At 47.4% G+C, this 461373-nt stretch carries 341 protein-coding genes, 11 tRNA genes, 12 pseudogenes and 1 riboswitch (2 of these 365 only partly in view); of the genes and pseudogenes, 201 read left to right on the forward strand and 163 right to left on the reverse strand.

All coding sequences use genetic code 11. From position 1 onward, the window contains the following. On the reverse strand, positions 1-281 hold the beginning of the coding sequence (cbiB, locus tag BFO_RS08030; protein ID WP_014225180.1) for an adenosylcobinamide-phosphate synthase CbiB. The gene continues 664 nt to the left of window position 1, outside the view; only the first 281 of its 945 coding nucleotides appear in the window; the start codon lies at positions 279-281; its stop codon lies beyond the left edge, outside the window. Beyond that, the gene (locus BFO_RS08035) at positions 257-1279 is read right to left on the reverse strand and encodes a threonine-phosphate decarboxylase (RefSeq protein WP_014225181.1); all 1023 of its coding nucleotides are present in this window, start codon (positions 1277-1279) and stop codon (positions 257-259) included. Before BFO_RS08035 ends, cbiB begins: the two co-directional genes overlap by 25 nt. Positions 1280-1388: 109 nt before the next feature. Here BFO_RS08035 and BFO_RS08040 point away from each other — a divergent pair, with 109 nt between their 5' ends. From BFO_RS08040 to ispF, 3 genes are all read left to right on the forward strand, one after another. Then, a complete protein-coding gene (locus BFO_RS08040; protein WP_014225182.1) occupies positions 1389-1766 on the forward strand; it encodes a RidA family protein in 378 nt (125 codons plus the stop codon). 171 nt (positions 1767-1937) lie between these two features. Next, complete coding sequence (porV, locus tag BFO_RS08045) at positions 1938-3116, forward strand: type IX secretion system outer membrane channel protein PorV (RefSeq protein WP_041590792.1); 1179 nt, start codon at positions 1938-1940, stop codon at positions 3114-3116. Positions 3117-3143: 27 nt separating this feature from the next. Further along, entirely contained in the window at positions 3144-3620 is a 477-nt protein-coding gene (gene ispF, locus BFO_RS08050) for a 2-C-methyl-D-erythritol 2,4-cyclodiphosphate synthase (protein ID WP_014225184.1), read from the forward strand. Positions 3621-3625: 5 nt separating this feature from the next. On the opposite strand, the gene BFO_RS08055 is transcribed toward ispF, so the two are convergent. Beyond that, positions 3626-4903, reverse strand: a complete 1278-nt coding sequence (locus BFO_RS08055) for a replication-associated recombination protein A (protein WP_014225185.1) — start codon at positions 4901-4903, stop codon at positions 3626-3628. Between the two features lie 318 nt (positions 4904-5221). Here BFO_RS08055 and BFO_RS08060 point away from each other — a divergent pair, with 318 nt between their 5' ends. From BFO_RS08060 to BFO_RS08150, 19 genes are all read left to right on the forward strand, one after another. Further along, positions 5222-5917, forward strand: a complete 696-nt coding sequence (locus BFO_RS08060) for a hypothetical protein (RefSeq protein ID WP_208854687.1) — start codon at positions 5222-5224, stop codon at positions 5915-5917. Between the two features lie 136 nt (positions 5918-6053). Continuing rightward, positions 6054-7274 carry a tail fiber domain-containing protein gene (locus BFO_RS08065; protein ID WP_014225187.1) on the forward strand — a complete coding sequence of 407 codons (1221 nt, stop codon included), beginning with the start codon at positions 6054-6056 and terminating at the stop codon, positions 7272-7274. A 21-nt stretch (positions 7275-7295) separates the two neighbouring features. Beyond that, positions 7296-7769 carry a hypothetical protein gene (locus tag BFO_RS14075; protein WP_157755302.1) on the forward strand — a complete coding sequence of 158 codons (474 nt, stop codon included), beginning with the start codon at positions 7296-7298 and terminating at the stop codon, positions 7767-7769. A gap of 60 nt (positions 7770-7829) precedes the next feature. Then, positions 7830-13928 (forward strand): FG-GAP-like repeat-containing protein, encoded by a 6099-nt coding sequence (locus BFO_RS08075; RefSeq protein ID WP_080561795.1) that lies wholly within the window; start codon positions 7830-7832, stop codon positions 13926-13928. Positions 13929-13936: 8 nt separating this feature from the next. Then, positions 13937-14575, forward strand: a complete 639-nt coding sequence (locus tag BFO_RS08080; RefSeq protein WP_041590794.1) for a hypothetical protein — start codon at positions 13937-13939, stop codon at positions 14573-14575. 134 nt (positions 14576-14709) lie between these two features. Then, positions 14710-16656: an RHS repeat domain-containing protein gene (locus tag BFO_RS14440; protein WP_052299253.1), complete on the forward strand. Its 1947-nt coding sequence runs from the start codon at positions 14710-14712 to the stop codon at positions 16654-16656. A 1-nt stretch (position 16657) separates the two neighbouring features. After that, a complete protein-coding gene (locus tag BFO_RS08090; protein WP_014225193.1) occupies positions 16658-17467 on the forward strand; it encodes a hypothetical protein in 810 nt (269 codons plus the stop codon). Between the two features lie 84 nt (positions 17468-17551). After that, positions 17552-19438 (forward strand): RHS repeat domain-containing protein, encoded by a 1887-nt coding sequence (locus BFO_RS08095; RefSeq protein WP_014225194.1) that lies wholly within the window; start codon positions 17552-17554, stop codon positions 19436-19438. Between the two features lie 99 nt (positions 19439-19537). Next, positions 19538-20095 carry a hypothetical protein gene (locus BFO_RS08100; protein ID WP_041590796.1) on the forward strand — a complete coding sequence of 186 codons (558 nt, stop codon included), beginning with the start codon at positions 19538-19540 and terminating at the stop codon, positions 20093-20095. Positions 20096-20155: 60 nt separating this feature from the next. Next, positions 20156-21607 (forward strand): RHS repeat domain-containing protein, encoded by a 1452-nt coding sequence (locus BFO_RS14445; protein WP_014225196.1) that lies wholly within the window; start codon positions 20156-20158, stop codon positions 21605-21607. 4 nt (positions 21608-21611) lie between these two features. Next, complete coding sequence (locus BFO_RS08110) at positions 21612-22082, forward strand: hypothetical protein (RefSeq protein ID WP_014225197.1); 471 nt, start codon at positions 21612-21614, stop codon at positions 22080-22082. Further along, positions 22070-23974, forward strand: a complete 1905-nt coding sequence (locus tag BFO_RS08115; protein ID WP_014225198.1) for an RHS repeat domain-containing protein — start codon at positions 22070-22072, stop codon at positions 23972-23974. The genes BFO_RS08110 and BFO_RS08115 overlap by 13 nt, the downstream gene beginning before the upstream one ends. Then, a complete protein-coding gene (locus BFO_RS08120) occupies positions 23974-24723 on the forward strand; it encodes a hypothetical protein (protein ID WP_014225199.1) in 750 nt (249 codons plus the stop codon). Before BFO_RS08115 ends, BFO_RS08120 begins: the two co-directional genes overlap by 1 nt. Continuing rightward, the gene (locus BFO_RS08125) at positions 24720-25067 is read left to right on the forward strand and encodes a hypothetical protein (RefSeq protein ID WP_244262898.1); all 348 of its coding nucleotides are present in this window, start codon (positions 24720-24722) and stop codon (positions 25065-25067) included. The genes BFO_RS08120 and BFO_RS08125 overlap by 4 nt, the downstream gene beginning before the upstream one ends. A gap of 98 nt (positions 25068-25165) precedes the next feature. Next, a complete protein-coding gene (locus BFO_RS08130; RefSeq protein ID WP_041590798.1) occupies positions 25166-25609 on the forward strand; it encodes a hypothetical protein in 444 nt (147 codons plus the stop codon). A 130-nt stretch (positions 25610-25739) separates the two neighbouring features. Beyond that, positions 25740-26549, forward strand: a complete 810-nt coding sequence (locus BFO_RS08135; RefSeq protein WP_014225202.1) for a hypothetical protein — start codon at positions 25740-25742, stop codon at positions 26547-26549. A gap of 730 nt (positions 26550-27279) precedes the next feature. Continuing rightward, positions 27280-27861 (forward strand): hypothetical protein, encoded by a 582-nt coding sequence (locus BFO_RS08140; RefSeq protein WP_014225204.1) that lies wholly within the window; start codon positions 27280-27282, stop codon positions 27859-27861. 30 nt (positions 27862-27891) lie between these two features. Beyond that, positions 27892-28119 carry a hypothetical protein gene (locus tag BFO_RS08145; RefSeq protein WP_014225205.1) on the forward strand — a complete coding sequence of 76 codons (228 nt, stop codon included), beginning with the start codon at positions 27892-27894 and terminating at the stop codon, positions 28117-28119. Continuing rightward, positions 28119-28559 carry a nucleoside deaminase gene (locus BFO_RS08150; RefSeq protein ID WP_014225206.1) on the forward strand — a complete coding sequence of 147 codons (441 nt, stop codon included), beginning with the start codon at positions 28119-28121 and terminating at the stop codon, positions 28557-28559. Before BFO_RS08145 ends, BFO_RS08150 begins: the two co-directional genes overlap by 1 nt. A 10-nt stretch (positions 28560-28569) precedes the next feature. Here the strand turns inward: BFO_RS08150 and BFO_RS08155 are convergent, their stop codons facing one another. From BFO_RS08155 to trmD, 3 genes are all read right to left on the reverse strand, one after another. Continuing rightward, positions 28570-30180 (reverse strand): DUF6377 domain-containing protein, encoded by a 1611-nt coding sequence (locus tag BFO_RS08155; protein WP_014225207.1) that lies wholly within the window; start codon positions 30178-30180, stop codon positions 28570-28572. Positions 30181-30272: 92 nt separating this feature from the next. Next, positions 30273-31175 carry a CPBP family intramembrane glutamic endopeptidase gene (locus BFO_RS08160; RefSeq protein WP_041590800.1) on the reverse strand — a complete coding sequence of 301 codons (903 nt, stop codon included), beginning with the start codon at positions 31173-31175 and terminating at the stop codon, positions 30273-30275. A gap of 47 nt (positions 31176-31222) precedes the next feature. After that, the gene (gene trmD / locus BFO_RS08165) at positions 31223-31897 is read right to left on the reverse strand and encodes a tRNA (guanosine(37)-N1)-methyltransferase TrmD (RefSeq protein WP_041590801.1); all 675 of its coding nucleotides are present in this window, start codon (positions 31895-31897) and stop codon (positions 31223-31225) included. A gap of 165 nt (positions 31898-32062) precedes the next feature. On the opposite strand from trmD, the gene pheT reads away from it, so the two are divergent. Then, the gene (gene pheT, locus BFO_RS08170) at positions 32063-34525 is read left to right on the forward strand and encodes a phenylalanine--tRNA ligase subunit beta (protein WP_014225211.1); all 2463 of its coding nucleotides are present in this window, start codon (positions 32063-32065) and stop codon (positions 34523-34525) included. 27 nt (positions 34526-34552) lie between these two features. Further along, positions 34553-35275, forward strand: a complete 723-nt coding sequence (locus tag BFO_RS08175; RefSeq protein WP_014225212.1) for a YebC/PmpR family DNA-binding transcriptional regulator — start codon at positions 34553-34555, stop codon at positions 35273-35275. 440 nt (positions 35276-35715) lie between these two features. Here BFO_RS08175 and BFO_RS08180 read toward each other — a convergent pair whose 3' ends face one another. Next, on the reverse strand, positions 35716-36000 hold the full coding sequence (locus tag BFO_RS08180) for a DUF3825 domain-containing protein (RefSeq protein WP_041590802.1): 285 nt from the start codon (positions 35998-36000) through the stop codon (positions 35716-35718). A gap of 390 nt (positions 36001-36390) precedes the next feature. Between BFO_RS08180 and BFO_RS08185 the strand changes: the two genes are divergently transcribed. The 3 genes from BFO_RS08185 to BFO_RS08195 are packed head-to-tail and all read left to right on the forward strand — an operon-like array spanning position 36391 to position 38643. After that, positions 36391-37296, forward strand: a complete 906-nt coding sequence (locus BFO_RS08185; protein ID WP_014225213.1) for a glycosyltransferase family protein — start codon at positions 36391-36393, stop codon at positions 37294-37296. A gap of 53 nt (positions 37297-37349) precedes the next feature. Next, positions 37350-38024 carry a peptidylprolyl isomerase gene (locus BFO_RS08190; RefSeq protein ID WP_041590803.1) on the forward strand — a complete coding sequence of 225 codons (675 nt, stop codon included), beginning with the start codon at positions 37350-37352 and terminating at the stop codon, positions 38022-38024. A 4-nt stretch (positions 38025-38028) separates the two neighbouring features. After that, positions 38029-38643 (forward strand): DUF4294 domain-containing protein, encoded by a 615-nt coding sequence (locus tag BFO_RS08195; RefSeq protein WP_014225215.1) that lies wholly within the window; start codon positions 38029-38031, stop codon positions 38641-38643. On the opposite strand, the gene BFO_RS08200 is transcribed toward BFO_RS08195, so the two are convergent. Together BFO_RS08200 and glmM are read right to left on the reverse strand one after the other, a co-directional pair. Then, positions 38620-39162, reverse strand: coding sequence for an RNA methyltransferase (locus BFO_RS08200; protein WP_041591227.1), 543 nt, complete (start codon positions 39160-39162; stop codon positions 38620-38622). The two genes, BFO_RS08195 and BFO_RS08200, sit on opposite strands and share 24 nt — an antisense overlap. 133 nt (positions 39163-39295) lie before the next feature. Then, the gene (gene glmM, locus BFO_RS08205) at positions 39296-40684 is read right to left on the reverse strand and encodes a phosphoglucosamine mutase (protein ID WP_014225217.1); all 1389 of its coding nucleotides are present in this window, start codon (positions 40682-40684) and stop codon (positions 39296-39298) included. Between the two features lie 282 nt (positions 40685-40966). Between glmM and rplU the strand changes: the two genes are divergently transcribed. The 4 genes from rplU to serS all read left to right on the forward strand — a co-directional run bounded on the left by rplU (position 40967) and on the right by serS (position 43621). Continuing rightward, positions 40967-41284: a 50S ribosomal protein L21 gene (gene rplU / locus BFO_RS08210; RefSeq protein WP_014225218.1), complete on the forward strand. Its 318-nt coding sequence runs from the start codon at positions 40967-40969 to the stop codon at positions 41282-41284. Positions 41285-41304: 20 nt separating this feature from the next. Continuing rightward, on the forward strand, positions 41305-41583 hold the full coding sequence (gene rpmA / locus BFO_RS08215; protein WP_014225219.1) for a 50S ribosomal protein L27: 279 nt from the start codon (positions 41305-41307) through the stop codon (positions 41581-41583). Positions 41584-41733: 150 nt separating this feature from the next. Further along, positions 41734-42276, forward strand: a complete 543-nt coding sequence (locus tag BFO_RS08220; RefSeq protein WP_014225220.1) for a C40 family peptidase — start codon at positions 41734-41736, stop codon at positions 42274-42276. Positions 42277-42349: 73 nt separating this feature from the next. After that, positions 42350-43621: a serine--tRNA ligase gene (gene serS / locus BFO_RS08225; protein WP_014225221.1), complete on the forward strand. Its 1272-nt coding sequence runs from the start codon at positions 42350-42352 to the stop codon at positions 43619-43621. 113 nt (positions 43622-43734) lie between these two features. Here serS and BFO_RS08230 read toward each other — a convergent pair whose 3' ends face one another. From BFO_RS08230 to BFO_RS08235, 3 genes are all read right to left on the reverse strand, one after another. Next, on the reverse strand, positions 43735-44862 hold the full coding sequence (locus BFO_RS08230) for a metallophosphoesterase (RefSeq protein WP_014225222.1): 1128 nt from the start codon (positions 44860-44862) through the stop codon (positions 43735-43737). Positions 44863-44968: 106 nt separating this feature from the next. Continuing rightward, a complete protein-coding gene (locus BFO_RS15000; RefSeq protein WP_060827879.1) occupies positions 44969-45187 on the reverse strand; it encodes a hypothetical protein in 219 nt (72 codons plus the stop codon). A gap of 107 nt (positions 45188-45294) precedes the next feature. Beyond that, the gene (locus BFO_RS08235) at positions 45295-46404 is read right to left on the reverse strand and encodes a Fic family protein (protein WP_046472587.1); all 1110 of its coding nucleotides are present in this window, start codon (positions 46402-46404) and stop codon (positions 45295-45297) included. 966 nt (positions 46405-47370) lie between these two features. Here BFO_RS08235 and BFO_RS08245 point away from each other — a divergent pair. Both BFO_RS08245 and BFO_RS08250 read left to right on the forward strand, forming a co-directional pair. Beyond that, on the forward strand, positions 47371-48582 hold the full coding sequence (locus tag BFO_RS08245) for an ATP-binding protein (protein ID WP_014225225.1): 1212 nt from the start codon (positions 47371-47373) through the stop codon (positions 48580-48582). Positions 48583-48956: 374 nt separating this feature from the next. Continuing rightward, the gene (locus BFO_RS08250; protein WP_014225227.1) at positions 48957-49991 is read left to right on the forward strand and encodes a FecCD family ABC transporter permease; all 1035 of its coding nucleotides are present in this window, start codon (positions 48957-48959) and stop codon (positions 49989-49991) included. 38 nt (positions 49992-50029) lie between these two features. Here BFO_RS08250 and BFO_RS15855 read toward each other — a convergent pair whose 3' ends face one another. From BFO_RS15855 to ruvA, 5 genes are all read right to left on the reverse strand, one after another. Further along, positions 50030-50485, reverse strand: a complete 456-nt coding sequence (locus BFO_RS15855; protein ID WP_052299255.1) for a hypothetical protein — start codon at positions 50483-50485, stop codon at positions 50030-50032. Continuing rightward, positions 50464-51237, reverse strand: coding sequence for a hypothetical protein (locus BFO_RS14455; protein ID WP_052299256.1), 774 nt, complete (start codon positions 51235-51237; stop codon positions 50464-50466). Before BFO_RS14455 ends, BFO_RS15855 begins: the two co-directional genes overlap by 22 nt. Further along, positions 51221-53200: a DUF349 domain-containing protein gene (locus tag BFO_RS08260; protein WP_014225228.1), complete on the reverse strand. Its 1980-nt coding sequence runs from the start codon at positions 53198-53200 to the stop codon at positions 51221-51223. The genes BFO_RS14455 and BFO_RS08260 overlap by 17 nt, the downstream gene beginning before the upstream one ends. Before the next feature lie 133 nt (positions 53201-53333). Further along, on the reverse strand, positions 53334-60782 hold the full coding sequence (sov, locus tag BFO_RS08265) for a T9SS outer membrane translocon Sov/SprA (protein ID WP_014225229.1): 7449 nt from the start codon (positions 60780-60782) through the stop codon (positions 53334-53336). Then, a complete protein-coding gene (gene ruvA, locus BFO_RS08270) occupies positions 60782-61372 on the reverse strand; it encodes a Holliday junction branch migration protein RuvA (protein WP_014225230.1) in 591 nt (196 codons plus the stop codon). The genes sov and ruvA overlap by 1 nt, the downstream gene beginning before the upstream one ends. A gap of 173 nt (positions 61373-61545) precedes the next feature. On the opposite strand from ruvA, the gene BFO_RS08275 reads away from it, so the two are divergent. From BFO_RS08275 to hflX, 6 genes are all read left to right on the forward strand, one after another. Further along, positions 61546-61881 (forward strand): translation initiation factor, encoded by a 336-nt coding sequence (locus BFO_RS08275; protein ID WP_014225232.1) that lies wholly within the window; start codon positions 61546-61548, stop codon positions 61879-61881. Then, the gene (locus BFO_RS08280) at positions 61875-65099 is read left to right on the forward strand and encodes a UvrD-helicase domain-containing protein (protein WP_014225233.1); all 3225 of its coding nucleotides are present in this window, start codon (positions 61875-61877) and stop codon (positions 65097-65099) included. Before BFO_RS08275 ends, BFO_RS08280 begins: the two co-directional genes overlap by 7 nt. Before the next feature lie 54 nt (positions 65100-65153). Beyond that, positions 65154-65828 carry a phosphatidylserine decarboxylase family protein gene (locus tag BFO_RS08285; protein ID WP_014225234.1) on the forward strand — a complete coding sequence of 225 codons (675 nt, stop codon included), beginning with the start codon at positions 65154-65156 and terminating at the stop codon, positions 65826-65828. A 4-nt stretch (positions 65829-65832) separates the two neighbouring features. Continuing rightward, entirely contained in the window at positions 65833-66576 is a 744-nt protein-coding gene (locus BFO_RS08290; RefSeq protein WP_014225235.1) for a CDP-alcohol phosphatidyltransferase family protein, read from the forward strand. A gap of 115 nt (positions 66577-66691) precedes the next feature. Continuing rightward, positions 66692-67573 carry a helix-turn-helix domain-containing protein gene (locus tag BFO_RS08295; protein ID WP_041590805.1) on the forward strand — a complete coding sequence of 294 codons (882 nt, stop codon included), beginning with the start codon at positions 66692-66694 and terminating at the stop codon, positions 67571-67573. Between the two features lie 42 nt (positions 67574-67615). Beyond that, positions 67616-68851 (forward strand): GTPase HflX, encoded by a 1236-nt coding sequence (hflX, locus tag BFO_RS08300; RefSeq protein WP_014225237.1) that lies wholly within the window; start codon positions 67616-67618, stop codon positions 68849-68851. On the opposite strand, the gene BFO_RS08305 is transcribed toward hflX, so the two are convergent. From BFO_RS08305 to BFO_RS15630, 13 genes are all read right to left on the reverse strand, one after another. Continuing rightward, the gene (locus BFO_RS08305; RefSeq protein WP_157755303.1) at positions 68840-69532 is read right to left on the reverse strand and encodes a hypothetical protein; all 693 of its coding nucleotides are present in this window, start codon (positions 69530-69532) and stop codon (positions 68840-68842) included. The genes hflX and BFO_RS08305 overlap by 12 nt on opposite strands. Then, complete coding sequence (locus tag BFO_RS08310) at positions 69477-70892, reverse strand: hypothetical protein (RefSeq protein ID WP_014225239.1); 1416 nt, start codon at positions 70890-70892, stop codon at positions 69477-69479. Before BFO_RS08310 ends, BFO_RS08305 begins: the two co-directional genes overlap by 56 nt. Beyond that, on the reverse strand, positions 70879-72009 hold the full coding sequence (locus tag BFO_RS15940) for a YARHG domain-containing protein (protein ID WP_014225240.1): 1131 nt from the start codon (positions 72007-72009) through the stop codon (positions 70879-70881). The genes BFO_RS08310 and BFO_RS15940 overlap by 14 nt, the downstream gene beginning before the upstream one ends. Before the next feature lie 304 nt (positions 72010-72313). Then, complete coding sequence (locus BFO_RS16410; RefSeq protein ID WP_262508925.1) at positions 72314-72439, reverse strand: hypothetical protein; 126 nt, start codon at positions 72437-72439, stop codon at positions 72314-72316. A gap of 951 nt (positions 72440-73390) precedes the next feature. Beyond that, positions 73391-74470 carry an Ig-like domain-containing protein gene (locus BFO_RS15005; RefSeq protein WP_014225243.1) on the reverse strand — a complete coding sequence of 360 codons (1080 nt, stop codon included), beginning with the start codon at positions 74468-74470 and terminating at the stop codon, positions 73391-73393. 57 nt (positions 74471-74527) lie between these two features. Further along, positions 74528-75070: a LemA family protein gene (locus tag BFO_RS08325; protein ID WP_014225244.1), complete on the reverse strand. Its 543-nt coding sequence runs from the start codon at positions 75068-75070 to the stop codon at positions 74528-74530. A 153-nt stretch (positions 75071-75223) separates the two neighbouring features. Then, on the reverse strand, positions 75224-77053 hold the full coding sequence (locus tag BFO_RS08330; RefSeq protein ID WP_014225245.1) for a DUF2207 family protein: 1830 nt from the start codon (positions 77051-77053) through the stop codon (positions 75224-75226). Further along, on the reverse strand, positions 77053-77274 hold the full coding sequence (locus tag BFO_RS08335) for a hypothetical protein (protein WP_014225246.1): 222 nt from the start codon (positions 77272-77274) through the stop codon (positions 77053-77055). Before BFO_RS08335 ends, BFO_RS08330 begins: the two co-directional genes overlap by 1 nt. Positions 77275-77409: 135 nt before the next feature. After that, positions 77410-78849 (reverse strand): bifunctional metallophosphatase/5'-nucleotidase, encoded by a 1440-nt coding sequence (locus BFO_RS08340; RefSeq protein ID WP_014225247.1) that lies wholly within the window; start codon positions 78847-78849, stop codon positions 77410-77412. A gap of 22 nt (positions 78850-78871) precedes the next feature. Next, positions 78872-80062, reverse strand: coding sequence for a TMEM43 family protein (locus tag BFO_RS08345; RefSeq protein WP_014225248.1), 1191 nt, complete (start codon positions 80060-80062; stop codon positions 78872-78874). Positions 80063-82090: 2028 nt separating this feature from the next. Then, complete coding sequence (locus BFO_RS08355; protein WP_041590808.1) at positions 82091-84319, reverse strand: BACON domain-containing protein; 2229 nt, start codon at positions 84317-84319, stop codon at positions 82091-82093. Between the two features lie 318 nt (positions 84320-84637). Then, complete coding sequence (locus BFO_RS15625; protein WP_014225252.1) at positions 84638-84778, reverse strand: hypothetical protein; 141 nt, start codon at positions 84776-84778, stop codon at positions 84638-84640. Between the two features lie 358 nt (positions 84779-85136). Continuing rightward, positions 85137-85295, reverse strand: a complete 159-nt coding sequence (locus BFO_RS15630) for a hypothetical protein (protein ID WP_014225254.1) — start codon at positions 85293-85295, stop codon at positions 85137-85139. Between the two features lie 308 nt (positions 85296-85603). Between BFO_RS15630 and BFO_RS08360 the strand changes: the two genes are divergently transcribed. Beyond that, positions 85604-88513, forward strand: coding sequence for a hybrid sensor histidine kinase/response regulator transcription factor (locus BFO_RS08360; protein WP_167536507.1), 2910 nt, complete (start codon positions 85604-85606; stop codon positions 88511-88513). 155 nt (positions 88514-88668) lie between these two features. Here BFO_RS08360 and BFO_RS08365 read toward each other — a convergent pair whose 3' ends face one another. The 6 genes from BFO_RS08365 to BFO_RS08390 form a co-directional block, all read right to left on the reverse strand. Continuing rightward, positions 88669-91002 carry a family 20 glycosylhydrolase gene (locus BFO_RS08365; RefSeq protein ID WP_014225256.1) on the reverse strand — a complete coding sequence of 778 codons (2334 nt, stop codon included), beginning with the start codon at positions 91000-91002 and terminating at the stop codon, positions 88669-88671. Between the two features lie 36 nt (positions 91003-91038). Then, a complete protein-coding gene (gene glyA, locus BFO_RS08370; RefSeq protein WP_014225257.1) occupies positions 91039-92319 on the reverse strand; it encodes a serine hydroxymethyltransferase in 1281 nt (426 codons plus the stop codon). A 412-nt stretch (positions 92320-92731) separates the two neighbouring features. Further along, positions 92732-92803: transfer RNA gene (locus tag BFO_RS08375), tRNA-Arg, on the reverse strand. A gap of 67 nt (positions 92804-92870) precedes the next feature. Next, the gene (locus BFO_RS08380; RefSeq protein ID WP_014225258.1) at positions 92871-93455 is read right to left on the reverse strand and encodes a superoxide dismutase; all 585 of its coding nucleotides are present in this window, start codon (positions 93453-93455) and stop codon (positions 92871-92873) included. Positions 93456-93602: 147 nt separating this feature from the next. Beyond that, the gene (recO, locus tag BFO_RS08385) at positions 93603-94331 is read right to left on the reverse strand and encodes a DNA repair protein RecO (protein ID WP_014225259.1); all 729 of its coding nucleotides are present in this window, start codon (positions 94329-94331) and stop codon (positions 93603-93605) included. 121 nt (positions 94332-94452) lie between these two features. Continuing rightward, positions 94453-95454, reverse strand: a complete 1002-nt coding sequence (locus BFO_RS08390) for a hypothetical protein (protein WP_014225260.1) — start codon at positions 95452-95454, stop codon at positions 94453-94455. Positions 95455-95726: 272 nt separating this feature from the next. Here BFO_RS08390 and gltX point away from each other — a divergent pair, with 272 nt between their 5' ends. Beyond that, positions 95727-97247, forward strand: coding sequence for a glutamate--tRNA ligase (gltX, locus tag BFO_RS08395; protein ID WP_041590811.1), 1521 nt, complete (start codon positions 95727-95729; stop codon positions 97245-97247). Next, a complete protein-coding gene (locus BFO_RS08400) occupies positions 97247-98479 on the forward strand; it encodes a 3-deoxy-D-manno-octulosonic acid transferase (protein ID WP_014225263.1) in 1233 nt (410 codons plus the stop codon). Before gltX ends, BFO_RS08400 begins: the two co-directional genes overlap by 1 nt. Positions 98480-98482: 3 nt before the next feature. On the opposite strand, the gene BFO_RS08405 is transcribed toward BFO_RS08400, so the two are convergent. Both BFO_RS08405 and BFO_RS08410 read right to left on the reverse strand, forming a co-directional pair. Further along, on the reverse strand, positions 98483-99619 hold the full coding sequence (locus BFO_RS08405) for a CapA family protein (protein WP_208854688.1): 1137 nt from the start codon (positions 99617-99619) through the stop codon (positions 98483-98485). Continuing rightward, entirely contained in the window at positions 99616-100137 is a 522-nt protein-coding gene (locus BFO_RS08410) for a gamma carbonic anhydrase family protein (RefSeq protein WP_041590812.1), read from the reverse strand. The genes BFO_RS08405 and BFO_RS08410 overlap by 4 nt, the downstream gene beginning before the upstream one ends. Before the next feature lie 178 nt (positions 100138-100315). Here BFO_RS08410 and rpsU point away from each other — a divergent pair, with 178 nt between their 5' ends. From rpsU to BFO_RS08515, 21 genes are all read left to right on the forward strand, one after another. Beyond that, complete coding sequence (rpsU, locus tag BFO_RS08415; RefSeq protein WP_014225266.1) at positions 100316-100507, forward strand: 30S ribosomal protein S21; 192 nt, start codon at positions 100316-100318, stop codon at positions 100505-100507. Positions 100508-100582: 75 nt separating this feature from the next. Beyond that, on the forward strand, positions 100583-101482 hold the full coding sequence (locus BFO_RS08420; RefSeq protein ID WP_014225267.1) for a tyrosine-type recombinase/integrase: 900 nt from the start codon (positions 100583-100585) through the stop codon (positions 101480-101482). Positions 101483-101493: 11 nt separating this feature from the next. Next, a complete protein-coding gene (hpf, locus tag BFO_RS08425; RefSeq protein ID WP_014225268.1) occupies positions 101494-101793 on the forward strand; it encodes a ribosome hibernation-promoting factor, HPF/YfiA family in 300 nt (99 codons plus the stop codon). Positions 101794-101885: 92 nt separating this feature from the next. Next, positions 101886-101959 (forward strand) — tRNA-Thr (locus BFO_RS08430). A gap of 119 nt (positions 101960-102078) precedes the next feature. Further along, positions 102079-102150 (forward strand) — tRNA-Thr (locus tag BFO_RS08435). A 59-nt stretch (positions 102151-102209) separates the two neighbouring features. Continuing rightward, positions 102210-103397, forward strand: a complete 1188-nt coding sequence (gene tuf / locus BFO_RS08440; RefSeq protein WP_014225269.1) for an elongation factor Tu — start codon at positions 102210-102212, stop codon at positions 103395-103397. A gap of 48 nt (positions 103398-103445) precedes the next feature. After that, positions 103446-103518, forward strand: a tRNA-Trp gene (locus BFO_RS08445). 16 nt (positions 103519-103534) lie between these two features. Then, positions 103535-103723 carry a preprotein translocase subunit SecE gene (secE, locus tag BFO_RS08450; protein ID WP_014225270.1) on the forward strand — a complete coding sequence of 63 codons (189 nt, stop codon included), beginning with the start codon at positions 103535-103537 and terminating at the stop codon, positions 103721-103723. Between the two features lie 11 nt (positions 103724-103734). After that, a complete protein-coding gene (gene nusG, locus BFO_RS08455) occupies positions 103735-104277 on the forward strand; it encodes a transcription termination/antitermination protein NusG (RefSeq protein ID WP_014225271.1) in 543 nt (180 codons plus the stop codon). Between the two features lie 61 nt (positions 104278-104338). After that, positions 104339-104785 carry a 50S ribosomal protein L11 gene (gene rplK, locus BFO_RS08460; protein ID WP_014225272.1) on the forward strand — a complete coding sequence of 149 codons (447 nt, stop codon included), beginning with the start codon at positions 104339-104341 and terminating at the stop codon, positions 104783-104785. 14 nt (positions 104786-104799) lie between these two features. Then, positions 104800-105495, forward strand: a complete 696-nt coding sequence (gene rplA / locus BFO_RS08465; RefSeq protein WP_014225273.1) for a 50S ribosomal protein L1 — start codon at positions 104800-104802, stop codon at positions 105493-105495. A gap of 22 nt (positions 105496-105517) precedes the next feature. Next, positions 105518-106045, forward strand: coding sequence for a 50S ribosomal protein L10 (gene rplJ / locus BFO_RS08470; RefSeq protein ID WP_014225274.1), 528 nt, complete (start codon positions 105518-105520; stop codon positions 106043-106045). 42 nt (positions 106046-106087) lie between these two features. Beyond that, a complete protein-coding gene (gene rplL / locus BFO_RS08475) occupies positions 106088-106462 on the forward strand; it encodes a 50S ribosomal protein L7/L12 (protein WP_014225275.1) in 375 nt (124 codons plus the stop codon). 116 nt (positions 106463-106578) lie between these two features. Next, on the forward strand, positions 106579-110391 hold the full coding sequence (rpoB, locus tag BFO_RS08480) for a DNA-directed RNA polymerase subunit beta (protein ID WP_014225276.1): 3813 nt from the start codon (positions 106579-106581) through the stop codon (positions 110389-110391). Between the two features lie 28 nt (positions 110392-110419). Then, positions 110420-114697: a DNA-directed RNA polymerase subunit beta' gene (gene rpoC, locus BFO_RS08485; RefSeq protein ID WP_014225277.1), complete on the forward strand. Its 4278-nt coding sequence runs from the start codon at positions 110420-110422 to the stop codon at positions 114695-114697. Positions 114698-114721: 24 nt separating this feature from the next. Further along, on the forward strand, positions 114722-116257 hold the full coding sequence (locus BFO_RS08490; protein ID WP_014225278.1) for a helicase HerA-like domain-containing protein: 1536 nt from the start codon (positions 114722-114724) through the stop codon (positions 116255-116257). A 395-nt stretch (positions 116258-116652) separates the two neighbouring features. Further along, on the forward strand, positions 116653-117798 hold the full coding sequence (locus BFO_RS08495) for an isochorismate synthase (RefSeq protein WP_244262900.1): 1146 nt from the start codon (positions 116653-116655) through the stop codon (positions 117796-117798). Continuing rightward, positions 117795-119531 carry a 2-succinyl-5-enolpyruvyl-6-hydroxy-3-cyclohexene-1-carboxylic-acid synthase gene (gene menD, locus BFO_RS08500; RefSeq protein ID WP_244262901.1) on the forward strand — a complete coding sequence of 579 codons (1737 nt, stop codon included), beginning with the start codon at positions 117795-117797 and terminating at the stop codon, positions 119529-119531. The genes BFO_RS08495 and menD overlap by 4 nt, the downstream gene beginning before the upstream one ends. A gap of 18 nt (positions 119532-119549) precedes the next feature. Further along, entirely contained in the window at positions 119550-120374 is an 825-nt protein-coding gene (gene menB, locus BFO_RS08505; RefSeq protein ID WP_014225282.1) for a 1,4-dihydroxy-2-naphthoyl-CoA synthase, read from the forward strand. Then, entirely contained in the window at positions 120374-121444 is a 1071-nt protein-coding gene (locus BFO_RS08510) for an o-succinylbenzoate synthase (protein WP_041590813.1), read from the forward strand. Before menB ends, BFO_RS08510 begins: the two co-directional genes overlap by 1 nt. A gap of 23 nt (positions 121445-121467) precedes the next feature. Then, positions 121468-122517, forward strand: coding sequence for an AMP-binding protein (locus BFO_RS08515; protein WP_014225284.1), 1050 nt, complete (start codon positions 121468-121470; stop codon positions 122515-122517). Between the two features lie 23 nt (positions 122518-122540). Here BFO_RS08515 and BFO_RS08520 read toward each other — a convergent pair whose 3' ends face one another. Together BFO_RS08520 and BFO_RS14085 are read right to left on the reverse strand one after the other, a co-directional pair. Further along, positions 122541-123881: an IS1380 family transposase gene (locus tag BFO_RS08520; protein ID WP_014223539.1), complete on the reverse strand. Its 1341-nt coding sequence runs from the start codon at positions 123879-123881 to the stop codon at positions 122541-122543. Between the two features lie 517 nt (positions 123882-124398). Next, positions 124399-125025: pseudogene (locus BFO_RS14085) on the reverse strand (TonB-dependent receptor); the annotation flags it as partial. Positions 125026-125454: 429 nt separating this feature from the next. Here BFO_RS14085 and BFO_RS08530 point away from each other — a divergent pair. The 6 genes from BFO_RS08530 (at position 125455) to BFO_RS08555 (ending at position 136268) form a co-directional block, all read left to right on the forward strand. Further along, positions 125455-126681, forward strand: a complete 1227-nt coding sequence (locus BFO_RS08530; RefSeq protein ID WP_014225285.1) for a site-specific integrase — start codon at positions 125455-125457, stop codon at positions 126679-126681. 48 nt (positions 126682-126729) lie between these two features. Beyond that, positions 126730-129360 carry an NACHT domain-containing protein gene (locus BFO_RS14470; protein ID WP_014225286.1) on the forward strand — a complete coding sequence of 877 codons (2631 nt, stop codon included), beginning with the start codon at positions 126730-126732 and terminating at the stop codon, positions 129358-129360. A gap of 184 nt (positions 129361-129544) precedes the next feature. Beyond that, positions 129545-132256 carry a type I restriction endonuclease subunit R gene (locus BFO_RS08540; protein WP_014225288.1) on the forward strand — a complete coding sequence of 904 codons (2712 nt, stop codon included), beginning with the start codon at positions 129545-129547 and terminating at the stop codon, positions 132254-132256. A gap of 3 nt (positions 132257-132259) precedes the next feature. Next, positions 132260-133681 carry a type I restriction-modification system subunit M gene (locus BFO_RS08545; RefSeq protein WP_014225289.1) on the forward strand — a complete coding sequence of 474 codons (1422 nt, stop codon included), beginning with the start codon at positions 132260-132262 and terminating at the stop codon, positions 133679-133681. 5 nt (positions 133682-133686) lie between these two features. After that, a complete protein-coding gene (locus BFO_RS08550; protein WP_014225290.1) occupies positions 133687-134847 on the forward strand; it encodes a PDDEXK nuclease domain-containing protein in 1161 nt (386 codons plus the stop codon). A gap of 11 nt (positions 134848-134858) precedes the next feature. Further along, entirely contained in the window at positions 134859-136268 is a 1410-nt protein-coding gene (locus BFO_RS08555) for a restriction endonuclease subunit S (protein WP_014225291.1), read from the forward strand. A gap of 46 nt (positions 136269-136314) precedes the next feature. Here the strand turns inward: BFO_RS08555 and BFO_RS15010 are convergent, their stop codons facing one another. Together BFO_RS15010 and BFO_RS08560 are read right to left on the reverse strand one after the other, a co-directional pair. Further along, positions 136315-136536: a DUF2188 domain-containing protein gene (locus tag BFO_RS15010; protein WP_080561796.1), complete on the reverse strand. Its 222-nt coding sequence runs from the start codon at positions 136534-136536 to the stop codon at positions 136315-136317. Between the two features lie 91 nt (positions 136537-136627). Next, positions 136628-137431, reverse strand: coding sequence for a tyrosine-type recombinase/integrase (locus BFO_RS08560; RefSeq protein WP_014225292.1), 804 nt, complete (start codon positions 137429-137431; stop codon positions 136628-136630). Positions 137432-137521: 90 nt separating this feature from the next. Between BFO_RS08560 and BFO_RS08565 the strand changes: the two genes are divergently transcribed. Further along, a complete protein-coding gene (locus tag BFO_RS08565; RefSeq protein ID WP_041590814.1) occupies positions 137522-137965 on the forward strand; it encodes a restriction endonuclease subunit S in 444 nt (147 codons plus the stop codon). Here BFO_RS08565 and BFO_RS08570 read toward each other — a convergent pair. Further along, positions 137960-139129, reverse strand: a complete 1170-nt coding sequence (locus BFO_RS08570) for a restriction endonuclease subunit S (RefSeq protein ID WP_244262902.1) — start codon at positions 139127-139129, stop codon at positions 137960-137962. The two genes, BFO_RS08565 and BFO_RS08570, sit on opposite strands and share 6 nt — an antisense overlap. A gap of 413 nt (positions 139130-139542) precedes the next feature. Between BFO_RS08570 and BFO_RS16140 the strand changes: the two are divergent. After that, a pseudogene (locus tag BFO_RS16140) lies at positions 139543-139857 on the forward strand (winged helix-turn-helix domain-containing protein); the annotation flags it as partial. 59 nt (positions 139858-139916) lie between these two features. Here the strand turns inward: BFO_RS16140 and BFO_RS08580 are convergent. After that, the gene (locus BFO_RS08580; RefSeq protein ID WP_014225295.1) at positions 139917-140564 is read right to left on the reverse strand and encodes a hypothetical protein; all 648 of its coding nucleotides are present in this window, start codon (positions 140562-140564) and stop codon (positions 139917-139919) included. 577 nt (positions 140565-141141) lie between these two features. On the opposite strand from BFO_RS08580, the gene BFO_RS15635 reads away from it, so the two are divergent. After that, positions 141142-141372, forward strand: coding sequence for a hypothetical protein (locus BFO_RS15635; protein ID WP_157755305.1), 231 nt, complete (start codon positions 141142-141144; stop codon positions 141370-141372). 9 nt (positions 141373-141381) lie between these two features. Next, positions 141382-141744 (forward strand): hypothetical protein, encoded by a 363-nt coding sequence (locus BFO_RS08590; protein ID WP_046472589.1) that lies wholly within the window; start codon positions 141382-141384, stop codon positions 141742-141744. Positions 141745-141946: 202 nt separating this feature from the next. Here the strand turns inward: BFO_RS08590 and BFO_RS16655 are convergent, their stop codons facing one another. Then, the gene (locus tag BFO_RS16655; protein WP_041590817.1) at positions 141947-142246 is read right to left on the reverse strand and encodes a transposase; all 300 of its coding nucleotides are present in this window, start codon (positions 142244-142246) and stop codon (positions 141947-141949) included. Next, positions 142183-143073 (reverse strand): DUF4372 domain-containing protein, encoded by an 891-nt coding sequence (locus BFO_RS08600; RefSeq protein WP_041590818.1) that lies wholly within the window; start codon positions 143071-143073, stop codon positions 142183-142185. Before BFO_RS08600 ends, BFO_RS16655 begins: the two co-directional genes overlap by 64 nt. Before the next feature lie 116 nt (positions 143074-143189). On the opposite strand from BFO_RS08600, the gene BFO_RS08605 reads away from it, so the two are divergent. Then, entirely contained in the window at positions 143190-144035 is an 846-nt protein-coding gene (locus BFO_RS08605) for a S1 family peptidase (protein WP_014225299.1), read from the forward strand. Positions 144036-144132: 97 nt separating this feature from the next. Here BFO_RS08605 and BFO_RS08610 read toward each other — a convergent pair. The 5 genes from BFO_RS08610 to BFO_RS08630 all read right to left on the reverse strand — a co-directional run bounded on the left by BFO_RS08610 (position 144133) and on the right by BFO_RS08630 (position 148940). After that, a tRNA-Leu gene (locus BFO_RS08610) sits at positions 144133-144216 on the reverse strand. 170 nt (positions 144217-144386) lie between these two features. Then, positions 144387-145331: an alpha/beta hydrolase gene (locus BFO_RS08615; RefSeq protein ID WP_014225300.1), complete on the reverse strand. Its 945-nt coding sequence runs from the start codon at positions 145329-145331 to the stop codon at positions 144387-144389. Between the two features lie 31 nt (positions 145332-145362). Beyond that, complete coding sequence (locus BFO_RS08620; RefSeq protein WP_014225301.1) at positions 145363-146196, reverse strand: deoxyribonuclease IV; 834 nt, start codon at positions 146194-146196, stop codon at positions 145363-145365. A gap of 18 nt (positions 146197-146214) precedes the next feature. Beyond that, complete coding sequence (locus BFO_RS08625) at positions 146215-148191, reverse strand: ArnT family glycosyltransferase (protein ID WP_014225302.1); 1977 nt, start codon at positions 148189-148191, stop codon at positions 146215-146217. Between the two features lie 5 nt (positions 148192-148196). Then, the gene (locus tag BFO_RS08630; RefSeq protein ID WP_014225303.1) at positions 148197-148940 is read right to left on the reverse strand and encodes a glycosyltransferase family 2 protein; all 744 of its coding nucleotides are present in this window, start codon (positions 148938-148940) and stop codon (positions 148197-148199) included. A gap of 107 nt (positions 148941-149047) precedes the next feature. Between BFO_RS08630 and BFO_RS08635 the strand changes: the two genes are divergently transcribed. Further along, the gene (locus BFO_RS08635; protein WP_014225305.1) at positions 149048-153757 is read left to right on the forward strand and encodes a translocation/assembly module TamB domain-containing protein; all 4710 of its coding nucleotides are present in this window, start codon (positions 149048-149050) and stop codon (positions 153755-153757) included. Then, positions 153750-156059: a translocation and assembly module lipoprotein TamL gene (tamL, locus tag BFO_RS08640; RefSeq protein WP_014225306.1), complete on the forward strand. Its 2310-nt coding sequence runs from the start codon at positions 153750-153752 to the stop codon at positions 156057-156059. Before BFO_RS08635 ends, tamL begins: the two co-directional genes overlap by 8 nt. Positions 156060-156147: 88 nt before the next feature. Here the strand turns inward: tamL and BFO_RS08645 are convergent, their stop codons facing one another. Then, the gene (locus BFO_RS08645; protein ID WP_014225307.1) at positions 156148-158643 is read right to left on the reverse strand and encodes an alpha-amylase family glycosyl hydrolase; all 2496 of its coding nucleotides are present in this window, start codon (positions 158641-158643) and stop codon (positions 156148-156150) included. 339 nt (positions 158644-158982) lie between these two features. On the opposite strand from BFO_RS08645, the gene BFO_RS14475 reads away from it, so the two are divergent. The 7 genes from BFO_RS14475 to BFO_RS08675 all read left to right on the forward strand — a co-directional run bounded on the left by BFO_RS14475 (position 158983) and on the right by BFO_RS08675 (position 166226). Continuing rightward, positions 158983-159795: a class I SAM-dependent methyltransferase gene (locus BFO_RS14475; RefSeq protein WP_014225309.1), complete on the forward strand. Its 813-nt coding sequence runs from the start codon at positions 158983-158985 to the stop codon at positions 159793-159795. A gap of 2 nt (positions 159796-159797) precedes the next feature. Continuing rightward, complete coding sequence (wzx, locus tag BFO_RS08655; RefSeq protein WP_041590819.1) at positions 159798-161222, forward strand: O-unit flippase-like protein; 1425 nt, start codon at positions 159798-159800, stop codon at positions 161220-161222. Positions 161223-161580: 358 nt separating this feature from the next. Then, positions 161581-162477: a hypothetical protein gene (locus tag BFO_RS08660; protein WP_167536508.1), complete on the forward strand. Its 897-nt coding sequence runs from the start codon at positions 161581-161583 to the stop codon at positions 162475-162477. Then, positions 162467-163282 carry a glycosyltransferase family 2 protein gene (locus BFO_RS14090; protein ID WP_244262964.1) on the forward strand — a complete coding sequence of 272 codons (816 nt, stop codon included), beginning with the start codon at positions 162467-162469 and terminating at the stop codon, positions 163280-163282. Before BFO_RS08660 ends, BFO_RS14090 begins: the two co-directional genes overlap by 11 nt. Next, on the forward strand, positions 163279-164541 hold the full coding sequence (locus BFO_RS08670; protein ID WP_041590821.1) for a glycosyltransferase: 1263 nt from the start codon (positions 163279-163281) through the stop codon (positions 164539-164541). Before BFO_RS14090 ends, BFO_RS08670 begins: the two co-directional genes overlap by 4 nt. A 21-nt stretch (positions 164542-164562) precedes the next feature. Next, the gene (locus tag BFO_RS15015) at positions 164563-164913 is read left to right on the forward strand and encodes an acyltransferase (protein ID WP_074449949.1); all 351 of its coding nucleotides are present in this window, start codon (positions 164563-164565) and stop codon (positions 164911-164913) included. Next, the gene (locus BFO_RS08675) at positions 164889-166226 is read left to right on the forward strand and encodes a glycosyltransferase (RefSeq protein WP_014225312.1); all 1338 of its coding nucleotides are present in this window, start codon (positions 164889-164891) and stop codon (positions 166224-166226) included. Before BFO_RS15015 ends, BFO_RS08675 begins: the two co-directional genes overlap by 25 nt. Here BFO_RS08675 and BFO_RS08680 read toward each other — a convergent pair. Both BFO_RS08680 and rlmH read right to left on the reverse strand, forming a co-directional pair. After that, complete coding sequence (locus BFO_RS08680) at positions 166221-167354, reverse strand: DUF1972 domain-containing protein (protein WP_014225313.1); 1134 nt, start codon at positions 167352-167354, stop codon at positions 166221-166223. The two genes, BFO_RS08675 and BFO_RS08680, sit on opposite strands and share 6 nt — an antisense overlap. Before the next feature lie 16 nt (positions 167355-167370). Then, positions 167371-167844: a 23S rRNA (pseudouridine(1915)-N(3))-methyltransferase RlmH gene (gene rlmH, locus BFO_RS08685; RefSeq protein ID WP_014225314.1), complete on the reverse strand. Its 474-nt coding sequence runs from the start codon at positions 167842-167844 to the stop codon at positions 167371-167373. A gap of 196 nt (positions 167845-168040) precedes the next feature. Between rlmH and BFO_RS08690 the strand changes: the two genes are divergently transcribed. The 3 genes from BFO_RS08690 to BFO_RS08700 are packed head-to-tail and all read left to right on the forward strand — an operon-like array spanning position 168041 to position 172002. Further along, positions 168041-168412, forward strand: a complete 372-nt coding sequence (locus tag BFO_RS08690) for a DUF4783 domain-containing protein (protein WP_041590822.1) — start codon at positions 168041-168043, stop codon at positions 168410-168412. 23 nt (positions 168413-168435) lie between these two features. Then, positions 168436-169284 carry a carboxylating nicotinate-nucleotide diphosphorylase gene (nadC, locus tag BFO_RS08695; protein WP_014225316.1) on the forward strand — a complete coding sequence of 283 codons (849 nt, stop codon included), beginning with the start codon at positions 168436-168438 and terminating at the stop codon, positions 169282-169284. A gap of 3 nt (positions 169285-169287) precedes the next feature. Beyond that, positions 169288-172002, forward strand: a complete 2715-nt coding sequence (locus tag BFO_RS08700) for a DUF5686 and carboxypeptidase regulatory-like domain-containing protein (RefSeq protein WP_157755306.1) — start codon at positions 169288-169290, stop codon at positions 172000-172002. Between the two features lie 8 nt (positions 172003-172010). Here the strand turns inward: BFO_RS08700 and BFO_RS08705 are convergent, their stop codons facing one another. Both BFO_RS08705 and BFO_RS08710 read right to left on the reverse strand, forming a co-directional pair. Next, the gene (locus BFO_RS08705; RefSeq protein WP_014225318.1) at positions 172011-172583 is read right to left on the reverse strand and encodes an acyltransferase; all 573 of its coding nucleotides are present in this window, start codon (positions 172581-172583) and stop codon (positions 172011-172013) included. 21 nt (positions 172584-172604) lie between these two features. After that, positions 172605-173309, reverse strand: a complete 705-nt coding sequence (locus BFO_RS08710; protein ID WP_014225319.1) for an SAM-dependent methyltransferase — start codon at positions 173307-173309, stop codon at positions 172605-172607. 464 nt (positions 173310-173773) lie between these two features. Here BFO_RS08710 and BFO_RS15640 point away from each other — a divergent pair, with 464 nt between their 5' ends. Then, positions 173774-174016: a hypothetical protein gene (locus BFO_RS15640; protein ID WP_157755307.1), complete on the forward strand. Its 243-nt coding sequence runs from the start codon at positions 173774-173776 to the stop codon at positions 174014-174016. Between the two features lie 763 nt (positions 174017-174779). Here the strand turns inward: BFO_RS15640 and bspA are convergent. The 3 genes and pseudogenes from bspA to BFO_RS14095 form a co-directional block, all read right to left on the reverse strand. Then, complete coding sequence (gene bspA / locus BFO_RS14480) at positions 174780-178013, reverse strand: leucine-rich-repeat family virulence factor BspA (RefSeq protein WP_157755308.1); 3234 nt, start codon at positions 178011-178013, stop codon at positions 174780-174782. 521 nt (positions 178014-178534) lie between these two features. Next, positions 178535-178783 carry a DUF4469 domain-containing protein gene (locus BFO_RS08720; protein ID WP_041590823.1) on the reverse strand — a complete coding sequence of 83 codons (249 nt, stop codon included), beginning with the start codon at positions 178781-178783 and terminating at the stop codon, positions 178535-178537. A 597-nt stretch (positions 178784-179380) separates the two neighbouring features. After that, positions 179381-180584 (reverse strand): annotated as a pseudogene (locus tag BFO_RS14095) (IS110 family RNA-guided transposase). A gap of 197 nt (positions 180585-180781) precedes the next feature. On the opposite strand from BFO_RS14095, the gene BFO_RS08730 reads away from it, so the two are divergent. From BFO_RS08730 to rprY, 5 genes are all read left to right on the forward strand, one after another. After that, on the forward strand, positions 180782-182941 hold the full coding sequence (locus BFO_RS08730; RefSeq protein ID WP_014225325.1) for an HRDC domain-containing protein: 2160 nt from the start codon (positions 180782-180784) through the stop codon (positions 182939-182941). A 167-nt stretch (positions 182942-183108) separates the two neighbouring features. Next, positions 183109-183181, forward strand: a tRNA-Lys gene (locus BFO_RS08735). 609 nt (positions 183182-183790) lie between these two features. After that, the gene (gene purL, locus BFO_RS08740; RefSeq protein ID WP_014225327.1) at positions 183791-187471 is read left to right on the forward strand and encodes a phosphoribosylformylglycinamidine synthase; all 3681 of its coding nucleotides are present in this window, start codon (positions 183791-183793) and stop codon (positions 187469-187471) included. A gap of 305 nt (positions 187472-187776) precedes the next feature. After that, the gene (locus BFO_RS08745; protein WP_014225328.1) at positions 187777-189312 is read left to right on the forward strand and encodes a sensor histidine kinase; all 1536 of its coding nucleotides are present in this window, start codon (positions 187777-187779) and stop codon (positions 189310-189312) included. 19 nt (positions 189313-189331) lie between these two features. Next, on the forward strand, positions 189332-190057 hold the full coding sequence (gene rprY, locus BFO_RS08750) for a response regulator transcription factor RprY (protein ID WP_014225329.1): 726 nt from the start codon (positions 189332-189334) through the stop codon (positions 190055-190057). A 167-nt stretch (positions 190058-190224) separates the two neighbouring features. Here the strand turns inward: rprY and BFO_RS08755 are convergent, their stop codons facing one another. Together BFO_RS08755 and BFO_RS08760 are read right to left on the reverse strand one after the other, a co-directional pair. Continuing rightward, complete coding sequence (locus BFO_RS08755; protein ID WP_014225330.1) at positions 190225-190875, reverse strand: BT1926 family outer membrane beta-barrel protein; 651 nt, start codon at positions 190873-190875, stop codon at positions 190225-190227. A gap of 134 nt (positions 190876-191009) precedes the next feature. Next, complete coding sequence (locus BFO_RS08760) at positions 191010-191708, reverse strand: M48 family metallopeptidase (protein ID WP_014225331.1); 699 nt, start codon at positions 191706-191708, stop codon at positions 191010-191012. A 356-nt stretch (positions 191709-192064) separates the two neighbouring features. On the opposite strand from BFO_RS08760, the gene BFO_RS08765 reads away from it, so the two are divergent. The 5 genes from BFO_RS08765 to BFO_RS08785 all read left to right on the forward strand — a co-directional run bounded on the left by BFO_RS08765 (position 192065) and on the right by BFO_RS08785 (position 200434). Next, positions 192065-192604: an RNA polymerase sigma factor gene (locus BFO_RS08765; protein WP_014225332.1), complete on the forward strand. Its 540-nt coding sequence runs from the start codon at positions 192065-192067 to the stop codon at positions 192602-192604. A 183-nt stretch (positions 192605-192787) separates the two neighbouring features. Continuing rightward, the gene (locus BFO_RS08770; RefSeq protein ID WP_014225333.1) at positions 192788-193783 is read left to right on the forward strand and encodes a FecR family protein; all 996 of its coding nucleotides are present in this window, start codon (positions 192788-192790) and stop codon (positions 193781-193783) included. 181 nt (positions 193784-193964) lie between these two features. Next, the gene (locus tag BFO_RS08775) at positions 193965-197336 is read left to right on the forward strand and encodes a SusC/RagA family TonB-linked outer membrane protein (RefSeq protein WP_244262903.1); all 3372 of its coding nucleotides are present in this window, start codon (positions 193965-193967) and stop codon (positions 197334-197336) included. A gap of 24 nt (positions 197337-197360) precedes the next feature. Continuing rightward, positions 197361-199133, forward strand: a complete 1773-nt coding sequence (locus BFO_RS08780) for a RagB/SusD family nutrient uptake outer membrane protein (protein WP_014225335.1) — start codon at positions 197361-197363, stop codon at positions 199131-199133. A 41-nt stretch (positions 199134-199174) separates the two neighbouring features. Then, positions 199175-200434, forward strand: a complete 1260-nt coding sequence (locus tag BFO_RS08785) for a glycosyltransferase WbsX family protein (protein WP_014225336.1) — start codon at positions 199175-199177, stop codon at positions 200432-200434. Positions 200435-200591: 157 nt separating this feature from the next. On the opposite strand, the gene BFO_RS08790 is transcribed toward BFO_RS08785, so the two are convergent. Next, positions 200592-201356, reverse strand: a complete 765-nt coding sequence (locus tag BFO_RS08790; RefSeq protein ID WP_014225337.1) for an SDR family oxidoreductase — start codon at positions 201354-201356, stop codon at positions 200592-200594. A 361-nt stretch (positions 201357-201717) separates the two neighbouring features. On the opposite strand from BFO_RS08790, the gene BFO_RS08795 reads away from it, so the two are divergent. From BFO_RS08795 to ppk1, 3 genes are all read left to right on the forward strand, one after another. Then, positions 201718-202581 (forward strand): SDH family Clp fold serine proteinase, encoded by an 864-nt coding sequence (locus BFO_RS08795; RefSeq protein WP_014225338.1) that lies wholly within the window; start codon positions 201718-201720, stop codon positions 202579-202581. Positions 202582-202591: 10 nt separating this feature from the next. Beyond that, positions 202592-202798: a hypothetical protein gene (locus BFO_RS08800; protein WP_014225339.1), complete on the forward strand. Its 207-nt coding sequence runs from the start codon at positions 202592-202594 to the stop codon at positions 202796-202798. Positions 202799-203096: 298 nt separating this feature from the next. Continuing rightward, a complete protein-coding gene (gene ppk1, locus BFO_RS08805) occupies positions 203097-205136 on the forward strand; it encodes a polyphosphate kinase 1 (RefSeq protein ID WP_014225340.1) in 2040 nt (679 codons plus the stop codon). Here ppk1 and BFO_RS08810 read toward each other — a convergent pair. Together BFO_RS08810 and BFO_RS08815 are read right to left on the reverse strand one after the other, a co-directional pair. After that, on the reverse strand, positions 205133-206479 hold the full coding sequence (locus tag BFO_RS08810; protein WP_014225341.1) for a methyltransferase RsmF C-terminal domain-like protein: 1347 nt from the start codon (positions 206477-206479) through the stop codon (positions 205133-205135). The genes ppk1 and BFO_RS08810 overlap by 4 nt on opposite strands. 48 nt (positions 206480-206527) lie before the next feature. Beyond that, complete coding sequence (locus tag BFO_RS08815) at positions 206528-208351, reverse strand: LTA synthase family protein (RefSeq protein WP_014225342.1); 1824 nt, start codon at positions 208349-208351, stop codon at positions 206528-206530. A gap of 147 nt (positions 208352-208498) precedes the next feature. Between BFO_RS08815 and BFO_RS08820 the strand changes: the two genes are divergently transcribed. Both BFO_RS08820 and aroC read left to right on the forward strand, forming a co-directional pair. After that, entirely contained in the window at positions 208499-209089 is a 591-nt protein-coding gene (locus BFO_RS08820) for an FKBP-type peptidyl-prolyl cis-trans isomerase (protein WP_041590824.1), read from the forward strand. An 18-nt stretch (positions 209090-209107) separates the two neighbouring features. Then, positions 209108-210196 carry a chorismate synthase gene (gene aroC / locus BFO_RS08825; RefSeq protein WP_014225344.1) on the forward strand — a complete coding sequence of 363 codons (1089 nt, stop codon included), beginning with the start codon at positions 209108-209110 and terminating at the stop codon, positions 210194-210196. Here the strand turns inward: aroC and BFO_RS08830 are convergent. Both BFO_RS08830 and BFO_RS08835 read right to left on the reverse strand, forming a co-directional pair. Then, a complete protein-coding gene (locus BFO_RS08830; protein ID WP_014225345.1) occupies positions 210173-211606 on the reverse strand; it encodes a S41 family peptidase in 1434 nt (477 codons plus the stop codon). The two genes, aroC and BFO_RS08830, sit on opposite strands and share 24 nt — an antisense overlap. A 134-nt stretch (positions 211607-211740) precedes the next feature. Beyond that, positions 211741-211983, reverse strand: coding sequence for a DUF4834 family protein (locus BFO_RS08835; RefSeq protein ID WP_014225346.1), 243 nt, complete (start codon positions 211981-211983; stop codon positions 211741-211743). A 125-nt stretch (positions 211984-212108) separates the two neighbouring features. Here BFO_RS08835 and BFO_RS08840 point away from each other — a divergent pair, with 125 nt between their 5' ends. Then, positions 212109-213149 carry a 6-bladed beta-propeller gene (locus tag BFO_RS08840; RefSeq protein WP_014225347.1) on the forward strand — a complete coding sequence of 347 codons (1041 nt, stop codon included), beginning with the start codon at positions 212109-212111 and terminating at the stop codon, positions 213147-213149. A gap of 42 nt (positions 213150-213191) precedes the next feature. On the opposite strand, the gene rseP is transcribed toward BFO_RS08840, so the two are convergent. The 5 genes from rseP to BFO_RS08865 form a co-directional block, all read right to left on the reverse strand. Further along, complete coding sequence (gene rseP / locus BFO_RS08845; RefSeq protein WP_014225348.1) at positions 213192-214511, reverse strand: RIP metalloprotease RseP; 1320 nt, start codon at positions 214509-214511, stop codon at positions 213192-213194. Positions 214512-214610: 99 nt separating this feature from the next. After that, the gene (locus tag BFO_RS08850) at positions 214611-215765 is read right to left on the reverse strand and encodes a 1-deoxy-D-xylulose-5-phosphate reductoisomerase (RefSeq protein ID WP_014225350.1); all 1155 of its coding nucleotides are present in this window, start codon (positions 215763-215765) and stop codon (positions 214611-214613) included. 6 nt (positions 215766-215771) lie between these two features. Further along, entirely contained in the window at positions 215772-216650 is an 879-nt protein-coding gene (locus BFO_RS08855; protein ID WP_014225351.1) for a M23 family metallopeptidase, read from the reverse strand. A 4-nt stretch (positions 216651-216654) separates the two neighbouring features. Continuing rightward, complete coding sequence (gene rimM / locus BFO_RS08860) at positions 216655-217176, reverse strand: ribosome maturation factor RimM (RefSeq protein ID WP_041591246.1); 522 nt, start codon at positions 217174-217176, stop codon at positions 216655-216657. 193 nt (positions 217177-217369) lie between these two features. Continuing rightward, positions 217370-217978 (reverse strand): DUF4290 domain-containing protein, encoded by a 609-nt coding sequence (locus BFO_RS08865; RefSeq protein ID WP_014225353.1) that lies wholly within the window; start codon positions 217976-217978, stop codon positions 217370-217372. Positions 217979-218191: 213 nt separating this feature from the next. On the opposite strand from BFO_RS08865, the gene BFO_RS08875 reads away from it, so the two are divergent. Together BFO_RS08875 and BFO_RS08880 are read left to right on the forward strand one after the other, a co-directional pair. After that, positions 218192-219733 carry a phosphomethylpyrimidine synthase ThiC gene (locus tag BFO_RS08875; RefSeq protein WP_014225355.1) on the forward strand — a complete coding sequence of 514 codons (1542 nt, stop codon included), beginning with the start codon at positions 218192-218194 and terminating at the stop codon, positions 219731-219733. Positions 219734-219757: 24 nt separating this feature from the next. Further along, positions 219758-221878, forward strand: coding sequence for a Tex family protein (locus tag BFO_RS08880; RefSeq protein WP_014225356.1), 2121 nt, complete (start codon positions 219758-219760; stop codon positions 221876-221878). A gap of 203 nt (positions 221879-222081) precedes the next feature. On the opposite strand, the gene BFO_RS08885 is transcribed toward BFO_RS08880, so the two are convergent. Then, positions 222082-223326 carry a hypothetical protein gene (locus BFO_RS08885; RefSeq protein ID WP_014225358.1) on the reverse strand — a complete coding sequence of 415 codons (1245 nt, stop codon included), beginning with the start codon at positions 223324-223326 and terminating at the stop codon, positions 222082-222084. 183 nt (positions 223327-223509) lie between these two features. On the opposite strand from BFO_RS08885, the gene BFO_RS08890 reads away from it, so the two are divergent. The 4 genes from BFO_RS08890 to BFO_RS08905 all read left to right on the forward strand — a co-directional run bounded on the left by BFO_RS08890 (position 223510) and on the right by BFO_RS08905 (position 228694). Continuing rightward, positions 223510-224592 (forward strand): aldose epimerase family protein, encoded by a 1083-nt coding sequence (locus BFO_RS08890; RefSeq protein WP_014225359.1) that lies wholly within the window; start codon positions 223510-223512, stop codon positions 224590-224592. Positions 224593-224638: 46 nt separating this feature from the next. Further along, positions 224639-225946: an MFS transporter gene (locus BFO_RS08895; RefSeq protein ID WP_014225360.1), complete on the forward strand. Its 1308-nt coding sequence runs from the start codon at positions 224639-224641 to the stop codon at positions 225944-225946. 75 nt (positions 225947-226021) lie between these two features. Beyond that, positions 226022-227161, forward strand: coding sequence for a galactokinase (galK, locus tag BFO_RS08900; RefSeq protein WP_014225361.1), 1140 nt, complete (start codon positions 226022-226024; stop codon positions 227159-227161). A gap of 246 nt (positions 227162-227407) precedes the next feature. Beyond that, positions 227408-228694 (forward strand): M64 family metallopeptidase, encoded by a 1287-nt coding sequence (locus tag BFO_RS08905; RefSeq protein WP_041591249.1) that lies wholly within the window; start codon positions 227408-227410, stop codon positions 228692-228694. A 5-nt stretch (positions 228695-228699) separates the two neighbouring features. Here the strand turns inward: BFO_RS08905 and BFO_RS08910 are convergent, their stop codons facing one another. The 4 genes from BFO_RS08910 to BFO_RS08925 form a co-directional block, all read right to left on the reverse strand. Beyond that, positions 228700-230589, reverse strand: coding sequence for an ABC-F family ATP-binding cassette domain-containing protein (locus tag BFO_RS08910; RefSeq protein ID WP_014225363.1), 1890 nt, complete (start codon positions 230587-230589; stop codon positions 228700-228702). 34 nt (positions 230590-230623) lie between these two features. Continuing rightward, a complete protein-coding gene (locus BFO_RS08915; protein ID WP_014225364.1) occupies positions 230624-232111 on the reverse strand; it encodes an IMP dehydrogenase in 1488 nt (495 codons plus the stop codon). Between the two features lie 219 nt (positions 232112-232330). Then, positions 232331-234721 carry a ferrous iron transport protein B gene (feoB, locus tag BFO_RS08920; RefSeq protein WP_041590828.1) on the reverse strand — a complete coding sequence of 797 codons (2391 nt, stop codon included), beginning with the start codon at positions 234719-234721 and terminating at the stop codon, positions 232331-232333. A gap of 172 nt (positions 234722-234893) precedes the next feature. Next, positions 234894-235289, reverse strand: a complete 396-nt coding sequence (locus tag BFO_RS08925) for a hypothetical protein (RefSeq protein ID WP_041591250.1) — start codon at positions 235287-235289, stop codon at positions 234894-234896. A 373-nt stretch (positions 235290-235662) separates the two neighbouring features. Here BFO_RS08925 and BFO_RS08935 point away from each other — a divergent pair, with 373 nt between their 5' ends. Beyond that, positions 235663-236760: a sensor histidine kinase gene (locus BFO_RS08935; RefSeq protein WP_014225367.1), complete on the forward strand. Its 1098-nt coding sequence runs from the start codon at positions 235663-235665 to the stop codon at positions 236758-236760. An 18-nt stretch (positions 236761-236778) separates the two neighbouring features. Further along, positions 236779-237528 (forward strand): LytR/AlgR family response regulator transcription factor, encoded by a 750-nt coding sequence (locus BFO_RS08940; RefSeq protein ID WP_014225368.1) that lies wholly within the window; start codon positions 236779-236781, stop codon positions 237526-237528. 725 nt (positions 237529-238253) lie between these two features. On the opposite strand, the gene BFO_RS08945 is transcribed toward BFO_RS08940, so the two are convergent. Continuing rightward, positions 238254-239189 carry an IS1595-like element ISTfo1 family transposase gene (locus BFO_RS08945; RefSeq protein WP_041590537.1) on the reverse strand — a complete coding sequence of 312 codons (936 nt, stop codon included), beginning with the start codon at positions 239187-239189 and terminating at the stop codon, positions 238254-238256. Positions 239190-239265: 76 nt separating this feature from the next. Here BFO_RS08945 and BFO_RS16460 point away from each other — a divergent pair. From BFO_RS16460 to BFO_RS08975, 9 genes and pseudogenes are all read left to right on the forward strand, one after another. Beyond that, positions 239266-239469, forward strand: a pseudogene (locus BFO_RS16460) (hypothetical protein); the annotation flags it as partial. A gap of 19 nt (positions 239470-239488) precedes the next feature. After that, a complete protein-coding gene (locus BFO_RS15045) occupies positions 239489-239707 on the forward strand; it encodes a hypothetical protein (RefSeq protein ID WP_014225369.1) in 219 nt (72 codons plus the stop codon). 11 nt (positions 239708-239718) lie between these two features. Then, a complete protein-coding gene (locus BFO_RS08955; RefSeq protein ID WP_014225370.1) occupies positions 239719-240000 on the forward strand; it encodes a hypothetical protein in 282 nt (93 codons plus the stop codon). Positions 240001-240012: 12 nt separating this feature from the next. After that, positions 240013-240603: a hypothetical protein gene (locus BFO_RS08960; RefSeq protein ID WP_014225371.1), complete on the forward strand. Its 591-nt coding sequence runs from the start codon at positions 240013-240015 to the stop codon at positions 240601-240603. Between the two features lie 17 nt (positions 240604-240620). After that, positions 240621-241007 (forward strand): annotated as a pseudogene (locus tag BFO_RS14105) (PcfK-like family protein). A 50-nt stretch (positions 241008-241057) separates the two neighbouring features. Then, positions 241058-241150: pseudogene (locus tag BFO_RS16145) on the forward strand (antirestriction protein ArdA); the annotation flags it as partial. Beyond that, positions 241120-241281, forward strand: a pseudogene (locus BFO_RS15050) (PcfJ domain-containing protein); the annotation flags it as partial. The pseudogenes BFO_RS16145 and BFO_RS15050, both read left to right, overlap by 31 nt. Before the next feature lie 13 nt (positions 241282-241294). Then, positions 241295-241549 (forward strand): hypothetical protein, encoded by a 255-nt coding sequence (locus tag BFO_RS08970; RefSeq protein ID WP_014225373.1) that lies wholly within the window; start codon positions 241295-241297, stop codon positions 241547-241549. A 4-nt stretch (positions 241550-241553) separates the two neighbouring features. Continuing rightward, entirely contained in the window at positions 241554-241784 is a 231-nt protein-coding gene (locus tag BFO_RS08975) for a hypothetical protein (protein WP_041590830.1), read from the forward strand. 628 nt (positions 241785-242412) lie between these two features. Here BFO_RS08975 and BFO_RS08985 read toward each other — a convergent pair. From BFO_RS08985 to BFO_RS09015, 7 genes are all read right to left on the reverse strand, one after another. Next, positions 242413-243309 (reverse strand): PfkB family carbohydrate kinase, encoded by an 897-nt coding sequence (locus BFO_RS08985; protein WP_041590832.1) that lies wholly within the window; start codon positions 243307-243309, stop codon positions 242413-242415. 17 nt (positions 243310-243326) lie between these two features. Then, the gene (locus tag BFO_RS08990; protein WP_014225378.1) at positions 243327-244130 is read right to left on the reverse strand and encodes a nucleotidyl transferase AbiEii/AbiGii toxin family protein; all 804 of its coding nucleotides are present in this window, start codon (positions 244128-244130) and stop codon (positions 243327-243329) included. Beyond that, positions 244127-244756 carry a type IV toxin-antitoxin system AbiEi family antitoxin domain-containing protein gene (locus tag BFO_RS08995; RefSeq protein WP_244262904.1) on the reverse strand — a complete coding sequence of 210 codons (630 nt, stop codon included), beginning with the start codon at positions 244754-244756 and terminating at the stop codon, positions 244127-244129. The genes BFO_RS08990 and BFO_RS08995 overlap by 4 nt, the downstream gene beginning before the upstream one ends. A gap of 291 nt (positions 244757-245047) precedes the next feature. After that, positions 245048-246154: a hypothetical protein gene (locus tag BFO_RS09000; protein WP_004584212.1), complete on the reverse strand. Its 1107-nt coding sequence runs from the start codon at positions 246152-246154 to the stop codon at positions 245048-245050. Next, positions 246151-247986 carry an ORC-CDC6 family AAA ATPase gene (locus tag BFO_RS09005; protein WP_041590833.1) on the reverse strand — a complete coding sequence of 612 codons (1836 nt, stop codon included), beginning with the start codon at positions 247984-247986 and terminating at the stop codon, positions 246151-246153. The genes BFO_RS09000 and BFO_RS09005 overlap by 4 nt, the downstream gene beginning before the upstream one ends. A 4-nt stretch (positions 247987-247990) precedes the next feature. Beyond that, positions 247991-249112, reverse strand: a complete 1122-nt coding sequence (locus BFO_RS09010; RefSeq protein WP_014225380.1) for a phosphoribosyltransferase-like protein — start codon at positions 249110-249112, stop codon at positions 247991-247993. Beyond that, a complete protein-coding gene (locus tag BFO_RS09015; RefSeq protein ID WP_014225381.1) occupies positions 249109-251004 on the reverse strand; it encodes an HAD hydrolase family protein in 1896 nt (631 codons plus the stop codon). The genes BFO_RS09010 and BFO_RS09015 overlap by 4 nt, the downstream gene beginning before the upstream one ends. Positions 251005-251150: 146 nt before the next feature. Here BFO_RS09015 and BFO_RS09020 point away from each other — a divergent pair, with 146 nt between their 5' ends. Continuing rightward, complete coding sequence (locus BFO_RS09020; protein WP_014225382.1) at positions 251151-252716, forward strand: 4Fe-4S binding protein; 1566 nt, start codon at positions 251151-251153, stop codon at positions 252714-252716. 20 nt (positions 252717-252736) lie between these two features. Then, positions 252737-253870: pseudogene (locus BFO_RS09025) on the forward strand (aldo/keto reductase); the annotation flags it as partial. A gap of 153 nt (positions 253871-254023) precedes the next feature. Here BFO_RS09025 and eno read toward each other — a convergent pair. From eno to BFO_RS09080, 11 genes are all read right to left on the reverse strand, one after another. Continuing rightward, entirely contained in the window at positions 254024-255304 is a 1281-nt protein-coding gene (gene eno / locus BFO_RS09030; protein ID WP_014225384.1) for a phosphopyruvate hydratase, read from the reverse strand. Positions 255305-255400: 96 nt separating this feature from the next. After that, positions 255401-255769, reverse strand: a complete 369-nt coding sequence (locus BFO_RS09035; RefSeq protein ID WP_014225385.1) for a DUF2023 family protein — start codon at positions 255767-255769, stop codon at positions 255401-255403. 11 nt (positions 255770-255780) lie between these two features. Next, on the reverse strand, positions 255781-256275 hold the full coding sequence (fldA, locus tag BFO_RS09040) for a flavodoxin FldA (RefSeq protein WP_014225386.1): 495 nt from the start codon (positions 256273-256275) through the stop codon (positions 255781-255783). Positions 256276-256471: 196 nt separating this feature from the next. Continuing rightward, positions 256472-257224: a hypothetical protein gene (locus tag BFO_RS09045; RefSeq protein ID WP_014225387.1), complete on the reverse strand. Its 753-nt coding sequence runs from the start codon at positions 257222-257224 to the stop codon at positions 256472-256474. Between the two features lie 124 nt (positions 257225-257348). Beyond that, positions 257349-257675: a DUF2149 domain-containing protein gene (locus tag BFO_RS09050; protein ID WP_014225388.1), complete on the reverse strand. Its 327-nt coding sequence runs from the start codon at positions 257673-257675 to the stop codon at positions 257349-257351. After that, positions 257672-258274: a MotA/TolQ/ExbB proton channel family protein gene (locus BFO_RS09055; protein ID WP_014225389.1), complete on the reverse strand. Its 603-nt coding sequence runs from the start codon at positions 258272-258274 to the stop codon at positions 257672-257674. The genes BFO_RS09050 and BFO_RS09055 overlap by 4 nt, the downstream gene beginning before the upstream one ends. Then, positions 258271-258975 carry a hypothetical protein gene (locus tag BFO_RS09060; protein WP_014225390.1) on the reverse strand — a complete coding sequence of 235 codons (705 nt, stop codon included), beginning with the start codon at positions 258973-258975 and terminating at the stop codon, positions 258271-258273. Before BFO_RS09060 ends, BFO_RS09055 begins: the two co-directional genes overlap by 4 nt. Position 258976: 1 nt before the next feature. Then, positions 258977-263362, reverse strand: coding sequence for a cobaltochelatase subunit CobN (locus BFO_RS09065; protein ID WP_014225391.1), 4386 nt, complete (start codon positions 263360-263362; stop codon positions 258977-258979). A gap of 27 nt (positions 263363-263389) precedes the next feature. After that, positions 263390-265639 carry a TonB-dependent receptor gene (locus BFO_RS09070; RefSeq protein ID WP_208854689.1) on the reverse strand — a complete coding sequence of 750 codons (2250 nt, stop codon included), beginning with the start codon at positions 265637-265639 and terminating at the stop codon, positions 263390-263392. A gap of 114 nt (positions 265640-265753) precedes the next feature. Beyond that, entirely contained in the window at positions 265754-267988 is a 2235-nt protein-coding gene (locus BFO_RS09075; RefSeq protein ID WP_014225393.1) for a TonB-dependent receptor, read from the reverse strand. A 13-nt stretch (positions 267989-268001) separates the two neighbouring features. Then, positions 268002-268658, reverse strand: coding sequence for an HmuY family protein (locus BFO_RS09080; RefSeq protein WP_014225394.1), 657 nt, complete (start codon positions 268656-268658; stop codon positions 268002-268004). 922 nt (positions 268659-269580) lie between these two features. Here BFO_RS09080 and BFO_RS09085 point away from each other — a divergent pair. The 10 genes from BFO_RS09085 to BFO_RS09130 all read left to right on the forward strand — a co-directional run bounded on the left by BFO_RS09085 (position 269581) and on the right by BFO_RS09130 (position 285477). After that, positions 269581-272121: a ribonucleoside-diphosphate reductase subunit alpha gene (locus BFO_RS09085; RefSeq protein ID WP_014225397.1), complete on the forward strand. Its 2541-nt coding sequence runs from the start codon at positions 269581-269583 to the stop codon at positions 272119-272121. Positions 272122-272155: 34 nt separating this feature from the next. Further along, positions 272156-273208: a ribonucleotide-diphosphate reductase subunit beta gene (locus tag BFO_RS09090; RefSeq protein WP_014225398.1), complete on the forward strand. Its 1053-nt coding sequence runs from the start codon at positions 272156-272158 to the stop codon at positions 273206-273208. A 243-nt stretch (positions 273209-273451) separates the two neighbouring features. Next, entirely contained in the window at positions 273452-277318 is a 3867-nt protein-coding gene (locus tag BFO_RS09095) for an InlB B-repeat-containing protein (protein ID WP_041590835.1), read from the forward strand. A gap of 251 nt (positions 277319-277569) precedes the next feature. Next, positions 277570-278922 carry an IS5 family transposase gene (locus BFO_RS09100; RefSeq protein ID WP_046472573.1) on the forward strand — a complete coding sequence of 451 codons (1353 nt, stop codon included), beginning with the start codon at positions 277570-277572 and terminating at the stop codon, positions 278920-278922. 480 nt (positions 278923-279402) lie between these two features. Continuing rightward, positions 279403-280233: a GLPGLI family protein gene (locus BFO_RS09105; protein ID WP_014225401.1), complete on the forward strand. Its 831-nt coding sequence runs from the start codon at positions 279403-279405 to the stop codon at positions 280231-280233. A gap of 115 nt (positions 280234-280348) precedes the next feature. Further along, a complete protein-coding gene (locus BFO_RS09110; protein ID WP_041590836.1) occupies positions 280349-280594 on the forward strand; it encodes a hypothetical protein in 246 nt (81 codons plus the stop codon). An 88-nt stretch (positions 280595-280682) separates the two neighbouring features. Continuing rightward, positions 280683-281537 carry a GLPGLI family protein gene (locus BFO_RS09115; protein ID WP_014225403.1) on the forward strand — a complete coding sequence of 285 codons (855 nt, stop codon included), beginning with the start codon at positions 280683-280685 and terminating at the stop codon, positions 281535-281537. A gap of 115 nt (positions 281538-281652) precedes the next feature. Continuing rightward, positions 281653-281898 carry a hypothetical protein gene (locus tag BFO_RS09120; protein WP_041590836.1) on the forward strand — a complete coding sequence of 82 codons (246 nt, stop codon included), beginning with the start codon at positions 281653-281655 and terminating at the stop codon, positions 281896-281898. Between the two features lie 88 nt (positions 281899-281986). Beyond that, positions 281987-282844 carry a GLPGLI family protein gene (locus tag BFO_RS09125; protein ID WP_014225404.1) on the forward strand — a complete coding sequence of 286 codons (858 nt, stop codon included), beginning with the start codon at positions 281987-281989 and terminating at the stop codon, positions 282842-282844. A 5-nt stretch (positions 282845-282849) separates the two neighbouring features. Continuing rightward, the gene (locus tag BFO_RS09130) at positions 282850-285477 is read left to right on the forward strand and encodes a carboxypeptidase regulatory-like domain-containing protein (protein ID WP_014225405.1); all 2628 of its coding nucleotides are present in this window, start codon (positions 282850-282852) and stop codon (positions 285475-285477) included. Positions 285478-285480: 3 nt separating this feature from the next. Here BFO_RS09130 and BFO_RS09135 read toward each other — a convergent pair whose 3' ends face one another. Further along, entirely contained in the window at positions 285481-286647 is a 1167-nt protein-coding gene (locus BFO_RS09135) for an exo-beta-N-acetylmuramidase NamZ family protein (protein ID WP_390903037.1), read from the reverse strand. A gap of 579 nt (positions 286648-287226) precedes the next feature. Between BFO_RS09135 and rplM the strand changes: the two genes are divergently transcribed. From rplM to BFO_RS09185, 9 genes are all read left to right on the forward strand, one after another. Continuing rightward, positions 287227-287682: a 50S ribosomal protein L13 gene (gene rplM, locus BFO_RS09145; RefSeq protein ID WP_041591253.1), complete on the forward strand. Its 456-nt coding sequence runs from the start codon at positions 287227-287229 to the stop codon at positions 287680-287682. Positions 287683-287687: 5 nt separating this feature from the next. Continuing rightward, positions 287688-288074 carry a 30S ribosomal protein S9 gene (gene rpsI / locus BFO_RS09150; protein ID WP_014225408.1) on the forward strand — a complete coding sequence of 129 codons (387 nt, stop codon included), beginning with the start codon at positions 287688-287690 and terminating at the stop codon, positions 288072-288074. A gap of 141 nt (positions 288075-288215) precedes the next feature. Next, complete coding sequence (gene rpsB, locus BFO_RS09155; protein WP_014225409.1) at positions 288216-289076, forward strand: 30S ribosomal protein S2; 861 nt, start codon at positions 288216-288218, stop codon at positions 289074-289076. Positions 289077-289093: 17 nt separating this feature from the next. After that, positions 289094-289918 carry a translation elongation factor Ts gene (tsf, locus tag BFO_RS09160; protein WP_014225410.1) on the forward strand — a complete coding sequence of 275 codons (825 nt, stop codon included), beginning with the start codon at positions 289094-289096 and terminating at the stop codon, positions 289916-289918. A gap of 134 nt (positions 289919-290052) precedes the next feature. Beyond that, the gene (locus tag BFO_RS09165; RefSeq protein ID WP_014225411.1) at positions 290053-290928 is read left to right on the forward strand and encodes an ABC transporter ATP-binding protein; all 876 of its coding nucleotides are present in this window, start codon (positions 290053-290055) and stop codon (positions 290926-290928) included. Positions 290929-290934: 6 nt separating this feature from the next. Further along, a complete protein-coding gene (locus BFO_RS09170) occupies positions 290935-291609 on the forward strand; it encodes a hypothetical protein (RefSeq protein ID WP_014225412.1) in 675 nt (224 codons plus the stop codon). Between the two features lie 23 nt (positions 291610-291632). Beyond that, the gene (locus BFO_RS09175; protein ID WP_014225413.1) at positions 291633-292856 is read left to right on the forward strand and encodes a DUF4857 domain-containing protein; all 1224 of its coding nucleotides are present in this window, start codon (positions 291633-291635) and stop codon (positions 292854-292856) included. Between the two features lie 28 nt (positions 292857-292884). Continuing rightward, positions 292885-293430, forward strand: coding sequence for a hypothetical protein (locus tag BFO_RS09180; RefSeq protein WP_014225414.1), 546 nt, complete (start codon positions 292885-292887; stop codon positions 293428-293430). Positions 293431-293432: 2 nt separating this feature from the next. Continuing rightward, positions 293433-294002: a PepSY-associated TM helix domain-containing protein gene (locus tag BFO_RS09185; RefSeq protein WP_014225415.1), complete on the forward strand. Its 570-nt coding sequence runs from the start codon at positions 293433-293435 to the stop codon at positions 294000-294002. A 151-nt stretch (positions 294003-294153) separates the two neighbouring features. Here BFO_RS09185 and BFO_RS09190 read toward each other — a convergent pair whose 3' ends face one another. The 10 genes from BFO_RS09190 to BFO_RS14485 form a co-directional block, all read right to left on the reverse strand. Next, positions 294154-294627 (reverse strand): PH domain-containing protein, encoded by a 474-nt coding sequence (locus tag BFO_RS09190; RefSeq protein WP_014225416.1) that lies wholly within the window; start codon positions 294625-294627, stop codon positions 294154-294156. 27 nt (positions 294628-294654) lie between these two features. Then, positions 294655-295551, reverse strand: coding sequence for a hypothetical protein (locus tag BFO_RS09195; RefSeq protein WP_014225417.1), 897 nt, complete (start codon positions 295549-295551; stop codon positions 294655-294657). A gap of 399 nt (positions 295552-295950) precedes the next feature. Beyond that, complete coding sequence (locus BFO_RS09200; RefSeq protein ID WP_014225419.1) at positions 295951-297141, reverse strand: RagB/SusD family nutrient uptake outer membrane protein; 1191 nt, start codon at positions 297139-297141, stop codon at positions 295951-295953. A 12-nt stretch (positions 297142-297153) separates the two neighbouring features. Beyond that, a complete protein-coding gene (locus BFO_RS09205) occupies positions 297154-300219 on the reverse strand; it encodes a SusC/RagA family TonB-linked outer membrane protein (RefSeq protein WP_157755309.1) in 3066 nt (1021 codons plus the stop codon). Positions 300220-301036: 817 nt separating this feature from the next. Continuing rightward, a complete protein-coding gene (locus tag BFO_RS15650) occupies positions 301037-301234 on the reverse strand; it encodes a hypothetical protein (protein ID WP_014225422.1) in 198 nt (65 codons plus the stop codon). A gap of 466 nt (positions 301235-301700) precedes the next feature. Further along, entirely contained in the window at positions 301701-304922 is a 3222-nt protein-coding gene (gene carB / locus BFO_RS09210; protein ID WP_014225425.1) for a carbamoyl-phosphate synthase (glutamine-hydrolyzing) large subunit, read from the reverse strand. A gap of 44 nt (positions 304923-304966) precedes the next feature. Beyond that, positions 304967-305695, reverse strand: a complete 729-nt coding sequence (locus BFO_RS09215) for a hypothetical protein (RefSeq protein ID WP_014225426.1) — start codon at positions 305693-305695, stop codon at positions 304967-304969. Next, entirely contained in the window at positions 305683-309528 is a 3846-nt protein-coding gene (locus BFO_RS09220; RefSeq protein WP_041590839.1) for a DEAD/DEAH box helicase family protein, read from the reverse strand. The genes BFO_RS09215 and BFO_RS09220 overlap by 13 nt, the downstream gene beginning before the upstream one ends. 215 nt (positions 309529-309743) lie before the next feature. Continuing rightward, positions 309744-312005: a cation:proton antiporter gene (locus BFO_RS09225; protein ID WP_014225429.1), complete on the reverse strand. Its 2262-nt coding sequence runs from the start codon at positions 312003-312005 to the stop codon at positions 309744-309746. A 97-nt stretch (positions 312006-312102) separates the two neighbouring features. Next, on the reverse strand, positions 312103-313203 hold the full coding sequence (locus tag BFO_RS14485; RefSeq protein ID WP_141728785.1) for a hypothetical protein: 1101 nt from the start codon (positions 313201-313203) through the stop codon (positions 312103-312105). A 196-nt stretch (positions 313204-313399) separates the two neighbouring features. On the opposite strand from BFO_RS14485, the gene BFO_RS09235 reads away from it, so the two are divergent. From BFO_RS09235 to pncB, 6 genes are all read left to right on the forward strand, one after another. After that, positions 313400-314920 carry a bifunctional ADP-dependent NAD(P)H-hydrate dehydratase/NAD(P)H-hydrate epimerase gene (locus BFO_RS09235; protein ID WP_041590840.1) on the forward strand — a complete coding sequence of 507 codons (1521 nt, stop codon included), beginning with the start codon at positions 313400-313402 and terminating at the stop codon, positions 314918-314920. Positions 314921-315107: 187 nt separating this feature from the next. Next, a complete protein-coding gene (locus tag BFO_RS09240; protein WP_014225433.1) occupies positions 315108-315308 on the forward strand; it encodes a winged helix-turn-helix domain-containing protein in 201 nt (66 codons plus the stop codon). A 75-nt stretch (positions 315309-315383) separates the two neighbouring features. Further along, the gene (locus BFO_RS09245) at positions 315384-315719 is read left to right on the forward strand and encodes a hypothetical protein (protein ID WP_052299267.1); all 336 of its coding nucleotides are present in this window, start codon (positions 315384-315386) and stop codon (positions 315717-315719) included. A gap of 2 nt (positions 315720-315721) precedes the next feature. Next, a complete protein-coding gene (locus tag BFO_RS09250; protein ID WP_014225435.1) occupies positions 315722-316027 on the forward strand; it encodes a cell division protein ZapA in 306 nt (101 codons plus the stop codon). 113 nt (positions 316028-316140) lie between these two features. Continuing rightward, complete coding sequence (gene rny, locus BFO_RS09255) at positions 316141-317670, forward strand: ribonuclease Y (protein WP_014225436.1); 1530 nt, start codon at positions 316141-316143, stop codon at positions 317668-317670. Positions 317671-317804: 134 nt separating this feature from the next. After that, on the forward strand, positions 317805-319019 hold the full coding sequence (gene pncB / locus BFO_RS09260; protein ID WP_014225437.1) for a nicotinate phosphoribosyltransferase: 1215 nt from the start codon (positions 317805-317807) through the stop codon (positions 319017-319019). On the opposite strand, the gene BFO_RS09265 is transcribed toward pncB, so the two are convergent. Together BFO_RS09265 and BFO_RS09270 are read right to left on the reverse strand one after the other, a co-directional pair. After that, positions 319016-320635 (reverse strand): ABC-F family ATP-binding cassette domain-containing protein, encoded by a 1620-nt coding sequence (locus tag BFO_RS09265; protein WP_014225438.1) that lies wholly within the window; start codon positions 320633-320635, stop codon positions 319016-319018. The two genes, pncB and BFO_RS09265, sit on opposite strands and share 4 nt — an antisense overlap. 225 nt (positions 320636-320860) lie before the next feature. After that, positions 320861-320931 (reverse strand) — tRNA-Cys (locus tag BFO_RS09270). A gap of 127 nt (positions 320932-321058) precedes the next feature. Between BFO_RS09270 and rfbC the strand changes: the two genes are divergently transcribed. The 7 genes from rfbC (at position 321059) to BFO_RS09305 (ending at position 327067) form a co-directional block, all read left to right on the forward strand. Next, a complete protein-coding gene (gene rfbC, locus BFO_RS09275; RefSeq protein WP_041591257.1) occupies positions 321059-321616 on the forward strand; it encodes a dTDP-4-dehydrorhamnose 3,5-epimerase in 558 nt (185 codons plus the stop codon). A 13-nt stretch (positions 321617-321629) separates the two neighbouring features. Next, complete coding sequence (gene rfbB / locus BFO_RS09280; RefSeq protein ID WP_014225440.1) at positions 321630-322778, forward strand: dTDP-glucose 4,6-dehydratase; 1149 nt, start codon at positions 321630-321632, stop codon at positions 322776-322778. A 4-nt stretch (positions 322779-322782) separates the two neighbouring features. After that, positions 322783-323406, forward strand: coding sequence for a recombination mediator RecR (recR, locus tag BFO_RS09285; protein WP_014225441.1), 624 nt, complete (start codon positions 322783-322785; stop codon positions 323404-323406). A 4-nt stretch (positions 323407-323410) separates the two neighbouring features. Continuing rightward, positions 323411-324580, forward strand: a complete 1170-nt coding sequence (locus tag BFO_RS09290) for a glycosyltransferase family 2 protein (RefSeq protein WP_014225442.1) — start codon at positions 323411-323413, stop codon at positions 324578-324580. 18 nt (positions 324581-324598) lie between these two features. Next, entirely contained in the window at positions 324599-325129 is a 531-nt protein-coding gene (locus tag BFO_RS09295; RefSeq protein ID WP_014225443.1) for a GNAT family N-acetyltransferase, read from the forward strand. Between the two features lie 343 nt (positions 325130-325472). Continuing rightward, entirely contained in the window at positions 325473-326447 is a 975-nt protein-coding gene (locus tag BFO_RS09300) for a DNA-methyltransferase (RefSeq protein WP_014225445.1), read from the forward strand. A gap of 2 nt (positions 326448-326449) precedes the next feature. Continuing rightward, positions 326450-327067, forward strand: a complete 618-nt coding sequence (locus BFO_RS09305; RefSeq protein WP_014225446.1) for a BglII/BstYI family type II restriction endonuclease — start codon at positions 326450-326452, stop codon at positions 327065-327067. A gap of 208 nt (positions 327068-327275) precedes the next feature. Here BFO_RS09305 and BFO_RS09310 read toward each other — a convergent pair. After that, positions 327276-327349 (reverse strand) — tRNA-Arg (locus BFO_RS09310). A 131-nt stretch (positions 327350-327480) separates the two neighbouring features. Between BFO_RS09310 and BFO_RS09315 the strand changes: the two genes are divergently transcribed. Continuing rightward, positions 327481-328143: a uracil-DNA glycosylase gene (locus tag BFO_RS09315; RefSeq protein WP_041591258.1), complete on the forward strand. Its 663-nt coding sequence runs from the start codon at positions 327481-327483 to the stop codon at positions 328141-328143. Here BFO_RS09315 and BFO_RS09320 read toward each other — a convergent pair whose 3' ends face one another. After that, entirely contained in the window at positions 328144-330885 is a 2742-nt protein-coding gene (locus BFO_RS09320; RefSeq protein WP_155642441.1) for a putative LPS assembly protein LptD, read from the reverse strand. Between the two features lie 73 nt (positions 330886-330958). Further along, a complete protein-coding gene (locus tag BFO_RS09325) occupies positions 330959-331501 on the reverse strand; it encodes an HD domain-containing protein (protein ID WP_014225449.1) in 543 nt (180 codons plus the stop codon). A gap of 104 nt (positions 331502-331605) precedes the next feature. Between BFO_RS09325 and BFO_RS09330 the strand changes: the two genes are divergently transcribed. Further along, complete coding sequence (locus BFO_RS09330) at positions 331606-332808, forward strand: exo-beta-N-acetylmuramidase NamZ family protein (protein WP_041590841.1); 1203 nt, start codon at positions 331606-331608, stop codon at positions 332806-332808. Positions 332809-332962: 154 nt separating this feature from the next. On the opposite strand, the gene nqrF is transcribed toward BFO_RS09330, so the two are convergent. The 6 genes from nqrF to BFO_RS09360 form a co-directional block, all read right to left on the reverse strand. Then, positions 332963-334249, reverse strand: a complete 1287-nt coding sequence (gene nqrF / locus BFO_RS09335) for an NADH:ubiquinone reductase (Na(+)-transporting) subunit F (RefSeq protein WP_014225452.1) — start codon at positions 334247-334249, stop codon at positions 332963-332965. A gap of 26 nt (positions 334250-334275) precedes the next feature. Then, positions 334276-334893, reverse strand: coding sequence for an NADH:ubiquinone reductase (Na(+)-transporting) subunit E (gene nqrE / locus BFO_RS09340; RefSeq protein ID WP_014225453.1), 618 nt, complete (start codon positions 334891-334893; stop codon positions 334276-334278). A 23-nt stretch (positions 334894-334916) separates the two neighbouring features. After that, the gene (locus BFO_RS09345; RefSeq protein ID WP_014225454.1) at positions 334917-335546 is read right to left on the reverse strand and encodes an NADH:ubiquinone reductase (Na(+)-transporting) subunit D; all 630 of its coding nucleotides are present in this window, start codon (positions 335544-335546) and stop codon (positions 334917-334919) included. Between the two features lie 3 nt (positions 335547-335549). Next, positions 335550-336233, reverse strand: a complete 684-nt coding sequence (gene nqrC / locus BFO_RS09350) for an NADH:ubiquinone reductase (Na(+)-transporting) subunit C (RefSeq protein ID WP_041591260.1) — start codon at positions 336231-336233, stop codon at positions 335550-335552. Between the two features lie 44 nt (positions 336234-336277). Continuing rightward, positions 336278-337465: an NADH:ubiquinone reductase (Na(+)-transporting) subunit B gene (locus BFO_RS09355; protein WP_014225456.1), complete on the reverse strand. Its 1188-nt coding sequence runs from the start codon at positions 337463-337465 to the stop codon at positions 336278-336280. Positions 337466-337635: 170 nt separating this feature from the next. Next, positions 337636-338982 carry a Na(+)-translocating NADH-quinone reductase subunit A gene (locus tag BFO_RS09360; protein WP_041590842.1) on the reverse strand — a complete coding sequence of 449 codons (1347 nt, stop codon included), beginning with the start codon at positions 338980-338982 and terminating at the stop codon, positions 337636-337638. Between the two features lie 403 nt (positions 338983-339385). Here BFO_RS09360 and BFO_RS09365 point away from each other — a divergent pair, with 403 nt between their 5' ends. From BFO_RS09365 to BFO_RS09375, 3 genes are all read left to right on the forward strand, one after another. Continuing rightward, a complete protein-coding gene (locus BFO_RS09365) occupies positions 339386-340405 on the forward strand; it encodes an endonuclease/exonuclease/phosphatase family protein (protein ID WP_014225458.1) in 1020 nt (339 codons plus the stop codon). 31 nt (positions 340406-340436) lie between these two features. Further along, positions 340437-342122, forward strand: a complete 1686-nt coding sequence (locus BFO_RS09370) for a M23 family metallopeptidase (protein ID WP_014225459.1) — start codon at positions 340437-340439, stop codon at positions 342120-342122. Positions 342123-342327: 205 nt separating this feature from the next. Next, the gene (locus tag BFO_RS09375) at positions 342328-344079 is read left to right on the forward strand and encodes a phospho-sugar mutase (protein WP_014225460.1); all 1752 of its coding nucleotides are present in this window, start codon (positions 342328-342330) and stop codon (positions 344077-344079) included. A 143-nt stretch (positions 344080-344222) separates the two neighbouring features. On the opposite strand, the gene queF is transcribed toward BFO_RS09375, so the two are convergent. The 4 genes from queF to BFO_RS09395 form a co-directional block, all read right to left on the reverse strand. Next, positions 344223-344696 carry a preQ(1) synthase gene (gene queF, locus BFO_RS09380; RefSeq protein ID WP_014225461.1) on the reverse strand — a complete coding sequence of 158 codons (474 nt, stop codon included), beginning with the start codon at positions 344694-344696 and terminating at the stop codon, positions 344223-344225. Positions 344697-344820: 124 nt separating this feature from the next. Then, positions 344821-345972 (reverse strand): GTPase ObgE, encoded by a 1152-nt coding sequence (gene obgE / locus BFO_RS09385; protein WP_014225462.1) that lies wholly within the window; start codon positions 345970-345972, stop codon positions 344821-344823. A gap of 45 nt (positions 345973-346017) precedes the next feature. Further along, the gene (locus tag BFO_RS09390) at positions 346018-346596 is read right to left on the reverse strand and encodes an adenylate kinase (RefSeq protein WP_014225463.1); all 579 of its coding nucleotides are present in this window, start codon (positions 346594-346596) and stop codon (positions 346018-346020) included. 24 nt (positions 346597-346620) lie between these two features. Then, positions 346621-347163, reverse strand: a complete 543-nt coding sequence (locus tag BFO_RS09395) for a phosphoribosyltransferase (protein WP_014225464.1) — start codon at positions 347161-347163, stop codon at positions 346621-346623. Between the two features lie 232 nt (positions 347164-347395). Here BFO_RS09395 and BFO_RS09400 point away from each other — a divergent pair, with 232 nt between their 5' ends. The 5 genes from BFO_RS09400 (at position 347396) to BFO_RS09420 (ending at position 353384) form a co-directional block, all read left to right on the forward strand. Beyond that, a complete protein-coding gene (locus tag BFO_RS09400) occupies positions 347396-348487 on the forward strand; it encodes an AAA family ATPase (RefSeq protein WP_014225465.1) in 1092 nt (363 codons plus the stop codon). Further along, on the forward strand, positions 348484-349140 hold the full coding sequence (locus tag BFO_RS09405) for a DUF4276 family protein (protein WP_014225466.1): 657 nt from the start codon (positions 348484-348486) through the stop codon (positions 349138-349140). Before BFO_RS09400 ends, BFO_RS09405 begins: the two co-directional genes overlap by 4 nt. Before the next feature lie 73 nt (positions 349141-349213). Continuing rightward, positions 349214-349600 carry a VOC family protein gene (locus tag BFO_RS09410; RefSeq protein ID WP_306454921.1) on the forward strand — a complete coding sequence of 129 codons (387 nt, stop codon included), beginning with the start codon at positions 349214-349216 and terminating at the stop codon, positions 349598-349600. Positions 349601-349843: 243 nt separating this feature from the next. Beyond that, positions 349844-352219: a DUF2339 domain-containing protein gene (locus tag BFO_RS09415; protein WP_014225468.1), complete on the forward strand. Its 2376-nt coding sequence runs from the start codon at positions 349844-349846 to the stop codon at positions 352217-352219. After that, a complete protein-coding gene (locus BFO_RS09420) occupies positions 352191-353384 on the forward strand; it encodes a hypothetical protein (RefSeq protein WP_157755310.1) in 1194 nt (397 codons plus the stop codon). Before BFO_RS09415 ends, BFO_RS09420 begins: the two co-directional genes overlap by 29 nt. A gap of 1 nt (position 353385) precedes the next feature. Here BFO_RS09420 and BFO_RS09425 read toward each other — a convergent pair whose 3' ends face one another. Further along, complete coding sequence (locus BFO_RS09425; RefSeq protein WP_014225470.1) at positions 353386-354336, reverse strand: glycosyltransferase family 2 protein; 951 nt, start codon at positions 354334-354336, stop codon at positions 353386-353388. Next, positions 354333-355094, reverse strand: a complete 762-nt coding sequence (locus tag BFO_RS09430) for a hypothetical protein (protein ID WP_014225471.1) — start codon at positions 355092-355094, stop codon at positions 354333-354335. Before BFO_RS09430 ends, BFO_RS09425 begins: the two co-directional genes overlap by 4 nt. Positions 355095-355218: 124 nt before the next feature. Here BFO_RS09430 and BFO_RS09435 point away from each other — a divergent pair, with 124 nt between their 5' ends. Beyond that, a complete protein-coding gene (locus BFO_RS09435; RefSeq protein WP_014225472.1) occupies positions 355219-356682 on the forward strand; it encodes a sodium:solute symporter in 1464 nt (487 codons plus the stop codon). Positions 356683-356697: 15 nt separating this feature from the next. Here the strand turns inward: BFO_RS09435 and creD are convergent, their stop codons facing one another. From creD to BFO_RS09450, 3 genes are all read right to left on the reverse strand, one after another. Further along, on the reverse strand, positions 356698-358098 hold the full coding sequence (gene creD, locus BFO_RS09440; RefSeq protein ID WP_014225473.1) for a cell envelope integrity protein CreD: 1401 nt from the start codon (positions 358096-358098) through the stop codon (positions 356698-356700). A 90-nt stretch (positions 358099-358188) separates the two neighbouring features. Next, positions 358189-358503, reverse strand: coding sequence for a winged helix-turn-helix domain-containing protein (locus tag BFO_RS09445; RefSeq protein ID WP_014225474.1), 315 nt, complete (start codon positions 358501-358503; stop codon positions 358189-358191). Next, positions 358500-359150, reverse strand: a complete 651-nt coding sequence (locus BFO_RS09450; protein ID WP_041590843.1) for a hypothetical protein — start codon at positions 359148-359150, stop codon at positions 358500-358502. Before BFO_RS09450 ends, BFO_RS09445 begins: the two co-directional genes overlap by 4 nt. A 95-nt stretch (positions 359151-359245) precedes the next feature. Between BFO_RS09450 and BFO_RS09455 the strand changes: the two genes are divergently transcribed. Beyond that, positions 359246-360586: an IS1380 family transposase gene (locus BFO_RS09455; RefSeq protein WP_014223539.1), complete on the forward strand. Its 1341-nt coding sequence runs from the start codon at positions 359246-359248 to the stop codon at positions 360584-360586. 221 nt (positions 360587-360807) lie between these two features. On the opposite strand, the gene BFO_RS09460 is transcribed toward BFO_RS09455, so the two are convergent. Continuing rightward, positions 360808-366609 carry a hypothetical protein gene (locus tag BFO_RS09460; protein ID WP_014225478.1) on the reverse strand — a complete coding sequence of 1934 codons (5802 nt, stop codon included), beginning with the start codon at positions 366607-366609 and terminating at the stop codon, positions 360808-360810. A 513-nt stretch (positions 366610-367122) separates the two neighbouring features. Between BFO_RS09460 and BFO_RS16660 the strand changes: the two genes are divergently transcribed. Further along, the gene (locus BFO_RS16660; protein ID WP_014225481.1) at positions 367123-368238 is read left to right on the forward strand and encodes a TlpA disulfide reductase family protein; all 1116 of its coding nucleotides are present in this window, start codon (positions 367123-367125) and stop codon (positions 368236-368238) included. Positions 368239-368301: 63 nt separating this feature from the next. On the opposite strand, the gene BFO_RS09470 is transcribed toward BFO_RS16660, so the two are convergent. The 5 genes and pseudogenes from BFO_RS09470 to BFO_RS09490 all read right to left on the reverse strand — a co-directional run bounded on the left by BFO_RS09470 (position 368302) and on the right by BFO_RS09490 (position 372586). After that, the gene (locus BFO_RS09470) at positions 368302-368973 is read right to left on the reverse strand and encodes an RluA family pseudouridine synthase (protein WP_014225482.1); all 672 of its coding nucleotides are present in this window, start codon (positions 368971-368973) and stop codon (positions 368302-368304) included. 116 nt (positions 368974-369089) lie between these two features. Further along, a pseudogene (locus BFO_RS09475) lies at positions 369090-370061 on the reverse strand (serine hydrolase domain-containing protein); the annotation flags it as partial. A 185-nt stretch (positions 370062-370246) separates the two neighbouring features. Further along, positions 370247-370993, reverse strand: coding sequence for a 3-oxoacyl-[acyl-carrier-protein] reductase (gene fabG / locus BFO_RS09480; protein WP_014225484.1), 747 nt, complete (start codon positions 370991-370993; stop codon positions 370247-370249). A gap of 53 nt (positions 370994-371046) precedes the next feature. Beyond that, on the reverse strand, positions 371047-371991 hold the full coding sequence (locus tag BFO_RS09485) for a 3-oxoacyl-ACP synthase III family protein (RefSeq protein ID WP_014225485.1): 945 nt from the start codon (positions 371989-371991) through the stop codon (positions 371047-371049). Next, the gene (locus BFO_RS09490; protein ID WP_041590844.1) at positions 371981-372586 is read right to left on the reverse strand and encodes a TetR/AcrR family transcriptional regulator; all 606 of its coding nucleotides are present in this window, start codon (positions 372584-372586) and stop codon (positions 371981-371983) included. The genes BFO_RS09485 and BFO_RS09490 overlap by 11 nt, the downstream gene beginning before the upstream one ends. 145 nt (positions 372587-372731) lie before the next feature. On the opposite strand from BFO_RS09490, the gene BFO_RS09495 reads away from it, so the two are divergent. Beyond that, positions 372732-372803 (forward strand) — tRNA-Met (locus BFO_RS09495). 118 nt (positions 372804-372921) lie between these two features. Here the strand turns inward: BFO_RS09495 and BFO_RS15375 are convergent. From BFO_RS15375 to clpB, 7 genes are all read right to left on the reverse strand, one after another. Continuing rightward, the gene (locus BFO_RS15375) at positions 372922-373203 is read right to left on the reverse strand and encodes a hypothetical protein (RefSeq protein WP_041590845.1); all 282 of its coding nucleotides are present in this window, start codon (positions 373201-373203) and stop codon (positions 372922-372924) included. Further along, positions 373175-373810, reverse strand: a complete 636-nt coding sequence (locus BFO_RS09505; protein WP_099046122.1) for a 6-bladed beta-propeller — start codon at positions 373808-373810, stop codon at positions 373175-373177. Before BFO_RS09505 ends, BFO_RS15375 begins: the two co-directional genes overlap by 29 nt. 191 nt (positions 373811-374001) lie before the next feature. Then, positions 374002-374907, reverse strand: a complete 906-nt coding sequence (locus BFO_RS09510) for a hypothetical protein (protein ID WP_041590847.1) — start codon at positions 374905-374907, stop codon at positions 374002-374004. Then, positions 374904-375677: a hypothetical protein gene (locus BFO_RS09515; protein WP_157755311.1), complete on the reverse strand. Its 774-nt coding sequence runs from the start codon at positions 375675-375677 to the stop codon at positions 374904-374906. The genes BFO_RS09510 and BFO_RS09515 overlap by 4 nt, the downstream gene beginning before the upstream one ends. A gap of 45 nt (positions 375678-375722) precedes the next feature. Beyond that, a complete protein-coding gene (gene bglX / locus BFO_RS09520; protein ID WP_080561803.1) occupies positions 375723-377996 on the reverse strand; it encodes a beta-glucosidase BglX in 2274 nt (757 codons plus the stop codon). 48 nt (positions 377997-378044) lie between these two features. Further along, on the reverse strand, positions 378045-378731 hold the full coding sequence (locus BFO_RS09525; RefSeq protein ID WP_041591265.1) for an OmpA family protein: 687 nt from the start codon (positions 378729-378731) through the stop codon (positions 378045-378047). A 2208-nt stretch (positions 378732-380939) separates the two neighbouring features. Beyond that, a complete protein-coding gene (gene clpB, locus BFO_RS09535) occupies positions 380940-383528 on the reverse strand; it encodes an ATP-dependent chaperone ClpB (RefSeq protein ID WP_041591266.1) in 2589 nt (862 codons plus the stop codon). 233 nt (positions 383529-383761) lie between these two features. Between clpB and tsaB the strand changes: the two genes are divergently transcribed. Both tsaB and BFO_RS09545 read left to right on the forward strand, forming a co-directional pair. Then, positions 383762-384445: a tRNA (adenosine(37)-N6)-threonylcarbamoyltransferase complex dimerization subunit type 1 TsaB gene (gene tsaB, locus BFO_RS09540; protein WP_014225496.1), complete on the forward strand. Its 684-nt coding sequence runs from the start codon at positions 383762-383764 to the stop codon at positions 384443-384445. Further along, complete coding sequence (locus tag BFO_RS09545; protein ID WP_014225497.1) at positions 384442-385335, forward strand: phospholipase A; 894 nt, start codon at positions 384442-384444, stop codon at positions 385333-385335. Before tsaB ends, BFO_RS09545 begins: the two co-directional genes overlap by 4 nt. A gap of 449 nt (positions 385336-385784) precedes the next feature. Here BFO_RS09545 and BFO_RS14110 read toward each other — a convergent pair. Together BFO_RS14110 and BFO_RS09555 are read right to left on the reverse strand one after the other, a co-directional pair. Then, positions 385785-388646: pseudogene (locus tag BFO_RS14110) on the reverse strand (hybrid sensor histidine kinase/response regulator transcription factor). A 34-nt stretch (positions 388647-388680) separates the two neighbouring features. Beyond that, positions 388681-390036 carry an ATP-binding protein gene (locus BFO_RS09555; protein WP_244262965.1) on the reverse strand — a complete coding sequence of 452 codons (1356 nt, stop codon included), beginning with the start codon at positions 390034-390036 and terminating at the stop codon, positions 388681-388683. Between the two features lie 387 nt (positions 390037-390423). Here BFO_RS09555 and BFO_RS09560 point away from each other — a divergent pair, with 387 nt between their 5' ends. From BFO_RS09560 to BFO_RS09570, 3 genes are all read left to right on the forward strand, one after another. Beyond that, on the forward strand, positions 390424-391338 hold the full coding sequence (locus BFO_RS09560; RefSeq protein WP_014225500.1) for a hypothetical protein: 915 nt from the start codon (positions 390424-390426) through the stop codon (positions 391336-391338). A gap of 20 nt (positions 391339-391358) precedes the next feature. Next, positions 391359-392615, forward strand: coding sequence for a methyl-accepting chemotaxis protein (locus tag BFO_RS09565; RefSeq protein ID WP_014225501.1), 1257 nt, complete (start codon positions 391359-391361; stop codon positions 392613-392615). Positions 392616-392741: 126 nt separating this feature from the next. Then, complete coding sequence (locus BFO_RS09570) at positions 392742-393179, forward strand: hypothetical protein (RefSeq protein ID WP_014225502.1); 438 nt, start codon at positions 392742-392744, stop codon at positions 393177-393179. Between the two features lie 60 nt (positions 393180-393239). On the opposite strand, the gene BFO_RS09575 is transcribed toward BFO_RS09570, so the two are convergent. Continuing rightward, positions 393240-393315 (reverse strand) — tRNA-His (locus BFO_RS09575). A gap of 968 nt (positions 393316-394283) precedes the next feature. Here BFO_RS09575 and BFO_RS09580 point away from each other — a divergent pair. From BFO_RS09580 to BFO_RS09620, 9 genes are all read left to right on the forward strand, one after another. Then, positions 394284-395198 carry a dihydrodipicolinate synthase family protein gene (locus BFO_RS09580; protein WP_041591269.1) on the forward strand — a complete coding sequence of 305 codons (915 nt, stop codon included), beginning with the start codon at positions 394284-394286 and terminating at the stop codon, positions 395196-395198. Between the two features lie 5 nt (positions 395199-395203). Beyond that, the gene (locus BFO_RS09585) at positions 395204-396382 is read left to right on the forward strand and encodes an AGE family epimerase/isomerase (protein WP_014225506.1); all 1179 of its coding nucleotides are present in this window, start codon (positions 395204-395206) and stop codon (positions 396380-396382) included. A 24-nt stretch (positions 396383-396406) separates the two neighbouring features. Further along, on the forward strand, positions 396407-397651 hold the full coding sequence (locus BFO_RS09590) for an MFS transporter (RefSeq protein ID WP_014225507.1): 1245 nt from the start codon (positions 396407-396409) through the stop codon (positions 397649-397651). Between the two features lie 32 nt (positions 397652-397683). Beyond that, positions 397684-401019 carry a SusC/RagA family TonB-linked outer membrane protein gene (locus BFO_RS09595; protein ID WP_014225508.1) on the forward strand — a complete coding sequence of 1112 codons (3336 nt, stop codon included), beginning with the start codon at positions 397684-397686 and terminating at the stop codon, positions 401017-401019. A gap of 24 nt (positions 401020-401043) precedes the next feature. After that, entirely contained in the window at positions 401044-402615 is a 1572-nt protein-coding gene (nanU, locus tag BFO_RS09600; RefSeq protein ID WP_014225509.1) for a SusD family outer membrane lipoprotein NanU, read from the forward strand. Between the two features lie 82 nt (positions 402616-402697). Further along, positions 402698-404317 (forward strand): sialidase family protein, encoded by a 1620-nt coding sequence (locus BFO_RS09605; protein ID WP_014225510.1) that lies wholly within the window; start codon positions 402698-402700, stop codon positions 404315-404317. Then, entirely contained in the window at positions 404314-406311 is a 1998-nt protein-coding gene (locus BFO_RS09610) for a family 20 glycosylhydrolase (RefSeq protein WP_014225511.1), read from the forward strand. The genes BFO_RS09605 and BFO_RS09610 overlap by 4 nt, the downstream gene beginning before the upstream one ends. A gap of 17 nt (positions 406312-406328) precedes the next feature. Beyond that, positions 406329-408407 (forward strand): GDSL-type esterase/lipase family protein, encoded by a 2079-nt coding sequence (locus BFO_RS09615; RefSeq protein WP_014225512.1) that lies wholly within the window; start codon positions 406329-406331, stop codon positions 408405-408407. A 7-nt stretch (positions 408408-408414) separates the two neighbouring features. Continuing rightward, a complete protein-coding gene (locus BFO_RS09620; RefSeq protein WP_014225513.1) occupies positions 408415-409629 on the forward strand; it encodes a cyclically-permuted mutarotase family protein in 1215 nt (404 codons plus the stop codon). A gap of 267 nt (positions 409630-409896) precedes the next feature. On the opposite strand, the gene BFO_RS09625 is transcribed toward BFO_RS09620, so the two are convergent. The 7 genes from BFO_RS09625 to BFO_RS09655 all read right to left on the reverse strand — a co-directional run bounded on the left by BFO_RS09625 (position 409897) and on the right by BFO_RS09655 (position 420476). Continuing rightward, complete coding sequence (locus tag BFO_RS09625; protein WP_052299269.1) at positions 409897-411372, reverse strand: PepSY domain-containing protein; 1476 nt, start codon at positions 411370-411372, stop codon at positions 409897-409899. Between the two features lie 10 nt (positions 411373-411382). After that, positions 411383-411865 carry a hypothetical protein gene (locus BFO_RS09630; protein ID WP_041590850.1) on the reverse strand — a complete coding sequence of 161 codons (483 nt, stop codon included), beginning with the start codon at positions 411863-411865 and terminating at the stop codon, positions 411383-411385. Between the two features lie 42 nt (positions 411866-411907). Next, positions 411908-414244 (reverse strand): TonB-dependent receptor, encoded by a 2337-nt coding sequence (locus tag BFO_RS09635; protein ID WP_041591272.1) that lies wholly within the window; start codon positions 414242-414244, stop codon positions 411908-411910. Positions 414245-414317: 73 nt separating this feature from the next. After that, positions 414318-415253 carry a sirohydrochlorin cobaltochelatase gene (locus BFO_RS09640; protein WP_014225517.1) on the reverse strand — a complete coding sequence of 312 codons (936 nt, stop codon included), beginning with the start codon at positions 415251-415253 and terminating at the stop codon, positions 414318-414320. 93 nt (positions 415254-415346) lie between these two features. Then, the gene (locus tag BFO_RS09645) at positions 415347-416810 is read right to left on the reverse strand and encodes a PepSY domain-containing protein (protein ID WP_014225518.1); all 1464 of its coding nucleotides are present in this window, start codon (positions 416808-416810) and stop codon (positions 415347-415349) included. Positions 416811-416823: 13 nt separating this feature from the next. After that, complete coding sequence (locus BFO_RS09650; protein WP_014225519.1) at positions 416824-418098, reverse strand: hypothetical protein; 1275 nt, start codon at positions 418096-418098, stop codon at positions 416824-416826. Positions 418099-418115: 17 nt separating this feature from the next. Then, the gene (locus BFO_RS09655) at positions 418116-420476 is read right to left on the reverse strand and encodes a TonB-dependent receptor (RefSeq protein ID WP_014225520.1); all 2361 of its coding nucleotides are present in this window, start codon (positions 420474-420476) and stop codon (positions 418116-418118) included. Positions 420477-420602: 126 nt separating this feature from the next. Beyond that, positions 420603-420798, reverse strand: a riboswitch (cobalamin riboswitch). Between the two features lie 354 nt (positions 420799-421152). On the opposite strand from BFO_RS09655, the gene BFO_RS09660 reads away from it, so the two are divergent. Next, positions 421153-422193 (forward strand): FAD:protein FMN transferase, encoded by a 1041-nt coding sequence (locus tag BFO_RS09660; protein WP_231964085.1) that lies wholly within the window; start codon positions 421153-421155, stop codon positions 422191-422193. Between the two features lie 344 nt (positions 422194-422537). On the opposite strand, the gene BFO_RS09665 is transcribed toward BFO_RS09660, so the two are convergent. Beyond that, positions 422538-423545 carry a metallophosphoesterase family protein gene (locus BFO_RS09665; RefSeq protein WP_014225524.1) on the reverse strand — a complete coding sequence of 336 codons (1008 nt, stop codon included), beginning with the start codon at positions 423543-423545 and terminating at the stop codon, positions 422538-422540. Positions 423546-423737: 192 nt separating this feature from the next. On the opposite strand from BFO_RS09665, the gene BFO_RS09670 reads away from it, so the two are divergent. The 6 genes and pseudogenes from BFO_RS09670 (at position 423738) to BFO_RS09700 (ending at position 431279) form a co-directional block, all read left to right on the forward strand. Next, the gene (locus tag BFO_RS09670; protein WP_014225526.1) at positions 423738-425762 is read left to right on the forward strand and encodes an HD family phosphohydrolase; all 2025 of its coding nucleotides are present in this window, start codon (positions 423738-423740) and stop codon (positions 425760-425762) included. A gap of 547 nt (positions 425763-426309) precedes the next feature. After that, positions 426310-426876, forward strand: a complete 567-nt coding sequence (locus BFO_RS09675; RefSeq protein WP_014225529.1) for a flavodoxin — start codon at positions 426310-426312, stop codon at positions 426874-426876. Between the two features lie 352 nt (positions 426877-427228). Then, positions 427229-427743 (forward strand): annotated as a pseudogene (locus BFO_RS15065) (hypothetical protein). A gap of 12 nt (positions 427744-427755) precedes the next feature. Further along, a pseudogene (locus BFO_RS14115) lies at positions 427756-429030 on the forward strand (PDDEXK nuclease domain-containing protein). 794 nt (positions 429031-429824) lie between these two features. Beyond that, positions 429825-430136: an NVEALA domain-containing protein gene (locus tag BFO_RS09695; protein WP_041590852.1), complete on the forward strand. Its 312-nt coding sequence runs from the start codon at positions 429825-429827 to the stop codon at positions 430134-430136. A gap of 27 nt (positions 430137-430163) precedes the next feature. Further along, a complete protein-coding gene (locus BFO_RS09700; protein ID WP_080561805.1) occupies positions 430164-431279 on the forward strand; it encodes a 6-bladed beta-propeller in 1116 nt (371 codons plus the stop codon). A 43-nt stretch (positions 431280-431322) separates the two neighbouring features. Here BFO_RS09700 and BFO_RS09705 read toward each other — a convergent pair whose 3' ends face one another. The 9 genes from BFO_RS09705 to BFO_RS09740 form a co-directional block, all read right to left on the reverse strand. Beyond that, positions 431323-433419 (reverse strand): O-antigen ligase family protein, encoded by a 2097-nt coding sequence (locus BFO_RS09705; protein WP_052299270.1) that lies wholly within the window; start codon positions 433417-433419, stop codon positions 431323-431325. After that, positions 433406-434593 (reverse strand): zinc metalloprotease, encoded by a 1188-nt coding sequence (locus BFO_RS09710; RefSeq protein ID WP_014225537.1) that lies wholly within the window; start codon positions 434591-434593, stop codon positions 433406-433408. Before BFO_RS09710 ends, BFO_RS09705 begins: the two co-directional genes overlap by 14 nt. Positions 434594-434599: 6 nt before the next feature. After that, positions 434600-436903: a carboxypeptidase-like regulatory domain-containing protein gene (locus BFO_RS09715; protein WP_014225538.1), complete on the reverse strand. Its 2304-nt coding sequence runs from the start codon at positions 436901-436903 to the stop codon at positions 434600-434602. Between the two features lie 5 nt (positions 436904-436908). Continuing rightward, positions 436909-438825, reverse strand: coding sequence for a TonB-dependent receptor (locus BFO_RS14120; RefSeq protein ID WP_167536509.1), 1917 nt, complete (start codon positions 438823-438825; stop codon positions 436909-436911). Next, complete coding sequence (locus BFO_RS14490; protein WP_080561806.1) at positions 438764-439213, reverse strand: carboxypeptidase-like regulatory domain-containing protein; 450 nt, start codon at positions 439211-439213, stop codon at positions 438764-438766. Before BFO_RS14490 ends, BFO_RS14120 begins: the two co-directional genes overlap by 62 nt. Before the next feature lie 5 nt (positions 439214-439218). After that, a complete protein-coding gene (locus BFO_RS09725) occupies positions 439219-441513 on the reverse strand; it encodes a TonB-dependent receptor (protein WP_014225539.1) in 2295 nt (764 codons plus the stop codon). A 447-nt stretch (positions 441514-441960) separates the two neighbouring features. After that, entirely contained in the window at positions 441961-443337 is a 1377-nt protein-coding gene (locus BFO_RS09730) for a radical SAM/SPASM domain-containing protein (RefSeq protein ID WP_041590854.1), read from the reverse strand. Positions 443338-443341: 4 nt separating this feature from the next. Continuing rightward, positions 443342-445294 carry a transglutaminase domain-containing protein gene (locus BFO_RS09735; protein ID WP_014225542.1) on the reverse strand — a complete coding sequence of 651 codons (1953 nt, stop codon included), beginning with the start codon at positions 445292-445294 and terminating at the stop codon, positions 443342-443344. Positions 445295-445431: 137 nt separating this feature from the next. Further along, positions 445432-446148 (reverse strand): response regulator transcription factor, encoded by a 717-nt coding sequence (locus BFO_RS09740; protein WP_014225543.1) that lies wholly within the window; start codon positions 446146-446148, stop codon positions 445432-445434. 352 nt (positions 446149-446500) lie between these two features. Between BFO_RS09740 and BFO_RS09745 the strand changes: the two genes are divergently transcribed. Beyond that, positions 446501-449287, forward strand: coding sequence for a TonB-dependent receptor (locus tag BFO_RS09745; protein ID WP_014225544.1), 2787 nt, complete (start codon positions 446501-446503; stop codon positions 449285-449287). Positions 449288-449435: 148 nt separating this feature from the next. Here the strand turns inward: BFO_RS09745 and BFO_RS09750 are convergent, their stop codons facing one another. Then, complete coding sequence (locus BFO_RS09750) at positions 449436-450383, reverse strand: UDP-glucuronic acid decarboxylase family protein (RefSeq protein WP_014225545.1); 948 nt, start codon at positions 450381-450383, stop codon at positions 449436-449438. 129 nt (positions 450384-450512) lie between these two features. On the opposite strand from BFO_RS09750, the gene BFO_RS09755 reads away from it, so the two are divergent. The 3 genes from BFO_RS09755 to BFO_RS09765 all read left to right on the forward strand — a co-directional run bounded on the left by BFO_RS09755 (position 450513) and on the right by BFO_RS09765 (position 451534). Continuing rightward, positions 450513-450587, forward strand: a tRNA-Pro gene (locus tag BFO_RS09755). Between the two features lie 270 nt (positions 450588-450857). Continuing rightward, the gene (locus BFO_RS09760; protein ID WP_014225548.1) at positions 450858-451157 is read left to right on the forward strand and encodes a type II toxin-antitoxin system HigB family toxin; all 300 of its coding nucleotides are present in this window, start codon (positions 450858-450860) and stop codon (positions 451155-451157) included. 14 nt (positions 451158-451171) lie between these two features. Beyond that, complete coding sequence (locus BFO_RS09765) at positions 451172-451534, forward strand: helix-turn-helix domain-containing protein (RefSeq protein ID WP_041591278.1); 363 nt, start codon at positions 451172-451174, stop codon at positions 451532-451534. A 234-nt stretch (positions 451535-451768) separates the two neighbouring features. Here BFO_RS09765 and BFO_RS09770 read toward each other — a convergent pair whose 3' ends face one another. Both BFO_RS09770 and BFO_RS15380 read right to left on the reverse strand, forming a co-directional pair. Next, complete coding sequence (locus tag BFO_RS09770) at positions 451769-452689, reverse strand: carbohydrate kinase family protein (protein WP_014225550.1); 921 nt, start codon at positions 452687-452689, stop codon at positions 451769-451771. 41 nt (positions 452690-452730) lie between these two features. After that, complete coding sequence (locus BFO_RS15380; protein ID WP_014225551.1) at positions 452731-452904, reverse strand: hypothetical protein; 174 nt, start codon at positions 452902-452904, stop codon at positions 452731-452733. A 117-nt stretch (positions 452905-453021) separates the two neighbouring features. Here BFO_RS15380 and BFO_RS09775 point away from each other — a divergent pair, with 117 nt between their 5' ends. Both BFO_RS09775 and BFO_RS14125 read left to right on the forward strand, forming a co-directional pair. Then, the gene (locus tag BFO_RS09775) at positions 453022-454218 is read left to right on the forward strand and encodes a C1 family peptidase (protein WP_041590855.1); all 1197 of its coding nucleotides are present in this window, start codon (positions 453022-453024) and stop codon (positions 454216-454218) included. A 6-nt stretch (positions 454219-454224) separates the two neighbouring features. Beyond that, positions 454225-454689, forward strand: a complete 465-nt coding sequence (locus BFO_RS14125; RefSeq protein ID WP_014225553.1) for a hypothetical protein — start codon at positions 454225-454227, stop codon at positions 454687-454689. Positions 454690-454814: 125 nt separating this feature from the next. On the opposite strand, the gene BFO_RS09785 is transcribed toward BFO_RS14125, so the two are convergent. Further along, the gene (locus tag BFO_RS09785) at positions 454815-455774 is read right to left on the reverse strand and encodes a PstS family phosphate ABC transporter substrate-binding protein (protein WP_014225554.1); all 960 of its coding nucleotides are present in this window, start codon (positions 455772-455774) and stop codon (positions 454815-454817) included. Positions 455775-455956: 182 nt separating this feature from the next. Here BFO_RS09785 and coaA point away from each other — a divergent pair, with 182 nt between their 5' ends. The 6 genes from coaA to BFO_RS09815 all read left to right on the forward strand — a co-directional run. After that, a complete protein-coding gene (coaA, locus tag BFO_RS09790; protein WP_014225555.1) occupies positions 455957-456910 on the forward strand; it encodes a type I pantothenate kinase in 954 nt (317 codons plus the stop codon). A gap of 149 nt (positions 456911-457059) precedes the next feature. Beyond that, positions 457060-457680: a TetR/AcrR family transcriptional regulator gene (locus BFO_RS09795; RefSeq protein ID WP_014225556.1), complete on the forward strand. Its 621-nt coding sequence runs from the start codon at positions 457060-457062 to the stop codon at positions 457678-457680. A 101-nt stretch (positions 457681-457781) separates the two neighbouring features. Further along, a complete protein-coding gene (locus BFO_RS09800; RefSeq protein WP_041590856.1) occupies positions 457782-459059 on the forward strand; it encodes a TolC family protein in 1278 nt (425 codons plus the stop codon). 18 nt (positions 459060-459077) lie between these two features. Further along, the gene (locus tag BFO_RS09805) at positions 459078-460013 is read left to right on the forward strand and encodes an HlyD family secretion protein (protein ID WP_046472592.1); all 936 of its coding nucleotides are present in this window, start codon (positions 459078-459080) and stop codon (positions 460011-460013) included. Next, positions 460010-460930, forward strand: coding sequence for an ABC transporter ATP-binding protein (locus tag BFO_RS09810; protein ID WP_014225559.1), 921 nt, complete (start codon positions 460010-460012; stop codon positions 460928-460930). Before BFO_RS09805 ends, BFO_RS09810 begins: the two co-directional genes overlap by 4 nt. Then, positions 460927-461373: the 5' portion of an ABC transporter ATP-binding protein gene (locus tag BFO_RS09815; RefSeq protein WP_014225560.1), read on the forward strand. 297 nt of this gene lie beyond the right edge of the window; only the first 447 of its 744 coding nucleotides appear in the window; the start codon lies at positions 460927-460929; its stop codon lies off the right edge, out of view. Before BFO_RS09810 ends, BFO_RS09815 begins: the two co-directional genes overlap by 4 nt.

Here is a 461373-nt window from a genome sequence, read left to right on the forward strand (position 1 = left end):
AAGACGAGCACCGAAGCAACGGCGATACCGGCCCACGCATTCAGGCAGAACACACCGTGCACGATCGACCATGCGACACCATACGCCGACAGGATCAGCCCGACAGCGAGGAACGCCCCTTTCATCGCACGACGCTTCCCGCGGTTCAGAGACCCTTCGCCCCACGCGATCAGTCGTCCGAAGCCTACGATCGGGTGCGGTAACCGCAACGGATCGCCGAACGCCTTATCGAGCATCCAGCCGGCGATAAGAGGGATCAGGAGAAAGCAGCTTGTCGCCATTCGTCGAGTGCATGAATGAGCCGGTCATTATCTTCGGGCGTCTGCGTCGCGATGCGGATGAAAGTCTCGTCAAGCCCTTCAAAGTTCGAGGCGTCGCGTATCAAGATACCGTGCGTATCGAGCAGGTATTTTTTCAGCGCGGGCGCGTTCCCGGTCCGTAGCCGGGCGAGGAAAAAGTGGGTATCCGTAGGCCAGATGTCTGCGATCTTCAGTACGGACAGCGCGTCGATCAGGCGCTTCGTCTCGCTCAGCAGCTCTTCGATAGACGGTTGCAGCAGTGGGGTATGCTCCAGAAAATACTCCCCGGCCTCGATGGCCAGCGCATTGACCGACCATGGCATACGCTGTGCGCGTATCCGGTCGGACAGCCTCCGGCAGGCGGTAAGGCATCCTAACCGTAGTCCCGGCACAGCATAGCGCTTCGTGGCCGAATGCAGCAAAATCACTTGTGGTGTGGCGGCGGCTTCGGCGGCGGTGAACAGCGGCTCGCAAGTAAAGGGGGCGTAGCTCTGGTCGATGACGAAACAAACCGACGGATGCGCCTCGATCAGCTTCGAGAGTAAATGTTTTGTATGCGCTTCGCCTGTCGGGTTGTTCGGATTGCACAACCAGACAAGGTCTGCCCGGTCGTCAATACCCTCGGCGGTAAAGATCGCCTTGACTGTGTGTCCGTGTATCCGGCAGGCGTCGGCATATTCGCTGAACGTCGGTTGCCAGACGTAACTGCGGGCGTGCCGAAAGGCCTGCGCAATAAGGTAAATTGCCTCGGTTGCGCCGTTCGTCACACACACCTCACCGGGATGCAGACCATGCGCGGAAGCCCATTTGGCCTCAAGCGTAAGAGGCTCCGGTTCGGGATAGCTCGACAGCCGATCCATCCGCGCCGTAAGATGTTCCCGCAGCCCCGATAAATCTGTAGCTCCGAAAATATTTGAACTAAAATTACTTTTGACTGCCTGTGGGCAGTTATACATGTCGTCTCCGTGTCCGTGTAGCATAATTGACCGATAAAAATCAGAGGACAAAAGTAAGAAATTTTGCCTGTCGCATAGGACTGTTATGTCTCGAAATACGTACCTTTGCGAAAATTAATCAAAAAAGAGAAAGATGAAAAAAGTAATCAACACCAATCAGGCGCCTGCGGCCATCGGACCGTATAGTCAGGCCGTTCAGGCAGGCAATCTGCTGTTTGTCTCCGGACAGTTAGGCTTAGACCCGTCGACGGGCGAATTTGTGGAAGGAGGCGTCAAGGCGCAGGCGCAGCAATTGTTCAAGAACATGAAAGCCATTCTGGCCGAGGCCGGATATACGATGGCGGACATTGTGAAAACAACCGTTTTCCTGGCTGACATGAGCGACTTTGCAGTCGTTAACGAAGTGTATGCCGCACAGTTCGAAGGCGGCTATCCCGCACGCTCGGCCGTTGCCATCAAGACCTTGCCGAAGGACGGACTGGTAGAGGTCGAAGTGATCGCTGCGAAATAATCGTGTAGCAGTAGATAGACAGGCTGAAATTCTGAGCGACGTGATGTCTGTTCGGGCGGTCAGCCTTTTCTTTTTTTTATCGTTCGAAAAATGAGAGGCTCTTTGGGGACTTTGCACAATAAAGAAAGAAGAACGGAGTTTATATAGGTACGAATTTGATTTGATGTATATATGAAGATTTTTAGCAAAAGCAGCCTGATGCTGCTGATCATAAGTATGATGACCGCCTCGGTATATGCGGAAGACGACAAGTACCAGCAATTCAGCCCGATTCATACGGCCATTCCGTCGCTTTCGATTGCGCCTGACGCTCGCGGAGGAAGTATGGGCGATAACGGGGCGGCTACGCTTCCGGATATCAACTCGCAATTCTGGAACGCTTCGAAGTATGCGTTTATGGAAAGCAAGGCGGGAGTGGCCATCTCTTATACGCCGTGGCTGCGTAAGTTAGTCAGAGATGTCTATATGGCGCATGCTGCGGGATATTATAAACCGGGACAGAACGATCGATCGGCTATCGGCGCCTCGCTCCGTTACTTTTCGCTCGGCGCCATTCCTCTCACCGATTACGTCGGCAAGGAGTTGATGAATATCAATCCGTATGAGATGGCGTTCGACTTAAGTTACGGGATGAAGCTCTCGGATGCCTACTCGATGGCTGTCTCCCTGCGTTATATCCGTTCCGATCTGGGCGCCGACGCCGAACAAGACATGCAGGCTGCCAATGCCGTAGCCGTCGATGTGTCCGGCTATATGGAGAAGTATGTGTACCTTGGAGAAAGCGAGAGCCTTTGGAGCTTGGGATATAATATCTCGAATATCGGTTCCAAAGTGTCGTTCAACGGAGGAGCCAAACAGTTCTTCCTGCCTGCAAACCTGAAAATCGGTACGGGGCTGCTTTATCCGATCGACGAATACAATCAGTTCGGGGTTTACCTTGACTTGAATAAATACCTTGTCCCAACCGTACCCCAAAAGAAAGAAGGAGAGAGTGACGAGGCGTACAGCCAGAGACAGAAGGATTATAATGACATGAATTCGTTGTCGGGCGTGTTCAAGTCGTTCTCCGATGCACCGGGCGGATTCAATGAGGAATTGCAGGAGATCAACGTCTCGCTTGGCGCCGAATACAGCTATAACAACCAGTTCTTTGTGCGTGGCGGCTATTACTACGAAAACGCCATGAAAGGAAATCGCCAGTACTTCTCAATGGGTGCCGGCTTTAAGATGAATGTGTTCCAACTCGATGCCGCCTACCTGATCAGTACCGTACAGAACAATCCGCTCGATCAGACGTTGCGTTTCTCGCTGTCGTTCGACATGGACGGGCTGAAAAGCCTTTTTGAATAATCTCTACCTACAAGATGATCGGAAGCTATGCGTATCGGATTCGGATATGACGTACATGCTCTGGCCGAAGGGCGTGAGCTGTGGCTCGGCGGCATACGTATCGAGCACAGCACGGGATTGCTGGGGCACAGTGACGCCGACGTGCTGATCCATGCCGTCTGCGACGCCCTGCTCGGCGCGGCCAATATGCGCGATATCGGTTATCACTTCCCCGACCATGCGGGCGAATACAAAGACATCGACAGTAAAATCCTGCTTCGTCGTACCATGGAGTTGCTGCGCGAAGCCGGTTATGAACTGGGCAATATCGACGCGACAATCGCCGCGGAGCAGCCGAAACTCAACCCGCATATCCCCACTATGCAACAGACCATGGCCGAGGTGATGGGCGTCTCGCCCGATGCGCTCTCCATCAAAGCGACGACATCGGAGAAATTGGGCTTCGTAGGCCGACGTGAAGGAATGGCAGCTTATGCCGTAGCCCTGATCACCCGGAAAGCGTAGGAGTTTTAAGAGTACCGTTCGCCCCAAAGGTGTTTCATACGCTCGATCAGTTTATCTTCGGCAGCGTTATGTTGCCCTTCCCAGATACGTGTGCGAAGCAGCTCGTCGGGCAGGAAATCCTGTTTGACGAAATTCCCTTCGTAATCGTGTGCGTACTTGTAGTTTTTTCCGTAATTAAGTTCTTTCATCAGGCTCGTCGGGGCATTGCGTAAATGGAGCGGAACCGGCAGGTTACCTGTCTCATTGACGAGTGTCAGCGCCTTATCGATGGCTAAGTAAGCCGAGTTACTCTTTGCACTGCAAGCCAGGTAGACGGTTGTCTCGGCTAGTATGATGCGTCCTTCGGGCCAACCGATTTTTTTGAGCGCGTCGAAGCAGGCATTGGCCAGCAGCAATGCGTTGGGATTGGCTAACCCGATGTCTTCGGCCGCGGAAATCAGCAGACGGCGGGCAATAAATTCGGGATCTTCGCCTCCGGCCACCATGCGCGCCAGCCAGTAGAGAGCGGCATCCGGATCGCTGCCGCGGATCGATTTGATAAACGCCGAAATAATATCGTAATGCATCTCTCCCCCTTTGTCGTAAGCGGCAGGATTTTCCTGAAGACGCTCCACGACTTTTTGATCCGTAATCTCGATCGTATGGCCGTCTTCCTCAGCCGATACAATAAGCTCGAGGATATTCAGCAGCTTGCGCGCGTCACCACCGGAGTAACGGATGAGGGCGGCCGTTTCACGGAGGACGATGTTTTTTTCTTTGAGAACGATATCGTCCGTAATGGCGCGATTCAGAAGCGTCAGCAGGTCGTCTTCGTCCAATGGTTTGAGTACGTAGACCTGACATCGCGAAAGGAGCGGACGGATCACCTCGAACGACGGATTCTCCGTCGTGGCGCCGATCAGCGTAACGATACCCGTCTCGACCGCGTTCAGAAGTGAGTCTTGCTGCGACTTGCTGAAACGGTGTATCTCGTCGATAAACAGGATGGGGGAAACGGTTGTCTGAAACAGCGGATTGCTTCCCGCTTTTTCGATCACTTCCCGCACGTCTTTCACTCCCGAGCTGATCGCACTGAGCGTATAAAAAGGTGCTTCAAGACGCTTGGCAATGATCTTGGCCAGCGTCGTCTTGCCGACACCTGGCGGTCCCCAAAGAATAAACGAGGGCACACGTCCGGCTTCGATCATCCGTCGTAGCGCCGCACGTTCGCCCGTCAGGTGCTTCTGACCGATGTATTCGTCGAGCGTCGTGGGACGTAACCGTTCTGCTAAAGGCTGGCTCATGGCACAAAGATAGGAAAATTAATGGGAAAAGGGAGAGAAAGCAATCGGTAATCAGCCATGAACAAAATCTTTTTCTTACATTTGAATAAAAAAAGTTATGACTATCAATTTAAACTGTAAAATTTGTTTTTCTTGATTTATTTGTCACCTTTGCAGTGAAAACCGTGTTAAATACATTTTGGGAGTATGAGCAAAATAAATATTTACTCGTTCTTGTGTCTTTTCTTGTTTATCGGCACATATGCTGATGAAAGAAAATGGGATATGTTTCATCCGTCGGGAGATAATGTCATACAGCTGTCGGCAAGTACGGTTGCTGTGTCGGGCATTGAAGAGGCGGATGATAAACCGCCGCAAACTTCTTTTTTGCGTTTGAGTACGATGCATGCGAATCCGGATGAAGAACGATTTCATCACTACGGAAGACAATACAGCGTCTTGGTAAAGAAGAACAGACAAAATTTTGTTTGGGGATTGATTATGACGATTGTTGTTTTAATTTTTGCGACGATCGTTATAAAAGTTTCTTTAATAAATCGTCGGTTAAATCATATTCATGTAAAATATATTGAGCGACACCAACGATTGCGAGAATGGCTGAAAGAATTAAAGAAATGTGAAAGGCGAACCCGAAAACGTTTGCGTGAAATAGAAGAACAAATGAAACGGCAACAGATGGAAAATGAGGTCGTATATGAACCGATTTTATCGAAATTCCATCATTCCGGAGAGTGGAGACCGACAGAGGAGGATTGGAAGGCACTTGCGCAAATCATCGATAAAACGTATAACGGGTTTACTTATCGGTTGAAAGTGACCGCTCCGTCTCTTGAAGAGCGTGATATCAGAGCCTGTTTGTTGCTTAAAATCGGAGTTAGAAGAAAAAATATGGCGCCTTTACTTTTTATGACAGAATCCGGTGTGTCCATGCATCACGTTCGATTATATAGAAAGATAACCGGTCAAAAAACAAAATCATCGATCTCTTTACGTGATTTTATACGTGACTTTTAAAGTGATGTCGACTGTCACAAAAAAATCACACTTCCCCGGGAGGCAAATGTGACGTTTTTGTGACGTTTTTTTCTTGTTGAGAGAATGATGCAGGATTAAATTTGCAGAAAATTGATCAATCATTAAAAGTAAAAAGATGAAAAAGATTCTTGGTATTACGTTTTTATGTGTGTTTTCTTCAACATTATTCGCACAGTTGAAAGTTTCGCGTGACGGAAAGGTGAGTATTGGAATCACTCAGGCACCGGTTTCTAATTTTGTCGTAGGCTCACCGGGCTATCCTCATATTCGAAATGTATTTGAGAGTGACATGGTAACGATGTTTATCAATGGTCATGGGAAGAGCCCTTATCATCTAAACTATTGGGGTACGGCGCTTATGGTCAGAAATGCGGTTTCGTCTGATCGTGGAGATATAGGGATTGATTGTGGCGTATCAAGTCCTTCTTCATCAAATTCAGGCCGAGCGATTGGAATTATCGGTACAGCCTCCAATGCAACCCCCGGTTATAATTATGGAGTGATCGGTAATCTGCACGGGAGCAATAATGGTACGGGAGTTTTGGGAACAATCGGTACCCTTCGAGGTATTTATATTGACGGGAAATATGCCGGATATTTCAATGGTAATGTAAAAGTTACGGGAACGATTATCGGTACGGTAACAGGTAATTCGGATATTCGTTATAAACAAAACATAGAAGAAATTGGTAGTAATGGTATAGTTTCTGCTTTGGGAAAGCCTCAGTATTCCGTTTTAGATAAGATCACCGCTCTCCGTCCGATCTCATACAATTATAAACAAGTTTATTTTGAACCACAAAGTGATACCTTGAGATCGAGTAGGCGAGGTTTATTTGATGAGCGTTCCCTGATGTTCCGGAAAAAACATTTTGGGTTGGCCGCTCAAGAGTTGCAAAAAATATATCCTGAGTTGGTTTATGAAGAAGATAATGGTTACTTATCGGTTAATTACATTGAGATTATTCCTCTTCTGATACAATCCATTAAAGAATTAAAGGCAGAAGTGGATCGTTTATCATCCGGTTCTATACGATTACAGTCCAGCATGTTATCCAATGAAATATCTGAGATTTCCAATGCCGTGCTATATCAAAACACTCCCAATCCATTTACGGACCATACGGAGATTAAATTTTTATTACCTGAAAGTATTCGTAATGCTTCCATCTGTATTTTCAATATGCAGGGTAATATGGTAAAGCAAATATCCATAAATAGTGATCAGCATTCAGTTATTGTGGATGGACTTAAGTTAGGCCCGGGAATGTATCTATATTCTCTGATTGCAGAGGGGAAACTTGTTGATACGAAGCGGATGATTTTAACGAAATAGTCGCGCGAAAGTGATAAGATCATGAAAATAAGGGTATTTATAAGAAAGTGTACATTCTTTATTTCTTTGATGTTTATTGTTTGTCGATTATCGGCACAGCAAAATCAAAAAAAAGAAATAGAAAAGGATCGTACGATGGAACAAGAGGCGGACAGCAGTTCAACTCTCACACAGCTCAGGTCGTGTGTTAACAGTTTCATCCATCAAACGATTTCATCTTCCCAGACCGTGTACGGATGTAATAATTTAACGGTTAGTGAAGTGAAGATATTGAGCGGGGGAGAGCTATCTCTCATGGCGCCGGGTGAAATAATTATCAATGGTGTTTTTGATGTGATGAAAGGAGGGGTACTGAATGTTGGTACTGCAGTAAATCCTCCTCCTCCCCCACAGCCTACACCTTCAACTTTTCAATATTTGTATGATGCATCCGGTAATCGAGTTACTCGTCGTCTTGGTTCTGTGAAAAGAACCGAAGATGAACATAACAGATGAAAGACATGTTGAAATAAATTTATAAAAAACTTTTCATTTGTTGATTTTATTAGATTGAATATGAGAATAATAAATATATCCATAGAGATAATATGTACCTGCCTTATCATTGGAGTGACAGGCTATGCACAGAAGACAAATGTTTATGCGGCAGGGAACGAGGCTTCTTCGGACAATTATGATCCATCCGGATATCGTATATGGGGAAACTATCGCAATGAGACAAGTGATGCCAATGAGTTAGACGCTCGGCAACTACCCTCCTTCTATTACAAGATATTAAAAAACAGGTTAGAAAACAACTATTCACCGGAAGAGAAAAGAACCTTTGCACCTGCACCCTTGTCAAGAGGTATGGCTGTCGGTTCAACAGCCGGTATGGCTGAAATTACTCTCACGGGAGCCGCTAATTATAGTGTTCCGATCGAAGTTCCGGAGGGTATTGCCGGATTTAAGCCTGAGGTATCCGTTCGGTATAGTAGTCAATCGGGGGTCGGTTTATTGGGATACGGGTGGAATTTGTCGGCATTTTCCGTCATATCACGCAGTGGTAAGACATTCTATCATGATGGGATGTCAAAAGCTCCTGCGTTATCGTATGAAGATAACGTGATGTTGGACGGACAAAGGCTGATGTTGATTTCCGGGCAGAATCTGATGAACGGAGCTAAATACAGGCTGGAAAATGATCCGACGATAGATATTACGTATAAGATGATCGGTTCATTCCAGGGATTTACAGTAAGAAGTAAGGATGGAACAATAAGAGAATTCGGTGTTACCTCAGATTCAAACATCGAAACCCCGGGTGGGGCTACTTTATGTTGGTTGTTATCTCGGGTAGTTGATAAACAAGGAAATGTAATCTCTTATCAATATGAAGAGACCGTAAACAATGGAGAGTTCTATCTAAACCGTATAGAATATGCATCCGGGCGCAGCGTCCGGTTTTCATACGAAACAAGAAAAGATAAGCAAACAGGATATTATGCAGGAGCGGTATTAAACAGCAACAAAATTCTGAAAAATATATCTACCTATATCGGTCAGATGCAGTTTAAGCAATATCAGTTTAATTACAATACGTACGAGAACGGCCTTTATACTCAATTGACGGAGATTATTGAAAGCGGACAAAATGGCCAGAGATATAATCCGACCCGCATATATTATGGTTATCCGGATCCATATAAAAATGAGGATATTGTTACTTTGTCGGAACATCGAAAAGGAAATAAGCCGCTGTTTGCCGATTTTAACGGCGATGGACGTATGGATTTTCTGTCGTATCCGGAAGAATTATCGGATAATCCGAAAGAAGATGTAGCCACCTTGTTTTTATCGCTTCACGGACTTGGCGGAACGTATTTTGCCAAGAAATGTACGATCCCGATGCGTGCTTTCGGAGAATTTCGATATTTTATGTTGGCAGACGTGAACGGCGATAAGAAGATGGATGTCATTCATGTTTCCAGAGCGGATAATGGAACGGAACGCTATAACTATTATGTGTTTGACGGAGAGAAGCTCGTGTATCAATATAAGGGTTTTAATACACATGGAGACGAAGCATTTGTCGGAGATTTTGATGGGGATGGGAGGCATGATATTTTAATTAAAAACAATTCGAAGGTGTATGATGGCGAAGGACGTGAGATTGCCTCGGGAGGCATTACCGACTGGGGATCGGATTATATTAAGTATTACTATCCGAACAGTAGATATATATGTGATTTGAATGGAAACGGAAAGTCGGAATTATTAGTCATCGACAAGCATGGAGCTAAAGTTTATGAGTTGAATGAACGGCAGTTTGTGGAATTGCCGGAATTCAGGACCTCCCAGATAAAAAATTACTATTTCCCTTATTTCGGCGACTTTAACGGAGACGGTAAAACGGATGTCTTGATACAGCGATGGCACCAGGGAGATTATGACGATGTAAGTATCCTTTTTTCAACCGGAAAAGGATATGTAAAACAGGATGTTTTAAATGCGGATATTCGAGCTAAAGTATTTGTGGCAGATTTTAACAAAGATGGGAAATCGGATATTTTTCATATGGAGATCGTAAATAATGCTGTCAGAATGAAGGTGGGGATTTTTCACGGAAATGGCTTTCATACCACTTATCACTCATCGAATTTACGACTTGAAGATGTCTATTTATCATATAATAATATCGAATATGATCATTATCTGTTTCAAGTAGCTGATTTTGATGGGGATGGCAGTTCGGAGTTCTGTTGTGCCCGTCATATGAATGCTTACATTATCAGGTCTTTTTCCGATCCTCAGAATCTGCTTGTGGAAACAATCTCGGATGGATTAGGTGCATATACTTCATTTCAATATGCCCCGATAACAAGTAATTCCGTTTGTACCGTCACGGGAAATAACGAAGCTTTTCCCGTAACCGACAGTCGATTCCCTCTATATGTAGTCAGCAATATCACACAGAGTACGGGAGGGTATTCCGAAACGACAAGATATCGATATAAAGACCCTCGTAGCCATATGCAGGGAAAAGGATTTCTGGGATTCGGCGAAGTGGAATCGATAGATGATAATAAAGACCGAAAAGTAATTACTACATACGGATACGAGAAGAATTATTTTTATCCTTATATGAAGGAGCAGCAGGTCACGACACGTTCCGGGACGAAAATCGCGACTTCGGTATATGAAAACTCATACGTCTATAATGATTCCAAACGAGTTGTCCCCTATGTGCGGAAAAGCACGACCACCGATCATCTGACAGGAGTGGTGAAGACTACCGAATGCACTCAAGTCGATGCATGGGCCAACCCGTTAAAGATCGTTACACGCCATGGAAATGATGTAACTGAAACGGTTACGACATCTTATATTAACAGTGAAGCAGAGAATCGGTGGATCATCGGCCTGCCTCAATCTGTAGAAAAGAGAGTAACCAAAGAGATGGGAACATGGATAGACAAGCAGATATTTACGTATAATGCCGGATATTTGCCCCAGAAAATAGTCAATTTTACAGGGGATGGGAACAAACAGACATCAGAAGATGTTTTTGATTATGACAGATACGGAAATATGATTACGCATTCGACACGCGCCTATGCATCGCCTCATGTATTGACGACGAAAAAGGAATACTCGTCCGACGGTCTGTATATGCTTAGAACCATCGACCCGTTGTCGAGAGTAACGACTTATACCTATAATTCGTCCGGACAGCTTGCTTTAACAAAAGATTTCCTGAATACTACGACTGCGTATGAATATGATGGTATGGGAAGACAGGTAAAAACTGTCTATCCGGATCAAACCCAGTCGTCGGTTGTTTATTCATGGGAGAATGCTGTTGCAAGCAGCGTGTATGGTATGACGGAGACGCTCACGGGAAAACCGGAACGAAAAATATATTTCGATGCCTTCGGAAGAAAAGTAAGAGAGTGCATCCGGCAAACGGATGGACAGGACGTATGTACGGATACGAAATATGACAATGCCGGCCGTGTCTCCCAGGAATCATTGCCTTTTAAAGGAGGTGCCGCTTCAAAATGGAATACTTATGGATACGACGGCTACGGCCGACTTTCCCAACAGACCCATGCTTCCGGAAAAACGACGACTTATACGTATGCCGGAAACAGTATTACGGAAACAAAAAACGGGATATCTCATAAAAGTGTCTATAATGCAATGGGTGAACAGGTCAGTGTTACGGATCCTGCCGGTACCATTACTTATACGTTGCGTCCCGATGGCCAGCCGGTAACGATCACAGCTCCGGGAAATGTCAAAACCACCTTTTCTTATGACGCTTACGGGCGACAGACCGCTATACATGATCCGAGCGCCGGTAATCGCACCTTCGCTTACGATGCTTCAGGCAATCTTCAGCGCGAAACGGATGCCGACAATCGTGTCAAGACGATGAGTTATGATGTATATGGGAGGCTTACGTCGAAGGTGTTACCCGAGTTTACTACCTCGTATGCATATAACGGCTATGGACAACTGACGACGGAGACTTCAAACAATGGAATATCATCCGTATACGAATATGACAGTTACGGAAGATTGGCCAAAGAGCGCAATAATGTCCCCGACGGTAAATGGCTTGAAAAAACATATACGTATGCCGCAGGGAATCTTGCGTCTGTTCGTTACGCATCACAGTCGGGGGCTATCGGTACGGAAACATATGCCTACTCGCATGGCCATATGAACGGTATCCGCTGGGGAAGCAGCCCTGTATGGACACTCAATGCGGAAAATCCGTTCAGCCAGCCTTTGTCGGTTACGACAGGGCCGGTAACGCGTACTTATACGTACGATGTCTATGGGATTCCGACGGGCCGGACCGCTCAATCAACAGCCGGGGGTACGTTCTTGAATTCCTCTTACCGTTTTGATGTGGCAAGAGGGAATTTGACTTATCGGAAAGATAACCGGAGGGACAAACAGGAAAACTTTACGTACGACAATCTGAATCGTCTGAAAACGTATGGAGGCATCGTTATGGATTATGACCCGAAAGGGAATATTACGAAAAAAGGCGATGTGGGTACATTCCATTATCAGACGCCGCATAAGCCTTACGCCCTCTCCGGTGCGGACATAGGCACAAATAAAGTAATCCCTCCGAGAGAGCAGATTATACGATATACTTCATTTGATCGACCGTCCGTCATTACCGAAAACGGCTACGAAGCCTCGTTTATATATAATGCCTCGGGCGATCGCCAAAAGATGACGGTAAAGAAGGGTGGCAAACCGTTCTATACGCGTTACTATCTTGGTGGACGTTACGAAACGGACGTTATGGGAAATTCTCAAAAACACCGGCTTTATATCGGTGGGGACGCTTATACGGCTCCGGCCGTGTATATGAATACGGGGAACGGTTGGGCGCTGTATTATATCTGTCGCGATTATCTTGGGACTATGACTCATCTTGTAGCGAGTAACGGAACGGTTGTTCAGGAGCTGAGTTATGATGCGTGGGGATGGCAGCGTAATCCGGAGACGCATGCCGTCTATCTTCCCGACAACGAGACGGAATTACTGCTTGGTCGCGGTTATACGGGTCATGAACATCTTCCGATGTTCGGGTTGATCAATATGAACGCCCGTTTATATGATCCCGTTCTCGGCCGCTTTCTTAGTCCCGACCCGTATGTGCAGATGCCGGATTTTTCACAGAACTTCAACCGGTATTCGTATTGTTTAAACAATCCGCTGGTGTATGTGGATGAGGATGGAGAATTCGTACATCTTATTATTGGAGCTGTAGTTGGAGGTGCCATAAATGTTATTGCCAATTGGAAGACCATACAACAAAAAGGATTTTGGGCGGGAGTTGGCTATTTTGGAGTAGGTGCTGGAGTAGGCGCTTTATCTGCTGCTGGAGGTGCATGGGTTGCCACAACTTTTAAAGCTGTCGGTGTTGCAGCTGGAGCTGGAGTAGGGGCTGTATCAGGTGGTATAATTGGAGGAGGAAGTAGTTTCATTTTGAACGGAGGAAATAACTTGATTGCCGGTAATAACTTCTTCGACGATTGGAAATCAAGTTTAGCATCCGGAGCTATAGGAGGAGCAATATCTGGTGGTATTGGTGGAGGAATAAAAGGTTATAACAACGCAAAAAAGTTAGGAGCAAATCGTTGGACAGGATATAAAGCGACTCATAGAGGACATTTTTCCATTGCATCAAAAACAGGGATTCTTCCACAACAAGATCCTACAAAACATTGTTATTCTGTTTCTGGTGAGTATGCAGATGCGGGACATAACAATTTCACAAGAACAGATTTTCAAAAAGCTGCAGCTCGACTAAATAACGGACTTGTTCCAAATGGTGCAGATATTGGACTCGTTGCTAGAGAAGCAGGCTTAAATGTAAATGTAGTGAAAATGGGGACATCTAATTTATTGCAGTTTGGTACAAACTTACAGCAAGGAACAATGGAAGGTATTCTTACAATTGGATCAAATCTTAATGCTGGTCATACTGTAAATGTGATATCTTTTGATGTAATTGAGAAATTAAATATTTTGGGAGGAGGGTCTAAATTCTTAATGAATAATACAAGGGTTTGGGATCCACTTACAGGTTCAGTAAAAAACTTAACTGAGAATATAATGAAATTTGTATTTATTAAATATTAAAGCTTGATATGAAAATAATAATCTTATTGATTTGTTACATTCTAATAGCTCCATTTAATTTGAAGTCCCAAATTAATCTTGACTCGTTCACAAGAAGCATTATAGAAGAATGTAAAACTCTTGAAAAGAAAAGGGAGTCTGGTATTGATAATTTCATGAAATATGGATACAAGAAAAGTCCTAAACTAAAGAATGACAGTATTTGTAAAATCCCTGTTTATACTATTTTTTCGAATAGCAGATTTGTTAATTCTGATAGAGTAAAAGATAGCTTATTTGTATATTTGAACCCTAAAAGTCTTTGTATTGATAATATTTTTTTTTATAAAGATAAGAGATTTGTTGCCGTTGCTCATCCAAGTTATGCAAACGTAAAAGATCAACCAATTGGTTTAAGCAATGCCCGAAATGCAAAATTAGCAGATATTATGATAAGGGAGAAACCCCAAATATTGTTTTCGCTATCTCAAAACGATAAGGTTTATTTTTTTATAGAAAACAATTCATTATTCTGTTATTTTTTTGACGAAAAGCTGAATAATTATACTCAGATGTCTCCAAAAGAGTTTTTAGATATTATAGATGAGTCTGAATTTTATTTCATGACCAACTTGGATAAACCTATTCCGTTAATTTATAGTAAGTGATATTAATCCTCACTTCTCGTGCGTTTTCCAACTTGAGGGAAAAAAGCAAAGGGGGGGGACACAAGCTAATAGGATAAAATTTATATGGTAGACTATATGCTGTTATCAAGAAAAGGTGTAGTTTCAAGTAGCAAATGAAACTATTAATGGAATCGGCAGGCATTGATTTCTTCGGACAAAGGAAGAGAAAACACTTCTCTATCCTTTGTTCTGAAGGGATAAAATCTCAATCGACAGCCGGGGGTACGTTCTTGAATTCCACTTACCGTTTTGATGCGTCGAGGGGGAATCTGACGTATCGGAAAGATAACCGGAGGAACAAACAGGAAAACTTTACGTACGACAATCTGAATCGTCTGAAAACGTATGGAGGCATCGTTATGGATTATGACCCGAAAGGGAATATTACGAAAAAAGGCGATGTGGGTACATTCCGTTATCAGACGCCGTATAAGCCGTACGCTCTCTCCGGTGCGGATATAGGCACAAATAAAGCAATCCCTCCGAGAGAGCAGTCGGTAAGATATACCTCATTTGAGCGACCGGCCGTCATTTCGGAAAACGGCTACGAAGCCTCGTTTATATATAATGCCTCGGGCGATCGCCAAAAGATGACGGTAAAGAAGGGTGGCAAACCGCTCTATACGCGTTATTATCTTGGCGGCCGTTACGAAATGGACGTTATGGGAAATTCTCAAAAACACCGGCTTTATATCGGTGGGGACGCTTATACGGCTCCGGCCGTGTATATGAATACGGGGAACGGTTGGGCGCTGTATTATATCTGTCGCGATTATCTTGGGACTATGACTCATCTTGTAGCGAGTAACGGAACGGTTGTTCAGGAGCTGAGTTATGATGCGTGGGGACGTTTGCGTAATCCGGAGACACATGCCGTCTATCTTCCCGACAACGAGACGGAATTACTGCTTGGTCGCGGTTATACGGGTCATGAACATCTTCCGATGTTCGGGTTGATCAATATGAACGCCCGTTTATATGATCCCGTTCTCGGCCGTTTCCTTAGTCCCGACCCATACGTGCAGATGCCGGACTTTTCGCAGAACTTCAACCGGTACTCGTATTGTTTGAACAATCCGCTGGTGTATGTGGATCAAGATGGAGAGATCGCCTGGTTCGTCCCTATTATTGTGGGGGCTATTATGAATGTCGCGATTCAAGGAATGTCTGGAAATATTAATAGCGCTGGAGATTTCTTTTTAGCAGCTGGAATTGGTTCTTTGGCAGGAGCTGCGGGAGGCTTTGCAGGACAAGCTGTCGCAGGATCATTAGGCATGGCATCCTCATTGGGAGGAGCTGTAGCTAAAGGGGCCTTAGTGGGGGCTTCAGGAGGCTTTGCGGGAGGTTTTGTTGGAGGAGCAGGTAACGCATGGGTGAGAGGAGCAAGGTTTGAACATGGTTTGCAAGTTGGCTTAGTTAGTGGTGCTTATGGGGCATTAGGTGGTGCATTAATAGGAGGAATTTCTGGGGGAATTCAATATCAAAGACAATTCTCTGTTTTTCAAAAAGGTTGTGTGGAACTTGGTGTTAATGGTGGGGATCCGGTACCTGCTACAGACCAATTCTTATCTGATGCTCAGAAAGTATGGTACAAAGATGCTCCAATGGGCAATGTGAAAACTTTTACAGTAGAGAATGTGCCAGAAAAACATTTAATAGGTTCTTATGAAGGATTAATTACGAATAATGCTCCTGGCAAAACAGTTCCAATTTCAGTAAATGGGATTCTCAATGGGAGGTCAAATGTTTATTTTAACAAAAATTTGGCATTTAGTAGTGCTAAGCAATTATTTTTTACTATGGGGCATGAATTTGTTCATGTGTCACAATTTGGAGAATTGGCAGGTGAAGCTCAACAAATTCTATTTAAAACAGGTTTTTCTGAGTTATTAGAATTTCATGCATACAGTTACCAACACTCTTTAGGTGGGGCACATCTTAATAGTTTTACACCTGATGTTACAAGAAGATTGGCTGAAAAATTTCCAATATATTTTCATTCTTTGAGTTTTACTAATTTTGGCTGGACTTCGTCAGCTTCTTTTATTTATCCGTTTTAATATGAAAGCGATAAGATTATATATTGGTTTGTGCATGTTTTTAGGCTTTAATGCACTTGTATCATCACAGAGTGTAAGTATTGAATTATCGGCAAAATGGGTCAAAGGATACGATATTTTCAAGAAAGATTCGATCATATACTTTCCTGAACTAATGATCACGTATAGAAATATATCGGATACGAGTTTTTATTTTCAGAAAGTCTCGGATAGTCGTTATGGATTACCCATTTTACCAAGAGAGGTAGGATTGTTACAATACCCGATTGAAGAGTATTTCAATCATTATTTTAAAAGGGCGAAAATGCATGGTGATTATACAGGTAAACATTATAAAGTAAAAATTGGAGAAAGTTCGTTCTTTAAGATGTGGAATGTTATAAATGATACGTCCAATATAGAAAGTGAAGAAGATGTAGATGTGACAAACTCTGATTTGTGCTATATATATGAATACATGTATCGTGAGAATTACGAGCAAATGGATACTCGTGACGAGTTCAAATTGTATTACACGATATCGGATATGGTACCGGAGGTCATATTAACTAAGTACAAAGACAAATTTGTTTTTTTGAAACCGGGAGAGAGCTATACGGATACGTATAACCTTATCGGATTTAAATTGTTAAAAGGGTCTTTTACTTTCTATATACGTCCACATTTGCCGCCTTATGTCTATACTGCTCCGATTTGGGACAGTCATCAATCGCAATACGTTGAAGGAAAGGCCTTATTACCTCGAATCGTGGGAGGGTATACATTATATTCCGGCAATTTTTACTCTAATAAAATAACAATGACCTTTTAAACATAGTCGATTGATAAAGTTTGTTTTGTGCTCAGTATCCGTTTGAGAAATTTATTTCTATTTTTGTGTAGTTTCAAGTAGCGAATGCAACTATTAACGGAATCGGCAGGCATTGATTTCTCCGGACAAAGGAAGAGAAAACACTTCTCTATCCTTTGTTCTGAAGGGATAAAATCTCAATCGACAGCCGGGGGTACGTTCTTGAATTCCACTTACCGTTTTGATGCGTCGAGGGGGAATCTGACGTATCGCAAAGATAACCGGAGGAACAAACAGGAAAACTTCACGTACGACAATCTGAATCGTCTGAAAACGTATGGAGGCATCGTTATGGATTATGACCCGAAAGGGAATATTACGAAAAAAGGCGATGTGGGTACATTCCGTTATCAGACGCCGTATAAGCCGTACGCTCTCTCCGGTGCGGATATAGGCACAAATAAAGCAATCCCTCCGAGAGAGCAGTCGGTAAGATATACCTCATTTGAGCGACCGGCCGTCATTTCGGAAAACGGCTACGAAGCCTCGTTTATATATAATGCCTCGGGCGATCGCCAAAAGATGACGGTAAAGAAGGGTGGCAAACCGCTCTATACGCGTTATTATCTTGGCGGCCGTTACGAAACGGACGTTATGGGGAATTCTCATAAACACCGGTTTTATATCGGCGGGGATGCTTATACGGCTCCGGCCGTGTATATGAATACGGGGAACGGTTGGGCGCTGTATTATATCTGTCGCGATTATCTTGGGACTATGACTCATCTTGTAGCGAGTAACGGAACGGTTGTTCAGGAGCTGAGTTATGATGCGTGGGGATGGCAGCGTAATCCGGAGACACATGCCGTCTATCTTCCCGACAACGAGACGGAATTACTGCTTGGTCGCGGTTATACGGGTCATGAACATCTTCCGATGTTCGGGTTGATCAATATGAACGCTCGTTTATATGATCCCGTTCTCGGCCGCTTTCTTAGTCCCGACCCGTATGTGCAGATGCCGGACTTCACCCAAAGCTTCAACCGGTACTCGTATTGTTTGAACAATCCGCTGGTGTATGTGGATCAAGATGGAGAGTTCATACATCTTATTATTGGAGCTGTAGTTGGAGGTGTTGTAAATTGGGCAACACACGGATTTCAATTTAATGCCAAAGGATTGGGGTCTTTTGCTGTTGGGGCAGCTGTGGGAACATTATCAGCATTGGGAGGTGCGTGGGTCGCTGCCACTTTTGAAGCAGGCGGTGTTGCTGCCGGTGCAGGAATCGGAGCTGTATCCGGAGGAGTAATAGGAGGCGGAAGTAGTTTCCTTTTGAACGGAGGAAATAACTTGATAGCCGGTAATAACTTCTTCGACAATTGGAAATCAAGTTTAGTATCCGGAGCTATAGGAGGAGCACTTTCTGGAGCCGTTTCCGGAGGTTTTGCCGGAGGAAAAGAAGCCTTAAGACAGGGAAAAAATGTTTGGTGGGGGAATGATGTGAAATATGGAAGAAATCAATGGTCTTTACTAAATACTGAAAAACCGTATCAAACGATTGATTTCGATATTTCAAATGTAGGATCGAAAAACTTGAATGATTGTGTTCCTACCACCTTTGCAGAACTGAATGAGCATTTCGGAGGCAATAAATCATACGATGATTATGTGAGAATTAGTAATTATATTGATGGAGAGGGCGTTAAAATGAGGCTGCGAGGGTATGACAATCTATTAAATAATAATTTTGAGTCAGTGCATTTTGACTATTTTAAACTTCAAAATCCGGAATATATGTTATCGGTAAAAAATCTGGGAAAAGTTATTTCAGTTCATATGCAACACGGAAAAATGTATCATGCAGATAATATTCGTTTTATAAAATTCTATTCCAATAAAGTCGTAGTTAATTTAAGAGTAGGAAATTATAGATTCACGAATCTCGTAAATAACACGAAATTTAGGGCTTGGTCTATTAGTGGAATAAAATAATCGTATGTTTTTTTGATATTTATGCTGAGATTAAGATATATAATAATGTTGCTCTCTCTATTTTCTTTGCAATATTTATATGGGCAAACACCTCTCTCATTGATTAAAGAAAAATATGGAGAATTAGATTCTATTCAATATTTAAACGACTTAAATGAAGCTGTTTTTCAATCTGTCATAAGAGATTTCGGGGAGCCTTTAGAAGATCATATCAAAGAAAGGACTAATTCGATAAGAAATGGGATAAGCGGCCAGACAATTAAATTTGTATTGAATGTTGAAATAGATACTGCTAAACTATATACTGATAGTTGTTTAATAATAAAAGATTTTAGGTTTAACTTTAATATTTATTGCTATGACAGTAAATTAAATCCAACTTATTATGTCTTTTTTGTAGATAACCAATTAGATATATATGGTACAATATATCCGACTTATTCCAAGCGATATGCAAAGCAAGTGAAATTTGCAATCAGACAAATTATTGGCAAAGATCCCCAATATATACTAGAATGTGCACATTTGCCTAATACGATTTTATATGTTAAAGATGATAACATATTTGTATATCGTGTTTTGCAGAAAGAAATATATCAATTAAATGATTATGTGGCAAAATTTAAAGATTCGAAGTATTTTTATGTGAGACAATAATATTGTAATAACAATTCTCCGGATTGATTGTGATAAATAATTGTAATAAGCAGATAATCAGTGTTCAGGAAGATAGTTGAGGCGATCAATACGCAGCTCGTTTCCGATGTCTGTCCGCTCTATACGCGTTACTACCTTGGTGGACGTTACGAAACGGACGTTATGGGGAGTTCACATAAACACCGGCTTTATATCGGTGGGGATGCTTATACGGCTCCGGCGGTGTATATGAATACGGGGAACGGTTGGTCGCTGTATTATATCTGTCGCGATTATCTTGGTAATATGACTCATCTTGTAAACCGTAACGGTACGGTTGTTCAGGAGCTGAGTTATGATGCGTGGGGACGGCAGCGTAATCCGGAGACGCATGCCGTCTATCTTCCCGACAACGAGACGGAATTACTGCTTGGTCGCGGTTATACGGGTCATGAACATCTTCCGATGTTCGGGTTGATCAATATGAACGCCCGTTTATATGATCCCGTTCTCGGCCGCTTTCTTAGTCCCGACCCGTATGTGCAGATGCCGGATTTTTCGCAGAACTTCAACCGGTATTCGTATTGTTTAAACAATCCGCTGGTGTATGTGGATGAGGATGGAGAAATAGCCTGGTTCGTCCCTGTTATTGTAGGGGCAGTGATAGGTGCTTATAGTGGAGGGGTTATTGCTAACGAAGGTCAATATAACCCTGTAAAATGGGATTACAACTCAGGTAAAACTTGGGGTTATATGTTTGGAGGTGCCGTCGTAGGTGGTGTAAGTGGCTATGCCGGTTGGGCGATAGCGAGTTCGGGTATGCCAATGGCAAACACGGCAGGAATAATATCTGCTTCGTTTGTAAATTCTGTTGGCACGCATATTTACACAGGAGGGCAAACACCAGTTTCAATGAGTTTAGGTGTTGCCTCTTATGATTTTACGAATGGTTCTTTTGGTCATCTCGGCAAAAAAGGCAACAAGTGGTATGAAAACTTGGGATATGGATTAGGGGCAATGGCGAATTTGAGTGATATATTAATGGGCTTTAAACCTCAAAAAGTTGATTTGGTTACTGAACACTCAGATGCGACCGGACATTCCGCTATTGTAGAAGAGGGGTCCGCGACAGCAACAGGATATGGCAATGGAAATCCTGCTTATGCTGATCCTAACGGTATAATTTCAGTTGGTCCGAATAGATATACTGACCCATATGGCAGTTGGCATTGGATGAAAGGAACAAACCTTTGGGACACTCACACAGGTGCAGGGGAAACCTATTGGAGGCAAACTTTAAATGTGAATAGGGGAACAATAACAAAATATGCTAATTGGTTAAATGCAAGAGAGACGATAGGTAAATTGCATTATAGTGTAGAGATTAGCAGTTGCGTTTCACATACTTCAAGAGCCTTGAATTTATCTGGAATTTTTAATATTGGGATACATCCATACTTATTAAACGCCCAAATGTATCTATGGAGTAATGGAATCAGACCTTGGACATTTTCTTATTTCTTAAATCAGTAAAAGAATGAAACAATTGTTTTTAATATTATGTATGTCTTTGATTTTTAATAATTTCTTAATGGGGCAAGAAAAGTTGATGGAAAATATATCCAAAGACATTTTGGATTGTCTTACAGAAGTGGGAAAGGATGCTGTGTCTACACTGAATGTTTGCGAAAGCAAGTATTTGAATTGTCGTTTTCAAAAAGACAAAGGTTCATTTGATTTTTCTAGTAAAAAAGTAGCGTTTTTCAAAGGTAATGCAGGTACAATAAAGAGTACAAAGAAAGATTTCTTTAATAAAGAAAAATATTTTATAGAAATAAAAGGTTTTTTTCCTGCGGGTTCGGTTCAGTTGATAATTTTTAATGACGATGAAGTAAAGCAGGTTGGATATGATGCTGTTATTGTTTCTTCAAGTAAAAGATTGCTTTCTGCAAAAGATGTAATTAAGAGATTGAACGGCGTAAATTCAAATAGCAAATGCAACTATTAACAGAATCGGCAGGCATTGATTTCTTCGGACAAAGGAAGAGAAAACACTTCTCTATCCTTTGTTCTGAAGGAATAAAATCTCAATCGACAGCCGGGGGCACGTTCTTGAATTCCACCTACCGTTTTGATGTGGCGAGGGGGAATCTGACGTATCGGAAAGATAACCGGAGGAACAAACAGGAAAACTTTACGTACGACAATCTGAATCGTCTGAAAACGTATGGAGGCATCGTTATGGATTATGACCCAAAAGGGAATATTACGAAAAAAGGCGATGTGGGTACATTCCATTATCAGACGCCGCATAAGCCTTACGCCCTCTCCGGTGCGGATATAGGCACAAATAAAGTAATCCCTCCGAGAGAGCAGATTATAAGATATACTTCATTTGATCGACCGTCCGTCATTACCGAAAACGGCTACGAAGCCTCGTTTATATATAATGCCTCGGGCGATCGCCAAAAGATGACGGTAAAGAAGGGTGGCAAACCGCTCTATACGCGTTACTACCTTGGTGGACGTTACGAAACGGACGTTATGGGGAGTTCACATAAACACCGGCTTTATATCGGCGGGGATGCTTATACGGCTCCGGCGGTGTATATGAATACGGGGAACGGTTGGTCGCTGTATTATATCTGTCGCGATTATCTTGGGACTATGACTCATCTTGTAGCGAGTAACGGAACGGTTGTTCAGGAGCTGAGTTATGATGCGTGGGGACGTTTGCGTAATCCGGAGACGCATGCCGTCTATCTTCCCGACAACGAGACGGAATTACTGCTTGGGCGTGGTTATACGGGTCATGAACATCTTCCGATGTTCGGGTTGATCAATATGAACGCCCGTTTATATGATCCCGTTCTCGGCCGCTTTCTTAGTCCCGACCCGTATGTGCAGATGCCGGACTTTTCGCAGAACTTCAACCGATATTCGTATTGTTTAAACAATCCGCTGGTGTATGTGGATGAAAGTGGGGAATATGCCATCATTGATGATATAATAGCGGCTGTTATTGGCGGCGTAGTCAATTTGGCTGTGAATATTGTTCAGGGAAATATAAAAGGAGATTTTTGGACTGTATTAGGCCATGGTGCTGCCGCATTTGGTTCGGGCGCTGTTGCGGGATTTGGTGCGTTATATCCTGAATTGGGAGGCTGGATATGGGGAGGAGCAACCGTTGGTGCTACAAATGCTTGGTTAGGAGGAGCAAAAGGATGGGATATAGCAATAGGAGGTGGTGTTGGAATCGTATCTTCGTATGCAGGAGGTATTGCCGGACAATGGGGAGCAAGATACCTCGGAGGTGCTATTATAAATGGAACAAGCATTAGTAGTCCTGTGCTGCAAGGAGCAATAACGGGGACAATTGGAGGGGCAACAGGAGGATATGCCGGTGGATTTGCTACAAATCTAATTTTGACTGGAAGCATAAAGGAAGCAAATCAAGCAGGGTTAAATGGAGCAATATTTGGAGCTCCTATAGGTGGAGTTTCAGGTTCGATGTCTGCATATAAGTATGCACGTCAAAATAACATGAATCCTTGGACAGGGAAACCTATTTCAACAAATCCAACATTTCAGTATGATTTTAGTTTAGATCCTTTTGGAGATAATGTTATATTATATAGAGGATTAACAGGAAGTGAAGGAAAGGAAGGTTTTCTTTTTATGACAGATAATCCTTCTTATGCAGAATCATATGTAAAAAATGGAGGAAAAGTTGTTTCTACAACAATATCCAGAGGAACGCTTTTTCGAATGCAAATGGACGGAGTTTTAACCATTGGAACACATCCTCAAATAAATGCTATAAATGGTATGTCTGGAATTGAATATATGTTCTATGATAAAGTTAAACCGCAAATTGTTTCACGATTTAAATATTGGTGATGGATAAAGTTAATATTGAAGAAAATATAATTGATCTATCAAAAAAGGTCATAGATGTATGGCGGAAGTATAGTGAAAATAATATATATTCACATGATATACAATTTGTAATCCGAGAAATAAAAGATGCCGATCAAACAGTTTCGGATATTGATTATTTGAAGAAGCATAGAATATATGTTGATAGCACTGTTTTAGCGGACAAAATATATTCGATACAATCTGAAATTACATGGGTTGATATACAATTATACAAAGTTACAAAAGCTAATGCTTTGTTTTTGGCTAAATTGATATTTGGAAAGGATGATGAGCAGGAAATTAAGTTTCATGGAGGATTGATGAATATTCTTCCTTTAAGTTTATCTGAGATAAAACAGAAAATATTAGAAGAAACACAAAAAGTATTAAGTATGGGAAGAGTAATGTGTACTAGTCATATATCAAATAATGTGTCGTATCTGAAACTTAAACAGTTTGCTCTTCGAGACAGTCCTGTAGAGAGAGAGCGAAAAAGGTATGATGTGTTTTGTGAAAAAAAATATGAAGATATAGATAATTTAGCAAAGGAAATTTACAGATATAGGAATACGCTATCGTGGATAGATTTATTGCTTTATTATACATCAGAGATAGAAACAATAATTATTATTGAAATTTTGTTATCCGACAAAAAAGGCGCACCAAGTTTTCATTGTTCCATCAAAAAGCCCCTAAATGTCAACAATGTAGTTTCAAGTAGCAAATGAAACTATTAATGGAATCGGCAGGCATTGATTTCTTCGGACAAAGGAAGAGAAAACACTTCTCTATCCTTTGTTCCGAAGGGATAAAATCTCAATCGACAGCCGGGGGCACGTTCTTGAATTCCACCTACCGTTTTGATGTGGCGAGGGGAAATCTGACTTATCGCAAAGATAACCGGAGGAACAAACAGGAAAACTTTACGTACGACAATCTGAATCGTCTGAAAACGTATGGAGGCATCGTTATGGATTACGACCCGAAAGGAATATTACGAAAAAAGGCGATGTGGGTACATTCCATTATCAGACGCCGCATAAGCCGTACGCTCTCTCTGGTGCGGATATAGGCACAAATAAAGTAAGCTTTATGCTCAAATGTATTTGTGGAGTAGGGGAATAAAAGCTGATTTATACTTGTATTATTTAAGAAATTCATATAGAAATAATGAACACACTAATTTTTATTTTGTTAGCTATGCTAACTTCTTCGAATGAACTAGAGGCTCAATTACCTCAAACGTCGATAATTGAGGGTGATGTATATATATATGATTACGCGATGAAAAAGCATAATCAAGCACATATCGGATTTATCGTTATAAATAATGACTTGATTGTTCAAGACCTTTCTTTTATAGTAAATTTCTCAAAAAGTAAAGTGAAAAATGTATGTAGAAGAGATCGTGTAGTAACAAAGATACTTCGATATTCAAAAAGAGAAGACAGTAATATCTTGACTGAAAGAAATGCGTTTTTATGCTATAACAGTGAGAATTTTATCCGCAGGGGAAAACAAATACCAGACTATATTTATAAAATGATATCCTCGTCTTTTTTGGAAATGACCAATAAGGAACGATTGAATGTGTTAAATGAACTTTCAATGTGAAATAGCAGGTGTGGACTCTGAAAATTTATGCCTTTGTAGTCTCAACTAATGAATGCAACTTTTTTTAAATTTGCATTCAAGTATTGCATTTGTGCGTTGAAACGATACATTTTTATTTATCCGTTTTAATATGAAAGCGATAAGATTATATATTGGTTTGTGCATGTTTTTAGGCTTTAATGCACTTGTATCATCTCAGAGTGTAAGTATTGAATTATCGGCAAAATGGGTCAAAGGATACGATGTTTTCAAGAAAGATTCGATCATATACTTTCCTGAACTAATGATCACGTATAGAAATATATCGGATACGAGTTTTTATTTTCAGAAAGTCTCGGATAGTCGTTATGGATTACCCTCTTTGCCCGCAGCTGGGTTATTACAATACCCAATTGAAGAATTTTTGAATCCTAATTATTTCAAAAGGGCAAAAATGCATGGTGATTATACAGGTAAACATTACAAAGTAGCAATTGGAAATAATTTATTTTCTAAAGGTTGGATTGCTATAAATGACACATGTAATATAGAAGTTGAACACGAAATTGACATGATAAACTCTGCATTGCAGAATATTTATGAATATATATATCGTGAGAATTACAAGCCAATGGATACTCGCGACGAGTTCAAATTGTATTACACGATATCGGATATGGTACCGGAGGTCATATTAACTAAGTACAAAGACAAATTTGTTTTTTTGAAACCGGGAGAGAGCTGTACGGATACGTATAACCTTATCGGATTTAAATTGTTAAAAGGCTCTTTTACTTTCTATATACGTCCACATTTGCCGCCTTATGTCTATACTGCTCCGATTTGGGACAGTCATCAATCGCAATACGTTGAAGGAAAGGCCTTATTACCTCGAATCGTGGGTGGGTATACATTATATTCCGGCAATTTTTACTCTAATAAAATAACAATTACCTTTTAAATTCGGTGTCGTCAATAAAACAAATATGCATATGAAGCAAGACAATCCGCTGGTAATTATTTATGCACTATGTTTTATGCTAATACTCTTTTTGATATCTGCATGCAAAGAGCCATATAGAGAGTATTTTATAGGTAAATGAACTTCGTCCGATTATGAAACGGAATTATATATAAAGTCTGATAGTTCTTTTATTGCTAAGAATTTTATTATTAATACAGTTGATGATAAAACCAAAAGAATAGATGGAAAAGGTATTTGGAGAGTAATTAAGTTTAGTAAGACTTTTAGATTAGAACTTATTTTTTATGAGCCGGAAATAGATTGCAATATATATTTTGACCATAGAGATAGTACGTATAAAAAACAATTGCACGGTGAAGAGTTATTTATCGAGAGACAAGTGTTTTTCGGATTAAATAAACCTTGGTATTGTTATCAAGCAATAGGAAATGAAGGTAATGAAAAGAGGTTGGTCTTTAGAAAAGATTAGGCCTTCCAGTAGTATAGAGATGTGTGGGTTATCCTTAAATTATAAACTCACTCGTTTAACCTGTCTTCATTTAAGAACAATATTTCTGAATGCTTTTGGATAGTATCAACATCAAATATAAATATTCGTCTTGGTCTTGGTGATGTATCTATCGAGAAAAGAGTTTTATTTCGTGTGTATAACGTAACATTTGAGCAATTTATTCCTATTTTTGTGTCATCAAAAAAGACGGATAAGATGTATTTGCTTGTATTGATTCAGAATAACGACGAGACGCCGTTGGCGTTGTTTGAACGGATAGAGGATGGGCGAAAATTTGTGCAATTCATCCCCGGTTATCGGAGGTGGGAAGAAGTTTCGGACGATGCGCGATGGGAATACGAGGCCTTCAGTCCCGCGGGATTGCCTGATTATATGGAGCTTTCGTATAACGGAAACCGTGTGCCGATTACAAAGTTTATGTTCCGCGACGAAGACGATGTGGAGATTATCTGGCGCAAGATTCCTTCTCTCGATCAACCCGGTCAGGGACTTGTAGACAGTCAGACACTTGTCGACGCGTACGTCATAGGAAATCATGAGTTGAAAGCGTATATCACCAAAAGGGAAGACACGTTCCGGCGAGTGAAAACGCTTCTTGAAAAGCGGGGCTATCGGGTAGACCGTTCGTTTCATGGCTCGCAAGACGGCGAAGCGATCGTCTACCAAAACAACGAAGGCGGCGACTGGCATTTCCTGATGCACATGGACCCGTCTTTTGTCGATCAGGCTCCTGCTGAGGAAGAAGCCTTCGAGCAATGGCTTGACGCGTCTTTGTGATAATGCCCGATTCTTTCTATCTTTGCCCGAATGAAAACGCGTCGTAAAGAAACAGAAACGCACGAAAAGAATCATCGGATACACCGTATTTCGTTTTTGCTCAACGAAGACGAGTATAAGGCCGTGGAGCGTCATCTGTCGAAATACAAGATTACGAACAAATCGAACTGGTATCGGAAGACGATTCTGAGCCATGTCCTCCGTGTGATGGAAGAAGATTATCCGACGCTCTTCAACGAAAACGAAATGCGTCGGTGATGAACTTGTTCGATGATGTGTATTTTATGAAGCAGGCGCTGCTCGAAGCGCGCGAGGCGGCCTCGGAAGGAGAGGTGCCGGTGGGAGCCGTGATTGTTTGCGGCGACCGGATCATTGCGCGTGCCCACAATCAGACGGAACGACTGAATGATCCGACGGCGCATGCCGAGATGCTTGCCGTAACGTCGGCAACGTCGGCGTTAGGCGCGAAGTACCTGACGGATTGCCGGCTGTATGTAACCGTCGAGCCGTGTGTGATGTGCGCGGGAGCCATCGGATGGGCGCAACTGGCCGTAGTCGTTTACGGTGCGCCGGACGAGAAACGTGGTTTCTCACGTTATGCTCCGCAGGCTTTCCATCCCAAAACGGAAGTGCGCAGCGGAGTTCTGGAAGAAGAATGCGCGGCCGAGATGCAAGCCTTCTTCCGTAAGCGCCGATAACGTTTCCCCTTCAACCGATCCGCATCACGGCGGCCTCGAACTCATTTTTATCTCCGACGGCTTTATTGCGCACCTTACTCCGGTAGTTGTAAATCGTTGTCAACGAGTATTGCAGAAACTCGGCGATGCGTGTGCTGTCCGTAATGCCGAGGCGGATCAGGGCGAAGATACGCAGTTCGGTATTGAGCAGGTCGCCCGGTTTGGGAGTGATGCGGTCTTTCTCGTTCAGCAGCTTGTTGAAGTCGGTCACGAAGTTGGGGAAAAGACTGAGGAACGTATGATCAAATTCGTTGTAAAACTCTTTGCGCTCCGCCTCGATAAACTCGTCCGATTTGATGGCCCTGAAAAGTTCTTCGAGCTTGGAGGTTGAAGCCAGCTTCGTCAACCTTCGGCGGTAGTGGTCGAGCTTGTCGATATACGCCGAGCAGCGGTTAATGTATTGTGCAATATATTCTTCCTTAATCAGGTTTGTTTCTTTGAGGGTGTTGTTGATGGTTTGCAGTTGCCGGTTGGCATCGGCCAGCGCCTGTCGAGCCACGGCCAGCTTCTTCATCTGTCGATAGACATAGATAATGGCGGCGACCAGACAGAGAGCCAGCAGGCTGACGCTGGCAAGCAGCAGGGTGATGGTACGTTGTTTCCGTTCGCTTCTGAGACGGTACGCCTTGTCGATGACGGGGAAGATTTCGGCCACTTCGATGGTGCGTGAGCGGGCGTTGCACGACTGAGCATCTTCGAGCGAACATTTCATGTACTCGTAAGCGCGGTCGATGTCGCCATCCTCATACAGCAGGAAAGCGAGTTTGCGCAGCGAGATATATTCTCTTACCGATGTCTTCAGATCGGCAATGGCTGAAAGGGTCAGGTAGTATTTTTGGTTCTCGCGATCGCCTTTCAGGGCGTATGCTTCGGAGAGCGTGTAAGCCAGAAAACGCATGCGCTCGGTGTTGCGGCATGTGTCGGTCACCGGTTTCAGCATGGCGATGGTCGCATCAAACTGCCCGTGAGTGTTGAAGCGATCGGCCTCGACGATCAGGGTGTTTATCTCTCCATGGGGCATAATGAACAGCAGCGAGTCGCGGTAGCGGTCGGCAGACTGCTGATAGGCGTTCTTCTCGTCGTTCGTCAGCGCGTAGTCCGCCATGTGTCCGTAAAGCGTACGGCTGTGATGGAAATAGCTTTGCAGCAGATCGCCCGAGAACGCATGACGGGGGATTTGATTCAGCGCGTCGAGGGCTTCCTTATACATCCCTGTGACGGTCATCACCCCGACACGGTTCAGTTGTGCCCGGTAACGGAAAGCATCGTCGGGCAATTGCCGGAGGAGACGTTCGCTCTCAAGGACATATCTCAGCGCCGAATCGGTTTGGTAGACGATGTACGTTTCGTACAGCCGGCTGCACCATTCGAACCGTTCCTGATCCGAAACGGCTTGCCGGAGCTTGCTTCTCAAACTGTCGATTCCTTTTTCCTTCTCGATATGATAGCGGCCTCGATCGCTGATCATACGGTCTAAATGCTTCAACCGACCGCTATGCTCGGCCAAAGAACCTGCCGCTTGCACGAGATGCGTCAGGCAGCATAAAGGCAGGATGATCTGTAAAAATCGTCTCATGTGCATCAGGGGCTGTCAAATTTCATCTGTAAAAGTAAGAAATTTTTGGGATATATGCCCGAAGGGCAGTGAAAAAAAGACAGTCAACCCTTTTCGTTTCATTCGGAAGAACGTTTCCCGAGCAGCAGGGTCAGCACGATGGCCAGGATGGAGACGGCGCTTGTGATCACGCCCCCTTCCGGTCCGAATGCTCCGCCGCTAAGCCATTCTTTCCCTTCAACGAGGCTCGAAGAGAAGAGGCTTGTCTCCATGATGTTCATTCCGCTCACAGGCATACCGTACAAATTACCCTGACTGAAGTTCCAGACCGAATGGATGGCACATACGCCCCATATATTGCCGGTTTTGAGCATGTATACGGCAAGGAAAACACCATATAGCACGAGATTGACGAACGCTAAAAGACCAAAACCGCTGTTAAAGAGATGCAGCACGGAAAAGGTGAAGGAACTGATCAGGATCGCGGCGATCGCGGGCAGCCGTGTCGACAGACTCATCATAAAGTAACCGCGTGTCAGGATTTCTTCCTGAGCGCCTTGAATAACAAACCCGAAGAAGAAAAGAAGAAGCATGGCGAGGCTTGCTTTGCTGTTCAGCCCGTCGAACGTGACGGAGCCGGTGGCGATAAGCGTCAAGTACACCGTACTGAAAAAGACGAATCCGACGGCTATTCCCTTCAAATAATGTATCCATGCGTCTTTACGGACAAATCCCATTGAGAACAAGCTGCGTCCTTCGGCAAAACGACAGTAGAGCACAACGACAAGCGCACTAAGCGCACAACTGAACAGAATGATCAACTTTTCGGTATCCATCGCCGAATCACCGGGGACGTTAGCATCTTTCAGCAGCAGGAAAAGAACGTATGGGAGAATCGTAGGGAGCAGTGAGGCGATGTAAATGCCGATAAAAAGGGGTATCTGCAACAATGGGTGTGGTTTGAACCGGCTTTCCCGGGCTGCCGCGACGAGCGGATGATCGTTCAAATGGAGTCGAATCATAAGGATAAATTATGATGTTTATGAGTTATAATACATTTGTTTATTGTTTATTTGAGCAAGTCGGGGCGCAGCTGCTCCGTACGTTCGTGAGCTTGTTGGAGACGCCATTCGGCGATTTTGCGTTCGTGTCCCGAGAGTAAGATGTCGGGCACCTTCCAGCCTTTGTATTCTGCAGGCCGTGTATAGACGGGCGGCGCAAGCAATCCGTCCTGAAACGAATCGGAGAGCGCGCTCTGTTCGTCGCCGATGACTCCCGGAATGAGCCGGATCGTCGCGTCAGCGATGATGGCTGCCGCCAACTCGCCTCCTGTCAGTACGTAGTCGCCGACCGAAATTTCCAGGGTGATCAGGTGTTCACGTATGCGGAAATCGATCCCCTTGTAATGCCCGCAAAGAATGATGATGTTTTGCAGCAGCGACAGGCGGTTGGCCATCGGCTGATCAAACATTTTCCCGTCGGGCGAAGTGTAGATCACCTCGTCGTAATCGCGTGCGGCTTTGAGCGCCGTGATCGCGCGGTCGACCGGTTCGATCTGCATTACCATGCCGGCTTCTCCTCCGAACGGGTAATCGTCTACCCGTCGCCATTTGTTCGTTGTGTAGTCTCGCAGGTTATGCAGGTGTATCTCTGCAAGCTGCTTGTCCTGCGCTCTCTTCAGAATGGAGCAGTTCATGCAGCCGTCAATCATTTCGGGGAGTACGGTCAGAATATCTATTCGCATCATAAAAAAGTTTGGGATACAGGCGCTTCCTGATGCCGTCGGGCATGTTCGGTTACCGACCTGTAGACGGCAAAGGTAGGAAAAAATGGCGGTTGGCGATTGGCGGTTGCCTATTAATTTTTATCTTTGCACATCTTTTTTTTTGAGAAAAACTCATACGTAGAAATGAATATATCATATAATTGGTTAAAAGAATATTTGCCGTTTGATCTGACCCCCGACGAAGTGGCGGAGGCGCTGACCTCGATCGGTCTTGAGACCGGCAGTGTGGAAGAGGTACAGTCGATCAAGGGGGGACTGGCCGGACTGGTGATCGGTGAAGTGTTGACATGTACGGAGCATCCCAATTCGGATCATCTTCATCTGACGACGGTTGATGTCGGTTCCGGCGAACCGTTGCCCATCGTCTGCGGCGCTCCGAATGTGGCGGCAGGGCAGAAAGTGGTGGTAGCGACGGTCGGTACGAAGCTATATCATGGCGACGAAGAGTTTGTTATTAAAAAAAGTAAAATACGCGGTGAGGTCTCGTTGGGCATGATTTGTGCCGCAGACGAGATTGGTGTCGGTGACGATCATGCGGGAATCATCGTCCTCCCGGCCGACGCGCGGGTTGGTATGCCTGCCGCAGAATATTACCACGTGGAGAGTGATCATGTGCTCGAGGTGGATATTACTCCCAACCGCGTAGATGCGACGTCGCACTATGGTGTGGCACGTGATCTGGCAGCCTATCTTAAGCAACAGGGGCAGCCTGCCGAGTTAAGACTCCCTTCGGTCGAAGCGTTTCAGGTTGACGATCCGTCGCCGTCTATTACTGTCGAGGTGGCTAATACGGAGGCCTGCCCGCGCTATTCGGGACTGACGATCCGCGGGGTGACCGTCGGAGAAAGTCCGGATTGGCTGAAGAACCGTTTGTCCGCCATCGGCTTGCGTCCGATCAATAACGTGGTAGACGTAACGAACTTCGTATTGCATGAAACGGGGCAACCGTTGCACGCGTTCGATGCGTCTAAAATCAAAGGAAATAAAGTTGTGGTACGTACCGAGCCGGAAGGTGCGAAGTTCGTAACGCTCGATGGAGTGGAACGTACCTTGACCGCAAATGATCTGATGATCTGTGATACGGAGAAAGCGATGTGTATCGGCGGCGTGTTCGGCGGGCTGGATTCCGGGGTGACGGAGCAAACGACCGATGTATTCCTTGAGTCTGCCTGTTTTCATCCGACATGGATCCGCAAAACAGCGCGGCGCTTCGGCTTAAATACAGATGCATCGTTTCGTTTCGAACGCGGTTTAGACCCGAACCGGACACTCTATGTGCTTAAACGTGCGGCATTGCTGATTCAGGAAGTGGCCGGAGGGAAGGTCGTCGGGGAGGTACAGGATGTCTATCCGACGAAAGCAGAACCGTATCCGGTCGAGATTACGTACCGGAAGATCAACACGGTAATCGGGAAGGAAATCCCCGTGGAAACGGTGAAAAGTATTTTGTCATCGCTTGAAATGGAGATTGTCTCGGAGACGGCTGAAGGATTGTCGTTACGTGTGCCGGTATATCGTATCGATGTACGCCGCGATGTCGATGTGATCGAGGATATTCTTCGTATCTACGGATATAATCATGTGGGATTCAGTGAACACCTGCAATCGACTTTGAGCTATCAGGCGCCGGCCGATCGCAGCTACCGCATGGAGACGTTGATCTCGGAGCAGCTCTGTGGGGCAGGCTTCCATGAGATTATGAATAACTCACTGACGCGACGCGGGTATTATGAAGAGTTGACCTCGCTACCGGCCGACGGATGTGTGGCATTGATAAATCCGCTCAGCACCGACCTGAATGTGATGCGTCGGACATTGCTGTTCGGAGGTTTGCAAAGTATCGCGTACAATTTGAATCACAAACAAAAACAGATTCGCTTTTTTGAGTTTGGCAATTGCTATGCTTATCAGCCCGCCGAGAAAAAGGAGGGAGAGGCCTTGTCCGGATTGAGTGAAGAATATCGACTGGGCTTATGGATGAGTGGTTATAGATTGGAAAATAGCTGGATGCATGCTGACGAGAAGACTTCGGTCTATGAACTCAAAGCGCATGTCGAAAATATCTTGCGACGTCTGGGCGTGAACATGAAAAAGCTCACGTGGAGCACTTTCTCGAATGATATTTATACGTCGGGCATGACCATTAGCTCGGCTTCGGGACGCACGCTCGGTACGTTCGGCGTAATCAGCCGGAAGATCTTGAAGAAGATGGATATTGACGATGAAGTGTATTTTGCCGAGTTGTTGTGGTCGACCCTGATGAAGGAAACACGCAAGGCCGAAACAGTGTTTGTCGAGATTCCGAAATTTCCGGAAGTGAAGCGTGATCTGGCCTTGCTCGTCGATCAGTCCGTGACGTTTGAGGAGATTGAGCGGATCGCTTTCGAAACGGAGCGTAAGTTGCTGAAAAAAGTTACCTTGTTCGATGTGTACGAAGGCTCGAAGCTGTTGCCTGGAAAAAAATCATATGCCGTCAGTTTCTACCTGCAAGATGAGGAAAAGACGCTTAACGACAAGCAAATTGATGGTATTATGGCACGCCTGCAAAAGAATTTGGAAGAGAAATTGGGTGCGCAGTTAAGATAAAAACAAATCAAAAAAAGGATATAAGCTATGGGAAGAGCATTTGAGTTCCGCAAGGCGCGGAAATTTAAACGTTGGGGAAATATGGCCCGCGTATTCACGAAGCTGGGAAAAGAAATCACCATCGCCGTTAAGGCCGGTGGCCCTGAGCCGGAAAATAACCCGCGTCTTCGTGTGTTGATACAGACAGCGAAGAAGGAAAATATGCCGAAAGAAAATGTCGATCGTGCCATTAAAAAAGCCAGCTCGAAAGACTATACCGATTATAAAGAGATGAACTATGAAGGCTACGGACCTTTCGGGATTGCGATTTTTGTGGAAACGGCAACCGATAACACGACGCGTACCGTGGCCAATGTCCGCAGCTATTTCAATAAGGCCGGCGGATCGCTGGGCACAAGCGGATCGTTGGAGTTTCTTTTCGATCATAAATGTGTGTTTCATATCACCAAAAAGGAAGGAATGTCACTGGATGAGTTGGAGTTGGAACTGATTGATTTTGGAGTGGACGAAGTTTATGAAGAGGAAGACGAAGTTGTGCTTTATGGAGATTTCTCTCAAAATTCGGCCATTCAGAAATACCTCGAAGAGAATGGCTACGAGATTACAACGAGCGAATTCCTTCGTATTCCGAACGACGTGAAAGAAGTGACTCCCGAGCAGCGTGAGAGTATCGAAAAGCTGATTGAGAAACTGGAAGAAGACGAAGACGTCCAGAATGTTTTTCATAACATGAAGGAAATCGACGAGTAAGCGCTTTAGAAGAAGTCGTATGTATGGCGGGGACTATCACATTCCGGGAACGTCTACGCACGAACATCCCGTGATATTATATAGTTATCGCATTTATCGATACGGGGGACAAATCTTTACGCAGATTGATTGCAAACCTTGATGCGGGAGACGAATCAAGTTCGCAGGGCTTGATTTTTTTTATTGCACCGGCATAAAAAATGAAGTTTTTTATGTAAGTTTTGCAAGAAAAGATAACTTGCTTAGAATAAATTAATTGGTCGGACTGCTTGAAAATAGGGTAACGAGATAGCAATCGTTCGTATCTCTGAGTTCTTCATCGTTATGCTTCAATGTGATAACTCTTGATGCTACAAAGGTAGTAAATTCCTTCAATTGACTGTAGTAAGTTATTAAAAAAGAGAGTGCAATTTTGAACTCTCAAAAACTTTTCCCCAATTCTATGGCTTCAACCAAGCACTTTGAGGCTTTACTATCAAACGAGCATTGTTATATGCCATTTTTAGTGTGAGACAGGTACGAGCAGTATATGTATCATCACTAATTTTGTGAATTGCCAATGCTAAATCAGGATTAGGTGAACCAGGAGTCAAATTAAGTGGCAGCAGAAGTTGAATACGGTTGTTATAGAATTGTGGTACGGCTAACTTGTAGTTAGTTTTTACTCTTTTTTTAACCTCTTCAATAGCTCCATCTAATCTACGACGAATTTCGCCTGGATCCAATTAATGATTGTGGATAGACCCACACGTCTTTATGTGTAAATATTTACGCCGCAAAGGTAACGCCTTTTTTAATTCAATCCAAATATTTCTTCTTCTTTTTTTTGATATATGACTCTTTTTTCTTGTTCACAGTCTTTTTATTTGAGTTTTATCCCATAAAATTTCCATTCACTATTAACCGATTCTATTAAATCTATGGATGTTGCTGTATCCGATATAAGGGGAAAATATAAAGTGAATGTGATATCTTGCCCTGCATATTGACTTTATTACTACCGAAAAGAGAACCGACACTCTCGGCGATCTAAGTTATTTAGCGTTATTTCTCCCATTTGTCGAGGTTATTCAAGAGATTTTATGTAAGTTTGCCACAAAAAACAAAAGAATAATATGAAACCAACTTTATTTGTGCTGGCGGCCGGCATGGGAAGCCGCTACGGAGGATTGAAACAGTTAGACGGTGTAGGGCCTAATGGCGAAACTATTATGGATTATTCGATATTCGATGCGATTCGTGGAGGGTTCGGCAAAGTGGTCTTTGTCATACGGAAAGATTTTGAAGCCGACTTCCGGTCGAAAATATTGTCCAAATACGAGAATCATATCCCGGTGGAAGTCGTTTTCCAGTCGTCCGACAAATTGCCGGAAGGTTTCACTTGCCCTCCTGAACGCACGAAGCCGTGGGGCACGAATCACGCGGTCATGATGGGTAAGGAGGTTATTCGGGAACCGTTTGCGGTGATTAATGCCGACGATTTTTACGGGCGTGACAGTTTTGCGGTCATCGGTGAGGAATTGTTGAAATCGGAGGGTAAAGAAAATACGTATTGCATGGTTGGTTTTCGTGTAGGCAATACCCTGAGCGAAAGCGGGTCGGTGGCGCGTGGCGTTTGCGAAACGAACGATAAAGGCTATCTTACGTCGGTCGTGGAGCGCACGGCGATTGAGCGCATTGACGGTAAGATTCAGTTCACGGACGAGCATGGGCAGATCATTACGTTGGAAGAGAATACGCCGGTATCGATGAATATGTGGGGATTTACACCCGATTATTTTGCGTATTCGGAAGCGTTCTTCAAAGAATTTCTGAAAGAAAATATCGACAATCCGAAAGCCGAATATTTCATTCCGTTGATGGTCAACGAACTGATTACAAAAGGAAAGGCGTGTGTTAAAGTATTGGATACGACATCGAAATGGTTTGGTGTAACGTATGCGGCTGATCGTCAAGGGGTCGTTGATAAGATTCAAGCACTGATCGATGCGGGCGAATATCCCGCTCAGCTGTTCGGTTGAACCGGATGCAGGCCGGAATGGTTATATCAGTGGAATATTGCAGAAGAATCGGAATGAAAAAAATAATCCATATCGCTTTGGCATGCGGCTTGTGTCTGTTCGGTGCGATACGTCTTCAGGCGCAGGAAAAGGAAACCATGGTACTGATTGATACCGACAAAGGTAAAATCACCGTCAGATTATATAACGAGACTCCGCAACATCGCGACAATTTTATCAAGTTAGTGAATGAGCATCAGTACGATGGTCTGCTGTTTCACCGGGTGATCAAGCAGTTTATGATTCAGGTGGGGGATGTGACATCGAAAGATGCGCCGCCCGAGAAGAAACTTGGCGACGGTGATCTGGGATATACTATTCCGGCTGAGATCGTCTATCCGAAATATTTTCATAAACGCGGACAGCTGGCAGCAGCGCGTACGGGCGACGATGTCAATCCCGAACGCGCCTCGTCGGCTTCGCAATTTTACATCGTGACGGGCAAGTACTTCACCTCGATGGAACTGGATAAGATGGAGCGCGAAAAAAATATCCGGCTCACGCCCGAACAGCGCGAGGCTTACATGACGGAAGGAGGCGCTCCGCATCTCGACGGTGCTTATACCGTCTTCGGCGAGGTGGTAAAAGGCATGAAAGTGGTCGATAAAATTCAGTTCGTACCGACCGACACGAACGACCGTCCGTTGAAAAATATCGCGATACGGTCTATGAAAATCCTTGACGAATGAGACTATGAAACGGTACGGATATCTGATTGCAGGGTTGCTTCTTTGGGGTTGTGTGAGCGGATTCGCGCAAGCTCCGGCAACGTCCGATATCCGTCTGACTGTTCCCGATGGGTATGTGAGAGGGGTCTTAGACGGCAAAGATACGATTCCATTGGTTCGCTTGCCGCATGTGTACGTCTTCCCCGAGCTGAAATTCCGGAACGAGAAGGAGCGGCAGAAATACAATAAACTTGTGCGTGATGTCAAACGCACACTTCCTTACGCTAAACTGATCTACGAGACGTTGATCGAAACATACGAGTACATCGAAACCCTTCCGGACGAGAAGACAAAGAAAGCGCACCTCAAACGGATGGAAAAAGAACTGTTCAACGAGTATAAACCCGAACTGAAAAAGATGAGCCTCTCGCAGGGCAAGTTGTTGATCAGGCTTGTCGACCGCGAATGCAATCAGACGAGCTATGAGTTGGCCAAGGCTTTTCTCGGCGGTTTTCGTGCCGGTTTTTGGAATATTTTTGCCGGTATGTTTGGGGCCAGCCTGAAATCGGAGTACGATCCCCAAGGCAAAGACGCCATGACCGAACGTGTGGTTTTGTTAGTGGAGTGCGGGGCTATCTAACTGCTTGAATATCTCCCATAGTACCATCCCTGTCGCAACAGATACATTCAGCGAGTGTTTCGTGCCACATTGAGGAATTTCGATACACATATCGCAGGTATCGACCACGGCTTGTCGCACCCCTTTTACCTCATGTCCTACAACGATAGCATATTTTTGATTGATATCAAGTGAAAGGTCTTGAAGGGAAATACTTCCTTCGGCCTGTTCGAGGGCGCAAAGCACATATCCTTGCTGTTTAAGCTCGGCAACGGCATCGGCCGTATCCTTATAGTAACGCCATTCGACGGTTTCTTCAGCACCTAATGCCGTTTTATGAATTTCCGCACTCGGAGGTGTCGCCGTGATGCCACACAGGTAAACGGCTTCCATACGAAATGCGTCGGCTGTACGGAATACGGAGCCCACATTATTCAGGCTCCTTACCTCATCAAGTACGATCACCACAGGAAGTTTGGCAACGGTTTTATATTCATCGGCCGTCAGACGGTTCAGCTCGGTTATTTTCAGTTTGCGCATACGTCGAATATTTGAAAAACAAAGGAAAACGTTTTTGGGGAAACGAAAAAGAGAGGCTGTCTCCAAATGATTTTTGTGTCCGGCCTCTCCGCGGTATGTTCGGAAACGGATGAGATGCAAAAGCGTCTCCCGTTTATGACGCACATTCTTTGATAATGTCTATCAGTTCACGACCTAACGCATCGGCTTCCTCCATCGTATGTGCCTCAGCATAGATACGGATAATCGGCTCCGTATTACTCTTGCGCAGATGTACCCATTTATCGGGGAAGTCGATCTTTACTCCGTCAATATCGGTAAGGTCGTACTGTGAGAATTTTTCTTTTACCTTAGCCAGTATGGCCTCCACATCGATCGACGGACTCAGGTCGACGCGTTGCTTTGAAATGAAATAGTTGGGGTATGTAGCTCGCAATTCACTTGCTTTCATCTTTTTCTTCGCCAGATGAGTAAGGAACAATGCGATTCCGACAAGTGCGTCGCGCCCGTAATGACTGGCAGGATAAATCACGCCGCCATTGCCCTCTCCGCCGATCACGGCATTTGTTTCTTTCATCTTCGATACGACATTCACTTCGCCGACGGCTGACGCATGATATTCCATACCGTGTTTGCGGGTAACATCACGCAGCGCCCGGCTCGAGCTCAGGTTGCTCACCGTATTGCCCGGCGTATGTGAAAGCACATAGTCGCTGACGGCGACCAGCGTGTATTCTTCACCAAACATGTCACCGTTTTCGCAGACAATGGCCAGGCGGTCTACATCAGGGTCGACTGCGAAGCCCACATTGGCTTTGGCCTGCTTCGTCAATTGCGAAAGCTCGGTCAGATGTTCCGGAATGGGTTCGGGATTATGCGAAAAATTCCCGTGCGGATTACAGTGTAATTTGCAAATTTCCTTGATCCCTAACGCATACAGCAGCTCGGGGATAACTATGCCGCCGACCGAATTGACACAGTCGATGGCGACGCGGAAATTGGCTGCACGAATCGCTTCGACATCGACTAATTCAAGTCCGAGCACATGCTTAATATGGCGTTCCTTGTAGCGGTTGTCCGTAATTACTTTACCCAACGCATCGACCGGAGCAAATGTGAAATCTTCGGCTTCGGCGATCCGTAGAACCTCCCCGCCCTCTTCGGCATTGAGAAATTCTCCTCTTTCATTCAGCAGTTTCAAGGCGTTCCACTGCTTAGGATTGTGGCTGGCCGTCAGGATAATTCCGCCACAAGCTTGTTCCATGGTTACGGCCAGTTCGGTGGTAGGTGTCGTAGCCAGATCGATATCGACCACATCGAAGCCCATTCCCGTCAAGGTTCCAATCACGATGTTTTTTACCATCAGTCCCGACATACGGGCATCCCGCCCTACGACAATCCGGTTCGTCGTTACCGATGTGTTTTTACGAATAAACGTGGCATAAGCCGCCGTAAATTTTACGATAGCCAACGGATTAAGTCCGTCGTCCGGTGCACCGCCGATCGTCCCGCGGATACCGGAAATCGATTTAATCAATGTCATTGTGTTTACAAATTTTTAATAAGTCGCAAAGGTAGCATAAAATCAGCAATTATGCATATTCGAATAAAATTATCGAAATCGAAATCCGCATTGTTCCTACCTGTTTTTATCCGTTAGTTGCGCTTACCATTCGGAAAATACAGCAGTTGAAAAAGCAGATAATTTGTCCGGTTCGAAAAAAATGCGTATTTTTGCACCCTAAAAAATCTGCAGAGGGTAGAACAAGAGGCGTAAAAAGGCGTCCACCCCCGGGAAATAACCTGTTAATAATTAAGAAGACAGATGTACGTAATTGTAGAAATTAACGGTCAGCAGTTTAAGGCTGAGGAAGGAAAAAAATTATTTGTTCACCACATGCGTCATGCGGAAAGTGGGGCAACGGTAGAGTTCGACAAAGTGTTGTTGGTCGATACCGACGGTAAAGTTCAGGTAGGTACGCCTACGATTGAAGGAGCAAAGGTCGTATGCGAAGTCATTTCTCCGTTGGTAAAGGGAGATAAGGTTCTGGTATTCCACAAGAAGAGAAGAAAAGGACATCGCAAGTTGAACGGTCATCGTCAGCAGTTTACCGAGTTGAATATCAAACAAATTATTGCTTAACGTTTAAAAAGTAGAAGAAAATGGCACATAAAAAAGGAGTCGGAAGTTCGAAGAACGGTCGCGAATCGGAAAGCAAACGATTAGGTGTTAAGCTGTTCGGTGGCGAAATGGCAAAAGCCGGAAATATTATCGCACGCCAACGGGGTACGGAGTTTCATCCGGGTAAAAACGTAGGTATGGGCAAAGATCATACGATTTACGCATTGATCGACGGGGTCGTTGTTTTCAGTAAAGGCAGGGAAAATCGTTCGTATATCTCGGTCAAGAGTACCTCGGAAACAGTAGCAGAGAATTCGTAAGTGGCGAGAGGAGGCTGCTGAGTTGCAGTAAGCGAGAAGAAAGAATAGACAGATTCTTCCGTACAAGAAAATATTGGGGCTGCCCAGAAGAGTCATAAACTCGGAAGGACAGCCTCTGTTGGTTGTTTATATATTTCTTAAAACGGATCAATGAATTATTTCAGGTGTATTGGGCAAAAGAGAATCGTGTGGCTTGCCTTGTGTTTGATGAACATTATGGTTTTGTCGTGCGCGGCACACCGGAAAATGGGCACGATCGCTGTCTCGGAGGCTACAGAAGATATTTCGTACCGGTTAGGAATACCATTGACGGATGAGGATAATCTGGAACTTTACCGGATGGTTGCGCTGTGGATCGGTACTCCGCACCGGATGGGGAGGAGCACGAAAAAAGGAACCGATTGTTCGGGATTCGTTACGAACATTTACAAGAATATCTATGGCAAAACTCTTGCACGTTCTTCGGCTGCCATGTTGGCTGCGAATTGTGAGCGCATCAACAAAAAAAGTTTGTGCGAAGGCGATCTGGTCTTTTTCTATACCCGCCGAAAATCGAAGCGTCCGTCGCATGTCGGCATTTACCTGAAAGACGGGAAGTTCGTTCATTCGAGCACCTCAAAAGGAGTTATCATTAGCAGTTTAGACGAGCCTTATTACAAAAAACGCTGGATTACCGGAGGGGTGGTACGGTAGTTTTTTGGGGCAGGCGAATCAACATTCCGTAAACTTATGTATCTTTGTTGTCTGTAAAAAAACGAGAAGGAATATGTTGACAATAAAAGTTATCACAGAAAATCAGGACGAAGTCATTCGCCGGCTGGCCGTCAAGCATTACGATGCCAAGGAAATCACCGATAAGATTATCGCTGCGGATAAAATACGGCGCAATGCACAAACAACTTTAGATGCGAACCTGACCGAGGTCAACCGGATTTCAAAAATGATCGGTTTGCTGATGAAAGACGGAAAAACGGCTGAAGCCGAAGAGGCTAAGAACGAGGTAGCCCGGCTGAAAGATACCAATAAAGAGTTGGAAGCAACGAAGACACAGGCCGAAGATGAAATCCATGAATATTTAGTTTCTATTCCCAATATGCCGCATGAATCTGTGCCCGAGGGTAAAGGCGCTGAAGACAACGTGTGTGAAAAGAAAGGAGGCGTGGTGCCCGAACTTCATGCCGATGCTCTGCCTCACTGGGAATTGGCAAAAAAATACGACATTATTGATTTTGAACTTGGCGTTAAAATCACCGGTTCGGGCTTTCCCGTTTATAAGGGAAAGGGAGCGCGGTTGCAGCGTTCACTCATCAATTTCTTCTTAGACAATGCGCGTGAGGCCGGCTATCTTGAGATTGAACCGCCATACGTCGTAAATACGGAATCGGGCTACGGAACGGGGCAGTTGCCCGACAAAGAAGGTCAGATGTATCATGTCGGTCTGGACGATTTGTATCTGATCCCGACCGCAGAGGTGCCGGTTACGAATATTTACAGAGATGTGATTTTAAATGAGGCGGATCTTCCCATCAAAAATACGGCTTATTCGGCTTGCTTCCGTCGCGAGGCCGGTTCGTACGGAAAAGATGTGCGGGGCTTAAACCGTTTGCATCAATTCGACAAGGTCGAGATCATCCGTATCGATAAGCCCGAACACTCGTATCAATCCTTGCAGGAGATGCTCGATTATGTTCAGACGCTTGTTGAAAAGTTAGAACTCCCGTGGCGCATCCTGCGGTTGTGTGGCGGTGATCTCAGTTTCACTTCATCGCTGACGTTTGATTTCGAAGTGTATTCCGCTGCACAGAAACGGTGGCTCGAAGTCAGCTCGGTGTCTAACTTCGAGAATTATCAGGCCAACCGCCTGAAATGTCGCTATCGCGATGCCAATAAAAAGGTTCAGCTCTGTCATACGCTTAACGGAAGCGCTTTGGCCTTACCTCGTATCGTTGCGGCTTTGCTGGAGAATAATCAGACACCGAACGGTATCCGGATTCCTCAAGCGCTCATTCCTTATACAGGGTTTGAACTGATTGACTGATACGGGGGGCTACCGTATTTTTCCACGAAGAGTTTTTTAAGAGGCGATCTTAAGTCCGATTCAAATAGAAGACGGTGTGTTGAAACGAAACGTTTGGCACACCGTCTTAATGTTTAATTGCGATGAAAGGTCACTCGGATCACGGCCAATTCCGATCTTGTGCCGATGCGGTAGGGTGGCCCGGCAAAACCGATGCCGGACGAGATATAAAACTGCGAAGCGCCTTCTTTGTAATAACCGTACGAGCAGCGGTAGACCAGCTTGATGATCCAACTGTAAGGCCAGAACTGTCCGTTATGTGTATGACCGTGAAGCCCAAGGTCGCAGCGGTTCATCACGATCTCGTCGAAACGCGGCTGATGATCGGCTACAATCACAGGTTTCCTCTTGTCTACGCCCTCAAGCAGGCGACTCAACGGCTTTCGTCCTTTATTCGTCGCATCATCGCGTCCGACGAGGTAGAACGTACTGTCGGGCATGACGACCGAATCGATGAGCAATACCCCGCCCGTTTTCTGCAACCAGCGCAGTTTGGCGAAGCGGTTGGCGCGGTATTCGTGATTACCTAACGTGATATAAACGCCCAACGGAGCATGGAGTTGTCGCAGATTGTCTTCAATATGTGCGCGTTCGGCAAAACGCGACTCGTAATCCATGATATCTCCGTTAATAATTATGATATCAGGTCGTTGCGCATTGCAGAGCGCCACAAAGCGTTCCGCGCTCTTTTTGCCGATGATTTCGCCGAAATGAGTGTCGCTTATCAGAGCGATGGTGAGGCTGTCGCGTCCCTCCACGTTTTTCGGGATGTGTATGTCCTGATAGGTCACTACGGGATGCGTTACATTATAATATCCGCGCATCATCAGTCCGGCGGTGACGACCAGCAGGAACACGTAGTAAAAGCGTTTCAGACGCAGGTTTCGGGTGGTGATGAATGCGGGAATCCACGGTCTGATACGGTTTGTCAGCCGGAAGAGATCGGCGGTCAGCAGTCCGAGCATCAGATAGATGGATGCAACGTACCATGTGCCGCAGAAGTACAGGATCGGAATCATGACGTGATCCGGCAGGTCTTCGTGAAAGAAGAATCCATAGAAATACGTCGTCCATTCGATCAGGAAAAAGAGCACAAAAGGTATGCGCCACTTTTTTTGCGACGGCAGCGCCTGTTTACCCCGGTAAAAAATATAGAGGTTGAAGAGGATTTGTCCGACGATGGCTTGCAGAAACACTTTCATGGCCGGCGAAATGAAAGGTGAAAGACGACCAACTCTCCGCGTGTTCCGATCCGGAAGGGCGGTCCCCAAAGGGAGAGACCGGACGAGACATAGAGGTTAAAATTTATCATTTACTTAGATGTTTAAGAGCAAAATTTTCACTTATCACAATTTTAGGAAAACCTGTTTCCAACATTACTTTTGCTTGTATGGAATCATTTAATTTCCATTCGGACAATAAATGTCCCGATTTAACTATCAAAGGAAATCTTTTTTCCTCTGCTATTGCAAGGTTCTGAGAGCAGTTAAAAAGAAGAATTAATCCAATTATTAATCTTACGTTCATCTAATCCGTTTTAAATATATACGACATACTTGTGTATAACGCACAAAGTCCATGTTTATGGTGCTGCATAGGTATGGTGTTTTATATTTGTTCATAGACGATGTTTTTTATGCTAACCGTTTGTGCCCACCTTCCTTTGTATTGCCACCCTTTGAGATGGTCGGAAATGCCACGACATGCCAGCGCTTTGGCTTGCTTTCCCTGACGATATAGCCTTTGGCGGATAACGTAGCCAACTGTTTCTGCACTGCCGATGTATTGATTCCCAGGAGTGCGGACAGCTCCGCGTTGGTTGTCTTGGGATTCTCCGTCAGTATCTGCAACAGTTGGGCGGTACGCGGACTTCGGAAAGAGATCAGTTCGCCGTTGTACCACCATATATGACCGGCATTGCCTTCGACGAAGGCTATATTCTGCGTCAGTTCACCAGCAAGCACTTTTTCCATATACGTCGAAAAGGGCTTTATCCGTTCCGGTGTGGCATTCGCGCCGTCCGAGGGGGCAGGCCCCACCAGTGCATCCGCCTGACTGAGGGCATTGAGATAGGTTCTTTTGTCACTGCTATGAATGACAATCATCGGGTATTTCTTGCGCAGCAGGATGAAGTTCACCAACAGTCGGGCAATACGCCCGTTGCCGTCCTCGAAGGGGTGGATGCGGATGTAACGGTAATGGAACAGCGAGGCAAGCTCTATGGGCGAATACTCGTCGGTGTCGGCCACACGGTTGTACCAAGTCACGAGGTCGTGCATGAAGGCCGGAGTTTCTTCGGGCGAGGCATAGTCGAAACGCTCTCCCGTAGGTGTGATGACGGAGTTCGGACGGGTCTTGTAGCAGCCCGCATGTACCGTGTAGCTTGTACGGATGTCGCCGGGTAACTGCCTGAACACCTCATAATCCTCACGGAGCATTGTCTGATGCATGTTGCGGATGAAGAGTTCTGTCAGGGGATGGCCGTTCAGGGCCTCTGCCTCCATCATCTTCAGACAGACATTGTGAGCCTTCATCTCCTCCAAATCTTTCATCTTGGCAGAACCGACCACTTCGCCGAGCAACAGCAACACTTCCGTCTGTCCGTATGTGAGCGTGTTTCCTTCGATGTGGTTGCTGTTGAAGTTGAAATCGAGCATAAACTTGCGCTGGAGACGTTGTTCGTCTTCAGGCAAAAGGGGGTGCATCGCCAACCACTTTTGATAGAGTTCCGGAATCTGTTTCATTCGTTTGAATATTTGATGCCGCAAAGTTACAAAATGTCTTGGCGAATCCCAAATAAATAACCACCTTTTTCTCATAGACTACCATTTAGGGTGGTGAAAAAGGCACTCCACTTTCATCAGGAATATGTCTGTGAAATCATCCTTGAAACTCTATCCGATGTCCAAAAATTACCAATTATTAACATGTGTAAAAATATTACTACAATTCATTTGTACACAAATGATTACTATACTAAAATGTCCGATTTTGATAGTTCCCTCCCATCGTTTCACCTTTAATTTTGCAGCAAAAAAACAGACTTGTCGCACCTTCTGGCAACGGCTCATGGGTATCTTCACAAGCTGCCTATTATAATTAAGAGACCTCTGCAAAACTCTATTCAAATGTCGAATCTATGGGTATAACTTGTTGATTATAATAGTGGTGTTTTGTTGTAAAAAGACTTTTGCAAAGGTCTTAATAAGGTATGTGAGGCAAGACGACAATATCATTAACTCTTTTATCTTAATTCAAGTAGGTAGATGGCCCGAACGGCAACTCCATCTTCCTGCCTGCCGCCGGCGGCCGCAAAGGTTCCGAGCTCATCAGTGCCGGCAGCTGGGGCGTCTACTGGTCGAGTTCGCTCATCACGGCGTACAGCATCGACGCCCGCTACCTCTACTTCGTTTCGGTCGAACACGACTTTACAACACCAACCGCTACTACGGGTTCACGGTGCTGCCCGTCCGCCCATAAAATTTGCCTTGCCCGAAACGGGCATGACGCGATAGGCCGACGATAAAAACCTCTCCTCCCGCCCACGGCGGTGGGAGGATAAAAAAGGAGATGTCTCACCTTCTAACTTGTCTATTACCTGAAGTTTACAGCGATTTTATTTGTGCGAACAGAGAAAATTGAGTACTTTTGCAAGTAGAATTGAGTAAGATTCTCATCATAATTGAGTAAATCCATCATTAGATTTGAGCATGAACTATATTCGCAAACAATATCACACGCTGAAAGCACGCATTCAGGAGCCAAGGCGTTTTATGCAAGTATTGGCAGGTCCGAGACAAGTGGGCAAATCTACTCTCGTAGGGCAGGTGCTGCAGAAAGTACCCATTCCATATTCGGTAGAAGTGGCAGATGCCATCGATCCGAAAGACCGTGACTGGATACGCCGAGTGTGGGAAGGAGCACGAACCACCATGACGCTCCGTGGAGAGGCTGAACGCCTGCTTGTGATCGATGAAATTCAGAAGATTGACAATTGGAGCGAGGTGGTCAAGAGAGAATGGGACGAGGACACGCGCAAGCACCTCAATCTGAAAGTGGTACTGCTGGGCAGCAGTCGTCTGTTGCTCAAGAGAGGACTTACGGAGTCGTTAGCAGGGCGTTTTGAGCTTATTCGCCTCGGGCATTGGAGCTATCAGGAGATGCACGACGCTTTCGGAGTGACACTTGACGAGTACATCTACTTTGGCGGCTATCCCGGTGCTGCCCACATGATTGGTGACGAAAAGCGTTGGCGTAAGTATATCAAGGATTCGTTGGTGGCTCCTGTCATCGAAAAGGATGTACTGATGACCTCCAACATCTACAAGCCTGCCCTTATGAAACAATTGTTTGAGTTAGGGTGCGGTTATTCTGCCGAGATACTTTCGCTGACAAAACTGATGGGACAACTGCAAGATGCCGGCAACGTGACCACGTTGGCTTCGTATTTAGAGATACTCGACCAGTGTGCATTGCTGACGGGATTGCAAAAGTATGCCAATGATGATGCCCGAAAGCGTGGCTCCATTCCCAAATACCAAGTGTACAACAACGCCTTGCTGACAGCATATAAAGGCAGGTCGTTCCTTACGGACAGAACGGACACGACGCTTTGGGGGCGATGGGTGGAGAGTACGATAGGTGTTCATTTGCTGGGCATGGCAGAGGAGGCAGACTATCAAGTGTATTACTGGCGAGAGCCTGCAAGGAACAAGGCAGATAAGGACAAAGAGGTAGACTTCATTATCGTAAACGACGGTGAGGTGACAGCTATTGAGGTGAAAAGCGGTCGTCGCGGGATGAACTCAGGTCTTCCTGTCTTTGTGGAGGCATTTCATCCCAGGAAATCTTTTGTTGTGGGCTCGGGAGGCGTTTCGTTGGAAGACTTTCTGAGGTGCGACATAGAGGCATTGTTGGGATGAATGACGGTATGAACCTAAGCATAAACTTTTATCGGACAGCAATGAAACAAAATAAGCGAAGAAGAGTGTTTTACTTATAATTAGATCCATTTTTTTTGTTCTGTGCTTATTTCTAATAAAATAGGGCCATTTTTATTTTGCCGTATCGATAAAAAAAGATCATTACCACGAATAAAAGTTGGAGAAATAATTTTTTTTAACACTTTTGATTAAGGGTTTTTGAGGTGTTATACGTCATATATGTAAAGTGTGGTTGATAGGGTTTAAATACTTAGGTTAATCTCTCAATGGAAAGACGAAGTCGTGATGACCTCGTCTTTTCGCTTTTTAGGGTGATAAGGCTTCTTTTGCGGGAAAAACCGTACATTTGTCGTATGAACGGAAAAAGCAGATTGTTCTATCCGGCGCTTTTGCTGCTGCTTGTCTTGTTATGGGCGGGCAATTTGGCATATGGCACGGTATCGATTCCACTCGGTGAGGTGATTCGTATTTTATTGGGCGATTCCGTTGAGCAGACGGCTTGGCAGCATATTGTGCTGCAATCGCGGTTGCCGCAGGCCGTGACGGCGTTGCTTGTGGGAGCGTCGTTGGCTGTCAGTGGCTTGTTGTTGCAGACGCTTTTCAGGAATCCGTTAGCCGGTCCTTCGATTTTAGGCATCAGTGACGGGGCTAATCTTGGGGTGGCCCTCGTGATGCTTTTGGGAGGCGGTGCGGTCGGCTTGTCTTCCGTTTTTTCCGTCGGAGGATCGCTGGCTCTGATCGTGGCCGCTTTTGCCGGGGCCTGCTCCGTCTTGGGTTTGATTATCTACTTTTCGACGAAAGTCAGAAGCAATATCATGCTGCTGATCATTGGGATCATGGTTGGCTATATCGCTTCATCGTTGATTTCGATGTTGAACTACTACGCTTCGTCCGACCGTATCCATGCCTACGTGATGTGGGGTATGGGCGACTTTTCGAGCGTTTCGAACGAGCGCCTGCCTTTCTTTGTTCTTTGTACGCTTATCGGACTGACATGTGCTTTGCTGCTGGTCAAGCCACTTAATGCCTTGCTACTTGGCGAGCGTTATGCCGCCAATCTCGGCGTAAAGATCAAACGCACCCGCATCCTGATATTGCTTTGTACAGGACTGCTGACGGCTACCGCCACCGCTTTCTGCGGGCCTGTTTCGTTTATCGGGTTGGCTGTGCCCCATATTGCCCGGCTGACTTTGGGAATGGAGAATCACCGCATGTTGCTGCCGGTGACGATGCTGACCGGCTCGTGCATGGCGTTGCTCTGTAACTTGCTCACGGTGGTTCCCGGCATGGGGACGGTCTTTCCTCTCAATGCGGTAACGCCGGTACTTGGCGCACCCGTTATCATATACGTTATTCTGAACCGGAAAAATATCCAATCTATCAACTAACCGTTCTGACGATTTTCATAGAAGTAGTCCGGCAGATATTATTCCGCATGGATCAGCACGCCGGCACGATAGCTTGTCTCGGCGGTAACGGGACAGAGTGAGAAATAGCCGGAGCGGATTCGTCCGTCGGAAAGCTGCAAAGGGTATTGCTGCCTTAAAAGCCCGTCGGTACGTAAGGCGGCTTCTTTTTTCTCGCAGGAGATCATGAACCGTCCCTGCGATGCCGGATGGATCAGGCGACGACTTAATTCACAGGCCACTAACCCCATCGTGTAACGCAGATTCATTTCGACAAAAGGATGAACGGCATACGCTTTGTTATGTCTGAAGATAAGCATATCTACGCCGAGATACCCCCGATAGACATTGCCGAGTATCTCTTTTAATGTCAATGTAACCGCTTCCCGTACTGCAGCCAAGGTCTCTTCCGAAATATATGTCGTTAAGAACTTCTGCAAGAACTCGGCATGTCCTAACCATCCGCCGGAAAACATACCTTTCGTTTGAGTTTCAAAGATCGACAATCCTTCATAGCTGATTCCATTTTCGCCATCGGCATAAAATTCCATGGCAAAATCACAGACTTTTTCCACATCGGTTCGATGCTGACAGCCCCCTGTCTTCTCAAAGCCCCTTCGATCCATTGCATGGCTTTCTTGTCTGCCATTGTGCTCATGATCGGATAAAGACCTCGTCCGGAACACGAGAAAGGGGTTTTTAGCAAGAAGGGTGGGGGATGGGTTTTGATATGTGTTTTGACGGCCGCGCCGGTTTCGTAGAAACAGGGAATCGAGATGGAAGGTAGTCCGGGCAGTCGTCGTAACGTTTCCCGGAGACCGTATGCCGCCGCGCGACGATGTGTTAACGTGTGGTATATCTCCTTCCAGGCAGGAATGGAAAGAGGAGCTCCTCGTTTTCGAAGCTTTTCAAAAAGATGGAGGCTGTGCGGTGAAAGTCCCCACGGAGAAGCGTCGAGAGATGCGGTCAGCCGGCAGGTTTCTTTGTCGGAGACGGGATGTAGGGACGGTTGTAAATCCGGAGGCAGTGATTCGATGAAACGTTTGGCGGTTTCTGCTTTGGAAGTGAGAACATAGTCTCCCTCATTTCCATACCATAACGGGAGAAGAGAGAGGTCGGACATCATTTTTTGAACGACTGCGTCGGGAGTATAGTTACGTACTCCCGACGCAATAGCCGTTTCATGTCCCGGATTAAAAAGATGAAGTGCCTTATTCGAGGTTTTCATCGATCGCGTCAATTTTCTTAACGATCAATGCCATTTCGTCTTTTAAATGTTCGATTTTACGTTCCATTTCTTTCAGTAGGCCGCTTCCCCCTTTGGAGGAGACGTTCAGGAATCCGATATTGTTTTCGTAGGTCTGCACTTCATTCTTCATGCGCTCATACATCCGCATCAGTTTATCCCGTTCGTCATGCAGTTTATTTTCACCCTGCCCGCTCATTTCGGTCAATGTGGAACGGAATTGCTGCATTCGGCGGTCGGTCTGAGCGATGTTCAGACGATCGAACTGTTGATCGATGGCCTCACGAAACGCCGTATAGATTTTATCTTTGCTTCTGAACGGAACATGCCCCGTCGCATTCCATTCGGCAATCAGCGATTTCAGGGTCGCGACTGCTTCCGATTCGGGCAGGCGTTCGTCTACCGCCTTGATTTTCTCAATCAGCGCTTTTTTTATTTCAAGGTTTGTGGTTTCCTCTCCTTTTTGTGAGGCGACGACTTTATTTTTCTGTTCAAAGAAATAGTCACATGCTTTGATGAAGCGTTTCCAGATTGCATCGGATTGTTTGCGACTGACCGGCCCGATTTTCTTCCATTCTTCCTGAAGTTTGATCATGGCTCTTGTCGTTTCTTTCCAATCTGTGCTTTCTTTCAGCGCTTCGGCTTTTTCGGCCAACACCTTTTTCAGCTGATAGTTGGCTTCCGCCTCCTTCTTTGTGTTTCTGAGAAATTCACTTCGTCTTTGGAAATATTCGTCGCAGGCTTTGCGAAAACGTTCGAAGATTTTCGTATTTTTCTTCTTCGAAGCGAAGCCGATGGTGCGCCATTTCTGTTGGAGATCCAGTACCTCCTGTGTCTTTTTCTCCCAATCCTTGAATGATTTTAAATCGTCATAAACGATACCCTCAACCGTTTCACAGAGGCTTGTCTTCTCTTTGAGATTTTCCTCTTCCTGCTCCCTCAATGTTCCGATATAGTTGTGATGACGCTTATTGATACTGGTGGAAGCCCTCTTGAAACGCGCCCATAGCTCTTCACGTAACTCACGCGATACCGGTCCGATTTCGCGCCATTGCTGGAAAAGTGTCTGTAGCTGATGGTAGGCCGAGACGGCGTCCGTTTCATCCGTCAGTTTCTCGGCGGCTTCACAAAGCGCTGTTTTCATTTCCAGATTTTTTTTGAAATCGTAGTCGCGGAGTTGGTTATTGATCTTAACCAGATCATAGAACCGCTCGCTTTGAAGCTGGAAATTCCGCCATAGTTCCCTTGCATATTCTTGTGGTATGGGATTATACTCTTTCCATTGTTGCTGAATTTCCTTGAATTCGTTATATCGTTTGTTGAAATTGTCGTTGCTGTCGACTAAGGCACCCATCCGGTCAATGAGCTGTAACTTCTTAAGGTAATTTTCTTCTTTGATGCGCGTTTGCTCTTTTTGCAAGGCGATCCTTTTTTCCTTATACCGGTCGAGCAGTTGCCGGTAGATTGCGGCGGTGTCATCGGCTGGCGTATCAAAATCTCTTTCTTCTCCGCCGTTTTCAATAAAGATACGTTTTAGTTCATCGACTTCGGCTTTTACCGTTTGGAGGTATGCCTTTTTCAGCTTTTCCAGTTGTTCACGGGGCGCTTCTTCGGCATGTTCCACCAAGGTCTTCAACTCTTCGAGAATCGCCTGTTTGTCGATCATACCGATGGCGCCGACTTCAATGGCCTCCTGCAGTTCGCCGCAAAAGTCGTCGGGGGTTGTCGGGAGTTCTTTCATCTCGGGCTCTTTTTGTACCGATGCTTCATCAAGGGTGATGTCATGCATAGCTTCTGCCGGCTTCTCTTCCATGGCATTTTCTTGCTCTTGCACGATTTCAGAACTCTCTGCGACGTTTTCAGACGGCTGCTGGGCAGAAAGGGCATCAGGCATTTGGGTCATTTCCGTTTGGCCTGTTTCGTTTGTGTCTTTTGTCAATTCCATTACGCTGTTTTTTATGGGGTTTTTCCCATACATTATCTTCCAATGGTACAAAGTAAACGATTTTTTTTGACTTTGAGCTTTATTTGAAGGAAAAAATAATAAAAAAAGACAAACTTTTCTCCTTGTGCTGACATTATTGAGTGAGCGAGAGGCGAATGCTGATGCCGTAATCTGAATTCGAAGTAGGGTAGGAGGCGCTGGAAACAAGCGGAGTATTGATTTGCAGATCATAGTAAGCACGCAGGGTAATCGATTTGCTGAGGGCATAGTCGGCAGAAAACTGCAAGCTTTGTGTCATGGCTCCGCTGGTCATCTGCGTATATCCGTCTTCTATTTTGCGAATCAGCGCCTGTGTTTTTCGGCGTGCATAGTCGAAGCGTAAAGTCAAGTCATTATTGAAGTTGTTCTTTTTCCGCATTTTTAACACCTTATTGAAATCTGCGTATTTGTATCCTAAGCTAATTACAAATTCGTTGGAGTGCGCTTCTACGATCTGATAGGACGATATGTTCAAGTTGAGATTGCGGGTTTTCTGATATTTCAGTCCGGTCGTAACATTATTCAAGAATGTAGCATCGATGCCAAGGAGCGGATTAAACCCTTCAGTAAGACTTACGGATGTGATTGCAAACGCTGAAGAAGGTATAGGTGCGTCCGTTTGCGTGTCTGGAATATAACCGAGATGATGACTTCCGGCACTTACCCATTTCGGATAAGATTGATAGGTCCCGACGCTGTATACGCATCGGTACTGATGACTAAGGACCATATTTTTGAAATGTTTCTTTATAAAGGGTAGTTGAATGAGTCCGTCGTACGATATACGCCAGTTCGGAAGGAGGTTGGCGAGGGCTTTCGGAAAAGCAGTCAATTCGATTTTTTTCGGGTCCTTCCCGGTGTAAGCTGCAAGGAATGCAGGGATCAGCACATCGGAGGAATTCCGACTGACATTTCCTTTCTCGGGGTTATACGGTTGATCTGCTAACGAACTGTTAGCGAGGAATCCGGCATTCGGGTACCTTGTTGCGGCATACTTTTCTTCCAGTCTTGATGCGATTATGCTCCGATGGTTCAGAAATTCGCGGAAGGTTTTCGATTCATATCCGTTAGATGCATTTCCGAGGCTTGCGAATGCATTTCCGAAGGCTACGGTCGTCATGGTAAACGTACCGCCGTAAAGTGTCGGCATGCCGTCGAACATATAACTTATTTCCGTATCGCGTGAGTCGACTCGCGTGGTATTCAGATCGATCTTGAGTCCGAGGGCCGGCTCGAGCGTGGCTGTCGCCGTGAGCGTTTTACTGCTGTTGATCCGTGCAGGTTTGACATTATTTTTGTCCATAATCAACCAGTTCTTGTTTGCTGCCTCTTGGATATAGCTTTCGCGTACGTCACCGAATGCGAACCCCCATCCCGGCGCATTTCCGAAGGGGGTATTGGCTTGACCGACCCAGTCGCCGATCATCGGTTCGAAGCCGGGGATCAACATGCCGTCACTCAGGCCGTATTGGATATGGATACGGCGGGCCATCATCAGGAAGCGCGTTGTATATTCGAGCGCCTTGTATGCCGGTGTTTCTTCCTGTGGGGGCGCAGGATACATCGTCAGGTGCAGCTCGACGGAGTCGCGATTGTTAATACGGATACGGGCGTAGTCCACTGGTTTGTAGTCGATTTTGTATAATGTACTGTCATCGGTTCGTCGTGCCACGATACGGGTAAATTTCCGAATCATCAGGCCATGGTTGACGATTGTTCCGCTATCGGGACTGAGCTGTATCGTCGTCTCAAATTTTTTTTTCTGTTTTTTCCGGTTCTTGTCCTCTTGTGTTCGACGATTGCTCTCCGCTGCGGAGCCGTATTTTTGATTGATTTTTCTCAAGAATCTGTTTTTGTTATAGAAGGACTGGAAATTCATACTTCCCTGCAAGTTCACTTGTCGCTGGTTTTTGATGCTGTTGCCGGTTTTGATATCACGGTCTACAAATGATCCGCGCTCCCAATTGTATGTTGCGTTGTAGGACATGCTCCCTCCCATCCAGTCGAGCACGGGAATATACTGCAACGGAAGTGTGTATGTTACATTGAACGTCTGATCATACGCCAGCGGTGTACCTAATTCGGCAATACTTTTTTTAACACTGTCTTTCCATACTTCATATGCGTGAGGATTCAGTTTTTTGTTGACCTGTACATGGGGCTCTTCGATTCTTGCGTTTGTGCCGGCGCTGAAATCGATACTTAAGTTGTTGAGCGGGTTGAGCCGAATGTTAAAAGAACGGTCCCAATAAAACTGTTGACTGAATGATACGGGGATGGTATTTGTTCCGGAGCTCAGGAGATCGAGATTACGCAGTTGAATCTCGTAATAGTTACGCAGGATAGAGGTCTGAAAACTGATATTGGAAGGCAGGTAGTTGAGAGCAAACTGTTTGATATAACGTGTATAGCCATTGTTTTTTTCGATGTTTTCGAACGGCTGAAACGGTTTGGCGTACGGGGTGTACACATAGCTCAGGTTGCCTTGATAGTTTTTCGTCGTTTCGTAGACGGTTTCCGGGTCGGTACGTTTTCTTTCGTTGTATGCATAGCTCATCGAAAAATTGGCAGGGTCATAAGGCATCGGGTTTTTACTTTTGATGTTCACCTGCACGTTGTTCAATGCGATGCTTTTAGTTGTTACTTGCTGCTGAGACAGACTTTTCAATGAGTCTTTTTCTGCTTTTGAATCCAGGAGGCCGAGGGCATCGTTAAGTTTCACGTCCTGATCGAGCGGATTATACTGGGGGGATACGGTTTCACGCGAATAAGCATAGTGAAGCGGCAGATGAACTTGCGCCTTTTCGGGGAAGAATTTGCCTAATTGCATGGAGGTAGAGACGGCATATTGCAAATAGTCGTCCATGTTTCGTTCGCCGATGGACTGGTCGATACGTCCGAAGCCGGCTGTTTCAATGTGTCCGGTTGCATTAAAGGTTCCGAAGTCGGACAGGGCGATGCTCAAGGCGCCGTTGGCTGCCCAGCCTCCCTGTTCGTCGAAGTCAGTCATGCGCAATTCGTTCACCCATATCTCACCGCTTTTGATGTCTTTGGAATTGTTACGCACTCCGATCATGATCGTTTTCACTTCGGCAAGGCTCGGGTTACCGATGACACTGATTTTGTTCAGTTGGCGATCAGGATCGTATTCCGAGTAGAGCCTTGCGAAACTCACATCGCTCTGTCCTTCCCTCCGGGCGCGGTTACGTCGCATCTTCAGGTTGGTCAGCACTTCCATACGGAAATCGATCATGTTTTCTGCAGGCCAGACGGTTTGGCGGTCGTTCTCGCTGCTATTGTTGTAGTGTCCGGCCGGTGTCAGGTTCAGAGGAACTTCATATTCGTAATAGTTGTTTTTATAGTCGGAGCCGAGACGCAGGAAGACCGATAGCTCTCCGTTGTTCAAGGATGTAACATCGTTGATGAATTTTTCGGCATGAACAAAGAGTTGCAACCGTTTGTAGCGGCGCATATCATAATTTGTTTTTTTGTAGATGGCACGTGCGTCTTGCGAGCCGAGATTCGTCACCTTCATTGAGAGCGCCTGTTCATTCTGCTGGCGCAATTGAGGCTGGCTCGGATCGGTCATTCGGGTGATACCTGGTGGTAAAATATAGTTGACGGGTTGTCGGTCGCCGTTTTCTTCGATATTGACCGAGGTGATGTCTAATGTCCCGTTGATGGAGGGCGGAGCGTTCGGGTTCGACAAGTCTTGCAGGTAGGTGCGCCATTCTCCGCGAACCAGTTCGAATGTACCGAGGCGCAGAACGGTTTGCTCCTGAAAGCCGGTCATGTAAACACGCATGAAGCGAATGCTCCTGAAATCCTGTATAGATCCGATCTTACGTTGATATTCTTTCACCGGAATCTTGAACTGATACCAGGTGACCGACGTAGATGTCGTGTCTGACCTTCCGTTCGGTAGCTTTACTTTCACTCTGCGCTGGTTGACGATATAATTACTGCCTACCACCATATCTTTCGGGCGGATTGATACCTTATATTCATAATACTTTTCGTTCTGGTCGTTTAAGGTATTGTCGTTGTTCAGGTCTTCTACGTCAGGGACGGTCTTGGAGGATACATCGTATCGTTCGGGCGAATCTTCGGCCGCCGTTGAGTTTCCTTCGGTGCCGTTATAGCGTTTGTAACGCGTGAGGATGTCGACTTCATCGCGATCGTAATCCGAGCCGCGAAAATAGTGATAATTATCGCCGGCCGGGTCGTTGATGGGGGAGAACGGGTTGTTTTCCCACGAGAGGAGCGTTTCGGCAGAGACTTTGCGTTTCACTTTTTCGACGTAGTTTTGGTACGCCGGGAATGTTTTTTCTTCTTCGGTCGTGAGACCGTTGAGGCCGACATCTTGCAGCCTCCGCGCTCCGGCGGTGTTATCAAACGCATAGACCGTACTCTGCTGAATGGGAATCTTTCCCCAGACGGTCGTGTCGACTTGTGACCGATCGCCATTGATCGGCAGACCGTTCTCAAAGAATTTCTTTTCGTCCTTGAGGATGTCTTCGGACAGTTCTCCGAGGTTGAAATAAAGGTCGCCTCCGTTAGCCGTTTCTCGGTTATAGATGAACGGATCCATCAGCCAGAATTCAATGTATTCGATATTAGCGGTTTCGAAATCCGTCTGCTCGAGTTTACGCATCATACCGCCCCATCGTTTCTGTGGGTTCGTCAATGTCCCGTCAGGGTTTATTCCGTCGGCATCAAGATTATAGGGGCCGCGTTCATTCGGATAGTAAGCGAGGTTCAGGGCATAGAGCGTACTATTTTCATTGTAGGCCAGCTCTTTGTTCGGGTAGATTTCCGAATAGCTGATGGCGCGTACATAATGGTTCGAGATATCGTCATCGCTGATGTGGCGCGGGCGTAATGAAGAGCTTGGCCGTGTGAAAATTCCGTCGATATAGTACCAGGCAAAGAGCGCTCTGTTTTTGCCGTATTCGATATTATTGACTAATGAGGCTTCGGGGAAGAGTGCGCCGGCCGTATTGTCGTAGGGCACGCTGGCCAAAGCCCATGGATAGGGATTGAGCAGGTCGAAGCTGCTTTGTGTCGATTCGAAGTCATCGAGATAAGAATGTTTGCCTGTATTTTTATTCTCATAATGTCCGGCGATCAAGTGTGCAAATTCGGCATTGAACGAGATTTGGCTTGGTTGGGTCAGATTCAGCAGCGGAAGTTTGTCTACCATGTTGGTGAGCCACTGACTCTCTCCTTTGTAAGCAAGGTTGGCGCCCCACAGGGTGTTTTTGATCGATTCGTCTCCGATGGTGGTTTTCGTGGTCAGCGGCATTTCGGAGAGATGCATCAGGGTGGCTCCCATGGTGAAGTTTTTGGAAAACTCGTAGCTCAGATCGACTCCCATCATCGTTTTTCGCTGCATGTTATAGACGGATTGGTTCTCGAGTGAAACGCTGATAGACCTGTTACCGGCGATGATACTTTCGTTCAGGATGGTTACGGTACCGGAAACATAATCAACGGTATAATCCACGTTTTCGGTGAGTTTGACACCGTCTGCCATGACAACGACCGAGCCGCGCGCTACGTTCGTTGCGCCGAGGCTGATCTCGGATGAGGAAGATGCGCGGTACTTCCCCCTCAGTTTGAATTTGTTCTTTTCGGCGATCTGCTGCGCAGCTGTTTTCGTCAAGGTGTACAGCTCCTGAAAAACATATTTGTCGGCGATGGCATCGTTACCGATAGCTTTTCGCAGGTGTGAACCGAAAGGTTCGACGACGGGGAAGAAGATACGGCCGTTGAAGGAGCTGACAGTGTAGCCTTCAACGAAATCGAAGTATCCGTTGCCGTTGGGGACGGGTTCGTTATTGGCGTCGAGCCGGTCGAGATTCATCACTTGCAACAAGGTTTTTCCGGCAATGTTACCTTCCTGAATGCTATATACGTAGGTACCGGTCGTATCGCTTTGATAGACGACGTCGAGCTTGAACTTGTCTTTTTGTACCGACGAAGCGTTGAGCCAGTATACGTTTCGCATCATCAGGTTCCAAAAGGGCATGTTGGGCGACATGTTGACACCTCGCAACAACTTGACATAAAGACACCGGCTCGTATTTTCCTTATCGTCGGTCGAGATTTCGCCGACCTGATAAGAGGTACCGCCGTACATATATTCGAAGGCTACAGCAAGACATTCATCCTGTTGTAATTGCGACTGCAGCGAAAGATATCCTAACTGTTCGTTCAGCCTGTATTCCGACGGGCTCAGCTTACGGGCGCTTTCCATTTTGACGAAGTCTGTTCCGCCTTCAAGGAATCCCTCAAGCGTTTGCCCGACTCTGTTGATGTTTCGGGCATCCTTATAATTCTCGATCAGATCATTATAGAGCGTGTTTGCTTTGTTGTAAGGGACTGAAACGGAGCCTGACGGCTGCACTTTGGGGTTGAAGATATGATGATGTTCGCCTAAGTCGGAAAAGGCCACGATGTTACGGGCGTCGTTGTAGTTGCTGCGTTTATTGAGCACCCATACCTCGATACGTTTGATGCTGACGCTGGACGAGATATACGGGAGTTTGGCCATGGCCTCGTCGTAATGGTCGCGAAAATAATGTGCGAGAAAGAAGTGGCGATTCTCGTCGTAATCATCGATATTGATCTCGAAGTCTGTCATTTGAACGCCTCCTTTCGACGAGATGGTTTTCGACTCGGAGTTCTGTTGTGCCAGCAACGCATTGACACGCAATTTACCGAATTGCAGTTCGGCCTTGATCCCGAAGAGGGCTGCGCCGCCGCGTATGAGCGAATTACCGGTGTTGAGGCTGACGTTTCCGGCTTCGATGTTTTTGATGATTTCGTCTTCATCGCCGGCATAGGCGAGGTTCAGGCGTGAAGCGTCGAAATCGAACGACGACTGTGTATTGTAGTTCAGTCCGAAATTGACTTTCGTTCCCACCGTGGCCTGCATGTTAAGTTGCACGTTGTTATCGAAGTTGAAGAAGGTACGGCTGCGTGAACGCTCGGGCAGCGACGGGTTCTTCGTGCCGCTCGATTTGAGGCCTAATTTCAGTTCGGCCGTTCCTTGCGACCGCACGCGGACACCGCCCGGGCCGAAAATCTTGCCGGCGTCTCCGATATTGAACTGCATATCCATGAAATTGAATTGTCCGTTAGCCGATTCGCGAAACGATTCTTCGTTTTTTTGCCGGTAATAGGCGCGCATCGATTCCTGCATGCTGTAGTCTTGGTATTCTTCGGGTGTCAGTGTCAGGGGGGTACCCAGTTCCATGTCACCTACCTTAGTGCGGATGATGTACATGCCTGTATGCAGATCGTATTCGATCGATGTTTTCAGATTCTCCGGATCGCGCAGATCGGCGGGCGATTGTCGGGTAAGCTCCTTGTATTCCTGCGGGACGGTTTTCGAGATCGGGTACCGGCTTTTCAGCAGCGTATCGTTCGGAGCTGTCTGTGTTGTTGTCTGCTGTGCCAGGCCCTGGCTGAGCATACAGACACTCGTGCCGATCCCTACGAAAAACAACCGGAAACTATGTCTGAAACTTTTCTTCATTAAAGCATTGTAAGGGCGGTTTTGATCAATTGTTCCACCGTCATGTCCGGCGTCTTTTTCAGGAGGGAATCTACGGCTTTTTGTGATGACGCTTTCTGAAAACCGAGCATCACCAGCGCGGCTACGGCTTCTTCACCCGTAGCCGGGCGTCCCATTCCTGCGGAGGCTTTACGTTCGTCGAGTCCTTCAACGGGTCTGACTTTATTTTTCAGATCGACTACGATGCGTTGCGCCGTCTTGCTCCCGATACCTTTGATGGCTGTCAGACTCACATCATCGCCCGAGGCGATGACATCAATCAGACCGGAGGGTTTGAGTGATGAGAGAATCATGCGCGCCGTATTCGGTCCTACACCCGAAACGGAGGTAAGGAGCAAGAACAATTCGCGTTCTTCACGACTGGCAAAGCCGAACAGCAAATGCGCATCTTCCCGAATCACTTCGTGTACGTACACTTTCCCTTCGCCGCATTTGTCGAACGCACTGTACGTCGTGAGCGAGATGTTCAGCCCGTAGCCGATCCCTGCACATTCGATGACCATCTGTGCGGGAGACAGTTCGACGATTTCGCCTCTTATATATTCGATCATTCCCTAACCCGTTTAGACATTTATACCCAATATTTAGATATAACGTAGGAAAAAGCAAAAGCGTATATTGGGGCGGTTGATTTTTTTTTTGAATGGGTATCGCCTTTTTTCAAGCAGAGAGAAATATCCTGCTCGAAAACTCCTACCTTTGCCTCGGAAAAAAGTAACATGAGATGAAACAGAATGATTGGAAGAGCCGTCTCGGGGTGATGTATTCGACCAACCCCGATTATAAGTATCAGATGGATGAAGAAGCGGAAGAAGAGACCTTGCCAAAGGAAAAACAACGGTTGCATATCACGCTCGAAAAGCGGAACCGTGGAGGTAAGGTTGTCACATTGGTCAGCGGTTTTCGCGGTACGGGCAATGATCGGTCTGCACTCGGCAAATGGTTGAAGACACGTTGCGGTGTGGGCGGATCGGTCAAAGACGGTGAGATCATCATTCAGGGGGATTGGCGACAGAAGGTGACCGACCTTCTTACGGAAGAAGGATACCACGTATGCTGACGATTTACCGTGCTTCGGCCGGAACAGGTAAGACACATACACTCACGGGCGATTACCTGCGCATGCTCTTTGCCGCCCCTGACGCATACCGTCATATCCTTGCCGTGACATTTACCAATAAAGCCACCGAGGAAATGAAAAACCGTATATTAAGCGAGCTGTATCTGCTGGCCTCGGGACAATCGTCCGACTATACCGGCATGCTCACTGAGGCTTACCGTCTGACCGAACAGCAATTGCGAAGCCGTGCACGTACGACCTTGATCCGCATCCTCCACGATTACTCGGCGTTTAACGTCAGCACCATCGATCACTTTTTCCAGCAGACGGTGCGTGCATTCGTCTGCGAGATCGGGTTGCCGGGGAATTACCGCATCGAGATGGATAGAGACCTTGTGCTCTCCGAAGCGATTGACGGTCTGCTCTCCGATCTCGACAATGACGAACACAAAGATTTACTCGAATGGTTGCTTCGTTTCAGTGAAGAAAAGGTGGAGAAAGGTGAGACATGGGACTTGCGTACCGAAATCCGCAAGCTCAGCAACGAATTGTTTAAAGAGAATTACAAGGCTTTCCACTCCGAAGTAAACCGCGATATTGCGGACCGAGCAGCACTGGCGGAGTACAAAAACATGCTCTATGCCATCCTGCGCAGCACCGAAAGGCAGGCCGTGCAGATCGGCGAAAAAGGACGGCGTGTCATGGAATGGCACGGGTTGCTTCCGTCGGACTTTAAAGGAGGGGCACGTTCCGCTTTTTTCCTGTTCGATCGTCTGGCCGAAGGGAACATGAAAGAGCCGTCCGCCACGTTCAGAGCGCTGCCCGACCATGTGGAGAACTGGTACACCAAGACGACGCCCCCCGAACGTCGACAGGTCATTGAACAGGCTTACGCCGAGGGACTGAACGAATGTGTGCATGACGTTTGCCGCTTCTTCGACGGACTGATGAATTACTATACGGCGTTGGCCATCAGCCGAAACCTTTATACATTGGGGATATTAAGCGACATCGAACAACAAATCCGGCAGTGGCGCGAAGAAAAGAACCGTATGCTGATTGCCGATACGACCGAGCTGCTGAACAGGATCATCGACGGCAGCGATATTCCCTTTATCTACGAAAAGACGGGAACGCGTATCGAACATTACATGATCGACGAATTTCAGGACACAAGCGCCATGCAGTGGCATAACTTCCGTCCGTTGCTTAAAGAAAGTCTGGCCTATCGACGCGCCAACCTGATTGTGGGAGATATTAAGCAAAGTATTTATCGCTTCCGCAACTCGGACTGGACGCTGCTCGACAAGCAGATCAGGTGTGATTTTCCCGCATCTTGGCTCACGGAGAAAACCCTGGCCGAAAACTGGCGAAGCTGTCGGAATGTCGTTGAATTCAACAATGCTTTATTTTCCGTTGTCCCTCAGCTACTTCAAGTATTATATAATGAAGGGATCGATCAGGCTGCGCTTTCGCAGGAGAGTCGCGAACGGTATGCCGGCAAGATCGTGTCGGCTTACAGTCGGAGCTATCAGGATGTCGCGCCACCGTTTCGGGCAAAGGAGGGGCATGTCCGCATTGAGCTGTTACCCGATGAGGACGAACATTCGTGGAAAGACGAAGCCCTGCAACGCCTTCCGGTGGTTATTGAACAGCTGCAGAAGAACGGATATCAATTGAGAGATATTGCCGTGCTCGTCCGTACCCGTAGCGAAGGCATCCGGGTAGCCGACACTTTACTTCATTATAAGGAGACGCATGCCGATACGCCGTTTCGGTATGATATCATCTCTGAAGATGCTTTGCTGATTGGGCAAGCTTCGTCCGTCCGTTTCATGATCGGCATGCTTCAATATCTGAACTGGCCGGACGAGGGGACAGCCGCTCGTACGGTCGAGGTGGTACACGCCGTGATGCAAATGAAAACATCGGCCGGAACATCCGCACAAACAATTTGGAAAGAGCCTGAAACGGCGTTTGCACCGGAAATACTTTCCGAACTGCAACGCCTTTCACACCGTTCGTTCTATGAAACCGTTGAGGGACTTTATCGTCTTTTCAAAGCCGACTTTCCTGAGAACGAACAAGTCTTTGTACAGGCATTTCTTGATCTGACGGCCGAGTATGGGGAGCGTGAAACGTCCGATATCGGCCGTTTTCTGAAATGGTGGAAAGAAACCGGATGTCAGTCGAAAATTGCGATGCCTGATACGCAGAATGCCATCCGGATTTTGACCATACACAAGTCGAAAGGGCTTGGTTTCAAAGCAGTCATTCTTCCTTTCGGCGACTGGGAGGTAGACTCGAAGAGCAGTACCATGCTATGGTGTCATCCGGCATCTCCACCGTTCAATCGTTTGCACGTCGTGCCGGTGAATTATACGAAAGACCTCTGTCGTACCTTATTTGCCGAGGCTTATTATCACGAGAAACTGCATGCTTACATCGATGGTCTGAATACGCTGTATGTCGCTTTGACTCGGGCAAAAGAAGAGCTGATCGTCTTCACTCCCGACGATAAAGCGTCCGGAACGCAGGTGATCTCGCAACTGCTTCGTGCAGCCCTTGTCTCCGACTGCCATGCGACAGCGGAAGGCGACCTGTTGCGTCCGCTTGCCAACGGCTACCGGCCCGAGGAGAACGTCTTTGAATGGGGTAAACCCTGGCAACCGGACAGTACCCCGGCATCCGGCACGGAAGAGCTTCCGATGAAACGTATCCCGTCCGTCAGACCCGATGAACGGATGTTTCTTCATCTGCATCGCCAGGGCGACTTCTTCGACGATCCGGCGCGCCGCTACGGCATCCTGATGCACGACTTGCTGAGCCGTATCCGTACCACTACGGATATTCCCGCAGCCGTATCCGCCAAGGAAACGGCTGGTGAAATCAGCAGAGAAGAAGCTTACGGCCTGATCGAAAGATTACAAACCCTGTTGAACGAACCGTCCGTACGGCCGTGGTTTGACGGCTCGATGCAAATCTTGAATGAGACGGATATCCTTGTCGGTAACGGACATTCGAGTCGACCCGACCGGATCATGCTCGACGGGAAACGGGCCGTAGGGGTCGATTATAAGTTCGGGACCCGGAAAGACAGACGTTATATCCGTCAGATGAGTACGTATATCCAATTGCTCCGTGCGATGGGATTCGCTCATGTCGAAGGGTTTCTCTGGTATGTCGAACTCGGAGAAATGGAGGCTGTTTCCGATTGACGTTTTTAATATTCGATAAAAAAAACTACTTTTGCCACGTTTATTGAAGAAAGAATGAAAGTTCACAGAGAAGGAACAGGGCTGTTGTTGTCGCTATTTACTTTTTTATTTATCGTCGATGTAGGGATATACTACGCGATAAACAAAGGGGGAGTCTTCTATACCGTATTGTGCCTTACGATTGTTCTTTTTCTGTTGGCGCTGAATTTTTTTCGCAGTCCCAACCGTCATTTCCCTTATGACTCCGAGGGACTCGTAATTGCACCGGCCGACGGTACGGTCGTTGCGATCGAAGAGGTGATGGAAAACGAATATTTTCACGAAAAACGGTTGCAGGTTTCTATTTTTATGTCTGTGTTCAACGTGCATGCCAACTGGTTTCCGGTGAACGGAACCGTGAAACATGTCTCTCATCAGCCCGGACGTTTCAAGGCGGCTTATCTTCCGAAAAGCAGTATCGATAATGAGCGCTCGACGATCGTCATCACGACCGGCTATGGAGTGGATATTTTGACACGTCAGGTAGCGGGAGCACTGGCACGCCGCATTGTCACGTATGCACAGGAGGGAGAGTCATGCCATGTCGATGATCAGATGGGATTCATCAAGTTCGGTTCGCGTGTCGATACGTATCTTCCGTTGAATGCGGATGTGCTCGTTCGGCTGGGACAAAAAGTGACAGCCAATCAGACGCCTGTGGCCCGGTTAGGTAAAATCATCTATTCATAGGCTTATGAATCGTATCGGCCGGTATATTCCCAATACATTAACATGCTGCAATCTGATATTCGGATGCATGGCATGTATCGCGGCGCTTGAAGGATACAGTCTTCATGCAATGATGTACATCTTTGTCGCCGTTGCGTTCGATTTTGCCGATGGGATGGCTGCTCGTTTGCTGAAAGCCTATTCACCTATCGGAAAAGATTTGGATTCGTTGGCCGATATGGTCAGCTTTGGAGTGGCTCCGGGGTTGATGCTTTTTCGATTCATTCATGAACGGATCGCCGACCCATCGATCACCCTCCCTCCATATCTTCTCTACCTGTTTTACATCGCCGCGCTAGCCATTCCTGTCTGCTCTGCCCTTCGTCTGGCAAAGTTCAACAACGATACCCGGCAAACGACGACCTTCATCGGCTTGCCCGTACCGGCACATGCCATCTTCTGGTCATCGTTGATCTGCACGCTCACGTCCGATTGCGACTCAACAGGGTTCGCTATGGCCGTCGATCTGTCACCGACGATTCTCTTGACGGTCACGGCCGTCACGGCGATCGTTACCTCTCTGCTTCTCGTGTCTGAGATACCAATGTTTTCGCTGAAAGTCAAATCGCTGGCATGGAAAGGAAACGAGCGGCGCTATTTGTTGATTCTTGCAGCGGTCGCTCTTACGATATGGCTCGGCATCCCCGGTATTGCCATGACGATTCTGCTGTATATCTTGTTGTCTTTTGCGGGGATTCGTTCGAAATAAGGCCGATGGGTATAGCCGCAAGATACCGCTTTGTTCGGAAAGGATATTTTTTGCTTCCCCCCCCCACCGTTTGATCGGCTAATCGTTATTTTTGCATTCGGATTCTTTTTTAACGATGAAAGCAAACAGTCTGAGTATACGTCATTTTGTCAATGACCCCGAAGCGATGGAACGGGAGTTGTTGCTGAAGTTTTTCCGGTTTGAAGGAAATCGGGCGAATGTATTACAGCTTGAACATATCCCTGCTGTCTTAACGGCCGGTTGTGTGGTTCTTTGTCTTAAAGGCGGGTTAAGTCTGAAACTGAATGAGCAGGTGTATTCCATTAAGTCGAATGATTTGTGCGTTATTTTTCCCAACACAATGGTACAGACCCTTACACGAAGTGAAGACATGGATTGTATCGTACTGGCCAGCGATCTTGAATTTATTCGCAATTTCCCGGTGACACATGCCTCCATGCTTTACCTGATGATCTCTAAAATGCCTTGTGTTGCTCTTTCGGATCGGGAAAAGAAAATCATGCTGGCGCATTTTGATTATATCCGTATGAACTACGAACGCAAAGATTTCCCTTACCGGATTGATGTTACGCGGCAGTTATTGCTTGTGCTTTGTCATGAGATTGCGGCGATTTATCAAAACGGAGAGCAAGCTGCGATTCCTTCGGATACGTATCAGGAGAAGTTGTTCCGAAGGTTTATTCGTCTGGTCACTGAACATTACGAGCAGGAGAGACGTGTCGATTTTTATGCGGAAAAACTTTGTATTACATCCAAATATCTGTCGCAGGTCATCAAGAAACTCTCACAGAAAACGGCTGCACAATGGATCGATGATTTTGTCGTTCGACGAGCCAAGCTGATGCTGTTGTCTTCGCCGTTAACCGTTCAGCAGGTTTCCGACCGGCTGAACTTTCCGAACCCTTCGTTCTTTACGCAATATTTCAGGCGGAAGACCGGCAAGACGCCGAAAGAGTTTCGCTTGACCGTACAGTAAAAGAACATACGGATAGCGGAAATTGATTATCTTTGCATACGTATGAAGGAATTTATCATCACACGGGAACAAACGGAAAAGGCTGTATTGGTAGGGTTGGTTACTCCCGATCAGGATGAACGTCGAGTAAAGGAATATCTTGATGAGCTTGATTTTTTGGCCGATACGGCCGGTGTTCGTCCCGTCAAACGGTTTATACAGAAGTTGGACATGCCGCATTCCGTGACCTTTGTCGGTTCGGGCAAGTTGCAACAGATCAAAGAGTACGTCATTGAGCATGAAATCGGGATTGTTGTTTTTGACGATGAACTGTCGGCCAAGCAACTTCGAAACATCGAAAAAGCATTGCAGGTGCGTATCCTCGACCGTACAAATCTGATCCTCGATATCTTTGCCAAACGGGCACAAACGGCTCATGCCAAGACCCAAGTCGAACTGGCGCAATACCGGTATATGTTGCCGCGTCTGACGCGCTTGTGGACACACCTCGAACGGCAGCGCGGAGGCGTCGGTATGCGTGGACCGGGAGAAACGCAGTTAGAGACGGACAAGCGGATCATTCTGGATAAAATATCAAGGTTGAAACGTGAACTGGCAGAGATCGACAAACAGAAATCGTCGCAACGCAAAAACCGTGGTAAGATGGTGAGAGTGGCGCTCGTTGGCTATACGAATGTGGGTAAATCGACCTTGATGAATCTGTTGAGCAAAAGTGAGGTGTTTGCCGAGAATAAACTCTTTGCCACACTTGATACGACTGTACGCAAGGTGATCATTGAGAATCTTCCGTTTTTATTGTCCGATACGGTCGGATTCATCCGCAAGTTGCCGGTCGAACTCGTCGAATCGTTCAAATCGACCCTCGATGAAGTGCGCGAGGCCGATTTGCTCCTGCACATGGTCGATGTTTCGCATCCGATGTTCGAAGAGCAGATCGAAGTGGTCGACAGAACACTTGCCGAGATCGGCTGCGAATCGAAGCCGGTGATCATGATCTTCAATAAGGTCGATGCCTTTTCGTTCGTTCCGAAAGAGGAGGACGACTTGACGCCGCGCCAACGTGAGAACCTCTCCCTTAGCGAGCTGAAAGAGACATGGATGAATAAACGGTCGGGCAATACCGTCTTTATCTCAGCCAGAGGTCGCACAAATATCGATGCTCTGAAGGCGGTCCTTTACGAGCGTGTCAAGGCGATTCACATCACGCGTTTCCCGTATAACGATTTTCTTTTCCAGCATTACGAAACGGACGAGGAAGAGATGCATTCAGAAGCGTGAGCTGGCACCGCCACCTCCACTGCTTCCGCCACCCCACGAGCCACCACTGCTGTCGCTGCTCCACGAATGGCTGCCGCCTTCACGATCGGATGACGTGCTGTAGTTGCAGTCCGAGTTGCCGCTCCACCAGTTCTCTTTCTTCTTGTAGACCTTCTCCGCTTTTATCCGGCCGCAGTCGCGACAGACGTAGTGGTAGATCTTGAGTGTGCCATTGTTCTTCTGCCGCTTGATCGGGTAGCCCTTTTCTTGCTTGAAGCGACCCACGACGCCGCACTTATCGCACTTGACTTGGGGACTGAGTTGCCACCGGAAGATGAGCTTCAGGAGGAAGTAGAGCAGCGCCACCGGGAGCTGGCAGAAGAGCAGCCCGGCGCCGATCACGGCGAAGTTGAGATCTTGGCCGGTTTGCTTCACTTCGGAGAACGACGTGGCATGCTTAGCTTCACTCCACTCCAAAAGAAGCAGGAAAACAGCCACAGCCAGACCGAGTGCCCACCAAATGGAGGCGATCGTGGTGACGATATCTTTATTCTCCTTGATTTTCTCGGCTCTCTCATCGGTCTCGAGCATCGATTCGTTGGTGAGCGCCTTGCGCACCTCTTCGAGGCCTGCGAGGAGGCCCAAGTCATAGCCGCCATCTTTCATGAGGTTCGGGATCTCGTCTGTAGCGAACGCTGCCATCTTCTGGTGCGCCGAAGGTGAGAGGGCCGGACAGTACCGTCAGCTCATAGCCGGATTCGCCGGGGCGTTCCTTAAGGCGGAACGAGCCGGTGATGGATACGTTTTTCGTCACCGGATCTTCTTCGACGGAGGGGTATTGGGTATGCGTCAGCATCTCGTATTGGTATTCGTACGTTTCGTTTTCGTAGTCCATCTTCAGCGGCCGAATACGTCCGAAATAATCTTCGTTGCGTTCGCTTTCGTGCCAGCCGTTGCGATATTCGATTTTCCAGTCCGGCCAGATTGTCAGCACATGCTCTTCGGTGCTGCCGTCTCCGGACGGATTGAAATGATAGAGGGAGGGGAAGGAGCGGGTGCATTCTTGTATTTCGTGTTCTTTACCATCCTTATCGATGGCGAAGACGGTGATGTATCCGCCAATGGTGTCGCCTTCAAATACATCGAAGACAGGCTTCTGAACGAACGACACGATATCGGTCATCTCCGGCAGTCGTCCGCTGCTGAGCAGGTGTCCGGGTTCGATGTCGCTCCATCCCATGACGCTGTGGTGGTTGAGCAGTTCCACACCGCCGTCGTCCATGAGCATGCAGAGGAAGGGATTGGTCTCCTGTCCGATGTCGCCCGTAAAGAGTCCGATGCACTTGCCGTTGATGCCTTCTACGGCATAGATGCCGTTGTTGCGTGATCTTGCGGCTTGTTTCACGGAAACCATGACACGTCCGTTTCGGATAAAAGCCGAGAGGTTGTCATCCGGTCGGTCCGTCTCCTGTGGTAGTTGGGAGGCAGGTACGGGCAGCGTAATGTCGATAACCGTTCCTTCACCTTCGGGCATGGCGGAAGGACAGGCCAGCGTCCCGTCCGTTGTACTGATCTGCGGATGATAGGTCAAGCCTTTCCCTTCGCTGTCGATAAGAAGGAGCTCGGTGTTGACCCTTCCTTCCGCACTGCTGCATTTGATGAAGAAGGGTTTTCCGTCTTCGCTTTTGTAAAGGATTTGGCCGTAGTCGTCGCTATCGGGGTCCGTCATCAATGCTTCCGGATAGTCGTTCACCGTTACCGAAGCTTTCGGGTCGCGAGGGATGACGAGGTATATTTCATCGCCCTTGTTCTCAACGAGCTGTACGTCTTGCAGTCCGTACTGTTCCGTATACATTTTGTAAGTCGACGAGGCGAGGAAGTCGGAGGCATAGGTGAAGTAGCCGACGAAGGCTACTGCTGCCACATCTTGTTTGTTCCATCGGATCTTCGTGTCGGACGACGTTGAGTTAGTCCTGCTGCCGCAACCTGTGAGCAGTGAGGTAATCAGCAAGATAATGATAGGCTGTTGCATTGTATTCTTTTTAAATTTATCTGTTTTCATCGTGTCTTTTTTCTATTTGTCGAATCATTTCGATGTTGATACGTTCGATTTCGCTCAGCTGCTTGCTGACGTCGTCGGTCGTGGGGGTATACCATGCTTTGGCTTCGAAATGTTTTTGCAGATCGGCCGAGCGGAAGCGCATGCCGTGTCGGGCATAGATTTCGTTACGCATCAGGCGCAGTTCCTTGCGGGTGAAGTGCTCGATCTGTCCGCATGTCATCGGCTGCAGGGCTGTGAAAGGGAAATCGCCTGAAATGTTTCCGGCCTCGAACAGATAGCGGATTCGCTGAGGGGTGGCATAGGTGTTGCCGTCTGTCCAGAGATCTTCATCGCTGTAATAGGTACATTTCCGGATCAGGAGACCGTCATCGGACTTTTCGATGCGGAACGAGCGACCGTCGTCGAGGATGATGATATTTACGGGTGTTTCGTATTCGTTGCCAAACGTATAAGACTGGGATTTTCCGCCTTCAGCAAAGCCTTTTACTTCTTTCCGGTCGGGGAAGAACGTAAAGGTACGGCCGTCTTCTGTCCGGTATTCGCCGGCAAAACAGTACGTCACGATGTCCGTTTCGATTGTTTCGCGCAGGTCGTTTGTCGGATGAAGCACCTCGGTCGGTATGTCTTTTGCGTTGTAAACCGTCATGAACACTCCGGTCTCCCCGAACTGCCGGACTTCGACCCTGTCGCCTGCCGAACCGTTAATGGCGATGTAGCCATCGCCCTCAGGAGTATCTTCGTCGATTACGAAAAAGCCTCCGCGCAGGCGGTAATGATCGTCTTCTGGCGTTAATCCGAAGCTCGAGCCACCTTCGTGCAGCGATCCGCCGCTGAAGTTGATGTAACCGTCTGCGGGCATTGCGATGAAGAAGTCGAAGCCGTTGGTCCACTGTTTGCCTTCAAACTCGCGGAATCGCTGCTTCACGGCCGGGTATTGGGAGGACGTTCGATAAGTCCAAGTTCTATCCGAAGGCGCCTCTTCGGATAGGAAAACGACGGTCTTTTCCGTCGGCAGGCAGGCTGGAGGAAAGTCGGGCGATGTCGGCGGCGAGGTAGCGTCGGCTTGCAGGCCGGCAACCGTCAGCAGGATCGGTGTGATAAGACTTCGTTTTATCATTGTTTCTTTGTTTGAATTTGTTATTAAACAGTTTATCCTTAATCGTTTTTGAGATTCCTCACTGCGTTCGGAATGACAAGGAACGGGGGCAGGTCAAACGTGCAGGTTCGAACCCACCCCCGTTCGCGCTTCACTTGTTAGTTAGTCGGCTGCCTCGCCGCCTTTCTTTCCACTGCATGCAGCACTCAAGGTCAAGGCACCGGTCATGATGATCATCATAAAAAGGCTTCTGTTCATAATGAATTGAATTTAAACGTTTATCATTGCGTTTAGCCTGTTTATTCTATGGCTCTGACGGAGTTCATCACCGCGTCGGGATACCGTGCATTCCGGCAGGTGTTTCGCCTTTACTCTCTTTCTTGTTGCAGCTTGCGCTACCGATCGTCAGGATCAGCGCCAGTGCGGTCATCATAAAAATGGTTACTTTCATCTTGTTACTTGTTTTTAATATAATACTTATATGAATAAAATATGAATGATATGATTCAGTCGGTGCCGAAGAGACGGCGCTCGCGTTCTCTATCATTCAGAGCACTCTTTTCTGTCACTTTTGGCTTGACCCAAAAGTAACCAAAAAGTCAAGGCTTCGTGCTCTTCACACGCCTTCGCGAGGCTTGCAGGTCGGAAAATCAGGTAACTCGCTTCGCTTCGGACAGCCTGATTTTCTTTCGCCCTGCTCGCTGCTCCGTCGGCTCACCACCTGAGGCCCATGGACAAAATTAATTGTCAATTAACCATTAATTTGTCATTCAGAGCGAAGCGAAGAATCTTTTCCCTTTTCGAGGCGAGATTCCTCACGGTGTTCGGAATGACAAAGGGTGACGTTCGGATTCCGTGTACCCGGCATAACCATTAACCATTGACAATTAACAACTGAATTACGTCAGGCTTTCAGCCCTCCGCCGAGGGGGGTGCCTGTTTTCCCAACGCTTCGCTGCACATTGGGCTGAATTAACGTGCCCTTTCAGGGCTTTTACAGCGGTCAGCAAACACCTCAACACCTCAACACCTCAACGCCCCGAAGGGGTTAGCTCGACCGAGGCCCATGGGACGAACGCCGAGGGCGTTCGAGGCGAGATTCCTTACTTCGTTCGGAATGACAAAGGGGGAGGCGCACTCCCTCGCATGGTGTGTGTGAGCCTCCTCGCATGGTATGTGCGTGCTTCGAGTTAAGGCTACACCTGTCATTCAATACACTTTTCACTTTCTTTCAAAGCGCTTCTTTTGTTATTCAGAGCGTCAGCGAATCCAATCGAATCAAAATATACTTGCTTTTTAAAAACCCCCTCTCCCTTGGTTTCCGCGCTACTACGGGGAAGTCTGTGCGGGAGAGGAGGAAAATGAAAAAGAGACAATGTTGTTTCAATATGAGTTATTCCGTTTAATCGAGTCCTTTGAACTCATGATCGAACGAAATAGGTTTCACCTGCGAATGCATACCGGCGCTGTTATTGACGATAAAGAATTTGCCTTTTTCTCCCGGTTCTCCCGGTTTTTTGGTCTTGAGTACATACAATCCGTCGGAAGTGCCATTCTGACCGCTGGAACCGTTATCCCGTCCCTTGGTCTTTATTCTCAGGAACAGAAATTTGCTCTGGAAGATTTCCGAAGGCTGATATGCCTTTGCCGGATCTACGATGACTTCGACCGTATAGGGTTTGGTCGGATTGTATCCGTTGCCCGGCTCGGCGCCTTTGAGGTATGCAGCTATCTGGTAAGGACGGTTGTAGTTGATATCGCCCCCGAAGAGTTCTTTGAGTCGGCTGACAACAGCGTTCACATTCGACAATGTATTGTTGAGTTTAATACATTCGAGGCCGATGCTTCGGTCGCGGCGGTACATTTCCATGGCCATCACTTGCAGAGCTACCGCGCCGTGCGGCTCGCCACCGATCTTTTCACGCACGGCCTTGAATTCATCGACCGTGGCGGGGAATCGGTTGAACTCGACCGTTCCGCTCTGCCCTTTGGTGTAGTTGGTATGGTCGATCTTACCGGTAATCTTCACATCGAGGGCGACTAACGGTTTTTCCTCTTTTTTGACTGTGACGGCACAGGTGGCCGAAGCGCCTCCGGCTTTGGCCGTGATGGTGGCCGTACCGGCAGCAACACCGGTGACTTCGCCCGAGGTCGATACTTTGGCTACGCCTTCGTTACTGCTGCTCCAGCTGACGATCTTAACGGATGCGTTGGCCGGCTCTACCGTGGCCGTAAGCGTTTCGTGCCCGTTGATTTGCAGTTCGAGCGTCGTCTTGTCAAGTTTGACGGCTGTGACGGCAACGGTGCCTCCGCCGCTTCCGCCACTACCTCCGCTTCCGCCACTACCTCCGCTGCCTCCCGAACCGCTGCCACCTCCGGGAGTGGGGGTCGGGGTAGGTTCATCTTTGTCGCACGCCGTGCAGCATAACACACTTACAATAGCCAGTACCGCTATTCTTGTCATCCAAAAAATCTTTTTCATGTCCTTTTAATTTAATAAATTGTTATACATATTGATTAGTAATGTTCTTTGCCTTGTTTATATCGTCGGGAAGTTTCGTTTCTTGGCGTCTTCCTCCAAGTATTCGCGGATGCGGAACCCGAACATTCCGGCCACGAGATTGTTGGGCATCTGACGCACGGCGCGGTTGAAGCGCGTTACCGAGTCATTGTAAATCATTCGGCTGTGGCGTACGTTTTCTTCATACTGTTTCATGTCGTTCATCGTCGAGAGGTAAATCCGGTCGGCTTTAAGGTCGGGGTATGTTTCGCTTAACATGTTGATGCGGCCGACTAATTTGCCGATAAGTCCTTCCTGCTCTTCGATGTCTTGTGCCGACGCAGTGGGTTTCAGATCCCGACGCATGGAAATGACGTCGGTCAGAGTCTGATATTCATGTTCGGAATACTGTTTGACCATATCTATCAAGGCCGTAATCAAATCCCACCGGCTTGACAGTTGCACTCCGATTTGGTTCATGGCGTTGGTGCACAATTCTTCCCGCTGTACCAGTCCGCGCTGAACCGAGATAGCCCAGAAAAGCAACACGGCGATAATTCCGACAATAATTGCAAGTTCCATTCTTTTTTTGTTGTTTATTTAAAACTTGTTTTTTAGTGAAACCACCTTCCCTCCAAGGAGATTTCAGGTAATACATCTTCATATAAAAAACAATCGCATCGTATCAAGCCTCGAACGAGGGAGTCGAAGACGGTGATACGTTTTTTATATCCGTTATCGCGCTCCGCCTCCGCGTCCGCCACCGGTATGTCCTCCTCCTCCTCCGAGCGAAACAAATCCTCCTCCTCCGGAAGCCCTGAATTCTTTTGCCTTGTACGAGAAGGATCCGTTGACGAACCGACCGGAGAGGTCCCGACTCATTATCGACGCCGTTGTACGGTCGTAGCCTTGGGTCAGCTCCTTTTGGCGGAAGTATTCGGGCGAGAGCGCTTTGAATTCGTTCTCCACTTTGTCGGCGATGCCGAAGAGCGAAGCGAACGTCAGGTAGTCGTCCCACAGCGCCACCTCGCGGGCTTGTCGCTCGTTGATGAGACTGAAGTCGTTCAAGTAATTCCGGAACTCGGGTACCGTGCGCGCCATCTCGCGGCCGCGGCGGGTGAAGCGGTTGTTCAGCATCGCCCCGTTGCGATCGAAGGTCTTTTCGCCGTAAGTCTTTGTCGCTTTGATCCACTGATAGAGTCGCATGCCGTTCTCTTCTTTGTCCTTTGCCCACTTTGAGAACTCGTGCGGCTGCAGGATCAGGTCTTTGCCGGCGGCGGCGCGCATGATCTTGTAGAGCCTGTATTCCACATCACTCATAAACTCACTCTCGGAGGGCTTCTCGTCGCCAAACGAGAGGGTGGGGCGCTTTTCGTCCGGCCGTTGGGAGATGCGGATCAGTCCGAGGTGGATGAAGCGTAGCAGGAGCGCCTCGATGAGGTGCTTTTCGCTGCGTCCCCACAAGGGGGTAGCCTCGTTGAGCACATAATGAGCTGCAATGAGATCGCCGCCGAGCGGGATATCGCGACACCAGCCCGTCACACGGCGCACGCCGTAGACGGGGCGGGCGGACGTGACACCCGCAAGCTCGAGGATGACGTAAACGACCGCCCCGACGACGAATAACACGACGATGCCGGCCAACAAATATTCCCACCACTTGACACTGAAATAGATGATCGTCATGCAGACGGGCGAGAGCAGGGCGGTGTAAAGGATACGTTTCCACGTGCTCCCGTTCAACAGGGTGAAGATGAAGAAAAGGAGGCCGGACCCGATGAGCAGAGTCAGCCCGACGAGCGTGACCGTTTCGTCACCGCCCTCTTTGTAGCTGCTGCCTTCGAGGGCACGATTCTTCATGACTTCAAACGATTCGTCACGTTGATCCGTCGGCATGAACAGGTCGTTGTCGAAGCGTGCCATGACGATGACGGATTCGTCATCGTCGAGCGGCATGCGTGTCTGGGCTACGATCTGTCCGTTGACCAGATGGATATCGCCCTCGAAGCCGAAGGCCCATACGCCGGTGTTCTGCGGCGTGAAGGCCGTTGCGGAGTCGCCCTCCGCCGTTTTCTCTATGACGATGCGCACGTGCTGCGGCGGACTGCTCAGTCCTTCGGCCACAAATTGGTGGTTGAAGGCGTTGGCGTCAGACAAGCCTTTGACGAAGTGCGTCATCATGTAGGAGACAGTGAAGCGGTGATGGCCGTAGGAGCCCGTACCCCAGCAGATCTCATAATCGCCGTCGCCCTTGTGCATCAACCCGCAGCGGCCGGCTTTTGCTTCGATCGTACGGTGGGTGTCCCAGACGTCTTCGCGGAGATAAGTCTTGCCGGTCTCGTCGCTGACGGCGAGGTCTCGTATCTCTATGGCGCCGAGGTTGCCCTGCACAAGATACCATTCGGTGCCCGTCTGTACGTCTACGTCCCATATCTCGGTGATATGAGCCGTGCCGGAGCGGTCGAGCCGCACGGTGATATCAACATTGTGCACAAATGTCTCTCGCGCCATCGACAGCGAAGCCGACAGCAGGAGCAGAGTCGATATGAAAATCCATCGTTTCATCAGGTCGTTTTTTTATTTCCGGACATTGCCTGTTTGAGATAAATCTTCCTGTTTTCGCTCATCGGACTGTCTTCGGCTATCGTATTCTGCCATTCGTCACGAATATCAAGGTTCCGTTTTTTGAAACGTTGACCTGATTGACTGTAATATTTCAGAATGGCATCTTTGGCCCGTCCGCCTCGAAAGATGTCTACTTCGATGTCGTTTACAAAAACTTTCATATTCTCTTACCATTAAGATTAAAACTCCGAGCCGTATTTCCGAGTCATTGCCCAAAGCCGGTCTTTGTTTATCGTTAGCAGGATATGCGATTTCCAGATGTCCATGAGATGATTGGCTGTTTTGTAGAGCCCCGGTTACTTTTCAATATTCTCGCCTCCGGTGTAGGTCATACGGACAACATTCCTGTAATTGACCGACGGTTGCTTCTCGAGATATTTGATCATCTCGTCGGCACTGGTAACAAAAAGGTTTTGCCCTTCATCGGCTTTTTCGTAGTTGCTGACAGAGGCGACGTAGCTGTTCACAACGACTTTATACGTTCGTTTTTCGTCGAACTTCGAGCCGTCGGGCATCTTTACTTCTACCTTTTTTACTTCTTTGTTGTCCTTTCCGAGTGCGATCTTATACTGGATTCCTGACACGAAGGCCGGTCCGTAATCATCAGCACGGCATATAGCGGCAAGCAGGCGCTTGACCTCTTCGCCGGTGAGGTTGTATACGATCAGTTCGTTGCCGAAAGGATCGAGACGGTAGATGTCGTTCACCGTGATGTTTCCTTTGGGCAGGGATTCGAATCGTACTCCTCCGTTGTTTTGCACGGCGATGTCGGCTTCGGCTGCAGCGCGTTGCGCATCGGCCATCATACAGCCCAGTTCCTGCTTGCACATGAAGTCGTCGTCGGCCCGTGTTACGACACGGGTGAGTGTTTCGTTCCGGCTGAACTCATCGACCAGCGCCTGCACTTTTTCGTCTTTACGCGGAAAATCGGTTACTTTTATCAGGCGGGCTTGCTTGTCGACCACTTTGCCGTCTTGCAACTTGAGGGTTACTTCCGTCACGTATTTAAGCCAGCGTTCGGCCTGTGTGACGAGCACGCCGCTGTGAATCTTGGAACCATGGACGGCCGTATGCGAATGTCCGCCGATGATGACATCGGCTTCGGGAAAGGCTTTCGCCAATTGTATATCCGCTTCGTAGCCGTTGTGGGTCAGCAGAATCAGCACGTCGCACCGTTCGCGCAGCCATGCATACTCGCGGGCTACTTCTTCCGGAGGACGGAATGTGATGCCTTTCACGGCAAGGGGATGAGCATCGGGAATCCCTTGCGAATTGACTTGTATCAATCCGAGTATACCGATACGTACGCCGTTGCGTTCAAACATTTTATACGGTTCGACATGCATCCGCAGCGTATCTGCCGGATACATGTTGGCGCACACGTGACGGAAGTTCGCCAAATTGATAACTTCGCGCAGTCCGGCGGGCTTGGAATCGAACTCGTGGTTGCCTACGGCCGAGAGGTCGAATCGCACGCTGTTCATCAGTGCAACCATCGGATAGCTGGTGACTGGATACATGTCGTTGAGCGGATTGCCGGTACGGTTATCGCCTCCGGAGAGCAGCAGCAAATCGGGGTGTACCTGTCGTACGCTGTCTACCAACGCCGCGAATTGAGGAAACCGTTCTATAGCCGCATGGATGTCGTTTACGGAAAGAATGGTTATTTCTTTTGTCTGTGCCGATGCGGTCAGTGCAACGGCGGCAAGTAAGGATAAATAAAAACGTTTCATCATGATTTGATTTTTATAATTAAACTTATGATTGAGGTACGGTCTTTTTACTTCTGCTTTTGAGGAAGATAATTCCCGCTACGGCCGCCACCAATAACAGGATGCCGATGACGGGTCGATAAACGAGCCATGCAATAGCGATGACGATCAGTGACCATGCCAAGCCGAAAATCCAACATACAAGTCCTACGCCTGCATCGACGATGTTACCGAGGAAGGGCAGCACTTTAAAGAGCGTCGGCAAAAGGCTGAACATCGATTTTACTCCGAAAACGACAAGCAATAATCCTACGATACGCAGAATCCACGTCAGCATATTATTCTCGTCTTGTGCATTCTGAAACATATTATCGGCGCTTACCGTACCCATTTCGACCCGTGAGAATGATTCTCCGTTTTGGGTTTTATAGTCTTCAAACGTCTCACCGTTTACTTTGGCAATAAGTGAAATATCAGCCGGCATTACTTTGTAGAAGGTGATGCGGACGTCGCCTACGCGCGGACTGTTGGGCGATTGCCCGAAATAGACCGTATTTTTATCCGAATGTACCAGCGACACGCTGTCTCTCACCGATACGGACGTGTGCAACGCCTTGTTCCATTCGCGCACCTGCTCGTTGGTCATCTGTACATCCGCCGGCACGTTTCCGCTGATCGATCGTTTGATGAACTCCGGCAGCGTGTAGGCTCCGAAGGTCACGTTGTCTGCCAACTGATCTTTTTCTTCTATGGTAGTCAGTACAAAGTTCAGGTTCTTATATTCAGGGTCTTTAAATTCCGACGACTTAACAGGCTTGTCTACCCATTTCGATTCGTATGTATAGGTAGTGACCGTTTCCTGTCCGCCGCCGATTTTGTCGCGCGTCTCGCTCTTCGAGTTTTCGATCCATTGATAATATTCAACCTTGCGATTCAACTTGATTGCCAATGTCCGCACACCGAAAATATCGTCCGCAAGCGTGTCTTTCGTATCGGCAAAGGCCGAGGCATGGATCAGCTTGCCATTGAGCGACGCATCGACCGTCGAGACGTCGTCGACATGTACCGCCACCGATTCCGCTTCCTTGATCGCTTTCGAGGTTTTCACGGCGCGACCTTCATTCCACCAAAGCAGGCACGTACCGATGATGAACATCAGCAAACCGCTTACGATTCCTTTCATTGAACCGGACAACCGTTGTCCGTAACTTGTGTTTGTTGTTTCTGTATAAGCCATAATGTTACATGTTTAAATTGTTTATATTAATTGTTCCTTTTCTGTTGTTCAAATCATTTTTCACTCTTCACTTCTTTTGTCATTCAGCCGTCAGCCGTCAGCATTTCCCCCTTTGAGGGGGATAACATCCCCCTTCGCTTTCGCTCTTCCCCCTTTGAAGGGGGGGATGTTCCTCTGCGGTCGGTCATTTGTCATTCAGAGCGCTCTTTCTGTTACTTTTGGCTTGACCCAAAAGTAACCCAAAGGTCAAGGCTTCGTGCGCTTCACACGCCTTCGCGACACTTGCAGGTCGGAAAATCAGGTAACTCGCTTCGCTTCAGACAGCCTGATTTTCTTTCGCCCTGCTCGCTGCTCCATCGGCTCACCGCCCGAGGCCCATGGACGAAATTAATTGTCAATTAACCATTAATTTGTCATTCAGAGCGTAAGCGAAGAATCTCTTTCCTCTTTCCCACGGGATTCCTCACTGCGTTCGGAATGACAAAGGGCAGCATCCAAATCATTATTCATTCAGGCTTTCAGCCCTCCGCCGAGGGGGTCGCCCTGTTTCCCAACGCTTCGCTTCGCTGCACATTGGACTGAATTAACGCGCCCTTTCAGGGCTGTTACAGAGCGGTCAGCTTTCAGTCCCTTGCATTCCCCCTTCCAAAGGGATAACATCCCCCCTTCGCTTCCGCTTTTCCCCCTTTGAAGGGGGGGGATGTTCCTCTGCGTTCGGGACATCGTCTTTTGTCATTCAGAGCGTAAGCGAAGAATCTCTTCCCTTTCCCCCGTGAGATTCCTCACTGCGTTCGGAATGACAAAGGGCAGCATCCAAATCATTATTCATTCAGGCTTTCAGCCCTCCGCTGAGGGGGTTGCCCTGTTTTTTTTCCAACGCTTCGCTTCGCTGCGCATTGGGCTGAATTAATACGCCCTTTCAGGGCTCTTACAACGGTCAGCAAACAGATCAACAACTAAACAGATCAACAATCGAACACCTCAACACCTCAACGCCCCGAAGGGGTTAGCTCGCCCGAGGCCCAAGGGCTGAAAGCCCGGTATATTTCAGCCCCATCCCGTAAGGATGGGGTATCGATTCCCCGACCCCGTTGGGAGGGCTGAAAGCCTGACATAATTTGACAGGTACGTATGCGCCGCCCCCATAAGCACGTATGGGGCATCCCCATAAGCATGTATACGCCCGGCGCATATTCTATGTCATTTAACTGTTAATGTCTTCTCGAACACGCTTGTTCGAGGTGTTATCGGCTGCGTTTGTCTGCCTCTTTGTTTTATGACCGTTCTTGTTTATTGTTCTTAACGGTACAAAGATACAACAGCCTCTCCAAGTTACGCAATGAGTAAATTACTCAATTTTGATGAGTAAATTACTCAATTTTGCTGTTTGTACGAACGCGAATTTCACGAATGGACACATCCGAACGCCTCTGCGTTCGGTCTTTTGTCATTCAGAGCGCTCTTTCCGTTACTTTTGGCTTGACCCAAAAGTAACCAAAAAGTCAAGGCTTCGTGCGCTTCACACGCCTTCGCGACGCTCGCAGGGCGGAAAATCAGGTAACTCGCTTCGCTCGGACAGCCTGATTTTCTATCGCCCTGCTCGCTGCTCCGTCGGCTCACCGCCCGAGGCCCATGGACGAACGCCGAAATGAATGGTCAATGGTTATTTTCTAAATACATGATTCGGCGTGTACCACGCATAACAATTAACCATTAATTTGTCATTCAGAGCGTAAGCGAAGAATCTTTTTCCTTTCCCCACGGGATTCCTCACTACGTTCGGAATGACAAAGGGTGGCGTTCGGAATGACAAACGCGGTTATTTGCGTTGATTCGCGTCATTTGCGAAATTTGCGTTCGGATAACCACGCATAACAATTAACCATTAATTTGTCATTCAGAGCGTAAGCGAAGAATCTCTTCCCTCTTCCCCGTGAGATTCCTCACTACGTTCGGAATGACAAAGGGCGGCGTTCGGATTCCGTGTACCCGGCATAACCATTAACAATTGACAATTAACCATTAATGTTACTTCACCATCACCTTGGTTACGTGTTCTCCAACACGCACTACATACACACCCGGGGCTAACGGCTGCACATGATCGCCTGAGGGCAGGGCGAGCGTTTTCACCATCGCGCCGTTTACATTATATATATGTGCCGTTGCGGGCGAGGGCAAGGTGAGGCGCAAGGTGCCGTCGGCGGCGAAGATGCGCAGGCCGTCGATCGTTTCGTTGGCTACGGCCGAGAGGACTTCTATCTCGCACGAGGCTGACTTGCCGCTGCCGTCGGTGGCCTTGACCGTGATCGTCGCTTTGCCTTTCTTATGGATCGTCACTAAGCCGCTGCCGTCGACGGAGGCAATGAACGGATCGCTCGACTGCCAGTAGAGGAACGGATTCGTGGCGTTGGCGGGAGTGACCGTGGCTTTCAGCTGAGCCGTTTTGACATTCTCCAGCATGAGCGAGGGTTTGTTTAACTTCACACTGCTCACCGGCACTTCCTTCGGGGGTACTTCTTTTTCTACGATCTTCTCCACGATTTTTTCGATCACCGTGGGCGGTGGTGTGCTGACCGTGCCGTCCTGCACGACGAAGACCTTTTGCGTCAGCGTGCCGTCGGTGAGGGTGATCTCCCCGATACGGTAGTCGCCCGGATTGGCTTTCACGTTGAAGGTGAACGTACCGTTGCCTGTGGTCGCGGAGGTAGGCAGGCCGGTGATCCATGACTCGGTGGTGGCAGTTGTCCATGAGCTTGTGGCCGTGACGGTAACGGTCTTGCCCGTATGGGCTGCGTTGCTGACATGAATCAGCGGCGGCGTGGCGGAGAGCGAAGGGCCTCCTGCGCCGTCCTGCACGACGATGACCTTTTGCGTCAGTGTGCCGTCGGTGACGGTGATCTCCCCCGTGCGGTGAGCGCTCCCAGGGTTGGCGGCTACGTCGAAAGTGAACGTGCCGTTGCCCGTGGTCGGGGAGGTAGGCAGGCCGGTGATCCATGTGTCAGTGGTGGTGGGTGTCCAAGAGCCCGTGGCTGTGACAGTGACCGTCTTGCCCGTCGCGGAGGCGTGGGTGGCGGTGATCAGCGGCGTGGCCCAAAGCGAGGAGGCGCTGCCGCCGGTGCCGGCCTGCACGACAATGACCTTTTGCGTCAGCGTGCCGTCGGTGACGGTGATCTCTCCGATGCGGTGAGCGCTACCCGGATTGGCGGCCACGTTGAAGGTGAACGTACCGTTGCCCGTGGTCGGGGAGGTGGGCAGGCCAGTGATCCATGATTCGGTGGTGGCCGTTGTCCAAGAGCCCGAGGCTGTGACAGTGACCGTCTTGCCCGTCGCAGCGGCGTGGGTGGCGGTGATCAGCGGTGTGGCCGAGAGCGAGGAGGCGCCGCCCCCGGTGCCCTTCTGTACAATAGTCAGGGTATAGACGTCTCCAGAGGGCATTGTAGCCGTAACCTTTCCGGAACGTAAGGGGCCTGTATTGGGAGCCACTTTGGCGGAGAAAATCTGGCTACCATTTTCCGGAGATCCAAAATAAGGGTTTGTTATCCATGAATCTGTAGTGGATAATTTATAGTGAAATCCAGAGGTGATGCCGCTCTCTATTGTTCCGCCGGCAGCTTCTACGACCACTACGTTGGGTCTGAACGATAACAGCACGTCTTCCACAATAAGAAATTTACTCCATACATTTCTATTGAGATACTCTAACATCGTGTTTTCCGGAACATATAAAACACTGTATTCAGGGCTGATGCCTATATCTTCAAATACGTTTTCTTGGATCGGCGGGATGGAACCGGAATTCATCCAATGCACCCGCGGCTTTAAAGCAAAGCACTTCCCGAATGCTTTCTCTCCAATGCTCGTTACACTCTCAGGGATGTCGAGGCTCCTCAGAGATTGGCAACTGTAGAAAGCCTTTTTTCCGATGCTTGTCAGCCCGTTTCCTCTAAGGTAGCATGACCATAAAAGGTAATTGCCGATAAAAGCACTTTCACCGATTTCGGTGATGTCTGCAAGTATATTAATAGACAGTATGTTTCGACCTTCAAAAGCATGCGCTCCGATTTTGGTCACGTTGTACGTGTTTCCGCCGTGAGTTACCGTCTTCTCGATAGTGAAATTGTTCCCTCCCTGGGTGTTATAGGGGGAAGTGGCATTCTGGGATACGATGTGGACATCTGATCCATGAATCTTGTAATATAGGCCGCCCTGTGTGAAATCATACTGTTGCGCCCATGCGCTGACAGTGCTTCCCATCAGCCCAAGGAATAGGGCGATGATCCAAATTGAAAAATGTTTTACTTGTTTCATGATTATTAATGTTTTAAATTGGTTAGTAAATGTTTTATTCGTATAATTATTGTTCAATATCCAAATCCATATTCATTCAGGCTTTCAGCCCTCCGCCGAGGGGGGCGCCCTTTTTCCCCAACGCTTCGCTTCCGCATTCCCCCCTTTGAAGGGGGGGGAGGGGGGGATGTTCCTCGGCGTTCGGGACATTTGTCATTCAGAGCGCTCTTTCCGTTACTTTTGGCTTGACCCAAAAGTAACCAAAAGGTCAAGGCTTCGTGCGCTTCACACGCCTTCGCGACGCTCGCAGGTCGGAAAATCAGGTAACTCGCTTCGCTCGGACAGCCTGATTTTCTTTCGCCCTGCTCGCTGCTCCGTCGGCTCACCACCCGAGGCCCATGGACGAACACCGAAATGAATGGTCAATGGTTAATTGTCAATGGTTATTTTCTAAATACATGATTCGGCGTGTACCACGCATAACAATTAACCATTAATTTGTCATTCAGAGCGTAAGCGAAGAATCTCTTTCCTCTTCCCCACGGGATTCCTCACTACGTTCGGAATGACAAAGGGGGTTATTTGCGTCCATTCGCGTCATTTGCGAAATTTGCGTTCGGATAACCCGGCATAACAATTAACCATTGACAATTAACCATTAATTTGTCATTCAGCGCGAAGCGATGAATCTCTTTTTCCACTATTCGTCTTTCACTATTCATTGTTCGTTTTTTACTGCTTTAACTACCTTGATTATTTTGCTGCTTTTTTCACTTTTCACTCTTCACTCTTCACTCTTCACTCTTCGGCATACTTTCTTCATTTGCTTGTCTACTTCTGTCTCCACCATCTCCTTGATGGTATCAAGTAACTCCAAGCGTTCTTCTGCAAGATGCAGCGCCTTGTCGATCTTCTTTTCATGTTTTTCTTTTTTCCTTTCCATTATGCCGGAATCTTTTTTTTCTGTTGCAAATTTAGCCTCTGTTCGGGCGATCGGACTTGCTCAAATCGGACAAAAACCTGCTCAAATCGGACATTTTTTATCGCTCCCGACTTGCTTAAATCGGACAGCGATGGTTCTCAAACGGCAGTATAATAGTTTTTTATGTAGAAACAACGGGGGATATAGCACCTCATAATGGTATTTGGAAGAAAAAATTATTCTTCGATAAAATTTGTTTTTTAGGAGAGGATTTACGACTTTTGATGCGGACAAACAACATTATCCTAAATTTTATAGATATTGTCGATATGCCGTTCAACAGTAACGTCACTTTTTTATTCACCGCTTTATCGGTGTTTCTTTTTATGTTTCTTTCGTGCGATAAGATTTACGAACGATCGGATCGGGAAGGACATGCAGCGACAGATTCCCTTATGCTACAGGCTTACACAGGCGACTCCTTAGCCGTATCATTGCGAATAAACACCTCGGAAATCGAAAAGACTTACGATGCCTTCCTGAAAACAAGAGATACGGAGAAAAAAATCATGGCTGCCAACCGGTTGCTCGAGACGTTGTATCAAGACGGTTCGATCGATTCGCTGATCGTTTTTGCTCCCGGTGAAAACCTTGAAAGGTTGGAATTTTATGCTCATTACTATATGGGCGAATATTTTATTCTGTTCAACCGTTTTGATGAGAGCATCCGCAGCTTCGAATGGGCACGGAGTTTTTACTCCGAAAAATACGTAGGGGAGGAGGCTTTGTCGGACTTGCTGTCATCGCTGAGCGTATGCCTTCAACGCAAGGGCGAATTTCACCGGGCGCTGGAAGCTGTCAAAGAGAGCTACGCCCTTGATGAGGTGTCGGGCGACAAGGAACGCATTAGCACCTCGCTCAACAATATGGCTGCTCTCTATCTTGCCATGAAACAGCCGAAGCTGGCCAAGGATATGATCCTTAAAGCGATCGGCATAGAACGTGAACTGAACCGCGACCGCGTGCTCGCCATCCGGTTAGGCATCGCTTCGGAAGTGTATCTGAAGCTCGACGATCCTCGTAAGTCGTTGGAATTTTCGGAAGAAGCATACCGCCTCGACATGGGAGGCAACCGTCCGCACAAGGCTGCCGTCCGCCAATGTCAGATGGCAAGCGCTTACTATCAGTTGAAGGAATATGACCGCGCACACCAGCTGCTTGACGAAGCCATCCCCGTACTCACGGAAAGCGGTAACCGTCCGTCGCTGGCTATTGCATCGTTACAGCTCGGCGGAGTGCACGAAGCGCTCGGTAACCGCAAGCAGGCCCTCGAAGCATACCGGCAAGCCATTTCCGACGCCGTGCAGGTACATGCCCGTTATGTGGAGAAAAACGCTCGATACGCGGCTTATAAGGTGATGCGCGACATGAACGATCCCGGCGCACTGCCGCAATTGGAACGTTATACCGAACTGAACGACTCGATGTACCGGCACGAATCGGAGCGGATGATCGAACAGTACTACGCTCTTTACAAAACGGAAGAGATCAGTAAGGAGAGTGAGAAACACAGGGAAAGCCTGCGGGTCTCCATCTTCGTGGGGGTGATTGTAGCCGTCGTGCTGCTCGCTATCGTGCTGTTCCTGATATATCTTGTATACCTCCAACGGCTGCGCTCGCGAATGATGCGGCAGGTGGAAAAATTGCGCACCGGCTTCTTTACGAACATCACCCACGAATTGCGTACACCGCTCACGGTGATCCTCGGCTTGAGCCGAAACATCAGTGAAGACGAGAGCTTGCCGGAAAAGACACGTCTTGAGGGAAGCGCCGTCGAACGGCAGGGCAATCAATTGCTGACGCTCATTAACCAGCTGCTCGACATCTCGAAAGTGAGATCGGCACTTGGCGAACCGGACTGGCGGCATGGCGACATGACGGCATTCATCGGGATGATCATCGACGGATACCGCGAATATGCTCGCGAGAAAGAGATCGATCTTCAATACGTAACCGACAGACCGGTGGAGGCCGACTTTGTGCCTGATTATGTGAACAAGATACTCAATAACTTGCTTTCGAATGCGTTCAAATTTACTCCGGCCAACGGGAGGGTGCGTGTGAATGTCACCTCTGATGGCGATGACGTAACCATCACTGTGGCTGACACCGGAAAGGGGATCCCCAAGGAGAACCTCGCCCATGTGTTCGATCCGTTCTATCAGGGGGAATACGAAGGAGGTAATATCGGTACCGGCGTGGGACTGGCATTGGTGTGGCAGATTGTTCGGTCGGTCGACGGAGAAGTGAGCGTGAAAAGTGAACCGGACAAGGGCAGCGCCTTTACCGTGCGGTTGCCGAAACGGCATGGCGATGGTAAATGGAAACCATTGGAGACAAGGGAACCTAAACCGATTTTTGCCCTAACGACGGAGGAAAGCGGTATAGAAGATCGTGTGACCGGCGAAGAGAATCGTACACGTCTGCTCATTATTGAAGATAATAACGATGTAGCACGCTACATCGGCAGTCAAATCTCCGACGAATACGATATTTTCTTTGCATCCGACGGTAGGCACGGGCTGGAAAAAGCGCGCGAAATTGTGCCTGACCTGATGATCACCGACCTGATGATGCCCGAGATGGACGGACTTGAAGTGTGCCGGAGTGTACGTGCCGATGAACTGATCAGTCACGTGCCTATCATTGTGATTACGGCCAAAGTGACGGATGCCGACCGTGTGAAAGGGTTAGAGGCCGGGGCGGATGCTTATCTCGGAAAACCGTTCAATGGTGACGAACTGCGTGTGCGCATCCGGAAATTGCTTGAACAGCGTCGCTTCTTGCGCGAAAAGTTCTCGAAGGCGCTGGCCGAAGGCAAGGAGGCCGAAGTGCAGCACACCGATGCCGACAACCGTTTCCTCTCCAAAACGGTCGATGCCGTCTATCTGCTGATGGACAAGCAGCAGTTGGACGTGAATGCGCTGGCCGACAAACTTTGTCTGAGTCCGCGCCAGTTTCATCGCAAAATAACCGGATTGACGGGAGAGACACCCATGGCTTTTGTCATGCAAATAAGGATGAAACGGGCAAAGCAATTGCTCGACTCCAAGCCCGAATGGAGCATCGACGAGGTGGCCGAACGTTGCGGATTCGATCACTATTCCGGCTTTTATCACGCTTTTAAGAAAATGTTCGGCATCTCTCCTTCGCAATACAGGCGAAGAGGAGCGGAGTAATTCCGGATTTGTTGGCCGAACCTTGAAACTCTGAAAGTCCATACTGATAAAAAGAGAGCCGACTCAAAATGAGTCGGCTCTCTTTTCAGGGAACTTGATGCGGTTGCTCTGCCGAAACGTGCAATGCGATTCCGGCAAAGTAACTCACTGTTTATTTACTCGTGGAACAGCTGATTCTCAGCGATCGCTTCAAATTTTTCGGCATCGGCTTTGCGGATTTTTACGCTACCGTTGCCCCAGTTTGAAGGCCATCCGCCGATGATGTGTCCGAGGAAAACGACCTTGAACTCGTGCAGTCCTTTGGCCAGCGCTACCGAACAGTCGCGACGCGAGAAGCGTTTCGTTTCGCCGGTGTTGCTGATCAGCCTCCGACCGTCGACCCATACCTCTTCGAGGTCGGACGAGAAGTAGTAGACGCCGTCTTCGGGAATGTCTACATAGCCTTCGGCCATGGCGGCATATTGCTTCACTCCGCGCATCGATTCGCTGCTTTTAACGACCTTCGTAATTTCAGCAAGGCTCTTGATCGTCGATGCTTTCCAGTCGGTAACATCCGCCAACTTCGACGGTTCGAGGAACATGCCGTCCGTTACCTGCATCTTCAAACCCGGCTTGGCCGCAGCTGCTTCTTTGGCCGGTGCCAGTGCCTGCTTCTCTACGGTGATGGTGCGCACGGGGCTCATCTTTCCCGAAGGCAGTACGGAACGGATTTTCAACGTGGCTGATTCCGTAAATTCCAGCGGCGATTCGTATATGGCCGATTCGGGTGTGGGATCGTTGCCGTCTGTCGTGTAAACAACCTTGACAGGGCGGTTCGTCGTAAACTCGAGCGATGCCTTATCGGTGAACGCTACGAAATTGCATGATCCGTTCGGCTGTTCGGGCTGAGGAATGTAATAGTTAACCTTATGTTCGTCGAGACGCACGCAGGCGTTGTTCAACCGGCGCAAGAAGTCGTTATAGTTTTTCTTTTCGGGCTGTGTCCATGCAATCTCGCTTAGCGCCAGCACACGCGGATAAGCGCGATATTCCAAGATGTCGGTCGTGTACAGGTATTCCGACCACAAGTTACATTGAACGCCTTTGACGAAGTGGTCTTTGCCGAGCTTGATCAGGGTGTCGGGTGTCGGGTTGTAACTGTACGTCTTCTCTAACTTCGCGTTGCCGCCGATGGCTACCGGCTCGATTTTCGGATCGCCCTGATAGTGGTCGATGTACATCCCTCCCGATCCGGGCGTCATGATCACGTCGTGATCCATATTAGCCGCGGCAATGCCGCCGGCCTCGCCACGCCACGACATCACCGTGGCCGATGGTGCCAGACCGCCTTCCAGAATTTCGTCCCAGCCAATCAGACGCTTGCCGTGTCCGTTCAGCACTTTCTCGATACGACGGATTACGTAGCTCTGCAGCTCTTCTTCGTTCTTCAGACCTTCTTCGCGGATACGCTTTTGGCAAAGCGGACATTGCTTCCAGCTGCTCTTGGGACACTCGTCTCCGCCGATGTGGAAATAGGTGCCGGGGAACAGCGGGATCATTTCGGCGATTACGTCTTCAAGAAACCGGAAAGTCTCTTCTTTTCCGGGGCACATGACAATGTCTTCGACGCCCCAAATGATACGCGGCGTGATGGAATCGCCCTTGCACGAAAGTTCCGGATAGGCTGCGATGGCTGCGAGTTCATGTCCCGGAATTTCCAGTTCGGGAACGACGGTGATAAAACGCTCGGCAGCATAGGCTACGATTTCTTTGATCTCTTCCTGAGTGTAGAAACCGCCGTACTCCGTACCTTCTCCGTCGATACGCTTCGACCCGATCTCCGCCAGTTTCGGATACTTCTTGATCTCGATACGCCAGCCCTGATCTTCGGTCAGATGCCAGTGCAAGCGGTTGATTTTGAAGAGGGCTAAAACATCGATATGCTTCTTCACATTCTCGACCGGGATAAAGTGACGGCACGGATCGAGCATGACTCCGCGGTAGCCGAATCGGGGGGCGTCCTGAATGTTTACGCACGGAGCCACCCATGCCATACCATCGACGGTTGTGCTGCTTTCCACCTCGGCGGGCAGCAGTTGCAGGAAGCTCTGCATGGCGTAGAACAACCCTTGTGGGGTGCGCGCCTTGGCCGTGACCTTGTCTTTCGTTACCTCCAGTGTATAACCTTCTTCATGCTCTACCGATTCGTCGATCAGTAACACGATCGCATTCGATGCCGTTTCCTGGTCGGTCACTTGCAGCGTAAAACCGGTTGAGAGGTTGAGCTTGCCGGCGATAAACTCGGCGACCGTCCGGGCACCGGCGTCCTGTGCATAAAAAACGGTGTTCTTTTTCAGCTGAAAAGAACCTTCGCCCTGCTCCAGACTTTGCGGTTGAGGAATGATGTTGATTCCCTGATTGTAACTTTGCTGATTCGTGACCGGTTGCTTATTGTCGCACGCCGTCAGGCAGCATGCGCCGATCACTGCGGATAAAAATAATTTCTTCATATAATAATATAATAATTGAATTTGTGTTCCGGAGGATTACCATGCATACAACGGATAGTCTTTCATCGTCTGATTCACTTTGCTGCGCACGGAAGCGATCGTTGTTTCCGATTCGGGATTGGAAAGTACGGTGTCGATCATCTCGACAATCTCACCCATCAGCGGCTCTTTTACTCCGCGTGTGGTGATGGCCGGCGTACCGATACGGATGCCCGACGTTTGGAACGGCGAACGGCTGTCGAACGGTACCATATTCTTGTTCACCGTAATATCGGCGGCAACTAACGCTTTTTCAGCTACCTTACCTGTCAACTCGGGGAATTTGGTACGCAGGTCGATAAGCATGCTGTGGTTGTCCGTTCCGCCCGAAATGATTTTGTAGCCCTTGTCGATAAAGGCTTGTGCCATCACGGCTGCATTTTTCTTTACCTGTGTTTGATAAGTCTTGTATTCGGGTTCAAGCGCTTCGCCGAATGACATGGCTTTGGCGGCAATCACATGTTCGAGCGGACCACCCTGAATACCGGGGAATACCGCCGAATCGAGCAGCTGAGACATGGTTTTGATTTCGCCTTTCGGTGTTTTCTTGCCCCATGGATTTTCAAAATCCTTGCCCAGCAAAATCACACCACCGCGCGGGCCGCGCAGGGTCTTATGCGTCGTTGAAGTGACGATATGGGCGTGTGGCAGCGGGTTGTTCAGTAAACCGGCAGCAATCAGGCCGGCCGGGTGTGCCATATCGATCATCAGCAATGCGCCGACTTTGTCGGCAATCGCACGCATTCTGGCATAATCCCAGTCCCGAGAATAAGCGGAAGCTCCTCCGACAATTAATTTCGGTTTCTCGCGCAATGCCACTTCTTCCATCTGTTCGTAATCCACGCGTCCCGTATCTTCTTTTACATTATATTCGACGGCGCGATACAAGATACCTGAGCTGTTTACCGGCGAACCGTGCGAAAGATGCCCTCCGTGCGAGAGGTTTAAGCCTAAGAACGTATCGCCCGGATTCAGGACTGCCAGAAAGACGGCCGCGTTTGCCTGTGCTCCAGAATGTGGCTGCACGTTAGCCCATTCGGCCCCGAAGAGCTTTTTCAGCCGTTCGATGGCCAGATTCTCGCTTTCGTCTACCACTTCGCAGCCCCCGTAATAACGTTTCCCGGGATATCCTTCGGCATACTTGTTGGTAAGGTAACTGCCCATGGCCTGCATCACCTGTTCACTCACGAAGTTTTCCGAAGCAATCAACTCGATACCTTTCAACTGGCGTTGATGTTCACGTTCGATAATTTCAAAAATTACACTGTCTCGTTTCATAGAAATATATTTGTTAAAGATTTATATGTTTGTTTATCCTTCCGTCTGTTGCTATAATCACTTGTTTTTCATTTTTATTTTAGAGGCGTAAAGGTATTGTTTTTTTATGAATATACCGAATGATTGCGGGGGATTCTCTGTTAAAAAGTTATTTCGCATACGTTACATATACGACTGGCATGACACACTCATAAATGAACCTTGAGGAAGGCCCAGTCTCTTTTATTTCGTCCATGCCATAGGAGGGGTAGAAAGGGTGCATTTGTAGGTATGGTTCAGCCTTTGCAAACGATGCGTCGGTTGGCATGTATGTTGGGAAAATCGTTTCGATACGGAGTATAAAAAAACGTCTCGGCTAGAAAAAGCCAAGACGTTTTATGATTTTCTTTTGTTGCTCTGCAACTTCTGAAAGTAGTCCCGCCGGGAATCGAACCCGGATTTAAAGTTTAGGAAACTTCCGTTCTATCCATTGAACTACAGAACCGGTTCTTAAAAGGACCGGCCAACCGCTTTAACCGTCGGCCGGTAGTCCCTACTGATGCGACCTGTCTTTATTTCATTCTGCTCTCTACCACTTCCCAGTCGATGATGCTCCATACCGCTTCGATATGGTCGGCACGTCTGTTCTGGTAATCCAGATAGTAAGCGTGTTCCCACACGTCGATACCGAAGATCGGAGTGTATCCTCTCCGTACCGGATTGGAGCCGTTGGCTTCCTGTGTGATCACTAATTTACCTTCTTTATCGATGGATAAGAAAGCCCATCCCGATCCGAACAAGGTTAAGGATGCCTCCGTAAACTTCTTTTGGAAAGCCTCGAAGCTACCGAAATCGCGATTGATGGCTTCGGCAAGTTTGCCCTTAGGAGCGTTATGCTCTGTCTGAGGCTTGAATTGCAGGAAGTAAAGTTCATGATTCAGCGCTTGACCGGCATTGTTGAAAATAGCACCGTCGGGGGCTGTTTTAACAATCTCCACAATGCTTTTTCCTTCGTATTCCGTACCTACTATAAGTTTGTTCAATGTATTTACATAGTTCTGTAAATGTTTACCATAATGATATTCAATTGTCTGCTGGCTGATTACAGGTTCCAATGCATTCTGTGCATAGGGAAGCTTTGGTGTTTCAAAACTCATAAGTGTAATGCTTAAAAATGTAAAAACTAATGTTGATAAAATCGCTTTCATACAAGTGAATTTATAAATTTATCCGTTACAAAGATACGCACTTTCGGATAAAAAACCAAATGTCGACTCGGATATCTTTAAAGAGTTGGATATTTTTTATTGATCAAAAAGGATTTGCATGACTTCAAGTGACTTTATCTCCGGAAAATCAGATAGATGGAGACGGTAGTAGTCGAGAATATGGCGGATGATACGCGTACGTTCTGTTCGGGAAAAAGTGAACACCGACATATTTTGGAAATTCATTTTTAACAAACGGGCGAAGACGAAGCTCTCCTCCCTGCTTAAATAATGATTGTGTTCGGGAAGAGTACTCGAAAATGTACCATTCAACAGATCAAAATATTGTCCTTCGGCATACAGTTCTTTATTGGGATGGATGCCAAGGTAGTTCGAGAGGCGGAATAGAAATGCGAGATGAAAGTTGGCGACGCCTTCGTCGGCAATTTCGAGCCATCGGATGGCATGATACACGTAGTTGAACAAGGGTCTGTTCGCTTCTTTTTCCTGGATAACCCGGTAGAGAACCTCGGACAGGAACAAGGCTTCGGCGTTCTTTACAGGGTGCTGATGGAGTTGCATCGCCGGAAAGGCGGGCCGGGCTTCGCATATGCGTTGAATCTCTCTGTTGTTCAGATGTTCCACTTCCATGTCAAGGACGGAAAGAGGCATCAGAAAAGCATGCGGAATCTTTGTTTTCTTACGGTGCGAGTTCGTCACCATGTAAGCAATACGTCCGAATTCTTCCGTGTACACAGTGATGATCATGTACTTGTCGTTGTACGGAAGGGTGTGTAATACAATTCCCTTTGTTTTATGCAGCATCCCGATGCAAAAATAGTAAAAAAACAGATGTGGATGTCTGTTGGTTTAAATCGCTTGTTTTTAGGAAGCTATGTTTGTTTTGAGATTTTGATACGATTATCCTGTGATGGCAGAAGGCTGTCTATTCATTGTTGAAGTAATTTTCTATATAGAATTTATCAGTCAAATATTTTTCCTGCCACATTGGATTTTGCTTGTCGAGTAGAATACCCTCTGCAAATCCGATAGCATAAAAACTAACGCGTTTATCTTTTTCCAATTTTGAAGTCGCTATAGAGTTTAACTCAGATAAATAAAACTTGTCCTTCAAGCTGTTAAAAGGTGTAAAGTCTTCTAGCTGTGCCATCTCGGGCGTCGGGGTATAATTATCTAACGCTTTTATGAATTTATATTCAGTATATCTTGCAATACCTTCTTGCCATATTTGAAACGAAAAATAGCGATAATCAGAAGGACTTAGTGCGTTTTTAAGTCTTTTCCTTTGTGTTAAGTAGTTTCTAAAATCTTTCTTAAAAGACTTCTTTTCTATACTAGAAATCACCTTGAGTAATGCGGAAGTGTATTTTTTGAATTGTTCAATAACATTTGAATTGTCATAAGGGAATGCGTAATTTAATTGCCACATTCCGGTTTCGTCATCACCAGATAAATCCAATGCATTTACTTTGTCATAATAGTGCTGTGAAGTAAATTGATACTGATGGAAATGTTCGTGTAATAAGGTAATTGTCCAATCAGATGAGTTCTTGTTTGTTTTTTCAGGTGTTCCAACAACGATGCAATTCACCCCATTTACTGCTGGAAAGGTAGCTAAATAGAAATCGGGAAATAGTCTTTTCCTGTATAGAATTTTTGTGTTCAATATTTTATCATCTTCTGATAGTTTAAAATCATCTGATGGATAAGGGTGATTAACCAAAAATTCAAGGCTGTCTGTTACAAGTAATATCACAAAAGGAACTTTATTTATTCCATTCCAGATTTTTTCTCCCATTTGTTTGGAAATATTGATGGCTTCTCTAATTCTGATTTTATCTTCGTACCTCATCTTAGGGGTATCTTGTCCATAAGCAAAAGAGAGTGAACTTAAATACACCATTAGAAAAAATGTTATTTTTTTCATTTTCTACTATTTATTTTTTTGTGCTTACTTATAATGCCACAAATATATGAAGTTTTATTTATCTAATACATAATGTTATTCTTTTATTTTTAGGGTATGTTTAAAAATAAGATGCTCTTGCTACAAACTATTTATTAAAATCATGTTTATATAAATTTGTTGAGTTCTCTTCATGGGCTTGTCGGGCAAATACTTTTTCCGATATGACGGCATTATGCGGAAATTGCTTACTTTTGCACATTCGTAATAAGTATTCAAATTCGTCTAAATATATGTCGGAACGAAAAGTAAGAGTGCGTTTTGCACCCAGTCCAACGGGGCCGCTTCATATCGGCGGTGTACGTACAGCCCTGTATAATTATTTGTTTGCCAAACAGCATGGCGGGGAGATGATTCTTCGTATCGAAGATACGGACACACAGCGCTTTGTGCCTGGTGCGGAAGAGTATATCATCGAGTCGTTTCAATGGCTTGGCCTTCCTTTCGACGAGGGTGTGGGTTATGGAGGAAAGTTTGGCCCTTACCGTCAGAGCGAACGGAAAGAGATTTACAAACAGTATGTAGACCGATTGCTGAATGCGGGACGGGCTTATATCGCTTTCGATACGCCCGAAGAGCTGGAAGCCAAGCGAAAGGAGATTCCGAACTTCCAGTACGATGCCTCGACCCGGATGCAGATGCGTAACTCCCTGACACTTTCGGCTGAGGAAGTGAAGTCTCTGATCGATGCGGGACACCGTTATGTGGTGCGTACGAAAATCGAACCGGACGAAGACATCCATGTGAACGATCTGATACGTGGTGAAGTTGTTATCAATAGTTCGATCCTTGACGATAAGGTGCTGTATAAATCGGCCGATCATTTGCCGACGTATCATCTGGCGAATATCGTGGACGACCATTTGATGGAGATTACTCACGTGATTCGCGGGGAGGAGTGGCTCTCGAGCGCTCCGTTGCATGTCTTGCTTTATCGTTATCTCGGTTGGGCCGATACGATGCCTTGCTTTGCACATCTGCCATTGCTCCTTAAACCCGAAGGGGGAGGGAAGCTGAGCAAGCGCGACGGAGACCGTTTGGGCTTTCCCGTCTTTCCGCTCGAATGGCATGATCCGAAGAGCGGCGAAGTGTCATCGGGATATCGTGAGAGCGGCTATCTGCCCGAGGCTGTCATCAATTTTCTGGCACTGCTCGGATGGAATCCCGGAGATGATCGCGAACTGATGGCGATGGACGAACTGATTTCGCTTTTCGACTTGGCTCATTGCAGCAAGAGCGGTGCGAAATTCGACTACGAGAAAGGCAAATGGTTCAATCATCAATATATCCGTAAGCGCAGCGATAAAGATATCGCCGCCATGTTTCGCCCTGTTCTCGAGCAGCACGGTGTTGTCGGTACGGATGAGGCTTATGTCGAAAAAGTCGTCGGACTGATGAAAGAGCGCGTGAGTTTCGTGCCCGAGCTGTGGGAGCAGACGTATTATTTCTTTGTCGCTCCGGAAACATACGACGAGAAGACGCGCCGGAAACGCTGGAAGGAAGACAGTGCCGCACAGTTGACGGAACTGATCGAGGTGTTACGCCCTCGTGAGCCGTTTGATGTAGAGGGTACCGAAGAATATGTGAAAACATGGATTGCAGGGAAAGGGTACAATCTCGGGAATATCATGAATGCCGCACGTTTGGCGCTTGTGGGGCAGGGCATCGGGCCGCAAGTGTTTCATATCACCGAAGCGATCGGCAAGGAGGAGACTATTCGAAGAATCGGCCGTGCGATAGAAGTGTTAGGTTGATGCGTCACGTTTACACACTGGCATTGCATTTATATGCGTTGGTTGTCGAACTGTCTTCGTTCTTCCATCGTAAGGCGCGGATGACCCGCGTGGGACAGTGGCATACCAACGGCATCCTTCGGAAGAAAATCAATCGAAATGCCCGATATATCTGGTTTCATGCCGCCTCGCTCGGTGAGTTTGAACAAGGACGCCCTTTGATGGAGGCGATTCGCAAGCGTTATCCCGACTATAAAATTCTGTTGACGTTCTTTTCGCCATCCGGCTACGAAGTGCGTAAGAATTACGACGGGGCGGATGTGATCTGTTATTTGCCCTTCGATACGCCGTATAAGGTGAGGAAGTTTTTGCATCTGGCCAATCCGGTGGTGGCGGTCTTTATCAAATACGAGTTTTGGCTGAACTATCTGACGGAGTTGAAAAAAAGAAAGATCCCGACGTACCTCGTCTCCGGTATTTTTCGGCGTGAACAGCTGTTTTTCAAATGGTACGGAAGCTGGTACAAGAAAGCGCTTACCTGTTTCGAGCGTCTGTTTGTGCAGGACGAAGCCTCGCGAAGCCTGCTGGCTGAGTTCGGGATTACGAACGTTCAGGTGTGCGGAGATACGCGTTTCGACCGGGTGCTGGCCGTGCAGCGGCAGGCACGCGAGCTTCCCGCGGTGAAAGAATTTGCAGGAGACGGAACTTCGCTGATTCTGGTCGCAGGCAGTTCATGGCCCGAAGACGAGTCGATCCTTATTCCATATTTTAATACGCATCCGGAAGTGAAACTGATCATTGCGCCGCATGAAATCCCACGGGAACATCTGCTGTATATCGAATCACTGCTCCATCGTCCTTCCATTCGTCTCTCCGAGACGAACGATCAGCCGGTGTCCGGTAAGGACTGTCTGATTATCGACAGCTTCGGTTTGCTGTCGTCCATCTATCGTTACGGAGAGGTGGCTTATGTGGGGGGCGGGTTCGGAAAAGGGATCCACAACACGCTTGAAGCGGCTGTTTACGGTATCCCGGTGCTGTTCGGACCCAGATATCAGAAATTTCGCGAAGCGCATGAACTGATTGCCTGCGGAGGAGGATTCTCTTTACAGAATGAAGCCGCGTTTATAATCCGCATGGATGAATTTATCCGTAATCCGGCTCAACGTGCGAAAGCCGGACAAATCGTCGGTGATTATGTCCGGCGGAACAGCGGTGTAACCGACCGAATCCTTGGGGAAATGCGTTTATGACCGTTACTTCTCCCTGAATATCCGGTCATTATCGAGCAGGGTGCGGGTGTCTTGAATAAATTGGAGGTAATTTTCCCGTTGTCCGGATGGTAGCGGAAGCGTATCGGCTACCGAGGGGGGAAGAATGCGATAGTTCGGCATGGAAACCCATACCGGCGTATAGTACGGACAAATCGAGATTTGTCCATTTCTCTTTTCAATATCGAGCGTAACGATCAGTCCCCCGTCTTTGTATCGGTCACGCTGGTTCGATACGAAGTTGCCCAGCGAGTAGACTGTCACGGAACGGATGGTGCTGTCCGTATCGTATCCGGCTTCGAAAGGCTGGATCACGTGCGGATGACTGCCCATCACGATTTCCGTCCCATAGCGATGACATAGCTCCGCCAGCATCCGTTGAGTATTGTTGGGTTTTCGTACGTACTCATCTCCCCAGTGAAAGAACACGATGATACAATCCGTTTCGGAGCGGTCGATTCCCTTTAAATCGTTTTGAATGACTGTCGTGTCGATCAGGTTCACGATCGTTCCTTCAGGGATGGGGACGCCATTGGTATCGTATGTATAGTTGAGCAGGGCAAACCGGATACCCTTGACCTCGAAGCGCAACGGGTGGTTCATTCGATATCGCGTACTGTCGATAAACGCACCGGTGTGAGCAATCCGCAGCGAGTCGAAACGCGCCGTCATGTACCCGATTCCTGCTCGCCCGTTGTCACAAATATGGTTGTTGGCCATCACCACGGCGTCCATGCCGATATCGTGAAGGGCATCCGCCAGTTGTGCCGGAGAGCGAAACATCGGATAGCCTGTATAACGGGAAGTAGGCGTGAGTGTTGTTTCGAAGTTTAACATGGCAAAGTCCGCCTCTTCGAAGATCGGTTTGACGTAACGAAACGTTTCCGAATAGTCGAAGGTCCCGTCCGGCCGACGGGCCGCACGAACCTGTGGCATGTGTTGCATCAGATCACCGGCAAAGACGAGCCTTGCCCGTTGCGGTTCGCCGATCTGCAGCGCTGTGTCCTCGGGCAATGCGGAGCTCTTCTCTCGAGTCAGAGCATGCCATGCTACATAGCCCGTAACGGATGCAATGAATGTGAGTGCCGGAATCAGAAGATTCCTGGAAAAAGGATGCATCATTCTTCCAATTTATACCAGGAAGCGTACATGTGGTAATTCCGTGCGATCTTCTGATTGATTTCTTTCGATTGCTCGGGGTCTACTTTCTTCACGAACTTCGCGGGTGCTCCGGCATAAATACTCCCCGGCTCTACCCGGGTGTTGCTTAGTACGACCGATCCCGCCGCCACGATGGCACCCTCACCGATCACTGCGTGATCGAGCACTACGGCGCCCATCCCGATCAGCGCACCGTCACATATCTTGGCGCCGTGAATGGTGACATTATGTCCGACGGATACATTGTCGCCGATCTCGATCGTCGATTTTTCATATAAGGTATGCAGTACCGAGCCGTCCTGTATATTGACCCCGTTCCCGATACGGATCGAGTTTACATCGCCGCGTAATATCGCACTGAACCAGATACTGCATCCTTCGCCAATCACCACATCTCCGATAATGGTTGCGTTGTCTGCCAGATAAGTGTCTTTCCCGATCAAGGGTACGAAGCCCCGAACTGATTTTATAAGTGCCATTGTTTTATTGTTATGGATGAATTTGTCTGTATGGATTGGGTACAAAGATAGATAAAAAGAACGGAAGTTGTTTATTCGGTTAAAAATATATCGGAATGTTTTGTAAGTAATAAAACTATCCGTACTTTTGTGCCCGATTTTTACGGATGAAATAAAATAAGCATTAAAATAAGAGTTTATGATTGTAGTTCCATTAAAAGAAGGCGAAAGCATCGAAAGAGCATTGAAGAAGTTCAAAAGAAAGTTTGAAAAAACAGGGGTTGTAAAAGAGCTGAGAAGACGTCAGGCTTTTACCAAACCTTCCGTTGAAAAAAGGAAAGAACGTATTCGTGCGATTTACGTGCAGCAATTACAGCAAGCCGAAGAGTAATCATTCGTTTTTTTACTCCTTTTTTTGGTTTAATAAAAAAATCTCCTTATATTCGTCGCATTAAAACAATGCGACGTGAATGTTTTTATTAAGCCATTTTTAAGTTACCTTCGCTATGAGAGGGGGTATTCTGCTCATACTGTAATGGCATACGAGCGTGATTTGCTTCAGTTTGAGTCGTTTGTCTATGCGAATGCGGAAGGAGCAGTGATTGACGTTCGGTTGATCGATGCTGATTGTGTTCGTTCGTGGATGGTTTCTCTTTTAGACAAGTCAATGGCTCCCGGATCGGTCAACCGCAAATTGAGTTCGCTGAAATCATTCTTTAAGTTTTTGCTGAAGCAGGGGGTATTGTCTGAAAGTCCCGTACGTTTGGTGGTGGGACCCAAGCAGTCTCGTCCGTTACCTTTCTTTGTGAAAGAGAAAGAGATGGCTGATTTGCTTGATGGTCCATCTTTCGACTCTGATTTTGAAGGCAGGCGTGACCGTCTTCTGCTTGAAATGTTGTATCAAACAGGTCTGCGACGCTCGGAACTTGTCGGAATTCGGTATGCCGATATTGATATGGAAGCCATGCAGCTCAGGGTAAACGGCAAGCGCAATAAGCAACGTATCATTCCGTTTGCAGGGCGTTTGAAAGAGATGATACTTCATTATATCTCATTGAAAGAGAGAGTGATTCCTGCCGATGATGCAAGGTATCTCTTTGTGCGAAAAAACGGCGAACCTTTGACGGGGTCCATCGTCTATCGTATAGTTCGAAAGCGGCTGTCCGGTATCCCGATGTTGGCAAAATGCAGTCCGCATGTGCTCAGGCATTCATTTGCAACGAGTATGTTGAATGACGGAGCGGAGTTGAATGCCGTGAAAGAGCTGCTCGGACACGGCAGTCTGGCTTCTACCTCTGTTTATACGCATATCACTTTTGAAGAACTAAAAAAAATGTATCATGCTCATCCGAGAGCGAAAAAGTAAGGAGGTAAATTATGGAAATTAGAGTTCAAGCAATTCATTTTGACGCAACCGAACGTTTGGAGGCGTTTATTCAGAAAAAAGTTTCGAAGCTGAATCAGTATCATGACGGCATTTTGGACGCAGAGGTGACCTTGCGTGTCGTGAAGCCGGAATCGGCTCAAAACAAACAGGTTGGTGTTCGTTTAAAAATAAAGAACAACGACCTTTTTGCCGAGAAAGTCAATGATACATTCGAGGAGGCGGTTGATGATGCTGTTGTTGCTTTAGAGAAGCAATTGATTAAAGTAAAAGAAAAAAGCAGGGCAAAGTAAAAAAAAGAAAGTAGAAATTTGCTACGTAATAAAATAATGTCTAAATTTGCAGCCGTTTCGCTTACCACGAAGCGGCTCATTTTATGCTAAAGGCCTCTTTAGCTCAGTTGGCCAGAGCACGTGATTTGTAATCTCGGGGTCGTTGGTTCGAATCCGACAAGAGGCTCGAAAGAGAAGAGGGGGGTGAAGTGAATGGAAAAGATGGTTTTTGAACGAATGGCTATTATAATTATAGTACGTGCGTACATTAGAAGATAATGGTGCGTTTATGAACGGATGTGTAACGCCTGTGTAGCTCAGCGGTAGAGCACTTCCTTGGTAAGGAAGAGGTCCCGAGTTCAAGTCTCGGCACCGGCTCGGATAAATAGAAAAGAAGAAGGAAATTATTAATTATTACATAAAAGACAATTTGAGTTATGGCAAAAGAACATTTTAACAGGACAAAACCGCATGTAAACATCGGTACGATCGGTCACGTTGACCATGGTAAAACGACCTTGACAGCTGCTATTACAACTGTTTTGGCGAAGAAAGGTCTTTCCGAGCTGCGTTCGTTCGATTCGATCGATAACGCTCCGGAAGAAAAGGAAAGAGGTATTACCATTAATACGTCGCACGTGGAATATGAGACGGCAAACCGTCACTATGCACACGTAGACTGTCCGGGTCACGCCGACTATGTGAAGAATATGGTAACGGGGGCTGCTCAGATGGATGGCGCTATCATCGTTGTGGCTGCTACCGACGGTCCGATGCCTCAGACTCGCGAACATATCTTGTTGGCTCGCCAGGTGAACGTTCCTCGTTTGGTTGTGTTTATGAACAAATGCGATATGGTGGACGATGCTGAAATGCTGGAGCTTGTAGAAATGGAAATGCGCGAACTGCTTTCGTTCTATAATTTCGATGGCGATAATACTCCTGTTATTCAGGGTTCTGCCTTGGGTGGCTTGAATGGAGATGCTAAATGGGAAGAAAAGATCATGGAGTTGATGGATGCCGTCGATTCTTGGATTCCGCTGCCTCCGCGCGATGTGGATAAACCGTTCTTGATGCCGGTGGAAGACGTGTTCTCGATTACGGGACGTGGTACAGTAGCTACGGGACGTATCGAAACGGGAGTGGTCCACACGGGAGATGAAGTGCAGATTATTGGTCTGGGCGCTGACGGAAAAAAATCCGTGGTAACAGGGGTTGAAATGTTCCGTAAGATTCTGGACGAAGGTCAGGCCGGAGATAACGTGGGTCTGTTGCTCCGTGGTATTGACAAGAATGAAATCAAGCGCGGTATGGTGCTTTGCCATCCGGGGCAGGTTAAGCCTCACTCCAAGTTTAAGGCGGAGGTTTATATCTTGAAGAAAGAAGAAGGCGGCCGTCATACGCCGTTCCACAATAAATATCGTCCGCAGTTCTATATCCGTACGCTGGATGTGACGGGTGAAATCACTCTGCCGAGTGGCGTGGAGATGGTTATGCCCGGTGATAACGTGACAATCGAGGTGGAATTGATCTATCCGGTAGCATGTAATATCGGTTTGCGTTTCGCCATCCGTGAAGGAGGCCGTACGGTAGGTGCCGGTCAGATTACGGAATTGTTGGATTAAGTTTTAACAGCATACAGTCGATTGGTTCATAACGGTCGACTGTGCTTTACGGAAGTAGCTCAGTCGGTAGAGCACTGGTCTCCAAAACCAGGTGTCGGGAGTTCGAGCCTCTCCTTCCGTGCAATAAATAACGAATAATGAAGAGAGTAATAGCTTATATCAAAGACTCGTATAACGAGCTTGTACATAAGGTTTCTTGGCCGACGAAAGCCGAGCTGTCAAATAGTGCTGTCGTTGTTATGTTTGCTTCCCTTATCATAGCAGTACTTATTGGCGCCATTGACTTCGGATTTGAGGCTGTGATGAAATTCATCTACAGTTTATAGGTTTTTTTGTAATGTCAGATTCTCAACAAAAATTCTATGTTCTCCGCGCAATCAGCGGGAAGGAGAATAAGGTGCGTGAATATCTGGAGGCTGAAATGAGAAATTCGGACTTGGGAAATTATGTTTCACAAGTGCTTATTCCAACAGAGAAGACGTTTACCATGCGTAATGGCAAAAAGGTCGTCAAAGAGCGCGCCTATTTGCCGGGATACGTATTGGTGGAGGCCAATCTGGTGGGCGAGGTGATCCATCGTTTGCGCGAGATACCCAATGTGATCGGATTTTTGGGTGGGGTGGAGCACCCTATTCCTTTGCGTCCGTCGGAGGTGAGTCGTGTGTTAGGGACACTGGATGAATTACAGGAGCAACCGGAAGAACTCGATGTTCAGTATGATGTAGGTGAGACCGTGAAAGTGACGTATGGCCCTTTCAACGGCTTCAGCGGTATCATTGAAGAAGTGAATGCGGAGAAAAAGAAACTCAAGGTGATTGTTAAAATCTTTGGACGTAAAACGCCCCTTGAATTAAGTTATGTACAAGTAGAGAAAGAATAGTCGTGGTTACGAATGACGGGTTCTTTTTCAAGATATGAATTAAATATTAAATTAAAAAAAGATGGCGAAAGAAATTGCTGGACAAATTAAATTACAGATAAAAGGAGGAGCAGCCAACCCTTCTCCTCCTGTTGGACCTGCATTGGGCTCCAAAGGGATAAATATCATGGAGTTCTGCAAGCAATTCAATGCCAGGACCCAAGACAAGGCCGGTAAGGTGTTGCCTGTGGTAATTACCTATTATGCGGATAAGACGTTTGACTTCGTTGTAAAGACACCGCCTGTTGCTGTGCAGCTGCTTGAGGCCAGCAAGCAAAAGAGCGGGTCGGCACAACCTAACCGTAAGAAAGTGGCGCAAGTCACTTGGGATACGGTGAAGGCCATTGCTGAAGACAAGTTGGTCGATCTGAACTGCTTTACCGTTGAATCTGCGATGAAGATGGTCGCCGGTACAGCGCGAAGCATGGGGATTACGGTCACTGGAACATTCCCGGAAACGAACCATTAAAAGTCGATTGGAAGATGAGTAAAGTAACGAAAAATCGGAAATTGGCGGCGGGTAAGCTTGAAGAAGGGAAAATGTACACATTGCAGGAAGCTTCGGCATTAGTCAAAGAAATCACGACAACTAAGTTTGATGCTTCGGTAGATGTGGATGTTCGTCTCGGTGTTGACCCCCGTAAATCCAACCAAATGGTGAGAGGGGTAGTATCGCTTCCTCACGGGACAGGTAAAGAAACAAGGGTTCTTGTATTGTGTACTCCTGATAAAGAAGCCGAGGCAAAAGCGGCCGGAGCCGATTATGTAGGACTGGATGAGTATATCGAAAAAATCAAAGGCGGATGGACCGATATTGATATTATCATCACGATGCCCGCTATCATGGGTAAAATTGGTGCATTAGGACGTGTCTTGGGCCCTCGCGGCTTGATGCCGAATCCTAAAAGCGGAACCGTAACGAATGAAATTGGGAACGCCGTGAAAGAGGTGAAACAAGGTAAAATCGATTTTAAAGTCGACAAAGCCGGAATCGTTCACTCTTCTGTCGGTAAAGTATCTTTTAGCCCGGAGCAGATAAGCGGAAATGCGAAAGAATTTATTTCAACGCTTATCAAATTGAAACCGTCGGCAGCCAAAGGTACTTATATAAAGAGCATTTATCTTTCCAGTACAATGAGTCCGGGAATAAAGGTTGACCCGAAAACGCTTGAAGATTAATTACTTTAAAGTTTAGGAACAGATGAAAAAGGAAGATAAAGGTATCGTTGTTGAACGGCTGGCCGAAACATTGAAAGCGTATGGAAACTTCTACTTGACGGACATCGAAGCCTTGGATGCGGAGAAGACGAGTGCGTTGAGAAGGGTTTGTTACAAGGAAAATGTGAAGTTAGTCGTTGTAAAAAATACTTTGTTTAAAAAAGCTTTGGAGTCCATGGACACGGACTACTCGGCATTGTATGAAACCCTCAAGGGGAATACGGCCGTTATGTTTTCGAACGTGGTGAATGCTCCGGCTCGCTTGATGAAGGATTTTACGAAAGGCATGAAAGGAGAGGTTAAGCCTCAACTGAAAGCTGCCTATGTACAGGAAAGTTTCTACATTGGGGCAGAAAATTTGGATGCTTTGGTCAATCTGAAGAGCAGAGAAGAGATGATTGGAGATGTGATTGGATTGTTGCAGTCGCCGATCAAGAATGTGATGTCTGCTTTGCAATCTTCATCCGGACAGGCAATTCATGGTATTTTACAAACGCTCGAGAAGAGATAAAAATTTAATTAATAGAATAATAATCATTTAAATCATACAAAAATGGCAGATTTGAAAGCTTTTGCAGAACAATTGGTAAATCTTACCGTAAAGGAAGTGAGCGAATTAACGACGATTTTGAAAGAAGAATACGGCATTGAACCGGCTGCGGCAGCCGTAGCGGTAGCAGCCGGTCCGGCAGCCGGTGCCGCCGCCGCCGAAGAGAAATCTTCTTTTGATGTGGTACTGAAATCCGCCGGTGCTAATAAGCTGGCAGTCGTTAAATTAGTGAAAGAATTGACCGGTCTGGGCTTGAAAGAAGCAAAAGATATGGTTGACGGTGCTCCGAACAACGTCAAAGAAGGTGTGGCTAAGGCCGAAGCTGAAGATTTGAAGAAAAAGTTGGAAGAAGCAGGAGCAGAAGTTGAGCTTAAATAGTGTCTATGGCCTGATAAACAGGTGATATGGTTAAGTCTCCCCGTACGTCGGGGATTCTTAACCTTTTTGCGTCTATTTCATTACAAGTTCAAAAACAATTCCTAACTACTAACTAAATGTCTTCTGCAGCTCAAACTCAAAGGATAAATTTTGCTTCGATCAAGAACTTCCTTGCTTATCCGGACTTCCTCGAAGTACAATTGAAGTCATTTCAAGACTTTTTACAACTTGATACGCCGCCCGAAAAAAGAAAAAAGGAAGGTTTGTATAAAGTGTTTTCCGAAAACTTCCCGATTGCCGATACACGAAATAATTTTGTGCTGGAGTTTTTGGATTATTATGTAGATCCGCCTCGGTATTCCATTGATGAATGCATTGCACGCGGACTGACATACAGTGTTCCGTTAAAGGCTAAACTTAAATTGTATTGTACCGATCCGGAGCATGAAGATTTCGATACGGTGATTCAAGACGTCTATCTGGGACCGATACCTTATATGACTGATCGGGGTACGTTTGTGATAAACGGAGCCGAACGTGTCGTCGTATCACAATTGCACCGTTCGCCCGGTGTGTTTTTCGGACAAAGTACGCATGCCAATGGAACGAAATTATATTCTGCCCGTATTATTCCGTTTAAAGGCTCATGGATCGAGTTTGCAACGGATATCAACAATGTCATGTATGCGTATATCGACCGTAAGAAAAAGTTACCCGTAACGACGTTGTTGCGTGCAATCGGTTTCGAGAGTGACAAGGATATTCTCGAAATATTCAATCTGGCAGAAGAAGTCAAAGTAACCAAAACGAACTTAAAGAAATATGTCGGGCGGAAGTTAGCGGCTCGCGTGTTGAAGACCTGGGTGGAAGATTTTGTCGATGAAGATACGGGTGAAGTTGTTTCCATCGAACGAAATGATGTTGTTATCGACCGTGAAGCGGAATTAAGCGAAGACAGTATCCAGGAAATTATAGATTCTGGGGTGCAATATATCCTGTTGCATCGTGAAGATCAGAATCTGGCTGATTATGCGATCATTTACAATACGCTTCAGAAAGATCCGAGCAATTCCGAGAAGGAAGCCGTATTGTATATTTATCGTCAATTACGTAATGCGGAGCCGGCGGATGAAGCCAGTGCTCGAGAAGTGATTACGAACCTGTTCTTCTCCGAAAAGCGTTATGATTTGGGAGATGTGGGGCGTTTCCGTATAAATCGTAAGTTAGGATTGACCACCGGCGAAGACATCCGGGTTCTAACGAAAGAAGATATTATTGAGATTATCAAATATCTGATTGAATTGATCAACTCGAAGGCGGTGGTAGATGATATTGACCATTTGAGTAACCGTCGTGTCCGGACGGTCGGTGAACAGCTATACAACCAGTTCGGAATCGGTTTGGCGCGTATGTCGCGTACGGTTCGTGAACGGATGAATGTTCGTGATAACGAGGTTTTTACACCGATTGATCTGATCAATGCCAAAACGATTTCGTCGGTTGTGAACTCTTTCTTCGGGACGAATGCGCTGTCGCAATTTATGGATCAGACGAACCCGTTGGCAGAGATTACCCATAAGCGTCGTTTGTCGGCCTTAGGTCCCGGAGGCCTATCGCGCGAGCGTGCCGGATTCGAGGTGCGTGACGTTCACTATACGCATTACGGACGTCTTTGTCCGATTGAAACGCCGGAAGGCCCGAATATCGGATTGATTTCTTCGCTTTGTGTGTATGCGAAAATCAATGAGCTGGGATTCATCTCGACTCCTTACCGTAAGGTCGAAGAAGGAAGGGTAAACTTTTCGGAGGAGGCCTTGGAGTATTATACCGCAGAAGAAGAAGAAAGCAAAATCGTAGCACAAGGAAACGCTCCGCTGGATGATCACGGACGTTTTGTGCGTGATAAGGTGAAATCGAGATATGAGGCCGATTTTCCTGTGGTAGAGCCGGAGAAAGTCGACTTGATGGACGTTGCTCCGACTCAGATCGCTTCGATTGCGGCGGCGCTGATTCCTTTCCTTGAACATGACGATGCGAACCGCGCCTTGATGGGATCGAACATGATGCGTCAGGCCGTACCGTTGATTCGTACCGATGCCCCGATTGTCGGAACCGGTATTGAAGCGCAGGTAGCCCGTGATTCTCGTACCCAGATTATCGCAGAAGGAGAGGGCGAAATCGTCTTTGTCGATGCTACCTGTATCAAGATTAAATATGACCGTACGGAAGACGAAGAATTTGTAAGTTTTGAAGATGCGGTGAAGACGTATACCATTCCGAAATGGCGGAAGACGAACCAAAGTACAACGGTCGATTTGCGTCCGATTTGTCGTTGCGGTCAACGGGTAAAAGCCGGAGATATCTTGACGGAAGGCTATTCGACGCAAAACGGGGAACTTGCCTTGGGACGCAACGTCAAGGTCGCTTATATGCCCTGGAAGGGATATAACTATGAGGACGCTGTAGTGCTGAATGAACGCATGGTACGTGAGGATTTCTTTACGTCGGTTCATGTGGATGAGTATATTTTGGAGGTACGTGAAACGAAGCGTGGTATGGAAGAATTGACTTCCGATATCCCCAACGTGAGTGAGGAGGCCATCAAAGACCTTGACGAACGCGGTATCATTCGTGTAGGCGCACACGTTAAACCCGGGGATATCCTGATCGGAAAGATCACCCCGAAAGGAGAGTCCGATCCTTCTCCCGAAGAAAAATTGTTACGTGCAATATTCGGAGACAAGGCCGGTGACGTAAAAGACGCTTCGTTGAAGGCAACGCCCTCGTTGCAAGGAGTCGTTATCGAAACGAGCCTGTTCTCGAAGATGATAAAAAAACGCAATTCTCGTATGTCCGATAAGGCGGTGCTGCCGAAATTGGACGAAGAATACGAAGAGAAGATGGGCACATTGAGAAGTTTGCTTGTCGATAAGTTGCAGGAGCTCACAAACGGTAAGACCTCGCAGGGCGTAAAGGACTATCTGAATACGGAGGTGATTGCCCGTGGTGCCAAGTTTTCGCGTAAAGCCTTGGAAGAATTGGACTATAACACGGTGCAAGTAAGTAAATGGACGACCGACGCCCATAAAAATGAGTTGATCAAGCAGCTGATTGTTAATTATCTGAAGAAGTATAAAGAATTAGATGCCGAGTTGCGCAGGAAGAAGTTCGATCTCACGATTGGAGACGAGTTGCCTACGGGAATCGTGCAGATCGCAAAAGTTTACATTGCCAAGAAACGTAAGATTCAGGTCGGCGATAAGATGGCTGGACGTCATGGGAACAAAGGCATCGTTTCGAAGATTGTACGTCAGGAAGACATGCCTTTCCTTGAGGATGGTACACCGGTGGATATTTGTTTGAATCCGTTGGGTGTACCTTCACGTATGAACCTCGGACAGATCTTCGAAGCCGTCTTAGGATGGGCAGGAAAGACACTCGATGTGAAATTTGCTACGCCGATATTCGACGGGGCGTCGATCGACGATTTGAATGAATGGACTGATAAAGCAGGCCTCCCGCGTTATGGTAAGACTTACTTGTATGACGGCGGTACGGGAGAGCGTTTCGATCAGCCGGCAACGGTGGGAGTCACGTACTTCCTGAAGCTGGGACACATGGTCGACGATAAGATGCACGCTCGTTCCATCGGCCCCTATTCGTTGATTACGCAGCAGCCCTTAGGAGGTAAGGCACAGTTTGGCGGTCAACGCTTCGGAGAGATGGAGGTCTGGGCAATTGAGGCCTTCGGTGCCGCTCATATCTTGCAAGAAATCCTGACGATCAAATCGGACGATGTGGTCGGCCGTTCGAAAGCGTATGAAGCGATTGTGAAAGGAGAGAATATGCCTAAACCGGGTATTCCCGAGTCGTTGAATGTTTTGCTTCATGAATTGAGAGGCCTTTGTTTAAGTCTTACATTAGATTAAAAGATAACTCTTTATAAAATAGAAAAATATGGCTTTTAGAAGAGAAAATAAGATAAAGAGTGAGTTCACGAAGATTACCGTCGGATTGGCTTCGCCGGAAGAGATTCTCGAAAACTCGTACGGAGAAGTATTGAAGCCGGAAACGATCAATTACCGTACATACAAACCCGAACGCGACGGTTTGTTTTGTGAACGGATTTTTGGCCCGGTGAAAAATTACGAATGTTATTGCGGAAAATATAAGCGTATTCGTTATAAGGGGATTGTCTGTGATCGATGCGGTGTGGAAGTGACGGAAAAGAAGGTGCGCCGCGAGCGTTCCGGACATATTCAGTTGGTTGTTCCGGTGGCGCATATCTGGTATTTTCGTTCTTTACCGAATAAGATCGGTTATCTGTTGGGACTGCCTACCAAGAAAATGGATTCGATCATCTATTATGAACGGTATATCGTGATTCAGAAAGGGGCCGCGGAAGGTGTCAATGACATGGACCTGTTGTCCGAGGAAGAATATCTGAATATCATCGATACTTTACCGAAAGAAAATCAGATGCTTGAGGACACCGACCCGAACAAGTTTATCGCAAAGATCGGGGCAGAAGCGATTTACGACTTACTTGTTCGTTTGGATTTGGATACCTTATCCTACGATCTGCGTCATCATGCAACAACAGACACTTCGCAGCAACGAAAGAATGAAGCGTTGAAACGTTTGCAGGTCGTTGAATCGTTCCGTGCGTCGAAAGGTCGGAATAAGCCGGAGTGGATGATTATTAAGGTGGTTCCCGTTATCCCGCCGGAATTGCGTCCGCTTGTTCCGCTCGATGGAGGCCGTTTTGCCACCTCCGATTTGAACGATCTGTATCGTCGTGTGATCATCCGTAACAATCGTCTGAAACGGTTGATCGATATCCGTGCCCCGGAAGTCATTCTTCGAAACGAAAAACGAATGTTGCAGGAGGCTGTCGATTCATTGTTCGACAACTCGCGCAAGTCGAGCGCCGTGAAAACGGATGCCAACCGTCTGCTGAAATCGCTTTCAGACAGTCTGAAAGGAAAACAGGGACGATTCCGTCAGAATCTGTTGGGAAAACGTGTCGACTATTCCGCACGGTCGGTGATTGTCGTCGGACCTGAGTTGAAAATGCACGAATGCGGTCTGCCGAAAGGCATGGCTGCTGAGTTATATAAGCCGTTCATCATTCGTAAATTGATCGAACGGGGCATTGTTAAGACGGTCAAATCCGCCAAAAAAATCGTAGATCGCAAAGAGCCGGTCGTATGGGATATTCTGGAATATGTGATGAAAGGACATCCGGTATTGCTGAACCGCGCTCCGACATTGCACCGTTTGGGTATTCAGGCCTTCCAGCCCAAGCTCATCGAAGGGAAGGCAATACAGTTGCATCCTCTGGCTTGTACGGCGTTCAATGCCGACTTTGACGGTGACCAGATGGCGGTCCATTTGCCGCTCGGTAACGAAGCCGTGCTTGAAGCGCAGATGCTGATGCTCGCTTCACATAATATTCTGAATCCCGCCAATGGGGCCCCGATTACGGTACCTTCTCAGGATATGGTGCTCGGTTTGTATTATATCACAAAACTTCGGCATGGAGCGAAAGGTGAAGGACTTGTTTTCTACGGACCTGAGGAGGCAATGATCGCATACAACGAGAAAAAGTTGGATATTCATGCGCCGATTAAGGTCTATGTGAACGACTTGAATGAGGAAGGCGGAATGGTCAGAAAGATGGTGGAAACGTCTGTTGGTCGTTTGATGGCCAATGAATATGTACCGGATGAAGTTGGATATATTAATGAGGTTTGGGGAAAGAAAGCCCTGCGCGATATCATCAGCCGTGTGATCAAAGTGTGCGGTGTGGCGCGTACGGCGCAGTTCCTTGACGACATCAAGAATCTGGGGTATTATATGGCCTTCAAAGGCGGTTTGTCATTCAATCTGGCCGATGTGCTGATCCCACCGGAAAAGGACGAGATCGTGAAAGAAGGGTATGATGAAGTGGAACAGATTACGGCGAACTATAACATGGGCTTCATCACGAATAACGAACGTTATAATCAGATTATCGATACGTGGACACACGTCAACAGCCGTTTGTCGAAGACCCTGATTGAGCAACTCAGCGCTGACGATGACGGATTCAACTCCATCTATATGATGATGGATTCCGGGGCACGCGGATCGAAAGAACAGATTCGTCAGCTCTCGGGAATGCGCGGATTGATGGCCAAGCCGCAGAAGAGCGGAAGTGAGGGCGGACAAATCATTGAAAACCCGATTTTGTCGAACTTTAAAGAGGGATTGTCGGTGCTGGAGTACTTTATCTCGACGCACGGCGCCCGGAAAGGGTTGGCGGATACGGCGCTGAAGACAGCTGACGCCGGTTACTTGACCCGTCGTCTTGTCGACGTTTCACATGATGTGATCATCAATGAGGAGGACTGCGGCACATTGCGCGGGCTGACTTGTACGGAATTGAAAAACAATGAAGAAGTGATTGCATCGCTTTACGAACGCATCCTCGGTCGTGTATCGGTTCACGATGTTATTCACCCGATTACGGGAAAAACCATCGTTAAGTCGGGCGAGGAAATTCGAGAGGAGCAAGCAATGGAAATTCAAAACTCACCGATTGAAAGTGTAGAAATTCGCTCGGTACTGACTTGTGAGTCGAAGAAGGGCGTTTGTGCGAAGTGCTATGGGCGTAACCTGGCAACGGGACAAATGGTGCAGAAAGGTGAAGTCGTTGGTGTCATTGCCGCACAGTCTATTGGTGAGCCGGGAACACAGTTGACGCTTCGTACGTTCCACGTCGGCGGTATCGCATCGAATATTGCGACGGAGAACAGTTTGGTTTCGAAATACGACGGAGTACTTGAGATTGATGAGCTGCGTGCCGTTGATTCGGAAACGGAAAAGTGCAAGATCGTAGTCAGTCGTTTGGCGGAGCTGCGTATCGTAGATCCTCATACGAAAATTATCTTGCATAATCATAATATCCCTTACGGTTCGAAGCTATTCTTCGAGCATGGAGCAACCGTTCGGAAGGGAGATAAGATTATCGAATGGGACCCGTTCAATGCGGTGATTGTTTCCGAAGTTGCAGGAAAGATTACTTTCGAAAGCATGGATGAAAATGTGACGTATAAGATTGAAAGTGATGAAACGACCGGATTGAAAGAGAAGATCATCATCGAGTCGAAAGATAAGACGAAGGTACCGGCTGCGCATGTTTTGGATGCTGAGAATCAGCTATTGAAGAATTATTCATTGCCTTTGGGTGCTCATGTGGTCAAGGAAGAAGGCGACATGATCAAAGCGGGTGAGGTGTTAGTAAAGATTCCGCGTGCGGTGGGTAAAACCGGTGATATTACAGGTGGATTGCCGCGTGTTACGGAGTTGTTCGAGGCGCGTAACCCGTCTAATCCGGCGATTGTTTCGGAGATTGACGGTGAGATCAGTTTTGGAAAAATCAAACGCGGTAATCGTGAAATCATGGTAACTTCGAAGCTTGGAGAGGTGAAGAAGTACATGGTTCCCTTGTCGAAACAGTTGCTGGTGCAGGAAAACGATTACGTACGCGCCGGCATGCCGCTCTCCGACGGCGCGATTACTCCATCCGATATTCTGGCGATCAAAGGCCCTACGGCCGTTCAGGAATATATCGTGAACGAGGTACAGGATGTTTATCGTCTGCAGGGAGTGAAGATTAACGACAAGCATTTTGAGGTGATCGTTCGTCAGATGATGCGCAAGGTCGAAGTCGTGGATCCGGGAGATACTCGTTTTCTCGAACAGCAGGTCGTTGACAAGCTCGAAGTGATGGAAGAGAACGACCGCATCTGGGGTAAGAAAGTGGTGACGGATGCCGGTGATTCGGGAACGCTTAATGCGGGACAGATTGTCACGGCGCGTAAACTTCGTGACGAAAACAGTATGCTCAAACGTCGTGACAAAAAACCGGTAGAAGCGCGGGATGCCGTTCCTGCAACAACGAATCAGATCCTGCAGGGAATCACACGCGCAGCTCTGCAGACCTCCAGCTTTATGTCGGCCGCCTCATTCCAGGAGACAACCAAGGTGCTGAATGAAGCGGCGATCTGCGGAAAAATCGATCGTCTCGAGGGGTTGAAGGAAAATGTGATTTGCGGTCATTTGATCCCGGCCGGAACCGGACAGCGTGAATATGAAAAACTGACCGTCGGCGCCAAGGAGGAATTCGACCGGATTGCGGCCAGCCGTGCCAATGTGGTCGATCTTTCGGAGGTAGAGATGGATAAGTAAAGGTTCATTCCTAATAGCACTCTTATGTTGGCGAAGAATCAAAAAGCGCTTATTGCCATTGCGGGAGGGCAGGATATCTGTCTTCTCCCCCCAATGGCGAATCGTCATGGGCTGATTACGGGAGCTACAGGTACGGGAAAGACGTGTACCTTGCAAAATATGGCTGAAACCTTCAGTAGTATGGGGGTTCCCGTGTTTGCCACGGATATCAAAGGCGATCTTTCCGGGGTTAGCAGGCCGGGAGGCAGCAATCCGCATCTGCAAAAAAGTGTCGACCGGAATCGTCTTGCAGAGAAAGGCTTCGAATACCGCGGCTTTCCAGTATGTTTCTGGGACATTTTCGGAGAGCAGGGACATCCGTTGCGTACGACGGTCTCCGAGATGGGACCCGTGCTTCTCAGCCGTCTGCTTGATTTGAACGACATACAGAGCAGTGTGCTCACGATCGCCTTTCACATCGCTGACAATGAGCAGCTCTTGTTGATCGATCTGAAGGATTTGCGTAAAATGCTCGAACATCTCGGTACGGAACGAGGTAAATATATGGTATCGTATGGCAATATTTCGCCGGCCAGCATCGGAGCGATTCAGCGCGGACTGTTGGCACTCGAGGAACAGGGGGGCGACGTATTCTTCGGAGAACCGGCGTTTGATATATTCGACTTTATGCAGACGCAGGGCGGACGCGGGGTCATCAATATACTTGCAGCCGATAAACTGATTCGCTCGCCTAAAATTTATACTTCTTTTTTATTATACCTGCTTTCCGAACTTTTCGAGCAGCTGCCCGAAGTTGGCGATCCGGACAAGCCTAAACTTGTCTTCTTCTTTGATGAAGCGCATATGCTCTTCAACGATATCTCGAAAGCGTTGTTGGAGAAAATCGAACAGGTGGTCCGTCTGATCCGTTCGAAAGGGGTAGGTATATATTTCTGTACGCAAAATCCGCTTGATGTGCCTGAAACGATTTTGGGACAGATGGGGAATCGTGTACAGCATGCGTTACGTGCTTTTACGCCTCGCGATCAGAAGGCGGTGGCTACGGCTGCATCGACCTTCCGACAGAATCCGGCATTCGATACGAAGAAGGTCATTACGGAGCTTGGGGTAGGAGAGGCCCTTGTTTCGTTTCTTGACGAAAAAGGCAGCCCGACAATGGTTGAACGTGCGGTCATCCTTCCTCCGGAAGGACAGGCCGGCCCTGTCACTCCGGACGAACGTCGACGAATGATGCAGACCTCGCTCGTATTCGGTAAATATGAACGATCGGTAGACCGTGAATCGGCTTTTGAGATTTTATCCGGTCGATTGGCCCGGACACGGCAGGCGCAGGAAGAAGCCGTGCGTCAGAAAGAGGAGATCAGGCAACAAAAGGAGTTAGAGCGTCAACAACGCGCAGCACGTGTCGAACGTGAGCGATTGGAGCGTCAGCGCAAGCGTGAAAAAGATAATAGCGTGATGGGTAGCTTGACCAAGATGGCTTCGACTAAGGCTAAACGCGAGGTAGTCAATGCTTTGTTTAAGTTTGGTCGCGGCCTGCTGGGATCATTGATGAAGTGATCCTCTTCTTGTTTTGATATCCAATGTTGTTTTTTGCTCTTTTTTCTCGAGATTATTTGGATTTCTTTAAAAAATCTATTATATTTGCAGACAAAGAAGAATGAGTAAAGCCGCATTGTTAGATTGGGAAACTCATCAGATAAAATACAATTCCGAGACACGCTCTTGGCGCTGATGGCGGGCTGCAATTCCTTGTGAATGCTTCGGCACAGCAGATTACAAAGGCGTCAAAGGCACTCAAAACCTGTCATACGGAGTTTGTTCATATCGGCAGTGCGGCCTCCCATAAAAGAGGATGTGTCAAAACGTAATGTTGGGGCGCATCCTCTTTAATTAATCCGTATTTTTTGTCATTTTTTTTTCGGGGAAATTCAGCTTTTTTCTATGTTTGCAGTATGTGTAAGAAATATCTTCCTGTGGGTATGAAAGAGGCGGTGACTCATTGTCTGGATTCTTTCGTGCCGTTTTATTTATATCGTTTGCCCGAGCGGGAGGGAGGACGGCTGAGTTTCGGAGTTTCGCTGAGCGGACGAATAGAGTGTAAGACGGCGGATTTTTCCGTTCCCGGTTTTGTTGCGGCTCCTTTCGATTCGGAAGAAGAGGCTTACTTCATTCCCGGGGAATTCGAATGCGGGGGAGATTTGACGGATAGGGCGGTGCGGAATTTGAAGGATGCCGTATTCTCCGGTATCCGCATGCCTTGCCCGGAATCCGGAGATATGGATAAGGAAGCTTACCGTACGGCTTTTGAGGAGATCATGCGCCGGATAGATTCCGGGGTATTGGAAAAGGTCGTTTTATCCCGCACCTTGATCTTTAAGAGGGGCGATTCCGGATTCTCCGACGTTTTTTCTTATTGGGAGTTGCTCCGGAGGGCTTATCCCCATGCTTTCGTTTTTCTCTATTTTATTCCGGGAAAGGGAGTATGGGCGGGAGCGAGTCCGGAACTCCTGTTGGATTATACGAAAGGACGTGTAAAGACGATGGCTTTGGCCGGAACCAGACCCGTATCTTTCGAAGGCGAGTTGCTTAAGCCGTGGACACAAAAAGAGATAAGAGAGCAAGGAGTGGTCAGGGACTATATCAGGGAAGTGCTTGAGAACCACTGTCGCAGCGTAGAGATGTCGGAGACCCGCACCTTTATGGCCGGGAATATTTGCCATTTGTGTACGGATTTTACGGCATTGACCGGAGACGGCTTAGAAAGCTTGCTTAAAGCGCTTCATCCTACCCCGGCACTCGGCGGATTCCCCCGTAAGGAAGCTTTGGCGTGTATCCGGGAGGTCGAGGTGCATGAACGCAAATTTTACGGAGGATATTTGGGACCTGTGGGTAAGGATGTTGCAAGATTGTATGTGAACATCCGTTCGATGGAATTGTTTCCCGGGGCATTCCGGCTTTATGTGGGAGGAGGTATAAACGGAGATTCGGTATTCGAAGACGAATGGGAAGAGACCTCGGATAAGGCGGCTACTCTTTTGAATGTGCTTGGAATACATTCCGTCGGAGATAAGGCGAATTTTAATGATAATGCAAGATGATGGATTCGGATTATTCGGATAAGAAAGGCGTAAGCGTATTGATGGATTTATTCGAGATGAAGGGCATACGTAAACTCGTTATGTCGCCCGGTTCGCGAAATGCTCCTCTTCTGTTTTCTTTCTCCCGGAATCCCGCTTTCGAGAAATACGTGATTGCGGATGAGCGTTCCGCCGGTTTTTTCGCTCTCGGATTGGCTTTGGCCTCGGGTGAAGCCGTAGGACTGGTTTGTACTTCCGGTACGGCCATGTTGAATTATGCTCCTGCCGTTGCCGAGGCTTTTTACAGGGGAATTCCTTTGGTTGCGGTGACGGCCGACCGTCCGGCCGAATGGATCGATCAGGACGAGGGACAGACGATTCGACAAGAGGGAGCTATGGCCGGTTTCGTTAAGTCGTATTGCAGCTTGAGAGCGGAATTCGATACTTCCGCCTCGGCATGGTATGCCAATCGCCGTTTGAATGAGGTGTTGAACCATGCCCTGATGCCCCGGCGAGGACCCGTACACATCAATATGTCGTTTTGCGAACCGCTATATGGGATTTCTTCCGGATATTCCGGAAAAGAGCGGGCGATAACGTTCGTGAGGGAACGGCAAGAATTGCCGGAAGAGGTATGGGATATGCTCGTAAGGCGGTTTTTGGAAGCTCCCAGAGTGATGATCGTCGCCGGTTTTTATCCTCCCGACGAAGACGTGTCCGCCGCATTGCAGGATATATGCAAATTTCCCCATACGGTTTTGTTTGCCGAGAGTCTCTCCAATATCCGTACGGATACGAGTATAGGTACGGTAGACCGGGTATTGGCTGTAGCCGGAGAAGACGAATCGCTTTATCCGGAACTCCTTATTTCTTTCGGAGGCTCATTGGTTTCCCGTATGTTGAAAACTTTTCTACGGAGAGCGAAACCGGCGGAGCATTGGGGGATAGACGAGAGGTTTCCGGCTCCGGACACATTCTGTGCGCTTACCCATCATATATGTACGGGAGCTTCGGGCTTTTGGAAGGAATTCGCCGGACGGTTGAAAGACAAGGCGCCGAAGTCCCTCTCACCGGAAGGAGTTTCCTATGCCGGTTCGTGGCAGAGGATAAAACGGAAGGCGGACCTTCTGCACCGTACCTTTATGGCGGATGCGGGATGGAGCGACCTCAAGGCTTTCGAAGTGATTTTAAGGCATATTCCCCATGATGCTGCTTTGCATGTGGCTAATTCCACGCCCGTACGTTATCTCCAATTATTCGAACACGCGCATTATGCGGGAGGAGAATGGAGCAATCGCGGAACCAACGGAATCGAGGGGGCCACTTCCACGGCAATGGGGTTTTCCGAAGTATATTCCGGAACCACCCTTTTGATTACGGGAGATCTGAGTTTTATGTACGATTCCAATGCTTTGTGGATGCCTTATGTAAACGGGCGGATACGGGTGATCGTGATGCGTAACGGCGGCGGTGGGATATTCCGTTTTATTCCCGGGCCGGATTCTTTGAAGGAATTGGAGACCTGTTTCGAGACTCCGCTCGAAGTTCCCGTAAGGGAAATGGCCGGAGCTTACGGATGGAGGTATATGAAGGCCGCTTCCGCCGAAGAACTGGAAACGGTGTTGCCTTCGTTTTTCGCATCCGGCGACAGGGCGGTCCTGCTCGAGGTGGAAACGCCGAGGTTTGAAAACGCCCCTGTATTGAAATCGTATTTTACATATATTTCGGGGGAGTCTTACCCCGTAAACCGATAGAACTTACAATTAAAATAGATGAATATGAGAGAATGGAAGGAAATAAAGAAATACGAGGATATTTTATTCGAGTATTTCGAGGGAATAGCCAAGATAACCATCAACCGGCCCAAGGTTTATAATGCTTTCCGGCCGCAGACGAATGCCGAAATTCTGGATGCCATGGATATATGCAGGGAGCGTCCGGATATAGGCGTAGTCGTTTTGACCGGAGCCGGCGATAAGGCCTTTTGTTCGGGAGGAGATCAGCATGTGAAAGGAATGGGAGGGTATATCGACGGAGGAGGAGTTCCCCGATTGAATGTTTTGGATGTGCATAAAGCCATCCGTTCTCTGCCCAAGCCCGTCATTGCCATGGTCAACGGTTATGCCATAGGAGGAGGGCATGTGCTTCATGTGGTATGCGATTTGACGATAGCGGCCGAGCATGCCCGTTTCGGGCAGACCGGCCCCAAGGTCGGGAGTTTCGACGGAGGTTTCGGTTCTTCTTATCTTGCCCGTTGTGTAGGTCAGAAGAAGACGAGGGAGATCTGGTTTTTATGCCGTCAGTATACCGCTGCGGAGGCCGAAGCTATGGGGATGGTAAACAGGGTGGTACCTGCCGCGAGGTTGGAGGACGAAACGGTGGACTGGTGCAAGACGATATTGAGCCGGAGTCCGATGGCGATCCGGATGATTAAACGGGCTTTGAATGCGGAGCTCGACGGTCAGAGAGGATTGATGGAGTTTGCAGGGGATGCCACCCTTATGTATTATCTTATGGAAGAAGCTCAGGAGGGGAAAAATGCCTTTTTGGAAAAGCGGACTCCGGATTTCGACAAGTTCCCTAAATTCCCAGGTTGATGCTTAAGGCCGATTATATCCCCTATACCTTGAAATTCAAGGAGCCGGCAGGGACGTCGCGGGGCGTTTTGCATACCAAGCAGACTTATTTCGTGAGGGTATACGACGATGCTTTCCCCTCTCGGGCAGGTTACGGCGAGGCGGCTTTATTCCGGGGATTGAGTGCGGAAGAGGGAGCGGATTACGAAGAGCGGCTGGCGGAGGTTTGCAACGGCGTTTGCGAGTTTACTCCCGACGTCTGGCAGGCATATCCTTCTTTGTGTTTCGGGATGGAAACGGCGCTTGCCGACTTCGAGGGCGGGGGATTGCTTTTTCCTTCGGCTTTCACTTCCGGCGAGGCGGGGATTCCCATAAACGGTTTGATATGGATGGGGAGTTTCGAAGCTATGCGAAGGCGTGTGGAGGAGAAACTGGAGGAGGGCTTCCGCTGTATAAAACTTAAAATCGGGGCTATCGATTTCGAATCGGAACTCGCTTTGGTACGGATGGTCCGCGAGAAATTCGGGAAGGATGCCGTTATCCGTCTCGATGCGAACGGGGCTTTCGAAGAAGAGGAGGCTATGTATAAATTGGAACGTTTATCCGCCTTCGGTATCCATTCGGTGGAGCAGCCCGTCAGGGCCGGGAATTACGGGGCTATGCGCAGGATTGCGGCGAATGCCCCTGTTGCCGTGGCCTTGGATGAGGAATTGACAGGCTTATACGATGAAACTTCCAAACGGGAGATGTTGGCTTATATCCGTCCGGCCTGTATCGTACTCAAGCCTTCACTTGTCGGAGGTTTTTACGGCACGGAGCAATGGATAAGGATTGCCGAATCCATGGGGATAGCGTGGTGGATCACTTCCGCTTTGGAGTCGAATATAGGCCTGAATGCCATTGCCCAGTGGACCTATATTCACGGGAATCCCCTGCCTCAGGGATTGGGTACGGGCGCTTTGTTTACGAATAATACGGATACGCCTCTTTATACGGAAGGCGGTTATTTGAGATATGCCGCAGGGAAGAGACCTTCCCGTTGCGATATCGAGGCCTTGTTCCGGGAAAAATACGGGAACGGGGGATTGTAAACGGATATGGAAAGGGGGGGCTTATGAAAATTCTGTATGAAGACAGGTATTTCGGTTTGCGGGAGATAGCCGCCGGCGCCTTGGGAGATGATGTTCCGTGGAAATCCGCATTGCGTGCATTCGTATCGGAATGGTGCGATTCCCGGGATTTTATAGAGGTGCGTACTTCCGGCTCTACAGGTATGCCCAAGCTTATCCGTCTGCCTAAAAAAGCGATGGCGGCTTCGGCACGGCTGACCAATGCTTTTTTCGACATATCCCGGGATTCCGTACTGATGCTCTCTCTTCCGCTTTCTTATATAGCCGGTAAAATGATGGTGGTAAGGGCATTCGAAGCAGGGGCCGTTCTGTTGCCGGAATCTCCCTCTTCTTTGCCTCTTTCTTCCCTGCATACGAAGGTCAAACTCGGAGCGCTCGTACCCCTGCAGGTGGAGGACATCCTGTCTTCGGGGGAATGCCACCGGTTCGAAAAGGTAGAAAATCTTTTGATAGGAGGAGGCCCCCTGGCACGGACTACGAGAGAGCGGTTGGCGGATATTCCCACCCGTTTTTTCGCTACTTACGGAATGACGGAAACGGCATCCCATACGGCTCTCATGCGATTGAACGGAGAGGGAGCTTCCGCTTGTTTCGAGGCTTTGGAAGGAGTGCGTTTCCGCCGGGACGAATCCGGATGTCTTTGCATACATGCTCCCCATATTCGGGAATCGGAGTTTTGCACCCGGGATATGGTGGAGCTCGTAGATGAAAGGCATTTCGTGTGGAAGGGGCGTTTGGATTACGTAATCAATAGCGGGGGAATCAAATTCTCCCCCGAGGAACTGGAAGACCTCGTTTTCAGGGAGATGGAAGTCCCTTTTTATATCAGTTCTCTGCCCGATAAACGTCTCGGGGAACGTATCGTTATGGTGGTGGAGGATATGGAGTGGTCGCCGGAAAAGCGCAGGAGGATGGATGCGGTTTTCAGAAGACTGTTGCCCCGTCATGCCATCCCCCGGGAGATTATATATAGGGAACGCATTCCGAGGACGAAATCCGGAAAGATTATCCGTTTCCGAAAGAATAACTCTTGAGGTTGTAGTGCTTTAATCCCAGATTACGCAATAGGAATTTTTTGGTTCAGATTTATGGGGTAATCCCATAGTCCGATGAACCATTTTCGTCGTTTTTTAGTAAGTGCTATTTTTAGTTTGAGCGTATCGCCGGTCCTTTCAAAATATGCCCCTATAGCAAAGGTTCTGTAACGCAGTGTAGATAGTGTTTTTTGCGTTTTTTCTTGAAGAACAAATAGACGGAACAGAGACATTAAATTGTAGGCTGTCATCGAAAAAATCAAGGCAGCTTCGGTTGCATAAAAGTCTTTTAGATTAAAACTTTCAGCCCCAAAATCCTGCTTCAACTCTTTTATTCTGTTCTCAGCATCTCCCCGCATACGGTAGGTTCTCCAAACATCGACCATTGAGCAGGTTTGATTCGTAAAATAGGCAGAGTATCGGTAGTTACGATGGATTTCATCTTCGGGGAAAAGGCTCAACTGTTTTCCGCCCGCTTGAGGTCTTTTCTCTATTTTTTGCCTTACAATAACGATTCTTCTTGGTTTTTGCCAAGATTGTGCCTGATAGGTTTTGTCGCAAATCTCTATACCGTCATCTACTTTTACCCAAAAATCCTGTTTGTCTATCAGGTGTTGAATGGGGTGTGTAAATCGGGCTGCAACAATGTAAGGTAAAGATTTTTCCTCCAAACAGTCAAATATATTTCCCTGGCAAAAACCGCTGTCAAGTCGTACCAAGCCGACTTTTTTGTTGCCAAACATGGCTAAAGTCTCTTCCAAAAAACCAATGAAATTATGGGAAGCATTCGTGTTTCCGCTACGAAGCCAAAAATTGGCAACCATTTTTATATCGTTGACAAATGCAATGAGGGGATGATGACTTTTTCTGCCCTTTTTCTTAGGATTATAGCCTTTTGTAGCGCCATCCTGTTCCCCATAACGAGTAATTACCGAAGAGTCAATATCGAGTGTAAAAAAGTTAATATTCAAACTCTTGAAAAACCAACTAAAGAAATGACGAGCAACTTCCAAATTGGTTTTGGCATTGAATTTGGAAAAATATCGCTTGTAAACGTCTTGTGCAGGGGTATGTTTCCAACCGAAGATGTGTCCCAATGCCTTATCTGCCCGAGTAACCTCGGTATGCAAAAAGCGGTTGGCACCACACCAAATACTGGTTATAAAAGACTCTAAAATTACGTCCACATCATAAGCACGATTAGAGTTTTGGGTAGGTAAAGAATGGCAAGAAAACACCTGTTCTTTAAACCCGATTTTGTCTAACATTTGCTTCAAAAATACCATTCCGCCCCAAGGCGTAATCTCTTTATTGGTAAAGGATAACTCAAACTTCATACCGGCTTTGTGTCTATCGCTACGCATTAGAAATTATAAAATGCAAAGATAAGATTTTTTCTATCGCGGAATCTGGGTTAATTTCATTCAACAATCGGTACAGGGACCTACCTGGTTTTTGGGGGCGTAAGGATGACAGCAAATAACGTTTCTTTGAAGAGAAAAGCCACCGCGCCAAACGCCACAGCTACGGCGGCAATCTTCATCAAAACCATCAATCCAGTCTGACCAATTCATATTTTTGGTTACCTAATGTTTTAGAAGTTAATATTAAGACCTGCCATCACCGTAGCGCGGGGCATCGGGTATCCGGCGTTCATTTCATATGTTTGTGCCAGCAGGTTTTCACCTCTTACCCAGAAACCAAGCCATTGAGCAGCACGGAACGAAGCGCAAAGATTCCACAAAACGAAATTTTCCGTTGCGACAGGGGCAGTAGAAGTGTAAAGTCCTGCGATGTGCTGAAGTCCAGTCGATACATTCCAGCGGTCTTTCGAGAATGCAGCTCCGGCGTAGAGCTTATGTTCGGGGGCAGCCACCCTTCGTAACGGTTCTTCAAAGCAAAGGAGGTCACACCGCGTGTAATGTGCTGGTCGCCTTCCAACAACGGGGCGGATGCGGGACTGGGATAGGTAGCATTGAAGTGCGTCACGTTCACATCGGCATAAGTATTCCAGTTGTCGTTCAGTTCATAGCCCAACTTGACGTAACTGCTATACTGTTCAAAGGGCATGTTTTCACGATGCCCATCGGTCCGGTTGTACGAACCGCAAAGGATACCGGAGAAACGTCCTTGTCGGGTGCGGCTAGTTAGTTCCGTTTCCAGCGTGTTGTAAGAACCGTAGCCGGTATGCAGATGAGTGTGCACTCCGTCTTCGTGCATCTTACGGGTAACGATGTTAATAACACCCCCCATGGCGTTGGAACCATAGAGCACGGATGCTGGACCGTGAAGCACTTCCACCTGATCTGCCAACAAGGTTTGATAGGCGTCGGCTATCGGATGTCCAAAGATACCGACATACTGCGGATGTCCGTCTATCAGCACCATCAGTCTTGCGTTACCTCCGGAAAGTCCGCGTAGTGATATACCACCTGCCGCACCGTTCGATACACCGTAACCCATGACCCCACGCGAGGTAGTGAATAATCCGGGCACTTGCTCCGAAAGAAATTGTTCTTGTTTATTGATTCAAAGATACTGTTTTTACCTTGTTCCACCAAGCAAAGTCTATACTTTCATGTACCCATGGATCGCGGGATAGCTGGAAACTATTTGGGAATATCCCTAAAACAAGAAAAAAATCAATCGTTTAATAATCAACTTTTTAGATATTTGTTTCGTACCCAGACCCGGTACAAAGTATGTATAATAAGAGAAATAAAAAGAATATATTATGCTGACAATCAGTTATTTATAATTTTCTTATGTTTGGCAATTTTGCTCATTTTTACCTGTTTTTGGTTGAATAGTACACTTTTAGTACACTTTGATATTCGGAACTTTTTAGTATCTTTGCAAAATAAGAAAACATCTGAAAATAAATGAGTTAATGATTTTACTCGGTTCTATACTCATTCAGGTACATAACTATCAATTATGGCAAAGTTAGAAAATAAAGCAAAGGAAAACCCGAAATTGGAGCAAAATGTGCTTTCTGATGGTCGGATAAGTCTGTATCTGGAGTATTATCTCGGTAGAGAAGAAATACCTGTATTGGACGAAAACGGCAATCCAGTTTTGTATGAAACAGGTAAGATGGCTGGTAAGCCCAAAGTACATATTAAGCACAACAGGCGAAAAGAGAATTTGCAGTTGTACTTGATAGCCAAGCCCCGTACTCCTGCGGAAAGGCAACAGAACAAGGAAACACTTGCATTGGCTGCCAAAATCCGTGCGGAGCGTGAACAACAGTTTAAGGAGAGTATGCTCGGATATCGTTTGAAGAAAGATAGAAATATCAACTTCTTAGACTATTATCAGGCTTACATTGATAGCTATACCAAGAAAAACCTGCGAATGATTAAGATAGCCTTGAATCGTTTTAAGGACTTTTTGAAAGAGCAATATCCAGTTTATGAGTTCAGCATTAAGCCCGAACTAATAACCAAAGATATGATGGAACACTTTGTTGAATATCTGCAATCAAGAAGTGTGGGTGAAGGGGCAAAAAGTATCTATCAGCGTTTCAAGAAAGTTGTACGCTATGCCATTGACCACGAAGTGATGCAGAAAGATCCCTGCAAGGGCGTTGTGTGCAAGGTAGATGACCAAGTGTTGCGCAAAGATGTACTCTCAATGGACGAAATACAGGCGTTGGTTCAATGTCATTATGAGAATGAGAATCCTAATGTTAGACGTGCTTTTATTCTCTGCCTCTATTGTGGTCTGCGCTTCTGTGATGTAAAAGACCTTACCTATAAAAACATTGACTATACCAATCGCTTACTTAAATTTGAGCAGAATAAGACCAAAGGACATTCTGCATATAGTGGAGTTATTATTCCTCTCAATGATGGCTTACTCTCCTTAATTGGCGAAGCCCCTGAAGATTTAAATTCTTCTATCTTCAACCTCCCTTCATATGAGAGTTGCAGCAAATCTGTTAAACGGTGGGTAAAGCGTGCAGGCATCAACAAACATATCAGTTGGCATTGCGCTCGCCACAGTTTTGCAGTGAACATTCTAAACAATGGAGCCAACATCAAGACGGTAGCCAGTCTATTGGGGCATAGCGGATTGAAGCATACCGAGAAATACACCCGTGCAGTGGATAAATTGAAGTCGGAGGCGATAAATAGTTTGCCAGAATTGAGAATAGATTAACAAAATATACTATCTTTGCAATATATTAGTAACCTTTATATGTAAATTATGATTCCAAAACAGATATTAAAATGTTTCATCGCATCACCAAGTGATACTTCGACGGAAAGAGATGTATGTGAAAGAGTTTTTGATGAACTCAATAGAAGCCTTGGTGTACCCTACAATGTTGAACTACAATCTGTTCGGTGGGAAAAAGATGTTAGACCAGGTATCGGAGAAGATGGACAGGCTGTTATAAATGAACAAGTAGGTGATCAGTATGACCTGTTTATTGGTATTATGTATACTAAATTCGGTTCACCAACTAATAGAGCTGATTCTGGTACTGAGGAAGAATTTAATATAGCATTAGAACGCTCAAAAAGAGAACAAGGTTTAGAGATTATGTTCTACTTTAACGATAGAGCTATTCAGCCGAGTCAATTAAATATAGAACAATATAATAAGGTTAAGGCTTTTAGAGATAATGTGGTAGGTACAAATTGCCTTTATTCTATGTATGATGGAGAAGAGGATTTTAAAGGAAAATTAAAGCAACATTTAACAATTTTTTTAAATCAAAAATTCACCAAAAAGAACGATGGTGAACTAGGAGAAACACCTCGAACAAGTTTTCTTCTAGAAGAGCGGTTGAACAAGTCTCTCCAACTTTTTGCAGGCCAACCGAAAATTTGGATCGATCCTATTATAAGTTCTAAATCAGATATATCAACTTGCCCCGACGATAATTATGATAATAGGGTAGAAATTTCAAGTATTATAGATAACCCTCGTGATGTCATAATATCTGCGCCTCCACAATTTGGTTTAACTTGCTTGTCTAATTATATGATTATAGAAGCATGGAAACAGGATTGTTTTTGGCTATACTTAGATGCAAAGAAGGTTAAGAGCCATAATATTCCCCAATATGTCAAAAATGAACTAACAAACTTAGGACTCAAAGAAGATATAAAGATTTCATGTGTGATTGTTGATGAATGGAATTCGATGGACAATATGGCTTTGAAAAAACTTAAATCTATTTGTGAGCATTTTGACTCTATTCCTATTATTCTAATGCGAACCTTAGATAATTCTAAGTTCATAAAAGAAAAACAAGAAGAAGTTAATATTAAAAGAAACTTTGAACCGCTTTATCTTTTAGCTATGACAAGAAATCAAATTAGGACTGTTGTAACTGAATATAATAAAGCAGCTTCAATTACTGACACTGATACATTACTCGACAAAATCGTAAGTGATTTGACGACTCTTAATATACATCGAACTCCTCAAAATTGTTTAACCTTACTAAAGGCTGATGAAAAAAGGTTTGATGTTAGTCCTGTAAATAGAAGTCAAATGCTTGAAGATGTATTATATGTATTATTTGAATTTACGGAAATCCCCAGATACAATTCCCAACCTGATGTAAAAGATTGCCAATTTATTCTTGGGTGCTTTTGTGAGCGGTTGATTAGGGAAAATCGAATGAGTTTTACTAGAGAAGAATTTCTTTCTACAACAAAGGAGGCAAGTGGTAATAATTTAATAGATATTGATGTGTTATTAGTCTTTACTGTTCTGATTAATAATAATGTTATTACTGCTACTGATAATTCTTTTTGTTTTAAGTCCGCTTTTTGGCTATTATACTTTGCGGCAAGACAGATGAGTTATAATAGTGAATTTGCAGACTATATATTTAAGTCAAAAAAATACTTAGATTATCCAGAACTAATAGAATTCTATACAGGTATTGATCGTAATAAGACAGATGCTTTAAGAGTTTTAATGGATGATATACACACTACCTGTGATATAGTTTTTTCACGATTAGGTATACCCGATAGTATAAACCCATATAAGTTTGCTTTTTGGAATCCAACAGAAGATCACATATTGCGTATACAAAAAGAAATTAGTGACAATGTTATGACATCTGGACTTCCAGAATCAATAAAGGATAGATATTCAGATACAGGGTATAATCAAATAACGCCGTATAATCAGAGCGTTGTCCTGCATGATTTCTTCGAGGAATATTACATTTATAATTTAATACAAGAGATAAAATCTTCTTCGCGTGCATTAAGGAATAGTGATTATGCCAACCCTGAAATAAAGAAGAACTTATTGTCAGAGGTCTTAAGAGGGTGGCTACAAATTTCTAAAGTTTTATTTGCTTTAATACCAGTTTTAGCTTCTAAAGGTTATGCTACTTACGGAGGGGCAGATTTTCTTTTGTCAGACAATTTTGGCGATACAGAAGAGGAAAGAGCTAAAAATATCTTATTTGTAATATCTACGAATGTAATAGCAATATTTAAAGAAGATATATTTTCATTGAAAATAGCCCCATTATTATATGACGCGTTTGAACATGCTGCAAGCCCATTACTAAAGCAACAACTAGCATTGCTCTTTGTTTTATGTAGACCTAATAAGTGGCATGAAAAAATAGAGAAATATTTAATAAATCTTCCAAAAAATTCCTTTTATTTATTTGAACTTGTTTGTGAGATGAGAGCACAATATAAGTTTGGATTCGTTGAGGAACAAGATCTTAAACTTCTTGCTTTATTGACAAAAAAATGTTTGGCTAAGCATCGGTTTGGAGTGGATAACCCTTCCCCTGGTCAAGTGAAGCAAATTCCTAGTTCCGTTTTGCCGAAAAGAGAAGATAAAGAATAGTTTAGTAGTATTGAAACGAGATATCATATGATAATAAAAGATATACAAGGATGTGTAGAAAGTCAGACGTTTGACTGCAAGAGCATTCAAATAGCCCCGAAGGTATTGGCTATTCCCATCGTTGCATTTGCAAAAATCATTTCTTAACTTCTGATAATATGCACTTATAAGAACCAGAGAAAATATGAAACCAGAAGAAAAGGCACGAGCTATCATAGATAGAATGTTTGAAGAAGCAGGCTGGAAAGTCGTTGATAGAGACAAGTATGTTCCAAATATGACAGCTGTGGCAATTAGGGAAGGATTGATGGTTGGCAATAGGGAAGCTGATTATTTATTGTTTCTCAACGGCAAAGCTGTAGGGGTATTGGAAGCTAAGCGTATTGAGACAGATATAAATTCTGATATTGTGCAAGAACAAGCACGTTTATATACACGTAGTTGTCCTAAGTGGTGCCAAGCATGGTTTCCTAATATACCTTTACCCCTTGCCTATGTTGCTAATAGTAGAGACTTGATGTTTTATGATACTCGAAAAAGTAATTCTGAATTTGAGTATTGTAAGAAAATTCATACTCCTAAAGAGGTTAAAAAGTTATTAGGGCTGAAGGATGACTATGTTGGCTTGCCCATGTTAAATCCCAAAGGATTGCGTGCATGTCAGTATGAAGCCATTACAGAATTAGAAAAATCATATCGTAATGGTGAAAATCGTGCTTTGATGGTTTTAGCAACAGGTGCGGGGAAGACATACACAGCTTGTTTGGCTGCCTATCGCATGTTAGCTTTCACGCCAATGAAGCGCATCTTGTTTTTGGTGGATAGGAATAATTTGGGTAAGCAGGCTGAAACCGAATTTGGTACATTCCGTTTGACAGAGAATGGCGATCCATTCAATACTATTTTTACGGTTAATCGCTTGAAGTCTTCGAGCGTACCAGCGGATAGCAATGTGGTAATATCCACTATACAACGACTTTTCTCATTGTTAAAGGGTGACGAAATTACTGATAGTGACGATGATTATGACGAAATAGAAGATAAGGAAATAATACTCCCAGAGCATCCTAACCTTCCTTCAGATTTCTTTGATATGATAATCATTGATGAGTGCCACCGTTCTATTTATGGTAATTGGCAGAAAGTCCTCAATTATTTCTCAAAAGCAAAGTTGATAGGGTTAACAGCAACACCTGTCCCTGAAACGAAGGCTTTCTTCAATAATAATATCATAGTAAACTATACGTTAGAGAAGTCTATCATTGATGGTGTAAATGTTGATTGCCGTGTTTATCGTATCAAAACACAGACAACAGAAAATGGAGGTGCCATTCTCGAAGGTGAGAAGGTAAAAAGAGAAATGTGCTATACAGGACAAGTTGAAACGGTAAACAATCAAGAAACAAAAAATTATACTCGTGAGGAACTCAATCGTAGTATTGTTAATCCTGCACAGATAAAATTGATATTAGAAACCTATCGTGATGCAGTATATACAGAAATGTTTACCGACCCGCAGCGTGAAGCTAATATGGATTATCTGCCCAAGACACTGATTTTCGCGCTTAATGAAAATCATGCCACTAACATTGTGCAGATAGCTAGAGAGGTGTTTGGACATAATGATAATCGTTTCGTACAGAAAATTACCTATTCAGCAGGTGATAGCAATGAGTTGATACGTCAGTTCCGCAACGATAAAGACTTCCGTATTGCCGTAACTTGCACATTGGTGGCGACAGGTACAGACATTAAGCCTCTTGAAGTGGTGATGTTCATGCGTGATGTGGCATCAGAGCCTTTATATATTCAGATGAAGGGGCGAGGCGTGCGTACTATTGGTGACGAACAACTCCGTAACGTTACTCCTAATGCGTATAGTAAGGATTGTTTCTACTTGGTTGATGCTGTTGGCGTGACAGAACATGAAAAGTCTATTACCACCCCTTCTGACGGTGCAACCACCAAACTAATGTCCCTAAAGGAACTCTTAGAGAAAATAACGCATGGTAACGTAAGTGATGATTATCTGCGTTTATTAGCAAGTCGCCTATCTCGTATAAGTCATAAATGTGAAGAAAAAGACCGTGAGAAGTTTATCAGTCTTGCACATATCAGTATGATGGATATTGCATCCAATATCTTTGATGCGCTCGAACAAGGATTCTTACCAGAGTATATCAATGTGAATGAGCCAAATACAGATCGTAAGGCATTAGTGTGCAATATTGCCAATTATCCCGATGCACGTGAGTTCTTATTGATACTCAATGCAGGTTTTATAGAAACTTTGATGCCAGGCGAGGACACGCTTATATCAAAGGGATTCTCACAAGAAGAAGCCCAAACCACCACTTCGGCTTTTGAAGCCTATTGTGAGGAACATAAAGACGAAATAGAAGCATTGCGCATCATCTACAACAATCAAGGTGAGCCACTCACATACACCATGCTGAAGGACTTGGAGAATAAATTGAAGTTTGCAAGTAGTAAGTTCAATACTTCATTGCTATGGAACTCCTACGCTATCATCAATCCCCAAATGGTAAAACATAGTTCTACAAAAGAGGAAAAAGAGGCCCTTACAAACATTATCCAGTTAGTGCGTTATGCTTTTCATCAGATAGAAAGGCTCGAAAGTTTATATCCATCTGCCAGCCAAAGGTTTAATCTTTGGTGTGGACAAAATCAACGCCCCCTCACAGAAGAACAGATAGGAGTAATGCAACAGGTGTTTAGCTACATTGCATCGAATGGTTATTGTACAATTACAGAGATTAAAGACAATGACAAGACACAGGCGGCACAACTTATCCGTGTCTTTGGTGGAAAAAATATAGCAGATGAAGCTTTGTCTTCATTATCACAATTTATCATTTACAGAAAAATAGCTTAACAAATGGCAGTAAATATATCAACAGAACAGGCTCTTACCAAAAAGGTTTGGAATTTAGCAACCACGCTATCAGGACAGGGTGTTGGATACACCGACTATGTTACTCAGCTCACTTATCTTCTTTTCCTCAAGATGGATGCAGAGAATGAGAAATTGTTCGAGGAAACATCCTCTATCCCAGAAGGCTATCGCTGGAGTAATCTGATAGAACTTGATGGCTTAGACTTGATAGAGCAATATGAGAAAACATTGAAAATACTCAGTGAGCAAGACAATCTTATCGGAACTATTTTCACTAAGGCACAGAACAAGATTGATAAACCTGTTTATCTGAAGAAGGTTATTTCAATGATAGACGAAGAGCAGTGGCTTGTAATGGATGGTGACGTAAAAGGTGCTATTTACGAGGGTATCTTGGAAAAGAATGGTCAAGACAAAAAGAGTGGTGCAGGACAATATTTCACTCCTCGTCCTCTTATCCAAGCAATGGTGGATTGTATCATGCCCAAGATTGGTGAAACTGTGTGCGACCCAGCCTGTGGTACAGGCGGATTCCTGTTAGCTGCATACGATTGTATGAAACAACAATCACAAGATAAGGACAAACGTGACTTCTTGAATAACAAGGAATTGCATGGTGTCGACAACACTCCGTTAGTTGTTACCTTGGCTTCAATGAACCTGTATTTACATGGCATTGGTACCGACCGTAGTCCTATTGCGTGCGAAGATAGTTTGGAGAAAGAGCCTGACACTTTGGTAGATGTAATTCTTGCCAATCCTCCTTTTGGAACTCGTCCTGCTGGTTCGGTGGACATCAATCGTCCCGATTTTTATGTAGAAACTAAAAATAACCAGCTTAATTTCTTGCAACATATGATGTTGATGCTGAAAACAGGTGGCCGGGCAGCCGTGGTACTTCCTGATAATGTGCTGTTTGAAGGTGGTGCAGGCGAAACGATCCGCAAGAAGCTATTGAGCGACTTCAATTTGCACACCATCTTGCGTTTGCCCACTGGTATTTTCTATGCACAAGGCGTTAAAGCCAATGTGTTGTTTTTTATAAAGGGGCAACCAACAAAGGATATTTGGTTCTATGATTATCGCACGGATGTAAAGCATACATTGGCAACTAATAAGTTGCAGCGTCATCATCTTGATGATTTTGTAGCCAGCTATACTGCTAATCATCGTGTCGAAACCTATAATGAAGATACTGCTCGTGATGGTAGATGGCGCAAATATGCGATAGAGGACATTATAGCTCGCGACAAAACAAGTCTTGATATCACATGGATTAAAGCAGGTGGAGAGGAAGAACAATTTACATTAGATGAGTTGATGACAAATATCAAAACTCAAGCCAGTAACATCAGTAAGGCAGTAGCTGAATTGCAGAAGTTAATGGATGGAATTAAAGAGTAAACGGAATGGATAGTAATGTGATATTGAGTCAAGAGCAGCAGTTTGATGAGGTAATCAACATCATTTTGCAGCATCAGGGTCGTGCTTCAAGGGCAGTGAATGAAGAAATGCTACTTATGGCTTGGAATGTGGGCGGTTATGTTTCCAATAAGTTAAAAACAGAAGAATGGGGTAGCAAAGTTGTTACTCAACTTTCTGAATATATCCGTACCAAACAACCAAAGCTGAAAGGATATAGCAGACGAAGTGTGTATAATATGGTACAGTTCTACGAAGAGTATTCTTCCGAGAGCTTCTTATCCATAGCATCACAATATCTATCTAAAGAATTTGTGCAGCCAAAAATTGCACAAACTAATGATAAGCCTTTGATACAAGATTATCAAGGAGTAGACACCTTTCCTATACAAGTTGTCCAGCCAAGAATTGGACAATTTCCCAAATTCCTCACACTAACCACTTTAACGAATCATATAGAGATATTATGCCGTTGTAAAAGCAGTGAAGAACGGTTATTCTATATTCTGTATGCTCACAAAGAACATTTGGTAAAAAGAGAGCTTCAGCGTAGCATCACCAACCAGACCTACACAACATTGTTAGGCGATAAAAAGAATATGTCGAAAGGCTTATTACAGAATTATCCTAATGCTCCTGTTGTATTTAAGGACACTTTGTTTGTTGATTTCCTCGGGTTGCCTCAAAAACATAGTGAAGCAAAGCTCAAGAAAGGATTGATAGAACACATGAAGCAGTTTATCCTTGAGCTGGGTAAAGATTTTATATTTATGGATCAAGAGTATAACCTCAATGTAGGTGCATCAACTTTCAAAGCCGACTTATTGTTCTTCCATCGTGGCTTGCAAGCACTTGTTGCGGTAGAACTGAAAAAGACAAAGTTTCATCCTCGTGATCTCGGACAGTTGGAATTTTATCTCGAAGCCCTTGATCGTGATGTAAAGCGAAGCAACGAAAACCCTTCTATTGGTATTCTATTATGTCCTGATGCTGATAAAATGGTGGTAGAATACGCTATGAGTCGCAGTATGAGCCCAACTTTGATAACAGAATACAAACGTATTCTTATTCCGCAAGAGCGTATGCAAGAACAACTCAATGAATATTGCAACTTTTTTTTGGAAGAGCAAAACAATACAAATGATTAATTTGGTAGATAATGGACACAAAGAAGTTAAGACAAAAGATATTAGACCTTGCTATTCACGGCAAACTTGTACCTCAAGACCCAAACGATGAGTCTGCATCTGTTCTGCTTGAGCGCATCCGTGCAGAAAAAGAACGCTTGATAAAAGAAGAGAAGATTAAGCGTAGTCGAAAATCTGCCAAAACTTCCGATACGCACCATTATGAGAATGTGCCGTTTGAAGTGCCACAAGGGTGGGAACTAATAGCATTAGAGGAAATCTTTATATTAAATCCTAAAAATGAAGTTGATGACGAGACCTTAGCAGGATTTATTCCTATGGCACTTGTTGATGATGGATTTTGTGGAAGTCATTCTTTTGAGCAAGAGCTTTGGAAAAACATTAAAAAAGGATTTAGTCATTTTCAAAATGGTGATATTGGAATTGCAAAGATATCTCCTTGTTTTGAAAATATGAAATCTGTGATTTTTAACAATCTTCCAAATGGGTTTGGAGCTGGAACTACAGAACTAACCATCTTACGTGGAATATTGATTGATGTAAAATTCTATCTATATCTTTTCAAGACTTCTTGGTACATAAGCCAGGGAACTAAATATTTTAAAGGTGTTGTTGGACAGCAACGAGTAAATAAAGCAATTTTTACGACATTAGAAGTTCCCCTTCCTCCACTTGCTGAACAGCAGCGCATTGTTTCAGAGATAGAGCGTTGGTCTGTTTTGATTGATACAATTGAGCAGGGCAAGGAAAATTTGGAAACATCAATCAAACAAGCCAAGAGCAAAATCCTTGACCTTGCCATTCATGGTAAACTCGTACCGCAAGATCCCAAAGATGAGCCGGCGTCTGAACTACTCAAGCACATCAATCCTAAGGCTCAAATCACTTGTGATAACGAGCATAGTAGGAAGTTGCATTCCAAAGGATGGGTACAGTGCATATTAAATGATGTATTCACTATTATAATGGGGCAATCTCCCGATGGCAATAGTATAAATGAAAAGAATGGAATAGAATTCCATCAAGGTAAACTATTCTTTTCTCAGAAGAAACTATTAAAATCTCCTTTTTATACTACTTCGCCAATAAAGATTGCAAAACCAAATAGTTTGGTATTATGTGTAAGGGCACCTGTAGGCGATATAAACACTTTAGATAGAAAAATTTGCATAGGGAGAGGTTTATGCAACTTACAACCTAATAGTGCTTTAAACTTAGACTTTGCGTATTATTCTATGATACAACATAAAGTTTCACTTGAAAATAAGGCAACTGGTTCTACGTTTAAATCTGTCTCAAAGAATATAATATGCAAAGAACTTTTTTATCTTCCTCCACTCGCCGAACAAAAGCGCATTGTACGTAAAATCAAAGACTTGTTTACTTTGATTAATCTAATAGAAATAGAATTGGACAAATAAAATAGCCAGAGAGAAATTGGTCTCTCTGGCACATCCTAAAAAATCATTACCCACGAGGTGGGTATGGATCGTTACCATACGAATCACGTTCTCTTATGTGTCCATTACGACCATGGATTAAAAGTTCGGATTGTTGATTCCTTGAGATTTCACGGGCTATCGCTATCGCTTCCGCTTGAGTATCAAAGGTATAAGTTAGCTTTGAGTTATTTTCTCCTCTTACTCCCCATCGTCCATTTTTAGGAACTACATGCTGATTTTTTCCCATTCTTTACACCCCCTTTCTGAAATATGATTTGTCAGAAAATTTATCTCCAACACATTTCTTTTCTATTGTATGCAAAAAATACGCCATTCTTTCACCAATTCACGATTTTGTCTACAATCTTCTGTTGCTCACTCGCTGTCCTGCGTAAATAGATGCGAGTGGTTTCTATGCTCTCGTGTCCCATAAGGTCGGCTAATAGCGCAAGATCATTGAAACGGTCGAGAAAATTCTTTGCAAAGCGGTGGCGGAAAGAATGTGGATAAACCACATCACGATTGATACCATACTTTTCTGCAAAATATTTAAGCTGTTGGGCAATACCACGTGTTGTGATTCGATTACCAAAGCGATTGAGAAAAATATACCCAGAGGTTAATCCTTTCTCTTTAATCCACTTATTCGCTTCTGTCCGCAAATTCTTAGGAATGTACAAACGTCTTATCTTTCCACCTTTGCTATAAAGGTCAAGATACCCTACTTGTACATGCTCTGCTTTAATTTGTAGCAATTCACTAACACGTGCACCCGTTGCAGCCATAAACCATATTATGAAGTACCATTCATCATAGCCATCAGCCTTTAGCTTGGTCTTCAAGAACTTGTAGTCGGCATCACTTATCACATTTTCCAAGAAGTTCTTTTGCTGTACCTTTACAAACTTCACTTTCAGTTTCTCTTGCTTCGAGTATTCCAAGAACTTGTTGATGGCCTGCAAACGTAGGTTGACTGTTTGGGGCTTAAAGCTCTCTACAAGGAATCCTTTGTATGCTAAAAGGTTCTTTTTATTCACTTCCTTGTAATGTTTAAAGAAGTAGTTCACTGTCCACACATACGATGTGATGGTGTTTGGTGCCAAGTTGGTCTTGGCAAGATGTTTCTGAAATGTTGTTACCATATTACATTGATTAATAATGAATAAAGTAACAATATAATAAAGTATATCGAGCATTATGCGCAGTTGCCCAAAGGATGGAGTGTAATATCAATGCAAGATGTTTGTAAACTAAAGGATGGAATAAAGCTGGATAGTACTCCTTTGATAAATTTGGATGTAAAGTATTTAAGAGGGACTTCAGCAGGAAAAGCCATTAACAGTGGTAAGTTTGTAACAGCTAATTCCTATATGATTTTAGTAGATGGTGAGAATTCAGGCGAAGTATTTAGAACCCTAATAGATGGCTATCAAGGAAGTACATTTAAGCAGTTGGACATAGACCAAAATGTCAATGAGAAATATATTCTCAATGTAATAAACCTGCATCGAAAGGCATTAAGAGAGAATAAAGTGGGGTCTGCAATACCTCACCTGAATAAAAAGTTATTCAAGGCTATTTCCGTCCCCTTGCCACCATATAATGAGCAGATAAGAATAGTAGAAGCGATTAAATCGGCATTCAACTTACTTGATGCGCTCAAGGAGAATTTATAAGTTCTCCTTGACTGCATCTAAGGCATTAAATAGGTTGTCTATTGCTACAACGATTCGTTCTTGTTCCTCTTTGGGAGGAATAGAAATTGAGAGTTTAGAGTATTCTGAAATCCAATAACGTTTATGAGTATCACCAATTAGTTGCGTGATGCTCATAAAAGCAGCAACATATTTGATTGATATGTTTTGGTTTACCTGCAAAATCTTCATTGCAGAAGACTTAACTTTGAAAGGGAAAGTTACTAATTTTGAGGCTGTGGTAAAATCATCGAAGATAATACAAGGTAATTTAGAATATATGCCATCTTTTTCATCGGTGTAGCCTATTATAAATGATTTACCAGCTGTTAGAACTGGAGTTAGATAGCTATCATCATAGTTCGTAGAACTGACAATATAGTCTGCAGGTTGTTCATATTCTATAATATTTTCAAGTGAACACATAACCCATCCTTTGGGCAACTGCGCATAATGCTCGTTATCACAAGTGATTTGAGCCTTAGGATTGATGTGCTTGAGTAGTTCAGACGCCGGCTCATCTTTGGGATCTTGCGGTACGAGTTTACCATGAATGGCAAGGTCAAGGATTTTGCTCTTGGCTTGTTTGATTGATGTTTCCAAATTTTCCTTGCCCTGCTCAATTGTATCAATCAAAACAGACCAACGCTCTATCTCTGAAACAATGCGCTGCTGTTCAGCAAGTGGAGGAAGGGGAACTTCTAATGTCGTAAAAATTGCTTTATTTACTCGTTGCTGTCCAACAACACCTTTAAAATATTTAGTTCCCTGGCTTATGTACCAAGAAGTCTTGAAAAGATATAGATAGAATTTTACATCAATCAATATTCCACGTAAGATGGTTAGTTCTGTAGTTCCAGCTCCAAACCCATTTGGAAGATTGTTAAAAATCACAGATTTCATATTTTCAAAACAAGGAGATATCTTTGCAATTCCAATATCACCATTTTGAAAATGACTAAATCCTTTTTTAATGTTTTTCCAAAGCTCTTGCTCAAAAGAATGACTTCCACAAAATCCATCATCAACAAGTGCCATAGGAATAAATCCTGCTAAGGTCTCGTCATCAACTTCATTTTTAGGATTTAATATAAAGATTTCCTCTAATGCTATTAGTTCCCACCCTTGTGGCACTTCAAACGGCACATTCTCATAATGGTGCGTATAAGAAGAATTAGGCAATTACACATTTCCAATGGTATGCAATAGGAGAGAAAGGTATGAGCTTGCCAATAAAAGGTTCTTCTGTTAAATAGATGGATTTATACGTTTGTTAACATTTAGAGGAGCTATTCTTGTCTCCCCATATACTGCATAGCGAGCAATTAACCAACTGTACATCAATATTATATAGAGATTTATGCGAGATACTAATCCCTTAACATCCTGTAAACATCAAGGAGCTTCATTTACGCATTTAACAGAAGACCCCAATAAAAGGGGTAACATACCCACAAACCGTCAAGAGGTGAAAAGGTTATTTATACAACCTGCTATCAATAAAAATGCAACTGTAAATGCCGAAAATGCAACTGTAAGTCCCAGTGATACGATTGATAAATATATACTTCCATCTTGATGATTTTATTTTGAAAATTACGGTACCGAAGGTGACAGAAAGGGTGATAGAAAAGGATGTCAAGGTGACAGAAAAGGTGATAGAAAAAGCAATGGCACTCAATGAAAAATTAACAAAAAATCGTATTTCTATCATCAAGCTAATAATAGAGAATCCATATATTTCTAAATCGGAACTTTCCAAACATGTAGGAATCAGTGAAAATTCCATATCACGTAACATAGAAGCTATGCGTGATAAATATCTCCGCCGTGTCGGTCCCAACAAAGGCGGCTTTTGGGAAATCATAGAATAATATGGTGATATAACAAGCCCAACCTGCATCTTATTGGGTTGGGCTTGCTTCGTATAGGGCTATTTCAATTTCTTTTGCATCAAACTATCGGATTTTGCTTTCAGTTCCACATTATAATCATCTGTATGCTTCTTGATTCTTTTAATCATTGTGGCATCGCGATGAATGTCAAACACATCATTGAGCCACAAGATTTCCTTAGAACTACAACCTCTCCATACTCTGATGATTCGGAATTTCAAGGCATCATCCTTGTATTGCTGTTTGCTTTGCCACAAGAAGTAATTGCCGACCAAAGAAACAAGACAGAGGACAGAAACTGCCGCCACAGCAGTAAAGACTTTTGACGACTTGATGTCAAAGCTATGCATATGAATATGTTCCTGTGGTTGTGGATGCTTTTTCTGCTCCTGCCATTCGTGCAACATGGTCAAGACACTTGCCACCAATTTGTCCATGGATTTAGCCTCCTCGTCCTTGATGCGCACTTGTACGCCAATATACTTGTTAATCACGGCTTTTATCCGCTGTTCATATTGATTGAGCAATTCCTGTTCCCGTTGTTCGTCACTAAGTTCTGGGGTAGATGAAACAGGGAGAGAGGCAGAGCTGTTCTCCTTTTCTTTCAACTCTTTTACTTCCTTATAAATTGTCTCCAGCTTGTTTTTGATTTCCTCAAAGAGGACAAATGTATTATTATCAGCCATAATTATAAATGTAAATGAATATCCGTGTTTGTACCTAAAAACTCCATTAAACTATTTAATAACAATAATTTGGATGCATGGATTGGAGTAAGAAATAAATTTCTGTAGATTAGCAATATATAATTAATTTTAGGCATATATACGGACATTCATAATTTATTATCTTTGCATCGTGTCCTTTTTAGCGGCACATGGCATCGTTAGAAAAGAAGAAGCGTTATGCTTGCATCTGTTCGGCCTGAAACCTGAGAAATTTCAATTAACGAACGAAGAACAGCATAGTGGTTCTCACGCTATAGCGTGGGCTACTATTGATACATTCGTTCGTTAGGTTTTCTCAGGACCGCAGGCTGAAGATGTGGACATAGTCAGTTCCACGCTTCTGCATATATAAACTATTTAGAGCCGAGAGGGACTGGTTAGGCAAAGAGAATATTTTATGGAAATTTTCAAAGAGTGGCTGAGAAACAATGGTTACTGATTTAGTGTTGAACCGTTTGGAATTGCCTTTAAACATCAAGGTGGTAATTTTATCATTGGCAACAATTCGGGGGATAATCTTTACCTTCAAATTCTTATGCCGGGTATTTATACTCTGAACGACCTTTCTGAGAAACAACATGTTTTGGAGGTTTGTAATGAACTGAACCGAGAAATCAAGTGCCTTAAAGCGTTTTTCTTTGATGAGAACAATATCTGGTTGGCCACTGAAATGTTTATCGATCATACCCCGGAACTTGATGATTTTATGGAAAGACTGCTTGGAATCCTTCATGCAGGGCGATTGAAAATGCAAGCAAAGTTATAAGTCTCTGTTATGATATTGAACTTTTTATTTGAATCCTCTGACCACTTAAGATACGAGAACGGTATTCATGTTGCTGGCCCACATGGCGGAGCTAATCGTGCGGTGAAAGTAGAGCCTAACATTAACGGATGCAGTGGTTACAACTTGCAAGGTGGTGATGGTTATATTGTTACTATTTATAATTTGGATGGAGCACATCCTGTTTGGCAGAATAACGTGCAGATGTCTCCCAAACCCATGAAAATAGTTAGCCAATCGGAAGAGAAAATCGTTTTACGAGGCTATCCTGTACAAGCGATGTCACCTTTCGGATGGATCGATTTCAACGGGCAAGATTATGGCTTGACGATTTATATTAAAAATCACTATTAACCGACTAAAATCAAAATTCATCGGATTTTATTTTTAAATAGTTAATATGCAGATATTTATTGTTTTGTTTTTTCTATTTTCAAAAGCTACCTCCCTCTAAAATAAAGATAATTGAACATTCGAAGGGTTTTTATTTTTACTTTTAGTACGTTTGGAGTAGGCTTTACGTCCTTCTGTCACCACCCAAATCAAATCCAAGTGACTAATCAAGTGTATCCGCACCAATGCCGCGATGGTTGAAAACGCCTTTTTGCTCCCCGGACAAGACCCGCACCACGTTTAACAGCAAATGGGCAATCAGCGTCACCAGACCTGTGTCTTTATCCCGTTTTCCGTTTCCGAGTAGAAGAAGTGCAGTTGAAAGTTTTGTTTCAGTTTTTTTGAATGTCAGCTCTATAGTCCACCTGTATTTGTAAATCAAAGCGACTTCTTCGGGCCTTATCTCCCAGTTGTTGGTGATAAACTTGTATTTCCTGCCTTTCTCGTCCTTGTAATAAACCAAACGCAGACAAAGAGTCTCTTTTTTCTTTCCCCGTGTTTATAATCCAGGTGGATATGTTCTATTTTGTAAACACCGGATTCTTCTTTTTTGAGTTCCTTCTCGAACAAGACTTCCTGTAATTGAGATTTGGCATTGTCTTTCAACCGGCAGACAAAGTTGACCCCCTCTTTTGTCCAGTCGGAAAACAGACAATAGAAATTGTACGCCTTGTCGAAGACCGGCATGCTGCCTTTCGACGGATTCAGGTGGGACAGAAACTTCTTGTCGTGCATTTTCGCCTCGCTGATGGTGGCAAAAACGGCCGTGTCGGCGTGTACGTCGGTCAGCATGTGGACTTTCAGCCCGCCTTTCTTCTTCCCGTCGTCCTTGGGGTTGCGCCCCACACCTTTCATGATGTCCGAAAACAAGGTCACCGTAGTGGAGTCAAAGGCGTAAAACTCCTCGAAACCCACGTCCTTTTTCCGGCTGACCGACAAAAGCGGACGGAAATAGGCTATCAAAGCAAAGTAATACAACCTGAAAAGCTCTTCACTCTTCTCGCGCAAGGCGTCACCCGCCGTACTCTTCGCCGGCGCACAATCCATGTTCAGGTAGTTCAGCTTGCCTTCCAATGCCCGCATACCGTCGCAGACTTCGCCCATAGAATCGCAGCGGGAAAATATCCCGAACAACATCACGATAAGTTGATCCCACGAAAAGAATGCCTTATAATAACGGTCGCTGCCGCATTGTCGTACCAAGATATCAAACTGCTCACGCGGAAGTATTTTTACGATTTGTTTGAAAATCGGCTGACCGACTAATTTCTTTATATTATCTTTGCCCATAGTTGAGAATTTGCGTTGCAATACAAATTTACAACTTTGGGGGCAATGCTTCGGTGGAGCCCCTTATTTTTATTCTAAACTTTTGTCGGTCAGTAATGATAAATAATAGATATAGTATGGATTTATCTGTAATTGAACAACTGTGTTTTAGTACTGTTCGTATTGAAACGACTTCCTATGAAGGTATATCATTCTCTGGTACAGGTTTCTTTTTCAATCTACCTGTAGATGATAAGACTTTACCCTTACTCGTAACTAATAAGCATGTCGTAAAGGGAATGAACCAAGGGAAGTTTGTTATGAGTGAGTGTGATGAGAATGACAATCCTATTTATACGGAACATGTTGTCATAAATATAGAAGAGAATTTTGAGGAGAAATGGATTTCTCATCCTGACTCAGAGATAGACCTTTGTGTTATGCCGGTGAACTCTATTATTCAATCCTCTCAAAAAGAGTTAGGGAAAAGATTTTTCTATCGGACTTTTGATAATACTATAATTCCTACCATACAACAGTTACAAGACGTTGATATAGCAGAAGATATCCTGATGATAGGTTATCCCAATGGATTATGGGATGCTGTAAATAATATGCCTATAGTTAGGCGTGGTATTACAGCAACAGATGTTAAGCTAAACCATAATGGGAAAAGAGAATTCGTTATAGATGCAGCTTGCTTTCCTGGTTCAAGCGGCTCTCCTATTATTTTATTCAATAAAGGAGGTTATACTGATAAAAAAGGAAATTTGAATTGGGGGAGGGGACGGCTTATGTTGTTAGGAATATTATATGCAGGCCCCCAACTTACAGTTTCTGGGGATATTAAAATCGTCACTATTCCAGATGTTCAAGAAAAAGCTTTGTCAATCTCTCACATACCTAATAACTTAGGCTATATAATTAAATCAGAAACATTATTAGATTTTGTTCCTATTATAAAGTCTATCTTTAAATTATAAGCATTTAAAAGGATATATGGGAACAATTTGGGAACATATGCAAAACAAGAAAAAAAGCTAAGTGTTGATAAATCAATCACTTAGCTTTTTTACATTGTACCCAGACCCGGGGTCGAACCGGGATGGATATTACTCCACTGGTGTTTGAGACCAGCGCGTCTACCGATTCCGCCATCTGGGCATTTGCGGGTGCAAAGGTAGAGAATATTTTTTGAAAAAATAAAATTCATGAATAAAAAAAGGTCGTAATGCAGTGTGCAGGCTTGACTGGCTCAACATTCTCTGATATTTTATCGATGTATCTATAAGGTAATCAGTGTGCTTGCAAAGAGGATGCGATCGTTGTTGCTGTCAAAGATATTTCCCGACAAATGCACTGACCCGTTGGGTGTATTCCTCGCGGTTGTCACGGTAAGAGACGGCATGAGCAGTGCAGGGAACGATCCATAGTTCTTTATCACCTTGTTTTTTAGCTTTGTATAGTGTATAAACCATCCACGTAGGGACATAATCGTCCGCATCGCCGTGGATAAAAAAGACCGGATGCCGGCTTTTTTCGATTTGCTTCAGTGCAGAGGCTTCGTGGAAGTCCCAACCGTAAAGCCACTTACACAGCAGGTTCGTTGTATATAGCATCGGTATTTCGGGCAGTCCGAAGCCGACTTTCAATTCTTTCGAGAATTCGTCCCAGACGCTTGTGTACCCGCAATCTTCGACGAAGCATCGCACGTAGTCGGGTTGCGCGTCGCCGGCCATCATCATCGCCGTTGCCGCTCCCATTGAGATTCCGTGCACAACGATTTGTGTTGAGTCGCCGAACATTGTATGGGCTACTTCCGCCCAACGCCTCACGTCGTGTCTGTCGAGCCATCCCATACGGATATGTTCTCCTTCACTTTCTCCTCCGCCATATAAATCGGGCAACAGGATGTTGAACTCGAGATCGTGATGATAAAGATAGCCGATCATCAGCATCCGCACGGCGCTATCGGTGTATCCGTGAATGATCAGGGCGGTGCGTCGGGTCGGTTGGGGCGCCTCTGCATAAAGCGCATGAAGGCGGATGCCGTTGCGGAGGATAAACGTATCGCGTAAGGCGCCGGTTTGTTTCAGGCTGTCAGCCCAAGGCTTGATGAACGGATACTCGGTAAACATGTACGCATACGATCCCTCGGTATCTTTTCCCGAGTTATTGGCGGGACAGAGCGAATAGTCGAGCATATAAAAACTTCCTCCTGCAATTGCGGCGGATAGCAGGATTAATATCCCGGACAAGAGATAAAGTGCACGTTTCATCGCGTTTGTATTTTGTACGGGCCTCTTGACTTCAGTCTTTTCGCAGTGACTTCAGCAGCTTAATTTCGGCTGCATATCCATCTAATTCGTTCGGTGTCTCAAGGTTGAATGGCAAATCACGCAGTGCCGGATGATTGATGATACGGGTGATTGCTTCGAGACCGATATTTCCTTCTCCGATTTTGGCATGGCGGTCTTTGTGGCTACCCATTGGGTTAAGGCTGTCATTAAGGTGAATAGCGCGCAGTCTGTCAAGCCCGATGATTCGGTCGAATTCGTCTATCACCTTATCAAGTTGATGAATGATATCGTATCCGCCGTCGAAGATATGGCATGTATCGAGACATACCCCCAAGAGATGCTCCAGTTCAACACGGTCGATGATCGCGCGCAACTCTTCGAACGACCGGCCGATTTCGCTTCCTTTGCCGGCCATGGTTTCCAGCAGGACCGTCGTACGTTGTTCCGGTTTTAGGATTCGGTTCAGCATCTCGACAATGTAGTCGATGCCCTTTTCCACGCCCTGTTTCACATGACTTCCGGGATGGAAGTTGTAGAAGTTCTCGGGAACGTATTCCATCCGTCGCAGGTCGTCGGCCATGGTTTCCGTCGCAAATTTTCGCAGGGCGGCGTCGGCGGCACAGGCGTTCAGGGTATAGGGCGCGTGTGCCACGATGGAAGAAATATCGTGCTCTTTAGCCAGTTGAAGGAAGGCCTCTACATCTTTTTCATTGATAGGCTTAGCCGCTCCTCCTCGCGGGTTGCGTGTAAAAAACTGAAAGGTGTTGGCTCCGATGCTCACAGCATCCCTGCCCATGGCCAGAAATCCTTTGGAGGCCGATAAATGACAACCGATTCTAAACATGCTGTTTCTGTTCTTTCTTTAATGAATAAATTTTACGATCTCGCATGGCTCCGACGTGCCAAACGTTTTCACGGTCTGAAACCGTCCTTCATACTTTTGAGAGATAAACCATACATAGCGATGGATGCTATTGATATATATACCGTTATTCTGTGTCGGATCTTGACGGAGTTGGGGCAATAGCAGATAATCGATGCCTCTTTCTACAAGGTAGCGATTCATCATATCAGGATCATAGATACGCAGGGTTACAAGATCAACTTTTCGGCATTCCCGTATAAAATCTTCCAGGTCGTTCGTGTATGTCGCACCTGCATCTCTCAACATTTCTGAAGTCTGGTTTTTTAAACTGTCGTCCATCAGATAGATGCCTATCTGATGGACCTCTCTTCCCCCGATGTTTACAGGGGTCACGGAAGTGATGACGTATTGAAGTTGTTCTCCATAAAATGCATGTTTATCGACAGCGATAATAAACGGGGCTTTTTCATTCTTTTTCAGATATTCCAGGGTGTCGAGCGGGACCGTCAATGTTGCCGGTAGTCCTGTAAAATCACGGTCGGCATAAATCTTTGAGATCGACGCCTTACGGCTGACGATAACGGCATCTTTCTCCAGATTGTGGGCAGCCCACTGGCTTGCCTTGATAAAATTCTGCCAGTCGGGTGTGAGGCCGTAAAGTGTTTCGCCAAGCATATTCTGCTGCAAGACGGGGATGTTGCGCGCCACCCGATTCTTTGATATGATGAGTGTACCTCCGCATACGACAAACAATAACACCGGGTAGATAAAGAAAAATTTTCTTAACGGTTTGGATTGAAACATGTAGCACAATCCTCCGAGCAGGAACAGAAGGATCAACGGATAATAAATCATGATCAGCCGGTCTTGTCCCCAGATGATTTGGAGCAGTACAAAGCTCGCAAAGTTCATCACGCCGATGTAGATTCCCACAAACAGTAGCGCCATATTCCGTCTGAATACGATGGCAAGTCCCGAAAAATAGAGCAGGTATATGATCACGGTGCGCCATACATCTGTTTGGGGCAGGTTGCTGGGAGTTTCCGGAATGATTCCCATCATCTGGCATAAGAAAGCAGAAAGGTAGATTTGCGAATTGATGAGAAAGCGGTTCACGAAACCTGCCCAATCTTCCATTCCCTGGCTCGGAGCGTAGTAGTCTTTCGCTAAATAGTTCCGGATGTCGTAAGCGCTACCCGCTTCAGACCAAACAACGGTTTTGAAGAGTTGAAACGCCGCGAAGACAAGCACAGTGGCAACAACCGTATACAACAAGTCTTTCCATCGTAACTTTACCATGAAGAAGAGAGCTACGGCTCCTATAACAGCATATCCGATGCTGCGTGTAAGCCCCATACACAGTGCCAGCATGCCGAGGATGAGGTATTTTTCCCAGTCTGTTTTCAGGGTGTAGGACACATTACCGTTACGCAGAAAATAATTGGAAAAGAAGTAGAGAAAAAGTGCCTGAGTCAGCATAAACATCGGTTCGCTGTACGTATGGCTTGCATAGAAGAAGACGAACGAGCAAAGACTTGTAAGCAATAGCGCAGGCATCAGTACAAGTGCGGGAACGATGCCCCGGAAACTTTTATATGTGAGCCAGAGTGAAAGCAGAATAAAAACGGCCGACAGCGATTTAAGCAGGATCAGCTTGATCCCGAACACGCCGACGAACGGAGCAAGGACGATCGGATACAGCGGCCCGCGGAATCCCGGAAACCGGAAGTCTCGCCAGAAGTTTTGAGCGTTTATAATATAGTCGCAGTCGTCGCCGCTGAGGCTGACTTTGATATCGAAAAGCAGGATGCTCATCAACGCTCCCAAAATCATCGAAATGACAAAGAATATACGTTCGTGCCGTTCAAAAAAACGGTTGATTCGGGTGTATGTTCCCTGATCGGGACGAGGCTTGTACACCTTATTTTCGTGTTGGTGTACCTCTGTCTGTTTGTGCTTTTTTAGTTTGTTCATCGCGTTCAAGGTCTGAATAATTTAAAATCAGCAAGCCGCATCTTTTGGAGACGGTAAGCGAACGATACGCCCAATACGCCCCAGCCGTATGTGATACTTCGCCCCAGGTTAATGGACGAAGCTTCCTCAAAGTATCTGGTCGGACAACTGACCTCGCCGATACTGAATCCCCAGTAGAAAATTTGCGCCAGCATCTGGTTGTCGAAAACGAAATCGTCCGAATTTCTCTCATAGGGAACCGCCAGCAATACTTCTTTTGTAAAGGCCCGGTACCCGGTATGATATTCACTCAGTTTCTGCCCCATCAACAAATTCTGTATGAAGGTCAGAAAACGGTTAGCAACGTATTTATAAAGCGGCATTCCTCCCGCAAGGGCTCCTTTGCCGAGGATACGCGAAGCGATGACTACAGGATACAGTCCACTGGCGATCATATAGCAAATGGACGTTAGCAGAAGCGGTGTATACTGATAGTCGGGATGAAGCATCACCACAATATCGGAACCGATCTCGAGTGCTTTGTCGTAACAAGTCTTCTGATTGCCTCCGTAGCCTTTGTTTTTTTTGTGTTTGATGACGTACCGTATCCCTAACTCACGAGCGACATCGGACGTATGATCCGAGCTGGCGTCATCAACCAATACGACATGATCGACAATATCGAAAGGAATTTCTGCATAGGTCTGTCGCAATGTTTGTTCGGCATTATAAGCCGGCATGACTACGGTTATAACTTTTCCTCGTATCATTTGTTGTTTTAATAGCGGACGCAAAATTACGACTTTACGCTGGAAAAACAATCGTGCATGCTATGAATATCTGTTTTTTTTCGTGTATTTTTGCAAGGTTTTAAAGGATGGAGACGACAATAGAGCACAAGAATAAAGGGGGAAATAAGTGGGTAAAAGGAATTGCCTGGCTGCTGCTGACGCCCGTATTGCTGGTGTCGATTCTCTCATTACTCTTGTATGTCCCTGCCGTTCAAAACTTCGCCTTGAAGCATGTAACGCAATACGCCTCCGAGGCTTTGGGCACGAAGATCGGTGCAGGTCGCATTCTTTTGTCGTACCCATTGAACCTGACGCTACAGAAGGTATCGGTGCAAGATGCATCGCAAGACACGTTGTTTTCTGTCGGTGAACTGTCCGTGAAAATTCGTCCGTTGCCCTTACTCGACAAGGAAATTTGGGTATCATCCGTGTTGATAACGGATGTATCCGTCCGTACGAAGCAATGGCTCGAAGGCATGAGTGTTGAAGGTCACATCGGCGAGCTTATGACCTATGGAGGGCGGGTGTATCTGTCGAAAGAAAAAGCCATGTTAAACCAGCTTTCGATTACTGATGCCGATATAACGTTGCAAATTGATTCGCTTTCAGCGTCATCGGATACGACAGATACGCAAGTCAATTGGACGATTCTGGCCAATCGCCTTCGTCTCCGACAGATTGCATTCCGGTTACGCATGCCTTCAGATTCTCTCCGTTTAGAGACTCTCATCGGGGAAGCGACACTTACAAATGGCACCGTCGATTTGGGTGCGGGGCAGTATAGCGTGTCAAAACTGGATTTGTCAGACAGCTTTGTCTCTTATGATGCCAACGACCGACCTCCTGCCGAAGGCTTTGATCCGTCGCATCTGCTACTTTCTCAAATCAATTTGGAGTTGGACTCAGTCTTTTACCGTGAGCCGGATATCAGGGCTCATCTTCGCGCGTGTTCGATGAACGAACGTTCGGGCTTGCAAATTACTTCCCTTACCGGCCGTGTATGGAGCGACAACATCGCATTATCCGTCCCGTATTGCGAACTGCGCTTACCTCGTTCGCTGGTTGAACTGCGAGCGATGGTTCCCTGGAACTCTCTGGCCAAAGACCCGCTGGGTCGTCTGCAGGCTGAACTTAAGGCGTCAGTCCATTTGCAAGATGTTTTCGTGCCGATGGGCCAACATGTGTCCTTTTTAGAAGAAAAATATCCCGACACGTTACTGACTTTTCATGCGGCCGTCGAGGGTAATATGCGGCAGTTGTATGTTCACCGGTTTCAGGGCACCTTGCCCGGCGCGTTCCGGATAGATGCACATGGCGCGGCAGAACGGTTGACGGATGACGTATATCGTTCCGGAGAATTGTCTCTGAGTGTGCAGATGCAAAACAAGCAATGGCTGAAAACATGGCTGCCAGCCTTATCCGGAGGACGCATCAATATTCCGGACAGTTTGCGACTGAAGATGGATGCGACATTAACTCGCGGGGTTTATCAGGCGAATATGTTGCTCTCCGAAGGAAATGGATCGGCTCGTTTTTCAGGAAAGTATCATGCTTTTCAGAAGGCTTACGCAGCCGATCTGATGATTGACAGTCTGAATTTGATACGTTTCCTGCCTGAAGATTCGATATTCCATGTGACAGGCTCGTTACGTGCCGAGGGAAAAGGGACGGACTTTTTCTCGAAAGCGACCCATCTTATATTTGATGGAGAACTGAAGGGGTTGCAATACAAAGATCGGTATATTTCGGGCATCTCGGTAGAAGGTACTTATCGCAATCATCAGGCAAATGCCCGGATGGCGAGCGCTTATCCGTATCTGAAGGGAACGGTCACATTCGATGGAAATATACGTAAAGACAAAATTGCAGGGATGTTGATTGTCGACATGGATACATTGGATTTGCACGGGTTGAACGTAACGGAAAAACCTCTATCCAATTCGTTTCAACTTTTCTCGGAAATCGATACGGACTTGAAGAAGCGACATCGACTGGACGTGACGCTCGGTAACTGGGAGATGGCAATGGAGAAACAGAAGGTAAGGCCGAAAACGCTGACTCTGCATGCGGCGTGCAACGAAGATACGACGCGCGTTTCATTCCATGCGGGCGACCTTGGGATGGTGTTGACAGGAAATACCGATTTGGAAGCTCTTATCGGCAAACTGACGGAGGTGTCGGATGATTTCCAGAAGCAAATGAAGAAAGATACCGTCGCATATTTGCAACATCTGACGCCCTTATTGCCCGAGCTTGATTTACAGGTTGAAGCAGGGCATGATAACCCGTTGCAGAATTATTTGCAGGAGAATGATCTTTCTTTCGATCGTTTTTCGTTTCGGGCTTCGACATCTCCGCAGGATGGGGTCAATGCGAACGGACTGTTGCTTTCGCTCATGAAAGACACGATCAAGATTGATACGGTACGTTTGAGCATCCGGCAAGATTCGACCGATGGATTGCGCTACACTTGTGATGTGACGAAAAACAGATTTCGACGACAGGAACCGTTTACGGCTGGTGTACACGGCAGGCTTCAAACCGGAATGGCCGATATCGAAGCCGGTTATCGGGATGCCCGCGGGGAGACGGGACTCCGGTTCGGCGCTCGCGCCACCAAACAACCCGAAGGTTTCCGCCTTGAGTTTTTCCCCGAAAATCCCGTGCTGGGTTTTATGCCGTTCACACTCAACAAAGACAATTACATGGAGATACGCACCCTGAAAGATATATCGGCTAACCTGAAGCTGATCGGTGAGCAGAATGCCTCCTTGTGGATTCATTCGACGGAAACAGACGGAAAAATGGATGAACTATCCGTCGAAATCAGTCAGATAAATTTAGAGAAAGTGTCGCACTTCGCCCCGATCCCTGTCATGGGAGGGTTAGCCAACGTGGCACTGCGCTATGTGCCGATGGAAAAATCGTTTATGGTGGCAACCGATGCCAGCGTCGATGATCTCGTTTATCAGGGAGGGAGCATGGGAGAGCTGTTGTTGAACGGGGTATATCTGCCGCTTGATAACGACAGACATCAGTTTGACGCACACTTCTTCCACAATCAAGCTGAAATCGCCATGCTCTCCGCTCTTTATCAGCCGTCAAAAAAACACAGGGTGAACGGCACCATGACTCTCAGCCAGCTGCCATTGAAGATGCTGAATCCTTTTCTGGGCGAAACAGGCCGCATGCAGGGATGGCTGAATGGGCGAATGACTTTGGCCGGAACAAACAAAAAACCTTCATGGAACGGTCATCTGCAATTAGACTCGGCATCTGCATACGTGACGGCAGCCGGAACGGAATTTCGTTTCGACGATCGCAAGGTAGACGTGAAAAACAGCAAGATTCGTTTTAATAAATACAGTATTCATACGAATGGAAACAATCCGTTTGTCATTAACGGAACAGTCGATATCAGTCGTCCGATGCACGAGACCGTTAATTTAAGGTTGACTGCAAACAACATGCAGCTGCTGGACACCCGCAAAGAGCCGGGAAGCATGATTTATGGCAAGATGCTGGTCGATCTGAATACCACCCTGAAAGGGCCGTTGCGTGCCATGTACATGCGAGGCGATCTGCATGTGCTCGGCAGTACGAACCTGACGTATGTAGTTCCGGAGTCTAAACTGGAGAATCGTGATAACTTTGCCGATCTCGTCACGTTTACGTATTTCTCCGATACGATTCCCAAGCGTCGTCGGTGGGGCGAGACCTTGAGCACGGCTGAGACTGTTCAGCCGCTTCCGTCGGTGGGAAGTATGGATATGCTCATGACTGTTCGTATCGATCCCGTTGTCCGTCTGAAGATCGATTTGGGCGGCGAACAGTCGAACCGTATCGAACTGAAAGGAGGCGGCGATCTGTCGTTTCAGTACACTTCACTGGGTGATATGAGGCTGAACGGACGTTATACGATATCGGACGGGCTGGTTCGATACAGCATTCCGGTTATTCCATTGACCGATTTTACGATTCGCGATGGCAGTTATGTCGAATGGCGAGGCAATCCGATGAATCCGTTCCTGAACCTTACCGCTTTAAGTCGGTTACGTTCGTCTGTCAATTTGGATGGTCAGTCGCAGATGGTCGATTTCAATACCGGCATTCAGGTGCGGCAGGAGTTGCAAAAGATGGCGTTGAAATTTATTTTGGAAGCGCCGAACAATGGCGCCGTGCAGAACCAGTTGGCTGCCATGGGAGAAGAGGAACGCAGTAAGCAGGCGATCAGTTTGCTGGTGACGGGGGTTTACTTGGCCGGTGACGGTGCCGGAACAGAGCGAATGGATGTCGGGGCTGCCTTGAGCAGTTTGTTGCAGCGCGAAATCAATAATATGCTTGGCAGTTTGCTGGGAGAAGTGCCTTTTTCTTTCGATGTGAATACGTATGACGGTACCGACGGAAAAGGCCGGCGAATCGATTATCTCGGACGTTTTTATAAAGGTTTTATGAATGATCGTTTATACACTACGCTGGGAATGAGGTATTCGACTAATGATCCGGTGACCGGCGACCGGTTTTATGTCGATGATGCATCACTCGAATATCGTCTCGATACCGAAGGTTCCCGTTTCATTCGAATATTCAGCCAGAAAGATTACGAGAACCTGTTCGAAGGAGAAATCCGGAAGAGTGGGGGGGAGGTGATCTTCCGTCGTAAAACAAGACGGTTCGGGGATCTGTTTGATTTTCGCAGACAACCGGCTATCCGAAAGGAAGATGATTCGTACAGGAATGAGCCGGAGAATGATTCGTCAGAGAAAAATGAAGAGGAGCAGGAAAAAGATGAATAGCTGGATCGGCACGGGAATTGTAGGGTTGCTTTTGGGCGGGTTGTGTGCATGTTCGACGACGAAGAATTTGCCGAAGGGCGAGGTGTTGTATACCGGCATCGAGAGTATTACAGTGACCGATCGGGAGCATGTCCGTGAGGCCGATGAGGTATTGGGCAAGGTGGAAGAAGCGCTCGCATATCCGCCCAACAATGCGCTATTGGGCAGTTCGTCGAAGCGTACCCCGTTTCCGCTGGGGCTGTGGATGTATAATGCGCATGTCAACAAGAAGGGAGCGTTTCATGAATGGATGTTTCGCTGGCTTGCCGCAAAACCGGTCTTTATCTCAACGGTTACGCCGGCTACGCGGGCACGTGTGGCGCAGAATCTGCTACGTGAGAATGGCTATTTTACAGGGACGGCATCCTGCGAGATCGTACCGAATAAAAAAGATTCGCTTAAGGCCGGTGTGCGTTACGAGATTACACTCAACGAACCTTATACGCTCGATTCGATCTTTTACCGGCGCATGCAAAATCGGGGTGACACACTGCTGAAGCTGCAGGAAGATAAGCGACTTCTGCGCAAAGGCGACCGTTTTAGCATAGAGACGTTGGAAGCTGAGCGACAACGTCTCGCCACGATTATGCGAAACAACGGATATTATTTCTTTCGTCCCGAATACATCATTTATCAGGCGGATTCGTCGTTGCGCGAAAAAAAGGTCGATCTTCGTGTCGGACTGAAACAGGGCGTTCCGGAAACCTTGCTGCGTCCATGGAATATCGGCCGCATTTCCATTTATCTGAGTGGCTACGACAACGAGATGCCCACTGACAGCATCTCTTATAAAGACCTTACCATTTATTATGAGAATAGATTGCGCGTAAAACCTTCCGTGTTATACAAGCAATTACAGTTTACATGCGGCGAACTTTATTCGCTCGAAAAACAGACCGAGACACAGCTTGCCCTAAGCAGGCTTGGCATCTTCCGTTATACCGACATGCAATATATGCCCACCGACTCGTCTCATACATCCGATACGATGAATGTTCAAATCTATACGTCATACGATTATCCGTTCAACAGCCGGTTTGAGATCAAGGCGACGATGAACGACAATAACTACGCCGGCCCCGGCATCGTACTTGGCGTTACGCGCCGCAACATGTTCGGCGGAGGCGAGACACTGGCGGCTTCACTGTTTGGTTCGTACGAGTGGCAGACGGGAGTCCGTGCAGCCGGCCATACGGGGATGGTGAACAATTACGAGGTAGGAGCGAAAGGTACGCTGACTTTCCCACGCCTCGTGCTTCCACGCTTGGGACGAGGCGCGTACGATTTCTCTGCCTCAACACGCATGGACGCACAAATCTCACAGCTTAACCGGGCGCACTTTTTCAGACAGCTCGTTTTCGGAGGAAGCCTCGCATACGAGTTTGTGCCGAATCCGATACGCCGCCATACTTTCACGCCTGTCCGACTGACATTTTCCCGTTTGCTCCATACAACTCAACGCTTCGACAGCATTGTCTCCCTCAACCCCTCGGTACGCCAGAGCCTGCAGGATCAGTTCTTTCCTGCCATCGAATATTCGTACACGCTCGATAACTCGTCTGTACGCGAAGAACGGAGTAAAACGTGGTGGCGTTTCTCCGTCTCTGAGGCCGGTAATCTCCTCTCCGGCGCCTATGCCTTATTCGGTCGCAGGTTTAACGACGAAAAGAGGCTTCTGGGTAATCCGTTCTCACAGTTTCTGAAAGTCACGACCGAGCTTCGTTACAACCATTACATTAACCGCAATCACCGGCTTGCTTTCCGTGTCGGTGGAGGTGTGATTTACAGCTACGGCAACACCTTACAAGCACCTTACGGCGAGCAGTTCTACGTAGGTGGAGCAAACAGCATCCGCGCCTTTACGATTCGCAGTGTAGGCCCCGGACGTTTTGCCCCCGATCGTGACAATCCGTATGCATATATCGACCAGATCGGCGATATCAAGTTCGAGGCGAATGCCGAGTACCGTTTCCGGCTGGTCGGTGATCTGGATGGAGCCGTCTATCTCGACATGGGAAATGTATGGCTTATGCGTAACGATCGGGCACGTCCCGGCGGTCAGCTCAAATGGAAACATTTCCTCAACGACATCGCGACGGGCACCGGTGTTGGTTTTCGTTACGACATGGACGTGCTCGTCTTTCGCTTCGACATCGGTTATGCACTGCATTTTCCTTACTCGACCGACCGCCGAGGATACTTTAATGCTCCCTCTCTCAGAGATGCGCTCGGCTTCCATCTGGCACTCGGTTATCCTTTCTGATCGTCTCCGTTTTGGTTTTGGCAGTACACTCCAAACATATCCTGCAATAAGGCTACGTAAATTTTGCGAGGCGCAAACCGATATATGACTACCGGTCGATAACGATCTTTTGGCTGTAGACTTCGCCGCTTGCGGTACGCACCGTGACCAGATAAATGCCGGACGAAATATCTGCAACATCCAATCTCCCGGCACGGTCGGCGGCGCGAAGCAGACAGCCTCCGAATGAATAGAGGCTTATCCGGCTGATCTTTTCTGCACTTCGGACGGCGATTGCCCCCTCATGCAAACAAATCTCGCACGGAGCAACGGCTTCGATCTTTTCGTTAGGCGACAACCCCGGTTCGCGGAGATAGAGATGAAAGCTGTGAGGTTGAAGCAGCACTTCCCGGTTCTTATCGGTTGCTCCGATTTCCAGAAATGCAGCGGCATCACTGAAGATATCCTTCCACCTTCCTGTTGTCGGGAACTGTGCCGGGACAGAGAGAGGCTTGTCGGTAAAATTGCCTAACAGCAGCAGATCGGCCTCTGCATGTTGCAGTGCGATACGCCGGCCGTTCTCCCAGTCCGATGCGTCGGTATTCATCGTTTCCGATGCAGGTGAAGCAAACAGCCCGGGATATTTCCGGCGCAAAGCGAGCAGCCGGGTGTACGTATCGAACAGATCATGGCGGTGCATCTCCTCGTAATAGTCCCACCGTACCGGCTTACGTCCTGTACGGCCATTCTCTTCGATCGAATAATCGTAGCCCAACTCGCCGAACTGCCAGATCATCTTCGGGCCGGGCGTACACAGCAGAAAAGCCGCATTGAGCGCCGCCCGACGAAGACGTGTCGCCTCATCGCTTTTGACCGGCGGGATACCCCACGTTTTCGCTTTGTACATCGTGCGCTCTTCGTCGTGGCTTTCCTGATACGTCATCAGACGATGCTCTTTCCAGCTGCGCGAGGTTGCACTGCCGCCCTTCAGGCTGCTGCCGTCCTTATAGCCCATGGCCGACTGGCAATAGGCGTGATTCATGTTGTTCCAGAGCAGCATCCCGTCGTCGGCCAGTTCCTTTTCTTCTTTGTTTTCGCAGAAATGTTCGAGGATCGTATATGCTTTCGGGTTGATTTTCCGAATATGCGCATGGTAATCTTTCAGAATCGCAATACGTGACGCATCATAGCGGGAAGCCGTAGCTTCAGTCGATTTCGTTTGCGTAAATCCTTTCGTCAGATCGAACCGGAAGCCGTCGACACGATAGACCGTCAGCCAATGCTTCAATACCCGTTTAAAGAATTCACGCGTACCGGAATATTCGTGATTGAAGTCGGAGAACACGTTGTAAGGATGGGGTGCGTCGACGTTGAACCACGGATTGTCGGCGGCCGGCTTCCCCGTCTCACCATCCCAATAGAGGCGTGCGAAAGGATGCGACAGCGTCGCATGATTGAAGACGACGTCGAGGATGACCGACATGCCCCGCGCATGAGCCTCATCGATGAAGCGTTTATAGTCGTCGGGCGTACCGTAGGCCTTGTCGGGTGCAAAATAGAATGACGGGTTGTACCCCCAGCTGTCGTTTCCATCGAACTCCTGTACGGGCATCAGCTCGACGGCATTCACGCCCATGGCTTTCAGGTAGTCCAACTTGCCGATGGCTGCCATAATCGTTCCCTCTTTCGTAAAATCGCGAACGAGCAACTCATAGACCACCAGCCGGTCGGCAGCCGTCGGGTCGAAGCAGGTCGTCTGCCATCGATACGGCTCTGCTCCTGTACGCATCACCGAAACGATGCCTTCCGTCTGCATCGGATAAGGTTTCAGGTCGGGATAGACGGTGACGGGAATGGCACGGTCATTCCACGGATCGAGTATCTTCTCGGCATAAGCATCTGCAATCTTGAAAGCATTATCAATAAGATACTGGAACGCATATTCCTCTCCTTTCTTCAGTCCGCCGACTGTTCTCCACCAGTGATCGCCGTCACGGTACATCTGCCAGTCGTTGCTCTTTGTCCAGCGGTTGAAGTCGCCCAGAAGATGCACGTGACGCTTGCCGGGCGCATAGAGCGAAAGCACCACAGAGCCGTCTTCACGATACGTTATGCCGTCTGTTATTCCCTCCGGACGCGGCTTACGTTCAGGCGTCGCAGGAACAAACGCCTGCTCGTTCAGCGTCACAAAGATGTCGGTATTGCCTTCTCCTTTCCCTTCTTTCTGTTTGTCGCCGCTGCGGAAAACGAAAGCCAGCTTAAGAATCTTCTCGTCTGCCGGCACACCGTAATAGGCTCGTATATTCGGCGAAAGGGTCAGTTGCCATCGGTCGCCACCCAACGAAGCAAGTTTGTATTTTTCCTGATTGTCTCCCCACGAAGGAGCATACTTCCAGTCGCTTCCGCTCGTGCTCTTGTCCGTGATCACGCCGGTATGGGCATAAACCGGGCCGGTATATCCTTTCAGTCCGCCATTTCCTTTCGACGCATCGAAAATGATTTTCACCGTTCCGACCTCCGTCACAATGGCAGGGTCGGTCGTCACCTGCGTCATCGCTACGAACGATGTCAGGAGAAGTAAGAATAAAGAAAGAAACCGTTTCATCCTATAAAAATTAATGGGTTCTAAAGTGTTATCAATAGAACAAAAATACAATTTATTTATCAATCAGTGTTCTTTTGACGAATTCTTTGAGCCATATCTGCAAAGAAAATCCATAGAAAAGATGGTCATAGGTTAGCATTCCGGAAAGGGTAGAAAAAGGGTGTGGTAGAGCGATGAAGAGCGCAAAGTCCTTTCTGTGTTTTTTATCTCAAGTGCTTGGATTTAAAGGAAACTTTTGTACTTTTGCCCGAATATTACCCGACCATTTAAAGGTCTGTTTAAGCGGTTATTCCCTCATTGCAAATGGGAGTGACGAGAACGCGTGTAATTAGTTGTCAGATGAAAATATACGGAACGGATCAAATCGTTTATACTCCGAACAACATTCCTCAGATATTGATGTGGGTAAAGCCGAACTCCTGCGTTTTGGAATTCGGACCGGGCATGGGATATATGACCCGATACATGAAGGAGCAACTTCATTGCCATGTGGTAGCTGTCGAGATTAATCCTGTTATGGCCGAGACGATTGCTTTATATGCCGAGCAAGTTATTGTTTCCGATATCGATACCGGAAGTTGGGAACAGGAACTGCAAGGCCAATCTTTCGATTACATTCTCTTTGCCGATGTGCTGGAACACCTCCGAAACCCTCTTGGCACCTTGCAGACCGTTGTTCGCTATGGGGATTGTATATTGACGTCTGTACCCAATATCGGACATTCGTCGATCATACTTTCTCTACTGGAGGGCGAATTCGAATATCAAAACATGGGACTGCTGGATGATACTCATATCCGTTTTTTTACACGAAAAAGCCTGGTCGATATGATCGGCAAATGCGGGTTAACCTGTACGGATAACAAAGATACGATACTGATGTATCCTTCATCTTCCGAATTCCATAAATATTACAGTTCGCATATCGGGGCATCATGGGCGATTGCAAAGACGCCGGACAGTGCCGTCTATCAGTTTGTCGACAGATGGGAGAAAAAGAATGACACACGATACCGGCGGAAACCATATAAGATATCATTCGTACGTTATCTGAAAATCATCGTGTCGGAAGTTATACGGCGAGTCGTTTTTTCGAGTAAGCATCTTAGAGAGAACAAACGAATCCGGCGTCTCTGGCAACAAGTAAAATGACAATGGAAAATAGCATAAAGCCTGTTTCTATTTCTAAAAAGGACATTTTATGGAGTTATCTCTCTCAATTCCTATCTATCGGAGCAGGTATCCTGATTCTTCCGGCCATCTTGCATAAGTTAAGCAGTCAGGAGATCGGGATAAATTATATCCTATTATCTATTAGCGCTTTTGTTCCTTTGTTGGATGCAGGCTTTTCTCCTCAATTTACGCGGAATATTACGTATGTCTTTAATGGGGCAAATATCTTAAAAAAAGAAGGGTATGACCATCTACATACGGGAGGAAGCGTTAATTACAGGCTCTTATCGTCCGTTATCCGCGCGACACAATATGCGTATAAACGGTTTGCTCTCGGGGTAGGGTTCCTGTTACTATCCGTTGGTACATTTTACATGTATATCGTAACAGACCGTTTTTCTACGGTGAACAACATGATGTGGATTTGGATTCTTTTTTGCCTGTCTGTTTTTTGTACGATCTATCTCTTATATTATCATTCGTTACTGATTGGCAGAGGATTTATCAAAGAGTCTCAGAAATCGTTTGTGCTTACCAAAGTGCTAAATATGTGTATTGCGATCGGTTTGGTTTATTGTGATCTGGGACTGATAAGTATTGCGGTGGCAAACCTGTTAGCGCCGATCATCGGACGTTTCTTGGCTCATTTCTATTTTTACAGGGACGGACTGAAAGAAAAAATACAAGAGGAGGTTTCTTTTTCCGAGATCAGATCGGTCTTATCTGTTTCATGGCCTAATATCCGTAAATTAAGCCTTATCACGATTGCAGGATATGTAGTTTCACAACTGGGAGTGTTTTTATCCGGTCTATATCTTCCTCTTGAAGAAGTTGGCTCTTATGGACTGATGATTCAGCTAAGTAATGTTATTGCGCTTGTATCCACTACACTTATCACCATACAAACACCGGCCTTTGCATCTTATCGGGTGACGGGAAACAGGGAGATGCTAATCAAAAAATTTGCATCTTCCATGGTGCTCTTTTATCCTCTGTTTATCATCGGTACGATATTACTCGTATGGGTAGCACCGAAACTCTTGTCTGTTATTCAGTCAAATGCCGTACTGCCGGCTTCTTATATTCTGGTTGTCTATTGTTTAATCAGATTGTTGGAAGCAAATCATAGTTGTTTTGCAAACATCATCTCATCAGCGAATCACATCCCATTCTTTAATGCGGCATTGCTTTCCGGCTTGTGTACGTTAATCGGATACGGATTGCTGATTCTATTTTCCCGAACCGGTATTCTTTTCCTTATTCTCGTTCCCGGAATAGTTCAACTGGCTTACCAAAACTGGAAATGGCCTCAGATGGTGTTAAAAGAATTTGGAATCAGTTGGATGAAGTTTATACGGATTGGCTGTCAAGAGGTCAATCGCTCTTTCTTCCCTCTTCATGCATAAATCGAAACAACTAAGGCTAACGATCATTATCTTATTGATCTGTCTTGCACCTTTAGCAAAAAACAATAATCTGCTAACTGCCATACAAATCATGATATTCATTCTTTCGTTATACATTCGTCCGGATCGACGAATCATCAAATTATCGCATGTATTGCTTCTTCCGGTGATTATTGGAATTATAAATGGCTTGTTTCGGTATGCATTTTATGAGGTGTTTAAAGATATGTATTATTTTTTGAATCCTATACTATACCTGTTATTAGGAAGTATGATCGCGAGACGTTATGATCGGATGGATTCCTTACGTGCAATTGCTTGGGTGGGAAGCATGTGCTCTCTATACCTTATCTTTTATATGTTTAATAACTATGGATATACGGCGCTTACAGCTCCCAGAGAAGCACGTGAGTCTCTTTCTGTCACAGGCTTTGCGGCCACGGGTGTGGCTGCCATTATTCTTTTATGCGATAAGCTGTTCTTCGGAGCTGTACTTTTTTCAAACTTTCGAGCATGGATGGGGCTCTTGTTGATTAATTTGTTATCCTTATATCTTTCCGCATCACGAACCGATTTGCTCGTTTTTGTCATTAGTTTATCTATGATGTTATACGTAAAGTTCCAGCATCGGAAACATTATATTTTACTGTATCTTGTTTTTGGGGGACTTATCTTATCGGTATTTCTTTTGTCAAATCCTCAAAGTCGTTTTGCTGAAGCTTTATTGAAGGCCCCCGAAGAGATAACGATCCAACCGGCAGAGAATGTAATTGAAATCAATGAAAATTACAGGGGACATGAAGCTTATATGACGATGAGAACGATCAGAAAAGGAAATTTTGAAGAACGATTAGGCGGACAAGGCTTTGGTGCCACGGTAGATATGGGATCGTATACCCCGCTGAATATACGCCACATTCCGATTATGCATAACGGTTATCCGTATATCCTTCTAAAAACCGGATGGATAGGCATGACTGTCTATATTCTTTTCGGTTTGCTACTCCTTCGTTTATCTTTAAAAGGAAAAGATAGAGATTTATCACAGGATGATGGGACGTTCCCCTTCTGGAAATCCTTTCCGATCATTTCCGCATTGGGATTATATGTTACGAATGTTTCGATCACAGGAATATTTAATCCGGAAAGTGTCATTTTGTGGATTGCTTGCGGACTATCTCTGCAGTATAAATTAGATTTTGATGGACGTATCTGTAATCATCGTAAATTACAACACGAGACAAATGACGTGTGACTGTCTGCATTCCATACGGATGCATACAAGAGATGTCAACTACGAAATTATCGTGGTAGATAATGCGTCGACGGATGGTAGTGTCGCGCATATAAAAACGCATTTTGCAGGGGTCAGAGTAATCTCTTCCGATCGGAATCTGGGTTTTGGGAAGGCCAATAATAAGGGAGCCTTGGAAGCCCGGGGAAAATATCTCTTTTTTCTTAACTCAGATACCCTCCTGTTAAATAACGCAATCCATTTCTTTTTTAATTATATGGAAAGGAATAAAGAAGTTGGAGCGGTGGGCGGAATATTGCTGAACGAACAAGGGCAAGTCTCTTTTTCATACAGTCGCTTTCCATCTCCTCAAACAGAGGTGAAATATGTTTTAAATAAATTGTTCCATCGTCCGACGATTCCTACTGTTCCTTCTCAACCTGTTTCTGTCGACTTTATTTCCGGAGCGGACCTGTTTATCCGCAAAGCTACGTTTGAACGATTAAACGGCTTTGATCCTGAATTTTTTATGTATTATGAGGAGGTTGATTTACAGAAACGGATGGACTTGCTTGGATTAAAACGTATTATACTTCCTGAAGTTCGCATCATTCATTTGGAAGGAGGGAGCTTTGCCTCAAAAAGGCTTACTTTTAGGCGCTTTCTGATCGCTCAAGAAAGTTTTAACCGTTACATAGCGAAGCATTATGGAGGAGTATCCAAACTTGGCTTCAGGACTTTGATGGGGATACTTCGGCTTACGCTTTTTACCCATCGTTGGAGCTGGAAGGAGAAATGTCTTGCCTATTTACATGTCTGGAAATGAAACATATTTTGGTTTTAGCTTATGCCATCTCACCGATAAGAGGATCAGAATATTCGGTCGCATGGAATTATATAACACATATGAGCCAGTATCACCAACTCACAGTGCTGTATGGTACGTCCGGAGATCATCTTGGAGATACGGGGGAGTTGGAGACATATATGCAGAAAAACCCTTTGCCCAATACCCGATTTGTCTTTGTAAAAGCTAAAAAATCAACAAACTGGATCAACTATTTCAATAAAAAGGGGATTTTGGTATATACCTTTTATCTTGCATATAAACAATGGCATAAATCTGTATATAAGAAGGTGGAAGAAATATTAAAAGAAGAACAAATCGATCTCATTCATTATATAAGCCCTATTGGTTATCGGGAACCCGGCTATCTATGGAAGATAAAGCTCCCTTATATTTGGGGGCCTATCGGAGGAACGAACGATATACCTTTCCGGTTATGGGGAAGCGTAAGTTCCATTTCCGGCAAAGTTAAACTTTTATGCCGCACTTTGGCCAATCAAGTGCAATTACACCTTTCGCCACGCATTAAAAAGGCATTGAGAAGATGTGATGTACTCCTGACGGCCACGATGGCCAATCAACAAAAAATAGAAAAGATTCATCATGTAAAAAGTTATTGGCTGCCTGAAAATGGGATTGTGGGAGAAATTCATCACGCTAATCCCGATAAATTTAACAGATCAAAGTTGCACATTATCTGGATTGGTCGGATTGATGCCAATAAAGCATTAATTCTCTTGTTAAAAGCTCTGGTTCGACTGCCTCCCGACAGTCCTGTGATGGTACATATTGTAGGTGACGGTTGCTTGAAAAACAAGATGGAAAAATTTGCCTCAAAAAAGAAGATTCAGCATTTTCTCCAATGGCACGGACAGATTAATCGGGAAAAAGTTTTTAATTTGTTCAATATTTCACATTTACATATTATTACCAGTTTGTCGGAAGGAAACCCTACAACAATATGGGAGGCGATGTCGTATGGTGTCCCTACGATGTCATTAGATCATTGCGGGATGCACGATGTTATTTGTAATAAGTGTGGGATTCGAATCCCAACTGATTCGTCGAAACAAATCGTTTCGGATATCAGCCGGCATATAATGTTTTTTATGGAGCATCCGGAACAATTCAAAACGCTGGCGGAAGGAGTGACCCGGTGTGCGCAAAATTTCAGATGGGATAAGCGAATTCAAATATTTAATAAGTTATATGACGATATGATGCTTACGTGTGAGTAATCAGATCTTCTAAGTAACAATATGGGTTTAGGGACACACGGATTTTGGGGCTGTGCCGGAGGGATAACGATTGGAGATGATACCATATTCGGGAATTATGTCAGTTTGCATGCTGAAAACCATATATTCTCAGACGTGGAGCCTCCTGTCAGATTCCAAGGTGTTACACATCAGGGTATTTCTATTGGCCGGAATTGCTGGACAGGAGCGAAAGTTACCATCTTAGACGGGGTTTCTGTCGGTGATGGGTGTGTGATAGCTGCCGGAGCAGTTGTGACAACCCAATTTCCGGCAAACTGTATCATTGGAGGAGTGCCGGCAAAAATCATAAAATACAGAGAACCTACATGCGCATCCTGCACTACACCTTAGGCTTATTTCCTTATCGCAGTGGAGGACTGACCCGTTACACCTCTGATCTGATGCAAGCCCAGAGCAAAAACCCGGAAGATCAAATTAGCTTATTATACCCCGGCGATATCAGTCTTATCAACACAAAAAGACATATCGTAAGACGCCGCTCTTACGGAAAGGTCAAGGTATATGAAATCAAGAATCCATCGATTGTTCCTCTTTTGCATGGGGTTAAATCGCCGGCAAGCATTACGCGAAACACGAATACATTATCTGAGGAAAAATTAGACCGGTTTTATGCACAAACACAGCCTGAGATCTTTCATCTTCATACCTTGATGGGGTTACCTTATGAGTTGCTTCTTTATCTGAAAAGGAAAGGAGTTAAGATTGTTTTCTCAACACACGATTATTTCGGATTATGTCCCAAAGTGAATTTTGTAGATCATTCAGGCAACGTATGTACCCGTCATTCCCCTTCTCTTTGCGCAACATGCAACCAGGATGCTCCGAGCGACATCTTCCTGCGTATTCGAAATCTTAAAGGACTGGCCTATTTAAAAAAATATCTACCGCACGGTATGCCCACAAAAAGAGAAACTCTCGTGCGAAAAAAAAAGTGTGATCTTAAAACGGAAGATTATGCCGATATGTTTGATTACTATCAATCTATCTATGGGTTAATCGACCTGTTTCACTTCAATAGTACGGTTTCTCAAAACGTCTATTGTTCTTATCTGCCGGAAATCCGAAATTTTGCAATCCTCCCAATTTCTCACGCTGCAATCATTGACCGGAAAGTAATCAAATGTTTTGATCGTTCCCTCTTTCGATTGGGCTTTATTGGGAGCTTGTCGCCTTACAAAGGTTTTCCCTTACTAAAAGAGGTATGTACGGCATTACAGAAAGAAGGAATTCATAATTGGAAACTAAGCGCTTGGGGGAATCGTACAGGCATTGATGCCGATTGTGACCGTATCGTCTATTGTGGCGCATACAAACAAGAACAATTGGCAGAGATCTTCTTCGGTATGGATATGTTGATCGTACCGTCTTTATGTTATGAAACATTTGGATTAGTCGTATTAGAAGCTCTCTCGTTCGGCGTCCCTGTGATGGTTTCAGCAACGGTGGGGGCAAAAGATATCGTTAAGACATATGATGAAAGATTCATTTTTCACACTCCCGAGGAATTAAACAGTAAACTCAAATGGATTTTAAGCGATGAGTCTATCTTGTCAGCGTATAATAAAACGATCTTATCTAAGGAAAACACATTCTCTTTAGATGAGCATATCCATAGAATAAGCTCATTATACCGCTCTTTATAAACGGTTCTCTGATAATAGCCTTAAGAAGTATGCCTCATAATCGTTGATCAGTTTCTCCCATGAATAGCCATTTTGAGTTACTTTCAAGTTACAAGCAATAATCCTGTTTTTTGTGGTGGGGCTCAATGTTGACATATTGCTCAATATTCGAGAAATATCTTCCTGATGATGAAAAAAAAGAGCATTTTCTTTCAAGATCGAGCGATTAAATTCATTATCATGTGCGGCAATGAAACATCCGGAAGCCATGGCTTCCAATAGGGATGGATTCGTTCCGCCTACACTGTGTCCGTGAAAATAAAGATAAGAAAAATGTCGTAACGCACATAACTTCTCGAAATCATATATGCCGTTTATAAAACGTATCCCTGCAGATTGACGATACTTGTTAACCAGATACTTGCCATGAGATGTTTTGATTCTGCCGACAATTATTAACGGCTTATCTCTCAGATTACTTTCAAGATATCCTTTAATGATCATCTCGATATTGTTTTCAGGTTCCATCCGGGCAATCACCAGCAGGTAATTCCCGGCGGTCAAATTAAACTCATGGAGATATTGTTCCCGATAGTGCCTGTTCATACATGCACCATAAGCTAAAAATTTACTCTCTTTTCCATATTTAGCCAAATGGTAATCATGAATTGCCTTGTTATCAGTTACAATATGTGAGCTATACCGGATTGCCATTTTTTCTTCCCAGCGTAAAAAACAACGTACCCATCGATTAAACTTTGGCCTCCGGTGTTCTAAACCATCCATATTCGTAATAAGAACAAGAGTTTTTAACTTTTTTACATTGAACCATATATAGGAGGGGACGACACTTGTGTATCCAAGCTCGTATAAGATATCAAACTTGTCTTTTTCTTTCAAGGCATCTTTCAAACAGGCATAATCATAGAAAAAACTTCCGAAAGAACTGCCCATCACATGTTCGGGACTACATATATGCTTTATTCGGACGCCTTTATAAACAGGTTCTTTGTAATCATGGAAGTGAGGAGAATAGACTGTCACGTCATGACCTTTTTCTACCAATCCCACAGATAAATATTCGGCGAACTGTTCGAATCCTCCATAATTATTCGGGATACCACGAGTCCCTAAAATTGCAATTTTCATTTATTTCTACAGTTTCCTACGGATGATGATACGGTTCACCACGGAGGATGGTCATTGCTCGATAAAGCTGTTCGACAAATATCGGACGAATCATTTGATGTGAGAAAGTCATCTTACTGAGCGATAAACGCTCGGAGGCCATTTGATATACCTCATCACTGAAGCCATACGGTCCGCCGATGACAAATACAAGACGCCTCGATACGATTTGTATTTTCTTTTCCAAATAAGCTGCAAACTGCATCGACGTATATTCTTTTCCTTGCTCGTCCAATAACACAAACCAATCGCCGGCCTGCATTGCTTTCCGTATTAAAACTCCTTCCTGCGTTTTTTGTTGTGACATCGTCAGATTTTTTGTATTTTTTACCTCTGGGAGTGCTTGTAATTCAAATGGTACATAATGCTGCAAGCGCCGCTGATACTCTGCCAAAGCCTCTTTCCAAAAAGAAGCTTCCGTTTTACCGACTGTGAGAAGTACAATATTCATTCGATTCTAATTTGACCGAGTAAAGATAAGACATATTTTTTACTGTAAATCCATAAAAAAAACTAACCGAATGCAATCTGCTGATGGAAAGCGTTCTAAACTTATTTTGGGAGCGTTTTTTCCATTTTTAACGCCCGACTTTGAAAATAATAGATACTTTTGTAATTAAGAATATTAAAGTAAGGAGGAAACAGCAATGAGAAAATTGGTTTTTATATTCGTATGTGCTCTCTCTGTTTTGAGTATGCAAGCTGTAGACATTACGCTGGTATCTAACGCATTTAAGAATGGTGATGCCACAATGTTAGCGAATAATATGAACTCGGAAGTAGATATTGCGGTCCCTAATGTTTCGCAAAAAGGTAGCGGAGCTGATGCGACGGCTGTTCTTACTCAGTTCTTTCAATCCAATAAACCGTCCGGATTTACCGTCGCACATCATGCCGATAAAAGCGACTGCGGGTTTATTGTCGGGAAGTTGCAGACATCGACGAAAGAATTTCGTGTAAATATTACGTATATAGTGAAAGAAGGTAAACCACTTATTCAGTCGATACGTATCGAATAAGTGCAAGAGACAGGATTATTCAAATGAAAAGTGCAGACCAACTGATTGACGAACTGATTACGCTCGCTTTCGCCGAAGACATCGGCGATGGCGACCATACGACCCTGTGTTGCATTCCCTCGACCGAGATGGGTAAGAGTCAGTTGATTATTAAAGAATCCGGTGTGTTGGCCGGTGTAGAAATGGCGCAACGTATTTTCAAGCATTTCGATCCCGATATGCGGATGGATATTTTTATCTGCGATGGGGCCGAAGTGAAGAGAGGAGATATTGCGTTTACGGTCGAAGGCAGGGTGCAGTCTCTTCTACAAACAGAGCGCTTGGTATTGAACGTGATGCAACGTATGAGCGGCATTGCTACGACGACGCGCCGATACGTGAAAGCGCTTGAAGGCACGAAGACCCGGGTGTTGGATACGCGCAAAACAACTCCGGGCATGCGCATGCTTGAGAAGGAGGCGGTACGTATCGGAGGGGGAGTCAATCATCGTATCGGGTTGTTCGATATGATCCTGCTGAAAGACAATCATGTCGATTTCGCCGGAGGGATCGAGCAGGCCATTACACGGGCACAGAGCTATCTGGAAGAAAAGAGGAAAAAACTCAAGATTGAGATTGAAGTCCGCAACTTCAAAGAATTGGACGAAGTAATGAAGGTCGGAGGAGTAGATCGCATCATGCTCGATAATTTCAGTCCGTCGGATACTCGTGAGGCGGTACGGCGTATCGGAGGTCGTTATGAAACGGAGTCGTCAGGAGGCATTACATTCGACACGCTACGCGATTATGCCGAATGCGGAGTAGACTATATCTCGGTAGGGGCACTGACTCATTCTATCCAAAGTCTTGACATGAGCCTTAAAGCCGTGTAAAGAGTGGAGCAGTTGGCATGTGATATGCGAAAACTTCTTCTTCTCTTTCCTTTGGTGGGGCTATGTTTTTCGGCCGTTTTTTCACAGGCGCAAAGTTTAAAGGGAACGATTACCGATACTGAGGGACGACCTGTCTCGTACGCAACGGTTTATATTCGTGAGATTGCATTAGGCATTGTCGCCAATGAGCAAGGTGAGTTTGTGTCGCATTTGGAGCAAGGGCGTTATGTGGGGGAATTTTCGGCTCTCGGATACGAAAAACAAATCCTTCCGTTTACCATTTCCGACTCCGAAACGCCTCTGCGAATAACGTTGCAACAGAAAGCGTATTCATTGGGGGAAGTCGTTGTCGATGGGAGAGGGGAGGACCCTGCATATGCCATTATGCGCAAGGCAATTGCACATGCTCCTTTTTATCGTTTTCAGGTTAAAGCTTATCAGGCGGATGTCTATATCAAAGGGACTCTCAAAACGGGTAAGCTGCCGTCTTTGGGCTCTGTCCTTATCGGGGAGCAGAAGACGAAGATAAAGAACCTCTCGAATAAGCTCTTTCTGATGGAGTCGCAAAATGAGGTGAAATTTAAAGCGCCGAATACCTACGACCAGAAAGTCGTCGCATTGTCTTCGTCGATTCCTGCCGAGTTCGACGATGAAAAAATGGCGATGAATGTCGTGACCAGCAACGTGTACGCCCCCGAACTGTTCGGCGTAACCTCACCATTGGCTCCGGGAGCTTTCACGTACTACAAATTCGTGTTGGAAGGCGTCACGACCGAAGGGAATCGGGTAATCAATAAAATCAGGGTTTTACCGAAGAAGAACAACACGCAGTTGGTGAACGGATGGCTTTATATTCTGGACGGTACATGGAATCTGCAACATATCGATTTCACCGTTAAACAGATGGGAGTGAGTTTGCGTAATCATGTGTCGTTTCATGAAGTCAAACCCGATGTGTGGTTGCCCACGGCCTATGATATGAGTATGAAGATCAATATGCTCGGCATAAAGGTCGAAGGGAAATACTATTCTTCGGTTCAATATCGACAGGTCGATGTGAACGAGAAACAAGCGCAGACCATTCAGCCGATGCTCCCTGTACAGTCGGTGTTGCCCGCAACGAAACGAACGACGAAGAAACAGTTGAAAGCCCGTAAAAAACTGGAGGAGTTGGCAGCCAAGGAGGAACTGACGACCCGCGACGCTTACAGGATGGCACAATTGATGCAGGACGCTGCCGAGACACCCGAAATCAAAGAAAAAAGAAAAAGTCTTCAACTTCAATCGTGGGACTCCACCGTTCGTATTACGCGCGATTCGCTGACCCTGCTACGTGATACCAACTACTGGAAGAAAATACGTACGCAGCCGTTGCAGACAGATGAAATCCTCAGCTACCGATGGAAGGACAGTCTGAAAAATGAAATCCGGAAAGAGAACCAAAGCGATTCGCTGAAAGGGCGAACGTTCGGGAAATGGATGTCGGCATCGTTGATGGGTGAGAAGATCAAGTTGGGCAAGCGGGCAAGGCTTGGATATGGCGGTCTGCTCCGGGCAGTACCGGAATACAATTTTGTCGACGGCTTTTGGATCGGACAGCGCCTTACTTTCGAGATGGACTTTACGCGAAAGAAGCCGAAAGGCGCTTCGGGCGAAGTCGTCATCTCTTCCTCTTCAAATGATCTTCCTCTCGATAGATCAATTACTTTCTCTCCGGAGGTTTATTACACAACAGCTCGTAAGGCGCTTGTTTGGCAAGTGAATACGGCGTTTCGTTACGATCCCATACGGCATGGAGAACTTGAACTCTCGGGTGGAGATATCACGGAAGATTATGCGGGTAAGAACGGTACGAACCGATTGATTAACTCCTTTGCGTCGTTGTTGTTTGCCGCGAATAGTACCAAGCTGTATCGTATGCGGTTTGCCGACGTTACGCATCGCATTGATGTGACGAACGGACTGCGCCTGTCGGCGACGATGCATTACGAACGGCGGTCAACCCTCGAGAACCATACATCTTATCGTATCTTCGGAGAGGCTCCGCATTCCAATCTCCCTCACGGATATACTTCGGTTCCGATGCCTGATCATACGGCTTGGATCGCCGGTATACAGTTGCGGTATACGCCGCGCTATTATTATCGGATTCAGGAGGGGCGGAAAATCTACGCGTATTCCGACTATCCGACTTTTAGCTTTTATTATCGGCAAGGTATCCCGTTCGGAGATACACGGAATGCCTCATTTACGATGCTCTCGGCCAGTGTGCTGCAGACCGTCAAACTGAACCTTTTCAATCGATTCTTTTATGGAGTCGATGCCGGTATTTTTCCGTCGGCAGAGAGACTCTATTTGCCCGATTTTAAGCACTTCATCACCCGTGAGCTGTATGTTGTCGATCGTCCGATGCAAACGGCTTTCAACTTGATTGATCACTATCGTTATGCGGCGAATGACAAATGGTTGCAGGGACATCTGATGTTCTCTTCCGATTATTTGCTCCTCAAGCATATACGTTTTATGCAAAACTATCTTTTTGATGAAGCGTTACACGTGCATTCACTCTGGATTCCGGGGCGGAATTACAGTGAGGCAGGGTACTCCGTCGGCTTTTCGGAAGCCGGACGGATCGGTGTTTTTGCCGGATTTAATAACGGCCGTTACGATGCCGTGGGCTTCACCGTCAGTCTGCCCCTGCTGCAATGGTTGAAGTAGGACGGGCGTTAAGATTCTCGTGTAACTTTTCCGTCGGTTAACCGATAGGTTTGATGACTTTCGGGACAGACGGCCAGTCCTTTGTCATCGAAGTCGAGACGATGACCGTATTCGCTCACCCAGCCCGTCTGACGTGCCGGATTACCTACCACCAGCGCGTAAGGCGGTACATCTTTCGTTACCACCGCACCTGCTCCGATCAGCGCATAGGCGCCGATGACGCACCCGCATACGACGGTCGCATTCGCTCCGATGGACGCTCCTTTCTCTACACGAGTCGGCCGGAATTCATGCTTGCGGGAGACGGCGCTACGCGGATTAATAACGTTCGTAAATACGCAGCTCGGTCCCAGAAAAACGTCGTCTTCACACGTCACGCCGGTATAGACCGAGACATTATTCTGCACCTTGACCCCATTGCCCAGACATACTCCCGGCGAGATGACGACGTTTTGCCCGATCGTGCAGTCACGGCCGATCGTGCAGCCGGACATGATGTGTGAAAAGTGCCAGATTCTCGTTCCCTGTCCGATGCTGGATCCTCCGTCGATAACGGCTGTTTCATGTGCCTGATATTCCATTTGCTGAAAGTGAAAGATTCCTTATTTGTAGAGTGCGAAAACGGTCGGTTTTTTGTTCAGGTCGGGTGCGTTTTTGCCCCATTCTTTTACGGGCTTCGTGCGTATCATTTCGTCTTCGCACGAGAGGTTCGAGGCTACGCACAATCGGGTCGACGGCCTGCATATTCGCACCAACTCCTCCAGTAGCTTGCCGTTTCGGTAAGGCGTTTCGATAAAGAGTTGCGTCTGGTTCTCGGAATAGATGCGCGCTTCCAATGCTTTGATCCGTGCTGCGCGTTGCGCCGCATCGATGGGCAGATAGCCGTGAAAGGCAAAGCTCTGTCCGTTGAATCCGGAGCCCATGATTGTCAACAGAATAGAAGAAGGTCCAACGAGGGGAACGACCTTATACCCTTTGCGCTGCGCGATGGCTACGATATCAGCCCCGGGATCGGCCACCGCCGGACAGCCCGCTTCGGAGATTATCCCGACCGACTCGCCCGCGGCCAGCGGTGTCAGGTACCCGGCTACCATGTGCGGCGACGTGTGTTTGTTCAATTCGTAGAAATGCAACTCGTCGATCATCAGCGACGGTTCCGTTTTCTTCAGAAACCGGCGCGCCGTGCGTATGTTCTCCACCACAAAATGGCGGATACCAAGAATCACCTCGCGATTATACGCCGGTAGCACCTTGTAGTGTTCCGTTTCGCCCAGGGTGACCGGAATCAGATAAAGAGCAGTTTCCATGTTCTGTTCAACAATCTTTTACGAAGCACAAAAGTACATAAAAAAAAGGATTCACGTACCGCGAGCCTCCGCAAAAAGCGGGGTAAGAAACAGTCCTTCGGATGTTTGTTTGAATTATGTTATGCCGTGTAGGGGCGAACACAAGGTTCGCCCCTACACGGCATAACATAATTCAATTGTTAATGGTTAATTGTCAATTGTCATACCAGGTACATGATTCGGCGTGTACCACGCATAACAATTAACCATTGACAATTAACAATTAATTTGTCATTCAGAGCGAAGCGAAGAATCTCTTTTCCTTTCCCTCGCGAGATTCCTCACGGTGTTCGGAATGACAAAGGCGGTTATTTGCGCCATTTGCGAAATTTGCGTTCGGTCTTTTGTCATTCAGAGCGTCAGCGAAGAATCTCTTTTCTGTTACTTTTGGCTTGACCCAAAAGTAACCCAAAGGTCAAGGCTTCGTGCGCTTCACACGCCCTCGCGACGCTCGCGGGTCGGAAAATCAGGTAACTCGCTTCGCTTCGGACAGCCTGATTTTCTTTCGCCCCGCTCACTGCTCCGTCGGCTCACCGCCCGAGGCCGAAGGACGAACGCCGAGGGCGTTCGAGGCGAGATTCCTCACGATGTTCGGAATGACAAAGGGTGGCGTTCGGAATGACAAAGGGTGGTGCGTTCGGATTCCGTGTACCACGCATAACAATTAACAATTGACCATTGACAATTGAATTACGTCCATTTGTGTCATTTGCGAAATTTGCGTTCGGATAACCCGGCATCACACAAAAAAAGGGCGAACACAAGGTTCGCCCCTACACGGCATAACATAATTCAATTGTCAATGGTTAATTGTTATACCAGGTACATGATTCGGCGTGTACCACGCATAACCATTGACAATTGACAATTAACAATTAATTTCATGATTCGGCGTGTACCACGCATAACAATTAACCATTGACAATTAACAATTAATTTGTCATTCAGAGCACTCTTTCTGTTACTTTTGGCTTGACCCAAAAGTAACCCAAAGGTCAAGGCTTCGTGCGCTTCACACGCCTTCGCGACGCTTGCAGGTCGGAAAATCAGGTAACTTGCTTCGCTTCGGACAGCCTGATTTTCTTTCGTCCTGCTCGCTGCTCCGTCGGCTCACCGCCCGAGGCCCATGGACGAACGCCGAAATGAATGGTCAATGGTTATTTTCTAAATACATGATTTGGCGTGTACCACGCATAACAATTAACCATTGACAATTAACAATTAACCATTAATTTGTCATTCAGAGCGAAGCGAAGAATCTCATTCTTTTCCCCACGGGATTCCTCACTACGTTCGGAATGACAAAGGATGGCGTTCGTAATTCGTAATTCGTCATTGATTTACGCGTTCGGACATCACACAAAAAAAGGGCGAACACAAGGTTCGCCCCTACATTGACAACATTAATTACTGTTGACTACTTTTCACTTTTCACTTTATAAGAATTTTGGTTACCCGTTCTCCTACGCGCACCACATACATGCCCGAGGACAGCGGAAGAACATGGTCGCCGGCGGAGGCGTTCATCGTGCGAACGAGCGAACCTACTACATTATATATATGTACCGTCTCGGGCGTGGGCAGGGTGAGGCGCAGCGCACCGTCGGCGGCGTAGACGCGCAGGCCGTCGATCGTTTGATTGGCCACGGTGTGAGTGAACGTGAACGGCACCGTGATGTTTTGCAGCGCGTAGCCTGCCGTAGGCGTGAATGTGAAGTTACGCAGCGCGGCTTTGTAGGTTCCTTTCGACGTGCCGGGCGCGGCCGTGCAGGCGAACGTCAGCAGGTTGCGTTTCTCCATCGTGCCGCCCGAGCGCAGACCGTTGGGTTTCATCTCCACGCGCTTGCCGGTCACGGTGACGGCATAGCCGGCTGCCAGCGACGCATCGGGTGCGGTCTTCTTCGCGTCGAGGGCGAAGCCTTCGGGCAGATCGACGTCGAACGAGAGCGTAAAGTCGGCATCGGAGGGTGCCACTAAGGCCAATCGTAACGTGTTATCGCCTCCCGACGTGACGGAAACCATCTGTTCGGCCGGTACGACGCGCACGCGGCAGGCCGTCTGCTGTCCGCCGACGTTGGCCACGACGGTAATATCGGCCCGTCCGGGCGCGAGGGCGGTGACGGTACCGTCTCTGCTCACGGTCGCGATGTCATTGTTCGAGGAATACCATTTCACGTCGCGGTTGATATCCGCGTCTTTGGGATAGGTCGTGACGACGAGGCGTTGCGAGGCGCCCTCGGGCAGCGTAAGTTCCGTATAATCGAGCGCGACGAAGGCGGGCCCGGGTTTGGGGTTTTGCGTGACGGTAACCGTTTCTTTCAGCGCGCCGGAGGCGAAGATGATCTTGGCCGTGCGGGGCTGCTCGTCTTCGTAGATCGGGGCGGTGACGGTGATTGTGCCGTCGTCCGTGCCCGAGAGTGCGGAGAGTGTGAGCCACGACGCGTCGCACCGGGCGGTCCATGCTCCGTTTGCGTTGACGGTGATCGGCTTCGTTCCGCCGGCGTCAACGAAGGAGAGCGTTTTTGGAGTCACAGAGAGGGCGGGTATCAGGGGGAGCTCTACGATCTGGAATTCTTTCCATACGTCCTTTGCTTCGTAAACGGCCTTCTTGCCGGCGGGCACATGCAGCTTGATATTCTGAGGCGTGAGATATTTAAAGACATCCTTCGAACCGATGTCGGGGATCGATGCATTATCCTTCCACGCTACGGTCAGATCCTTCAGCGCCGTGCAACCATCAAAGGCATTCTCTCCGATTGTGGTTATACTCTTCGGAAACGTGACGCTTGTCAGCGCATTGCAACTGTAAAAGGCCTTCTTTCCGATCGCGGTGAGGGCGTCGGGCAGCGTGAGGCTTGTCAGCGAGACACAATAGTGAAAGGTCTCCTGTCCGATCGCGGTTACGCTCTTCGGGATCGTGATGCTTGTCAGCTCCAAGCAATCATAAAAGGCCTTCTCTCCAATCGTGTTCACGCCGTCGGGCAGCGTGAGGCTTCTCAGGTCCCAGCAACCGCTAAAGGCGCTCTGTCCGATCGTGGTCACGCTCTTCGGAAGCGTGATGCTTTTCAGCGCGTCGCACCCGCTAAAAGCGAAATCTCCGACGGAGGTCACACCGTCTCCGATCGTTATTTTTTGGATCTCTTTTTGGAAAGCCCCCCAAAGCTGGTCGTTCGGGGTGGCAAAGTTCGGCATCGGCTTCGGTGTATCGGGCGTGGGATTGGTGATGGTGAGGGTTTTGGTGGCGGCGTCGTAGTTCCATTGCAGCCCGCCGAAGTCGTCATCCTCCACGATATTGAATTCTTTCCATACGTCCTTCGCTTCGTAAACGGTCTTCTTGCCGGCGGGCACATGCAGCCGAATTCCACTGAGTGTAAGTTCCCTAAATACATCTCTTTGGATGTCGATCGGCGTATCCCACGCTACGGTCACGTCCTTCAGCGCCCCGCAACCGTAAAAGGCGCTCTCTCCGATCGTGGCTACGCTGTTCGGAATGGTGATGCTTGTCAGCGCCCCGCAATTGTAAAAGGCGCCCCATTCGATCGTGGTGAGGCCGTCGGGCAGCGTGATGCTTTTCAGCCCCGAGCAACCGTAAAAGGCGCTCTCTCCGATCGTGGCTACGCTGTTCGGAATGGTGATGCTTGTCAGCACCCCGCAATTGTAAAAGGCTCTCTCTTCGATCGTGGTGAGGCCGTCGGGCAGCGTGATGCTTTTCAGCCCCGAGCAACCGTAAAAGGCGCTCCGTCCGATCGTGGTTACGCTGTTCGGAATGGTGATGCTTGTCAGCGACCCGCAATTGTAAAAGGCGCTCTCTCCGATCGTGGTGAGGCTGTTCGGAAACGTGATGCTTTTCAGCCCCGAGCAACCGTAAAAGGCGCTCCGTCCGATCGTGGTGAGGGCGTCGGGCAGCGTGATGCTTGTCAGCGCCCCGCAATCGTAAAAGGCGCTCTCTCCGATCGTGGTGAGGCTGTTCGGAAACGTGATGCTTTTCAGCCCCGAGCAACCTTTAAAGGCGCTCTCTCCGATCGTGGTGAGGGCGTCGGGCAGCGTGATGCTTGTCAGCGCCCCGCAACCGTAAAAGGCGCTCTCTCCGATCGCGGTGAGGCTGTTCGGAAACGTGATGCTTGTCAGCCCCGAGCAACCGAAAAAGGCCCACTCTCCGATCGTGGTTACGCTGTTCGGAATGGTGATGCTTGTTAGCCCCGTACAACCGCTAAGGGCGCTCTGTCCGATCGCGGTGAGGCTGTTCGGAAGCGTGATGCTTGTCAGCCCCGAGCAACCTTTAAAGGCCCACTCTCCGATCGTGGTTACGCTGTTCGGAATGGTGATACTTGTCAGCCCCGAGCAACCTTTAAAGGCGTGATCTCCGATCGCGGTGAGGCTGTTCGGAAGCGTGACGCTTGTCAGCGCGCAATCTGAAAAGGCATTATTTCCTACGGAGGTCACACCGTCGCCGATCGTTACGGTTTGGATCTTGCTTTGGAGAGAATGCCAAGGTATTTCGCTTGCATTATTAAAGTCCGGCATGGCGCCCGTTCCGGTGATGGCGAGGGTTTTGGTGCCGGAGTCGTAGCTCCAGTTCAGCGGTCCGGTGGTTCCGCTGTTTTGCGCCGCAGCGCCAAGGGCTGTCATCAGCCCGATGATCAAAGTAAAAATTTTCATTCTCACAGTTTTGTACAATTTGATGTTAATAATCATTTTTCATTATTCACTATTTGTTATTCGTTTCTTTTATTGTTCAGAGCGTTCTTTCCGTTACTTTTGGCTTGACCCAAAAGTAACCCAAAGGTCAAGGCTTCGTGCGCTGCGCTTCGCTCTTTCCCCCTTTGAAGGGGGGGAGGGGGGGATGTCCCTCTGCGTTCGGGCACATAACAATTGACAATTAACCATTAACCATTGAATTATGTCAGGCTTTCAGCCCTCCGCCGAGGGGGTCGCCCTGTTTTCCCAACGCTTCGCTTCGCTACGCATTGGGCTGAATTATTACGCCCTTTCAGGGCTCTTACAGCTGTCAGCAATCAGCCAACAATTCAACACCTAAACCCCTCAACGCCCCGAAGGGGTTAGCTCGCATGGGCACAAGGGCTGAAAGCCTGACATAATTTGACAGGTACGTATGCGCCGCCCTAATACGTGTTTATTAGGCATCCTAATACGTGCTTATTAGACGCCCTAATATGCCGGACTGATTATTTAACCGTTAATGTCTTCTCGAACACGCTTGTCCGAGGTTCTTTCAACCATTGCTTCCCCATCGAATACTGCGTCGTTACTTCCAACTGGTACGTCCCGGCGGGGAGGGCGGGGATGATGATCATCAGCTCCGAGGGGTTGTTGATCACGATGTCGGCTTCGTCCACCTTGGTGGCGGCCGAATGACAGATGTCGGCCGCGTATGATGAAAAGATGCGCAACGTCCGTTGCTCCGCATGTGACATACGGAGACATAAGGAGTTATTATGTAGGTGTTAATAAATGTAAATAGGGGGGGGTAAATTGAGGCGTTATCGGTCGGGTGTCAGGGTGCGAGACACGGTTCGTTGCGGCGTGCGCGTCCGTCCGTAGCGTTATCGATAGTGTCTGTCTGCCTCTGCCTTTCATTGACCGTTCCTGTTTATTTGTTCTTTACGGTGCAAAGATATAACAATTTTCCAAGTTAGATAATGAGCAAATTACTCAAATACACCTCCACTTTTCTCTTTCAAAACGATTCATCGGCGTTTTTTATGTTACCAAAGACAGGGGGGTGAGCTTTTTATGTACCTTTCCTCTAAAACGTATTTTGTGAGTTTGCTTAGATTGCTGCTCAATCCCTCCCAAATTCGGTTGTTTGGGTGACTATAACACACGACTGTTGGCTCCGTGACGGTCGGTGTGTCTCGGAGATTGCGAATATAAGTATGTTACTTTCCTCTACAAGCTTGGGTAGCTTATGCCGGTGTCCGACTCCTTCCGGTGTATCTGTAAATTTGCGAAACGGGCTACTTTGTGCACCACAAAGGTAATTACGTGGCACCGAAAGGTATATCAAATGGCTAATCGGCCATATACGATTCAAGCAGTTTGATTTGTCCTTCTGTTCTTTTCAACTCTTCCTGCCTTTTGAGATAAATGTCAATGAAATCCTCTTCTTTGGAGAGCATGTGCCATACGGCAACGAGTATTTTCCGGGCGATGGCCACCTGGATCTTCATTTTGTTCTTTTTCTTGACGGTAGTTTGGAGGTAGCTGAAATGAGAGAAGAAACAGTTTCGGGTTCGTGATGCCGCCCATGCAATTTCGATCAATATTTGTCTGAGGGTATCTGTTTCCGTGTGTCACTTTTCTGCTTTTGAAACGCCCGTTGCTTACATCGTTACGCGGTTTCAGACCGCACCATCCCACAAGGCTTGCCGCCGTAGCGAACATCTTCATATCAACACCTGTTTCCGCAATGATTGCCGTGGCTGCGCGTTCCTTGACACCGGGGATGGTTTGCAGGCGTTCGTATGGTTTGGGGTAATGTTCTTTGCAGAGCCGGACGAGTTCTTGCTGACAGTACGCCGTCTGTTCTTCGATCAGGTCGAGTGTTTCCTTCAATTGTCTGAGAACAATCAGGTCAGTTTCTGAGAACGAGCCTGTCAGCGCGGCTTTCACTCTCTCACGTCCATGTTTGTTGAGTATGCGTCCATGCACAAGCCTGAGGAGTTCATCAGGATCGGTCTGTCCGTCGATTATCGCTTTGAGTACAGACCGATAGCTTTTGCTTTTGGTGGTAGCCACGTAATTGCTGAGCCTAAAACCGCATCTTTGCAAAGCTGCGTCGAGTTTGTTGCTGTTGTAGGTCGTATCTTCGCACAGGTCCATGATACGGCGGTTCAATTTGCGCATATCCTGAACGATGGGCTCGGGAACGAAGCTTCCCTTGATGAGATTTTTCAGAAGACACTCCGCGATCCATCGGGCATCCTTCACGTCACTTTTCCTGCCGGGAAGCTGCTTGATGAAATAGGGATTCACCAATCTGAGTTCCATCGATTCGCAGAGTTCGTTCCATACCGGAACCCAATAGACGGCCGTGCTCTCCATAGCTGCTTCGGTGACACCATGGGCTCTCATGTCATGATGCATCTGACGCAAGTCCGGAGTAAGCACTCCATAAGTATTTTCCCAAATAATGGCCTGGTCATACCCCATAATACAGAGATAGATGCTATCTTTGTGCACATCAAGGCCGGCAACTGTTCGAGTTCTGTTCATAATTATTTTTTTTAATTTTTTTCCTCCAAGATAGTAAAATTGTGGCTAAGAACACGCAAAGGAGGGGACAGAAAACAGAGCGTCGGCCTTGTGTTTTTATCTGCCCGGTGTAAAATCTCGAGGATTTTATCTAAATTTGCAAAGTGAAAATACAATCGGACGACATAATAAATCTGCATCAATCCCTACCTTTCTGTATGAATCCCAACTCATCTGTCGACATTTACGCTTTGGCTGAAAAGTTCGTCGAGCAAACGGCCTGTCCCGTTTTTCTGACCGGCAAGGCCGGGACCGGCAAGACGACTTTTCTGAAGCATCTCCGTGAGCATACGCAGAAGCAGATGGCCGTCATTGCCCCTACGGGAGTGGCGGCGATCAACGCCGGAGGCGTCACGATCCATTCGTTCTTTCAACTGCCCTTCACCCCGTTCGCCCCGATCCCGCAGGGACGGAAAAACCTGATTGCGAAAAGTAAACTTACGACTGCCCGCCGAAAAGTACTGCAAGAGCTGGAGCTTCTCGTCATCGACGAAATCAGTATGGTGCGTGCCGATCTGCTCGATGCCGTCGATACCATGTTGCGCCATTTCCGTTATCGCGCCAACGAACCGTTCGGCGGCGTACAGGTTGTTTATATCGGCGACATGTATCAGCTCTCTCCGGTCGTGCCGGACGAAGAACGGCAACTGCTCTTACAGTTCTACGAAGGGCCTTATTTCTTTCAGAGCAAGGTTATCCGGCAACAGCCTCCCGTTTTTATCGAACTGGATCGTGTCTTCCGGCAAACGAACGAACAGTTTATCTCCCTGCTCAACGAAGTGCGCAATAACTGCCTGACGGAAGCAGGCGAACAATGCCTTAACAGCCGTTACATCGCCGACTTCCGCCCTTCAAACGAAGACGGCTATATTACGCTGACGACGCACAATGCCAAAGCAGACCGTATCAATTATGAGGAACTGGACAAAATCGACCGGGATATTTTTTACTTTGATGCGCAGGTACAGGGCGATTTTCCGGAGAAAAGTTTCCCGAACGACGAACGATTGAAGTTAAAGAAGGGTGCACGTGTGATGTTTATCGCCAACGATATGGAGACTCCCCGCCGCTACTACAACGGAAAAATCGGGGTGGTTACCGACATCGATGAAGAGCATATCCGGGTAAAAACCGATCCCGACGATGAACCGATCGAGGTCAAGCGGGAAACATGGCAAAATATTCATTACACCGTCAACAAAGAGACGAACCAGATCGAAGAGCATAAGCTCGGCAGCTATACGCAATATCCGCTACGGCTGGCCTGGGCTATTACAATTCATAAAAGCCAGGGACTTACGTTCGATCGGGTCGTCATCGATGCGCAGGCCGCGTTTGCTCCGGGACAGATCTATGTGGCGCTCAGTCGCTGTCGCTCGCTCGAGGGCATCGTCCTCTCTTCACCCCTCAACACGCAGGCTTTGCAGGTCGACAGACACATCGTCCGCTATGTGCAGCAAAAACCTTCGGCCCGCGAGTTGGAGGCGCAAATCAATGTTTTTAAAGAACGTTACAATGAACAGGTGTTGTTTGATATCTTCAATTTCAGCGATATGGTCTACGAAATGCGAAGGTTCTATGAACAAACCGTTAACGAGAAGAACGCCTTCAATGACGAAACGCTTCCTTTCATCAGCCGGATGATGGATCAGACCGACCGCCTGAACCGGGTGACAACCACGTTCCGCAAACAGCTGCAATACCTTCTTCATACCTCCGATACTCAACGGACAAACGAACGCATCAAAGCTGCTTCGGATTATTTTGCTACGCATTTGACGTCGCTCATCGCCGAAGGGGAGAAATCGCCCGCCCGCACCGATAGCCGTGCGTCGGCACGTGACTATAACGATGCCCTGACGACGATCCTTACTCGTCTGGCCTATAAAAAACATCTGATTGGGGGGATAGGCGATGGTTTTTCCATAACCCGCTACTTCGAACTGAAAGCTACATTTACCGCTCCTCCCGGCCCCGTCAACGCGTACGCGGCAGCCCATAAAGAGTTGAAGACGGAAACGGAGCATCAGGAATTGTTCAGGCTGCTGGCCGGCTTACGGAAAGAGTTGTGCGAAGAAACCGGCGCACCGGCTTATCTCGTAGCCGCTACGAAAACATTGATCGAATTATGCAACATGCGTCCTCAAACACCCGAGGAATTGATGGGTGTCAAAGGATTCGGAAAGATTAAGACACAGAAATACGGCGATCGCTTTCTGGAAATTATCAACGAGTATTGTCGCAAATACGGCCTGAGCTCACTGATCGATCCTTCCGATCATACGAAAAAAAGAAAGAGGCGAAAAACCGACTCGTGAAAGCATTTCATGCCGAAGCCGACGTATGACTGCTCATAAGTAAAAAGCGGTTAGAAAACAATTGATTGGATGTTCTTCTGTAAAAAAAAGCGATAAAAAGGTTTGCAGAAAACAAAATAACTTCTACTTTTGCACTCGCTAAGTCGGGAAAGACTTTGTTATTGTATGACTCCGTAGCTCAGTTGGTAGAGCAAATGACTCTTAATCATTGGGTCGAGAGTTCGAGTCTCTCCGGGGTCACATCGTGCAAAAGGTTTCTTAATAGGGTTTTACGGCACTGTCGTAAGACCCTGTTTTCGTTTCGGGGGGGGCGAGTGATGCACCTGAAGTCTTCCTGGGACAACGACTGCAAGGAAAGGGTTTACTTTTATCCCAAATTACGCGATAGATTGTTCGGCGTTTACCATTAATAATGGATGTGCGAATGTACGACAATGGTTACGTCAGGCTTACAGCCCTCCCAACGGGGATATTGCTTTTTCCCCAACGCTTCGCTTCCGCTCCGCATTGGGCTGAATTATCTCGCCCTTTCAGGGCTGTTTTTCAATGGTTAATTGTCAATGGTTATTTGTCGGGTACATGATTCGGCGTGTACCACGCATAACCATTAACCATTGTCCGAAAGGGCTGAAAGCCCGAATTATTTCAGCCCCATCCCGCAAGGGTGGGGTATCGACATCCGGACCTTGTTCGGAGGGCTGAAGGCCTGAATTAAATTCATTCTTATTTCTTCTATTGCGTAATCTGGGTTTATTCCGGCATCTCATCGCGTCATTTGTTCGAAGGAACCATTTTTTTTACCTATCTTTGAGGCGTAATTAAATAATCATTAATCATAAGGAATTATATATGATTCAGTTTTTTCAATCGTCGGACAAGAGCGTCTTAGCGGTAGAGACCTCCCATACATTCTCGAAGAACGATATCGAAAAATTAATCTGGCTGTTCAGCGGCGCCACTCCGGTAGAGGCGGATGTGGTTAAGGGACGATTTGTCGGGCCGCGTCGTGAAATGATCACGCCGTGGAGCACGAATGCTGTCGAAATCACGCAGAACATGGGCCTGGAAGGAATTGCGCGTATCGAAGAATATGTTCCCCTCTCGCCGGAGAAGGGACATGACCCGATGTTGCAACATGTCTATGACAACCTTGACCAGCAACTGTTCACGATCGACCGGAAGCCTGATCCGATCGTGTATATCGACGATATTGCGGCCTACAACGAGCAGGAAGGACTTGCGCTGAGCGCCGACGAGGTGGGCTACCTCAACGAAGTAAGCAAAAAACTGAAACGTAACTTGACCGACAGCGAAGTGTTCGGGTTTTCGCAGGTGAATTCCGAGCATTGCCGGCATAAAATCTTCGGTGGTACCTTCATTATCGACGGCGAAGAAAAGGAGCATTCCCTCTTTGCTCTGATCAAAAAAACATCGGCCGAGAACCCGAACAAGCTGGTGTCGGCCTATAAAGACAATGTAGCATTCAATGCCGGCCCGACCGTCGAGCAATTTGCCCCACTGTCGGCCGATAAGCCCGATTATTTCTCGATCAAGAAGATCGATACCGTACTGTCGCTGAAAGCCGAAACGCATAATTTCCCGACAACCGTCGAGCCGTTCAACGGTGCCGCTACCGGCACGGGAGGCGAGATTCGCGATCGTCTGGGCGGAGGCAAGGCTTCTCTTCCCATAGCGGGAACAGCCGTGTATATGACCTCCTATCCCCGCACCGAAGAAAACCGCTCATGGGAGAACATACTCGATCCGCGTCGATGGTTGTATCAGTCGCCCGAACAAATCTTGATCAAAGCATCGAACGGCGCTTCCGATTTCGGGAATAAGTTCGGACAACCGCTGATCTGCGGGTCGCTGCTCACTTACGAGCACACCGAGAACGAGAAGAAATATGCATACGACAAAGTCATCATGCTGGCCGGAGGCGTGGGCTATGCCAACAAACGCGATGCCCTCAAAGGTGATCCGAAGCCGAAGGAAAAAGTGGTGATCATCGGAGGTGATAATTATCGCATCGGTATGGGGGGAGGCGCTGTCTCGTCGGTCGATACGGGACAATATACAAGCGGTATCGAGTTGAATGCCGTGCAGCGTGCCAATCCGGAGATGCAGAAACGGGCGGCCAACGTGATCCGTGCCATCGCCGAGTCCGAAAGTAACCCCATCATCTCGATCCACGACCATGGAGCGGGGGGACACCTGAACTGTCTGTCCGAACTTGTCGAAGCGACCGGCGGACATATCGACATGTCGAAGCTCCCCGTCGGCGATCCGACCCTTTCGGCGAAGGAAATTATCGGGAACGAGAGCCAGGAGCGTATGGGGTTGTTGATGAAAGAAAAAGACGTTGAGCGTGTGCGGCGTATCGCTGAACGTGAACGCGCTCCGATGTACGTTGTCGGTCAAACGACGGATGACATGAAGTTTGTTTTCGAGCAGCAGGATGGCGTACGCCCCATCGATATCAAACTCGAGTACATGTTCGGTAAGCCGCCGCGTACCATCATGGAAGATCAGACGGTCGACGAAGCATATTCTCCTGTAAAATATAAGGAAGCCGATTTGCACCGCTACCTCGAAAATGTGCTCCAACTCGAAGCCGTAGCCTGCAAAGACTGGCTGACGAACAAGGTCGACCGCAGTGTAACGGGCAAGATCGCCCGTCAACAGTGTCAGGGAGAGTTGCAGCTGCCGCTCAGCGACCTTGGCGCCGTGGCGCTCGACTATCGCGGTCAGGCCGGTATGGCTACCTCCATCGGCCATGCTCCGCAAGTCGCGTTGATCGATCCGGCCGCCGGATCGGTGATGGCGATTGCCGAAGCACTGACGAATATTGTTTTTGCCCCGCTGGCCGATGGGCTTACCAGTGTTTCGTTAAGCGCTAACTGGATGTGGCCCTGCCGAAATAAGGGCGAGGATGCAAGGCTCTACAAAGCCGTTGAGGCGGCATCGGATTTTGCCTGCGCACTCGGTATCAACATCCCGACCGGCAAGGATTCTCTTTCGATGACCCAGAAATACGGCACGGACAAAGTCTTTTCGCCCGGCACGGTGATTATCTCGGCTGCAGGTGAAGTGAGCGACATCCGCAAGATTGTTTCGCCCGTACTTGCGCGCGATAAACATACCTATATATATTATATCGATTTCTCGTTCGATGCTCTCCGTCTCGGCGGTTCGGCTTTCGCACAGTCGCTCGGCAAAGTGGGCAGTGAGGCGCCGACAGTCAGAGACTTCGATTACTTCCGCGACGCATTCAATGCCGTGCAGGAAGCGATCGACAAAGGGTTGATACTTGCCGGACATGACATTTCGGCAGGCGGGATGATCACCGCACTGCTCGAAATGTGTTTCGCTAATGTCGAAGGCGGACTGGAAGTGGATTTGAACGCCATAGCCGAAGAAGATATCGTTAAAATCCTGTTTGCCGAGAATCCGGGTGTCCTCGTTCAGGTGAAAGAGAAGAGCGTCTTCGAGAAGCAGATGCGGGCGGCCGGTATCGGATTCGCACGTATCGCACGGCCGACAGACGAACGGCATCTCATCGTGACGAAAGATGATACGACTTATCATTTCGGTATTGATTATATGCGCGATGTCTGGTACAAGTCGTCGTATCTGCTCGATATGCGGCAGAGTGGGAACGAATGTGCCGGCAACCGGTACGAGAACTACAAGATGCAACCGCTCGAATACAAGTTCCATAAAGATTTTGTCGGGACGCTCGCATCTTACAAGCTAACGGCCGACCGTCGTAAGCGGAGCGGTGTCCGTGCGGCTATTCTGCGCGACAAGGGTACAAACGGTGAGCGCGAGATGGCTTATACGCTCTATCTGGCCGGCTTCGACGTGAAAGACGTGCATCTGACCGACCTCGCTTCGGGGCGTGAAACGCTCGAAGATGTGAACTTCATCGTCTTCTGCGGCGGATTCTCCAACTCCGACGTGCTCGGTTCCGCCAAGGGGTGGGCTGCCGGTATCCTTTATAACGAGAAGGCCAAGCAAGCCATCGATCGTTTTTACGCACGTAAAGATACGATGAGCCTCGGCATCTGCAACGGCTGTCAGCTGATGGCCGAACTGGGACTGCTTTATCCTGAACACGAAGAGAAGCATAAGATGAGGCATAACCGTTCTCACAAATTTGAATCGGGATTTGTAGGGTTGGATATTCCGAAGAATCATTCCATCATGCTCGGCTCACTATCGGGCACGAAGCTCGGAGTCTGGATTGCGCACGGCGAAGGGCGGTTTGAATTCCCGTACGACGAAAAGCAATACCACATTGTGGCGAAGTACAGCTACGACGGTTATCCCGCCAATCCGAACGGTTCGCCGTGGGCTGTTGCCGGCGTTTGCTCGGCCGATGGCCGACACCTCGCCATGATGCCTCACCCCGAACGATCCATCTTCCCGTGGCAATGCGGATATTATCCCGCCGACCGCCTCGGCGACGACGTGACACCATGGATCGAGGCGTTTCTCAATGCCCGTCGATGGATTGAAGCACACTGATTCTGCACCCCGACATATCGGGGTGTTTGAAACAGGAAAATAGACACACTAAAATGATTGAGAGACCGAAGAATCGAGAATTCTTTGGTCTCGGTTTTAACAATTAGATGGATTTGTGGAAGTGCTTTTTAGTTGTTGATAAAAAAAGATTTATATTGTTTTTGATGGAGGAGAAGAGGAAATTTTAATTTGTCTTACTAATTATTATTAACGATTTGGTGATGTGTTTTTTACCTTTTTTGAATAAATATTAAACTAAAACGCACGTTATTTGTTATCATTAAAACGAGGAGAAGCAAAAGACAATGAAGAAGTCAACGATTTGGATGCTTGCGACCGTCATGGGATTTGCATTTGCAGGCCTGCTTTATTTGCAGGTCAGCTATATCAGTATCATCATGAAGACGAGCAACGAACAGTTCGACACTACGGTACGTCGCTGTCTGGAAAAGGTGTCCGGCAGTATCGAACGGGATGAGGTCTATCGGTATCTGGAGGAAGACATCAAGTCCGGTGGGAACAGCTTCATGTATAAAAGTCCTCCCAATCAGATGGAGATCAATCAGAAGATTACCCAAAGCGAAAGCTACCAGTTGCATGTACAAAATGCGAATGGCAGCATCCAGCATATCGAACTCAATCGTTTCAGCGCAATGACTTCTGCGCCGTCGAAGAATACGATTATCCGCGCATCCGAAGAACAGCAGAAGAAACTGTTGAAACGTTACGAATATCAGGCCGGTGTGATTGATGATGTTTTGTACAGTATGATTTATACACCGAACCTGAAGCCTATTGACGAACGGGTCGATTTCAAGGTGTTGAACAATTACATCAAGTCGGAGCTGATCAGCAGTGGGCTGAATATTCCGTATATTTTTTCGGTGGTCAACAAGGATGGCGTAACCATCTATCAGAATGAGGCGTATGAGAAACCGCCGAAGGCTGCCGATGTCGTCACCCACGTGTTGTTCCCGAACGACCCGCCGTCGAAATGGAATTATCTTAAGATATATTTCCCGACGAAAAGGGACTATATATCGAGTTCGGTGACATTCCTCGTGCCATCCGTGCTGTTTTCGTTTATTTTGCTGGTGACGTTCATCACAACGATCTATATTATTTTCCGTCAGAAGAGACTGTCGGAGATGAAGAATGATTTTGTGAACAATATGACGCACGAGCTGAAGACGCCGGTATCGACGATCTCACTGGCCGCACAGATGTTGCGTGATACGGATATTACGAAAAGTCCGGACGTCTTCAAACATATTTCGGGAGTCATTAATGATGAAACGAAACGCCTCGGCTTCCTCGTAGAAAAGGTGCTGCAAATGTCGCTGTTCGAAAAACAGAAGGCGACGTTAAAACTGAAAGAAGTCGATGCCAATGATTTGCTGGTCGGTATTGTCAGTACCTTCGCTCTGAAAGTAGAGAAGTACGGCGGGACGATCGACGTGGATTTACAGGCCGAAGATTCGTCCGTTTATATCGACGAGATGCACATCACAAACGTATTGTTCAATCTGCTTGATAATGCCGTTAAGTATCGCCGTAAGGATGTGCCACTGGAACTCATGGCGCGCACACGTAGCGAAAACGGTAAACTGATTATCTCGATCGAAGATAATGGCATCGGTATCAAAAAGGAACACCTGAAAAAAGTTTTTGACCGGTTCTATCGTGTGCCCACCGGGAATGTCCACGATGTGAAAGGCTTCGGACTGGGGCTGGCCTACGTGCGCAAGATGGTGGAGGACCATGGTGGAACGATCCGTGCCGAACAACAACAGGAATCGGGAACACGATTTATTATAACATTGCCACTCATTAAAAACTAAACATTAAAAATCAGAAATTATGGACGAAAAGTTGAAAATCTTCTTTTGCGAAGACGATGAAAATTTAGGAATGCTGCTAAGAGAATACTTGCAGGCCAAAGGCTACATTACCGACTTGTTCTCCGACGGAGAAGCCGGTTATAAAGGCTTTACGACAGGGTCTTACGACTTGTGCGTGCTGGATGTGATGATGCCGAAGAAAGACGGCTTCACGCTGGCTCAGGAAATACGTTCCATCAATCCCGATATCCCGATCATTTTCCTGACTGCTAAAACAATGAAGGAAGATATCCTCGAAGGATTTAAGATCGGTGCGGACGATTATTTGACCAAACCGTTCAGCATGGAAGAGCTGCTGCTGCGTATCGAAGCGATTCTGCGCCGCGTGAAAGGCAAGAAGATGAAAGACGTGCCTTTCTACAGACTGGGTAACTTTATGTTCGACACGCAAAAACAGACGCTGACCATCGGCGAGAAGATCACGAAACTTACGACGAAGGAATGCGAACTGCTAAGTCTGCTCTGTGCACATGCCAACGAGATTCTGGAGCGTAACTACGCCCTGAAAACGATCTGGGTTGATGATAATTATTTCAACGCTCGGAGTATGGATGTGTATATCACCAAGTTGCGTAAATTGCTGAAAGATGATCCCGAGATCGAGATTATCAACATCCACGGAAAAGGATATAAGCTGATTACGCAGTCGGGCGAAGAACAGGCTCGCGAAGACGGTATCCTTTAAAAGAATCGGAGCAAGGCAGAGGCTGTCTTATAATAAAATGCATGTTTTATTGAGGCTGCCTCATTTGAAAGGAGGGTGTGTCAAAACACAATGTTTGACACACCCTCAACAATTGTCTTTCGGAATAAAACAGTCTTTATCCGCTAAATATCAGAAAGGAGCAATGATTAAAATACGAAACCTAATTTAAATCCGGCATTCGCTCCTACTGAAACAGTACTTGAGCTTCCTGCTTTCGTGCCTGTCGTAGAAGTACTTCCTGTGGTCTGTTTTACCGAGCCTACCGAAGCGGTACCAAAATCCAAACCGGCTTCTACACCCAGATAGACATTCTTCACAAAATAGTAGTCTGCGCCGAAGAATAATCCCATACCGAAACCCAAGGTACCCGGACCTTCTACTTTTGTCTTGTCTCCATGTTTAGGTTTTGAAGACGAAGACTGCGTCTGATATGCCAGACCTATATCACCCCCGATGTATGGCGAAAGTCTGTCTGTACCGCTGAAATGTTTTTCCACGCCGAAGCGCATGCCTATCTGACTTTTGTTTTGTTTTTTCGTTACATCTTCGTTCGATGTATCTTTCTGTGAATCAGTTATTAATGAAAGTGCGCCTCTTAATGCTATTCCGTCAGAGATGAAATAACGTCCTTTCAGCATACCGCTGTTGAGCATTACGGGACTTTCAGTTGCGAAAATACCTTTTGAGAAAAGGGACAAGTCGGCGGTTACATTCCCTTTTCTTGCCTTGAATTCCTGCGCGTTTACGGCGCCCCACACGGAGATTAATGTTACTCCTGCAATCAATAATTTTTTCATTTGTTCGTTTAACTTTGTTATTAAAATCGGCGGCAAACTTACGGAAAAAATATGATTTTGTCGTTTTTTTTTTCTCCGGGTTTTTATTGGTCAAGGGCCTGAATCTTTATCGAACGTAGTCCGTTTTTCTTTTTTTACCACACTGATTGCTTGCGCAGATCCCTGCGTAACTTTTGCGCCTGTCCGTCCGTGACGCGGTTCATCAACAGCCAGAACTGCTGGCTGTGATTCATCTCGACCGTATGGCACAACTCGTGCAGCAAGACGTAGTCGATCAGATGTTCCGGCAGCGTCATCAGTGAAAGTGCCAGACTGATGCGTCGCTCCGAAGAGCAGCTGCCCCAGCGTGTCCTCATATCGCGTACCGTTACCCTTGTGTATGAGAACCCATAACGTGCGGCCAGTGCCGCGAGTCGTTTGGGAAGCACGCGAAGTGCCTCGTGACGAAGCGCACGACCGATCATCGCACGTAAGATTTTCTGCACCGGTTCACTTCCGAAATCTGTTGCTTCCGGACAGGCCAGATGGAGTATGCCCTCTTTTAAGGTCATATAAAAACTCGTCCGTGGACAGCGGAAAATCCGCAGGTGAAAAGTCAACGTCTGCCAGTCCGTCTGTTCGTCGAACCGTCGTGTCGTGTTGCGTGTGAGTAACTCCTGTAACTTCGTGCGATGCTGACTGATGAACGCCAGCATCTCACGTTCGCTGCCACGTACCGGCAACGTTCCGATCACCTGCCCGTTCTCGACTCGTAACGTATATCGGCGGGCTCTCGGATGACGACGCAACCGTATCATGCCTAACACCTCGTCGAAAATCTCCTGTTCATTCATGCCTGTTGTTTCGTCTCGCAAAGATACTGATTTTCCCGAGCCTACAAAACGGATAGGCCGAGAAACAACGCGATATTTTTTGCGTTTTAGCGATTTCGTATGAACGAAAATGGGCGCATGAAGGTTTTAAAAGCGTATGAAAATAAATACGCTTATACATACAAGATTCATTGAGATATGTCGTATATTTGGACATTATTCCGGCGTTATTACCTGATAGTTGTTCTCGATAATGAAACAAGCTGTTAAACAGTGTATTAAATGTTATTGATCATTTAGCATGCGTAACAGCGTGAGGAAACAAATGGTACCGGTACTTACCCTATAGCAGGGAAACCGGCGAATAAAATATCATAATGAAGATGAATATAGACCTGATATGGCAAAAATTCCTGCAAGGAGGCGACGACCGCTCTTTCTCCGCTATTTACAACGAGTATGTGGATGAACTATATTCATACGGCATTCAATGGGGATTCCGGGACGAGATATGCAAAGACGCCATTCAGGACGTATTCTATAAAATGTATATTTCAAGAAACAGCTTGAAACAGGTCAAAAACCTGACAGCCTATCTGTTCAAATCATATAAGTATCGGTTGATCGATATTCTTCGTAGAGAAGTAAAAACTCAACATATCGATTTATCGGACCATTTTTTCATCTCGGAAAAGAACATCTTAGACCAGATCATCGACACGGAAGAATCCAATCTGCTGAGGAGTAAAGTCAAGAAACTATTAGACTGTTTGTCCGGACAGCAACGCGAAGCCCTGTATATGAAATTCTCACTCGGATTAGGGTACGATGAGATCGGTGAGATCCTTAATATCAACTCCGATTCCGTAAAGAAATTAATATATCGTACAATGAAGAAATTGCGGGAGCAATTTTAGAAATAACCGGAGGTCTTTTTCTGTCTGCCGACGTAACGCATAGATAGGGGGAAAACGGCAGCCATCAGGCCGACCGAGTCAAGTCTACTGAATCGATGGAATGTTAAAATTGTTGTCTTTTATCTTTTTTTTGTCCACCAAACGAAAACAGACACGTCATATCCCCAAAAAAAGAATCTAACGGTGGACAGAAAGAAAGAACATACCTTAACGAAAAGTGAAAAGGAGGCGATATACTCCCTCATCATACAACGTATCCGTAGCTATAAAAGGCGAAAACGCATGCTGCAAATAGCTTCGGTAGCCGCTGTCTTGTCGATCGGGATGATATCCGGCCTGTCCCTCCTCTTCCATTCGAACACGCCGGGAGAGACAAACCGTATTGTCGGACAAACATTACCCGACATGGAAATTCATTTGATCAACGGAGAGAAAACCGTTTCGCTCATATCCGGTGCCGAAATCAGATTCTCGGCAGAGGGTGACGCCTCCGTAACCGACGGTATGAACATAGACAAGATACTGGGGCTGGAGAAAGACCATACGAACAAATTAGTCGTGCCGTTCGGTAAACGCTCTACCTTGACATTGGCAGACGGGACAAAAATATGGCTAAACTCAGGCACCGAACTGGAATTCCCGTCGCAATTCAACGGCGAAAAACGGGAAATACACATGCAGGGAGAACTATATTTGGAGGTGGCAAAGTCGAACGAAAAGCCCTTTATTGTCCATACCCCCCGAATGAACGTTTGGGTATACGGCACCTCATTCAATATTTCGGCCTACAAGGAAGACAGCGAACAATCGGTTGTACTTGTCGAAGGTAGCGTACAGGTAAATAAAAATGGCCAATCGCTAAAACTCGCACCCAACCAAATGGCAAAGATCACCAGTACGGGGATGGAAAAAGCGACTGTCGACGTCTCGGAATATATAAGTTGGAAAAACGGCGTGCTGGTATTCAGAAAAGCCCCGATCTCCGACATCCTCCAAAAGGTGGGAAGATTCTATAATATTGATTTCGAATATCTCCCCGGCCGAATGAACGAAATGACATATTCCGGTAAACTGTTTCTGTCAAACAGCCTGGACAGTGTGATGACTTCCGTATCTATCCTCACGTCTACGACCTATACAAGGAACGACCGGATGATCAGTATAAATAAAAAACGATAAAGCCTATGGAGAAAAACATCTGAAGTAACCGGAAAAGACCGGACGATGCTGTCCCATCGTTCGGGTCATGAAATTCATTTACTAACTTTTAATGTGAAAACAAATTCATAACAAAATTATGGTAGAAAAAATAAATCCCAATCATATTGTTGCTTCCAATTGCATTCATATGATAAGAATCATGAAAATATCCGTTGGGTTGCTTTTCCTTGGCATTTTCTCGCTATATGCCGAAAACGTCTATTCTCAGCCAAGGGAGCTATCCCTCAATTTGAAAAATACGACCATCAGGCAGGCCTTTTCGGAGATTGAGAAAAACAGCGATTATGTCTTTATGGTTTCGGATGAAGCCGAACGTTCGCTTGATAAGAAGATAGACATTGCCGTACAAAAGGGATCCATTGACAAAATCCTTTCCTTACTTTTGGAGGATACCAATCTGGATCATGCAATTGTCGAAAGGCAAATCTCTGTTTTTAAGAAGAAGGCTAGTGCCGTTGCGACAAGAACAATGGTTTCGCAGAAAAATCCCGTAAGTCAGCAGACCGCCAAAAAAGGAATAACAGGAGTTGTAAAAGATTCGAAAGGAGAACCGGTCATCGGGGCTAACGTTATTGAAAAAGGTACGCCGGCAAACGGTACCGTAACGGACATCGACGGAAACTTCTCGCTAAGTGTCGATAATAATGCGGTTCTCCGTATTTCTTTTATCGGTTATACCGATCAGGAGATAAACACGGCCGGCAAAACCCGATTCGATATCACACTTCTTGAGAACGCCGAGGCGTTGGATGAGGTCGTTGTGGTTGCATACGGGACGCAGAAAAAATCAACACTGACGGGAGCTGTGGCTGCTATCAACACGAAAGAGATCAAGCAAAGCCCTATGGCAAATTTAGCCGTCACCCTGACCGGTCGTTTGCCGGGGTTGATCGCTATTCAGCGTAGCGGTGAGCCGGGACGTGACGCAGCAATGCTCTATATGCGCGGACGCGGTACGGTCAACGGACAGAATCCGCTGATACTCGTCGACGGCGTAGAGCGAGAAATAACCTCTATCGATCCCAATGAGGTAGACAATATCTCGATACTGAAAGACGCTTCTTCGACAGCATTGTTCGGTGTCAGAGGCGCTAACGGCGTGATCCTTGTTACGACGAAAAGAGGAACGAGCGAAATACCCGATATCAGTCTGAATGCCGAAACGGGTTGGCAGACGTTTACACGCTGGCCTTCATCGCTAAACGCTTACGACTGGGCAACTTTGAAGAATCAGGCCTGGCGCAACGACACGCCGAATCCGGGTGTCAACGACAAGCCGCCGTATTCCGACTATGCATTGGAAAGATACCGGTTAAATGACTGGCCCGAAGTATACGGAAACCATAATTGGGTACGGGAACTGATGAACCAATGGGTACCGCAAAGCAGATATAACCTCACCTTAAACGGAAAAGGCAGCAATGTCGGATATTTCGTAAACGTAGGTTATTTGCATCAGGGCGGACAGTGGAAGATTGATCCCGAGCCTAAGAGCTACGATCCGAGCAACTATATGGATCGGTATAATTTCCGCGCCAATATAGATGCGGCTCTGAACAAACAGAAAACATTGAAGGCTTTCCTGAATGCAGCCGGTACTTTCGAATCCGTCAACGGACCGAACAGTACCTCCGAGAAAATCATTTACCATACCCTCACCTTGTGGCCGTCTATCCAACCGGGGCCTTTGACACCGGACGGACAGGTATTGATCGGATCGGGCAGCTATCAGGAGTCGCCGTGGGCACTTATCAACCGTTCCGGATATAAGAAAGAATCGAGAAGCAGCGTGAACGCCTCGTTCGGCATGCAATATGACATGGATGCATTCGTTAAAGGTCTTTCGGCCAAGATTATTGCATCGTTCGATACGAAATCCGTTAATACGCTGACCGGAAGCAGAGGATATCAATATTGGGAACAAGTGATCGATCCCAATCAAAAAGGGGCTGACGGGCGCGACAGTATTTCATACCATCGTATTCGCTCCGATTTCGATAACACGCCGCTCTCGACGAAGAAAGAGGCTACCTTCCAATCGTTCTACGACATACAGTTTCAGCTGAATTACTATCGTGTCTTCGACAAGAAACATTCCGTCACGGGTCTGCTCCTGGCACAGCAGCAGTCCCTAATCAAACCGAACGACCCGTTGCCTTTCAACGTAAGAGGGCTGTCGACCCGTCTGTCGTACGGGTATGACGAACGATATATCCTTGAGTTCAATATCGGGTATAACGGTTCCGAGCAGTTCGCGCCCAAGAACAGATACGGGCTTTTCCCGTCTGTCTCGGGGGCTTGGAATCTGTTCAACGAGTCGTTCTTCAAGTCAGCTGTCAGGACGATCAACAAGTTGAAATTAAGAGCATCGTACGGTACGGTGGGGAATGACCGAATCGGAGATACGCGCTTCCTGTACATGGATAATATTACAAGACCGGGTGCAGGCTATTCGCCTGGCATCTCGAACAATCATACCATAGCGGAACAGTTCTTCGGAAACCCTAACCTCAAATGGGAAACGGCGAGAAAGTTCAATGCAGGACTGGAAATCGGACTGTTCAACGCCCTCAACATCACGATTGACGTCTTCAATGAGAAGAGAGACAACATTCTTATCACGAAAGAATCGTTACCGAGTCTGATCGGAGTGCCCAGATCGACCATTGCTCCGTTCAACCTCGGCAAGGTAGAAAACAAAGGGTATGAAGTTGAAATGACCTATTCGAAATCCATCCATCGAGACCTGTTCGTTATCGTAAAAGGAAATATCAACTACAACGATAACAAGGTACTCTATATCGACGAGCTGCAACGCGACAATACATATGCCTATCCATATCGCCAGACAGGCTACTCGATCGGGCAGCAATGGGGACTGAATGCTCTCGGATTCTTCAAGGATCAGTCCGAGATCGATAACTACGCCCGCTATGACGGTATACAGCCTCGCCCGGGAGATTTGAAGTTCGAAGACCTGAATGGCGACGGAATCATCAACGACAAGGACATGAAACCAATCGGATATTCCGATATTCCCAAATACACGTGGGGATTGGCTTTGAGCGTAACGTATAAGAATGTCGACATCTCGGGACTGTTTCAGGGAGCAGCCAAAGTGTCGGGTATGGTAGAAGGAAGCGGCGCCTGGGAATGGTACGATTTCAGAGAATACCATTTGAAAGCGTGGACGGCGGAAAGAGCCGCAGCAGGCGAAGATATCAAGTTCCCTGCACTGTCGCGCGCACAATCGGCCAGCGAACTTCGGCCTAACACATTCTTTAATCTCGATCGCTCGTATGTCAGGCTTAAGAACCTTGAAATAGGATACAATGTGCCTAAAAAATGGTGTTCGCAATTCCACGCCAAATCGGTCAGGATATACCTCAACGGATATAATCTGTTTACGTGGGACAAGATGAAATTCAAAGACTGGGATCCCGAAGTGACCGACAATCGATCGTATCCCATTTTAAAAGTCGTAAATTTAGGGGCTAACGTTACATTTTAATTTAATCTGTAAATGCAAATTGCTATGAAAAAGAAAATAACGAAAACGATACTCATTGTTTTAGCATACATTGTATGTACGGGATGTTCGGACGTACTGGATATAACGCCCGACGGGAGGATGACGCTCGACGATGTCTTCAAGAACACGGACTATACGGAATCCTATCTCAATTCGATCTACGAATACGTACGGAAATACGGGCACGGCTATCATTATTATTCGTTCCTGTCGTCATACACCGACGATGCGACCGACAGCCAGGTGCCGCAGGATACGTGGATGCAGCTCCACCAGTGGAACCAAGGCAATTTCAGCTCGAGCAACCTTCCCTTTATGCACGGAAGCGAAAAAGAGAGGCGCAACGACCGGGATTTCTGGGGAACGGCTTACGGAGGTGTCCGCAAAGCGAATGTTTTCCTTGCAAGGGTGAACGAATCGAATGTGCCCAACGCCGAGAAACGGGGACGATACATTGCCGAAGCCAAAGTGTTGAGGGCACACTACTATTTCGACCTGATAAAGAACTACGGAGGAGTGCCGCTTATCGATAAAGACATTATATTGGATCAAGATTATGAAAAGATCGAACGTGCTTCTTTCGACGATATCGTACAATTTATCGTAAAAGACTGCAACGAGGCTATTGCCGAGCCAAATCTGCCGTTCAGAACCAAGTTCGCTACGGAGCAAGGACGGATGACGAAAGCCGTTGCGCATTTTATCAAAGCGTCTGCACTGCTGTTCGACGCAAGTCCGCTGTGGAATCCGGATGATGACGTCCGGAAATGGCAGGCGGCCGCTGCTGCCGCCAAAGAAGCTGTCGCCGCTCTTGAAAGCAACGGCTACGAACTGTATCCCAAATATGAGGAATATTTTATCACCCGCCCCGACAAGTCAGACCATCCGAACGACAGGGAAACGATACTCGAAGCGATCGATACGTGGGGATACGGGGGCCAGACATTCAGGCGATTCGGAACAATCGTTTTCCTGATGCACATGATCCCTTCGTTTCCTTCCGAGAAGTCCGGCCTTTGCCCATCGCAGGAGCTGGTCGACAGTTACGAAATGAAGGACGGCTCAATTCCGATTCTGGGCTATTCCGATACCGAACATTTGCAACCGATCATCAATCAGACGTCGGGATATGACGAAAACAAACCTTATGTCGACAGAGACCCGCGCTTCTACGCTTCTGTTTGGTATAACGGCGCCCATTTCGGAAAAAAAGACAGTAAGGATATTTATATCGAGTCTTACGTCGGGGGTACGCATGGAATCTCCGGTATCAAACAACGATCTCCGACGGGATACTACACCCGTAAATACATCGACCCGGCGCAACGCTCGGCAGGAGCGAGCACGACGTTATGGCGTATATACCGCATGGGAGAGCTTTATCTGACGCTTGCCGAAGCAGAGAACGAAGCAAACGGACCTACGGCCGAAGCCTACGCGGCGGCCGACAAAACAAGGGCGAGAGCCGGTATGCCCGGTCTGCCGAAAGAACTGACCAAAGAGCAGTTCAGAGACCGTATCCGCCGCGAACGGAGAATAGAAATGGCGCTCGAAGAAAACCGCTTCTACGACATCCGGCGATGGAAGATCATGCCCGAAAATTCAAAACTTAAAACAGGCATGCGGTGGATAAAAGCCGAAGACGGTACGCTGACTCATACGCGCATCGTATCCGTACGGTGCGAGCCAACTTCCGACGAGAAGTATTACGTCTTGCCGATCCCCCTGAATGAAACGATGCGGATGCCGCTCTTAAAACAAAATCCCGGCTGGTGACTTTTACAAAAAAAATGTATCATTTTCCAAAAACAATCATCATGAAATATCTCGAAATCAAATTTCAGGTAGCAGTTTTCTTTCTCTTCTCGTACGTTTTATTTTGTACGGGATTCGTATCCTGCACGAATGCGCCTTCAAATGCGAATAACGCCGTCGGTGGCCAAACAGAGGAGAGAACAGACAACGGCTATTACGTAGCGGCATATATCTGGCCGTCGTGCCATCATGACGAGCGCTTCGGTGACATGCTCTGGCCCGAAGGAAAGGGCGAATGGGAAGTCATCAACAAAGGCAATCCGCGGTTCGACGGGCACTACCAGCCCCGACGCCCGCTGTGGGGCTGTGAGATGGACAATGATCCGGCTGTCATGGAGAAATGGATCGAAACGGCCGTTCGCTACGGCGTCAACGTCTTTGTCTTCGACTGGTACTGGTATGACGGAGGGCCTTTCCTCGAAAGCACGCTGAACGACGGATTCCTGAAGGCGAAAAACAATGCCGACATGCAGTTTTATATTATGTGGGCCAACCACGATGTGAAAAAGAACTACTGGAACGTGCACAAATTTACGAATGATACAACCCTCCTGTGGAATGCCGTCGTCGACGAGGCGAATTATAAGACGATCGTGAAGAGAGTGATCGAACGGTATTTCAAACAACCGAACTACTTCAAGATAGACGGTTGTCCTGTGTTCTCGATATTCAGTGTCGACAAACTGATGGAGAGCTTCGGTGGAGACGTGGGGAAAGCGCGGCAGGCGCTGGATTACTTCAGAGAAGAAGTCAAAAAGGCCGGTTTCCCCGATCTGCATATCCAATGGAATCAGGGTGGGGGGGCTCTGATGTCGCCGGAAAATGCGAAACAATTCTCCGACAGGGTGAACGAGATGGGCTTCAATAGCGTAGCCATGTACAACATGGGTGGGACAGACGAAGATTACATCGTCTACGGGAATAACGCCGTCGACATCAGGGCGCAGATAGATTCACTTCTTGACATCCCCGTGTTCCCCTGCGTATCGATCGGATGGGACGACACGCCGCGCTTCCCGACCAAAGGCATCCGCGACGTGGTGCATTATCACAACACGCCCGAGAGCTTCGCAGCCCTGCTGTACAGGGCCAAACAATATGCCGACAGCCATCCCGAACAGCCGAAGCTGATTACCATAAACGCATGGAACGAGTGGGTGGAAGGAAGTTATCTCCTGCCCGATATGCTCAACGGATACGGATATCTGGAAGCCGTCAGGAAAATCATGAACGGGACATTCGATTCATACGCAAAAAAATAAGGCGATGAACGATAGCTCACTCCCATGATGGAACCGGCAGAGAGAGCCCAAGATTTCAACGTGCAGGCTTACTCTACTACGCAAGTGTCAGATTAGGAGCCAAACAAGGTGATCTTGACGTTTAATCGATCAAGACCACCTTGTTTGGCTACAGTTTTTATGCTTTCATCCGGTGAAACATCTTTCCGTCGGCCTGCGCCGCAGGCAGCACGAGCACATCCTGCACATCTACATGCTCGGGTTGTGACAGGGCATAGCAGATGGCTTCGGCGATATCATCGGCCGACAGCGCCCGGTATCCTTCGTATACCTTGTCGGCACGGTCGCAGTCGCCCTTGAATCGCACAACGGAGAACTCCGTCTCTACGGCGCCGGGACAGATTTGCGTCACCCGGATACCGTAGGGCAGGAAATCCATCCGCATGCCTTTACTCAAGGCGTCGACGGCATGCTTGGTGGCGCAATAGACGGCGCCGCCGGGATAGACGTCTTTGCCGGCAACGGAACCCAGGTTAACGATGTGTCCCGACCGTCGGCCGACCATACCAGGCGCAATCGCCCGCGTGACGTAAAGCAATCCCTTGATATTCGTGTCAATCATACGTTCCCAGTCGTCCGCGATACCCTCATGTAGTGGTTCCAGTCCAACGGCCAGTCCGGCATTGTTTACGAGCACATCGATCCGTTGCCATTCAGCGGGCAACTGCTCGACGGCAGCCTGTATCTCGTCGCGTCGCCGCACGTCGAAGCACAGCGTGTGTACCTTACAGCCGTATCGTTGCGTCAGTTCGTTCTTCAACTTCTCTAATCGTTCGCCGCGTCGGCCGGTGAGGATCAAGTTGTGCCTCTCTCGCGCTAATCGTACGGCCGTCGCCTGACCAATCCCTGATGTAGCGCCTGTAATAAATATTGTTTTTGCCATATTGCTGTAAAGTAAATTTATATCCCGACAAATCTACAAAAATCAGGGGAGGTGACAAAGTTGATTTTCGTTTTTACAAAAAATGCTATGGCGGAATGAGGGTTTAATGCTGTTGGGGCTGTATCGTTGAATGACAAGCTTTTGCCCAAACGGCTGTAAAAAGATTTCTTTGTTTGTGATATTCGTTTTATTGAATTGTTTTTTTGTAATAATTTGCATGTAAAATGTCGTTAGTTAGCTTATTTCTAAAGATGATAAAATAATATGCGAAAAATATAAGTGTAAGATAAAAGAAATATGTAAATTTGTGCGTTGGCTATAACTTAAAAAGATAATAAGAATTACATTTGTAATATAAATTATGAGGCAGATATTTGATGAGACAATAAAAGAGACTCTGAATCTTAGGCTTAGGGATTTGGAGAAATATTTTGAAGCTGATGTAATTTTTTATTACGGTGAAATTCACCCTGCATTAGAAAAAGCATTTAGAGATTTTATAGAACAACTCAAGAAGGACAAGGAGTTTAACAGGGATAGGCTTGTTGTCCTTTTAAACACGCCTGGCGGTAGTGCTGAAACTGTTGAGAAAATGGTCTCTGTAATAAGGTTTCACTATAAAGAAGTATATTTTGTCGTTCCAGATTATGCAATGTCTGCAGGGACAATTTTATGCATGTCGGGCGATAAAATATTTATGGATTATTCTTCATCACTTGGACCTATTGATCCACAAGTTTACAATGGAAAAAATTGGGTTCCTGCATTGGGATACTTAGATAAAGTGGAAGAATTAATACAGAAATCAAGAAATCGTGAATTGACAGAAGCAGAATTCATGATATTGCAAAAAATAGACTTAGCAGAGCTTCGTAGTTATGAAATGGCAAGGAGTTTAACTATCAATTTGTTGAAAGAGTGGATCGTGAAATATAAATTTAAAGATTGGAACAAGCATAGTTCGAATGGAAAGACTGTTTTATTAGAAGAAAAACAAAAACGTGCAGAAGAGATAGCACGTGATTTAAGCAACAATAGTATTTGGCATTCACATGGTCGTTCCATAGGTATAGACACATTAACAAGTTCTCTTAAGTTAAAAATAGAAGACTACTCAAGAGATGATGAGTTAAGAGAATTAATAAGAAATTATAATGATTTAATTTGCGAATATATACTAAGGATAGGTAATAAAGCGTTTGTACATTCAAGAGTGTTCTTTTAAACTTACAATTATGAAAACTGAAAAAATATTGACAGAAGAATTGAAAGAGGTAATGACAAAAGAAAAAAAACATTTTACTGAACAGAGTGGGGATTTGTCTGAAATCTATGCTAAGTTGTCAAAAATTGGCATAGACATAAAATCTACTTATTCACTTCCTTTGAAAGACACCATTGGTAAGGTTTTCAGAGAGCAAATTCAGTTTAAAAACTCGTAAATAAAGGAGGAGCACCACAACAGAAGTTGAGCGTAATAACTAGATACAATGCATTATTGTATAGAAGATTTGTGGTAAGTCCAATGTAATTCTTTGTTTTTTTATGAATTACAAATTAGTGCAAAGTTGATTTTCGTTTTTACAAAAAATGCTATGGCGAAGTTTGGGTTAATAAGGACCCATTGCCTTAAAATAGGATGAAGTTTTACGTCTTGTCCGGTTGAAATCCGGGGGATGAGCAGCGGTTAGTCGTTCGGAAATTGGGAAATTCAAAATTATCGTGTAGCTTTGTCCTGTGATGGAAGAGACAGGATATCGCTATTTTAAACGTGACGTCAGTTGGCTGTCGTTTAATTATCGGGTATTACTCGAGGCCTCAGACGAAACGCTTCCAATCTATGAACGGATTCGTTTCCTGTCCATCTATGCGTCGAATTTAGAAGAGTTTTACGAAATCCGGGTGGCCGAACATCGTGGTACGATTATGAAGGGGATTTTTACGGCCGGAGACGTAGGACTGGCGGAAGAAACGCTGAGCGAGATTACGGATGAGGTCAACCGTCAGCAGCAAGCCTTCTACCGGATTTTCAACGAAAGAATCCTGCCTGAGTTACGTCGGCAAAAGATCTGCCTCTATCAGAGTGAAGAGCCGGAGCCGTTTCATCGCGAGTTTGTCCGCAATTATTTTAACGAGGAAATTTTTCCGTATCTCTCTCCCGTAACGATTCATGCCGGTTTCCGCACTTTTATTCGTGACCGGCGTCTATATCTGATCACCCGCATCATCCGGAAAGAGACGGGGGAATCGCTTTACGTACTTATTAAAGTGCCGCATTCCAAGGTGTCGCGTTTTATTGCCTTGCCTCCGCATAAGGGCATGCACTATTTCATGTTTATCGACGATGTGATCCGTTACAACCTGCCCAGCATTTTTCCCGGCTATGAATTGGACGGATGCTACAGCATCAAAATTTCGCGCGATGCCGATATTTACGTCGAAGAGGAGACGTCGCAGACTATTGTACAGGCCATACGCCGTAAGGTGGGGAAGCGCAAGATCGGAGCTTTGAGTCGTTTTATGTACGACCGTGCCATGCCGCGCGATTTTCTGGCGTATATTTGCGAGGCTTTCGATATCGCTGATGATGATCTTGTTGTCGGTGGCCGTTATATGAATCTTCAGGATATGAGCAAACTGCCGAATCCTGTCGGTCAGGGGCTCGAACAGCAGATTCCGTCGCCCATGCGCGTGCCGTATCTCGAAGAGGCGGCGTCGATGTTTGGCGCCGTAAAAGCACGTGACGTATTGCTGTATTTCCCTTATCAGTCGTTCGACTATCTGCTTCGTTTCCTGATGGAAGCGGCGTTCGATCCGGATGTGGAGGAGATCAAGATCACGCAGTACCGCGTAGCCGAAAACTCGGCGGTGATTCATTCGCTGATCAGTGCCGCGCAAAACGGAAAGAAGGTGACGGTGTTCGTCGAGCTGAAAGCGCGTTTCGATGAAGAGAACAACATGAGTACGGCCGAAAAGATGAAAAAAGCCGGCATCAAAATCATTTACAGTATTCCGGGACTCAAGGTTCATGCGAAGGTGGCTGTCATTCTGCGTAAAGGAGAAGCGACGGATTTTGCCTATGTGAGTACCGGCAATTTTAACGAGAAAACGGCGAAAATCTACGCCGACATGGCTTTGCTGACATGCAACAAGGCGATTGTCGACGATATCAACCGGGTCTTTTCCGTGCTGGAAGGGACGCTTCAGGAGCCGCAATTTAGTTGTTTGCTTGTCGCGCGTTTCAACATGGTGCCGGAACTGATTCGTATGATTCGTCGCGAGACGGAACATGTGAAAGCCGGCAGGAAGGGTCGAATTGTTTTGAAAATGAATGGTCTGCACGACCGGAGAATGATCGACGAGCTGTATCGTGCCGGTTCGGCGGGTGTAGAGATCGACCTGTTGGTGCGCGGTATCTGCTGTCTGGTGCCCGACCAGCCGTATAGTCCGAATATCCGTGTGACGCGGATTGTAGACATGTTTCTCGAACATGCGCGTATCTGGTATTTTTATAACGATGGGGCGGAAGATCTGTATCTTACCTCGTCGGACTGGATGAACCGTAACCTGAATCGTCGCATCGAGACGGCTGCTCCCGTGCTGTCGCCATCCGTCAAACGTGAAATGATCGACATCCTGCATATCCAGTTGCAGGATAACGTCAAGGCTTGCCATATCGATGCGCAGTTACGGAATGTCTTCGTTCGTAACGACGCGCCGCCCATACGTGCCCAGCAGGCTATTTACGACTACATCAAAGCAAAGACCGAGGGCTGTTAGCCGTTCTTCTTACGTATCCGCCACTCGTTGGGATAAAGATTGTTGGCACGTGTACCGAGGTTTTTCACAAAGCCCAGCGGGACATCCCGGTAGGATATTAGCGTAAAACCGCGCGGTACCTCGCCGGGCAGCGTGAGTGCTTCGTTTTGCAGGTAGCGGATGGCCTCTTCGTGCGATACGTCGACATATACGAAAGCATCGCGCCTTATTGCCGTGCTGAACGCCAACGCCGGTGACGGAAGTACGTCTTTCCCTTTGACTTCGCCGATCGTTACGCCGGCCGACAGGACGTGCAATTGTTCGCCGAGAAGCTGTACCGTTTCCCGATAGGCTGACGGTATGCCTCGTACCATATCCCCGATTCGTTCGAAATGATAGGCTTCCGGTTCCGTAAGCCATTCTTTCGCCTGCGCAGGGATCGGTTGTGGAATGTGTTTCTGTCTAAGTTTACGACGGGTAGCATGTTCTTTCCCGCCCGGCTTGCGCAGTACGGCCAGACAGAACCCTTCGCCCTTTGTGCGGTGCGGGAAAAAGCGATAGAGGGGAAGTGTGCCGGACAAAGCCCCGCAGACGCCCCACTCGGAAGGTACGTCAAGAGGTACGGTTTCCGCTCCGAAAGTTTCGGCGATGTATGCGATGTTTTCCTCGTTTTCTTCCGTGTTGAATGTGCACGTGCTGTAAATCAGCAGTCCGCCGGGTTTCAGTGCGTCCCACACGTCGTGGATGATCCTCCGCTGACGGGCGGCACAGTGCCGGACATTCGCGACACTCCATTCCTCGCGACCGGCAGGGTCTTTGCGAAACATCCCTTCGCCCGAACAGGGCATATCAGCCACGATCAGGTCGAACAGTTCGCGTAGAGCGCCGAAATCTTTCGGGTCGTTATTCGTTACGACGCAGTCCGGTATTCCCCATTTCGTGATGTTTTCGGCCAGGATGCGGCTTCGGCTTCGGATCACTTCATTTCCGACCAGCAGGCTGCCTGCCGGCAATACGCTCAGCAGATGGGTCGATTTGCCGCCGGGAGCGGCACAGAGGTCGAGCGTGCGGGCAGGGGAGGAGAGGAGCTGTCTGACAGCTTCTCCGACGAACATCGAGGCAGCCTCCTGCACATAATATGTGCCGGCGTGAAACAACGGGTCGAATGTAAAGGATGGACGTTCGCGTAGGTAGTACCCCTGTTCACACCACGGCACCCGCTCTCCGTCGACGGCCTCGAATTTCTTCGACGGGTTCAGGCGGATGCTTACGGGCGGATTCGTTTGCAGCGCCTGTTCAAGCAGATCATATTCGTCATCGAGTAACCGGCGGGTACGTGTTGTAAATTCGGAAGGAAGTATCATATTGCTTTAAGTGCTGAAACAAGGTTGAAAAGTACGTATCTTTGAGGTTCAACGCGCAAAATAGTCGTAACGGATGATCGCGTCGGAGACTTTCCATGCGTCTTTGAGATGCCGGATTTCCTTTTCCGATACGTGACCGGTTTCACCGTAAATATTTCCCTGTGCATCGATAGCTATTCGTTTGTTATTCGTATCGATGATGCTTAAACCTAATCCCTGCCATGCGTAATCGGCCAGTCCCAGGAGTTGCAGCAGGGTCGGATAGATATCGATCTGTCCCATCACCTGTTCGTAACGCATCCCTTTCGGAGCGTTGAGGATGATGAGCGGTACCATCGGATCTTCGGAAACAAGTCCGTGTCCTCCTTCGCTTGCACACCATTCGCTTCGCATATCGACAAGTCCTTCATGATCGCCGGTGATGACAATGAGCGTATGTTCGTAGATACCGTCAGTCCGTAACTGCTCAACAAACTGTCCGAGTGCGCGGTCGGTATAGTTCGCCGTCATCATGTAATCACGCATCCGCGGAGGGAAGCGGTCGGAGAATGTGACTTGTCGCAACCGTTCGGGCAGGACGAAAGGGAAATGTCCGGAGTACGTGACACATTGCAGCAGCATCTGTCCGTTGTCGTCCCACACTTTTCTGCGACGTATCTTATCGGCTATCTGGCGCATCAGTGCCCCGTCGCCGATCTGTGGCCGGTAACGCGGGCCTACCGGTTCCTCGTTCACAAAGTCGGCTTTCGAGAGCAGGCCGTCGTAACCGAAAGCCGGTTCGATAACGCTCTGGTTCCAGACCATCGGCTTATCGCCGGTCAAGGTATACGCCTTGGCCGAACTCCCGTATTTCTGCTTCATCGCCCTGGCCAGCGAGGGATAGGTGGAATGAGGATATTTCAGGCTGTAGACACCGTTATCTATGGGTAACAGCCCTGTATTCACCATCAGCTGGGCATCGATTGAACGTCCGCCTTTTACCTGCGATACGACGTATGGAGCGTAAATGGTGGTCGAGTCTTTCAGCAGGCGATTCAGACAAGGGGTCAGCTCCTGCCCCTCGACCGTCTGCTCCAGCACCCAGCTTTCGAGCGACTCGGCAAGGATCACGATGCAATGTGTGCGGGTCGTCGTATCGGTGGGAGCGCTCATCGGCGGGTGTTGCCTGAGCCAATCCTCGATGTGTATGCCGACTTCAGGCGTATAAGTTTCCGCATCTCGCATGTAATCATAACAAATGGAACCGAATACGGTGTACATAGGGGTTCCGCACGTATGCGTATAAGAGTCCTGCAATGCTTCGTAAACTTTTTTGAAACCGCCTTGCAGCCAAAGCGTACTTCCGGCAATGAGTACAAACCCTCCCGTGAGTAATGCGTAGACACGTATCTCTTTCATGCCTCGGGACAAGGTGGCAGGACATTTCATTCTCCTTCGCGCGATGGCGGCTGCTACGGTCGACAGCGGAAACACAAGATCGGTTATTCTGAACGATCCCCATACGCTGTCCGTAAAATCTTTCAGGTTGCCTACGAGCCAGTAACTGTCCAGCGGAATCGCCGTGTAATATGTTCGGAAATACATCAGGTTACAGACGAGCAGTATATCGAGCAGTATGGCTGTGAACCAGGTTGTCCGCTCCATACGCCAGACTACGAGAGGAAACAGCAGGATCAGCATGGCCAGCGCCGCGTAGAGGTACGTTTCCGGCGATGAAAACGGCCGGAAGGTTGAAAGCAGGCACCAGCAGAAATCAAACCACAGGAATTTGAAAAACAGCAGTCCTCCCAAAAGGTAAAGCAAAGCATGCTGCCCTTTGACGGAAGGGGAAGAGGATGACGATAACTTACGGATCACACGATGCTCACTCATTGGGTATGCCTGATTTCAGTCTATGTTTTTAGAAACACGCAAAAGTACGAATAATTAATGAATATAATGAATGATATGATATCCGTTTGCCTTTTCCCTCAAATCTTTCTACCTTTGCCGCTTCACGATAAATTAACGAACAAAACAATGAGAATTTCAAAGAATAAATTTGTAGCAGTGACCTACGACCTCAATGTAGGAGAAGGCAGCGAGCGCGAACTGATGGAACGCGCCACTAAAGAAAACCCCTTAAAGTTCATTTTCGGAACCGGGATGATGCTGAAAGACTTTGAAGATCATTTGAGCGGTCTGGCAGGAGGGGATACATTCGACTTTTCGCTTACCCCCGAGCAGGCATACGGCGAACGAAACGAGGATCATGTGATGGAATTGCCGAAACATATCTTCGAGATTGACGGCAAATTTGACAGCGAGCATATCAAAGAAGGCGAAACCGTACCGATGATGAGTTCGGACGGAAATCGTATGAATGGCTCCGTGCTGGAAGTGAAGGACGATATCGTCGTGATGGATTTCAATCATCCGCTGGCCGGTGAAATGCTTCATTTCAGTGGTGAGGTTATTGATGTGCATGATCCTACTGAGGAGGAAATTACAGAGCTGAATCGGTTGATGAGCGGTGGCTGCGGCGGATGCTGTGATTGTGGAGACGACGCGTGTGGCGGCCATGAGCACGGGAACGGCGACTGCTGTGGCGGCGGGTGTCATTGTGGATAACGGTAGAACCTGCCCGACGTGAATACTTTCGGAACATACTATCGGCTGACCTCGTTCGGTGAATCGCACGGTGCGGCTATCGGCGGCGTCATTGACGGCTGTCCGGCAGGTGTGGCGCTCGACGTGGATTTTATCCGGCGTGAATTGAGCCGTCGCCGTCCGGGGCAGTCGGCGCTCACCACCCCACGCAACGAAACCGATACGGTCGAGTTTCTTTCGGGGATTTACGAAGGAAAGACGACGGGGGCGCCGCTCGGCTTTATCGTTCAAAACAAAGACCAACATCCGGCCGACTACGATGAGATGAAGAACGTTTTTCGTCCGTCGCATGCCGATTATACGTATCAGACGAAATATGGGATTCGCGATCCGCACGGAGGCGGCCGGAGTTCTGCCCGGACAACGATCGCGCAATGTGTGGCCGGGGCTGTCGCCAAGCTCATTCTGCGACACTGGGGAGTTGCGATACAGGCTTATACTTCGCAGGTGGGGCATATACGTCTGGAAGGAAGTTACAAGGAGTATGACCTGAACCTGACGGAGAACAATGCCGTGCGTTGCCCCGACGTCGGGAAAGCGGCCGAGATGGAGGCGCTTATTCGTAAGGTAAAAGCCGACGGCGATACGGTGGGAGGAATTATCACATGCGTGATCACGGGCGTTCCGGCAGGTCTTGGCGAGCCGGTTTTCGGTAAGCTTCATGCGGCGCTCGGTGCGGCGATGCTCAGCATCAATGCCGTCAAGGGCTTTGATTACGGCGACGGCTTCGATGGCGCTTTTTATCGCGGTTCGGAGCATAACGATCTTTTCTTTAACGATAATGGAAAAGTGAGTACGCGCACGAATTACTCGGGGGGCATACAGGGAGGGATTTCCAACGGGCAGGATATCTATTTCCGTGTGGCGTTCAAAGCCGTGTCTACCGTTTTACGCCCGCAGACTACCGTCGATACGGATTATAACGAAACGATACTGGAAGCAAAAGGACGCCACGATCCGTGCGTCCTTCCGCGTGCCGTTCCCATCGTTGAAGCGATGGCGGCGATGACTGTACTCGATTACCGGTTAGCGGCAAACGCCCGGTCATTCAGCCAAGGGGGAGTTTAAGAGTTCCATCCCCGATGGCAGGGTCGAGATCATTTTTTCGTTCAATGCCCGGCGGTCTTCTACCGGCAAAATCGTATAAGGAGGAATCTGTTCCTGCGAACGCGCTTTCACCATGGGTTGGCCTGTAATCAACGAAACCGCTTTACCGAATAAAAGGTCGCGCTCATCTCCGAAGGGGTAGAGTGCGTGGTAATTTTCCTTTTCTGCATGCTTGGGTACGATACCGTTTATAAACTCATCGTTGTTGATGTTGGCAAATCGGTATACCATCATATAAATTCCCCAGTCTTTGATATCATTGACTTTTCCTTTGCCCCACAAATCTTCGGGGTTCACCAGGATGCCTCCACAGAATTTACCGCTTGTCGTATCGCCGATCTGTACCAGATCGAGGTAAGGATGGAGGCCGGTAATCGTCGATTCCGAGGCCGATGCCGTGCGTCGTGTCGTCAAGACGTACAGACGGCTGAGGTTCATATTGACGGATAGCGTATCAATGAAATATTCAGTAATCCGGTTTTCCATCTTTTTCTCTTTCCAGAGTTTCATATACTTGTCGTTCCAGACCTGCGACAACAGCTTCGACTTCTTCTTCACCGCCGATTGCGGGCCGAGTATGCTGCAAAGGAGGCGTGAGGTACGTGCCGTTCCGCCGCCGTTGTAGCGAAGGTCGAGTACTACGTCGGTAACTCCTTGTGTCTTGAATTTCGAGAATATTTCGAGCAGACGAGGCTCCGAATCCATCGTGTAGTCCGCATAGCAGAGATACCCGATTTTATGCGCGCCTTTTACGATGACGGAATCTTTCAGAATCGGGTCTTCATACATCTTTACCGCTTTCATCGAAATATCGGCCGGCTCGGTGCTTATCTTTCCGTCTACCAGAACTCCTTTTTTTACGGAGATAGAAGAGGCATAGTAGAGATTCCGGTAGTTCGTTTCTGTGATGTCTCCACCGTTTAATCCTACCAGAAAATCGCCGCGCTTGATACCAGCCTTCTCGGCCGGCGTGTTCGGATAAACGAATAGCACAATAGCGAACAAAGCGTTTTTGTTTGAAAACCTGCCAAAAATCAGTTGATAACCGAATGTAGTCGAAACACCCTGAAACGCATTTTGGAGTTCTGATACGCGGTCTGTCAACATCGACCAGCGGTCGTGCTTATGACGTATTTTCTTAAAAAGCTGCTGCGAGTTTGCTTCGGTTTTGTAATCAATTGCATCCCAATTTACCGTCTTGGTCCATAAATAAGCGTCCGACATCATATCGACAATGAAATGATTCACCCGCTGGGTCTTTGTTTCCTCGTCGATGATGCCTTTCCCTTTGTCCGAGCATGCACTTACTATGCAGAGCCACCCGATGCTCCATACTGTTATCCCATATTTCCACTCTCTCTTTTTCATCATGCAATCGTAGTTTAAAATTGATACGGATATTCTGTTTTTTCGGTCGTAATCGTCTCAACAATCAGCGACGAAACGAGGCAAAGGTAAGAAAATGTATCGGGAATGCAATATCCTCTTTATTTCCAATCAACGCCTTATTTTATTTCTTCGTAATCGACGTATTCGCCTTCATCCTCCGCAATGACTTTTTTTCGAGTAGGCGTTCGAGAGGCCGAAGCTTGATCGGATCGACGAGAAGAGGAGGCCGTGTGACGTTTGGCATGCGTAGCGTTTGAAGGGCCGAAGAAAAAAGACTTCACTGTACGTATGATAGAGAATCCTGCCAGCAGAAATAGCAAGACGGCAAAAAAGACGATAAAGAAAAAAATCTTGAACATAGTCAGGTCTGTATTTATATTTTAAAGATACAAATCTATCGAATAAATTTGAATTATGAAAACATAAGGAAGAAATCCATACTAAGTTCTTTCGGTTTTCGTTATTACTTTAAATAAATCGTACGATGAAGATAGCATATTGGGTGGTGTTTTTGGGGATTGCTTCGTGTGTGAATCGGAGTGTTGTATCGGTAGAGGAAACGGCCGAAGCCTCTCTTTCCGAGATTGCGGAACATGTGGTAGCCATTCCGCTGGAGACGAATGAACGATGCCGGATGGGGCCGGTAGATGCGGTGAAACGTGCCGGGAGCGAATTCTTTATGCTCAGCAACCGGATGCTTTATCGTTTCGATCGTACAGGGCGGTTTCTCAGTCGCATCGCTTCGGACAGGGATGGCCGATGTTCAGCGATCCGCGATTTCGCGGTAGATACGCAACGCAGGCAGGTCGTGGCCATCGATACATGTGGGCATGCGCTGTTCTTCACATACGATGGGACGCTGGTCCGTCGCAAAGCTCTTGCCGAAAAGCCGTGGCAAAGTCTGCTGAAGATCGCGTATCACGACGGACACTTTTGGGCAACCGCCGAGCAATGCGCTACCTCGGCATCGGGCGGGGAGAGGAAGATCGAGAAATGGCTCTACCGGCTCGATGTGTCGTTCGACGTGGTGAACGGAACACCTTTGTACGACGTCGATTTAAAACGTTTTCACCTGAGCAGTCATTTTGATCCTGAACTGTGCGTATCTCCACACGGGCTGTATGCCTACACCGCTTCGTATGAGCCGGAAAAGCTGCTGGCCGACACGCTAGCCCTGATCGATGGCAATAGGCTGGAAAAGATATTACATGCCTCGACCGACCATCCCGTCCCCATGCTTCCGTTTCGCATCGGACAACGTTTTCTGATGGCATCAAACGGAAAAAACGGAGACGAAAGCCGCTATTTCTATTGCTACGACCAGCTTGAACAGCGCGCGTTTTGCTTGAAAAACGGCTTTACGGACGATTTCTATCAAACAGGCCATCTGCCCGACCTGCAGGCGCTCGATGTGTATGGCAGCGAGTTCTGCTATTGTCGTTCGGGGCAAGCCGTCTCTCGCTTATGCCCCGAACGCGCGGCAACAGATAATCCGGTGTTATTCGTGGTGCGCCTGAAAGCATGAAAAGCATCGTTTCCCTTGCTTGCGCACATCTTCTTTCTCGTGTTAACGGAAGAAGTAGCGGAAGATATCGTTGCCGTTGGCGTAAATAAGCAGTCCGAAGAGAAGGATCATCCCGGCAATCTGCGCGTATTCGAGAAATTTTTCGTTCGGTTTGCGTCTCGCCACCACCTCGTAGATCAGGAACATGATATGTCCGCCGTCCAGTGCGGGGATGGGAAGAATGTTCATAAATGCCAGGATGATGCTCAGGAAAGCCGTTTGCATCCAGAACACCTGCCAGTCCCATTCGGCAGGGAAAAGGCTGCCGAGCGTCCCGAAGCCACCGATCGAAGAAGCGCCTTCTTTCGTAAAGACATATTTCATATCGCTCACATAACCTCTCAGCGTCGTGATGCCGAGGTTTACCCCTGCCGGGAACGACGAAAAGAAGCCGTACCTTACCGTTGTCATCTCATAAAGCGAAGCCGGCATTTTCATCAGAACGCCGATGCGACCGAGCGAATCGACCGGTACGGTCAGCGCCACCTCTGCACCGTCACGAACGACGCCGATGCGGACCGTCTGTCCGCGATAAGCATACAATGCCTCTCTTGCTTCGAACGACATGACCGTCAGAGAATCACCGACCGACACGATACGGTCGCCCGCCAGTACTCCGGCCTCCTTCGCCGACGAAGCCATCACCTCTTCGATGACCATCGGGTAGCGATAGTTCGCAAACGTATCTTTATTCCGAAGCAGCCGTTGCATCATATCGGCCGGGATGGCGATCGTCACCTCCTGACCTTCGCGGAGCACGGTGACCGACTGCGCATTGACGATCTGACGGACGCTGTGTCCGTTGAGACGTTGCAGTTCTTCGCCGTCGGCGCGAAGAAGAATATCGCCGTCTTTGAAACCTATGTCCTTGAACGTCGCGCTGTAATACATGCCGTCCGTCGCGTTCTTGAGCGGCAAGTACGTGTCTCCCCACGTGAAAAGCACCATCGAATAGATGAAAAGCGCCAGCAGGAAGTTGAACAGTACGCCGCCGACCATGATCAGCAGGCGCTGTGCTGCCGACTTGGAGCGGAATTCCCACGGTTGCGGCGGCTGCGCCATCTGTTCCTTGTCCATCGACTCGTCGATCATCCCTGCGATTTTGCAATATCCGCCGAGCGGCAACCACCCGAGGCCATACTCCGTATCGCTGTTCTTAGGTTTAAATTTGAAGATCGAGAACCACGGGTCGAAAAAGAGGTAAAACTTGTCGACACGTACTTTGAAGAGCCGTGCAAAAAGAAAATGCCCGAACTCATGTACTAATACGAGAATCGATAAACTTAGAATCAGCTGTAAGGCCTTGATCAAAAATATTTCCATAAAGTCTGTTCCTTATTTGTTTGTTTATTGTTTGTTCAATCGATATCGGCAGGCAGACACAGAAGTTTCTACCCCGACTTTTTTACCTGCCTGACATTTTTACCTGTTTAAAAATTCCGCTGCGATCCGTCGCGCTTCGGCATCGGTTTGTACATAGTCGTCGTATGTCGGCCGGGCAACGAATATTGCTTTTTCCATTGTTCGGGCGATCACGTCGCTCATTTGCAGGAATCCTGCCCGGTCTTCGAGGAAAGCGGAAACGGCTATTTCGTTGGCCGCGTTGAGGATGCACGGCATGTTACCTCCCTTACGGATGGCCTCGAAGGCGTACGCCAGATTACGGAAACGTTCCATATCGGGTTCTTCGAACGTGAGCGAGGCATATTGCCGGAAGTCTAATCGTGGAGCAGCGGTTTTCAGCCGCTTCGGATACGACAGTGCGTACGCGATGGGCAACTTCATGTCGGGCAGTCCTAACTGCGCCAGTACCGCACCGTCTTCGAACTGTACCATCGAATGAACGATCGACTGCGGATGTACTACGATCTCGATCTGCTCGGGCAGAAGATCGAACAGCCATCGTGCCTCGATCATCTCGAAGCCTTTGTTCATCATCGAGGCCGAGTCGATCGTGACTTTCGCCCCCATGTTCCAATTGGGATGACGGAGCGCCTGCTCCTTCGTGACTGTCGCCAGCTCATCCGGCGTTTTCGTGCGGAACGGACCTCCGGAAGCCGTCAGCCATATTTTTTCCACCGAATTGTTCCACGTTCCGGAGAGGCATTGGAAAATGGCCGAATGTTCGGAATCGACCGGAAGGATGGGGGCATTGTTCTCTTTGGCCAGTGTTGTGATCAGTTCGCCCGCGACAACGAGGGTTTCCTTGTTGGCCAGTGCAATTGCTTTTCCGGCTTCAAGGGCAGCGATGGTCGGACGCAAACCTGCATACCCCACCAGCGCCGTGAGTACCATATCAATCGGCTCCATCCGTACGATTTGCGCAATGGCGTCGGCACCTGCCCACACCTTCACGGGTAAATCGGCAAGCGCCTCTTTTAATTCGAGATAGTGTTGTTCGTTGGCAATCACGACGACTTCGGGCATGAAACGACGTGCCTGACGAATCAGGAGATCGACTTGATGATGGGCGGTAAGCGCATAGGCTTCGAACATGTCGGGATGCTCTTCAATCACTTCCAATGCCTGCGTTCCGATGGAACCGGTCGAACCCAATATGGCGATTTTTCTCTTCATCTTTAATTAAAATGCAATGTATTCTTCCGGATTGACCGAAGTTCCTTGATGCCACAACTCGAAATGCAAGTGAGGTCCGGTAGACAGCTCGCCCGTATTACCGACCAGTGCAATCGCTTCACCGGCTACGACATGCTCTCCGATCTCTTTCAAGAGGGCGTGGTTATGTTTGTAGACGGATAGGAATCCGTTCCGGTGCTGCAATGTGATCACATTCCCCAATTCGGTGTCGTAACCCGTGTAAATTACGGTACCATCGAGCGTAGCGAGTACGCTTTCCTTTGGGCCGGCTACGAGGTCTACTCCGTAGTGGCGGTTCTCCAGATCGTAATGTGCGGAGATGGTGCCGTTCACAGGCTTATAGAAAAAGACATTGTCTGTCAACCTCGGCCCGTCATTCAATGTAGTCAGGTTGTATTTTTCCTCCTGTTCGTAGTTTTGGACGAACGCTTCTTCCGTTTTCGAACGGGGAATATCGTAATTGGCTTTGATAAATGCGGCCGAATCTGTGGCGTGAACCGAATCAATGGTCATTGTTCCGCTCATGATGGCCGTAACATTTCTCAGGTAGAGCGACTGTTTCTTTAATACGGCATCTAACGAATCGGCGCGTATCGCGCTCTGCACGATCGCTTGGCGTACCTCGGCGTCCAAATAACCGGGCAAGTAGTTCCGTATGGGGGTTGTGATGATGATTAACGAGGTGATTGTGATCATGAAAAGCGCAAAGACGCAGACGGCCGAGAAAAACCACAATTGCGATACCCGACAATTCCATACTTCTTCGAGCGTCGATTCGTTAATGAAAGATAGCTTATATTTAAAACGAACCCTCTTCCAAAACGATTTCTTCTTGTTTTTCAGTTCTTTTTTTTTCTTGCTCATAACGTTAATTCAAATCTAAAATCCCTTCCGGCAACGATACAGTCATACGCCTGCCTGGCTCGTCGATGGAACAAATTATTTCCGGGGCTATCGGGATCAATCGTTCTTCGCCTTGGTCATCGACACGAAACACAATATTGGCGGTGGATTCATCTACATTCGTTACCGTCCCGATTCCCCCCAACATTTCGTCGGTCATCATGTAACCGATGAAACGCGTCCATGGTTCGTTGTCATCCTCTTCCGGCAATGCATCGGCCGGATAATAAACTGTTCGGTTGGCAAACTTCTTCGCCGTGGTTTCATCGTTTATTCTCTCCAGCTTCACGAACAGAGAGGAAGTATTCTTCGACCGGAACGATTCCACATAAAACGGCACCCATATACCGTCCATCTCACAAACCACATACGGATCGTCTGCGTTTTCAAATAGCCTGCTGTAATTTGTGACAAACGTCAGTTCGCCTTTAATGCCATGCGGCTTGGTAAACTGCCCGATCATTGCGAGGTTTTCTTTTCGTATCATCTCCAATTCCATTCGTTAAACTCTCGTAATGCAAGCGCCAAGCCTGTTTATTCGTTTGTCGATTGCCTCATACCTCCGATCAATCTGTTCGATATTGCCGGTACGGCACAAATCACTTGCAAAGTTTTATCCTTCGCACCTTGAGGTGTTGTATCGTCTTGTGATTTTTGTCCTCTCTCTATGATAAACGAACTCATCGGCTTTTTCGGAACGGCTTTTTGCTTTGATTCTGCAGGCGATTCTGTGCCTGTACGACTTCACGGTTGTCGATCAGCCTGTAGTTCTCTTCGTTCAGTACAATCAGATTGTCGGATAATTCCGCCAGATCGCTCAGGATCTTCCGGTCCGTTACGGTATCTTTATTCCAGACGATAAACGTTTTCTTCATGTGGTTGGCCAGCATTCTTACCAGGACGTCCTTTTCCGGGCTGTTTCCTCGTTCCGTCGTTTTCCGGATCATTTGTTCCAGGATCTTCCCATAATGACGATAACGAATACGTGAGTCACCATACGGAATCCGGGGAGGGCGACTGTACAGATTCTCTTTCTTGATGATCTCATACGGATAGTCGACATCCAGTTTGAAATCGGACATGATGGCCAGATGATCCCATAAAATATGCTTGAAATCATTGACATCCCTCAAATGTGGGAACAAATTACCCATGATGCTGATAATCGCATTGGCGCATCGGTTACGCTCATCCCGGTCCTCAATCGTTATGCAATGATCCACCATATTTTGAATATGGCGTCCGTATTCGGGCAACGCCAGTCGTTTCTCTGTCGTGTTATATTTCATTTTAAGTTGAATATGATAATCTGGCGGCAAAAGTAGCTATTTTTTGCGGATAAAAAAAGCATGTAAGGCGCTTAATATTTCGTGCAAATATTTGTATAAAAGTAAATATTTTTCTTGTATAATGATGATTAAGTACGAATCTTTTATATTTTATGCTTATTTTTGTCTCGAGAAAAGAAATCATGTCCATACAAAATAAAATCAAATATAGCGATGAGTACAAAACCTGTGCCCCCTTTTGCGGGCAAAGTTTATATCTCCGGCAAGATCGATAAGGTGCATGTCGGGATGAAACAAGTCTACCTGTCCGATACGGTTGTAATCAATGCGGAAGGTAAGCAGACAGTCAAATCCAATAGTCCGGTCACGCTTTATGATACGGCCGGTCCGTATTCCGATCCGCGGTATATTCCTTACATGGGTAAAGGAATCCCGCGTATACGGGAAGAATGGTACGGACGCCGTAAAGATATTGTGATTCGTGAAGGAAAGGCATCTCCCGGGCCGAAGAAGAAGGGTACATTTCCGGTAACCAAACCGGTGTTTCATGCCCGGAACGAGAGACAGATTTCACAGATGAGCTATGCTAAGAAGCGTGTGATCACACCGGAGATGGAATATGTGGCGATTCGCGAGAATCAGCAGGTTGAAGCTTTGGGCTTGAAGTCGTACATCACTCCCGATTACGTGCGCAGGGAAGTGGCCTCGGGACGTGCTGTTATTCCGGCCAATATCAATCATCCGGAGGCCGAACCGATGATTATCGGGCAACGTTTCCTCGTAAAAATCAATATGGATCTTATCCCTTCGGGTGAAGGTTATGAAAGGGATACCATGCGGATGATCGAATATTGTCGATTGGGTACGGATGTACTGACCGATTTATCCGATACGGTCGAGAGTAAGAGAAACCGCGATTGGTTGCTGCGCAACTGCCCCGTACCGATCTGTACCAGCCCGCTGTATGAGGCATTGGCCCAAGCCGGAGGAGAACCGGCGGACATTACCTGGCCGATCTTTCGCGATACCCTTGTCAAACAGATGGAGCAGGGGGTCGACATCATCGTGGTCCATGCCGCCATGCATCGAAAACATTTGGACCTGATCGATAACCGTCTGACACATCTTGCCTCGCTCAGCGGTTCGATTCTACATCGTTGGATGAAAGCACACAAACAGGAAAATTTTCTCTATACGTATTTTGATGAGATTTGCGATCTCCTCCGAATGTACGATGCCGTATTGTCTATCGGCAGCGGATTACGTCCGGGTTCGGTTTACGATGCGAACGACCGGGCACAATTTGCCGAACTTTATGAGATGCGCGATTTGACCGAGAGAGCATGGAAGCAATACGTCCAAACGATGACCGAAGGGCCGGGACATGTGCCGATGAACAAGATTGAAGCGAATGTAAAGGAGCAACTGTATGTCTGCAAGGGCGCCCCGTTCCATACCCCGGGCATGAAGACGACGGATATTGGGGGCAAATACGATTACATTGCCTCGGCTATCGGAAGTGCACAGGTTGCCTGGTATGGAGCGTCGCTTATCGGCGGGAGCATATGGCAAGAATACAGAGAACGACCCACCGGGGAAGAAGTGCAGGCCAGCATCCTCGCTCATAAGATTGCAGCTCATACGGCTGATCTGGCCAAAGGACATCCCGGAGCACAGGTGCGTGACAATGCGCTTGGCAAAGCACGCAAAGAAGGCCGTATGGAAGATATTTACGCCCTCTCTTTCGGATGGTAGGGCATAGCATCGAGAAATATACGTATGCATATAGTTATTCCGGCACGGATTGCCGAAAAATTACAGATCAGCGAGCGACAAGTAAAAAACACCTTGCAGTTGCTTGACGACGGCGCAACGATCCCTTTTATCAGCCGTTATCGAAAGGAGCGAACCGGCGGACTTGACGAGATTCAGATCGCCGATATTTCCGGTGAATACAAACGCCTGCTCGATCTCCAGAAACGTAAAGAGACGATTGTCGGAAGCATCGAAGAGCAGGAGAAAATGACCGACGAACTACGGCGAAAAATCGAAGAGACGTGGTCGGCAACAGAGCTTGAAGATCTGTACTTGCCGTTTAAGCCGAAACGTCGTACGCGGGCACAGATCGCTCGCGAGAGAGGCCTTGAACCGTTGGCTAAAAGGATGATGAGTCGTCGAAACGATGTGGAAACTGCCGCCATGCGCTTTGTCACGGATGAGGTTCCGACGCTTGATGACGCGCTGGCCGGCGCGCGTGACATTATTGCAGAGTGGATAAACGAAAATCCTGCCGCACGGAATGCGGTACGTTCCGTTTTTGCACGCGAAGCCTTGATATCCAGTCGTGTCGTCAAAGGGAAAGAAGTCGAAGGAGACAAGTATCGTGACTATTTCGAGTGGAGCGAACCGTTGCGGCGTATCTCATCACATCGACTGCTGGCTATCCGTCGGGGCGAAACTGAAGGCATCCTGCGTGTCGATATCTCGCCCGACGAAACGCATGCACTCGAACGGTTGCACCGACTGTACGGGTGTACGGGGGGATCCGCCGGCGAACCGGTGCGCATGGCTGTCGACGATAGCTATAAACGGCTGTTGAAACCTTCCATCGAGACGGAATTTGCGGCTTCAAGCAAAGAAAAAGCCGATCGGGAAGCGATTCGTATCTTTGAAGAGAACTTGCGACAGTTCCTCCTTTCGCCCCCTCTCGGGCAGAAGCGGGTGATGGGGATCGATCCGGGTTTTCGCACCGGATGTAAAGTCGTTTGTCTTGACCGGCAAGGCAATCTGCTGCATAACGAAACGATTTATCCGCATCCGCCTCAAAACGATCGCACGGGTGCGATGAAAAAAATCGCTCATTTGGTCGAGCAATTCGATATTCAAGCGATCGCGGTCGGTAACGGAACAGCTGGACGGGAAACCGAGCAACTGGTCCAAAATATACGGTACGACCGGGAGGTACAGGTGTTCAGCGTCAGTGAAAACGGGGCAAGTATTTATTCGGCTTCCAAGATTGCACGCGAAGAATTCCCCGACTACGACGTGACGGTGCGCGGTGCCGTGTCATTGGCGCGCCGGCTGATGGATCCGCTTGCGGAGCTGGTGAAGATCGATCCGAAATCGATCGGAGTAGGACAATACCAGCATGACGTGAACCAGAAGGCCTTGAAGCTGTCGCTCGATCAGACTGTCGAGAGGTGTGTGAACAAGGTCGGAGTCAACGTGAATACGGCAAGCCGTCATCTGCTGACGTATGTGTCGGGTATCGGTGCAACGCTTGCACAAAACATTGTAGATTACCGTGCCGAGCACGGGGCGTTTCGTTCACGCAAAGCCTTGATGAAAGTTCCTAAAATGGGTGCCAAATCGTTCGAGCAGAGCGCCGGTTTTCTGCGGATCGACGGAGCGGAGAATCCGTTGGACAACTCGGCCGTACATCCCGAAAGTTATGGAGTAGTCGAGCAGATGGCTGCCGACTTGCATTGCCGTGTCGACGATCTGCTGGCTGACGAGTTATTGCGTCAGCAAATCGTACTTGAACAATATGTTACAGACACAGTCGGTCTGCCTACCCTCCTTGACATCATGGCCGAGCTTGGCAAACCCGGACGCGATCCCCGCGAAACCATCCGGATCTTTGAGTTCGATCCGAACGTAAAAAACATCCATGATCTGAGGCCGGGGATGGTGCTGCCCGGCATTGTGACGAACATTACGAAATTCGGTGCTTTTGTCGATGTCGGCATCAAGGAAAACGGCCTTGTACATGTCTCACAAATGGCCGATCGTTTCGTCAGTGACCCGACGGAAGTCGTTTCACTCCATCAGCATGTATCCGTCAAAGTGATCGAAGTCGACGAAGCACGCAAGCGAGTCGGACTGAGTTTGCTGCTGTAAATCGGAATTACTTTGTACTTCCCGACAGATTTGCACGTACTCCGGATGCGACCTTCTCGGAAATCAGACATCCAACTGTCCTGTGCGGTCAAAAAGCATGAACATACGAATCAAAGAAAAAAATGTAATCAACAGTGTCTTTTTCATCATGATTGTGTTGTGTGATAAAAAGTTAATAAATTGCAATACTTCCTGGATTGTAATCAGAAATGTTTGATCAAGAACGAAGGATGAAAGCGAAAAAAGACTCCGAACGAATAATTGAACCGGTCTCCCTCCGCATCATGACGTTTCTTCGGATCGACTATTCGCGTCCCGATCCGATAAAACGCATCGGCGTTGATGCCCAACGAAAACTCAGGGCCGAATCTGCGAGTATATTCGGCTCCTGCGTACACCATGCGAGGCTGTCGGTATACCGCATCATCCAAATATGTGGAGATAGCCCCGTAAAACGGATTGCCGAATAGAGAGATAAAATCATCACATTTCCAGTAAGCAGCCCGTATGCGGAAGTCGCACAAGTCGGCCGTCATGCTTCCATACCAGCCGTAGCCTCGTTTCAGCGGCCACAGATTGCCGTCATGCTGATAATACCCGGTCGCGTCGAACTCCATCTGCAACTTCTTCAACACCCCGCGCCGTACATTCCAGTCGACCCCGACGCCGGCCGCACCATTCAGCATGGTTTGTACCGACTGGCCGTTACTGATCGTATCCAGCTCGCCTCCGCGATGTTGTGCCAGCGCCTGCATCAAGGCATAAACATGAAATGTAGATTCCGGCGAGTTGAACTTAAACCGCGAAGACCATCCGAACGTAAACGCCTCCTGATGCGTATCCAGCTTGTAAATGAAACTCTCCCAGTTCAGCCAAATATCCAAGTCCATCCAGCGCGGATGATATAAAATCTGTACCCCCGCCTCCGGGTCTGACGATAAATTGAGTTCCGGATTGTACAGCGGATCAATCAGGCCATGATTGCTTCCGCCATATAGATCGCCCAAAATCAGGTCTACCTGATCCGACAATGCTACATGTGCCCGCAGATAAGGTAATAAATGTACATTATGCTTCGATTCTTCCCCCCGCCAAACGGCAATGTCCTTATATGCGAAGGCCGGATAGCGGGTTGCTCCCCAAAACCAAACGGAATGCACACCTCCTTCCAGCTTGATGTTTTCCGTCGGATAGTAAACGCCTTTGAGCTGCAACCAGAACCCCGGTAAGGTATATCCCTTTTGTGCAAAACTCGTGCTTTCGGCATTCCGAAAGAAGCTGAGGTTATCTAATGTAACAAATAGCTTGCGTTCATTTTCAGAGGTTATGCGGTAATCGGTACGGAACACTTTTTCTGCAAGCTGTGCGTGCAACCAAAAAAGATTCGTGCTTGCTCCTGCAAACAGCATACTTAAAAAGAATACTCGGAAACCGTGAAATCGTATCATGCCTTTTCAAAAAAACGAGTGCAAACATAAAAAAATTACGCCGAACTATGTATGCTAATGTCAGAAATTTAGCCGACACGTCCGAAAAACTTTGATAAAAACATGCTATATAACATCTTTTTAAGTTGTCGCATTCAGTAGAAGAACGCTAATTTTACACGCGAAATTAACAAATGACTGATTATGGAGAATGATCAAACGCAATCCGGTCTGCGTGTGGAAGATTTTCGCACGCAGATAGACGGAAAAGAAACTTCGCTGTGCATTTTAACGAATAAATCCGGCGTCGAGGTGACCGTCACCAACTACGGCGCTAAAATAGTCTCACTGATGGTGCCCGACAAGAACGGGCGACTGACGGATGTCGTTACCGGCCATCGTTCAATTCATGATTATCTCACTTCGGAAGAGCCATACTTTGGCGCCGTTTGCGGACGCTATGGTAATCGCATTGCCAAAGGACGATTCACGCTCGACGGAACGGTTTATGACAGGCTGGCCATCAACAACGGCCCCAATAGCTTGCACGGAGGCCTCAAAGGCTTCAATGCCGTCGTGTGGGAGATGAGGCAAGTCGATCGGCAAACCGTCAAGCTGCAATATGTTTCAGCCGACGGAGAGGAAGGATTCCCCGGGACGCTGAGGGTTGAAGTGACTTATCACTGGACGGACGATAACGAATTGGTGATCGCCTACCGCGCAACAACCGATCGGCCGACCGTACTAAACCTCACAAATCATTCATACTTTAATTTGTCCGGTGCCGGAGACCCGTCCATCGGAGACCATCTGTTGACAATCGATGCCGATTATTATCTGCCAACCGACGAAACGGCTATTCCTCTCGGACCGAAAGCAACCGTAGAAGACACGCCGATGGATTTTCGCGAATGTCACCCTGTGGGCGAACGGATCGATGAGCCGTTTGAACAACTGATTATCGGAAAAGGTTATGATCATACGTATGTGCTGAACCGCGCCGCATCTGACGGCCTGCCGGTGTTTTGCGCCCGATGTGCTTCTCCCAAGACCGGTATCGTGATGAATACCTATACAACCGAACCGGGCGTTCAGCTTTATACAGGCAACTGGATGACCGGTAATTTCGAAGGAAAGAAAGGACAACGCTATCCGATGCGTGCGGCCTTGTGCCTCGAAACCCAACATTTCCCAGACAGCCCCAACCAACCCGACTATCCGTCGACCGTGCTTCGTCCCGACAAGGTGTTCGAAAGCACCACCGTCTACGCTTTTTCTGTGGAATAACGAATAAAATAATAGATTAATAAAAAATTAAAAAGAACTATGAATTATGAGTGACAAAAAGAATTACACATTACCAATTATCGTAATGATTTTCCTGTTCGGTATGATTTCATTCGTAACGAACCTTGCCTCTCCGATGGGAGACATCTTGAAGTTTCAGTTCAATGTGCCCAATTGGATGGGTACATTAGGGGTATTTGCCAACTTTATTGCTTATGCCGTGATGGGATATCCTGCTGGTAACCTGTTGCAAAAATTTGGGTATAAGAAGACAGCCTTAATTGCGATTTCTATCGGCTTTGCCGGTGTAGGCATTCAGACTCTTTCGGGCACAATGGAAAGCTTTGGCGTGTATCTGCTGGGTGCATTTATCGCAGGTTTTTCCATGTGTTTGCTGAATACGGTAGTAAACCCGATGCTGAACTCACTCGGAGGAGGAGGTAATAAAGGAAACCAATTGATTCAGATCGGCGGCTCATTCAATTCGTTGTGCGGTACGGCTGTGATTATTCTGACAGGTATCCTTATTCCGGAAGGAATCAAAAACGCCCAAATCAGCAACGTGTTTCCCCTCATGTATGCGGCGCTGGCTATTTTTGCCTTTGCCTTTTTAGTGATTGCGCTGACAGCTATTCCTGAAAAAGATAAAGAACAACAAGTATCTTCCGAATCTTCTCAATACAGTCCGCTATCTTTCCGCCACTTCATACTCGGTGCGGTAGGTATTTTCGTATATGTCGGTGTTGAAGTAGGTATCCCGAACATATTGAACAAATGGCTTCAAAACCCTGATTTAGATGTGTTGCAATTAGGTGGCATGGGGAATGCCGAAGCGATTGCCGGGTCTGTAACCGCGACGTACTGGTTGTTGATGCTTGTCGGTCGTTTGCTCGGGGCGGCGATCGGTAGCAAAGTATCGGCTAAGAGTATGTTACTCGTCGCTTCGGGATTAGGATTAGTGCTTACGCTTGTGGCCATGTTTGCCCCTGTCAGCTCGTTGATTAATCTGCCTGTATTCAAGAATGATGCCAGCGGGCTGTTTGGACTAGTGCAAGTTCCTGTAAGTGCAGCTTTATTGGTGTTGATCGGTTTATGTACCTCCGTAATGTGGGGAGGTATCTTCAATCTGGCTGTAGAAGGGTTAGGCAAATACACCGAAAAAGCCTCCGGTATTTTTATGGTGATGGTTTGCGGTGGAGGTATTCTCCCGTTGTTGCAAAATGCAATTGTGGATATGAAAGATGGTATAGGGTATATGGCCAGCTACTGGGTAATTGTAGCCGGACTGATTTACCTCCTCTACTATGCACTGATCGGTTGCAAGAATGTAAACAAGGATATTCCTGTGAATTAATATAGACAAGTGCCGCTTCATCCTGTCAAAGGACGAGGCGGTAAATTTTTTATCATATAATAACGGATTAACAGTATGGAAGTAGAACATGTAAGAAGCCGGTTTATCAAACATTTCGACGGCACTACCGGCACCGTATATGCGTCTCCGGGACGTATTAACCTTATTGGCGAACATACCGACTACAACGGCGGTTTCGTATTCCCCGGTGCGATCGACAAGGTCATGATGGCTGAGTTGAAACGAAACGGTACGAATAAGGTACGTGCCTATTCAATCGATATGAAAGACTATGTGGAGTTTGGCTTTGAAGAGGCCGATGCGCCGCGTACAAGCTGGGCACGCTATATCTATGGTGTATGTCGCGAGATCATTAAGCGGGGCGGAAAGCTCGAAGGTTTTAATACCGCGTTTGCGGGGGATGTACCGTTGGGCGCGGGGATGTCATCGTCGGCTGCTTTGGAGAGTGTGTACGCGTATGCGTTGAACGATATGTTCAATTTGGGTATCGACAAGTTTGAACTGGCTAAAATAGGACAAGCTACGGAACATAACTACTGTGGTGTGAAATGTGGGATCATGGATCAGTTTGCCTCGATCTTCGGAAAGGCCGGCAGCCTGATGCGTCTTGATTGCCGTTCGCTCGAGCATCAATATTTCCCGTTCGATCCGAAAGGGTACAAACTCGTTTTGCTCGACACGGTCGTGAAACATGAGCTTGCGTCTTCGGCCTATAACAAACGTCGCGAGTCATGCGAAAATGTGGCGCGTGCCATCGGCGTGAAATTCCTGCGTGACGCCACACTCGATCAGCTTAATGCCGTGAAAGGAAAAGTGAGTGATGAAGACTATATACGTGCGGAATACGTGATTGAAGAGATTCAGCGTGTACTTGATGTTTGCGACGCACTCGAAAAAGGCGATTACGAGACGGTCGGAAAGAAAATGTACGAAACGCATGAGGGCATGAGCAAACTTTACGAGGTAAGCTGTGAGGAGTTGGATTTCCTTAATAACATGGCCCATGAGTATGGTGTAACCGGTTCGCGTGTGATGGGTGGTGGCTTCGGCGGTTGTACGATCAATATGGTAAAAGATGAATTGTACGAACCGTTCGTTACGAAAGCCAAAGAGGCTTATCGCGCCAAATATAACCGCAGTCCGAAAGTATACGACGTTGTGATCGGCGACGGGGCTCGCAAAGTGTGCGAATAAAACTTGACTGCTATTTGTGTAATTTCATAAATTAGCAGACTTTTAACTTTATAAAAAAAGCAAGCATTTGGGGAACAGTGAGTTGTCCAAATGCTTGCATGCGTTAGAAAATTTACTTATCTTCTTCTTGATTCGTAAGAGTTGTTTGAGGTTGCAGAAAAAGTTTTTTGTTTTCCGATAAAAGTTATTCTCACAACAAAGAATGTCTCTTTTCGAACGTATGACATGAACATGAATAACATAAAGATGAAAACATGGGTATGTAACGTTGCCGCCATGATCGGGCTGGCTCTTTGCAGTCTGACTGCTTTTTCACAAGATGGGTTTGAAAAATATTTCGAGGCCAAGCGCCTGCGTGTGGACTTTGCTCTTAGCGGTGATGCACAGGAACAGCGTGCGGCATTGCAGCAACTTCGTGAGGAGCCTGTGTGGGGTGGTCCGAGGAAGAATTTGGTTGATCCGTTCGGTTATGGCGGATATTATGTCAAGGTCTATGACCGGGCGACAAAGCAATTGATATACAGTCGAGGGTTCAATACGCTGTTTGAGGAGTGGCGTACGACGGAGCAGGCAAAGAATCAACAGCAATCGTGGACGAACAGTTTCTCCATGCCGTATCCCAAACAGCCCGTTGAGATAGAATTGTCGGCACGCGATAAAGCTGATAACCGCTTTTATCCGCTACTGAAAATCGAAGTCGATCCGCAGAGTATTTTTATCGATCGGGGAGCATTGAAGAATCATCCGGTCAGGCGTCTGCAAGACGAGGGTGATATGGCGGAAAAAGTCGATTTTGTGTTTCTTCCCGAGGGATATACGGAAGCTGAAATGGGTAAGTTCGAAGCTGATGCACGGCGTTTTATGGAGTTGCTGTTTACTATCCCTCCTTACGATGCCCGCCGCTCGGATTTCAATGTGTGGGCGGTTGATGTACCCTCCGAAGAGTCGGGTACGGATCTGTCCGGTAAAGGTATCTATCGGAACACGGCTTTTGGTTCGGGCTTTTATACATTCGGTCTGGATCGTTACCTGACTACTTCCGATATGAAATCGATCCGTGATGCGTTATGGAACGTTCCTTGCGATGCGATTTTTATCCTTGTCAACTCATCCGATTATGGCGGTGGGGGCATCTATAACTACTATGCGATGGGGACGGCTGATCATGAGCGCACGGCGAAAGTGTTTGTTCATGAGCTGGGGCACAGTTTTGCCGGTCTGGCCGACGAATATTTCGAATCGGAGGTGGCATATGGTAATTTTTACAATGTGAAACTTGAGCCGTGGGAGCCCAATATCACTACGCTGGTAAATTTTGACTCCAAATGGAAGGATTTGTTATCTGAAAAGACCCCTGTCCCCACGCCTGTTGCTGAAAATGAAGCAAGACCGGGAGTATATGAAGGCGGAGGCTATGTCGCTAAAGGTGTTTACCGTCCAATGGTACATTGCATGATGCGTGATTATCATCCTTTCTGTCCGGTCTGTCGGCGGGCGATTCTAAAAATGATCGACTATCTCTCGGACAAATAGGCGCGTTATCCTTCGATTTCGCTTAGTTCGAGCCAGCGCATCGATTTTTCGTCAAGCTCGTTGTTGAGTAGAGGGAGACGTTTCGATTTCTCGGTCAGCTCCTCGACGGAGAGCGTGCCGCTACATAACGCATTTTCCAGCGTTTGTTTTTCGGCCTCCAGGGCTTCGATCTCTTTTTCCAGTGTTTCCAGCTCCATCCGTTCCTTGTATGAGAGCCGACGCTTGTCATTCGTCCGCTGACGTTGTGCCGAAGTTTCTGTTCCCGCTCCCTGCTTCGGGGATGCTTCGGCCTCCTCGCGTTCGCGGCGCAGTTTTTCTTCCTTCCATTCGCGATATTGGGTGTAGTTGCCGGGGAAGTCTTGAATCTCGGCATTGCCGTGGAAGATAAGCACGTGATCGACGACCTTATCCATGAAGTAGCGGTCGTGCGAGACGACGATCACGCAGCCTTTGAAGCTACGCAAATATTCTTCGAGGACGTTCAGCGTGGCGATGTCGAAGTCGTTCGTCGGCTCGTCGAGCACCAGAAAGTTCGGGTTACGCATCAGGATGGTGCAGAGATACAATCTTCGTTTCTCGCCTCCGCTGAGTTTATACACATAGTTATGCTGTTTCTCCGGAGGGAAAAGAAAATGTCCGAGGAACTGCGATGCCGTCAGTGTTTTTTCATCGCCAAGGGTCAGGTGTTCAGCGATGTCGTGTACGATGTCGATGACTTTGGCGTTCTCGTCGAATGACAGTCCGTCCTGGCTGTAATAGCCGAAACGCACTGTTTCACCAATATCGAAATGTCCGCTGTCGGGAGCGACTTCACCAATCAGCATCTTGATGAAGGTCGATTTGCCGGTTCCGTTCTGTCCGATGATGCCCAACTTTTCGTATCGTGCGAACGTGTAATTGAAATTCTCCAGAATACGCACATCGTCGAACCGTTTGCAGACGTTTACCGCATCGAAGATTTTTGATCCGATATAGGCCGATTTGACATTCAGCTTGACATTTCCGGCTTCCCGTTTCTGCTTGATTTTCTCTTCCAGTTCGTGAAACGCATCGATACGGTATTTCGCTTTTCCGGCGCGTGCCTGTGGCTGACGCCGCATCCATTCCAATTCTTTTTTGTACAAATTATTGGCTCGTGCAAGTTCCGCGTGGCCGGCCGCCGTATGCTCTGTTTTCTTCTCTACGTAATACGCATAATTACCTTTGTACGAAAAGAGAGATTTTTGGTCAATCTCGATGATCCGGCTGCATATACGGTCTAAGAAATAACGATCGTGAGTGACCATCAGCAGGCTGAGGGATGACCGGTTGAGGTGGTTTTCGAGCCATTCCACCATTTCGAGGTCGAGGTGGTTGGTTGGCTCATCGAGCAGGAGCAGATCGGGTTCGGTAATCAGAACGTTGGCCAGTGCGACACGTTTCAACTGTCCGCCCGAGAGGGTACCGATCGGCTGGTCAAAATGTCTTATTTTCAGTTCGGTGAGAATCTGTTTCGCTTTCCGTTCATAGTCCCACGCCTTCTTCTGCTCCATGCGGGTGATAAGCGTTTCCATTCGTTCCGCATCGGCATTGGAGGCAAGGGCTGCCTCATACTCGGCAATGAGCTGCACGGTGCGGTTGGGCGAATGGAAGCAGGCTTCCAGCACCGTCAGTTCGTCGGGGTACCGTGGCGACTGTTCCAGCCAGGTCACTTGTCCGTCGTTTCGGAACACGATGCTGCCGTTGTCATGCCCTTCTTTTCCGGCAATGATTTGCAGCAGCGTCGTTTTTCCCGACCCGTTGGGAGCGATCAGTCCGACCTTTTCGCCTTGTGCGATGCCAAACGAAATGTCTTTGAAGAGCACCAGATCGCCGAAGCTCTTCGTTAGATGATCGACTTGCAGAAACGGTGTCATTGTGTGCGTAACGATGGGCGAAAAGTGACCGTTCTCAGCTTTGTTCTTTGAGGATCACGTCGTGTGCGCCGCCTTCGACGATGCTGGTCGATGAGACTAACGTAATCCGGGCATCGCGCTGAAGTTCCTTGAGTGTGATAGAGCCGCAGCTGCACATCGTAGCCTTGATTTTTCCGAGCGTGATCTCGAGATTGTCTTTCATCTTGCCGGCATAGGGCACGTAACTGTCAACGCCTTCCTCAAATTTCAACGTCTCGGCTCCGCCCGTGTCGTAGCGTTGCCAGTTTTTGGCACGGTTCGACCCTTCGCCCCAATATTCTTTGACGTAGTTGTTACCGATACGCAGGGTCTGCGTGGGCGATTCGTCGAAGCGAGCGAAGTAACGTCCCATCATCAGGAAGTCGGCACCCATGGCTAAAGCGAGGGTCATGTGGTAGTCATGTACCAGTCCGCCATCGCTGCAAATCGGAATGTAGATACCTTTTTCCTTGAAGTAACTATCGCGTGCCTGCGCCACGTCGATCAGCGCTGTGGCCTGTCCGCGTCCGATACCCTTCTGCTCGCGGGTGATACAGATCGAACCGCCTCCGATACCGACCTTGATAAAGTCGGCACCCGCATCGACGAGATAGCGGAAGCCTTTCTCATCGACGATATTTCCCGCTCCTACCGGAATGTCATAGTGGCTCTTGATCCATTGCAACGTCTCTTGTTGCCATTCGGAATAGCCGTCGGATGAGTCGATGCAGAGAGCGTCGACTCCTGCTTCGACGAGTGCCGGCACTCGCTCTTTATAGTCGCGCGTATTGATACCGGCGCCAACGAGGAGCTTCTTTGTTTCGTCCGAAAGTTCGTCGGGGTTATTGCGATGGCTGTCATAATCTTTCCGAAAGACAAAGTAGGCCAGTTTCTGGTCTTTATCGATAATGGGTAGTGAGTTGAGACGATGCTCCCATAAGATTTGATTGGCTTCGCTCAGCGTGATTCCCAATTGTCCGACAATCAGTTTGGGGAACGGGGTCATAAATTCTTTGACCTTCATGTCCGGGCTGTCTTTTTCGGTGCGGTAGTCGCGGCTGGTGACGATACCGAGCAGCGTGCCGTTCGACGTACCGTCGTCCGTAATGCCGATCGTCGAGTGTCCTGTACTTTTCACGAGCTTGACGACATCGGCCAGCGTATGTTCCGGGGTCAGGTTTGAGTCGCTGATAACGAAGCCTGCCTTGAATTTCTTTACTTTGCGAACCATTTCCGCCTGACTTTCCACCGGTTGCGATCCGAAGATGAATGAGAGTCCGCCGTTACGAGCCAACTCGATAGCCAACTCGGGTCCGGAAACAGCTTGCATGATAGCCGAGACAAACGGGATATTCAACTCGATAAGCGGTTTCTCTCCGGCAGGGTGCTTCACTAACGGTGTCTTGAGTGAAACATTCACGGGGGTACATTGTTTGGTTGTCAGACCGGGAATCAGGAGGTATTCTCCGAACGTTCTGGATACATCTTCTAAATAAACAGCCATAATCTATAACTTTTGAGACGAAAAAAATTGCACAAAAATAGCGTTTTTACTCAAATATGCAAAAAGGAGTGTTTGTTGCCATTGGGTTACTGATTTTAAAAGCGCTTTTTTAGATGAATAGGACTCCCTTTTCTGTAAGGTGCAGAGTTCTTTGTGCTTTTTTATACCTTCCTCCAAACGTTTCAAGTTTTCTTGCGAAACTTCAATAAAGAAAATGCTTCAAAAAAATATACCTGCCAAGTGATAGACGGTAAAAGCAGCGATCCATGCGATCCCCGTGTTGTAGATTATGGAGAAAGCCGCCCATTTCCGGCTTCCCGTTTCTTTGGCAATTGCTGCAATCGAGGCGATGCAGGGGAAATAGAGCAGGACGAAAACGAGGAACGCGAGTGCCGAACGTGGTGTGAAATCGCCGGAGGTGCGCAGCGTATTGGAAAGCGTCGTTTCATCTTCATTACGATACAGTACGCCGAGGGTGCTGACGATCACCTCCTTTGCCGGAGAGCCGGAGATCAGGGCAATGGCAGCTTTCCAGTTCAGTCCGAACGGATGCACGACCGGTTCGCAGAACTTCCCTAATTGTCCGAGATATGAGTTTTCATAGTGTTGTGAAGCGGCTACTTCGGTCTCTGCTACGTCGGCCGACACATCGGCCGACGGACGCGGATAATAGCTCAGAAACCAAATGATCACCGATGCCACAAGTACAACGCCGCCAATCTTTCGCAGGTATTGTTCGCCTTTATCCCACATGTGTCTGAGCGTAGCGCGCAAGGTGGGCATGCGATAGGGGGGAAGCTCCATCACAAAAGGTGTTTCGTCGGCTTTGAATACGCCCCAACGAAGCAACCGTGCCGTGACCACCGCGACTCCGATACCAAAGAAATAAAGCAAGACGAGTACGGTGCCTGCACTATTCGGGAAGAACGTTCCTGCCAGCAGAAGATAAACGGGCAGGCGGGCACTGCACGACATGAACGGGTTAATCAGAATCGTGATTAACCGGCTGCTGTGGCTTTCGATCGTACGTGTAGCCATAATGGCGGGCACATTACATCCGAATCCCATCAGCAAAGGGATAAATGACTTGCCGTGTAATCCCATCCGGTGCATGATGCGATCCATGATGAATGCCGCGCGCGCCATATAGCCCGAATCTTCCATTAATGAAATGAAAAGATACAGGACCAGAATGTTCGGTAGGAAAACGGCCACGCTACCTACTCCGCCAATGATGCCGTTCACGAGCAAATCTTTCAATGCCCCGTCTGCCATAGATGAGGCAATCCACTCGCCGAGACGAGCGAATCCCGTTTCGATCCACTCCTGTGGGAAAGCGCCGAGCCAGAACGTAGTCATGAAGGTGAGCCACATCAGGAAAATGAAGATGGGGAAACCCAACCATCGGTTGGCTACCAGACGGTCGATAAAGCCCGTCTTTCGCTGTATATCCTGATTGCCGGGTATATAAACTTCCTGCAAGGCACCGGCAATAAAGCCGTATTTGAAATCAATGACAGTCGTCTCAATGTCATCGTTCAGCTGACGTTTGAGTCGTGTCTTTGCCTGGTGTGCCGCATCTTTCCATGTGGCATAATTCCCACAGTGACTGAGCATACGTTCGGCTTCACTGTCGTCTTCCAGCATCTTTAGCGCCCAATAACGGGGAGGAAACTGATAGGGAAGTTCGTCGGCCGCTTGCATCTTTTGGGAGAGTTTGTCGACCTCAAGCTCGATTGCCGTACCGTAATTGATCTGTATATGACGCTGGATCGTACTGCGATTCTCGAAGATGTCGATGACCTTGTTCAGCAACTCATGGAGTCCTTTCCCATTCTTGGCTACCGTTGGAGTCATCGGGATGCCGATCATCGCACCAAGATGATGGTAATCGAGTGTGGCACCGCTGGTCGCAAGCTCGTCGTACATATTGAGCGCAACGACGGTGGGCTGGCTCAAGTCAATCAACTCGGTCGTCAGGTATAGGTTGCGTTCAAGGTTCGATGCCGATACGACATTGATAATGACATCGGGTTGATGATCGAAAATATGCTGTCGGACGTAGCGCTCTTCCGGGGAGTAGGGAGAGAGTGAATAAGTACCGGGTAAGTCGGTGATGCTAAATTTATAACCGTTGTATGTAAAGTGTCCGTTCTTGGCTGCTACCGTAACGCCGCCGTAATTGCCCACGTGTTCGCGTCCGCCCGAAAGGATATTAAAGAGCGATGTCTTACCACTGTTCGGATTGCCCACCAAGGCAATACGAATGACGTTCTTACGTTGGGTTACAGACGGGGAGCCGTTGTGTACGATGACAATATCATTGCCTGCTACGGCATTCGGACGGGTATTGTTTGTTTCTTCCATAGCAGCTTTCTCCGCCTCTTCTTCCGTAAGGATTTCAATCATTGCTGCTTCGCTACGGCGAAGCGATACTTCGTATCCCATCACGGAATACTTCACAGGGTCGTTCAGCGGCGAGTTGAGTACGGACATCACGTGTTGGCCGCGAACAAAACCCATTTCGATGATACGTCGCCGAAAAGCGCCATGCCCCGTAACGCGTACGATCACTCCCGATTCACCGTTATGCAAGTCCGATAATTTCATTTTCTCCTTTATTTTTGCACAGCAAAAATAAGTTGCTTTTATAAGTTTGTCAATCCCCATTATTGGGGGTATGCGAAGGAGAGGTGTACAGAAAGGGAGATAGAATTTCTTGGATACCAAAAAGTCCGAGCTTGTGAAAGCCCGGACTTCTCACAATCTTTAATTTCGTCGGTCAATTGGTTTGATTGACCCAATACATCTCCTGCAAGCTGTCCGCACGAAGCCTCTTGCTGCGGTTATTGTACGTCAGATTCAATAATCCGAGGTAGCTTCTGTACTGATCTTCGGTCAGTGTCTCCTTCATCAGTTTCAGGTTACCATAGATGGCTTGTTCCATCTTTTTTTCCCTCGCATCTTTATTGGAATAGGACAAGCTTTTCTGTTGCATCTCCATAAAATAATTGTTTATTTCGACTACTTCTCTTACTTGCTGTGCATCCAACTGTAAATAGCGACTCAACTGTGTCATATCAGTAACCACAGGAAGCTGATCCGAATGCCTGTTTCCCGCAAAACTCATGGTTACACTTACTAACAAGGCTGTAACAACCAAACTCAAACGTTTCATAACTCTATTCATTTTACTGTTTATATTCTTTTTTATTATTCTTCAAAGACTATCGGGATGAGGCCCGGTTGTCGTTTGTCTGCGATGCAAAGATGGGGTGAAAAGGATGCGTTTGTTTCCAATTTCCCAGCATCGCGAAAAAAAAGGAAGTGATTACGAAAAAAGAGCGGTCTTGGGGTTGCTTCGTGAGGCTTAGATTGAATTGTAACGGTTTGAACCATAAAAGATAGAGAAATAAGCATAACTGGCGGATTTTTCAGGCAAAGGCGAAAAAAACATCGGTAAAGACGAAAAAGAGGCTGTTCATCGTCCCTTCCATTTTAGAAAAACGGGCGAAATATTTTCATATCTTTGCAAACAAAGAAATATCGTCATGTTTACAATAAAAAAAATTACATCGGTACAAGCGTTGCTCCTGTTCGGACTGTTAATGGGTGTCTTTATCATTTATCCGAATATTGCTCAGATACCGTGGGATATTCCGAGACTTGTACAAAGTGCCGGAACAGATGGGGCGGCGATGCAGATTTTTGTAAATGGTGTGAAAATCAATTGTGTGTGTTTTGAAAGTTTGACTGGTTTCTGGCTTTTTTTCATTTTCCGCTATCTGTTTTTTAGCGTTACTATCTGGGCACTGCTGATCATCAACATCAAAAAAATCAAACAGCCTGCTTTTACCCGACGTATCTTCCTGACGGCTGCTGTCACGGCACTGGTTTATGGCCTCTATATTCTGATTTCGTTATCAATCAATAAGCATGTTGATTGCTTCACCATTCACTTGTTGTTTCAGTTTGTCGTGGCCTGTGTACTGTGTGTGCTTATCGGTTACGCGGGGGCTTTGTATTCGGTACAGCGTGAGAAGGAGCTGGAGATTGAGCGGTTGAAGAGGGAAATGCTGCAAAGTCGTTGCGACGCGCTGGCTAACCAGATCAATCCGCATTTCTTCTTTAATTCGCTCAACGGTTTGACGTATCTTATCCGAAGCGACGACAAAGAGCGGACATTGGAATTTGTGAACAAGCTCTCGAACGTATTCCGCTTCATTTTGCAGAGCGACAAGAAAGGGCTCGTAACGCTGAACGAAGAACTGAATTTTCTCGATTCGTTCCGCTATCTGCTCGAAGTCCGTTTTGCCGATAAATTGACGTTTGACATCCGGGTGGAGGCGTCTGCCACGGCCATGAAACTGCCGGTGCTGTCGCTTCTCCCCCTCGTTGATAATGCCGTAGTGCATAACGCGATCGACAGCGAGCATAAGATACACATGGTTATCGCCACCCGTAGCGACAGCGATTCGGGCGAAACGGTACTGACCGTTTCCAACCCCACCTATCCGAAACTGGAAAAGCCGGTCACAAACGGCACCGGACTGACAAACCTGAGCGCACGTTTCCGGTTGATGGTACACAAAGATATCCGTATTGAGCAGACAGACAATATATTTACCGTTATTTTACCCTTGACCTAAAAAAGCATTGTATAAGCCATGAATGTGTTAATTGTTGAAGATGAAACAGCAGCCAGTGAAAATCTGAGGAGGATACTGAGCGAGATGGATGATAGCCTTGATGTGAAAGGAGTGACGGAAAGTGTCAGCCAGACGGTTCAATGGTTGCAAACGCACGATGCACCCGATCTGATATTCATGGATATCCATCTGTCGGACGGGTCGGCGTTCCATATTTTTCAGATGATTACCGTCGAGACACCCATTATTTTTACGACGGCGTACGACGAGTATGCGCTCGATGCCTTTCGGGTTAACAGTATCGATTATATCCTGAAACCTGTCGATACGGAAGCCTTGAGGCGCGCGATAGAGAAATTTCGTAAACTGACGAAGCGCGGCATGCAAGAGTACGTCACTCAGCAGGCGCAACTGACCCCGACGGGGAAATACATTCAGAAAATCCTGATCCCTGTGAAGGATAAGCTCGTTCCGGTTACACTCTCGGACGTCTCATTTTTTTATACGACCGAGAGCAATACGACAGTGCATCTGAGAGACGGCAAGGTTTATCCCTATGCCAAAACGCTCGACAGCGTGATGCAGCACCTCAATCCCGACATGTTTTTCCGTGCCAACAAGCAATTCATTATTGCGCGTGAGAGCGTGACGAACATCACCGTTTGGTTTGACAGTCGCTTGCTGGTCTCTTTGGATGCGCAGATGCCGGAACGCCTTTACGTGAGCAAAAACCGCGCGTCGGACTTTAAAAAGTGGATGGTCGGGTAGTTTCCTCCACTCTTCATTAATTGCCTCAGGATGTTTTGCCGTGAAATCTTTCCGGATTCTTTCGTGATAAAATCATCTTTTTTGTTTTTTTATCGGAAATCCATCATTCGTATTTAAACAATTGATTATCAGCTGATTGACAAGTTATAAAATGCCATAAGTAATGATTTAGCGACCTATCTTCTGCAATGACACACAACGCTTTGCATAACTCGAATAACCTATTGCAAAGGTAATACTATCTACGGAGAAAGACGAAACTTTCTCCGTTTTTCTTTTCTGACGGCTCTCTATTCAGACAGCTGATTCTATTTTTCATCTTAATCGTTCATTGTTGTGGCAGTCTTATTTGTGAAGACTGCCTTTCATTTTTTTCGCTCTGTCCTCTGCGGTGTTCCTCTTCACGTTCCATTCTATGTATTCGCATCGGGATCGGTTGTTCGTTGTCAGCGGCAAAGGTAGTTTCGGGCTTTCACGGACAAAAAAGGTCGGGGCGGCAAGCCGTTTAGACGACAATCTCCACACTTCCATTTCATTGCAGGTAGTATTCTCGCCGTAAAACCTTGTTCGTCCTAAGCCCTACCTTTTTACGCCCCTGAAACGAAAACGACCGACCCGACGGAAAGACGCATAAAAAAAAAATGTCGGAAACACGAGGACAGAGAAAAAGAAAAATGGAAACTCAACTTCCTCACCTCTGGAATCCGCATAAAATCAAAATATGATTATCCGTATTTATACCTAAACTCATTTTTATAGGTTACGCAAGCTACGAGCAATCTTCCAAAGAGGGCTTCTCCCCAGTATCTTCGATTAAACTTATAACAGAATTCATCGAGATAATTTTGTAAGAATTCGGGCTTGATGTCATGGAACGTATTTATCAACTGTCTCTTGGCATTGCTGATGGCGATATGAACCCAAGGCAAGGCTTCCCCCACCTTCTCTTTGGGAATCACCTGAGAGTTGTGTCTAGGTACAAAGTCTTTCAATTCCACATAAGAGGTAGAATGATCCGTGTCGATTTGATTAGCTCCGGAAGCTAACTGCTGAACCGCTGCATTAATGGTCTCTTTTTTCAAGTCATCGATTACTTTCATTTTCAAATAGCCGACTCTTCGTGGTTTTTGACCGGTTTTCGGAAATTCAACCATTTCACTTTCTGCCATAACTAAAACTTTGCTTTTCTTTTGACTGCCACGTCCACGCTTCAAGGGTTTATCTTTTTCCTCTTGACTCATCTCTGTGGAAAAATAACCCTCATCCAACTCTATACAACCTGCAAGGACATATTCATCATCTCTTTTACCCATGGCCTCGCGAAGTTTGTGAACCATATGCCAAATAGGATGATAACGATTATGTCCCAATTGACGCTGGATTTCTTTGGCCGAAAATGTCTTTTTCGTTGACGTGAGCAGATGCATGGCTATAAACCAATAACGAAAAGGAAGTTTCGATTTGTGCATTACCGTTCCACTTTTTAGCGTGGTGCGTGTTTTGCAGTGTTTGCATTCATATTGCTCCTTGTCTTTTTTCCAATAATGATCCGTGCCTCCGCATTTGGAACAAACAACTCCTACTTGGTCGCGATATGCCTTAAACTTTTGCTTGCAGCTTTCTTCGTCTGGAAAGTGAGATAAAAAATCGATCAGTGTCATTGCCTTATTTTTTTTGCAAAGATAATTATTTCTGGGCAAATATACGGATATTCATTAATCAAAAAAATCAAACAAGATGAAACTGAGATACAAAATATCAATTTGGGGGACACTTGCGCTCGCAGGTTCTCTCCTTTGGGGCGGAAGCGTCTGGCTTTGGCTGGCAGGGATATGTGCAGGGAAATTCCTCATTCGGCTACTCCTTACCATCACTTTGGCAATCGCAGTGTACATCTTGGCTTATGCCCTCATCATCGGGGCAATACTTTGGTTGCTCATTTTCTTAAACAGACAGATATATGAAAAGAAGAAGCAAGACAATCGCACAGCAATGCAGATACTACGAAGTGGACAACATCTTCGAGTATATGGTATCGGTTTACCTCAACGGAAACATATCCGCCTTTGGGGAACTATACAAGGAACTCAATCGGCAAGACAGAAAGGAGTTTATCACCTATCTCTTTTCAGAGGTCGAACCTATTCATATCCAAGAAATCATTTTAGCAACAATCTAAACATAGGAACAATGGAAGCATTCAGATTTTACCAAGACCGAAAGGTTACTTGTTGGGAACGCACCCACTTTGAAGTAACAGCCGAGAATTACGAGGAAGCCGTTGCTCTTGTCAAGTCGTGGCAAGGTGAGGACGTTCTCTGTTTTGAGGACAACGAGAAAGTCATCATTACGGACGGAGAAACATTATATGACACCTCCGAAAGCCTATCCGTAGAGGAAAACGGAGGACAGCCGACTATTGAGGTCTTTGCCTACAACGGAGAAGACATCATCAATAATACAACCCGATAACACCAAACGAATATGAGAACGGAAACAAGAACATACGAGGTATATAACCTCCACGAACTGACCAAAGAGGCACAAGCAAAGGCACACAGCCATTGGGCGGAACATTTCAACTATGGTTGGGACGAAGAAAACCGAAAGACCTTGCAAGCCTTTGAACAGATATTCAATATCAAGGTGGACAGATGGTCATACGATAATTATTCCTATTGGTATCGTTTTACTTCTCCTTACAGCGAGGAAGAAGATAATTTGAAAGGGGTTAGACTTCTGAAATACCTTGTCAATAACTATTGGAACGACTTGTATATACCCAAAACCATTTGGGGGCACAATTACAAGACAAAGCGCAAGAGCCGTGTATTCGTCACCAATGATTGTGTTTTGACGGGCTATTATATGGACTATGAGATATTACAGCCTATATACGACTTTCTGAAAGCCCCCGACAACACCACCCTTTACGAACTTATGGTCAAGTGCTTAAACGGCTTTTTCAAGGCTTGCAGGGACGATATGGAATATCAACTCAGTGAGGAAGCCTTTGCCGAGAGTTGCGAAGCCAACAACTACGAATTTCTTTCTGACGGAACATTATTCAACTGATAAAAACAACAAAGACAATGAAAGGTACAGAACATTTCAAGGACGTTATCCAAAACTATTTGGAAACGAGAGCATCATACGATGAACTCTTTGCGGAGAGTTTCCGCAAAGAGAACAAGAGCATAGACGAGTGTATTACCTACATCTTGACGGAAGTCCAAAGAATGGGGTGTGCAGGTCTGTCCGATGAGGAGGTATATTCCCTTGCCGTGCATTATTACGACGAGGATAACATCGAGGTGGGCAAGTACATCAACTGCCAAGTCGTGGTAAACCATACTATCGAACTCACGGAGGAGGAAAAAGCGGAAGCACGGAAAAAGGCTATCGAGCGATACCAAGCAGAGGAATACCGCTAACTTACCGCCAAGAAACCCAAAGTGGAGAAGCAGGTGGAACAGTAGATAGCACAACCCTCACTATTCGAGTTTTAACCCTAAAACAACAAAAGAAAATGGAAGCAACGGATTTGAACGAAGCACGCATCTATGTAGGCACTTATGCCAAGTACAATAACAAACGATTGAGGTCAATCTGGACACGCTTAAAGTGATGCAAAGTCGTGGCGTATGCAATCAAAACACAGAATATCACGACCAAATCGTGAACCTTGTCAATGCCAACAAACGGCTAATCCGTCAGCGAATGAGACAAAACAGCATAAAGTATAAACCATAAAACTATCACAGCAATGAAAGTAGAAATAGAAAGCATCGTATGCAACTGGGCGGAGGAAATACCCCATATCCTTGTAAGGGTAATCAATGCCATTTCCTTATCTACCAATGAAAAGGAACTGAGGGCAGCCGTCAAGCGGATAGCCGAAGAAACGGAACTTGACAAGTTCTTTACCTATGGTTACGGTACACATCATTTTTGGCTTACCCACCGCAGGTTATCGAATGGCGAGCCGATGGAACGCAGATTACTAATTGCTGAATTTTGAGAATATGAAGAAAAAAGTTTACAGAGTACGAACGCAGTACATTTTCGAGGGAGTTTTTGAGGTGCTTGCCGAGAGCAGAGAAGAAGCACGGCAAAAGGTAATTCAGGATTGCGGAATGGTAATGGGTGGAAACATTCACAGCACCCTTCCCGATGAGGAAATCAATTGGGCTTTCTCCACGCACCCCGAAGTAATTACGGGACGGATAACCGTTCAAGAAGAACAGACGGAGTAATGCGGTCGGCAGATTTGCCGACTGCTACTTTCTTTCGTGAGCTTCGGGCGGACAAAGAAAGGAGCAAAGAAACCCCGATGAAAAATACCTCGTTACTTTTGACTGTGAGTTGAGACGGCTCAAAAGTAACAAAAAGCCCCAATTAGCATAGTATAAGTTACCTCGCACAGCATACCCATGACATAAAACTCCTTTCTTTGCAAGTTTCAAGTAATCCTTGCCTTCGTCTGATTCCTCGCACAATAGTGTAAATTTAACCCAATCCAAATCATCCCCCCAATCTATATCAGGCTCGTCTTTAATGAGAGAATACATTGTATTCGCATTTGTCATTACCAATCAATTTTGAGGAAAATAGATTAGTGACAGTATTTGTAAGTTATTTTATTTCAATGGATTACATATTAAACGGTAGAAAAGTGAAATCATTGAATCTGATTGGAGTTAAATTGGCGAATATTTAACGTATTTAACTTTCATTGAAAGTAATGCGAATTCAACAAGCAAGTGCAAATTTACGACAAGTAATTGAAAAACTCCTCAATTGGTGTTGAAAAATTGAGTTTCTTTCTTGGCCTTGAATAGATTTTCGCTGTTATTTCATCTATATCTCCGTCCTTTAGTTGTTTCATTGCTGCATCATGCCACGCGCCCCTTCATAAGAGCAACTCTCAGCACCTACTTTCTGTGCTTCTTTCAGAGCTGTTTCCAAATCTGATTCTAAGAGATCGCATATTCCAAACATTACTTTGTCTTTGAACAAATTATTAATCAAAGCAGCCGCTGTCCAGTCGCCTGCACCAGCGGTATCCACCACTTTTTTGTTTGCAACAGGTTCCAAGTGTTTCCAATCACCACTCAGGCGGTAGCTCAACCCCTTTGCCCCTTGCGTCTGGATAAACAGCTTATCCTTATAGTCTTTAAACTGGTTAATGTCTTTTATTCTCTGTTCTGAGAACTTGACTATATCAGACACCTCAACACATTTGTTGAACAGGCTGACATTACCTCCTCTGCTGGAAGGCTCAAAGAATATCATTGAACCCTTTTCCTTGAATGTGGTGGCTAGCTTCAAGATGGCGGGTGAAACCCTGTCAAAGAAGAATACCTTTGGCACAAAGTCTATCCTCTCAATCACCTCATTCGCCTGTTTCAGCGTCAGCGACTTGAAGTCCAGATAGAACCGCCCGATATTGTTGCGCGATTCAAACTTGTGCGTGGGAACACCGTCCTTGTTAATGAAGTTATGCTGCACTATCACCGGAGTCTTACCGTCTTGGGTAGAGACAAAATCAGTGTGTACACGATGCTTTTTCATGTCATCCAACACTCTTACTCCGTCTTTCGTACCGTCCAAGCGGGCTATGGGATAGGCATCCCACCCCATGTGGGAGAGAATCATCATCACATTACCGCATGTGCCACCCACGTAATAGGATAAGGGAACTCTTTGCCCGTCCCAAATCAACACATCCAGACTTATCAGGCCTGCACCAACTATGATATTATTTGTTTCAAGTTCCATGTTTCAAGTATCAAGTTTCAAGCTTCAGGATTAAGCCTCTCCACCAACTTCGATTTCACCTTTTCCCACGCCACCTGAGGGTCATACTCCACTTGTGGCCCAAGAATCATTTCCGTATCCGTCAAGAATTCCTCATCCTGTAGCTTTTCGTCCATATTCAGCACAAATTCCTTGTACGTAGGCAGGTGCGATGCCGTGAAGCCCAGATACCGCTCATAGCTTTCCATCACTTTCCCTTTATCCAACTCGGGGTGCATTGACAGTATCTTCCACAGGTCAAACAAATCACGTCCTTTTCTCCACTGATACACAGCCCGCAGCTTCGTCCCTGTCAGCTCCGCCAACTCATACGTCAGCACCTCACAAGCACCTTTGAACCACGAACTATCCACCGCAAAAGGTACTCTTACCATTGGAAAAACACAGAAATGTTCCTTGCAGTTAATCTCCACCTTCAAGTGAATCTCGCCCGCATCCATATCCGTCGGTTGCACCTTGAACACCAACGTATTGTTATGCTTCTTCTGCTTTATCACCGGCTCGCCCAGCCAAGCTAGCGCATCCCTTAGATGGTCTATCGTTTCTTTGATAGGTTCTGCCTGCACTTGCACCAGATCGATGTCCTCCGAGTATCTGGGCTGCGGCTTCAGATATAACTTACCCAATGCCGTGCCGCCTCTGAACGCCAGATGCTTCGCAAGAAATGCATCGCTATAAATAGATACTAACGCACGGCAGACTATCAAATCCTGTTCGATGAATTTATTCACCACCCACGGGGCCTGCTCGCTCCATTCCGTAATATATCGCTCAGGTATCATAACTCGTCAATCTCGATGGTTTCGTTCACAATAACTCTCCACTTGGCGTTCCTTTCGCACCCCTCGCTGCTCTTTCCTGCCTTTAAAGGTACATACTGGAACACGAAACCGGAACACTTCAACAGGCCATACACCGACTCTGCCGCTTCACCTTCCTCCAGCACCTCGTCCAGAATATAGCCCAGGCGCTGCAGACTGGTTACCGGCACCTCCTTCACGAAGTCAGCTCCCAAACTCCCGAAATCCAGTTTCTCCACCAGTTCAGCCAGAACAGTGGCTGCCCGTGAAACACTCCCTGTCTTAGCCTGATACGTCAGCAAATCCACTGCCGTCAGTTCAGGACACGACACGTTAATGTAGCCAGTCCGTGTCTGCCGTCTCTCCACGTATATTTCAGGAATATGGCTCTTGCAGAAAAAATGCGTAAGGTACTTCTCCCTCTTCTTGTCACGCATGGCGGGAGGCTCTATCATCACGCTGAACCGCAGCGGAACCTGATGCGAAGCTCCGTGATAACTTGCCGCACTCAACAGAGCCACATAGTATTTGCGTCCCAGGTGTAGCATCATATCATCCAAGTAAAACGACTGCGGCACAGCCCCGCGCAGCACATACTCATCCGGCACTATGACGTAGAAGCCGCGCAGGGGTGACATAACCCGTCCCTTGCTCACCTCCCTGGTCAGCGCCCGTGCAATGCTGCCGGCACTCATACCAGAGAATGCCTGTGCCACCTCATCGTGCGTGAAGGTGTAATTGCCTCTGAGCGGCTTATCATATATCCAGCTTGCTATGCTCGCCATTATCTTGTATTTATTATTTCGTTTGCAAAAATAGATATTTTTTGTCTAACTACGCAAATAGATAACGAAAAAATGTTCTATTATTGTGTTGTTGAGTTATTTTATTGACCAACGTCAATTTTCATTGTAAGCTTCTCCTGTAATCCAAAGCAAGAAAGGCTCACTAACCTCATTAATCTGCTTAAAAACGGTTGCATCTTCTATCTCATAGTTTGCTGAACTCACGTTGTATATTGTGACACAGTTGTTATACTCCAATCCCACAAGCAAAGCACCAAGTGACAACAATTTACTTGTCAGCAACGCAATACCAAAACACACATGATCACTGATAGGCTTGAAGGTTGCCTGATGCCCTTGAATCATATTTGAAACAATACGATACAGTTCAAACGGATTCTGCTCATCAGCGTAAGTGATATTCTGTGGCTCGGTAAACTGCTTCTCAGTAAAGAACTCGTGGTATTTCAGCATCAGATAGTCAGAATGCCGTGGGTCTTTCGATGGGAAAGGCAACACAGGGAACATATCAGAGGGCTGGAAGTGATTATAGATGCTCCTCAGAATGTCAATATTCTGGTCGCCCATCAAGCTAATCAGGATATTAATCCTGTCCAAATTTGACTCACGGCTCGACAGGGAACGGAAACCCACCAACGGCTCAATATTGTCAATTATCGGTGTTTTCTTTATACGTTCATCAATCGTTACGTTTTCAGATACTGCAAAAAACAGGTTCTTAGACTGGTCTTTGTCAAGCTTGTTGAACAAGGCCTTACCTATATTGAAATAGAAAGCCCTGGGCAATGAGCTGACATCCATTATCACGTCATTATACGCGTTCAAATCTTTGCCTATTACTTGGCGACTCATCTGAGCTATACGCTTGTCCCAAAGCAAACTACCGTCTATTTGCAACTCCTCATAATCAAAGTCGTATTGGTCTTTCAACTCTGCAAGTTGTTGCGAATTGATTTCGTACAACTTCTTATTTTCTGCAGGGTCTTTCTCATTGGGGAAATCGAAGGCAACACAATCCAATACCTGCTCAGGGTTAATTTCAAGGAACAGTTTCAGGATATTATTCATTCTTGGGTCAAAGCCCTTACCCAACAAGAAAAGGACTTTCGCCCCGGACTTGTCCTTATAGTACTCTTTCCAGAACTCCACCAGTTTCTCATTCTGGTGATACATCACGTATGACTCCCAACGTTTTTTCATAGCCAAGAATTTAGTTTATGAAGTGTTAATGGACGCCATCCTCCACGTTCAAGCGGCAGATGTGCGTATGCACAAAGCCAGCTGTTTAGATAGAATATTGTCCATTTCTGGTCTTTTTTGCCTTGGATTACACCCTGTTTCATCAAGAAATTATATGCGAGACAATCTTTCAGAATCGTTGCCAACTCTTCATTGTCAGGATCTTGGAACCAAAAACCATCCTTTCCCCATTTGCCTGAATTCTCTTCTTTCACGGCAAAGCCAGTAACAGAACGATATGAATACGTAGGAGTATAGGTCAGACCATAGCAGAAATCTATCAAATGCATCAGGAAACCGTAGATTCTGTTACCTCGTGGCAGTCGCTTGATGTCCTCCAAACGAGCAAGTGCAAAATCTCTTACAATTTTGTCTTGTTCCTCTGCGGTTAATACATAGTGTGAGGGGTCTGAAATTTTCTTGGCCACCAACAGTTCATACATCTTGGCAGACAAATCCAAGAATTGTTCAACATTTTGGCTGGCCAGATCCATAAGTGTAGAGAAGCCGTAATACTGTGGCAACTTCTTTATTTCACCGGGGATTACCTCTTTCACCAATGGCATCAACGGATTTAGCATCCATTCCAAATCCTGAGCTGTATATCCAAACAGGTTCATCGTCCCATTGGCACCTTGACGGGCAGCATGCATCAGCAAGGCTCTTATATTAAGCACTCGCTCATACGGGTCTTGAGCCTCTATGGCAGCAACACACTCGGTGTAGTTGTCATAGTTATGCAGTTCTGTCAATTGAGCCAGATACCTCTTGCTTGCATCATTATACAACGCCTTGTAATTAATTGTTGTGTCACTGGCAAGCGCACTGGCAAGGATGATTCCATCCGCAGAGAAAGCGCTACGCAAAGTTGCAATATTCTTAACCATTGGATTGAATATGCCTTTTTTAGTACTCTCCAGATGTATGGTCTGATCATCTCTGTCCTTAATGTTCTTATCACTTAATATATCACTCGTTGAGAGAGTCTCTAAACGTTCTGCTATCCAAAGTGTAACAGGGAGGCGCACCTCAACAGTTTCATCACGAATAATTTTCTTTTGCTTCTTTGTGAGTTTATGACCATCATCTATCTGGAAGATAAAATCCTCACAAAGTTTCTCCCCTTTATGGGTAAACCAAGAAGCTTTCATAGCTTGCAGGGCAAATAGCTTACTGCTGCCTTGAATACCCTCGGTGGGCATCACAAAACTGTCAAGGAACTCACATATCTTACGTTCCTGTTCTGCGGCCCAATCCAGCAGTTCCTTTCCAGTGTACTCTGCCTTGAAATCTCCAAACTCGGGTATAATCTCCTCTGGCGTATAAGTTATTTCATTTAATTGGGTGTATTTGATACCAGCCAAAGACATCAGACTCTTCAACGTGGCCAGCACAATCCTTGCATTGAGGAGGGACAGAAATATCCTCTTCTGCTCAATTTCATTGAACAGAACATCATCTTCCAGAAATTCATAGTCACGACCCAACTGTAGATAGACACCACATTTCTTGATATGATCACTATCTATTACATCCAGTTTTTTCAGCTTCTTGTAAGCAGTATTGCGCTCAGTGATGCGTTGAAGGATTGTAGAAGAAAACAGACGCAACAAGGTGGTCTTTCCCGCACCAGGCGAACTAAGAATGGTAGTCACATTGTTCCATAGCTTTCCCTGCTCATGCTTTTCTTCCAGATGAGTCAATGGCTCCGACGAGAATAACTCCAAGAACATCTCATCAGTTTCAATTCTCTCAGAGGCGCGTATGGCAAATGGGTTCTTATAAATATTCATACGGTCAATGACGGCTAATACGGGGGAACAATCCATGAAATCGTTCAGCGTCCTGCCAAATAATAGGCAGTGAGTTGTTTGGCGTATTGTGAGCAAGAACAACAGGCAAGGCGCATTCATCAAAGCCCAACCAGGGGTTATCATTTTTGCCAACTTTGTAGCTTTTGGATATAACACACTCTTTCACAAAGTGCTTATCTTTCTTCAGCAGCTTGACCAAGTCTTCGTCCGTCTTGATGTCGATCGACAGTTTGTCTTCAAGAATCTGCACAATATGGATGTTGAATTCCACCTTGTCCTGCAACTTGACAGATTTCAAATAATTGCCAAGGCTGTCCTTTATATTTTTTCTAGCCTTTTCAGTAGCTATACAGAACAAAATGTCTATCTGTATCTTTTGCTCCGGGTTCAGCAGATAGCTCAGATGCTCAATTTCCTGCCCTTTTTTAATACATAGCTCATCGATGATTCTCTTCAACTTACCATGATATTTTCTATCGCTCTCATCAAAGCGGATGAAACTTTTTCCACTGGCGGTAAAATCATCAATTAGGAAAATCCTACGGAAGAAGGGATTCTCTATTACTTTCAGCTTTTCGTCTTTACGCAATTCATCCAGCATATCTTCCAGTTTCTTCCCGTCAGGATAATAGTTGGTCAAGACTTGCTCATTATTGAACCCTGCGCTACGACGTAAAATATCTGTATGGGCACCGTCACTGAGACCAATGACCAAAGCTGAACGCTTCTCAATCTCAAAACGTGTACGTACTACTTTACTTGAACGCTTATATGATGGCATATCCGTTTCTACAGTAGCCATATCCAGCAGAATGGGTCGTATTTTTGAATCATACAACAAATCCACCAGATAGTTCATCTGCATTGAGGAAATGAAGACCAGCTTCTCTTTAATGAACTTATAAGCCTTATCACGGTCTTCCTCCTTTATATCATTCAGCCATTGTACCAGACTACTCATGAAGCGCATTCCCGGCATATAACGGTCATATGCATCATACTTCATGCTACCCATGAATTCAAGGGCAGCACGTTCAGATGCCAATGTTGGGGCATCCCACTTCATTATGCTGGCAAGAAGCTGGTTTGCTAAATTACTGTTCATACGCGAAACTTACACGTTATCTTTCCATCGTTTGCCTTCATGCGACTCATATAATAGAGGGTTGCATCAAGTCCCTTCACACCTGATGGTACTATGTTCCAGCAACTCTCTGCATTCTTCGATACTCTGTCAACACTGAGAGAATATTTGCAGGTCAGCATCTCATAGTCGTTACCTTCCACCGTACCATAATCCCCAATGCACAAGGTGTTCTCAGGGTCTTCAATCACCTGCAGCTTGCTTACCTTGCGGTACACTACGATATCCATACTGTGACTGCTGCACCAAACACGGATACCCTTCATCTGTTTGTCCCAGATGATTTCACAGCAGGTCTCATAAACCAGTTGTGATTCCGTTTGGGTCATTTCTCCTTCAATGGACAGTTGCAAACTGCGCTCTTCACATTTGTAGTCCACACAGCCCTTGGGGAGTCTTACTTTCAGTTCCTCCTCCAGTGCTTTCAGTTCACTGTCAAAAGGCTGCTCCTTCCACGCTTCCAGTTTAGCCTCTTCACCTAAAACCAACAGGCAAGCACCATTATAGTAGCCCACCTTGATTTGCGGCCAGTATTTCTGGGCAATGGATTCTTGGAACGACTCGCCCACCGACTTGCCACGACCTGTAGCCACCAATATCTGTACACCGTTTTCCAACAGAGGCAAAAGCGCATTCTTGATTTCATCACACAAACCTTTCGTGTGACGGCTCGTATGGTCTGAGGCAGACAGTGTACCGTCGTAGTCAAAAGCCACGGTTGTAAACTTACCTTTATTCAACTGCTTCACAAATCGTTTACAAGCCTCGCTGTAGTATTCCCGCAATGGTTTGTTCTCCATACCTGCAACACCTAACTTGCGAAGTACGGCCACATCCAGTGCCTTCTCAGAGGGCAATATGCGGTTGGTCAGCTTGAAGTAATCCAGGTTATACAGGGTACGGCCGTAAGAAGGTACACCAGGCCGGCCGGGATCTATGCCTCGTGCTATGCCCAGTTCATTCACAAAGTGGAACGCCTTTATCAGCAGGTCAATGGACGCAGCAGGTGTTTCCAGTTCTGTTTCTAAATAGATTACAGGCACATCCTTGGGCAGGCAACCAATGGTCTTGTAGGCTAGTTCCCGCTCAACGGGAGTCACTAGTGCTATGATGCAAGAGTTCTCTCCTTTCTTGGCAAACCAGTGATGACGGCCATGACCAAAATTACGGTAGTCACTCAACAAGGCAGAACCCAATGCGGCCTCCGTCAACTTTGACTCTATATCCCATGCCACTGGTTCTCCTAAAGCGCCAAACAAAACGATGAAGTTCTGGATGGAATCTAGTTTCAAGTTGCAGGTTGCAGGTTGCAGGTCGCTCAACTTGAATCTTGAATCTTGAAACTTGGAACCCGTAGCTTTATTCAGCAGCATAAAAGTTGCAATTAACGAGTTTGTAGCTAGAAATCCGTCTTTCTCGCTGGGAATGTCCTCACACCACCGAAGCACCTTGGGGTACTGTTCCAGCAGTTCCTCGGTAGGATTTTTCTTGCGGAGGGTCAGACTCATCATGCCTGTCTCGTTATACTTTACACCATACTTGACAGCATTCAATACATCTTTATTCTTACCACTGGCACTAAGACAAAGCAGTTTGCTGCTACGGATTATATTATGCCCTGCATACATCAACTGAAGCGGGGTCATCGCCTGTGCCAGCACACCATTGCAATGCTGATAGAGCTGGACTGCATAATGGCAAGCACTGAACGAACCACCAGAGCCAATGCACACCAGAGGTATGTGCTTGTTCTCTGCAAACAGGAACCATGCAAGACGCGTCACATCCTGCTGCTCAGCCCATCGAATGGTCTCCGAAAGCTTTTTCAACTCTACCTTAAATGGCTTTCCCATAATTAAACTTTGAGTCCACTTAAAAAAGTTGCATTAATTTGATTTGCAAAGATACTCTTTTTATAGAAAAAAGAAATGATTCGACTGTTTATTTTTTACCATTTGTAATGGAAATTTATTTGTACGAACATTCAAATCATTAGGCTATGCTACGAAAAACCAGAGTCGCGCTTGCCTTCGTCTGTATCGTTTTGGTAACGTTACTCTTTCTTGACTTTACGGGAACAGCCCGTTATGCATTTGGTTGGCTGGCAAAAATTCAATTCTGGCCGGCTGTGCTCGCGTTAAACATCGGCGTGATTCTTGCGCTGCTTGTGTTGACATTCCTTTTCGGACGTGTCTATTGTTCGATTATCTGTCCCTTTGGCATCTTTCAAGACGTGATTTCACGAATCTCCGGACGATTCAACAAACGCCGATTCCGTTATTCACCGGCACTCTCATGGTTGCGTTACACGGTGCTGGCGATTTTTGTCGGAGCTTTTTCCGTCAGTTCATTCGTTGTCGGTGCGGGGGTTGCGAGGGCCTTCGTTTCGTTGCTCTCACCTTACAGCGCTTACGGACGTATCGCAAACGGGTTGTTTGCTCCCGTTTACCGAGTGGGCAATAACCTGCTGGCCCATTTTGCCGAACGGATAGATAGTTATGCCTTCTATTCCGTTGATGTGATAGGCTATAAAGGGGTTATGATATTGGTTGTTCCGCTTGTGACGTTGGTTGTGTTGGCTGTTCTCGCATGGCGTAACGGGCGGACGTATTGCAATACGATTTGTCCTGTCGGCACGGTGCTGGGCTTCGTATCGAACTATTCGCTGTTCAAGATACGGATTGATGCGGACCAATGTAACCAGTGCGGTTTGTGCGAACGTAATTGTAAAGCATCGTGTATCGATTCGAAAACACATACGATCGATTACAGTCGATGCGTAGCGTGTATGAACTGTATGGACGGATGCCGTAGAAAAGCGATCTCTTTCGTTCCGGCGCGTAAGAAGCAGGAGCTTGTATCGGCGGATCATCGGGTGGTCTACGTGGAAGCTGCTTCGTCGTCACTATCGAGACAGAGCAGTTCAGGGCGTACCGTACATTCACGTCGTCATTTTTTTACGGCTACGGCTTCTGTCGTACTCGCTTCGGCGGTGAAGGCGCAAGACAAGAAGGTAGACGGTGGTCTTGCGAAGATAAAAGACAAGGTTCTTCCCGATCGTGTGACAAAACTTACTCCTCCGGGAGCAATCAGCGCACGTCATTTTGCACGGCAGTGTACTGCATGCCAACTTTGTGTTTCGGCCTGCCCGAACCACGTGCTTCGTCCTTCCGATCATTGGATGACACTTATGCAACCCGAAACGGAATATGACCGCGGCTACTGTCGGCCGGAGTGTACGAAATGCTCCGAGGTATGTCCCACAGGCGCTATCCGTCTCATCACGCAGGAAGTGAAGACTTCGTTACAGATCGGACATGCGGTGTGGGTGATGGAAGATTGTATCGTGAAGCGTAAAGGAGTGAAGTGTGGGAACTGTGAGCGTCATTGTCCGAACGGAGCAATCACCATGATCGCTTCCGATCCGGACGACGAAGATTCACTCCGCTTTCCTTCCGTCGATACCGAGCGATGTATCGGTTGCGGCGCGTGCGAATATGTTTGTCCTTCGCGCCCCTTCAGCGCGATTTACGTAGTCGGTCACGAAGTACATCGTTCCGTTTAATCATATAAACAGTAATCAAAATGAAAAAGAATCATATTAATCGAAGAGATTTTATCAAGGTACTTGGCGGAACGGCTACCTCGACCGCGGTGCTTTACGGATGTACGAATCAAAAACAACCGCGTAGAGCGGTCGGCGAAGTACCGACCGACCGGATGACGTACCGTACAAATCCCAACACCGGCGACAAGGTGTCGCTTCTCGGATATGGATGTATGCGTCTGCCGACTCTGAGCAGCGAGAACGCAGGAGAGTCGGAAAATGATATTGATCAGGAGATGGTCAATCGTTTGACGGACTATGCTATTGAACACGGCGTGAATTATTTCGATACGTCGCCCGCTTACTGTAAAGGGAGGTCGGAACAAGCGATGGGTATTGCTCTCAGCCGTCACGCACGCGACAAATATTTCATCGCCACGAAACTCTCGAACTTCTCGCCGGATACGTGGAGCCGTGAGGCATCGCTCGAAATTTATCACCATTCGTTCAAGTATTTGCAGGTAGAATATATCGACTATCTCCTTCTGCACGCCGTCGGACTGGGAGGAATGGAGGCGCTCAAAGGTCGCTACCTCGATAACGGAATGCTTGATTTTCTGCTGAAAGAACGTGAAGCCGGACACATCCGTAATCTGGGATTTTCGTATCACGGCGATATCGAAGTGTTCGATTATTTGCTGTCGCGGCACGATGAGTACAAATGGGATTTTGTGCAGATTCAGTTGAATTATGTCGATTGGAAACACGCGAAAGAAGTGAATCCGTCGAACACGAATGCCGAATACCTTTGCGGCGAGCTGAAGAAACGCAACATCCCGTCCATCATCATGGAGCCCCTTCTGGGCGGACGGTTAGCCACTCTCAACGGTCTCTCTACGGAGCTGTTGTGCTCCATGGACCCCGAAGCGAGTACGGCATCATGGGCGTTTCGCTTCGCCGGCTCGGAACCGAATGTATTGACCGTTCTCAGCGGTATGACGTATATGGAACATTTGCAGGAAAACATACGTACCTATTCGCCGATCCGGACATTGAACGATGAGGAACGCGCGATGCTGGAAGAAGTGGCGCTGACCATGCTTAAATACCCGCTTATTCAGTGCAACGCGTGCCAATGCTGTATGCCGTGCCCTTACGGATTGGATATTCCGGACAACTGAGACGCAATGCGTAGTATCGTATCCGGCGAACGGAGCGGCAGGAGGCCATTTTCTGTGTGATGGATGTAAGAAGAAAATGGTAAAAAGAGCGCCTTTTCACAAAGGCGCTCTTTCCATAAAGTATGATTTATTTGTAAAAGAAATTTATTTCACTTTTTTATACCCGTAAACGGCCAGTGCACCCAATTCCTCTTCGATGCGAAGCAACTGGTTGTATTTGGCCATGCGGTCGCTGCGGCTCAGCGATCCGGTTTTGATTTGTCCGCTGTTCGTGGCAACGGCGATATCAGCGATCGTAGCATCTTCCGTTTCGCCGGAACGATGGCTTGTAACCGTCGTATATCCGTGGCGGTGTGCCATTTCGATCGTATCGAGCGTTTCGCTCAGCGAACCGATCTGGTTCACCTTCACCAGGATCGAGTTTCCGCAAGCCGTCTCAATTCCTTTGGAGAGGAACTCAACGTTTGTCACGAAGAGGTCGTCACCTACCAATTGACAGCGGCTGCCGATGCGTGCGGTAAGTTTCTTCCATCCGTCCCAGTCGTTTTCGCTCATCCCGTCTTCGATCGAGTCGATCGGATAGTTGTTAATCAATTCTTCGAGATAAGCAATCTGTTCGTCGGCCGTACGTTTTTTTCCGTTTTTTCCTTCAAAGAGGCTGTAGTCATATACGCCGTTCTTGTAGAACTCCGACGCGGCGCAGTCCATGGCGATCTTGACATCTTTTCCGGGTTCGTATCCGGCCGCTTTAATGGCCTGAATAATCGAGTCGAGAGCGTCTTCCGTTCCGTTGAGGGCGGGGGCAAATCCACCTTCGTCACCTACTGCCGTACTGAGTCCGCGGTCGTGTAATACTTTTTTCAGGGCATGGAACACTTCGGCGCCCATACGCAGACCTTCGCGGAAGGAAGGCGCACCGACGGGGCGGATCATAAATTCCTGGAAGGCGATAGGTGCATCACTGTGCGATCCACCGTTGATGATGTTCATCATCGGGACGGGCATCACATACGTATTCGTGCCGCCGATATAGCGGTAGAGCGGCATGTCAAGGTAGTTGGCTGCCGCTTTGGCTACGGCGAGCGACACGCCGAGGATCGCGTTGGCTCCGAGCTTTGACTTCGTTTTTGTGCCGTCGAGTTCAAGCATTTTCCGGTCGATAGCACGCTGTTCGAGTGAAGACATACCGATAAGCGCCGGGGCGATGATGCTGTTCACATTATCAACGGCTTTGAGTGTTCCTTTGCCGCTGTAGCGTTGTTTGTCGCCGTCACGCAACTCAAGAGCTTCGTGTTCGCCGGTCGATGCGCCGGAAGGCACGCTGGCACGTCCGATAATACCCGACTCAAGTCTGATGTCTACTTCTACCGTAGGATTTCCGCGCGAATCCAATATTTCGCGGGCTGTAATCTGTTCTATTCTCATGTTACTTTTACATTAATTGTTTACGGCCGACAAAGGTAGGGCAAAAAATACACTTCCGCAACCTTTGCCGGCCGTGTCTCTGCGCTCTGACCTGCCTTATGCCCGTTCGGCCTCACAGAGGTCTTTTTTCTTTGAGCAGAAGCGTTTGCATTGCTCGCAGAGGTTGTATCCCAGAAGCGTTCCGAGGATAAAATCTTCTTCGGGGGTAAGCCGGTTCAGGGGACGCCCGACGAACGTACGGATCGTCTCCAGACATTCCGGCTGCCCGAAGTAAAGATTGATGTTGCTTTTCCCTGCGCGTTGAACGAGGTAGGGAATGTTTTGTCGTTCGAGCCGTTCGCGTGCAAGGGGCAGATAGCGCTCATTCATGGTGAAGAGCACGAGGTTTCGCACGCCTTTCTTATATTCGTAGATCTGGTTATGCAAGACCTTGATCTCGCCCGGCAACACTTCCGTTCGTTCCATCGCGGTCTGTCTTATTTCAGAGAGGCTATCCAACGGCTGATGCGGTCGTCTGTTTTATTCGGTTCGTTCTCCTCGTCGATCGGCAGACCGATGAACTGTCCGTCTATCACGGCTTCGGAGCTGTCGAACGTATATTCGGAAGGATCGACTTGTCCGACGAAAGTAGCCCCCGACGATTTGAGTCCTTCATAGAGTACGCCCAATGCGCCACAGAACGTATCGGAATAGGACGATGAGTCTCCTGCGCCGAAAAAGGCGATCTTCTTACCGGTCAAATCGGTTTGCTTGAGCATTTCCAAACCCTTGTACCAATCGTCCTGCAAATCGCCTGCGCCCCATGTGGAGCAACCTAACAGCAGCATATCATACTGCGCTACATCGGCCGGGGTGATCTTGGCTACTTCGTATACATCTTCACTTGCAATGTTCATCTGCTCGGCTATGCGGCCTGCAATGTTTTCGGTCGTACCTGTCGTAGAACCGTAAATAATGGCTGTTTTTCCCATGTCTTTTTTATCATTTAAATTTCGGATGCAAAGTTAGAAGCACCGATATTACGGCGCAATCCCCAATTCTATGGATTTTTTTGGTCGTTTTATCCCCAATAATTGGGATGTTTTCTCAATGTTCTTCCTTAAGAAAAAAAGAGAGAAGATGATGAAACAACATCCCCTCTCTTTCATGTTTTTGAAAAAGTTAAACTTAGAAATAAAAACGAGCCCCGACGGTTTGGATAATGCCCCGGTCTCTCGATTTGAGTTCTTCTACTTTTGTTATTTTATTTTGATATAACATATCGGCATTTATTGTAGAATGTCCCGCCAATGTCAGGCCATATCCCATATTGTAAAATATCCCAACTCTTTTTATCAAGACACATTCGGCTGAAAGTCCTCCGGACAGTGATAAGATACCTTGCGGCATCTTCGTTTGTGCCGATATGGCAGGCACATCGTAAGCAGTTGAAAAATCCTTTGCTTCCTGCGATTGCAAATCATTAAATCCGAGTGTTTTATTTTGGCTGCGTATGGACATACCATATTCGAGTTCTACAAACGGAGCAATATTCAACCGTGTTGATGGAAGAATATCCCATTGAATTATATCATATAAAGCCATTTGTCCAATAGACAATAAGGGTTCGCTAATGGATGCTCCGCTTTTATTCTTTGCCCCTACTGCTGCAAATGATGCGTCACTGTTGTAGAAAGATATTCCTAAGGATGTCTTCAGTTTGAATCGTCCGGTCAATCCGTAGAGAGCTTCTAAAGCGAGTCGCTCCCGCCGAGTCTCATGATCGACGGATATGCCTTCAGGATACCGTAGCTCTTTCTTACTATCGGATATTCCCTGATAATGTATCCCGATTGCCCAAGTCCGTTTTTCCTGTCCGTATACAAGCAAACATATAAATAATAATTGCACGATAAGGATGCTTCTTTTTTTGTTCAGCATAAATTTTGCTTTTGGGGGGGTAATAATTTGTCTATAATCGAATATTCTTTGAATTCCCGGATTATTCCGTGCAAACCTCAAACCGTTTTGTATGAGGCCTGTATGAATAGCTCATGCGAATGGTTTATTCGGGGACGTAGATGATTTCGCCGCTTTCGAGCTGGTAAGCCGTGCCGACACGTTTGCCTCGCGAACTTTTGTCGGACGGGTCATCTTCCGAAGGCGTATATTTTTCGATTTTCTCGCCTTTTTTGGTGATGATTTCCATCTTCTCCGTGCCAGGGTTCTTGACCATCGTAAAATCTTCTTTCGAGAACATCTCAGTCATATTAAACCGTGCCACAAGCGCGACCATCAGGGCTACGGCAAAGACCATTGCGACGTCGAAGAGATTGCCTACTACGCTCATCGGATCGTTATCGTCTTCTTTCTTGAGCAGATTCCGTTTCATACCTTGTTCCGTTTTTCGGTAATCAGTCCGGCGATAAATTCGAGATTCGTCATGTCCTGCAGATACCAGCGCTGTTTAACCTGTTGGGTGATGAACCCGATGGCGCTTGAGAAGAGTCCGACCACCGTCGTGGCAAAAGCTACCTGCATGTTGTAGGCCATCGAAGCGATATCGCCTGTCGACAGTCCTACGAGCGCGGGTCCCATAGGGATGAGCGTGCCCATCAGTCCGAGCATCGGACCTAACTTGGCCAAGGTTTTGGAGACGGACAGGTCTTTGTCGGCTGCGATTTCAAAATCGGCCAGTAGACGTTGCACGTGCGCGGGACTGTCTTTGAGGGCCAGCAGGCGGCGCATGTAGACGGTTACGAGCGAAGCGTTGCCTTTGGGCAATCGCTCCGCGAAATCGTCGAGCCGGTCACTGCTTAATGTTTCCAATTCGGGACGGATGATCGCTTCGTTCTTGCGAATGGCAAGGTATTGTCCGAAGAAGCCACCGATCAGCAGCAAGGCGCGGAGGAAGAGCAGGATCAACAACACGATGACGGGTACAAGCAGCCCGGTAGATATCCAGTATAAAATATCGGAGATGTAAGTCATATTTCTTTGTTTTTACGTAGTTTATAATATAGTTTGATACGGGCGGTGAAGAAGCCTGCAATGAGTCCGACCAGTATCAGTGCTGTCAAAGCAGCCAGTGCGCTCCAGTCGATCACGGTATTTCCGGTCACGGCCGTGCGTCCGTTGACGGTGGTGATGACGCCTAACACCGCGATCAGGGCGTTGGCCAGAAACAGCAGTTCGAGCCTCAGTTCTTTTTCGGGCAGCAGGCGTTGCAGCACAAACGTACCAGCGGGAATCAATACCAGCACTCCTGCGGCCATGCTCCATGCAATGCGCGGGAACGAAACGCCCGGGAACGAAAAGATCAGTGCGACTAATCCGCTGAAAAGTACCGGGAAGATGAGCAGTCCCGGAAACCAGCGTAGCGCTTTGTAGCTCCACAGCGTGCGTTTGCGTATGCGGCCGGTGGTCATTACATGCGCGGCCAGCATGCAGAAAGCCATCTGAAGGACCACCTCGATACTTAACACGACGGAGGTGTCGAGCATCAGCGCCGGGTTCGACAGCCAGTCGGCAATCTGTGTCTTCGACTGTTCGATGGCATAGGGCCAGATCAGCCCGACAAACAAGGCACAGACGACGGCAATCAAGGTCACAGACCCCCATTTACGATACGTTTGCTTCAACATGAAGTTGAAGCAAACGAGTATCATCAGGACGACTACGACGGTCTCCATCTTATTCCCGCATTTTTTTGCGGCGATGACGCACAAGCCAGATCAACACAATGACGGCCAGCGCCACAACGGCAGCCACAATCGCATTGTTCAGCACGTTCGTCTGTGATTGCGCACCGGACGAAACGTCTTCCTTCTTCATCACCATGCTCTTCCGGTCGCCCGAAGCCGCGGCCTCACGTATCTGATTGATGTGCTGTGTGTATTGCTCAGCCGACTGCGCGTCGGTCTTCGAGGCGATGAACTGCCGCAACTTGGCATTGTCGCAGACAAAGCCGGAGCACGACGGTTTGTATTTGTTCACCAGATCGGTATGCAGCCTGGCAATGTCGGCGATCTGTTGCTCGGTAGCCTGCCACATCCCTTTGCGGATAGTCTCCATCATGACGGCCGTGATTTCTTCGAGCGCCGCCGGGTTTTGGGTCTCGAAATATTTCTGAACGCCCAGCTCGAACTTATCCTTGACATATACATTATATATTTCGTCCCACATTTCCTTGTCGATAGCTGCCGGTTTCATCACGTTCCATCCGTAGGTGTTCTGTACGATCTCCGCGAACGCACCTGCTCCGCCGGCCTCGCCTTTCATCTTTTCCTTGATGTAGGCAGGGTTGAAGATCGTCGTCCGGCTCTCTACGCCGATAGCTTCTTTTACCTCCTGCATGCGGAAGTTGTTACGGTTGCGATAGTCGCTCAGGTAAGCGTCGGGGTCTTTTCCGGTGACGTTGCGTACAGCCAGATTCAGTCCGCCCATAAATTCGTACACATGATCGAGGCTCAACGCTCCCCACGTATTGCTTTGGCGCGGCTGGATGACGGCATCGGTGCGGGTTAGCGCCGCCTCGAAAGCGAATTGGCGGAATGCCTCCCAGTTCTTCTCGCTGCCGTAATATGCGCCCATATTGTTCAGGTACGTGTCGGCGATTTCTTTTTCACTCTCCCAGCGGTCTCCGCTCATCACCATGCCTTGAATGCCGGTGCCATAGCCGCCATTCATTCCTCCGAAGACCCGGAAGGTCGAAATCTCACGGGCATCTTTCGGCGTAAGACCCTTCTCGATCAGCGTGCGCTCGGCTTCTACCACGCCGGCAGCCACCTGATTCTCGAACTTCTCGTCCTTGGCTGCCGCCGCCATTTCTACGGCGCGGTTGATCAGGAAAAGACGCGAAGCGGCGAGGTCTCTCAGCTGACCGCTCGTCTGCACCACCACGTCGATACGCGGCCGTCCCAGTTCTTCCGACGGGATGAGCTTCAAGTCCGTCACCCGTCCGAAAGCGTCGCGTAACGGTTCTACGCCTAACATATACAATACCTGCGCAATCGTCGCTCCCTCCGTCTCGATAAACTCGCCGCTCCACAGCGTGTAGCTTACCTTGCGAGGGATACTGTCGTTATGACGGCGTCTGTACAGCTCAATCGTGTTATTTGCCATTTGTATGCCTTTTTCCCAGGCGGCCTCGCTCGGCGTAGCCTCGGCATTGATGCCGTAGAGGTTGCGTCCGGTGGGCAACGTGTTCGGATTGACGATCGGGTCTCCTCCCGGCGACGGACGGGTGTATCCGCCATTCATGGCGTTGATCATCGAATGCAGTTCCTTCTCCGGGCTTTCCCGTAGCGCTTCTTTGTAATGTCCCACATTGCGAATGGTTCGTTCCACCTCCATGACAGCCAAGGCGAAGTTAATTTCCTCCTTCGTATAGTCTTTTTTCTTCGGCATGCCGCCGCCCATCATACCGCTCATGCCTGCCGGCATGGCTTTTCCGTGAGCCGATGCGCTGTCTTTTCCTTGGGCAGCCATCTTCTCTTTCATCGCCTGCGGCATTGTTCCATGTGCCTTGGCCGTTTCTTTCATCCCTTCGGGCATCCGGCCATGGCTTCCTTTAGAAGCTGTTGTCGGCTTTCCTTTTTCTTCGGAAGCGTCGGCATGTACTTTGGCTTCGGCCGGAGCCTCGCGTTTCATGCTCATCATCATCTCCATCATCCCTCCGGGCGATTTGCGCGACTCTTCTATCTCGCGCGCTTTGGCCAGTTCGGCGGGAGTGACGCCTGCGGTACGACAGATCAGTTCGTCCGATGCCAATGCGGGGTTAGCCAGCAGGCGCGTAACGAGTTCGCGAGCCGGATTCATGTAATGCTGCGTGAACAGTGCACGATGTTTGACCGTCTTCTCATCGGCGCGTCCGCGCAGTTTATCGAGTGCGAGCAGGCTGTAGGCAATCGGGTCGGTAGCCATCGCGTAGACACTGCTGGTGATGCGGATGTCTTCGTAAGGTACTCCCATCGTATAGAGTTGCCCCGTTATCTTTTCCATTGCCAGCTCTTCGGCAAAATTCTCGATGCGGAGGATGTCATCTTCGGTATAGGGAACAGTCATGACGCTGTCCAGACCCAATTCACGATGAATGCCCAGCTTCACCGTGGCCGCTTTTACGGCCAGCGACGCACGACGCAGATCGGCCTCGTTACGGGTGTCTTTTTTCGCAGGTGCGTGGTCGTGTTCTCCGCCACACGAGCAGGCTCCCTCCATATTGTTATAAATCTTAATGCGCTCCATGAGTTCGCGGTAGATGCCTCGTACGCTGCTCTCCATAAAAGGCGGCGTCAGGTACGATTGCAGTCCGGCGTATGAGCGACGTTTGGCTGTCATGCCTTCTCCCACATTGCCGATGGTGTAGATGTAGAAGTGCGGCACGGCGCCCACGAGTCGGTCGGGCCAGTCGTTGCTGCTCAATGCCACCTGTTTTCTCGGCGTAAATTCCAGGCTGCCGTGTGTCCCGAAATGTACCAGGGCGTCGGCCTTGAATCCGAACTGCATCCAGAGATACGAAGCGATGTAGGTATGAGGCGGGGCGGCATCCGTGCCGTGCACCACCTTGAAGTCATCGTCGCCGCGACCGGCTGCGTTTTGCGGCATCAGCACCACATTGCCTAATTGCAGGCGCGCGATGCCCAAACGTCCGTCTTCCGTGGCCATATACGAGCCGGGAAACTCGCCGAATGCAGCGACAACCTCGGCATACTTGTCGGGGCGGATAACTTTCTTCACCCAGCTTTCATAATCTTCTTTCGTGATCAGTTCCGGCTGACCGGTTTTCATAAACTCGTCGAGCGCTCCTTCGGCGTATGTGCCGAACACAGCTCCGTGCGCTTGTATCATACGTTCCAGCTCTTTCGATGAGGCGGGAAGCCCTTCGACCTTGTAGCCTTCGCGTTTCATGCGTACCAACAGGTTATAGAGTGAAGGCCCTACCTCCATTCCGCCGGCCGACAGGGCATTTTGTCCCGGACCTTTGTAATACACGATAACCACCCGCTTCTCGCTGTTCGGCTTACGTTGCAGACTGAAGTAGTTATTTATCGTTTCCACGAATGTTTCGAGCCGTTCGGGAATCGCAAAGGCATGATGCATCCCTTCCTCGTCCTTGTAATGCCCGAAAACGACGAACGGACGGAGCGCCCCGTCAATCTCGGGGGTAACCACGCTCTGAGAGAGGAACCCGCCGTTCATGCCCATTTTGTCGTCCTCCCATTTTTCCACGAGCCGGTTGGCATTGAGCGGAGCAAACAGCGGAATGTTCTGTTGTGCCAGATAGTCGACGATATAGTCGCCCATCCGTCCGTGCGCCATATTGATGACGGCCGAAGGTTGTACCGAGTCGATGTGATGGTTGCCGATAAGGTTTTTCATATTGCGCACCGGATAGACCACATTGCCCGTTTCTTCCAGCCGGCGGATCAAGTCGGCCGGCTGCCCCATCGGGCCGGTGATGATGATACGCGGCGCTCCTTCCTTGAGCAGTCCGTGCTTTTGGAGAAACGCATGGTACTCGGCAATCGAATTGAAGCCGAGCTCCTCCTCGTCCGGCTTTCCCGGAACGGCATGGTAGAGCATGTCATTGGCGCGTTCTACGACCGCTTCCGGCTCATGAAGCGAAAACTTTTTGCCGTCGATGTATTTGCGCACGTAGTTAAGCATGCTCCGGTAATTGTGACGCCCGCCGTTGCTCAGGTACTGTTTCAGCGTATCGGCCTGAAGCGAGTCGATGGAGATGATTTTGTTCGCCGGATTGGTCACTGCCGTAGACAAGACAGGCAGCCCTTCGTCTGCCGCCTTCTGTATCTGCGCCCGCTGTTCTTCGGTGATACGAAGCCCCATCGCATTGATAAAGACCATGTCGTAACCTTTGAGCTTATCCAGCTCTTCGGTATCGACCGTTGCAATTTTAATAAACGAATTGTCATTGGCCTTGTGAATCTCGCCCAAGGTAATGATCTGATAATTGACAAAAGCCACTTTGGTGGCAGACATCCACTTGGAATATACAAAGAACGCCGCTGCCAATATGACAGCGACGATCCCTCCCCATAAATAAATTTTACGTTTCATGTGTTATATTGTTTCTGCATCATTTCATTATTTCCCGATCAGTTCGGCTATATTGACCGACAAGTTTGCAACAAATTCCGTGCCACGCGAAAATATGGCATAAAGGTCGCTAAAATTGTCGTCTTTTGTGTTAAAGAGATTGTCAATGCCGATATTCAGTGTAACACCTTTCGGGAACTGGCAAGAAGCATTGAGTTTCCAGATCATATAGTCGTTTAACTCCAATTTGGTGAAAACTCTTTTTTTGGAAACATACGATGTCGCCCAATAATCTACACCGCTCATCCATCGGCCGTTCAGACCTAATGTAGCCCGGCAGTTACCGAACTTACGACTGTATTCGGCCTGCATAACGGCTGTATGCGGGCGTACATAGGAACTTCTTCTTCCTTTTATTTTCGTATCGTCGTACACATACGAATAGGTACCTTTCAATGTCAGATCGAATGGCAGCCGTATCTGCATATTGATGTCGGCTCCGTACGTCTTGGCAGAATCGGCATTGACATACACAAAGTCGGGATATTTTTGCTTCTTATTTTCGGAAATGCGTTGTTGCATCGCAATCCTTTTGTTGAACCAATTGTAATATCCGGTAGCGGAGATATTGAAGATGCCGGCCGTCCATTCCCCCGACAGGGAAACATGATGGCTCGTCTCGGGTTTCAAGTCGGTGCTGCCATAAATTTTAAACATCCCGCCATGACTGAACTCTCCATATAATTCTTTCATTGAGGGCGAGCGGAATCCGGCAGCATATCCTCCCCGTAACGTCACGTTGCCGACTTTATACATCGCTGACAATTTCGGGCTGACATGCACTTTATACAGCGAATGATAATCCATGCGGATTCCTCCGACCAGAGTCAGGCGGTCGGTAATCCGGTAATCGTCCTGTACATACAGCACATAATTCGTGATGCTGTTGGCTGTTGTATCCTTAAACCAGTTCGTTCGCAGTTTTTCGGCGTTTACTTCGCTGCCCACAGTCAATGAATGGCGTTCGGCCAACAGCAGACTGTAATTTAACCGAACATTGTTGAGAATATCCCGGTATCTGATTTTTGTTTTATGATGATCGGCCGAATCAACATCGTCTTTAAAGTAATTGTCATAATGATAGGATAAATCCAGCCGACTGTTTTCATTAAAGATATAGTTCATTTTTCCACCGAACGTAAAGTCACGAAAGCGTTCGCTTATTTTTCCTTCCTTTATATACAACAACTTGTTCTGATAAAAACCGACGTTCAACTCGGCGCTCAGTTTATCCGTAAAGTCATATCCTAATTTTTGTGCGATCGAAAAAGTTTCATATCCACGCATATTCAACTTCCCTAATTTTTTATTTACCCCGATCGAGTCACGTCCGTCAGGCAGTTCGTATAATCTCTTTGTCGGCTTCTGTTCTTCAAATGTGAAAGGATCGCGACGACTGAACGATGCGGTCGTCAGTGACGAAAATTTTTCCTGCCGCGTACCTAACGATACCGTATATTTCCTGTCCTTGCGGCTCGTCAGACGTGTCGATACCGTTCCGACGAACGGACGGTTCGCTTTTTTGGTGATAATATTGATTACCCCGCCCAATGCATTGGAACCATAAAGTGTGGACATGGCACTTTTTACAATTTCGATCCGTTCGATGTTATCTACATTCAAACGACTGAAATCCACATTGTCCAATGCTCCTTCGCCGGCAATTCTCTCCCCGTCGATCAGGAAAAGCAAATAACGGGAGTCCATCCCCTGAAAAGAGATGGCCGGAAGTCCCGAGCCGTGTGCCGCTCCGTCAAAATGTAATCCGGGAAGTTCATATTCAAGCAAGCTCTTAAAATCCTGAGGATCGATTTTCTTGATATCCTCGGCCGTAATGACACGGGTTACTACCGGTTCGTCTTTCAACATCTTTTCACTGCGTGTGCCGGTGACGACCACTTCCGTAAGATTGTTTTTCGCTTCATCAAGCACAATATCAAGTTCCGGCTCTTTTACGGCATCCACCTCTACCGTGCGAGGTTCATACCCCGTACAGGATATGCGGAGCTTATAATTGCCCCTGTTCAATTTGATCTGAAATTTTCCTTCGACATTCGCTGCCATACCGATATTGGTACCGGTCACCATAACCGTAGCATACGGTATCGGTTCGTCTTGCCGGTTTTTTACGGTACCTTTTATGATATAATCTCTGTCCGCCGCCCCAATTTCTGTTGCATACAGGCTACTCATGGAACACAATACCAAGAATAATAAAGTAACTGTTCTTTTCATCATTTGTTTTATTGTTAAAATTTGACGATGCAAAATTCGGCAGAGAACAAGAAACCGACAATCCCTATTTTCGGGTATTTTAATACGTTATATCCCCATAAATGAGGAAAACACAACTTATAATCCGAACATATCGGCCAGATTGATGTTTACCGTACCGATCAGGCTGATGCCCTTCTGCGGCAATTGCAGTGAACTGTCTGCGGCCTTGTCTTGATAATTGAATAAGTTGTCGATGCCCACATTGACCGAGACTCCTTTAGGCATTGTTGCACCGGCATTCAGACTGCACAAGGTACGTGCATCGTAGGTGACCGACCGATGAGTACCGTCTTTCGAGAATCGGTACGTACTCAGCTGCGAAGCCCATTGCCCGTTCAGTGCAAGATTCGTGCCGATTTTGCCGAATTTGCGGGAATACACGGCATGGAACGTTACGCTGTGCGGACGGACAGACGAAGTATTCTTTCCGTTCACCTGCTCGTAGTCGTTCACGTAAGCGTATGAGCCGGTCATTGTCAACCCGAAATCCATTCGCATTTGCACAATGGCTTCTACGCTTGTTGTTCTGGCATGTTCGGCATTGGTATATTGCCATTCGGCAGCATTTTTGTTTTTTTCTTTATACGTAATTTTATTATGAAACCGGTTGTGCGAAGTTGATACGGAAGCGTTGAATCCTCCCTGAGTGTATTCGGCCGAGAGGGAGAACTGGTGACTTGTTTCAGGTTTCAGGTCCGGATTGCCGTAAAGCATCAGGAAACCTAACCCGCCCATATCGTATTCCTGATACAGTTCCTTTAGCGATGGTGAACGGAATCCCTGCGAATAGCCGGCACGGAGCGTAACCGTTTTGGCCGGCCGATACATTGCGGATACTTTCGGCGTTACATGCCAGTGATATTTTCGGTGATAGTCGGCGCGCACTCCCACGATCACGTTGAGCGAAGAGAACGGCTTCCAGTCTTCCTGCATATAGAATGCGTAGTTTTCATTTCTGGCATCGGCACTGTCTTTCATCATGTAATGTTTCAGGTATTCGAAAAATCCTTCGGAACCGATGCTAACCGTGTGATCGCCATACGTGCCCGAATAGTCGGCGCGCAGCATTTGTGTACGGTTGCGATAATCCGTACGCTTGAATTTCGCCTCGAAAAAATCTTTATCTTTTTTATAATTGTCGTAGTTATACGATACGATCAGTCGACGATCGTCTCTGAAGACGTAATTCACTTTCGTATTGAATGCATAGTCGACGAAGATATCCTGAATTTTTCCCCCCTCGGGGACATCGCGCATGTTGTGATAGAACGACCCGCGCAGATCGGCGCTGAGCTTATCGGTAAAAGCATAGCCGAACTTCTGCGAGGCATCCCAGACCTTGTATCCGTAGACGGTTGTTGATTCGGCTTTAAGTATACTGTCTTTTGCCGTGCCGTCGGGGTTGACGATCTTCAATGTCTTACCGTTTTTATCCCCTACCGAGTACGTATCTCTTGTACGGAAAGTGATATTCGTGAGTGAGGAGAAGCGGTCTTTCTTTGTTCCGGCCGAAACGGTATATTTCTGTCCGTTCGTTCCGGCATAGCGCGCATGAATGTTCCCGATAAACGGACGATTGGCTTTTTTGGTGATGATATTGATTACACCGCCCAGCGCATTCGAGCCGTAAACGGTAGACTGCGATCCGCGAATAAACTCGATACGTTCGATCTCGTCGACATTGAAGCGCGTAAAATCAACGTTATGGTCGGCTCCTTCGCCGCTGACCCGCTCCCCGTCGATCAGGAACAGCATATATTCGCCGTCTACGCCTTGATATTTAATCTGCGGCATCCGGCTCATGCTGTTGTAGGTGATTTGTAATCCCGGCAATTCGTATTGCAGAAGCGTCTCGATACTCATCGGGTTGAGCGCTTGGATATCTTTCTGCGAGATGACGCGGGTCAGTACCGGAACTTCTTTGAGCGGCCTTGCGATCCGTGCACCGGTAACGACGACTTCGTTCAGTTCGTTTTCCGCCGGCTTCAAAATAACGTGCAGAGGCTGTGCTCCCGTTTGCCGGTTCACCTTCACCTCTTCGGGGATATATCCGGTAAATGATACACGAAGCGTATATTCGCGCCCTTCATTCAAACGGATGGCAAACTCTCCGTTCGCATTCGTACCGGCGCCGATTGTAGCGCCTACCACCCATACAGACGCTCCGGGTAACGGATCGCCGTTTTCGTCTACCACCGTACCCTTAACCGTATACCGGCCGACCTCAAGTTCTTCGTCTTCTGCGAAAACGGTGCCCGAAGGCACCGTCAGCAAAAGCAGAAACAATATGTTACCCAAAAACGACTTCATCTTTTACGAAATGTTATTTCGGTTGAAATTCGTAATTAAAAGAGACATGGCCTTTCTCTTGCTTGTCGTTCGTAGCATCGGTAAACTTTATCTTGGCATAGCTTCCGTCTTTAAATTTTACTACGAAAACGGATTTGGAGAGTACGGGTGCCTTTCCCATAGGATTTTCCACAATCCATGTTTTGAGTACCAGATTTACTTTTGCCATACCGGCAACAGTAAATTTACTTTTCATCATATCCGCCATATTGAAACCGACCAACATTTTGTCTTTTATTTCCACGTCTTTCTTGTAATCGCCGGCTGGAAGTCCTGTCACCTTGCTGAACTCCGTTTCTTTGGTGGCAATGGCTTCGCCTTCGTTTGTCCGTATATCGAAGCGATGAATCGCGATATGCCATTTAATTTTGATATCGGCTTCCGAACCTTTGGCCGGGATGGTTTCGAGAAGCTTTCCTTTTTCCATCACATGCCATTCGCTGAAGTCGCGGTGCGTTTCCGTCTGTCCTGTCTCCAAATTCACATAGGTCCACATTTCATACTTGGTCGCATCAATTTTTTTGGTTTTCTTTACTGTTTCTTTCGGTTTTTCATCGTTGTTTTTATCACATCCGACAAACGCCAAACTGAGCGCAACAAGCGCTAATGTCATTACATTTCTCATTTTCATAATTTAAATACCTAATGTTTTTAATTAATTTTTATTTTACGGGTGCAAAAGTAGAGGTGTTCGCCAAAGGGGGCAATCCCGAATTGTCGGTATTTTATGCCAATTTCTCCCCAATAATAGGGATACGTCGTAAAGTCGTTGATAGGGGTCGATTATTTTTTTAGGGCTGTCGGGCAGAAAAATAGACGTTCTACTTCTTTTTATCTATTGTTGATAGAGGCGTTTTTGCGTTACGGGGGCTTGTTCTCCGGTTTCATCGGACAGCGATCGTTTTTTACTTGAAGGAATATTTTCTTAAGATGAAGGATCATTTCCCTATGATAGACGACCAAAAGAAGGCTTTTCTTTTACCGAATAACAATCATCTGATTTTTCTCCTGTTGTAAAAAAAGAAACCGACGGTAATCACTTACGGCCGGCTCCTGAAAAGAAATTTATTTGACTTACGTGGTTTACTGTTTATAATAGATCTCGATTATAAAAACATTTTTTCTATCGCGATCTTTTAAAAATTCACAGTGCAAAGATACGGCGGCTTATTGCGCTCCGCAATCCCCATTTTAGGGGAAATTTTGCGCTTATGTCGCCAATAATGGCTAGTTTATGATTCAAAAAGTCGGGGAAGTGTGCCGAATATATAATATTTTTGCCTTGTGAGACATTTTTTCGAGTCCTTACAAGTGTTGTTCGGCTAGTCTTACAAACCGGGATAGGCAAAGATAGCGGAAAGTGTCGGTTACCCAATGGATGCTTTGAAAAAAGTGTCGGACAATGTTTATTATGTGTTTTAAATGCTTTGTTTATTGAATTTTATCTTTTATCGGTTGTAAAAAAGCATTTATCCGGAGAGAAGACGAGGGGTTTGTTTTTCTCTCCCGATTGATGTACTTTTGCGGCCTCAAGAAACACAGCATAACACAAAATGGATTTCAAAAATATCATTAAGCGAGACGGAACGAAAGAGAGATATAACGTCTCGAAAATAAAGCGCGTGATACGTGCCGCCTTTGCAAGTATCAAAGAAGAGTGTCCTAAGGAAGCGTTGACCCGGCTTATCGAAAACGTAGAAGAACGGCTCCGGGAGCTTGCGAAAGAGGACGAAATCAAAGTAGAGCAGATACAGGATGTGGTGGAGATTGAACTGATGCGTAACGGCTTCTACCGCGAGGCGCGTCGTTTCATTCTGTATCGCGAAGAGCGGGCGAAGTACCGCGCTATCATTCTCGAAATAGAAGAAACGGTCACGCACGAGGGCATGCACCGCTTACTGAAAGATATACAGAAAGATTTTCCGCATCTGAACCAATCGTTCGATACGTTGGGGATGAAATACCGTTCGTTTCATAAGGCGGCTATGACGCCTGACGAATGTTTGAAAGCCCTGATCCGCGCGGCTGTAGAATGTATCACGGCCGAAGAACCGGATTGGGAGTTCATTGCCGGCCGTTTATTAAGTTTTCAGAGTAAACTGAATGTCGGTCGGAAGATGGAAGCCCTTAAAATCGGTACATTCTTCGATAAACTCACTTATCTCACGCGTGAGGGATACTATGGTCGATATATCCTTGAGCATTACTCGAAAGAAGAGATCGACGAGATTGAGACTTTCTTTGTTCCCGAGCGCGATCATCTGCTTACATACAGCGGGCTCGACCTGTTGCTGCGCCGTTATACGATACGTAACTTTACGCATGAGCAACTCGAAACGCCGCAAGAAATGTTTATGGGTATTGCCATGCATCTGGCCATGAATGAGCGGCATAATCGTTTACGGATTGTACGCGATATCTACGATATCCTCAGTAAACTGCAAGTGACGATGGCTACACCCACGATGGCCAATGCCCGCAAACCGCATTACCAGATGTCGAGCTGCTTTATCGATACTGTCCCCGATTCGCTCGACGGAATTTATCGGAGCATCACCAATTTTGCCAATGTCTCCAAATTCGGAGGCGGCATGGGACTCTATTTCGGAAAAGTACGCGCCAATGGCAGCGACATTCGCGGCTATAAAGGCGCGGCAGGCGGCGTTGTGCGATGGATCAAACTGGCGAACGACACGGCTGTGGCCGTCGATCAACTTGGCGTGCGCTCCGGAGCCGTAGCCTGCTACCTCGATGTATGGCATAAGGATATTCTTGATTTTTTGCAACTTCGCACGAATAATGGTGACGACCGCATGAAAGCGCACGATGTCTTTCCGGCCGTTTGCTACCCTGATCTTTTCTGGAAAATGGTGCGTGAAGATATGAATCAGCCGTGGTATCTGATGTGTCCGCATGAGATTAAAAGCATCAAAGGCTATGAGCTTGAAGATTATTACGGTGAAGAGTGGGAGAGACGTTATCACGACTGCGTGAACGATTCCCGCATTCCCAAGACCGAGGTACAGCTCAAAGATATGATTCGTCTGATTCTGAAGTCGGCCATTGAAACAGGCACTCCGTTCGCCTTTTTCCGCGATACGGTGAACCGCGCCAATCCGAACAAACACAAAGGGATGATTTACTCCTCGAACCTCTGTGTCGAGATTGCACAAAACATGTCGGCCATTGAAAGCATTTCTACCGAAGTCGTAACTGCACCCGATGGAGATACGGTCATCGTGGAGAAATCACGTCCGGGCAATTTCGTGGTCTGCAACCTTTCCTCACTTGTTGTCAGCAAGATTAATTTTGACGACGAGCAGGAAGTGCGGCACGTATTACGAACCATCGTCCGTGCACTTGACAATGTGATCGACCTGAATTTCTATCCCATCGAATATGCACGTATCACGAACCGCCGCTACCGTCCTATCGGGCTCGGAGTGATGGGATACCATCACTTCTTGGCGAAGAAAGGCGTTGCATGGGAGAGCGAAGAACATTTGCAGTTGGCCGACAAGCTGATGGAAACAATTAACTACTACGCTATTCAAGCCAGTGCCGAGCTGGCGGCCGAGAAAGGAGGCTACGAATATTTTGAAGGGTCGGACTGGCAGACAGGCGACTATTTCCGACTGCGCCAATACGAGGGAACGCCGCGATGGGATGCGCTGGCAGAAGAAGTTCGCACGAAAGGGATGCGAAACGGTTATCTGTTGGCCGTGGCTCCCACCAGCTCCACGTCGATCATTGCCGGAACGACGGCATGCACCGATCCTATCATGAACCGCTTCTTCCTCGAAGAAAAGAAAGGTTCCACCATCGCCCGTGTTGCGCCTGATCTGAACGATCGGACGTGGTGGCTCTACAAAAATGCGCACCTCATAGACCAGACATGGAGCATACGCGCGGCAGGCGTTCGACAGCGACATGTAGACCAGTCACAGAGTACGAACCTCTATATCACAAATGATTTTACCCTGCGTCAGGTGCTCGAACTCTACATCAAAGCATGGGAATGCGGCCTCAAAACCATCTACTACGTGCGCTCCAAGTCACTCGAAATCGAAGAATGCGAATCCTGCTCGTCCTGATTTCTTAACTATACATTATATATATTATATCATCATGAGTCATATACAAACCATTCAACGCAAACCGCTCTTTAATGAGCACGGTGATACCGAACTGTCGAAAAAACGTATGATTAACGGCAACACCACCAATCTGAACGACTTCAATAATATGAAGTATAAATGGGTATCGGACTGGTATCGTCAGGCCATGAATAACTTCTGGATTCCTGAAGAGATCAATCTGAATCAAGACCTTAAAGATTACGCAAAACTCAGCGAGGCGGAGCGTACGGCTTACGATAAAATTCTGTCTTTCCTTATCTTCCTCGATAGCATTCAGACGGCCAACCTGCCGAATATCAGCGATTATATCACTGCAAGCGAGGTGAATCTCTGCCTGAATATCCAAACCTTTCAGGAAGCCGTGCACTCACAGAGCTATAGTTATATGCTCGACACCATCTGCTCGCCCGAACAGCGTGACGCCATTCTTTATCAGTGGAAGAACGATGAGGTGTTGCTTAACCGCAATAAATTCATCGGCGATCTCTACAATGCTTTCATGGAAGATAAAAGCGTGGAACAGTTTATGCGCGTGCTTATCGCCAATTATATTCTCGAAGGAATTTATTTTTATTCGGGATTCATGTTTTTCTACAACCTCGGACGAAACGGCAAAATGCCCGGATCGGCACAGGAAATTCGTTATATCAATCGCGACGAAAATACGCATTTGTGGCTTTTTCGTAACATCATTCTCGAGATGAAACAGGAATGTCCGGAAATGTTTACTCCCGAACTGATTGAAGAATACCGTGCCATGATTGCCAAGGGGGTGGAGGAAGAGATCAAGTGGGGCGAATACGTACTGGGCGATAAAATCGAAGGGCTGACTACCGAAATGATACGGGATTACATCCGATATCTGGGTAATCTGCGCATTAGATCGCTTGGTTTCGATCCGCTTTTCGAGGGATATACTTCCGAACCGGCCTCAATGTCATGGGTATCGCAATATTCGAATGCCAATATGATCAAGACCGATTTCTTTGAAGCGCGTTCTACGGCCTATGCCAAATCAAGTGCATTGGTTGATGATCTGTAAGTAAATGTGTAATAGTGGTTTAGTATTTGTGCTTTTTAGTATGTTGTATCACTGCGTTATGGTAGAGTGAGACCCTTGATCTATGCGCGCCTCTGTAAAGAAAACGACCGATAATATAATAGTGTTGAATAAAACAAAATAAAATATATTTTAACTAATTATTTGTGTTTTTTAATACGGTGGATTTGCATAAGATACTTGGCGGGTGTACCTTTGCGGCCATTAACTTAAATATATTTAATTATGAGAGGTAAATTATCTGTTATTTTTTTGTTTTTGATAGGCTTTGTGATGCTGTCGCATGCGCAAAGTATCAAGGTAAACTTAGGTAATGCCGTCAAACATAAGGACGGTGCGGGGGTGTATTACACTTTCCCCAGCTTAAGTGTTGTTGCAAGTGACGGACTTCGAATCAGGTCTGTATCCATTGATTTTAAACAGGGTACTGCTACTTATCGACTTCCTGCCGGATGGAAGTCGAAACCGTTAGGGTACAGTCCTTATGGTTCTTTTCTTGAAAATGAATCCGGCGTATCGGCCTCCGATGCGCAAACTTTTTTAAGAAGTATACAGTACAAGTTCAGCAATGAGTATAAAGGCGGTGAATTAGAGATTCAGGTATGTAACTATATCAATTCAGATCCGGATTTACAGCCGAGTAGCATATCTATTCAAACAAGAAAGGATGAGCCGAGGATATGTAGTAGATATGACAAGGCATATTTCGGCTTTGAAAGTACGAAAAGTGCTTCGGTGAATGATGGTGGGGTCAATAACGGGACATTGGCCGCGCCTGTGAAAGTGCTTCTTGGGGATATCATCGAATATAAAATCGAAGCGGTTAATGCGGCCCCACAGGAAGAGGGAGGAGGTCAAGCGATGTCTTCCGCCCGTATGGGATTACGGGCACAGGGTGAACCTCTTTCCACTCTGATCATTGAGGATAAGCTTCCCGAAGGACTTGAAGTGGTTCCCGGCTCTATTACCGAAGGCGGAGTTGAGAATAGCGGTATGATTAAATGGACGTTGGAAAATGTTCCCAGAGGAGTGAATAAAGTCGTAACATTTAAAGCGAAGCTGAAAACCCCGTTGATTCAGGCGTATTATCAGAACATCATGAAAAATACCGCCAAAGTAACCACTCAATGGGAAGATATGCTGGAGCCTCAAAGCGGTGAATTAAGTCTGAGGCGTGGAGAGTTGCAAGAATATATTTCACAAACCGATACAACCTATCATCAGCGCGCCGTTTGCACGGTTAAATTCACCGTCGATCCTGCAGCCGGAGGCGCATTGACCAACGGAAACGATCAAGTGATTGATTATGGTACGAAACCGGCCGCAGGTGTGACGGTAACCCCGTCAGGAGCTGCGTATAAGTTTAAAGGCTGGAAACATGGCGGGTTTACTTCGCTGAAAGCCGGTGAAGCGGCTGTTCCCGCAACATCGGGACCGGAGGGGAATGCCAACTGGTATACTACGGTAGATGTGAAAGGTGATGTGACCTTTACGGCCGAGATGGTGTTGCAAGGTTGGAAGATCGAATATGATTTCAAGGATGACAAAACAACCGCAGGCGGTAAAATGCCGGAAGTGCCCAACAAGCCGGAATTGCTCAATAAATATCCGTCGTCGTATACTCTTCCTACTCCTCCCGGTAATCCAAGAATTGAAGTAAAACCATCTCCCGAACGTACAGGTTACGTCTTTTACGGTTGGAATACTCTTGATACGGATTTTTCAGTAGGAGATCCGATCATTCTAAGTGCGACGGGTGGCGATGTAGTAATTGCAGCGAAATGGTATCCCAAACACTTCGGTATCGGTTATGAATTAGATGGCGGTAATCCTCCAGCAACTCCTAATCCGACGCACTATACCATCGAAACGTTGCCGGAGAAAGTTCAGCATGCACCGACGAAAGCCGGTTATACCTTTGTTGGCTGGACCAACGATCGTTTTGCACCGACGACCCAGATGACGGTAGATATTCCGCTGAAGGATGCTGCCGGACACTATACCCAGGATTCGCTGACGTTCTACGCTCATTGGCACCAAAAGATTGTGGTTGATACGGTAACCTGCGAAGGTCCGCTTAGACTCAAAGGCATGCCCGGTGCGAAGAGCTATAAATGGGAATATCTTGTGTCGGCTACGGAAAAGAAAGAAGTAGGGAATGCTCAGCACTTTGATGCTGAGAAATCGGGTACGTATGTTTTGACGACCGACTATGGTACGGTAAATGTCCAAGACACCTTCAAAGTACTGTTTGCATTCGAAGGAAAGCAGGAACTCAAAAACAATAAGCATATTCCGGCCAAGATCGGAAGGAAGCAGGAGTTTTATGTTAAAATGGATACGGTAGGCCGTAACGTAAGTTACAAATGGTCCTTGACGGAAGGCGATACGACTCATTCGATGAAGGGAGACTCTTTGTATGTTGTGTTCCGAACTTCAGGAAAGAAAGAAGTCGGCGTAGAAATAACGGTTACGCTTCCGAGCGGTCTGATATGTAAGAAAGTACTCTCTGCTTCGATTGTTATCAGCGAGAAGTATAACGGCTTCTTTGTCGACCAGCATGTACAGGGTGGCCGTGAAGACGGTTCGTCGTGGGCCAATGCTTACCGTCGCATAGAGCAGGCTCTTGACAAGGCGCGCGCCGGTGACTGCGTATGGGTAGCACGTGGTGTCTATACTCCGCCGACCGGTAAGTCATATGAAATGAAATACGACAGTGTAGAGGTGTACGGCGGTTTCGGCGCGTGGGAAAGCTATCTGCATGAACGGGTGTTCGCCTCGAACCAGACGATTGTTCGACGCAGCGACAACGGTTCTTCGGTGATTGTGATTGAAGGAAGCAAAGGCATGCGCTGGGATGGCTTTACGATTGAACAAGGACAAGCGACACAAGGTGGCGGTATCCTGAACAAGAACGGTCAGGTAACGATAGCCAACTGTATCATCCGGAACAATCGCGCCGATCAGGGCGGTGGAATATATAACGGCAATGGTGGCGATGCAGTCATCTTCAATACGGAGATTAGCGGCAATACGGCTACCGATGGCGCCGGGATGTATAACCATTCCGCTCATCCGCGTTTGACCAATGTAACGATTAGCGGGAACCTCGCATCGAACCAGGGCGGTGGTCTCTACAACGACGGATCGAATCCGGAGGTTCGTAATACGATTCTCTGGGGGAACCGTGCCGCCAAATTCCCGAATGTGTCGAATACGGGAAGTACGCCGATGTTCAGCTTCAGCTTGATCGAAAAAGACCGTGCCGGCTGGGATGTTGCGCTGGGCTCGGATCAAGGCGGTAATATAGACGGCAGCCCCGTATTCAGAAAGAGAGGCTTTGATGAGAGTGGTGCTATGCGTGAAGGCGACTACCGTTTAGGAGCCAATAGCGCTGCAGAAAATCAGGGGTTGAATCGTTATGTCTATGTAGAGAAGACCCGTGATGCACACCTTCCTACGTTAAATGAGAGCGAATATCACAGTGGCTTCCCGTATGATCTGTCAGGGATGAATCGCATCATCGAAGACCGTGTAGATATCGGCGCCTATGAATATGCACCTGATATAACCTTCCCGAAGGTTTCCCGCGAGATTGTGATTCCGACGGTCAAAGGGTTGATCTTCCAACCGACTCCGGGTATCCATTATGTGAATACGGGAGATGACTTTACGTTCAGCGTGAAAGAAGAAGAGTCCGGAAGCGCGCTGAAGGCCGGAGAAAAGAAACGTTTGATAGAACGTCTTAAAATTACGACGGGTGATCCGATTCGCGACAAAGACGGCATTGAGATGACGGAGAATGAAGACGGTTCGGTGACGGTTAAACTGATTAAAGTGACCGAAGGTATCACGTTGACCGTAGACCCGCATGCTAACTCATCGGCGGTCGTTACGGGCGAAAAAATATGGTCGTACAAAGATCATGTGCTGTTGAGCGTGAAAGCCTCTACGGACGTTCGTATCTACGATCTCGAAGGCCGGTTGGTCGATGCCCGCAAGGTCAATGCCGGTGAGACATCCATTGCTCTTCCGCAAGGCATCTATCTTGTTCGTATCGCCGATCGAAGCTATAAGGTGATTCTTCGGTAATCCGGAGAGTTGATCCTCTTGGTGAAGCGTAAATTATTCAAAAACGGCTGCCCTTTTCAGTATCGAAAACGGCTGCCGTTTTTGCGTAAAAACGATTCTTGCTGTCCGATAAAAGAGACCTCTTTGTTGTGAGAATAACTAGTCGCTCCTTAATATTTGCTTAATATTTTGTGATTCAACAAAATAATATTGAAAACAGTTGCATATATTTGCAGGAATTTGTATCTTTACAGAATAAAACCCTGCGAATTATGTTAGGAAAATTACCGGAAAAAGGGCAGCGGGATTTGTTCCGCCCCATGCTGAAAGATTTTATTGACATGAAGCACGAACTTGCCGTTCTTGCAGACAAAATAGACTGGTCCTATTTTGAAAAGGAGTTTGCTCCACTTTATTCCGAGAGAGGAGCTCCGAGCGTACCCATCCGCCTGATGGTTGGTTGCTTAATGTTAAAACATCTATACAATCTTGGAGATGAGCGTCTACCGGAATTTTGGGTTCGAGATGTTTACTTTCAGTATTTCTGCGGAGGTGAATTTTTTGAGCATGAGTTTCCTTTCGATCCGAGTGATTTCGTTCATTTCCGTACCCGTGTGGGTGAAGAAGGGATAGGAAAGATTTTTGCTTACAGTGTCCGTCTGCACGGCAAAGAAGTGCCTAAAGAATCCAAGTTTGTCCTATCGGACACCACCGTGCAGGAAAACAACATTACTTTTCCTACGGATGCCAAGCTGTGCAAGAAAGTAATTGATAAATGCAATAAGATTGCTAAGAAAGAAGGAATCATCCAGCGTCAGCGGTACACCCGGGAAAGCAAACAATTGCTTCGCGACGCTTACAACGGAAAACATCCCAAGCGTGTCAAAAAAGCCAATAAAGCCAAAAGGCGGTTGAAAACAATTGCCAATGCCTTGTTGCGTGAGCTTGACCGCAAAATGAACGAAGAACAGAAGAGACTGTACGAAAACGAGTTCTCGCTTCTTAAACAAGCTGTAAATCAAAAACGAAATGACAAGGATAAAATTTACAGTCTGCACAAACCCTTTACCCGCTGCATAGCTAAAGGTAAGGCACACAAACAGTATGAGTTTGGGAACAAAGTCGGACTCATTACTACAGGCAAGAAAGGCAGAAAAATCATTACAGCCGTACAGACATTCTTAGACAACCCTTATGATGGAGACACCATAGAACCGCTTCTTAGACAGATGGAAGACAATGATTTGAAATTACCTCAAGAACTTGCGTACGACAGAGGAGGGAGAGGTCGCAGAGAAATAAAAGGAGTAAAAATCATTACTCCCAACAAACCTAAAAAATCTGACAGTGAATATCAGAAAATGCAGAAACGCAAGAAATTTAGAACCAGAGCAGGTATTGAACCTATCTTCGGACATCTGAAAAAAGACTTCCGTATGGAACAGAACTATCTGTGGGGCGAAAAAGGGATACATATTAATGCCTACATGGCAGCAACAGCTTGGAATCTAAAGAAAATGCTGGAAAAGATTAAGGAAAATCTTTTGCGTTCTATTTTTTACGGGTTTCTGCCAAAGGAAAAAATATACTTTTATTCCTTTTTATTCAAGAAAATCAATTGTTAAGGAGCGACTAACTAACGTGAGTTCGACCTAAGCCAGGTATCAATCTTGAGCTACCCGTAAGCTCCTGATAGAGGTTTATCCCAAATTACGCGATTCACTGTTGGGCGTTTACCATTAATAACGGACGTACGAATGTACGACAATGGTTACGTCAGGCTTACAGCCTTCCGCCGAGATGCGATGCCTTTTTCCCCAACGCTTCGCTTCCGCTCCGCATTGGGCTGAATTATCTCGCCCTTTCAGGGCTGTTTTTCAATGGTTAATTGTCAATGGTTAATGGTTATTTGCCGGGTACATGATTCGGCGTGTACCACGCATAACCATTAACCATTGTCCGAAAGGGCTGAAAGCCCGAATTATTTCAGCCCCATCCCGCAAGGGTGGGGTATCGACATCCGGACCTTGTTCGGAGGGCTGAAGGCCTGAATTAAATTCATTCTTATTTTTTCTATCGCGGAATCCGGGTTTATCACATTACTATTGACAAGCCTTGTAAACATCGTCATCTATGGGCAAATAACCGTAAAAGGAGCGGCAGTCAACCGATACGCCAAATTTTCTCCGTTAGAACCGCTCGACCAAGCAACACTGGAATGTATTTACGAATATACCGTAAAAGATCCGCGCCTGCAAAAGGTCGAAATCTATTACGATATCCTGCAGGTCGGAAAGCGCGTTTCAAAATACGCGGCATATCCGGATTATCGTATCGACTCCGTCATTTACCGGATGGATATTACGAAGATTACCATCGGCCAAGCGACGGCCATATCTAATCAATATGAAGGATGGAAAGCATCCAAATACACCATCGTCAAAGACCATCGTACAAAAACTCTTTCGTATTACGATCGTGTGTTTACGGACCGGTACGTCTATCCGGATACGATTAACATCGGTTGGAAGTTGAGCGGCGGAACGAAAACCGTCTGCGGATATGCGTGCCGGAAAGCCACAGCCACCTTTCGCGGACGCGCGTGGACAGCCTGGTATGCAACGGACATTCCGGTAAACGACGGTCCATGGAAGTACGGAGGACTGCCGGGGCTCATCCTGCAAATCGAAGATGCCACGGGCGATCAGCATTTCACGGCCATCTCCATCCGCACCCCGACGGAAAACATCTCGATGCAAAAACGATCCGAACCGTTCAAAACCACCCGTAAACGTTTCAACAAACAATTGAACGACTATCGTTCCGATCCCGGCAAAATCATGTCCGGCAGTCCGCTTGCGGGTAAAACCGTCGACGGAAAAGAAATACCCGTTCCCAAACGGCAATTGTTCCATAATCCGATCGAGCTGGAATAATGAAAAAACAAAACCCATTGCATATATTAACATTTATTATTTGGCCATATAAAAAAAGCCATAGAAATTTGCAAATGACAATTTTGTCACATCATTTTTTATATGGATAAAAATTATGAAAAGAAAATTTTTTTGTGTTTTAGCTGTAGTGGGGATCTTTTTTTCCACAGAAGTTTTCGCCGGAATGTATTTTAAGACTTGGTGCGGCGTGGAAGGTATGACTGTAGGGCCCGAATGTTTCGAAAACTGGTGCGACTTCAATGAATATCTTCAAGAACTTAACGAAGCATATTGTGACGGACAAAGAGGTAAAATAGATTGGGTCTCGGATCGTGCCGTTGAATTAGATTTTTCCTTGTAAACATTAGATGAGACTTAAAAACATTTACACCTGATTTGACGACCTATCACTGTCAAATCAGGTTTTATATTACATACCCCGATTTTCGATGAAGACATTAATCGCTCTACTGTTGATAAGCCTGATAAGCCCAATTACCTACGGGCAAATAACTGTAAAAGGATCAGCAGCTGACCAGTATGCCAAATTTTCTCCGTTAGAACATCTCGACCAAGCAACACTGGAATGTATTTACGAATATACCGTAAAAGACCCGCGCCTGCAAAAGACCGAAATCTATTACGATATCCTGCAGGTCGGAAAGCGCGTTTCCAAATATGCAGCTTATCCGGCTTATCGCGTTGACTCGGTCATTTACCGGATGGATATTACGAAAATTACCATCGGCCAAGCGACGGCCATATCTAATCAATATGAAGGATGGAAAGCATCCAAATACACCATCGTCAAAGACCATCGTACAAAAACTCTTTCGTATTACGATCGTGTGTTTACGGACCGGTACGTCTATCCGGATACGATTGACATCGGTTGGAAGTTGAGCGGCGAAACGAAAACCGTCTGCGGATATACCTGCCGGAAAGCTACAGCCACCTTTCGCGGACGCACGTGGACAGCCTGGTATGCAACGGACATTCCGGTAAACGACGGTCCATGGAAGTTCGGAGGATTGCCGGGACTCATCCTGCAAATCGAAGATGCCACGGGCGATCAGCATTTCACGGCCATCTCCATCCGCACCCCGACGGAAAACATCTCGATGCAAAAACGATCCGAACCGTTCAAAACCACCCGTAAACGTTTCAACAAACAATTGAACGACTATCGTTCCGATCCCGGCAAAATCATGTCCGGCAATCCGCTTGCAGGTAAAACCGTCGATGGAAAAGAAATACCCGTTCCCAAACGGCAATTGTTCCATAATCCGATCGAGCTGGAATAATGAAAAAACAAAACCCATTGCATATATTAACATTTATTATTTGGCCATATAAAAAAAGCCATAGAAATTTGCAAATGACAATTTTGTCACATCATTTTTTATATGGATAAAAATTATGAAAAGAAAATTTTTTTGTGTTTTAGCTGTAGTGGGGATCTTTTTTTCCACAGAAGTTTTCGCCGGAATGTATTTTAAGACTTGGTGCGGCGTGGAAGGTATGACTGTAGGGCCCGAATGTTTCGAAAACTGGTGCGACTTCAATGAATATCTTCAAGAACTTAACGAAGCATATTGTGACGGACAAAGAGGTAAAATAGATTGGGTCTCGGATCGTGCCGTTGAATTAGATTTTTCCTTGTAAACATTAGATGAGACTTAAAAACAATTACACCTGATTTGACGACCTATCACTGTCAAATCAGGTTTTATATTACATACCCCGATTTTCGATGAAAATATTTATCACATTACTATTGACAAGCCTTGTAAACATCGTCATCTATGGGCAAATAACCGTAAAGGGAGCAGCAGCTAACCAGTATGCCGGATTTGAGCCGTTAGAACATCTCGACCAAGCAACACTGGAATGTATTTACGAATATACCGTAAAAGACCCGCGCCTGCAAAAGACCGAAATCTATTACGATATCCTGCAGGTCGGAAAGCGCGTTTCCAAATATGCAGCTTATCCGGATTATCGCATCGACTCCGTCATGTGCCGGATGGAGGATATCACCAAAGTCACATTCGGACAATTCACGGCCATATCCAATCAATATGAAGGCTGGAAAGCATCCAAATACACCATCGTCAAAGACCATCGTACAAAAACTCTTTCGTATTACGATCGCGTATTTACCGACCGGTACGTCTATCCCGATACGATTGTCATCGGTTGGAAGTTGAGCGACGGAACGAAAACCGTCTGCGGATATGCGTGCCGGAAAGCCACTGCCACCTTCCGCGGACGCGCGTGGACAGCCTGGTATGCAACCGACATTCCGGTAAGCGACGGTCCCTGGAAGTTCGGAGGATTGCCGGGACTCATCCTGCAAATCGAAGATGCCACGGGCGATCAGCATTTCACGGCTATTTCCATCCGCACCCCTACAGAAAATATCTCGATGCGAAAACGATCCGAACCGTTCAAAACCACCCGTAAACGTTTCAACAAACAGTTGAACGACTATCGTTCCGATCCCGGCAAAATCATGTCCGGCAGTCCGCTTGCGGGTAAAACCGTCGATGGAAAAGAAATGCCTGTTCCCAAACGACAACTGTTCCATAACCCGATCGAATTGGAATAACGCGTATGTCCATCCGGCGGATACTGTTTTACATCCTGTCGGCCAACCTCCTTACGGTGGTAGCCGCCTTGTCTCAAACGGTGATTACCGGTCGGCTGACCGATGTTGAGACCGGTCATGCCATCCCCGATGCCATCGTAAAAGCGATAAAAGCCGACACGACACGAGCAGTATTGGCCTATACGATCACCGACACGGAAGGACGTTACCGGTTATCGCTGGCAGAGCAACAGCAGCCGATTGAGCTGGAGTTCGCCGTATTGGGCTATCGCACCGTCAGCCGGCGTGTAGCGGCGCAATCGGCCACGATCGACCAGACGCTTGCTCCGTCTGCTTTCAAACTGAAAGAAGTAACGGTCAAAGCCGCGCCCATCAGTTCGCACGGCGATACGCTTAACTACAACGTGGCTTCGTTCATCGCTCCTACCGATCGCACCGTAGAAGATATTCTGCGCAAGCTGCCCGGCATCACCGTCAAGCCCGGTGGAGGAATCGAATACCAGGGTAAGGCGATCAACAAATTCTATATCGAAGGACTCGACATGCTCGGCGGACGCTACACGCTGGCTACCCGTAATATCGGTGCCGACCAGATCACCAGTGTTCAGGTCTACGAAAACCATCAACCCGTTCGCCTGCTCAAAAATATTGATTTCAGCGAAAATGCCGCATTGAATATCAAACTGAAAAATAAGGGTATGACACGCCCCGCAGGCAACGTACTGGGCGGTATCGGTTATCGTCCGGGCATGCTTTATCGTGCCGAATTATTTGGTTTTATAGCCCACACGAAAGGACAAATGTTGGCCACGCTGAAAGGTGATAATTGCAGCGCCGAAGCCGGCTATGAGTTAACCGACCATTTCGGCAGAGGCGGCGAAAACAAGGCTGACGGACTGATTCCCGATCTGCCTTTCACGGTGCCCGGCGATGTCAAGACACGCACACGCCGTTCGTCCGGAGCATCTGCCTCACTGAACACGATCCGTCGTACCGGATCGTACTCCACGCTGACATTCAATCTGGGCTATGCCGAAGCTCGCCGCCGTTACGAACGCGAATCGGTCAGCACGTATTTCGTCGCTACCGACAGCGCCATCATAGCCCGCGAATCACTGAGCACCGACGCCGCCGACCATGACCTGACGGCCAGCGTCGTCTATGAAAAAAATGCCGAACAGGAATTTGTTTCCAACACGGCCGACTTCCGGTTCGGTTTCGGCGAGGCAGATACCCGCCTGCAACTTCCCGCCGAACTTCGGCAACGTTTTACGCAACGACAGGCAGCGCTCAACAACCGACTGTCGCTGATGTGGCGCCGGGGAACGAACGTTTACCGATTGCAGTCGCATATCCGTGGCAGCGTCGTGCCGGGCAACCGGCTCACGGTAGACGGTAGCAACCATGCGCGACTCGTGACACAGCGCGTACTCGGACAATCGCTCTACACGAATCACAGCACCTCGTTCGTAAAAGGACTGAACGCTTACCATAACCTGTGGTTCGACGTGACGATGGAGACTGAGCACGATCGCGTCGATACCGATCTGGACAATCGCACGATGCCTCTACAGGCGCGTAACCTGAACGGCGGATACCGGTTGCAGCCTGTCGTTACGCCATCGTACGTCTTCGACCGCGATCGTGTGCGCATCAAACTCGACATACCGGTTCGATACGTCCACATCCGTTATCGCGACCGCCAGTCGGCCGAAACATTCCGGTACGACCGTCCCTACGTCGGCGCGCGCATAAACACCCGCTACACCATCAGTCCCGGCTTCTCGGTAACGGCCGGTGCCGGTATCACCCATACAACGGGCGACATGCTGTCGTTCCTCATCCACCCCGTGCAGCACAGCTATAACAAGCTATCCGGCGGTGAATCGGGGCGGTTGGCTTATCGGCGGACGAGCAGCCTCACCGCAGGATACCTTTTCCGTAACACGATGGAAGGATTTTTTTCCACGCTCAACGTTGCCGTCGGACGTACCCACCACAATATATTGAAAGGAGAAACGGTCGCACCCGACGGCTCGATCACTTCACGCACGACAGGAACGACAAACGATGCCGACATGGTAACAGGCACGTTCTATATCGCTAAAAACTTTCATGATCAAAATACGACTATCGCGCTGACAAGCAGCTATACCCAAACGTCGGGCGAACGGTCGCGGCAAGGGCTGCGCGTGCAGCATGTCAATCGGATCATGTCGCTTAACCCGTCCCTCAACGTACGGGCTTTCGATTGGATGATAGTAAGAATCAGAGGGATGTTCGATCGGTTTACACAAACGGTACGCACCGGCACGATCAATACCGAATCAGTGATACAGAGCTGGGGCCTGGATGCGGACCTGACCCTCCTACCCTTGCGCAATGTCGAGTTGTTCGGCCAAACGAATTACCGGAATCATCCTTCGGAAGATAATCGCCGCACACAACGTTGGCTCGTCGATGTGGGCATTCGCTACCAGCCTTCTCGTGTCATTGAGCTGGAACTAAAGCTACAGAATCTGACCGATGCCGACACCTACACCGATATCCGTTACCGCGACACGGACATGTTCGTGACCACGTTCGGCCTGCGTCCGGCCTCGGGCATCGTCAGCCTGAAATATTCGTTTTAACCCTCACTCTGCTTCGGGGTAGTCCGGGTAGAGGAGGTATTTTTTGCGTATCTGTTTGTATTCGTCGAGACCGGATTGCCATGTAGCGCGGATTTCGGCTTCGGGTACTCCGTCAAGGATTTGTTCGCGCAGCGCATCCGTTCCGGCCAGCAGGTCGAACCAGCGCGGGCGGTTGAAAAACAGCTTTTCGTTTCGGCCGGTGCGAGCAAAGAAGTCGATGACGAAAGAGAGCGTAAGGCCTCCTGCGAAGGGGTAATAACGCAGGTCGTCGCCGTAGCAGGTTTTGTCTTTATAAAGCGGAGCAGTATCCATGCCGGGAATAGCCGTGGGGACGAAGGTGAACGAGCCGGTCTGCGGCAGGGTATACCCGACGATCTGGAACGGGAAATGCGTTCCCCGCCCGACACTCATGCACGTCCCTTCAAAGAAACAGAGCGAAGGATAGAGGCGGACGGCCTGATCGTTCGGGAGATTCGGAGAAGGTCGGACGGTCGGCTGGTAAGCGTCGCCATGTTGCCAGTTCAACATTTTAATGACAGTCAGTTTGCAGGTAGCGGCCGAGGGCAACCACCCTTCGCCGTTGATCATTTGCGCCAGTTCGCCGACGGTCAGCCCGTGCAAAACGGGGATCGGATGGACGCCGACAAACGACTCGAATCCCGGCTGACGCACCGGGCCGTCTACATAGTCGTTCGGGTTCGGGCGGTCTAACACCATCAGCTCCTTGCCGTGTTCCGCACAAGCCTCCATCAGGTAATGCATCGTACTGATGTAGGTAAAGAAACGCGCCCCCACGTCTTGAATGTCGAAGACAATGATATCGACGTCGGCCAACTGTTCGGCGCTCGGTTTTTTATTTTTTCCGTAAACCGAAACGATGAGGACACCCGTTTTCGGGTCGCGGCTGTCGTGAACGGTCGCACCGGCATCGGCCGTACCGCGAAAGCCGTGCTCGGGAGCAAACACCTTTCTGATATCGATCTTTTGTGCCAGCAACGTATCTAACAGGTGCGTAAAACCGGTTCCGAGGATCGAGGTATGATTCACGGCCAGCGCCACCCGTTTATCTTTCAACCGGGTGCAAATGCTATCCATCCGTTCGTTACCCGGTACGACACGCTTGTTCCGCTGTTGCGCGGAGATAGTCCCTGTTGCTGAAACCCAAAGCATCAGGAGCAGAAATAATGACAGGATATTTCGTTTCATTGCAAATAATATGTTTCTTTTTCGGGGTGTAAAAGTAGTTGAAAAAGGGGAGAAATCCCAGGGCTGACGCATTAAACAACTGATTCAATACTTGAGTTTGGAGGATGCGATTATTCGCATTGATGTCATAGGTACGCCGACGGCATTATTGAACAAATCGTTGAAAAAAGCAGGCATTATGCGCCTTGTGTCAAAGTGGACCGGACAAACAGCACAAATTATATACATTATTCAAAAGATCAACTCCTTCATTATCGAGTGGCTCAAGACTTTTTTGAACTCTTTTATTCCCCGAATTCAGAAGAAACCAGCCGGATTGAGACCTCAACAAACGATAGAAATCGTCTTTTAATATGTCGTCTCTAAGAAAAAAGTCCTGAGCTTGTGTTGCGTATTCGGAGAAAAGTTGTACCTTTGCCACCCGATTATTATCTAAAGTGTTCAAACAGTTCGTTCTTAACACCTTGCTAAATTCTTCTGTGTCCGAAGAGTAGAAAGGGAGTGAAGGCGCGTTTTTTAGTATTAATTTATAAAGAAATAACAGTGGATACGTTAAGTTTTAAGACCATTTCTGCAAACAAAGCAACTGTAAACAAGGAGTGGGTGGTTGTCGATGCAACCGGCCAATCGTTGGGACGCATTTGTACGAAAGTCGCCAAATTATTACGCGGCAAGTACAAACCGAATTTCACCCCGCACGTTGACTGTGGTGACAATGTGATTATTATTAATGCAGACAAAGTCGTTCTGACGGGAAATAAGTGGAACGACCGTATTTATTTCAAGCATACCGGATACCCTGGTGGCCAGCGTGAAATTACTCCCGCCCAATTAATGGCGAAAGGGGAAGACCGTCTGTTCCGTAAGGTCGTAAAAGGCATGCTTCCCAAGAACCGTCTGGGAGATAAACTACTCAATAATCTGTATGTTTATGCAGGTTCGGAGCATAAACACGAAGCCCAGCAACCGAAGTCGATAGATATAAACTCACTTAACTAAATTTCATGGAAGTAGTAAATGCAATAGGAAGACGTAAGGCGGCCATTGCCCGTGTATACGTTAGCGAAGGAAATGGAAAAATTACGGTGAACCGCCGGGAATTGTCCGATTATTTTCCCTCCCCGATCCTGCAATTCGTAGTGAAGCAACCTCTCAACGTGCTGAATGTGGACGGCCAGTACGACATCAAGGTGAATTTGGTCGGCGGCGGATTTAAAGGACAGTCGGAAGCGGCTCGTCTGGCTATCACGCGTGCATTGATTAAGATCAATCCCGAGTCGAAGCCGGCACTTAAGGCCGAAGGTTTCGTAACACGCGACCCGCGTGCGGTAGAACGTAAGAAACCGGGACGTCCGAAAGCGCGTAAACGGTTCCAGTTCAGTAAACGTTAATGTCATTTGTGAGTTGCTTGCAAGTAGAAAAGGCGTTTAGTATCTAAATTGTCCGGATTTTTTCTGCATGGAGAAATGTCGGAGAACTACCGGACGGTTGAATGAAACAGAATGTAAACGATTTAACAACAAAAGAAAGAAATGTCAAGATTAAATTTTGATCAGTTATTGGAAGCAGGCGTTCATTTCGGACACTTGAAAAGAAAATGGAATCCTGCAATGGCTCCTTACATTTTTATGGAGCGCAATGGTATTCACATCATTGATTTGTATAAAACCGCTGCGAAAGTAGACGAAGCGGCGGAAGCGCTGAAGAACATCGCCTGTTCCGGACGGAAGATCCTGTTTGTGGCGACTAAGAAACAAGCCAAGCAGATCGTAGCCGATAAAGCAACGTCGGTGGGTATGCCCTACGTGATCGAACGCTGGCCGGGCGGTATGTTGACTAACTTCCCGACCATCCGTAAAGCCATCAAGAAAATGTCGACGATCGACAGGATGAGCAAGGACGGCACTTTTGATAATCTATCCAAACGTGAGAAATTACAAATTACCCGTCAGCGTGCCAAGCTGGAAAAGATGCTCGGTTCGATTGCCGACCTGAATCGTTTGCCGGCAGCCCTGTTCGTGGTAGACGTAATGAAGGAGCACATTGCTGTGCGTGAAGCCAATCGCCTCGGTATTCCGGTGTTTGCCATGGTCGATACGAACTCCGACCCGACGAATATAGACTTCGTTATTCCGGCTAACGACGATGCGACGAAATCGGTCGACTTGATTTTGGGCGTGCTTTGCGAAGCGATTAACGAAGGTCTTCAGGAAGGTAAAGCGGCCAGAGATAAAGAGGAGTCGGAAAAGACCGTAAGCGAAGACGGTGAAGAGACACCGAGACGCGAACGTCGGGCAAAAACGGGAGCCAGACGTGCGAAAAAAGAAGAAGAGGAGGAGACTCCGAGAGCAACTGCCGCTTCGAATGAAGAGGGAGAAGAAGACGAAATTTAATCATAAAGAACTATATTATGGCAGTAACAATGGCAGATATCACCCACTTGCGCAAGATGAGCGGAGCGGGTATGATGGATTGCAAGAAGGCTTTGGAAGAAGCAAACAACGACTTCGACAAAGCCATGGAGATTATTCGCAAAAAAGGACAGGCCGTAGCAGCGAAGCGTTCCGATCGCGAGGCGTCCGAAGGTTGTGTATTGGCAACCGAAAACGGTGACTTTGCGGCAGTCGTAGCCCTGAAATGTGAAACGGATTTTGTGGCTAAAAATGCAGATTTTGTAGCCTTGACACAGGATATTCTCAATGCGGTGATGAGTAACAAGCCAGCCACAAAAGAAGAGTTGCTTAAGATGGCTCTGAGTGACGGTCGTTCGATCGAGAACCATATCACGGACCGTGTCGGAGTTACGGGGGAGAAGATGGAACTTGGAGAATATGAATATGTGAAAGGAGCTTCTACGGTATCGTATATTCATCCGGGCAATAAGCTGGCTGCTATTGTGGCGTTCAATCAGGAGCTTGACCATCAGGTTGCCCGCGAGATCGCGATGCAGGTAGCCGCCATGAATCCGGTGGCCGTGACCCCGGCCGATGTACCGCAACACGTGCTGGATACGGAGAAGCAGATTGCCCGCGACAAAGCCCTCGAAGCAGGAAAACCGGAAAACCTGCTGGATCGTATTGCTGAAGGTGCTTTGCAGAAGTTCTACAAAGAGAACACCTTGTTGCAACAAGAATACGTGAAGGATGCGAAACTCACGGTTGAACAGTATCTCCAACAACAAGACAAGGGATTGACGGTAACTGCGTTTAAACGCGTTACGCTGAATGTAGACTGATCGTTTGTCCTGTTATTTAAATAAAAGGTCGTTCGGGAAAATACTCGGGCGACTTTTTTTATTTACACGATACATGCAGTCATAAATGTTTTGCGTATCTTTGAAAATTATTCACTTAGTGTGCTTGGTTTTGAATGGAAACGATTATTCACTGCGAAAATATTACTCATTACTACGGCAAGAAGCTAATCTATGAGAATCTGAACTTTGAAGTCAAACAAGGGAAGATTCTGGGACTTCTGGGTAAGAACGGGACCGGCAAAACGACGATCATCAATATCTTGAACGGATACCTTAAACCTCGTTCGGGCATCTGCCGTATCTTCGGCGAGCGGATGGAATCGCTCTCTCCCTCGACGAAAGCGCGTATCGGACTGTTGCTCGAAGGACATATCCAGCATACATACTTCAATGTTGAACAGATTGAGCGGTTTTACAGTCGTTTTTTCCCAAACTGGAAGAGGGATGCCTACTACGAGCTTCTACGGAAATTACAGGTTACGCCGACCCAGAAGATCAGTACCATGTCGTGCGGACAACGTTCGCAGGTGGCGCTCGGTCTGTTATTTGCCCAAGACCCCGATCTGCTCATTCTGGACGATTTTTCGATGGGATTAGATCCCGGTTACCGTCGTCTGTTCGTTGAATACCTCCGGGAGTATACTACGGCCGGGAACAAAACGATTTTCCTGACCTCCCATATCATTCAGGATATGGAGATGCTCATCGATGACTGCATGATTATGGATTACGGACGTATCCTGCTGCATGAACCGACTCGATATATCATGGAGCGATTCAGGCGTTTCCGCTTTGTCTGCGATGGAGTGAAGATACCGGTCGACGAGCGGTTGTGGCATACCGAAAGGACCGGTAACCGGTGGGAGACATACTCCTTTGCCCCGAAGGAGGAAGTGGAACGGGTCTTGTCGTCTTGTGGGGTGAGCGAGCTGAAAGAGGAGCAGCTCTCGCTCGAAGATGCATTTATCGGTTTAACCGGAAAATATTAATCGATTATGTTCAGTGCAATCTTTTATAAAGAATGGATCAAGACGCGGCGGACGGTTGGGCTTATACTTCTGCTGCTTGTTGCCTTGCTGGTGTACGCGTTGGTACAGATGGAGCAGACGCTTCGCGTCAACGGGGCGGTACAGGCCTGGTCGGCTGTCTTGTTAAAAGACATGTCACTCGTGCCGGAGGTCACGAAATGGTTTCCGCTTTTGACAGGTCTGCTGCTCGGAGTGGCCCAGTTTATCCCGGAGATGACGGACAAGCGATTGAAACTAACCCTTCATCTGCCGTTACGCGAGTCGAAGATTGTCTTTGTAACGTTGCTGTATGGCATGGCCATACTGTCGGCTGCCTTCCTGCCGATGTACGTGGCGCTGTATGCCGGACTCTCCCGTCATTATGCTGTTGAAATGCTGTATGCGATGACCTGGCAACTTCTGCCTTATTTCGAGGGAGGGCTTGCCTGCTATCTTTTTACGGCATGGGTTTGTGTGGAGCCGGTATGGCGCAGGCGTGTGGCCAATACACTCGTGGCTGCCGCGGGGTTATACCTTTTCTTTATGGATGCCCCATCAGGTGCTCATATGACTTTTTTGCCCTGCCTGACTCTTATACTTATTGCAGGACTTAGCTTCCCGTTCTATTCCGCTGCACGGTTCAAAGACGGATCGCCCGGATAATATTTCGTAAAAAATAACGGTATATGATACGCAAACCATTTATTTACTATACGATTCTGCTCTTCGTCACTTTTACGGGGATGTGGATCATTCCGTCATTCGTCCGGATGGCTACGGATTCGCCGGACAGCTATCCATTCGTCTATTACAGTGCGGTGATGAAGGATTGGGGCATCATAGATTATAAAGACAAGGAGATGCCGCTCAGCGATCTGCAAGGAAATAAATATACGACGGCGCAGTTCGACTCATTGATGCCATTCCTCAATTATCGTCAGCTTATGGCCGACGGACGTCTGCCCGACAGCATTTGCGGTACGGCTATCAGCCCGCCTCTGTTACGGGCTGCAACAGTTGTCTTCCGGTATACTCCGAAAGAGCGGAAGACACCGGATAAAGGATTGTATATCCTCTTCGAATCAATGCCCAAACGAGTCGGGTTGGAAATGCCGGATGATGTGTTTCGCCTGAAAGACGGGATCGAGTTTATCGACGTGCAGACGAATACCGTTAATCGGGAAAAGAGCGATTTATTTGCACGGGCGCTCGAAAAAGCCGGCTATACATTCCCCGCACGTTGGGTCGTTGGCAATCCGAATCCGCGCAAACCGTATGACGAAGGCTATTTCACTCTCGATTCTCAGGGGCGGCTTTATCACCTCAAAATGGTCAACAATCGTCCGTTCGTTAAGGATACACGTATCGATAAAGACATGGATATGGCTTGGTTTTCGATGTATGAGGCGTCGAATAAACGTTTCTACGGCTTTCTATTCGACCGGCAGGGGGGGCTGTATATCTTAGAGAGTCGCGAAGGGCAATACGTGCCGGTGAAATTGGACCTCGACCCGATCGACATCGACTGTGACGAGGTAACGGTAATGGGTAACCTACTCTACTGGACGGTGATTATCACCACGCCGCAGGGACGCCGGTATTACGGATTGGAGACCGAGACCTTGAAGAGAGTGTCCGAACATGCCATTGCAAGAGAACCGAACCGCTGGGATAAGGTGTCGGGATGGCTCTTCCCTTTTTATATCACGTTTCAGGAACCGGACAGTCATTTTCTTTATCCCCGGCTACATGTTACGGAATATCGTGCGTGGGCAATCAATCTGCTGCTGGCATTGCTTGTCACAGTCATTGCTTCCCGACGGAGTGATAAGCTCTTTGCCGCACTTTTTGTTGCTCTCACCGGTATAGCGGGTATCGTCGCATGGTTGCTGATGCCGAAAAATAGATGAATGATAAACATAATAAATACATGAAGCGATGAAAAAGATTTTATTTTTAGCTGCCGCTTTGCTGACGATGGCAGCATGTAACAACAAAAGCGCAGAACAACAACGCGCAGGTCAAGAGGAAAATGTAGAAGCGCATGCCTCTGAAGTGCCGGTTTATAAGCTCGACAGTTTATTGAAAGTGGCTGACCGTATGGTTGATCAGACCGTTACGGTACGAGGTTTCGTGACGCATACGTGCAAGCATTCCGGAAAGCGCTGTTTTATTGTAGGAGACGATCCCAACACGTCGTTCCGTGTAGAGGCGGGCGGTGAAATCGGCGGATTCAACCGCGAACTGACCGGTTCGGAACTGGCCATAACGGGCATCGTTCGTGAACGTCGTTTGACGAAGGAATACATTGACCAATACGAAGAAGAAGTCAATGAGAAGAAACACAAGGAAGACGGATCGGCCGAAACATGCCAGGCCGAACTGAACAACATCAACGAGATGCGCGAATGGATGAAAGCGCATAACAAAGATTACTACTCGATTTACTACATGGACGGCGAACGCTACGAAGTGATTGAATAAGCATGGCAGAAGATTTTCGCCCCGCGAAAGGGGTATCCAAAAACAAAATGAGCCGTTGGCTACGGGTCATACACCGCGATCTGGGATTCCTGATGGTCGGTGTATGCCTCGTCTACGGTATTTCGGGCTTCCTGCTCAATCACATGGACGGGAAAGATCCGGCATTCAGAACGCAGGAAGAAACATTACATCTCGACAAAGGTTTATCGCACGAAGAACTGTCGGTGATCTGGAACGACAAAGGACTTCCGGAGTTGAAGAAGATCATGACCATCGACGAGGAACATACTCGTCTGATGCTGAACGGTGGCGTAGGCGTGTACAACTCGGAAACGGGCACGGTCGATTACGAACTGCATAAAAAGAATACGTTTATTTATGCGATCAACAGACTGCATTACAATCGGCTTCGAGGTTGGAATATCATGGCAGACCTGTTTGCCTTTTCGCTGATTTTCTTTGCGCTGTCGGGGTTATTCATCGTCAAAGGGAAGAAAGGCATGGCCGGGACCGGTAAATGGTATCTGCTGGCCGGTATACTGATTCCGGTGCTGTATGTGCTATTCGGATAAAAGACTTGAGCTGCGATGATTGATATGTTGTTTTTTTTGTTTACCGAGATTGCTAAACAAAAACATTTAAACAACTAACCAACTCAAGGACTGCCCCGCCGTAAAACGATCGTTAATGACGTAAAGTGGCAGGGCGATGTGCATCCGGAAATTAAATATCCCAATCTTGTATACGCCAAATCCCCTTTTTTTCGGGTAGGTGAACGCAAAGATTCGGATTGACTTTTTTTAATGCCTTTATAAAAGCCTGCTCTCTTGCCGGAGAGATTAACAGGTAAGAATATTTCTTTCTTTTCGAGAAATCTATACGCAGTCTCTTGAGAGATGCAGCAGGGGCAGAAACCGGATTATAGGATCTTTCTACCGAAAGAATATCGGCAATATTTACACTCCATCCGCAAATAAAACCTATTTTTAAACTCAATGTACTTCCTGAAATGATATAACGTGTTCCTGTAAAAAGAAATACGAGTAGCAAGAACAAACAGGCAAGTACACACATATCGGTGTACGCCTTGTTTTGAAGAAGCGGTATAGATACCGATATGAAAGCGACGAATACGGATACGATCAACAAGATGCTTATCCGTGAGCGAAATACTTGTTTATCCGATTGATTTTCCATGATTTCCGATCTTTAGTTCATAGTTTGTTATGTCCATATATGCTCATAAATCTCAGCATAATTGTCTACATCGATTACTTCAAATCCAACTCTTTCGAGAAAAAACTTCTTGCCTTGATCCGTCTCGTTATTACTTCGTCTATTGATATACCATCCTTTATGTCTTCTACCAGGGAATTTTTTGAAATACTTGATTCTTTCTATCAGTATCCATCGTAAAAAGAGTTCGTTTTCTTCAAGTCCTAAGCCGAAAACAAAAAGAGATTTATTGAAAATAATATGTAACCATGTTTTATACCCCTTCCATTGTGTATTATTTTTGCCTGTAAAAAGCACTTCATCTTCTCTTTTATGCAATAAGTTTCTTGCTCTTTCCACACTTCCCATATAATGACTTAGCCCGAGTCTGATGCTTCTGTGATAGTTGATCATACCGTTTATGTACCATATCCCAAACCCATCGGTCGGTAAATTTAATGGTTTGGTTCCATGGTATGTAGACCATGGATAAAAATCCGTAAACCCTTCTTGCTCCGTTCTATACTGCTGATATTTGAAGGTTCGTGCGAGCGTTTCCTCGAAATTGGTAGTCAGTACGGGAGCATCTAATTCTTTCATGCGATTGATAATTTGTATATGGTGATCCAACGGTTGCCACTCTCGCATAAGGTCTGCCACCTCTTTCTGAAGATTAATCTCTTGCGTATTTTCAAGTTCTAAAATGTCATAAAATTCTGTCAACGAAATGCCCACAGGTCTCCTTGACAAGGTTTGAAACGAAACCTTATCCCACAATTGTATCAATAATTCGTCCCATGAAAGAGCATTGGGATTGTTCGGGTATCGATTCACTCCATTACCTACGATAAATGCGATGTCTTCTTGATTTCGCTCAATAATTTCTTTGATCTGATCTGTTGTCATTTTGTCTTCCTCGTTTTCTTCTTTATATTTTACGCGCTATGTCTCTGTTTTGGGGAAGCATAAGACTGTTTTTAAGCTTAGAGACAAACATGTTATGTCAAAATTAGAAAATAATGCCGATATACGAAAATATTTTTGGATAATTAACGCAGATGATTCCATATAAATAAAGGCTTTTAAGCGCAAAACGGGGAAAGTCGGCGTAGAGATTTATTCCCGTAAAGATATTTGTTTTGCAGCCCGAATTTGATGTGAAGGGTGTAAAGTCCGTCTTCTTCATCTGCAAACCATGCGACCAACCGGGCAGCAATGAAAAAACCGCGCAGAGGAAATTACGCCTCTGCGCGGTGAGTTTGTAAGATGATCGAAATCAATGGACCCTGTTTCTTTCAGGAATACTTATTTCAGCAGTGGATTGGATTCTGCTGCTCTTTCAGGATAAGGAAGAACATAGGTTTCTCCTTTCAGTTTCAAATCCTGCCATCTGGTCCATTCGAATGACATTTCCAAACGACGCTCATCCTCTAATGACAAGGAAGATTTTCTTGCTGTCTGCAATTCTTTCAATCGGGCATTATTCCCTGCCTCAGCCGATAATAAATACATTTCTGCGATACGTGACACTAATAGATCCGAGTTATCTTCTGTCTTATATTTTTTCGAATAAACGTATCCATCGTTTTTATCCTTATTCTCGAAATCAAACAATATCTTACGAGTATCGTCTCCCTGAACCAATGCCGTTAAATCATCGGCTGCGGCAAAGCAATTCCACGCTTTTGCCTGAGGACTCATGATCCATCCCCAACTGCCGACTTCCTCTGCTTTGGTACCAATAAACATAAAGATAACCTCGCTTGATCGATTTAAAGGGTTGGCGGATAAAGAGAACTTCCCTCCCGATAGAAGGAGTTCCGCTTCTTTCCCGGCGGCTTGAATGTCTCCTGCAATCCGGTACACTCTTGCTAAAAGAGCGATAGCGGCTTCTTTGGAGGGAGTCTTCTGTGAGTTGACCAACTCCTTTTTATCAAATTCCTTACAATTCTCTTTTGCAAACTTCAAGTCTTCAATAATAAATTCAAGCACTTTTTCTTTTGCAGACGGAGCGATCGGTTGTTTATCATAGTTTTCGTCGACAAGCGGAAGACGCTCAAACATGTCATAAAGTCTTAAATAACTCAATGCGCGGCAATAGCGAGCTTTCCCGATCTGGTCTTTGTTGGCCGTAGGCACTTTGATGATTATATTGGCCCGATCAATACCGTTATAATAATCGGCATAAAAATAACTCAACAAAATGTCGGAAGCAGGCACCTTGTGTTCGTAAAAGTTTTGTACTTGGAACCATTGGAACTTTACAGGCTTGTAGTTGTCTCCCATGATCTCGGTATTCATGATTGCGAAAAATCCATAACCGTTAGGGTGCCTCATTTTCTTGTACAAGCCGTTTAAAAGTCTATCCACATCCTGCTCCGAGAGGTTTGCTTCCGCATTCAATGAAGCCTCGGAAGGAATATCGAGTTCTTTTTCGCATGATGCTAAACCAAGCGTCAGAACAAAAACGTATATCAAATATTTTACCTTATTCATAACGATTTATTTTTAAAAACTAATATTTAATCCTACAACAAATGATTTGGTATTCGGAATGCCTCCCAAATCAACACCGGCTTGCACTTTCATGCCATCACTCTTATCTTGACTGTTTTCGGCAGACTGATCTACATATGACGTTTCCGGGTCTCCCGTAGAATATTTTGTAAAGGTGAACCAGTTGCGCGCCTGTACATAGACTCTCAGAGAATTGATAAAACCGAATTTCAATGCTTTAATCGATTTTAAATCATATCCCAATGTAATATCTGAGATACGCAGATAATCGGCATTTTCCAAAAAGCGAGAAGAGTGTTCCGTATTCCAGGCGCTGATCTCAGCTGCCATATGCGGACGTGGAATCATGGTTGAGGTATTTTCGGGAGTCCAATAGGACAGCATCTCTTTGTACATGTTGTTTGAATAGGAAGGAGCGCCAACCGCACCTCCATTCAACGCATCTTTTTTATAAAATGCATAAATCTTCTTTCCGATGGAATAATGTCCGCTAATCGATAAGTCAAAACCTTTGTAATTCAATCGAGTGAAGAGTCCGCCATAGACCGGAGCAATTCCTCCCGAAAAAACCTTTTTGTCTTTATCATCAATTTTTCCATCCTGATTCTGATCAACATAAATCATATCTCCGGGTAACACCGTCTTGGTTACTTTTCCGTCCTTATCTTTATATTCAAATTTCTCTTTAGCTACTCCTTTCGCTTCGTAAAGAGAAAATGATCCCAGACTTTCTCCCTCTTGTATGATAGAAACGAATCCGGTAGAATATCTCCCAGCCTCCGTTCCGATACTAAGCACCTTGTTTCTGTTATAAGAAAAGTTTGCTCCCGCATTCCATTTGAAATCTCGACGATCCACGATGTTTGCGTCAAATGATATTTCAAATCCTTTGTTAGAGATATTCCCCACGTTCGCCAACATGGTTTTGAAACCGGTTTCTTGCGGAACATTGATACGGTTTAATAAAGACTCTGTCTTCTTATCGTAATAATCGAAGCTGACATTTACCCGACTAAATAAATTTATATCGAAACCGATATTTGCAGATCGTCCTTTCTCCCATGTTAAATCAGGGTTATAAATATCGGTTGTAGCGAGTCCCGGCTGAAGATCGTAATTCTGTCCGGCTCCGATTAAGTTTTGTCCCGAAGCGTAGGATACGCCTGACTGGTTTCCTGTATATCCGTAAGAAGCTCTCAGTTTCAAGTCGGAGACAAATGATACGTTAAAAAATTCTTCGTTAGAAACCGTCCATCCGGCCGAGATAGCGGGAAAATAGCCTGTGCGATTTTTGTCATTAAATTTGGATGATGCGTCTCGGCGTATCGAAGCCATCAGGTGGTACTTGTCCGCCCAGTTCAATTGCAAACGAGTGAAATAAGATTCAAGAGCCATCGACTTGATATAGCTGCGACCTTTATTGATTTCTCCGGCAGATACGAGCCAGCGTAAATCATCCGAAGGGAACTTCTCACCTTGAACGTATGAATCTTCATAATCCCATCGTTGGAAAGAGTGTCCTAAAAGCACATTTAGCTTTAATTTATCCTCAAATAACGTCTTATCATAATTGATGGTATTCTCAATCTGGTAATCCCTGATATTATTTGTTTCGTAATATCCATATCCTGTGGGTACTCCATCTCCGTTTTCTCCCCGACGTGTGTTGGGGGCATCGAAGCGGTTGTATCTTCTATTTCTAATATTTCCACTGTAAGCAGAACGCCACAGCAAGCCTTCGAATGGGGTTATGTTGAAATAGACGTTCCCTCCTGTATTTTGCCATATATCAGTAACGTATCGTTCAAATCCGAATAACGGGTTCACGAAATTATACCTCAATATTTTTCCGTTTTCATCGGTCGGAGCCACATCGGGGCGAGCGTCCAATGCTTTGGAATACGGTTGATAGGTATTGTTATCATCAACCACGGGAGTCGCTTTTGTGTAGGTAAAGAAAGAGTTGAGTCCTACACTTACATATTTATTTATCTTCTGCTCCAAATTAGCCCTTAATCTTGCTGCGGTATAAGCGTCTTTTTTAACAATGCCATCTTGCATGAAAAGATTGCCCGAGAAATAAGCTTTCGTTGTTTCGCCTCCGCTTGTAACACTTATCTGATGATTCTGCATATTTGCATTTTTTCGCAAAACAAGGGAGAGCCAATCGGTATCAATATTACTGGCCGGAAGAGGAGTTAAAATACTCGGGTCTTTCGGCGCTGCAAGTAACTTGGCTTGGATATCGTTCTCATAATTTATGCGTGATGCATCCATTACCTGCTTATATTCGGCGGCATTCAATAACTGCGGAGTATGAACGAGATTTTGAATGCCATAGTAGGAATTTACGGATACAACGGTCGGTTGATTATAATTTCCCTTTACCGTTTCTATGAGCACAACACCGTTAGACGCTCTTGAACCGTAAATGGCTGTCGAGGCCGCATCTTTTAAGACTGTGATACTCCGAATATCTTGAGGAGAAACATTCTTCATGTTGTCTTGCGGAACTCCATCGATGACATATAGCACATCGTTTGAAGCTCTTAATGAACCGTTCCCTCGTAAACTTATTTGGGTAGCATCCCCCGCACGTCCACCTGTACTTACGACTTGGAGTCCGGCTGTTTTACCTTGGAGAGCCTGTCCTACGGATAGAACGGGGACACTTTTAATCTTATCTGCAGAAACGGTAGCTACTGCCCCTGTCAAATCTTTCTTCGCCGTTACCCCATAACCAATAATGACAAGCTCATCCAGCATCTTTGAGTCAGCAACCATAACAACCTTTACATTTGAACTCACAGCCACTTCCTGAGTAGCCATCCCCATGTACGAAATCACTAATCTCTCGTTTGTCGGTGCCGCAAAGGTAAACTTACCGTCCATATCGGTCACCGTTCCTTTCGTACGGTCGCTCTTGAGCACCACCGAGGCCCCGATAACCGGTTCTCCCTGCTCATCGACGACAGTGCCCTGCACTTGTGTCTGAGCCATCACAAACCCTGCTCCGATAAGGAGGAAGGTCATTAGCATAATGATTTTCTGTTTCATACTTTTTTTGTTTATAATGGTTCGTCTTTTTGGTTTGTCTGCGTAATATAACGTTTCAATCCTTGTTTGACCATTGGCGATCAACCGTCCGTTTTCAGCAATCGGCCGTCGGATAAACTGCAAATTTCACAAAGGATGCACAAAAAGCACTGAACGGAGTGTTGTCTTTTGCCGCATTCGCGTCGATACTTGTGAATCTTCGGTGCGTCGTTAGGCAACGATTCCGTGCTCCGATGCTCTGCCACACGAAAAGGCAGCTACGCCTATAGATGTTTTTGTTAAATAATATTAACGGGGGGGGGGGTAGATAATTGATGGCAAGCTCTCTTTCTTTCCTTCAGAATAGTGCACACGAAGAGAATGAACACTTTTTATAATATTGTTCATCAAGATATTAAAGTTTGTCTTCTTCTCTTTCATGTCTCGTTTTTATGAGATTGACGCCCTTGGTCATTTCATATATTTGATGACAAAGATATAAAAAAAATCATATACAAACTTTTTTTGGGGATAAAAGTCATTTTTTTTGTATTGTCCGGTTGATAATTGTTAAATATTCATTATCCCGGATTCGGCAATAGAACCAATAAGAATGAATTTAATTCAGGCCTTCAGCTCTTATAAACCCCGCAGAGGCGGTGAATTGTTAAATTGTTGAATTGTTAAATTGTTGAGTTGTTGATTCGTTGACATGTTGATTTGTTGGCTGACCGCTGAATACTGACCGCTAACGATTATATCAGGCTTTCAGCCCTTTCGGGTAATGGTTATGCGTGTTATACGGTATCCGAACGCGAATTTCGCAAACGGGTGCAAATCAACGCAAATAACCGCGTTTGTCATTCCGAACGTAGTGAGGAATCTCGCCTCGAACGCCCTCGGCGTCCGTCCCTTGGGCCTCGGGCGGTGAGCCGACGGAACAGCGAGCAGGGCGAAAGAAAATCAGGCTGTCCGAAGCGAAGCGAGTTTCCTGATTTTCAGGCGTGCAAGCGTCGCGAAGGCGTGTGAAGCGCACGAAGCCTTGACTTTTTGGTTACTTTTGGGTCAAGCCAAAAGTGACAAAAAAGAGATTCTTCGCTTCGCTCTGAATGACAAATTAATTGTCAATTGTTAATTTTTATGCCGGATACACGGTATCCGAACGCAGAGGGACATCCCCCCAGCCCCCCCCCTTCAAAGGGGGGAAAGAGCAGAGCGAAGGGGGGATGTTATCCCTTCAAAGGGGGGAAGAGCGGAAGCGAAGCGTTGGGGAAAAAGGCATCGCATCTCGGCGAAGGGCTGTAAGCCTGACGTAACCATTGTCGTACATTCGTACGTCCGTTATTAATGGTATACGCCGAACAGTGTATCGCGTAATTTGAGATTATATGAGGACTGTAAAGAAGCCAACCGGCCATACGGCGAAACAACGGGAACTCCCTTCGTCTCGCGCCGTATGCCGGTCGGCTTCACGTTCGGCAGTGCTAACCGTGAGTACAGCCTTATTTATACTCCTGCCAGCTTTTGATCGAGATATCTTTTTCGGAGAGGTTACAAATGGCTCGGATAAATGCGCTTGCCAGACGTGCATTCGTAATGAGCGGAATGTTATGATCGATCGCCGCACGGCGGATTTTGTAGCCGTTGGTCAGCTCCCGTCTCGTGTGATTTTTCGGGATATTGATGACCCAGTCGAATGCATGACGGCTGAACATTTCGATGATGTTCAGTTCACCGCCTCCTTCGTCAGGCCAGCAGACCGGTATTGCCCGGATACCGTTGTCGTTCAGGAAACGGGCGGTCCCTTGTGTGGCGTAGATCGTATATCCTTTCGCCTCGAGCAAGAGACAAGGCTCCAACAGATCGACTTTACTCTTGGCGCCGCCCGAAGAAACCATGACGTTCTTCTGCGGAATCGTATTGCCGACGGCGATCATGGCCGAGAGCAGCGCCTCGTCGAAGTCGTCGCCGATACAACCGACTTCGCCTGTCGAACTCATGTCTACACCCAATACGGGATCGGCTTTTGAGAGTCGGCCGAACGAAAACTGCGAAGCCTTGACTCCGATCCAGTCGATGTCGAACTCCGTCTTGTCGGGACGGTTAAAGGGCGCATCGAGCATGATGCGGGTTGCCGTGTCGATAAAGTTTTGTTTCAGCACCTTCGACACGAACGGGAAGCTGCGTGAGGCGCGGAGGTTACACTCGATCACCTTCACGTCGTTGTTCTTGGCCAGATACTGGATATTGAAGGGACCACTGATATTAAGCTCCTTGGCTATCTTACGACTGATTTTCTTGATGCGTCGTGCCGTCTCGAAGTAGATTTTCTGTGCCGGAAATACGAGTGTGGCATCACCTGAGTGGACGCCGGCAAACTCGATATGTTCCGAAATGGCGTACTCTACGATCTCGCCGTTCTGTGCCACCGCGTCGAATTCAATCTCTTTGGCATCCTGCAAAAATTCCGACACAACTACGGGGTATTCTTTCGATACCTGAGCCGCGATATTCAGAAATTCGATCATCTGCTCTTTTGTGTGGCAGACATTCATAGCCGCACCACTCAGCACATACGAGGGGCGGATCAGAATGGGGAAGCCTGCTTCGCGGATGAATGCATCGATCTCGTCCATGCTGCTTAGCTCTGCCCAGCGTGGCTGATCGATGCCGAGCGTGTCGAGCATGGCCGAGAACTTGTGCCGGTTTTCGGCACGGTCGATCGACACGGGCGAAGTGCCGAGAATAGGTACTTGTTGTCGGTACAACTTCATGGCCAAGTTGTTCGGAATCTGTCCGCCGACCGACACGATCACACCTCGGGGCTGCTCCAGATCGACCACGTCGAGCACGCGCTCAAGCGACAGCTCATCGAAATACAGCCGGTCGCACATGTCATAGTCCGTCGAAACCGTTTCGGGGTTATAATTGATCATAATCGATTTATAGCCGAGGTTGCGCGCTGTCTGTGCCGCATTGACCGAGCACCAGTCGAACTCGACGGACGAGCCGATGCGGTATGCGCCCGACCCGAGGATGATCACGCTTTTGTCATGCTTATAATAAGGAATATCGTGCTCCGTACCGTCGTACGTCAGATAGAGGTAGTTCGTCAGCTCAGGGTGTTCCGAGGCAACGGTGTGGATACGTTTCACGCTGGGCAGGATGCCGAGTCTTTTACGCCATGCCCGTACGCGGAGGTTGTTTTTTTCCATGTTGCCGTCCGGTTGTTCGACGAAGCGGGCAATCTGGAAGTCGGAGAATCCGATTCGTTTGGCTTCACGCAGCACTTCGGCCGGCAAGTCTTCGATGCGGTCGTATTGCTTCAATACGCGGCTGTAATCTACGATGTTTTTCAGTTTGTTCAGGAACCACGGGTTGATTTTCGTCAGTTCGTGGATACGCTCGATCGTATATCCTTCTTCCAATGCCTGTGCTACGGCAAAGATACGCAGATCGGTCGGGTTTTCCAACTCGTCGTCAAGGTTCTCGAACGTGAGGTTGTTGTTACCTACAAACCCGTGCATGCCTTGTCCGATCATACGCAGGCCTTTCTGCATAATCTCTTCAAACGATTTACCGATCGACATGATTTCGCCGACCGATTTCATGCTGGAGCCGATCTGGCGGCTCACACCCGCAAACTTCGTCAGGTCCCAGCGCGGGATCTTGGCGATCAGATAATCGACCTCAGGAGCTTTGTAGGCCGAGTTGACCGTACCCATTTCGCCGATCTCATCGAGCGAGTAACCGAGCGCCAGCTTGGCTGCCACAAACGCCAGCGGGTAGCCGCTGGCTTTCGAGGCTAAAGCCGATGAGCGGCTCAGACGTGCATTGACTTCGATGATCCGGTAGTCGCCCGTGTCGGAGCTGTAGGCATACTGAATGTTGCATTCGCCCACGATATTCAGATGGCGAACGGTCTTGACTGAGATTTCTTTCAACCTCTTTACCTCGTCGTCACGCAGCGAACAGGTTGGCGCCACCACGATGCTCTCACCGGTATGTACCCCCAACGGATCGACATTCTCCATACTTACGACGGTGAAGCAATGGTCGTTCTTGTCGCGAATCACCTCAAATTCGATTTCTTTCCAGCCTTTCAGCGATTCCTCGACGAGAATCTGCGAAGCAAACGTAAAAGCGCTTTCGGCCAGTGTTCGCAGTTCGCTTTCTGTCCGGCAGATACCGCTTCCCTGACCGCCTAATGCATAGGCGGAACGGATCATTACCGGGTAGCCGATCTCTTCGGCTGCACGGACTGCATCGGCCATCGTCTCCACGGCCTGGCTGACGGGCGTTTTCAGGTTGGCCTGATCCAGTTTCTTGACGAACAGGTCGCGGTCTTCCGTGTCCATGATCGCTTCGACCGATGTACCCAACACGCTCACGCCGTACTTGTCGAGCGTGCCATCATTATACAGTTGCGTGCCGCAGTTCAGCGCCGTTTGCCCGCCGAAAGCCAGCAGGATCCCGTCGGGCTGTTCTTTCTTGATCACCTCTTCGACGAAAAAAGGCGTCACGGGAAGGAAATAAACCTTGTCCGCAATGCCTTCCGATGTCTGGATCGTAGCAATATTCGGGTTGATCAGCACTGATCGGATGCCGTCCTGACGTAAAGCTTTCAGCGCCTGAGAGCCGGAATAATCAAATTCGCCGGCCTGTCCGATTTTGAGAGCACCGGAACCTAACACAAGTACTTTGTTGATCGTATTCTTTGACATAAATAGTTATTTTATTTTGAGTTTCATTTTTTGATACGGACAATCTATTTGAGAACGAACATCAGGAACAGGGAAATGAGCAGGAGCGCCCACGTAACGAACTGGTTCTTTCTGATCTTGTTCATTTCGCTGCGAAGCTCTTCACTCAGTGTGTTTTGTTGATTTTCTATCTGCTCGATTTCTTTCTCGATAGACAGTACCTGACCGGACAAATCCAGCTCCGATAACTTATCGATGAGGGTCTGCATACGGCTGTAATATTCCGCCATGGATTCGAGGGCATCGGATATCTCGGCCTGCTGCACCTCGATAGCGTCGGTCGAGACCGTCGTTAACTCCTGAAGGGAGGCGGCCGAAGCGGCGGCTGCTTCTTCAAGGGTTTTCCGCGCCGAGGCATTGACATCGTCCAATGTTCGTACCGTCGCTTCCAAAGCCTGCTGCAGGGTCTTCTCTACCTCGGTCTTCAACCGTGTCGTAGCTTGTTGTGACTGAGCGATCTCGGCTGCAAACAACTCTTTCCCTTCATTGATCACGCCGGTCAGTCCCGCCTGCGACTCATTAAGTCGATCCTCAAACCGGGTGATAACCGTTTGTGTCTCTTCACTGATTTTTTCGGCCAGTAGCCTGACGTCGTCGGCCAGACGAGCTGTCGCATCAATGATTTCTTTACTCTCCGCCGTCACTTGCGATACCTGTTCGCGGGCGGAATTGAGGTGAGTCAAGCTGTCGCGGAGTTGCAGCAACGCTTTATGGATATTTTCTATTGCTTCCATTCTTCCAGATATTTATGTTGTATCATCTTCGTTTGCGCCAGATGGAGGTTAAGGAGGTCGGCGGCACGCATGATATCGATACGTATGCGCACTTCCTCCGTCCAGTCTCCGGTAGTGGCGAAATAGTCGGTCTCGCCTCGTACATAACAATTATATGCATCAAAGAGTTCGCGGAAATCGGCGATATTCGCCATCGAACGGTAAAAGCCGACCATGCCGTTTTCATAACTTTCATGCAAATCGCATTCGAGCATTTCTTCTCCGTCCGTGCCGCTATGGAAGAGGCAAAAGGCATTAAGCAGCGAAAGGGTGGGGTTGTTTCCGTCGAATGAGCGGCGCAGTGTGCATACGGCCTCGTGTAATTCTCTGACGCGACTGTTGGGCGATCCGTTTTGTTCTGTCGCGTCATCTTTGATCCGATGCATATAGCGGAACAGAATATCCGGGGAAGACACTCTGCCGTTCTGCGTATCTTCGGTCAGATGATACGTGAGGGGATTGCCGTTACCGGCGATAATCTCCGTCGTTTCCTGTTGCTGCAGTGCGATGCGCCGGTAAACGAACTCGTTCATGTAAAGAAGACAACGGCACAGTTCTTCACGAAGAGCGTCGTGGAAAGTTGTTTTCGGCGAAAGATTTTCAGCCCTGACCATTTCCTGCTCCGCCTGTTTCCGTGTATGGTAACGAAGAAAATAGTTACGTAGCTGCCGGTAATATCCTCCGGCCGGTTGCTTTTGAAGAACGATGCGGTATTGCTGTTGTGCTTCATCAAAGGTGATTTGTTTCATCAGTCCGAGGGTGCTCATGCGATAGAATGCTTTGGTGTAGAGCATGAGCGGGTCTTTCTTGGAACGGTCGTCTTTGGGTCCGTCGCGCTCTGTGGCGGGGTATGGCAGGAAAAGGATACGTTCGTCTGGCAGATTATCGAGTGTGAGCGGGAAATAGCATCCTTTGGCCGGTATCGTACGATCTCCTTCGAGGCAGGAGACAGGAGCATAACCGATCAGGTGTTCGATGCATTCGTTTTCGGCTTCGAGACCACAAAAATAACGAAGGTAGCGTTCTTTCCGATAGGCCGACTCGGGCACTCCTGCGCTTTTGCACAACACGAGCCGGTCTCGGTCTGTCGGGCAGGCATCGCCGGGCGAGAGCGCCTGTTCGATGTCGAAGAGCATGTCGAACGAGGCCCGTTCGGTCAGCCCCAAAAGGGCTATTTTCCCTTGTTGAGGCAAGGTGTGCCGGTAGAGCGTTTGACCTGCGAGCATCGATGCCGGCAGGAAGTCGGGACTCCATTCCGAGAGTCCCTGCACCTCGTCGAGGATGCCTGTGGCGAAGTATACGCCCGTCTGCTGCATATACCTGAAACGTTGCAAGAGCGGAAATCGACCGAGCTGGTCGTAGGAAAGCGCAATAATCAACGTTTCGGACGACTCTGTCCGTCGCTCGCGTCGTTCGCGTTCCGTACGGTCGAGGCCGGCGTGGAGCGCCGTCACACAATCGATCCCCGCATCGATCCATTCGCGGTGCAACACCTGTACGGCCTCCGTATCGGGTACGGCGATAACCGTGATACCGGGCTGCATCATGGCGGTCAGTTTCCGGATCACGGTTTTGCCGCCATTGGCCGGCACGAGGCCGACAGTACAACGGTTCTGAAGGATGCGACTCAGCACGGGCAACATCCCCGGTATGAAATCGTTCTTGCGGAAGAGCAGCTGCAGGAAGTAACGCAGGTGCTGTGAGGTATCCGGCAAAGTTTCGTACTGTTGCCGTGCGTTTTTGAACGTCAACGGCCGATAGGTGATACGGCCGGTGGTATACATGTGTCGTGTACTGCGTCCATAGTGTGATGAGCGTATATGGAAGAAACATTGGTTACGGCACTCCGTAAAGCCGACAAACGAAATGTTCTCGATGTCGGTTCGTCGCAGCATGGATATATCGATGATCAAATCGTATGTCTTCCGTCGCAGTTCATCCGTCACCTCCGCCAGGGGCACAGTGTTTCCATGCAGGGGCGAGCCGATAAATTCGGGTGTGCTGACGATCGTCAGTTCCACCTCAGGGAATGTCAGTCCCGCATACTCCGCACTCATCGCTGTGAGATGGTTGAAATGTTCTTTCAAGTCGGCCAGAGCGAGAGCGGCACAGGGTACATCACGTTCGATGACGAGTACCGACCACATGTCGCGTGCGATCTCAAGCCGTCGGGAGATCATGGCTTCGAGCACAACTTTTTGGATACGTGCGACGGCGATCGGTGAAAGGACATATTGCAGTGTCCGTACCCAGTCGTCGTCAAAACGCCGGTCGAAGACCTTGAAAACGGTTGCTACGTATTCGCTTCCGAGAAACCCGAAATGCGAATCGCCCAATTCCTCTTCCGGCACTTGCCGGCAATCCCAATGAATCGCCGAGAGGTCATCGGCACGTTGTTTGTCGGCGCGTTTTTGCTCCATGCCGGAGTGAAAGAGTGTCTCATGGATTTCGATGGCGCATCCGTCATGCCAAAAGTCTTTTTCGTCTTTGGTCGGGTAGGGGAACTCACATGCAAAATCGATTCGTTGCGTATGGGATGCCTTTTGTTTAGTGAGTGAATAGAGATTGCGCTGCGGTTGCAGCAGCTGACGTAACGGCTGGGGCACTATCCGGGTGATGAATGTCTTTTCGGCATCGCTTTCGAGCAACTTGTTATTGTAATTTGATTCGTCCAGATTCAGGCGGGGATCGATGATGTGCAAAGCGTCAAATACGTCTTCGGCATGCAATCCCCGTGTATCGTAACGAAGGTCTCCGTCGAGGTCGATGCGTCGGTTACCTAATGGGGCAAAAGCTTCTTCGAGAAGCGGACTGGCTTGTGTGGGCCGTCCGCGGGTCACGAGGTTGTTCAGTACGGCAAACAGCGGATGTACATTTTCGCGTGCGCCTCCTCCAAGATCGTAGTGAGCCGATACTTCGAAGCATGTGAGGCTTCGGTAGAGTGCCTCGGTCTTTTCCGCATCGGCCGTTTGAAGCGCTCTCTTCACGGCATCCAGCCGGTAGGCGGCATGGTATTGCACGGCAGGATAGTAATTGACGTACTTGAGGTTGAAGTTGCTGTTCTCAAGCTTAAAGGCTTTGATCTTGATGCCGTTTGACTGTCGGACATTCGGATACAGCTCCTCGTCGGCTAAGGTCTCGGGCGAGTCGAAGTAATGGTAGAATGCATCGATTCGCCGGTTGTTATGCATGAGGTTTCCTGTACAGAAGAAATAATGTTTGCCGTGTATGCCGTACCCGACAAGCTCGGCGATACGCTTGAGATCGAGTTCCGGTTGCTCAAGTACATCGGTAAAGAAATGAAACGTAATCGGCTGTCGGGTTTCGATCTCTTTTTTTCGGACTTCGCTTACGGATTTGCAGACACAGCTGATCCGGTCGGGGTCGTCCATGTAGGGACTGATGTGCCAGACGGCACGCTCGAGGGCCTCGCGCGAGGAATCGATAAGGGTAATCTTACGCACGCGGTTTTCGATACCGTTCTTTTTAAGGAAGTCGAAAAAACAAACCGTGTGAATCCCTTGGCCGCATTGCCAGTCGATGATTTCGAACACGTCGTCCTGAAAGATTTTGCGGGGTATGGTTTCGAGTGTTTTATCGATTTTCGTTTTCCATAAGACTCCGTTTTCGCAGAGGTCTGTTAACATGTCCTGGTCGAAAGCGGAGAAAGAGGACGAAGCGGGAATGGCGTTGTCTTTATCCGCAGCAGGAATAAAGTTTCGGGCAATAGCCCGTATGTTCTCGAAAGACGGATTGCGCAACCGGCGCAGACTTTCTCTATACGATATCATCATGTTATATTAATAATCAGACGAAAATTCTACGATGTATATCATCAAGGCGAATCGGTTGTATGCCGATTACCCTTGCGGGAGGTCTTTGACCGGTAGCCGTTTTCGGGCGGCTTTTCCGACCTGTCGGTCCCTTTTTGGCTGACAAAGCTAAACAAATATTTTTGCTTATCCGTCCGGTAGTCGAAATTATTTTTCAACACGAAGATTTATTGTTTTCAGAGGGTTTTTCCTTCGCTCAGATGGATGACTTTGCGGCGCTCGCCGACAATCCACACGATATCTCCCTCTTCGAAAACGGTGGAGGGCGGCGGGTTTTTGATCGACGTCTTTCCGCGTTCAATACCAATGACGAGGCATTGAGCCTTGTCACGGATGCCCGACTCGCGGATGGACAGGCCGATGAGCCGCGAGCCTTCGGAAATCGTAAACTGTTCGATATTCATCTCATCGGCTTCCTCTTCGCGTCGTTCTTGATCGGCCTGATGGTAGCGCTCGGCAATGTAATCGTGGAAGTGCAGGATGTCATCGTCCGACCCGACGATGATAAGTTTGTCGAGCGGATAGAGGTATTCGTTTCCGCCGGGGATATTGATACGCCGTTCGCCACGTATAATGGTAACGATATTAACATTACACTTCTGTCTGAAATTTAGCTCCTTGAGTGTTTTACCAATACTGGGTGAATGGGGGCGCACTTCGATATCGGTCAGGTGCAGGTCGCGTTCGAGCAGATGATTGGCGAAGTCGCGCCGGATAGGGGCACGCCGTTCGCTTTCCGCCTCACGTGCCGAAAGGTTACTGACGAAATGGCGTTCCATAAGGATGGAATGTTTCTTGACGCGTTTGGAGAAGATCATAATGGCGATGACGCTCAGCGAAGCGACAAGCACAATGCCCCATTTCGTACTGAGCAGTGCCGAAGTGGGGATAGCTACGAGGCCCATGCACACGATGATACGCAACACGATGAGCGAGACTAAGGGACCGCGATTGTATTTGCTGTCGTTCCAAAGATGGCGGAAGGCTTTCGAGCGGTTTTTCTTCATCATGATGGCGCGCAAGAGCGGAGCCATCAGGGCGATGAGCAGGACAAGTGCGAGGAGGTTACCGTTTTGTCCGGGCAGGAATTGACGGATGAGCGGCGCAACGAGTTGCAACCAGGCAAAGATCAGAACGAGTGTTACGGCCAGATAAATTCCTACGATACGGCTCATGGAGCGCAGGTATCTCCGCCATTCGCTCTGGTGGCGGATCGTATTGGAACCGGAGGTATATTGATCCAGAAATTGTTTCCATGATGGCGGCAAAGCCCTCTCAATCCCATTATATGCAGGTTCGGCCAGTCGAATCATGTAAGGTGTGAAGAAAGTGGTTACTACTGAAACGGCGACAATGAGCGGATAGAGATGGGACTCCATAACCTTGAGCGCGATACCTTGTGAAGCAATGATGAAAGCGAACTCGCCAATCTGCGTGAGCGAGAAACCACTCTGTATAGCCGTCTTGACAGGCTTTCCCGAAAGCAACACACCGAAACTGCCGAAGAATAACTGTCCGATCATCACCGTGATGGTAAGTATAGCCACATGCCACTTGTATTCCCATAAGATATTCAGGTCGATCAACATCCCGACCGATACGAAAAAGACGGCTGCAAACAGGTCTTTGACCGGTTTGACGAGGCTCTCAATATGCTCGGCCTCAATTGTCTCAGCTAAGATGGCTCCCATCATGAATGCGCCTAATGCCGATGAAAAACCGATCCAGTCGGCCACGTAAACCAACCCCAGACAAAACCCGATACTGATGATGAGCAGCATCTCATCATTAAGGATTTTTTTCAACGCTTTCAGCATGGAAGGAATGAAATAGATCCCGAAGACGAAGCATCCAACCAGAAAAAGCGCCAGTTTCGTCATGCTTAGCAATAACTCTTGCCCCTCAAAGGTCTGGCTTACAGCCAATGTGGAGAGTAGCACGAGCATCAGCACCGCGAAAATGTCTTCGACGATCAGGATACCGAACACTACGCCCGCAAATTGCTTGTTACGCAATCCCATTTCATCGAAAGCCTTGAAAATAATCGTGGTGGACGACATCGAAAGCATCGCCCCGAGGAAGATACAGTTCATTCGGTCTAACCCGATAGCCGTCCCCACTAAATATCCCGTCGTCATCATTCCGATTAACACCGTCATAGCCCCCACGATAGCCGTCCCCCCTACTTTCATCAGTTTCTTGATGCTGAAATCGAGGCCAAGGTTGAACAGCAGAAAAATGACTCCGATCTCCCCCCAGGTGTTGATGTTGACCGTGTCGGACACGGTGGGAATGAACTGAATGGACGGTCCCGCCAATACGCCGGCAAGGATATAACCCAGTACTACAGGTTGTTTAAGACGTTTGAAGAGGAGGGTCATCAGACCGGCCGCAATGATGATGACGACCAGATCGGATATTAATGTAGGTAGATGCATATGTTTATTCTGTTTTTCAGAAATGCAAAAATAAGCAAAAAAAACAATTTACGGATGCGCTACCTCCTTTCTTCTCCTTATTGGGAGAGACGATTTATTATCTTCTTCCGCCCGAACCGGATCGTTCCGACCGGTTCTCGGACGATCGACTTTCGGATGAACGACTCCGGCTGCCTTCGTCGCTCCGACTACTCACAGATGACTCACTTCTGCTGCTGCGCATGGAACTTGACGAATCATCGCCGGAACGGCCTTTGCGGCTGTCTAAGGATGAATCGCTGCTGCTACGGCTACTGCTGGAGCGTGTAGAAGAAGACACATCGTTTCCGGAACGATTTCTGCGATTCTCGGACGATGCCTCCGACGAACGACTTCGGTCATTACCGGTCGACCCCTCAGCCGATCGATCACTACGACTCGAATTCGTTGCCGAACTGCGTTCGCTTCGGCTGCGCGTATTGGTCGAAAAATCGTCCTCGAAACGACGACGTCCTTCCGACGATACCCCCGACGAACGGCCGCGATCGCTACCCGACGAGATTTCTCTCGAACTTCGCATACTCCGATTTGATCCGGAAGAACTCCTTTCTTCATAACGTTCCGTATCGGAATTGCGATGACTCGATATCCGGCTGCTTTCGCTGCGACTGCTTGCTCCTCCGCGTCTCTCGCCCGACGACACACGCGACTCGGTGCTCCGATTGCTTCGTAACTCTACGTTTTCATAATACGAACGATTCTCCATGTAACGAGGCTCTACCCATGCGCAGGCATTATATCGCGCATACTCGTAGCGGTAGTCGTCCACGTAAAAGATCGGAATCTGTGCGTAATTGTAGCGGTAGCGCGCGTACCGGCGGCGATGATGGCGGTTGTATCGCCACGGATCGATCACATCGTTCAATACCACTTTATACAGTGAATAAAAATCGTATCTCGCATAGCGTGCCGGTAAGTAAGGACTTTCGATCCACCCCCTGCCATAACGATAGTAGAACAGCTCGTTCTCCACATCGAAATAGATATTTAACTCCGGGATATAATAATACTCTACATAATCGTAACCGACAGGTCCCCATGCCGGCTGACGGTCTACATTAACATGAATGATTGTCGTTACGTGTTGAGCGTCTGCCGTATGCACGTTTAACAGGCCGATCATCCATCCCAGGCCTACCATAATGATTAACTTTTTCATGACGTTCTGTCTTTTAAAATAATTCATATTCCTGTTCTTTTAAAGAAAACTGCGGTTTTCTTGTTGTCTTAGACCCGACAAATATAAATTAGTTTACTCACAAAAATAGTTAAAATCGCTTTCGATTTAGCGTATTCTTCATCGCCCCAACGTAAAAAATGCCGTATCTTTGGGTGCTCAAAAGTTTATAACCGATATGATAAAAATATTTGAAACCTCGAAAATAAAGGAGCTTGATCAATATACGGTCGATCACGAACCGATTGCTTCCGTCGATTTGGTAGAACGTGCGGCCACGGCTTTCGTCAATGAATTTGGGCGTCTCTACTCCAAACAGTCGCGCGTCATTGTCTTTGCCGGACAGGGAAACAACGGAGCGGATGCTTTGGCTATCGCCCGTCTATTGGCCGAAGACGATTACCGGATCGAAGTTTATCTTTTTAATCCCGGACGCCATCTTTCGCCCGACTGCGAGGCCAATAAGCAGCGTCTACTTGCGGATGGGAAAATACTTTTGAACGAAGTGATCGAAGATTTTACGCCCCCCATACTTTCTGAACATGATGTGGTGATCGACGGGCTGTTCGGTTCCGGATTGAACCGGCCGTTGAGCGGCGGATATGCGGCCGTCGTCGATTATATTAACCAGTCTGATGCGACGGTCGTTTCGATCGATATCCCGTCGGGACTTTTTGGAGAAGATAATCGGGAGAATGATCCGGATAGCATTATTCAGGCCGATATGACATTCACGTTCGAATTTCCGAAGCTCTCCATGGTACTGCCCGAGAATGCTGCGTATGTCGGCCGATGGAAAGTACTGCCTATCGGATTGCATCCGGATATCATGGCACGGACAAAAACACCTTATATGCTGATTAAAGATGAAGATATGACGGGTATTCTCCGTACGCGCAATGTGTTTGCTCACAAGGGCGACTTCGGGCATGCCCTGCTGATTTCCGGCAGCAAGGGCAAGATGGGTGCGGCCTTGCTGGCTGCCGGAGCCTGCATGCGCAGCGGTGTCGGAAGGCTGACGGTTCATCTCCCTCAACGAGGAGAGACGGTGCTTCAGACAGCCCTTCCCGAAGCTATGCTCAGCCTCGATGCAGATGCAGACCGTGTCTCGGTGCTCCCCGATACGGACGGGTATGACGCTATCGCCGCCGGACCGGGATTGGGAACGGAAAAGCAGACCGTGCAGATGCTGGAGCAACTGTTGAAGACTTTCCGAAAGCCATTGCTCCTTGATGCCGACGCGTTGAATATCCTGGCACAACATAAAGAGTTCTTCTCTCTGTTGCCCCCGCGTACCGTTTTGACGCCTCACCCGAAAGAGCTGGACCGGCTGCTCGGGGATAGTGTCAACGGATATGAACGACTCCATAAAGCTGCCGAAATGGCTATGAAACATACGCAATGCATTGTCCTCAAAGGTGCCTATACGGCAGTCTGTACGCCGCAGGGGAATATTTACATCAATACCACAGGTAATCCGGGTATGGCAACGGCCGGCAGCGGAGATGTGTTGACCGGTGTGATTGTCGGTCTGATGGCTCAGGGATACGAACCCGAAACAGCTGCCGTTGTCGGAGTCTTTCTGCATGGGATGGCCGGAGATTTGGCCGTAGCTCGATTGTCGGACGAAAGTCTGATCGCTTCCGACATCATCCGGATGTTGGGAAAGGCGTTTCGTTTGCAACATGAGGAAGAGTAACCGAAATACGGAAAAGGGTTTGCATTGTTTATTTAAAAAGGTTGTCGATAATTCAAAAATGCAAAAAAATAAAAGGTTTTTCGGGTGGTAATGTTAAAAAATACTGTTTTGAGATATCTGATCATTCGATGATTTCTTTTTTTGTTGTATTTTTGTACCCATTAATAAAGATATAGAAAAAACAGCTATGGTTAAGTTAATTGGAACGAATGCCGGTCTTGTATGGAGAGCCTTGAGTAAGGCGGGCCGGATGAGTGTGAAAGAACTCAAAAAAGAGACAAAATTGAGAGCGGATAAAGAATTGTTTGCCGCCATTGGTTGGTTGGCTAAGGAAGGAAAGCTGGAATCGGAAGAAAAAGATTCCGAAATTTACTTCTGGCTGTCGTAGTTCCGTAACATGTAAGAAAAAGGGCTGTCTGATTGGTTGTCAGGCAGCCCTTTTTTCATTTTGTCGGTAAAAAAAATGACGGAAAGTTGTATCTTTAAATACTTCTTTTTACTTTTGTTGCAATTTTGGTACGAGATGGCCGGGAAAGAAATGGAATTGTGTGCTGTATTGGATGTCAGGTTGCAGGACTTGCTCACATTGTGTGATGAGCAGGATCAAAAAATCAAAGACTTAAGCGAAACCATACGGCAGATGAAAGAAGAATACCGGATATTGAATGCCAGATATACGGACATGCTGACTGCCACAAGCATTGCCTTTGCCGATGGAGGAGAGAAAAAAGAGGCGAAGCGACGGTTGTCGGAATTAGTTCGTGAAGTAGATAGGTGCTTGGCACTACTAAACGGATAACAGTGAAAGGAGACGAGTTTATCATACACCTGGAGATTGCGGGGAAACAATATCCGGTGAAGATCAGGCGAGGTGATGAACGGACGGAACAAAGGGCCCGTGAAGCAGCCAAACGGGTGCAGCAGATGTATCTGCAGCGGAAGGCCTATTTCTCCAAATCATTGGACGATAAAGACCTCTTGGCGATGGTTGCCGTCCAGCTGGCGATGGATATGATTCCGCTGGAAGAAAAAAACGATACGCAGCCTTTCGTAGAAAAGATACAACAATGGACGGAGAGACTGGAACATTATCTGAAAGAGAGATGACTTTTCACTTCTATGTTATTCGAAACGAGAATATAAAAGTCTATGCACACAGGGTTGGCATGAAGAGACATGCCGGAAATGTGCTTTTTTATAACAATTAAACAGTAGATGGAATGAATTGGATATGGATGATGATTGCTTTTTTCGTGGGGGGGCTGTTGGCCTGGATCGTAATGACATTCCTTGCGAAATCTCGCCGCACAGCACTCCTCCGAGAGATGGAGAAGGAAGCGGAGGTCATGAAGAAAAACAAAATGCTGGAAGTAAAAGAAAAGTTCCTGCAATTGAAAACAGATCTGGAGAAACAGGTCACGGCACGTAATGCCAAAATACAGTCGGGCGAATCGAAGTTAAAACAGCGCGAAATGGCGCTCACTCAGCGTCAGGAGGAATTGCAGCGGAAGATGTCGGAGGTCGATATTGTCAAGGAAAACCTGAATAACCAGCTGCAAGTCATTGAGAAAAGAAAACAGGATATGGAGAAATTGCACCAGCAGGAAATTGTCCATCTGGAAACAATCTCCGGCCTGTCGGCCGATGAGGCCAAAGAACGCTTGATAGAATCACTTAAGGATGAGGCTAAAACGGATGCTTCCTCTTATGTGAATGAAATCATGGAAGAAGCCAAGATGACGGCTAATATGGAAGCGAAAAAAATCGTTATCCGTACAATACAACGCGTGGCGACCGAGACGGCGATTGAAAATTCAGTAACGGTATTCCACATCGATTCGGACGAAATCAAAGGACGAATCATCGGACGCGAAGGCCGTAACATTCGCGCTCTCGAAGCGGCTACCGGCATCGAAATCATCGTAGACGATACTCCGGAAGCCATCGTACTTTCCGGCTTTGACCCGGTGCGTCGTGAAGTCGCTCGTCTGGCTTTGCATCAGTTGGTGCAGGACGGACGTATTCATCCGGCACGTATCGAAGAGGTTGTTAATAAGGTGCGCAAACAAGTGGAAGAAGAAGTGGTGGAAACCGGAAAGCGAACAGCGATCGACCTTGGTATCCACGGGTTGCATCCCGAACTGATACGGATGATCGGAAAGATGAAGTATCGTTCGTCGTACGGACAGAACCTGCTGCAACATGCGCGTGAGACGGCGAATTTGTGTGCCGTCATGGCGGCGGAACTGGGACTGAACCCGAAAAAAGCGCGTCGCGCCGGATTGTTACATGACATAGGAAAAGTGCCTGATGATGAGCCTGAAATGCCGCATGCTCTCTATGGTGCGAAATTGTGTGAGAAATTTAAGGAGAAACCGGACATTTGTAATGCGGTGGGCGCTCATCACGATGAAATGGAGATGCAGACCCTGTTGGCGCCGATCGTTCAGGTATGTGATGCTATTTCGGGAGCGCGTCCGGGAGCACGTCGCGAGATTGTGGAAGCATATATCAAACGCCTCAATGACTTGGAACAATTGGCCCTTTCGTATCCGGGAGTTTTAAAGACGTATGCCATTCAGGCCGGTCGCGAGTTGCGGGTGATTGTCGGTGCCGATAAGATTACCGATAAAGATACGGAAAGCCTCTCGACCGAGATTGCCAAGAAGATTCAAGACGAGATGACGTATCCCGGTCAGGTGAAGATCACCGTGATTCGCGAAACGCGTGCTGTCAGCTATGCAAAATAAACAGAAAGATTCTTTTAAAAAAAAATAAGTAATTAGATACCTCCGAGGGGGACGTTCTACGGCCTTCGGAGGTGTTTTTTTGAATTCGATCTCTTTTGCGGAAGAATGTTTAATTCATGTACTCAACCAACAGGATGAAACAAATAATCAATCACTTTACAGATGACGATCTTTATAAGATGACGATGTGCTGTGCCGTAATCGATAACTATCCGAGGGCACAGGTCAAGTATGTATTTGTCGACCGGAATGAAACCGTCTATCCCGAAGGTTTTGCCGACGAAGTGAACCGTCAGATCGCTTTGTTGGAGAATGTGGTGATTACAGAGGATGAGGTGGCGTTTATGAAACGTAAATGTTATTACATTCCGGACTGGTTTTACCGTTATCTCCGTGGATTTCGTTTCAACCGCGAATGGGTGAAAGCATGGCAGGATGACGAAGGGCATCTGCATATCGAAATCGAAGGATATTGGTCGGATACGATTCTGCTCGAAGTTAAGCTTCTCGCGATCATCTCCGAATTGTACTATTTATTTACCGGACAGGTTGAGACGCTCGATTACGAAACGTATTATACGAAAAGTTATGCGAAGGCCGAAAGGTTGCTGTCGGCCGGTTGCGTTTACAGCGATTTCGGGACGAGAAGACGGGCTTCGTTCGAGGCCGAAGATGTTGTGGTTCGGGCGATGAGAGATTGCCAACATGCGCATCATTACCCCGGCAAATTTGTCGGTACAAGCAATGTCTATCTTGCGATGAAATACGATCTTTTACCTATTGGGACGATGGCCCATGAATTTGTCTGCGCTATCGGAGGGATGTATGGTCCGCAGATGGCTAACTTTATGGCAATGGAAGCCTGGAGACATACGTTCAGAGGGGCATTGGGAACCTATCTCTATGACAGTTTCGGGTGGGATATCTTCAGTCTCAATTTCTCGGAAGATTTTGCCAATCTCTTCAAAGGGCTTCGTGTCGACAGCGGTGATAATTTTGAACAGCTTGACAAGATCGTCGAAAAATATCAGTCTCTCGGCATCGATTCGCACACCAAACAGGTGACGTTCAGCAATGCGCTCGATGTGGAGCGAGCTATAGCCATACATCGTTATGCCGCAGATAAATGCCAGCCTTCATTCGGTATCGGTACACATTTTACGAACGATTTTCCCGGCATCAGGCCGATGAATATCGTCATCAAATTAGTAGCAGTGAAGATTACGGAATCGTGGGATTTTTATAATGAAACATGTAAGATCAGTGAAGATAAAGGCAAATATACGGGTAAGCCGGAAGTGATCAAACGGTTTATGGCCGCCCTGCATATGAAAGGGGGCATCGTTTAGCTTCCCTCATACAGCTTCGCCCGCATCTCGGCAATCTTCGGGTCGGAGATATAATCGTCGTATTCGATCATCTTGTCGATATTGCCATTGGGGGTAAGTTCGATCACGCGATTAGCCACAGTTTGAATAAATTCGTGGTCGTGGCTGGCGAAAAGTACATTGCCTTTGAAGTTGGTCAGGGTATTATTGAAGGCCTGAATCGACTCGAGATCAAGGTGATTCGTCGGTGTGTCGAGGATGAGCGTGTTGGCGTCTTTGAGCATCATACGTGAGATCATACAGCGCATCTTTTCCCCTCCCGAGAGTACACTTACTTTCTTCATCAGTTCCTCGCCCGAGAAAAGCATACGTCCCAGAAATCCTTTCAGGAAAACTTCGTTCGTATCTTTGGCAAACTGTCCGAGCCATTCGAGCAGATTGTAGTCCGAATTGAAATATTTCGCATTGTCGAGCGGCAAGTAGGCTGTCGTGATGGTCTGTCCCCATTTGAATGTACCCGAGTCGGCTTCTTCCTCCCCATTGATGATTTGGAACAGAGCGGTCATGGCACGCGGGTCGCGACTGATGAAAACAACTTTATCGTCTTTTTCGACATTGAAATTCAGGTCTTTGAACAGTATCTTTCCGTCGAGTGTTTTCGTCAGGCCGCTGACTTCGAGAATCTGGTTGCCCGGCTCGCGCGAGGGAGTGAAAATGATACCCGGATAACGGCGCGACGAAGGTTGAATCTCTTCGATATTTAGTTTCTCAAGCATCTTTTTGCGGCTTGTCGTTTGTTTCGACTTGGCTACGTTCGCACTGAAACGGCGGATAAATTCTTCCAGTTCTTTCTTCTTTTCTTCCGCTTTCTTGTTTTGTTGCTGCTGTTGGCGCAGGGCAAGCTGGCTCGATTCATACCAGAAGCTGTAATTGCCGGCAAAAAGTTTGAGTTTGCCGAAGTCGATATCGACCGTATGGGTACAGACGGAGTCGAGAAAGTGACGGTCATGGCTGACAACGAGTACCGTATGTTCAAAGTTGGAGAGGTAATTTTCAAGCCATGCCACGGTCTCGAGGTCGAGATCGTTCGTCGGTTCGTCGAGCAGCAGGTTGTCAGGTTTGCCGAACAGGGCACGCGCCAGCAGGACACGTACCTTTTGCTTACCGCTCAGATCTTTCATCATCCTGTCGTGGAGCGCTTCCTCGATTCCCAGTCCGCTGAGCAACGCTGCCGCATCGCTTTCGGCATTCCAGCCTTCCATCTCGGCAAACTTTTCTTCCAGCTCCGAGGCGCGGAGACCGTCCTCGTCCGAAAAATCTTCTTTGGCGTAAATCGCATTCTTCTCGCTCATGATATCCCAAAGCGTGGTATGCCCCGTCAGTACGGTGTCGAGCACGGTGTAATCATCGAACGCGAAGTGATCCTGCGCAAGGACGGACAGCCGTTCGCCCGGCCCGAGCGAAATGGTTCCGCGTGTAGGATCGAGGTCCCCGCTGATGGCACGCAGAAAGGTCGACTTGCCGGCGCCATTCGCCCCGATGATGCCATAGCAATTGCCCGGCAAAAATTTGAGATTGACCTCCTGAAACAATGTTCGTTTACCGAACTGAACATCCAAACCGCTAATTGTAATCATGAGTGCTTCTGTTTTTTTTGAGGGTGCAAAGATAGTAAAAAGCCATGGGAACGGCAAAGCCAATAATGCTCTTTCTGCAGAAAAGGTCTTACTTATCTGGCTGAAATAGAGTTGAGCAGGTGGGGCGGCTTCACTCTATGGCCCGACATGAAAACGGTCCGCCGAACCCTATGTTTCGAAACGGACCATTTTCTATACCGTCATCATCACGATGTGATGTTGGTGAGGTTCCTGGCAGAATCGAACTGCCGTAAACGGTTTTGCAGACCGGCGCCTAACCACTCGGCCAAGGAACCGACATTTCACGATGCAAAGATACGGCATTTTTCGGATATACAAAAATCTTTTGAAATTTCTTTTGCCCGATTGCCGGAAAAGTGCTTATCTTTGTTTCTCGAAAAAAAAAAATCGAGAGAAGAGGAGATGAATTTCATAGAGACGGATATACCCGGTGTGTGGATGATAGAGCCTTACGTGTTTGCCGATGCACGAGGATACTTCATGGAAGCCTACAAACAACAGGAATTCGAGCGGTATATCGGAAAAGTGGATTTTATACAGGAGAACGAATCATGCTCGTCGCGGGGTGTGCTGCGCGGACTGCATTATCAGCTGGCACCTTATGCACAGGCCAAATTGGTGCGCGTGATCGTGGGTACGGTCGTCGATGTGGCGGTCGATCTTCGTCGCAACTCTCCGATGTTCGGGCGGCATGTAGCCGTGGAACTGTCGGCCGAGAATAAACGTCAGTTGTATATCCCGCAAGGATTTGCGCATGGTTTTTATGTGAAAAGCGAGACGGCCGTCTTTACGTATAAGGTCGATAACCCCTATATGCCGAGTCATGAGCGGGGAATACGATACGACGATTCTCAAATCGGCATAGCATGGAACATGGAAGAGGGTGCTCCGGCTGTTACGTCGGAGAAAGACCGTCTGTTACCTTTTCTGGGAGATGCCGAGGTAAATTTTGAAGATTAAAACATAGCGATTGATGGGAACTTATTTAGTGACTGGCGGTGCCGGTTTTATCGGTGCAAATTTTGTGAAATATATGCTCGCCACGTATCCCGAGGCGCAGATTATTGTGCTTGATATGCTGACCTATGCGGGCAATCTGGGAACGATCAAGGATGATATTGACGGCCGTCGCTGTCACTTCGTGAAAGGCGATATCGGCGACCGCGCCTTAGTGGAAGGATTGTTTGAGAAATATCCGATACGCTACGTCGTCAATTTTGCGGCCGAGAGTCATGTGGACCGGAGCATCGAAGACCCGCAACTGTTTCTCGTAACGAATATTCTCGGAACGCAGAACCTGCTCGATGCCGCGCGGAAGGCGTGGGTGACGGGTAAAGACGAGGCCGGCTATCCGGCGTGGACGCCCGGTGTACGCTTCCATCAGGTTTCGACCGACGAGGTTTACGGCAGCTTGAGTGAAACGGGGTATTTCACCGAAGAAACACCTCTTTCGCCACGCAGCCCGTACAGCGCCTCGAAAACAAGCGCCGATCATTTTGTCTCGGCTTATCACGACACGTATAAGATGCCTGTCAGCATTACGCGCTGTTCGAACAATTACGGGCCGTATCATTTCCCCGAAAAGCTGATTCCGCTCATCATCAAGAATATCCTTGAAGGAAAGCGACTACCCGTCTACGGCGACGGATCGAACGTGCGCGACTGGCTTTACGTCACCGACCATTGCAAGGCGATTGATGCGGTGATACATCGTGGCCGTGCGGGTGAGGTGTACAATGTCGGCGGACATAACGAACGGAGAAACATTGACATTGTGCGGACGATTATTCGGACGGTTCATGAACTGATGACCGAGCATCCCGAATATCGTGAGGTGCTCAAGAAAAAGGAGATGGGCCCCGACGGGCGCTGGTCGGTCGACTGGATCAACGACGACCTGATTACGTTCGTCAAGGATCGTCTCGGGCACGATCAGCGTTATGCGATCGACCCGTCGAAGATCACCCGCGAGTTGGGATGGAGTCCCGAGACAAGTTTCGATGCCGGTATCGTGAAGACCGTGCGCTGGAATCTGGAGCATCAGGACTGGATCGAAGAAATCACCCAAGGCGATTATGTCAGGTATTACGAGCAGATGTATGCCGGACGGGAGCTGAAATAACGTGATGAATCAGCAATATCCTTCGGCTTTACTGGAAAATGCCGTTAATGAGTTGGCCACGCTTCCGGGAATCGGGCGGAAGACGGCTCTGCGATTGGCCTTGCATATGTTGCGTCGGGAGCCGGACTATACGGAGCGTTTCTCGAAGGCTCTGCTCGCTTTACGCCGTAACGTGAAGTATTGCAAGGTGTGTCATAACATCTGCGATTCGGGGTACTGCGCGATCTGCGCCGACCCGTTGCGCGACCGTTCGACGGTGTGCGTGGTGGAGAATGTCAAAGACGTGATGACGATAGAGAACACGTCGCAGTTTCACGGTCTCTACCATGTGCTGGGCGGAATCATCTCGCCGATCGACGGGATCGGGCCGGCCGATCTCGAAATCGACAGCTTGGTGAAGCGTGTGGCTTCGGGAGAGGTGAAAGAGGTCATGTTTGCCCTCAGCACAACGATGGAAGGCGATACGACGAACTTCTTTATCTACCGCAAACTGTCGGCTTATCCGGTGAAGGTGACGGTCATCGCCCGCGGCATTTCAGTGGGAGACGAGATTGAATATGCCGACGAGGTGACGTTGGGACGCTCGATCCTGAACCGGGTGGATTTTAACGAATCGATCAAATTATAATGTTATGTACGAAACGAAGCTGTCGGTCGTCATCGTAAATTATAATGTAAAGTATTTGCTTGAGCAATGCTTGCGTTCGGTGCTGGTGGCTACGAACGGTTTCGATGCCGAGATATGGGTCGTAGACAATGCTTCGACCGACGGTTCGATCGAATACCTGCGTCCCCGTTTTCCGGACGTGCGGTTTATCGAAAATACGGATAATTCCGGTTTTGCCCGTGCGAATAATCAGGCGCTTCGTATTTGCCGGGGCGAATATGTGTTGCTGCTCAACCCCGATACGATCGTAGGAGATAGTCTGCGCACGTTGTGTTATTTTATGGACGGACATCCCGAAGCCGGTGCGGTCGGGGTGAAGATGATTAACGGCCGGGGCGTTTTTTTGCCCGAGAGCAAGCGCAGCTTTCCGTCGCCGTGGGTGGCGTTCTGCAAGTTGTTCGGTCTCTCGAAACTCTTTCCGCATTCCCGCCGGTATGCGGCTTACAGTTTGCCGTATCTCAGTCCCGACAAGCAGCATGAAGTCGAGGTACTGTCAGGGGCGTTCATGCTCTTGCGTCACGAGGCGCTCGATCGGATAGGACTGTTCGACGAGTCGTTTTTTATGTACGGTGAAGACATTGATCTGTCGTACCGAATCATTCTCGGCGGTTATAAAAATTATTATATTCCCGAGCGTATCTTGCATTACAAAGGCGAAAGCACGGCTTATGCCGACAAAAAATACCTGCATGCTTTTTACGATGCGATGCTTATTTTCTATCGGAAGCATTATCCGCGATCGGGGCGATGGATGTCGGGGCTGATTCGTACTTCGGTCGGTCTGCGGAAAGGAGTCGCGTGTCTGTTCGGGTGGAAAAAGACGAAAACGCCGAAGCCGAAGCGTCGCAGTGTGTTGATTTTCTGTCGTGCGGAGGCTCTCAAGACGGCCAGAGACCGGGTCGCTGAGCGGTTGCCGGAGGCTGTCGTTTTCCGTCAGTGGGATTTGGATGAGCGCCGGGCGATGGATGCGCTCTCGCGCCGGGTGCGGATGAACGAATATACGGACATGGTCTTTTGCTATCCGGACATGACGTTCGACCAGATGTTGCTTTTTATGGACAGAAACCCCGATAAATCGTGTGTGTATCATATTTATTATCCCGATAGCGGACAGTTGGTTTCGCCGGGCAGATAAAAAACGGAGGCGTGAACGATGAAATGGCTGGAGAATGACACGATACGCCTGCGGGCGTTAGAACCGGAAGATCTTGATCTGCTTTACGCGTGGGAAAATGATACGTCTCTGTGGGAGTTCGGCAGCACGCTTGTACCGTATTCGCGCTACGTGTTGAAAGCCTATCTGGAACATGCCGACGCCGATATATACGCACAGAAGCAGCTGCGGCTGATGATGGTTCTGAAGGCTTCGGGAGAGACGGTCGGGACGGTCGACCTCTTCGATTTCGACCCTCGGCATCGCCGTGCCGGAGTAGGTATTCTGGTCGATCCGGCGCATCAGCGGAAAGGCATCGGGAAGGAGGCCCTGTCGCTGCTGACGGCTTATGCTTTCGGGTTGCTGAACATACACCAGCTCTATGTCTTTGTACCCATATCGAACGAACCCAGCCGAAACTTATTTCTGGACAGCGGATTCACCTCATGCGGCATTTTAAAGGACTGGCTGCATACGAATCATGGCTTCGCCGATGCGTATTTCATGACCCTGCTGAACAAAAAAGCATGAATCGTGAAATCGTTTTATGGAAACGAGGTTCGGGATAGTTTTTCTTAGTGCTGTTAGACTTTGTTGCAACGGTTGACGTCTGATTATCAAAAGATATGGGTGTATATAAAAAACAACCTAAAAAAATCAGCCGTTTAATAATCAGCGATATAGAAAAATTGATGTTTTATTACAGGCAAAAATATATCACTGTTTTCTATGGATTTATCCGTTGCAACAAAGTCGTGCTGTTACCAAAAAGTTGGCATTCATTGTAAAAAGACTTTCGTTGACAACTTCGTAAAAATTAAGACAGGAAATAGGTGGATATATATTAAATTTGCAGCATGGAAAATTGAAAACGATGAAAGCTAAAGAACCTTTATTTAAATATATTAGACCTGATATTTCTCATAACGTTATAAATGGGGACTGTTTGAATGTTCTTAAAGGAATTGAAGATGGAAAATTTGATTTAATCATAACTTCGCCTCCTTATAATGTTGGCAAATCGTATGAAACAAAAACGAGTATAGAAAAATATTTAGAGACACAAGAAGAAATAATAAACGAACTTGTGAGGACACTATCAGACAAAGGAAGTCTTTGTTGGCAAGTTGGTAACTATATAAACAAAGGAGAAGTTTTCCCTTTAGATATTTATTATTATCAGATTTTTAAAAGACACGGATTGAAATTACGTAATAGGATTATTTGGCATTTTGGACATGGATTACACGCCTCAAACAGGTTTAGCGGAAGATACGAAACTATTCTATGGTTTAGCAAAACAGATGAATATATTTTCAATCTCGACAATGTAAGAGTCCCGGCAAAATACCCCGGGAAACTTCATTTTAAAGGAGAAAAAAAGGGGTTGCCATCGGGAAATCCTCTTGGTAAAAACCCAAGCGATATTTGGGAGATTGTCGCAAAAGATTGGGAAACGGCAATGTGGAATATACCAAATGTTAAATCCAATCATCCGGAAAAAACAAAACATCCTTGCCAATTTCCGATAGAACTGGTTGAAAGATGCATTCTTGCACTAACGAATGAAGAAAGTTGGGTGCTTGATCCTTATGCTGGTGTTGGATCAACAGTAATTGCCTCGATTAAAAATAATCGGAATGTAATAGGAATTGAAAAGGAGAAAGAATATTGTGACATCGCTAAACAAAGGATTATTGACTTTAACGAAGGTAAATTAAAAATCAGGCCCATAAATAAACCGATTCATAAACCATCTGCCAATGATAAGGTATCTCAAGTTCCTAAAGAATGGTTACAGCTTGAATTGGAGAATGTTAATGTAAAATATTCCGAAAAAACTTATTAAAAATGAAAATAGCCCAGAAATATTCGCATTTAAATGGAGAAGAATATCTTCTTGTTCATCATAAAAAACTTTACAAAGAAATCATAGATACTATCCGAAGTATCGATGCGTCAAACTTTATGACCAAAGAAAGCAAGGAAAAAACTATGAGAGGAAAAATGCTTTATAGCCCGATTGAACTAAATAGAACCTTTAATAAAAAGTTCAAAGAACTTGGTTGGAATGAATGTCGTTATCAATATTACATAACAACAGACCAAAAAATTCTTCCTGAATTAATTATGTTGCCATACGATAAACAGAAAGATTTTTTAATTTCAAAAGGAATTAAATATCCTATATCTTCATATAAGCAAACAGACTTTGTAAAAGATCAGATAGCTGTTGAAGTTCAGTTTGGCAAGTATGCTTTTGTAGCGTTTGACTTATTTGTAAAGCATTTGCTTTTTTATTCTGGAGGTGTGATAAACCTTGGAATTGAAGTTTTGCCAACAAAGAAAATGCAAGCACAAATGAGTAGCGGAGTTGCATATTATGAAGGTGAAGTTTATAATGTTTTAAGACACGGGAGAAATAATCCTCCGGTTCCACTTTTAATCTTAGGAATTGAACAAGATTAAACAACAACAAAATGTACAAAGGATATATACAATAAGTGTTTCAGTGGGTATTTAAACACTCCGTTCCGCTCAAGCTTCGGTGTAGCTCGGAAAGATAGTATAACCGGTAATCTTTTGTTGCATATAGTCTCAGCCGGTTACTCATGTCACCTCAGAGGTCACTCATATCATCAAAGGGGGGGGGAAGGAAATCGGGCGAGAAGGGAAGTGACCCCGGTGCGACTCAAACGCACGACCTTCAGAACCGGAATCTGACGCTCTATTCAACTAAGCTACGGGGCCAAAAACGCCGCAAAGATATAAAAATAATTGACAGATGACAACCGTCGGCCTACAAATTTTCGGATTATTCCATTACCTTTGTCTGCCGTATGCGAATCATGAACCGTCGCATCGTCAATGCCCAAGAAGTTATGGATGTAAAAATAGAACAGAGCTGGAAGGAACGGCTGTCCGACGAATTTGAGAAGGAGTATTTCAAAACGCTGACGAATTTTGTGCGCGAAGAATATCAGCGCACGAAGGTCTATCCCTCCGGGGCGCATATTTTCAATGCGTTTGCGCATTGCCCGTTCGAGCAGGTGAAAGTCGTACTGATCGGGCAAGACCCGTATCATGAGCCGGGCCAGGCGCACGGACTTTGTTTCTCGGTGCAGGACGGGACGCCTTTTCCGCCGTCGCTCGTGAATATTTTCAAGGAGATCGCGAACGATCTCGGTAAACCGATGCCTCGGAGCGGTGACCTGACGCGCTGGGCCGATCAGGGTGTGCTGCTGCTCAACGCTACGCTGACGGTGCGCGCTCATGCGGCCGGATCGCATCAGGGGAAAGGGTGGGAGACGTTTACCGATGCCGTCATCCGTCAGTTGAATGCCAGGCGTAAGCACCTCGTTTATATGCTGTGGGGATCGTATGCGCAGAAAAAAGGCGAACGCATCGATGTGTCGACCAATTTAGTGTTGAAATCGCCGCATCCGTCGCCTTTGTCGGCGCATCGCGGATTTTTCGGGAATAAACATTTCAGCCGTGCGAACGATTATCTGATCGCTTCGGGGCAGGAGCCTGTCGACTGGTAATCAATACCAGCTTTGCTGGTCGCGGTTCGTATTGCTTTGATTATATTTCAGGTCTTTGAGCAGCGACGAGTTGACGGCAATCGAGAACGAATACGATTTATAGGGTCCGATGGGGATTACGTTGGCCGACATCTGGAAGCAGTGCAGGTCGCGCGAGATGCTGCAAGTGAGGCTGTGAAATTTCCCGTGTTCGACATCGAAAGAACCGTTCATGCTGATGCGCCAGTTCTTCGTCGGCTGAATGCTTCCGCTGAAACTCAGATTGTGCGTCAGCCGGTAGTTATATTCCATCTTTTCGGGGTTAAAGTTACCGTACCCCAATCCCATATTATAATGGAACGATAAGTTCCACGGCACGGCGGCGTTGTAGTAACCGTCTTCGTCGTATTCGCCCGCATTGGTTTTTTTCGCTTTTCGCAGACGGCCTCCCTTAGTCTGGCCGGCTTCGTCCTGTTTGCCGCCGGAAGTCTCGTTACCTTCTTCATTTGTCGACGCGTCTTCGTCTTTCCGGCTTCCTCTGCCTCCGAACCATTTTTTGAACGTGTCGTTATTAAAGGTATAGGAGAAGCTCGTACTCGTCGACCGCAGTCTCGGAAAGCCTTTTCCTGCCTGCCAACGTGTCTTGTTGACGGGATAAGCCCGCTGCGTCTTCGTATCGTAACCATACGTATAGACATCGAAAATACCGTTTAGTATCAAGGAGTAACTTTTACTCAGCCGCAGGTTCAGCCCCACATTCAGATCGCTCCATTTGAACGAGTCGGCCGCCAGATTATAGCTGATGTTAAAGCCCAGCTTCTCAATCAGGCTGATTTTTCGTTCTCCCGTCGAGTCGGCGTCCGAGCGTATCTTCATCTCCACGTTGTTTTCCACCGCAAAATTGATGGAACCCTGCTTGCCCCTTCCCGGCGGACCGAACATTGCGTCTTTGAACGGCGAATAGACACCGGTCACGGTCTCTCCCTGACGGTTCACATACGAATAGTCTTCGTAATATCCGTATTTGCGGCTGCCGAAGTCGGGCGACATGCTGAACGAAACGGACGGTTCCATGCGGTGACGGATCATCTTGACCTTGTCTCCGAAAATCGCCCACGGCTTGAAGAAGCCGTACAGGGTTGTAGAGGCCGAGATGGCGGCATTATAGTTATAGACACGATAGAAGCCGTAGACCGTATCGACGGGCATGAGCGCGTTGCGTGCCGTATCGTACTTGTGGTAGACTTTGTCCGTCAGCCATCGTTCCGTATAATTGACGGAGGGCGATATGTTCAGGAATCCGAAGTTGTACGTCGCGCTGATCGGGATCGAATGCTGCATGCCGTGCTTCCAGTCTTTGATGAGGTTCTTTCTGAGAAACTCGTTTTCTTTCGTATGGATCGTATTTCTGAAATAACCGGAATAGGAGATGGAGATTTTTTCGTACCAGCGTTCCTTGCCTACGATATGTTTGCGTTTGAGGGGATAAATACTGCTCATCGAGATACTCATGTCGGGCAGGGTGACGCTCAGCGACGAATCTTGCGAGCGCTGGTTGATATTCATCGTGGCCGAGATATTGATCGGGCTGTTGGGAAAACGTTGCGAGATGCTGACACTCGATCCCTTGTTGTTGTCTGTTGCATTCGGCGTGTACAACATATTGAGCTGATTGCGGCTGTAGCTGCTGGTCGAGAAATTCACACTGGCCGAGAATGTGCGGTAAGGATTGGCTTTCATATCTTGCGAATGCGTCCATGCAATTCTGAAGTCTTTCGACACGCTGTAATCCGGCAGTCCTTTGTCGCCCGTTTTCGTAACCAGATAAGAAGCATCGACAGATCCCGAATATTTATACCGTTTCCGGTACGACGAGCGGGCGGCTAAGCCCCACGATCCTTTCGTGTAAATCTCGCCCGTAAGCGCCAGATCGATGTAATCGCTGATGGCAAAATAATATCCGCCGTTACGGAGGTTGAAGCCGCGCGCCATCTCGTCGCCATACGTGGGCATGATAATCCCTGACGAGTACGTGCTTGAGAACGGAAAGAAACCGAACGGCAGCCCGATGGGGAAAAGCGGCACGTCTTCGATCACCAAATAAGCCGGTCCGGTGACAATGTCTTTTCCGGGTCTGACCTTCGCTTTCGTCATTTTGATGTAGAAGTGCGGATGATCATGCTCGTCACATGTCGTATACCGGCCGTTGATCAGGTTCATGGCGTCGTCGGGCATCTTTTTCGTGACTCCGGCCGTCAGGAAGCCCTCGCCCTGTTGGGTCAGCACTTCGTTGGCATACGCCTTGCGCGATCTGAAATTGTAACGCATGCTCTTTGCCTCGATTTGCTGTTCGCCTTCGACGAAGAGCGGATAACCGTATTCCGCCCCGACAGAGTCGAGGGCGAATGTGGCGTAGACGATGCTGCTGTCCATGCTCATCTCGATCCGTTCGGCCTGTAATTCGATGTTCTGGTATTTTACGTTGCTCTCTCCGTAGAGGTAGGCCATGTTTGTACCTGTGAGGACGATGGAGTCGCTCGCCTGATAAGTGACGGGCGCTTCGAGCATGCTTTTTTTACGGGCGGTGGTATCGACGGTGGCCGTGTCGGCCCGTAACGTGCTGTCGGCCGCGATTTTTAGCAAACTGTCCGGCTGCCGGACGGCTATCGAATCGTTTAACGACCCGACGGCTGTCACAGACTCCTGTGCCTGCACCCGTGCGTTTGTCCAAAGAGCGCATACGCAGGCGATCCATCCTATCATTGGCTTTAGAAACATGCTTCGTCCCGTATGTATTCGAGCGCAAAAATAGCACAATTTAACGAGGATGTGGCGGTTATTTTCCTAAAAAGAGTTTACACCAGGCGTCGAAACGCGCCACGTCGTCGTCTCCGTACGCAGCCAGTCCTTTGCGGATTTTTTCGATCGGTTTTTCACGGTCGAGCTTCGTTTTGCTGAAAAATTTATCCGCAAAACAGATCAGTTGCTCTTCGATCGACTGGGGGCGCATCTCGCGAAGAGGAACCGGCAGGTTACGTTGCCGGATCAGCTGGGGTGACAGCCCCGTACCCGTGTGACGCTCGCAGACCAGCGCGTGGCGCGGATACCCTTTTTTGCGCAGCAGGTCGGCGCCCAGATAGCCGTGGCAGATGTAGGGCGCTTCGCCATGGCAGTCGATCTCCGGGGCATGACAGAGGAAGATCCCGATGTCGTGCAGCATGGCTGCTTCGCGAATGAAAGGAATGTCCGGTTTCATTTCCGGATGGGCCTCGGCCAGAGCCACAGCCTTATCGGCTACACTGCGGCTGTGGGTGATCAGAATCTCGTAAGCCCACGATTCCGGATGATAATAGGTCTGAATAATTTCCAATGGATTCATATACTTCATCAAAGAAAAATACACGCAAAAATACGGATAAATTGTCGGATTTCTCCCCTTTTTCAACTACTTTTACACCCCGAAAAAGAAAAATATTATTTGCAATGAAACGAAACATAATCGCATTTTTTCTGTTCCTGACGCTTTGCATTGCAGCAACAGGGACTGTCTTCGCGCAACAGCGGAACAAGCGTGTCGTACTCGGTAACGAACGGATGGACAGTATCTGTACACGATTGAAAGATAAACGGGTGGCGCTGGCCGTGAATCATACCTCGATCCTCGAAACCGGTTTTACGCACTTGTTAGATACGTTGCTGGCACAAAAGATCGATATCAGAAAAGTTTTTGCTCCCGAGCACGGCTTTCGCGGTACGGCCGATGCCGGTGCGACCGTTCACGACAGCTGCGACCCGAAAACGGGTGTCCCCATCGTTTCGGTTTACGGAAAAAACAAAAAACCGAGCGCCGAACAGTTGGCCGACGTGGATATCGTTGTCTTCGACATTCAAGACGTGGGGGCGCGTTTCTTTACGTACATCAGTACGATGCATTACCTGATGGAAGCGTGTGCGGAACAGGGCAAGGAGCTGATGGTGTTAGACCGCCCGAATCCGAACGACTATGTAGACGGCCCGGTCCGTCAGCCGGGATTCGAGTCGTTTGTCGGCGTCCATCCGATCCCCGTTTTGCACGGGCTGACCGTCGGCGAACTGGCGCAAATGATCAACGGCGAAGGGTGGTTGCCCTCGGCCGCCACCTGCAAACTGACTGTTATCAAGATGTTGAACTGGCAACATGGCGACGCTTATCAACCGACTGTCAGACCTTCCCCGAATCTGCCGAACGACCAGGCCATTCGTCTCTATCCTTCGCTCTGTTTCTTCGAAGGGACGTGCATGAGCGTCGGGAGGGGAACGCATTTCCCGTTTCAGATCGTCGGATATACCCTGCCGCAGACTGGATCGTTCACATTCGTCCCCACGGCTATTCCCGGCATGGATACCGCTCCGCTTTATAAAGACAAGACCTGCTACGGTGACGACCTGCGTTATTACCCCTTCGCAGGAGGCCTTACGCTCTCTTTCGTCATCGACTTCTTTGCTCGCACCGGCCGAAACGAAAAGCTGTTTTTCAACCGCCCGCGCTGGTTCGATCTGCTGGCCGGAACGGATGCGCTGCGCAAACAAATCCTTGCCGGAGCCTCCGAAGCTGAAATTCGGGCTACATGGCAATCCGGTCTCGACGAATACAAACAGATGCGTAAAAAATATCTCCTCTATCCGGACTATCCGGTGGGGGAATGAGGGTTAAAACGGATAGGTGAGGTGTTGACGATGCCCGAAGCCGGACGTAGGTTAAAGGTAGCTATTGAACGATGAAGCAGGGAAGACAAAAAAATGCGGGAGAGCTCGAGCTCTCCCGCATTTTTTTGTCGGTTCAATCTTTTCCGGACGATCATCATCCGCCGAAATTATCGAACCTTAAATTCTCAGGCGGCACGCCGAGGCTGTCGAGCAATCCTTCGACGGCTTTCGACATCGGGCCGGGACCACACATATAATATTCGATATCTTCGGGCGCTTCATGATCTTTCAGATACGTCTCGTACATCACGTTATGCACGAATCCGGCGGTATACTTCACTCCGGCCGCATCGGCTGCGGGATCGGGACGGTCGAGCGCCAGATGGAACGAGAAGTTCGGATATTCTTTCTCAATGGCGAGGAAGTCTTCCAGATAAAAGACTTCGTTCAACGCACGGGCGCCGTAGAAGTAAGACATCTTCCGATCTTTCGTATGTAATGTTTTCGTCATATACATAATCTGCGAGCGAAGCGGAGCCATACCGGCGCCACCGCCCACCCAGATCATCTCGTTCTTCGAGTCGAGATTCGGGTGGAAATCGCCGTAAGGACCGCTCATCGTCACTTTGTCGCCCGGCTTGAGCATGAAGATATAGGATGAGGCAATACCCGACGGCACATTCTGGAATCCTACCTGCGGTTTCGGCTTGAACGGCGGCGTAGCAATACGCACCGTCAACATAAAACGATCGCCCTCGGCCGGATAGTTGGCCATCGAGTAGGCGCGGATCGTCGGCTCGTCGTTACGGCATTTGAGCGTGAACAGGCCGAACTGTTCCCATGCCGGCAGATATTCCGCTCCGATCGATGCTTTATCAATATCTACATTGTAATCCATCGAATATTTCGGGATATTGATCTGTGCATACGACCCCGGAATGAAGTCCATGTGTTCGCCCGGAGGGAGCGCCACGATAAATTCCTTGATAAACGTGGCCACGTTTTTATTTGAAACGACGGTACATTCATATTCTTTCACGCCGAACACTTCGTCGGGTACTTGAACCGTCATGTCGTTTTTCACTTTTGTCTGACATGCCAGACGCCAATGATCCTTGATTTGCTTACGGGAGAAGAAGACTTTTTCCGTCGGCAGAATATCTCCTCCTCCTTCGGGCACCTGTGCACGACACTGGCCGCATTTGCCGCCGCCGCCGCATGCCGACGAAAGGAAGATATTCCCGCTCTGCAACGCGCCGAGCAGTGTACCGCCAATCGGCGTTTCGATTTCTTTTTCTCCGTTTACCGTCATCTTTACATTGCCCGACGGCACAAGCTTGGCTTTCGCAGCCAGCAGCAGCACGACCAGCAGCAGCACGATGATCAGAAAGACCACCACACTCGTTCCGACGGTCAGTCCTGAGATTTCCAATAAAACCATTTTTTATACTGTTTATGCGTTAATACTCAAATTTTGAATCCCGAGAAGCACATGAAAGCAATTCCCATCAGACCGGTCAGAATAAACGTGATCCCTAATCCGCGAAGAGGCTTCGGTACATCCGAATAGGCCAGCTTCTCACGGATAGCCGCCATACCGACGATAGCCAGCAACCAGCCTATACCCGATCCGAAGCCGTAGACCGTAGCCACGCCGACGTTGGCGAACGCACGTTGCTGCATGAACAGCGAACCGCCCATGATGGCGCAGTTTACTGCAATCAACGGCAAAAAGATTCCCAACGAAGCATAGAGGGAAGGGGCGTATTTCTCGACAATCATTTCGACGAGCTGCACAAACGAGGCAATCACGGCAATAAAGAGGATAAACGAGAGGAAACTCAAGTTTACATCCTGAAAGCCTTCGCCGAGCCAACTCAACGCACCTTCTTTCAAGACGTAGTTCTCGAGCATATAGTTGATCGGAAGGGTGCAGACAAGCACAAACGTAACCGCCAGTCCCAAACCCAGCGCCGTTTTCACGTTTTTCGACACCGCAAGGTACGAACACATACCGAGATAGTATGCGAAGACCATGTTATCGACAAAAATCGAACGGATAAAGGTACTTAATATATTTTCCATAATTTATTACGTTGTTTCAAGAGTTAATTTTCTTCCTGCAAATCTTTGTTGCGCGAACGATGAATCCAGATGATCAGTGCACAAAGAATAAGCGCCATCGGCGGCATAATCATCAAACCGTTATTTACGTAACCCAGATCGTAGAAGGCCTGCGGAATGACCTGATATCCAAGCAAAGTGCCCGATCCGAACAATTCGCGGAAGAAAGCAACCACAATGAGGATAATACCATAGCCAACCCCGTTTCCGACTCCGTCGAGGAACGATTCCCACGGCCGGTTACCGAGCGCAAAGGCTTCGAGACGTCCCATCAGGATACAGTTTGTAATAATCAGTCCCACATAAACAGAAAGCTGTTTGCTCACGTCGTAAGCAAAGGCTTTCAGCACCTCATTGACGATCGTTACCAGAGCCGCCACCACCACGAGCTGGATAATGATACGGATACGGTTCGGGATTGTTTTACGCAGCAACGAAATAATCACATTCGCAAAAGCTACCACGGCGATTACCGAGAGCGTCATTACGATGGCCGGTTGCAGCTTCACGGTCACCGCCAGAGCAGAGCAGATACCAAGCATCTGCACGATTACCGGATTGTTTTTGTTTACCGGATTGAATAAAATCTCTTTATTTTTTGTTGATAATCCCATAGCTTACTGTTTTTGTGTCGTTAAAAATTGGGCATAGCTGCCGATACTTGTCCGAAGCATCGCGTTGACGCCGTTACTCGTGATCGTTCCACCCGAGATCCCGTCTACATAATCCTGTCCTTCGGCTTTGTTTCCGCTTTTCACGACGGCAATCGATTTGAACACTCCGTCGCGGAAGAGCTGCTTCCCCGGAAACTGTCCGGAGAACGCTTTTGACGTAATCTCTGCTCCTAATCCGGGCGTCTCGCTGGCGTGGCTGAAATCGGCGCCGAAGACCGTATTGCAATCATCGTTGACCGAAAGATAGCCCCACACCGGCCCCCAGAGGCCTGCGCCGTACATGGCCAGAATATATTTCGTCTGTCCGTCGATTGTTGCCACAAAAACCGGATAGACCCCACGCGCAAAGGCTTTCTCTACCTCTTCGCCAAAGGCGTCACCGTCGGTACGTTGTCCGTCGGCATCGACGAGGAACGCTTCTTTGATCAGTTCGTTATATTTGGCTTCGACCTCGTCGGCCGGGACCGAAACGTTGACGGCACGCAAAATCTGTTGCCGTTTATCATTGGCTTCGTTGGCCTTCTGGGTCGAACGTAATGCTTGCGAAGTAAAGGCCAGCAGAAGTGCGACGAAAACGACCATCACGGCCGCATACAGCACCGTATAAGTGTTGCTGTTCGTATTCAGCCCGGCTTTGCTCTTTTTTTCTTTTTCCATTCTCTTCTCCTCCTTCATTTAGCGATTGGTTTAACACGGTTGTTGCGACGTTTGATGTTCGCATCCACCACATAGTAATCGATCAGCGGTGCGAAGATATTCATCATCAGGATCGCGAGCATCATCCCTTCGGGATATCCGGGGTTGAGCACACGGATGCAGATGGCCAGAAAGCCGATCAGAAGTCCGTAGATCCATTTGCCTTTTTCCGTACGTGCGGAGGTCACAGGGTCGGTGGCCATAAATACGGCACCGAAGCAGAAGCCTCCCAATGCGAGATGCTCATACCACGGCATATTCGCCATGGCATTGCCTTCTATCCCGAAAGCATTGAACATAAGTGCGGTCAATGCGCCGCCGACAAAGACGGAAAACATTGTTTTCCAGCTTGCAATTCCCGTCCATATCAGCAGGATGGCGCCCAGCCCGATAGCGATGACGCTTGTTTCGCCGATCGATCCCGGGATCAGTCCGGTGATCATATCCATCGAGAACGCGGGATAGCCTGTGGAGCTTGTGGCCGTCGAGGCGATGCCCAGCGGTGTGGCGCCCGAGAAACCGTCGACAACGGTGCCGGCGCCGAGACCGAACATATCGGCCGTACGGATAAACACCTTGTCGCCCGACATGGCCGCCGGATAAGCAAAGAAGAGGAACGCACGCGTCACGAGCGCTACATTGAAGATGTTATATCCTGTTCCGCCGAATACTTCCTTGGCGAAGATCACGGCTAATGCCGTGGCCACGGCGATCATCCACAGTGGCGTGTCGATCGGTACAATCATCGGGATCAGCATCCCCGAAACGAGAAATCCTTCCTGAATTTCTTCTTTCTTCCACTGGGCTACGGCAAATTCGATACCCAGCCCCACGACGTACGAAACGATGAGTTTCGGAAGTACGGCCAGAAAACCGAAGAGGAACGCAGACCACAAGTCCTGCACGGCTCCGATGGCCAGATTATGTTGGTAGCCCACATTATACATTCCGAAGAGCAAGGCCGGTATCAGTGCAATGACCACCACGGTCATGGTACGTTTCGAGTCGATGCTGTCGTGAATGTGTACGCCCGACCGGGAGGTTGCGTTGGGGACAAACAGGAACGTTTCGAATCCGTCGAATACGGATTGAAACATCGACAGTTTGCCTCCTTCCTCAAAAGCCGGTTTAATCTTGTTGAGATAATTCCTTAACGCTTTCACTTTTATTTATTTGTTTATGATTAATATCAATAGTTCGTTTGTTTAGCCCGCGATAGCCGGCGAATCATGACTTGCGCAGTTTGCGATCGGCGGAAGGGTTTACCGCAACCGGATGCCGCGAAAGGCTCACTTTTCAGCTTGTACCGTCGGGGTAGCAACTTTTTTCTCGATTAATTCATTTCTTTATAAAGCATGTCGAGTCCGTTGCGGACGATTTTCTGAATCTCGATTTTCGACGTATCGACAAATTCGCAGAGCGCAAAATCTTCGGGTGCGATTTCGTAGATACCGAGGCTTTCCATCTTATCGATATCGTAAGCGATGATGGCCTTGAGCAGGTATTCGGGATAGATATCCATCGGGAAAACCTTGTCGTATTCGTTCGACATGATCATGGCCCGCCTGCCGCCTTTGATTCGTGCATCGAGGCTGTACTCTTTCCCGTTTCCAAGCAGCCACGAGAAATAGCTGTGCGACATGCTGAACTTTCCGAAGCCCGGCATAGCCCATCCTATGAACTCATTCACGTCGTCGCCTTCGGGGATGGCGGTGATTTGCGTATCGTATGCGCCGAGAAAACCGTCAGTCGTCACCTTCGTACCGGTCAGTACGTTTCCGCTGATCACGCGTACATGTCCGTCTGCGATCCGTCCGTCTGTCAGGCTGTTGATCCGGCATCCGGCAATTACTTTGGTATAGCCGCGTTCGTTCATCTCCGAGCCGGTCAGCGCGATGGTGCGTGTAAAATCCATTTTCTTTTCTTTGAACAGGCGGCCGATCGTCAGCACGTCTGCTGCACGAAGCGTCCAAACGGTTTCGCCTTTATTGACGGGTTTGAGATGGTTGATCATTACCCCGACGTTGCCTGCCGGATGCGGACCGAAAAGTTCCACGACTTCAACGCCCTTCATGCTGCGTAGCGGTGAGCCGGGTTTCACACCGAGGTAAACGGTGCCCTGCGTAAGTTTCGTCAGCGCCTGCAGACCGCTTTGGAGTAAGTCTTCCTCGCCTTGGACGATAAAATCGAAATCCGGTGCCAGCGGCGCCGTATCGTAAGCCGTGACGAAAATGTCGCGCGGGGTATCCGAAGGGATAGCCACCCGGTCGTATGGCCGCTGTTTGATGCAGGGCCACAAACCTGTTTCGAGCAGAAGAGCTTTTAATCCCTCAACGTTGTACGATGTCAGGTCTTTGATGTCGAATGTTTCAAATTTGTTCTGTGCATCGGGGCGCACGATAATGCTCAGCACTTTGCGTTTTTCGCCGCGGTTGACTGCCGTCACCTCGCCGCTCACCGGCGATACGAACTTGATCTCCGGATAGACTTTGTCCATCATCAGCGGCGAACCGGCCTTGACCTTATCGCCTGTGCGAACAAGCACCTTGGGTACGATGCCGACGTAGTTGTCGGGCACAATCGCGTAGCTGTCGGCAGCCTCGGCATGGACATACTCCAACGGCGCCTTGCCTTTGAGGTTTATGTTCAGGCCTTTTTTGATTTTAACCACATTTGCCATGTTTCTTATATGTATTTTTGATTCTGATTTTTCGCGCAAAAGTATATACTTTTTCGATGTTTTAAAACAGAACCTTGACAAATTACGGAAAAAATTCTCCAATATGTGCGGAGGCACTAAAAAATACGTTCGCAACCTCGCGACAGCTTCCCCAAGTGCTTCGGCATGCTTTCGCAACTTTGCGATACCTTCGCCGGGTACTTTCCTGTCTTTTCGCCACGTTGCAACTACTTATCGTCGGATCATTTTTCTTCTTAACCCCACATTCCGGCATAAATTGTTGCAAGAATGCTAACAACCATTAACAATTGACGGTTATACACAGGCGTTTTCCGATGTTTACGCGATGTGTGGAGAGAGCAATCCCTCGATTTGTTCTACCTTTGTCTGCAAAAATGTAAGAATGTACAAGGTGATTTTTGCAACAGCCGTTTTCCTGTTCCTGCTTCCGCAATGTACGGATTCGCAGACAAAACGGATTCGCATGCAGCCGTTTCAGGTGATGTTTTATAATGTGGAGAATTTGTTCGACACGGCAGATGATCCGGTCACGAACGATAATGAATACCTGCCGGATGGTGTACGGAAATGGACGCCGAAACGTTATTATGAGCGTTTGCGGCAGACAGCCAAAGTCATCACGGCCGTGGGTAAATGGGATATGCCCGCACTCGTAGGACTTTGTGAGGTGGAAAACGACACCGTGCTGACCCATCTGCTGCATCGTACACCTCTGAAGGAGCATCGCTATCGTTACTGCATCACCCGGGGGAATGACCCGCGCGGTATCAACAACGCTTTGCTCTATCGGAACGAACGGTTTAAGTTGCTCGGTCAACGTTCGATACGGATCCGTTTTACACGCAAAGGAAAACGTTCGCGGGATATTCTGCATGCATGGGGACGGGTGGTTACGGGCGATACGCTCGATGTGTTGGTATGCCATTTCCCTTCGCGCTCGGCCGGTAAGAAGAAGACAGAGCCCGACAGAATCGATGCCGCGCTGTGTGTGCGTCGACTGTGCGACTCGCTTTATAGCGTAAGACGCTGCACGCATATCATCGTAATGGGCGACTTCAACGATACGCCGGCCGACGAGAGTATCGCCGTCATGACGCACGCCGCCAAGCCCGAACACCGACTGACGAATCTCTTTGCCGACAAGGAAACGCTGAACTTTGCCGGAAGCCATAAATTTAACGGCGAGTGGTCTCAGCTCGATCAGATGCTCGTCAGCCTGCCATGGAAGGCGCGTCTGAAAGAAGGCGGAACGCAAATATTCGCCCCGTCGTTTCTGTTGACCGACGACAAACGACATAACGATAAGCGGCCGCGCCGAACGTATCAGGGGTACACGTACAAAGGCGGATTCAGCGACCATCTGCCCATCGTGGCGGAGTTTTTCTTATCTTTGCCCCAATAACTTTTTTATAGAAGAGCAATAGAGTAGGACGATGAATAAATGGAAGAAAATGCTGCTCGTCTGTCTGGGTCTCACAGGGCTTACCGTTTCGGCGCAGACGTTTCGCAGCCCTGTCGACATCCCGATACTGCTGAGCGGGAATTTCGGAGAATTGCGCAATAATCACTTTCATTCGGGGATTGATTTCAAGACGCAGGGTGTCGAAGGAAAAAATATTCGCGCCGTAAAAGACGGGTATGTCTCCCGCATCCTCGTGTCGCCGTGGGGATACGGACATGCGCTTTATGTGAAGCATCCGGACAGTACGATGTCGGTCTACGGTCATCTGCGTAACTTTGCCGGCCATATCGCAACGTATGTCAAAGAACAGCAATACGCACAGGAGCGTTTCTCCGTCGATTTGTCGCCCGAACCGTCGCAGTTTCCGGTCAAGGCCGGCGAGTTGATAGCCCTGAGCGGCAACACGGGCAGCTCGGGCGGGCCTCACCTGCATTTCGAGATACGCGATCTGCGCACAGGCGAGCCGGTCGATCCGATCGTGTATTACAAGGACAAAATCAAAGATACGCGGCCTCCGAAGGTACGTTCCGTGATGATCTGCCCCGTCGGAGGACAGGGCGTCGTCAACGGGTCTCAGCAAAAGCAGCATATTAAGGTTGTCACTGCGAAAGACGGCCGGCAGTCGGTGACGGGTAAAACGGAAGCGTGGGGAAAGATCGGTTTCAGTATCCATATCGACGACTATATGAACGGCACGAGCAACGTGTACGGTGTAAAGGAAATCACAATGCGCGTTGACGGCAAAGAAATGTTTCACAGCTATCAGGACCGTTTTTCGTTCGATGAGACGCGTTACCTCAATGCGTGGGTCGACTTTGCCGAGTGGCGCGGAAAAAAATCGTTTTATACGAAAACGTTTGTCGAGCCGGGTAACCGCCTGCGGTTTATGACCAGTAAGAACCGCGGCTATCTGACCGTCGACGAAGCAAGGACATACCACATCGAATTTGAACTCACGGATGCGTTTGGCAATACCGGACGACTTGCGCTGGCCGTGACCGGACGCCCGCAGACGATTCTTCCGCCCGATACGGCCGGTGCGACACACTTCTACCATAGCGGAGAAAACCGCTTCGGGGCAAGTGGTATCCGGATGCATATCCCGCGCGGTAACTTGTATAACGATTTGTATTTTCGTCACTCCTCATACGCCGATACGGCGTATTACTCCGAGGTTCACACGGTACATGATACACCCGTTCCGCTGCATCGCAACGGGCATCTCTCACTTCACCTGCTCGCCGATACGCTGGCCGACAAAGGAAAATACGGCATTGTCTCGGTTGATGGGCGTAGAAAGAACTGGATCGGCGGATCGTATCGCGACGGCTGGATCGATGCCGACATCACCGAACTGGGTAAACGCTATGCCGTCGATGCCGATACGGTGCCGCCTGTCATTACCGCCGTCGATTCGTCTCTCTGGAGAAGTAAAGAAATGATTATCCTCCGCCTGACCGATAATCTGAGCGGGATAGAGGAATATCGCGGCGAGATAGACGGCCGGTTCGCTCTCTTTGAACTCGACGGCAAGAAAGCAACCGCGCGTTACTTCTTCGACCGTCAACGCCTCACACGAGGGCGGCATACTCTCCGGATGACCGTAACCGACGGCTGCGAGAACCGCACGGTCTACCATGCCGATTTCGAATGGTGATAACAGGTTTGGCATAGCCGGAACGTACCATCTTCATAAATGGCCTCCGGAAGTGAAGAAATCGATATCGGATGAATGAAAAAACTGAACCGATGCGTACCATTATCTGAAAAAAAGAGCCTATCTTTGTCAGACCTTCTGCCAATTTTACTGGGCGGAGAAAAAAGAAATAAATACACAATAAAGCATAATATCATTTCTGATTATGGAACATACGGAATTATTAGAACAGGTGAGGAAGAAAGCTCAGGTCTGGCTGGGCTCGGAGTATGATGAAGAAACGCGTAACGAAGTGCAGTCCCTGCTCGATAAGGAAGACCCGACCGAGCTGATCGAAGCCTTCTACAAGGATTTGGAGTTCGGAACCGGAGGATTGCGCGGCATCATGGGCGTGGGCAGTAACCGGATGAACATTTATACGGTCGGAGCGGCTACGCAGGGTTTGTCAAACTACCTGAAAAAGGAATTTGCGGAGTTGGAACAGATCAAAGTCGTTATCGGTCACGACTGTCGTAACAACAGCCGCCGGTTTGCCGAGATTTCGGCCGAAATTTTTTCGGCCAACGGCATCAAGGTGTATCTTTTTGAAGACCTCCGACCGACACCGGAGGTATCGTATGCCATCCGTAAGCTGGGATGTCAGAGCGGTATTATCCTGACAGCCTCGCATAATCCGAAGGAATATAACGGTTACAAGGCATATTGGGACGATGGAGCGCAGATGATTGCTCCGCACGACAAAAACACGATTGCCGAAGTCAATAAAATCCGCAACGCGGCCGATATCCGGTTCGAAGGAAAGAAGGAATTGATCGAACTGATCGGTAAGGAGATCGATGAGCAGTACATCGCGGACTTGAAGACTGTTTCGCTGTCGCCCGACTCGATTGCGCGGCATCATGACATGAAGATCGTGTATACGCCGATTCACGGTACGGGGGTACGTATAATTCCCCAAGCGCTCGGCGCATACGGGTTCACGAACATCATTCACGTGCCTGAGCAGGATGTGGTGAGCGGTGATTTCCCGACGGTCGTATCGCCTAACCCCGAAGAGCCGGCAGCCTTGTCGATGGCTGTCGGGAAGGCCAGAGAGACCGGCGCCGAGCTGGTGCTGGCTTCCGACCCGGACTCCGACCGCGTTGGGGCAGCCGTGAAGAACGATGTCGGCGAATGGGTGCTGATCAACGGCAATCAGGCAGTCGTCCTTTTCGTTTATTATCTGCTGACGCGTTGGGAAGAACTGGGACGGTTAAGCGGCCGGGAATACATTGTCAAAACGATTGTTACGACCGAGACGGTTCGCGCCATCGCGGAGCGCAGGGGCGTCGAGATGTACGATGTTTATACCGGTTTCAAGTGGATTGCCGAGGTGATGCGCAGAAACGAAGGCAAGAAACAATATATTGGCGGTGGAGAAGAAAGTTACGGATTCCTCTGTCAGGACTTTGTGCGTGACAAGGATGCCGTATCGGCCTGCTGCATTCTGGCCGAGATGACGGCTTGGGCAAAAGACAAAGGATGGTCGCTCTATCAGTTGTTGCAACAGATTTATCTCGAATACGGCTACTCGAAAGAGGTGAATATCTCTGTCGTTAAGAAGGGCAAGAGCGGCGCCGAAGAAATCGAGGCGATGATGAACGGTTTCCGCAATCATCCACCGACGGAGATTGCCGGATCGAAAGTGACGCTGATCTACGATTATGCTTCGCTGAAAGGACACAGTTTTACCGATAACGAAACGTTTGCACTGCACATGCCTACGACCTCGAACGTGCTGCAATATTATACGGAAGACAATACGAAAGTGTCGGTTCGTCCGTCGGGCACGGAGCCGAAGATCAAGTTTTATTGCGAGGTACACATCCCTGATGTCCGTACGTCTGAAGACTTGCGGACGGCCGAGGCCGAAGCCATGAAGAAGGTCGAACAGATCAGGGCATCGCTTGGCATCTGAGGCTTTTGAAAAAATAGACGATACGGGACGGTTCGTAAACATAAAGGGAGAGATGCGTCTCAAACAAACACGAAGACGCATCCCTTTCGTGTTCTTTTTCCGCTCTGTTTGCCGGTTTCATGGAGCCCCTCACCCGTCCCCGCCTACCGTCCGGCACGTAAGTTTCCGGCCTGTATGTTGAAGAGACGCTGTTCGGCCAGCGCTTCATATTTCGTGCCCGGCCGGCCGTAGTTACAATACGGATAGATGCTGATGCCACCGCGCGGGGTGAAGAGTCCCGTCACTTCGATATACTTCGGTTCCATCAGGCGAATCAGGTCGTTCATGATCAGGTTCACGCAGTCTTCATGAAAAGCGCCGTGCCCGCGGAAACTGAAGAGATAGAGCTTCAGGCTCTTGCTCTCCACCATCTTTACGTCGGGGAGATAATCGATCCATATCGTTGCAAAATCGGGCTGTCCCGTGATGGGGCACAAGCTCGTAAACTCCGGGCATTCGAAATGTACCCAGTAATCGCGTTCGGGATGTTTGTTCGTGAACGCCTCCAGCACTTCCGGCGCGTAATCTTGCCGGTAAGTCGTCGCTGTCCCTAAAAGTGTCAATTCTTTATTTTCCATAAGAAGGCCAAAATACAACTTTCCGTAATTTGTTCTTTTGCGCTCTTTGCAAACTTTGCGGTAAAATGACTGCGAGGACCGAAAAGGTTATGTAAAGCACACACGTTCGTTTGGTCGAAATATTTCAACGCAACGCTTCGTCATCGTCTCCCTCATCGAGGTCCGGATCATCAGGGAGTTCCTCTTCTTCGACAGCCGGGATCTCCCAATCTTCTTCGTCGTCGATCGGGACGAAGCGCATGTCCATATCGCGGTGGACAATCTGTTCGGCGTCGTGAAACGTTTCTCGGTTCAGTTCGTTCCAGAGCAGGTCTTTGAGTTCCGCAATTCCTGCGCCCGTGACCGATGAAATAAATAGATGCGGGATATCGTCAGGGAGTTCTTCGGCCAGGGCTTTCCTCAGTTCATCATCTAACAGATCGCTTTTGGTGATGGCCAGCACCTTGTTTTTGTCGGCCAGACCGGGGTTATACTGTTCCAGTTCATTACGCAGGATATCATATTCTTTCCGAATATCGTCGGCGTCGGTGGGGATCATAAACAGAAGCAGGGAGTTTCGTTCGATGTGGCGAAGGAAGCGGAGTCCCAATCCTTTGCCTTCGCTGGCGCCTTCGATGATGCCGGGGATATCGGCCATGACGAACGAGCGATTGTCGCGGTATTTGACAATGCCCAGATTCGGTTCGAGCGTGGTAAACGGATAATTGGCGATTTTAGGTTTGGCTGCCGAAACGACTGAGAGTAGTGTTGATTTCCCTGCATTCGGGAAACCGACGAGACCGACGTCGGCCAGTAATTTGAGCTGTAGCACGACCATGCGTTCCCGGTACGGTTCGCCGGGCTGTGCATAGCGGGGCGCCTGGTTCGTCGCTGTTTTGAAATGCACGTTACCTCGTCCGCCTCGTCCGCCTTGCAGCAGCATCACCTGCTGACCGTCGGTGGTGACATCGCAAAGGTATTCGCCTGTCTCGGCATCGAAGGCGACGGTGCCGCACGGCACTTCGATGATACGGTCTTCGCCGTCTTTACCGGTACTGCGTTTGCTGCTTCCTCCCTGTCCGGAGGTGGCGAGGATATGGCGTTCGAACTTGAGGTGAAGCAAGGTCCAGTAGTTACGGTTGGCGCGCAGATAGATATGTCCGCCCCGTCCGCCGTCTCCGCCGTCAGGGCCTCCGCGCGGGATGTACTTCTCTCTCCGGAAATGGGCAGAGCCTGCCCCTCCTTTTCCCGAGCGGCAATAAATTTTTACATAGTCTACGAAATTCGATTCGGCCATAGGACATGTTCAGGATGGTTGTTGCATCATGAAACAATACGTTTTTTAGCGATCCGTTACTTTTTTTATCGCTTCGACGATGCGGTTGAAAATATCTTCGATTGATCCGGTTCCCTTGATGGCCGCATGTTTTCCTTCGCTGATGTAGTGCGTAGCCAGCGGAGCGGTCTGTGTGTGATATACATCGAGGCGTGACTGGATGGTCTCGAGGTTGTCGTCCGATCGCCCCGATATTTTCCCGCGTTCGACAAGGCGGGCAATCAGTTCGTCGTCGTCGACTTGCAGGTCGAGCAGGATCGAGACATCCGTACCGCGTTCGTTAAGCATCTCTTTCAGGGCAATGGCTTGCGGGATGGTGCGGGGGTAGCCGTCGAAGATGACACCTTTCGAGTCTTTTTTGCCATCGAGGAATTCACCGATCAAGCGGATAATCAGCTCGTCCGGAACGAGTTGACCCTTATCGATGTATGTTTGAGCCGTTTTTCCCAGTTCGCTGCCTTCACGGATCGCATTGCGCAGCATGTCACCCGTCGAAATGTAATCGAGGCCGTAATATTCGACCATTCGTTTGCTTTGTGTCCCTTTGCCTGAGCCGGGCGCACCGAAGATTACGATATTTAACATAAGTTCTTATAGATGAAATGATAATTAATTGTTCCTGATTTGGTAGATGTCGCGTGTCGAGCGTCCCAGTCCGTCATAGTCGAGTCCGAATCCGACGATGAAGTCATTTTCGATTTCCATGCCCACGTAGTCGGGGTGGAGGTCACATTGCAGCGACGCGGGTTTGATGAGCATTGTAGCCAGACGCACATCAGTGGCACCTTCTTCTTTGAGTCGCCGCGTCACGTAGTGCATGGTTAGTCCCGTGTCAATGATATCTTCGAGCAGTACGATGGGGCGGTTGCGTGTATTACTGCGGATGGGTAGCAGTTCTTTGACGATGCCGTCCGATTTGGTGCCGTGATATGACGAATAGGCAGCAAAGGTCAGTTCGCTCGTGACCGGGAGTTTACTCATCAGCTCGGCCACGAACATGTAGGCTCCGTTGAGGATCCCCACGTAGAGCGGGTCTTTTCCTTCCATATCCCGCCGAATCTCTTCGGCCATCCGTTCGATGGCCCAGACGATTTCCTTTTCGGGGATATATAATTCAAACACCTTATCTTTCAGTCGGATTTGCTTTTCCATCGTCTTTTTGCTTTTGTTTAGGGATGCAAAGATACGTGATAATTTTCAGAATTGTATCAGGGTAAATGAAAATCCGGTTGTGGATAGGCGGAAGGCGGAGGAGAGAGGGGCATCGTCGGCTTGTGCGATCAGGTATGACCGGCAGGTCTTGTACGTTTTGTTGCGATGGTGAGAGGATATCCTGAAAAGTTTGTATTTTTGTCTTTTAAATAGAGCAAAAGATAAATAATCAATGAATAAAATCGATATAAACGGGTATAAATCGATCCGTCAATTAAGTTTGGAACTTAAGCCCATCAATATTCTGATCGGTGCGAATGGTAGTGGTAAAAGTAATTTTCTCTCTTTTTTTGACTTTTTAAAGCAGATATACCGTCGTAATTTGCAGGAATCTGTAGCTCTGAAAGGAATCGATACCTTTTTGTATAAAGGAGAAAAAGTGACAACCGAAATTTCGGCTCATCTTCATTTCCCGAATACTAATGGATATTCTTTTATTTTGAAAAAAGGAGATGATCGTTTTATTTTCACCGAAGAAGCGTTGTGGTGTGATAATCCTCAATACCCGAACCCTTTTGATGTTACATCCGGAAAGTTAGGGCCCGAATCAAAACTGAGTTCTCAGACAATACCGCGAGCTTATTATATTCGTCGTTATCTGGATCAATTAGCCAAATATCATTTTCACGATACCGGTGAAAATTCCCCTTTCAATAAGGTATCGAATATCGAGAACGATATATTTTATCTTTACGAAAAAGGAAGTAATCTCTCCGCTTTATTGTATCATATTCGGGAAAAAGAACCGATCGTTTATCAATTGATTGTTCAGACAATCCAAAGCATTGCTCCTTATTTTTTCGATTTTTTTCTGCGTCCCGAAAAGAATGGTAATCTCAAGCTCCGGTGGCAAAGCAGATACAGCTCTACGGTGTACGGTGCCAGCGATTTATCCGACGGAACAATCCGTTTTATAGCTTTGGCAACCTTGTTTCTTCAACCCGGTTTATCACAGACCATCATCATCGATGAGCCGGAGCTGGGGTTGCATCCGGCAGCAATAGCCAAACTTGCCGGATTGATCCGATCGGTAGCTGCCAAAGGTTATCAGGTCATTATTGCTACTCAATCGACCGATTTAATCAGCCATTTTGATCCGGAAGACATTATAACCGTCGATCAAATTGACGGAGAGAGTCGTTTCACACGGCTTGATTCCAAAGAGTTGGCTGTTTGGCTTGAAGATTATACGATTGACGATCTATGGAAGAGAAATATCATCCGCACGGGGCAACCTGTTGTTATAACTAATGTAAATATATGAAAAGGATTAGAATTATTTGTGAAGGACAGACCGAACAGGAATTTGTGAATAAAATGTTGACACCGGCGTTCTCCCGTAAGCAGATTTTCTTTCATCCATCATTAATCAGGGCTTCAAGAGGAGGAATTATACGATGGGAGTTGCTGAAAAAAGAAATAGAGACACATCTGAAAGTTGATAAAGAGGCGTATGTGACTACTTTTATCGATTATTACGGTGTATCCAAAAAACACGAATTTCCACAATGGGATAGTGCACATGAGATTCCGGACAAGAATGAACGTATGGATTGTCTGGAGCAGGCAATGCGGGAAAATATTGATCCGGACTTTCGTCACAGGTTTATTCCTTATTTCCAATTGCACGAATTTGAAGCATTGCTTTTTTGCGATATGGATGTTTTCCATAAGCAGATTTCTCCGACGGATTTAATCGGAAAAAAAGAGTTGAAAGAAATATTTAATCGTTATTCCAATCCGGAAATGATTAACAATAATAAAACGACCTCTCCTTCCCATCGATTGGAAAGTATTATCAAAGGCTACAATAAAGTGGTTTATGGTAATATCATTGCCGAAGCAATAGGTCTGGAATGTATCAGAACGAAGGCTCCGAGATTCGATGCATGGTTAAACCGTATGGAAGATAGCTGAAAAGATCGAAAAAATACCATAGACTAAATACGATTTTGCTGATAGCAGGTGTTTGATAATTGATTATTTACTGATGATAAAAATAGATCATATAGCCTTATATACAAGGCGTCTGGAAGTTTGCCGGGCATTTTACGAAACGTATTTCGGGGCTACGGCCGGCACGATGTATCATAACCCGAATACGGGATTGAAAACGTATTTTCTGAGTTTTACAGGTGATACCCGTCTGGAGATTATGGAACGTCCCGATGTGGGAGAACGTCCGGACAAGGCGTTGAGTGAAGGGTTTATTCACCTCGCTTTCAGTACAGGCAGCCGTGAGGCCGTCGATCGGTTGACTGCGAGGCTGGTGGCCGACGGGTATGCGTGTGTCGGTCGGCCGCGAGTTACGGGCGACGGGTATTATGAAAGCGTCGTGACTGACCCCGACGGCAATCGGATCGAAATCACCATATAATAGATGTCGACCCTGTTATTTTTGATGACTTTGCTCCCGGTCGTGTTCATGTTGCACGACTTTGAGGGAATTGTACACATGTCGGGCAGAGTGGGGGATATATCGCAAAGATATGCCGGTAATCCTTACGTTTGTCCTGTTGTTACTGTATTGTCTCTGTACGTTTGGACTGTTTGCCGAGGTAAAATATCGTTTTTTTTGTCTATGTTTGCTCGGTCAATAACGAATGAAAAGTAAAAACGTATGGATGAATTTGGAATTATTCTGTTTCTGGTTTTACTCTTTATAGTTTTGCCGATTATCGGCTGGGCCGTACTGCTTGGCCGTATCGGTGAGGTTTCGAAACGACTTCTTTCAATGGAGGCTCTGTTGGAAAAGTTGCTGGAAAAGAAGACGGATACATCGACCGAAGAAGAGGCGGTGGCTGTGCCTGCTATGCAACGTTCGGTCGAGCCTCCGGCCGTTCCCTCACAGACGGACAGGATGAAGGAAAAGACCGAAACACGCGAATATATAAGCGTAGTACCTCCTCCTCCGCCACGGGAGATCATGACTTCCGCCGCGCCTGTACCCCCGCCTCCCGCGCCCTTTGAGGTCGTACCGCCTCCCGTAAAATCATCGATGCCTGCTGCTTCGGCTGTTCCTCCCGCTCCGAAGCCAGTGAAAAAGATAAACTACGAAGAGTTTATCGGCGGAAACCTGTTCGGCAAAATCGGTATCTTCGTATTGGTCGTCGGTATCGGGCTGTTTGTGAAATACGCCATTGATAACGAATGGATCAACGAAGTGTCGCGAACGATTCTGGGCTTCGCCACAGGCTCCGGTCTGCTGGTTATTGCCGCAAGGCTTCAGAAGAAATACCGTGCTTTCAGTTCGTTGCTGGCCGGTGGCGCTTTTGCCACGTTCTATGTCACCGTAGCCGTAGCTTACCATTATTATCAACTGTTCTCTCAGCCGGTCGCTTTCGTGATTCTCGTCGTGCTGACCGTATTTATGGCTGTACTTTCCGTTCTGTACGACCGGCGTGAGCTGGCTGTTATTGCCCTCCTCGGAGGGTATATCGCTCCCTTCCTGACGAGCAGCGGCGATGGCAACTACATGGTATTGTTTTCCTACATCGCCATCCTGAACCTCGGTATGTTCGTGCTGTCGCTCTTCAAAAAGTGGGTCGAGCTACCCATGATTTCGTTCTTCTCGACCTGTCTTATTATGTTCGTATTTCTGATGAATACGAGCGTGATCGACCCCAACATGGCGTTGCGGTTACTTCTTTTCGCTTCGCTCTTCTACGTGATCTTCCTCTTGCCTCTGCTCTCCATCCTGCGTAACGACCGGGGATGGGTGTGGACCAATCGAATGCTGTTGGCGACCGTCGTGCTGAATAACTTTGCTTACATGGGATTCGGCCTGTTTTTTATCGATAAACTGTTGCTTCCGATGAAGATCGACGGGTTGTTATCGCTTGGTATCGCTATCGTTAATATGGCTGCCATTTTGTGGTTGCGGAAACGCCGGCTCGAATATCGGTTCCTGCTTCATACGTTGCTTGGCGTTGTGCTGACTTTCGTCTCCCTTGCTGTCCCTGTTCAGCTCGAAGGCACGTTCATCACCCTCTTTTGGGCCTCTGAGATGGTGTTGCTCGGATGGCTTTACGCCCAATCGAAAGCGCGGATGTACGCATATTTCTCCTTTATCCTCATACTGCTTACGTTGGTTTCATTCGTGATGGATATCGCTTCTTACGCAATCGGTCTGACGGAAGGGCAAACGATCTTTGCCAACAAATTGTTTGTTACGAATGCTTTTGTTTGCTTGAGTTATCTGGCGCTCGCCGTGCTGATAAGCCGTTATCGTGAAGCGTTCGATAAAACGTATATTCTGAGATATACGCCGGGCAATGCCGTGCTGATCCTGCTTTCCGTCGTTCTCGGAAATATGGTGGTGGTATGGGAGATGTCCCGTTTTATCGTTGCGGAAAGCCATATTTTGCTGTTTCAGACGAGTTATATCCTCTTCCTGAGCATCGTCTTGTCACGACGTTTCCGACTCGGTGCGGGTTGGTCGTGGGCGTACTTTTCGGGGATGCTCGTCAGTGCCGCGCTTTATGCGTACACCATTTTGCCTTACGAGGCCGAAAGTGGCCGTACGGCGTGGATGATTCTTGCAACGGTCGTGGCCGAATTAGTATGGAGCGGCCGACTTTACTACCGGAATACGCCGGCGCAAAGCTCAGCCGGTAATGGATTTACGATTTATCTCAGCCTGTTGGCTACCGCTACGTGGACGCTGGCTGTGCGTCACCTGCTGCATACCGTCGGATGGAACGACAGCCTGAGCGCCGGCTTCTCCATCGCATTCTCGATGGCGGGGTTGGCCTTGATGACACTGGGAATGCGGAGACACCTCAAGACGCTTCGGATATTGAGCCTCGGCGTGTTTGCCGTGGTGCTCGGTAAATTGCTGATCGTCGATGTCTGGACCATGCCGATGGCAGGGAAGATTGCCGTATTTATTTTGCTTGGTGTCATTCTTCTGCTGCTGTCTTTTCTGTATCAGAAACTGAAAAACGTATTGTTTAGTGATGAACGTGATGAAACCGAAAAGGAAGAGAACGGGTAAGGCTGCACTTACCGGTCTCCTGCTGTTGCTTTTGGGCAGCGGGATGATGGCGCAAACGTATCGCGCCACCTTGCCTCCCGTGGAGGCGGACAGTTTTTATGCCATCGACTTGCCGGCCCCGCTGATCGGCGCAGCCCGTGACGATCTGGCCGACCTGCGTATTCGTGACGAGCATGGTCGAGAGGTCGCGTATTTTGTGCGCGAAGCAACTTCCGTCAGTCGAGGACGTGACTTCGAACCATATCTCATCGAGCTGATCCGTCGAACGTTCCAGACGGATATCCGGATTCAAACGGATGGTGAACGTATTTCGTCGTTTATGGTACGGGTGAAACATGCCGATACCGACAAGAAAGCCATTCTCAAAGGCAGCGATGATGGTGAAAGCTGGTATGCGGTGAGAGATTGCATCCGGCTCTCGGAGCAAGCGGAGGTGCACGGGACGGAAGCACTGCTGACCGTCTCGTTTCCGGTTTCCGACTATCGTTATTATCTGCTGTCGATAAACGATTCGCTGTCGGCACCGCTGAACATCCTTTCCGTCGGACGTAACGGAGCGGGAGATACCCACATCCGTCACCTGATGAAGATACCCGCCACACATTACGCACTGCGTACCGATAACGATCGGAAGCAGACGGAGTTGACGTTGTCTTTTCCCTATCCTTATCGCTTTGAGGACGTGGTGTTTTACATTTCCGCTCCCGAAGATTACGATCGGGCGGTATGGCTGGCCGGTACGAAAATCGGGCGATTGCGCTCCGAAGCCGGCAGTGCACAAGCTCTTCCAAGTCTGCCGCACAGCATGGATACGTTGCGTTTCCGGATCGCGAACGGCGATGACCAACCGCTCCGAATCGATTCGGTTGCTGCGCGGATTGTCCGTCGTTATGCGGTGGCGCAACTCAAAAGAGGACGCTATACATTAACGTATGGCGATGCCGCAGCCCATGCACCGCAATATGACTTGACGTTTCGTAAACGTGTGTCGGATGATCTGCCGCATCTATCCGTCGTCTCGATCGAACATATCGGCGATTCGGACGAGCCTCCTCATCCGTGGATAGTCTTCCTGAAGACATACGGCGTATGGATCGTTATCGCTCTCGTAACGATACAACTTCTCTATATGGTTTGGCGGATGATGCGAAAGAGCGAAGGATGAATCAATCGGTTTCGTTGTCCGTATAGTTTCGCTTCTCGTCGATGATATATTCCGGCCGGTTCTTGATCTCGTCGAAGAGCACGCCGATGTATTGTCCCAGCACGCCGATAGTAAGCAGTTGGACACCTCCGAAAAAGACGACAACGGTCATGATCGAAGTCCAGCCTGTTTCGGCATTGCTAAACCCGTACAACTTGCCGAGCATAAACCAGATAGCCAGAATAATTCCGATGATGACGGCGATAAATCCCAAGCCCATAGCTAATCGCAACGGTTTCTTCGAGAAATACAGTAAGGCGTTTGACGCAAATCGGATCATTTTGCTCAACGGGTATTTCGTCTCGCCGGCCACGCGTGCCTTGCGCTCGTAATAGAAAGGTACTTGTTTGAAGCCGATCCAGCTGACCAGTCCCCGGATATATTTGCCATGTTCGCGCAGTCGGTTGAATTCGTTCATGATTTTTCGGTCGATCAGGCGAAAGTCGCCCGTGTCGAGCGGAAATTCGACTTCGCTCATCCGGTTCATCGTCCGATAAAACAGACGGGCGGTAAAGAGTTTGAAGAAACTCTCCTTATCGCGTGAGCGACGCACACAATAGATGCTGTTCGCCTGTTCTTTTTCGCGTAGTGCGAGAATCTCCGGGATCAGTTCGGGCGGGTCTTGCAGGTCAGCGTCCATGATGATGGCCAAGTCGGTATGGCAATTCCTGATACCCGCCGATACCGCCGGCTGATGGCCGAAGTTACGGGAAAAATGAAGTACTTTGACACGTCGGTCGGAGGCTGCAAGTTCATCGAGTATCATACGTGTCCTGTCACGGCTTCCGTCGTTGATATAGATGATTTCGGCATCGCACGGCAACGTGTCCAAAACGGCCTTGGTGCGTCTGTACGATTCGTGAAGAACCTCTTCTTCATTAAAACAGGGAATAATTACAGACAGACTTTTCATTCCTCCTTGTCCGATGTGTCGTTTTCATTCTTTTCACCATGGATGATCCGGGCGATCTCTTCATCGTTCAACTCTTTTACATTCGTGACGGTAAAACTTTTGGACAGGAAGTCGCCGTATTGGTTGCATTCTTCGATAATGTGCTCGATCAGTTGTTTGATGTCGGTACGTATCGGCATCAGCGCGAGCAGGTCGGCATAGGTCTCGTGTACGGTTAGCCGTTCGATGTCACAGTCTGCGTTCCGCATGGCAAAAGCAAACTCCCGCTCAATCACGTTTCGCTGATAATCGAGGAACGGTTTGTTTCCGTTTGTCTGAAGCAGGAGGTAGAAACGAAGTTTCCGGCCTTTGCCGCCCAGTCCGGTCGAGATATAGATTTGTTTCTCTTCCGACAGTTCGGACTCCAGCATGATCCGGCTTTCCATCAGCGCCATGTACGCCCAGTCGGTCAGTTCCGGATCGGGCGACTGCACATAGCGTTCCAATCTGCGGTACGACTTGACATCCTTCGACACGGCAAATATGGAAAGGATACGACGTTTGTATTCCCCGGTCGATTCGGGGTTGTAAAGGTCGCTCTCGAATTGCTCGAAGTCGTTTTCCGTCCATGGAACAGCTTCCTTTCTCAACCGGTCGGAGAACTTGAAATACTGCAACTGCTTCTCTACCGGAACGCGTTGTTCAAGCACATGAAAGTCTCCTTTCGTCTCCGACAGGAATTTCTGAAATTGTTTGAATTCACCTGATTGTTGCATCATCTGTCCTCCGTTTTTTTCAAACTAAACACAAAGATACGACATTTTTGCCAAATCGGGAAAAAAGCGTAGTTTTGCCTGCAAAAATAAAATCGCAAAAAACTAAAGCAAAAAATACGCAATTTCTATGAGCAGTCAGCTTATTCTTCTGATTATTGTCGCCTATTTTGGTCTGTTGTTGTTGATCGCATGGATAACGGGACGTAAGAGTTCGAGTAACGATGCTTTCTTTTTGGGAAACCGTAAGTCGCCATGGTATATCGTGGCCATCGGAATGGTGGGTTCGTCGCTCTCGGGGGTGACGTTCGTTTCGGTGCCCGGCTGGGTACGCCAGATCGATATGACGTATATGCAGACGGTGCTCGGCTTCTTCTTTGGTTATGTGTTGATTGCGAATGTGCTGCTCCCACTCTACTACAAGTTGCAACTCACCTCCATTTATACATATCTCGAAACGCGTATCGGGCGGCGGAGTTACAAAACAGGGGCCTCGTTCTTCCTGCTCTCGAAAATTATCGGTGCGGCGGCGCGGCTCTATCTCGTGGTGCTTATCCTGCAGACCTACGTATTCAGTACATGGAATATTCCGTTCGGGATTACGGTCATCGTCAGCATCCTGCTCGTCTGGCTTTATACTTACCGCAGTGGGGTGAAGACGATTATCTGGACCGATACGTTGCAGGCGCTCTGCCTTGTCGGGACGCTTGTGGTGATCATCTGGCAAGTAAAAGACCGGATGGGACTGGACATGACGGGCATGTGGCAGGCGGTTACGGACAGTCCCCATTTTCGTATGTTCGAGTGGAACGACTGGGGCAGTACGCAGCATTTCGTAAAACAGTTTTTCAGTGGCATATTCATTACCATTGTGATGACCGGATTAGATCAGGACATGATGCAGAAGAATCTTTCGTGCAAGAGTTTAAAGGATGCGCAGAAGAATATGTACACTTATGGACTGGCTTTTACGCCGATCAATTTTTTGTTCCTCTGTCTCGGAGTCCTGTTGCTCACGCTCGCTGCACGGCAAGGAATCACGTTGCCGGCTTCGGGCGACGATATCCTCCCGATGTTTTGTACCTCCGGCATCTTGGGAAGCACGATCCTGATTTTTTTCACTATTGGGATCATTGCGGCGGCCTTCAGCAGTGCCGACTCGGCGTTGACGGCGCTCACCACCTCGTTTTGCGTCGATATACTCGGCATCGAGAAAGAGCAGGCGAAGAAAGCCAAACAGACACGTATGAACGTGCATCTGCTTATCTCGGCGCTGTTCATCGTCATCATCATGATATTTAAAGCGCTGAATAATCGCAGCGTGATCGATGCGATCTATGTCATCGCCTCGTATACGTATGGCCCGCTGCTGGGGCTGTTTGCCTTCGGGCTGTTTACGAAACGTCAACCGATCGACCGGTATGTACCATACCTATGCATCGCCTCGCCCCTGATCTGTTTTACTCTCGAACAGTGGGTGTTGCATGTTGCAGGTTACCGGTTCGGATATGAGATGCTGATGATTAACGGCGCCATCACCTTTGTCGGGCTATGGCTTACTTCGCTTCGGAAAGTGAGAGGACGAACGGCTTGATCTGTCCGTCCCTCCTTATTCCCGGCCGCTCCAGTCGATACGTTGCGACACGTACATGACAACCGCAAGAATCACAAACAACCCGATACTTCCTGCAAGCAAGGCATATGTCTCCATTTGTATCAGTACGAAAACATACACGTACAGGCAGGTCAGCAGTGCACCGACAGTCAATGCCGTGCGTTTGATTTTCAGTATGCCGGCCATATAGCATGTGATCAGCGACACGGTCATGGCCGATGCCACGGTATAAGCTGTCGTAAAGCCCGTATGCTCCGAGATGGAGATCAACAGTGAATAGAACAGGCATAATGCCAACCCGATAAGCAGATACTGAAACGGGTGTACCTGTTTCTTTTGCAGCACTTCGACGAAGAAACTGACGACAAACGTGAGCAGGATGATCAGCATCGCATACTTGACCGAGCGCATCGATTTTTGATAATGTTGCACAGGCATCAGCATGTCTACGCCGAAGACCGATTGATCAACTTCGTCGTTCCAGTTGTCCTCGGTTAGCACCTGTGGGTAGTTGCGGTTCAGGTGCATCACTTTCCAGTCGCTCGTAAAGCCCGTTTCCATTACATTGCGATGATCGGGCAGGAAGGCACCGGTGAAACTTGGTGTTCGGCAGTCTGAGGTCAGCGCTACACTCGTCGTCTTACCGAGCGGAGCGAAATAGAGCGACTCCGATCCTTTGAGTTGCAGTCTTACGGAGAACGACACAGTTTGCCTGCGGCTGAACAGAGGGCGAACGTCCGCCTTACACGATACGCCCGAGGTTAGCAGCTGGCTATGCGGAATACCCGGATTGAAAACCAGCGTCTGTTCCCCGAAAGTCATCGTTACCTGTTCTTCGATACCGCGCAGGTCAGACATACCGATGTTGATCATCGCCTCATCTAATTGCAGATCGTTCAGGCTGCCTCCCGAAATGCTCAGGTCTTCAGGCAACACGAATGTCCCTTTCATCTTGATGGGGGAATTATAGACGATGACTTCGTACAGACCGCGCTTCAGTTCTTCCGTTCGGATGTCGCCGGTGATCTCGAGTGTTTCGGGCAGTACATTGATGACGCTGATGATTTTCTCAGTTTTCCCGTCACTATCCATTCTGACGACTTCTTTGAACGGGATGGTCAGCACGGGGCCGAGCACGGTCTGCGCGCCGCTCCATTTCTGATGTACCTCGTCGGTCGCACTTTCGGCCGTTCGCTCTCGCTCACCGATCAGGTTTTCGATCATCATCATCGGGATCATCAGCAGTACGGTCAATACTCCGATCAATGTTACTTTGATGAACATCCGCCAATGCGGAGGTAAATTCAACCTGTCTCTGACAAGAGGAGGAACTTCATGCCGGGAGACTGTCGGATTGTGTTCTGCTTGCGAATTGATTTTTTGAGTTTCCATCATTTTTTTCTTTTTTTACTTGTTTATATTATGGATAAATTAATGCTTGTATATGAAAAGAACTTTGAATTGCAAAGTTGATATGTAAAAAAATTATTTTTGATATGGTTTCATCCGTTCTTTCAGGAAGGCTTCGAGGGCGTTGATGTGGGCGATGAATGCTTCACGTCCGCTCTTCGTGATGGCAAATGTCGTATTCGGTTTACGTCCGATAAACTGCTTGCTGCTCTGAAGATAGCCGAGCGCTTCCAGACTGCGCATATGACTGGCCAGGTTACCGTCCGTCAACTCGAGCAGCGATTTCATCGTGACGAAATCGACCGATTCGTTGGCCATCAGTACGGACATGATGCCTAACCGCACCTTGCTTTCAAACGCTTTGTTTAGATCTTCCGGTATCGGTTTCATCGGGTGGGGGTAGGCCGGTCGTATTTGAGATGAAAGAAAATGCCGTAAACGATGTGAAAGACTCCGAAGCCCATGGTCCAGAATAACAAGGCGTGTCCTTCGACAAAGCTGTCGGCCAGACCGAGCAGCAGTTCGGCATAACCCAGATAGCGCGTATTCGAATACGTATAACTCGAGGCATTGATTAAAGCGATGCCGTAGAAAATCAGCATGACTGACGAGGTCAGTCCGTAGTGCTGTTTCCAGATCAGCGAGAGGCAGAGAATACCGCCTACAGCGAGCGGCAGAAAAAAGTTCAGTAACATCCGTTGGGCTGTACGGTCGAACACGAATCGCTGTCCGCTGCGTTTTGCTTTCCGTCGTGAGAAAAAGAATACTGTGGTCAGACACAGCACAACGAGTATTGCCGCAAAGATCAGCATTAACTGCATGCGATAAGGCGTGTTGACCTGCAGGCGCGGAAACGAAAGCAGGTCTTGCGACCATCCACCCGTACCGCCCAGCATGTAATACGCCACGACTGCCGAAATACACGCATACCCCCCGACTAAAATGGCCGATGCACCACTTAAACTCAAAACCTTTGACGATTTCTCCATCAAAGACCTGATTTCGTTTAAGGTGTTGAATACTTCTTTATTTTCCATTTTTTTAAAGTGCTTTGCGGTGCAAAGTTAATGCAAAGATTTAAACCCAGATTCCGCGATAGAAAAAATCTTATCTTTGCATTTTATAATTTCTAATGCGTAGCGATAGACACAAAGCCGGTATGAAGTTTGAGTTATCCTTTACCAATAAAGAGATTACGCCTTGGGGCGGAATGGTATTTTTGAAGCAAATGTTAGACAAAATCGGGTTTAAAGAACAGGTGTTTTCTTGCCATTCTTTACCTACCCAAAACTCTAATCGTGCTTATGATGTGGACGTAATTTTAGAGTCTTTTATAACCAGTATTTGGTGTGGTGCCAACCGCTTTTTGCATACCGAGGTTACTCGGGCAGATAAGGCATTGGGACACATCTTCGGTTGGAAACATACCCCTGCACAAGACGTTTACAAGCGATATTTTTCCAAATTCAATGCCAAAACCAATTTGGAAGTTGCTCGTCATTTCTTTAGTTGGTTTTTCAAGAGTTTGAATATTAACTTTTTTACACTCGATATTGACTCTTCGGTAATTACTCGTTATGGGGAACAGGATGGCGCTACAAAAGGCTATAATCCTAAGAAAAAGGGCAGAAAAAGTCATCATCCCCTCATTGCATTTGTCAACGATATAAAAATGGTTGCCAATTTTTGGCTTCGTAGCGGAAACACGAATGCTTCCCATAATTTCATTGGTTTTTTGGAAGAGACTTTAGCCATGTTTGGCAACAAAAAAGTCGGCTTGGTACGACTTGACAGCGGTTTTTGCCAGGGAAATATATTTGACTGTTTGGAGGAAAAATCTTTACCTTACATTGTTGCAGCCCGATTTACACACCCCATTCAACACCTGATAGACAAACAGGATTTTTGGGTAAAAGTAGATGACGGTATAGAGATTTGCGACAAAACCTATCAGGCACAATCTTGGCAAAAACCAAGAAGAATCGTTATTGTAAGGCAAAAAATAGAGAAAAGACCTCAAGCGGGCGGAAAACAGTTGAGCCTTTTCCCCGAAGATGAAATCCATCGTAACTACCGATACTCTGCCTATTTTACGAATCAAACCTGCTCAATGGTCGATGTTTGGAGAACCTACCGTATGCGGGGAGATGCTGAGAACAGAATAAAAGAGTTGAAGCAGGATTTTGGGGCTGAAAGTTTTAATCTAAAAGACTTTTATGCAACCGAAGCTGCCTTGATTTTTTCGATGACAGCCTACAATTTAATGTCTCTGTTCCGTCTATTTGTTCTTCAAGAAAAAACGCAAAAAACACTATCTACACTGCGTTACAGAACCTTTGCTATAGGGGCATATTTTGAAAGGACCGGCGATACGCTCAAACTAAAAATAGCACTTACTAAAAAACGACGAAAATGGTTCATCGGACTATGGGATTACCCCATAAATCTGAACCAAAAAATTCCTATTGCGTAATCTGGGTTAAACCGGCAAATAAAATCGTGAAAAAGATTGGGGCAGGTTCTTCCCGATCACGACAAGTCGCTTGTTGTATAGATGCAGTTGAGATAACCGCAGGAAGGCTTCGCAGGAGAAATGATCCGATATGAAAAAAGTACAAAGGGTATCTGTAATCATTCCGGGATGATTTGACAGATACCCTTTTGGATAAATGTTACTTTGAATGGACGGTAGACTTATTCGATAAAGACTTTACCGGAATATCCGCTGGCCAATCGAATGATATAGTATCCGCTTTCGAGGTCAAAAACACTCAAACCGGCCTGTGCGTCTTCGCGTTTGTACAGTTGTCCCGTCACAGTGTAAATATAGACCGTTTCATTGCGCTCCGTCTCTACGTACAGTTTGCCTTTATGCGCCCATGCCTTTTGAGGTTGCTCCGTGATGTTCGTATTGGCTAACGGAGTAATACCCGATACGGTTACTTTCAGGTCTCTTGTAACCGTTTGTATGCGCACTTGCACTACACTGTCGGAAAGCATTGTTCGCTGAATACCTCCACTGAATTCTGTCCATATCGGGCTGTCGGTGGTGATTGTCATATATTTTACGCTGTATCCTTTTCTGGCTTTTATGGTGAATACGAAATCCTGCCGACTGTTTACATAGATCAAACCGTTTGCCGGAGGGGTCGTTTCGGCCGTATTGGGTACGATCAGTTCGATGCGTCTTCCTATCCCGCTTATCTTCTCATCACAGAAACTGATGTAACATTGCCGGCTGGATATACTGTCGCCGCAGATGTTTTTGACCGTAACGCGATAGAATCCCGAAGAGTCTTTGGCTAAAGCGCGATAACTCCTTTGATGGGCTCCGGGTATGGGCAATCCGTTTCTGTACCATTGGTAGAGCAGATGATGCCCTTGGGTGCCCACTTCCAAAACGTAGCTGAGCCTGTCACAGTCTCGACGGGGGGCTTTGAGGTCTTTGGTGATAACGGGAAACTCACGGAAGTATACGTTCATTGTATCCGAACTGATGATATTGGGCGGTGTAACGGTATCCTTGACCATCACATGATACTTGCCCGGCTGAGTAACTACGAAGAACGTATCGGTTGCTCCGGCGATGGAATCGCCGTCCTTGTACCATCTGTAACTTACATCCATACCGCCGGCCTTGACACGAAGCGTATCGTGATCGGTACAGATATACTTCATCGTATCCAGATTCTTGATAAACCATGGACGAAGCCATATCCGGACACGATAAGGCAGACGGAGGTTACCATTCCCGTATTCCGTATTGTTTATTACAGGGGTGAAATAGAAGACCGTATCGCCTACCATCGCCGTATCGGTGGGAATATTGATCCACGGATTCTCGGTGTTTGCAACTATTCCACCGGTTTTTTCTTTGTACCATTTGCCGTCGAACCCGTGGCTGGTGATCTGGAACCGTGCCGTGTCACCAATCCATGCGATATGAGGATACTCGACAGCCGTGAAGAGAGCGACTTTCTGTGTTTTAAGGCCAAGTTTCATCGGTACATCGGGACAGCCTCCTTTAAATGTCACCGTACTGCGTATGGAACTGCGTATCGAATCGATGGGATTTCCTGCCCGTGTCTGTCCGTCAGGTGTATAGATAACAGGGATGAAGCAATGGATTACGGAGTTGTATCCCTTGGTTGCGTCTATGTTATATTCGCTGATCGGGAAAGGCAGCTTGAGTGTACGTACGCCTGCAACAATGGTATTGCCGACAATGGAGTCGCGTTTATTTAGCCCACTCAGGCTTCCCGATACTCCTTTATAATGGATATAAAAACTATCGATGTCGAGTTCCTTGGGCAGTTCTACGGCGAGATAGTCTCCGGATTTCATATCTTGAGCCGAACCGTAGTGTCTCTTAATAGTGAGCTTCAGCGTGTCTCGAGTATAACCTTCGTTAAAGGCAAAGGATGTATGGTCGGATGTCGCTGATTGGGGGGCTATTTGCATCTCGAAATCGTAATCGTAGTTTATATCCGGTTTGATATTCTGCGATACAATCGAGACTCCATCCCCGTTTGCATTGCCTCCACAGATATTTTTGCCATATACAATGCCGGAATATTTGATGGGATCGAATATTTGAGTTGAACACAAGGCTCTGAATTTCATTCGGATGCGTGCCGTGCGCTTTACCGTATCTACAGCGGGCGGATTGCCTGATGCACCGGGCAGAATTACGTTATTTCCCAATGCGGGAAGACCGGTATCATTCAGTTTCAGGCGTGCGGAACGCGCAGTGCTGTCGTCGGATGCGGGTCCAAACGTGTTAGTTAACACGCTTTCTAACGTCGAACCGCTCGGTAACGGATTCGTTGTGCCTATAGGGTATTCGATTTCGGCACTGCCTGGCACATAGACTTGTCCTATGGGTACCTTGAATTCCATCTCCACATTTTTCACCATCCCTTCGGATGCGTTGGAGCTTAGTTCAGCCGTGACTGTATAAGCGTTGGATGCATCGTTAGGGCTGGCTTTGACGGTATTGAGGTTGCTGGTAATCGTGCCGTCAATTTTCGCTGAAGAAGAAAGTATGATACGGAAGATTTTTTTATCAATGATATGTTCGTCGTCGATATCCAGCGGAGCGGTAGTCGTAGGAGTCCATGTCGAACCGAAGGCCGAGCAGGCATATACTGCTACCTCGCTGTGGGGGCATTCCGTGACTAAACTGGTATAAACAGGGTTATAGATCATGTCGTTATTTGCGGGCAGGTTGGGTACGTTTACCCAGCAGCCGCCGTCAGTGCCGGTGACATTAATGCCCGTATGCTCTATACCGTTGGCGATCAGTTTAACGTCTTTTACTTTTCCTTTGAAGTAGAACCATATGTTATTCAAGGCAGCGGAGGTCTTGTTGCTCAACTTCAGTCGTGGCCCGGTGGTATAAGGGCCATAGGAAACGATATCGGTATTCGGCTGATCGATGGTGAAGTTTGCTTTGGAATTCCAAATCAAGAGCGGCCAATACGTTGAATGCAATTCTTCGTCCTGTCCGGTGCGGAGATTATGAAAAGTGCGTGTAATAACCACTTTGGAAGTGTCGTGCTGAACCAACGACGGATTGATCTTCAATGTTACTTTCGGATCCAAGTACCACTGGTCTTTCCAGAGCCGCCACTTGCCTCCGGTTAGCGTGCCGGCAGGATTGTCGGTTTGGAATAGTTTGGAGAAGTCGTAGGTTCTCTCGCTTGGCGTAGAACCCGGTTCGGAAGTCAGTGTTTTGGTACCGAGCGATGGATCGTTTCTTTTGCTTACGGTGATCTGATCTTCCATCGTATAACCCGGCGGCAGTTTGTAGGTTACCTTTTTCACGTAATAAAAATAGCGCGCTTCATTTTCGAACTTACCATTAAGGTAAACCATGGTCGCTTCCCAATCGAATAGCAGATTCGTTTTGGGCATTCTGCTTTCGAATACGACAATAGGATTGCCGCCGTATGTCGATATTGATGAAGGCTTTACTAAATGGGCATTTATGCCATTCACCTGTATATCGTCGCTGCCTTTTCCTTCGGTAAACGGATTGGTCAATGCGTTTTCGCTCACCTTGAAATAGCTTGTCAAGGTAGCATTCGTAATTGTATATATTCCATTCACTCGGATAGCAGGGGTAAAATCGATCCGGATTTCGATATTGTCACCAGGTTTGAATTTGTCCGGATAACGGATCATGAAGTAGTTTTTATTCCCCGTCATGACCGTGTGGTCAACCGTGGCATCATTGGTCTTGTTTGCACCGTTTACTTTTATCTCGACATGGCCGCTGCTAAGGTTCGGGATAAATCCGTATACCGTATTTCTCGCGACGGCCGCCGTACCGTCTATCGGCAGATAAAGGTATTCGTAACGATCCGGATCTCCCGGTGAGCCTTCTACTTTTCCCCTCCAATGGAATGAACCTTCGTCTTCGCTGGCAAAGCGTTTGTGGTTGACATCCGCCTCGGGCAGTTTCTGAGTGCCGTTATCAGGGTTACCGTCATTATCGGTATCTTTATATCCAACGGAATTCTCGTGACGCTTGAGGTAGAACGTATCAAGGGCGATGCCCTCACTCTTGCAGATATGACTGACCCCCTGCTTCAGGTATCCTACTTTCGTCAGGGTTGTACTGCCCCATAGTTGGTCGGTCGTATAATAAATAGTATCCGAACGATTCGTTAATGGTGCGACACAAGCAGGCGACTTGAAGGTAACATGCAGATATCCTCGAGTTGCGCCCGAAATGCTTGCGCTTGATGTTATCTTGAAAGAACGCTTGCTAGACGAATGAGAGGTCGGAGTAAAAGTTACGGTGGCAGGGAAAGAGCCTGTCCCATTTTCATTGAGCGTTATTTTTAAGTCTTCGATACTCAGCCACGCCGGCGCTGTTACGGTAAACACGGAAGGAGCTGCATCGATCTGGCCTAATGTGATCGGTACCGTTCGTTTAAAGGTTTGTTCCCCTTTACATGTCTGACTGTTTATGCTTACCTGATTGGTAAACATAGGGAGAATTACTTTCGGTAACGTTTCTGTTTTTATCTTTCCTGTATTCTTTGAACAAAAGCCTTCTATGGAATGTATGAAGACTTCCAAGCTATGACAGTCTGGAGTACCGTAACCGGTCCACCGGAACCTTTCGTTTGTCGGCTCCTCGAATACATTGCCGTTGTGAGTGGCTACATAGAGGGTCACGGTCTGACCGGCCGGAATCATCTCATAGACTTCCATGTTGATGAAATTATCGATCATACCCGTAAACGACGATTTTAATTTTCTGTCGTTAAAGCTGTAGGTGTAACGTTTAAGGGGAGAGATTTTTTTTAAAGGACCGTTGCCATTCTGGACGAATATTTTGGATGTGTCGATGCAGCCGTAATAACTAAGGCCCCCATTAATTCTACAATCCACGGAGAACTTGCGGATAGCGGCGGTACTGCTGTTGGTAAACACTGTTCTGACCCATGTAAGCGAGCCGTCTTTAGGGACGTCTTTAGGGGCTATAGGTGCTGCGCTGCTGTTGTTTGCGGCTACGTACTGACAGCTGGTAGCCGAAAATGCCGGTGTGGAGCCCGATCCGCCCATCGCAAGCATGATCTGTTGCTCGGACGAAGTATGGCATGCGGCGCCGTTATGTGGAAAGCGTGCCGTGGCGGAAATCTTCTGGTAGCCGCAGATGACGGGCGTACCTACAGCCTTGAAAGTGATCTGTTTGCTGTTAGTGTTGTCGATCATGCTGCCTCCCATAGTTGCAGGTGAAGCGAAAGTAAGCGTGTAGGTACGTTTCCCGTCGGGCAGGTTCGTTTCGGTGGGGGTCAGTGGGCTACCGTTGAGCTTAAACTCGGAAAGTGTGACTTCCGATGTACTGACGGTGTATGTCACTTGTGCCGACGATGCTTTGTCGGCTGATGCTGTCCTCAAATACGTAGTGACAGTCTTGGGTGTCGTTGGGATACCGTTGAAATTGATATTGTCGCCGCCTGCCGGCAAGCCGATCTGCAGAACAGGCCGTGCAGCATTGGCTGTAAGATTAGCGCTCACCTTGGAATCCGTACCGCTCAACACTTTTACCGTGAATTGGACAACACCGGGTGTAATACAGCCAGTCGCTTTTACATCGACCTGTACTTCCACTTCGTGATCTTTCGGTATGGCTCCGTTAAAACTCAGCGTGACCGTCTGCCCGGCCTGCGTTTTAGTGATTCCGATGCCGCCTATGGTCACTTGAGGATTCTCTACTTCGACATCGTTCGGCAATTGAAGCTGTACCTTGGCGTCGGTCAGGGGTCCCCCCTGTGGAGTAAACCGATAGGCGATGGTAAGCGGTTCACCGTAGGCTACCAATCGGTTTCCGCCGGTGAATTTCGGATAGCCGTCAGCTACTCTGACAGTCGTTTGCGCCTGTGCCGCCTCTATTGTGCTGACTAAGCAGAAGAAAATGAGGAGTCCTCGGAGCAAGGTCAGTAAATGACGGGAATAATTCCATCTGTACTTTCTTTTCATTTTTTTTGTTGTTATAAAGAATTAATATAGAAAAAGTATTGTTCGCAGGTATGATCGTCACAGATTATGGGGTGACGGAGACAGGAAAATATTATATAGAGGCTCTTTCGTTTCTGTTATACTCAATGGGGAAAGAACATTCCAATGATATAGATTCATTTTTGCTATAATATTGAATTACGGCGCAAAAATAAATGATTTTTTTAAAACAACAATTCTTTGATAAAAAAACACAAAGAGAAAAACGAATGATGCGTTTATGGTTATGCGTTGTTCAATAATTCTATCAATGGGTATTGGTTATCTCAAACGATTTTTTTGTCGGACAAATAATATAACCCCGATGATGTTTGCAAATTTTGGTTTTTATATGCGTATCTTTGTCTCCCGTTTGTCAGGGAATCTCCGAAAAGAAAAGGAAAAATAGAGGAGAACCATTGAGTACCGTGATTGTTATATAAATTGTTATATAAATGTAGATAGATTGGATTGAAAATTTAAAAGATGGTTGTTATGAAAAAGATTTTTGTACTTGCGGTTTCGATAGCCGCTTTAACCGGGTGTAACCGGGGCGGACAAAAGGCCGGTTACGTGATTGAGGGACGGATTGCCGAGACGCGTACGGACGTGGAAGGGCGATACGTCTATCTGAGTTCTTTCGGGAAAGAAGGAGGGGTGATTGACAGTGCGCTGATTTCGAAGAATGCGTTTACGTTCGAGGGCGCTGCAACGAATGGACAGCTCTGTAAACTTTCTTTTGAAGAAGAGGAGGCGGCACGACCGGGCGAATCGTCGGCATTCTCGACTTTTTTCATTTTGCAGGATGGAAAAATGCAAGCCGTGCTTGATACGTTTTCGTATGTGACGGGGACGCCGGAAAATGATGCGTTCAAGACTGTACGCGAGTCGATTGCGACCGCACGCAAAGGGTATGCCGACTTGGTGAAAGCCATCCGAGCAGGCGATCGGGAAGCGGAAAAGAAGGCGTATCAGATTGATATGGACGTGTTGAATGCCGTGAAAGCGTATATCGAGGCGAATCCGACAAAGCTGTCGGCAGCCAAGCTGTTGCACGAATTTCGCTACTATATTGATGAAGGGGAACAGGAAGCCATCTTCGCCAAAGCCGATTCGACGTTTATGAGTCTTCCCGGTATCGGCCCGATGGTCGCTCACCTTGAAGTGCTGAAAAGTGTTGCTCCGGGGAAGACATTCGTCGACTTCGAGATGCCCGGTCCGAAAGGAAAAATGCGTAAGTTGTCCGATTACGTCGGACAAGGTAAGAAGATCGTGCTGATCGATTTCTGGGCCTCGTGGTGCGGGCCGTGCATGCATGAAATGCCGAACCTGACGGCAACGTACAAGACGTATCGCAAGAAAGGGTTCGAGATTGTCGGCATTTCGCTCGACAAGGAGGAAGAGGCTTGGTTGAAAACGATCAAAGAAAAGAAGATGGACTGGATTCATCTCTCCGACCTGAAAGGCTGGAAGTCCGGCGGTGCGGCACTTTACGGTGTGAACAGCATCCCGTGCACCGTCCTCGTCGACAGGGACGGCACGATTCTGGCACGCAATCTGATGGGCGACGAGTTAAATAAGAAGCTCGAAGAACTGTTTGCTAAGAAATAAGATCGGATAGGAGGGAGGAATAGCTCCTCCTTTCTTTCCGTCGGAGGTGGGCGCTTTGTGTGTTTATTCCGTCAGCGCTTTCCAAAGCGGTTCGTCCGGTACGGGCGCGACGATATTAATCGGTCGTTTCGATACCGGATGAACAAACGATACGCGACGGGCGTGCAGGCTGATTCCCCCGTCGGGATTGGAGCGACCGGCGCCGTATTTGAGATCTCCCCGGATGGGGCAACCGATGGCCGCAAGCTGGCAGCGGATCTGATGATGCCGGCCCGTTTGCAGGTCGATTTCAAGGAGGTAATAATTTTCGGATTGCGCGAGGAGGCGGTAATGTAATACGGCTTTTCGCGCATCCCGTTTTTGTGATGGAGTACAAACGTAGCTTTTGTTCTGCTTCTCATTGCGTATGAGCCAGTGTGTCAACTCTTGCTCTACTTCGGGCGGACGATTGCGTACAATAGCCCAATACGTTTTCTTTATCTCTCCTGTGCGAAATAACTCGTTCATCCGGGCAAGCGCTTTGCTCGTTTTGGCAAAGACGACGACGCCCGTCACTGGACGGTCGAGGCGATGCGTGACACCCACAAACACATTGCCGGGCTTGGCATACTTTTCTTTCAGCCACGTCTTCAGCAGATCGGCCAGCGAGGTATCGCCCGTTTTGTCGCCCTGCACCAGCTCATGACAGTTTTTGTTTACCGCAATCAAATGATTGTCTTCGTAGATGACTTCCATACGTTTCGTTTTTTAGGATTTCATACAGATCATCGGGCCGACGTCATGTGGTCGTCGGATATGTCGCGGCATCTTGTTTCTGATCCGTAGAAAGGTGTCTTTGTTCCGCTGCACGACTACAGAGCGGGCAGCAGATGTTCCCAAATCATGTTCAGTTCGGCTTGCATGTCGCCGATGTGTGCCGTAGTGACGATAACAGCGTCTTTTTCGGGCAAGACGACAATGAACTGTCCGTTGGCGCCGTCGGCACGGAAGGCGTTATGTCGGCATCGCCACATCTGGTAACCATAGCCTTGCAACCAGTCACTGTCTTCGGGTTTAATTTTGAGCGTTTCGCGGCGTGCGCCGGCAGGGAGCGAAGCAATGTGCGAAGTGCTGGCTTCGTCGATCCACGCGGCAGGAAGCAGCTGGTTCCCTTTCCATTGTCCTCTTTGCAGGAGAAACTGTCCGAGCTTGGCCATATCTTCGGTACGGACGTACAATCCCCATCCGCCGCAGTTGATGCCCTGCGGACTTTCATCCCATCTCACCGTGTCGATGCCGAGCGGATCGAAGAGACGCGGGCGGAGGTAATCGACCGTTTTCTCGTCTGTAACTTTCTGCACGATGGCTGCAAGTATATACGTGGCCAGACTGTTGTAAACGAATACCTGGCCCGGCTCATGCGCGAGCGGAGCGGCCAGAAATTCGGCAACCCAGTCTTTGTCGTGATGCTGACGGATGTTGGATGTCGGATCGGTATCGTGTCCGCACGACATGGTGAGCAGGTGGCGTATTTCCATCTTCTTCAGCTTTTCGTCTACGTTTGCCGGTAGTTTATCGGGGAAGAAATCGACGACTTTGTCGGTCGTCCGGATACGCCCTTCGGCCACGGCAAAGCCTACGGCCATCGAAGTAAACGTTTTGCTGACGGAGTTGAGGATGTGCAGCTGATTCGGAGCATGATCGCCTAACCAATGTTCGGCAATTACTTCGCCATGCTGCACGACCATGACACTGTGCAAATCGTGGCCGGCCGAACGGACGGCTTCCAGATAGCGCGCGATGACGGGGTCTATCTTCCGTGCGGCGTCTCTGTTACGCGGCAACGGATCAATGTGTTCGAGCTTACCGGAGGTAGCCATGCCGCTGCTTTCTGCGGGCGCGGAGTACCGTGCATTCATCGGTACGCAGAAAGACAGCAGGACAAGGCATAACCACCACGTAAGAAAATCGTTTGTCCGTTTCATAATACGGTTTTTGTTCGGGAGAAGGCTTGTGTGCTTCGCCCTCGTTACATATTCATTCCGCCATCGACCTGAAGTACCTGTCCGGAAACGTACGACGACATGTCGGAAGCAAGGAACACGGCGATGTTGGCTACATCTTCGGGTGTACCTCCGCGGCGCAAGGGAATTTTCTTGATCCATTCTTCGCGGATGTTTTCGGGCAGCGCTGCCGTCATGGCTGTTTCGATAAAGCCCGGAGCGATGGCGTTGGCGCGGATGCCTTTCGGTCCCATCTCCTGTGCGATGGACTTGGCCATGGCAATCATGCCGGCCTTCGAAGCCGCATAGTTCGCCTGACTGGCATTGCCGTGTACACCTACGACCGAAGCCATGTTGATGATGTTTCCGCTACGCCGGCGCATCATGACGGGCAGACAGGCGTGAACGAAGTTGAACGCCGATTTCAAGTTGACGGCGATGACGGCATCCCATTGTGCTTCGCTCATGCGCAGCATCAGGCCGTCTTTCGTGATGCCTGCGTTGTTGACGAGGATATCCACACCGCCGAAGTCCTTCACAATCTCTTCGACCACCTGATGCGTTTCGTCAAAGTTCGCCGCATTCGAGGCATATCCTTTCACTTTCACGCCCAAGGCCGCGATTTCTTTTCCCGTCGCCTGTGCGTTCTCGTCGATCGCCAGATCGGTAAATGCAATGTTTGCTCCTTCCGAAGCAAATTTCAGGGCAATCGCTTTTCCGATACCTCGTGCAGCGCCTGTCACCAGGGCTGTCTTTCCTTCCAGTAGTTTCATTTTTATTGAATTTTTAAAGGTTTATAATTCGTAAAGTCTTTATAGTGTCTTAATTATATACGGATGAGACAGGCACCGGCCGAATATCCGCCGCCGAAAACACTGATGCACACAAGGTCATTCTTCTTGAACCGGTCGATATGCTGGGCGAAGACGAGCGCACAACTGGCCGAGCCGGTATTGCCCAGTCCTTCGATGTTACTCAGGATTTTTTCGTCGGGTATGCGGAGGTTGTTTGCGATGTTTTTCAAGATGCGCAGATTAGCCTGATGTCCGATGAAGTAGCTGAGATCGTCGAACGTATAGCCTCTCTTTTCCAGCAGGCGTTTGGCATTTTTAGGCATGTACGTGCACGCCTGTATGAAGACGTCTTTGCCTTCGGGCATACGGATTCCCCCGTCGCGCGGACGCAGCTGGATGCCTTCAGGGCCTTTCCCGAGCGTACCGAGCGCCTCGGTGTAAATCTCCAGCACTTCGTAGTCCTTTTCATGTACGCGTTCGTTCGAAATAAAGAAAGCCACGGCCGTGTCGCCCCAAAGGTGGCCGGCCTTCGGATCGTCCTCATTACTGTATGCCGAATTTTTATCTCCTCCGATAATCAGTGCTTTGCGTGCCTTCCCACAAGCAAAATATCCTTCGATGATCTCAAGCGCGTTCACGAACGACGAACAGGCCGACGAGATGGTGAATGCTTTGGCATTCTCAATTCCATAGGCGTGCTGTACGACATGAGCGGCTGTGCCGACGGTGTCGTACGGTGAATACGTGGCAGCCACGATGAGGTCTACGTCTTTAATATCGTATGGGAGCCAAGGCAAGGCGTTTCGTACGGCTTCGAGCCCCATCGTATTGATGTTCTCGTTGGCTTGCGCCCGCGCTCGTGTTTTTATGCCGGTGCGCTGCACAATCCAGTCGTCCGTCAGTCCTGCTCTTTCCGTATAAAATGAATTGGGAATCCGTTGTTCAGGAAGATAAAATCCTGTAGCGTTAATATACATTGTTCTTGATTTTAATACCATTGAAGATGAGATTCATCATGTTCTGCCGCTCAATGATCCGGTCTCTTTCCGAGTCGCTGAGATGTCCGCGGATGTAGGGAACCTCCAGTCCTTTCAGTGCATGATGGATAATCAGCGCCGTCACCCGGATGTCGGGTACATGGAAGATACCTGTTTTGACACCTTCTTCCAGAATGTTACAGATGATCTCCGTTTCGCGCTGATCAAATTTTTTACGGGCTTTCTCGACCCGCCAAATATCGCGGAAGAACGTAGCCCGCAATGTTCCGTTACGGAATACGATCGTCTTGACCGCATCTAACCGCATATATATGAAAGAAATCAGTTTCTCGTCGGCCGGTAGTTGTTTCGCGGCGACTTCAAGCAGCATCTCGAGCAGCTTGTTAAGCTCCGCTTCCACGACTGCCGAAAAGATATCGTCTTTGTTCTTGAAGTAGGTATATAGCGTGCGTCTTCCCTTTTGCGAAGCTTGTGCAATGTCGTTCATTGTCGTATGATGATACCCCATGCGAGCAAAGAGTTGACGAGCGACATCAACTAAGGTATCACGCGTTTTGGAGACGGTTATGGACATAAACTGCACACTTCTGTTGAATTTGTGCGCAAAAATAGATAAAAAAGTTGCAATTTACGAATGTACAGGAAAAAAAACGAAATATTTTGTTTTTTCAAAACGATGTTGTATCTTTGCAGCCTCAAACAAAAAATTGAGGCTATATCGCGGAGTGGAGCAGTGGTAGCTCGTTGGGCTCATAACCCAAAGGTCGTAAGTTCGAATCTTGCCTCCGCAACTATTTCAAAGGCAGACTTCCGAATATCGGAATCCGCCTTTTCTAATAGATTGACTGGCCTGTTTTTTTTCGAAGAAATTTTCTCTAATCCATCGTTAAAATGTGAGGGAGTAGGAGACTACTTCTTTAATTCCGCATAGAAGATATAGTTGTTATCGCTCTCACGAATATCGTTGCGAATCTCCTGTAAACGTTTACGTGCTTTTTCTTTTAACGATGTGTTGTTTTTAAGCTGCGCATCCAATTGGTCGATTAAATCGCCCGGATCCACATTCCATACATAATATCCGTTATAAAACGTAGGCCATTCCAGAGGTATATCGCCTAAATAGTCGTTGTGTATTTTGTAGAATGCGCCTTTCAGCGTGTGCTTATCGACGATAAATTTGGCAGGATACATCCTGCGTCCATGCCACGGCAGGAGCACCGGCGAAGGGCAACATGAAAACCGAGATTTTAGACGCGCCGGCATCAACAAAGATTTTGCCTTTCGGCACACGGTATCTCAACGGGATAGGGTCGAGCGGTTCACCCTGCAAGTTAAAACGTAATACCTTGTCGCTTTGCCACGGGAGGAGGAATATCTGCCCGCTCTGCTCGTCCAGCCATTCGTCATACACATTCTGATACTCGTTCGGCCCCTGTCCGAATGCTCCGATCGCGGTGATAAACTTGCCGCTTTTGTCGAATAGTTTGAACGGATTGTTACGGTTGTTACGCACCAAAATATAATGTTCGCTCACGAATGTTGCTCCACCGCCTACCAATGCTTCGTCACGGTTATCAAGCTTGACCAGCTGTAACTCTTCCGCAAAGAGGCTCAGCGGCAGATCGACCGTATCTTTGAGCTTCGTCAGATCGCACGAAATCACTTCGGAGTCGCCGACTTTCACTTTTTCAGCGACCACCTCCATGTCATTCAATCCGGTTGCTTTTTCGTTTTTGCATCCCGGTAACATCATTCCGCCACATAGCAGAAAAGCCATAAGAAAATGTTTCTTGTCCATACTTTCATTGTTTTTAATGTTATAACATTTGGAATTAGTTTCAATCGGTACGACAAAAATAGCTTGAACAGGCGGTGCGGTGAAATTTTCAGGCGGACAATACGTGATGCTTGTTTAATGTTATTTTGTTGAATAGTTGTTGTTTATAAAATATGGCGTTTGAAATAAGGCGGACAATTATGTTGTGACCTTTACTGATCTTGCAGGAATGTATCGAGATCGATATGTTTTTCGGTGATTTTGAACTTGTCGGTTTTCAGGCGATACTTTCGTTTGGTGACAGCTGATTTTGTTATGCAATAAATGTCGGACAAGTCTTGCAGGTTGACCCTCATCTTCACGAAACAGCAGAAATAAAGATCGTCGTCGGTTAACGACGGGTATTGCGTTTTAAGCTGCTCGATAAATCCGGGATAGACTTCGTTGACACTTCGCGTAAGCTCGGCCCAATCGGTTTCTTTCATCCTGATTTTGTTACCGGTATCGGGTAATGTTTCGTGTTGTTCACCTGCATTTTCTTCATCGATATGTAACGACGGTATACGGTGGAAGAAGTGGATGCGTCGGAACAGCGATTCTCGCAGTAGTGCTTCTTTTTCTCGTAGCGCACTGATTTCCTGTTGCTGTTTAAACAACACATTTTGATGTTCCAACTCTCTGGTTTTGGCTTGCAGGCGAAGCGCTTGCCGGTTTTTCTTCTGTCGCCAGAAAACAAAGAACAAGCTAACGGAAACTGCAAATACAACCAGAAGGACGACTAACAGTAGAATATCTTTTTCTTTCTGTTCGATTTTGAGCCGGTTGTTCTCGTTCTTCAGCCGTTCGCTTTCGTACCGGCGCTCAAGGGCTGCCATCCGGATGCTCAATTCGATATGTTGCTTGGTCTCCTGTTTCTTCCGCAGGGTGCCGAAGGCTTTGTCATGCAGTCCCTGCTTTTCATACCAGTCGCACAAAAAGCCATAGGCGATATCGGCCACGACATGATCGTTTCCCTGAAGGGCCTGTTCGAGATAGTATCGGGCCGAGTCAGGCTGGTTTTGCTTGTCAAACAGCATGGCCTGTGACAGGCTGCGTGTCGGAATCTCTTCGCGATTCACCCGCAAGGCATGTTCCTGCTTCTTGTATCGTAGGGCTTCTTTAAAATCGTCCCGGCCGCGGCATACAGATCGCTTAGCCTGCTGAGAGCGACGCTTTGCTGATCGGGAGCATGGTTTTTCTCGGCCAGAGCCAACGCTTCCCGACACAGATTAAGGGCTTCTTCAATTGCATGATCGTATTTATAAGCCTGTGCCAGATCCAATAATACATAAACTTTTGCCTTGGCATTCGTTTCTCCGTCAAGAAGGCCGAGTACTGTACGGTAATTCTTTATGGCTGCTTTCGTACGACCAAGATATAAGTTCGCATAGCCGGACATGCGTTGCGTACGGATGCGTTTGCGTTGACTCACTCCGGGAGGAATGACGTTCTCGGCAGCAGCAAAGTAATGCAGCGCCGAGTCATACGCCGAGGTAGAGAAGAAAAACATCGCTTTGGTGTACAAGGCATCGAACAGTGCGGTAGAATTGTTTGTCTTTCGATAATAGGCAATCGCAAGACTGACGAGCGAGTCCGAAGGAATCCGGTTCCCCGTCATCAGCATCGTACGGGTAAGCAACAGTCCGTACTTTGCATAGTCGGGTCTCTTGAAGTTTCCACTGTTATTGACGGCTTGCAGTTTTGTCAAGGCATCTGCGGGCAACGAGTCCGATAACATTCCCGCCTCATGCAGCAGTTGTTGGTCATGATATGCGCCTCCGCATGAAAAAAGGAGGAGCTGCATGATGACGGGAATGTATGGTATGACAAATGGATGTCTTAAACTCATGAAATCCGTTACAAAGATCACTAAAAAGTACGCGATGTTCCTGTTTTATTCAAGACTAAACCGAACCGTTTGGACGTCGGCGCTGTTACGGCCGATCATCAGTTCGAACTCGCCCGGTTCGTACACATAGTCGAGGTCGGCGTTATAAAAGCGGAGATCGTCCGTCGTGACATCGAACGATACGGTCTTCGTTTCGCCGCGTTTCAGACTGATTCGCCGGAATCCTTTCAGTTCTATGACCGGCCGCGAGACACTGCCTGCCACATCGCGGATATAGAGTTGTACCACCTCGTCGGCGTCGTATGCCCCCGTGTTCGTTACATCGACTGCAGCCGTGATTTTGCCGCCTTCGTGCAGCGTATGACGGTCGAGCCGCACTTCACCGTATGAGAAAGTCGTGTACGAGAGTCCGTAGCCGAACGGGAAAAGCGGATCGTTGTCTACATCGAGGAAATTGCTGCGGAATTTGGAGAACCATTGGCGTTCGGGACGTCCGGTATTCAAGTGATTGTAGTAGAGGGGGAGCTGTCCGGTGCTTTTAGGCATGGAGGTGACTAACCGTCCGCCCGGCACCCGGTCGCCGAACAGCACGTCGCAGATGGCGTCGCCTGCTTCGCTTCCTCCGAACCATACGTTAAGAATGGCCGGGATATGTTCGTTCTCCCACGTCATCACCGTGCTGCGGCCCGAGAAATACACGAGTACGATCGGTTTTCCGGTCTTTTCTAAGGCGGCCAGCAGATCGCGCTGGGCGTCGGGCAAGGTGAGGTCGCTTCGGCTGCTGCATTCGCCGCTCATCCCCGACGATTCGCCTACAGCGGTTACGATCACATCGGCACCGGCAGCTGCTTCGAGCGCCTCATGCAGGATTGCTTCCGCCGGACGCCCGTCTCTTTCCGGGCCTCCGAAAGCCTTCGCGTTTTTCTCCAGTCCGGCATCGTGCATCAGGTTCGACCCTTTGGCGTATACGACCTCCGCCTTCGTGCCTGCGGCGTCTTTCATTGCCTCGTAGAGTGACTTGTATCCTTCGGGACGGGCGGCGACACTCCACGTTCCGGGCATATCGAAGCGACTGTCGGCCATCGGGCCTACCAGCGCGATACGTCCGCTGCGTGAAAGCGGTAATATTCCGCCGTCGTTTTTGAGCAGTACAAACGTTTGCGCTGCTATGCGACGGGCTTCGGCCCGATGCGCCGAGGTGAAGATTTCCTTTTCGGCCCGACGGGCATCCAGATAACGGTAAGGATCGTCGAACAGTCCCAGTCTGTACTTGGCCTCCAATATCCGCCGGCAGGCACGATCGATTGCTTCGAGTGTCACTGTCCCTTCGTTGAGCGATGCTTCGAGTGTACCGGCAAATCCGTCGGAGACCATATCCATGTCTGTGCCGGCACGAAGTGCGAGCGCGGAGGCTTGTTTCAGATCGCCCATGCCGTGCTCGGTCATCTCCGCAATGGCCGTATAATCCGTCACGACAAAGCCTTTGAAGCCCCATATATTGCGCAGCACATCGGTCAGCAGCCACTTGTTGCCTGTTGCGGGGATACCGTCGACGACGTTGAACGAAGTCATCACCGATCCGGCTCCGGCGTCGATGGCTGCCTTATACGGCGGGAAGTAATCGTTGAACATGGTGCGCCGGCTCATGTCGACCGTATTATAATCGCGTCCGGCTTCCGAGGCTCCGTAAAGAGCGAAGTGCTTCACGCATGCCATGAGGGTGTTCCCGGCAGATAAATCATGCCCCTGATACCCTTCGACCATTGCCCGGGCGATCTGTGCGCCCAGATACGGGTCTTCGCCGGCTCCTTCGGCCATCCGTCCCCAACGGCCATCCCGACAGAGATCAACCATCGGACTGAACGTCCAGCAGATGCCGTCGGCCGAAGCCTCCACAGCCGCGATACGCGCCGACTGTTTCACGGCGTCCATGTCCCAGCTGCATGCCAACGCAAGAGGAATCGGGAAAACGGTTTCATAGCCGTGAATCACATCCATTCCAAAGAGAAGCGGTATCTTCAAACGGCTTTTTTCTACGGCAATCTCTTGCAGGGCACGGATATTCGCAACCCCTTTCAGATTGAAGAGCCCACCGACCTCGCCACGTGCAATCTTCGCCGCAATATCGCTGCTCTTAGCTTCACCCGTGACGATATTTCCCGATACAGGCAGATTCAACTGACCGATCTTCTCCTGCAGCGTCATTCGGCTCATCAGCTCGTCGATAAACCGGTCCATCTTCGAGGCTTCTTGGCCTGCAACCGTCGCAGATACGAACCAGCACCCCGCTAATATGAAGCTCACCATATGATTCTTCATAGACTCTGTTTATTAAATAAATTAATGTAAATTCGATGTGAAAAAGAATTATTCTCCGGCTTCTCGCTTGGCTTCCTTTACCATCTTTTCGTTTGCACTGATCATGATTTCGACACGGCGATTCTGTGCGCGTCCTCCGACAGTCGTATTATCGGCTACCGGCTGATGAATACCTTTGCCTTCGTACATCATTCGTTTCGTGCTGACTCCCTGCTCTACCAGATAATCGTATACGCTCTTTGCACGTCGTTCGGAAAGCGTCTGATTGTAATCCACCTTTCCCGTGTTGTCCGTATGACCTACGATGCGGAGGTTCGTGTCGAGGTTTCTCTCCAGATTCGTAGCTAAGTTACGCAGTGCGGACTTCGAAGCTTCGCTAACGGTGCTTGAGTTCGTTGCAAACAGGATGCCTGAGTCGAAAGTTACCTTCAGAGCCGGTGCCTGTCCTTCTTCCTCAACCACTTCCACTTTCGTATCTTCGGGAAGTACTTCCTCCAATTCCTTCTTTTGCTTGTCCATCTTCTTGCCGATGATGGCGCCTGCCGCACCTCCTACCGCCGCACCGATCACAGCGCCCAGCGCCGTATTTCCGGCAATCTTACCAACTCCCGCACCTACTGCCGCACCGCCGCCTGCACCGATAGCCGTTCCTTTGGCGGTGTTGCTTGCCCCACAACCGGAGAGCAATATCGCTGCACTAAGCATCAGCATCACCCATAGATTTGCTCTTTTCATATTCATTGCAAATGTAATAAATTAATGTTTGTAATGTTCGTTTCTTTCTGCTTTTGTGTCCATATAACAATTTAAATACGCCGCAAGTTACGGAAAAGTCTACTGATCCGCAAAATAATTTCAAAAGAGGGGGGTTGGATTTACTCAACCGGCAAATACTTGACGAATTTATGGAGAAATTGCCCGCTTTTGTCATTCAGAGCGAAGCGAAGAATCTCTTTCTCTTCCTCGCGAGATTCCTCACGGTGTTCGGAATGACAAATTAATGGTTAATTGTCAATGGTTAATTGTTATAGGAAAACGAAAAGTCCTTCGGGTATTCATTTTTCACTTTTCACTTTTCACTTTTCGTTCGTTTATGTGTATTTGCGTCCATTCGCGTTCATTTGCGAAATTTGCGTTCGGATATTTGTCATTCAGAGCGAAGCGAAGAATCTCTTTCCTTTTCCGGGGCGGGATTCCTCACGGTGTTCGGAATGACAAATTAATGGTTAATTGTCAATGGTTAATTGTTATAGGAAAACGAAAAGTCCTTCGGGTATTCATTTTTCACTTTTCACTTTTCACTTTTCGTTCGTTTATGTGTATTTGCGTCCATTCGCGTTCATTTGCGAAATTTGCGTTCGGACATTTGTCATTCAGAGCGAAGCGAAGAATCTCTTTCCTTTTCCGGGGCGGGATTCCTCACGGTGTTCGGAATGACAAATTAATGGTTAATTGTCAATGGTTAATTGTTATAGGAAAACGAAAAGTCCTTCGGGTATTCATTTTTCACTTTTCACTTTTCGTTCGTTTATGTGTATTTGCGTCCATTCGCGTCATTTGCGAAATTTGCGTTCGGACATTTGTCATTCAGAGCGAAGCGAAGAATCTCTTTCCTTTTCCGGGGCGGGATTCCTCACGGTGTTCGGAATGACAAATTAATGGTTAATTGTCAATGGTTAATTGTTATAGGAAAACGAAAAGTCCTTCGGGTATTCATTTTTCACTTTTCACTTTTCGTTCGTTTATGTGTATTTGCGTCCATTCGCGTCATTTGCGAAATTTGCGTTCGGACATTTGTCATTCAGAGCGAAGCGAAGAATCTCTTTCCTTTTCCGGGGCGGGATTCCTCACGGTGTTCGGAATGACAAATTAATGGTTAATTGTCAATGGTTAATTGTTATAGGAAAACGAAAAGTCCTTCGGGTATTCATTTTTCATTTTTCACTTTTCACTTTTCGTTCGTTTATGTGTATTTGCGTCCATTCGCGTCATTTGCGAAATTTGCGTTCGGACATTTGTCATTCAGAGCGAAGCGAAGAATCTCCTTTCTTTTCCGGGGCGGGATTCCTCACTACGTTCGGAATGACAAGAGGAGGTGTTCGGAATGACAAATTAATGGTTAATTGTCAATGGTTAATTGTTATAGGAAAACGAAAAGTCCTTCGGGTATTCATTTTTCATTTTTCACTTTTCACTTTTCGTTCGTTTATGTGTATTTGCGTCCATTCGCGTCATTTGCGAAATTTGCGTTCGGACATTTGTCATTCAGAGCGAAGCGAAGAATCTCCTTTCTTTTCCGGGGCGGGATTCCTCACTACGTTCGGAATGACAAGAGGAGGTGTTCGGAATGACAAATTAATGGTTAATTGTCAATGGTTAATTGTTATAGGAAAACGAAAAGTCCTTCGGGTATTCATTTTTCACTTTTCACTTTTCACTTTTCGTTCGTTTATGTGTATTTGCGTCCATTCGCGTCATTTGCGAAATTTGCGTTCGGATAACCCGGCATAACCATTAACCATTGACCATTAACAACTGAATTACGTCAGGCTTTCAGCCCTCCGCTGAGGGGGGGCGCCCTTTTTTCCCAACGCTTCGCTTCGCTCCACATTGGGCTGAATTAATGCGCCCTTTCAGGGCTGTTACAACGGTCAGCAAACACCTCAACAATTCAACACCTCAACACCTCAACACCTCAACGTCTCAACACCTCAATGCCCCGAAAGGGTTAGCCCGCCCGAGGCCCAAGGGACGAACGCCGAGGCGTTCGGTCTTTTCTGTTTTCTGGGCGTTTATTCCTGCAATACCGCAGAAGGGAAACAGAAAAAGAGAATATATCTTTTTTATTTGTTTTTACAAAATATAAATCATGTGAAGTTATATTTATGGTATAAATTTAAGAACTCTGCCCCGGGAACCCCGGTTTCCGCGGCAGAGATGTGTTTAATTTTTGAAATGCAATTCACCGCCATCGAATCCGACCACAACCGGACGCTCGCGATGGATCTTGCCGCCAAGAATCTCTTTCGACAGCCTGTTAAGCACGAGGTCTTGGATGACTCGTTTGACGGGTCGCGCACCGAACTGCGGATCATACCCTTTTTCGGCCAGATATGTCACTGCCTGATCGGTAAATTGCAAGGCGATGCCGTTTGCGGCCAGCATCTTCTGTACATTTTTCAGCTGCAGATCGACGATCCGGCGGATTTCCGACTCGTCCAGAGGCGTGAACATGATGACCTCGTCGATACGGTTCAAGAACTCGGGACGGATGCTTTTCTTCAGCAAGTCGAGCACCTGCGTCTTCGTCTCGGCAATCACCTGCGGACGGTTGGCGGCCGTCATCCGCTCGAAATTTTCACGTATCAGCGACGAACCCATATTGCTCGTCATGATGATGATCGTGTTCTTGAAATTCACGGTTCGTCCTTTGTTGTCGGTCAGTCGGCCGTCGTCAAGCACTTGAAGCAACACATTGAACACATCCGGATGAGCCTTCTCGATCTCATCGAACAGCACGACCGAGTACGGTTTACGTCGGATGGCTTCGGTCAGTTGTCCGCCCTCATCGTAGCCGACGTATCCCGGAGGCGCTCCGACCAGCCGGGTGGCGCTGAACTTCTCCTGATATTCGCTCATGTCGATGCGCGTCATCATGTTCTCGTCGTCGAACAGATATTCGGCCAGCGCTTTGGCTAACTCGGTTTTCCCGACCCCTGTGGTACCGAGAAAGATAAACGAGCCGATGGGGCGTTTCGGGTCTTGCAGCCCTGCCCGGCTTCGACGCACGGCGTCGGCAATGGCGCGGATCGCTTCTTCCTGCCCGACGACACGCCGGTGCAGCTCGTCTTCGAGGTGCAGCAGTTTGTCGCGCTCGCTCTGCATCATTTTGCTGACGGGGATGCCCGTCCAGCGCGACACAACGTCGGCGATATCTTCGCTGTCTACCTCCTCCTTGATCATCGCCGTTCCACCCTGCATCTCGCGCAGTTGCGTCTGGATGGTTGCATTCTCTTCTTCCTTGGCTTTGATCTTTCCGTAACGTATCTCGGCCACCTTGCCGTAATCGCCCTCGCGTTCGGCACGCTCGGCCTCATATTTCAGCGACTCGACGTCGATCTTGTTCTGCTGAATCCGGTCGATCAGATTCTTTTCGCTTTGCCAGCGAGCCAGCTGCTTTTTCTCGTCTTCCTTCAGGTCGGCGATCTCTTTGCTTAATTGCTCGAGTTTAGCTTTGTCATCTTCACGTTTGATCGCTTCGCGTTCGATCTCGAGCTGAGCGATACGACGCGATACTTCGTCGAGCGACTCGGGCACCGAATCGACCTGCATCCGCAGACGTGCCGCCGCTTCGTCCATCAGGTCGATGGCCTTGTCTGGCAAGAATCGGTCGGTGATGTAACGGCTCGAAAGCTGTACGGCTGCAATGATCGCATCGTCCTTGATACGTATCTTGTGATGATTTTCGTATTTCTCCTTCAAGCCTCGTAAGATCGAGATCGTGTCGGCCTCGTCCGGCTCGTCGACCATCACTGTTTGGAAACGACGTTCTAATGCTTTGTCTTTCTCAAAATATTTCCGGTACTCGTCGAGTGTCGTCGCACCAATCGCACGCAGTTCTCCACGTGCCAACGCCGGTTTGAGGATATTGGCCGCGTCCATCGCGCCTTCGCTTTTTCCCGCGCCGACCAGCGTGTGAATCTCGTCGATAAACAGAATAATCTGTCCGTCCGACCGGCTGACTTCGTTGACCACCGCTTTCAGACGTTCTTCGAATTCTCCCTTGTATTTCGCTCCTGCAATCAGAGCACCCATATCGAGCGAGAAGATTTGTTTGCTCTTCAGGTTTTCCGGCACGTCGCCCCGTACGATACGGTGTGCCAATCCCTCGGCAATCGCCGTCTTACCGACTCCCGGCTCACCGATCAGGATTGGATTATTTTTGGTGCGGCGACTTAGTATCTGTAACACGCGGCGAATCTCTTCATCGCGCCCGATCACCGGATCAAGCTTGCCCGACCGTGCCCGTTCGTTGAGGTTGATAGCGTATTTGCTCAGCGAATCGTAGGTATCTTCGGCCGACTGACTTGTCACTTTGTTGCCTTTCCTTAATTCTTCGATGGCGGCACGCAAATCCTTCTCGGTCATGCCGGCATCTTTGAGCATCTGCGATGCATCGCTTTGTTCCGTAAGCAGCGCCAGTATAATATGTTCGAGCGAAACATACTGATCGCCCATCTTCCCACAGTAATCGACGGCCTTTTGCAGCACCGCGTTGGCTTCACGACTCAGATAAGGCTCGCCTCCCGTCACTTTCGGATACGACTCGAGTTTACGATCTAACAGCTGATTTAAGCCCGCAGCATGGATGCCCAACTTCTGAAACAGAAACTGCATCATACTTTCTCCTGTCAGAATAACGGCTTTTAACAGGTCTGTGGCTTCGATACTTTGCCGGTTCTGCATCCTGACCAACTCGACCGCCTTTTGCACCGCTTCCTGTGATTTGATTGTAAAATTATTCAGATTCATTTGTTTTTCCTCCTTCTTTTTTGTTTTTCGACTGTTTATCTTGTCGTCTTCAAACAAACGACAAATAAAATGCCACTGGTAAGAATATGACAAAATGGCGGTTGTTGGCCGGTAAACCGATAATGATTTGACAGGAGGAAGAATTCGCAATCTGCCCGTATGTATTTTTACTCGTTGGGTACATCATTTTCGATTTTATGATACCTTTGTTGTCCGAAAATCATGATCAAGAAATGAGAATATTACATATCGAGACATCGACTAAGGTTTGCTCCGTCGCTTTATCCGAAGGAGGGGGAATCGTTTTTGAGAAAGTATCGTTTGAAGGGCCTTCGCATGCGTCTTTGGCAGGTCTGTTTGTCGAAGAAGCCCTGTTCATGGCAAAGGGAGCGCTTGATGCGGTAGCCGTCAGCGCCGGTCCGGGTTCTTACACCGGATTGCGCATTGGCATTTCGTTGGCCAAAGGATTATGTGTGGGAGCAGGTGTTCCGCTTATTGCCGTGCCGACCCTGGAGTTGCTCGCTTCGGAAGCCATCCGAAAACACGGAGACACCGATTGCCTGTATTGCGCTATGATGGATGCCCGACGAATGGAAGTCTATTCGGCGCTTTACAATGCCCGTTTACAACTTGTGCGGGAAACAAGGGCAGAGATCATTACACCCGAAAGTTACGCCTCATGGCGGGAGACGCGACGCATCTGCTTCTTTGGCGATGGTGCGACGAAGTGCCAGCTCGTTCTTACATCGGAAAATACGGTCTTTCTTGACGAGATTTATCCATTGGCTGCAGCGATGGTGCCACTGGCCGAGGAGGCTTTCCTTGAGAAGAGATTGGTCGACACGGCGTATTTTGAACCGCTTTACCTGAAAGAATTTATCGCAACACCCCCTAAGAACAAAGTACTTGGGAAATGAGATTTTTTTATTCATTTGTCTTTTTGTTGTTAAGTTATTGTTCTCTCTATGCGCAGCAGCCTTCGGGAAGGGAGGGCGCGTTGAGCCGTATCGACAGTTTCCGAACGGTCCTCAGGGAGAGGATCGAGGCGACACGAACGAATTATAATGCCGACAGTGTGCGTGCGATGATTGAAAATGGCCCGTATTTCGGGGTGTTTAAGGATAATTATTTTATCGGTGGCATCCCTGTCGGTCAGAAGATTAAAGCAGATAACTCGAATGTGAAATTTCAAATCAGCGTGATCCAGCGTCTGACCAAAAGCAAATTGCCGTTCGACACTTATTTGTTTCTTCAGTTTACGCAAAAGACGGTTTGGAATGTATTGGAAGAATCTCTGCCGATACGTGATATGAACTTCAATCCAGGCATTGGAATCGGACACCTGATTGTTTATCAGAATAGATATATCGGAAAGGCTTTTTTGATGCTTGAACACGAATCGAACGGAAAAGATCGAGAAGCCTCGCGTAGCTGGAACAAAGTATCGCTTAGCGGAAGTTTGATGGCCAGTCCGCATGTGGAATTACAGCTCAAAGCCTGGATACCGATTATCGATGGTGAGAACAACCGGGATATTCTCCGATATAACGGTTTGGGACACTTCGGACTCAGTTACCGTACAAGTAACCGACGGATTCAAGCCGGAATACTTGCTACGTGGCGTAACAAATCCTTTAGCTTCAATACGCAATGGGAACTTAGCTATAAATTGCATAAGAATGAAAACCAGTATCTGTTTCTCCAGTATTATAACGGATACGGTGAGAATCTGCTGGATTACGACAGATTCAAAAGCGTCGTTCGTCTCGGCATGGTAATCAAGCCGCAAGACTTTAGCATTTTCTGATATCCTCTCGACATATAATTAATAATGGATACGAATGTACGACAGGTTAATTGTCAATGGTGAATTGTCATGCCGGGTACATGATTCGACGTGTAATGCGCATACCCATTACCCGAAAGGGCCGGGAGCCCGAATTATTTCAGCCCCATCCCGTAAGGGTGGGGTATCGACATCCGGACCTTGTTCGGAGGGCTGAAGGCCTGAATTAAATTCATTCTTATTTGTTCCATATTACTATATTACTATGTATTTAATGACACCAACAGCGGTGTATGGATAAAGGTAAACCAAAGAAACTGTGTGTATTACAGGTTTGAGATAACTGCGTACTTGTGGCGTCGATATGGATAGAAGTGGCATTATAAAAAAGAAAATACCGAATGGGACATGTGTGTGAACATGTCCGTTCGGTAGAATATAATATGCTGTTACCCGTGGCTTATGTGTCCTCAAAAGCCGATTCCTCTGCGATAATCCATAGGCGTGACGCCGTACGTCTTCTTGAAGGCACTATAGAAATTGGGCGTATGCTCGAAACCGCAATGCTCGGCGATGTCCTCAATCGTAAGTCCGGGTTTGGTCTCCAGCAGGTTTCGTGCCTTCTGCATCTTTATCTTCAACATGTACGTGGCGGGGGAGTCGCCTGTAATGGCAACGAGTTTCCGGTGCAGCTGGCGTGGGCTCATGTAGAGTTTCTCTGCCAGCGTGTTCACATCCAAGTGCCGTTTGTCCAAGAGATGGTAGATGAAATCCACCGCCTTGGCAAGGAAGCGTCGCTCAGCATCCGTGAGCTTCTGCTCCTTGTCCGTATCAGCAATATTGCTGAACTTGTCACGCAGACGGTGATGACGGTCAAGCAATTTTTCTACTCTTGTTCGCAGCTCGTCGGCGTTAAACGGCTTGGAAATATAGGCATCGGCCCCTGCCTCCAATCCCTTGATTCGTTCTTCCTCCGTAATCTTCGCCGTAACGACGATGATGGGAATGTGGTTGATGATTTCGTTTCCACGCACCTGCCGGCACACTTCCAGACCATCCATGCCGGGCATCATCAGGTCGGTGATGATGAGGTCGGGTACCAGGTCGAGCGCCTTTTCCATTCCTTCCTTGCCGTTGGCGGCATAGGAGACAGCGTAACGGTCGGCAAACAGCGAACCGATATAGGCGGCGATGTCGTGGTTGTCCTCAATGACAAGCAGACGGCATTGGTTGTCGTCGTTCTCGCTGTCGGCAAGTGTTGTCTCGTTTTCGGGCAGGAGCGGAGCGCTGTCAATCATTGTACTGTCCATTTTTCGCTTGCTGTCATGGTGTATCGGCACATGGATATGGAATGTCGTGCCTTTTCCTACCGTGCTCTCTACCGTGATGGAGCCTTCCACTGCATCTATAATCTGCTTGACGAGTGCCAGCCCCACGCCCGTACCGATGCTTCGCGCCTCGGTCTCTGCCTGATAGAAAGGCTCGAAGACATGGGAAACTGTTTCCTTGTCTATTCCCTCGCCCGTATCGGATACATCCAAGAACAGGCAGTTGCCTTCGCGCCATACCAACACGCTTACCTTTCCGTATTCGGGCGTGAACTTGAAGGCATTCGAGAGCAGGTTGTTCATTACCTTGCTCACATAGTCGGGCACGAAGTCCATTTCCACCGACTCCCTGGCAAGGAAGTGCAGGTCGATATTCCGGCTGCGGGCATAGTCGCGGTAGGCCTCGATAATCATCGTGAGATGCGCCGTGATGTTGCCGTTATACCAATCGGGATTGCCCACGGAAGACTTGATTTTCGAGATGTCCAGGAGCTGGTTGATAAGGGTGAGCAGGCCTTTGCCCTGCCGCTCGATGGTGCGTGCGTTCTCCCTGACCGCTTCCGTGTCGGCATCTTGCAAGTTATGGCTCAGTCCGAGTATCACGGTGAGCGGCGTACGGAATTCGTGGGTGATGTTGGTGAAGAAGTTCTCGCGTAAGGCCGACAGTCTTTTCAGTGCCAGATGGTTTCGGCGGTGCAGTCGGTTGGTATAAAGTACGATTGTCAGCACTCCTGACAAGACGAGCAGCACAATCCCCAAAACACCAAAGCCGACATAGCGCGCCGTCCGTTCCTGTTCCAGCCTGTGCCGTGCCTCACCCATCTCCCTCGCCTGCCGGTTGCGCTCGATGTTCAGGCTCGTGTTCTGGATGCGGTTCACCTTTTCCATGTTCAGCACACTGTCTTGCATGGCCATAGCCTGCTCGTAAGAGGACAAGGCCGTACGGTAGTCGCCCGTCTGTTTATAGTGCTTGTAATATAAGGTATGGATTTCCGCCAGATGCTCCGGCGACTTGATGCGTTCGGCTATCGCTTTTGCCTTGCCCAGGTATTCCATCTCCTTCGCGTCGTTGCCGGTGGTGTGATAGATGTCTGCAAGGGCAATGAGCGAGTTCAGGGCATGCCATTCGTCTTTGGACTCCTGCATTAGCCGGTAGGCGGTTTCATATTCCTCGGTCGCCTTGCCGTATTGCCGCGCCTTTTCGTAGAGCGAACCGAAATAAGTGTGGCAGAGCGATATGCCGAGTGTGCTGCCCGCCTCTGTGTTGAGTGCCATCGACTTGAGGTAATACACCTAGGCCGAGTCTGTTTGTCCGCGATGCTCGAAGATGGAACCGAGATTGGCGTAGTTGATGGCCTGTCCCAACGCGCTGTGCAACTGCCGTTCACCTTCCAGTGCCATGCGTAGTGCGCTGTCTGCACGCTCGTAATTGCCTAATGTCATGTAAATATTGCCCAGTCCGTTGAGCGATATGGCCCGGTTTTTCCTGGTAGTGGACGAGGTGTCGGCGCATTCCTCGCTGAGTGTCCATGCCCGGTAATGATATTCCTGCGCCACGTCGAGCACACCCATCCGCCGGTAGTCGGTGCCGATGTTGTTCAGCGCCTGCACCCACTCGAGCGTATCGCCGACGGCTTCCGCCTGCTGCTGCCCCTTGCTGTGCACGCTCAGAGCTTCCTCGAAGCGGCTCTTGTTGCGCAATGCTTTGCCCCATTCCCGCAGGGCAATGATGCTGCCGAGCCTGTCGCCCTCGCTTTCCATTCGTTTTTGCAGTAGGGCGAGCGAATCAATGTCGTGGGCGGAGCGCACGATGCTGTCCGCCATCTTGCGTTCGTCAGGGGTGAATGATACGGGCTTCTTCCCGCACGAAACGAGCAGGAAAAAGATTGAAATAAATGCCGCTAACGCGCTTAAAATCAGTCGGCAGCCCCCCCCCCCATAACTGTTAAAAGGTTCATGGTGAGGTTGTAAAGTGGCTTTAAGGTTATATTTATCGTACTGCATAAATGTGATGTTTTATGATTGTTCATGGGCGTGCTTATTGTCTGGTCAGCCATTCGGCGGCGGGAATCATACGGATGGTATATCCGTTCTTCTCCACCTCACGGTCTTCGTCGAAGTTGATGAGCAGCAGGTTCTCGCAGTGGAATTTCGTGGCGGCTTTCAGCAGGGCGTTGATTTCACGGTTCAGGGTCTTCTCCGCACTGATGTCGTAGGACACCTGCACTAATTGTTCCACCTTGCCACCCTTGGCGATGACGAAATCCACCTCCCATTGCTTGTCACGGTAGTAGAACACGTCGGCATATTCAGGGCGGTAGCGGCGGAGCAGTTCCACATAGACCGTATTCTCCAGTCGCCAGCCGGTGTTCTCTGTGGAGAAAGTGCCGCTGCGCTCAGATACGAAGGCCACGTCCACGACATACACTTTTTCGTTCCGTACGCGTTCCCGGCTCTTGTAGGAGAACTTGGGAACGCCCAGAAGCAGGAATGCCTCCTTCAGATAGGAATAGTAGTTCTCTATGGTATGGTTCGATACGCCGAACATCCGGGCAAGGTCCGTAGCCACGAACTCCTGACAGAAATTGTCGGCTAGGTAGGTTGCCATCCGCCGGAGCACCTCCACGTGCCGCAGGCGGAACCGCCGAGCAATGTCGTTCTTGATGATGGAGTTGAGCAGCGCCTCTATGTATCCCCGTTTGTTCCGCTCGTTCAGCAGTTCGGGAAAGCCTCCGTCCGTAAGGTATTCATGCAGGGCTTTCTTGCGCAGGGCCTTGGACTTGGTGGAGAGGGAGCGAAGCTCCACGCCGCGCATCGTGGCATATTCGGCAAACGAGAACGGATAGAGCTCCACCTTGTTGTGTCGCCCCGTCAGGTGGGTGGTCAGCTCGCTGCTCAGCAGCTTGGAGTTGGAGCCCGTGACGAACAGGTGCACTTTCTGGCGAAGCAGCCGGTTGGCGAACAGCTGCCAGCCCTTGATGTTCTGCACCTCGTCGAGGAAGAGATATTTGAAATCACCGTATATCTGGTACAAGGCGTCGAGCACGCGGTCGAAATCGCCGGTCTCCAGCCCTGTCAGTCGGTCGTCGTCGAAGTTGGCGTAGGCAAATTCCACTCCCTGCTGCCGTATGAACTTCTCGCACAGGGTGGATTTTCCGCTTCTCCGCACACCTGTCACAATCTGGGCAAGGTTGCTCGACGGCGAGAGCTGTCTTTCCTCCATCCTGTCGCACAGCAGCGACAGGTCGTGTGACAGCAGTTCCTCCTTTTGGTCGGAAAAGATGGTTATCAGTCTTCTTGCATCCATGTCATCATGATGTTTTAACTGCCTGCAAAGATAACGAAAAAGTTCCATAATCCACGACACGACACTGAGAAAACTTCCATAAATCACCAAATATTTCTTTTATCGGCTCATTGTCTTCTGCTCCGAAACCAATCATGAAATGCGAAAAGACCTGCTTTGAAGTCCCGAAAGCCCCATTTCTTAAAAGATGTAAAACTATTCATGTGTTTCTTATGATTATCAGTAAGTTATAAGCCTGAAATATCCGATTAGAATAATCGGGGCAAATGCAGAATGTCCGATCAGCATAGTTTTTTGTCCGATTAGCATAGTCCCCTCCCATCGTCTCACTTTTAATTTTGCAGCAGAAAAACAGACCCGCCGCATCCTCCGGCAACGGCTCATGGGGTTCTTCACAGGTGGCCTGTTATAATAAGGTATGTGAGACAAGACGACAATATCATCAACTCTTTTAATTTAATTCAAGCAACAAGTATGAACAAAAGACGAACATTTTCGACCAGCCGGATGAGCAGCACCAAGCCCGGCTTGAGTGATGCCACGGCGAGAAAAGGTGCGCGAAAGCGAACAAAACCGCTTATTCCGCCGCTCAGCGGCCGATGGGCACGAGTGGGTCTCAGCGTCCTGTTCTCCGCAACCGTAGCCGTCGGCGCACAGGCGCAGAGCACAGACGGGAGCGGAACACAGCTGCCGCGAGACCAAAGCAGCGAGCTGCGCACCCGCACTTGGAGTATTTATACTGAGGGCGGACTGTCGTGGGCAAGCGACGTATGGTATCAGAATCTCGATGCCAAGCGCAGTTACAAACAGTCGCCCGCCATGGGTGGCGGCGTGGACTTCACCATCCGCCCCTGGGTGCGCGTGGGCGCCGAGTATCTTTGGTCGCGCTACCGCCGTGAGCAGCGCTTCTCCGTGCTCGACACCAAGACGACGCCCATCAAGGCGTACGGCAACTACTTGATGAACTACCACAACGCCAAACTCGGCTTAGGCTTCAACTTCATGGAGCTGTGGCCCCGCCGCCGCGCGCAGTGGCTCAACATCTGGGTGGGCACGGGCGTAGGCTACACCTTTGCCAAGGGCAACGAGTACGGTATCTACATCAGCAACACGCAGACGCAGGGCGGACAAACCACGCCCATCGGCGAGGGAACAACCATCGGCAACGACTCGGAAGTAACCATCACGGGCAGCATACGTAGCACGAACCGCCACGAGAAGTTCAACACGCTCTACGTTCCCGCCTCGCTCCACATCGAGGCCGACATGAGCCGGGAGTTCAGCATCGGACTGAAAGGCGAGACGGACCGGCTCTTCAACCGCAAGGGCATCGCTCCGAAGCGTTTTGTCTTCGGTTTGGTGACCCTGCGCTATACTTTCGTAAAATAAAACCAATAACCAACTGAAATATGAAACGAATTCAATCCATTCTGCTTGCCATCGCCATGCTGTTGGCAGCACCCGCGTTCTTCACCTCGTGTCAGGAGGACGCACCCGAGATTAATTACACGATGAACGTGTCGGTCATCAACGACTTCACCAAGGTGATGGAGGCCATCAACAACGGCTTCCTGAAGAACGAGGAAGCCATCAGGAAGCTCACCGAGGCCATCGACAAGATGAACGCCGACCAGCAGACCAAGCTGCAGGCCATCATCGATGTGCTCAACTCCGTGAACGCCACGCTCGAAACCAGGTTTGCAGCCATCGAGGCGGTCATCAAGGCGCAGACCCTCTCGCTCGAGGCAAAGCTCGGTCTCATCGAAGCCGCCATCAAGGCGTTGCCCGACTACGGCGACAAGCTCGCTGCCATTGAAGCCGCCATCAAGGCGATGCCGAACTACAGCGACAAGTTCGATGCTGTGGTTGCCGCCCTTAATGCGATGAAGGCGCAGATTGAGTCGCTCGGCACGGGACAGGCCGACATCGTTACGGCCATCAATAACACGACAGCCGCTATCAACAGCCTGATTGCAGCCGTGAACAGTGGCAACGCCGATACAGCCGCAGCCCTCGCGCAGATTATCCAGAAGCTCGAGGAACTGAAGGAGAAGATTGGCAACGGCGGCGGAGGTGTCATACCCCCGACACCGCAGCCCACGATGGAATATGTAGACCTCGGCCTATCCGTAAAATGGGCAACATGCAACCTCGGCGCAACGAAACCGAGCGACTACGGCCACTACTACGCCTGGAGCGAAACAATGGTTAAGGGCGACTACTCATGGGATACCTACAAGTGGGGAAAGGGAAACAACATTACCAAGTACAACGATAGTGACGGCAAGACCGTCCTCGATCCGGAAGATGATGTCGCCACCGCCAAGCTCGGCTCGCCATGGCGCATGCCGACCAAAGACGAAATCAATGAACTGATCGGCGGATGCACCTGGAAATGGACGAAGAAGAACGGCGTGAGAGGCCACGAGGTGAAAGGCACGAACGGAAAGACCATCTTCCTGCCTGCCGCCGGCACCCGCAAAGGTTTCGAACTTCTCTATACCGGTGAATCGGGCTTTTATTGGTCGGCGTCGCGAGCCTCGAACGAAATTAATAAGGCCTTCTACTTCGATAATGGTTATTCCAACATAATTGATGACAACTTGATCCATGCTAGAATCACCGACCGCTACCGCGGGTATATGGTGCGGCCCGTCCGCCCATAAAATTTGCCTTGCCCGAAATGGGTATAGTGCGATCAGCTGACAATAAAAACCTCTCCTCCCGCCCACAGCGGCGGGAGGAGAGATATAAACAATAACCAAATGTTTCACGATTAAAAAATCAGAATTATGAACAGACATTCAAAGTATTACAGGCTGAACCCCGTAAAGGGGAAGTTGGGCAAAGTAAACCACAAGGTGGTAAGCGACATCAAGTACGACACCTTCCGCCGCTTCAACTCCTACAACGCTGCAACCAAACACGCCATTTTAGGAGCGGTAGGCAAGCTTCTTGATGAAATGGTACGGGAGGACGCGGGACTCTACATACAGGGCAGTGGACCACGCAAACGCCCCATCCTCATATTCGTTGACGGAGAATGGAAAGTGGTTTGGCTTCCCGATCCAATAGCACCTTATGCCACTCCTTCCGATTTCTCCTATAAAAAAATAATGGAGAGCATGGAACGCGTCGCAATAGAAAAAGTGGATGCTTCGCACCATATTGTTAAACTCAAGGGTAAGGATGGCGTACAACTTACACTCAACGTCTTCGGAACATTCTGAGTAAACTACAAAACGAAGGTTGTTCGGCTTTCGCCGACAACCTTCGTTTTATTTTTTGACGGGTGAAAGATGGGACTCGAACCCACGACCCTCGGAACCACAATCCGATGCTCTAACCAGCTGAGCTACATTCACCATTGTATTGCATCTTTTTTATGCGCTGCAAAGATAGTTATTTTTTTGCACCTGCAAGCGATTGGAGGAATTTTTTCTACGGTCGGCAGACTGAAAAATGGGAGGCTGGCTCTTTATCTGCAACTTTTGTCTGTCGTCTGAAGGATTGGAATAAACCTTATTGAATCATATAAACCCAGATTCCGCAATAGAACCAATAAGAATGAATTTAATTCAGGCCTTCAGCCCTTATAAACCTCGCAGAGGCGGTGAATTGTTAAATTGTTGAGTTGTTGATTCGTTGACATGTTGATTTGTTGGCTGACCGCTGAATACTGACCGCTAACGATTATATCAGGCTTACAGCCCTCTAACCAAGGTATGGGCATGGATCCCCCACCCTTACGGGATGGGGCTGAAATAATTCGGGCTTCCAGCCCTTGTATGCCCTGCGGGCGTTGAGTTGTTGATTCGTTGATTTGTTGGCTGTCCTGATTGCTGAATGCTGACCGCTAACAAACAATTACGAATTACGCAAGCTGAATACTGATAGCTGACTGCTGTAAAAGCCCTGAAAGGGCATAATAATTCAGCCCAATGCGAAGCGTTGGGGAAAAAAAGCATCGCATCTCGGCGGAGGGCTGTAAGCTTGACGTAACCATTGTCGTACATTCGTACGTCCATTATTAATGGTAAACACCGAACAGTGTATCGCGTAATTTGGGATAATAAGTAGTAACGGATTAAAGAGGCAATGTAGCAAAGTATGAAGCTAAAAAAGAAAAAGAAGGAGACAATGGAAAGGGCATGTCAGGTGGATCATTTTGAAAGGCGAACACGGAAAGAAGATATTAAACGAAATATCGAGATGGTTTTTACAGCGTGATTCAAAACTTTTTTAATAATTCCACGCTCTTAAAATAAAAAAATTTATTTACTTTTGCGGCGTAAAAAAATCTTTGACTAATATTGCATAAAAAAAGAAGAATGATGGAAAAGATTAAAGGATTGATCGATGCTCCATTTACGCCGTTTGACAAAAAAGGCGAGGTGGATTATGCTCCGATAGCGGAATATGCGGCACTGTTGGCGCGTAACGGGTTGAAAGGTGTTTTTATTAACGGCTCGTCCGGTGAAGGCTACATGCTGACGGAAGACGAACGGATGAAACTGGCTGAAAAATGGGTTTCGGTTGTTCCGTCGGGCTTTAAAGTGATTGTTCATGTGGGGAGTACGTGTGTGAAATCGAGCCGGCGTCTGGCCGCTCATGCTCAGGAAATCGGTGCATGGGGAACGGGGGCGATGGCTTCGCCGTTTCCTAAAGTGGCGCGTGTGGAAGAGTTGGTACAATATTGTGAGGAGATTGCGAGCGGTGCACCGGAACTCCCGTTTTACTATTATCATATACCGGCTTTCAATGGAGCATACCTGTCGATGGTCGAGTTTCTGCAAACGGTAGACGGACGTATCCCGAACTTTGCCGGTATTAAATATACGTATGAGAGTCTTTATGAATACAACCAGTGCCGTCTCTACAAGAACGGGAAGTTCGATATGCTGCACGGGCAGGACGAGACGATTCTTCCCTGTCTGGCCATGGGAGGAGCACAGGGCGGCATCGGCGGCACGACGAACTATAACGGCCGCGAGCTGGTCGGTATTATCGAGGCATGGAAAGCCGGTGATTTGGAAACAGCACGTGAACGACAAAACTTCTCGCAGGAAGTAATCAATGTGATTTGTAATTATCGCGGAAATATCGTCGGAGGAAAGCGAATCATGAAACTGATTGGTCTCGACCTCGGGAAAAACCGTACGCCTTTCCGTAACATGACTGATGCCGAAGAAACTTCGATGAAGAAAGAACTCGAAGCGATCGGATTTTTTGAAAGATGTAATAAATAATGAATATGGATATCAAAGAATATCTGGGATATTGGGCGGAAAAGTATAAGAACGATTTACTGACGGATATCTTCCCGTTCTGGATAAAATACGGGGTGGATCGTGTTAACGGAGGCTATTACACGTGTGTCGATCGGGACGGAACATTGTACGACCCGACAAAATCGGTTTGGTTTCAGGGGCGCTTTGCGTTTGTGCTGGCGTATGCGTATAACCATATTGAGCGCAATGAAGAATGGTTAGCCTTGTCGAAATCGGGTATTGATTTTATCGAAGAACACTGTACCGATAGGGACGGGCGGATGTATTTTGAAGTAACTGCCGACGGTACGCCTCTGCGTAAGCGTCGTTATCTCTTCTCCGAATCGTTTGCGGCGATTGCCATGTCGGAATATGCGATTGCTTCGGGCGACCGGACGTATGCCGAAAAAGCCTTGGCTCTGTTTAAGCTGATCCTCAAATACAAAAATACGCCGGGTTTGACTGAACCGAAATACCTTCCTGCTTTTCAGGCGAAAGGACACTCGCTTTGCATGATTCTGATCAATACGGCATCACGAATCCGCGCGGCAATCAATGATGAGGTGCTGACACGACAGATCGATGAGTCGATCGATGAGATCCGTCGTTACTTTATGCATCCCGAATATCGTGCATTGCTTGAGACGGTTGGCCCTAACGGCGAGTTTATCGACACGTCGGCCGGCCGGTTAATTAATCCGGGGCATTGCATCGAAACGGCATGGTTTCTGATGGAAGAAGCAGCGTTCAGGAAGGGGGATAAGGCGTTGCTTGAAACAGCGCTGACCATCCTCGACTGGTCGTGGGAATGGGGATGGGACACCGAATTCGGCGGTATCATCAATTTCCGTGACTGTCGCAATTTTCCCGCGCAAGATTATTCGCAGGACATGAAGTTCTGGTGGCCGCAGACCGAGACGGTGATAGCAGCACTTTACGCTTATCAAGCTACCGGCAACGAAAAATATCTGGAGATGCACCGTCAGGTGAACGAATACATGTATGCTCACTTCCCAGACAGTCAATACGGAGAGTGGTACGGCTACCTGCATCGCGACGGAACTGTGGCGCAGCCTGCTAAAGGAAATCTTTTCAAAGGTCCGTTTCATATTCCGCGGATGATGATAAAGACACACCTCCTGTGCCGTGAGCTTATGACTTAAATTATGGATTAAAATCGGACGATGATGAAAAACTCAAAGTATTACCCTTGGATCGTCGTAGCTCTCTTGTGGGTTGTGGCGCTGCTAAATTACCTCGATCGGCAGATGCTCTCGACCATGAGAGATACGATGATGATCGATATCGCGGAGCTGGAATCGGCAGCAAACTTCGGGCGACTGATGGCTGTCTTCCTTTGGATTTACGGTTTGATGAGTCCGGTCGCCGGTATGATTGCCGACCGTGTGAATCGTAAATGGCTGATTGTCTCGAGCCTTTTTGTCTGGTCGTTTGTGACGCTGATGATGGGCTTCTGTACGACCTTCGAACAGGTCTATTGGCTGCGTGCATTGATGGGAGTCAGCGAAGCATTGTATATCCCTGCGGGACTGTCGCTGATCACCGACTACCATCGGGAGAAAACACGTTCGCTGGCTGTCGGCATCCACATGACGGGATTGTATGTCGGACAGGCCTTAGGCGGCTTTGGGGCAACGGTTTCCAGTATTTTCAGTTGGCATGTTACTTTCCAGAGCTTTGGCTGGATAGGTATTATATACAGTCTCATCCTGATCCTTTTCCTGAAAGATAAAAAGAGTGAGACGCCGGTAAGTACTCCGCAGCCCACTTCGTTGGGTGAAACGGTAAAATCTGCATTGAAAGGTATCGGCATGTTGGCCGGTAACATTTCATTCTGGATCATTCTGCTCTATTTTGCGACTCCGAGTCTTCCGGGATGGGCGACAAAGAACTGGTTACCGACGCTGTTCTCCGAAAACCTGTCGATCGATATGACGGAAGCCGGACCGTTATCGACGATTGTCATTGCCGTGTCATCATTCATCGGAGTGATTGCCGGTGGCATCCTTTCCGACCGGTGGATACAACGTAACCTTCGAGGACGTATTTATACCGGAGCGATCGGGTTGTCACTGATGATCCCTTCCTTGCTGCTGCTCGGCTTCGGACATAGTCTGACGATGATTATCGGCGGAGGACTGTGCTTCGGTATCGGTTACGGCATGTTCGATGCGAATAACATGCCGATCCTGTGTCAGTTTATTTCGTCGAGATACCGTGCTACAGCCTACGGACTCATGAACATGACGGGGGTATTTGCCGGTGCCATGATTACGAATTTCCTCGGACGGTCGACCGATGCCGGCAACCTTGGGAAAGACTTCGCGATGCTGGCAGTCGTAGTCGCTGGTGCTCTCGTCGTACAATTACTCTTTCTGCGTCCCCAAACCGCAGACAAGAAAGAGAAATAAAGGTCTTCATTAATCAATAACTATTTAAATTTATGAAAGGAATTTTAAAAAATGTTGTATTGGGGGGGGTATTTTTATTCATATCTCTGCATCCGAACGGTGTGAATGCCAAAAATAATTTGGGCATAAGCGAGACGAATATCTCTCAACAAAACAAAAATGTTTCAGGCACAGTCACTGATCAATCAGGTGAGCCGGTGATTGGTGCGTCTGTTGTAGAGAAAGGAACGAGAAACGGAACGGTCACCGATATCGACGGAAACTATTCCTTGTCGACTGCTTCGAATGCGGTTCTTGTTTTTTCTTACATCGGATATGCTTCTCAGGAGATTTCGGTGTCAGGAAAGACGAAGATCGACGTTGTATTGAAAGAAGACGTTGCCCAGTTGAGTGAAGTCGTCGTAACCGGTTATGGCGGATCGCAGAAACGAGCTACCTTAACAACTGCTATCTCCAAGATGGATGATAAAGTATTGCAAACAGCTGCATACAGTAACGTCGGTCAGGCTCTGCAGGGTTCGGTGACTGGATTGCGTGTCGTCAACACAATAGGGCAACCGGGTAGCAACCCGAATATTGTGCTTCGTGGAGGGGCAACCATCTCGGGAAATAATAACAGTGCGTTAATTATTGTAGACGGAATTGTCCGTGAGAGCATGCAAGGACTGAGCCCGGATGACATTGAATCAATGCAGATTTTAAAGGATGCCGCATCGACGGCAATCTATGGAGCCAGAGCCAATGGCGGTGTTATATTGATTGAAACAAAGAAAGGAACTTCGGGGGGAGCTTCATCTGTGAACTATAAGTTTAAGGTCGGTGTGAATTATGCCCGGGAAGGCTACGGTTTTCTTAATGCGCAGGATTACATTCACTATAATCGTTTAGGCTTTAAACGTACCGGACGTAAGAATGTAGATACCCAAATGGGATATGGAATCGGAAATAGCTTGTTCGATATCCGTTACTTATCTGATGAAACGGCTCATCTGCAGAAAGAGGGATGGCTTTCGATGCCTGATCCTTTTTATGAGGATCGTACGATTCTTTTCAAAGATTATTATGGGACTCTGGATGATGCCGTGTTTGATAATTCTGCGATGACACATGACCATCATTTGAGTTTTAACGGAGGGAACGATAAAGCGACCTATGCAGCAAGCCTCGGTTATTACAGTGAGGACGGTCAAGTAAAGGGAACCGGATTGCAACGCTTTACGGGCTCGTTGAACGCATCGTACAAAGTGCTTCCTTTCCTGGCGGTAAAAGGAGGAACAACGTATTCATGGCAAAGACAGCCATCGTTGTGGATCGGGACATATGAGTTTTTTTACCGTACACGTTCGCAACGTCCGACATGGAATCCGTGGCTTGCAGATGGAAGTCCTGCCTCCGGATTTGGAACAGGGGACGGAAATCCACTTTACTATAAAGACAGGCTCACACGTAAGAATGGTACGCGCCGACAGACATATACGATGGGCTTTACATTAGATATTATTCCCCAAAAATTGGTATTGAACGGAAATGCATCGTTGTATCATTACGATCATCAGGAAGAGGAATTTAACAAGAAATATCAGACACAAAATTCCAATACTCCCAATACAACGAGACAGGCACGTGCTAAATATTTAAAGCGGAATCAACAGCAGGTAAGCGTGACCTTGTCTTATACGGACACGTTTGCTGATCGTCATAATCTGGATGTAATGTTCGGTGGCGAATATTTCAATCATCATGAATTTTTGTTCGATGCAACAACCGAAGGTTCTCCTTTGGATGATATCGCTACACTGAATGTTGGGGCAACTCGTACCAAGACTACCTCAGAAAAAACGGGATATCGTATCTTGTCTGCTTTCGGAAGGGCTAACTACAACTATGATATGAAATATCTGTTAACTCTGACAGCTCGCTATGATGGTATTTCCCGTTTGGTAGACAATCGTTGGGGGTTCTTCCCGGGAGTGTCGGCCGGATGGAATGTGATGGAAGAAGAGTTTTTTAAAGAATCGCCTATTTCGGATTATGTATCGAATCTGAAACCACGTATCAGTTATGGGGTAAATGGAAATGTATCGGCGATCGGAAATTTTGAAGCATATGGTATCTACGGTCAAACGAAAGATTATGCAGGAACTACCGGATTTCAGAGCGGATATGAAAGTAATGGAGCTTTTATAGGCCTTATGAACAGCAAGCTTCGTTGGGAGCAAAGCCAGACTTTTGAGGTTGGGCTGGATTTCAGTTTCTTCAATAATCGATTGAGTTTTATTGCCGATTATTACGATCGCAGAACGAAAGACCTCTTAACTTCGTTAGCCCTGCCGGGATACACAGGATATAACAGTATTACGACCAACTTAGGCATACTGCGTAATTACGGATTTGAGTTGGAAGTAAAAGCGAATATTTTGCAGTTGAAAAATGGGTTCACATGGGATATGTCGGCGAATGTTTCGACGGTAGCCAATAAGGTTGTCAAATTGCCATATAACGGTAATGAAAGAAACCGACAAGGAGGTGTTCAGGTTTGGAATCCGGAAAAAGGTGCACTTGCATGGCTTGGAGGAACAGAGGAAGGCGGCAAATTAGGTGTGCTTTATGGGTACAAACAAGAACATATCTTTAAAGATTGGGACGACGTGAAGGCGAAGGCCAATAAGCGTTTGGATCATGTAGCCAGTTTATATGGCCCCGGCTTGGCCGACGAATATAAGGATAAAAAAGGTTGGCAGCCGATTGAGCCGGGAGATGTTTGCTGGGCTGATTTGAATAACGATGGTATCATTGATGGTAAAGACCGTGTGGAAATCGGTAACATCTTCCCTAATGTGACAGGTGGGTTTTCGACTACGTTGGGATATAAAGGTTTATCTTTGTATGCTCGTTTTGATTATGCGCTTGGGCATACAATCTATAACGATTTGGCAGCCCGTTCGTTGGGACAGTATCAGGGGTCATTTAATATCATCGATATGGTAAAGGATACATGGAGCGAAACAAATTCGAGTTCAGACCTGCCGAAGTTTTATTATGCCGATCAGTTGAGTAAAAAGAATATTACTCGTTCGAACAATGCAAATACGGCGGCAAACAATAACAGTTCACGTTTCTATGAAAAAGGTGATTATATGGCACTCCGTGAACTGACGTTAAGCTATGCCTTGCCTTCTCGGTGGATTCGCAAAGCATCGATGCAGGAGGCAACCGTTTCTATAACGGGACAAAATCTGTTTTACATCACCGGATATACAGGGGTATCACCCGAGCCGGCAGTAAGTAACTATTACGGACGCGGTATTGATAACGGTCGTTATCCGACACCGAGAACCGTGTTGTTCGGCTTATCCGTAACATTTTAATCATCATTTTTAAAAAGAATAGCTATGAAAAAGTTTATCATATATTTGATGGCAATTACGTCGCCTGCTTTGTTACTTCAGTGCAATTCGCTCGAAATGGAGCCGGAAAGTTCGATTACAGATGCCAATTATTGGAAAACAGAAGCGCATTTTTCTGCATTTAACACCGGATTGCATTCGTTGCTAAGAAAATACTCATACCACTACTTCTTGCTGGGTGAATCTCGCGCAAATTTGTACTGTGATGACAATCCATTTGGAGGAGAGGCCACACAAGGGATAGAACGGTTACCGTATAATACGCTAAACAAAGAAAATCCGGTCGTGTCTAACTTCGGAGGGCTATATGTTCCTATCGAACGATTGAACATGATGATTCGCAGAACAAGTGAGACGAATTTACTTACCGATGCGGACAAAAATTATTATTTGGGAGAAGCTTATGGGATGAGAGCTTATTTGTATTTTCATCTGTTGCGTTCGTGGGGAGATGTTGTTTTATCAACTGACCCAACAGATGGAGCAAGCCTGGATGTTTTCAATCTGGCAAAGGCTGCATCGCCGGCTGCTGATGTGATGAAGCAGATTAAAGCAGACATTGAGGCATCCGAGAAGGCTTTCGGAGATAATCACTCGTTTAAATACGGACGTCATTATTGGTCATTGCCGGCTACGTGGATGCTGAAAGGCGAAGTCTATCTGTGGAGTGGACGTCAGATGGGAGGCGGAAATGCCGACTATCAGGTTGCTCGTATGGCATTGGAACAAGTTGGAAAAGCTGATGTGGCTTTATCCGAAAAGTTTGAATCCGTATTTGCATTTTCTAATAAGAAAAATAAGGAGATTATTTTTACAATTCATAATCAAAAAGATGAGTTTTCTTTGTGGGATGACCGATATCGAATGAATATGCTTCCACAAGATGCGTATATGACCTTGTATTATGATGAAGAAGGCAAGCCTTATCAAAAAGAACCGGCATTGGAAAAATTGCGTGGTCTCATTCGTCTTCAGATTAATTACGACATGTATCAGAAGTTATTTCGTGATGAAGATTCCCGCAAACGTGCGACCTTAAAAGCTGTCTACAGTAAAGATAAAGACGATAATTTGAAGTATGTTGCACCATATGCCAATAAATTTAAAGGTACGTTAGTCGAAGGAAATTCTTCTTGCAGTATGCTGGATGATTATCCGATCTATCGTTACGCAGACTGCTTGCTAATGCTTGCTGAAGTAAAAGTCTTGCTCGGAGAAGACCCTGCGGAAGAAATTAACAAAGTGCGTGAACGTGCTTATGGAGCAAACTATTTTAAAGAAAACAAGGATAAGGTCGCATATCCGAACGATACGGATCCGGCAGTTTATACGAATAACAGATATGTTGGAAGTGACGCCGATGCACTGGAAGCTATTCTGAAAGAGCGTCTGCGAGAGTTTATGTTTGAAGGGAAGCGCTGGTATGATCTCCGTCTGTTGGGTGAACCTTACCTTTCTAAATACTCAAAGGCAAATGCTTCACGTCTACTATGGCCGATTAATGAGGATGTTTTAACAAATAACCCCCTGCTCAAGCAGACTCCGGGGTATGAATAATTAAACAAATAACAAGCCCAAAGGAAGTGCGATTCGAAAAAATATGCCTTTCTTTGGGCTTTCATGTAAAAATACCTGTCGTATGAAAAAGTTTTTTTGGATTATTGGTTTGTTTGCATCGATGCAGATGACACGCGCGGCGGACAGTGTTTACGTACAAAACCCACAGATCCCCATCCTCGTCGATCGGACGGACAATGTGCTGTTCCGTATCCGTATTCCTGACGCGACGAAAGGCGATGTGCTGAACCGGCTGACCATACGCTTCGGTAACGAAGACAAGCTGTCGGAGGTGAAAGCCGTTCGTCTGTTTTATGCCGGTACGGAAGCGGCCACAAAAGGCCGTTCCCGTTTTGCGCCGGTGACGTATGTCTCTTCGCACAATATTCGTAACACGCGTTCGGCCAACCCGTCCTATTCCATCCGGCAGGATGAAGTGACGACCGTTGCAAATACATTGACGCTGAAAACACGTCAGCCGATGGTGAAAGGCATCAACTATTTTTGGGTGAGTGTGGAGATGGATCGTAACACTTCGCTACTGTCGAAGCTCACCTCGACGGTGACGGAAGTGGTTATCAACGATAAGCCGGCCGTTATTGCCGGCGAACAGGCCGCTGTGCGCCGTATGGGGATCGGGGTGCGTCATGCGGGCGACGACGGATCAGCCTCTTTCCGTATTCCCGGATTAGTGACAACGAACAAAGGAACATTGCTCGGGGTCTATGATGTACGTTACAATAACAGTGTAGATTTACAGGAGCATATCGACGTGGGGCTGAGCCGCAGCACCGACAAAGGTCAGACATGGGAACCGATGCGCATTGCCATGTCGTTCGGTGAGACCGACGGATTACCGTCGGGGCAGAATGGAGTCGGCGATCCGTCCATCCTCGTCGATGAACGCACGAACACCGTCTGGGTTGTTGCCGCATGGACGCACGGGATGGGCAATGCGCGCGCATGGACCAATTCCATGCCCGGAATGACACCCGATGAAACAGCCCAACTGATGATGGTGAAAAGTACGGACGACGGCCGAACATGGAGCGAATCGACCAACATCACGTCTCAGGTGAAAGATCCTTCGTGGTGCTTCCTGCTGCAAGGTCCGGGAAGAGGAATCACAATGCGGGACGGCACGCTTGTCTTCCCGATCCAGTTTATCGACTCCCTACGTGTCCCTCACGCGGGTATTATGTACAGCAAAGACCGTGGAGAGACGTGGCATATCCATCAGCCGGCGCGTACCAACACGACGGAGGCGCAAGTGGCCGAGGTAGAGCCGGGCGTGCTCATGCTGAACATGCGTGACAATCGTGGCGGCAGCCGTGCCGTCAGCATTACACGCGACTTGGGAAAAAGTTGGACGGAACACTCGTCGAACCGCAGCGCCTTGCCGGAATCGATCTGTATGGCGAGCCTGATCAGCGTCAAAGCGAAAGATAACATCATCGGGAAAGACCTGTTGCTCTTCTCGAATCCCAACACGACGGAAGGACGCCATCACATCACCATCAAGGCGAGCCTCGACGGAGGTGTTACGTGGCTTCCTGCACATCAGGTACTTCTCGACGAAGAAGACGGATGGGGCTACTCGTGTCTGTCGATGATCGACCGCGAAACGGTCGGGATATTTTACGAATCGAGTGTGGCACACATGACCTTTCAGGCTGTTAAAATCAAAGACCTGATACGATGAAGCATCGTTTGTCTTTTCTTTTGGCCGCTTTTTCTTTTATAGCCTTGTCTGTAAGGAGCGAACTGCTCCCTTTGCCTCAGCAGATAAGCCGGTCGGACGAAGTATTTCTTTGTGAGGAAGTCGCTTTTCGTCTGCCGGAAGAGGTAAAAGGCATGGTGACGGAGTGGGCGGACGAATGGCAGGTCAAAGAAAAGACAAACGCTTCGCGACGCTTCGAGGTGCACTGGGTGACCGATATTCCCGAAGCGCTCCGCAACAAAGACGAAGCGTATACGCTGCATATCTCGCGTGAACACATACACATCGAGGCGATAAAGCCGCAGGGAGTCTATCGGGCGATGCAAACGCTTCGCCAACTGACGGAGCGCAGTGAACAGGGCATACGTGTGCGCGGCTGCCGGATCACCGACTGGCCGGCTTTCCGTATCCGCGGATGGATGCACGACGTCGGACGCTCATATATCTCGCTCGAAGAGCTGAAACGGGAGATCGCCATGTTGTCCCGTTACAAAATCAACACATTTCATTGGCATCTGACCGAAAATCAAGCATGGAGACTCGAAAGCAAACGCTATCCGGCACTTAACGACAGTGCCCATACGACGCGTATGCCGGGAAAATATTACACACACGAGGAAGCACGCGAACTGGTCGACTTCTGCCGGAAACATTTCGTGACCCTGATTCCCGAAATCGACATGCCCGGACATAGCGCCGCCTTTGAACGCGCTTTCGGTTGCGGTATGCAGAGCGAAAAGGGCATGAACATCTTGAAGACACTGATTGATGAAGCGTGTGAAGTCTTTGATGTGCCGTATCTGCATATCGGAACGGACGAAGTTGAGTTTACGAACCCTCTTTTTGTTCCCGAAATGGTGGCTTTTGTCCGTGCCAGAGGGAAAAAGGTTATTTCATGGAATCCGGGTTGGACGTATCAACCCGGCGAGATCGACATGACGCAGCTTTGGAGCTATCGCGGCAAGGCTCAGCAAGGCATACCGGCCATTGATTCGCGCTTTCATTACCTGAATCACTTCGATACGTTTGGAGATATCGTTGCGCTGTATAACAGCCGTATTTATAACGAAGAACAGGGCAGTGAAAACCTCGAGGGAGTCATTCTCGGCATCTGGAACGACCGTCTTCTGCCCGATGAACGGAGTATCATCCTCCAAAACGGCCTCTATCCAAACATGCTTGCCATAGCCGAACGCGCATGGCGGGGTGGGGGATTTGAATATTTCGACCGAAACGGTGTTATCCTTCCCGACGAACATTCCGAGCCGTTCAGAGCATTTGCCGATTTCGAACGACGGATGCTTTGGCACAAAGCTTATTATTTTAAAGGATATCCGTTCCCTTACGTCAGGCAAACGCATGTGAAATGGACCGTAACGGACGCTTTTCCGAACGGAGGCGACCTCTCGAAAAGATTTCCCCCCGAAGAAGAAATCCAAACAACGTATGAATATGAGGGTAAGACGTACGGAACGCATACCGTGACAGGCTCGGGTATCTACCTGCGCCATGTATGGGGCGATTGGGTGCCTGCGCTCTACGAACATCCGCAGGAAAATCATACCGCTTACGCCTATACGTGGGTTTACGCGCCGCAGGAGCAGGAAGCAGGCATGCGGATCGAGTTTCAGAACTACAGTCGTTCCGAACCCGACCTGCCTCCGCGTCAAGGTACGTGGGATTATCGCCAAAGCAGTATTCATCTGAACGGTAAAGAAATCATGCCGCCCGTCTGGACGGCTACGCATACTGAAAAAAGCAACGAGACGGCGCTGGGTAACGAGAACAGCGTGGCCCGTCCGCCGGTACGTGTCCGCCTTCGTAAAGGCTGGAATCATGTGTTTCTGAAACTGCCCGTCGGGCGGTTTACGACCCCCGAAGTGCGGCTCGTAAAATGGATGTTTACCGTTGCATTCGTCACCCCTGACGGAGAACAGGCGCTCGAAGGACTGATTTTTTCGCCCGAACCTAAATAACATATTAACGATATACAATGAAAAAATATTGGATAGGAATACTGTGGATGCTGACCTGTGTAAGTATGGGGTTGGCTCAGAAGACTGTGAAAGTGGCTTGTGTAGGAAACAGCGTTACCTACGGAACAGGCATCAAGAATCGTGAAACCGACTCGTATCCCGCGCAATTGCAGCGTTTGTTAGGCAAAGGATACGAGGTAGGCAGTTTCGGTAAACCGGGAGCGACGCTTTTAAATAAGGGTTTTCGCCCATACACGCAGCAGGAAGAATACAGAAGGGCGGTCGAGTTTGCGGGCGACCGGGTGATCATTCATTTGGGACTGAACGATACCGATCCGAAGGCATGGCCGAACTACAGGGATGAGTTTTTGCACGATTATCTGGCGTTGATCGATACGTTTCGCCGCGTCAATCCCGCATGCCGCATCTGGGTATGTCGGATGACGCCGATTGCGCACCGGCATCGCCGGTTTAAATCCGGTACGCGCGACTGGTACTGGATGATTCAGGAGAAAATCGAACAGGTGGCGCGATGGGCCGGCGTAGGACTGATCGATTTGCAGGAGCCGTTATACCATCGCCCCGATTTGTTGCCCGATGCTCTTCATCCCGATGAGGAAGGCGCGGGATTGCTGGCGAAGACCGTTTATCAGGCCGTGACAGGTGATTTCGGAGGACTGAAAATGCCTGCCGTCTATTCGGATAATATGGTCTTGCAGCGGGATCGCGCGTTAACGATCGAGGGGACGGCCGATGCGGGAGAGACCGTCACCGTAAGCATCGCGAAGCAGACGAAGACAGCCCGGACTCCTGATAACGGACGATGGACGGTTACGCTCGACCCTATGCCCGCGCAGACAGGACTCGTGCTTACCGTCGCGACGCCTTCGCGCAAACTTACTTACAGGCAGGTGGCCGTTGGTGAAGTGTGGCTTTGCTCCGGACAGTCGAACATGGCGTTCCGAACATCGGAAGCCGACGCCGCGGAACGTGCGAAGCTGCTCGATTTCGCGCGGAAGAATCCGCAGATACGCTTCTTCGACATGAAACCTCGCTGGCATACCGGCGCGTTGGCATGGAGCAAGACCGCGCTCGACTCGTTGAATCACCTGCAATATTACCACGACACCCGATGGGAACCGTGTAACGAACAGACGGCCGACCGTTTCTCGGCCATTGCCATGGCTTTCGGCCGTATGCTCTCCGATAGCCTCGGAGTACCCGTGGGCTTGATCTCGAATGCCGTAGGCGGATCACCGGCCGAGGCGTGGATCGACCGGAAAACGGTGGAATTTGAATTTCCCGACCTCTTATACGACTGGACGAAGAACGATTTCATACAAGACTGGGTGCGTGAGCGTGCAACGTTGAACCTCAAAGAAGCGACGATCCCGTTGCAGCGGCATCCTTACGAGCCTTGTTATCTGTTCGAAGCAGGCATCGCGCCATTGGCGCGTTATCCGCTCAAAGGAGTGCTGTGGTATCAAGGCGAATCGAACGCGCACAACTTGGAAGCATACAGTAAACTTTTTCCGATGCTGATAAACAGTTGGAGAAGCTATTGGAGAGAAACATTGCCTTTCTATTTTGTGCAATTATCGAGCCTGAACCGTCCGACTTGGGCGTGGTTTCGCGATACACAGCGCCGTTTGGCCGAAGAAATTCCGTCGTGCGAAATGGCGGTGAGCAGCGATCGCGGAGATTCGCTCGACGTGCATCCCAGACGCAAGACCGACGTCGGCGAACGGCTGGCACGCATCGCGTTGAACCGCAGTTACGGACAATCGTCCGTCATTCCTTCGGGACCTTCATTCCTTTCAGCCACATTTAGCGAGCAAGCTGTCTGGCTTTCGTTCCGGTACGCCGAAGGATTGACGACATCCGACGGAAAACCGTTGTGTACATTCGAATTGGCCGGCGAAGACGAACGTTTCTATCCGGCCGAGGCCGAAATTGTCGGGCATCGTCTCCGGCTACGTTCGCCGCAGGTATCACGTCCGCGGAAAGTACGTTACGGATGGCAGCCGTTTACGCGGGCCAACCTGATTAACGGAGCGGGATTGCCGGCTTCGACGTTTCAGGCTGTGATTGAATAAACAAGAGATGAACAAGATACATTATATCGTCTGTGTCGCGCTGGGGCTCGCGCTTTGGAGCGCGTGTCGGCACGGCGGCACGGACCAAAAAGAAGAAACGGAAATGATACAATGGAATCGTCTGCCCGATTTACCGGGCATGGAGGGGACAGCCTCGCTGGGCGTCTCCGCGCCTTTTACGGGAGTAACGGGAAACCGTCTGATTGTGGCCGGGGGATGCAACTTCCCCGATAAACCGGTGGCCGAAGGTGGCACCAAGCAATATTATGCCGAGATTTGGACGCTCGACTTGTCGGCCGACAGTGCCCAATGGACAAACGCGGGCGTGTTGCCTCATGCCGTGGCTTACGGCGCGAGCATCGGCACACCCTACGGAATCGTCTGTGCGGGAGGAAACGACAGCGAGTCCTCATTTACGGACGTCTTTTTACTTTCCGCGAACGACACCTCCGAAGCGTGTACTATCCGTCCTCTGCCGTCGCTTCCCGTGGCAATGGACAACTTCGCCGCGACGTATATGGACGGAAAAGTCTACGTAGCGGGAGGAAATGCGAACGGAACCCCGTCTCATGCCTTCTATTGCCTCGATCTTTCCATACGAACGGATTCCAGTCGATGGGAAAAACTCCCCGATTTTCCCGGAGCGGCGCGCGTACAGCCTGTTTTAGTGGCGCAACACTGCGGAAACGAGGAATATCGCCTCTATTTAGCCGGAGGATTTCAGCTCGGAACAACTGAGACTCCGCCCCAAATCCCTGACCAAGTCCTCGCATTCTCGCCTCGCACCGGAACATGGGAAACGGAAACCGTTCTGCCCCCTTTGAGCGACGGCAATCCACGCACACTGACCGGAGGATGCGCCGTAGCTTGCGGCGACAGCGCCGTGCTCTTCTTTGGCGGAGTAAATTATACGCGTTTCTTCGATGCGGTCGACCGCCCGCGCCAAATGGCTCTGGCCCGTGCCGCCAACGATACGCGACGGTTAGAGATATTGCAAAGCGAAGCGGCCGATTATCTCCGTCACCCGGTCGACTGGTACCGCTTCAACGACGAAGTGCTGCATTATGACGTGCGTTCACGTACCTGGACCAACCGAGGCGCTTACGAGGCCGTGGCACGTGCCGGAGCCGGCGCATTGTTCCACAATCATCGGTTGATTGTCCTAAACGGCGAAATCAAGCCCGGCATCCGTACGCCCCGTGTAAACATCGGCATGTTTTGAAAAACAGCAAAGGAAACCCGGGCTTGAGCACATTCTTCGCGTATCACCGTCCCGGATATCGAGCAGGCCAAAGAAATAGAAGTAGAGTTGAATCTCTTGTCTTTATGAGATAAAAACGAATAAGGAGTGAATAATTCAACAAATCATCGTTTTAAAGTCGTTTTTTCCTACATCGGTCATAGGGGAAAATTTTACGGACGACAGCAATGATAAAGAAAGAACCTATGGTAATGACTTTTCCATAGGTTCTTTTTCCCTTTCCTTGCGCTATTTATGACCGGCAGTACGCCTTGCCTTACGCCGGAAGAGACGCACGATATATTTTACTCCCAGCACCACCCCGCTCAATGATACGAACGCGCCGCCGAGCAGCAGCATCCACATCACCGTCGTCCACAATACGGGATGCTCCGTGAGGAACTTGAAGCGCAGCGCATGCAGAGCGGAATACATCCAGAAATGTGTCCGACGGCGTGTATTGTATTCGCGCAAACGGCCGTTGGACGGAGTGATGTAGTAACAGCTCCGGTCTTCATTCTCAACGCTGACTTTCCAGACGGGCAGCTCCAGTCGACGTTTACGGTCAAGGTAGTACGTGTCGTACTCATTAAGCTGTTCGGTGCGGATAACGGCGTCATCGCCGTGAATTCTACGCACGGCCTCGGTAGCCTGCGCTTCCGTCAGGGCAAGCGGTTGGGCGGTCGTGGCGTCAATCGTCAGCCGTTCGGCTCCTGAGAGCACAATTTCGTATGTAGGTAAGCCGAAAAAGTGCGACCAGCGTATCTCGATGGCACGTCCGTCGTATTGGGAGATCAGCGCCTTGTAATCGAGCGGATAAGCGGTGGGCGGCGGTGCCAGAGCTTCCATCGTCTGACGAACAGGATATTTTTGATGCTCCTTCACGAGCCATTCGGGCGGATCAGCCAGCGACATCATCCCGCTGAATACCCACGTCAGTGCAAAGAGGCCGAAGACGATCCCCGTCACGTGATGCCAGTAATACCATTTCTTCTTATACGGAAACCATTTCTTTTTCCGCCGGCGCGACTTCACACTGACGTAAATGCCCACATAAAGACCGGCTATGACCATGATCGCCCCGACGCCCGAAAGCCAAATAACCGTTTTGATCCACAATTCGCGGTCTTGCCTCAACAACGTAAAATAAACCCAGTGAGGCACTGCCCCGACCCATGCCCAAAACCGCTCGGAGCGCGTCGTATATTGCAATACCTCACCGCTGCGCGACGAGATGTACAGCTCGGTGCCGTCGTGATCGGCAAAATGAAACTTATAAATCGGGAACTCTTCCTTCAGCCGTCCGAAGGGTATCCACTGGTCTAAAGCATGCAGCGAATCGATCCGGCTGACGGGAGCACTGCACCAGAGCGCCGCCACGCGAGCGATATATGCTCCGTCGATAACCGGCAGTTGCTCGGCGCTGTCGGCCGGCAGACGAAACGTTTCTTTGCCGCTGCGAATCTCGTAAACGGTCTGTCCGAGGTAACGGCTGACCGACAGTTCGTCGATCGTACAAGTGTCGGGCAAGCGTCGCGCCAGCTCATCGACTGACGGTAGATCGGTGTCGAGCGGTTCCAGCTTAGCCGCTTTCTCATCGCGACTGGCCGAAGGAAATCCGTGATATATCATCACGATGCCCGATACGAACCACATGAGAAACAGGACGCTGAGCAACGTGCCCAGCACCCGGTGAATGGTAAACATGATACGTGAAAACATAATTCAATCAGAATCAATACAAAATAGGTAATAATACCAGAGATGAGACATAAACAGATATCTTACGATCCATATTCATCCGTAATATGGTTTTGCGTCCAAATACACGAACCGTATCGGACGGAATGGCAAAATCAGCGATATTGCGCTTGACAGTTAATACTTCCTTCACATAATTACCTTCCATAAACAATAAAGTACATACCGAATCAAAAAATACATTATTGCGTACTAACTTTGCTTTTTCTCTGCTGATATTTTTTTCTCGAAGTATTTCCTTATCATCTTGGTAAGGAGATATTATACATACAAAGTCCCAATCTCCCTGCCACAAAGTGTCCAATGTAAACAATTTTCCGGTCTCAATTTGCCGCAACCTATTTTCCAATCTAGTATCAGATGAATTTTGGCAATTGGCAGTAAAAATCAAAAACAATCCAAATAGAAAGAAAAGAGCAAGCTTATCCCTCGGTATCCTATAAATAGAATTTTTCATTTTAGTATAAACTAAGTTGCAATTCCCTATTATCTTTTCCGTTTAAAACGAATACGAGGCAGAAAGTAAGAAGTTACGCGGCATACTCGGCACAAACTGGTTACCGAGCGACTGATTGAAATAATCCTGATCGAACAGGTTGTTCACATTCAATCCCAAACGGACGTTATTTCTCATCCGGTACGAGAGGCCGGCATTAGCCAACCAATAAGCATCGAACTGTGTCGTATTGTCGGCATTACGGAAAACCTTATCCTGATAGGTCACATCGAAGTTTGCTCCCCAACCTTTCAACACCCCGTCGGCCACTTCATAGTCACCATAGACATAGAATGTATGTTTGGGAATGCGGGCATATTGTTTTCCTTTCAGACGGTAGCTTTCGAGGTACGGATTGTCGGCAACCTCGCGCACACGCGCATCGGTATAACCGTATCCGGCTGTGAGCGACATTCCGGCGATCGGCTTGTACGTCAACTCGACATCAAATCCTTTCGAGTCCATACGACCTACCTGCCCTACGATTGTCTTACTCAAAGTATCGCCTTTGATGATATCGCCTTTGTTACCCAACGTATATTGGATATTGTTTTTGTTGATATAGAACAGGCTGACATTCGCTTCGAGTTTCTCGGCCAGTGTGTAGCGTGCGCCTGCTTCGATCTGGAAGCCCTGCTCGGGATCGAATACTTTACCGTTTTTCGTAGGGAAAAATTCTTTACCGTGACGGTCGAAGTAGCGTACATTGTCGCGGTAGAAGCTGACAATCGGTTTGAAGTACGAACCGATCGAAGCATAGAGCGAAAGCTGCTCGACAGGCAGATAAACGGCACCGATACGATACGTAAGTGCCCCGGTCTTCACGCGATCAAAGAGCGTATCGGCCGGCATCTCGTAGCTGCGTTGCCCGTTGATGGTCGGCACACCGGCTGCGCGCTTGTAGCCGTACAAATCGTAACGTCCGGCCAATAGCACTTTCAGTTTGTCGCTGATTTCGACCAAGTCTTGCAGATAAAAACCATGCATATACGTGCGTGATACGTAAGCCTTTCCAAAATTTGTCTCCATCCAACCGATACTGTGCGGGTTACGCACGGTACCTCGTCCGGTCAGACCGGGTCCGTAGACATTCTTTCCCAAGTCGTAACCGCTGTATGAATCACGGATCAGGGTAATCAACGAATATCCCGCCAGATAATTGTGTTTGATGTTTCCGGTCGAAAACTTACCGTTCAGCTCCAACTGATTGTTGTACGTCTGTGCCATGTGCGAAAAGCGCAACGGAAAATCATAACGAAGCGAATCGAGCGAAATATAGACTTTCGTCTTACCTTTCATATAATAGTGGGGATAGATCGGCTTATCGCTCGTCAGATAGGCCAGGTCTTCGGTGCCGAAATAGTCGATATCGTCGTTCGTATACGAGAATTTATTCATCAGTTTGGCGGCATTGCTAAACGTATGTTTCCACATAAGCGAAGCGTTGAAGTTACGGTTATACATAAAATCCGATTCGCTGTTATAACGCGCCTTTCGGTCTAACCCCGGCAGCATATCCCCTTTGCTGAGGTACTTCGAGTTATCGGCCGTGTTATAAATATCGGCGGCCATCACATCGGGCAGACCGATTTCGGTCGGATAATAATCGCGGTGAGCAGCGATACGGATATCGAGCTCATCGGCCTGGGTCAGCTTGCCTCCCAAGACTACATAGCCCGACAAGCGCCTCATGGCATTATCGCGCCAGCCTTCCTGCGTCTGATAATTGAAATTCGCGAAGTAATTGAGCGGCCCTGCGAGTTTGCCTCCGAAACCGAGCGTCGTTTCCAGATTATAATAACTGCCGTAAGCGATACGTGCATCGACTTTTTGCTTTTCAGAAGGCGCCTTACGGACGATGTTTAGTACACCGCCCACGGCCGACTGTCCGTAAAGCACCGATGCGGGGCCTTTGAGCAGTTCGATGCTCTCGATCGACGAGAGATCCATGAACGGATACGAGTTGTTGATTGACGAACGTTCATCACGTACCCCGTCGACCATCACGATAGAGTGGTCGAAACCGCGGATTGAGATTTGTTGAAACGCTCCGTAGGAGGTTTGTACACGTACGCCGGGCAAGAAACGCACAGCGTCCTGAATATTGCGGATGCCTCGGTTTTCGAGCACCTTCGACGGCAAACTGTTGGTCGATACCGGCAGAAATGAAGCCGGCACATCGAGTTTCATCACGGAAACTTTCTTTTGCTGCGCCCCCGTTATCGAAACTTCGTCGAGATGAAAGATGGTGTCCTGAAAGTTCGTGTAACCTTTCTGATCCTGTGCCTGCACGGTACATAAAACACCGAAAAGCACAGTACATAACGTAATACTTTTGATTCTCATAAAAAAACTAATACGATTAAAAATAACTGTTTTCCTTTGCACCGATACAAACGGTTTTACAGGTTCTCTATTCGTCGTGCCGGTATTCGTACCCGGGCGTCGCATAAACCTTTTTCCTTTCTACAATGTCCGTCATCTTATGATGCAGACTGAAACGGATATGGTCGATAAAAACGGCACGGATACCTTCATATTCTCCCAATCCCTTCAATATCGTTTCTACCTGAAACCCTTTTGCTTCAAGCTGTTCCTTTATCTCGCCGGCAATATCATTCTTGGCATGGTCGCCGGCCACGAACATGAGCGGACATAATACCACACGTTCGGCTCCGCTCTTCCCGATCCGTGCTTCGGTATCGGAAAGCATCGGGTAGCCTTCGAGCGTCACGACGAAATGATGCTCGTGGCCTTCGACATTCATCACATCACCCAGCATGGCGTACTGTGCCGTGGCCGGTATATACGTTCCATGTCCGACCCATACGACAGCACGGCCTTCAGAAGGCACAGTGCCGAGCGTTGCGGCTACCGCCCGGTAATCTTCGGGCGTATACAGCAACGGCGTCCCTACGCGGATATCCTTAAAATCGCCCGATACGCCGGCTACCTCACGGCGCAGGGCTTCCATCTCCACGCCTTCGATCAGCGTCGTAGGCTGTACGATCACGTGCGTGTAACCGTGTCTTTTCAACCAGTCGAGCTCTTCGAGCGGCGTCTTTTTCGCAATGTCTCTTTTGGCGAGACGTTGAATCACCGTGCGCGACGTATACGCTTCACGCACCTTAAAATCGGGAAACGTTTCCTGCACCTGTGCCGTCAAACGGTCGATCGTCAGGGTGCGTGTGTCGTCGTGCGTGGTACCGAAATAAACCATTACGATCGCCGCCTTGTCGTTTGCCGACATCGTTTTCAGCATGTCCGAGTGAACGAAGTTTCGTCCTTCGTGTGCCTTGCATATACTCATTACCATAAGCATCCCCATCCATAAATATGTTTTCATCATCTTTCTTATTTTATAAGTGAAAAATTAAAAGTTAAAAACGAAAAGTGAAAAGCTAAAAATCAAAGGTTCCCCTTAACCATTGACAATTAACCATTATCTCCTCTTCATCTTCCGCCGAAGATATTTTACACCCAACCAGATACCGGACAACGACACATACGCTCCGCCAAGGCACAGCGTCCAGATGGCGATGGTCCACAAGACCGGACGTTCCACTAACCAATGAATATTCAGATAATGCAATCCGCTGAACACCCACTTTTTGGCTTTGCGGGCACGGTTCAAATAACGAAACTCGCCCGTCGCCGGATCGACATAATAGACGCTGCGATCCGCATTATCGACCTCCACTTTATATACAGGCAAGGGCAACCGACCGCTTCGCGAGAGGTAATACTCTTCGTATGCGTCGATAAGCGAAACCGTGAGTTCCGCCTCTTCACCATGGATATGACGTACGGCCTGCGTAATCTGCTTATCCGTCAGACTCAGCTCTTTCACGTCTGTACCCGAGGCGTCGATGCTGACCGTAAGGTCGGCCGTTTGCACCTCATAGACGGGCACATCGCGGAAATGCGACCATTCGACCGTTTTCAGCCCGGGATAAGCCTCCGCGAGAAGGCGGTAATCGAGCGCATAACGTTCGACCGGAAGCGGACGCCCCCGAAACTTCGTGTCGCTGACGCGATAGTCGCCATGCGTCTTGATGACCCACTGCGGAATACGCTGCAAAGCCATCGCGCCGCTGAAGGCAAACGTAACGAGAAAGACGCCGAAAATCAGTCCGCTGATATGATGCCACTTATACCAGTGTTTCTTATACGGACTGCCGAATTTACCGCGCGACTTGTAGCGCTTATATAAAATGTATATGCCGGCATACAACCCCGACAGGGCGGCAATCAGCGCAATAATCCCGCCGATGGTGAGCGACCAGACCCATGCGTCGGTATGTTGGCGAAGCACAGGCAGGTAGAACTTATGCGGAATAGCTCCGATATACGCCCAGAACCGCTGACGGGCGGTGGTGAACTGCAACACTTCTCCCGTGCGGGAAGCGATATACAGCTCATGCTTTTCGGCATCGTCGTAATAAAATTTGCAGATCGGCATCTCGCTCAGGTAGCGCGAATACATGATCCAGATGTCACGTTTATGCAACGTATCGACACGCACAGGATCGGCATCGACCCACCTCCGTACTACGGCATCGATCGTCTCGCGCGTAACGGGCATGACCGTCTGCAACGTATCGGCGCAACGCACATAGGCGCTGTCTGCCGTCTCGATGGTCAAGAGCGTCTGCCCCTGAAACTGACGCACACCGACAGCCTCAATGTTTGAGACCGGCTCCGGCAGACGCGCCAGCACGGCCTCCACATCAGGCAATGAAGAAGGCAACGACTCCATCCGTTCGCGCAACTGTTGCCCGGTCACATTCGGGAACGGGTGATAAATCAGTACCAGCCCCGACACGAACCACATAAAAAAGAATACGCAGACGATCGTCCCGAATATCCGGTGAACGGAAAAGAAAAATGCCCTTACCTTCTTCATTTCAATACCGTTTTTATTTATCTTTCAATGCCACGATACGACCGAACAGGTAGCCTTTGGCAATTGTCAGGCCTTTCGTTACCTCTCCCGTTTTGATATCGTAGATATAAACACAAGGCAGCTCATTTTCGGGATTCACCCCGATATACGCCTTGTCGCCCAGCACAATGGAACGCTGCGAGAACGTACCGCTGCTGTAAGGCAGCACTTTGCCATCGTGCTTGATCTCTTCCACTTTGTCGGTCTTCAAGTCGAGGACGGCGTAGTAGCAGTTATAGTCTTCTCCCCAGCCTTTCGCTTTCGTATGTTCCGGATCCTGAATGTAGAGCAACGCTTTTTCATTACCCAGATAATCGACCGTTACGATTTTGCCTTTCGGATAATTATACCCTTTGTAGCTCTTGTCGAAGTCGGTCTCACCTTTCTTAATACGTAACAATGCTCCATATTGTTGGGTGTTGCTCGTTGCCCCTTTCAGTACGCTGTTGCAGGCCAAGTAGTAGTCGCCTTCGGGCGTAAAGAAACTCTTGCTCTGCAAAAGTTCGCCATAAGCCGTTCCGGCCATAAACTCGGCACGGTCTTCCATCACGGTCTTCTCTACCGACATATCGGCCGGGTTAATAAAAGCCATGTAAAAACGTACCTTATCGTTATTATCCAGATACGAATACAGGATTTTCCCGTCGCTCTTTCTGAAGCCGGCAATACCCGATGTGCTGAATTTACCCGGTTTACCGGCTTTGCCCGGCAATTTCGGCAACTTCAGTTCGCCTTCGGCAATGATCTTCATCTGGTCCGTATTCACCTTGATCCAGATCACTTTATCGGCCTTTCCGTTAGCAGCCATCAACACCAGCGTATGGTCATCGATCCACGCATGCGTATATTTGCGGCCTTTCAACGTATTCTTCTGAAACGGAAACTCTGCAATAGTTTGCACGTCCTTTCCCGTAATCCGGTACTTTCCAAAACGGTTTTCCCCTTTCGGCACCTGATAGTAATAAGCTCCTTTGATAATGGCTTCCTGATACAGTTTAGCCGTTACGTCGGCTCCGGTATTCACAAAATGAATCTGCTCCTTTGTGTCGAGCGATTTCGTGTTTTGCACCAATAAAGTTCCGGCAGACCCCATACCGGCATTCTTGCCGATCGATACCCAAACATCGAAATGCGAATCAAACAGCGGATCGATGATCTTCGGATCGGGTTTGTCATCCTCACACGCCGTAAAAGCTACGCCGGCCAATGCGGCCAGCAGCATCCATACATAAAATCGAATAGTTTTCATTGTCCTTGTTAATATAATTAGTTAATAAATATTCTGAATTTGCAAAAGAACGACCGGCCGGGCTTCTGCAGCTTAAAATTATCGTAAGCCAAACGATCGAACAGGTTGTTACAGGTAACAGACACATTGTATTTGTCGTTATCGAACGATAGCGAAAGCGATACGTTGTGCTGATATTGCGAAGGAATACGCGACTTGCTCGCAAGGCTGCCGTATCCTTCCCACGTCAGGAAAAACCAATGCACATACTCGAAGTTATAACCTGCACGCAGAATACTCTTTTTCAGCAGAAAATCGCGCTTCTTCACGTTCACCTCCACGTTACCGAACAGCCACGGCCGATTCGGCACACGGTTTTTGTATGTAATCATCTCCTTGCCGTCGGGGTAATAGCGCGTCATGCTGCGGGCGTCTTCATAACTGCCGTTGGCAATCACCTGCAACCAATCGTCGTACGTATATCTTATTTCGCCCTCAATGCCTTTAATGGCTACGCTGGCCACATTGCCGTACTGGCTCAGCCCTTCGGCCTCGGAGATCACGGCGCGGATATAGTCTTTCACATCGCGGAAAAAGCCGTTCACTTCGTAAAACAGCTGATGACCGGGCGCGGGGTTCAGCGTACCGAACAGTCCGAGGTTGTAATTGTCGCTGCTTTCGGGCTTCAGCTGCAGGTTGGCATAGACGGTCGTACCGTTGCCGAGCAACTCGCGTGCCAGCGGCAGACGCATGCTGTGTTCGTACGAAGCCTTGAGCGACAGCCCTTCGCCGAAACCATAGCGCATAGCCAGTCCGTAGCCGGTATAGTTTTTCGTCGAAGCGCCCTGCTTCTCGCGCGAGCCGGTAATCCACGGCAAATCCTGCTGGGTGACATTCAAATAATTCGTATAATTCTTCACAAATAACGAGTTCTGCCAACGATCGTTCACGAGACGCTGATTATACGAAAGCCCCAGAATATGCTTCGTAAAGATATCGTTCGACGGATCAAAGTCGGTATCGATCTCGTCGTATCGTTCATTGCCCGTGCGGTTCATCAAATAGTTTAGGTTAAGACCGTGACGCGCGTCAATGCGGTAATCGAACCCGGTGCGCACGGTCGTCAGCGGCCGTTTGTTATGCCGGCGTGTACGGTCGCGCCCCGTAATCTCGTTGCGCGACGATTCGATGTAAGCGCCGTCCCAGTTGTATTTGCGGAATGCCGTGTCGGTCGTCAGCGCATGGTCCCACGTATGCGACAGGGAAAGGTTGGCTTTGAGGCCGGGCAGCAGAAAATCATTCTTCATATACCGCGCCGAGATGTTCCATGCTTCGGATTCGCGCTCGGCCTTACCGTACACGATGCTTTGAATCGAACCGGTCTGCAGCTGCTTGTGTACGGACGAGAACGATCCCGAAAGGAAAAATTCATCAGCCCACCGGCGATGCGTAACACCGGCTTCAAGCTGTGTCAGTACCGAGAAATAATCGTCATGGAAACGCTTGCGGTCGAACGGTCGGAACCGTCGCTCGGCCTCGTCCCACAGCTCGACGCCTTTCATCAGATAATCGTTCTTTGAATAATTAATTCCGGCTACGGGACGGATCACGATGCCGCTCTTCGGCATCACATACTGCCCGAACATATCGGCTTTATGTGTATGAAACGACCCGATGCCGTACGACACGTCAAGGTAGTTCTTCCGTTCCTTTCGGGTGATGACGTTAATGGCGCCTCCCAAGGCATCGCCTCCCAAATGCGAAGGCACTACTCCCTTGTAGATCTCTACCCGGTCGATGATATTGACCGGCAAGTTGGCCAGCGATATGCCGCGCCCTTTCGCGCTCATCGGCACTCCGTCGATAAAGTAACGCACGGAATTGCCCGAAAGGCCATTGACCGACAGTTCGAAATCGGAACCTACCCCACCTTCTTCACGCACTTTGACGCCCATGGTGCGGTTGACGATCGTATTCAGACTGTGGATCGTATTGGTAAGCGGCCTCATATCAAGGGCATTGGCGGCATATGCTCCCTCTCTGACCTGTTGGGACTGCGTCTTGCCGTAAACCTCGACAGCTTTTAAAACAACCGTGTTTTCTTCGAGCATAAAATCCTGCTTCGTGTTTTTTCGGATGTTCAGTTCCTTTCTCTCGGTTTTATATCCGACCGAAGATACGGCAACGATATGCTTCCCGGCCGACAACTCCAAGGTATAATGTCCCTTGTCGTCGGTAAATGCCCCCAGCGATGTATGTTCAATCGCAACGGTTGCCATCGATACGGGATGTCCTGTCGCATCGGTGACGGCTCCGGACAACACATACTTATTCTGCGCCACCGCTTCCGTACCGAACAGACATAAACATAATGCAAACGACAGGATCAACTTCATCATAAAACTGATAAACAATAACCTAAACATACCTGCAAAGCAGCATGGCTACTTGCAGGCTTCTCACCCTATGGTCGAAACTAAAAAATCATTCGATTCCAATCACGCTGTTCTTGCCCCCGAGAACATGTTCGTCTTTTATGCTTGGCAGGTTTCCTGACTACACCCCGAAAAGCGACCTTCCCGTCAATGACGACAGTGGTGTAAGTTTGCTTTTCCTCTTCACGGGTTCCACAGTAGCGGGCACTGTTCCGGACTCCGACCGGATTCCCTTTTATGCGAACGGCAGAATGACCGACGTATCACCAAAACAGCTGCAAAATTAAGCATTTATTTCGATATTTCCGCTATAAATTCTTTTTTTACGGCTTTAAACGGCACTGTTATTGTTAATCTACATTACTTTATTCCAATCAATCCTGATTGCGTAAAACCTTGTCTGTATTTTGTGGCGTGATGCTTTTTTAGCAAATCCTATGTAATTGTTTGAAAATAAACAAATCATCCGATAATATAAAATCGTTAAAATTTTTACAAGCAGATGATTTTCAATAATTTTATAGTTTGTAAAGTTTACAGCGGATGGCCTTGTAGAATCCTTGAAATTTTATTGTTGAAGAAAATGAAAATTGTAACGTATCTTTGCGCGAAAATTAATGCAGAAAATACAATGAATCCGATGATGAAATTTCCTTCAGAGAAAACAAACAAACAATGCGTTTTTTTTCGATCTGCTCTCTTTTTTTTGACCATCCTGTCGGTTATATCGTGCCGCTCTTCTCCACCTCAATATTACGAAGAGAGCGGAACGGTTTTTCATACGCTCTATCAGATTAAATACGAATCGTCCGTGTTGTTGACCGAAAAAATCGACGCGGAGTTTCAGGCCTTTAATCTCTCTCTGAACCCTTTTAATCCCCACTCGATATTGGCCAAAGTAAATCGAAACGAAGAGGTGGAGATTGACGATCGGTTCATAACCGTTTTTAACAAGGCCATGGAAGTATCTGTGCACTCCGATGGAGCTTTCGATGCAACAGCTGCTCCGTTGATCAATCTGTGGGGCTTTGGATTTGAACAAAAAGACAGTGTATCGCAACCCGTTATCGATAGCTTGTTAACGTTTGTCGGCTACCGAAAAATACGTCTCGAAAGCCGGCGTGTGATCAAGGAAGACCCGCGTATCCAGCTTAATTTCTCCGCCCTTGCCAAAGGGTATGCCTGCGACGTGATTGCTGCACTGCTTGAACGTGAGGGAGTAGAAAATTATATGGTCGATATCGGTGGCGAAGTTACCTCCAAAGGATTGAATCCCAAAGGAGAATGCTGGCGTATCGGTATCAGTAAGCCTGAAGACGATACGACAGGGATTAAAAATGACATCGGCCAGGTGGTAGCGCTTTGCGGTAAGAGAGGGATGGCTACGTCAGGCAATTACCGTAATTTTTATATCAAAGGAGGCAAGAAATACGCCCATACGATTGATCCCCGCACCGGCTATCCTTCGGAGCAAACGATCCTGAGTGCATCGATCATTGCGCCTGACTGCATGACGGCAGATGCATATGCCACGGCGTTTATGGCGATGGGCGTAGAAGCAGCTCTCCGCATGGCCGAAACACTTCGGGATATCGAATATTATGTGATTTATTCGGACGAGGCAGGACAAAACCGGATCCAATATTCCGGCGGCATGCATTCGGCTATGGTAAAGCCTTAAAAAGAAAAAATCCCAGACTCACGTCTCGGATTCCTCGCATAAACCATTTATATACCACTAAAAAGACTTTATTATGAAATATTATGTCTGTGGATGCAAAGATAAGCACGAGACAGGTGGTTCTACAAGTTTTCAGGCCGCTATTGGACGAAGAAGCCGTCTTTCTTATCAAACGAATGGGTTTTAGGGTATAAAATGCGAGGGATGGACCCGAGCCTGAAAAAAAGATGGAGAAAGAAAGCTAAAACAACAAACGCCACGTTTCGCTCTTCCCAAACGGAAAAACGAAACGTGGCGGTTGGATAGCCGGTTATCCCGACATGTGGCATATTGGAGTGTTTGTGCTAATTCTTCTGGTCCGTAAAATATTCGGGATATTTCAGGTCGTTAATAATAGTTCCACCCCGCAGACGGATATACGTACGAAAACCTTTGACCCCTTCCGTCAGTTCAATGATGCGGGCTCCATTCGGTTTGAGGTTGTTGTAAACCGTATTTCCACCGCTATAGCGTCCGAAAGCCAGCAGAATGCCATGCCACTGAACGGCGTAATCATTGTCATGATCATGTCCGACAAACACCCCTTCGATATCTTTCATCTCTTTCATCGCCACAAACATGCCCGAATTGAGTTTCGGAGATGAAGCGGCTTCCATACGTGTTCCGCAGAAGTGTGCATGCTCGTCCGAAGAGGCCTGATTAAACTCGGGAAACGGGATATGGAAGAAAGCCAACGAGGGGATGGGAATACCTCCGTTGGCACGTGTAAAAGACTCGCTTTGTGCGCGATACCAAGCAATTTGATCCGCTCTGATATAATCGTATCCCTTCACGTCTTCGAGTTTCGAATAGGCATTCGAGTCGAAGCAATACAGCAGTTCGGCCGTTTTTCCGGTCGTAGCCGAGAGAATCGGCAAGATAAAGTTCGTCACGCCATGGATACCTTCGGTCGTAGCTGTCAAGTTGTAAGGTATGCTTTGAATCACCGTAAACAGTTCTTCACGGGTCATGTCAAACTCGTCATCATGATTGCCATACGTTACGGCAAAAGGAATCTTTCGTTCGGAGACAGGCTTCAACACAGCCCGCATACAAGTTTCGGCCGGCTTGCCATAAATCACGTCGCCGGTGATGATGACGAAGTCCGGATTCTCGGCATCAAGCGTCTCAACGATATTTTCCAATGAACCGGCCGAGCGCGGATCGCCCTCGATATAATGCACATCGGAAAATTGAACGATCTTGAATTTTTTGTCTGCATTGAACTTTAAAGCCGGTTGCTGTGCGGAAAGAAGCATTCCTCCTCCCACATACAACAAACTTGTCCAAAGTGTTTTTTTCCAGTTTTTCATACGCTATGTTATTATTAAATTAAGATGAATAAATTTGTTCATGTCGATAAGAAAGATCGGCGTACAAAGATATGAAAAAATTGCAGAGAAAGAATCTCGACATCTTCCGCCGCTTTCTTTTTTTTGCTGAGATTGATTTTTTGCGTACATTTCGCCCTGAAAACTCATGATTCGTTTGAGCAGAAGATACGTATGAAGTCAAAGAAAGCATTTATACAATCGTTCCTTTTTTTCGCCGTTACGGCTGCGATTATCGCTTATTTTTTTCCGCGTGAAGGGAAATTCCCTTATCAGTTCCATGAAGGTAAGCCGTGGAGGTATGACCTGCTGACAGCACCGAACGACTTTCCAATCTACAAGAGCGATCAGGAAATCAAGGCTGAAAAAGACAGCATCAGGGCGCGTTTCGAACCGTATTTCCGGTTGAAAGAAGATGTATCGAAAACGGTGTTGGAAAACCTGAAAAACGATTACCTCTCACAACATACGATGAGCACTCCGTTATGGCAATACCTCAACCGTCAGATACAACAGCTTTATGAACAAGGTATCGTAGCCACTCCGGAGCTCGAGAAACTGGCTTCGGAAAATCGTACGCGAATAAACGTGCTGAAGAAAAACGTGGCTGTTGGAAGGAATGTCAGTGACTTATATTCGGCCAAAACAGCTTACAAAAAAATTATGAAGAACGCTCCCGAGCCGATGGATAAAGACGAACTGTGGTCGAGCAATTTCGAACAGTATCTGGAGCCCAACCTCACGTATGATGTGAAAACATCGGACAATGTGCTGAACAAGAGGTTGCACGACGTCTCCCTCTCCATCGGGATGGTGCAAGCAGGCGAGCGAATCGTTGACCGGGGGGAGGTGGTGGATGCCAAAACGTACAACATCCTCCGCTCCCTGAAAATCATCCACGAAACAAAATCGGGTGGCAGCCGCCGATATGGCACGATATGGGCAGGTCAGCTCGTGCTCATCTTTGGTATCTTACTCTGTTGTGCATTCTATTTTATCTCATTTCATCCCGAGATTTTCTTTCGGCGCAACAATAACATCTTTATTCAGATATGTATACTGGTGCCTTGTCTGTTGACCGAGATATGCCTCAAATACGACCTGATCAATATTTATATCCTGCCGTTTGCCATCGTCCCGATCGTAGTTCGTACGTTCTTCGACTCGCACACGGCGCTCTTCACGCATCTGATCACGGTACTGCTTTGTTCACTCATCGCCCCGTTTCCACACGAATTTCTGATGCTGCAAACTATTGCAGGTATTGTTTTTATGGTCAGTCTGAAAGAATTGACGCAGCGTTCGCAACTGATCCGGTGCGCTTTTTTCATCTCTCTTGCTTATGTGTTGTGTTACTTGGGGCTTGCGCTCTATCAGGAAGGGGATCTGAACAAAATCAATTGGCAGATGATGCCTTTCTTTGGCATCAGCTTTATTCTGCTGATGTTCTCGTACGTATTGATATACATGCTCGAGAAACTTTTCGGTTTCGTTTCCCCCATCACGCTGGTTGAACTGTCGAACATCAACACGCCGCTGCTCAAGAGACTTTCGGAAACGTGTCCCGGCACATTTCAACACTCCCTGCAAGTCTCTATTCTGGCCTCGGCGGCAGGCGCCAAGATCGGCGCAGATACCCAACTGATACGTACCGGTGCGCTATATCATGACATCGGGAAGATGACAAACCCTGCATTTTTCACCGAGAACCAGCACAAGCAGGTGAATCCACACCTCAAGTTGTCGTACGAAGAAAGTGCACAGATCATCATCAGCCACGTGACAGAAGGCGTTAAGATGGCTGAAAAAGCCATGCTCCCACGTGCCGTCATCCATTTCATCCAAACACACCACGGACGCGGCAAAACGAAATATTTCTACAATTCATACAAAAATGCTTATCCCGATCAGCCCGTTGACGAAGCGAAATTCACCTATCCCGGACCCAACCCGTTTACGAAAGAAACAGCCATCCTGATGATGGCCGACTCGATCGAAGCGGCATCGCGCAGCCTTAACGAATATACGGATGAGCATATCGAAACACTCGTCCATAAAATTATCGACAGTCAGATCAACGACGGCCTGTTGCACAATGCTCCTTTGACATTTAAGGATATCGATACCGTCAAAGCTACATTCATCGACAAGCTCAAAACAATGTATCACACCCGTATCAGCTATCCGGAGTTAAAATAACGACTTTTTGTCGGGGAGAGAAAAAGGGCTCATTTCTCCCTAAATCTGCAAAATGCATTGATCGCAACTCCGGATGTCGGTATGAGAGTCGTGAAGACAGGTGAGGCCTATGAAGTACGAAACTTTGTTCGTGAAATAAAATCCGCCGAAAGAAGTGAGTTTATCAGATATTATGATTATCTTTGCCATAGGTCAGCATCTCTTGATGAGCAACCTCAATAACAACGATCTTGCAGATCTGCTTGTTCGATGGTTTGAAGAAAACGGATTGATATTGAAAGGAAATGCATTGTAAACGCTAAAAAATGGGATATATGAGACGGCAAAAATGGATGATGTGAATGGTGTTTCTTGTTTTGCCGCTGATGCTTACGGTATTGCAAGTCGAAGCGGGAGAACATTGGTTTTACGATATTTACACCGATACTCAAAAGCAAGCTGACTGTACGAAGAAGGAAACCGGAATATGTGGAACAGATTGTAGAAAAATGATCGGACTTTTATGAAACGCATTTTAATAAGTAGAATATTCTAACGCAAAAGAAACATGAAACGAATTATTTTCGCTGCTTTGAGTATCATTTTATTCGGCAGCAACGCTTACACACAAGAATCTCGTAAACAGGAAGCTTTGTTTAATAAAGCTTTAGTTGTTTATTTCTCCGCAACGGGAACTACGGCAGGAGCCGCCAAGAAGATTGCGCAAGTTACCGGAGGAGAACTCTATGAGATCGTTCCTCAAACATCTTATACGAGTGACGATCTCGATTGGCGAAACAAACAGTCGCGCAGTTCGCAGGAAATGGGAAATCCGAAGTCTCGCCCGGCTATCAAAGGGAAAAAAGAGCATATTTCGGATTATGATGTGATTTTTATCGGCTATCCGATCTGGTGGAATGTTGCGCCAACGATTGTCCGCACATTTATCGAAAGTCATCCTCTGAAAGGGAAAACGGTGATCCCTTTTGCTACATCGGGAAGTAGCGGCATAGAGAACAGTGTGGCTCAACTGAAAAAAGATTATCCCGAAATCCAGTGGCGAGACGGCCGGTTGCTAAACGGCGCAACCGAACAGACGGTCCGTGAATGGGTAGAAAAAGAGTTGAAAAAGTGAATCTTATGATAGCAATCGATGAAAAAAATCTGATAAGTATTATTGCTCTGATGGGTTTCGGAGTGTTTAATTGGATGAGGAGATAAATATCTTACACGCCTTTACATGCAAAAAGTCCTACAAGTATGTGTCCGTAGGACTTTTTTCTTCCACCGGCTTGATCATCTCTTAGCCTCCCGGTAGAGAGCGAGGCTCTTTCTCTTGAACCTTCAAACAGTATAATAAACGTTCAATACTATTGTATAATAGCACTTTAAGTAAAGTATTAATAAAATAAGATTTCATAGAAAATCTTTGGTAGAATCAATTTTGGGGTGTAAATTTGGGTGCAGAAATCAAAACACCCAAGAGTATGAACATCAAGCGGAATATTATCTTCACGTTGGAAAGCAGGAAAAAGGACGGAGTTCTCATTGTTGAGAACATGCCGATTCGTATGCGTGTCAATTTCGCTTCCAAGCGGATTGAGTTCACTACAGGCTATCGCATCGATGCTGCCAAGTGGGACTCGGACAAGCAACGTGTAAAGAATGGTTGTAGCAACAAGCTGAAAGAATCGGCTTCTGAAATCAATGAGAAAATGAACGATTATCTCAAAGAATTGGCTGAGTTGGAAGGGATTAACGAACCCATACGCCAAACTTATTATAGAGGTAATAGCGCATTGACGAAGTTACACCAAAATATGCCTTGCTTGGCACACACGCCGGTCGTAGAACGTTTATCTGCAATGCGCTTGCATTGGGAACACCTCCGCAGGTAGTTATGAAATGGACAGGACACAGCGATTACAAGGCGATGAAACCCTACATTGATATTGCAGACGATATTAAGGCAAATGCCATGAATAAATTCAATCAATTATAACACCGAAACGATATGAGCCAAGAAATAAACAAAACAGAGAACCAAGATTTATCTCTCGTTGTACGAGCCATCGGCTCTGACCTTGAGCATACACAAGTACGTTTAATAGCTTCAGCAAATGCGGATATGCTTTTCCATTATTGGAAAGTAGGGCATTTTATCCTCTACCTCCAAAAGAAAGAAGGTTGGGGAAGCAAAGTCATAGACAACCTTTCCAAAGCGATACGTTCTAAATATCCGGATAAGAAAGGCTATTCCACTCGCAACCTTATCTATATGTGTCAGTTCGCAAAGGCTTACCCTTTGGAGGTTCTCATAGAAATGGGTAAGGTTGAAAAACTTCTAGATAACCCTTCGGTTGATAATGTATTACAATTAACATGTGAACTCAATCAATTTACGCAAGAGCCTCTTGCGTAAATACAATCAACAAGTATTCAGGAAGATATAATTACGCAACAACTTGTTGCACTATTAGGAGAAGTTTCTGAAACGCTGTCGGCAATCTATCACTGTGATATCAGTCAGATAGAGGAAATCTTCAAGCACTCAGCCATTGTTCGCACCAACTGGGCAAGCCATGTGATTCTGCTTAACAGCAAGCTGCCTTTAGGCGAGCGTTATTGGTACATTACGCAAGCAGTTGCCAATGGGTGGAGTCGCAATGTTCTGCAAATGCAGATTGAAACAAATCTTTTTGCTCGGCAGATTACGACAAAGAAAGTGAGCAACTTCTCGACACGATTACCCAAACCGCAAAGCGACCTTGCCAACTATTTAATGAAAGACCCTTACATATTTGATATGATGGGACTAACGGATAAAATGGCAGAACGAGACGTCGAACGGCAATTAGTTTCCCATATCACCAAATATCTTTTGGAAATGGGTAGTGGCTTTGCATTTGTAGCACAGCAGAAACATTTTGAAGTAGGCGAATCTGATTTCTATGCCGACCTTATTCTTTACAATATCCAATTACATGCATACGTAGTTATCGAACTCAAAGCCACCCCATTCAAGTCCGAATATATGGGGCGACTGAACTTCTACATCAATGTGGTAGACGATACTCTACGTGGCGAGCAGGATAATAAAACCATTGGTTTGCTCCTCTGCAATGGCAGTGATAAGGTGGTGGCTCAATATGCACTCTCTGGCTATGACCAGCCAATCGGTGTCAGCGATTATCAACTGACAAAGGTTATCCCTGACAATTTGAGATCGGATCTGCCTACAGTGGAGGAAGTTGAGGAGGAAATTAACAGATTGATAGGAGAAGATTAGACGACAAAGATTTGTTGATATTGATAGCCTCTTCGCTTAGCAAGGATCACATAATTGGTGTGTGGTCTTAACTTAGAAAGAGTTTCTTTAGAGGGTAAAAATTGCTAAAAGATTTTTCTTTTTGAAATTCTACTTATCTTTGCAAAGTCAATCAACGACTATTGCCATGATCTTGAAATGGACCTGGCAAACACAAGACTATTTATAGTCTTGTTATTATATGTTGTATGGTTTAGGCACGCTGAATGTTCATTTCTAATCATAAGCTCCTGTGTAGCGTGAAAAAGCTGCGACTGCAAAAAAAAACGCAGTCGCAGCCTGCGTATTTGACATAACCTATTGATATAGGTTTGTAAAGGGGAAAGGTTTGTCATGAAAGTGTATATTTTGCCGTTATTGTCATTTATGACTGGAATAGCCAAAGGGAATGAGGGGGCATCGCTCCCTCGGCCATTTCGGCCAATCGGGTTATTTCTAACAGGTTGCTCCCCGGCAGAGCTTGTTTCTCTCTTTTGTAAGATGTAACGATTCTCTCCAGGTTTGCATAGATGTTTTCCCAAAATAATATCTGCCTGAATGAGAGCGCTCATTGTTGTCGTATTGCAGCCAGATATCCACATCTGTTTGAAATTCCTCCTCTTTTGTAAATAATACTATTTGTTAAAAACGATAAATTAACCCCGAGTATCAAGAATTTATATGTTAAAAAATACAATCTTTGAGTTTTTTGTTTTTCTCGTCAGTATTATTTTCTATTTTTGCAATATGTTTAATCTCATAAAAATAATATCGTGATGAAAAGAATAATGTTATCGGCAATTTTTATGCTTGCAACAGCTACCGTAACGATATGGAACATGTATAAAAACCGAACTGTAACAAAATTATCGGGTTTAACTTTGGATAATATCGAAGCATTGGCAAGTGAAGACGGAGGTGGTGGAGCCGGAGTATATTTCCAAGAAAACACAATCGAAAGTATGACATTTGAAATCGTAGGTAATTTCAGGAAAGTTACTACAACCGGTCAAAGATATTGTATTTACGGAGGTTCCCAATATTGTACGCCGGGGCCTTATACGGAAGTAACTTGGACAATGATATAATACAAATATATTCAAGCGTCATAACTTATGCATAGGTTTACTCTGACAGTAAGTATTTTATCTCTGTTGATATCTTTTTCATGCAATCATTACAGCAGGCATGAAAAAGCAGATCATGAGAATTTGGTTATCTGCTGCTATGATACAATAGATAAACATCATCCAACGGTTTCGATTGATGATATTTCTTACATTCCATTAGAGACAAATGATCGTTCGCTAATTGGCTCTATCAACAAAATCATCTATCGAAATCAACGATTCTATATATTTGATCGTATGAATATGAAAATCTTTATTTTCGATGAAAAAGGGAAATTTCTGTCCGTGATAAACAAACGAGGCAACGCTCCCGGCGAATATATGGAAGCAATTGATATAGACGTGGACAATGAAGGGCATCTATACGTATTGGATAATGCAAAAACGAGTATCGTTCAATATACACTTCCTGCGATGGAGTATAAAATCATTAACACCGGATTACACTGCCGTTCCTTTTGCTGTCTGAACAAAGACCTCTTTGCTTTAAGCGATGTTTTCGGGCAAAAACATACTCGAAGTAAATTATTATTGTTTTCGACTGAAGAACCCGACCCAAGCGTTTTACTTTTGCCGGAATACGAAGGAGTAAACGAATCCCGGTTATTTGCCGTAAAACCTTTTTATCGCTCAGCGAATAAAGTCTATTACTATAAACGATTTGCCTCAATCATCTATTCGATTGACAACAGAGGAGAACTTCGGCCAGAAATGAAAGTCATGTCCGATAAATATCTATCGGAAGAAGGGATAAGACAACTCGAAGAAGCTGATCTGGCAGCATATATTCAAGAACAAAGTCATATCAAAGATATTGTCGATTTATACGAAAACGATGCGTATTTTCTTTTCAGAACATGCATAGAACCGACTATGAATTATACCGTATATTCAAAGTCTGACAAAAACTTCTCTTCTTTCTTGTATGATGAACGACTGAATGGTTGCACTCAGATTAAAGGTGTTGCAGAAAACAGATTCATCGTTGAACTTTCGCACCCTCAATACATGAAAAAAATAGCCGATGAAATACTCAACATAAATATCGACGAAGATTCGAATCCTTTTTTGGTCCTGTTTGACTTAAAGTTGCACAAATAAGATCCGTCTGTTCGAATATTTCTATTATCGGAAGAATCGTACTTTATCGGGTACCGATGTCTGTCAACAAACATCCGTAGCGACTTTCGAACTTATGTCTGTAAGATCGCACGAATAATTCCCAATCCGTTATTTCCTTATTTTCGAAAAAATCGGTCGTCGGCTGTTTTTTCCGAAACGCTCCGTATATCAGCAGGCGGTATTTATCGTCATCGCCTAACAGATGCCAGGGTGTTGCGAGGTTGGGCAGTCTTTCTACGGCTATCCGCAGGTATTTGTCGGACAGGGCACGATTTCCGCACCATCGGGCGATGTATCCGTAACGTGCATAGTCGGCCGGACTGTCTCCGTCGGCCGGTGTCAGAGCACATAGCTGTTGCAGCAGGGCGTCGTAGAATTTCCGGTCGTGTCGTTTCAATTCCCGTATCCGCTGTCCGGTCAGCAGGCGTGGGGTATAACGTATGGCCTCCGTTAAGGGTTGTAATGCGGCTTCTTTTTGGTTTTGTTGATACAGGACATCCGACAGAGCGGCCAGATAAAGCGAATGTTTCGGATAATTCGTCGCTAATTCCCGGGCTACCGGCAGTGCCCGTTCCGGCATACGGGCATGGGTATACAGGCGCATGGACAAGTAGCGTACTTCCACGTCGTCCGGATGTCTGCAATGCGCTTCGCGAAAGGCTTCCGATGCTTTCCGCAAATATTCGTTTTTTTTCGTCGTCCGGTAATATTGCATATAGATCATTCCGCGGTTGATCAGTCCGGACGTTTGCTTCTCCGTCCGTTCCGTCCTGCGAATAGCTTCCGTATACTTTCCTTCTTTCCAGGCCTCGCCGCTTTCCTGCAAATAACGGTTATTCTCCTTTCGCCGCAAGTCGAACTGCAGCTGTACAAGATACAGCACCGACAGAACGACGGGGATCGTCAATTGACTGTTTGCCCAAAGAGGGCGAGGCTGTTCTTCTTCGCCGCATGTCTCTTCTTTTTGCAGGTACGCCAGCATGATATACAGCATCAGCAGTGCGAAAGGCGTGTCGAAGAGCGTGGCTTGCGTCATTTCCTTCACGATTATAGCCACGAAAGTACATCCGATAATGCGGTTTTCCTGACGTTCGGGGTGTTTCAGCAGGCTTCGGACGACGGCGACGGCCAGTATCAGAAAAAGCAGACTGCCCGCGATGCCTTTTTCCGTCAATAACCGGATCAGGATATTCGGAGCGAAAGAGGTGTAAGGCATCGTGCTGTCCTGATTCAGCCATCGATCGGCGGCATGAGCATAATTTCCGTTGCCGTAACCCTGTATGGGGCGTCGGACGAAAGCGTTCCATCCGGCTTGTGTGGCTGTGATGCGTCCTTCGGTGCTGCGTTGCTGCGATACGGTACGATTCATCTGTAAGGTGGTCTTTATTTCTCTCTGAAAAAATATCCCTGCCAGCACCACAGCGATAAGGCCGATAGCCGGCAGACGCCATTTCTCCCGTACAGGCGTTACCGACAGCATCCAAACGATCAGATAGGCTCCCCATGCGATGTATGCGCCCCGCGAAAAGGAAAGCAGGATCGCCCCGGTGACTGCAAAAACAAAAAGATTTGAACAGCGGCGTATGAGGCATACCCATCCCAACAGAACAAGTAATATTTCCGCCCAGACATTCGTAATATATCCTAACGGACGAAACAGAAAACGCAGATGATACATATCCTGAAAGCCGGCAGTCCATACCGACTGCCGGAAGATGAAAAACGAGCAGCCGGCAAGGAATAAAGCGGCACCGACAGGCAGGCAGCTACCTTGCAGCAGGATTCGTCCGGCACGCGCGGAAGTAAACAGTCTCCGCGATATGAGGTAGGCAACAAAACAAAGGAGCGACACGCAGGCATGACGGATAGCCGGGGCCGAATATTCGGCATACGGACACGACGCAAGGTCGTAGACCGTGATCAGTCCGAGGCAGATATCGATGCTCGTCCATTGTTTGAAAGGAAACGGACGAACAATGGCCATGAAAAAGGTCGAAAACAGCAGTGCGAAGTGATACGGGTCTTCTATACGAAATAAAAAGACGATCACCAAGCCAATCAGTAAAACCGCCGCGCCCGTGTGCGTCCGCTCCGGACGAAGAAAGCTATTTGCCGGCATACTTTTTTATGAGCGGACGAATCGCTTTCCAGCACAAGTAACCTAATAATCCGACGAAAAGCAGTTGCGCCCCGATATTCCGCAACAGGGTAAACGGCGGGGTGATGTTATTCGACAGATAAAGGATCAGTTCATGAATCTGATCGGGGAAAGTCTGTACGAACCGGTACAGAAACCGCGGGATGATATAAAAGAAATAACTTGCCATGAACAGGTTTACGACAATGGCATACAACAACAATCCGTATCTCTCCAACGGACGTATTTGCAGCAAATAGGGAGTCTTCGTCACCGGACGTCGGCGCAGGCGTTTATATCCGTATCCGAGCAACTCCATCGACCGGGTGCGCAGATTCGGTACGCCCAGCAGATCGGAAGCGATCCAGTAACCGTCGAACTTGAAGAAAGGATTCAGCGTCATGACGAAACCGAAGTTCATCATCAGGATCAGGTAACGCAGAATATCGTTGCCTGTCAGGAGGAATAAAACGATCATCGCGATCAGCCCGTAACTTTGAAAATACACACCGGCCAGATTGACGATGCATCGTTGCGAACGCTTCAGCCTCCACACCTCCGTCACGTCGGTATAGAGCACGGGGAAGTTCAGATACAGCCCGAAGCCCACGCCTCCGTGCCGTACGCCGAAATATTTGCAGGCGGAGGCGTGTCCCAGTTCATGAAAAAAAGACGATGCCAGCATAAAGACAAACAGTCCCGCCACCGTATACACGTCTACTTTATTATTGAAGAGCAATACATCTTCGGTCGTCAGAAAGAAATATACGTTCAGCACGACGGCCGTAAGGGCTACGACCGTCATACACGCCCGGTGGAACAAAAAGCGGAATCTGTCCGAGAATTTATCGATTGTCGCTGCGCCGAACAGTTCTTTCTCATAAAGAAAAACCCGTTTTTTCTCTTGAGCCTCGAAAAGCGGAGCAAGATACGTATCGATCACCTGCCGTATCTGTGCGGCCGTATACTTCCCTGCTGTCCGGCCGACGTAAGCCGCAATCGCTTCTTCTTCGTCCGGATGCTTCCGAAGCTCCTCCACGAGCTCGGCCACCGGAGCGCTGGCCTCGTAATAGTGTCCGCGGCACGACAAGAGGTATCGTTCTTCCTGTACGGAAGAAGACAGCGGATGGACAGTTATATCGACGTATCGGTTCATAGTCTTTTACTCTGCTTTCAGGATGGCGCTCTTGATCGTTTTATCTACTTCGCTCCGGTCGCGCGATGTTTTCCGGCCGAAATCGAAAGTATAAGCGAGTTTCAGATATGCCGTCTGTTGATAGATGCGGCTCGTTTGCGTCTGGTCGTACCGGTAGATGTTATAATCGGCATATTCCCTGTATTGCGCCTGTCGGGTAAACGGATTTTCCGTACCGGCTTCGGCCATCAAGTTTCGATTGCTGTAACGTACGGACAGTCCGTAGATCATCGGCGTTTCCATGAATACGAGCCGACTCTGATCCAGCATCTTCTTCGGAGTTTTGAAATAAGCGTTGATTGCGAACGATTGGATAAAATAATTTACATCTGCCGATGCGGCAAAGTTTTTCCGGCTCAGATGCAACTGTTCGATGTCGGTGTACATATCATGGTATTCCAATCCCAGACGAGTTCGTATATGATCCGAGATGCGGCAGGAGACGGACATATCGGCATTGAAACGATTGAACGAACCGTCGGAACGGTAACTGCTGATCAATTTATTTCCTTCCGCGTAGTAGTGGGGATAAATATTGTGTTTGAACTGTTCTTTCCAAACTCTGACCTGCATGTTGAAAGGACCTATACGACCTTCGTACATCATATACAGATTGAGCAGCTTGGTGTTCTTCAAATTGGGATTGCCGCGTTTGATCTGATAGAAATCGATCGTTTGATCGACCTCGTTCAATGTGCTTATTTCCGGTTGATTGTTGTGATGTGAAAAGCCCACGCCAATCCAATGCAGAGAATTAAAGCGATAACGAACCCATGTATTGGTTCGGAATGTCCAGACGTATTTCATTCTTTCGTTTTGCAATCGGTAATTCATTAGCGAAATGCCCGGATCAACATATAGTGTGGCTTTTTTCCCAAATTCACGTATATAGTTTATTCTGAAAATTGTTTGTCCATTTAATAAATGCTGTTTGGATTCGTAATCTCCGCTATATTCCATGGACGATCTATCATGATAATGATTTAGATGAACAAGATATGTGTTGGAAGTGTCCGGTCGGAAAGTATATCGGTTTGTCATAACGAACGAGTACAGATTTTCGTTTACCGAGGTCGATGACCGTTGTTGATCTTCCGTATAAGTCCTTTCGTATGTGTTTCGGGTATACCATGTCACGCATTCGCTTTTTAACAGATGCTTTTCCGACAGATTGAAATCGCCCCGCAGGTATGCCGTCGGTTTCAGGCTGCTGCTTTCGCTCTTTTCGGACGACATTACGCTCCGTTCATCGTGACCGGTATAATTCAATCGTTCGTCACGGTCGTTTTGCGGAGTTGCACTGCGATTTAAGGAAAACCAGCTTAATAGATTCCATTTTTTCGTACTGTTACTAACCTGAAAGTGTATGTATTTGTAATTGCTTCGGTAATTTGCGTATCCGGTTTCCCTGTTACGATTTACCGTATAATCGGAAAGGAACAGCGTTTCGTTTTTTTCTTTTTTTATGCCGCCGTATCCGGTTGTGCTGTATCCTCCGTAAAAGGAATAATTCGTCTGTTTGTGCGATAACTTGGCAGCCGCATCGTAGTTGCCCCCCAAATAACCGATCTTTTGTTCTGCTTCCATATTCACATAGCCTCCGGTCGTGTATGTTTTGGTAATATAATTGATAGAGGCCGCGTCGCCCGTATATTTTCCGGTGGGCATGCTGTAATATTCCACTTTTTCGATGTCTCTGGGACGAAGGTTCTGCACATCCCGAAAATCCGCTTTTACGCCATTGATATAAAGCGTCGCTTCGCCGGCTGTAGCCGTCACTTTTTTATCTTTGCGGTTTACGTCGAGGCCGGGAATCATCAGGTTATACAATAGATCGTATCCCGAAAAGGCGTGTTTGATCTGTTGTTTGTCCGGGAGAACCAACAGGTGGTCTTTCTTTCGGATAAATGTACTTCCTCTCACCGTCACTTCGCCCAGCGCCACCACATCGGTTTTTAAGACGATCGTCGGCAAGGTGTAATCGCTCCCGGGCATCTCAAAAGCGATACATTGTCCGGCATATCCGATATTGCTTACGGCTAAGATATATCTTCCGGCTTTTATATTTTTGATTTCGAAGTTTCCGTTGTCGTCCGTGATGCCTCCGCTTACAAAGACGGAGTCTTCGGTAAGAATCCTCAAGGTCGTGGAGAAGACTCCCGTGCCGGCCTCGTCGTACACAATGCCTTTGAGGATATGCTGTGCTTGAACAGGCTGCATAACACCCAATATCAAACTTAGAATAAGAAGCATTTTGTATGTTCTGTCCATATCTTTTACTCTGCTTTCAGGATGGCGCTCTTGATCGTTTTATCTATTTCGCTCTGTTCGCGTGACGTTTTCCGGCCGAAGTCGAAGGTATAAGCGAGTTTGAGGTATGCCGTCTGCTGATAGATACGGCTCGTTTGCGTCTGGTCGTATCGGTAGATGTTATAATCGGCATATTCCCTGTATTGCGCCTGTTGGGTAAACGGATTTTCCGTACCTGCTTCGGCCATCAAGTTTCGATTGCTGTAACGTACGGACAGTCCGTAGATCATCGGCGTTTCCATCAATACGAGCCGGCTTTGATCCAGTATCTTCTTCGGCGTTTTGAGATAAGCGTTGATTGCGAACGATTGGATAAAATAATTTACATCTGCCGATGCGGCAATGTTTTTCCGGCTCAGATGCAACTTTTCGATGTCGGTGTACATATCATGGTATTCCAATCCCAAACGAGTTCGTATATGATCCGAAATGCGGCAGGAAACTGACATATCGGCATTGAAACGATTGAACGAGCCGTCGGAATGGTAACTGCTGATCAATTTATTTCCTTCCGTGTAGTAATGGGGATAAATATTGTGTTTGAACTGCTCTTTCCAAACTCTGGCCTGCATGTTGAAAGGACCTATACGACCTTCGTACATCATATACAGATTGAGCAGCTTGGTATTCTTCAAATTGGGATTGCCGCGTTTGATCTGATAGAAATCGATCGTTTGGTCGACCTCGTTCAATGTACTTATTTCTGGTTGATTGTTGTGGTGCGAAAAGCCTATGCCAATCCAATGCAAAGAATTAAAGCGATAACGAATCCATGTACTAGTTCGGAATGTCCAGACATATTTCGTTCTTTCGTTTTGCAATCGGTAATTCATTAGCGAAATGCCCGGATCGATTGACAAAGTAATTTTTTCACCAAACTCGTGAGTGTAATCGAACATAAGAAGAGTCTCTCCTTTCTGCAGGTGCTGTCGCGAGTCGTAATCGCCTGTATATGTCAATGAGGAAATATCATGATAATGATTTAGTCGTGTAAAAAATGTATTATAAGTGTCCGGTCGGAAAGTATATCGGTTTGTCATAACGAACGAGTACAGATTTTCGTTTACCGAGGTCGATGACCGTCGTTGATCTTCCGTATAAGTCCTTTCGTATGTGTTTCGGGTATACCATGTCACGCATTCGCTTTTTAACAGATGCTTTTCCGACAGGTTGAAATCGCCCCGCAGATATGCCGTCGGCCTCAGACTGTTGCTTTCCGTCTTTTCGGACGACATTACGCTCCGCACATTGTGACCGGTATAATTCAATCGTTCGTCACGGTCGTTTTGAGGAGTCGCACTGTGATTTAAGGAAAACCGGCTTAATAGATTCCGTTTTTTCGTATTGTTACTAACCTGAAGGTGTATGTATTTGTAATTACTTCGGTAATTTGCATATCCGGTTTCCCTGTTACGATTTACCGTATAATCGGAAAGGAACAGCGTTTCGTTTTTTTCTTTTTTTATGCCGCCGTATCCGGTTGTACTGTATCCTCCGTAAAAGGAATAATTCGTCTGTTTGTGCGATAACTTGGCAGCCGCATCGTAGTTGCCCCCCAAATAACCGATCTTTTGTTCTGCTTCCATATTCACATAGCCTCCGGTCGTGTATGTTTTGGTAATATAATTGATAGAGGCCGCGTCGCCCGCATATTTTCCGGTGGGCATGCTGTAATATTCCACTTTTTCGATGTCTCTGGGACGGAGGTTCTGCACATCCCGGAAATCTGCTTTTACACCATTGATATAAAGCGTCGCTTCACCGGTTGTAGCCGTCACTTTTTTATCTTTGCGGTTTACGTCGAGGCCGGGGATCATCAGGTTATACAATAGATCGTATCCCGAAAAGGCGTGTTTGATCTGTTGTTTGTCCGGGAGAACCAACAGATGGTCTTTTTTTTCGGATAAATGTACTTCCTCTCACCGTCACTTCGCCCAGTGCCACCACATCGGTTTTTAAGACGACCGTCGGCAGGGTATAATCGCTTCCGGGCATCTCAAAAGCAATATATTGTCCGGCATATCCGATATTGCTTACGGCTAAGATATATCTTCCGGCTTTTATATTTTTGATTTCGAAGCTTCCGTTGCCATCCGTGATGCCTCCGCTTACGAAGACGGAGTCTTCGGTAAGAATCCTCAAGGTCGTGGAGAAGACACCCGTGCCGGCCTCGTCATATATAACGCCTTTGAGGATATGCTGTGCCTGAACAGGCTGCATAACACCCAATATCAAACTTAGAATAAGAAGTATTTTGTATGTTCTGTCCATATCTTTTACTCTGCTTTCAGGATGGCACTCTTGATCGTTTTATCTACTTCGCTCTGCTCGCGCGACGTTTTCCGGCCGAAATCGAAGGTATAAGCGAGTTTGAGGTATGCCGTCTGCTGATTTGCTCTTTCTGTTCGAATAGTATTAAATCGATAAACTTCGGTATCCAACCATGTTTTTATCTGATTGTTTTTCGTAAACGGACTGTTTACACCTGCTTCTATATTCCAGTTTTTTTTATTCCAACCGATCGAAAAACCATACTCACCGTGCATTTTTTTATGATTCAAGGAATAAAATCCTCCTATCGTATAATAAGGAATCACCCCATAAGCTTTAAAAGCAAAGTCTTTCCAGAAATAATTCATGTTTAAGGCTGTTATAAAACTAGTGGCTGAAAAAGAGAAATTTCTATTGATTATCTGTCTGGTAAAATAGGAATCTAATTTAATATTAAAACGGTTGTTCTTTTTCCAAGTAGATGAAAGGTATATCATACATTCATGATAACCATTTCCATCTTGAAAACTATTTATTATTTTGTCATTTTCGACATAATAATTATTGACAGGCATATTGTTGGCATATAGATAAGAGACGGCTAATTGTGTATTGATTTGTCCTATCTGAATAGCATAAGCCATATTGGTCGCATACAGATTTGTTTTGTCCATATCGACATTTCCTCGCTTTATCTGTATATGATCAATTGTTTGATCTACCCGGTTCATAGTATTGACTTCAGGATAAGAGTTGCCGATATTTATCCCAATCTGAAAAAAATGCTTTTGAGCTGGTTGAACAATCAAGCCCGCTTGAAGCCTCGGAGAAATACGACTTATATGTTTTTCCCCATGTAACTGATATTGCAAGGAAGACAAGCCGGGTTGAATCCGCAAACTTGTTTTTTTTGAAAGTTGTTGCTTGTATTCCACGAAATATAGGGTTTCACCAGACCACAAATGTTGCCATTTCGGATAATCTCCCGTATATGTAGAAGAACTGATTCTATGGAAATGATATAGTTTGGAAGTTATAGACTTATTACGCTTTAAAGAGATGACATAATTCATATTTACATGTACGTTATAAAAATCTTCTTTTACATCGGTAGCGGATTCAAAATCTTTTTCCACGTAATTTCTTGTATACTCGTTATCTGTGTAGTTCCCGTTCAGAGAAACTTCTAATTGTTGGTCTTTCTTAATGAAAAAAAATCCGTATAAGTAAATTCCGGGCATGATGCTCTTGTGCCGAGTATTGGTTTTTGAATGCTGCTTATAAGTTTGGGATCCTGTATACGAATGTGAAATTTCCTGATAATTTTGGGGAGAAGCATTTCTTATTAAAGAAAGTTTACCTGTCAATGTACGTTTATCATTACGGTTCGATACATAAAACTGGGCATATTGATTGTTGTCCTTTATTCTGCTGTTTTTTATTCTGGAATCTCGGAAGATATGATAATTGCCAAAATAAAATTCTTCATGTTTTACTTCTTTTATTCCCTCGATTTCCTGCATTTGATGTCCTGTGGATAATGTATAATCAGAATTGCCCTTGTTGAGTTTTACGATGGCATTATAGTTTCCTTTCAGATAGCCGATTGTTTGTGTTGCATCAGCTGCCATATATCCTCCGGTTTTATATTTTTTTGTTATATAGTTGACGGAAGCGAAATCTCCTGCATATTTTCCCGTAGGTACATCATAATATTCCACCTTCTCAACATCTCGCGGGCGTAGATTCTGTACTTCCCTGAAAATCGCTTTCCGTCCATCTATATATAAGGAAACATTATTTCCCAGTGAGGTTATTTTACCACTAGGACTGATATAGATTCCGGGAATCATTAAGTTGGCGAGCAAATCGTAACCTGTTGATGCATGTTTAATTTGTTGCTTATTCGGCAAAATAAGGACATGGTCTTTTTTTCGGATGTAGGAAGAGGCTGTCACTTCAATTTCGTTTAAAAAAACGGTATCCGTTTGTAAAATAACCGGATGGAGTTGCTGTATCTTTTTATTAACAAAGAGTTGAATGTATTTGGGTATATATCCAATACAACTATATGATATTAAATAATGACCTGAAGGAATATCCGATAATGTATATATACCTGTATTATCACTGATTATCCCTTTAACAAAAGTGGTATCAGGGTTTAACAGTTTGATTGTTACATTAGAAACCCTTTGGTTTTCTTCGTTAAGAATGCTCCCTTTTAGCAGGCATTGTGCTTGTATAGAAGAGACTGCAAATATAAGACCAATAGTTATTGATAGCTTTATTTTTGTCATAATCTTTTTCTTTGAATACAAGATAAGAGGGGAAATTTAAATTTTAACACTTTAAGTTTTAATTTTTACTTGATCAATCCTATAATCATATTTAATTCACAAGTCTTGCAATACGTCAGCCTTGTAATTATTTAATTTTATGATTGATATTTAATCAAATAAACTATCATTGTTTAATTAGCTTCCAATCTAAATAATTCCCCTCTTCTTTCACTTTTATTAAAGTGAAAATTCACAAGTGAAACATAGATGGCATGTGAAACAATCGGTAGAAGAACTTAACTGTACAGATGCGTCCACCGGATTTCCCAATAATAATGGGTCTGTTTCTAACCTTTCTTCTAACTGCTGAATAGCAAATTCCGTCATCAATTCCTCATTTAGAGGAATAATCAAATCATTTTTTTCTCTCATTTTGTTCTTCTTTATGATTAATAAATTAGTAATTTAGTTCACATTGTTAAAATGTGAATATATTTTTTGTATGATACTTTTTAACCGAATTGGAAAATCATCGCAATAAGATTCGATATGACAAGAATTTATTTTTGTTTTTGCGAAACAACCACCTCCACATAATAAGGCATATTTACATGTCCTACATCTCTTCACAGAGCCTATATTTCTATCCAACCATTTATTTTTTTCTTCTGTCCATATAATATCTTCTCTTATATATGATCCTATCGCTTCATCCTTATTCCCAACAACTTCCAAGCAGGAATAGATGTTTCCAAGCGGATCAAATATATATGATCCACTTTGAGCCGTACAGTGTACAGACGAGAATGTCATACCTTCTTTGTTATAGATGGCATTATATATGTTTCTATATAATTGTAAATCATATTCTATTTTATCGTCTAATTGTGTTAGGATATTTAAAAAATCTCTTCGTGATATATTTTGTCTTTTGAATTCATAATCACTTGGATTAAAATTATAATCTCCAGAAATAAATTCGGTATATACAGAGAATTTTTCGTAGGAATAAAATCCAGATTTGCAGAAAAAATCATTTAATTTGGGTATCTCATTGATATTTTGGCTATCTGTATTAATTCTTACTCGAATTGCAACACCATTATTCAAGGCTTTTTTTATATTATCAATTATTTTATCAAAAGAATGGATGTGTACAGAATGTATTCTTCTTGTATCGTGAATCGGCTTTGTTCCGTCAATAGTTATTTGCACACCTTGTATGTAATTTATTTGTAACAAGTCTTCGTAGTGATCCAAATCATAACCATTGCTTGTTGCTGCAAATGTAAATCCCAATGGTTTTCCTTTTTTTATTATATATTCAATTATTTCTCTATTTTCTTTTAATAGCGGTTCTCCTCCAAAGAGCTGGATGACATTATTACGCAATTTTTTGTTGGGTTCAATCATCTCCATAGCAATGTAAATTTTATCGATCATTTCTTTTGATATGACAATTTGTTTGTTACTGTCAGTCTGTTTTTTTATAATTTCTTTTTCAAAACAATAAGGACATTTGAAATTACAATTATAAGTAACTAATATGGTAAAGTCTCTTTTTACCATTAGTTTGTTTCTTCTGTGAAGAATTTGTGAGATTCTTGCTACATAGGCATATTCTTCCGCTTGAGTTTTCATTGTTACATATCCTCTCTTCAATAACGTTTGCAGCGTACTTTCCGAGAAATTATTTCCGGAAGATACGGATTTGATTTTTGCCAGCAATTCTTCCGATACGATATCCACGGCTCCCGTATAGCCGTGAATCAGCATATACTTTCCTGCTTCTTTCTCCAGTCTGACCGGAATCATATAAGACGATGTTCGTAACGTTTCCATTTTTTCAATGCCAAATAACCGTATGATCTTTTATTTCGAATATTCTCTCTTCTCTGCCTTTGGTATAATCGCGAAGCCAGTACAAAGCGCCTTCCGGTATTTGTTTGTAAAGCAACCGGTCATCTTCCGTGGCTGTCTGCTTTCCCAACGATTTCCAGCGTCCTTTATCCATGTAAAAAAGTTCGTATTCATGTCCTTTGCGGATACCGTTATCGTCGTTTCGGATGATATAACGGATCGTTGAGATCACGGCCGGTCTTTCCAGTTCCAATCCTCCCCAACTCAGCGTGTCGCTCGAATGGAAGAAGGTCAGCGGGTCTCCGTCGAACAGTTTTTCGGCTCCGTTTCGGGGATAATAGATGCTCGGTTTGTAACGGCCGATGATCTTCCCTTTCAAGGGTCGGCTTGCGTCTGCGGCATAAAATTCGACTTCTGCCATATTGCCTTGCGTTTTGTCCGAAGCCTGATACCGGACATATTTTACCGGCGTTTTACTTTCCGGCACGACGGTTGTGTATTTAAAATCCGGTTCTTCGGTTATGATATGCCATGTGACGGGATGTTCAAACTCCGGATTGTCGGCTCCCTGAAAGCGGCCGCCTTTCATCGAAGGGGGAAGGAAAGCCAGATTCTTGGCTTCGGGGTTCTTGCGCTCCAATACGCAGTCTATTGTCTCCGGCCGGGGCGTATAATAAACGATCTGTCCCATCGTATCCAACAGAAACGGGTCTCCTGTCAACGTTAACTTTCCGCCGGCGTATAACGCGGCATGATACACGATGTTGGGCCCGATGGCAGGGAAAACGGCCTTGTTTTCCGTTACCTTTCCCCATGCTACAGGCGTCCATCCGCCCGGATCGAATACGCACAGATAAGCGAATGTTCGTTTAGTCCTGTCCGGTAAAGGAATCGTGATGTTTTTTGCCCCGATAAAGGCATAATTCGCGGTTACATCGGTCATATACGCATTCCGAAAGAATGGCGGGATATCTTCGTTTCCGTGACGCATCGCCAACGACTTTTTTTGTTTACCGAAGGTCTTTCGGTAGACCTTGGGAAAGGTATTATGAAATTGAATCAAATGTTCGTCCGGATTTTTTTCTGCACCTAAAAAGTCATGAAAAGTACTATCATTATCATATACTACATTAAAAACGTGAGCACCGTTTTCATTTCCCCAATGCGGAACGAATTCTATGGCTACCGGTATGCCCGCTGCCCGCATCGCGTAGATGGCCAGATAAGCATAATCGCCGCATAGGCCGAATTTAATGTTTCTCAATATGCCCGGACGCAGATTGATCGGTAAAACGGAAGTCGTTGCGATATGGATAGGCAATTTTATTAATTCATTATTGATCACTGTACATGCCCGCCGTGCTGTCCGGATGGAATCCGACTCTACCAACGGTTCGAATCGCTCCCGATATGATTGCCGCCATGCTTCGGGTATTTCCGTCCCTATCCGGTAGGGAAGGATCAGTTCGCAAAACTCGTCGAAGCTCAGATGCCGGTTCCACGGACGGTTCCATACGGCAAAGGCTTCTTCGATATGCTCGATCAGGAAATCGGCCGGCAAAGTCCGTATATCCCGGCAGACATCCGGTTCTTGCGTCAAGTTCTTCGCCTTGGTTCTGAATTCGTCGTAGATGGTGGGAATATCGTATTCCGCTTGTCGTATCCGATAAACGGAATCGATAAACGTCTCATATTCGTCAATGACTTTTCCCGTAAAATAAAATTTATCCGTCATATTTTCAATCAGGAAAAGAGCCGCTTGCAGCTTTAACGTATCGTTTCCGTCTTGATAACGGCGAATAACCCGGAACCATTCGTTGCGGTTATTTCCGGCTTGCGACAGAGCGTCCTCCATACCCGAAGCGGGTGTTGACATTCGGCAACCTCCCATACTTATAAGACCTATTCCCGCATAGATAAAGATATGACACGTACTCATCCTCTCCGATCCGATTTTATTTTTTTCTTCAACTATAATTTATTGTGATCTATGATAAATTTTCGGCAAAGAAAAAGAGAACCGGCAAAACGGTTTACTATCTTTAGTACAATTTTTATTGTACTTTAGTACAAATTTTACAGGAGGCGATAATTCATGGCACGGAGTACGGCTTTCGACATACATTTTACTTTGAGGCGGGCAAAGAGTTCCTGTTTGCGGAATTTGACTAATGATCGCGAGATATGCAGGTATTCGGCAATCTGTTTTTCCTTTAATCCTTGTGCCGACAATGCGATCATCTCTATCTCTCTTTCAGAAAGCACAATACCTTCTTTTGGAATCCATTTTTTTTCTTCGGACGAATATTTCCAATAAGATGAACTGCCGTATTTATTCAGGCGAATATGTCCCGGTGTATCGTACGAGGATAACGAAATGCTGCCGAGCCACCATTGCAACTTTTCTTCGTTCGTGGGCAGAACGGGCGTGAATCGATGGCAAACAAGGATCGGATGTCCGTATCCTTTCAGGTGAAAATTGTAGGACAGCGTGTACAGTCTCTGTTCTTCTGCCGGGATATTCTTAAGGAAGTGCAGAGCGGAAAGATTGACCTCACGAATCCATTTCGTGTCATCATGCGCGATACTCTCCAGAAAAGAATCGTATTTCAGATGGTGAATGTCCGACAACTTAAGTTTGCTTAAAAGAAGTCTGCTTGCAGGCGAGAAGTGGAAGATAGATAAATCATCGCAATTGACCACATACCGGATTTGATAGGAGTGCATCGAACAATATTCGATTCCCTGCAGGATCGCGTCAAATATTTCTTGTTCGGCAGAGATTGTTTTCATAATTTAATGATTGTATACGGGTAATATAATAGACGTGTTAAGAAGCGTTTGCGCTTCTCTCTTGTCTTAATCGGGATTAAAATTCGATACGATATGTGCGAAAGTGTGTCCATACGGGAAACAACGTATATTTGCGGACAAAGATAAGGATTTTATGGTAAAAGACCAAAATAATCTTTAGGGGTTTTTAAATATAAGAAGCCTGCTTGCAGGTGAGAAGTGGAAATCGCCTCATACGGTCTATCCGTTATTCATTCCACAAAAATTCCAAAAAAGAATATGGAGGTTAAACTATCCGGAAGGGGGTTCGTCTATCTCTCATATTAAAACGACAAACAAAGAAAAGAATTTTATGACACAACGAGGCAAACATTTTTTTCTGCTCGCCTTTCTTCTTTTTTCCATCTCCACCGTCGCTCAGGTCGACGTGAAAGGCAGAATTATCGAAGAGCAGAGCAAAGAGGCCATCGAACAGGCGACTGTACGACTGCTCAACATGAAAGACAGTTCGATGGTAAACGGTACGGTGAGCAGCCGTAACGGAGCATTCATGCTCAGAAGCGTTAAAGAGGGGAATTATCTCCTTCATGTCACTTTCGTGGGCTATGAACCCGTCTATCAACTGCTCAAAGTAACGAATCGAACAAATCCGGTCGACGTTGGTACGATTACGATGCGCGACGAAAGCGTAATGCTCGACGAGGCCGTCGTTACGGCCAAGGCCATTGAAGTTCAGGTCAAAAACGATACGATCGAATACAACGCCGATTCGTATAAAATAGCCGAAGGCTCGATGCTGGAAGACCTGCTCAAGAAAATGCCCGGTGTCGAAATCAGTGCGGAAGGAAAGGTTACAATCAACGGAAAAGAGATCAAGAAAGTGCTTGTCGACGGAAAAGAATTTTTCTCGGACGACCCGAAGGTTGCCACCAAGAACCTGCCGGCCAAGATGGTCGATAAGGTACAAACCTACGAACGACGCAGCAATATGGCACAGATGACCGGTTTCGACGACGGCGACGAGGAAGCCGTCATCAACCTCACCGTTAAACCCGGCATGAAACAGGGATGGTTCGGCAACATCATCGGCGGCTACGGCACCCGGCAGCGTTACGATGGTAATATGATGATTAATCGCTTCGTCGAAAACGATCAGTTCTCCCTTATGGGCGGATTGAACAATACGAATAACATGGGATTTACCGATTTTGCCGCCGCCATGTTCAGCGGTATGGGGGGCGGAGGCCGGCGCTTCCGGGGCTTCGGAGCGGGCAACGGAATCACCTCGTCGGGCAACATCGGGACGAACTTCAGCAAAGAATTTAACCCGCGTTTCACGATAGGAGGTAATGTACGATACGCTCATTCCGACAACGACGCCCTTTCAAAAAGCAACCGGCAGAATATCTTGCCGGGCGACAGCTCATCATACGACTACAGCCAAAGTTCCGCCCGTACACGCAACGATAATCTTGGCGTTAACCTCCGCATGGAATGGAAGCCGGACTCTTTGACCCAATTCATCTTCCAACCCGAGCTTTCCTATTATAAAACGCATAATGAAGGGCACGAAGATTCCCATACACTAAGCGGCCGGCGCGACTCGGTCAACACTTCGCGCTCCCATTCCCTTTCCGACGGCGAAGGCTACGACGCTTCGGCACGACTCGAATTCAGTCGCAAGCTCAACAGCAAAGGACGCACCCTCAGCGGATCGCTTTCCGGCGGCATCAGCAACTCATACGGAAACGGAGAGAACCATTCCGCCACCCGATATCTGCTTTTCCCCGACTCGACCGGTGTTATCGACCAGCGTGTACGATATGACAACAACGGATACAACTATCGCGCCTTCGTCTCGTGGGTAGAACCCATCGGACACAACAATTTCATACAGGCTACGTACCGAATCGGGCAAAACAAACGCGAATTGCTTAAAGACGCATACGTCGACGACGGCAGCGGAAACTATACCAAGCTTGACACGGCCTACAGCAAAAGCACCCGCAATAATGCCATCGAGCAGCGTGTCAGCTTCGCCTTCAAAGCCGTAAGAGAAAAATATAACGTCACGATCGGGTTCAACGTCGATCCGTCGTACACCCGTACCGAAACCTTCGTCGGCGACCGCACGCTCTATTCCATGTCGCGCAATGTGATTAATTATTCTCCCACCGCGCAATTGCGCTACCGCTTCGATAAACGTACGGACCTGCGCATCGATTACGACGGACGCACCGGACAACCCGAGATGATGCAACTGCAACCCGTGGCCGACGTCTCCGATCCGCTTAATACCGTCATCGGAAATCCGAACCTGAGTCCGACGTACACAAATAATCTCCGCATTCGCTTCGGTAAATTCATCCCCGAGAGTCAGACGGCTTACCTATTGATGGCCAACGGGAACTATATCGTCAACGATATTGTCAATAAGACAACCACCGAACAACGTACCGGCAAACGCACGACGACTTACGAGAATGTGGACGGAAATTTTAATGCCGATCTTCGTGCCATCGTCAACCTGCCACTGAAAAACAATAAGTTTTCCGTCTTTGGAATGACCTTCGCACGCTATGCCAACACCGGCGGATACATCGACGGCGAAAAGAATACGAGCAAAGCCCTGATACTGTCCGACCACGTCGGCCTCAACTACCGTTCCAACCTCTTCGATTTCAGTCTCAACGGAAACTTCCGCTATAATCGGACACATAACACGCTTCAAAGACAAAACGATCTGCATACCTTCAATTACGGCGGCGGAGCCTCCACAACGCTCTACCTTCTGTACAACTTTCAGATCGAAAGCGATATCAATTACTCGGCTAACGCCGGATATTCCGCCGGATACGAACAGAAAGAATGGCTTTGGAACGCTTCCTTCTCCAAAACGTTCCTAAAGAACAATGCGGGCATACTTCGACTCAAAGTTTACGACATCCTGCAACAACGCAGTAACATTTCTTACAGCGCAACGGCCAGCGCCATCCGTTATACGGAATACAACACCCTGAACAGCTATGGCATGCTGTATTTCATCTACCGCTTCAGCATTTTCAAAGGCGGCGGGAAGGCTTCAGATATGCGCATGCCCGGTATGTTCGGTCATGGACGCGAAAGGCCGCCCCATTAACACGATTTACGAAACCTTTGAGAACTGTTTCGACAAGTTGCGTATCGAAGCAGTTCCCCAAAGTATTCTTCTAACGGCATGCACAGCCGTTTTTCTTCGCGGGATCGCCGTTCCGATGCCGCGAAGAATAAAAAAATCAGTGACGAATCTATTTTTCGCTCCTCAACAACTCGTCGAAGTAGGCGATTGTCTTCTTTAATCCCTCTTCGAGCTTGACGGTGGGCTGCCAACCGTCTAATTTCTCAAACGCGAGCGAAATATCGGGCTTTCGCTGCTTCGGATCGTCTTGTGGCAAGGGCTCGAAGACAATTTTCGACTTCGATCCGGTGAGACGAATCACTTCATGCGCCAGTTCGAGCATCGAAAACTCGCCCGGGTTACCCAAATTGACAGGTCCGTTGAAGTCGTCGCCCGTATTCATCATGCGCAACATCCCCTCTACCAGGTCGTCGATATATTGAAAACTGCGTGTTTGCGTTCCGTTTCCGTAAATGGTGATGTCTTTTCCCGTCAGGGCCTGTACGATGAAGTTCGACACTACGCGACCGTCGTTTTTATCCATTCGCGGGCCATACGTATTGAAGATACGAATGATTTTGACGCGTATCCCGTGCTGCCGACGATAATCCATGCAGAGTGTTTCGGCCGCGCGCTTCCCTTCGTCGTAGCATGAGCGAATACCGATCGGATTGACGTTGCCCCAGTACGATTCGACCTGAGGATGCACCGTCGGGTCGCCATATACTTCGCTCGTCGAGGCATGAAGAATCTTCGCCCCCACGCGTTTGGCCAGTCCGAGCATGTTCAGTGCGCCGTAAATTGAGGTTTTCAGCGTTTTGATCGGATTGTACTGGTAATAAACGGGCGATGCGGGACAGGCAAGATGATACACTTTGTCTACCTCGGCGTAATAGGGCGTAGTCACATCATGCCGCACGGCCTCAAAACGGTCGTTGCCCAGCAGATGACGGATATTGTTCTTGTTTCCCGTAAAATAATTGTCGAGGCAAATCACATCGTTGCCTTCTCTTACCAGTCGCTCGCACAAATGCGAACCGATAAACCCGGCGCCCCCGGTCACTAAGATTCGTTCCATATCGATTGCTTTTTCTTCAGTTTTATGCCTGCAAAAGTACGGTATATTTTTAACTTGACGAGAAAAATATCGGTCGGGCATTGTCCGTTCTCAATTAATTTTATACCTTTGCGCCGCAAAACGAGATTGCGGGATGTAGCTCAGCCCGGTTAGAGTACGCGTCTGGGGGGCGCGTGGTCGCTGGTTCGAATCCAGTCATCCCGACAAAACGATTTAAAGACACCGATATTCCTTTTTTCAAAAGATCGGTGTCTTTTTTAAGAAAAATCACTCTCAAAATAGCCACAAAATCCACTTTGCACAGTATCATATAAGATTTTTCAATTACTTCTTTCTTGTCTGATATGACTTTCCCTCCAGAAGAAAAAAGAGATAAACAGAAAAGAACGAAATTCTATCTTCCAAAACTTTCACGGCTAAAAATCTTGTTATGCGAAATTTATGCACTATCTTTGTATCGTAAAAAAAATAAGAATGAGAATCGTATCACATAAAAAAATAAAAGAATTTTATGAAACGAAAGGCCGTGAAGATACACGTGTAGCTCTGGAGCGCTGGTACGATATAACGGAAAAGGCTAATTGGAGAAGCCTATCAGATATAAAAGTTGATTTTCCTGCTACCGACTATGTCGGTAACCAACATTATGTATTCAATATAAGAGGAAACAGTTACCGGTTGATTGTAGTTATTAAGTTTACCATAGGATATGTTTATATACGCTGGGTTGGGACTCATAAAGAATATGAAAAGATTGATTGTTCAACTATATAATGGAGAAAAAGAACATGGGCAAAATAACAAAACAGCAGTACGAAGTTGCATTAGCAAAAGTAGAGGAACTTTTATCTCTCGTAGATGACAGCGTACCTGTAACTGACAGCAATGCCGTTTTACTAACTATTTTTTCTGATATAATTATCTCTTATGAGCAAGAACATTATCCTATTGACAAACCAACGGTTTCGGAATTGATCGAGTTTGCGATTCAAGAAAAAGGAATGACACAAAAGCAATTAGCCGGAGAAATTGGAGTTAGTCCATCAAGAGTGAATGATTACATCTCCGGACGTTCAGAGCCCCCCCTAAAGATAGCAAGATTGTTATGTAAAGTATTAGGTATCTCTCCTGAAGCCATGTTAGGCTATTAAAGTGTTTATGGGCTTTCGCAAGAAGACATAGAGGAGGATTAAGCAAGTACCGGCAAACTATAACGGCAGACTTGATGGGACACTTGCTATTTTTATTCGGACTCGGTGATAAGCATACGTTGTTTTAAAAAACAGAATAACTTGTGACATCATAAAAAACATCACGCAGGATCATTTGTTTTCTCGATCCGCTTTTTTAAACTGCCTGCGAAACGAGATATTTTCTCGTTCGCTTTAGTTACATGGATGAATGCCTCCGTCGATATTCGGCATGCAGGTCGCACTTTCACGCATCACCCGGTTCACATCTTCCACAGTTGCATCTACCGGTCCGGAACGTTCGATTTTTAAGGTCGAGAGAGCGGCTGCGAAGTTTCCCGCCTCGTCGATGGTCGCTCCCTTAGCGCGTCGGTAAAGATATCCGGCCATATAGGTGTCGCCACATCCGGTAGGATCGACCACTTGGTGAGGAATATAGGCCGGTATGCGATAAAACGTTTGTCCGTCGTAAATGAGCGAGCCCATGCTCCCGAATGTAAGCAGTACTTCTTTTATCCCCCATTCACAGAGTTTTTTTGCAGCCCGAGAAGCGTCTTTGTAACCCGTCAGCACCTCCATCTCCTGCTCGTTGGCTTTGAGGAAGTGAATCGATCGAAATGCTTCGTGTTTGTTCGTCCAATCGACAGCGTACACATGCGTATCGCGCACTTCACGCAGATATCCTTGCGAATCGACCGAAATCAGGCCCTTGCCGGCCAGATACCGGAGTGTATCGAGCGGAAAATCGTCCGCCAGCAATGCTCCGAGATGAAAAATCCCGGCATCTGCCTCATGCAACGGTTCTACGGTAAACGGAGCCGCCTTAGCCAGCACACGCTGCGTACGATCGTCCGGATTGTCACCGTAAATATTTTCAAAATACACGGAATATGGGCTCGGCAGAACGGTTGTACGGATGCCCAGCGCCGTCAGTTCGTCCGTAACGCCTCGTTCCGATGCTCCGACAGCGGTAACCAGCGCATAGTCGAGATCGTCGAAGCGTTTGAGTGCGTGCGAGACGTAGAAAGACGTCCCGCCGGGCATATAGACCGTGTTTCCGGGGGTAACAACCTTATCAAGGGTGATATGGCCAATGCAGCAAAATTCGTGTTTCATTGCGGGTATTTGTTTAAGCCCATGATATTATTTAGAAGTTATCAATACGAATAATTCGGTGTAAACGTATCGCCGTCGTCCGGATTACCGCCCATTATCCACATCAACAGCCCGACAACAATCATTCCTCCGATTCCTGACGAAGCCTTACGTCCGCCGGACTTTCCGCGGCGATCTTCCACATTCGTACTTTCTCTTCTCCCCTCCAGTTTCATCTACTTAAATATTTCTTACGCGTTTATTTTCGTCATTTTTCCAACAAAAGTAGTGAAAAAATCTATCGTGTAAAATGAAACATGTATATTTGCGCATGAATCAAAAATAAAAACATCATGATGAGAAAATGTATAACATGCAGTATGGTGCTATTCGCATCGTTTTCGGCGATGTATGGACAAGAGGGACAGGAAGAAGAGGGCTATCAGTTTACAACCGTCAAAGAAGTGAAGATTACACCGGTAAAAAACCAAAATCGCACGGGAACATGCTGGTCGTTCTCGGGGGTGGGGCTTATCGAGGCCGAATTGTTACGAACGGGAAAAGGGGAATATAATCTTTCCGAGATGTTCATTGCCAACCATTCGTACAAAGACAAGGCCGATAAATTTGTACGGCTGCACGGAAAGTTGAATTTTGCACAGGGGGGCTCATTTGCCGATGTGATTTACGTGTTTAAACACTACGGTGCTGTCCCCGGAGAGCTTTACAAAGGTCTGGAATACGGACAGGACAACCATGTGCATGGTGAGTTGGCCGAGGTAGCTACGGCCTATGTAAATGCAGTCATCAAGAATCGGGACAAAAAACTGTCCACAGCGTGGAAAAAAGGATTTGACGGTGTCATCGACACGTATCTGGGTAAACTCCCCGAAACATTTACATATCAGGGCAAGCAATATACTCCCAAGAGTTTTGGTGAATCGCTGGGGCTGAATTTCGATGATTATGTTTCATTGACCTCTTATACGCATCATCCGTTTTATTCGCAGTTTCCGCTTGAGATCGAAGATAACTGGCGGTGGGCGCCAAGCTATAACCTCCCGATCCATGAACTGATGGAAGTGTTAGATCATGCCATTAATAACGGTTACACGATTGCATGGGGATCGGATGTGAGTGAAAAAGGTTTTACTCGCAATGGGATTGCCGTAGCCGCCGATATCGAAGCGCTGGAATCGTCGGGTTCGGATCAGGCGCGTTGGGTCGGACTGAGCCAAACGGAGAGAGACGCCGAGGTCAAGAAGTTAGTAGAAAAACCCTGCAAAGAAATAGAGGTGACACAGGAGCTTCGCCAGCAGGCATACGATAATTATCAAACGACCGACGATCACGGTATGCTGATCTACGGTATCGCGAAAGATCAGACCGGCAAGAAATTCTATATGGTGAAAAACTCGTGGGGAACGGAGAGCAAATACAAAGGGCACTGGTATGCATCGGAAGCATATGTCGCTTACAAAACCATGAATATCGTCTTGCATAAAGACGCATTACCCAAAACCATCCAATCGAAACTGGGGATAAAATAACACCATATGGAATCGTTGGTCGATAAAGTAGAAAGGGTGGAGCAACGCCGGCGCAAATGGCGCAAAATACGTAATATCACGATGTTGATAATTGTGGCAGTTTTGCTGGCAGGTGGTTCGTTTTATTACTACTTCCCATTTGCCAAAGGCATCAAAACCGGCCGGTTGAATTACGTCGTTTACAAGGGGATTCTATTTAAGACTTACGAAGGCCGACTGATTCAGTCGGGTATTCGCCCCAGTGCAGACGGAGGTATCCAGTCGAACGAGTTCATGTTCTCCGTTTCGGATGAAGCCGTGGCGGAAGAACTGATGAGCGCGGGAGGTCAGACGGTGGAACTGCATTATATCGAGTATCTTGGTGCAGTGCCCTGGCGCGGTTACTCGCGTTATGTGGTCGATCGCATCGTCGATATCTCATCCGATAAAGAGGAGGTAAAAGAAATCGATATCCCGTCGGAAGTGATGTAAAAATATCGGAAGATTAATTTTTGACAAAGGCGGAGGCTGCATTGGCGGCTTCCGTCTTAATCATTTTATTTCGGGAAATAACCAAGAAACATCTTGAACCATTTTCTTTAGGTACGGTAAGCTTCTTAAAGAACGGCTACGTATCCGCTTTCGTCAATCACCTTTCGTGCGGCCTTGCTCGAAAGTAACTCAAACATTTGATAAGCCATCGATGCTTTATCTGTATCGGCACGGATCGCAGCATAAACATAGGTAGTATAGGGGTATTTCTGCGTTCGTATGCTTTCGTGCGAAGGAAGTGCACCGTTAATTGCTACGGTCGGATATTGTGCCGGCTGCCGGACAATACGATCGTAATAATAATAGACCGTGTACCCGATACCGTCGGCATCGGACAGAATCGAATAGAATGGGGACAGCATGGAACCACCCATCATCTCCGGCCATTTCTTCATCGTCAGACCTTTCATTACGAGGGTCTCCATTTTCTCCTGACTACCCGAATTAGGATTGCGCATATAAGGGTGAATATCCGCCTCCTTTCCTCCTACATCAGACCAGCGCGTGATTTTTCCCGTGTAGATGTTTTGTATCTGTTCGGTCGTTAGAGCACGAACGGGATTCTCTGGGTTGACAATAAATACGAGTGCATCGAGTGCAATGGGCTTCTCGATCAACCGGATACCTTTTTGCTCGGCATACGTCTTTTCGTCTCTCGAAATACTGCGTGAGGCGATGATCAGTTCCGTCTCTCCATCGATCAGACGGGTGAAGGCGCCGTGCGTTGTCGGGCATTGCAGCTTCTCTTCGAAAAAGCGTTGTTCTGCATCGGTTAGCTTGCTGTAAATGGGAATGATATCCCATGTGTCATTCAATCCGATATACTGGAACCATTTGTACTCGATATTCAACAGTTTACAAGCCAGCAGCGTCTGTAGAGGTCTGGTCGAGGTGGAGCAACTCATTTTCGGAAAGTTATCGAGGGTCAGTCCCTCAAGCGTCAGCGACGGATTGTCGTTGGGTTCCGTCTTGTCGCAACTGCTGAAAACAGCAAGGCATAATGCCATCAAAATCCAGTTTTTCATTGGGTCGTATTTTTATTGATGAATGAATATCCTTCTTTGTATCTGTTCTCTACGTGGTGCAATATTAGATGTTATTTATCAGAATAACAAATTAATCTCTTCTTTGCGGCATATTTTTCATAAAAACCGGTATCCCGAAAGAAAAGAACCTTATCTTTGCGACTTAAACAATAATAACGTGTATGAATCGGAAGACTTACGACGCGACCTTTTCACCTTTCCGCAGTTTTACGCGCGAAGAATGGAAACAGCTGGAAGAACATCCCCAGTTTCCGGTTGCCGATATGGATTTAACGCAGTTGCAAGCCTTGAACGAGCCGCTTACGATCGCCGAGGTAGAGGATATTTATATGCCGCTGATCCGTCTGTTGCAGATTCATATTACGCATTATCGTCACCTGCACAAAGAACGTGAGGACTTTTTCAAGAATCCCGGCCGTCAGGTTCCTTACATCATTGGGATTGCCGGAAGCGTGGCGGTAGGAAAAAGCACGACGGCCAAGGTTTTACAAAAGCTGCTGTCCATGCTTCCTGAAAAGCCGGAGGTGGAGCTTGTCACCACCGACGGATTTCTCTATTCCAACGCCGAACTCGAAAAACGGGGACTGTTACATAAAAAAGGATTTCCCGAGAGCTACGACGCCAAGAGGCTATTGGCGTTTCTGGCCGGTGCAAAGTCGGGACGCGAAATACTCGAAGCGCCGGTCTATTCTCATCTTTATTACGATATTATACCCGGAGAAGTATGTCGTATCCGGAAGCCCGACATCTTGATAATCGAAGGGATTAACGCGTTGCAGGTAACCTTGAACACCCAACCGTGTCGGCGCGTCTTCGTATCCGATTTTTTCGACTATTCCATCTATGTCGATGCCAGTGAAAAGGATATCAGACAATGGTATATCGAGCGATTCAAGAAGTTGCAGACCTCTGCTTTCGCCAATCCCGACTCGTATTTCCATCAGTACGCCTCATACGATGAAGAGACTCTGAGGCAACTTGCGGTCCGGGTCTGGGAAGAGATTAACCGCCCCAATCTTGAGCAACACATCCTTCCTACCCGCTTCCGTGCCGATCTGATTCTTGAAAAAGGCGAGCATCATTTTGTCCGAAACATACGGATCAGGAAAATCTAAATCTGATGCCGTAAAGCGTTCAATCGTCTGAAAGACCTTACCGAGAAAATTGAGCAACGCCGATCTCTGTTAAAAAAATAAAAAAACACTGATTTCTTTTGTTGGATTCATTACATGATTTAATTTTGCGATTAAATCATTTGATTAACATGAAACCAAAAGAAGAAAACATGGAGTACAAGATTCTGAAAGCAGCCGAAAAACTGTTTTTGGAACAGGGGTTTATCCGTACCAAGATGGCGCAGATAGCCGAAGAGGCGGGATGCAATCAAGCGCTAGTACATTACTATTACCGGACGAAAGAGCTTCTTTTCGAAAAAATCTACGAGGAGAAGATCGAACAGATGCTTTCGAATCTGCTAATCACTACTTCGTCTGATGCTCCATTTGAAGAAAAGATCCTGAACTTGATCAGCGTGCATTTCGAGTTCTTGAAACAGAACCCGCAGCTTCCGGCGTTCTCGCTTAACGAAGGGCTGAACAACTCATCAGAAAACATGACATTTCTGATCCAGAAGTTTAAGAAAGCATTACAAACGGTAATTATTCCGATGGAAGCGGAACTGAAGAAAGAAATCGAGAAAGGGACTATCCGCCCGATCTCAACGATAGACTTGCTGTTTACCGTCTTATCGTTGAATATAGCACCGTTTCTCATTGCTCCCATCTTTCGGAATGTATGGGAATTGTCGGAAGAGGAATTTCATGCGTTGCTTGACCAACGGAAAGAAGAAGTGTCGCGTACTATCTTGGCTCGTCTGAAAAATTAATTTGTTGAAGGATTGATCCGAACTCCGGTTCTCATGATCGATCCTTTTATTTTATACGTGAATTAACCAAGAAATTAAATAGATGAATTAATATAACAGTTATGAAAAAGATAATCATGATCACCCTGATATTGACGAACGGCCTTTGTGGTTTCGCTCAGGTCACGATCGAAGAATGTCAGCGGCGGGCGCAGGAGCACTATCCGCTGGTCAGGCAGTACGTACAGATTGAAGAGGCCGAAGCATCCCGGCTGGCCAATGCCGGAAAAGGCTATTTGCCGCAGGTGAAGCTTTCGGGTAACGCTTCGTACCGTTCGGAGGTCACCCGTCTTCCGTTCGATGCGTCTCAATGGGGAATACCGGGATTGGACATACCGGCGCTCAGCAAAGATCAATATGCGCTTTCGCTCGATGCGCTGCAGGTTCTTTGGGATGGGGGCGAAATAAAGTCGGGAAAAGAAAGTGTACGTACGGCGGCTCAGGTGGAGAGGAGACGTGTAGCGGTTGGACTTTATGCGTTGTATCAGCAGGTCAACACTGCCTTTTTCGGGGTCTTGCTGGCAGATGCCGGCCTGCATCAAAACAAGTTATTACAAGAAGAACTGGCACGAAACTATCAACGCGTGCAGGCTTGTGTGCAGCATGGCATATCCGAAGAAACAGACCTCCATGTCGTGCGCGTGGAACAGTTGAAAGCGGAGCAACACGCTACGGAGCTTGCCGGCGTTCGTGCCGCTTGTATCGCTATCTTGGCGAATTTGACCGGAATGGAAGCCGATGAAACGACAGATTTTGTCAGGCCGGTACTTCTACCCACCGTTGCAACATCCGTTAGCCGTCCCGAATTATCCCTATATGACGCACAAATCAAAAATTACGAGGCGGAGAATGCTCTTGTTACGGCCGGACTATTTCCCAAATTTGCGCTTTTTGCGACAGGAGGATACGGAAAGCCCGGACTGAATATGCTGGAGAATAGATTCGCTCCCTATTACATTGTCGGCATGAAATTCGAATGGAACATCGGCCGTTTTTACACGCTGAAGAACCGTCGGAAGCTGATCCGCAACCATATCGGACAAACGGAGATACAACGTGAACTGTTTCTGTTCAATACCCGGTTGGACATGATCCGGAAAAATAAAGAGATTAAACAGTGCGCCGAACAATTGAAATACGACGACGAGATCATTCGCCTGAAAACGGCAATCCGGAAGGCTTCGGAAGCTAAAATGACCAACGGCGTCTTATCGGTCACCGAATTGATGAGAGATCTCCATGCCGAACAGATGGCCATACAGGATAAAATCCGTCATGAGATCGCATATATGCAAGCTCTTTACGATCTTAAATTTACCGCCGGACACACGAACGAATAATCATTTAATCATAGATTTATGCAAGCAAATAAATTCTTAATCATCGCAATGGCCATGATTGTCGCAGCCTGCGGAAATAAAGACGGAGACTGCGATGCCTCAGGCATATTCGAAGCGACTAAGGTCATGATCTCGGCCGGAGAAACGGGAGAACTGCTACGAATAACGGTTCGGGAAGGAGAAAGCGTGAAAGCGCATGAGTCACTTGGGCTGATCGATACAACCCGGCTATACCTGCAAAAAATACAACTCTCGGCCGGCCTGATGGCCATTGAGAGTCGACGGCACAATATCCCCCGTCAGATTGCCTCACTCAAACAGCAGATTACCACACAACAGAAAGAGTACAAACGATACGCGAACTTAGTCGAAGCACAGGCTGCCGCTCCGAAAATACTCGACGATATCGGCGCGCAAATCGCCGTGCTCGAAAAACAATTGACAGCTCAGGAAGACGTGCTGGCTAACGGAAACCGAAGTATCGCGGGCGAGCGTATAGGATTGCAAGCACAGATCGCACAGATCGACGACCGGATCGGAAAAAGCATTGTGTCCAGCCCGATAAATGGTATTGTGCTGTGCCGCTATGCCGAACCGGGAGAACTTGCCGTACAGGGACGACCACTTCTGAAAGTCGGTGACCTCGAAAACATGATTTTGCGGGCTTACTTCACGGCCGACCAGCTCACTCGGCTTCGCATCGGACAAAAAGTAAGCGTATATGCCGACTGGGGTACTTCGGAACGGAAAGAATATGCCGGAACAGTTGTATGGATCTCGGATAAAGCCGAATTTACACCTAAAACGATCTCTACAAGGGATGAACGTGCCAATTTAGTGTATGCCGTAAAAGTCGCAGTTCGGAATGACGGATATATTAAACGGGGAATGTACGGCGAAATCCGCGTCGCCCCCGCTGCAACCGAAATCTCCCAAATAAAAGCCGGATCATGAAAGCTGTTTCAGTACATCATCTCAGTAAAAAATACGGTCGCGTGACAGCATTGCACGATGTGAGCTTCGAGGTAGAGCAAGGTGAAATCTACGGTATCATTGGTCCCGACGGGTCCGGAAAGACGACTCTTTTTCGTATATTGGCGACGCTCCTGCTCCCTGATAACGGAAATGTCATCGTCAGAGGATATGATGCCGTGAAGGAATACTGCGCCGTACGACGCATCATCGGCTATATGCCCGGACGATTCTCGCTCTATCAAGATCTTACGGTCGAAGAAAACCTGAACTTTTTTGCTACTGTCTTCCATACGACGGTACAGGCAAACTATCCCCTGATCGCAGACATCTACCGGCAGATCGAGCCTTTTAAGAAACGGCCGGCCGGCAAACTGTCGGGGGGCATGAAACAGAAGCTGGCGCTGAGTTGCGCGTTAATACACAAGCCGGATATATTACTGCTCGATGAGCCCACGACGGGGGTAGATCCTGTTTCGCGCAAAGAGTTCTGGGAAATGCTCTTCAGACTTAAAGCGCAAGGCGTCACGATCCTCGTCTCCACGCCTTACATGGATGAAGCGAAGCGGTGCGACCGGATCGCCCTGATTCAGGGAGGACACTTCCTGCGAGTAGATACTCCCGAAGGCATTGTGGCCGGATACCCGCATACATTGTTCGCTCTTCGTTCATCGAAAGACATGTATCATTTGCTGAACGATCTGCGATCGCATGCTCATGTGCGGTCGGCCTTTTCGTTCGGGGAAAATTGCCATGTTACGTTGTGGACAGATTCTACACCGGACGAACTGCTCCATTATCTGAATAAGAAAGGACATACGGGTATTGAAATGACTCCGATCTGTCCTTCGGTTGAAGATTGTTTTATGGATATACTCGGCGAGAAGGAGGAATCATGAAAAAAGATGTGATTATAGCCGAAACGTTAACGAAACAATTCGGAGCGTTTACAGCCGTCGATCGTATCTCGTTTACCGTGGGTGAAGGAGAGATTTTTGGTTTTCTGGGTGCGAACGGCGCGGGAAAAACAACGGCTATGCGGATGCTGTGCGGGTTGAGTCGTCCGACGTCGGGACGAGGGTTCGTCGCAGGGTTCGACATCTGTAAGCAAGCAGAAGAGGTGAAACGACACATCGGCTATATGAGTCAGCGATTTTCGTTATACGAAGATCTGAAAGTCTGGGAAAACCTGCGACTCTTTGGCGGTATCTACGGAATGAAAGACCGTGAAATTACAGCGAAAACGGAGAGCATCTTGCACGAATTAGGCTTTGAGAGCGAACGCAACACACTTGTCAAAGCCTTACCCTTAGGGTGGAAGCAAAAACTCTCTTTTTCCGTG

The sequence above is a fragment of the Tannerella forsythia 92A2 genome (assembly GCF_000238215.1).
Taxonomy (GTDB): domain Bacteria; phylum Bacteroidota; class Bacteroidia; order Bacteroidales; family Tannerellaceae; genus Tannerella; species Tannerella forsythia.

Bases quoted from the DNA above. Each gene is read 5' to 3' on its own strand.
- BFO_RS09515 (WP_157755311.1), bottom strand. From the start codon at position 375,677: ATGAGTTTAAGACATCCATTTGTCATACCATACATTCCCGTCATCATG.
- BFO_RS09330 (WP_041590841.1), top strand. From the start codon at position 331,606: ATGAAACGAAACATAATCGCATTTTTTCTGTTCCTGACGCTTTGCATT.
- rimM (WP_041591246.1), bottom strand. From the start codon at position 217,176: ATGATACGAAAAGAAAACCTCGCAATGATCGGGCAGTTTACCAAGCCG.
- BFO_RS08800 (WP_014225339.1), top strand. From the start codon at position 202,592: ATGAAAACTGAAAAAATATTGACAGAAGAATTGAAAGAGGTAATGACA.
- BFO_RS08510 (WP_041590813.1), top strand. From the start codon at position 120,374: ATGCTTAAGGCCGATTATATCCCCTATACCTTGAAATTCAAGGAGCCG.
- BFO_RS09525 (WP_041591265.1), bottom strand. From the start codon at position 378,731: ATGAAAAGAGCAAATCTATGGGTGATGCTGATGCTTAGTGCAGCGATA.
- BFO_RS08250 (WP_014225227.1), top strand. From the start codon at position 48,957: ATGAACGGAAAAAGCAGATTGTTCTATCCGGCGCTTTTGCTGCTGCTT.
- BFO_RS09325 (WP_014225449.1), bottom strand. From the start codon at position 331,501: ATGAATCCATTGGAAATTATTCAGACCTATTATCATCCGGAATCGTGG.
- BFO_RS14075 (WP_157755302.1), top strand. From the start codon at position 7,296: ATGAAAATAAGGGTATTTATAAGAAAGTGTACATTCTTTATTTCTTTG.
- BFO_RS09175 (WP_014225413.1), top strand. From the start codon at position 291,633: ATGATACGCAAACCATTTATTTACTATACGATTCTGCTCTTCGTCACT.
- BFO_RS09295 (WP_014225443.1), top strand. From the start codon at position 324,599: ATGAAATGGCTGGAGAATGACACGATACGCCTGCGGGCGTTAGAACCG.
- BFO_RS08550 (WP_014225290.1), top strand. From the start codon at position 133,687: ATGGATAGTAATGTGATATTGAGTCAAGAGCAGCAGTTTGATGAGGTA.
- BFO_RS15855 (WP_052299255.1), bottom strand. From the start codon at position 50,485: ATGTTTTCCGGCGGATGGTTAGGACATGCCGAGTTCTTGCAGAAGTTC.
- BFO_RS08115 (WP_014225198.1), top strand. From the start codon at position 22,070: ATGCAACTATTAACAGAATCGGCAGGCATTGATTTCTTCGGACAAAGG.
- BFO_RS08615 (WP_014225300.1), bottom strand. From the start codon at position 145,331: ATGAAACGTGCACTTTATCTCTTGTCCGGGATATTAATCCTGCTATCC.
- rplK (WP_014225272.1), top strand. From the start codon at position 104,339: ATGGCGAAAGAAATTGCTGGACAAATTAAATTACAGATAAAAGGAGGA.
- BFO_RS08540 (WP_014225288.1), top strand. From the start codon at position 129,545: ATGAAACCAGAAGAAAAGGCACGAGCTATCATAGATAGAATGTTTGAA.
- BFO_RS08850 (WP_014225350.1), bottom strand. From the start codon at position 215,765: ATGAAGAGAAAAATCGCCATATTGGGTTCGACCGGTTCCATCGGAACG.
- BFO_RS08365 (WP_014225256.1), bottom strand. From the start codon at position 91,002: ATGAAGAAATTATTTTTATCCGCAGTGATCGGCGCATGCTGCCTGACG.
- BFO_RS09435 (WP_014225472.1), top strand. From the start codon at position 355,219: ATGAGCAGTCAGCTTATTCTTCTGATTATTGTCGCCTATTTTGGTCTG.
- BFO_RS08760 (WP_014225331.1), bottom strand. From the start codon at position 191,708: ATGAATGAACAGGAGATTTTCGACGAGGTGTTAGGCATGATACGGTTG.
- rplU (WP_014225218.1), top strand. From the start codon at position 40,967: ATGTACGTAATTGTAGAAATTAACGGTCAGCAGTTTAAGGCTGAGGAA.
- BFO_RS08915 (WP_014225364.1), bottom strand. From the start codon at position 232,111: ATGGCTGTTTATTTAGAAGATGTATCCAGAACGTTCGGAGAATACCTC.
- tamL (WP_014225306.1), top strand. From the start codon at position 153,750: ATGAATAGCTGGATCGGCACGGGAATTGTAGGGTTGCTTTTGGGCGGG.
- BFO_RS09070 (WP_208854689.1), bottom strand. From the start codon at position 265,639: ATGATGAAAAGAACAGTTACTTTATTATTCTTGGTATTGTGTTCCATG.
- BFO_RS09665 (WP_014225524.1), bottom strand. From the start codon at position 423,545: ATGAAAAACTGGAAAAAAACACTTTGGACAAGTTTGTTGTATGTGGGA.
- BFO_RS09630 (WP_041590850.1), bottom strand. From the start codon at position 411,865: ATGAAAAATTCTATTTATAGGATACCGAGGGATAAGCTTGCTCTTTTC.
- BFO_RS16410 (WP_262508925.1), bottom strand. From the start codon at position 72,439: ATGAAAGTAACCATTTTTATGATGACCGCACTGGCGCTGATCCTGACG.
- rprY (WP_014225329.1), top strand. From the start codon at position 189,332: ATGGACGAAAAGTTGAAAATCTTCTTTTGCGAAGACGATGAAAATTTA.
- BFO_RS09585 (WP_014225506.1), top strand. From the start codon at position 395,204: ATGGATATCAAAGAATATCTGGGATATTGGGCGGAAAAGTATAAGAAC.
- rplL (WP_014225275.1), top strand. From the start codon at position 106,088: ATGGCAGATTTGAAAGCTTTTGCAGAACAATTGGTAAATCTTACCGTA.
- BFO_RS08670 (WP_041590821.1), top strand. From the start codon at position 163,279: ATGAAACATATTTTGGTTTTAGCTTATGCCATCTCACCGATAAGAGGA.
- BFO_RS15005 (WP_014225243.1), bottom strand. From the start codon at position 74,470: ATGAAAAAGATTTTTTGGATGACAAGAATAGCGGTACTGGCTATTGTA.
- BFO_RS08040 (WP_014225182.1), top strand. From the start codon at position 1,389: ATGAAAAAAGTAATCAACACCAATCAGGCGCCTGCGGCCATCGGACCG.
- BFO_RS09100 (WP_046472573.1), top strand. From the start codon at position 277,570: ATGTTAGGAAAATTACCGGAAAAAGGGCAGCGGGATTTGTTCCGCCCC.
- BFO_RS09455 (WP_014223539.1), top strand. From the start codon at position 359,246: ATGCGTAGCGATAGACACAAAGCCGGTATGAAGTTTGAGTTATCCTTT.
- BFO_RS08895 (WP_014225360.1), top strand. From the start codon at position 224,639: ATGAGTGACAAAAAGAATTACACATTACCAATTATCGTAATGATTTTC.
- BFO_RS08200 (WP_041591227.1), bottom strand. From the start codon at position 39,162: ATGCGCAAACTGAAAATAACCGAGCTGAACCGTCTGACGGCCGATGAA.
- BFO_RS09240 (WP_014225433.1), top strand. From the start codon at position 315,108: ATGGTTAAGTTAATTGGAACGAATGCCGGTCTTGTATGGAGAGCCTTG.
- BFO_RS09220 (WP_041590839.1), bottom strand. From the start codon at position 309,528: ATGATGATATCGTATAGAGAAAGTCTGCGCCGGTTGCGCAATCCGTCT.
- BFO_RS08075 (WP_080561795.1), top strand. From the start codon at position 7,830: ATGAGAATAATAAATATATCCATAGAGATAATATGTACCTGCCTTATC.
- BFO_RS08130 (WP_041590798.1), top strand. From the start codon at position 25,166: ATGAACACACTAATTTTTATTTTGTTAGCTATGCTAACTTCTTCGAAT.
- BFO_RS08580 (WP_014225295.1), bottom strand. From the start codon at position 140,564: ATGGCTGATAATAATACATTTGTCCTCTTTGAGGAAATCAAAAACAAG.
- BFO_RS08720 (WP_041590823.1), bottom strand. From the start codon at position 178,783: ATGTCACATGCGGAGCAACGGACGTTGCGCATCTTTTCATCATACGCG.
- BFO_RS08160 (WP_041590800.1), bottom strand. From the start codon at position 31,175: ATGATTCGACTCCATTTGAACGATCATCCGCTCGTCGCGGCAGCCCGG.
- BFO_RS08865 (WP_014225353.1), bottom strand. From the start codon at position 217,978: ATGAAATATAACACGACAGAGAAACGACTGGCGTTGCCCGAATACGGA.
- BFO_RS09110 (WP_041590836.1), top strand. From the start codon at position 280,349: ATGAAAAGAAAATTTTTTTGTGTTTTAGCTGTAGTGGGGATCTTTTTT.
- BFO_RS08590 (WP_046472589.1), top strand. From the start codon at position 141,382: ATGATATTGAACTTTTTATTTGAATCCTCTGACCACTTAAGATACGAG.
- BFO_RS08400 (WP_014225263.1), top strand. From the start codon at position 97,247: ATGCGTCACGTTTACACACTGGCATTGCATTTATATGCGTTGGTTGTC.
- BFO_RS08925 (WP_041591250.1), bottom strand. From the start codon at position 235,289: ATGAAACGTTTGAGTTTGGTTGTTACAGCCTTGTTAGTAAGTGTAACC.
- BFO_RS09115 (WP_014225403.1), top strand. From the start codon at position 280,683: ATGAAGACATTAATCGCTCTACTGTTGATAAGCCTGATAAGCCCAATT.
- BFO_RS09735 (WP_014225542.1), bottom strand. From the start codon at position 445,294: ATGAGTACGTGTCATATCTTTATCTATGCGGGAATAGGTCTTATAAGT.
- tsf (WP_014225410.1), top strand. From the start codon at position 289,094: ATGGCAGTAACAATGGCAGATATCACCCACTTGCGCAAGATGAGCGGA.
- BFO_RS08530 (WP_014225285.1), top strand. From the start codon at position 125,455: ATGGCAAAGTTAGAAAATAAAGCAAAGGAAAACCCGAAATTGGAGCAA.
- BFO_RS08945 (WP_041590537.1), bottom strand. From the start codon at position 239,189: ATGACACTGATCGATTTTTTATCTCACTTTCCAGACGAAGAAAGCTGC.
- BFO_RS08175 (WP_014225212.1), top strand. From the start codon at position 34,553: ATGGGAAGAGCATTTGAGTTCCGCAAGGCGCGGAAATTTAAACGTTGG.
- BFO_RS08545 (WP_014225289.1), top strand. From the start codon at position 132,260: ATGGCAGTAAATATATCAACAGAACAGGCTCTTACCAAAAAGGTTTGG.
- BFO_RS08855 (WP_014225351.1), bottom strand. From the start codon at position 216,650: ATGAGCAAGAAAAAAAAAGAACTGAAAAACAAGAAGAAATCGTTTTGG.
- tuf (WP_014225269.1), top strand. From the start codon at position 102,210: ATGGCAAAAGAACATTTTAACAGGACAAAACCGCATGTAAACATCGGT.
- BFO_RS09305 (WP_014225446.1), top strand. From the start codon at position 326,450: ATGAAAATAGCCCAGAAATATTCGCATTTAAATGGAGAAGAATATCTT.
- BFO_RS09365 (WP_014225458.1), top strand. From the start codon at position 339,386: ATGTACAAGGTGATTTTTGCAACAGCCGTTTTCCTGTTCCTGCTTCCG.
- BFO_RS08840 (WP_014225347.1), top strand. From the start codon at position 212,109: ATGAAGATAGCATATTGGGTGGTGTTTTTGGGGATTGCTTCGTGTGTG.
- BFO_RS08125 (WP_244262898.1), top strand. From the start codon at position 24,720: ATGAAACTATTAATGGAATCGGCAGGCATTGATTTCTTCGGACAAAGG.
- BFO_RS09740 (WP_014225543.1), bottom strand. From the start codon at position 446,148: ATGAAAACAATCTCTGCCGAACAAGAAATATTTGACGCGATCCTGCAG.
- BFO_RS09800 (WP_041590856.1), top strand. From the start codon at position 457,782: ATGAAAAAGATAATCATGATCACCCTGATATTGACGAACGGCCTTTGT.
- BFO_RS08295 (WP_041590805.1), top strand. From the start codon at position 66,692: ATGAAAGCAAACAGTCTGAGTATACGTCATTTTGTCAATGACCCCGAA.
- BFO_RS09075 (WP_014225393.1), bottom strand. From the start codon at position 267,988: ATGAAGTCGTTTTTGGGTAACATATTGTTTCTGCTTTTGCTGACGGTG.
- BFO_RS08220 (WP_014225220.1), top strand. From the start codon at position 41,734: ATGAATTATTTCAGGTGTATTGGGCAAAAGAGAATCGTGTGGCTTGCC.
- pncB (WP_014225437.1), top strand. From the start codon at position 317,805: ATGAAACAAATAATCAATCACTTTACAGATGACGATCTTTATAAGATG.
- BFO_RS09570 (WP_014225502.1), top strand. From the start codon at position 392,742: ATGAACAGACATTCAAAGTATTACAGGCTGAACCCCGTAAAGGGGAAG.
- BFO_RS09190 (WP_014225416.1), bottom strand. From the start codon at position 294,627: ATGGAAAATCAATCGGATAAACAAGTATTTCGCTCACGGATAAGCATC.
- BFO_RS14470 (WP_014225286.1), top strand. From the start codon at position 126,730: ATGATTCCAAAACAGATATTAAAATGTTTCATCGCATCACCAAGTGAT.
- rpsB (WP_014225409.1), top strand. From the start codon at position 288,216: ATGTCAAGATTAAATTTTGATCAGTTATTGGAAGCAGGCGTTCATTTC.
- BFO_RS09225 (WP_014225429.1), bottom strand. From the start codon at position 312,005: ATGCATCTACCTACATTAATATCCGATCTGGTCGTCATCATCATTGCG.
- BFO_RS09675 (WP_014225529.1), top strand. From the start codon at position 426,310: ATGAAACGAATTATTTTCGCTGCTTTGAGTATCATTTTATTCGGCAGC.
- BFO_RS08780 (WP_014225335.1), top strand. From the start codon at position 197,361: ATGAAAAAGAAAATAACGAAAACGATACTCATTGTTTTAGCATACATT.
- BFO_RS09020 (WP_014225382.1), top strand. From the start codon at position 251,151: ATGCTACGAAAAACCAGAGTCGCGCTTGCCTTCGTCTGTATCGTTTTG.
- sov (WP_014225229.1), bottom strand. From the start codon at position 60,782: ATGAAGAAAAGTTTCAGACATAGTTTCCGGTTGTTTTTCGTAGGGATC.
- BFO_RS14475 (WP_014225309.1), top strand. From the start codon at position 158,983: ATGAAAATATACGGAACGGATCAAATCGTTTATACTCCGAACAACATT.
- BFO_RS15940 (WP_014225240.1), bottom strand. From the start codon at position 72,009: ATGATAAAACGAAGTCTTATCACACCGATCCTGCTGACGGTTGCCGGC.
- BFO_RS08335 (WP_014225246.1), bottom strand. From the start codon at position 77,274: ATGAAAGTTTTTGTAAACGACATCGAAGTAGACATCTTTCGAGGCGGA.
- BFO_RS08380 (WP_014225258.1), bottom strand. From the start codon at position 93,455: ATGAGTTTTGAAACACCAAAGCTTCCCTATGCACAGAATGCATTGGAA.
- BFO_RS15380 (WP_014225551.1), bottom strand. From the start codon at position 452,904: ATGAAACTGGAGGGGAGAAGAGAAAGTACGAATGTGGAAGATCGCCGC.
- BFO_RS09580 (WP_041591269.1), top strand. From the start codon at position 394,284: ATGGAAAAGATTAAAGGATTGATCGATGCTCCATTTACGCCGTTTGAC.
- BFO_RS08560 (WP_014225292.1), bottom strand. From the start codon at position 137,431: ATGGTAACAACATTTCAGAAACATCTTGCCAAGACCAACTTGGCACCA.
- BFO_RS09410 (WP_306454921.1), top strand. From the start codon at position 349,214: ATGATAAAAATAGATCATATAGCCTTATATACAAGGCGTCTGGAAGTT.
- rpmA (WP_014225219.1), top strand. From the start codon at position 41,305: ATGGCACATAAAAAAGGAGTCGGAAGTTCGAAGAACGGTCGCGAATCG.
- rfbB (WP_014225440.1), top strand. From the start codon at position 321,630: ATGGGAACTTATTTAGTGACTGGCGGTGCCGGTTTTATCGGTGCAAAT.
- BFO_RS15010 (WP_080561796.1), bottom strand. From the start codon at position 136,536: ATGGGAAAAAATCAGCATGTAGTTCCTAAAAATGGACGATGGGGAGTA.
- BFO_RS08745 (WP_014225328.1), top strand. From the start codon at position 187,777: ATGAAGAAGTCAACGATTTGGATGCTTGCGACCGTCATGGGATTTGCA.
- BFO_RS15000 (WP_060827879.1), bottom strand. From the start codon at position 45,187: ATGAACGTAAGATTAATAATTGGATTAATTCTTCTTTTTAACTGCTCT.
- BFO_RS09445 (WP_014225474.1), bottom strand. From the start codon at position 358,503: ATGAAACCGATACCGGAAGATCTAAACAAAGCGTTTGAAAGCAAGGTG.
- BFO_RS08120 (WP_014225199.1), top strand. From the start codon at position 23,974: ATGGATAAAGTTAATATTGAAGAAAATATAATTGATCTATCAAAAAAG.
- BFO_RS08340 (WP_014225247.1), bottom strand. From the start codon at position 78,849: ATGATGAAACGTTTTTATTTATCCTTACTTGCCGCCGTTGCACTGACC.
- BFO_RS09615 (WP_014225512.1), top strand. From the start codon at position 406,329: ATGAAAAAATATTGGATAGGAATACTGTGGATGCTGACCTGTGTAAGT.
- glyA (WP_014225257.1), bottom strand. From the start codon at position 92,319: ATGAAACGAGACAGTGTAATTTTTGAAATTATCGAACGTGAACATCAA.
- pheT (WP_014225211.1), top strand. From the start codon at position 32,063: ATGAATATATCATATAATTGGTTAAAAGAATATTTGCCGTTTGATCTG.
- BFO_RS08775 (WP_244262903.1), top strand. From the start codon at position 193,965: ATGAAAATATCCGTTGGGTTGCTTTTCCTTGGCATTTTCTCGCTATAT.
- BFO_RS09695 (WP_041590852.1), top strand. From the start codon at position 429,825: ATGAAAAGAATAATGTTATCGGCAATTTTTATGCTTGCAACAGCTACC.
- BFO_RS08690 (WP_041590822.1), top strand. From the start codon at position 168,041: ATGAGAAAATTGGTTTTTATATTCGTATGTGCTCTCTCTGTTTTGAGT.
- BFO_RS09215 (WP_014225426.1), bottom strand. From the start codon at position 305,695: ATGGAAGCAATAGAAAATATCCATAAAGCGTTGCTGCAACTCCGCGAC.
- BFO_RS09565 (WP_014225501.1), top strand. From the start codon at position 391,359: ATGAAACGAATTCAATCCATTCTGCTTGCCATCGCCATGCTGTTGGCA.
- BFO_RS08110 (WP_014225197.1), top strand. From the start codon at position 21,612: ATGAAACAATTGTTTTTAATATTATGTATGTCTTTGATTTTTAATAAT.
- menD (WP_244262901.1), top strand. From the start codon at position 117,795: ATGATGGATTCGGATTATTCGGATAAGAAAGGCGTAAGCGTATTGATG.
- BFO_RS08095 (WP_014225194.1), top strand. From the start codon at position 17,552: ATGCAACTATTAACGGAATCGGCAGGCATTGATTTCTCCGGACAAAGG.
- clpB (WP_041591266.1), bottom strand. From the start codon at position 383,528: ATGAATCTGAATAATTTTACAATCAAATCACAGGAAGCGGTGCAAAAG.
- BFO_RS09785 (WP_014225554.1), bottom strand. From the start codon at position 455,774: ATGAAAAACTGGATTTTGATGGCATTATGCCTTGCTGTTTTCAGCAGT.
- BFO_RS09545 (WP_014225497.1), top strand. From the start codon at position 384,442: ATGAGATTTTTTTATTCATTTGTCTTTTTGTTGTTAAGTTATTGTTCT.
- BFO_RS08195 (WP_014225215.1), top strand. From the start codon at position 38,029: ATGAAACGGTACGGATATCTGATTGCAGGGTTGCTTCTTTGGGGTTGT.
- BFO_RS09460 (WP_014225478.1), bottom strand. From the start codon at position 366,609: ATGAAAAGAAAGTACAGATGGAATTATTCCCGTCATTTACTGACCTTG.
- BFO_RS09590 (WP_014225507.1), top strand. From the start codon at position 396,407: ATGAAAAACTCAAAGTATTACCCTTGGATCGTCGTAGCTCTCTTGTGG.
- BFO_RS08705 (WP_014225318.1), bottom strand. From the start codon at position 172,583: ATGGAATATCAGGCACATGAAACAGCCGTTATCGACGGAGGATCCAGC.
- BFO_RS08330 (WP_014225245.1), bottom strand. From the start codon at position 77,053: ATGAAACGATGGATTTTCATATCGACTCTGCTCCTGCTGTCGGCTTCG.
- BFO_RS08815 (WP_014225342.1), bottom strand. From the start codon at position 208,351: ATGAGTGAGCATCGTGTGATCCGTAAGTTATCGTCATCCTCTTCCCCT.
- bglX (WP_080561803.1), bottom strand. From the start codon at position 377,996: ATGAAGAATCATATGGTGAGCTTCATATTAGCGGGGTGCTGGTTCGTA.
- recO (WP_014225259.1), bottom strand. From the start codon at position 94,331: ATGCTGCATAAAACAAAGGGAATTGTATTACACACCCTTCCGTACAAC.
- BFO_RS09450 (WP_041590843.1), bottom strand. From the start codon at position 359,150: ATGGAAAATAAAGAAGTATTCAACACCTTAAACGAAATCAGGTCTTTG.
- BFO_RS09180 (WP_014225414.1), top strand. From the start codon at position 292,885: ATGAAAAAGATTTTATTTTTAGCTGCCGCTTTGCTGACGATGGCAGCA.
- BFO_RS08955 (WP_014225370.1), top strand. From the start codon at position 239,719: ATGGAAGCATTCAGATTTTACCAAGACCGAAAGGTTACTTGTTGGGAA.
- BFO_RS09345 (WP_014225454.1), bottom strand. From the start codon at position 335,546: ATGGGATTATCAACAAAAAATAAAGAGATTTTATTCAATCCGGTAAAC.
- BFO_RS09035 (WP_014225385.1), bottom strand. From the start codon at position 255,769: ATGGAACGAACGGAAGTGTTGCCGGGCGAGATCAAGGTCTTGCATAAC.
- BFO_RS09775 (WP_041590855.1), top strand. From the start codon at position 453,022: ATGATGAGAAAATGTATAACATGCAGTATGGTGCTATTCGCATCGTTT.
- rplA (WP_014225273.1), top strand. From the start codon at position 104,800: ATGAGTAAAGTAACGAAAAATCGGAAATTGGCGGCGGGTAAGCTTGAA.
- BFO_RS08820 (WP_041590824.1), top strand. From the start codon at position 208,499: ATGAGAATTTCAAAGAATAAATTTGTAGCAGTGACCTACGACCTCAAT.
- BFO_RS08565 (WP_041590814.1), top strand. From the start codon at position 137,522: ATGCAAGATGTTTGTAAACTAAAGGATGGAATAAAGCTGGATAGTACT.
- BFO_RS09415 (WP_014225468.1), top strand. From the start codon at position 349,844: ATGGATGAATTTGGAATTATTCTGTTTCTGGTTTTACTCTTTATAGTT.
- rpsU (WP_014225266.1), top strand. From the start codon at position 100,316: ATGATTGTAGTTCCATTAAAAGAAGGCGAAAGCATCGAAAGAGCATTG.
- BFO_RS14485 (WP_141728785.1), bottom strand. From the start codon at position 313,203: ATGAAAAAGTTAATCATTATGGTAGGCCTGGGATGGATGATCGGCCTG.
- eno (WP_014225384.1), bottom strand. From the start codon at position 255,304: ATGAGAATAGAACAGATTACAGCCCGCGAAATATTGGATTCGCGCGGA.
- BFO_RS08310 (WP_014225239.1), bottom strand. From the start codon at position 70,892: ATGAAAACAGATAAATTTAAAAAGAATACAATGCAACAGCCTATCATT.
- BFO_RS14490 (WP_080561806.1), bottom strand. From the start codon at position 439,213: ATGGACAGAACATACAAAATACTTCTTATTCTAAGTTTGATATTGGGT.
- BFO_RS08325 (WP_014225244.1), bottom strand. From the start codon at position 75,070: ATGGAACTTGCAATTATTGTCGGAATTATCGCCGTGTTGCTTTTCTGG.
- BFO_RS08135 (WP_014225202.1), top strand. From the start codon at position 25,740: ATGAAAGCGATAAGATTATATATTGGTTTGTGCATGTTTTTAGGCTTT.
- secE (WP_014225270.1), top strand. From the start codon at position 103,535: ATGAAGAGAGTAATAGCTTATATCAAAGACTCGTATAACGAGCTTGTA.
- ppk1 (WP_014225340.1), top strand. From the start codon at position 203,097: ATGGAAGAGACAGGATATCGCTATTTTAAACGTGACGTCAGTTGGCTG.
- BFO_RS08290 (WP_014225235.1), top strand. From the start codon at position 65,833: ATGAATCGTATCGGCCGGTATATTCCCAATACATTAACATGCTGCAAT.
- BFO_RS14125 (WP_014225553.1), top strand. From the start codon at position 454,225: ATGGAATCGTTGGTCGATAAAGTAGAAAGGGTGGAGCAACGCCGGCGC.
- BFO_RS08880 (WP_014225356.1), top strand. From the start codon at position 219,758: ATGCATATAGTTATTCCGGCACGGATTGCCGAAAAATTACAGATCAGC.
- BFO_RS08635 (WP_014225305.1), top strand. From the start codon at position 149,048: ATGGAGACGACAATAGAGCACAAGAATAAAGGGGGAAATAAGTGGGTA.
- BFO_RS09060 (WP_014225390.1), bottom strand. From the start codon at position 258,975: ATGGAGACCGTCGTAGTCGTCCTGATGATACTCGTTTGCTTCAACTTC.
- BFO_RS09045 (WP_014225387.1), bottom strand. From the start codon at position 257,224: ATGCTGAACAAAAAAAGAAGCATCCTTATCGTGCAATTATTATTTATA.
- fldA (WP_014225386.1), bottom strand. From the start codon at position 256,275: ATGGGAAAAACAGCCATTATTTACGGTTCTACGACAGGTACGACCGAA.
- BFO_RS09745 (WP_014225544.1), top strand. From the start codon at position 446,501: ATGACACAACGAGGCAAACATTTTTTTCTGCTCGCCTTTCTTCTTTTT.
- BFO_RS09425 (WP_014225470.1), bottom strand. From the start codon at position 354,336: ATGAAAAGTCTGTCTGTAATTATTCCCTGTTTTAATGAAGAAGAGGTT.
- BFO_RS08730 (WP_014225325.1), top strand. From the start codon at position 180,782: ATGAATCCCAACTCATCTGTCGACATTTACGCTTTGGCTGAAAAGTTC.
- porV (WP_041590792.1), top strand. From the start codon at position 1,938: ATGAAGATTTTTAGCAAAAGCAGCCTGATGCTGCTGATCATAAGTATG.
- BFO_RS08710 (WP_014225319.1), bottom strand. From the start codon at position 173,309: ATGGAAACTGCTCTTTATCTGATTCCGGTCACCCTGGGCGAAACGGAA.
- BFO_RS09805 (WP_046472592.1), top strand. From the start codon at position 459,078: ATGCAAGCAAATAAATTCTTAATCATCGCAATGGCCATGATTGTCGCA.
- BFO_RS08150 (WP_014225206.1), top strand. From the start codon at position 28,119: ATGAACTTGTTCGATGATGTGTATTTTATGAAGCAGGCGCTGCTCGAA.
- rlmH (WP_014225314.1), bottom strand. From the start codon at position 167,844: ATGAATATTGTACTTCTCACAGTCGGTAAAACGGAAGCTTCTTTTTGG.
- BFO_RS08625 (WP_014225302.1), bottom strand. From the start codon at position 148,191: ATGAACAAACTAAAAAAGCACAAACAGACAGAGGTACACCAACACGAA.
- BFO_RS09120 (WP_041590836.1), top strand. From the start codon at position 281,653: ATGAAAAGAAAATTTTTTTGTGTTTTAGCTGTAGTGGGGATCTTTTTT.
- BFO_RS09015 (WP_014225381.1), bottom strand. From the start codon at position 251,004: ATGGGAAAGCCATTTAAGGTAGAGTTGAAAAAGCTTTCGGAGACCATT.
- BFO_RS09560 (WP_014225500.1), top strand. From the start codon at position 390,424: ATGAACAAAAGACGAACATTTTCGACCAGCCGGATGAGCAGCACCAAG.
- BFO_RS08935 (WP_014225367.1), top strand. From the start codon at position 235,663: ATGTTTACAATAAAAAAAATTACATCGGTACAAGCGTTGCTCCTGTTC.
- BFO_RS08285 (WP_014225234.1), top strand. From the start codon at position 65,154: ATGAAAGTTCACAGAGAAGGAACAGGGCTGTTGTTGTCGCTATTTACT.
- BFO_RS09130 (WP_014225405.1), top strand. From the start codon at position 282,850: ATGTCCATCCGGCGGATACTGTTTTACATCCTGTCGGCCAACCTCCTT.
- BFO_RS08355 (WP_041590808.1), bottom strand. From the start codon at position 84,319: ATGGGAAGCACTGTCAGCGCATGGGCGCAACAGTATGATTTCACACAG.
- BFO_RS09235 (WP_041590840.1), top strand. From the start codon at position 313,400: ATGATAAAAATATTTGAAACCTCGAAAATAAAGGAGCTTGATCAATAT.
- BFO_RS09640 (WP_014225517.1), bottom strand. From the start codon at position 415,253: ATGATGAAAACATATTTATGGATGGGGATGCTTATGGTAATGAGTATA.
- BFO_RS08875 (WP_014225355.1), top strand. From the start codon at position 218,192: ATGAGTACAAAACCTGTGCCCCCTTTTGCGGGCAAAGTTTATATCTCC.
- BFO_RS09390 (WP_014225463.1), bottom strand. From the start codon at position 346,596: ATGTTAAATATCGTAATCTTCGGTGCGCCCGGCTCAGGCAAAGGGACA.
- BFO_RS08680 (WP_014225313.1), bottom strand. From the start codon at position 167,354: ATGAAAATTGCAATTTTAGGGACTCGTGGTATCCCGAATAATTATGGA.
- BFO_RS08390 (WP_014225260.1), bottom strand. From the start codon at position 95,454: ATGAAAAAAATAACATTTTTTCTAATGGTGTATTTAAGTTCACTCTCT.
- wzx (WP_041590819.1), top strand. From the start codon at position 159,798: ATGGAAAATAGCATAAAGCCTGTTTCTATTTCTAAAAAGGACATTTTA.
- BFO_RS09195 (WP_014225417.1), bottom strand. From the start codon at position 295,551: ATGACAACAGATCAGATCAAAGAAATTATTGAGCGAAATCAAGAAGAC.
- BFO_RS08280 (WP_014225233.1), top strand. From the start codon at position 61,875: ATGCTGACGATTTACCGTGCTTCGGCCGGAACAGGTAAGACACATACA.
- galK (WP_014225361.1), top strand. From the start codon at position 226,022: ATGGAAGTAGAACATGTAAGAAGCCGGTTTATCAAACATTTCGACGGC.
- nqrF (WP_014225452.1), bottom strand. From the start codon at position 334,249: ATGGTTTTATTGGAAATCTCAGGACTGACCGTCGGAACGAGTGTGGTG.
- BFO_RS08235 (WP_046472587.1), bottom strand. From the start codon at position 46,404: ATGAAACAGATTCCGGAACTCTATCAAAAGTGGTTGGCGATGCACCCC.
- BFO_RS09125 (WP_014225404.1), top strand. From the start codon at position 281,987: ATGAAAATATTTATCACATTACTATTGACAAGCCTTGTAAACATCGTC.
- BFO_RS09490 (WP_041590844.1), bottom strand. From the start codon at position 372,586: ATGTCCATAACCGTCTCCAAAACGCGTGATACCTTAGTTGATGTCGCT.
- BFO_RS09765 (WP_041591278.1), top strand. From the start codon at position 451,172: ATGGGCAAAATAACAAAACAGCAGTACGAAGTTGCATTAGCAAAAGTA.
- BFO_RS09165 (WP_014225411.1), top strand. From the start codon at position 290,053: ATGGAAACGATTATTCACTGCGAAAATATTACTCATTACTACGGCAAG.
- gltX (WP_041590811.1), top strand. From the start codon at position 95,727: ATGTCGGAACGAAAAGTAAGAGTGCGTTTTGCACCCAGTCCAACGGGG.
- BFO_RS08555 (WP_014225291.1), top strand. From the start codon at position 134,859: ATGGACACAAAGAAGTTAAGACAAAAGATATTAGACCTTGCTATTCAC.
- BFO_RS08755 (WP_014225330.1), bottom strand. From the start codon at position 190,875: ATGAAAAAATTATTGATTGCAGGAGTAACATTAATCTCCGTGTGGGGC.
- BFO_RS08155 (WP_014225207.1), bottom strand. From the start codon at position 30,180: ATGCACATGAGACGATTTTTACAGATCATCCTGCCTTTATGCTGCCTG.
- BFO_RS08515 (WP_014225284.1), top strand. From the start codon at position 121,468: ATGAAAATTCTGTATGAAGACAGGTATTTCGGTTTGCGGGAGATAGCC.
- BFO_RS15045 (WP_014225369.1), top strand. From the start codon at position 239,489: ATGAAAAGAAGAAGCAAGACAATCGCACAGCAATGCAGATACTACGAA.
- serS (WP_014225221.1), top strand. From the start codon at position 42,350: ATGTTGACAATAAAAGTTATCACAGAAAATCAGGACGAAGTCATTCGC.
- rpoC (WP_014225277.1), top strand. From the start codon at position 110,420: ATGGCTTTTAGAAGAGAAAATAAGATAAAGAGTGAGTTCACGAAGATT.
- BFO_RS14090 (WP_244262964.1), top strand. From the start codon at position 162,467: ATGACGTGTGACTGTCTGCATTCCATACGGATGCATACAAGAGATGTC.
- BFO_RS09430 (WP_014225471.1), bottom strand. From the start codon at position 355,094: ATGATGCAACAATCAGGTGAATTCAAACAATTTCAGAAATTCCTGTCG.
- BFO_RS08495 (WP_244262900.1), top strand. From the start codon at position 116,653: ATGTGTAAGAAATATCTTCCTGTGGGTATGAAAGAGGCGGTGACTCAT.
- BFO_RS09185 (WP_014225415.1), top strand. From the start codon at position 293,433: ATGGCAGAAGATTTTCGCCCCGCGAAAGGGGTATCCAAAAACAAAATG.
- nanU (WP_014225509.1), top strand. From the start codon at position 401,044: ATGAAAAAGTTTATCATATATTTGATGGCAATTACGTCGCCTGCTTTG.
- tsaB (WP_014225496.1), top strand. From the start codon at position 383,762: ATGAGAATATTACATATCGAGACATCGACTAAGGTTTGCTCCGTCGCT.
- BFO_RS08405 (WP_208854688.1), bottom strand. From the start codon at position 99,619: ATGATGCATCCTTTTTCCAGGAATCTTCTGATTCCGGCACTCACATTC.
- purL (WP_014225327.1), top strand. From the start codon at position 183,791: ATGATTCAGTTTTTTCAATCGTCGGACAAGAGCGTCTTAGCGGTAGAG.
- carB (WP_014225425.1), bottom strand. From the start codon at position 304,922: ATGTCAAAGAATACGATCAACAAAGTACTTGTGTTAGGTTCCGGTGCT.
- obgE (WP_014225462.1), bottom strand. From the start codon at position 345,972: ATGGCCGAATCGAATTTCGTAGACTATGTAAAAATTTATTGCCGCTCG.
- rplJ (WP_014225274.1), top strand. From the start codon at position 105,518: ATGAAAAAGGAAGATAAAGGTATCGTTGTTGAACGGCTGGCCGAAACA.
- BFO_RS09810 (WP_014225559.1), top strand. From the start codon at position 460,010: ATGAAAGCTGTTTCAGTACATCATCTCAGTAAAAAATACGGTCGCGTG.
- BFO_RS08605 (WP_014225299.1), top strand. From the start codon at position 143,190: ATGGATTTATCTGTAATTGAACAACTGTGTTTTAGTACTGTTCGTATT.
- BFO_RS09205 (WP_157755309.1), bottom strand. From the start codon at position 300,219: ATGAAACAGAAAATCATTATGCTAATGACCTTCCTCCTTATCGGAGCA.
- BFO_RS08785 (WP_014225336.1), top strand. From the start codon at position 199,175: ATGAAATATCTCGAAATCAAATTTCAGGTAGCAGTTTTCTTTCTCTTC.
- BFO_RS09080 (WP_014225394.1), bottom strand. From the start codon at position 268,658: ATGAAAATGAGAAATGTAATGACATTAGCGCTTGTTGCGCTCAGTTTG.
- BFO_RS09655 (WP_014225520.1), bottom strand. From the start codon at position 420,476: ATGATGAAGTTGATCCTGTCGTTTGCATTATGTTTATGTCTGTTCGGT.
- BFO_RS09715 (WP_014225538.1), bottom strand. From the start codon at position 436,903: ATGGACAGAACATACAAAATGCTTCTTATTCTAAGTTTGATATTGGGT.
- BFO_RS09670 (WP_014225526.1), top strand. From the start codon at position 423,738: ATGAAGTCAAAGAAAGCATTTATACAATCGTTCCTTTTTTTCGCCGTT.
- BFO_RS15635 (WP_157755305.1), top strand. From the start codon at position 141,142: ATGCCGGGTATTTATACTCTGAACGACCTTTCTGAGAAACAACATGTT.
- BFO_RS09370 (WP_014225459.1), top strand. From the start codon at position 340,437: ATGAATAAATGGAAGAAAATGCTGCTCGTCTGTCTGGGTCTCACAGGG.
- BFO_RS09265 (WP_014225438.1), bottom strand. From the start codon at position 320,635: ATGATTACAATTAGCGGTTTGGATGTTCAGTTCGGTAAACGAACATTG.
- BFO_RS08090 (WP_014225193.1), top strand. From the start codon at position 16,658: ATGAAAGCGATAAGATTATATATTGGTTTGTGCATGTTTTTAGGCTTT.
- BFO_RS08185 (WP_014225213.1), top strand. From the start codon at position 36,391: ATGAAACCAACTTTATTTGTGCTGGCGGCCGGCATGGGAAGCCGCTAC.
- BFO_RS08790 (WP_014225337.1), bottom strand. From the start codon at position 201,356: ATGGCAAAAACAATATTTATTACAGGCGCTACATCAGGGATTGGTCAG.
- nqrE (WP_014225453.1), bottom strand. From the start codon at position 334,893: ATGGAAAATATATTAAGTACCTTTATCCGTTCGATTTTTGTCGATAAC.
- BFO_RS09090 (WP_014225398.1), top strand. From the start codon at position 272,156: ATGAGTCATATACAAACCATTCAACGCAAACCGCTCTTTAATGAGCAC.
- BFO_RS09065 (WP_014225391.1), bottom strand. From the start codon at position 263,362: ATGAAACGTAAAATTTATTTATGGGGAGGGATCGTCGCTGTCATATTG.
- BFO_RS08490 (WP_014225278.1), top strand. From the start codon at position 114,722: ATGTTGGCGAAGAATCAAAAAGCGCTTATTGCCATTGCGGGAGGGCAG.
- BFO_RS09405 (WP_014225466.1), top strand. From the start codon at position 348,484: ATGAAAAGGATTAGAATTATTTGTGAAGGACAGACCGAACAGGAATTT.
- BFO_RS09360 (WP_041590842.1), bottom strand. From the start codon at position 338,982: ATGGCAAATGTGGTTAAAATCAAAAAAGGCCTGAACATAAACCTCAAA.
- BFO_RS08910 (WP_014225363.1), bottom strand. From the start codon at position 230,589: ATGACACCGTTTCTGCAAGTCGATCATCTAACGAAGAGCTTCGGCGAT.
- BFO_RS08810 (WP_014225341.1), bottom strand. From the start codon at position 206,479: ATGATACTTCCTTCCGAATTTACAACACGTACCCGCCGGTTACTCGAT.
- rny (WP_014225436.1), top strand. From the start codon at position 316,141: ATGAATTGGATATGGATGATGATTGCTTTTTTCGTGGGGGGGCTGTTG.
- BFO_RS08905 (WP_041591249.1), top strand. From the start codon at position 227,408: ATGAAAACATGGGTATGTAACGTTGCCGCCATGATCGGGCTGGCTCTT.
- BFO_RS08960 (WP_014225371.1), top strand. From the start codon at position 240,013: ATGAGAACGGAAACAAGAACATACGAGGTATATAACCTCCACGAACTG.
- rpoB (WP_014225276.1), top strand. From the start codon at position 106,579: ATGTCTTCTGCAGCTCAAACTCAAAGGATAAATTTTGCTTCGATCAAG.
- BFO_RS09095 (WP_041590835.1), top strand. From the start codon at position 273,452: ATGAGAGGTAAATTATCTGTTATTTTTTTGTTTTTGATAGGCTTTGTG.
- fabG (WP_014225484.1), bottom strand. From the start codon at position 370,993: ATGAAACTACTGGAAGGAAAGACAGCCCTGGTGACAGGCGCTGCACGA.
- recR (WP_014225441.1), top strand. From the start codon at position 322,783: ATGAATCAGCAATATCCTTCGGCTTTACTGGAAAATGCCGTTAATGAG.
- ispF (WP_014225184.1), top strand. From the start codon at position 3,144: ATGCGTATCGGATTCGGATATGACGTACATGCTCTGGCCGAAGGGCGT.
- BFO_RS09770 (WP_014225550.1), bottom strand. From the start codon at position 452,689: ATGAAACACGAATTTTGCTGCATTGGCCATATCACCCTTGATAAGGTT.
- BFO_RS08940 (WP_014225368.1), top strand. From the start codon at position 236,779: ATGAATGTGTTAATTGTTGAAGATGAAACAGCAGCCAGTGAAAATCTG.
- BFO_RS08835 (WP_014225346.1), bottom strand. From the start codon at position 211,983: ATGTTCAAGATTTTTTTCTTTATCGTCTTTTTTGCCGTCTTGCTATTT.
- hflX (WP_014225237.1), top strand. From the start codon at position 67,616: ATGAAGGAATTTATCATCACACGGGAACAAACGGAAAAGGCTGTATTG.
- BFO_RS08190 (WP_041590803.1), top strand. From the start codon at position 37,350: ATGAAAAAAATAATCCATATCGCTTTGGCATGCGGCTTGTGTCTGTTC.
- BFO_RS09725 (WP_014225539.1), bottom strand. From the start codon at position 441,513: ATGACAAAAATAAAGCTATCAATAACTATTGGTCTTATATTTGCAGTC.
- feoB (WP_041590828.1), bottom strand. From the start codon at position 234,721: ATGAAATTATCGGACTTGCATAACGGTGAATCGGGAGTGATCGTACGC.
- BFO_RS16660 (WP_014225481.1), top strand. From the start codon at position 367,123: ATGAAAAAGATTTTTGTACTTGCGGTTTCGATAGCCGCTTTAACCGGG.
- BFO_RS08830 (WP_014225345.1), bottom strand. From the start codon at position 211,606: ATGATGAAAAAGAGAGAGTGGAAATATGGGATAACAGTATGGAGCATC.
- coaA (WP_014225555.1), top strand. From the start codon at position 455,957: ATGAATCGGAAGACTTACGACGCGACCTTTTCACCTTTCCGCAGTTTT.
- BFO_RS09710 (WP_014225537.1), bottom strand. From the start codon at position 434,593: ATGAACCGATACGTCGATATAACTGTCCATCCGCTGTCTTCTTCCGTA.
- BFO_RS09050 (WP_014225388.1), bottom strand. From the start codon at position 257,675: ATGAAACGGAATCTGCTCAAGAAAGAAGACGATAACGATCCGATGAGC.
- BFO_RS08035 (WP_014225181.1), bottom strand. From the start codon at position 1,279: ATGCTACACGGACACGGAGACGACATGTATAACTGCCCACAGGCAGTC.
- BFO_RS09085 (WP_014225397.1), top strand. From the start codon at position 269,581: ATGGATTTCAAAAATATCATTAAGCGAGACGGAACGAAAGAGAGATAT.
- BFO_RS09010 (WP_014225380.1), bottom strand. From the start codon at position 249,112: ATGAACAGTAATTTAGCAAACCAGCTTCTTGCCAGCATAATGAAGTGG.
- BFO_RS08890 (WP_014225359.1), top strand. From the start codon at position 223,510: ATGGAGAATGATCAAACGCAATCCGGTCTGCGTGTGGAAGATTTTCGC.
- menB (WP_014225282.1), top strand. From the start codon at position 119,550: ATGAATATGAGAGAATGGAAGGAAATAAAGAAATACGAGGATATTTTA.
- rseP (WP_014225348.1), bottom strand. From the start codon at position 214,511: ATGGAAATATTTTTGATCAAGGCCTTACAGCTGATTCTAAGTTTATCG.
- BFO_RS09005 (WP_041590833.1), bottom strand. From the start codon at position 247,986: ATGAATATTTATAAGAACCCATTTGCCATACGCGCCTCTGAGAGAATT.
- BFO_RS08245 (WP_014225225.1), top strand. From the start codon at position 47,371: ATGAACTATATTCGCAAACAATATCACACGCTGAAAGCACGCATTCAG.
- BFO_RS08970 (WP_014225373.1), top strand. From the start codon at position 241,295: ATGAAAGTAGAAATAGAAAGCATCGTATGCAACTGGGCGGAGGAAATA.
- BFO_RS09750 (WP_014225545.1), bottom strand. From the start codon at position 450,383: ATGGAACGAATCTTAGTGACCGGGGGCGCCGGGTTTATCGGTTCGCAT.
- BFO_RS08630 (WP_014225303.1), bottom strand. From the start codon at position 148,940: ATGATACGAGGAAAAGTTATAACCGTAGTCATGCCGGCTTATAATGCC.
- BFO_RS08975 (WP_041590830.1), top strand. From the start codon at position 241,554: ATGAAGAAAAAAGTTTACAGAGTACGAACGCAGTACATTTTCGAGGGA.
- BFO_RS15630 (WP_014225254.1), bottom strand. From the start codon at position 85,295: ATGGAAAGGAAAAAAGAAAAACATGAAAAGAAGATCGACAAGGCGCTG.
- BFO_RS09400 (WP_014225465.1), top strand. From the start codon at position 347,396: ATGAATAAAATCGATATAAACGGGTATAAATCGATCCGTCAATTAAGT.
- nusG (WP_014225271.1), top strand. From the start codon at position 103,735: ATGTCAGATTCTCAACAAAAATTCTATGTTCTCCGCGCAATCAGCGGG.
- nadC (WP_014225316.1), top strand. From the start codon at position 168,436: ATGAAAAGTGCAGACCAACTGATTGACGAACTGATTACGCTCGCTTTC.
- BFO_RS09620 (WP_014225513.1), top strand. From the start codon at position 408,415: ATGAACAAGATACATTATATCGTCTGTGTCGCGCTGGGGCTCGCGCTT.
- BFO_RS08600 (WP_041590818.1), bottom strand. From the start codon at position 143,073: ATGGGCAAAGATAATATAAAGAAATTAGTCGGTCAGCCGATTTTCAAA.
- glmM (WP_014225217.1), bottom strand. From the start codon at position 40,684: ATGACATTGATTAAATCGATTTCCGGTATCCGCGGGACGATCGGCGGT.
- BFO_RS09650 (WP_014225519.1), bottom strand. From the start codon at position 418,098: ATGAAAACTATTCGATTTTATGTATGGATGCTGCTGGCCGCATTGGCC.
- BFO_RS09700 (WP_080561805.1), top strand. From the start codon at position 430,164: ATGCATAGGTTTACTCTGACAGTAAGTATTTTATCTCTGTTGATATCT.
- BFO_RS09000 (WP_004584212.1), bottom strand. From the start codon at position 246,154: ATGAAAAAACGTTGGGAGTCATACGTGATGTATCACCAGAATGAGAAA.
- BFO_RS08985 (WP_041590832.1), bottom strand. From the start codon at position 243,309: ATGGAACTTGAAACAAATAATATCATAGTTGGTGCAGGCCTGATAAGT.
- BFO_RS09320 (WP_155642441.1), bottom strand. From the start codon at position 330,885: ATGATAGGATGGATCGCCTGCGTATGCGCTCTTTGGACAAACGCACGG.
- BFO_RS08990 (WP_014225378.1), bottom strand. From the start codon at position 244,130: ATGATACCTGAGCGATATATTACGGAATGGAGCGAGCAGGCCCCGTGG.
- BFO_RS08140 (WP_014225204.1), top strand. From the start codon at position 27,280: ATGTATTTGCTTGTATTGATTCAGAATAACGACGAGACGCCGTTGGCG.
- BFO_RS08885 (WP_014225358.1), bottom strand. From the start codon at position 223,326: ATGATACGATTTCACGGTTTCCGAGTATTCTTTTTAAGTATGCTGTTT.
- BFO_RS14440 (WP_052299253.1), top strand. From the start codon at position 14,710: ATGAAACTATTAATGGAATCGGCAGGCATTGATTTCTTCGGACAAAGG.
- BFO_RS09170 (WP_014225412.1), top strand. From the start codon at position 290,935: ATGTTCAGTGCAATCTTTTATAAAGAATGGATCAAGACGCGGCGGACG.
- BFO_RS09645 (WP_014225518.1), bottom strand. From the start codon at position 416,810: ATGAAGAAGGTAAGGGCATTTTTCTTTTCCGTTCACCGGATATTCGGG.
- BFO_RS09485 (WP_014225485.1), bottom strand. From the start codon at position 371,991: ATGTATATTAACGCTACAGGATTTTATCTTCCTGAACAACGGATTCCC.
- BFO_RS08145 (WP_014225205.1), top strand. From the start codon at position 27,892: ATGAAAACGCGTCGTAAAGAAACAGAAACGCACGAAAAGAATCATCGG.
- BFO_RS15015 (WP_074449949.1), top strand. From the start codon at position 164,563: ATGGGTTTAGGGACACACGGATTTTGGGGCTGTGCCGGAGGGATAACG.
- BFO_RS08080 (WP_041590794.1), top strand. From the start codon at position 13,937: ATGAAAATAATAATCTTATTGATTTGTTACATTCTAATAGCTCCATTT.
- rfbC (WP_041591257.1), top strand. From the start codon at position 321,059: ATGAATTTCATAGAGACGGATATACCCGGTGTGTGGATGATAGAGCCT.
- BFO_RS09315 (WP_041591258.1), top strand. From the start codon at position 327,481: ATGGATGTAAAAATAGAACAGAGCTGGAAGGAACGGCTGTCCGACGAA.
- BFO_RS09610 (WP_014225511.1), top strand. From the start codon at position 404,314: ATGAAGCATCGTTTGTCTTTTCTTTTGGCCGCTTTTTCTTTTATAGCC.
- trmD (WP_041590801.1), bottom strand. From the start codon at position 31,897: ATGCGAATAGATATTCTGACCGTACTCCCCGAAATGATTGACGGCTGC.
- BFO_RS09760 (WP_014225548.1), top strand. From the start codon at position 450,858: ATGAGAATCGTATCACATAAAAAAATAAAAGAATTTTATGAAACGAAA.
- BFO_RS09605 (WP_014225510.1), top strand. From the start codon at position 402,698: ATGAAAAAGTTTTTTTGGATTATTGGTTTGTTTGCATCGATGCAGATG.
- BFO_RS09470 (WP_014225482.1), bottom strand. From the start codon at position 368,973: ATGGAAGTCATCTACGAAGACAATCATTTGATTGCGGTAAACAAAAAC.
- BFO_RS09290 (WP_014225442.1), top strand. From the start codon at position 323,411: ATGTACGAAACGAAGCTGTCGGTCGTCATCGTAAATTATAATGTAAAG.
- rpsI (WP_014225408.1), top strand. From the start codon at position 287,688: ATGGAAGTAGTAAATGCAATAGGAAGACGTAAGGCGGCCATTGCCCGT.
- BFO_RS08620 (WP_014225301.1), bottom strand. From the start codon at position 146,196: ATGTTTAGAATCGGTTGTCATTTATCGGCCTCCAAAGGATTTCTGGCC.
- BFO_RS09245 (WP_052299267.1), top strand. From the start codon at position 315,384: ATGACGGAAAGTTGTATCTTTAAATACTTCTTTTTACTTTTGTTGCAA.
- BFO_RS08260 (WP_014225228.1), bottom strand. From the start codon at position 53,200: ATGGAATTGACAAAAGACACAAACGAAACAGGCCAAACGGAAATGACC.
- BFO_RS09135 (WP_390903037.1), bottom strand. From the start codon at position 286,647: ATGCTTTGGGTTTCAGCAACAGGGACTATCTCCGCGCAACAGCGGAAC.
- BFO_RS14455 (WP_052299256.1), bottom strand. From the start codon at position 51,237: ATGAAAACCTCGAATAAGGCACTTCATCTTTTTAATCCGGGACATGAA.
- ruvA (WP_014225230.1), bottom strand. From the start codon at position 61,372: ATGATCGAATATATAAGAGGCGAAATCGTCGAACTGTCTCCCGCACAG.
- BFO_RS08645 (WP_014225307.1), bottom strand. From the start codon at position 158,643: ATGAAACGGTTTCTTTCTTTATTCTTACTTCTCCTGACATCGTTCGTA.
- BFO_RS08305 (WP_157755303.1), bottom strand. From the start codon at position 69,532: ATGGCAGCGTTCGCTACAGACGAGATCCCGAACCTCATGAAAGATGGC.
- BFO_RS08765 (WP_014225332.1), top strand. From the start codon at position 192,065: ATGAAGATGAATATAGACCTGATATGGCAAAAATTCCTGCAAGGAGGC.
- BFO_RS09395 (WP_014225464.1), bottom strand. From the start codon at position 347,163: ATGGAAAAGCAAATCCGACTGAAAGATAAGGTGTTTGAATTATATATC.
- BFO_RS09420 (WP_157755310.1), top strand. From the start codon at position 352,191: ATGAAACCGAAAAGGAAGAGAACGGGTAAGGCTGCACTTACCGGTCTC.
- BFO_RS08055 (WP_014225185.1), bottom strand. From the start codon at position 4,903: ATGAGCCAGCCTTTAGCAGAACGGTTACGTCCCACGACGCTCGACGAA.
- BFO_RS08360 (WP_167536507.1), top strand. From the start codon at position 85,604: ATGCCGTTCAACAGTAACGTCACTTTTTTATTCACCGCTTTATCGGTG.
- queF (WP_014225461.1), bottom strand. From the start codon at position 344,696: ATGGAAAATAAAGAATTGACACTTTTAGGGACAGCGACGACTTACCGG.
- BFO_RS09200 (WP_014225419.1), bottom strand. From the start codon at position 297,141: ATGAATAAGGTAAAATATTTGATATACGTTTTTGTTCTGACGCTTGGT.
- BFO_RS09055 (WP_014225389.1), bottom strand. From the start codon at position 258,274: ATGACTTACATCTCCGATATTTTATACTGGATATCTACCGGGCTGCTT.
- BFO_RS09505 (WP_099046122.1), bottom strand. From the start codon at position 373,810: ATGGACAAGAAACATTTTCTTATGGCTTTTCTGCTATGTGGCGGAATG.
- BFO_RS08065 (WP_014225187.1), top strand. From the start codon at position 6,054: ATGAAAAAGATTCTTGGTATTACGTTTTTATGTGTGTTTTCTTCAACA.
- BFO_RS09375 (WP_014225460.1), top strand. From the start codon at position 342,328: ATGGAACATACGGAATTATTAGAACAGGTGAGGAAGAAAGCTCAGGTC.
- BFO_RS09705 (WP_052299270.1), bottom strand. From the start codon at position 433,419: ATGCCGGCAAATAGCTTTCTTCGTCCGGAGCGGACGCACACGGGCGCG.
- BFO_RS08230 (WP_014225222.1), bottom strand. From the start codon at position 44,862: ATGAAAGTGTTTCTGCAAGCCATCGTCGGACAAATCCTCTTCAACCTC.
- BFO_RS15375 (WP_041590845.1), bottom strand. From the start codon at position 373,203: ATGTATCCTGCCAAATTTATCGTCGATAAGCACACGCTGAAAGGCGCA.
- BFO_RS08795 (WP_014225338.1), top strand. From the start codon at position 201,718: ATGAGGCAGATATTTGATGAGACAATAAAAGAGACTCTGAATCTTAGG.
- BFO_RS08675 (WP_014225312.1), top strand. From the start codon at position 164,889: ATGCGCATCCTGCACTACACCTTAGGCTTATTTCCTTATCGCAGTGGA.
- BFO_RS08345 (WP_014225248.1), bottom strand. From the start codon at position 80,062: ATGGCTTATACAGAAACAACAAACACAAGTTACGGACAACGGTTGTCC.
- BFO_RS08275 (WP_014225232.1), top strand. From the start codon at position 61,546: ATGAAACAGAATGATTGGAAGAGCCGTCTCGGGGTGATGTATTCGACC.
- BFO_RS09595 (WP_014225508.1), top strand. From the start codon at position 397,684: ATGAAAGGAATTTTAAAAAATGTTGTATTGGGGGGGGTATTTTTATTC.
- BFO_RS09660 (WP_231964085.1), top strand. From the start codon at position 421,153: ATGATGAAATTTCCTTCAGAGAAAACAAACAAACAATGCGTTTTTTTT.
- BFO_RS09300 (WP_014225445.1), top strand. From the start codon at position 325,473: ATGAAAGCTAAAGAACCTTTATTTAAATATATTAGACCTGATATTTCT.
- BFO_RS08410 (WP_041590812.1), bottom strand. From the start codon at position 100,137: ATGGCACTTATAAAATCAGTTCGGGGCTTCGTACCCTTGATCGGGAAA.
- BFO_RS09730 (WP_041590854.1), bottom strand. From the start codon at position 443,337: ATGGAAACGTTACGAACATCGTCTTATATGATTCCGGTCAGACTGGAG.
- BFO_RS08520 (WP_014223539.1), bottom strand. From the start codon at position 123,881: ATGCGTAGCGATAGACACAAAGCCGGTATGAAGTTTGAGTTATCCTTT.
- BFO_RS09795 (WP_014225556.1), top strand. From the start codon at position 457,060: ATGAAACCAAAAGAAGAAAACATGGAGTACAAGATTCTGAAAGCAGCC.
- creD (WP_014225473.1), bottom strand. From the start codon at position 358,098: ATGATGGAAACTCAAAAAATCAATTCGCAAGCAGAACACAATCCGACA.
- hpf (WP_014225268.1), top strand. From the start codon at position 101,494: ATGGAAATTAGAGTTCAAGCAATTCATTTTGACGCAACCGAACGTTTG.
- BFO_RS08660 (WP_167536508.1), top strand. From the start codon at position 161,581: ATGTTTAATAACTATGGATATACGGCGCTTACAGCTCCCAGAGAAGCA.